Below are 461,373 nucleotides of genomic sequence, written 5' to 3'. Positions count from 1 at the left end.
TACAAACAAACTTTGCAGATATATTTGGACTTTGGTACAACTTAGTATTTGCCTTTTTAATTATTGTATTTACATATTTCTATACGGCAATTACAGTACCAACAAACAAAATGGCTGACGATTTAAAACGCAGTGGAGGTTTTATTCCAGGTATTCGTCCTGGTTCAGAAACTTCAGAATATCTAGATAAGATAATGTCTCAAATTACCTTACCAGGTTCATTATTCTTAGCATTAATAGCTATATTTCCAGCATTTATTGTTAAGTTAATGGGCGTACAACAAGGATGGGCATTATTCTTTGGTGGTACCTCACTAATTATTTTAGTAGGTGTAGCGATAGATACTATGCAACAGGTAAATTCTTACTTGTTAAATAGACATTATGATGGCTTGATGAAAACAGGTAAAAATAGAAAAGCAGTAGCTTAATTATTATACTATGGCAAAACAGGCAGCAATAGAACAAGACGGAACAATTATAGAAGCATTATCAAATGCTATGTTCCGTGTTGAATTAGAAAATGGTCACATTGTGACAGCACATATCTCTGGTAAAATGCGTATGCACTATATAAAACTTTTACCGGGAGATAAAGTAAAATTAGAAATGAGTCCTTACGATTTGACTAAGGCTCGCATAACTTATAGATACTAATACGATGAAAGTTAGAGCATCCGTTAAAAAAAGAAGTGCCGATTGTAAAATCGTGCGTAGAAAAGGTAGACTTTACGTGATAAACAAGAAGAATCCTAGATTTAAACAAAGACAAGGTTAAAATTGTACATGAGTTATTAGGGCTTAGAAGTTAGATGAGAATCTGTTCGAAATAGAAATGTTTAGGATTCTAACAACTAAAAACTAGCAACTAGAAACTAAAAACAATATGGCAAGAATTGCAGGTGTAGACATACCAAAAAACAAAAGAGGAGTTATCTCTTTAACTTATATCTACGGAATAGGTAGAAGTAGAGCAAAAGAAATATTAGCACAAGCTAATGTTGACGAAAGTATTAAAGTTCAAGATTGGAACGACGACCAAATCGCTGGTATTCGTGAAGCTGTTGGATCTTATACTATCGAAGGTGAGTTACGTTCTGAAACTCAATTAAACATTAAACGTTTAATGGATATTGGATGTAACAGAGGTATTCGTCATAGAGCTGGACTTCCGTTAAGAGGTCAACGTACTAAGAACAACTCTAGAACTAGAAAAGGTAGAAGAAAAACTGTTGCTAACAAGAAAAAAGCAACTAAATAATTAAAAGTCATTAGTATTTAGCTGTTAGATGAATCTGTTTGAAATGTAAAAGTTTAGGATTCTATCACTAACAACTAACAACTAGAAACTAAAATAATATGGCAAAATCAAATACAAAAACTACTAAAAAACGTAAAGTTATAGTAGATTCTGTTGGTGAAGCGCACGTTACGGCTTCTTTCAACAACATTATCATCTCATTAACTAATAAGAAAGGTGACGTAATTTCATGGTCATCTGCTGGTAAAATGGGATTTAGAGGTTCTAAGAAAAACACTCCTTATGCTGCTCAATTAGCTGCGGAAGACGCTGCTGCAGTTGCATCAGAAGCTGGTTTAAAGAAAGTAAAAGTATACGTTAAAGGTCCTGGAAATGGTAGAGAATCTGCTATCCGTTCTATCCACAATGCTGGTATCGAAGTAACAGAAATTATCGATGTTACTCCATTACCACACAATGGATGTAGACCTCCAAAACGTAGAAGAGTATAATTACTCTTAAAAACATATTTATAATAAAAATAATATCAGCTATTTATATAGTTGGTATTATTTTTTTTATGTAAATTTGCAAACTGAAAAATTAACAAGTATTAACGGGAGATTAACGATTATCGGAGGATAAGATTAAGACCTTAATCCATAATCACTCTCAAAAACAATTAGAAATGGCAAGATATACTGGTCCTAAAACTAAAATCGCTCGTAAATTTGGTGAAGCGATCTTCGGAGATGACAAATCTTTCGAAAAAAGAAATTACCCTCCTGGGCAACATGGTAACGCTAGAAAGCGTGGTAAAAAATCTGAATACGCTATCCAATTAGCTGAAAAGCAAAAAGCAAAATATACCTACGGAATCTTAGAAAGACAATTTAGAGGTTTATTTAAAAAAGCTAGAGCAGCTCAAGGAATTACAGGTGAGGTTCTTTTACAATTATGTGAATCTAGATTAGATAACGTTGTTTACAGAATGGGAATTGCTCCTTCTAGAAGTGGTGCAAGACAATTAGTTTCTCACAGACACATCACTGTAAACGGAGAGTTAGTAAACATTCCTTCTTACCAATTAAAAGCTGGAGATGTTGTAGCGGTAAGAGAAAAATCTAAATCTCTTGAAGTTATCGAAAGATCTTTATCAAACTCAAGTAACGTTTACGAATGGATTACTTGGAATGATGATACTAAACAAGGAACTTACGTTTCTGTTCCAGCAAGAATTCAAATTCCAGAGAATATCAACGAGCAATTCATCGTCGAGTTATACTCTAAATAATAAAAATAAATTATTAACCACATTGGTATTTGGCCAAAGGGTTTGTTCGTACTTCTTCAAACTTATAAACCGCGCAACCAAATAACAATTAAAACGAAGAACAAAAAATGGCAGTATTTAATTTTCAGAAGCCCGACAAAGTAATCATGATTGATTCAACAGATTTTGAAGGGAAATTCGAATTTCGTCCTTTAGAACCTGGATACGGTTTAACAGTTGGTAACGCTTTAAGAAGAGTGCTTCTTTCTTCATTAGAAGGTTTTGCAATTACTTCTGTAAGAATCGAAGATGTAGATCATGAGTTTTCAACGATTGCTGGTGTAGTAGAAGATGTTACAGAAATCATCTTAAACTTAAAGCAAGTACGTTTTAAAAGACAAATTGAAGATATCGACAACGAGTCTGTATCAATCTCAATTTCAGGTCAAGAGCAAATCACTGCTGGAGATTTCCAAAAGTTTATCTCAGGATTCCAAGTGTTAAATACAGAATTAGTAATCTGTAACTTAGATCCGAAAGTTAACTTTAACATGGAAATCACAATTGAAAAAGGTAGAGGATATGTGCCTGCAGAGGAAAATAAAAAAGCTGCTGCACCAATAGGAACAATCTTTACAGATTCAATTTACACACCAATAAAAAACGTTAAGTATAGTATTGAGAACTACCGTGTAGAGCAAAAAACTGACTACGAAAAGTTAGTATTTGAAATCATCACAGACGGTTCTATCACTCCTCAAGATGCATTAACAGAGGCTGCTAAAACGTTAATTCACCACTTCATGTTATTCTCAGATGAGCGTATTACATTAGAAGCTGATGAAATTGCACAAACTGAAACATATGATGAAGAATCATTACATATGAGACAGTTACTTAAAACTAAGTTAATCGATATGGATTTATCGGTACGTGCACTTAACTGTTTAAAAGCTGCAGAAGTTGATACTTTAGGAGACTTAGTATCATTTAACAAAAACGATTTAATGAAATTCAGAAACTTCGGTAAGAAGTCTTTAACTGAGCTTGAAGAGCTTGTAAGTGTTAAAGGTTTAAACTTCGGAATGGATTTAAGCAAATACAAATTAGATAAAGATTAATTTCTTCATAGTTTGCTCCTCAGTAGTGAGTTGAGCAAGATGAAGTTTAAAACCAAAAGTCATGAGACACGGAAAAAAAGTAAATCACTTAGGTAGACAAACTGCTCACAGAAAAGCAATGTTAGCTAATATGGCATGTTCTTTAATCGAGCACAAACGTATTAACACTACAGTTGCTAAAGCAAAAGCTTTAAAACAATTTGTTGAGCCTTTAATCACTAAGTCTAAAGAAGACACAACTCACAACAGACGTATTGTTATGTCTCGCTTAAGACAAAAAGAGGCCGTAACAGAATTATTTAGAGGTGTTGCAGCTAAGATAGCAGATCGTCCAGGAGGTTATACAAGAATTATTAAACTTGGTAATCGTTTAGGTGATAACGCTGATATGGCTATGATTGAGCTTGTAGATTACAATGAGCTTTATACTGCTGGTAAACCAGAGAAAAAAGCAACTCGTAGAAGTAGAAGAGGTGGTTCTAAACCAGCTGCTGCTCCTGCTGCAGAAACTCAAGCTTCAAACGAAGAGGAATAAATGTTAGATACATTTTCAAATATTAAAGGATAAACTATTTTAGTTTATCCTTTTTTTTGTGCAATTTTGCAAAACTTTTTTAGTGAAACATGAAATATCAAAAAAGACAAAAAGCCATCATTCTTTTAGCAGATGGTACCATTTTTTATGGTAAGGCAGTAGGAAATAAGCAAGGAACTGCATTTGGAGAGGTATGTTTTAATACTGGTATGACCGGATACCAAGAAATTTTTACAGATCCTTCTTATTTCGGACAAATTATGGTGACTACCAATGCACACATTGGTAACTACGGAACTAATGCAGAAGAAGTAGAATCAGATTCAGTAAAAATTGCTGGTCTTGTGGTTAAGAACTTTAGCTACGAATATTCTAGAGACGCCGCAGATAGTTCTTTGGAGGAGTTTTTAGATAAAAATAATTTATTAGCTATTTCAGATGTAGATACTAGAGCATTAGTAAGCTACATTAGGGATAATGGAGCTATGAACGCTGTTATTTCAACTGAAGTTGATAGTATTGAAGGTTTAAAAAAGCAATTAGCTGAAGTACCAAACATGGAAGGTTTAGAATTAGCTTCTAAAGTATCTACTAAAGAGCCTTACTATTTTGGTGATGAAAATGCAACATACAAGATTGCTGCTTTAGATATTGGAATTAAAAAGAATATCTTAAGAAACTTAGCAAAACGCGATGCTTACATTAAAGTATTCCCATACAATTCTAAGTTCGAAGATTTAGAAGCGTTTAATCCAGATGGATATTTCTTATCTAACGGACCTGGGGATCCAGAACCATTAGCTGAAGCTCAGGAAGTTGCTAAAGAAATCATCAAAAGAAATTTACCATTATTTGGTATTTGTTTAGGTCACCAAGTAATCGCTTTAGCAAACGGTGTGTCAACCTATAAAATGCATAACGGGCATAGAGGTATTAACCACCCGGTTAAGAATATGGTAACAGGTAAAGGGGAGGTAACTTCACAAAACCACGGATTTGCTATTAACAGGGAGGAGACTGAGGCCCATGAGGATTTACAAATTACACATGTGCACTTAAATGATAATACTGTTGCAGGTATTGCTATGAAGAGTAAAAATGTGTTCTCTGTACAATACCACCCGGAAGCTAGTCCTGGGCCACACGACTCGTCGTATCTTTTCGATCAGTTTATAGAAAACATCAAAAATAAATAGTACGAAATCCTCAAAAAACAGTAAGTTTTTTTGAGGATTTTCTTTACTAAAACGTTTTAGCTGTTATTTTGAATATTTCTTAAAAAACTTCATAAATAAAATAAGATTAAAGCGTAAATTTGAATAAATAAAAGATTTAAAAATAACGAATTATGAGTGTAATAATTAATATTCACGCAAGACAAATTCTTGATTCTAGAGGGAATCCTACTGTTGAAGTAGATGTAGTTACTGAAAATGATGTTTTAGGAAGAGCTGCTGTACCGTCAGGAGCCTCAACAGGAGAACACGAAGCTGTCGAGTTACGCGATGGAGGTAGTGCATATATGGGTAAAGGAGTTTTAAAAGCTGTAGAGAACGTAAACTCTATCATTGCTCCAGAATTATTAGGGGTTTCAGTTTTCGAACAAAACCTTATCGATCAAATTATGATTGATTTAGATGGTACTAATAACAAATCTAAATTAGGAGCCAATGCTATTTTAGGTGTGTCTTTAGCAGTTGCTAAAGCAGCAGCTGGAGAACTAGGCTTACCGTTATACCGTTATGTAGGTGGTGTTTCAGCAAACACATTACCATTACCAATGATGAATATTATTAATGGAGGTTCTCATAGTGATGCACCTATCGCATTCCAAGAGTTCATGATTATGCCTGTTAAAGCGAAAAACTTTACACACGCTATGCAAATGGGAACTGAAATCTTCCATAACCTTAAAAAGGTATTACACGATAGAAATTTAAGTACAGCTGTTGGTGATGAAGGTGGTTTTGCTCCAACTTTAGACGGAACAGAAGATGCTATTGAAACAATTGCAAAAGCTGTTGAAAATGCTGGTTACAAGTTTGGTGAAGAAGTTAAGATAGCTTTAGATTGTGCTTCTGCAGAGTTCTATGAAGATGGTGTTTATAACTATGCTAAATTCGAAGGGGATACTGGAGTAACAAGATCAAGTAAAGAACAAGCTGAATATTTAGCAGAGTTAGTTTCTAAATACCCAATTATCTCTATCGAGGATGGTATGGATGAGAATGACTGGGAAGGTTGGAGTTACCTAACAGAATTAGTTGGTGATAAAGTACAGTTAGTAGGTGACGATTTATTCGTAACTAACGTAGAGCGTTTATCAAGAGGTATCGAGAACGGTATTGCAAACTCAATTCTTATTAAAGTAAACCAGATTGGTACTTTAACAGAAACTATTGCAGCTGTAAACATGGCTCACAATGCAGGTTATACGTCTGTAATGTCTCACCGTTCAGGTGAAACTGAAGATAATACTATTGCTGATTTAGCAGTAGCATTAAATACAGGTCAAATTAAAACAGGATCGGCGTCTCGTAGCGATCGTATGGCGAAATACAACCAATTACTTAGAATTGAAGAAGAGTTAGGCGATGTAGCTTACTTTCCTCAAGAAAAAGCTTTTAAAGTGAAGTAAAAAGGTCAAAGAATATTCAAAAAAAGGCGATTATTGTTTAATAATCGCCTTTTTTTATACTTAGATTCTAAACAATATGTTAATTGATGAAATCTTTAGTTTGATCTCCTTCTAAAGTATATAGATATTTATTAAATTAGCGATCCAATAAAATTAAATTAAACAATCATTAAAATACATATGGCTAATACTGCTACCATTGAAATAAACGGTGAGAAACATGAATTTCCATTAGTGGAAGGAACAGAGAAAGAAGTTGCGATAGATATTACAAAATTAAGGGCAGCAACAAAAGGTGTAATAACTATAGATCCAGGTTATAAAAACACCGGATCATGCGAAAGTGGTGTAACTTTTCTAGATGGTGAGCAAGGTATTTTAAGGTACAGAGGTTATAGCATTGAAGAATTAGCAGAGAAAGCAGATTTTTTAGAAGTTGCTTATCTTTTAATTTTTGGAGAACTTCCAACAAAAGAACAAAACGAAAAATTTCACGAAGATATTAAAGCTGAGGCTGTAGTAGACGAGGATGTAAAGAAAATTGTTGAAACATTCCCAAGATCTGCACACCCAATGGGAGTTATTGCTTCTTTAACAAGTGCTTTAACAGCGTTTAACCCTTCTTCTGTAAATGTTGATTCAGAAGAAGATATGTACAAAGCTATAGTTAAAATTTTAGGGAAATTTCCTGTCTTAGTAGCTTGGACATTACGTAGAAAACAAGGGTTACCGTTAAATTATGGTAGTGATGAAATAGGTTACGTAGAGAACATTTTAAAAATGATGTTTGAAAAACCTAATCATCCTTACGAACAAAATAAGGTCCTTATCAATGCTTTAGATAAATTATTAATCTTACATGCCGATCACGAACAAAACTGTTCTACATCTACAGTAAGAATTGTAGGATCATCTCATGCTGGTTTATTTGCATCACTTTCTGCCGGTATTTCTGCGCTTTGGGGACCATTACATGGAGGGGCTAACCAAGCTGTATTAGAAATGTTAGAAGGTATTAAAGCAGATGGTGGAGATACTAAAAAATACATGGCTAAAGCTAAAGATAAAAACGATCCATTCCGTTTAATGGGATTCGGACACCGTGTTTATAAAAACTTCGATCCTAGAGCAAGAATTATCAAAAAAGCTGCAGATGAAGTGTTAGGAGATTTAGGTGTGCAAGATCCTATTTTAGACGTAGCTAAAGGATTAGAAAAAGAAGCTTTAGAAGATAGCTACTTCGTAGATAGAAAATTATATCCAAACGTAGATTTCTATTCAGGAATTATCTACAGAGCAATGGGTATCCCAACGGATATGTTTACAGTAATGTTCGCCTTAGGACGTTTACCTGGATGGATTGCACAATGGAGAGAAATGCGTTTACGCAAGGAGCCAATTGGTAGACCGAGACAAGTTTACATTGGTGCAACCGAAAGAAAATTTGTTCCTATAGACGAGAGATAATATTTTTACAATATTAGTGTATAAAAGAAAAGGCTTCATAAGATTTACTTATGGAGCTTTTTTTATATTTGCGCATGCTAAAACTGAATATAAAAGACGAGACATCTAGACTTAAAGCTGTGGTACTTGGAACAGCCGAAAGTAACGGACCTATACCTAAGCCCGAAGAATGTTACGACCCTAAAAGTATAGAACATGTACTAGCCGGAACTTACCCTAAAGAAGCCGATATGATTCAGGAAATGGATGAAGTGGCTAAAGTTTTCGAAAAGTACAACGTTCAGGTGTTTCGGCCAGAAGTTATTAAAGATTGTAATCAGATATTTTCTCGCGATATAGCTTTTGTTATTGAAGACAAAATGATACGAGCTAATATCTTGCCCAATCGTGATCAAGAAGTGCATGCTATAGATTATATATGGAATCAGGTTGAAGAAGACCATAGGATAATTCTTCCTGAAGAATGCCATGTAGAAGGCGGTGATGTCATGCCTTGGAATGATTATATTTTTGTTGGAACCTATTCCGGAGATAACTATCCAGATCTGATTACAGCACGTACCAATATGGATGCAGTTATAGCATTGCAGGAATTATTTCCTGAGAAAATGGTTAAGTCATTCGAACTAAGAAAATCTAATACCAATGCCAAAGAAAATGCGTTACATTTAGACTGTTGTTTTCAGCCTTTAGGAAAAGGAAAAGCAATTCTTCATAAAAATGGTTTCTTAATCGAAAGAGAATATGAATGGTTAGTAGACTTTTTCGGAAAGGAAAATATATTTGAGATTACTAAAGATGAAATGTATAATATGTACAGTAATGTCTTTTCAATTTCTGAAGACGTTGTAATTTCAGAGAAAAACTTTACCCGTCTAAACAATTGGCTGCGTTCCGAAGGATTTACCGTAGAGGAGGTATCGTATTCTGAAATAGCGAAGCAGGAAGGTTTGTTACGTTGTTCAACAATGCCTTTAATCAGGGTGTAATATGTTTACAGCTATCTAAGCTGCAATCATTTGGTTCAATGTGAATAGAAATATTTCCTAAATTGGGAAGTTGACTATGAAGATAGTCTTTCAGTTTATGCGATAAATCATGTCCTTCTTTTACTGTTATATTACTATTTACCATTGCATGTAAGTCTACATGATAGCGCATTCCCGATTTTCTGATATAGCATTTTTCGGTGCCTAATATTCCGGGAACTTCAAGCGACTTTTTTCTAATGTCAAGAATTAAATCGTCGTAAAGGTGTTCGTCCATAATTTCACCCAAAGCAGGTCTGAAAATCAAATAACTGTTGTAAAGAATAAATCCTGATGCGAGTAATGCAGCCCAGTCATCGGCAGTTTCGTAACCCTCTCCAAAAATAAGCGCAATTGAAATACCTATAAAAGCCATGACCGAAGTTATGGCATCACTACGATGGTGCCAGGCATCTGCCTTTAAAGAAGAACTATGAGTTTCTTTACTTTTCCTTATAACAATTTGAAACGAAACTTCTTTCCAGATGATAATTGCACCCAAAACAATTAACGTCCATGGTTTAGGCTTTTTGTGTGGCGTTTGAATATGTTCGATACTTTCGTAACCGATAATGGTTGCTGAAGTCACTAAAAAAGCAACTACAATAAAAGTAATAAGGGGTTCTATTTTTCCATGACCATACGGGTGATTGTCATCGGCAGGCTTTTTAGCATATTTAAGTCCGAGTAATACCAATACTGACGAAAATATATCGGTAGTCGATTCTATAGCATCGGCAATCAAGGCATACGAATTGCCAAACACTCCAGCCAATCCTTTTAATAAGGCTAAACAGGTATTTCCTATAATACTAAAATACGTGGTCTTTATGGCTGTCTGTTCGTTGCTCATTAGTTTGAAATAAAACTTTTCTTAAAAGCGATAAGTTTAGAAAAACGAAGTTAAATTTTTTATAATTAAAACGAGGATTCTTCTATGTTAAATACAAACACAGATGTGATTTTATCCTGTAAATAATTCTATTTTTGTGATGAAATTTATCAATATGCAACAGACAACAAATACTATTTTAATGATTCGTCCAATACATTTCAGGATGAATGAACAAACCGCAGTAAATAATTACTATCAAAAGGTTTTAGATGATTTATTACCAGATACCGTAAATGCAAAAGCACAGCGGGAATTTGATGCTTACGTTGAAAAATTACGAGGCATAGGTTTAAACGTAATTGTTGTTAATGATACAAATGAATTTGATACACCAGATTCAATTTTCCCAAATAACTGGGTGTCCTTTCACGAAAATGGAACCATAGCTTTATATCCTATGTTTGCTGAAAACAGGCGTTTAGAACGTCGTGAAGAAGTATTGTTGGCCGTTGAAGAAGCCGGTTTTGTAATTCATGATGTGGTGGATTACACCGAAGCTGAAATGGAAGGCGTATTTTTAGAAGGTACCGGAAGTTTGTTGTTAGATCGAGTAAATCGAAAAGCATATTGTGCATTATCGCCTCGAGCAGACGAAGAGTTGTTTATTGAGTTTTGTGAAGATTTTGAATATTTCCCTGTACTATTTAATGCAAATCAAACTGTAAACGGTGAGCGAAAGGCTATATATCACACCAATGTTATGATGTGCTTGGGAGAGACGTTTGCTGTAGTTTGTTTGAGTAGTATTGATGATAAAAAAGAGCGCAAAAATCTATTAACGCATCTTAAATCTGATGGAAAAGAAGTTATTGATATTACCGAAGAACAGGTTAATAATTTTGCAGGTAATATGCTTCAGGTGAAAGGAGCAAACGATGAACGTTATTTAATTATGAGTGCCGCTGCCCATGCTTCTTTAACGCAACAGCAAATTAGTAAACTTGAAAAGCATACAAAAATAGTATCAAGTTCTTTAGATACTATTGAAGCCTGTGGCGGAGGAAGTGCGCGTTGTATGATGGCAGAAGTATTTTTGCCAAAAGCTTAATTATACGGGTTTAGATTTAGGTAGTTGAATGTAGAATGTCGTTCCGACATTTAAGGTGCTTTCAACCCAAATTTTACCGTTATTGAGTTCTACCAGTTCTTTACAGATAGAAAGTCCTAAACCAGTTCCTTTTTCGTTATTGGTTCCTAAGGTGGTGAACGAACTGTTTTTAAACAGTTTATCCATATTTTCCTTAGAGATTCCTATACCGGTGTCGGCTACGCTAATAATGCAACTTCCATTGCTAATGTGGTTTGAAACGGTAATGGTATCTCCACTTTTACAAAATTTAAGGGCATTTGCTAAAAGGTTCTGAATAACAATTTCAATCATACTTCTATCAGCGTAAGCAAAGTCACGTAAAGAATGATCGACCAATTCAATGCCTTTGCTTTCCAGTCGTTGTTCAATAAGTTTTACTTTAGCTTCAAAAACTTCCTGAATATCAAATAGCGAAGGTTTTGGGTCTAGGGACTGCATTTGCGATTTAGACCAGTTTAATAAGTTAAATAATAATAAAGAGGCGTTATTGGCATTTTCGCTTAATTCGGGAATCAAGTTATCGAATTCTTCTCGCGTTAACGAGCCTTCTTTCATTAAATTAATAAAGCCATTTATAGAAGATAAAGAGTCTTTTAAATCATGAGATATAATTGAGAACAATTTATCCTTTACGTTATTCACGTTTTCTAAATGCTGAGTTTGCTCGACAAAAGCTTCGTTTTGTAATTGGATTTTGATATTCTTTTCTTCTAACTCTTGCGTATATTTTATGTTGCTGTTACGCTTAACATAAATGAGGATTAAAAACGTCGAGACAATAGCTAAGGCGGCTAGTAATCCATACAGGACAACTTTGAATTTGTTGATTCCTGAATGGGTTTCCTGAGGTTGACTTTTTAAGTTATTAACAGGTTCTTCAATGGTTGTTGAAACTTCTTTGTCGAAATCTGGATTAAATTCTAAATCTGAAGCCTTTAAAGGTTTGCTATCTATTATATCAGTTTGATCGAGACTGTTTTTTAAATCGTAGTATTCACGTTGCCAAACATAAGCTCTGTCAAATCTACGTTTGGTAGAATCCAGATCTTTCATCAGTTTGTAATAGGTTAGCAGCTCTCTGTTGTTAGCAATACTTTTAGCAATCGTACCTGCTTCATATAGTTGCTGCTCAGCAAGTTTTAATCTGTTTAAGTGTAAATTAAGGTCTCCTAAACCATTTAAAGCCAGTAATAAACCGGCTTTATCATTAGATTTTCTGTTAAGTGTTAATCCTTCAAGGAGGTATTGTGAGGCTTTGTCGTAATCATTAAACTTTAAATATTCCCGACCGAGTTTTGGGTAAACCCTGCCTCGAATAGAGTCGTTGGATTTACTCGCTCGATTGAGGACGGTTTCATAAAACTCTATAGACTTTCGATATTCTTTGTTACTAGAATATAGTTCCGCTAATTGCAAGTTGGTTTTTAAAATGGCTTCTTTATCATTTAACTGTTCCAGTACATCTAGTGCCTTTAAATTAAATTTTATAGCGTAATCTGTAGCGCCAATTTTGGAATAGGCTTCGGCTAAATTGGTATAGGCGAGAGATAAATCATTCTTTAGATTCAACTCTTCTAATACTTTAATAGCTGCTAAACAATATTGTAAACCTTCAGAATAATTTCCCCGTTTAATTTCCAGTAATCCTATGCTATTATTCACTTTAGCAATACCGGTAGTGTCATTATGTTTCTGGTAAATGGATTTTGATTTATGGTATCCGTTTATTGCATTAATATAGTCGCCTTTTTGAGCATAAATTAAAGACTTATAGTAGGTGGTTTCCGCAATACCTTTGTCGTAGTTTAGACTGTTAGATAACTTTTCACTTTCAATAATGTACTTTATGGCCTTATCGTAATTTTTATTGTTATAAAGTAGTTCAATAATTTTAAGCGAGGTTTCAACTTTTAAAGAATCTTGAGTTTCGAAAGCTAATTGTATGGAAAGACTATCTAACTCTTGAGTTTGTGAAAAACTAAGCAGTGTAGAGATAGCAAGTGCAATTAAAGTAATTATTCTCCTCATACAATATTCAAATTACAAAAATGAATAAAGCAGTAACTAAAGTCATCTTAATTGAGGGAATTAAAGATTGCTTTATTAAGCTGTAATGTTATTATGTTAGATTTTTTGTTTAGAGTCTAAAAAAAGGACTTGGATTAATAGCTTTACTTAACAAAATTAGAAAATGCTATGTTATAATCTAATTTCTCTGTTTTATTACCAATATTTTAGATAAACCGACATGATGCTTTTTTGAAAAACATCGACGAATAGATGAACGGTAAAAATCATAGAAAAACGACATGTTTATCGATGAAATACATGTGTTTTTATTACAGTAATAGGGTGTCTTTAGTAATTATTTGTAATAGAGGGTTTTGAGGTGTTTTGGTGTTTGAAATTGATAAATTTAGATTATAAATGGAAAGCTTAATTTTTAAAACCAATTTATGATTAAATGCTTTAAGAAAAGTTTTATCTTTGCTGACCTAAAAAATGACCATAAATGAGCCTTCAACAGACTTTACAAGACCAAGTAAAACAAGCCGTTTTAGCATCTTTTGATGTATCGATAGATACCGTAGAATTTCAAGCAACTCGAAAAGAATTTGCAGGAGATATCACTGTAGTGATTTTCCCAATGTTGCGCTATGTAAAAGGAAACCCGGTACAAATAGGGGAGACTATAGGGAACTATCTTGTGGAACATGTAGATGAAGTAAAAGCGTTTAATGTAGTTAAAGGGTTTTTAAATGTAGAAATTAGCGATGGGTATTACTTGAACTTTTTTAAAGGCATTAAGAACGATTCAAACTACGGTTTTGTAGTTCCTAGTCCTGAAGATAAAGCGATCATGGTGGAGTACTCTTCACCAAATACCAATAAGCCTTTACACCTTGGGCATATTAGAAATAACCTTTTAGGGTATAGTGTAGCCGAAATTTTAAAGGCTTCTGGAAAGAAGGTTTATAAAACTCAAATTATTAACGACCGTGGAATTCATATTTGTAAAAGTATGCTGGCCTGGGAGAAGTTTGGTAATGGAGAAACACCTGAAACTAGTGGATTAAAAGGTGATAAACTGGTAGGTAATTACTATGTGAAATTCGATCAGGAATATAAAAAAGAAATAGAGACGTTAGTTGCTGGAGGTAAAACCGAAGAAGAAGCTAAGAAGGAAGCACCATTATTATTAGAAGCTCAGGATATGTTACGTAAGTGGGAGTCTGGTGACGAAGAAACTGTGACTCTTTGGAAAACCATGAATGGCTGGGTGTATGATGGTTTTGCTGAAACTTATACTAACATGGGTGTAGATTTCGATACTTTGTATTATGAAAGTAACACGTATTTGTTAGGAAAGGAATTTGTAGCAGAAGGATTAAAATCAGGTGTGTTCTTTAAAGAAGAGGATGGCTCTGTATGGTGTGATTTAACCGAAGAAGGATTAGATAAGAAAATTGTACAGCGTGCCGATGGAACTGCTGTTTATATGACACAGGATATTGGTACGGCGATTCAGCGTATTAAAGATTTTCCAGATGTTGGCGGTATGGTTTATACCGTAGGAAATGAGCAGGATTATCATTTTCAGGTGTTGTTCATTATTCTTAAAAAGTTAGGATTCGACTGGGCTGAAAATCTCTATCATTTAAGTTACGGGATGGTGGATTTGCCAAGTGGTAAAATGAAGAGTAGAGAAGGAACAGTTGTTGATGCCGATGATTTAATTGATGAGATGGCTTCTACTGCCGAAGAGATTTCAGAAGAGTTAGGTAAGCTTGATGGTTACACAGAAGACGAGAAAAAGGCCTTATATAAAACCATTGGTTTAGGTGCTTTAAAATATTATATTTTAAAAGTAGACCCTAAGAAACGTATTTTGTTCGACCCGAAAGAATCTATCGATTTCCAAGGGAATACAGGACCTTTTATTCAATATACTTACGCTAGAATACAAGCCATTTTAAGAAAAGCTGATTTTGATTATTCTAAAGATTTAACCGCTTCAGAAATTACTTTACATGAAAAAGAGAAATCGCTTTTAAAGCAATTAGAGTTATTTCCAGAAGTTATTCAAAATGCAGCAGCCCAACATAGCCCGGCATTGATAGCAAATTATACCTACGATTTGGTAAAAGAGTTTAATTCATTTTACCAGAATGTATCGATTTTAGGAGCAGATAATGAAGATGAGAAGATCTTTAGGGTACAGCTTTCGCAGCAAGTAGCAAATACTATTAAGAATGCATTTAGCGTTTTAGGGATTCAGGTTCCTGAACGTATGTAGTTTATTAAAAGGATATTAAAATAAAAAAGGGACCAAATTGGTCCCTTTTTTATTTTATATACTTAAATCCATTAGTGTTTTATTTGAAAAGTTGGGTTTTATTGTCAATTTATGGGGATAAAATGATCAACCTTAATTTTATATTTTGAAAACTATAAAGCGTTTACTTTCTTTAAGTTAGTAAATTAAATGATGAAAGTTGTTCAAAACACATATAGCAAAGCGTCACGTTCGAAATCAGTAACAAAAGTTTTGATACACCCTATTTCAAAATTAATTTTTCATAAAAAGAAAAGAAGGAAAATCTACTGGATTACAGCGATCATCGTATCAATTCTGATTATAGTTTTGATAGGTTGTTGTGTTTATAATTTTGGAATGAAAAACGAACTATTTTCCGTATAAAAAGTAATGATTAGCCAGGTCTATGTATTTACGTTTGGCTTCGTTTTCACTTATGTTTTTTACCTGAAATAAAGCATTGGTTTTGAATGCGTTTATAATGGCTTTTTTACTATTAGGCTTACTGTAAGAGTTGGTTGCCTTTTTGTAATAGGCATAAAGACTTAAAAGGATATCAGCTGGAAATGGATCGGTATGTGAATTTACACGATCTACAGCTTCTTGAAACTCTTTATCTAATGCTTCGGTATTACTCATTGGTCTCTGCAATAATGCTTTCTCCACCTTTTACTTTTTGGTTTAATTTTACTTTAATGTTGGTGTCTAGAGGCAAAAACAAATCGACTCTAGAGCCAAATTTTATAAATCCTGAATCGGCACCTTGAGTAGCGGTATCATCAACTTTAGCATAATTTACTATACGCTTTGCTAAAGCTCCTGCAATTTGTCTGTAAAGCACTTGTCCGTAAGTTTTGTTTTCAACAACAACTGTGGTACGTTCATTTTCTTCGCTAGCTTTTGGGTGCCAGGCAACAAGGTATTTACCGGGATGATATTTACTAAAAACAACTTTACCTCCAATAGGGTAACGGGTAACGTGAACATTTATTGGAGACATAAATACACTAACCTGAAGACGTTTTTCATTAAAAAACTCCTTTTCGAAAACTTCTTCGATAACGACAACCTTTCCATCTACTGGTGATACTACCTGTTTTTCGTTAGGTTTTGTGTGTCGTTTAGGATTTCTGAAAAACTGAAGTATAAGAATTAAAAATACTAAAAGAACAAGTTTTAATGCTAATCGAAGCCAATCGATAGTTACAAAATTATCGACTAATACTGTACCAGAAATTACTAGTATAAACGTAACAATAATTATCTTATAACCCTCTTTATGAAACATATTGTAACAATCTTAAAAATAAATATATAAACGGGGCAGTAAATATTATGCTATCTAATCGGTCTAATAATCCACCATGTCCAGGCATAATAACACCGCTATCCTTAACGTTAGCTTGTCTTTTAAATTTAGACTCTACTAAATCGCCTAAAGTACCAAAAACACTAATAATTATACTTAATACTAACCAGCTTGTAAAGTTTAAAGTTTCCGCAAAGGTACTAATAAAATAACTTGCTATGCACGAAAAAAATAGTCCACCCATAAAACCTTCAACAGTTTTTTTAGGTGATATTTTTTCAAAAAGCTTTTGCTTACCAAAATTTTTACCAACTAAATAAGCAAATGAATCGTTAACCCACACAAGGAGAAAGGCTCCCAATAAAATGTTTGAGTTATACGTATCGTGATAATCTGCTATTAAAATTAAAAATACAAAGGCGCTGGATAGGTAAAACGTAGTTAAAAGGAAACGCCTAGAGCTAAAAAGAGGTATTGTCTTTTCTGAAAATAAATCCTTAATTAAAAATAGGTTGACAAAAATGCTCAACACCATAAGTATCTGTGTGGCTTCATCCAGACCTTTAGCGTCAATAATTAAATGCCAATAGCCAAAAATAGTGTACAGTGCAACAAAAATGATGTAGGGTATATAACTCTTTAACTGAATGAGTTTATTAAATTCACCCAAACAGATTAAACCAAAAATAAAGAATAAGGCTATTAACAAATGCTCGAATTGCATACAAACAAGCAAAAGCAAGACGTAAAGTACGCCAGAAAGTGATCTAGTTAGAATTTCCTTCATTCTATAAATCTTCTAAAAGGAGTAAGTATAAGTTTTTAGCACTGCTACCATAGCTAAGAAAATCTTTTTCCTGACTCGATTTAAAATGTTTTATGGTGGTAATATTTGTAGGTATTTTTTGTTTGTTTTTAGCTTTAATGCCTCTTAAACCTTCACCTATGTTTTCTACAATTTGGCTGGTAGTGGCAAACACCACAAAATTTTCGGGTAAGTCGGGTAGTTTCTTTTCGAAAATTTGCTTTGAAGAAATTAATAAAGAACCGTCGTTGGCAATTAAATTTTCGCAAGTTGTCAGGAAAAAAGAAGCTTCACTTACTTTATTTGATGCTTTAAAGTTAAAATTTTTAAATTTCGAAATTAAATGTTCGTCGACAACTAAAGCGGTTTTGTTTTCCCAATCGTTTTCTTCAAGGATGTTTTGCAGATTTTGAAAAATCTCATTCAGGTTCTCGCAGTAAAGAAATTTACCTCCATTTGCTTTAAAGTTTATGGTAAACCTTTCATCTATAGGAAGTTTAATTTCAGGCATATACTTGCCTCTTTCTTCAGACTTTAGTTCGTCGTCAGACTGATTAGATTTTGAACCAAAAATTTTTCTAAAAAGACTCATTAGTAAGCTTGCTATTAATACATTTTTCCTTGAGGACAACCAAATATAAAAAAACTTAAATTAACCGTACGGTTAATTTAAGTTTTTTGGTAAAACGTTTATAAAATAAGGCTAAAGCCTACTCTTACTTCGTTTCAACTTCTTCCGTTTCAAACTGACGTTCTCCAAATATTTTTTGAAGATTATCTTTGAAAATAACCTCTTTTTCCAGAAGAACTTCAGCGAGTTCGGTAAGTTTATCTTTGTTTTCTTCAAGTAAGTCTACCGCTCTTTTGTATTGCTTTTCAATGATGTCTGAAATCTCTTTGTCAATCAACTCGGCAGTCTGTTCACTATAAGGTTTTGTAAAACCATATTCATTTTGTCCTGAAGAATCGTAATAGGTTAAGTTACCTACTTTATCACTAAGGCCATAGATAGTAACCATAGCTCTAGCTTGTTTAGTTACTTTTTCTAAATCACTTAATGCTCCTGTTGAAATTTTTCCAAAGATAACCTGCTCAGCAGCACGACCACCAAGAGCAGCACACATTTCGTCTAGCATTTGTTCAGGTCTTACAATTAAGCGTTCTTCAGGTAAGTACCATGCAGCACCTAACGAACGACCGCGAGGGACAATAGTTACTTTTACAAGTGGCGCAGCATGTTCTAACATCCAGCTTACTGTAGCGTGACCAGCTTCGTGGAAGGCAACAGCACGTTTTTCACTTGGAGTGATAATTTTATTTTTCTTTTCTAAACCACCAATAATTCTATCGACAGCATCAAGGAAATCTTGTTTATCTACCGACTTCTTACCATTTCTGGCAGCAATTAAAGCCGCTTCGTTACAAACATTAGCAATATCTGCACCAGAGAAACCTGGGGTTTGTTTTGATAAGAAATCTAAATCTAAATCTTCAGCTTTTTTAAGCGGGCGTAAATGTACTTCAAAGATTTCTTTACGCTCACGAATATCCGGAAGGTCAACATAAATTTGTCTGTCAAAACGACCGGCACGCATTAACGCTTTATCTAATATATCTGCACGGTTGGTTGCTGCTAACACAATAACGTTTGTATTGGTACCAAAACCATCCATTTCTGTTAGTAATTGGTTTAAGGTGTTTTCACGTTCGTCATTACTTCCAGACATGGCGTTTTTACCTCTGGCACGACCAATAGCATCAATTTCATCAATAAAGATAATTGACGGTGACTTTTCTTTGGCTTGCTTAAATAAATCTCTAACGCGAGAAGCTCCAACACCTACAAACATTTCTACGAAATCTGATCCTGATAACGAGAAGAACGGTACTTTAGCTTCACCGGCAACGGCTTTAGCTAATAAGGTTTTACCGGTTCCCGGAGGTCCTACCAGTAAAGCACCTTTAGGAATTTTACCTCCTAGTGTGGTGTATTTTTCAGGGAACTTTAAAAAGTCAACAATCTCCTGTACTTCTTCTTTAGCACCTTCCAGACCAGCAACATCTTTAAAAGTGGTTTTAACTTCGGTATTTTGATCGAACAATTTAGCTTTCGATTTTCCGATGTTGAAAATCTGTCCTCCTGCAGCTCCACCTGCACCACCAGACATACGTCTCATAATGAAAATCCAAACCGCAATTAATAAAATAAACGGAAGAATACCCATTAAAAGATTAGTCCAGGTGTCATGTTCTTGATCGAATGCAATAACAGGAACCTGACTTAAGTTCTCTTTTGCCTTATCTATGTCTTCTTCAAACTTGTTAAGGCTACCAAATTTAAAGGTGTAGTTTGGTAACTTGGTTGCCGAAGGAATAAAACTTGTTGATTTAGAATTTTTATGAATGTCTTTTTGAAGCGCTTCATCTGTAAGATATACTTTAGCAGTACCCGTGTTGGTAATAACATCTACTTTTTCAATATCTCCATCTTGCAAATATTTAAAAAAGTCACTAGGTGTTATTTTTTTACCCTCGTCGTAACCACTGTTTCCGAATAGTTGAAACCCTAAAAAAAGAGCTATTAATATACCGTAAATCCAGTACGGACTGAATTTAGGTTTGTTTTCTTTTGTATTTTTTTTGTTGTTTGCCATGCGTTTTAGTAACTCGTTTCTATAACTGTTGTTTTTGCATCTCCCCAAAGACTTTCAATGTCGTAATATTGTCTGATTTGTTTTTGGAATACGTGTACAACAACGTTAACATAATCGATTAATACCCATTCAGCATTGTCTACGCCTTCAACATGCCAAGGGTTATCTTTAAGTTCTTTGCTTACTTTTTTCTGAACAGAATTTACTATAGCGTTTACTTGCGTATTTGAAGTACCTTCGCAAATTATAAAGTAATCACAAACCGTATTTTCAATTTCTCTTAAATCTAAGATACTAATACCTTGTCCTTTTACGTCTTCGATACCACTAATTATTACCGATATCAACTGGTCTGCGCTTATGTTTTTTTTCGCCATTAAATTATTTTGAGTTTATGCAAAGTTATTATTTTTTTATTTCTTTATGCCTTAAAAAAGTATTAAGATTTTATCTAATAATAATAATAACCAATACATGAACATAATCAAACTTAGTGCCATCGACTCTACAAATACATATTTGAAGACGCTTTGTGCCGAAATGCCTGTTGATGATTATACCGCGGTTATTACAGAAAATCAAACTAAGGGGAGAGGTCAAATGGGGAGTGTCTGGAACTCTCAATCTTCTAAAAACCTTACCTTTAGTGTGTTTAAGAGTCTTTTAGGTTTTGAAATTCAGTATCCTTTTTATATTAGTATGGTGGCTTCCTTAGCAGTTGTGAAGACATTAGAGGGTTTTGATATACCTAAATTAAATGTGAAATGGCCTAACGACATTTTGTCAGAAAACAAGAAGGTTTGTGGTATTTTAATTGAAAATGCCATAAAACAGGGGCAATATGCCAGTTCAATTATTGGAATGGGGTTGAATGTGAATCAAACTGCTTTTGAAAATTTGCCTAAGGCGTCGTCCTTAAAATTAGTTACAGGTAAAACGTTTGATTTGGAAGAACTTGCACATCGCATTATCATACAATTACAAACATATTTTGAACTTTTAAAACAAAGTAAGTTGGAGGTGTTAAAAGAGGAATACGAAAGTTACCTGTTTAGAAAAAACAAACCTTCAACATTTAAAAATGATGAAGGTTTCATGTTTTCTGGTATTATTAAATCGGTTTCCGATACAGGAATGCTTCAGGTTTTACTGGAAGATGATCTTATAAAAGAATTCGATTTAAAAACGATTACGTTATTGTATTAAATTGAATTTGGAATGCTTGTGGCAAGCGTTTCAATAAACTTTTTAATAGGGCCTTTTATCATCATAGCCATCATAGGGTTAAAGTCGCCGCTAAATTCCAATTGTACTTCACTAGATGCTTCATCAACTTTATTGATGTTTCCAACAAGAGAAAAATCTATTTTTCCACCGGCAGCACCTAAAACAATTTTGTTTGGAGGTGTTACTTCCTTTTTCTTAAGCGTAATTTCCGGCATACCGCTTAAAGCAAAAAGAAAGGTGTCGTCACTTAGTACTTGAAATTTACTAATGTTTTCAGGCATTAAAGATTCGAAGTTTTTTATGTTTTCTAAAAAGTTAAAAATGTCTTCCGGAGATTTATCAACTTTAACTTTTGGTGATTCTAAATTCATAGGTTGTCAATTTTTTGAAGAACAAGTTTAATACTTATTCAGCATTCCACTCACTTGGGTTAGAATTCCACACAGAAAGTGTCGCTAAGTCTTTTTCTGAAATGTAGTTGGTTTCTAAAGCCTGTTCTAAAAGGGTTTCGTAGTTACCAAGTGTTTGTAAAAATACATTTTCTTTTTCAAAATTTTCGGTCGCTACATTAAAACCATAAGTAAAGATAGCAATCATGCCTTTTACGTTAATACCAGCATCTCTTAAGGCTTTAACAGCATTTAAACTACTTTTTCCAGTACTAATAAGATCTTCTACAACAACAACGTTTTGGCCATGTTCAATAAAACCTTCAATTTGGTTTTTTCTTCCGTGACCTTTAGCATCAGGTCTTACATAAATAAAAGGAAGCCCTAAATACTCGGCAACAAGCATACCAATACCAATAGCACCGGTAGCAACACCAGCAATAGCATCGGGTTTGCCATATTGTTTTTCGATTTGTTTTGCCATGGTTTCGCGAATGTAGTTACGAATTGGCGGAAAAGATAAAATAATACGGTTATCACAGTAAATAGGTGATTTCCATCCTGAAGCCCATGTGAAAGGCTCTTTTGGACTAAGTTTTATGGCATTAACCTGCAATAAAACTTCAGCCGTTTTTTTGGCGGTATGTTTATTAAATATCATAGCAGCAAAAATAATGATAAATTTAAATTTTTACAGGATATGTTTCATAGTAATGAAAAAATATTTTTCCGGATTGTAATACGTTGTATGTAAAATTGATATTTTTACCGAACAGTAACACAATAAAGTATTGTATGTATAAAGTTTTTGTTGGCGATAAACCTATAATTTTAACCACTCAAATCGAGGAGGAAACCAACTTTAAAAATTATTTGCTGGACACTGTAAATATTAGAAAAGTTATTAAGGAACTTAATACTTCTAATTTACAGGAAGTGCGTTTGATACATAAAAAGGAAGAAAAGCTCTTAAAAAAGTTTTTAAAAAAGCTACCTAATGTTGTTGCCGGAGGAGGTAAAGTATATAACGACGATAATGAAATTCTATTTATTTACAGAAACGATAAGTGGGATTTACCTAAAGGAAAAGTTGAAGGCGCTGAAACGATTGAAAAAACAGCGGTTCGAGAAGTAGCCGAAGAAACTGGAGTTGCAGGTCTGGAGATAACAAAACCTTTAGAAACGACTTACCATATTTTTAAACGTAACGGACGTTATAAAATAAAAATCACCTATTGGTTTGAAATGAAAACCAGTTTTAGAGGTAATTTATATGCTCAGGAAGAAGAGGGGATTACCAAAGTAGCCTGGTTAGATCCAAAACAAATAGATGAAGCTTTACAGAATTCTTATGCCAATATTCAGACTTTAGTTCGGTAGTTTAAAATTTTATTTTATTTGTTTTTGTTTTTAAAAAGTAACTAGATTTGCCTGAGGTTACTTACTGTAATATTGCTGTTATTCTAGGTTGATAGTAATGAAATAAAAAGTCTCTCGATTATAAAATATTAAATGAAAAGTTACAGACTTTCGTTTGGTGAAATTATTATTCATGATAGTAGTTTAGCCGAAGTTATTGTTCGTGAAGGTGAGGTTATGTGTGAGCAAAAGGTTGATGAATATCACGATTTCTTGCTTAGTAGTTTAGTGGCGCCATTTAAAGTGTTGATTAATAAAAGTAATGCTTATAGTTATACTTTTGAAGCTCAAAAGGTAATTGGAGATTTACAGGAAATCGCAGCTATGGCTGTAGTGATAGCTTCTCAGGCAGGTTTGATGTCTACCGAAACCTTAATGAGTGTTAATAATGAAAGTAAGACGTGGAATATTAAATTCTTTAGAAGTAGAGACGCTGCGTTATATTGGTTGAAATCTCTGGAGGTTTGCGCAAACGTTATAGTAGTTTAGTAACTTAATTATAGAAGTATACTGTTGCTTATCTGTATTTAAGCTGTAAATTTGCACCCTTAAAAACCGACAACGCATGACAGATTTTATAAGAAAAATCACTCCAAATTCTAAAGATGATGTTCTAGCAGGAATCACCGTATCATTAGCTATGATTCCCGAGGTGGTTGCCTTTGCCTTTGTAGCGCAGATAGATCCTCTAGTAGCACTTTCCGGAGCATTTATTATTGGTTTAATTACCGCTATTTTTGGTGGTAGACCAGGTTTAATATCTGGGGCAGCCGGTGCTGTGGCTGTAATTTTTGTGCACTTAATTTCAGAGGGGCATACTAAAGGCATGTTATTCGATCAACCCATAGAAAATATGGGGTACTTCTATTTGCTAGCTGCAGTTATTCTTATGGGAATCATTCAGATTCTTGCTGGAGTTTTTAAATTAGGACGTTTTGTTCGATTGATTCCGCATCCTGTAATGCTTGGCTTTGTAAACGGTTTGGCCATTGTCATTTTTATGGCTCAGGTGCGTATGTTTTCACATAAACAATTAAATATAACAGCTGAAGGCGTAAAGGAATATATAAACATTCCTATGCAAGGCGCGGAGTTATGGACCATGATTGGTTTGGTAGCGTTAACAATGGGAATTATTTGGTTGTTACCAAAGGTTACGACAAAACTTCCTGCTGCGTTAACAGCTATTTTAGTAACGACAGGAGTTGCCGTACTTGGAGGTTTAGATGTAAGTACTGTAGGGTCTTATATAGTTGAAGGTGGTGGAAATGGTTTAAAAGGCGAATTCCCAACACCAAATTTAGAATTATGGCAAAATCTTCCGTTTAATTTAGATACATTAAAATTCATTTTACCATATGCGTTTTTAGCGGCTTCAGTGGGGTTAATAGAGTCTTTAATGACCATGAACCTGGTAGATGAACTAACGGAAACCAGAGGAAACGGAAATCGTGAGTGTATTGCTCAGGGTGCAGGAAATATGGTTAGCGGGTTGTTTGGCGGAACAGGTGGTTGCGGTATGATTGGTCAAACCGTAATTAACATTAATGCCGGTGGTCGTGGTAGATTATCAGGTATTATGATGGCTGTAACCTTACTAACGTTTATTTTATTTACCGATAAATATATCGAGCAAGTACCAATTGCAGCTTTGGTAGGAGTCATGTTCATGATGGTTATCGAAACTTTTGCTTGGTCTAGTTTCAGAATTATTAGAAAAATACCTGTTGCCGATGCTGTCGTTTTAGTTATTGTATCCGCGGTAACGGTAATTTACGATTTAGCGATTGCGGTTTTTGTAGGTGTTATCATTTCAGCGCTAGCGTTTGCCTGGGAAAATGCCAAGCGTATTCGTGCCAGAAAGCGTTTGTCTGAAGACGGTACAACCAAAACTTATGAGATTTGGGGGCCTTTATTCTTTGGTTCTATAACTGCATTTAATGAAAAGTTTGATGTGAAAAATGATCCGGAAGAAGTGGTTATCGATTTTGTAGAGTCTCGCGTTAGTGACCATTCGGCGTTAGAAGCCATTTTTAATTTGGTTCAAAAATATGAAGCTGAAGGAAAACGTATTCAACTTAAACATTTAAGTGAAGATTGTAAAGTATTACTGTATAAATCTAGTCCGAAGTTTAAAGAAGTTATTGTAGAAGATGTTGATGATCCACGCTATCATTTAGCTGAGAATCCTGAAAACTTCCCAAAACCATTATCGGAATACAAGTTTTTTTAGACTAAATATCATTATAAAAAAAAGCACATCAATAGATGTGTTTTTTTGTTTAAAATACTTTATAGATTGGCAATTGTAAATAAGCTTCTTCGTAATGCGGAGAATTTTTATAAATAAATTCTAACTGAGCATTCGGGTTTTTAGCAAAAGCTTCATCGGTTGCTATTTTTTGTTCAAAATCAGTTTTTAATTGAGGTGATTCGTTTAAATAGTTTTCTGCAAGGTCTTCAAAAACATAAGCCGAGAAATGTTCTTTTTGTTGAAGAATGGTGTCGAAAAAATTCCAGTTAAAAAATGAATCTGTCGCTTCGGTTTCTAATGTTTCCAACAAATATCTAACACCATTTTGGTTTGTTGGAATATAAAGATCTCCTTTTTGGAATCTCACCGACCTTGTTGCTTTGGTTACCGAGGTATTATTATGTAAATAATGGCCTTCGAAAGGTATTGATGCCGTTTTGTAATCGGCAATGTGATTTGTTTCTACTGTTAGAGTTGTATCATTTTTAAATGTTGAAAACTCAATGTTATTATTTTTTAATCGGTCAATAACCTCGTGCCAGCCTTGTTTTAAAATGTAGGCTTTAGGTATGTTTATAGTTTTGTTAGGTAAGAAGTTGTTGTAATACTTTATGGTTTTGGTATAGGGTTGATTTTGGTCATAAAACAAACGCTTTCCATTAGTAACATTACTCTGAATGTAATAACCTTCGTAACCTTTAAATTCTAAAGTTGTAAAATGGGTAGAGTCTATTTTGAAACTAATCGGAAATGTTTGTTTTGATAGAATATCTCGAAACGCATTTTTACGTAATGATTTTATGGTTTTTGAGTTTTTTTCGGTAAAATCAAAGGCCGAAAGCATTAATTCATAGGTTTGTTTTACGCGAATATCATAGGGTTTAAGCATGTGGGTTTCCACCATTAGTCCTAAAGTATTAAATAGTGTGGTGTAACCGGTGGAATATCTAGGGGAATCGAAAAACTGAGAAAATCCAACTTCAGGAGTACTGCCCCAAACATTTACATAAGGTGTGATAATAATATCTTTATCATTCAAAGATTGTTCTATTTCAGGACGCATCTTATGTTCAATATATTCACCTAAATTACCACCTAATTTATTGTGTTGCGTGAATAGGTGCGTGATTGCATATTGATAGTCTGCACCATTACTAACATGATTGTCAATAAACACATCGGGGTTTATACTATGAAAAATTTCAGCAAAAGCTGCGGCGTTTTTCGAGTCTTGTTTGATAAAGTCGCGGTTTAAGTCGAAGTTTCTGGCGTTGCCTCTAAAACCATAGCTTTTTGGACCATTTTGGTTGGCTCTAGTGTGTGAGTTTCTGTTTAAGGCGCCGCCAATATTATAAACAGCGATAAAAGCCAGAATAGAATTTTGATAAGCCTGTTTTAAGGAATCGTTTTGAACAATATCTCTTAGTAACATCATGGAGGCATCAATACCATCTGGTTCTCCGGGGTGAATACCATTGTTAATAAGAATCCTGTTTTTTGAAGAAGACTTAATATCTTCCAATTTCAAAATAGGCGAGCTGTTGTACACAACAACGTGAAGAGGATTCCCAGAGTCGGTATTCCCGACTTCAAAAAGAGAAACTTCAGGATAAGCATCGGCTAAATCCTTGTAGTAGGCGATAACTTCTTCGTACTCCGGAGTTTCTGTACCATTGGAATTTTCAAACAGTGTTGTGAAATCTTTTTGAGAATCTGTATGAGTTTTACAAGAAATAAAACATAAGATTAAAGTAACTAGCAGAAGTGTTTTGGGCATTTTTTTTAATACTTGATTTAGTTAATGCGAACACTATCTGGAACAAACTTTGTATAATCTCCTTCGTTTTTAATTACATCGCGAACTATTGATGAGGATATAAACGATGTTTTTGCGGAGGTTAGTAAGAATACCGTTTCAATAGTCGCCATACGTCTGTTGGCATGCGCAATGGCTTTTTCAAATTCGAAATCGGCAGGATTACGTAAACCACGAAGTATAAATTCAGCTCCAATTTCATTACAGAAATCAACAGTTAAACCGGTGTAAGTTACCACTTTTACTTTAGGCTCATCAGCAAAGGCCTCTTCGATAAAAGCCTGGCGTTCTTTCAAGGAGAACATGTATTTTTTATCTGAATTAACTCCAATAGCTACTATAACTTCATCAAAAAGGGTAACACCTCGTTTAATAATATCAAAGTGCCCCAAAGTAATAGGGTCGAAAGAACCGGGAAATAAAGCGCGTCTCATTTTTAATACTTTGTATAAAGATAGTTATAAATTATTTTAAAGCTTCTTCAATAGCATTGTCGAATAATTCGCCTAAACTAATTCCGGCTGCAGCGGCTTGCTGAGGTAAGATGCTTTCTCTGGTTAAACCAGGAATGGTGTTCATTTCTAATAGGTGAGGTTCACCGTCCTTAAAGATATATTCACTTCGGCTAAAGCCTTTCATTTTTAATATCTCGTACACTTGTTTAGCAACAGTAGTTACTTTTTGTTCTTCTTCGGGAGTAAGCCTTGCCGGGGTGATTTCCTGAGATTTTCCTAAATATTTGGCTTCGTAGTCGAAAAAGTCGTTTTCACTAACAATTTCAGTAATCGGTAATACTTTGGTGTCCCCTTTAAAAGAGATAACGCCGACAGAAACTTCTTTACCGTCTAAAAACGATTCAATAATAATTTCATCATCTTCTTTAAAAGCAACCTCTATCGCGTTTGGTAAATCTTCTTTTTTATGAACTTTTGTAACACCAAAGCTACTACCTGCTTTGTTGGCTTTTACAAAACAAGGTAATCCAACTTTGGTAATAATGGCGTCTTCATTAATTGCATCACCCAAATTCAAATAGAAAGATTCGGCTGTTTTAATTCCGTAAGGTTTTAATACACTTAAGCAATCCCTTTTATTAAATGTTAAACTAGCCTGATACATGTCGCAACTGGTATGCGGAATATTTAAAAGTTTAAAATAGCCTTGCATAAAGCCGTCTTCGCCGGGTGAACCATGAATAGCATTAAAAACACAGTCGAAAGTAATTTTTGTATCGTTAACAAGAACCGAGAAATCATTTTTGTTTACATTAAATTCTTCATTATTACCATCGACATAAACCCATTTATCTTTAAAAATGTGAATTCGGTAAGCGTTATATTTTTCTGGGTTTAAGGTTTCGTAAACCACGTTTCCACTTTTTAATGAGATTTGATATTCGCTAGAATAGCCTCCCATAATAATGGCAATATTCTTTTTCATGTATTGATATTTACTTTTGTTTTAAGGTCACATGGAACACTAAATAACTATTTGCTTTATGATTAAAGTTTAGCATTAAGTGTTTCATTCAGGTATAAATTGTTAAGGTGTAAGTCTAAATATGTATAATAAAACGTATCTATTATAAGTTAAGCTAAAATATCACATAAATTGCAAAAGAAAAAACAGTTCTGTTTTTATATATTTGCCTAATTGAAAATTTTATAAATGAGCCTTATCAAATTTCTAACAAGTAGAGCATTTTTAATGCAAATACTAATCGCAGCGGTTGCCGTTTTTGTAATTGTTTATCTAAGTTTAAAGTGGTTAAATGTAACCACTAATCATGGTAAATTTGAAACCGTTCCGGAGTTAAAAGGAAAGTCTATTAGTATAGCCGAAATGGAGTTGGAAGATAATCGTTTGGTAATGCAAATTCAGGATTCGGCAAATTACAATCCCGATTACCCAAAGTTTTCAGTAATCGACCAGGAGCCACCGGCAGGGAGTAAGGTTAAAGAAAACAGAAAAATATATATCACTTTAAATCCGTCAGGATATCGCAAAATTGCCGTGCCAGATTTAAAGGAGCGTACTTTAAGACAGGCAAAACCAACCTTGGAAGCCCTTGGTTTTAAAGTGGGTAAATTAACTTATGTTGACAACATCGCTAAAGATGTGGTTTTAAAAATGCAACATAAAGACGAATTATTAAATCCAGGAGATCAGTTACCTAAAACCTCTACAATTGATTTGGTTTTAGGAAATGGTAACAGACCATAATTTATGCAAGATTATACACCAGAGAATTTTGATGAGGAAAGCGAAATGTATGAGCATTTTGCATTTACGGTAAAGGAGGGACAAAAGCCACTTCGTGTCGATAAGTATTTAATGAATTTTATTGAAAACACAACCAGAAGTAAAATTCAGGATGCGGCAAAGGATGGCGGTATTTTTGTGAATGATGTTGCAGTAAAATCGAATTATAAGGTAAAACCCGGCGATAACATTCGTGTGATGTTCGCTCATCCAACCTACGAAAATTTATTGGTGGGTGAAGATATTCCTTTAGATATTGTGTACGAAGATGACGATGTTTTAGTGGTTAATAAGCCGGCAGGAATGGTCGTGCATCCAGGGCATGGAAATTATTCAGGAACCCTTATTAATGCTTTAATTTACAGATTCGATAATTTGCCAAACAATTCCAGTGACCGTCCGGGATTGGTGCATCGCATAGATAAAGATACCAGCGGACTTCTTGTAGTTGCCAAAACAGAAGAGGCTATGACGCATTTGGCAGCGCAGTTTGCTGAGAAAACCAGTGAACGTGAATATGTGGCTATTGTTTGGGGGAATATAGAAGAAGATGAAGGTACTGTAGAAGGCAATATTGGTAGACACCCTAAAAATCGATTACAGAATACCGTATTTTTAGATGAAGAAGCCGATAAAGGAAAACCAGCTGTAACCCATTATAAAGTTCTAGAGCGTTTAGGATATGTTACCGTTGTATCTTGTAAACTGGAAACCGGGCGTACGCATCAAATTCGTGTGCATATGAAACACATCGGTCACACACTATTCAATGATGAGCGTTACGGCGGTGAAAAAATACTTAAAGGCACAACGTTTACGAAATATAAGCAGTTTGTTGAAAACTGTTTTAAAGTATTACCTCGTCAGGCGCTACATGCGAAAACCTTAGGTTTTGAACACCCACGTACCGGAGAGTTTTTAAGGTTTGAAGCTCCTATCCCTCAGGATATGGTAGACTGTATGGAGAAATGGCGTGTATATGCGAAACATCAGTCTTTAGAAACCGATTCGGAAGAGGCTTAAAATAAATGTCAATAAAATCTTTCTATAGTTACATTATAAATAATTGTTGTTTCTTATTTTCAATATGGAGCAGTAATTGTAAATTTGATGTGAAATTATAAGTCATAAAAATAGATTTAAACTGATGAAATTAGTCATATCTCCAGCCAAGTCGCTCGATTTTGAAAGTGAATTACCAACCACAAAAAGTTCAGAAGCTCAGTTTTTAAAACAGTCAGAGCGCATTAACAAGCTTTTAAAGAAGAAATCTGCTAAAAGCCTGTCTCAACTTATGAGTATTTCTGATGCTTTGGGGCAATTAAATTACGAACGTAATCAGTCTTGGGAATTACCTTTTACAACCGATAACGCAAGACCAGCGGTTTATGCCTTTAATGGTGATGTTTATAAAGGTTTAGATGCTTATACTGTTGATGAAAATAAACTAGATAATCTTCAAAGTACCGTACGTATTCTATCTGGTTTGTATGGTTTGTTAAAGCCTTTAGATTTAATTCAGCCATATCGTTTAGAGATGGGAACTAAATTTCCCGTAGGCACTAAAAAGAACCTTTACGAGTTTTGGAAGAAAGATATAACTGCGGCCTTGAATGAAGAGTTAGAAGAGGATGAGTTATTTTTAAACCTTGCGAGTAACGAGTATTTTAAAGCTATTGATAAAAAATCATTAAAGGTTCCTGTAATCACAGCGAATTTCAAAGATTTAAAAAACGGAGAATACAAAGTCATTTCATTTTTTGCAAAAGAAGCTCGTGGCTTAATGGCGCGATATGTTGTGGATACTAACGCAAAATCTGTAGACGATTTAAAAGGGTTTAATTACGGTGGTTATGGTTTTAGTGAAGCTATGTCTACCGATACCGATTTGGTTTTTATCAGATAAACAATTGTAAGGAAAAGCCTTTTTTTTATTGAAATAATCTTTTAATTTAGAGAGGAAATTTAAGGTTGGTTACGACGCTTAAATTTCCTCTTATTATTTTATTTCAATGTTATACTATCTTATTCTAGCCTTTCAGGCATATTGTATTTATCATTTGTTTAAAAACGGAAATGCTTACTATTGGGTGTTTGTTATTCTGTTTTTACCGGTGCTGGGTTCAATCATTTACTTAGTAACTCAGGTATATAACAAACGTGATGCTGAAAAGATTCAGGATGGTATCGTGTCTGTGGTTAATCCTACTAAAAAGATAAAAGATTTAGAAAAACGACTTCGTTTTTCTGAAACCTATCAAAATCGGGTAAACCTTGCTGATGCGTATTTGGCCAAACAAGACTTTTTTAGAGCTATTGCTCAATACGAAGAGGCGCTAAAAGATAAATCTCAGAATCACTTTTATATCATTACAAAGCTTATTGAAGCGTATTTTAAAGTTGAGGAATTCGATAAAGTTATTGCCTACGCAGAAAAGATAAAAGATAAGCATGAATTTGATAAATCGAGAGCACAATTTGTATTTGGTTTAGCGCAGGATAAATTAGGAAATTTTGAAGCAGCTGAAGCAAATTTAAAACAAATAGATATCCGGTATTCGTTTTATGAAGAGCGCTTAACCTTGGCTAAACTTTTAATAGAACGTCATAAGGCTGATGAAGCCAAAGAGATTCTTCAGGATATTGTAACCGAATCCCAAAACATGACCGCTCCAAATAAGCGTATGTATCGAAATACTGTACATGAAGCTAATAAGGTCTTATCGGAAATTGAGGTTTAAAACCTTATTTTGCAATTGCCTTTTTGTTAATATCTATTTTGGTTTCAACAGAAGGTTTCTTTTTTATTCTTGGTCGTCTAACACCAAAAGTCCCTCGATTTATTTTTCCTCGTTTTGTTTTTTTATCTCCTTTTCCCATAATTTGAATTTGTTTAAGGTATTATAAGAAATTAACACGTGATTTCCAAAGAAGATGTGCTTAGAGTTTTTGTAATAAAAGTTTTATTAACGTGTGTATAGGTGTAATTAAATATGTATATTTATTTATGTTAATCTGTTGCTAGTTAAATTAATAGATAACTATAGTTAACTTCTTATGGCTAAATTTAAAACACCTTCGCGTTCGCTTATTATAGGAGGACTTTTTTTTCTCACTCCTGTATTGTTTATTATTTTATTAGGTACAAAAGCTATTGCGTTAATAACGCCTTTAGCAGTTAAAATAACTCAGGCTTTTGGTTTGCATTCTGTGTTTGGTGGAGCTGCCGTTTTAATTGTATGTCTCTTAATAATAATCGCAATTTGTGTTATTAGTGGTTATTTCATTCAAAAGGGCGTCTTTAAAAAATGGAGTACAAATATTGAAGAAAAGTTATTTGTTCATTTTCCTTCGGTTCAGATTTTAAAATATCGTATGATTGGTGATCAGGAAATGGTTATCAATGAATTTTGGGATGCTATTATTTTAGAAGAAGATAAAGACCGGTACAATATTGCTTTTATAACGGCAACAACAGATAAATTTATAACGCTATTTATTCCAGATGCTCCAAGGTTGGATGCTGGCGAGGTGCGTTATGTTCCCAAAGAATCGATAAATTACTATCCAATATCTATGAAACAGGCTATGGCGGGTTTGTATAGTTTTGGTAAAGAAATAGATATAGAAACTGTTATTAATAAAAAGTAAAGCGTTTCGAGGATTATGCGTTTAAGTTGAATTGCAAAAAAATGAGACAGTATGAAAAGAATAATACTTTTTTTAGGGTTGATGTTTTCAGTATCTGCTTGCGTTTGGGCTCAGGAAGAATCTGAAGAAGAATTTAAGCATCAAATAGGTTTTTTATTAGGGCACGCCCATGTGCCTAGTTTATATGCTGAGGGTAAAAAGGAATGGAAAGCGCTTCCATCGTTCACCTTGTATTATAATTATTGGCTAAACGAAAAGTGGGCGGTAGGGTTACATACCGACATTATTATAGAAAACTTTGTGGTTGAAAAAAATTTGGTTTCAGAGGAAGGAGAGGAAGCCTTTTTAGAAAGAGAAAAACCTGTAGCTCCTGCATTAATGGGGGTTTATAAACCAGGAGAACATTTTAGCTATTTGCTTGGGCTGGGAGGTGAATTTGCTAGCGGTGAAAATTTATTTCTAATTCGAGCCGAAGTAGCTTATGCTATAGAAATGCCGAAAGAATGGGAGTTTGAAATATCTCTCGGAAACGATTTTAGGTGGGATGCCTATAATACCATTAATTTAGGTTTGGGGGTTTCAAAGAAGTTGTAAGAAATACATCAGGATACAAAAAAGCACCTAAATTTAGGTGCTTTTTTTATTTAGAGCATTAGGTTTATGATTTTGTAGGGAATAATAGTGTGATTCCAGCACGTATACCCCATTCGGCGGGATTGCCATTACCGTAATGAATTCTGGGACCTGCAAATATCTGAGTCATTTGTGAGCCAAAAGATACCACTTTAGAGGCTACAATATTAAATGTACCCGAAGTCGCGTCGTAATCCCAGTTTTGGGTCAATTCTGTATTAAAAGCTAAAGCATAGCCTCCAGAAAAGTTTTTAGCAATAAACGGTTGAAAGAATGTCGCGTTTACATCGGCACGATCATCTTTTCCCGCAACCGACCATATATGGTTTACTAAACAGCCAACAGTAACCGATTTTATTTGTTTTAAAGCCACTGCTGTTGGGCCTAAACCAAATTTTTCGGAACCTAATTCATCTTTTGTTGCTGTAGGTGCTAAGATAGCAGGTCCCACACCCCAAATTAGTCCGCCTTTAGTTGGGGCTTTAGGAGAGAAAAAGCCACTAATCATGGCATCACCTAGTCCGCTTTGTTTTCCGCTATTGCCATTAACATCACATTGCTTTACAATTGGAATAATAGCACGACCAATAAGATTCCAGTTCTCACTAATGCTAATTGGAATAACCGGCTGTACATTAGTTAAGAATTTTGTTCCGTCTTCAGGACCAACGTTTAAATCATAATTAGCTTGAAAGGGGACGCTAATTAGATTAGCTACGGGATTTTGAAGTTGCTTTGCTAAATCATCAGCTCCGCTTCCATCTTGGGCAGTAATTTCAATAGAACCTAGAGAAAGTACTGTGAGTAATAAAATCTGGTAAAAACTTTTCATATGATTTATAATTAAAAGTGTTTCTGTTTTTTGTAAATAGTTTACTACCAAGATAGTGAAAAAACATGATTTAAAAGTTAATTTGAGGTCTTCTGTTTTTTTTGTCGTTTGTTATAGAACATAATGGTTACAATTTTAGCAGTGAAAGCAACAAAGGCACCAATGGCTAAAAAGGTGTATACCATGGTAAATATTTTTCCTAAGTCTGTTTTTGGGGTAAGGTCGCCATATCCAACGGTAGCCATGGTCATTACCGAAAAATACAGGGCGTCAAGTATAGACCAGTTTTCTGTTTTTGAATAAAACATAGTGGCTCCAATAAGAAGTAAAATAATGGAAACGAAAAGAAATCTAAACTCATAATCCTGTTTAATACCTTTAAATACAATTTTACTTAACCGGAGAATATTAACAAAGAAAGCTATCATAGTAATAAAATAGTATTGGCTTGATTCGACTAAAAATAATGATTATTTTATTAATATACCTATGAAGGGTGATTAAGGGTTTTTCCGACAGGGATTTCCTTTGTACTTATACTTTGGTAAAATTCAATTTGTAAGATTTTAATGTGTCTAAAAGCAATTATTTGTAGTTTGGAAACCGGTTGGTAGTGAGTCTTTTAGTTTTAAGATAAACTTCACAAAATGTCATGATAATCTAAATAACTTTGCTAAACTTGCAATAATTTTACAAAGAGTTAATATATAGGTAAATTGCTTAAAAAGAAGAATGGTTTTAAGTGTTTGTTTTTAAGTTGTTTATGTGTGTTTAGGTTTTCGGAAAAGAACAATAATGAAAGTTTCAGGTAAAACGATTCAGTATAACAGTAAGGAGTTCAAAGCTATTTTTGAGCGCCTTTTTCCGTCGATGTACATTCTGGCTTCACGCATTTTAAAAAGTGAGGAAAAAGGGAAGGATATTGCTCAAGAAGCCTTTGTGAAACTATGGCAAAAAGATACTGAAGATTTTACTAGTGAAAAGGCTTTGCAAGCCTACCTGTATGTCCTGGTGAAAAATGCTTGCATAAGCCAATTAAGAAAGGAGAAGAAAATCTCAAACACATCCTTAGATGAAGGTCTAACTATTGCCCAAAAATCTTTTTTAAACGAAATATTACGGGAAGAAACGTATAAGTTGTTGCATAATGCAATAAAAGAATTATCTCCTCAGGCTGAACGTGTAGTGATGTTAACATTAGAAGGGTATCGCAATCAAGATATTGCTACTGAATTAGAAATTACCATAAATTCTGTTAAAACTGTAAAAAAAAGAGCCTATAATAGACTAAGAGAATTGCTTGGTTCTCAGTTTGTTGCTATTGTTCTAGGTAATTTTATTCAATTTTTTTAGTTTTTTTTAACAAAACTGTCACTCTCTTTTAAAAATCGTACGTCCTTATTATATACAACATATCTGTTTGTTGTAAATTTAAGGATATGGAAGACATAAATAAGCAAATAAATCATTCGAAACTCTTAGTTGGGAAAGTTTTCGATTCTTTAACTAACGAACAAAAGGAAGTTTTTCAAGAATGGGAACAGCAAGGTAATAATAAAGAAATCGCAGATGATATTTTGAACGCTTATTCTTTTATGGAATGGCAAGAGAAATTGAAGGCAATCGACACTACGGAGGAGTGGGCCTCTTTTTTAGAGAATATGGAGAGCGCTTCCGAAAAACCCGGTAAAGTTTTAAGATTGAAAACCATTAAAAGGATGTCTGCAGCAGCAGCTGTACTTGTTGTGGGCTTTGCTGTTTTTACATTTTTTAAGATTACAAATTCAAATTTAAAATCAGTAGAAGATTCTAGTATTGCCCCAGGGACAACTCATGCCGAGTTGGTATTGTCTACAGGAGAAGTTGTAGATCTTCAACAGTCACAAGATAGTAAGATGCAAGAAGGTACTGTGGCTCTTGAAAATGTAAAGGGTGTACTGCAGTATAATACCGGTTCGTCTAAACATGATGGTAATGTAAAAACAAATACATTAAAAGTGCCTAGAGGAGGAGAGTATCAAATTGTACTTTCTGATGGTACTAAGGTGTGGTTGAATTCAGATACAGAATTAACCTATACCGTTCCCTTTGTTGGTTCAGAACGTCGTGTAGCTTTAGAGGGAGAAGCATATTTTGATGTGACGCCAAATAAAGAACTGCCTTTTATAGTTACTTCGGGTACTCAAGAAGTTCAGGTTTTAGGAACAGAATTTAATGTTTCAGCCTACACAGAAGATAATCATATAATCACCACACTTGTAGAAGGAAAAGTAAAAGTAGAAGAAAAATATTCTCATTCTAACGAATTTTTATCACCAAACCAACAAGCTAACTTCGATATTAACACGAAATCTATTGTGAAAAAGGACGTCGACGTTTATCCTTATGTTGCTTGGAAAGAAGGTCGTTTTGTATTTCATAATGTAACACTTGAAGAGTTGTTCTCTAAAATTTCTAAATGGTATAATGTAGATTACCAGATAGAAGGTGAAAAACTTAAGGTGTTGAAATTTACAGGCGATTTACCAAGATATAATGATATGTCGGGTATTTTGAAAATTATCGAGGCAGAAATGTCTGTTAATATTCAAATAGGGCATAACAATAAAGTTTATGTTTCTGAATAAAATTACTTTTTAGATGAAAATTTAGGAGAAGACCGCGCATCTTTTTCACATATTTTGCATCTATAAAAAAAAAGTAATATTCAATCAATTAATTAATGTTTATGAAAATGATGCTATTAACCTCTTTTCAGGCAACTGAGAAGACAAAAACAAACCAAACCTAAAAATGAGATTGACAATTATTTTAATCTTGAGTGCTGTACTCACGTTAAATGCCGCCAATGCTACGCAATCTAAGCGTGTGAGTTTAAATTTAACAGGGGTGAGTTTTTCAACCTTGTTCGAAGAAATTAGAAAACAAACAAATCAGAGTTTTTTCTTTAACGAAGCTAAAATTGCCGAATTAGATAAAATTTCTGTAAATAAAACAGATGTTCCTTTAACCGAGCTTTTAAATGAGGTTTTAAGCGGTACAGGCTTATCTTTTAAATATGTAGATGGTGTGATTGTTATTGTTGATGAAGATAAAGATCAACAACAAGAAACCATGACAATTAATGGTACGGTGGTGGATGCGGCATCTAGCCAGCCTCTTCCTGGAGTATCTATTATTCTTAAAAATAGTAAACTAGGAGCCGTAACAGATTTTAACGGGAAATTTGTTGTAAAACTTCCTAAAAAACCTTCAGTATTAGTGTTTTCTTATGTTGGTTTTACTACTAAAGAAGTTGAAGTTAGCAAAACTTCAGAAGTGATCGTACAAATGGAAGAGGATGTACAAGGTCTTGAAGAGGTTGTAATTTATACTGGAATTCAAGAAATTGAAAAGAATAAAAATACTGGTGCTTCTTTTTCTATGAAGTCAGAAGATTTGGATTTATTAGGTGTTCCTTCATTAGATGGAATGTTTGATGGTAAAGCAACAGGTTTAAGCGTTGTAAATGTAAGCTCTACACCTGGGGCGGCTACAAAAATTAGAATACGTAGTGGTAGTACCTTTACAGGAAACCAAAGTCCGCTTTGGGTTGTAGATGGTGTAATTTACGAAGATCCTGTCCCTCTTTCTGCCGATCAAATTAATAGTTTCGATAATGTTAATATTATTGGTAATGCACTTTCTGGTATTAATCCAACAGATATAGATCAAATCGATATCCTTAAAGATGCTGCAGCAACTGCTATTTATGGTACCAGAGCAGCCAATGGTGTAATTGTAATTACCACGAAAAGAGGTACAAAAGGCAAACCAGCTTTAAATTACAGCGGTAGTTATAGTTTTGTACAAGCGCCATCATATAACGATTTTGACTTAATGAACTCTAAGGAGCGTATTGACGTTTCTAGAGAAATGTACGAAAGAAACCTTGGGTACACTGGGTTTTACCAAAACGTAGACCGTTTAGGATACGAAGGTGCTCTACAAAGTCTTTGGGATGGTACGTATAACCAGGCCGAATTTGAAGCGCAGGTAAAGTATTTAGAGACTTTAAATACCGATTGGTTTGGTGAGTTATACCAAAACTCTTATACGCAAAGACATAATGTAAGTGCATCAGGTGGTAGTGATACATCGCGTTACTTTTTCTCTTTAGGTTACGACGACCAACAAGGTACAGAAAAAAACGTAAGCCTTAACAGGATTACAGCACGTTCTAACATGGATATTGATTTAAGAGATAATGTAACAATATCTTTTAAATTAAGTGGTTCTGTACAAAAGGGGCAATACAACCACCAATCAATTAATTATTTCGATCAGGCGTATTACACCAGTAGAACCATTCCTTTATACGAGGACAATGGCGATTATTTTTATACAAGCCGACAAATTTACAGAAGTGGAAACGGTCAAACTGTTTTTGGAGGATACAACATTCTTAATGAAACAGATAACTCAGATCGAAAAGTAATAAACAAAGATTTAAATATTGCGGTAGCCCTTAACTGGGAGTTAATTGATAACTTAAGATTACGTTCGCAAGCAAGTTATAGAAGTACAACAAATTTGGATGAGCAGTGGATTACCGAAGATACACACTATATTTCAAAATTGCGTACATACGACGATTTTAACGACATGGTGGAAAACCATGTAGATTTAGGTGGATTAGTGCCGTTTGGAGGTATTTACAATGCCGGTATGGTAAGTCAGGATGCCTATACTTTAACCAATCAGTTAAATTATAACTTTAAGATAAATAACGATCATACGGTAAACGTTAACCTTGGTAATGAGGTACGCTCTGCACAATACTGGGGAGCAAGAGGTTTTGCTGTGCCTGGCTATAATCATTTCCAGGGTAGAGGATTTATCGCTTTGCCAAGACCAAGGCCAATTCCTGTGCCAGGAGCTGGAACATCTATAATTGATTTTGAAAACTATCCTTATGATGCAGCGTTTAACTGGTTAACACCACATGGCGGGCAGGATATTTACCCAAATATTACCGATAGATTAACCAATAGTTTTTCTGTGTTTGCTATTGCAAATTACGTATATAAAGATCGTTATATCTTCAATGTTAACGCAAGAAGTGACGGGTCGAATGCTTTCGGTCAATACGAGCGTTTTAAATTTAAACCAGCATGGTCTACATCGGCACGTTGGAACATTCATAACGAATCTTTCATGAAAGATATCATAGATGTAGATGAATTAGCATTAAGAGCGTCTTATGGTGTGCGCGGTACTATGCCTAATGCAAGCCCGTATATGATTATCTCTGGGTATGGAAATAACAATGTTATATATTACCCTGAAAACACAGCTAATTTAAATTCTTTCCCAAATGCTAATTTACGTTGGGAAAAATCGCAAACTGCAAACTTTGGTTTAAACTATAGCTTGTTAGGTGGTAAAATTAGTGGTGCATTTGACTATGCTTACACGAAAAGTACCGATTTATTATTAACGCGTCCTATTTCGAATGTTAACGGAACAGATACGCAACTTTACAATGCTGGATCTAAAGATGTAAACAGTTTTGAGCTTAGTATTAGAACCAGAAATATCAATACCAAGAATTTTGGTTGGACGACGCGATTAAACTTCTCTCACGATAGAGACCGTGTAACCAAAGGATTTGAAGGTGAAAATAACTTAACAGTTACCGATTATTTAAACGGAAGTATTTACAGAGCAGGTTTCCCAACTTACGGATTCTTCTCTTATAAATTCGCTGGCTTAACTGAAGATGGTTTACCAACGTTCGAAAGTTTAGTAGAAGAAGAATTAACGGCCGGAGAGCAATTAGAAAAAATGCTTGTATACGAAGGGTCTAGAATTCCTAAATTTTACGGAGGTTTTGGTACTGAATTTAGATTTGGTAAATTTAACTTATCTGCAAACTTTACTTACAAATTAGCCTACAAAACAAGATTGTTGCCGTTATACGGTGGTAACCAGAACTTACCATTGCCATACGAAAACATGAATAGTGTTTTTGTTAATCGTTGGAGACAACCAGGTGATGAATTAATTACCGATATTCCTGCAATATCTAATTATGCTCAAAATTTTACTGGACAAAGCCTTACTGCCGATGGGTATGATCAAATATATGTAACAAACGTTCAACGCGTAGTACCTTCTGGACGTAACGCTTGGTGGATGTACGATATGAGTGATGCTCGCGTAGTAGATGCAAGCCACATAAGATTACAATCGTTAACCTTAGCATATACCTTACCAAATAAGTTGCTTACTGGTACGGGAATTAAGAGGGTAAGATTGAGTGCGCAAGGTAGTAACCTTGGTTTCTACACTTTTGATAGTAAATTAAAAGGTCAGGATCCAGAGCAAGTAAGAAGTGTAGGTATGCCGCTTTTACCTAATTATAGTTTTAATTTAAACATGTCTTTCTAAAAAGTACAACATGAAAAAGATAATATTTATATTACCCGTCCTATTAACGTTTATTGGATGTAACGATTTCCTGGATGAAGTTTCTCAGGATAGGTTAATCCCGGAAAAACCAGAACATTATGCGGCTGTAATGCTGCAGGAATTTAGTTGGGAATATCCTTTGTTTTACGACATAGATCATATGACCGATAATGTATCGGAATCCGCTGAAGCAATTACGTCACAAAAATTTGGAAAAAAGCCAACCTATACCTGGCAACGAGAAATTGAGTTTGATGAGAATGGTGCCCGAGTAGATAACAACACGGCTTGGCGAAATATGTATGAAGACATTGCTATAATGAATTATACCATCGAACAAATTGACGAGGCTATTGGCGATGTCGAAGAAATTAATTTTGTTAAAGGAGAGGCTTATTTTTTAAGAGCTTTATCTTATTTCAACCTTCTTAATCTGTATGGGGTTCCTTATAATGCCGAAACAGCTAATTCCGATTTAGGAGTGGCATTACGCGATAACTTGGAGGTTAATCAGTTTTATAACAGAAATACGGTTGCCGAAAGTTACGAGCTAATTGAAAACGATTTAATGCAGGCTATAGAATTAATTTCTATGAGTGGATTAACCAAAAGCGACTGGCATCCAGATTTAGCTGCTTGTTACGTGTTAATGTCTCGCGTGAAATTGTATCAGGAACAATGGCAGGAAACTGTAGATTATGCGACTAAAGCCATAGAGTTGGGTAGCTTAACGAAGGTAACCATCGATGAGCCATGGGTAACAGCATCAAATAAAGAAATTTTATTCTCATACTATACCATTAGACCAGCATGGCCGCTTGTTGATTTCGGGACGACTTTAGAGTTTGCAGCTTATAGAGCAAGTTCAGAATTAATAGATCTATACGATGAAAACGATTTACGTAAAGAAGCTTTTTTCATGGAAGTATTGGGTAGCGATGGTTCTAATCATTATAGAACTAAAAAATACCAAACTGGTATGTATACCAACCTTGGTTTTACAAACATTAGAGTAGCTGAGGCTTATTTAAATAGAGGCGAAGCTTATGCGCATCTTGAAGATGTAGGTAGCGCTGTAAGCGATATGGCGGCATTGTTGGCAAAACGTTATTCTAATACGTCTGATATTGTTTATCCTACTACACCAGAAGAAACTTTAACCTTTGTGTTAAACGAACGTAGAAAAGAATTTTGTTTTGAAGACCACCACAGATGGTTCGATTTAAGACGTATGAAAAACAGACCTGAAATAAAACACATCTTTACAATTAGAGATGAGCAAGGTGTTAAATTAAGTACAGAAACATATACTTTATTACCAGACGATTTAAACTATACGTTGCCAATTCCTTTATATGAAAGAAATAGAAATCCATTAATCAGGAATAATGAGCGTTACGAAAAGTTACCAGAAACTGTGGATGAAATTATTGTTAACTAGACAAGTAACCATTGTCAATCTAAATATATTAAATATGAGACTACCAATTTATGTAATGCTTTTGTTAGGAGGACTTTCGGTTATTTCTTGTAGCAACAGCGAAGACGATCTAGAATGGACAAACACCGAAGTAGATCGCGTGGCAACCCAAATGGATACTAATAATCCAGACGTTGTTAAAATTTACGATACCTACAACACAGGTGTGTTGTATGAGTACGACCGTATTATGGATTTTGCCTATGTAGCAGGTTCTAAAACAGATGCCGAAATATGGGGTAATGTTGAAATTCCTCAGTTAAAATCAAAATACTCAGATTCATTAGGTAATGTACTTCCAGAAAATGAAGAAGAATACAAAATGCAGGTAGAAAGTGCTGTAACGTTTATAGATACAACTCTTTTTAAATATTTTAAGCCTAATTCAATCATTTCAGAATTAATGCCTCACAAGGTGTTATTAAGTAATGAAGTATACTTGTCTTCTAGAATATATGGCGAAGTAGGTGCTGTACTTACCGAGTCGGAATCTAGAAATCGATATTCAGCTCAATTTGCACAAAAGTCTATTTATAACAAACATTCTATTGTTTTCGAAGTTAACCCCGATCAATTAACAAGTACTTCGGTAATTAATAAATATAAACGTGATAATTTTTACGTAATGTTATCACGTATTATGGATATGCACGGTTTATATGGCCAGATACCAGCAACTTTTACCGAAGGTAAAGGCGCCTACTATGGTAGAGAAATAGGTGTGGTTTATCGTGAAGAACTTGAAATAGGAGAAGAAAAGCGTGTCGATGTTATAGATAAAGACTGGTTCTTTTCTAAAGGATTTATTGATTCGAGTTACCATTTATATGATTTTGGTTTAAGAACGTTTTATCAATATTACGACGAAGATAATAACCGATTACCAAGTAGAATTGTACACCCTAAAGCTATTAGACCAAATTACGATTTTGTATCTGGTTTACGCACAGATTTTAGATCATATCTAAATGAAATGATCCACAGAAATGCCAATCAATTACAAGCATTTCCAGACAATATAAAAGCAAATATTGTTATGCTTCGCGATTTATTAATGAGTTGGGGCGTAGATATTGTTGCAATGAATCCAGCTTTAGAAACGCTGAACTAATTCATAAAAATTAAAATTATGAAATGCCTAATTGCATTACGTTATTAATTAATAGCTTTTGTAGTCTAGGCATTCCATCTGACATTAAAAACAAATAAAAATTAACAGATGAAAAAAAATAATTTCCTCTATATATTATGCTGTGGTATCTTAGGTTTGTCCCTAATGATGTCTTGTAATAATGATATCGTATTTCCTGATCCAGGATTCGAATTGTCTGATAAAAGAGTATCGGTAAGACGTGATACTGCCGATTATTACGATATTAAATTTAAAATGAACGTGCCTAATAAAGTGGCTAAAATTGAAATTTTAGAAGCTAGAAATTATGAGGTAATGGACGAAGTTACCGAGTATAATGGTAAAACCAATTTTAGTTTTAACTATCGTGTGGATTTAACCCCGTACGAAAAAGATACCTCTTTAGTGTATATTATTAAAGTTACCGATAAGGACGAAAGAAGTGTTAACACCGGTATGCGTATCGATGTAAAACCATTCTCGTTTCCTACTATAGCACTTGTTGGTGGTCAAAACATCGCTGTGGCAGCACCAGCATACTACTTAAAAGGAATTGTAAATACGGGTTTAAATACCATCGCAAACATTAAATTAGTATTTAATGGTGAGCAACAATACGAATTTAATGCCGATCCAAATGATCCGAAATCCGAAATGACTTTAAATGAACTTGTATTTTTCGGAAATCTTGAACTTGGGCAGGTTTACGATTTAGATGTTGTTATTGAAGATGATAAAGGACAGGTTTCAACAACAACCGTTACCGTTCGTAAAACAGATTTTATTAAAAAGCCGAAACAAATTATTTATACGCGTTACGATGAGGGGCAACGTATTTATAATTTCACCTACGACGAACAAGAAAGGATAAGTACAATGGATTTTATCTTCCCTAACGGAAATAACCATTACCACGAATATTCTTATAACGACTTGGGCATGGTTGATACTATTATGTGGAGATCGGGCTACCCAGAAGGAACAATGACCAAAAATTATAGGTATTTCCAATATACTGAAGGAACAAAACTTGTAGAATCTGTTACTCAAAAAAGTTTCGATTACGAAGAAGGTGAACTAACAGGTGAAAGCGATATCAGTGTTAGAGTAAGAGATATTATTTACGACGCAAACGGTAAATTGCTTTCGTTTAGAACGTCAAGCAACGTTACCAACTTAACGTACTTAGATCCATTTAATTTAGGTGAAAATGTTTTTGCAGAGTATTTCCAGACGAATAGTTATATAAGTTCAAGTAGAAGACAACGCAGAACAGAATTCGACCCAGTATTATCGCCGTTATATACAGAAGCTATTCCGCCATTCCCAATAACGTCAGATCAGGCGTTACCTGTAATGACCGATTTATTCTGGCATAAGTATATTCCAATTGAAACAATTCCTAACAGTAGTACATGGAATGACCGCGATTTATTTTATCCTAGTTATTCGTATGAAACCGATATAGAAGGAAATATTACAAAAATAAATTTCGTTTATAACGGAGGACAATGGTATGAAAAAGGATACATATCATCATATACATTTGTGTATTAAAAATGAATATAAAAATTGGTTTAAAGGCCTATAACCTAACACAGGTACAATAGAGAGTAAACCATTAATTTTCGAGTGTTTTTAGTTTAAAGGTATTGACAACTATAGTTATCAATACCTTTTTTTTTATTCAAAAATACCTACTTATATAATGATATGTTTTCGTTTTTTAGGATGTTGTTTTGTGTGAAAATTATGTTAAAAACCTGATGGTGTAATTTCTCAATACCTTGATATTCTGTGTTTTTTAATGTTTTATTTAAGACGGCATTGCGTAAAAACCTTTTTTCAATGTCACTCTAAACGGGTATTTATGCGTCTTTACAATAAAGGCATATTTTATAATTAACATATGTGCCTTTTAAACTAAACCATTTAATAAAACAATATGAAAAAAGTATTAGTTTCTGGAGTGTTATTATTGTTGCTAAGTGTAACACAAGTTTTTGCACAAGGCATCGATTTTCAACATATAACGCTTGAAGAAGCCCTTCAAAAGGCAGAAAAGGAAAATAAGTTGGTGTTTATCGATTTTTACACCACCTGGTGTGCACCTTGTAAGTCCTTAGCAAAATTTGTGTTCCCGCTAGAAGAGGTAGGAGTCTTATATAATAAAGAGTTTGTAAGTATAAAGTTAGATGCCGAAAAGGAAGGTCTAACTGCAGCAAGAAAATATGGAGTAACCAGTTACCCGACATTAATGTTTTTAAATCCAGAAGGTAAAGCGGTTTACAAAGAAACAGGTGCCTTACCTAAAGAAAAATTAATAGAATTAGGTCATAAAGCGGTGGCATCAGTTAGCAGCGAATATAGCCTGGTAAAATTGCGTGAAGAGTTTCCAAATCGCCAAAATGACGAACATTTCTTAAGAATTTATATCGATAAAATGATTGAGTATGGCCAAAGTCCAGATTCTGGTATTGAGGCTTGGCTAAAAGTTCAAACCGAAATCGAGGAAGACGATGTGGACATGATGGAATTCTTATTAAATCATGCGAATTATCTTGTTGCCGAGGGGAAAGCTGAAGCTGTTTTTAATGCTAATTTTGATGAATACATGGATATCGCCACGTTCATGGAAGAAAGAAGACTTGATAATATTAGAGTTGGTTTTGTTAATAAAACCCTTCTAATGGCAAGAAATAAAAAAAGTGAAGAATTAATGAAAACTTTTCTTGATAAGTGGTACACTCTTCCGGATGATTTTAAAAAGAAGTCAGATATTAAAGTATTCGAAATGGAATATTTAAGAATGCTTGATGATAAAAAAGGGTACACAAAGTTGGCACAAACCTATATAGATAGTTTAATGGCAGCTAATACTGTTCAGGTTGTTAAAAAGGAAGATCAAGAAAGCTATGCAGAATATAAGAAACAGTTTGATGAACGACCTAGTAAATATGGACAAATACAATTAGAAAAATACGAAAGAGGCATAAGAGCAACTTCAGTACTTTATCAGGTTGATGCTTTTGTTAGATCTTATTTTAAATATTTAGGAGCAACTAAGAAAAATTACAAAACTGTTAAGAAGTGGATAGATTATGGGAATGAATTGGTAGATAAGGGTAGCTATTTAATGGCTAGCTTAGAATCCGATATTCTAAATCAACTTGGAAAGAAAAAAGAAGCTCTAGAATTAAAACAATTCGCTTTCGAAAACTGGCCGGAAAAGGATAAATATCGTGTGGCAATCCAACGTCAGTTAAATAAAATGAAAAAAGATTTAAGCATTTAATAAATTACAAAGTAAGACAAAATGAAAAAACTATTTAAACTAGTATTAGCCGTGGCGCTTATGCCAGTAATGTTAAATGCACAAGGCATTGTATTTGAAAAAGGAAGCTTTAATGAAGCCCTTAACAAAGCAAAAAAGGAAAATAAATTACTGTTTATAGATGGTTACGCTGTATGGTGTGCGCCATGTAAACGCATGGAAAAAACCGTATTTACCGAGGAAAATGTAGCATCATTTGTTAACGAACATATGGTGTCGTTAAAGGTAGATGTTGAACATGGTGAAGGTCCAAAAATTAAAAATAAATACAGAATTCACTCACTGCCAGGTTTTGTGTTTCTTAATGGAGACGGTGAAGTTGTATACAGAATAACGTCTTCAATGGAGGCCGAAGAATTTTTAGAAGAAGCTAAAACTGCAGTAGAATTTAAGAACGATCCCAACAGTATTGGAAGACTGGCAGAAAGGTATGATGAAAAAAAGAATGATGAAGCTTATTTAAAATTGTATCTAGATAAACTTCTTGCTGCTAAAGTGCCAAATTACGTTGATGTTTTAGAACAGTATTTAAGCATACAAACAACGATTGATGTGTCTAGCAAAGACATGGTGTATTTTTTAGCAGATCATATGAGTCAGATTGTAGTAGGTGGACAAGCCGATAATATTATCGATAACAATATTAAAACGGAGGCATGGAAAAAGTATGTCCGTAAAGACATTCGTGCCAAGTACTTAAAGCTTCCTAAACAAATGGTTGAAAGAACTACCGAATATGCCATTCAAAAAAGAGATACTACAAAATTGGAATTAGCCTTAACGGAAGCTCAAAGCTCTGGTTTAATTGTTGGAGATATTAAAGACCATAGAAAAAGAGTTTACACTTATTATTATTTGAATGTAGGAGAAGGTGAGGCGTACAAGAATTTAGTACATGATGATAACGTAGCCTTGATTGAATCAATCGATCAGGAGGGATTAAGAGAAAGTTATTTAGCTCTAAAAAAGCGTATAGAAGGCGGCGATGTGATGGCGAAAGGTATTATTCACCATTCAACAAAATTTAGTGGTCAAATTATGGATATGGCTAAAAAGTATGCTCGATTTGCTAAATCAGAAGAAGAGCAGGCCGAAGTATTAAGCTGGATTAAGGTAGCAAATTATATTAAACCTGAAGATGCTTTTGTTTTGAGAGATTACGCTAATATTCTATATAAATTTGGTAAAAAAGAAGAAGCATTGTCGTTTATGGCCGATGCTGCAAAATTTGCAAAGGAAGCCGATTCAAAAAGAGCAGTCAGTATTATTACCGACTACGAAGATATGAAAGCGGAAGCTAAGCTATCTCTGTAATTAATTCTAAAATTAATTTTTTAAAATGAAAATTAGTGTAAAACACTTAATGTTTTCCCTAAGTATATTTTTAGTTTCTGCCCAATGTTTTGGGCAGAACTTGTTTATGCCCGAGGGTGTAACGTATAAAAAACTTGATAATGGGTTTTCATATTACTTGTTACCCGAAGATAGTGAGCGTGGCAAAATAACCGTAAATCTTATTTCTACAGTTGGATCCCTTGTGGAAAAACCAGACGAACGCGGTGTGGCACATTTTATAGAGCACATGGTTTTTAAAGGAAGTAAAAACTATCCAGGATCCAATACCATGAAGGTTCTGGATAATATGGGACTCCGTATAGGGAGAGATTATAATGCCAGTGTTAATAGTACCAAAACCGAATATCATATAAACATTCCAGAAGGTAAATGGGATTATTTAAAGCAAACCTTGCTGCTCATGAAAGATTGGGTGGGCGATTTAGAAATGGGTGAGGAATCGTTTAAAATTGAACAAAAAGTTGTTATTGAAGAAATACGTAAACGACGTTCAAAGCTTTCTCCTTATTTAAACGGCACCATTTTAGAAGGACACGGCGGTTTAGGAACCGAAGAACAAATAAACGGTATTACAGCCGAAAGAGTTAAGGCCTTTTACAAGAAATATTATAAACCACACCAGTTTGCTTTAGTGATTCAAGGGAAGGTAAACGAGAAAAAAGTAGCTCGATTTATTGAAAATCTGTTCTCTAAGATTCCAAAGTCCTTAAATGAATCGCAACGAAATTATATCGATTTATCGAATACAACCGTTGTAGATCCTAACTACGTTTCGGTACTTTCTCCAGAAATACCTTCGTTAGTCTTGGCTTTTAAATTTCCTAGTTATGCGTTAAATAATAAAGCGGCTTTTAAAAGGAATTTTATGGAGTATCTATTAAGTAAGATTTTAGAGAACCGTTTGGCTTCATATCCTAATAGAATGTTAAACGGTACCAAAGTGAATACATCGGAAATTTTACCGGGTACGGCCATGTTTAATGTTAGGCTTAAAGGCAATAAATCGATAACTTATACCGAGATGCTTCATAGTTTTTGCGAGGTGGTTGCCGAAGCCCAAACGAATGGATTTAATCAAGACGAAATTAATTTCTTTATCCAAGAGTATATCAATAACATCACTGAAAAACAAAGTGATAGTTTTATGACCTTAGCTGAAGTCGAAAAACACTTTTTAAGAGGAGAGGTGCCTTTAGATAAAGAACAACGATTAGCTTTATTAAATGCGATTCAACAGGACTTAAACCCAGAAGCGTTTAAAACATTACTACATGCGTTTACCAATTATAGCAAAACGATTTTGTTCGATAGCTCTTTAAAGGCCTGGAATAAAGATTTCAACGAAAGTTATATCTTAAATAAAATTGATAATATAGACAGCGAAGAAATTCAGCATGAAACATTTAAATTTTCAGAACCAAACCCAACATTTGTTAAACGAAACAAAGCTAATTTACCAGCTATTGAGTTAGCAGGCCTTTTACCTAACGCCATTGTAAGTAAAAAGGAAATCGGAGTTAATTTGTATTCGCTTACTTTTAATAATGGCCTGACAGTATTGGTAAATAACGACAAAGAGGCGCGTTCGCAAATTCGTTTAATATCAAAATTAGGACTTAAAAATTTGCCGGAATCCGATAGGGTGGTGTTTAAAGAAGCTATCGATTTACTCAATTACCAATTTAATGGACTATCTGGAAAAGCATCCAGAGGCTTATTACGCCGATATATGTTCGCAGCAAGAGGTGAAGTTAATAAACATTATTTCGAGTTTGAACTTCGAGGCAACAATACGCACTTAAACTATGAAAATTTACTAAAAGGGTTTTATTTAATAATGGCAAGGGAAAGCCTACCAGATTCTGAAGATTTTTTAAATGCTTTGAAGAAAAAATCAGCATTAAAAAGTTTAGAAAAGACAGATTTTAATGACGATTTAGTACAACGTTTATTCGGTTATAATCAAACATTTAAACGCAGTTTTAACAATGCTTATGTGTATGTGGGCGGTAATCTTCCTGAAAATATAGATGCTTTAATTGCAACTTACATTGGTGGTATTTCTAAAGTTGAAGAGCCTCATGGTCAAGGTGTTGTATTACAGGATTTCAACGATTTGGAACCAAAATATATTGAAGAAGCCAGAGGAAAAATCCAGAAACGCGCTTCATTTATATTTAAAGATAAATTGGAACGAAATTATACGCTTAAAGATCAATTAATAGCCGATGCCATTGCCGAATACGGTTATGCTCAAATTTTTGAAATTTTAAGAAAAAAACACGGTTTAATTTATTCCTTAGGTGCCGATGCCTACGGAAATAAGGAAAGCAAAACATCAACCGTTAGTTTGCGTTATATAGCCGATAATAATAATTTGGAGCGTTGCAAAGCCGTTATGATTAATGACATTTTGAAACCTATGCGTTCAGGAATCATTTCAAAAGAAGATGTTGCTATAAGTAAAGCAAAGGTTAGTAGTAAAATGCAATTGTATTTTTACGACGAAAATGTGTTGAGTGATACCTATTTGAAGAATGCTTTGAAATATGGACGACTCTTAAAAATAGACGATCTTGAAAAGGAAATTAAAAATATCCAAGGAAAAGATATTCAACAATTAATGAAGCGTTTAATTCAATGGAGTGAAAATAATTTTTAATTACCATAGAGATAATTTTGCTATCAAAAGTGTAAAAACAAAAAATTGTAACTAATTATAAAAGCTGCTCCTATTACAGGGAGTAGCTTTTTTTTATTATTTGTCACTCTTTAGGCCAAAAAATGCGTCTTATTAATATACGCTTTGGTATATCCAAAGACCTAAACTTAATAAAACTATATGAACAAGAAAGCATTAACATTCCTATCATTTTTACTAATTGCTGTTTTAAATGTATCGGCACAGGGTATAAATTTTCAACATATATCTTTTGAAGAGGCTCTAGAAAAAGCCAAAACCGAAAATAAACTAGTGTTTATAGATTTTTACACCTCGTGGTGTGCCCCTTGTAAATTAATGGCAAGAGATGTGTTTCCTTTACCCGAAGTAGGCGCCGTTTATAACAAACAATTTGTAAGTTTAAAGTTAGATGCCGAAAGAGAAGGCGCTAAAGTGGCGGCTAAATATAAAGTCACATCTTACCCTACATTTTTATATTTAAAAAGCGACGGCACAGTGGCCTTAAAAGACACGGGTAGAATGCCAACCCAAGATTTTATTAAAAATGGAGATAAAGCTGTAGCATCGATAGATAGTGAATACAGTTTAGAAAATTTAAAGGCAACATTCCCTAACAAACAAAACGACGAACATTTTCTAAAAATGTACATAAAGAAAATGCAAGGATACGGTCAGGACATAACCGATGGTATTAACGCCTGGTTAAAAGTTCAAACCGAAATGAAAGAAGATAGCCAGGAGATGATGAATTTTATCATGAAAAACATGCGGCTTTTTGTACTAGGCAGTGAAGGACATAGAATTTTAAACGATAACTATAATGCTTATGCTAAATTGGCAACGGGGCATAATGCAAGATTTTTACCCTTCTCTTATGCTCAAATATTAAAAAGCACAAAAAAGGTAGCGCTGCAAAAAGGAGATAAAGTTCTTTTAAAAGAATATATAGAAGCTTATAAAAAGCAACCTGAAGAAGATATTAAAAAGGATGAGTTAGTCAATGCGCAATTGTCTTATTACGCCATGACTAAAGATGGCGAAAACTATAAGGCATTAACAGAAACTTATGTGGACGAAGTAATTAAAGAAAACCCGGTTTCTAAGGTTCATACAGACGATTTAAAAACCTATGCCATGTACAAAAAAGGGTATGACAACGACCCTATTCCTGCGAGAGAACGTATGCTTGCCTCAGCAAAAGATGGTATGAAGGCCAATAAAATACTTAAAGATTTAACCAGTAAAGGGAAAGCGTATTTACACCGTGTAAACACCAAAAAGGAATATAAAAAACTAGATTCATGGGTTAAATACGGTTATAAATTAAAACCGGAAAATTGCTATATGGACGACCTCATGGCTAAAATTTATACAAAAAAGGATAACCTAAAAAAGGCAGTTTTTTATAAAGAAAGAGCTCTTAAAAACTGGCCAAAAGACGATAAGAAATTTGTAAATAAAGAATACGAATTAGAACAACTAAGAAAGCAAGCTAGCTAGGCTAGTTTTTTTAAATACAAACAGCATCCCAAATTTCCCCAAAGGCGGCTATTTTGTTAAAGAATAGCTGCCTTATTAAATTCAAAAGACATGTATAAAAATATAATATTAACACTAAGTGTTTTATGCACTTTTGTGCTGGTCGCACAGGGTCAAATCGATTTAAACCAGCAAGTACCATTTTCTAAAGATTTTAGAATAGGCGTATTACCAAACGGATTAACCTATTATATAAAACACAATGAAACCCCTAAGGATAAAGCAAGTTTTTACCTGTATCAAAATGTAGGAGCTGTTTTAGAGAATGATAATCAAAATGGGTTGGCTCACTTTTTAGAGCATATGGCCTTTAACGGAACCACACATTTCCCTGGCAATACTATGATCGACTGGTTGGAGCAAAAGGGTTTAAAATTTGGTAAGGAAATTAATGCATTTACGTCGACTAATAAAACCGTATATAATATTAGTAATTTACCTGTTACTAACGAAAAAAACATCGATTCTTGCTTGTTAATTTTAAACGATTGGTGTAACGAATTATCACTAACCAATCAAGAAATCGATGCCGAGCGTAACGTTATTCAGGAAGAGTGGAGGCAACGTTACAATGCTAATTACAGGCTCGATCAACAATTAAAAGGGGTTAAATATAACCATAGTATTTATTCAAATCGCGATGCTTTAGGAAGTATGGATGTGGTTAAAAACTTTAAATATAAAGCACTTAAAGATTTTTATCACGATTGGTACCGCACCGATTTGCAAGCTATTGGTATTGTAGGTGATTTTGATGTAGATGTAGTTGAAGAAAAAGTAAAAACTTTGTTTTCTAAAATTCCAGCCATAAAAAATCCTAAGGAACGTATTTATATTAAGATTCCAGATAATGAAAAGCCATTATACAAAGTAGCAACCGATAAAGAGGTAAAAGATATAACCTTAACGCTGCAAATAAGACATTTTTATAAAAAAGACAATTCTCAAGAACAACTCAGAGAATCTTTGGTACACGGCTTTTTCAATATATTATTAAATCAGAGATTAAAAGAGCTTCAGTTTAAAGGCAAAACATCTTTTTCTTCGGCGAGAGCCTTATATGCCGATTTCGAAAAAAATTATAAAGTTTTCAATATTAATTTTAATTCCGCAGAAGCAAACCTAGAAAAGGCTTGGAAACAGGTCTATTCTGAAATACAACGTGTAAGTCAGCATGGCTTTACTCAAAATGAATTGAAGCGAGTAAAAAACATGATGCTCGAAAAAAATGAAGGTAAAGCCAATGGTAAATCTAAAGTAAGTTCAGTTGGATATTGTAAAAATATTATGGAGGCTTATTTAGATGGTATTGCGATTCCAGATACCCAGTTTAATTACGAATTCGCGAAGAATGTAATACCTACAATAACGACTCAGGAATTAACTGCACTTGTAGATCAATTACTCACTAAACAGAATAGAGTATTTACTTTTACGGCGCCCGAAAAGGCGCATCTAAATTTACCATCTTTAGAAGAACTTCAAAATATAATGGTTCAGGTTGAGGGAAGTGCCTTGAAACCTTATGTTGAAGACAAACCAGTTAATATTGCGTTGTTAGATACCACCCCAAAAGGAGGTAAAATAGTTAACGAAAAATTACTGAAAGGTTTTAAAGCTGTAGAATGGCAATTATCTAACGGTGCTACAGTGGTGTACAAAATAAGTGGTACTAAAAAGGGACAACTGGAATTAAATGCTGTAAGTCCTGGAGGAGCCTCGTTATACAAAATTGAGGATTTACCGTCGTTACAGGCTGTTAGTTTGGTTAATAAATACGGCATAGGTGATTTGGACGCCGATACCTATAGAAAAGCCATGAAAGGCAACTCTGCTAAATCTAATGTAAGTGTCGAAAGTTATTTTGAAAAGATTTCCGCTTCAGCTTCAAACAAAGATATCGAGACTTTGTTCCAATTGGTTTTTATGCATTTTGAAACCCCGCGATTCGATAAAAATAAATTCGATGAGGTGATGCGAGGTAATTACTCGAGTTTAAAAAATGAGGAAATTAATCCGAATACCATTATTGGTAAAGCTTACAAAACGCTGGCAGCAAATGGCGACCCACGCTATTTTGAATTTAATAAAACGTATTTAGATCAAATTAATTTCGAAAGATCGAAAGAAATATATAATGAACGCTTTAGTAATCCTGGTGATTTTAACTTTTACCTCATTGGCGACGCACCTTTTAAAACAGTAAAATCTTTGGTTGAAACCTATATCGGCGCCATTACACCTAGTGCTGGTACGGAAAGCCCGGTGATGTTGAAAAATTATTTCCCTAAAGGCTTAAATAAACACGTGGTTAAAGTGCCTATGCAAGCACCTAAATCTACTGTAGTTATCAAAATGCAAAAGGAGATAGAGTACAACAGAAATCAAATTGTACATCATAAAGTGTTAGCCGACGTTTTAAACATGGTATTAATCGAAAATATTCGTGAAAAAGAAGGAGGCGTTTATACCATTGGCGTAAATGCAGGTGATATGCGTATGCCAGTGCCAATGTTGAATATGGATATATCTTTTATGTGTGACCCTGCAAATGCCCCACGTTTAAATGATTTGGTTTTTGCTGAATTAGAACATATAAAACAAGAAGTAAATCAATCCGATTTAGAAAAAGTTATTTTAAATTTAAAGCAGTCCAGACCTTATTTAAAGCGCTCTAACAGGTATTGGATGAAAACTTTGGAAACCTATTATAATTACGGTGAAAACATGATGGTTCCAGAATATTATGATGATATTTTAGAAAAAGTAACAACCGAAGATATTAAGAAAGCTGCACAAAACTTTTTTAATAGTGCTAATACTTTAGATATTATTTTTCTTCCGAAAGATGAGTAGTTTATAAATCGTTTAATTGTAGTCGACAAAAAAAGCCAGTGCATTTGCACTGGCTTTTTTGATTTTGTTTTTAGCAAATTAAAGTGCTTTATGATCAAGTTCTTTAATTATACGTTCTTTTGTTGGGTGCAACAGAATTAAATAAAGTACTATAAGTATACCAAACAGTATAAAATCTTCCTTTAATATTAATATTATGAAAGCAGCACCTTCAAGTATAGCCCAACGAACAATGGCAGCTGTTTGATATATGGCCATATTATCTTCTAACTTAGGTTTTATCTCGGCCGATTTTAATTGCGATTTAAAAAGGAAGTTACTTAAAAGGTATGCGCCAATAGGTACTAATAGGTATAAAATTGAATTTTGATTAATTTCCGGAAGCTCGAAAATCCTAGTAGAACTCCAGTTGCCTAATACGTAATACGCTACTATAACACCTGCACAAATGCCAAAATGTATAATTTTAATCGTTTTTAACTTTTCATTCATGGGATATTGAGTTATGTTGCTTATCAAGCAGATATACTTTCTTTTTTCAAGGCTTTATTTGCAGCTTTAAAACTTAATCCAACAAAAATTAAAATAACACCAAAAGTTAAATAATCCCAGTTAGCAAGTAAACGGTTTCTTCCCATTTCTGAAAATAATACATTTAGAATATTTCCAATGATAAAGCCAAACCCAGAGATAAAAAATAATTTGTTCAACAAAATTAATAGTAAATTGATTTCCACTTTGGGAGCGTTATCTACTTTGTTAATAAACTTATCTTTCAAAAAATTGATGATAAGAATAATGGTATAAATTAAAATTACTGCAATAACAAGTTTTACAAAAAGGAGGGCGTAAGTGTTTAAAATATTACTGTTTAGATTGAATGCTTCCGAAGTTTTCATTAGTTGAATTGAAATTTCATGATTAGTTAAGCCAACTAATATATGATAATTTTAGGATGTAGGAATTGTTTCGTGTACAAAAAGGAAAAACCTTAATTTTTAAAAAGACTTTTAATGATATTTATTGGGTAGACTATTTGGCTAAAAAGTACAATAAACGAAACCAGATAAATGGCATTAGTTAAATGGTCGCCAGCATTGTATTGCATAATAGAAACTCTAAGACAAATGGATATAATCCAAATGGTGAATATGCCCCCAAATGTTAAGGTTATGTGCAGGATGCTTAAGGGTTGGTATAAGCATTTTTCAGCTTTATGCATAATCCAGTATCCTAAACCCATAAATGCAAAAGCAATAGTTATTGATAGAAATAATTGAAAGCGACTGAAAATGTAATAGGTGTCGTATACATTAAACTGCATGGTATCGTTTCTACTATATGCTGCGTTTAAAATAATGATTGGTATGGAGAGCCAAAATACCAGATAGGGACGGTCTAATAGTTTGTACAACATGTCAAGTAGGTTTTGGTTTGGGTTAGGGCCGTGTATGATTTTATACATTCACAAACCAAAAGTAAAAAACACGACAGTATTTTCGTATAATATGTTAATTTTTTCGTTAAACGGTAGATAGTGATATCGTTAAGATGTAATTTGTTGAACTATTTCAGGCTCTCAACGATGGTACGAAAGGTTAAATTAATCCTGGGTGTTTTAATGAGTTTAGTCGGTGGAAGTCGATGTAGCCAGTGGGTTTGAGTGTCGTCTTTCATAATGAGTAAGCTCCCATGTTCTAAAATCAATTCAACTTTTTTCTTAGTGTCTTTGTGCTTAAAAGCAAATTTACGCTCGGCACCAAAACTTAAAGAGGCAATAGCTCCGTTCTTTTTTAAATCTTTTTCACCATCGCTGTGCCAGGCCATGCCTTCACTGCCGTTGTGATAAAGATTAAGTAGGCAGGAGTTAAAGGTTTCACCTGTTTTCTGTTCAATTAAGGTTTTTAAGTCTAATAAACTTTTAGTCCACGGTAGGGCATGTTTAGTGGTATTCGAATACGTGTAAGAAAATGGTTTTTCGCCGTACCAGGCTACTTTGCGTTTAGTTACAATCCGTTTTCCAAAAATAATAGCTTCATCGTTTCGCCATTCTATATCCTCTAAAAGATGGTTTATATAGTTGTCGGCAGCTTTTTTATTTAAAATATAGCCATAATAGTTTACCGTTCCATCGTATGGAAGCCAGTTTTTAGAATGGTCTATTTCTGGTTCAAAAAGATTCATAGCTTATAAAATAGTCTTCTCATATAGATTATAAGTCGAAAGCGGTAACGTTTTCTTCCCAACTTTATTAAAGCCTAAGTTTTCGTAATATTTACAGAGTTTCGGGTTTTTAGAGTCGGCATCCAAACGAAGAAATTTACGTTGCTTACTTTTTGCCTGTCCAGCAATAGCTTCTAAAACTAGTTTACCCAGGCCTGAACCATTATAGGCTTCTTTTACTATTAATGAATGCACATACAATGCAGGTTCCTTTTGTTCTCCCCAATATAAAATATCCTCATTTAAAATACGAACCATGCCTATTGTAGCATGGTTCGTATTTTTTATAAAAAAGTATTCGTTCTTGTTAATACCGTCTTGAACCCATTCAATTTTTTCAGCTGGTGGATTTTTCCAATATTGCCAATGATCGATGTGTTTCTTGGCAATTTTTTCAGCAGCCTCTTTAAATAAGTTTAAAACGGTGGGTAATTCATTATGGAGCACTTGATGAAAGGTTATTGTCATTTAAGTTATTTTTTCTTGTTGCCTTTGCCTGGATTATTCTTTTTGTCGTTACCGGAACTGCCTTTAAACTTTTTGCCTTTATACTTTACCAGATGGTCGTTATTGTATTTTTGTGGCGAATCGCTATTCAAATCTAACTCTATTTTAGCCGCTCTACCTAAGTCGAAACTAGCATATAGCGAAGGTAACTTAGCACTTACACGCCAATTATCACCACTTAAATAGATGTATGAATTCTTCTGTAAATCGTAATAAAAGTTACGATCTGGGAAGTATATGTGTCTGGTTTTTGCATTATACCCATGTGCCGGAGCCCATTTTGGTGGCTGGCTGTAGCCTTCAAAAGAGAAGGAGAGAGTTAAAGCTAAAAAGAAAATAAATGTAAGTAATCCGTGTTTTGTTTTCATTGTCTGTTAATTTTATGGGGTTAACTGTTTTTTGTAGTTACAATATTTTAATTGTATGACCTGTAACATCTAAATTTGGGGCTTTAAATGGAAAAACTAAGATAGTTAATTTTAATGTATTTTTTGGCTTAGCCGTTTTTCAGTTTTCTTATAAAGGTATTCCATAATAAAACATACGGCAATAATGGTAATAGCGATAATAACACCTATGAGGTTAGATTTGAATTGCTGACTAATTAAAATTACGAGGGCAACCATGCAAAGGATGAAGCCTAAAAAAGGAATGATTTTATTTCCGTTAATGGCTTTCGAAAGTTTAAAGCCTACATAATTAACCACTCCAAAAATGAGCAGGAAACCAACACTTCCAGCGGTTGATATGCTTTCCAATTTTAATACGTTTACTAAAACCAAAGTACTTAAAGCTGTGATTAATAACCCTATGGGTTGATTCCAGAATTTCGATAAAAAGTGATGTGGTAGTTCGTCGTCTTCAGCAATTTCATAATTCACACGACTACCACCATACAATGAGGCATTAATAGCAGAAAAGGTTGAGATTAATGCAGCAATAGTTATTATGCTAAATCCTATTTTACCGAGCATAGGTTTGGAAGCTTCAGCTAAAGCATAATCTTGTGCATCGGCAATTTGTTTAAAAGGTAAAGACCCAACGGTAACGAAAGCAATAATAATATACAGGATAATGACAAAAAAAACCGAGTAATAATAGGCTTTCGGTATGTTTTTAACTGGGTTTACAATATCGGGAGCAGCATTAGCAATCAGTTCAAAACCTTCATAAGCCACAAAAATAACCATGCCTCCTGCAAATAATTTTACCGGAGTTTCCCATTCTGAAATCGCTAATTGTGTCATATTAGTGTTTCCAAATAAACCATAGATACCAATACCAATAAAGCCAAGAAGTATAATGAGCTTTATAATAACTGCATAAGATTCTATTTTGCCAACCACCGTAATACTGTAATAATTTATAGCAGTGGCTAAGGCGATTATGGCACTTGCGTAAATATGAAAATCTAATATTTTACTGGTTGTTAAGGTGAAAAGGTTAGGGGCATACGAACCAAATGCTGAAGCATAGAGTGAGAGCATGATAATATAACTTACCCAAAGTAAATTATTCACAGCACCACTAAAGACCGATTTACCAAACCCTTGATTTATGAACTTAACCGTACCGCCACGGTCAGGATAAGCTTTAGAAAGGTTAACATAACTATACGAGGTGATTAATGCCAATAATCCAGCCAGTAAAAAGGCAACTGGTGTTCCGCCTTTAGCCAAAGATACGGCAAGCCCTAATACCGCAAAAATACCACCGCCTACCATACCGCCTATACCAATAGATATGGCTTCTTTAAGTCCAATGTTAGCTTTAGGTTTACCCATTAATTAATCATTAGGGTAGACTTTATTCCATTCGGTTTTCATATCAATAATGGTCCATCCGCGTCTCAAGGCGACTTCCATGCCTTTTTCTAACGTTCCCATAGCGGTATGTTCATCGTATAAAAACTCGCGATCGCCATCGGTATGATTTACATAAATTAGGAGATGAGGTAACGGATTTGCAGTATCACAATACTGCATCATTTCCAAATCGCCATCAGAGTTTCCTCCAATTAATATGGGTTTTTTACCAATAAACTTACTAATGGCAATCACTTTACCTTCATGGTCGTCGTTGAAGTCAAAATCAGTCGTTTGTACTACCCTTATAGAATCCCCTTGTTTTAAAACGTCTCTTTTAAAGGAAGAACCGATAATCTGTTCTTTAGGAATACCATAAATCTCAGGGGCCCATGCTCGCATAAATTCCTGACTGCCACCTGAAACAATGTATATTTTAAATTGATGAGCCCTCAAATAATCTAATAGCTCCAGCATGGGCTGATAAACCAGTTCTGTATATGGTTTTTTCATAACCGGATGTTTCGCAGAGGACAGCCAATCGGTTACGACGGTATCAAAATGGTCTACATTTTGTGTAGCTTGAGCGGTACCTACAAGTTTAAGAACATCTGCGGTATGGAATGTTTTTATAGTTTCAAGGTCATCTTCAATAACGGCTTTAAAAGGTTGTTCCGTTGACCACTCCGGGTGATCTTTAGCTAATTCCTTAATTCTATCTAACACAAAAAAGATTTGAGAAGGCAGCGGTTGTTCTACCCAAAGCGTACCATCATTGTCAAAACAGGCAATACGGTCTTCCGGTTTTACATAACTATTACTTGTAGAGTCTGAAATAGCTTCAACGAACGTAATAATATCGGTTTTTGAAGTGCCTTCGTTAAAGGAGGGTAAGGCATCAATTACTCCTGTAACTGAGTTTGTACTGTTGCTTTTATTTTGTTGTTTACAAGACCAATTTAAATGAGATGCTGCCAGTAAAACAAAAAGTAAGATGGCATTTTTAGAAAATGATTTCATGATTTTTATAGAATAGGTATTCCATAAAGATAAAAGAAAAATAAGAATTAACCTATACTCTTTGAGGACTATACGCTGTATGCTTAAATTATGTTCTTAATATTTTTTCCATGGACTTACCTCTGGCAAGTTCATCAATAAGCTTATCGAGATACCGAATTTTTTGCATTAAAGGGTCTTCAATAACCTCCACACGGTAACCGCAAATCACTCCGGTAATTTTAGAAACATTAGGATTAAGCCGAGGTGCTTCATTAAAGAACGTTTCAAAATCGGTTTTGTTCTTTAGGATGTTTTCGAAATCAGTGTTATTATAACCTGTTAACCAGAAAATAATAATGTCCACCTCTTCTTTGGTCCGTCCTTTTTTCTCAGCCTTATTTATATAGTGCGGATAAACACTGGCAAAAGAGGTGCTAAATATTCTGTGTTTTGTCATAACAGTTTATTATTCTACAATTAAATTTTTGTTTTTAGGATATTTTACGGTGTAGTGTAATTCAAAGTCTTTTTTGTCGTTAGGTGAAATATTAAACTCCCATTTTAGTTCGCCAGTGTCGGTATCAAATTTAGCTTTAGAAGATTCTACAATATCAACTTTAATTTCATCTGATTTAGACACAGGAACTTGGTCTAATACCACCATTTTTATGGTTTTAGATTTATTGTTCTTAATAGAAATAGTCCACGCTCTGGATTCTTCTTTTTTAGTGCCTACAAATTTTTTAGAGGTATAATCGGTTATTTTTTCTCTATTGATACTAACATTTTTATCTCTACCCAGTGAAATTTCCAGAGTGTCGCTGGCAAATCGGGTGTCGAGAATGGTTTTTCCAATAAAGGTGTTTTCAAAGAAAATATTAGCTTCTCCTTCCAGTAAACTATATTGTTCCCAATTACTTATGTTAGCTACTAAATAGGCCTCTTTTTCAATTTTAGGCACAGAATAGTATTGATAGTCTGCTGGTAATTTGTAATTCACCATATCTACAGCATAACTCTTATTATCTGAGTTGATGGTATATGGTATATCGACTTCAAATTCTACCGTAGTTTGATTTTCAGTTTTTTGCATAGGTATGGCCTTGCTTTCTGCACGCTCGCTTTTTGAAATGGAGAGACCGGGAGCTCTATTTGCCAAAACACTACCGACAGCGCGGGATTTTTTTTGACTTCCATAGCCAACAACCACGACTTCTTCTAACTTTTCTTGAGATTCAATAAGCCTAACGTTTAGTGTGGAACTTTTAATTGGTAATACTTTAGTTTCAAATCCTACATAAGAGAATTTTATAAGGCTTGAGTTATCAGGAACCGCTAATGAATAAAAGCCATCAAAATCTGTTGAAGTTCCAATTGAAGTTCCTTCAATCATTACGGTAACTCCCGGTAAAGGTAAATTATCATTACTACTGGTTACAGTACCAGAAACTTCATTAATGGATTTGTTGTATTGAGGTGGTGCCAGGTTGTAGCCCAGGTAATAAGTTCTTAGTTCGGGAGCAATGCCAGACAGGTTCGGGTTTGCCGATGAGAATTTTAATTTTACGTTTTTCCAATCAATTTTTGTGTCTTGTTTAATATTGGCTTTATATACAAGTTGAATAGGTTCATCAATATCTTTCGCCCGAATATCGTATGAAGGAAACCATCCAGCATTATTAACTACATAGGTAAGGGTTAAGTCGGTTTTTGTAGCCTGTTTAGCTTCAATTTTTACAATAATTTCTCCGTTAGCAAAATCTTTTTTACTGGTTAAAGTTTTTAACTGGTCTTCAAGATTACGTTGTTCTCTAATTAAATCACTTAATCCGTTTTTTATCTCTAGCTCTTTAAGTTTTAAACTAGTTAATTTGCTACTGTAAAAGTCTGAAGTAGTTTTTAAGTCGTTAACGTTTAGTGTGCGGTCCCTGCCTCCAATCTGTCTGTTTTCATTTAAAAAAGCAATTTCTTCATTAATGATTGCAATTTGAGTTTTTTCAACATCAATCTTGTCTTCCACATCTTCTAAGGCTTGTTCTAAATCGTTAAGTTCTTTAGATTTTTCTAATTTATCTACAAAGTTTTGTTGATGGTTCACGCCGAGAACGGTAACATTTCCAAGGGCTTTTACCTGAATACTTTTGTTTTGAATAAAAGGTGACAGATTGTTGAATTTTAAAAGTGATACTCCCGATTTTAAAGTCAATTCTTTTTTTCGCGTTATTTGAGCACCTTCTATAAAAACGGTAACCTCACTAACTTCTGTAGTGACAGGTATGATATTGGGCTCTTGAGCATTATTATAATTGAAAATTAGAAGGAATAGGAGTAAGAGATATTTGTTCATGTCAATCTTATTGCAGGATTAGTTAGATGTAATTAATTTTACTTGTTTAAATATAGTAAAACTTTACTTACGGTTTATGGAGTTGTTTTAATGCTTTATTGTTTTGAACTGTATTTATCGTGAAGCCCAATGCCATTTAGAATATTATCAGCACATTTTTCAATACGTGATAATCGTGTTGCAGACTGTTTAGCTCCTGAAAAGTAAAGAATATAACCGCGCTGCCAGCCAGGGGTTAACGATTCAAATGCTGATTTTAATACCGGATCTTCATCAAACTTTTGTTTGAGTTCTTCTGGTAGTGGCTCCGGCTCCTTTTTTAAGGGAATGCTTAAGCCTTGTTTTTCAATTTCTATAGCTTCAAAAATGTAAGCTTTAATATCAGGTGCTAGAGTTTTAACTTCCTCGTTATCCGTAAATTTTAAGAGTCTTACAGCTTGTGAGTTTGGGCCGGGAGGAACCAGCAGATTTTTAGTATCTTTTATTAAAACGCCTTTAAAAAAACTTATGCAGCAAAAGTTTTTATAAGCACTTAGCATGATAACGTTAGTGTTATTGTAGGTGTAACAGGGTACACCCCATTTAGAGGTTGCGGTTAATCCACATTCTAAAATAATATGACGTAATGCGATAAGTTCGCTATCCCAATTATGGACTTTACAATCCGGAGTGCTCGCAAGTGAGCATCTACCGCAGCCATTTATAAAGTAGGTTTCCACATCGGTAGTCATCATGATTTGTAGTGTTTGAAAACTAAGATACTAACTTAATCACGAATAAAAAAAGCCTTAATGGGAGTAGAGATATGGCTAAAAACTTTATAAAACCTATTTTGCCATTTCCTGTGTTAACAAACTGTCTATAAACTGTTGTTCGGTGTATTTTTGATCTTTAGGAGAATGACTGTTAGACATGTATAAATATGGGATAGAATCTCCTTGGTAGAAGTAATAACTATTATCTTGAAATCCGCCATTCCAGCGATCTGGAGAAAAGATGCGAATCTTGTTGCTAAGGTATAACGATTGGTCTAGGTGTATCACATTTTCATTTGATTTTAATTCTTTACTAAAGAGGTCTGTTTTACTAAATCTATCCATGGAATTTTCTTTAACATCATAAATAATTAAAATATACTCTTTGTCTGTTGTAAAATGAATATCGTTAGTACTATTCATGTATTTAAAACCAATATAACCTACAGTACATAATACTAACTCGATTACAAAAATGATATGGTAAGGCGTACTTTTAATGAAGAATCGATCTAAAACATACATGGCAAAAATAAAAACCACAATAGGAATGACCATAATGGGATAAAGAATCATCGGGCTTTCATATGTGAGTCCTATGTAAATAGATTGTATGGCGACTGCGATGCCTAATAATGTAACGATGGTGAATGGGGTAACCGGATAAACCCAGGATTTAAGTCTTTTTAAAGCTGCCATGACTTGTTATATTTAGCATGAAACTAACCCCTATACTAAAGGTACGAAATATAGAGGAGGTTTACTATTAAAGTGGTATATTGTTTCTGGTGAATTTATACGAATTAATGTGATTTTTTAAGCATTACTTCATGTTATTAAAACCAGAAATTTACACCTAAACTTAGGGAAGCTGCTTTGTAATGTTTTTGGTTAATATGTGCATAAGAGGCTATTAAGGCTAGTTTTTCCTTAAAATAATAACCAATCACAGGTCGTAAATAGATGCCTCCGGTACTATCCTCTTCAAACCCGCTACCAAAATAAGTTCCAAGATTACCGTCTATAGCATAGCCTAAATCGAAACCAGCCGCCCAGTTTGTATTTAGTTTAACCCTTCCACTAGCAGCAATTGGAATATAAAAAGCCGGTAAGGAATCAAAAGCTCCAGTCGTGTCCTCTTCAAATAAATAAATGACACCTACTGTTGGTCCTATGTAAACCTTATCAGATACCTGCCAGGAATAGTAAAAGTTACCTTGAAGTGCAAATGAGTAAAAATCGCCGGAATCAGCTAAAGGCACCCCAACATTGGCTTCAAATTTAAAGCCTTCTTGTGCGTTAAGGTTTAGCGAAGAACAAAACAGGAAAAAGACTGCGAGACATAGCCAGTTACTTTTCATAATAGTCGTTTTGCAAGTAAGAAGTCTGGCAGTTAAGGCTTGCTTAAAGATACGATAAAAAAGATTACATAAAAACAAACGCCCTAATTAGGACGTTGATCTATCTAAATAAAGTGTGTTATTTCAATTCTACAAATACAGGAAGATGATCTGAAACACAAAGGCCGTTAGTGCGCCTATCGTCTATATGACGGTAATTAAGTACCGTTGCATTTTTAGTAAAAATATAATCGATGCGATTTTCTAAAGTAGCCTGAGGGTCGAAGTTGTTAAAAGTGCCCAAAGGGCCGTAAAACGGACTTGCAGCGGTTTCTAATCCGTCATCAAGTTTTGTTTTTAAGGTTTGTATTGGGGCACTGTCTGGTGTGCTGTTTAAATCGCCCATCATAACCAGCTTTTCTTTGGTAATACCTAATTCTTCAATAGTTTTTAAAATGAGTTTCGCCGATTCTTCCTGTGCTTTGGGGCCTATATGGTCGAAGTGCGTATTAAACACATAGATGATTTCTCCAGTATACCTGTTTTTAAACAGCCCGTAAGTGCAGATACGCTCCATAGAAGCATCCCAGCCTACCGAAATCAGTTCAGGAGTTTCCGAAAGCCAGAAGGTGTTTTGTTGAAGTACCTGAAACTTGTTGCTGTCATAGAATAATGCTGAGTATTCGCCTTTGGTTTTGCCATCGTCACGCCCAACACCAATGTAATGGTAGTTTGTCGTGTTGTTTTTTATAAAGGCCACCTGATGATGTAAGCCTTCCTGAATGCCTAGAAAGTCGGGATGGTAATAGTCAATAAGTTTCGCGACTTCTGTTTTGCGGTGTTCCCACCAGTTCGCTTTATCGTTAGCCGTATCGTAACGGATATTAAAAGACATCACGGTGGTTTGTGCCTGTAACGTCGATCCGGTAAATAGCAAAGCGAATGTAAGAAGCGTGGCTGTTAGTGTTTTCATAAGAAATCGGACTTTCTATATTATAGATTTTGATGAAAGCCCGATAAAGCTACATAATATTTTTTTTAACATGTTTGTTATTAACAAGGTTAAACTACAAATTCTGATAATATATTTTAGCCGACTCTGCTAGTTCTTCAGAAATTTTAGCATCAAAACTAAAAGAATAAATCACCCACGTATCTTTAGGTTTGTAGTATTGAAAAATAAAACGAAGCGGCTGACGGTCATATTTAGCCATGTAACTTAAATGAACAAAACTACTTCCTAAAGATTTACTATTTATCTTTTCGTTTCCATAGTATTCTCCAACATAGTCTTTGTTTAAACCTTCTAGCTGACTTTTTAAATTAGATATAGCGTCCGCATTTCTAGTAATCCAGCTATTACTTTTATATAATTCATCAATAGCTTTTGAAGCGCCTTCTTTTTTAAAGGTTTTAAAAAAAGTATCTGTAATTTCTTGAGGAGTACTTTGTGCAAATGCAAATGTCATTGATGTTAAGATAAGTAATGCGCTTAAGTAAGTTTTCATAAATATTGGTTTTTTGGGGTTGTAATTTTTCTCACAATATAGATTGCTTTTCTGTAACTTCAAAATAGACATTGCAAATTTAAAGTCATAAAAAAAAACGCTCTGTACAGAGCGTTATCTATTAAAAAGTACTATGTTTTAAGCTTAATTCAGGCTATCGATAACCGTTTTTAGCTTTTGTTGAATCTCCATAGCCACGCTACCAAGGCTTTCGTTTTTCACTGCCATCATGGAGGCTACCGGATCGACGGCTGCCACTTCAATATCACCGTTGTCATTTTCCATAACCACCACATTACAGGGTAAAAACAGACCGATTTTATCTTCACTACTTAATGCCTGATAGGCGTAAGGCGGATTGCAGGCTCCCAGTATGCGGTACTTTTTAAAATCGACATCCAGTTTGTTTTTCAAGGTTTGAGTAATGTCTATCTCGGTAAGCACTCCAAAACCTTCCATTTTTAAGGCTGCGGTTACCTGTTCAATAGCTTGGTCGAAGTCTTTTTCTTTTAAAACGGTACTAAAATAATAACTCATAACGCTGAGGTTTAAGGGTTAATAATGTACCCTTAAGTTACTCATCTTTTTGCGAATAGTTAAAGCATTCCATTAGTTTATTTTAAATCAGTAACAAGATACTTGTAGCTATTCTGTGAAATATTTGAAATCTGAGGTTGTAATTTTAAAGTCATTCATTTTGGTTAATTAGATAAGGGAAAATATATTTTTTAAGAAAATAAATTACTCGTTGTTTATAGAATATTGTTTAACAGATTTTACAAAACCATTCCATTTCTCAGGATTACTTTGAATTGTGAAAGTTTTCTGGTTTTTGAAAAGTCCGGAAATAGCACCTATAATTGTTCCAGAAATAGCGCCAATTGTCACACCACTTGCTAATTCATCGCCAGACGAACCACCAGCCCAAGTAAATGTCCCTCCAGAAGAATCGGTAGGAGGATTTACCGAACCTAGAATAACTCCAGCTATAACACCAGATGTAGCTCCAATAAGTATATTATGGCCTCCAGAACGTTTGGTTTTTATCTTGTGTATGTCTTTTAGGTACAATTCGTTTAGTTTTTTACTCTTGCTTAAAACAAGAAGGGAGTCATTAATTAAATAAATATGTCCTTTTCCTATTTTCTTTCCATCAATATTAAAAACTCTAACAAATAACTTCTTTGTTACGTTGTCTTGCTGTGCTGATAAATTAATTGATATCAACAAGACCAATAATAAAATTACTTTTTTCATTACTTAAACTTGTTATTAATGGTTTTGTATACAAGTTCTTGGCGGATTGGTTATAATCTAAGATAAATAAAATTAACGACTTATGGTTTTGTTTGGTAGGTATAGTGCTTTATAATACCCTCCGTAAAAACATTTATAAATCCTGAAAAAAGGTTGCCTAAAATAACAAGGCTAATAGCTAATATGATTGTCTTGAATAGTTTCCTTTTCATTAGATAGAGTTTTTAAAATGTTATATGGTATTAAAGCTAATTAGATTGAAGGTATTTTTATTATAAAAATAAGGTGTAATGAATTTTATATTTTGTTAGGGGTTGATTTTTTTAATAAAAAAGGCAATAACTTTCGCTATTGCCCTTAAAAATGAAATATATATGTTTAAGTACTGCGAAGAACGGAGTCAATTTGTTCAACGCATCGGTTATTGTGATTAGTTATCTTAATTAAGACGTGATTTGTGCCTTAGCTTTTGGATAATCGATATAGCCTTCTTTTCCAGGGGTATAAAAAGTGCTTTCATCCCATTCTGCTAAATCTAGATTGTTTTCAAACCGTTCTACCAAATCGGGGTTTGAAATAAAAGGCTTTCCAAAAGCTACTAAGTCGGCATCTCCTGCCTCTATTACTGCATTTCCCTTTTCTTGATCAAAATTGGCGTTAATCATTAAAGTACCTTCATATAGTGGTCTAAAATGTTTGGCAATATCTGTTACAGCAAAAGGCACATCGCTAACATCTGTAAATGGTTCAGACAAATGCACGTAAGCTAAATCATAATCATTAAGTTTTTTAATAATGTACTCGAAAGTGGGAATGGTTTCTTCATCCAGGGTGATTCCAAACAATCCATGTAATGACGGATTGAATCTAGTACCTATTTTTTGTTCCGGTATCACTTCCTTTATAGCTTCTAATACTTCAAAAAAGAAACGTGCCCTGTTTTCTATAGTACCGCCGTACGCATCGGTACGAGTATTGGCGTTTTTGCTAAAAAATTGATGAAATAAATACCCATTGGAAGAATGTATTTCAACCCCATCAAAACCAGCTTCCATAGCATTTTTGGCCGCTTGTTTAAAATCTTGTACAGTACGCTTAATGTCTTCTAATGTCATTTCTTTAGGCGTTACCGTCTCCTTAAACCCGTCAGGGGTGTAGGATTGAGCATTTGGATTAATAGCTGAAGGCGCCAAAGGTAAGTTGCCGTTGTGGAAATCTGGATGCGACATGCGTCCCACATGCCATAATTGAATAAAAATCTTTCCTTCTTTGGCATGCACACGCTCGGTTACCTGCTTCCAGCCTTCTATTTGTTCTTTACTATAAATGCCAGGAGTGTTTACATAACCTACGGCTTCTTTTGAAACTTGTGAGCCTTCTGTAATGATTAATCCGGCACTGGCGCGTTGTTCATAATACAGACCTTGAAGATCATCGGTAGGCGTCCTTTCATCATTAATAGCTCGACTTCTCGTCATAGGAGCCATGATTACACGGTTCTTTAAATTTAATTTTTGCGTATTGTATGTTTGTAATAAGGCTTGTTTACTCATGATGTCACAATAATTTTTAGGTTATTAAATGATTCTTTTATAGACTCTTTTCAGAGCTATAATCAAAATTATGAAACATGGTTTTATTTCCCTAGGTATATAAGTGGTTTAACTTGATTTTATGATTTTAGGACTGTAGCTGTTTTTATATTTCACATTATACCATTTGTTGCCTTTATAATATCTAGAGAACCTATTAAATGGAACAATTGTTGGTTGTGGTTATAAAAAAACATGTAAAATAAAATTAGCCCAGCCTTTTGCAATTTTATATTCTTTCATTTTGAAAGTAAGAAGAAGTCTTAGAGTTACTAAAATCTGATTTTTATGATCTTACGCTGTATTGCTTTTTAAACTTTTCGCTGCTAATAATTAAGTAAATACTGTAGATTAAACTACCTATTATAGCTACTTTCATGAGGATGCCATTAAGTATAGACCGTGGTTCAAGTATGTAATTTAGTATATTAATACCTATCATTAAGAGCAACGGGATACTTGTTAATAACAAAGGCTTTTTTTTAATAAAAATAGCACAGAGTAGGAAGATTATAGAAATAATACCATTAAGTATTAAGTCGATTATATCATAAGAACTATTCCAAATTCCAACGATTAAAAAAAGAACATTAAGCCCTGTTATAAAAAATAATATTTGCTGACTTTTTTCGATGGAGTTATCCGAATCTGTAATAACACCTTTCGCACTTATAAATCGCCCAATGTGAATTCCTTTTTCTTTTTCAGAGCCATTAAACGGGAAATTACAATTGTTACAAATAGATAGTTGTTCTTGATATTCTTTTTTACATGCAGGACATTGTAGGTTGTTCATATGATTTTTTGTTAAATTATTTTCCTTCTATAAATGATTGTAATTGGTGTATTTATTCTTTGTGATATAATTATTTACGGTCATAACTTCCAATTAACTCTCGTTTTTATGTATTCTTGTTGTTTTATTTTTAAGTCTACTTTCGCTCTTAGGGTCTATTGAAAACCGAAAGGATATTCCGACTACAAAACCAAGATAGTAAAATTGCGAATATTTTTACATGGGGAAAATATAAAACAATAAATTTAAGTCTTGATAATAGCCATTTCTTTAAATGTTATTAAGTCTGGTTTATTATCAATTTGTGCTTAGTTCTTTTTATAATTACGTTTTTTGTAATTCTTTATCATTTTGCCAAAATCCTTATCTTTCTTGCGTTTTTCGGCAACAGTCGATTCAAAGTGTTCTTTTTCTCGCTCCATTTTCAAGAAGTTTTCGTAGGATGAATGGTCTATTTCGCCACGTTCAACAGCGCTTAAAACTGCACAGCTTACTTCAACGGTATGCGTGCAATCTTTAAACTTACAGTCTTTAGCACATGCAATAATTTCATTAAACGTCATTTCTAAACCTGCTTTAGCATCGGTAATGCCAACTTCCCTCATGCCGGGGTTGTCAATAAGTATTCCGCCATGTTCAAGAATAACTAATTCACGGTGACTCGTAACATGCCTGCCTTTATTTGTACTGGTACTAATGGTATTGGTTTTCATCAACGCTTTGCCCGATAAGTTGTTTAACAGACTTGATTTCCCTACACCCGATGAGCCTAGTAAACAATAGGTTTTACCTTTTTTAATATGCGTTTTAAGAGTTGTAAGTCCTTTTTTAGAGGCGTTGCTTATGGGAATAATCGGGACGTTTTTTATTCTTTCTTGAATGTTGTTAACCACTATTGATAACTCGGTGTCCGAAATCAAATCGATTTTATTAAGCACAATAATCGGACTTACGTTAGAGGTGTGGCAAATGGTTAAATAGCGTTCCATTCTATTCACGTTAAAGTCTCTGTCAACGGCTTGAACAATAAAGGCGTAATCAATATTTGTAGCGATAATTTGTTTTTCTCCATGTTTTCCAACGGCTTGTCTCTCAATACTGGTTGTCCTTGGAAACACCGCGTGAATAAGCACTTTATCAGCATCATATTCAGATATGGCTACCCAATCGCCAACAGCAGGAAAGTCAGATCTGTCCTGTGCAGTAAAGCGTAAATTTCCAATAATTTCAGCGTCATATTCGCTTTGTTCTGTTTTTACAACATACCTTTCCTTATGCTCTGAAATCACCCGACCGACTTCAAAAGCATCAAGATGCTGGCTTTTTCTAAATTGTTCCAGTGCTATGGTATATCCTAAATCTTCGAGCGTCATTGGTTTCTTGTTGTATTAAACACAATGGTTTTTATAACCGTTAGTTACCTGATTAAAGTTAATGATTTTTGGTTTAAGATAGTTCGATTTTAAGGGAAGCTTACAATGTTTTTATAATGGAGGCAAGGTGTAATGTACCTGTTATTTATGATAGATTTTACTTATAAATGTTATTTTATAACTGAGCCATTAATGTAGTTTTTTGTTTCTGTTAAATTACCAAGTTCATCATAATAATTTACTGAACCATTTCCATTTACTAAAGTACCTTTTTGAAGGGGGTTGCCTTTGTTGTCAAAGCATGAAATTATTTTCAAGAATTTACCATCATCCCAAAGTCTTAATTGATAAATACTGTTATTACGATGGTATATTTTCCATATACCTGAAGGTTTTCTGTTAACTATTTCTCCTTCTTCCCACAATTCGCCAGTCTTTCTGTATGTTTTCGATTCTGCTATCCCTTTTCCAAGACTATATTCTCTGGTAATAAACAATTTACCGTTATCATAAAATTCTTTATGAATACCTGTTTCGTTACCGTGATTAAATTTTCCAATAAATTTTAATTGTCCTTTGTTGTTGTATGCTTTCCAAACTCCTGTTTGTTCTCCATTATCATATTCCCCAATTAGTTTTATTTGGCCGTTGTTATGAAATGATTTGTATGCTCCTATTGGTTTTCCATGACTATATTCTCTGGTAACAAATAATTTACCGTTATCGTAAAATTCTTTATGAATACCTGTTTCGTTACCATTGTTAAATTCCCCAATAAATTTTAATTGTCCGTTTTTGTGAAATATTTTTTGTTCTCCTATTGGTCTTCCGTTTTCATGTTTACCAATTTGTTTTAGTTGTCCGTTATCGTAAAAGGCTTTGTGTTCTCCTGTTTTTTTTCCTCTAATATAAGTTCGAGTAAAACTTAATTGCCCATTTTCATAATATGATTTCCATAGGCCTGTTTGTTTTCCCTCGTTATATTTTCCGGTAAATTTTAATTGCCCGTTTTCGTGATATACTTTCCATTCTCCCGTTTTGTGCCCGTTTTTAAATTTGCCAGTATCGCTTATTTTCCCATTATCATGATAGTATTTCCATTCTCCTGTGGCTACATCATTATCGAATTCTGCAATTTTTTTTAATGTTCCATTGTCATGATAGTATTTCCAAATACCTGTTCGGTTTCCATTTTCATGATCGTATTTCCAAATGTTTTTTGGGTTTCCATTTACATCATCATATGTTCCAGAGCGTTTTAATTGCCCATTATCGTAATATGATTTCCATTCTCCGGTTTTTAGCCCGTCATCAAATTTACCAATATCACTTAATTGTCCATTTTCATGATAAAATTGCCAAATGCCTGTTCTTTTTACATTTTTATATGTCCCGATTTCTTTTAAAGTTCCATCTGGATAATATGTTTTGTGTTCTTGAGCATGTAAAAAGTTAAATGCTAATATTGTTAAAAAGGTGAATAATAATTTGGGTGTCATTAGTTGTATTACAGTGTTTGTGGATTTTCAGAAATACTCGAGAACAGCGCCATTACTTATAGAGACAGCAACCATTTTAATTTAAAAATTGTTCGACTACTTTTAAAAGTAAAGTGGTTGGTGCTATTATTAATCCAAGATAAAAAATATATTTTCCGTGTTTTCTATTATTTGCCGAATATGAATATACTTTTTGTCCATTTGGTAATGTTTTTTTAGAAGTCCACAAGAAATACCCAATTATCAGTCCTAAAAAGCCACCTAAAAGCGAAAATATATAGCCGGTAATAATCCACGGTTTTTGGTTTTCTTCTGGTTTTGCTAAATCTTTTAACCTTTCATTTTTTAATGAGTTTAGAAGTTGTTTATCAACTGATTTTCCTCTTTTTTTAAGTATGTTTTGAGCAAGACTATAGTCAAACGCATTCCATTCATCAGACTTTAACAAAATTTCATAAAGCTCCTCGTCTGTGAAATTAAATAGATAATAATCTTTGTCAATGTGGGCAATTAAATGTTCTGCATGTTGTTCAAGAATGTTTTCGGCTTGTTTAAAGTCTGATTGTTTAAGTCTGACTTCGAATTCATGTTGTAATGTGTTTCCCGAAAATGAGATGTCAAACGTAGGAATATTATCATCAAGCACAGATTCAATTCCGTTTTCTTTTAGCAACTCTTTTAATTCATTTGCTTCTTCTAAAGTCGGAAACTTTTTAAATGTTGAATATTTATCTTTCATTTAGGGTTTATTGGTTAACGGTTTGGCTATGATTTCGGCGTGGAATCGTCCGCAGGGCTATTCCGCAGAGAAAACAAGCTGATTTAAGGTTTTTACTTTTGGTTTTTGCACTGTCTCCACGCTGAATTATAGCCGTTGTTGTAACACGTTTTTTTTATTCGTCCGCCCAAAAATCCACCTGCTATAAATGTCGGAATAAATCCGAACAATAATATCCAAAAGAACGGCTTATAATAATAGTCAACAATCGCGTCATAAATTCTATCTCCGCTCGTAAGTCCTTCTTCCACAAATCCAACAGTCGAGCCTCCAAAAACTCCGCAAATTAAAATAATCATTAGTCCGAACATTCCAACCAGGGCAGGATTCCACTTTTTTTGACAAATCAAATTCTGCATTTTGTTTCCGATATAATAACCTGAAACGAATAAGGCTGTTATTCCAAGTGCGAAATTTAACGGGAAGTCCAATATGAAGTCAAACAAATCTTTGATTGGATTTTTAGTACCAGCCAAAAGCCATAGAAAAATGAAAATTGCAATTAGTAGATTTATTCCAATTGTTATAAAGGTGTATTTCACGGCTTTGTTCATTCTGTCAAAATTCAGTCAAGGAGGTTGAGTTAAATGTGTTACAACTGGTTTATATGCGTTATTATTTGTTTGATAATATCCTAACGAGGTAGGATAACAACATATTTCAGGTTTTAAATATAACGCTTATTCTTACATTTTTAAACCGAAGTTACGCACAGTTTTAAAGACTTATTAACAGTTGTGCATAGTTTGTATTCCTGTTTAACAGCACCTGTATACCACCTTTCTTCAGCTAAAGCTGTTTTTTAAAAATATAACCCTGAGCGAGAGCTGAACAATCCTCGAACAAAACTGCAACAAAACCCCTGTTTTTTTGGCTTCAGTCTCAAATCGTCTCAAACTGTCTCAAATGGTCTCATGCTGTGTCAATGTGTGTCAAATGGTGTCACGGGTTTGTGAATCAGAGGGTTGTGTGTTAGTTTCGAACTGTTTAACCCCTAAAAATCATATATCATGGGAAAATTTAGTAAAGGCATCCTTGGAGGGTTCTCCGGAAAAGTAGGTAACGTGGTGGGTGCACGTTGGCGCGGACAAGATATTATGCGCAGTTTACCGCAACGTGGTAATTATGTGCCAACAGCAGCACAGCTCGATCAGCGGGTGCGGTTTAAAACGGCTATAGGTTTTGTAACGCCTATAAAAACTATCTTGTCGGCGTATTATGGTAAACAGCAGGGCGATAAGAGTACCTTTAATCTGGCCACGGGTTATGTGTTAAAAGAAGCCTTATTACCGGATGGCTTAGGCGACTATACCATAGACTACCCCAAAGTGCTGATTGCCAAAGGTGATTTACGCGGTCTGGCGAATGGGGCCGTGGTAGCGGCTGCCAGTCAGGAACTCACCATCACCTGGGATGATAACAGTGGACAGGGTAATGCCACCACAACCGACGAGCTGGTGGTAGTCGTGTATTGCGAGGCGCTCGATTTGTTTGAAACGGCTAACCCGGCAGGAACCAGAGACCTTACCACGGTACAAATTCCATTGCCACCATATTGGGCAGGGCAGCAGGTGCAGGTCTGGGCCAGCTTTGTAACAGCTGATAAGCAACTGGCTGCGACGAGTACGTTTTTAGGTGCGGTGACGGTATCGTAAGGTGTAAGGCGTATGTCGTGAGACGTGAGTTGTAAATAGTGAGGGGTGTTGTGCTTCTCACTTTTTTTGTGATATGCCTGTTCATTTTTTTTATTCGTCCATGTTTATTGTTTTTTGGAGCTCATGATAAGCTTCGCAGTTTGCTTGTCCTAAAAGAAACTAACCTTGTTAATTTTTATTCGGAAGAAGAAGTTAAGATTTGTGCTCTTATTTTGCGACCTATGATTCATTTTGTAGTAATATCAGTTTTAAGGGAGCGCAGGGGAAGAGGAGCATGGCCTAGCGTAGCGTTTGCCATGCGCATGTAAAGCCTTAAAGCTAGATATTCAAGAAAAGAATCAGAAGTCTAGCGTTTTTTGTTACTTTTTTTGGTAATGCAAAAAAGTAAGGTAACAAGAGTGTTATCTGTTCATTTTGACTTGATTCAAAACGAACCAAAAAATCAAGTCAAAAACTAGGAAATTGCTAAAGCACCATTCGTTTCCGGCATTGCATGCTTGAAGCTGTGCTTCGCAGTTCCATGCCTTCACTCATTATTTCTGATTTTTGACAGGGTTAGGTTGTATGTAATATTTTGTTTCTATAGATACTGAAATCGAAGATTCAGCGAAGCTAAACCAGTTCAGCATGACAAACAAACATTGTCATTCCGAACTGGTTTTGGAATCTTTACGGTATGTTTCTTCTATTAAAATTAGATTATAGAGTTTAGTCATGATATTTTTATAGATGCTGAAATAAATTCAGCATGACAGAGGGAGAGTATGGTAAACAAGTTCAGCATGACAGGATAAATATGACAAACAAACATTGTCATTCCGAATGTGTTTCGGAATCTCCATCTTTAGTTTCCACGGGTACCTACAAATCTTCCCAACGCATATTATGCTGCATCAAATTCAGAGTGAAATACTTCGGGTAGTAGCGCGTGCCTCCCATAGTGGTGTAAGGCAGTTGTTTTTGTTTGCACCAGCGATATAAAGTGCTTCGGCTAATTTTAAAGAAGCGTTGTACTTCATCGGCGGTCATCCAGTGCTCATCTTTAAAAGCATGTTTTTTAGGGTGTTCAGGTTTCATAATAGAGGGCTTTGGGTACTTGTGTAACGACATTTATGTCATAAATACATGGATTAATAATTTGTAAATCACATAGTTAATAAAAATCTTACAGATAAAAAATACTTACTTCTACGTATTTTTTGATCATCATGTTTTAGGGATATAAAAAAACACCCGAACCAAAAGGCCGGGTGTTTTGTAATTATTTGTGTGGTAAAGTGATTACTGTCTGGTGTCCGATTTTAAAATGGCATCAATAGCCTTGTTAATATCTAACGATGCAGCTGCCTGACGTGGCGGAAACTCTTTAAATGTTGCCAGATGATCGCTTAACAAACCTATGGCAGGTTGCATAACCCAAGATTTCTCCATAATTAAATGGAAACCAGTGATATCGTCGTATTTTTCAAATGGGTCTTTTCTTAAGTTAAACAACTGCGGCATGGTGTGACTAACCATATCATCAAAATAACGCTCTTTGGTTGCAAAGTGCATTTTCCATGGACCTACACGCATAGCGGTTAAGCCAGATTCGTAGTAATAAAAGAAATAGTTTCTGGCAGACTTATCTGCTTTACCTGTCCAGTAGTCTAGATTTTGGAAGCCGTCTACATAAACTTTATAAGTCATATCGCCGGCTTTGTACCCTTTCTTTAAGTCGTCTTTAATGTTTTCTTTACCTACAGCTGCCATAAGGGTAGGTAACACGTCTTCGTGAGCTGAGATGCCGTTTCTAACTAAACCAGCAGGAATACTTTTAGGCCAGCGTACCATAAAAGGCGAACGTACACCGCCTTCGTAAGTGGTCATTTTTTCGCCTCTAAACATGGTAACCCCTGCGTGTGGGAAGGTACTTTGTTCCGGACCGTTATCGGTGGTGTAAATTACAATGGTATTTTCATCGATACCTAAATCTTCCATATAATCTAACAGTTGCCCTACATGCCCATCATGCTCCATTAAACCCGAACCAAATAAGTCCATATCGGTACTAATAGGTGTAGCCAGATTTCTTGATGCTTCTTTTAAGTGGGTGTACACGTGCATACGGCTGGTGGCGTGCCAAATAAAAAACGGCTTTTTAGCATCTTTAGCACGTTTCATGAAGTCTTTGGTTTTAGCTACCAATTCTTCATCAAAGGTTTCCATACGCTTAGACGTTAGTTTACCAATATCGGTAACTTTTTGTTTACCGATAACGCCAAAGCGCGGATCTTCGGTGCTGTCATAAGAGTCTGTAGCATAAGATTCGATAATACCACGAGGCCCATATTTTTCGTAGAAGGCTTCGCTTTTTGGGTAATCGGCTTGTTCTTCTTCTTCCGATACGTTTAAGTGATACAGGTTACCAAAGAACTCATCGAACCCGTGAACCGTAGGTAAATGCTCATTACGGTCTCCTAAGTGGTTTTTACCATACTGAGCCGTCATGTAGCCCATAGGTTTCAATAATTCCGCCAGGGTAGGGTCTTCTTTTTTAAGTCCCAGAGGATTACCTGGTTGCCCTACGGTGGTTAATCCGGTACGTACTGGTTTTTGTCCGGTAATAAAGGCGGCACGCCCGGCGGTACAACTGGGTTGTGAGTAGTGGTCGGTAAATATCGCACCTTCTTTAGCGATGCGGTCGATATTTGGCGTTGGATATTGCATACCTAAACTATAGCACCCTAAGGAGTTAGGTGCCACGTCATCCACCATAATAACTAAAATATTGGGTTTGTCTTGAGCGAGTGCCAAGAAAGGGAATACGAATGCTGAAAACAATATTCGTTTAAATAGTGGTTTGGTTTTAATCATAATTATAGAAATTAAAGTTTAATATTTAAGTGTTACTCTATACTTGTAAGATAATGCTTTAAAAATACGTAAAAGAATATTTATCGACAAAGTAAATTAGGCGTCTATTTTGTTAAAATTCAGGATACTTTGTAACCGATTGTATGACCTGATTAGCTTAAAAATGTAGGGTTTCTTTTAATTATTATGTTTTGCAGGGAGTGAAAACTGATATTAAATTGGTGCCATTAGCAAACAAAAAGGTCCGGATTATATCCAGACCTTTTTAACTTGTTTATGTGTGTTGTGTTACTGATGGCCTTTTTTAACTACAGCATCCATAACATTCGACATATCAAAACTTTTACCACCTTGTACCGGAGGATAGTCGAGTAAGGTTTTAATATGCTTGTTCATTTGTTCTCCCATTGGAGCCATAAGCCAGGATACTTTTTGCATTAAGTGACCGTAAGCGTCTTCAGATTTATAGCTTTCAAATGGATCCATTCGAAGATTAAAGATAATTGGCGCTGTTCTTGGTTCTATATTACTATAATACGTTTCTTTCCAGTTAAAATGGAATTTCCAAGGCCCCATACGAACCGCATTTAATTTGCTTTCGTAATAGTAGTAGAACATATCTCTCTCAGATTCCTGAGTTTCGTTTTTCCAGTATGGTAAGTTGTTAACCCCGTCTATATATTGTTTTTTCTCTTTCATCATTTTGTCTGCAACGTTATCAACACCCGCAGCAGCTGCTAAAGAAGTAAACATATCCATATGTGCCTGAATACCGTTTTTAACCTGGTTAGGTTCGATAACGCCAGGCCATTTTATCATACTTACAACACGAACACCACCTTCGGTAGTTCCCATCTTTTCACCACGGAATGGTGTAGTACCACCATGAGGCCATGAATTGTGTTCTGGTCCATTATCGGTAGAATACCAGATAATAGTGTTTTTATCTAAGCCTTGATCTTTTAACCATTTTAATACAGTTCCTATATCGTAATCGTGTTGTAACATACCGCTGCCGTAATAATCGGCTTCTGAAGTGAAGTTTTCTGCCGCATAGCGCCATTTATCATTTAAACGGGTGTATAAGTGCATTCTTGACGTATTTAACCAAACAAAGAAGGGTTTCTTATCGTCCTTGGCTTTTTTCATGAACTTTTCTGCCATAGGGATAACTTCAGAACCGTCAAAATCTTTCATGCGTTCCTGTGTTAACGGACCTGTGTCTTCAATACGTTGTTTCCCTACTTTGCCAAAACGCGGATCATCTGTACTGTCTTCTGAATTGGTTGCCCAGGAGTGGATCACACCGCGCGTACCAAATTTCTTTTCGTACGCTTCTAAATCACCAGAATAAAGCTTTGCAAAATTCTGATAATCGCGTTGTTCTGATTCTTCCTGAGTATTTAAATGATAAAGATTGCCGTAGAATTCATCGAAACCATGAGCGGTTGGAAGGTGCTCGTTACGGTCGCCCAGGTGGTTTTTACCAAAGTGTCCGGTGGCGTAGCCTTCTTCTTTTAATACTTCGGCTAAACAAGGTGATGCGGCCTGAAGTCCTAAAGCATCTCCGGGTTGTCCTACGGTAGTCATACCACTTCTAATCGGGTATTGTCCGGTAATAAACGAGGCTCTACCGGCAGTACAGCTGGGTTGCGCGTAATGATCGGTAAATCGGATACCGTCGAAGCCAATCTGGTCAATGTTTGGTGTAGTGTAACCCATGGTACCCATACCGTAAGCACTTACATTTTGCCAGCCAATGTCGTCACCCCAAATAACTAAAATGTTGGGCTTGTCTTGGGCAAATATGCCCAAAGTAGCACTTAAAAACAGTGATGCAGCAATAGTTTTTAAATTCATAATTTAAAACAAGTTAAAGGTTAATAAATAGTTTAAGGTTATACCCCTCTAGAATAAATAAGCTTGTATTGGTTTCTTCTAAAGATACGAATATTTGTGTAATTTACTGATAGTTAATATTTTCTTTGTGTTATGGATACATGAAATTAAAATATTATGTATTTGTTAGTTAAAAATATGGGAGTAAAAAAAGCCCAAGCATTTGCTTGGGCTTTTAATAATTATAAAAGAGATGTTATTGTTTACCTTGCTGTAATTGTTTAATAATTTCAGAAAAGTCAAAACTAGCAGCTTTTTGCAGCGGAGGATATTCAATTAAAGTTTTAACATGTTCCGCCAGAAGCTCTTGCATAGGCTCATTAATAAATTGCTTACGCTGAAGCATGTCTGACCTATCCGTTAAATTATCAAAACTTTCGTAAGGGTCGAAATGTAGGTTGTACATGATTGGAAACTTTTGTTTCACATATACGGCATAATAATCCTCACTGGTTTGGAAGTGCATTTTCCATTGATTTATTCTTACAGCTCTAATATCCGATTCGTGATAGTATATATAGTTGTTTCGGTTACTCTTGTCGCTTTTACCTAACCAATAATCAAGGTTATTAACCCCATCGATATATTGTTTTTTTTCTTTCATCATCTTATCGGCAACATCTGGTACACCTGCAGCGGCTGCTAATGTTGTAAAGATGTCCATGTGCGATTGAATACCTTGAAGTCTTTGTCCGGCAGGAATATGATTTTGCCACATTACCATGGTAGGTACTCTTACACCACCTTCATAAGTGGTCATTTTCTCTCCTCTAAAAGGCGTCGTTCCACCATGGGTACGTGCACTGTGTTCCGGACCATTATCTGTAGAATAAACCACGATAGTGTTTTCCAGTAGTCCCATTTTTTCCAATTCGTCTAGAATATCCCCAACCATCATATCATGTTCTATCATTCCACTTCCATAAAAATCATGCTCGGTAGTATATGGTAAAGCTAAATAGCGGCTTTCAGGTTTTAGACGCGTAAACATGTGCATTCTACTTGGATTAAACCAGGCAAAAAATGGTTTGTTATCTGATTTAGATCTTTTGATAAAGTCCATCATGGCTGCTTTGAACTCTTCATCAGCCGTTTCCATTCTTTTTCTTGAAAGTTGTCCGGTATCTTCAATTTTCTGCTTACCAACTTTTCCGAATCTTGGATCAACCGTTTGGTCGTCCTTATCAGTTGCCCAGGTGTGAAGCACGCCTCGGGTTCCGTATTTTTTGAAATATTCAGGGTCCTGAGGATAGTCTTTTTGTTCAAATTCTTCCTGTGTGTTCAAGTGATATAAATTTCCGAAGAATTCGTCAAAACCGTGTACTGTAGGAAGGTGTTCATTTCTGTCTCCTAAATGATTCTTACCAAACTGTCCTGTAGCGTAACCTTGCTCTTTTAGCACTTCAGCAAGCGTCGGACTTTCCTTTTTCAGTCCAAGTTCAGCTCCTGGACGGCCTACGGTGGTCATACCACTCCTAATAGGGTATTGTCCGGTAATTAATGCGGCACGCCCCGCTGTACAGCTTGGTTGCGCGTAGTGTTCTGTAAACATGGCACCTTCTTTAGCAATACGGTCTATATTAGGTGTTGTATAACCCATAACGCCATTGCCATAGGCGCTTACGTTACTCCAGCCCACATCATCCGGAAAGATGATTAAAATGTTGGGCTTGTCTTGTGCCAGTGTAACTAACGGTAATACAAATACCGCAAATAGTATTCGTTTAATTAAGTGTTTAGTTTTAATCATAATATTGAAATTAGAGTTTAAAAATTAAGTGTTAATCATAATTTGTATGAGTAATTCTATAAAATTAAGAAAATTAGTACTTGTTAGCAAACCTATTTAGGTTGTTAAATTGTTAAAATTTAAGGGAGGGTTGACAGATTGAAAGAGAAAAGCCCCTTGTTATGTACGGTTACAGACCTTAATATTGAGGTTTTACAAATAAATCCTGTGAAGCCATAAATTAGCTGTACCTTTGTGCCTTAACAAAACGAGGTGGTCTACAAGAATGCATGTTCATCTCTACAACCCGCGAGGGTTTACTAAATTATTTTTATGTCATTTACCACCTTAGGCTTATCTGATGCCTTGCTAAAAGCAATTAGCGAAAAAGGATACACTACTCCAAGCCCGATACAACAAAAAGCTATTCCACCAATATTAGAAGGGCACGATGTTTTGGCTTCGGCACAAACCGGAACCGGTAAAACCGCCGGATTTACCTTACCCTTATTACATACCTTATCGGAAAACCCTAAGGAAAAATATCGCCCTATTCGCGCTTTGATTTTAACACCAACTCGAGAGCTTGCTGCGCAGGTATACGATAATGTGAGAGCTTACAGTGCGCATTTAAATATACGCAGTGCTGTTATTTTTGGTGGTGTAAACCAGAAACCACAGGTAACAACTATTAGGCGAGGCGTAGATGTTTTGGTGGCGACACCGGGGCGTTTATTAGATTTACAACGTCAGGGCTTAGTGTCTTTAAAGCGCGTTGAGATTTTTGTGCTTGATGAAGCCGACCGTATGCTGGATATGGGCTTTTTACGTGATATAGAACGTGTGATTAGCATCATGCCGGAGAAGCGCCAGAACTTAATGTTTTCGGCAACCTTTTCACCTGAGATAAAAAAATTGGCACATGGAATTTTAAGACATCCTGTGCAGGTGGAGGCTACACCCGAGAATACGACAGTTGATGCTATTAGCCAAAAAGTATATCGTGTTGCCAAAGGTTTAAAGGCTGGGTTATTAACCAAACTGATTTCTGATGGAAAATGGAAACAGGTTTTGGTGTTTACCAGAACCAAGCACGGTGCCAATAAGTTAAGTGAAAAATTGAAAAAGGCTGGAATAACGTCTGCAGCCATTCATGGTAATAAAAGTCAGGGGGCGCGTACTAAAGCCTTGGCCGGATTTAAAAACGGTAGCGTTCGTGTATTGGTAGCAACCGATATTGCGGCTCGTGGACTGGATATTCCGTTATTGCCTCATGTGATTAATTACGAGTTACCAAACGTTTCTGAAGATTATGTGCACCGAATAGGGCGTACTGGTAGAGCCGGAGCACAAGGGGAAGCTTTATCTTTGGTAAGTGCCGATGAAACGACCTATTTAAGAGATATTGAAAAGCTAATAGGATTAAAGATTCCAGTTTCTATTGAAGCGGGGTTTGAGCCAGACCCAAATGCATCGACCAAGCCAGAGAAGCGTCAGCAAGGTAGACGTAATCCTGGGAAGACAAAGTCTGAAAACAGTGCGCAAAAGGGCAATACCGATAAAAGTCAGGCGCGTGGCAGACGTACCCGTAACAGAAGAAGCAATTCTTAAGTTTATAAATATTAAGTCAGTAGATAATTCAATACTGGAGTATGCGTCAAAGTTTAAAAGACATTATAATAGATGTTTGTAATAAGAAGATAGCAGCCAAAGGCGATCAGGTTGGGATATCTTTTTATGCGTTTTTTAAGAACAAAAATGACAATCCGGAGTTATTAATGGAAGCCGCCACATGGTGGATACAAACCCATAAGCTGGATCATTTTGAAAAAGCATTGAAAGTAAAAAGTTTAATAGAGCACTCTTGATGGAAGCACAACCTAATAACCCGATGCATGGTGTTAAGCTGGAGCAAATTATTAATGATTTGGTGGCGCATTATGGTTGGGAGTATATGGGGCATACGGTAAATATCAATTGTTTTAAAAGTAATCCGACGGTTAAATCCAGTTTGAAGTTTTTGAGGCGTACGCCTTGGGCCCGTGCTAAAGTGGAGGCGATGTATTTAAATATGCTGAAACAGAAAAACCGATAATAAAAAACAACCCCATACTAAAAAGCATGGGGTTGTTTTTTACTTTGAGTTGAGACTTAGTCTACTTGTACCTGACCAATCTGGTCTATCTCTTCTATATTTTCATTTTTAGGATCCGGACCGTATTTGTTAGCTCCTCTTTCGCCTTCCGTTACGGCTAAAATTAAACTGTAAATAGGAATTAATAAAAACCAACCACTTTTACCTACATCATGCATTCTGCGAACACCAACTGCCAGCGACGGAATTAATACAGCAAGAGAATAAATCATGTAAAGTGAAGCTAAAGCATACATTTCAGTTGCTACAGCAATAACACTTAGAGTTATTGATAGTCCATAAGTGAATATCATGTTAAATAAAAAGAACATCCAATACTCTTTGCGGCGTGCGCGACCATTAAAGTTTGCGTAATTATCTTTTACGACTTTTAAGTACCATTTCATAAGATTTGGGGTTAGTTAGTAAATTAATTTTGACAGTAAATATATTCAAATTACCATTTAATATACAACTTATCTGTCGTTATTTGTATTACAAACCTTTAATTTATGATTGTTGCTCGCGTAATTCAATAATGTCGTTAATATAATCTTTTATGGTTTCATGGCATTCTTTTTTAGGGTCCTCGCCATATTTGTTCGTTCCGGTTTCTCCAGCCGATACCGCCAGTATGAAGCTATAAACAGGAATAAGCAAAAACCAACCGGGTTTACCTACGTCGTGCATACGACGCACCCCAACAGCAATAGAAGGAATGGTAACAGCGATGAGGTAAATAATAGGTAGCCACATGAAGTGAATAAAGTCTGTGAGTTCAACCAATATACTTGCTATATAAGCAATACTGTACGCAAAAAGTAGATTAAACGCGAAGAAAATCCAGTAGGCTTTACGACGGGCTCTGCCATGAAAATTGGCATAGTTGTCTAAGACGGTTTTTAGATACCATTTCATAATGTTAGGAGTTGGTTAATACATAGATTTGGATTAACAAGATAGTCAATTTATTTTTAAATCTATGTATTAACCTTCCATTATTGTAGTAAAATACGTGTCAAGTCTTACTGTTTCTTATGTAAATTAAAAATATCCTTACGTCTGTCTTTTAGGTTTTTAACGCTTCCAAACTGGTTGAGTTCACGTAACAGGTCGATATCAACATCAGCAATAAGTATCATTTCGGTGTTGGGCGTGGCTTCAGCTTTAATACCATTGGTTGGGAAGGCAAAATCACATGGGGTAAACACCATAGATTGTGCATACTGAATATCCATATTCTCTACTTTTGGTAAGTTGCCAACACTACCGGCAATGGCTACATAGCATTCGTTTTCTATAGCTCTGGCCTGGGCGCAATGGCGTACGCGGGAGTAGCCGTTTTGAGTATCGGTTAAGAAGGGTACAAACAAAATATCCATGCCTTCATCAGCTAGTAATCGGCTTAACTCCGGGAACTCTGAGTCGTAGCAAATTAAGACTCCAATTTTTCCACAGTCGGTTTCAAACGTTTGTAATTCGTTTCCACCTACCATCCCCCATACTTTAGCTTCGTCGGGTGTAACATGAAGTTTTTCATAACGTTCTGTTGTTCCATCACGTCTACACAAATAGCCTACGTTATATAATTTATCGTTAACCATTTCTGGCATACTCCCTGTAATGATATTAATGTTATAACTGATGGCTAGTTTTGAAAACCGGGTGACGATTTCTGAGGTATGCTTGGCCAGTTCCCGAATGGCATCTGGTGTAGACATGTGGTTGTTTTCAGCCATTAGCGGCGCATTGAAAAACTCTGGAAATAAAGCAAAGTCACTTCGATAACCCGAAACAGCATCTACAAAGAATTCAGCCTGATGCATGAGTTCGTCTAAATCTTTATAAGTACGCATTTGCCATTGTATGAGCCCCAGTCGGACAATCTTTTTTATGGTTGCGGCCTGCTTGGTCTGCTTTTCGTAATAGATATTATCCCACTCCAGAAGTACAGCGTAATCTTTACTGTCCACATCGCCTTCCAGATAGTTTTTCATAATCCGGGTAGGGTGGAAGTCGTTAGATATTTGAAAGTTTAATACCGGATCGTTAATCTCTTTGCTACGTACTTTTGCGATGTATTCTTTTGGGCTTAGCGTATCGGCATACTGTTTGTAATTAGGGATTCTTCCGCCGAAGGCTAAACCTTTTAAGTTTAAACGTTCGCAGAGTTCCTTACGGTAATCGTATAAACGACGACCTAAACGTAGTCCTCGGAATTCGGGTTTAATAAATATTTCTATACCATAGATAATATCTCCTTTAGGGTTGTGGGTGCTAAAGGTGTAGTTGCCGGTAATATCTTTATAGGTGTGATTGTCGCCAAACTTATCGTAGTCTACAATAATACATAAGGCACAACCAGCAATTTGGTTATTGACTTTAATCACCACCTGGCCTTCGGGAAACATATCGATAAGTTTCTTAATTTGAAACTCACGCCAATAGGCATCCGGCATAGAAGAATATGAAGCTATCATGGCTTCTTTCAACTCGTCGTAATCGTCTAAACTCAGGTATTCTAATTCAATATTTTCTATCTCTTCCATAAAATTTTAGGTATGCGTTTAAGAACTAAAAGCGCTATGAAATGGTCTTTATTAATTGATTTTAAACCAGCCGAAAATGATAATAAAGGCATTTCATCTGACTATTTAATAATAAATATTAACAGATGAAATTTAAGGAAATTAAATATAAGATACTGTGCTTTAGCTAAAATTTAATACTAGTCTATGAGGTAGGTGAGCTTCATGGTAATAGATGCTGTTTTCTCTTTTGACGACGTGTTGAAGGCTCCGCCCCATGAGTAATCTTCATTAGAGTTTTGACCAGTAATCTGGAAAATCCCCATTTGTGCTGTGGATAATTCACCAAGTTTAGCTCCGGAGTTTTCGGAAATGCTTTTGGCACGAAGTCTGGCGTTTTCTGTGGCTTTAGAGACCATTTCAATTTTTAAGTCTTCCAGTTGGGTGTAATAATAGCGTGGAGCTACCGAATACAGTTGAATACCTTTGTTTAAAAGTTCGGTAACTTCTCTGGATAATTTTTCAACTTTCTCAACGTCTTTAGAATTGATTTGAAGCGTCTGACTTAATGTATAACCCGTAAATTGTTGTCCCATATACTTACCTTCAGAGGAGTAGTTCTGCTTCATGTTTTTATTGGTTTCTACAGCGCTAAAAATAATAGCATCTTCGGTAATACCTTTAGTTTTAAAATAAGAAACAATCGCTTCTTTGTCTTTTTTTAAGTCGGCGTAGGCTTGTTTTAAATCGGCATTAACCTGCGAAAAACGGGCTTCCCAAACAATAAGATCTGAAGTGAAATCGGTTTTGCCTAATCCGGTAACCGAAATGGTGCCGGCTTTTTTATTACGATTGATGACAGCGTTTCCGAAAATAACGGATGCCACAACGATAGCGATGGCAAACACAAGGGCACTTAGATGCTTTTTCATGAGAAGTAGATTTATAATTTATAGGATTGAATTTGAGATGAGTGTAACAAGAAACATGCCAACTAAGTTAAATAAAAAGAAGTATTTATCCTATAAAATGAAAAACCGATAAGGTTTTAAGTCTTATCAGTTCTAAATATGTGTTTTTTATAAAGTTTTATTGAAGAATACCGTTTACAAAATCACCAATAGTATCTAACTTTTCAGAAGACACATGCTTTATAAATGCACTACCAATAATAGCGCCTTTTGCGTAGGTTGTTGCTTGTGTAAAGGTTTCGTTGTTATTAATACCGAAACCAACAATTTGAGGATTCTTTAGTTTCATATCGGCGATACGTTTAAAGTATGCCGTTTGTTCGTCTCCAAAACCAGACTGACTACCAGTAACGCTGGCGCTACTTACCATATAGATAAATCCGTTGGAAATAGAATCGATATAACGAATACGGTCTTCACTGGTTTGCGGTGTAATTAAGAATACATTAACTAAGCCATACTTATCAAAAATAGCTTTGTACTCATCATGATACACGTCTACCGGTAAATCGGGAATAATTAATCCGTCAATACCTATTTCCTCACATTGTTTACAAAAGGCTTCTACACCATATTGTAACATCGGGTTGAAATACCCCATAATGATTAATGGAATATTAACGGTTTCGCGGATATCTTTTAACTGATTAAATAAGATTTCGGTAGTCATTCCGTTTTTAAGCGCCTGTGTAGAGCTGGCTTGAATGGTTGGTCCATCGGCTAGCGGATCACTAAATGGTAATCCGATTTCAATTAAATCGACACCACTTTTTTCTAAGTCTTCAATAATATTTACGGTATCATTTAAATTTGGATATCCGGCTGTAAAATATATAGATAGTAACTTTTTATCCTCCTGTAGTTTTTGCTGTAATCTGTTCATAAATTAATTTGTTTTATCATTCCCTCGAAGGAGGGAATCCTTTAAACATACTCTGAAAGGTCTTTCCAATCGGGATTTAATCCATTAATTAGATTTATCTTCCATTGGCGATTCCATTTCTTTATTTGTTTTTCACGTTTAATGGCATTATTAACATATTTAGTTGTTTCAAAATAAACCAGTTTGTGAACATTGTATCTTCCTGTAAATGTTTTTTGACTATTGTTTCTATGTTGTTTTAGTCTAATATTTAATTGTTTTGTACGGCCCACATACAGAACAGTATGATTTTTATTTGTTAATATGTACACGTAATAAACATCCATAAATATTAAATAGATTTCCGCCTACGCGGAAATAAAAAAACTAAATCTTAAAATAATCAATATAGTTCTGTAAATCTTTATCACCACGTCCTGATAAACTTACCACCACAACGTCGTCTGGTTTAAAGGGTTTTTGTTCAAAGATGGCTAAGGCATGCGAACTTTCTATAGCAGGTATAATCCCTTCTAGTTTACAAAGTTCCAATCCTGCATTCATAGCGTCATCGTCGGTGATGGCCATAAATTCGGCACGTCCCGTTTTGCATAAATGGGCGTGCATTGGGCCAACACCAGGATAATCCAACCCTGCCGAAATGGAATAAGGCTCGGTAATCTGTCCGTCTTTGGTTTGCATCAATAAGGTTTTACAACCATGGATAACACCTTCTTTACCTAATACCGACGTAGCAGCACTCTCACCAGAATCGACACCATGACCGGCAGCTTCAACAGCGATAATATTAACCTCTTCTTCATGTAAAAAGTGATAATAGGTTCCAGCAGCATTACTACCACCACCAATACAAGCAACTACATAGTCTGGGTTTTCACGACCTTCGTGTTCTTTTAATTGCCATTTAATTTCTTCAGAAATCACTGCTTGAAAACGAGTAACCATATCCGGGTATGGATGTGGGCCAATGGCCGAACCAATAATATAATGTGTGTTTACCGGATTGTTAATCCAATCGCGAATGGCTTCGTTAGTGGCATCTTTTAAAGTACGACTTCCAGATTTTGCAGGAACCACACTGGCCCCTAACATTTTCATTCGGGCTACGTTTGGGGCCTGACGCGCAATATCAATTTCGCCCATATATACAATACATTCCAATCCCATTAAAGCACAAACTGTAGCTGTGGCTACACCGTGTTGTCCAGCACCCGTTTCTGCAATAATGCGGGTTTTACCTAAGCGTTTTGCCATAAGGATTTGCCCGATGGTATTGTTTATTTTGTGTGCCCCCGTATGATTCAGGTCTTCACGTTTTAAGTATATTTTGGTGTTATATTTTTCCGATAGGCGCTTGGCAAAATATAAAGGTGAAGGGCGCCCTACATAGTCTTTTAATAGTTGGTTGAATTCCTCCTGAAACGTAGGTTCAGCCATGACTTTTAAATAATTCTGGCGTAATTCTTCTACATTCGGGTAGAGCATTTCGGGAATAAATGCGCCGCCGAATTCGCCGTAGTATCCTTTTTCGTTGACGTTATAGTTCATAATCTTGCTGTTATCCTGAATTTATTTCAGAATCTTTTTAGTGTTCTATAAAGCTTAACGCTTCTTTAAATTGTTTTAGTTGTTCTATATGTTTTAATCCTGGTTCTATTTCAAATTTACTGTTTACATCAATAGCATAACAGTATGTTGATGCAGGGCTTTGTTTAAATGCATTGAGTTTTTCGGCTTCATCTAAACCAATACCACCACTTAAAAAGAACGGCTTGGTTGATGGATAATCGTTTAATACATTCCAGTCGAAAGTATAGCCATTACCTCCTGGTAGCTTTCCTTTGGTATCAAAAAGGAAGTAGTCACAGACTTGTTCATAAGGTGTTAAAACTTCGAAATTGAATTTATCTTTTATGGAAAAGACTTTAATGATTTCTAATGATTTGTCAACCTGAAGGTGTTTCAGGTCCTTATCGAGAGATGCTGAAACAAGTTCAGCATTACAGTTTTTTAATTGCTTGCAATATTCTGGAGATTCCTCACCATGTAATTGTACTGCTTGTAAGTCGTGTTTTTGAATTTGTTCGATTACAAAGTCTAATGTTTCATTAACAAAAACACCAGTCTTTTTAATGCTTTTAGAAATATCTGGAATAGAGGTGTTGAAACATCTTGCTGATTTTTCGTAGAAGATAAAACCCAGGTAGTCCGGTTGCAAATCTGCCACCGCCTGAATATTATCTTTATATTTCATACCACAAACTTTTAACTTCATCTTTTTGTCAACCTGAACTTGTTTCAGGTCCTATTTATTTAATTGTTCTATAAATGTTTTAGCACTGTCGCCGGCATTATCGGTCTTCATAAAGTTTTCACCAATTAAAAATCCTTTATAACCGAAAGGCTGTAGCGATTTAATAGCTTCAATATTGCTGATGCCACTTTCGGAAACTTTCACGAAATCATCAGGAATCAATGTGCTTAATGACTTACTAATGTCTAAACTAACATCGAAGGTTTTCAAGTTACGGTTATTAACACCTAACATATCTAAACTAGGCATGATGCTTTTGTTTAGTTCTTCTTCGTTGTGAACTTCCAATAAAACATCAAGATTCAGGCTTTTAGCAAACTCTGAAAATTGCTTGATTTCATCGCGTGTTAAGATGGCGGCAATGAGCAGAATGACATCGGCACCGTAAGCTTTAGCTTCCAGTAACTGGTATTCGTCAATAATGAATTCTTTGCGTAATAAAGGTAAATTACAAGAGGCACGAGCTAATAAAAAATCGTCTAAAGAACCTCCAAAATACTTGCCGTCTGTTAAGACAGACATACCACAAACCCCCGCACCTTCATAGCCTTTAGCGACATCATTAACGTTGAGGTTATGATTGATAACCGATTTGGAAGGCGAGCGGCGTTTGTGTTCTGCAATAATACCTGTGTTGCTCGCTTTTAGTTTTTCAGCTAAAGGCACTGTAGGTCTTTCGAATAACACCGATTGTTCTAATTGAGATATCGGAATTAAAGATTTCCTTAAAGCGACTTCGGTTCTTTTATCGGCTGTAATTTTATCTAATATATTCATTACTTACTTAATGCTACTAATTTATCTAAACTCGCTTTGGCTTTTCCTGAGAATAAAGATTCTTTGGCTAATTCAAAACCTTCCTTATGACTAATTTGTTTGGTGGTTGCAATGGCTAAACCAGCATTAGCGCATACTACATTGTTTTGTTGCTCAGTACCGTTTCCGTTTATCACATTCACAAATATTTTAGCGGCTTCTTCAATGGTATCCCCACCATAAATGGATTGCTGTGTAATTTGATTAATGCCTAAATCTTCCGGAGCGAACATGGTTTCTTTATTGTTTGAAATGACTTTAGTGCCTCCGGTTAAAGAGATTTCATCATACCCATCTAAAGCATGAACCACGCTGTAGTTTTTATCGGTGTTTTGATATAGATACCCATACAGGCGTAACAATTCTAAATTGAAAACCCCGACCATTTGATTTTTTGGGAATGACGGATTTACCATTGGCCCCAGCATATTGAAAAAAGTTTTAACACCCAATTCACGACGAATAGGAGCTACGTTTTTCATGGCAGGGTGGAATAGTGGTGCATGAAGCACACAAATACCTGCCTGATCGATACATTTTTTTAAGAAATCTTCATCGTTTGAAAATTTAATACCCAAATATTCCATAACGTTTGAAGATCCGCATGCCGATGATACCCCATAGTTCCCATGCTTTGCTACATTAACGCCAGCGCCAGCTGTTACAAATGAGGCCAGTGTTGAAATATTGAAGGTGTTTTTTCCGTCACCACCAGTACCACATAAATCAATCGCGTTGAAATCTTTTAGGTCAATTGGAATGCATAGTTCTAATAGGGCATCTCTAAAGCCTTTCAACTCATCTAAAGTGATGCTTCGCATCATATAAACTGTTAGAAATGCTGCAATCTGACTTTGGTTATAATCGCCTTTTGATATGTTTACTAAAACCTGTTTGGCTTCTTCTGTAGAGATGCTTTCGTGATTTATAAGTCTGTTTAAAATGTCTTTCATAATCTAATGTCTTAAATCTTGGTTTAGTTCTCTATCCAGTTTTTAAGTATTTGCTTGCCTTGAGGTGTTAATACCGATTCCGGATGATATTGTACACCTTTAACATCGTAAACTCTGTGACGTAAAGACATGATTTGACCGTTAGCATCAAATGAAGTGGCTTCTAATACTTCTGGTAAGTTGGTGTTTACTACCCAGGAATGGTAGCGACCGACTTCAATTTCTTTATCTAAACCGTTGAATAATATTTCGTCGTCTACTGTAATATTAACTTTAGTGGCTACACCGTGATATACATCGTCAAGGTTTTCTAAAGTGCCGCCGAAGACTTCTCCAATGGCTTGCTGTCCTAAACAAACACCTAAAATGCTTTTAGTAGGGGCATAGGTTTTTATAATTTGTTTTAATAAACCAGCTTCATCAGGGATTCCTGGTCCTGGTGATAACACAATTTTATCGAAAGGCTCCACATCTTCTAGGGCAAGTTTATCGTTTCGGTAAACGGTAACTTCGCAGTTTAAATCTTCTAAATAATGTACAAGATTGTAAGTGAAGCTGTCGTAATTATCTATAACTAATACTTTTTTCATTTTATATAGTCCTGTTTAACAGGTGTTTTTTGCTTTGTAGTTTATATGGTTTCAGCTAATTCAATGGCTTTAGTTAGGGCCCCTAATTTATTATATACTTCCTGTAATTCACTTTCGGCGCTTGATTTGGAAACGATTCCAGCACCCGCACGCCAGTGTAGTTCGTGGTTTTTACTTAAAAATGTTCTAATCATAATTGCATGATTAAAGTTGCCATTAAAATCCATAAACCCGATGGCGCCACCGTAAAATGATCGGCTTGTTTTTTCGTATTGCTCGATAAGTTGCATAGCACGGTGTTTTGGCGCGCCACTTAAAGTTCCGGCAGGGAAGGTGTCGGCTACCACTTGCATGGTTGCTGTATCATTATGTTTTTTACCTGTAACCTTACTTACTAAGTGAATAACATGTGAGAAGAACTGAACTTCGCGATAAGTGTTCACGGTTACGCCGCTACCATGACGACTCAAGTCATTTCTGGCCAAGTCTACCAGCATCACATGTTCTGCATTTTCTTTGTCGTCGGCTACCAGTTTTTGAGCCAATTCGGCATCTTTGGTGTCATTACCGGTACGTTTAAAAGTTCCGGCAATCGGGTGAATTTCGGCTAGCCCATCGCTAACAACAAGTTGGGCTTCTGGCGAGCTACCAAAGATTTTAAAGTTGCCATAATCGAAATAAAATAAATATGGAGAAGGGTTGATGCTGCGTAAAGCACGATATACATTAAATTCATCACCTTTAAATTGTTGAGTAAAACTTTTTGAAAGCACTAATTGGAACACATCACCACGTGCGCAATGTTTTTTAGCTAATTCTACGTGCGTTTTGTATTCATCATCGGTTAAATTAGATGAAATATCTCCGTTTGAAGCAAAGTTGTAAGATGCAAAGTTTCTAACCTTAATTAAGTGATCGATTTCTTCAATGTTACTTTCGGTGTTGTGGCAATGCGCAAAAATGTAAGCTTCATTCTTATGATGATTAATGGCTATGATGTTTTGATAAACCGCATAATATGCATCTGGAATAGAAATGGAATTGTCTTTTTTAGAAATCTCAACATCTTCAAAATAACGCACGGCATCGTAGGCAATATATCCAAAAATACCGTTGTTAATAAATTTGAATTCTTCTTCAGAACTAACTTCAAAACGTTTGGTGAACTTATGAATTTCTTCAGCGACATCGGTGGTGTTAGTAATCGCTTCTGTAGAATTGCTTCCGTCAGGAAACGTTTGTGAAATAGTTTCGTTTTCTACTTTAATAGAAGCAATCGGGTTGAAACAGATATATGAAAAACTGTTATCGTTGGCATGATAGTCACTACTTTCAAGTAAAATACTGTTTGGGTATTTATCTCTTATTTTCAGGTAAATACTGACAGGCGTGATGGTGTCTGCCAGAATTTTTTTGTAATGCGTGTATAAATTATAAGTTGTCATTTATGCTGAATTTAGTTCAGTTTTTATTCGTTTATCAAAATCTTTAATACTAAAAAAGGCTTGTCGTGAATGACAAGCCTTTTCGATATTTTAATTTAAATACATAAGGGGTCTACTTCACGAACGTAAGTTTGTAAAGCTCCACCACCAAATATTATTTAAAGTTGTAAACATGTTTTGTTTTTATTTGCTTCAAATATAGAAATGAAAATAAAATTACACAATACTTCTGGTTAATTTTTACATAAAAGATTGTTAAACTAATTTATAACTGTAAAGTATTAATTAAATTTAGGATTCTATTAACAGATTATTAAACCTTATTGATAATTAAAGGTCTAAATGTCCAAATGTTAACTCATGAAATTTAATACGTTACTTATTCTTCTTTTATTATGTTTAAGTTGTAGATCTAAAAATAATAAAGCTGAAACAGCCTTAGCGGAAACATGGCAAACCGAATTTGTTGTTCATAAAGATTTCGAGGTAGATTTAAAAGTTTACGATTTTAAAGGGTTAGAACCATTGCTAAATAAGAAAGACGGTAAAGTACATGTTGTAAATTTTTGGGCTACATGGTGTGTGCCTTGTGTAAAAGAATTGCCATATTTTGAGCGGTTGCGTAAGGCTTACGCCGATAAAAATGTTGAGGTGTTATTAGTAAGTTTAGATTTTCCACATCAATATGATACGAAACTGAAACCTTTTATAAAGAATAGAAAGATTCAATCTGAAGTTGTTGCTTTAGATGATGCCGATATGAACACCTGGATTCCAAAAGTTAATGAATCTTGGTCCGGATCTATTCCGGCTACTATAATATATAAAGATGATGAACGCCAGTTTTTTGAGAAGTCGTTCACTTTTGAAGAATTAGAAAAACAAGTCAAACCATTTTTAAATTAAACCCGTATGAAAAAATTAATGAAATTTATGACCCTCGTGCTTGTTGTGCTCGCAATTAGCGCTTTTACTGTTAATAAAACCACTGTTAACTCAGGATACAAAATAGGGGATATAGCCGAAGATTTTTCGCTTAAAAACATTGATGGAAAGATGGTGTCTTTGTCAGATTACAAAGAAGCGAAAGGTTTTATAGTCACCTTTACCTGTAACACGTGTCCGTTTGCAGTGGCTTACGAAGATCGTATTGTAGCATTAGATAAAAAATATGCTTCAAAAGGGTATCCGGTTATAGCTATCATGCCTAATAATACAGATATTAAACCAGGCGATAATTTAGATGCTATGAAAGAACGCGCCGAAAGTAAAGGCTTTACGTTTCCTTATTTAATAGATAGTGAGCAAACCGTTTTTCCAAAGTATGGTGCCACAAAAACACCTCACATGTTTGTGTTACAAAAAACTAAAAAGGGAAATGTGGTTAAATACATTGGCGCGATTGATGATAACTATAAAGATGCTGAATCAGTGACTACAAAATATGTAGAAGATGCTGTTGATGCTTTGTTAGCAGGGAAAGAAGTCGAGCAAAAAGAAACCAAAGCCATTGGGTGTTCTATTAAAGTTTAAGGATAAAAGCATATCGTTTTAAAGAGCAAAAATCTAAGGTGTAATACTTTAGATTTTTTTTCGTCTATAAAGGTTATAAATATTAATTTTGTGATACACTAAATACATTATAATGGAAGATTTAACACAAGAAGAGTGGGCAGAGCAATTAGCTAACGATGATAACGCAGTAGTTTTAGATGTTAGAACCGATGGCGAGGTAGCCGAAGGCGTTATTCCAAATGCTATACATATCGATATTTTTAAAGGGCAAGGCTTTATTTATGCGCTTGAAGAATTAGATAAAAGTAAAAATTATTATGTGTATTGTCGTTCAGGAAACCGTAGCGGACAAGCCTGTAATATTATGGAGCAGTTAGGTTTTGAGAATGCCTATAACCTTGAAGGTGGAATTATGGAATGGGCAGGCGATATTGTAGATTTTGAATAATTAAAACCTAAATAAAATGAGACGAATAATTGTTTTAGTAAGCGTAATACTTGTCAGTGTTTTTGGCTGTAAAGGATTATCGACTCAAAAGGACATCGCAAATGTACCAGTAGCTTCTGCTAGCGAATTGGTTGATACGAGTGATAATTTGCAACTTATTGATGTTAGAACTCCTGAAGAGTATGAGGCTGGTCATTTACAAGGTGCAACCAATATCGATTTTTTCTCTGATAGTTTTAGGGAGGAAATTGAAAAGTTAGATAAGCATAAACCGGTACTTGTATATTGTAAATCTGGAGGGCGTAGCAGTAAAAGTGCAGCGATTTTTAAAGAGCTGGGCTTTACAAAAATCTATAATATGGAAGGAGGTATTACCAGCTGGAGTGAAGCGGGTTATAAAACCGTTAAGTAGCTTTTTTTTGTTGTTCAACGATTAGAAATAGAGCGGTTTACGACTTAATCTTTTTTTTAAGCACTTCAACTTGTTTATTTTTTAGCAATAGGTCTTTTTGGTAATTTTGGGGTTATAAAGATGTTACTTTTAGATAGTTACGTCTGTTTGTTTAACTCCCTTTTAATTGATAAATAAGACTTATGGAAAATGGTTATGTCATTTTAGGTATTATCGCATTGTTATTTTTGTCTATGTATGGGTTCTCTTATTATTCTGTCTTTAGAGAAAAAGCTAGGCAGAAAAAGGAACAACAACTAGAAGCTGAAGCTGAAGCACAACGCGTGTTAAGACGTCAGAAAATGCAAGCTGAAATTAATGCCAGAGTAGAAAAATTCAATAAACGCAAAGAAGAGATTCAACACGAATTGGAGCTTCTTAAAAAAATGAAAGAACAGCAAATAAGTTAATCTTATTTGCTGTTTTTGTTTACGAAGGGTTTATAAAACTTTCTATATCGGTATCGGATAATTTAGGATTTGCACCTTCACTTTGAGCTACTAAAGCACCAACAGCGCAAGCAAAATCTATAGCTTCCTGAGGTTTGGTGTTATTTAGTAATTTGCTTATTAAAGATCCTAAAAAGGAATCGCCAGCTCCAACAGTATCAATTACCTTAATTAAGTAGCCACTATTGTAATATAATTTATCATTGTATAGTAAAACAGCGCCGTGAGCTCCCTTTGTTACGCATACATGTTTTGTGTTCGTCTGTTCTGCGACAAACATCAGGTTTTGTTCTAAAGAATTATATTTTGAACCTAAATATTTACTGACTTCAAAAAGCTCATCATCATTGAACTTTATAAAATCAGCTTTATTCATTAAGTAAATAAGGATGTCTTTTGTATAATGCGGTGGCCGTAAGTTAAGATCGAAAATTTTGTATTTTGCAACATCTACCAACTTGTATAACGTGTTTTTAGAAGTGTAATCTCTAGCTACTAAACTTCCAAAAACAAAAGCATCGGCATTTTTTACCAGAGTTTCGGCATCGCTGTGTAAATCAATTTTATCCCAGGCACAAGGATATTTTATATCGTAACTCGCCGATCCTTTTTCATTAAGTTTTACGTGTACTTCACTCGTGTCATGGTCTGGTATAGTTTGTATACAACTTGTATCAATACCATTTGAATTTAAATAGTCTAATAATGTTTTTCCGGGAACATCATCACCCACAGCACTAATCATGGAAACGTCATTGTTTAAAGATTTTAGTCTACTGGCTACATTTAAGGGGGCGCCTCCAATTTTTCTATTAGAAGGGAATACATCCCATAAAATTTCTCCGAAACAAACAATATTCGCCATAGCTAAAGTTACCAAATTTAATGCTTAAACAGTAAAGCTAATAAAATAGTATTTAATAAGGAAATGTGTAAGAGTCATTGTTGTGTATCAATGCGTGGTAATGTGAGTTTTACATAGTGTTTCTTTTGTTGAATGATAAATACATCCTTTTTTGAACAATATGTCTACCTTATTTTTACTAGTATATTATATTTTTACTTCATAAAATTTTTGAAATTGTATGAGAAAGCTTCGGGTAGTAGCTATTCTTCTTTTGGTGTCTTTAACAGCAGGTGCTTGTTTACAGAAAATGAATAAGAAGAATGATTCTAACATTAGAATAAAAGAAAGAACATCTCCTAATTTAATAGTAATATTGGCCGATGATTTAGGTTATGGAGATGTTGGTTTTAATGGATGTAAAGATATACCAACTCCAAATATAGATAGAATTGCCAGTCAGGGTGTTAAATTTACAAATGGTTATGTGAGTTATGCTGTTTGCGGGCCAAGTCGTGCTGGATTAATCACAGGGCGTTATCAAGATCAATTTGGGTTTTCAAGAAATCCATTATTTACTCCAAATGATCCGGAAATGGGCTTACCGTTAACCGAAGAAACTTTAGCCGAAGCTCTTAAAAAAACAGATTACAAGTCTATAGCATTAGGAAAATGGCATTTAGGTGCTCATGAATCATTAAAACCATTAGAACGAGGTTTTGATGATTTTTACGGATTTTTAACAGGAGGACATCATTATTTTCCTGAAAAATGGGTGTTGCAAGATGAGTTTGAAGTAAAATCTCAGTATGATGCTTATAAGACGAAACTTTTAAGAAACTCTAAACGGGTAGAAGAAACTGAATATTTGACTGATGCACTTTCTCGAGAGGCGGTTCAATATATCGATAAATATAAAGATAGTTCTTTCTTTATGTATTTAGCGTATAACGCTCCGCATACCCCTCTTCAGGCCACGGAAAAATATTTAAACAGGTTTGATACAATTCAAAATAAAAAACGTAGAACCTATGCAGCAATGGTTAGTGCTGTTGACGATGGTGTTGGTAGAGTTTTAGAACAACTAGAAGCTTTGAAATTAACAGAAAAAACGATAGTTGTGTTTTTGTCTGATAATGGTGGGCCAGAACCTCATAACGGATCAGATAATGGTGAGTTAAGAGGAATGAAAAGTGACCTGTTTGAAGGAGGGATTCGAGTACCTTTTGCTATGCAATGGCCAGGGACAATTCCTTCAGGAATGGTTTATAACAAGCCGGTGATTTCTTTAGATATTTTTGGAACTATTATTAACCAAACTAAAAAGACAATCAAGACTAAAAATAAAATTGATGGTGTTGACTTAATGCCTTTTTTACTTGGAGAAAATAAAGAGGCTCCACACGATTATTTATTTTGGAGGAAATACGATGAACAAATTTATGCTGCTCGAAATGCAAGTGGAGGTAAGTTCGTTGTAAAAGATCAGGATACTATGTTGTTTAATTTGGATAATGATATTTCTGAAACTGAAAATTTAATAAGAAATTCTAAAAATAAATTAGATAGTTTAGAACAGGTGTTTAATATGTGGAATCTAGGGAATATGGATCCCGTTTTTATGGGGTTAATTCATAATAAAAAATATAATGAACTTAATCCGGATAGATTTGAAAAATTAGAAAGTAAAAATAATTAATTCAAAAGTTCGGTAGATTCGGCAACTCGAAAACATTGTTCTTCACCTAAACAAAGCGGGTTGCCGTGTTTTTCCGACCAAAATCCATCTAGTAGGTTTTTGTTAATGCATCTGTAAACTACAACACCTTTGTATATGTTATGGTCGTCGCCTTTGTAACTAAAATTAATGACTAAGATGTTGTCTTTAAAAAAACCAGAACCTATTTGTTCTTGTGAATCATTTATAAGCCATTTCGCTTTTATTCGATAATTCATATCGAGAGATAGTGTAAGCGTACCTGTGTAGCCTGAGGCTTCTTCATCTTGATTACTGCCAATAATATTATATGTGCCTACTAGGTCTTCGATAGTCATTTTGTGAAAAATTTTTGAAGTAAAAGTAAACTATTGATTTAAGTAGGAGTTATAGTTTTCTGAATTTATAATATCTATGGGTAACAACTTTTCTTCTGTAATTGGTTTGTCAAACAAGAAATGCTCTGCTAATTGACTCAACCCGAGATAAATTTGTTGTTTTGGATTTTGATGAATTAGGAAATCAATAGCACCGCTATTAAGATAGCTGATATTGTTTTCAAGTAAGTCGTAACCAATAATCTTAATTGATAGATCAGGGAAATTTTCCATGATTTTTGCCACTTTGTATGTTTTTGAGGTGGTTACGAAAATACCAGAAATGTTCTTTGAGGAATTTATAGCATCGAAAAGGGTTTTATATTCATTCGACTCAATAGAATTACAGGTTTTTAAGTTGTAATCACTGGTGAGTAGATTTTCAAAATAATCTCTAAACCCTTTTTCTTTTTGTTGCATGAAGGATGCGTTATGAAAAAACTCATCAAGATGTGCAATAATAACCTCAGAATCGTTTGGGGTAATCATTTCCATCAAACGAGCTGCTATTCTACCACTTTGCATCAAATCTTGACCTACAAAATTAGTAATGTCTTCACTTCCTATTCTATTGTTTATAATGCTTACTAAAATGTTAGCTTCACTGTAGGTGGTTATAGATTTTTTTGCTTCGTTATAAAATAAGGGAGCCATAATTACGGCGTCGGGATTTATTTCGAGAACCTTAGTGTTGACTTCTAAAAAAGAAGCGGTACTCGTAGGGTCGAAGAGATGTGTGTCGATAGTGATGCCTAACGACTTATATTCATTAAAGGCTTGGTCTATACCTTTTTTGCATGGTTGCCAGTACGGGTCTATATCCGGGTTTGGAAGCAGTGCGCAAATAATATAGTCCTTGTTGTTTTTTAAACTTCTAGCCATAAGATTAGGCTGGTAGTCAATTTCAGCAAGAACTTTATTTACTTTTTCTAAAGCTTTTTCCGATACTTTACCGCGTTTGTGAATAACACGATCTACAGTTCCTTTTGATACGCCTGCTAATTGAGCAATATCTTTAATGGTATATTTTTTCATTACTACAAATATAGAATAAAAGTTGAATTGTTTCATATAAAGTGTGCTCGAACACAAAATAAAATGTTGTCGAGCACATTTTTTGTGTTTTTTCTTTTTTATTTAAAACTTAATCTATACTTTCGCAAAGTTGACAGTTGAAAACCAATTAAATAACCGAATGTTTCTTACATCTAGTTGCTTGTAGGTCAATTATTTGACTGGTTGTTGGAGCTAGAGTTTAAAATCTGAATAATTAAATAAAACATGGAAAAGCCAACCTTAGTAGTATTAGCAGCAGGAATGGGAAGTCGATATGGCGGCCTTAAGCAGATAGACTCGTTTACGCCTCAGGGAGATACAATTATAGATTTTTCTATTTATGATGCTTTAAGAGCTGGTTTCGGAAAGTTTGTTTTTATAATTAGAAAAAGTTTTGAGGCTGAGTTTAAAGAAATCTTCAATAAAAAACTGGAAGGTAAAGCCGAAGTAGATTATGTATATCAGGAGTTAGATTGCGTACCTGAAGCTTTTGTAAATTCAGAGCGTACAAAACCATGGGGTACTGGGCATGCATTATTAATGGCGAAAGATGCTGTTAAAGAGAATTTTGCGATTATTAATGCAGATGACTTTTACAGTAGAGAGGCTTTTGAAAGTATGGCAAAAGCTTTAATGGAAACTGATAAAACATCTTATAATTTTAAAACTATGGCGTATTTGTTGAAAAATACGGTTTCAGACCATGGGTATGTGTCTAGAGGGGAATGTCAAGTAAATGAAAATGGTTTTTTAGTAGATGTGACTGAGCGCACACATATTGAAAAAATTGATGGTAAATTAATGCGTAAGGACGACCATGGTGAATTTATTTCAATTGATCCCGATACGGTTGTTTCCATGAACTTTTGGGGCTTCACACCAAAATGTTTTGAGTTTGGAGAAGAGTTGTTTTTAAACTTCCTGGAGCAAAATAAAGAAAACTTGAAGGCGGAATTTTATTTGCCAACCATAGTTAATGAAATTCTAAAATCAGGCAAAGCTTCAGTAGAAGTATTAAAGTCTGAAGCGAAATGGTTTGGGGTGACATACAAGGAAGATAAAGCTATTGTGCAAGCTGCTATAGAAGCGTTGAAAGCTGCTGAAGTATACCCTGAAAATTTATGGTAATATGAATCAGGAGGCGCTAAAACATATTTTTGATCAGTTTCAGCATGAAGGCGAATTTAGTTCGTTTTCAGAGTTGGCTTCTGGACATATAAATGATACGTATTTAATTAAAACGGTAGATAGGCCGCATTATGTGCTTCAGCGTATTAATCATGGTGTTTTTCCAAACGTGCCGGGCCTGATTAATAATAAAGTGAGTGTAAGTGCACATTTAAAAACAAAGTTGTCACATTTGCCAAAAGTAGAGCAGGAGCGTCGTGTATTGTCTTTCATCTCTACAGTTGACGGAAAACCATTTTACGAAGATGTTCAGACGGGGTACTGGAACTTAACACAATTTATTGATGATAGTGTCACTTTTGAGCGCGTTGTTGATGATGAAATCGCTTATGAAGGAGGAAAGTTATTCGGAGAGTTTTTAAATCAGACAGGTGACTTTAAGGTTAATGATTTGATTGAAGTTATTCCGAATTTTCACGATATGTCATTTCGTTATAAGCAATTCGATGAAGCTTTACAAGGCGCATCTGTCGAGAGAAAAGCAGAAGCGAAAGATTGTATTGTGTTGGTTGAAGCGTCAAGAGAGGAAATGCATATTCTGCAAATGTTGAAAGAATTTGGAGCTATTCCAACTCGGGTAACACATAACGATACTAAGATTTCAAATGCCTTATTCGATAAGAATAATAAAGGACTTTGTGTGATTGATACCGATACGGTAATGCCGGGTATTATTCACTACGATTTTGGAGATGCGATTAGAACCATTTGTAATACAGCAGCAGAAGATGAAACCGATTTAGATCTGGTGAATTTTAATATTGATTATTATAAATCTTATGTTAAAGGGTTTTTAGAAACCGTAGGTGAATCGCTAACACCAACAGAGTTGGAGTATTTACCATTAGGAGCAAAAAGTATTATTTTTATTATGGGATTGAGGTTTTTAACCGATTTCCTAAACGACGATATTTATTATAAAGCGGCTTACAGTCATCATAATTTAGACCGAGCCAAAAATCAATTTAAACTATTAGAGAGTTATGCAAAGCAGTATGATGAAGTAAAACAGATTACGAAATTGGCATAAAACAAAATACTAACAAAACGAATATATTAACTAATAACATACGCGCATGGTATCATTAAGTCCATTAGATTACACGTTAATCATCATTTTTTTCTCGTTAACCTTAGGTATCGGGATTTGGGTGTCTAAAAAGTCTGGAAAAAACTCATCAGAATTCTTTTTATCTGGAAGAAGTATGCCTTGGTGGTTATTAGGGGTGTCTATGGTAGCAACGACCTTTTCAACAGATACACCTAACTTGGTAACCGATATTGTAAGAACACATGGTGTATCAGGAAACTGGGTATGGTGGGCATTCCTATTAACAGGATTGTTGACCGTGTTTGTATATGCAAAACTTTGGCGTAAATCTAATGTGAATACCGATTTAGAATTTTATGAATTACGTTACGGCGGAAAACCGGCTTCGTTTTTAAGAAAGTTCAGAGCTGTGTATCTAGGTGTTATTTTTAATGTGATTACCATGTCGGCAGTAACTTTAGCGGCGATAAAGATAGGGGGGATTATGTTAGGTTTAGAGCCTTGGCAAACCGTAATTAGTGCTGGAATCATCACTGTGACATTTAGTGCACTTGGTGGATTTAAAGGTGTTATTTATACCGATTTCTTATTGTTTTTTGTAGCTATGGGAGGTGCTATTGGAGCAGCTTATTACTTGGTGAATTTGCCGGAAGTAGGAGGTGTAGCAGCAATGATTACCAATGAGCATGTTGCCGATAAATTATCAATATTACCAGATTTTAGTGATACTGAATCTTTAATTACTTTATTGATTATTCCGTTAGCGGTACAGTGGTGGAGTTCATGGTATCCAGGAGCAGAGCCAGGTGGTGGTGGTTATATCGCGCAACGTATGTTGGCGGCCAAAGATGAGAACCACGCGATTGGAGCCACGTTCTTTTTCAATATTATGCATTATGCTTTACGTCCTTGGCCGTGGATAATAGTCGCACTGGCTTCGTTAGTTGTATTCCCGGATTTAGCGAGTATTCAAGAGGCATTTCCAAGTATTGCAGATGATAAATTAGGACATGATTTAGCTTATTCGGCTATGTTAACCAAACTACCAAGCGGATTATTAGGGCTGGTTTTAGCATCATTGATTGCTGCTTACATGAGTACCATTTCAACGCAATTAAACTGGGGGTCATCATATATTGTTTTCGATTTCTATAAAGAACAAATCAACCCTGAAGCTTCTGAAAAACGTTTGGTTGCTGTAGGTAGAATTTCAACAATTGTTTTGATGGTGTTTAGTGCATTGTTAGCATTGTTACTTCAAAATGCATTACAGTTATTCGAAGTATTGTTAGTGTTTGGTGCAGGTACAGGATTGATCTTTATTTTACGTTGGTTTTGGTGGCGTATCAATGCATGGAGTGAGATTGCTGCAATGTTCGCTTCAGGTATTGTTTCAATTATATTAAAATTAACACCTGCCGGAGCATTCTTCTTTGCGAAAGAAACAGGTGTTTTTGCAAGCTATTTAGAATACCCGTTTGTAGTATTAGTAACAACGATTATTTGGTTAGCGGCTACTTATATGACGCAGCCGGAAAGCAAAGCAGTATTACAAAGTTTTTATAAAAAGATTCAGCCAGGTGGGCCTGGATGGTCTAAGGTGTTGCTAGATGCCAAGTCTGAGGACATAGATTTAGAAGATAATAAAGAACCTTGGTCGGTGCCAGCGGGAATTTTAGCCATGATATTAGGTTGTGCTTTAATCTATAGTGCCATGTTCGCTACAGGATATTGGATTTATGGAGAGACGACTCAGGCCTTTGTAATGACCATCATTGCATTGATATCAGGAGGTTTACTGGTACGTATTTGGAAAAAAATTAAAGCAAACATATTGTAAGGATTAAAAAAGATTAAAAAGGAGATAGGTTATGATTAAAAGTAGTGCAGATAAGGCCACAGGTTTTGAAAAACGTTTTGAAAACGTCGATACTGTAGTTTTTGAAGATTCATTAGCAGCATCAAAAGCAGTAGCAAAGGAGATTGCAGAGCTTATAAAGCAAAAGCAATCTAAAAATGAAAATTGTATTTTAGGATTGGCTACAGGGTCAACTCCAAAAGGTTTATATGCTGAGCTGGTGAGATTACATAAGGAGGAAGGTTTAAGCTTTAAAAATGTAATTAGCTTTAACCTGGATGAATATTACCCCATGGAGCCGGATTCAGTGCATAGCTATGTGCGTTTTATGAATGAATTGCTTTTTAATCAAGTAGATATCTTACCAGAAAATGTTCATATTCCAGATGGGACCTTATCGAAAGAAGAAATCTCTGCATATTGTAATGCTTACGAAGCTAAGATTGAAGCTTTAGGCGGTATCGATTTACAAATATTAGGTATTGGTGGTAACGGACATATCGGATTTAACGAATCAGGATCTCTGCAAAATTCAAAAACGAGATTGGTTGCTTTAGATCATATTACACGTGTAGCTGCAAGTAAAGATTTTGGTGGCTTAGATAAAACACCAAGAACAGCGATTACTCTTGGAGTTAAGAAAATTATGGAAGCTAAGCGCGTGGTGTTAATGGCTTGGGGTGAAGGTAAATCTAACATCATTAAAGCTTCGGTTGAAGGACCTGTAACTAATCAGGTTCCTGCATCATTCTTACAGGAACATCGAAATGCAACTTTTGTAATTGATAAGAGCGCATCTTCAAAATTAACTCGTATCGATACACCATGGTTAGTAGAGAAAGTAGAGTGGACCGATAAGATGGCAAGAAAGGCTGTATTAGGATTGGCTTTAAGCTTAAAGAAACCAATTTTAATGCTTACCGATGCCGATTATATTGAAAACGGAATGAGCGATTTATTAGCTGATTCAGGGCCTGCATACGATATCAATATTAACATATTCAATAAAGTACAACAAACGATTACTGGATGGCCAGGAGGAAAACCAAATGCCGATGATAGTAAGCGTCCGGAGCGTGCGGAGCCAGCAAGAAAGCGTGTTTTAATTTTTAGTCCACACCCGGATGATGATATCATTAGTATGGGAGGAACGTTTAAACGTTTACAAGAGCAAGGGCATGATGTGCATGTAGCATATCAGACTTCAGGGAACATTGCGGTGGCAGATGATGAAGCCTTACGTTTTGCAGCTTTTGTTTGTGATTACAATGAGAAATTCGGTATTGAAAGTCCAGAAGCAAACGCTATTTACGAAAAGGCAATCGACTTTTTAAAGAATAAAAAGGACAGTGAAATTGATATTCCGGAGGTGCGTTACATTAAAGGAATTATTAGAAAAGGTGAAGCTCGAGCGACATCTCATTTTGTCGGATTGAAAGATGAAAATATCCATTTCATGGAATTACCGTTCTATGAAACGGGGACTATAGAAAAGAAACCAATAGGTGAAGAAGATATCAAAATCACTATGGAGCTTATCGAGAAAGTTCAGCCACATCAAATTTATGCAGCAGGAGATTTAGCCGATCCTCATGGAACACATAAAGTGTGTTTAGACGCTATTTTCGAATCGGTAAAACGCCTGAAAGAAAAACCATTTATGAGTGACTGTTGGGTATGGTTATACCGTGGTGCATGGCAAGAGTGGGGGATTGATGAAATTGAAATGGCCGTACCAATGAGTCCAGGACAGGTATTAGAAAAACGTCATGGAATTTTCAAGCACCAGTCTCAAAAGGATGGAGTGGTATTCCAAGGAAGTGATAGTAGAGAGTTCTGGCAACGTGCTGAAGATAGAAATAGAGAAACTGCAGAATTATACCATCAGTTAGGTTTAGCGCATTATGCAGCTATGGAAGCCTTTGTAAGATGGATATTCTAAATATATAAGTTAATGTTAACATTAAAACATAACACTAAAACTAAGCCATCCAATTTCCAAATAAAGGAAATTGCATTAGTAGATAGTAAGGTAGCCTATTGTCGGTTTTTAAATTGGGTTATTGGTGAATTTGATTTATTCCTTAAGAACGAAGAATCAGAAGCATTGAAAGTGTTTTTTCCTAATGGATGGTTTAGTATTAGTTGTTTTCAGAATACTGAAAAAGAGTTAAATGTAGCATTACAAGTTGAAGGTAAGACTGAAGCGACTTGCCAAAGTATGATGAAACAAATTAAAAGCATACATAAACATATATGCGAGTTTCATGAAAACAAATCTTATTAAGAGAATAAACTAAGTTTACACTCACAACCTTAGCAGGTAGCAGAAATTAAATTTTGAGGCTCCTTTAAAAAATTCACCTCGATTATCGAGTAAAAATACAATGACATTAATAAAATCAATCTCAGGAATTCGCGGAACTATTGGTGGTAACGTAGGCGATAATTTAACACCTGTAGATGCAGTAAAATTTGCTGCAGCCTACGGAATGTGGTTAAAGGATCAGAATTCAGATAAAGAACTAACGGTCATAATAGGTCTTGATGCAAGAATTTCTGGAGCGATGATAAGTACGTTGGTGAGTCAGACCTTAGTAGGTTTAGGCGTTCATGTAAAAAACATAGGATTATCAACAACTCCAACTGTAGAAGTGGCAGTGCCATTAGAGGGAGCCGATGGAGGAATTATCATCACGGCAAGTCATAATCCGAAACAATGGAATGCCTTGAAGTTGTTAAACAGCAAAGGGGAGTTCTTAGATGGGGTTGAAGGTGCTAAAATTTTAAAAGTAGCCGAAGAGGATGCATATACCTTTGCCGAAATTGACGATTTGGGTGTTTATACTGAAGTTGAAGGTTATATTGAAAAACATATCGATGAAGTTTTAAAACTAGAATTGGTTGATGTGGAAACCATCAAAAAAGCTGGATTTAAAGTAGTTGTTGATGCGGTGAATTCAACGGGAGGAATTGCTATTCCAGCGCTATTAGAGCGTTTAGGAGTAGAGTGTATTCAGTTGTATTGTGAGCCTAACGGACATTTTCCTCATAATCCGGAACCGTTGAAAGAGCATTTAACCGATATCTCAAAATTGGTTGTGGATGAACAAGCCGATTTCGGTATTGTAGTTGATCCGGACGTGGATAGACTAGCGCTTATTTGTGAAGACGGTTCGATGTTTGGTGAAGAATACACGCTTGTAGCCTGTGCCGATTATGTTTTAGGTCGTTTGAAAGGAGGTAACACGGTTTCTAATTTATCATCATCTAGAGCGTTAAGAGATGTCACTGAAAAACACGGCGGGACTTATACAGCAAGTGCTGTTGGTGAAGTCAATGTGGTTATTGAAATGAAAGCAGCCAATGCTGTAATTGGAGGAGAAGGCAACGGTGGAATCATTTATCCAGATGCGCATTACGGAAGGGACTCTTTAGTTGGTGTGGCCTTGTTCTTATCGCATTTAGCACATCAAAAAATATCATGTAAAGCATTAAGAGAGTCTTACCCGAATTACTTTATGAATAAGAAGAAAATAGAGTTGACACCAGAAATAAATGTTGATGCTATTTTAGAACAAATGGCTGAAAAATATAAAAACGAAGAGGTGAATACGATTGATGGTGTAAAGATTGATTTTGAAACCGAATGGGTACACCTTCGTAAATCGAATACAGAACCGATTATCAGAATTTATACTGAGGGTTCTTCTCAAGAAGGGGCCAATCAGTTAGCTGATACCATTATTGAAAATATAAAAACCTTATATTAAGGTTTTATTTAACGTTATTAGTTAAGGTCCGTTTTTTAACGGACCTTTTTTAGTTTTAAGTTCTGTTAACCTCTCTGTATTTTACCTTTCTAGTTATTAAAATACTATGGGTTTCTGAGGAGTAATCGCTTTTAGTGTATTGTTTTTGATAAATTGCTGGAGTATCAAAGTTATAAGTTTCTAATTGGATTTTGAGATTTTTTAGGTTGTGATAATAGAAATAGACACGATCTCCAGTACTGCCAGATATAAATCCGGATTTTTCATAATCGCCTTCAACAAAGCTTAAGTACAGTATACCATTATCGTTAAGCAAATGGTTGCAACCTGAAATGAATTTAGAGCAATCCTCTTTAGATAAATAGGGTATGCAAAAACCGCAAATAATACCATCAAAAGTTTCTTTTAACTGGTTTAAATTTCTAATATCCATGATTTCAAATTCAGCCGTTTTATTATTCTTTTTAGCTAAATCAATCATGTTTTTAGAAATGTCAATACCTTTAATTGTAAGATTAGGGTTTTTATCCAAAAGATACTTGGTTATGTTTCCAGACCCACACCCTACATCTAAAACTTTCGATTTTTTACCTGGAAGATTGTCTAAAAAGAAATTGTACGTGTCGTTGTATAAATCTAAATCAAAAAACGCGTCTTCATAGCGCTTGGCTATGCTATTCCAGGTGTTAAATGTTTCTTGGTATTTATTCATTTTATTTAAACTAAAGCCTGTTCTATTTCTGAATAAAGATAAGGAAAGTGTTCGGTTATGGTTTGTATAGTGTGTTGGTAAGTGGATTAGTTTGATTGCTTGGTTAACTTTCGTAAATTTAATAGATGTTAAATATGTTTGTTTTATTTTGAGATTATCGCAAATAAATTTTTATAAAATTGACCATCGTTTAAAATTAACATGTTTTTATTATTAAAATATAAATATTAGAGCCAACAAACTAACAAATAAGCATGTCGAAACAATTATTAAGCCTAGGAATAATTATAGGTAACAGGGATTTTTTTCCTGATAGTTTAGTAGAAAAAGCCAGAACGGAAATTATTAATGTTCTGTCTGAGCTAGGTATAAAACCTATTTTATTAGAAACCACAGATACTAAATTGGGAGGTGTAGAAACTTACAAAGATTCTCAGAAATGTGCAGACCTCTTTAAAAAATACAGAGAAGAAATAGCAGGAGTACTGGTATTACTTCCAAATTTTGGGGATGAACGTGGGGTGGCTGATACATTGAAACTTGCAAATTTAAACGTGCCAGTTCTTGTCCAGGCCTATCCGGATGAATTATCTAAAATGAATGTTGCTAACAGACGAGATTCTTGGTGTGGTAAAATATCGGTTTGTAATAACCTGTATCAATACGGTATTAAATATTCGTTGACGAGTCAGCATGTATCTTTCCCATCAGAGAAACCCTTTCAGAACGATTTAAAAGACTTTTTAGCGGTATGCCGCGTGGTAAAGGGGATGAAAAATATTCGTATTGGGGCTATTGGTGCTAGACCAGGCGCTTTTAACACCGTGCGTTTTTCAGAAAAAATATTGCAAAGAAACGGTATTACAGTGGTTACTGCCGATCTTTCCGAGATTTTAGGTAGAGCCAATAAGTTGACCAAAGATGATAAAGCTGTCAAGCAGCATCTGGAAAGTATAAATGCATACGCTCCTAAGGGGAAAACTCCTGATGACGCTATGATCCAAATCGCTAAACTGGATGTGGTTTTAAACGAGTATGTAGAAGAATATGCCTTGGATGCTACAGCCATTCAGTGTTGGACTTCACTACAGCAAAATTACGGATGTAATGTGTGTACAAGTATGAGCATTATGTCTGAAAACATGTTGCCTTCGGCTTGTGAAGTTGATGTTACCGGAACTTTAAGTATGTACGCCATGCAATTGGCATCGGGGTCACCAAGTGCTTTGGTAGATTGGAATAATAATTATGCCGATGATGAAAACAAGTGTGTTTTATTTCATTGTGGAAACTGGGCAAAATCATTTTTACCAGACATAGAAATCAGTAATGCGCCTATTTTAGGAACTAGTATAGGGGTAGAAAACACCTATGGGGCACTAGACGGAAGAACTCCGGCCATGCCGCTTACCTTCGGAAGAATTAGTACAGACGATCCTAAAGGAATAATAAAAGCCTATGTTGGAGAAGGGGAACTTACCAACGATCCTCTAAATACCTTTGGAAATAGAGCCGTTGCTCAGATAGGAGATTTAAACGGATTAATGCATCATATATGCAGAAATGGTTTTGAGCATCATGTGGTTATGAATGCTTCTAAAACAGCTTCAATTCTAGAGGAAGCTCTGGGGAATTATATGGGGTGGGAAGTCTACAATCACAAGGGATAATATTAAACTTCAAATTAGAGAGATGATGACAAACAAAGAAATGAAATTGAAGTCAGTTTATCTACGGAAGAACCTTCTTAAATATATATACCATGCGAAGGCTGGGCATACAGGAGGGAGTCTTTCTTGTGTCGATACGTTGAATGTGTTGTATAATCGTGTGTTAAATGTAGACCCTAATAATTTTAAGAACCCGAATAGAGACCGCTATGTACAAAGTAAAGGCCATTGCGTAGAAGCTTTATTTGTGACTTTGGCAGATCGCGGATTTTTTCCTGAATCAGATTTAGAGACTTTATGCCGATATCAATCCCATTACATAGGTCATCCTACGAAAAAAGTAAACGGTGTTGAGCAGAATACCGGGGCATTAGGGCACGGGTTGCCTATTTGTGTAGGAGAAGCTATAGCAGCAAAACTAGATAATAAATCACACCGCATTTTTACATTGTTAGGTGATGGTGAATTGCCAGAGGGCTCTAATTGGGAAGCTTTTTTGTCGGCTTCACATTATAAATTGGATAATCTGTATGCGATTCTTGATTATAATAAACAACAAATCACCGGAGACAATAAAGATGTGATGAACACCGATTCCGTTCGGGAAAAGTTAGAAACTTTTGGTTGGGCAGTAAAAGAAGTTGACGGGCATAATTTAGAAGACTTAGAGAACGCATTAAATAACGGGCCGTTTGAAACTGGTAAGCCTAATTTTATTATTGCTCATACCATAAAAGGAAAAGGGGTGAGTTATATGGAAAGAAATATAAAATGGCATCACGGTGTGCCAAGTCCGGAACAATACGAATTGGCTTTAAGTGAACTAAACCAGACGGAAGCATTAATTAAATAAGATAATGGAGCTAGATAAAATAGAAGATAAATATTTAAAAATGGGTGAGGCTAATCAGATTGTGTTTTCTGAAACACTTCAGGCTTTAGCAGAAACCGATAAGGATATTATAGCTGTAACCAGTGATTCCCGAGGGTCTGGTAAATTGGTGCCTTTCGCTCAAAAATATCCCAAACAAATTGTAGAAGTAGGTATCGCAGAGCAAAATCTTGTAGGAGTTGCAGCTGGGTTAGCTTCCGCAGGAAAAAAATCATTTGCTGTATCACCTGCGTGTTTTTTAAGCGCTCGGGCATTAGAACAAATTAAAAATGATGTGTGTTATTCCGATAACCCTGTTACATTGGTTGGAATCAGTGCCGGGGTAAGTTATGGCGCTTTAGGAACAACGCATCACAGTTTACACGATTTTGCAGCTTTACGAGCTATCAACAATATAACGATAGTAGCACCAGCTGATAATTTTGAAACTGAGCAAGCAGTGAAGTTAGCTGCTAAGCACGATAAGCCTGTTTATTTAAGGTTTGGAAAAAAAGCCATGCCTTTTCTAAGTGAAGAGAATCAAACGTTTCAATTTGGGAAAGGTCGTGTTGTAAAAGAAGGTAAAGATATTACCCTAATCGCCACCGGAGAAACAGTTTACCCTGCGTGGTTAGCTGCCAAAAGGCTGGAGGAAGATCATAATATAAAAGCAACGGTTGTTAGTATGCATACAGTTAAGCCTTTAGATGTTAAATTGTTAGAAACTTTAGCTTCCGGTAATTCGCCAATTGTTACCGTGGAAGAGCATATGATTAATGGAGGTCTAGGAGAAGCCTGTGCTTCTCATCTGTTTCAAAAAGGTTTTACTAACCCCTTTAAAATTATTGGAATTCCTGACGAATATACTATTACGGGTTCTCAGGTTGAAATATTTAACCACTACGGTATTTCGGAAATTGGGTTGTATGAAACTTGTAAAACCTTGTTGAATCTTAAAATTTGATGTCATGACTTTACCAACTAAACTAATACCACCACCAATAAAATACTTACTGCTTTTTCTTTTTTCATTTCTAATTACAGATTGTAATAATGATAAAAAGGAATCTGCAAAAAAAGTAGCTGTAGTTATATCTACGCTTAATAACCCATGGTTTGTTGTTTTGGGAGAATCGGCTGCAGAACGGGCTAGAGAATTAGGCTACGAAGCCACGATTTTCGATTCCCAGAATAATACATCTAAAGAAGCAGAACATTTTGAGAATTTAATAGCGGCTGGTTATAGTGCAATTTTATTCAATCCTACGGATTCAGAAGGATCGGTGTCTAATGTTAAACGTGCTAAACAAGCTGGCGTGCCTACATTTTGTATGGACAGAGAAGTGAATTCTTTGGACGATCCAGCATCCCAAATTATTTCTGATAACTTTTCTGGTTGTGTAGAGCTTGGCGAATATTTTGTCAGGAAGCTTCATAAAAAAGGAAAGTATGTGGAACTACTTGGTTTGGTTGGAGATAATAATACCTGGAACCGATCTAAAGGATTTCATAGTGTGGTCGATCATTTTCCAGACCTAAAAATGGTGGCACAACAAAGTGCAGACTTCGACAGGAGTAAAGCTATGGAAGTGTTAGAGTCTATTTTACAATCGAATCCAGATATTGATGCTGTATTTTGTGGTAATGATGCCATGGCTATGGGAGCCTATCAGGCATTGGTAGCATCTGGAAAAGCTGATAGCGTAATGGTTTTTGGCTTTGATGGCGCCAAAGATGTTATGGATGCCATTAATAATAAAAGAATCATGGCTACAGCTATGCAATCACCTAAGCAAATGGCCAGGACAGCGGCAGAATTAGCAGACCAGTATATAAAAGGCAGGCGTGATTTTGGAGCCAAAACACCTCTTGAAGTAGAGGTAGTTACTCAGGAAAATATTAATCAGTTTAATGCATACGGATCAAACGAATAAGCCATGAAAAGAGTCATTAAATATATCCTTGTAGGTGTTGTTATTTGTGTGTCGTTATATAATTCGATATACATAGAGAATTTAACTGAAGTAAAAGAAAAACATGGTAAATCTAAGTTTGATGCTAAAGGTTTTGCCAATACGTTTATGACATCTGAAGCTAAATCGCTAAAAGGCATAGCAACGGCTGTGTTTTTGGATGAATTAGCAAAAGATGTTACGGCTTATTGTGAGGCGCAAGGCAATAAGCTAGGTATCAGTAATAGCTATTATTTTATTGTTGAAAGTGATGCTGTAGTTCGTTATATAGGTGATGAAAATGTCATAGTATCTTTGATTGACGGTAAAGATCAAAATATTAAAATCGCTACCGATTTTATATTCGGGAATGCTATTCGTGAAGGAACCAAAATGGCTAATATTAGCGATTACCAAAATACTATGGACTATAATAATATATCGGTTGAACTAAATAATTATGTTCGTGAAAATATTATTCCTCCCTTTAAAGAGAACGTGAAAATAGAAGACACTATCCATTTTAAAGGAGCAGTGAAAGTGAACTTAAAACAGGTAAATCTCGATGATTTAAGAGTAATTCCTATTGATGTTAAATTCAAAAACGAATAGCATTGAAGAATCAACCAGATATTTTGCTCCAAGCTAAAAACATTACTAAAAAGTTTGGAGGTATAACTGCATTAGATAACGTAAACCTGAATGTACATACAGGAAAGGTAAATGTTATTGTAGGTGAAAATGGAGCAGGTAAATCTACTTTAATGAAAATTCTCTCTGGTGTTTATCCAGATTATGAAGGGGAACTTATTTTAAATGGGGAGGTTGTGAATTTTAGCAACCCTAAAGAAGCCATGAAGAATGGCATTGCCATTATTCATCAGGAACTCAACTTGATTCCTTACTTGTCTATTTACGAGAATATTTTTTTAGGAAGGGAATTACAAGATCGTTTTGGAATGCTGGACACCAAAACCATGATAAGCAAAACCAAGGAACTGCTGTTGCGCTTAGATTGTCAATTAAATCCTAAAACTCTGGTTTCTAAATTAAGAGTAGGAGAGCAGCAGCTCGTAGAAATAGCTAAAGCACTTTTAGAAGAAGCTAAAGTGTTGATAATGGACGAGCCGACTTCGGCGATTTCAGATTCAGAAATAGAGGTGCTTTTCAGGATAATCGGTACGCTAAAAGATCATAATGTGTCCATTCTTTATATTTCACATAAGTTAGATAAACTATTTGCTATAGCAGATCGGTTTACAGGTTTAAGAGACGGTAAATCGGTGGGTACGATTGAAGATGTTGCAAACACAAAAAGAGACGATCTTATTCGTTTAATGGTTGGAAGAGATATTGATAATAAATTCCAAAAGGACGAAGTGGTTTTAGGTGAGGAGGTTTTAAGGGTGGAAAATATTAGTCTTCCGCGAGTAAATGATAAATCTACATTTTTAATTAAAGATGTAAGTTTCAATGTGAAAAAAGGAGAGGTGCTCGGGGTTTTCGGATTAATGGGAGCAGGGCGTACAGAACTTTTGGAAACTATTTTTGGATTACATCATAAACATATGTCTGGCGCTGTTTTTATTGAAGGAAAACAGGTTAAAATTACTTCTGTAATTGATGCTATAAAATACGGTATAGCTTTAGTTCCCGAGGATAGAAAAGAAGATGGCCTTATTTTGCAGATGCCCATAAGTAAAAATATTAGTTTGGCTAGTATTGATAAAGTGGTAAAGAAAGGATTTTTAAGTACTATACTTGAGGCTGTACTTTCACTAAAATATATAACAGCATTAAAAATTAAAACGCCTTCTGAGAAACAACTGGCTAAAAATTTAAGTGGAGGAAATCAGCAAAAAGTAGTTTTGTCTAAATGGCTGGCAACAAAGCCCAAAGTGTTATTTCTCGATGAACCAACAAGAGGGATTGATGTTAATGCTAAAAATGAAATTTATCATTTAATAAATAAACTGGCCAAGGAAGGATTAGGTATTGTAGTTGTTTCTTCTGAGTTACCTGAAATTATGGCGATAGCAGATCGTATACTGGTATTAAGTCAAACTCGAATTTCTGGTAGTTTTAATCAGCAAACAGCTAGCGAAGAATCAATCATGTCTGCTGCAACATTATAGAAAAAATAAAATAATTTAATTAAGATTATAAGATATTATGGCCAATGTTAAATCTACTTTAGTACGATTTCAGTCAATCATTGCACTTTTGGTATTATGTATTGTATTAACAGTTTTATCCGATAAGTTTTTTACCATAGAAAATGGGTGGAATATAGCGAGACAAATTTCTATCAATGTTTGTATCTCTGTAGGGATGACTCTTGTAATTCTAACAAAAGGTATCGATTTATCGGTAGGGTCTATATTGGCCTTCAGTGGTGCAATAGCAGCAGGAGTTTTAAAATATGGATTAGAAATACCACCTTTAAATGCCTACATAGGTTTCACTCTTTTTGGAACTATTTTAGCTGGTTTAATTACAGGAGGAAGTCTGGGGCTGTTTAATGGCTGGATGATTACGAAATTTAAAGTGCCTCCCTTTGTGGCAACCTTAGCGATGCTTACCATTGCCAGGGGAGCTACGATGCTATGGACTGGAGGGTTTCCAATAACTGGTTTTGGTCTCAATTTTTCTTTTATAGGAACAGGATGGTTTTTAGGTGTTCCAATGCCGGTTTGGATTACAACTCTTGTAGTTGTTATAGCGGTTATTGTAACAAAAAAGACAAAATTTGGAAGGCATATTTACGCCATTGGAGGAAATGAAAGTGCAGCACGCTTATCAGGTATTAATATTAACAGAGTAAAGGTTTGGGTTTACGCAATTGCTGGGGTGCTGGCGGCTGTGGGAGGTATAATGCTTACGTCTCGTTTAGACTCAGCACAACCAAATGCAGGTATGAGTTATGAGTTGGATTCGATTGCAGCTGTTGTAATAGGTGGAACATCCCTGTCTGGTGGTCGCGGGTCTATTATGGGTACTGTGCAGGGAGCCCTTATTATAGGAGTACTAAATAGTGGTTTGGTTTTGTTAAACGTATCTCCGTTTTGGCAGCAAATTATAAAGGGGTTTGTAATTCTAATTGCAGTTATTATGGATAGGTTGAATTATCCAAATGAAGATTAAAAGTTAAAATTTCAGTTACATGTCTAAATCTTATTTTCTATCTATAGACCAGGGAACTAGTGGGTCAAAGGCTATTATTTTTGATTCGCAGGGTCAAGTAATTATTAAAAGTACAACCCCTTTAAAATCTTTCTATCCGTCCTCTGGATTTGTTGAACAGAAGCCAGAAGAAATTTATCAATCGGTTATTAGTGCGGTTAGAAATTGTATTACTGAGTTTAAAGAGAAATATGTTGGTGAAATAGATAAAATTATTGCGTGTGGCATTTCAAATCAGAGAGAAACTTTTGTTTTATGGGATAAAGAAGGTAATCCATTATGTGATGCAGTAGTTTGGCAGTGTAAGAGGTCAATTTCAATTTGTGAAACCCTAAAAGAAAAAGATTTAGAAAGTTTAATTAGTTCTAAAACCGGATTAACAATAGATCCTTATTTTTCGGCCACTAAAGTCATGTGGCTTCATGAAAATAATGAAAAAATTAAACAAGCTATAGATAAGGGAGAAGCTTGTTTTGGAACAGTAGATACTTGGTTGTTATACAAATTAACCCATGGAAATTGTTATAAAACGGATTTTACTAATGCGTCTCGAACTTTGTTTTTTAATATTTATGATTTGGAATGGGATTCTGAATTATTGAAGCTGTTTAATCTTGAATTATTGAAATTACCAAAAGTAGTCTCTTCGGCTGATGATTATGGAGACTCTAATTTCGAAGGTGTTTTCGATATTTCAATTCCAATAACTGGGGTCATTGGAGATTCTCAAGCTGCATTTTTTGGTGAAAGGTGCTTTAAAAAAGGATCGGCAAAGGCAACTTTAGGCACAGGGTCTTCAATATTATGGAACTCGGAAAATATTAAGGGGCAAACCGAAAACGGTATGTTAACCACTATAGGTTGGGGTATTCGTGATCAGGTTAATTATGCTTTGGAAGGAGTTATTGTAAGTTGTGGATCAACGTTAGAATGGTTAAAAAATCAGTTGGATGTTTTTGAAACACATAATCAGATAGAAACCATGGCAACATCATTGGTTACCAATGAAGGCGTGTATTTAGTTCCTGCTTTTAGTGGAATGGGAGCCCCCTATTGGCAGGATCAGTGGAAAGGTTCTATTCACGGACTAACGTTTGGAACTAATAAGTCACATTTGGTTCGTGCCGCTTTGGAATCAATCGCATTTCAAATTAAGGATGTAATAACTTCCATGGAGCAGGAAACGCAAACAGAATTAAAGGAATTAAAAGTTAATGGCGGAATCACGGCGAATTCCTTTTTAATGCAGTTTCTAGCTGATTTATTAAAAACTCCTGTTGTTAATATGGGAATTACTGATGTATCAGCATGGGGGGCTGCTCTTATGTCCGGACTCGGTATAAAATTTTGGTCTGGTTTAGAAGAATTACCTGAACCTATTGAAGAAAATGTTAAGACTTTTGAACCTAATTTAAGAGAGTTTATACCACATGAAGCTTACAAAGGGTGGAATAAAATTTTAGAAGAAAAAATGTATTAAAGTTTAACTAAGAAAGTTGAGATTAGATTAAAACCCATAATCTCGTTCTACCTTAGCAATTCTTACTTTGTAGGCTTTATACCATTCTTTTTTACCTCGCTTTTGAGCAACTTGATGGTCTACTTGGTTTTTCCAGTTTCGTATAGATTCAAAATCTTTCCAATAAGATACGGTAATACCTATTTCGTCTCTAGCACTTTCAATACCTAAAAAGCCTTCCTGTTGTTTCGCTAAGTTTACCATAAACTCAGCCATTTCTTCATAACCTTCATCTTTATTTGTTTTTATAGAACTAAAGATTACGGCGTAATACGGTGGTTCCGGTGTATTGGCTATTAACATGTCGTAAATTTAGGTAAAAATAAAGCCTATTGAAACAATTATTTCAATAGGCTTATTGTGGAGTCGGAGAGAATCGAACTCTCGTCCAAACAAGTAATCAAAGGGCTTTCTACACGTTTATTCTTTTCTTGAGTTTTCGACTAAAAGCTGGTTAAAGACAACCTACTTATTAGCTTAGCTTCTTAAGTTTCGAAAGGGCATCGAAGCAGGACCCAATCTATGTCAACATTTACGATGCCTCTAAAAGGAACGCCGTTAACCAAGGCTTTCCGGAGACATTTAGCTTACGCACCTTGTGCGCCTAGGCAAATCTTACTATAATTCAGATTAAGCAGCTAAAGCGTAGTTATTCTCGCCGTTTAAAGTTTGATTTAGCCTTTAACGTGTTTCAAAATCATTACACGACGTGCTTACCGTTCAATTAATCTCGCTGTCAAAACCAGTCGACCCCTTAATGAAATAGTAAAATGTATTTTACGTAATTGAATTAATCCTGAACTTGTTTCAGAAACTCATCAAAATTGTAATGGCGTTACCCTGTGGGGTCAGGCTTTCGGCAGTCGCTCTTTTCAAGGAGCTCCAACAATGCCTTAATCCTTAACGCGAACGCAAAGTTATCAAAAACTTTGTAATTCAATAATAATCCACCTATTTTAGAGCAAGAATTATTCCAAATTCATTTTCAACTAAACTTAAATACCAAATAAACCAGTAGTTTATGCCTATAACATTTGCTATTATTAAAGAACGTAAAAACCCACCAGACCGCCGTGTGGTATTTTCACCATCAAAATTAACCGAAGCTAAAGCCCAATTTCCTAATGCCATTTTTAAAGTTGAGACTTCCGATATACGTGTGTTTCCAGATTCAGAATATGAAGCTCAAGGATTTGAGGTTATTAAGGATGTGTCTTACTGCGATGTTTTTATAGGTGTAAAGGAAGTACCAATTGAAGCATTGGTACCTGACAAAAAGTACTTTTTCTTTTCGCATACCATAAAAAAGCAACCCTATAACCGAAAACTGATTCTGGCCATTTTAGAAAAGAATATAGAACTGTATGATCATGAAACCATAGTAAACAGTAAAGGATTCCGTTTAATAGGTTTTGGTCGCTATGCAGGAATTGTGGGGACATATAATGGTTTCCGGACTTGGGGTTTAAAATATAACACTTGGCAATTGCCTAAGGCAGGAACCTTGGCACATCAGCAAGAGTTAATTCAACAATTAAAAACATTAAAACTTCCTAATATAAAAATACTGTTAACAGGTAGTGGAAAAGTAGCGAACGGATCTCAGGAAATGTTAGATGCTATGGAAATTGAGCAGGTTTCAGTAGAAGACTACTTAAATAAGACGTTTTCTAAATCCGTTTACTGTAAAATTGATGTTTTAGATTATAATAAACGAAAAGACGGACAAGTGATTGATAATTTCGATTTCTTCAATCATCCAGAAGATTATCAGTCAGACTTTATGAGATTTGCTAAGGTTACCAATTTTTACATAGCTGGTCATTTTTACGGCGATGGTGCGCCTTATTTATACACACGAGACGATGTTAAGTCACTCGATTTCAATATAAAAGTAGTGGCAGATATTAGCTGTGATGTCGATGGACCGGTAGCAACCACTTTACGAGCGTCAACCATTGCTGATCCTATTTATGGTTACGATCCACAAACAGAATCTGAAACCGATTATACGAAATCAGATGCTATTGCCGTTATGGCAGTAGATAATTTGCCTTGTGAATTGCCAAAAGATGCGAGCGAAGGTTTCGGAGACATGTTTTTGCAACATGTTATTCCTGCATTTTTTAACGATGACAAAGATGGTGTGTTGCAGCGTGCAAAAATCACTGAAAAAGGCAAATTAACCAAACGTTTTTCGTATTTACAGGATTATGTGGAAGGAAAACATTAGATTTAGCCTTTTAACGCCCCAATTATTTTAAAAAATTTATGACAAAAACAGCATTAATAACCGGAGCCGCTTCAGGTTTGGGTTACGAACTTTCATTACTATTAGCTAACGATGGGTATCAATTAATTTTAATTGATATTGATAAAAACAATCTTGAGAAAGCACAGGATCATATACAAGAAACCTTTAATTGTAAGGTTGATATTCAGGCAAAAGATTTAAGTCAGTCGAATGTAGCAGCAGAGATTATGGAAGATATTAATGGTGTTAATGTCGATGTTTTAGTTAATAATGCTGGTTTCGGACTTTTCGGCTCGTTCACAGATACCGACTGGGAACGCGAGCAGGCTATGCTAAATGTGCATATAATGACCACAACTCATTTAACTAAGCTTATACTTGAGGGTATGGTAAAGCGTGGCTTTGGTAGAATATTAAATATGTCTTCGTTGGCAGCGTTTCAGCCTGGACCATTAATGTCAATTTATTACGCTTCAAAAGGCTATATGCTATCCTTTTCTGAAGCTATTGCTAACGAATTAAAAGGTACAGGAGTAACTGTAACTGCACTGTGTCCCGGACCTACAAAAACAAAGTTTCAGCAAACCGTTTCAGCAGACAGCTGCGATAATAAAATTAGTTTTAATATGGGCTGTGCTAAAGCTGTAGCTGCCTACGGGTATAAGGCTATGCTGAACGGTAAGAGTTATGCTATTCCAGGTAAATTCAATAAGTTTCTAGCTGTTTTGCCCAGAGTAATGCCGCGTCGAGCAGCTACCTCAATTGTTCGAAAAATTCAAGAAAAGAATAGGGAAGAAGTTTAGTTTTTAGGTGCTGTTTTATAAAAGATATTTAGCGTCTGGTACATAAGCGCTAAAAATATACTAAAAACAAAAGTAAAGATCCAGGCTTCATAATGAAGCATCGGATGAATAACTATATCTAGTATGTCCTGAAATAATTCGATTGGATTCTGAATAATTTCCCAGGAGTTGTAGCGTAAAAACCGGCCCAAATAGATACCGAATGCGGTTAATGGGAAAATTGATGTAATGATAAGTTTATATAGGCTGACACTAAAATATTGAAGCAGTATTTGTTTCATTTCTTTTACAGATAGAAGAAATAGCAAAACCCCGTTGCTAGAGAATGATGCTAACATTAAAACATCTAACCATAACAAGTGGTGATCTCCAAAACGCAAATGCAGAAAGTCGGTAATGATATACGGTGCATTTGGTAAAAAGACGAGCCAAGTGGAAAAGCATAAACCAAAAGAGATTTTATGTTGCCTTGGTCTTGTCGATAAGTAGCTTGTTAGCGCAAATGGTATAAAGGCTAAAAATAAATTCCAGATTAAAAACAGATAGAAAAAAGAATGATTTAGTTTTATTCTAATCATTAATAGTAAGATGCTGAAAAGCATGGATGAACCGATTAAAACTAAAATGTTAAATTGATTACAAATGTAGGTTTTGAAATTAGTCATGATTAAAAATTTTTATATCAACACTTAAAATAGTTAGAACACCTAGGGTATAGGCTATTAAATCGAACACGCTAAAAGTTGTTCCAATTAAAATGCTCAATATCTTTTTGTTTTGAAGGTTTAGTAGATTAACAATGTTTATATATTGAAGAAATTCAATAAAATAAGCGAAAAGAAGAACGCCAATTGCGATAACTTTTGATGTCGTTTTGAAGAAGCTTTTAATGGTACAGTAGATTAAAATGACAACAAGATAATCTCCAAATGTATGCCGAATAAATCCAGTGTCCAAGTGTAATGCGATTAGTACTTCTACAATCAATATTAAGATTGCCAGCATGAAATAGGGTTTGTTTAATGTCATCTGATATCAATTTTTTTACCTAAAAATTGGGGTTGAACATTAAACAGTAAATCAATGGATGATTTTACTCTGGCTAAATACTCTCTTAATCTGGTTTTAATTGCGAAGTAACTTTTAATGTCTTCGGCGTTGAAGGCAATAGCATTTAAACCATGTGATTGTGCAAGATATATAGCACGTTCATTATGAAATTTTTGAGAAATAATAGTAAACGAGTATAAACCAAAAACATCTCTTGCACGTAAAATAGAGTCTAATGTTCTAAAACCAGCATAGTCGAGATATATTTTTTCTTCGGGTAGACCTGCGGCTATTAAATCGTGTTTAAACGTTGTGGGTTCATCGTAATCGGTCCTGCTGTTATCACCGCTAACTAAAATGAAATCAATTTTACCTGCTTTAAATAATTTAATGGCAGCAATCAATCTATATGTATAGTAATGGTTTATTGAACCGTTGGCTAAAAATTTTCCTGTCCCTAATAGTAAACCGACTTTATTAGTAGGTACGTTTGAAACGCTATTGTATAAATACGGATTCGCTTTGTTAGAAATCCAATAATTGTTCATTAGAATTCCTGAAACTGAAATAAGTATTAGAACTATAAAGGATGTTAGGTGTTTTGTCATGACTTAGATGGCGTAATTGATAACAATGATGAAATATATTAAGGCAATAGGGATATTAGAAGCTATAATTACTAGTGATTTTAAAATGGATTTTCTGTTTTTATCGAAAATCAGGGTAATTAATAAAGTGATAACAATTAAACAGTTAAGGATTGCAGCAAAAAGAACATAGTATAAACCGATAAATGTAACTAAGGTTATTTTATTAATGATTAACTGAATTAAAAATAGAATGGTTCCAATACTAAAAAAGGTAAAAGCTATTTTAAGGCTAAAATGTAATTTGTTCATAAGATGAGGTTTTAGGTTGTAGATAGGATTTCGAAAAAATGACTTCTCTGAAATCATGAATGTTAACATGAAGTAACTTTTTATAATCGTAATGATGGAAGGAATTTGCTGTTTTGCCCAATTTATATGATCTGTAATAATATGGGAAGTAATCGGGTAAAATTATAATACCTAAAATCATGGCACCGTATAAATAGAGACTTCGTTTGCCATTGCCAAAACAAAGGCATTGTAAAGCAATTTCATTTTCTACATAAGTGCCATAACCCGTAATGGTATGATAAGCATCATGACGCTCGACTTTTGCAATTAATTCAAAATTATTTTTATCCAAAAACAACCCCAAATGTTTACCGATACTTTCTGAAGGGTAGGTAAGAAGCTCATGTTTGCTTACGTCCCATGGTTTATGATGTTTAAACATGTCTGTGTATGCCTTCTGAGATTTATTAAACAGCCATTCGATAAGTTTTTTTCTTAAATTCATTTTTAAAAGTACTTTGTTTTTCAAAGTTAATGTGTAAAAAAACAGTTATTGTTTGTGTATCAATTTTTCAAGAGCATCAATATGCTTTTTAAATTCAACTTCACCTAATTTGGTTGTGCTGTATCTGGTATTGGGTTTTCGGCCTATAAATTGTTTTTCTATGGTTATATATTCTGCTTTTTCAAGTGCTTTGGTATGGCTTGCCAAATTACCATCGGTAGCGCCCAGCAGTTCCTTCAAAGTATTAAAATCGGCATATTCATTTACCATTAAAACAGACATAATGCCTAAGCGAATACGATGATCAAAAACTTTATTTATGTTATTAATAATACTCATAGTCTATTTTTAAAGGCAATGCCCAATGGGTGTTAACTTCCGGCTAATGGTGTTCCAAAAATACCAACGGCTAACTCGGCCCATGTTAACAGAAAGAGCAAAAATAGTATAACTATTAGAACTATCTTAACGGATGGCTTACGGAATGTTCTCATAATTAATTCAAAAAAAAGTCCGACGGTTAATAATAAACCACCCATAACAATAAAATCGAAAGGACTCCAGTTTACTTCAGTACTAAACTGCATAGCTATAAACGGAATGATAAGTACTACCGATATAACGCCTAGAATAATATAAATTCTTCTACAATTAGTTAACATAGTGTTCATGTTTAAAGTTATTTTTTATCGTGTTTAAAATGCATCCAGGTACCGTAAACAATGTGCATTATTCCAAAGCCTAAAACCCAAAACCAAAAGCCATAACCAGGCAATAGGGCTGCGATTAATCCCAGAATAATTTCAATAACTCCTAAATATCTGATATCACCAATACTGTACTTCGATGCATTTATTAAAGCTAATCCGTAAAATATAAGCATTAAGGCCCCGGTTTGACCATATTTTTGATTTCCTAAAATGATGAGAATGTAAATTCCTCCTGAAACTAATGGAATTAAAAAATTTATAAGCAGACGTTTTGATGAAGCATCCCAGATTTTTGATCCGTTTTGCTTGGCTTTTCGGGTTGTTAAAATAACAGCCGTTATGATACTGAATAAGGCTACTAAAAATAAATCAAGTAGAACTAATTTAAAAACAGTGCCATCTAAAATTAAATACTCATGTTTAGAATTACTTACCAGCCAATAGGCATAGCCTGCTCCTAAAAGGGCATAAATTCCGGCCATGATTCCAGATAATCCACTAAGTGAAATAAATCGCGAAGATTTATTCATTAAATTTTTAATTTCACTAATGTCTTTTAAATAGTCTTTCGATTCCATATTAAAGTACTTTGAATTACAAAGTAAATAAATAAATTTCAATATTTCCAAATAAAATGTAGCTAAGATTAAAAGATTTTTTTTGAGGAGTTCTATTTAACTGAGGACTATTCAATATGAATCCTAACAAAAAAGTCCCCAAACCGGGGACTTCAATTGTATTTATGTTACTAAGAAAATTAGATTCTAAACATACCACCAATAGAAATTACATTTTGAATAAACATAAAGTGTTGCGAAGCACTTTCGGCAGTATTACTAGTTGTTCTAATATCTGGCATGTTAATATAACCACCTCTTAAATCCGTTTGAATAAAGAAGTGTTTGAAGAATAATAAATTTAAACCTGCTGTCGCTGAAATTCCGTAACCTGACAAGTGAAATTCGTCGTAGCGTTCTTTTTGTAGTAAGGTTGTGTTGGTTTTCGGGACTAACGCTCCTGCAGCTAATCCTTCAGTAAAATTAATCTGAAATTTGTCTGTGTTATTAATTCCGAAAATAGAGGATATATCATCAAAGCGCGCAATTTCGGCATAGACATAATTTAAACCGTTTGTGTGTTCAAATTTTAAAAACTCCTCCGATACTAAAAAGGCATCATTGTTATACGTGCCGTTATATATAGAGCCAGCTTCGCTTTTCGGTAAATCGATATGCCCATTTAAACGTCGTGATTCATTTCTGTCCATAACGTATTTCATATGGTCGATACCTAATGAAATGGTGTATTTATCTGAAATAAAATATCCCACTTTTACATTGGTTTGCGGAATAGTAATTCGGGTTGGGTTAATATAATCGATATGCCAGCCTTTGGGCTTGTCGTGAGCTGTTGCATCTTTTATTGTAAAATGATAATCTTCACCTTTAAAAGTAATATCAGATTTTGAATATCGTTCGCGGTTACCTCCCCAACTAATAAAGAATTTTCCTTTGTTGTTAGTAGTATATTTGGTGGAAATATTTTCCTGGGCAATTATTGTGAAACTCGACAATAAAAATGCGAAACCTAATAGAATAGGCTTTAATTTGTTTTTCGTCATTTAAGACTATAATTATAAATTATTAATTGTTTTTCTAATGGCAACTAAGTTGCTAAGAAGTTTTTCAAGGTTATCTAAGTGAAGCATGTTGGCGCCATCACTTTTGGCATTTGCAGGGTCGAAATGAGTTTCAATAAATAAACCATCAACATTGTTTACAACACCCGCGCGGGCAATGGTTTCAATCATATCAGGCCTTCCTCCGGTTACACCACTGTTTTGATTAGGTTGTTGTAAACTGTGCGTAACGTCTAAAACTGTTGGAGCAAATTCTCTCATGGTTGGAATACCACGGAAATCTACAATCATATCCTGATATCCAAACATAGTGCCTCTGTCTGTTATCCAGGCCTTGTCGTTTCCGGAATCCTTAACTTTTTGTACAGCGTGTTTCATCGCCTCAGGACTCATAAACTGTCCTTTTTTAAGGTTAACCACTTTACCTGTTTTTGCAGCAGCAACCACTAAATCGGTTTGGCGAACTAGAAAGGCAGGAATCTGCAAAACATCAACGTATTGCGCTGCTAATGCCGCGTCTGAAACTTCGTGAATATCTGTTACTGTAGGTACATCAAAAGTTTGGGATACTTTTTGAAGAATTTTTAATGCTTTTTCATCTCCAATACCCGTAAAGCTGTCAACTCGACTACGATTAGCTTTTTTAAAACTTCCTTTAAATACATACGGAATTTCTAATTTGTTGGTAATCGATACTACTTTTTCGGCAATACGCAAGGCCATATCTTCTCCTTCAATGGCACATGGTCCACAAAGCAGGAAGAAATTATTAGCATTTACATGTTTTATTTTAGGGATCTCTTGAAGATTCATCTGCTTAAATTTTCATAAAATTAAGCGACAAAGATAGTCATTTTTAGAATGCTCTATTTAAACTATTTCTAATAATCCATAGGGCCATTAACAGATTACATACTATAAATATGGCACCGTTAAAAATGAAATTTTGTGAATCTTGAAAATACCCGGATATACCTGATATGTTTAATAAGTAGCCAACAATTAAATAAGAAGACAGACAAACAAATGTAATACCGAGTGTAAAGTTTAAGCTTTTGTTAGGTTTTATAAGTTGCCATAAAAATGGAATGCCAAAAAGTAAAACAGGGTAAGCTGTAATGCCCTCGGTTTTATTTATTAAGGTAAACCAGTATGCGGTAACGGCTAAAAAATATAGATAAGGTATAAACTTTGAATATTTATGTAAGGTTTTCATTTTTGTGAGAGATATTAATTGTAATATGTATAACGTTATACGAGAGATTTTCGTGTTTTGGATTACTAATATACAATGAGTTAGCGTTAAAATGACGTTAAAATTAATTCAAACTCTAAATGTAACATTTTATTAACTAAATCAAAAAAATATGACGTACCTTTGCAGACTTAAAATCAGGCACTACTATGGCTAATATTAAAAACATTGCAATTATTGCACACGTTGACCACGGAAAGACAACTTTGGTTGATAAAATTATGTATCACTGTCAGTTATTCAGAGAGAATGAGAATACAGGTGATTTAATTCTTGATAATAACGATTTAGAGCGTGAAAGAGGTATTACTATTACTTCTAAAAACGTTTCGGTAATATATAAAGACACAAAAATCAATATTATTGATACGCCTGGTCACGCCGATTTTGGTGGAGAAGTAGAGCGTGTACTTAATATGGCTGATGGTGTGTTACTATTAGTTGATGCTTTCGAGGGACCAATGCCACAAACGCGTTTCGTGCTTCAAAAGGCAATCGATTTAGGTTTAAAGCCTTGTGTGGTTGTTAATAAAGTAGACAAAGAAAACTGTACGCCTGATGAAGTTCATGAGAAAGTATTCGATTTAATGTTCGAATTAGGAGCAGAAGAGTGGCAGTTAGATTTCCCAACCGTTTATGGTTCGGCGAAAAACAACTGGATGAGTGAAGATTGGACGAAGCAAACCGAAAATATCGAGCCATTATTAGACATGGTTATTGAGCATATTCCTGAACCAAAAATTGAAGAGGGGACAACGCAAATGTTAATCACGTCTTTAGATTACTCGTCGTTTACAGGACGTATTGCTATCGGTCGTTTAACACGTGGCGAGCTTAAAGTAGGACAAAACATCTCGTTAGTAAAGCGTGATGGAAAAGTGGTTAAGAATAAAATTAAAGAACTTCATATTTTCGAAGGTGTAGGCCGTAAGAAAGTAGATGAAGTTCAAGCTGGAGATATCTGTGCGGTTGTAGGTCTTGAAGGTTTTGAAATTGGTGATACTATTGCCGATTTTGAAAATCCTGAAGGGTTAAAAACCATCGCTATCGATGAGCCTACAATGAGTATGTTATTTACCATTAACGATTCGCCTTTCTTTGGTAAGGATGGTAAATTCGTAACGTCACGACACATTAAAGAGCGTTTAACTAAAGAGCTAGAGAAAAATTTAGCTTTACGTGTGAACGAAACAGATAGCGCCGATAAATTTATGGTTTTTGGTCGTGGTGTACTTCACTTATCAGTTTTAATTGAAACGATGCGTCGTGAAGGGTATGAGCTTCAAATTGGTCAGCCACAGGTAATCATTAAAGAAATTGATGGCGTGAAATGCGAGCCAGTAGAAGAAATGACTATCGATTTACCGGAAGAGGTTTCTGGAAAAGCTGTAGAAATGGTAACCTTACGTAAAGGTGAAATGTTAAGTATGGAAGCTAAAGGAGATCGTATGGTTTGTGAATTTGTTATTCCATCTCGTGGTATTATCGGTTTACGTAACCAGTTATTAACAGCAACTGCCGGTGAAGCGATTATGGCCCACCGTTTTAAAGAGTATCAACCATTAAAAGGAGGTATTCCAGAGCGTTTAAATGGATCTTTAGTTTCTATGGAAAAAGGTACAGCGATTCCTTATTCTATTGATAAATTACAGGAAAGAGGTAAGTTCTTTATCGATCCGGGAGAAGAGATTTACGAAGGTCAGGTAATTGGTGAAAACTCTCGTGGTGATGATATGACGGTTAACGTAACGAAAACTAAAAAGTTAAGTAACGTGCGTTCTGCCGGAGCTGATGATAAGGCTAAGATTGTACCTGCAATTAAATTCAGCTTGGAAGAAGCGTTAGAGTATATTCAAAAAGATGAGTACGTTGAGGTTACACCAAACCATTTACGTATTCGTAAAATCTTTTTAACTGAAGTTGAGCGTAAGCGCAATAAAACGGTTTAAAAACTAAAATATATTTTTTAAATAGAGGAATGCTAGATTAGTATTCCTCTTTTTTTTATGTTTGATTTATTAAAATTGACTTAAATTAATTTATGCTTTTTAATTCTATAGATTTTGCTGGTTTTTTACCAATAGTGTTTGTTTTGTATTGGTTTGTAGCAAACAAAAATCTAAAAGCACAAAATTTACTAATCTTAATTGCTAGTTATTTTTTTTATGGTTGTTGGGATTGGCGTTTTTTAAGTCTTATACTTTTTAGCACTCTCATAGATTATTTTGTAGGTCTCGCTTTGAATATCTCTAAAAATAAGAATTCTAAAAAAATGTTACTTTCTCTGAGTGTTGTGGTAAATTTAGGATTGCTCTGTTTTTTTAAATATTTTAATTTTTTTATTGATAATTTTAACGCTGTCTTTTTATTATTGGGAAGACCTTTAGGAATAAGTTCTTTAAATATTATTTTACCTGTAGGTATTAGTTTTTATACATTTCAAACCATGAGTTATACCATTGATGTGTATAAAAACAAAATAGAACCAACTAAGAATTTTATTGCCTTTGCGGCTTTTGTTGCTTTTTTTCCTCAGTTAGTGGCTGGTCCAATAGAGCGAGCAAAAAACTTTTTACCACAATTTAAAAAGAAACGTTATTTTGATTATAGTAGAGCTGTAAACGGATTGAAACAAGTTTTATGGGGACTTTTCAAAAAAATGGTGATTGCAGATAATTGTGCTGTTTTTGTTGATGATATTTTTTTAAATCATACAGATTATAACGGAAGTACATTACTTATTGGGGCTTTCTTTTTTACAATTCAGATTTATTGTGATTTTTCAGGATATTCTGATATAGCTATTGGTGTATCAAGATTATTTGGTTTTAATCTTATGAAAAATTTTGCCTTTCCTTATTTTTCCAGAAATATAAAGGAATTTTGGAGGCGCTGGCACATATCTCTAACTACGTGGTTCAAAGATTATGTTTATATTCCTATTGGAGGAAGCTGGGGATCTAAACTTATGCAAGCACGAAATACCATTTTTATTTTTGTTATTATAGGTTTTTGGCATGGAGCACATTGGAAGTTTATTGTATACGGCTTAATTAACGGGCTTCATTTTATTCCTTCAATTATTAAAGGAAAAAGTAAAACCTATGAAAATGTTGTGGCATATAAAAAAATTATGCCAACTACAATAGAGTTTATGGGTATGATAAAAACGTTTACGTTTCTTGTCATAGTAAGAGTGTTTTTTAGAGCAAATAGTTTGAGTGATGCTATATCTTATTTGTCGGGAATCTTTTCTAAATCGTTGTTTTCTGTTCCAAATTTTGGTAATCGCTTCATGGCATTAATTGTTTTAATATTAATAATGATTTTCTTTTTAATAGAGTGGTTAGGAAGGCATGATGAATATGCAATTGAAAATTTAGTAGATAAAAGGAAGCCTATTTATAAATGGGGTGTTTATTATTTGTTGGTGTTTTTAATTTTCTATTTTTCCGGAGAACAACAGCAGTTCATATATTTTCAATTTTAATGCAAAAGTTTCTATATAAAATCTGTCTTTTTGTAATTCCAATTATAATAGTCGCTGTTGTAATGGAAATATTATTAAGACAAATTCCAAATGCTTTTGAGGCTAAAACGGCATATTTTGAGGAGAACAAAAATAAAATTGAAGCACTTATTTTAGGGAGTTCACATACAATGTATGGTGTTAATCCGGACTTTTTGAGTTCTGAAGCACTTAATTTTTCTAATGTTTCTCAAACATTAGATATTGATTATACATATCTTCAATATTTAGGAGGGCAAATGCCAAAATTAAGATATGTTATTATTAGGTTGTCTTACACAACACTTTTTGAACAATTGAGTCTTTTAGAAGACAAATGGAGAATTAAGGATTATAATATTTATGGACCAAAAAGGTTAGATTTTCAATTAAATCACCAATTTGAAATATTGAGTGTTAAGTTAAGAACTAATATTAATAGAATTTTGTCTTACTATGTTTTTAAAGATTTTAAAATAGATTTTTCAAAAAAAGGCTGGGGAGTTGGACGAATCGATAAAGAGTTGTCTTTGATTGATTTAGAGGAAAGCGGAATGTCCGCTGCAAAGAGGCATACAATTTTAGACCAACATTTATATAGTGAGAATTTGAGATTTCTTACTCATATTTTGGAATATTGTAAGTCTAAAAGAATTAAGGTACTATTAGTAACGACTCCAACTCACGAAAGTTATTATTCTAATTTGGAATCGGAGCAATTAAAACTTACTATAGATATTGGAGAAAGGATGGAGAGAATGTATTCTAATTGCTATTATTATAATTTGTTAAGTAGTGAATTGTTTAGTGGAAAGGATTTTTTAGATGGAGATCATTTAAATGCAGAAGGAGCAACTAAATTATCAAAATTTTTGAACCAAAAAATTATTAACTTTCACGAAGAATCTAAAAATAAAGATTAGTATGGATTTTCTAGGAGTTTCTTTTACAGAATGGGTTGGTTATGCTGCTATGGCTATGTTATTGCTTTCATTTACTATGAAGGCGGTTACAAAACTTAGAATCATAAACTCAATTGGTTGTTTACTGTTCGTTATTTATGGATTCATGCTAGACCCGATAGCGAAGCCCATTATTATTACCAATGGAGCCATTCTTTGTGTGAATTTATACTACCTTTTAAAAAAGTAAAACGATTGTTTGTAGTTGAGCTAGAGTGTTTGTACATTTAATTTTAATTGCTACATTAAACAACCACTTAACTTATTTCGATTAATTGAAAAAATTAATAGATTACATAAATGATAACGTTTTAATTAAGGTTACTTCGTTACAGACAACATCTGTTGTTACCCGGTTAATAGCTGGTATACTAACATCAAAGGCTATAGCGGTGTTTATTGGTCCGGTGGGTTTGGCTCTTATTGGAAATCTTCAAAATTTTGTCAGTGCTTTTCAAACCATTTCTATCACTGGTTTGTATAATGGAACAGTTAAATATATATCGGAATTAAAGGAAAGTGTTACCGAATTAAGTAAGGTAATCTCAACTGTGTTTTATGTCGGTTTTATTTCGACAATGTTGGCTTCGTTTTTTTGTTATTTTAATGCCGATTTAATTAATGATCTCATATTTCCTTCATATAATAATTATGCCTTTGTTGTAAAAGTGTTTGCTTTTGTGTTGCCATTTTATGCTCTGAATATGTTTTCATTTTCAATAATGAATGGTTTTTCGAAGTATAAAATCCTGATTGTAATAAATATTATAGGTCAGATCTTAAGCATGTCTGTTGCGTTGTTGCTGATTTATCAAAATGCAATTAAAGGCGCATTGATTTCTGTGGCTATTGCTGAATCTTTGATCTTTTTAATAACACTTGTTGGGATTATTAATAGAAGAAGTTTGATTCCACTTATAAAAGTTAAGAGTGTTAGTTTTAACTTTTTAAAACAAATGAGCTCTCATGCTCTAATGGCATTATTTTCTGCAGTGTTACTACCTTTGGTCGCTATTGCAATTCGTATGTATATTGTTGAACATGTTGGTTATAAAGATGCAGGTTTTTGGGAAGCTATGACGAGAATATCAAAGTACTATTTAATGATGGTAACCTCATTGATGACGCTTTATATTTTACCACGGTTTTCAGAAATTGATGATGTTAAAGAATTTCGAAAGGAAGTTTTCGGATTTTATAAAATTATAATTCCGATTTTAATTGTGGGATTTATTCTTATTTACTTATTGAAAGGAGTTATTATAGATGTAGTGTTAACAGATGAATTTCGGCCTGTAGAGAGTTTATTTTTGTGGCAGTTATTAGGAGACTTTCTAAAAGTTTTGTCAGCTGTAATAGCCTACCAGTTTCTGGCTAAAAAAATGTTTTGGCATTATATTTTAACAGAGGCATTTTTAGTAATAGCACTATATATAACCAGTATTTATTTTATCGATTTATTTGATAGTGTTGTTGGAGCAGTAGTAGCTCATTTTGTAACCTACATCATGTACTATGGTATTATTCTACTCATGTTCGGGAGCTCTCTTTTTGGGGTGGTAAATCATGATGAACAAAGCTAATTAGAGTATATGCAAAAAAAGTTCGATGATTATAAGGTTGTAAAGTACTCCAAGGAATTCTATTCTCAATGGAATGATTTTATTCTTAATTCTAAGAATGGAACATTTTTATTTCATAGAGATTTTATGGAGTATCATAGTGATCGTTTTGAAGACTTTTCTATTTTAATATTTTATAAAGGAAAATTACAAGCTGTGTTACCTGCGAATGTTATTGGTGGAGAAATACATTCGCATCAGGGGTTAACTTATGGAGGGTTGGTGTTGGTCAAGGAGATTAAATTTGAAGGTGTTTTAGAATTATTCAAATTATTATTAAAGTTTTATTTCAAGGCTGAAATTAAAACAGTTTATATAAAACAAATACCTTTTATTTATACGTCATTCTTCAATGAAGAATTAGAGTATTTAATGTTTATTGTTAAAGCGGAATTGGTGAAAAAGGAAACATTATCTGTAATAAGTCAATGTGATAAATTAGGTTTTTCAAAGGGAAGACTTGAAGGATTTAAAAGAGGAAGGAAGTATGGTTTAGTAATTAAAGAAGAACAAGATTTAAGTTTGTTTTGGAATGAAATACTTTTACAAAATTTAAAAAAGAAGCACAATGCCAAGCCGGTGCATAGTTTAGAAGAAATAACTCTGCTCAAAGGTCGTTTTCCAAAAAACATAAGACAGTTTAATGTTTATCATGATAACAACATTGTAGCCGGAACAACAATTTTTGAGTCTAAGCATGTAGCGCACTCTCAATATATTTCAGGTAATGATGATAAAAATAGACTAGGTAGTTTAGATATTTTGCATGTGTATTTAATAGAGGAGGTTTTTAAAAGTAAGAGATATTTTGATTTTGGTATATCAAACGAAAATAAAGGTTTGAATGTAAATAAAGGATTGCAATTTTGGAAAGAAGGGTTTGGGGCAAGAACAGTAACTCAAAATTTTTATAAAGTAGAGACGAAGAATTACTCCTTGTTTGAAAAGCTTTTTGTATGATTAAATTTTTAGACTTAAAAAAGGTTAATGCTCAATATAATGAAGAGTTTAAAAAGCAGTTTGAAGCGTTTTTAAATTCGGGGAGTTATATTTTAGGGGAGGAAGTAGCTGCCTTTGAACATGAATTTGGATCTTATTGTGGGGCTAAGTTTTGTATTGGGGTGAGTTCCGGTCTTGATGCGCTTCAACTTATTCTTGAAGCTTATAAAATTATGGAAAAGCTTCATGAAGGTGATGAAATTATTGTGCCAGCTAATACATATATAGCATCAGTTTTGTCCATAAGTAATTCTGGTTTAAAACCTGTTTTAGTAGAACCAGACTTAGAAACATATAATATAAATCCTCAGGAGGTTTTAAGAGTAATTACTCCTAAAACAAAAGCAATATTAGGCGTACATCTTTATGGCTCTTTGTATGATGTTGAAATGTTGGAGAAAATTTGTAGAGAATGTAACTTATTGTTAATAGAGGATGCTGCTCAAGCCCACGGAGCTGTCAGTGAAGATGGAAGGAAAGCTGGAAATTTATCAAATGCTGCGGCCTTTAGTTTTTATCCGACAAAGAATTTAGGAGCTTTGGGTGATGCTGGAGCTGTAACAACAAATGATAAAGAATTAGCAGATTTATTGTTTAAATTAAGAAATTATGGAAGAAGGACTACTTACGAGTATGAGTTAAAAGGATATAATTGTCGATTAGATGAGCTGCAGGCAGCTTTTTTAAGAATTAAATTAAAGTATTTAAATAGGGATAACCTTAAACGCAGGGAAATAGCTAAATTTTATAATGATAATATTAATAATAATTCACTCGTATTGCCAAAAATAGGTTCATCCAATAGTCATGTGTACCATCAATTCGTGGTTAGACACCAACAAAGGAATAAACTAAAAGAATATTTGTATCGCAATGGAGTTGAAACTTTAATCCATTATCCCATTTCTATTTACAAACAACAAGCCTATAATGAGTTTAAAGGTCTTGAATTCCCCATTACAGAGAGGTTGCTTAATGAAATTTTAAGTTTACCTATTAATCCCAAATTAGAGAAAGAGGAATTAAATAGAATAATTAATAGCATTAATTCTTTTTAGAAAGCTATGAAACGACTAAGGTTAATATCTAATAATCTTATTCTTAAAATTACATCATTAAATGCTGTAGTTTTGGTGGTTAAGTTGTTGATTTCGGTTTTTGTTCAGCGATTTTTAGCTATTTCTTTGGGGGAAGCTGGTATTGCAAAAATAGGACAGTTGCGTAACGTTATGGAGCTGTTAAATAGTTTTTCCACTTTGGGAGTTTTTACAGGTATTGTGAAATATGTTTCAGAGTTTAAGAGAAATGATAAGAAGTTAAATGAATTATTTTCAACAACACTTGTTTTAACAACAGTAGCTTCTATTGTATCAATTTTGGTTCTGTATTTTGGAGCTTCATTTTTTTCGATAAAATTATTTGGTACTACTGATTACGTTATAGTAATAAAGTTTTTGGCTTTTATTATTCCATTTATTGCTGTGAAAAGTGTTTGTTCTGGAATTATAAATGGCATGTCTGCCTATAAACCTTATGCTAAAATAGAGTTGGTTTCTTATATTTTATCTAGTTTGGTATTAATAGTGTCTCTATACAGGTTTAATATGCATGGAGTATTATTTGCAATTGCTCTTGCTCCGGTTGTGTATTTTATAATTTTATTTAGTGTTTGTGGGAAGTTAATTGTTAAGGTTTTAAATATTAAATCGTTACGGTTTAATATCCCATTTGTTAAGGGATTATTGGGATTTACGATAATGTCTGTTTCTTCTCATGTTCTGTTCAATTATGTTGATATTGATGTAAGAAATATTATTACAAGACGATTAAGTATTGAAGAGGCTGGTAATTGGACAGCTATGACTAATATTTCTAAAAATTATATGATTTTTGCTTCGACTATTTTTACGTTATATGTTCTGCCTAAATTTGCCGAAATACACTCATTTAAAGTGTTTAAAAAAGAGGTTTTGATTATTTATAAGTCTTTATTGCCTTTGTTTGGTTTTGGAATGATAGTTATTTATTTGTTTCGTAATAAAATTATAGAATTTATATATCCAAATTTTTCAGGATTAGAGCCTTTATTTAAATGGCAGCTTTTTGCTGATTTTGTGCAATTGGCATCTGTGATTATGGCCTATCAGTTTATTGCTAAAAGACAAGTTGCTTTGTTTGTGCTTTCTGAATTATTTTCGGTTTTATTGTTCTTTTTTTTAGCAAAATACTTTGTGGATATTTATGGTGTACAAGGAGTTGTTGTTGCTCATTTTATACGTTGTTTGTTGTATTTTGTATTGGTTATTATTTTTGTTGGTATGTATTTTAAGAAATATAAGTTTGATTTTTATTAATTTATGCAAAATGAACCTTTAGTCTCAATAGTAATTCCTGTATACAATGGTGAGCATTTCTTAGAGCAAACATTAGTTTCAATAGAAAAGCAAAGTTATTCAAATATTGAAGTATTGTTGGTTGATGATATGTCATCAGACAATAGTTGTAATATTTTAAGGATATTCGAAAAGAAAGATAGGCGTTTTAAGGTATATACTAAGGAGCATGGAGGTATGGTTCCTAAAACATTAAATTTTATAATGCCATATGTGAAGGGGGAATATTTTTTTTATAGCTCGCAAGATGATATCTTTTCTGAAACTTTAATTGAGAATCTTGTAACAAGGCAATTAGAAACCCTAGCTGATACTGTTTTGCCAGATATGGAATTTTATTATGAAAATAAAAATAATAACAAAAGAATTATAGGTTTAAATTCTGACAGAACTGCTATTTTATCAGGAGAAAATGCTTTTATAGAATCATTAAACTGGAATATTCATGGATTTGCATTGTTTAAATCAGCTTGTGTTAAAAAGGAGTGGTTTCCAGAAGATGCTTTTGATACAGATGAGTTAGTGACTAGAAAATTATTTTTAAAAAGTAATAAAATAGCGTTTAGTGATGGTGTTTTTTATTATCGACAGGATAATAATAAAGCTATCACGAAAACATTTACTGTAAAAAACTTTTATTTAGTAAATACAGGTTATAGACTTTATAGTTTAATGATGGAATACGGGATTGATAAAAAGTATCTTTTAGATGTACAGGAAGCCTTGTTAACAAGTTATTTCAAGAAATTAGTTATTTGTAATTTATATAAATTTAATTCCAAAACTGAAAAAAATGAGGTGATAATTTTTTTAAGGAAATTTAGGACTGAAAAATTAACTAAAGCTTTTCTTGATAAAAATTTAGGTTATGCTTTAAAAAATGTAAGACTTAAATTTTTAATACTTCATGTGATATATGCTAACCCAATGCTTTTTAAGTTTGCAGAAGCTGTTTGGTTTAATTATTTAAAGGGAAAGAAATTTTTTTAGGTTGGAAAAAAATACATTTTAAATTAAATAAATGAAGTACAAAATAATAAAGATCCCTAAGATAGAAGATAGAAGAGGGAATCTTTCAGTAATAGAAAATAATACAATACCTTTTGAAATAAAGAGGGTTTACTACTTATACGATGTACCCGCTGGCGCCGAACGAGGAGGGCATGCTCATAAGGAGCTACAACAATTTTTGGTTGCTTTATCAGGAAGTTTTGATGTTATTTTAAAAGATGGCGCAGAACAAACGATTATAACTTTAAGTAAGCCTTATGAAGGGTTGTTAATACCGAGGGGAGTTTGGAGAGAAATAAAGAACTTTTCCTCGGGTGCTGTATGCCTAGTGGTAGCTTCAGAAGTTTTTAAAGAAAGTGATTATATTAGAGATTTTGAAGAATATGTAAAATTACATAGCCAAAAAAATTGATTTAAGTTTCTCTAAAAGGGCGGATAAGATAACGAAATAGCCTGTTTTGACTACTTAAATAATAAGTTATATATTTTAAATGTTTAGGCTTATTTAGTTTTAAGTACATTTCTTTTCCAAGTTTTTTGTTGCCAAAAAGACCTGCTAAGTATAACTTGGCTAAGTAAAATTCTTTTTGGTAATTATTTAAGATGTTGCTGGGAAGTTTATACTTTTTAGTAAAATGCTCAATTAATAATAGCATTTGTGTTCTTAGTTTTATTTGTGTTTCAAAATCTTGAATTTTTGAAATAGACTTACTATGAACTCTATAGATATGTAGGGATTGATTAATTCTATAAAAATCAGAGTTCATTACAAGGTCGACTAAAATGGGGTAGTCTTCAAAAGTAATATTTTCTTTAATATAAAAGTCGAAGTCAACAAAATCGTATAGTGCTTTTCGATTGTAGCAGACCCCAATTGGTAATATTTTTCCTTTTAAAACATTAAGTTTATAGTATTCTTTATCGCAAAGTATAGATGCTTTATTAGTAAAGTAACTTTTCTTTTGGTTTTTCTCATAATACCTGTCAAAACCACTGTCAATAAATCCTAAGCCTGGATTTAGACTAAAAGCATCAACTATTTTTTGTATCGAATAAGAGTGTTTTAGTAAATCGTCACCGGCAATATCAAAAACATATTTGCCTTGACATCTGTCCAGAGTTGCTTTAAAATTTTTCAAAATCCCCAGTTGCTTTTTGTTTTTTTTATAATTTATTAAATTGGGGTATTGATGTATATATGTCTTTATTATCTCGTTGGTTGAGTCGGAAGAACAATCATCTCCTATTACAATTTCATAAGTGAAATTTGTTTCTTGTTTTAAAACAGATTCTAGGGTGTCTTTTATATATTTTTCAGAATTGAATGTTAAAATATGTATAGATAGTAAAGGTTGGATCTTCATGTTCCTAGAGGATGTTTAATCTGAAAAATTTAATTATGGGCATTTAAATAAATGTTATTTTTTAAAAGGTAAGTTTGTGTTTTCTTAATTAAATAAAGAATGTAATTTGGGCAATTTAAAAGTATCTTTTGCTTTAAATTTAGGTTTTTGTAGTTTATTTCAGATTTTAGCTTTTTGTAAAGTTCTTTTTCTTTGTTCATTTTACATCTTAAAGCTATTGCATATCTGTTAACATCAAGGTATAACTTTAACGAATTGTTTTTTATCTCATCCTTTTTGTAGTAATTAACGAAATTATATCTTGTGCTATTAATTTCATTTTTAGATAAGCTTTCTTTTACATGTTTGTTGTAACTCATGGTTATTACAGGGTTGAAGACAATTTCATAATTGAGGGCAAAACGAACCCATAAATCTAAATCTTCTGCTATTTCAAGTTCAGAATTAAACCCTCCGAGTTTTATAAAAGAGTTTTTTGTAAAAGCTACAGAACCTATTATGGCTACTGTGTTGATAATACTGCTTTTAAAGAAGTCTGAAACAATTAATGGTATTTTGGTGAAATTAAAATTAAAAATTGCAGCTTTGGTTATTTGCTTGTTAAATTTTAATTCATAATTGTTACAATATAAACCTGCTTTAGGAAATAGGTCAATTAATTTTTTTAGTTCCGATAAGTGGTTGTCATACCAAGTATCATCGGCATCCAAAAGAACAATGTAAGATGATGAAGCTAATTCAATGCCTTTATTTCTAGCTTTAGATGCTCCAGAGTTTTCTTGATTTACAATCTTAAATCTTTTATCACTAATTTCTTTTGCTTTACTTAAACTGGAATCTGTAGAGCCATCATTAACAATAATAACTTCAAAATCGGTAAAAGATTGATTAATAACACTATTTAAAGTGTCTTTGATATAATTTTCCTTGTTATATAAAGGTATGACTACAGAGAAAAAAGGCATTATTTTTTAAGATTAATATACGAAAAGAAGCTTATTCTGAAAAGATCAAAAACAAAAAGATATGGCCGGTTTGATTTCAAATTATATTTAAATAAACTTTGAAGGAGTAAATAACATCCAGCAAAAGGATAATTTAATTTATAGGTTTTTAAAGTTTTAAAAAGTTTTAAGAAAGTAACAAAATCTGGATTAATAATTTTATTTTGATAAATTACATTTAAATTTTTCAGCGCTTTTTGGGTTTTTAAAAAGTATACAGAATTTAAATCGACATCATTGTGTAATACAGGATTATCAATATGAAATATTGAGGCATTTAGTACTTTTAACTTGTACGCGAAAATAGTGTCTTCATGACCATATTCTTTTATGCTTTTTTCAAACCTGATTTTATTAAAAATCTCTTTTTTTATTAAAGTGTTATTAAAAAGGGTTGATTTATAAACATTCTTGTTTCTATGATTTGAGGTTGTGTCTTCTCGATATATTCCATATTTCCATCGTAGCTTTCTTGAGGGAGATATGTTTTGCGGGTGAATTCTTCCCCCGTAAATCACATCTGTATTTTCTTTTATTGCTGTGATATAATTAGAAATATAGTTGTCGTTTTGAAGCAATGAGTCTCCGTCTATAAATAAGAGTAAATTGTATTTAGACGCATCGGCAAGTTTATTTCTATTATTACTTAAGCCAACATTTTCAGAAAGGGTTTTAAAGTTTGAATTATTTAGTTGGTTTATTTTGTTGTTTCCTTTATTTAATTCAGATTCTGAACCATCATCATAACATATAATTTCAAACGTTATTCCGCATTTACCACATTGATCTTCAAGTTGGCATGCTAAAGGATAGACGTTATAGTTATATGTTGGTATTAAAATAGATAGCATTATTATTCTCCTTCTTTTTTGTAAATACCAAAAACGAAATCACTTTGATTATTTTCTAAATAGAGGTCCTCTTTTTCAAATAAATTCAATAAAATTTTAGAAGTTTCATCATTTAAATTTATAAAATGATGAGAAATGTCTTTTAGAGTAGAAAGTAGAATATTACCGCCATAATTGGCTTCATAAACTGTTTTGTAATGGGTGCGGATAGTTGGTAGTATTTTTTCTGATTCTATACACTCAGAGGGGTCAGCTAAAATCATTCTAAGTAAACCAGATCCGTAAACCTTATTTTTATATAGTTTTAAATTAAATCGTTTACGGTATTTTTTGGGGATTGATTTTAAAGCGTCATTAATAGTTTTTATTTGATGCTTAGGAAATTGAAGCCTGTTAGGCCCAACGTATTCATCAATAATTAAATATCCATTTTTCTTAAGAGAATCCTTTAAGCTTTTACTTATGAAATATTCTAAATTTTCAAAATGATGCAATGAAGCTCTAAAGTAAATAATGTCGTAATAACTTTTGGGGAAGTTAAATGTATTTGCATTTTGTACTTGAAATTTAATGTTGGAGAGCCCTTTTTTATGAGCAATTTTTTTAGCTAGATTTAGGGGGATTTCTGAAATGTCAGTACATAAAATTTCACTAAATTGATTGTGTTTGGCAAATTTAAGTTCACTATTGCAATTTCCACTTCCTAATGATAACATTTTTAAATTCGATTGCCCCCGTAGAAAACTCTTAACAGAAAAATCTTCGATAGATAGATTTTCACTTCCCGTAACTAGTTTGTTCCATCTTTTAATAACCTCTGGAATAATCCACCAATTTGATGATTTTATAGATTCATGATTGAAAGCAGTTTTAGATCGTCGTTCTTTATTGAATTGAAATTTTGAAACAATAAAATTTATGCCTCGCTGATTTAATTTTGCGTAAGTTTCTATAATGTCATCTAAGGTTAATATTCTCATTTACTTTGTTACAATTAAAGTGGTTTCAGGAGATATAAGTCCATGAAAGAAATCGTCATCAGTTTTTAAAAAAGTAACTGCCTTGACCTTAAAACCTGTATGTTCTAATCTTGATTTTAGACCTTCAATAGAATAAATCCTCACATGATCATGTTGACCAAAATGCATGGTTCTTTCTTCAGGGGTGATAATGGAATTATTCTCAAATATGTCACCTTCTTTAAAAGGAGTTTGGATGAAAATTGTTCCCTTAGGTTTTAAAACTCTGTAAAGCTCTTTCATAGCCTTTAAATCATCTTCTATATGTTCCAAGATATGATAACATATAATGGTGTCAAATTTAGAACTTTCTTGGTTAATATCTGTGATGTCAAATTTATAATCGGCTAGAAATTCGTTTTCAAAATCTGTACTGAAATAAGAAATGTTTTTATCTTTTTTAAGATTCCTATAAAGACTTCTTGAAGGAGAAAAATGTAGAATATTTCCTTTTATGTGGCCATAATCATTTAATTGTTTCCATAACCGTCGATTTCTTGATAGGCTACCACAAGAGGGGCAAAGAAGATCATCATTTTTTAGGTTGATAAATGATCGTAGATTTTTATGGCAAATATTGCACTCATGGTTATGACCGATATAGAATAAACTGTGAAATGATCTAAAAAACATTTCATTTTTAAAAAGCAGTTTTTTAGGAATTAGTGCTTTTATGCTTTTCTTTATAGAATTATACATAAACTACCCCTTTCTCTGTACTACTTCATACACCTGATTCTCATCGCACTTTAAAGTCTTACTGGGATATTTTAATAACAAGGCATAATCGTGTGTGGCCATTAAAATAGTATTGCCATTTTTGTTAATGTCTTGAAGGACTTCCATCACTTCAATACTGGTCTGTGGGTCTAAATTACCGGTAGGCTCATCGGCAAGAATAAGTTCTGGATTATTAAGTAAAGCTCTGGCGATAGCAATTCGCTGTTGTTCACCTCCAGAAAGTTCATGAGGAAATTTAAAACCTTTAGTACTCATACCAACTTTAGTTAAAACCTCTTCAATCCTGGTTGTCATTTCCTGTTTGTCTTTCCAACCGGTAGCTTTTAAAACAAATAGTAAATTGTCGTTAATCGTGCGATCGGTTAATAGTTTAAAATCCTGAAAAACAACACCCAGTTTTCGTCGTAAGTAAGGGATGTCCTTTTCTTTTAAACCATTAAGATTGAAATCTACAATATGACCTTCACCTTTAGTCAATGGTAAATCGCCATAAAGTGTTTTCATAAAACTACTTTTACCTGTTCCAGTTTTTCCAATTAAGTACACAAAATCTCCTTTATTAATTTCAACATTTATATTAGAAAGCACTAAACTTTCTCCTTGAAATATAGAGGCGTTTTTTAATTGTAAAATAGGGTTCGACATAGTGTTATGATGAAAAGTTTTTTATGTGTTGTAAATGTATTATTAATAAGTTAAAACTTAAAAATTAATGTTTAAAAAGTTTTTTGTCTATATGTTGAAACGTTGATTGGGACTTGTTATTTTTCAAATATTAATAACTTGGTTTATAATTATAGTACGATTGTTGCGTTATACCTTTTATATAAATTATCTTTGATTTTAAATTAAAAAACGAATCGTTAATGATTAAAATAAATAGTGTTTCTCTTTTGATCGCTCTCGGATTAAGCTATCAAATTTCAGCACAACAATCGGCTGCATATACCAGCGATTTAGTAGATTATCAAAAGGCGTTGTCGCTGTATAATAATCAGCAATATATGGCAGCCCAGGCTTTATTTTCAAATGTAAAAAAGCAACATAAAGATGAAGGTTTACAATCAGATTGTACTTATTATATTGCTAATTGTGCCGTACGTTTAAATCAGCAAAATGCCGATAGACTTGTAGAACGTTTTGTAGAAGATTACCCAACAAGTACTAAAAGAAATACGGCGTATTTAGATGTGGCCGATTATTACTTTGTTAATGGTAAGTATGCCTATGCCAGAAAATGGTATGAAAAAGTAGATGAAAATGGTTTAGCGTACAGTGATAAAGAGAAATTTTATTTCAATAACGGGTATTCGGCCTTTTCTGTAAAACAATATAAGGAGGCAAGAAAATATTTGTCGCGCGTGGAGAGCTCTAAGGAATATGGTTCTCAGGCCAAGTATTATATTGGATACATGGCTTACGAGGGTGATGATTATAATCAGGCCAACGAGTATTTCGATCAGGTAAGTAATCAGGAGCGTTACAAAGAAAAATTATCGTACTATCAAGCCGATTTAAATTTCAAATTAGGAAATTTTGAAAAGGCTATCCAGCTAGCAAAGGCTCAGCTAAAAAAGAGCAACCGTGAAGAGGTTTCTGAACTTTCCAAGATTATAGGAGAGAGTTATTTCAATTTAGAACAATATGCTGAAGCGATTCCGTATTTAAAAGCGTATAGAGGAAAACGCGGAAAATGGAATAATACCGATTTCTATCAATTAGGTTATGCGTATTATAAGCAAGGCGATTACGAAAATGCGGTTTCAGAATTCAATAAAATTATTGGTGGAACTAATAGTATTGCTCAGAATGCGTATTACCATTTAGGTGAGAGTTATATTAAGCTTGATAAAAAGCAAGAGGCTTTGAATGCCTTTAGAAATGCGTCTCAAATGGATTTTGATTTAAAAATTCAGGAAGATGCGTATTTAAATTATGCTAAAATCAGTTATGAAATTGGTAATGCGTATCAATCAGCACCTCAGGTGTTAACGGGGTATTTAGATAAATATCCAAAATCAGCATATCGAGATGAGATTGAAACCCTGTTAATTGATTCTTATATTACTTCAAAAAATTATAAAGAGGCCCTTGGTTTATTAGAAGGGAAAAACAGCTTTGAAAACAAAGTGGCGTATCAAAAAGTAGCATTCTACAGAGGTTTAGAGCTTTATAACGAAAGTCAGTTTTTAGAATCTAAAGAGATGTTCGAGTCTTCTCTAAAGGAACCTCGCGATGCTAATTATACGGCAAGAGCAACCTTTTGGAAAGCAGAAACCGATTATAATTTAACAAACTACGACGATGCCTTGGTAAGTTTCCAGCAGTTTAAACAGCAAACGGGAGCCACGGCAACACCCGAATATGAAAACATCGATTACAATTTAGCCTACACCTATTTTAAACTGAAAAATTATGAGCAGGCTTCAAAGTTTTTCAGCTCCTTCATTGCGGCGACGAAACAGCGAGATAATGTACGGTTGAATGATGCTTACCTGCGACTTGGTGATGCCTTTTTTGTTTCCAGTAACTATCAAAATGCTATTAATGCTTACGAAAGTGCGATTCAGTTAAATGCGATTGAATCTGATTATGCTTTTTTTCAAAAGGCTATTAGTGCTGGTTATATAGGAAAGGACTCCAAGAAGATTAGTGAGCTGGAGACCTTTATTTCAGATTACCCGAAGTCTAAGTTACGAGACGATGCCATGTACGAGTTAGGAAATACATTGGTAAAGGTGAATCAAACAGATAAAGCCATGCGCAGTTATGATCGATTAAATTCGGAATACCGCATGAGTTCGTTTGTGCCAAAATCGTTATTACGTCAAGGATTGGTGTATTATAATGCTAATCAAAATGATCAGGCCTTAACGAAATTTAAAAAGGTGGCAGCTGATTATGAAGGCTCGCCGGAGGCTGTTCAGGCAGTTGCTACGGCGCGACTTATTTATATAGATATGGGGCGGGTTAATGAGTATGCAAACTGGGTGAAAACACTAAATTATGTAGAGGTCACCGACGCCGATTTAGATAATGCCACTTACGAAGCGGCAGAAAAACAGTATTTAGATAATAATGCTGATAAAGCCATTAAACAGTTCAATGGGTATTTAAATCAATTCCCTAACGGGTTACATGTGCTTCAATCTCATTTTTATGTCGCACAATTATATTACAAGCAAAATTTATCGGCTAATGCAGCACCACATTACGAGTATGTTGTTGGTGTTTCGCAGAACGAATTTACAGAAGTTTCGCTTTCTCGATTATCACAGTACTATCTGGAAAATAAAGATTGGAGTAAGGCGATGCCTTTGCTAGAACGTTTAGAAGAAGAAGCTGGTTTGCCACAAAATGTCATATTTGCTCAGTCGAATTTAATGAAAGCTAATTATCAGTTAGAGCATTATAATGAAGCTGTTTCTTATGCAGAAAAGGTGTTGGCTAATTCTAAAATCGATAATAAAATTCAGGGTGATGCACATATTATTATTGCGCGTTCAGCGATGAAAACGGGCAACGAAGCAAAGGCTAAAACGGCTTATGCCCAGGTTGAAACCGTTGCCACAGGCGAGACAGCAGCCGAAGCATTATACTATAACGCCTATTTTAAAAATAAGGAAGGTAGTTATGAAGCTTCAAATATTGCTGTTCAAAAACTGGCAAAAGATTTTTCTGGGTATAAGTATTACAGTGCGAAAGGTTTGGTGCTTATGGCAAAGAATTTTTATGCATTAAAAGATGCGTTTCAGGCGACTTATATTTTAGAAAGTGTGATAGAAAACTTTAAAGAGTTTGATGAAGTGGTTGAAGAGGCCACCAATGAGTTAAGTGCAATAAAAGCTAACGAAGCTAAGACAAATTCGTCTGTACAACCCGAAGGTAATTAAACCCTGAATCTAAAACGAAAATAAGAACTTATGCGAAAGCAAATTAAACATATATTAACAGCTGCTGTAACCTTTTCAGGTATGGCAGTATTTTCTCAAAACAATCCAAAGGATACACTTAATACAGGCGTAATTGATGTGGTTAAACCGTATACACCAACTATTTCTGACGCCTTTAAAGTAAAAGAAGTCCCGACTTTAGATGATGAAACTACCGCGACAAAAAAGGATATAAAGTATAATATTTTTTCTTTTCCGGTAGCTTCAACCTTTACGCCTGCTAAGGGAAAAGCTGAAGGAGTAGAAAGAGCGAAACCTGTAAAGTTGTTTGATAACTATGCAACTTTAGGTGTGGGCTCGTATACCACGTTAATAGGAGAGTTGTACGTAAACCATGCTTTAAGCCGAACCGAAACGGTAGGTGGATATTTTAGTCATCATTCTTCAGGCGGCGGTATTGAGGATTTAGTGTTTGATGACAATTTTTCAGATTCTAAAATCAATGTGAACTATGCATCACGATTACGTTATATGTCGTGGAAAGTTGAAGGAGGTTTTCAGCATCAAAACTATAACTGGTATGGGGTTCCGGAATCTCAAATCGATCAGGCACAGTTAGATGGGGTTCAAGTAGATCATAAATTTAACAATGCCTATGTTGGTGGAGATATTACGTTTGAAGATACCTATTTAAATTCAGGAAATGCGTTATTTAGGCATTTTGGTGATAATCAGGGTTCGGGAGAAAACCGATTTATATTGAAAGGTAAAGCCGATATTCCTATTAATTATGAAGAAATTGCAACCGAACTTAAAATCGATTATTTAGGTGGGCGATTTGATAGAAGTTACAATGTCGATGAAGAAATAAAGTATAGCAATTTTCAAATAGGTTTGTCGCCAACCTATCAATTAAAACAAGACGATTTAACGCTGGATTTAGGAATTTCAGTTTATTTTATGAGCGATATTGAGGCTAGCGATAATAAATTGTACTTGTATCCAAATGTTTCGGCTAGCTATAGAATTGTAAGTGATGTGTTGATTGCATATGGAGGAATTCAAGGGGATTTGCAACAAAATTCATATTACGATTTTGCTAAAGAAAATCCGTTCGTGTCCCCAACATTATTTGTGCAGCCAACCGATCAACTTTACAATGCGTTTGCTGGAATAAAAGGAAAGGTAACGAGTAATACGAGTTATAAGTTTGAAGGACATTATATTTCTGATAAGAGTAAAGCTTTGTTTAAAAATAATGCGATTCAAACCGAGAATCAGTATGCTTACTCATATGGAAACTCCTTTGGAGTTGTGTATGACGATATGAAATCGTTTGGAGTCTCAGGGGAATTAAGTGTCGATCTTAATCGAAACTTTACGGCATCGTTAAAAGGGCAGTATTTTGCATATTCAATGGATAACGAGGAAGAGGCCTGGAATTTGCCAGACTTTAAAGGTTCGTTGTTTTTAGATTATCAAATTGATGAGAAATGGTTCGCGGGTGCTAATATTTATTTTGTAGGCCAACGTAAAGATCAATACTATGTAGCTCCAGGAGATGAATTTGTTAATACGTTACCTCCTGTTACAGTTAGTTTAGATAGTTATTTTGATGCTAATGCCCATGCTGGATATCACATAACGGAGCAGCTTTCTATTTTTGCAAAAATGAATAATATCGCAAGCCAGGGGTATCAGCGTTGGCAGAATTTCCCGGTACAAAGTTTTCAGGCATTGGCTGGAGCAACCTATAAATTCGATTTTTAAGATATAGTTTATATAAATTATGAAAAGCATCGCGTTAGCGATGCTTTTTTTTATGCTTATAAGTTAAATAATGTTAAAAAAAAGTGTTTTATAATGGTACAGTAGTTTTCTTGAGTATTAGTTTAAAGTAGAGAAGTATTCTACTAAAGCTCAATTGAAAATTAATAAGACAAACTAACAAAATGATTAAAAAACAAATTCTTTATGTATTGGTTTGCTGCACGTTTGTAATGAATGTGCTTCACGCTACATCTAAATCAAATTTGTCGACTGTAACCGGACATTTAAATTTCGAATCGAAAACAGGAGAGGTAACACTACATCATGTGGTAGACGGACAGTTAGAAGTGCATTCTACAACTTTGGTTAACCAGCAAGGCGATTTTGGTTTTCAGTTGCCAGTAGTAGAGCCTGGTTTTTACTTCGTAGATTATGGTCAATATAACAACCGCTTAAGAGGGCAGGTGATTCGCCTTTATATTCAACCCGGTTTAGAAATTAAATTGGATATTAATGAAACCGACTATGAATTAAAAGGAAAAAAGAATGGGTATAACGACTTAGTTCAGGAAGCAAACAATATCAATAATGCCTTTAGAGTTTATAATCGTTTAGGCGGTATTTTAACTTATAAAGAGTTTTTTCCGTTTATAGAAGGTGAAGGTGCTAAAATGGTAGAAGAATTTAAGAACGCTATTGATACTAAAGATGAAGCGTTTAATGAACTTTTAAAATTGGCTGTTCAGGCAGATTTTGAAACTGAATTGTATTTCTTTTTCCGTTTACCAAGAATAGCACATCCTGAAAAAGATAACTGTCCACAGTTATATGCCGACTTATATATAGACGACATTAAATTCTCAAATCCTAATATTTTAAAATTAGATAATGGTTTAGGTTGGATGACTCATTATTTTAGTTATTACAGACATATCGAAGGAAAACCTATTTCAAAATTGGATATTATCGATAATGAAATAAAGCATATTTCAAACGACAGAATAAAGGAAGTGTATATTCTTTCTACTTTAAAAAGTTTGAGATTAAAGCCGGCAGAATATAAAAAAGTTATTCCGTCTTTATATCAATATTTAATTTCAGAAAAGAGTAAAGCTTATACTTTGGAATACGAAAAGCAACTTCATAAAGAGGAAGGACAACCGGGTTTTGAATTTACTTACGAAGATATTAATGGTAATCCAGTCTCTTTTAAGGATTTTAGAGGTAAATACGTGTATATTGATATTTGGGCAACCTGGTGCGGACCTTGTAAAAAACAAATTCCATATTTACAGGAATTAGAGCATGATTACAAAGGAAAAGATATTGTGTTTGTTAGTATTTCGGTAGATAATATTAAAGACAAACAAAAATGGAAAGATTTTGTAAAAAGCGGAGCTTTAGGTGGAGTACAATTAATGGCTGATAAAGATTTTGGCTCAGGTATTACCCAGAATTATGAAATCAATGCTATTCCTAGATTCTTATTATTCGATAGAGAAGGGAAGATTATTTCAACCGACGCTATGCGTCCGTCAAACCCCTTATTAAAAGAACAATTTGATGAGTTGTTAAACGCAACCAAATAATTAATCTAAGTTCTAAATATTTAAAAAGCATCCGTGATAGGATGCTTTTTTTATTTCTGTTTTATTCTGGCCAGATAATCGAAATGGTCGCCTTCTAAAACAAGCTCACAGGTTAAGCCAACCGATTCACAGGTCATTTTTAAATTATTGAAATCAAGATAAAGCCATTTCATCGGGTCTTCATTTTCTCCTTTATAGCTTAAGTAATAATCCAGTTCGCCGTAATATTCAGCATTGGTGTCAATCCAGAATCCGCCATCTTCTTCATCTTCATACATGTATTTAATATCGGAAGAATCGATTAAAATTTGTCCGTTAGGATTTAGAAGACTTTTCAAGTGATTAAGATATTTCGAAACTTGCGAAGCCTCTTTAAATATTCCGGTGCCATTCATCAATAACAGGATAGTATCGAAAGTTTCTGTTTCATCAAGAATATCTCTTACTTCAGCATTTTCAATGCCACGTTGTTTCACAACTTCAATAGCGCCTTCAGAAATATCGATAGCTTTTATGGTAATGCCTTTCTCATGTAAATACAAACTATGACTTCCGGCACCACATCCTACGTCCAACGTTTTTCCTTTAGCAATTTGCAAGGCTTTTTGTTCTAGTTTGGGCATCGCTTTATAGCTTCGAAAAAGGTAAGGAATGGGTAATTCGTCCTCATCTGAAATGCTGGTAGAGGTGATAATGTCTTCTGTATAATTTCCGTTTTGGAAGTCTAATAAAGCCTTTCCGAATAGATCCTTCATAAGTTGATGGGTTAAGAGATTCAAGATCTCATTCAAAGTCGTATTTTTGCACTATGCAAGACATTATTAAAAATCTTCCAAAGCACGCCAAAGATAAACAAAACGAGAACAAGAAATTCTTTAAGAAGCTAAAAAGTAAGCCTCCAAAGGATTTAGATTATATTATGCAGGAGCTGCATGATGAGGAGTTTCAGCGTACCGATTGTTTACAGTGTGCGAATTGTTGCAAAACGACGGGGCCTTTGTTTACCGATAAGGATATTGAGCGTATTTCGAAGTTTTTTAAAATGAAACCACAACAGTTTATCAGTCAGTATTTGCGAATTGATAGTGATAACGATTATGTATTACAAAGTGTACCTTGTACCTTTTTAGATGCTGAAAACTATTGTATGATTTACGATGTTCGACCAAAGGCCTGTCGTGAATATCCGCATACCGATAGAAAGAAGTTTCAGCAAATATCAAATTTAACCATTAAGAATGTTGCGATTTGTCCGGCTGCATTTAATATAGTAGAAGAAATGAAAAAGCGAATCAAATAATTGATTCGCTTTTTTTAGTTTTTACAATATGTGGATTATGAACCTTATTTTTTAGGATGAACTAGTTTCATCTCTTTAATAAGTCTCTTCGCGTTAGCATATTTATCAACAATAAATAGCACATATCGTGCATCGACCATAATGTTTCTGCATATTTCAGGGTCGTAATTCATGTCACTCATAGTACCTTCCCATACGCGATCGAAATTCAACCCAATTAAATTACCTTCAGCATCCAGAACAGGGCTTCCAGAATTACCTCCCGTAGTATGGTTTGTACCAATAAAACATACTGGCATTTTTCCATTACTGTCGGCATATTTTCCGAAGTCTTTGTTGTTGTACAATTCGATTAGTTTTTCAGGCACATCAAATTCATAATCACCCGGGACATATTTTTCCATCACACCATCGAGGTAGCTTATGTGATTATAATATACTGCATCTCGAGGAGCATACCCTTTTACTTTACCATAAGTAACACGAAGCGTGCTGTTGGCATCTGGGAAATAACGCTCCTCAGGTAAAGCTTTCATCAAGGCTGTCATGTACTCGGTTTGCAAAGCTGAAATGGCTAAGTTTTTTTCTTCGAATTCAGGGTTTACTTCATTGAAGAATGCTTCAATTATTGGCTTTGCGTAGGCATACGCCGCGTCACTATTTAGTTTTTGTAAAATGTCTTCAGTCGAACCTTCAAATAAAGCTAAAGCTCTGTCTAAATTGGTGAATGCGGTGTTCTCGTAGATTGAAGCATTAACATTAGTATTTTTGTATAAGGGCATTACAGCCTCAAAAATACCTTTATCTACAGTCGCATCGTAGTTTTTATGAATCTTTTTAAGCGTACCTTCAATAGACGCTTTGGCACGTTCAAAAGCTGCTGGGTTTTTTGAAACGGTTTGCTCGAACTGATACGATCTAAAGGCCATTTGCATAAGTTCGTTGGTTACTAAAAAGACTTCAACGAAATTACGACGCATGATGTTGATGTTGGCAAAACTTTCGTACTGACTTTCAAAATCAGTAAGAATATGACCGTATTCGTCTTCGAGATCTTTATCCTTTAACGCTTTTTTAAACTTTTCTTCAAATGCTTTACGCTTAGCAATGGCATTCGATTTTTCAATACCTAAATTTTCACCAACCCATTTTTTCCAGGCATTTGCAATTGTAGCTTGTTTAGCAGCGTATTTAATTCTAATATCGTCACTCGCTTTCATGTTGGAATTTATAACACCTAAAGCAGCTTCGCGAATAGCTATGTTACTGGGGTTAAATTCCTGAGTAATATGTTCGATAGCTACTGCTGGTAAATATTCTTCAGTTCTACCAGGGAAACCAAATACCATAGTAAAATCGTCTTCCTCAATACCATCTAACGATACAGGTAAAAAGTGTTTTGGTTTGTAAGGTACATTGTCTTTACTATACTTTGCTGGTCGATTATTTTTATCGGCGTAAATTCTGAATATTGAAAAGTCCCCCGTATGTCTTGGGAATACCCAGTTATCGGTGTCGCTACCAAATTTACCTATGCTAGTAGGGGGAGCACCAACCAAGCGCACATCATCGAAACGTTCGGTAACAAATAAAAAATACTGGTTGCCTTTGTAAAATGATTTTACTTTGGTGTCTTGCCAGCTTTCTTTTTCTACTTTAGTTTGTAAGTTGTTGCTGTTTTTGTCAATTAATGACTGTTTTTCTTTTTCCGTCATATTCTTCGTTACACCTTCAAGAACTAGACTTGTAACATCTTCGATACGAATGATGAACTCTACATACAATCCTTCATTTGGTAATTCTTCGTCATAATCCATAGCCCAAAAACCATTTTTCAGGTAATCATTTTCTAAGGAAGAATGTGATTGAATTTGACTGAAACCACAATGGTGGTTAGTTAAGATTAAACCTTTTGGAGAAATTACCTCACTGGTACAGCCTCCGTTAAAATGTGCGATGGCATCTTTTAGACTGGAATGGTTAACATCGTAAATGTCTTTAGCTGTAAGTTTACTGCCTAAACTGGTCATTTCGGTTTCATTCATACCTTCTAAAAGTGAAGGAATCCACATGCCGCCTTGTTGTGCTGTGGCTTGAATGCAAATGAAAAGGATAAATAATTTTAAATATCTCATGTTTTAATTTTATAAAAGTTTTCAAAAATAATAAGTAATGCGTTAATCAACCGAAGAAACCAGGCAGACGAAGGTTAAATATTTCATAAAATAAGGAGCTTAGACTAAGAGTTGTAGGTGTTTTACTCGGTGAACACAAAATTTATGTGGCGGTAACCGAGAAGAAGTTGTTTTTATTTTAAAAACACAGATTCTAAGGCATTACCAAATTCCACCATGCTTACGCCACTAAGGTTAGTTAAAACACAAATAACGATGCCTTCTTCGGGGTAAACGCATAAAATACTAGAAGATCCCATGCCTCCACCCGTGTGATAGTATTTAGGGGTTTGGTTTACTGAGGTTCTAATGGAAAGACCAATACCGTATCCCGTTTTGTAACCATTATCTAAACGTTGTGAAGTGGTAAGTTTAGACAGAACATTTTTCGAAATAATTTGAGGCGTAATGAGTTCATTTCCGAATTTAATAAGGTCTTCTGATGTTGAAAGGAATCCTCCTGCGGCTACTTTGTACTCGTTAGCAACCGGTTTAGAAATAACAGGCTTTCTAAGTAAGTTTAGTTTATGAAATTCTGTAATATTTTGTGTCGGAACATCAGAATGCTCCATATGAGTATATTCCATTTTTAATGGTTTAAAAATAGCATCGTTTACCAATGTGTCAAATGGAATTTTAGCAGCTGTTTCCATAACCGAACTTAGTAGCACAAACCCCAGACTACTGTAACGGTATTTTGTTCCGGGTTTCCAAAGTAAAGGGTCATATTTAAAAAGATTAAGCCCTTCAGTAATGCTCATTTTTTTATTTAAAGCATATTCTTTGTTGTTTTTATAATGCCGAATTCCGGCAATATTGCCGCCAAGTTGCTTTACGTTAAAATCATAGTTCTTTCTTGGGTACTCGCGGAGATAATAATAGACGCTTTTGTTAAGGTCAATTATGCCATCGTCAACTAACTTACCTAAAGCTACAGCTGTGATGGATTTTGAAATACTCGCAATTCTAAAAATTGTTTTGTCGGTTTCAACGGGTGTTTTGGTGTTTAGATGGGTATACCCAAAACCTTCGGACCAAATGAGTTTACCGTGCTGCGAGACTGAAATTGCCATGCCAGGAATATGTTCTTTTTTTAGAAATGTTCTGGCAATAGATTCGGCCCTTTCAATCTTTGATATTTGAGATTGGGCGAAAGTCGAGACTACTGAAAAAAGAAATAAAGGGGCAAACAGGTATTTCATGAGGTGTTAATTATACAGTAGGTATTTGCGTCGTATGTGTTTGAAACTATTCAAGTCGTTCGTCCAACTAGCTCTAATGGCATCAGCAGATAGACCAGATTCGATTTGCTCCTGTAGTTTTTTTGTTCCTGCTAATTTAATAAAGAAGTTGTTGAAAAATGCCGATTTATCTTTTGTGTTATTATAGGCATCAACTAGCCATTGTAGATTTAAATGGTTTAGAGGTTTAGTTTTAGTAAGATTCATTCCATAACACAACTTGTTTTCATGTTTCGGATATTTCGCTCCGGCATTTGATTTTGGCGTGTAGCTGAATGTAAACACTTTCGGATTTAAAAACGGGCTACCAAAAATTTGAAATTGGTTATCAGTTCCGCGGCCAGGATTCACGTTTGTACCTTCAAAAAAGCAAAGGCTAGGGTATAAGTTAATAGCAGTGTCGTTTGGTAAATTCGGACTTGGTTTAATAGGTAAGCTATACGATGATTGGTGTGTGTAATTTTTAACTGGTATAACATTTAATTCACATTGAATCCCATTGTTAAGCCACTTTTCGCCATTTATCATTTTAGCATATTCACCAATGGTCATCCCGTGAACCACTGGAATAGGATGCATACCCACGAAGCTATTGTTGTTAATGTCTAAGGTGGGACCATCAACATAATGTCCGTTTGGGTTTGGGCGGTCTAAAATAAGAACAGGAATGCCTTGTTCGGCGCAAGCCTCCATAACGTAATGTAAGGTTGAAATATAAGTGTAAAAACGAGCACCTACATCCTGTATATCGAAAATGACTAAGTCTAAATTGTCAAGTTGTTCTGGTTTCGGTTTTTTGTTGTCTCCATAAAGTGAAATAATTGGAATACCGGTTTTTTTATCGATGCCATCTTTAACATGTTCGCCGGCATCTGCTTTACCTCTAAAACCGTGTTCGGGAGCAAAAACCGTTTTAATATCTATTTTTAAAGTAGCTAAAGAATCTACTAAGTGCGTATATGTATTATCGGTTTTAAAAATAACTGACGTTTGGTTGGCTACAATACCGATATGTTTTCCTTTTAAAAGAGGTAAGTAATTTTCGGTTTGGTTGGCACCAACAATTATACTGTTGTCATTCTGAGTTTCTCTCAGAATCTGTTGTTTTTCTGTTTGTTCTGCAACTGAATTTTGGGGCTTTTTATCTCCTTTTTTATTCGCACAGGAAATCATGACTAAAACAAATAATAAAACTGTATTTTTGAAAACATTAAATCGCATAAAAGAATTTTGAATTACGAGTATTTTTTAGCTAAACGCATTATTGGTAGTAAAGCGTATAAAAGTAGTGTATCGGCACCAATAATAAAAATTGGTATTGCAGCAATTACCATTGGTATTGTGGTGATGATGATTGCCATTGCAACCGGTATCGGGCTTCAGCAAAAAATACGAGATAAAGTAGTGGCGTTTAATGGGCATGTAACCATTACTAATTACGATAGTAATAATTCGCAGGAAAGCCTTTTTCCTATTTCTAAAAATCAGGATTTTTACCCGGAGTTTACCTCTGTTGAGGGCGTGAAACATGTACAGGCTGTAGCGGTAAAATTTGGAGTGATTCGCACAGAAACCGATTTTGAAGGTGCTTACCTAAAAGGCGTTGGTGCTGATTACGATTGGAGTTATTTTAAGGAGTTTTTAATTGAAGGCCAATTACCGGATTTTACTAAAAAACGGAATGAAGATGTTTTAATCTCTGAGTATTTAGCTAACCGATTAAAATTTAAGTTGGGTGATAAATTTCAGATGGTATTCCCGAAGGATGACCCAGAGAAACTTCCAAATATTATTACGTATCACATCGTAGGGATTTACAATTCAGGTTTTCAGGATTTAGATGCGCAGTATGTCATAGGAGATATTCGTCATATGCAGCGCATTAATAAATGGGACGAGGATCAGGTTGGTAATTTCGAAGTGTTTATTGATGATTATAATCAAATTCAAGAAAAAGGCATTGAAATCTATCAGAATACACCGTCCACTTTAAATAGCCAAACTATAACCACAAAATACGCTTCAATTTTTGAGTGGATAGGTATTTTCGATACCAATATTTATGGTATAATAGGCATCATGATATTGGTTGCCGGAATAAATATGATAACGGCTTTACTGGTTTTAATTCTGGAACGCACACAAATGATTGGTATTCTAAAAGCTTTGGGAAGTAACAATTGGAGCATTAGAAAACTGTTTTTGTACAACGCCAGTTACCTGATTATTTTAGGGCTATTCTGGGGGAATCTTATAGGTCTTGGGTTGCTTTTTGCCCAAAAATATTTAAAGTTGTTTCCACTAGATCCAAGTGTGTATTATGTCACCGAAGCCCCTGTTTATATTAATTTCGGGTATATAGTTGCTCTAAATATTGGAACGCTTCTACTGTGTTTGTTTATGCTGTTAGTGCCGTCATATATCATAACAAAAATCTCTCCAGTAAAGGCGATTCGATTCGAATAATCTGGGCGTTACCCTTCGGGTCGGGCTTTCGGCAGTCGCTCTCTGTGAGTAGCTCCAACAAAGCCTTAATCCCTAACGCGAATCTGTATTGAAGAACCTTTTATTGAAATATAATGCTTTAACTTTACTATTCCTTACTTTCAATATCACTAATATGATGTTCTAAAGCTTTTACCGAAATCTGAATTTCCATAATTAATAAAGAAAGCGATATAATAAGAAGTATTAAAGCAACGCCAAATACCCAAACGGCAAGCGTGTGTTGCTGTATGTAAATTAGAAACATGGTAAGCACACAAAGCAATAAACTGCTAATGCCAAATATTTGCATCGATCGGGTAAGGTAAAGCCTCGTTTTAATATTTTTAATTTGGGCGTATAGTACTCGGTCTTTATTTTTTTGATATTTACTGTGTAAATCTCGAATTGTAGAAGCATAAGCTAAAAATCGGTTGGTGTAAGCTAACATGATTAAAGAGATTGCCGAAAACAAAACGGCAGGTGTGGTAAGTGTTAATTCTTCCATAGTGTTGTAATCTTTACTCAAATTTACCAACTTTAATTGGTATACTAGTTATAAATTTCGTCAAAAAAGTTTTACATTAGTGTATGCGAGAAGACTTTTTACATTATTTGTGGAAACATAAAAAGTTTCGGTTAAATATGTTGGAAACTGTTCAAGGGGAACCGATTGTTATTTCCTCTGTTGGTCAACATAATTTAAATGCAGGTCCTGATTTTTTCAATGCGCAGATAAGCATTGGAAATCAGCTTTGGGCGGGAAATGTAGAAATTCATGTCAAGTCTTCCGATTGGTATTTGCATAATCACGAACAAGATACTGCGTACGATAATGTTATTCTTCACGTGGTTTGGGAGCACGATACAGAAATATTCAGAAAGGATAATTCCAAAATTCCAACCCTAGTTTTAAAAGGCATTGTTTCTCAGGAGACTTTGGCTGGCTACAATAATTTATTTTTGAAAGCCGGTAAGTGGATTAACTGCGAAAATGATTTTGCCTTGGTAAACGATTTTGATTTACAGCATTGGTTAGAGCGTTTGTATATTGAACGTTTAGAACGTAAATCTAAAGGTATTCAAGAGGTGTTGAAAGAAACCAAAAACGATTGGGAGGCTGTTTTGTTTATTATGTTGGCTAAAAATTTCGGACTCAAGGTAAATGGAGCGGCTTTTTTAAGTTTGGCACAATCTATAGATTATTCGGTAGTGAGAAAATCACAAAGCAATCAAACTATACTTGAAGCATTATTTTTTGGTCAGGCCGGACTTCTTGAGAGTGATATACAAAACCCATATTATCAGAATTTGGTTGGTGAATATCGCTTTTTAAAGCAAAAGTTTGGGTTAAGTAATCAATCGGTGTTGCCGGTACAATATTTTAGGTTGCGTCCGCCAAACTTTCCAACGATTCGGTTGTCGCAATTGGCGAGTTTATATGCAATTCATATAAATCTGTTTTCTATGATTTTAGAGATTAATACTTTAGAAGGGTTTTATAAGCTGTTTAAAATATCAACATCGGAGTTTTGGAAAACGCATTATACTTTTGAGAAGGAATCGAAACCTTCAGCAAAGGTGCTGACAAAATCATTTATCGATTTGTTGCTCATTAACACCATATTACCATTGAAATTCTGTTTTGCTCAAATACAAGGAAAGCACGTTGGAGAAGATGTTTTGCAAATCGCTTCAGAAATTAAATCAGAGAAAAACGGTATTGTCGAGGCGTTTAATAAATTAAAACACGTTTCTAAATCGGCATATCACTCTCAGGCACTTCTTCAGCTTAAAGCCGAGTATTGCGAGAAAAATAAATGTTTGCAATGCAGTATAGGGAATAAGGTTATTGTAAAAAATACATAGAAAACAAGGAGTAGAGACTTGCGAAACGTATTAATGAAACAGTCGTATTTGTTTGACTTTAATTAATTTGAGCAATTGTCAAACTTTATGGTTAAATTGCGACGGGTATTAAAGATTGAAATAAGAAATTATGAATGTAGTTTATAAGCCACTATTGTTTTTTCAAAAGCATGGGTATTACGTTTGTCAGCGTATTGCCGACCGTTTTGGTATACGAGCCAAGGTGGTTAGAATATCTTTTATGTATTTAACGTTTGTGACTCTAGGTTTTGGTTTTGCTCTATATTTATTTTTAGCGTTTTGGATTCATATAAAAGATTTGTTGTACACCAAACGCTCTTCAGTTTTCGATTTATAAGTCTCTATTTTGAAAATTATTTTTAATATTACCATATGAGTTACATCTGTCTTAAAACCCTAAATAGCTAACAGATGAATCCACTATTAAAATTTTTTAAAACTAAAATCTATACCGCTATATTTCTTTTGGCGGCTATGATTTCATTGGGGGTATTTGGTTATAAGCTAATAGCAAACTACTCCTGGGTAGATGCTGTTTATATGACAGTTATTACTATGACTACCGTTGGGTTTGGTGAGGTCGTGCCTTTAAATCAGGAATCTAAAATTTTTACTGTATTTTTAATTTTAGCCAGTGTGGTAATTATGGGTTACGCATTATCTATTATTACAGAATACATTTTGAGTAAAAATAATGTTGAAGAATTAAAACAGAAAAAGATGCAGAAAAACATTGATAGCTTTAAAAATCATGTAGTGATATGCGGTTATGGAAGAAATGGTAAGCAGGCTGCAAGAAAGTTACTGGCACATAAAAAGCAGTTCGTTGTTATTGAAAAGAACAAGGAGATGGAGGAGCGCCTTCAGCAAGATGAAGTGCCCTATGTTATAGGTAATGCTAATGATGATTCTATTTTAATTCAGGCAGGAATTGATCGCGCTTCAAGTTTTATTTCGGCTTTACCAAACGATGCCGATAATTTGTTTGTAGTGCTTTCAACAAGGCAAATAAATGGTTCTATTAATATTATAAGTCGTGCTTCCCACGAATCGTCATATACTAAGTTAAAGTTTGCAGGTGCTAACAATGTAATTCTTCCCGATAAAATTGGGGGAGACCATATGGCGTCATTAGTGGTAGTTCCGGGATTAATGGAATTTATCGATAACCTTTCTATTGTAGGGAAATCAAATATCAATATTGAAGAGGTGGCTGTTGAAAAATTATATAGAGGTAATCCGTCTGTAAAAACCATTCGCGATTTAGACTTACGCCGCAAAACAGGTTGTACTATCATTGGGTACAAAGACGAAAATGGCGAGTATGTGGTAAACCCTGAAGCGGACCTTGAATTAGCAGCGAATTCTAAAATTATTGTGTTGGGAAGACCAGAGCAAATAGAAATATTAAACGACGCATACAATATTACCTAGCTTGGTACTATTTTACCTAAGATTAGTATTTTAACAACAGATGTTTTAGAAATCGATTTTTTTTTAGCATCTTGCCGACTTTTAATAAGAATACTTCAAAAAAAAAAAAAAATTAACTTTAAAATTTTCTTTATGAAGAGATATCTTCTTTCATTATTCACATTAGTATTACCAATTATAACATTTGCACAAGAATCGACATCAGAAAAATTTGACCGTATTTTTAAGGAATATACCGGATGGTTTGTTGATGGTATTTTTTACGAAATACCTTTTTCAGATGATTATCACATTCCATGGGTCTTAATTGTTTTAATCGGTGGAGCATTATTCTTTACTTTTTATTTTAAGTTTATTAATTTCACTGGGTTTAAGACTGCTTTGCTTGTTGTTAAAGGGAAATATGAAGATATAGAGAAACATGGAGCAGATACGTTATATGGGGATGTTACTCATAATGAAGAGCATAATATTATTGAAACATTGAGAGATGATAGCGTTCATGGAGAGGTATCTCACTTTCAAGCTCTAACTGCGGCTTTATCGGCAACGGTTGGGCTAGGTAACATTGCCGGAGTTGCTGTAGCTTTGTCTATTGGAGGTCCGGGGGCAACGTTTTGGATGATTGTAGCAGGGCTTTTAGGAATGGCTTCTAAATTTGCAGAATGTACCTTAGGAGTGAAATATAGAGACGTAGGTGAAGATGGGACTGTTTATGGAGGTCCAATGTATTATTTAACTAAAGGTTTCGCCGAAAAAGGAATGAAGCCATTAGGAAAAGTATTGGCAGTTGTTTTTGCAATCTTCGTGGTTGGTGGTTCTTTTGGTGGAGGAAACATGTTCCAAGCAAATCAAGCCGCTGCACAGTTTACAAAATTATTTGACTTACAAAGTGATAATGCCGGAATGTATTTCGGGTTTATTATGGCTGCTCTTGTGGCTGTAGTAATTATTGGAGGTATTAAGCGAATTGCTTCGGTAACTGAAAAAGTAGTGCCATTTATGGCTGGAATTTATGTTTTAGCATCACTGATAATTTTGGGAGCAAATTGGCATTTAATTGATGATGCATTCGGATTAATTTATGAAGGTGCATTTTCAGGTTTAGGTATCGCCGGAGGTTTAGTTGGTGTAATGATTCAAGGGATCAGAAGAGGAGCCTTTTCTAACGAAGCAGGTGTAGGTAGTGCAGCTATTGCGCATTCTGCAGTAAGAACGAAATATCCAGCGAGTGAGGGAATTGTAGCACTTCTAGAGCCTTTTGTAGATACTGTTGTTATTTGTACGATGACGGCACTGGTTATCGTTATTACAAATTTCGATGGAGCATTTATGGAATATGGTGTGCCAATTAAAGAGGGGGTTGAGTTAACCGCTACAGCTTTTGATACAGTTATTCCTCACTTTTCTATTATCTTGACAATTGCGGTAATTTTATTTGCGTTCTCAACTATGGTGTCATGGTCTTACTATGGTATGCAAGGTTGGGTGTTTTTATTTGGAAAAGGAAAAAAGAGTGATTTGATGTATAAAATTTTATTCTTATTTTTCGTAATCGTAGGATCGTCTATTAGCCTTGGTGCAGTAATTGATTTTTCTGACGCTATGATTTTTGCCATGGTAGTACCTAACATTATAGGTGTTGTTGTGTTATCTCCAATAATTAAAAGAGAACTAACAAAATACATGAGAGCGATAACAGTTAAGGAAGACGCCTTAGAAGAGGGCGCTGAAGATCTTACAAAGCACATGTAAAATTAAAACTCAAAATATTATGAAATCCCATTTCAAGTTTACTAAACAACAACGAAATGGGATTTTTTTATTGTTGCTTATTATTGTAATTCTTCAGGTAACGTACTATGTTGTTAATCGCCCTTCAGACGATTATACAGTCGATCAGGTAGTGTTGGAAAAGTTTACGCATGAGTTAGATTCGCTTCGTTTGGCTAAGTTGGAAGAAAGTAAACCTAAAATCTATCCATTCAATCCCAATTATATAACAGATCATAAAGGAAGTATGCTGGGGATGTCTAATGAAGAAATCGATCGGCTTTTAAATTACAGAAAGCAGAACAAGTGGGTTAATTCTGCTGAAGATTTTAAAAAGGTTACTCAGGTTTCAGATTCACTGTTAGAAATAATTTCTCCCTATTTTAAATTTCCTGAATGGGTAACAAATCCGAAGCCTAGTGTTTCAAAATCGTATGCGAATACCGAAAAAACATTTGCAGAGAAAAAGGACTTAAATACCGCAACAGCCAAACAATTACAGCGCGTTAATGGAATAGGCGAGGTGTTGTCTGGTCGTATTGTGAAATTCAGAAATAAATTTCCGGGAGGCTTTATTGCAGATATTCAGTTGAAAGATGTATATGGTTTAACGCCTGAGGTTATTCAGCGCGTTTGTATGGATTTTACGGTGAAAACGCCTAGACAGATTGAAAAAATAGCATTAAATACAGCTACGGTAGATCAGTTGGTCACTATTCAGCATATCGATTACGAATTAGCATATCGAATTACAGAACAAAGAAAGTTGAGAGATGGTTATAAATCCATCGACGAATTAACAAAAGTTAAAGGCTTTCCTATTAATAAAATAGATATAATTGAATTATATTTGTCGCTCGATTGAAAAAAATAGACAGATTAATGAATAGTATGTACTTCACCGAAGAACATCACCTTTTTAGAAAAAGCCTTCAAGATTTTTTACAAAAAGAAGTTGTACCTCATATAGAAAACTGGGAGAAAACCGGAACCATCGATAGATTTATTTGGAAAAAGTTTGGCGATATGGGATTCTTCGGAATCAATTATCCGGAAGCTTACGGCGGATTAAATTTAGATTTGTTTTATACAGTTATTCTTCTTGAAGAACTTCAAAAGATTAATTCCGGTGGATTTGCTGCTGCCATATGGGCACATATGTATTTAGCTATGACGCATCTTAATGCTGAAGGCGATGAAACTATTAAGCAAAACTATTTAGCCCCAAGTATAGCCGGCGATAAAATAGGATGTTTATGTATTACGGAACCTTTTGGAGGTAGCGATGTGGCTGGTATGCGATCTACAGCGGTTAAAGAAGGCGACTATTATATTTTAAACGGATCTAAAACGTTTATTACCAATGGAGTTTACAGCGATTATTTAATTGTTGCTGCTAAAACAAATCCTGAATTAGGAAATAAAGGTGTTAGTATTTTTGTGGTCGATCGTGAAACGGAAGGTATTACCGCTACCAAACTTAATAAATTAGGTTGGCGAGCGTCGGATACCGCAGAAATAGCATTTGATAACGTTAAAATACCGGCAGCCAATTTAATGGGTGAAGAAAATAAAGGCTTTGCATATATTATGCAGCATTTTTCTTTAGAGCGTTTAATTATGGGGATTAATGCGCATGCTAGAGCTGAATTTGCTTTAGAATATGCGGTGCAGTATATGTCGGAGCGTATGGCCTTTGGGAAGTTTATAGATCAGTTTCAGGCGTTGCGTCATTCCATTTCTGATTTATATACCGAAATGGAAATCTGTAAAGAGTTTAACTATTCGGTGGCATATCGATTAAATAAAGGGGAGTATGTGGTAAAGCACGCCACCATGTCTAAGTTAAAATCGACCAAAATGGCCGACGACGTTATTTACCAATGTCTGCAATTTTTAGGAGGTTATGGTTATATGGAAGATTATCCGTTGGCGCGTTTGTTACGCGATAGCCGTTTGGGACCAATCGGTGGAGGTACATCGGAAATTCTTCGAGAAATTATTGCTAAAATAATTATCGACAAAAAGGAGTATAAACCTGCGACTAAATAGTCGATTCGGTTTTAAAGATTCAACAATATAGTACTTTGAAAACCAGCCTATTTTGGCTGGTTTTATTTTTTTAAAATTTTTAGTTGTTAATTATAAATTACTTTCTATATTTGCACCCCGAAATGCTAAAAGAGAGGAGGTTAAGACCTATGTTAATAATACCAATTAAAGAAGGAGAAAATATAGATAGAGCGCTGAAGCGTTTTAAGAGAAAGTTCGACAGAACCGGAACTAAACGTCAGTTGCAAACACGTAAGCAATTTACAAAGCCTTCAGTTGAGCGTAGAGCGCAAATTCAAAAAGCACAGTACGTTCAAACATTAAGAGATGCAGAAGATATCTAGTAGATTCTAAAGAATCAATGAAAGCCCGCTTATTTAAGCGGGTTTTTTTTGCGCTAAACTTTTAAACCCAAATAAACTTTGTACATTTAGCTTAACCCAGTAAAAAATGAGTGTTATGCCCTTTAAGTCTTTTGTTGATTATCTGTTATTAGAAAAACATTATTCGGCATTAACGGTAAAAGCCTATCAAAGCGATTTAGGTGAGTTTTTAGAATTTGTAAATACTAAGTATCAAATAAAATCTATAGAAGATGTTAATTATGCCCAGATTCGAACTTGGATTGTTGTTTTGGTGGAAAACGGATTATCTAATCGCAGTGTCAACCGAAAAATATCATCTTTAAATACCTATTATAAATTCCTTTTAAAAACCGAATCGATATCTGTAAATCCTTTAGCGAAACACAAAGCGTTAAAAACAAAGAAAACGGTACAGGTGCCTTTCTCTGAAAATGAAATAAATCAGGTGCTTGATGCATTTAATTTCGACGATAGTTTTGAAGGTATTCGAGATAAGCTAATTATAGAATTGTTTTATTCTACTGGTATAAGACGTATTGAATTGGTTGAATTAAAGTTAAATAGTGTTAACTTAAATAATAAAACGTTAAAAGTATTAGGTAAAAGAAATAAAGAACGCATACTCCCGTTATTAGGTTCAGTATTAAAAACCATGCACCGGTATTTAGAAGAGCGAAACAAGCTCGGTATTATCGTAGATCAGGAAAATCTTTTTTTAACAAAAAAAGGTGCTAAAATATACGAAACGCTTGTTTACAGAATAATAAATGATTATTTTAGTAAAGCATCTTCTAAGGTAAAAAAGAGTCCTCATATACTCAGGCATTCTTTCGCAACACATTTACTAAATCAAGGTGCCGATTTAAATGCTGTTAAAGAGCTTCTTGGGCACACAAGTTTGGCTGCCACTCAGGTATATACGCATAATAGTATAGCAGAGTTAAAAAAAGTGCATGTTAATACACATCCCAGAAGTAAAAAATAGTATAGAATATTGTTTAACCAAAAAAACTAAGTAGTATGAAAGTAAACACGCAATCCGTTAATTTTAGTGCAGATAGAAAATTAATAGATTTTATCCAAAAACGTATGGATAAATTGGATTTGTTTTATGACAAAGTCATTCAATCTGATGTGTTTTTAAAAGTTGAAAATACGAGTGATAAGGAGAATAAAATATTTGAAGTGAGGTTAAGTGTTCCAGGTGATAGTTTTGTTGTTAAAAAACAATGCAAAACCTTCGAGGAAGGAGCAGATACAGCTGCAGCATCGTTAGAAAGACAACTAAAAAAGCGAAAAGAGAAATTAAGAGCACATTTATAAAAATATTTTTCAAAAAATGTTTTGAATAAAGAAATTTATATATACATTTGCAGTCCGTTAGAAATAGCGGACTTTTTTTGTGTGAAAAAAAGGTGAAAACAAGCCGATATAGCTCAGCTGGCTAGAGCAGCTGATTTGTAATCAGCAGGTCGTGGGTTCGAGTCCCTCTATCGGCTCAAGTTCTTTAAAATAAAGTGAAATAAAATAAGGTAAAATTGGGGAGATACTCAAGCGGCCAACGAGGGCAGACTGTAAATCTGCTGACTATGTCTTCGCAGGTTCGAATCCTGCTCTCCCCACAATTTTATTTTACTTCATGAAAAAGATTATTATTAAATAATTGCGGGAGTAGCTCAGTTGGTAGAGCGTCAGCCTTCCAAGCTGAATGTCGCCGGTTCGAACCCGGTCTCCCGCTCTAATATTTAACTGCCGGTGTAGCTCAGGGGTAGAGCGTTTCCTTGGTAAGGAAGAGGTCACGAGTTCAAATCTCGTCATTGGCTCTATAATTGAAGAAGAAAGATTAGAATACACTAATATTATTATATAACTAAGATTAAATTATTTAAAAAACATGGCAAAGGCAACTTTCGATCGTTCAAAACCACACTTAAATATTGGTACAATTGGACACGTAGATCACGGTAAAACAACTTTAACTGCTGCTATTACTAAAGTATTAGCTGATGCAGGTTTATCAGAAGCTAGATCATTTGATCAAATTGACAACGCTCCAGAAGAGAAAGAAAGAGGTATTACTATTAATACATCTCACGTAGAATATTCAACTGCAAAACGTCACTACGCGCACGTTGACTGTCCAGGTCACGCCGATTACGTTAAGAACATGGTAACTGGTGCTGCTCAAATGGATGGTGCTATCTTAGTGGTTGCTGCAACTGATGGTCCTATGCCACAAACTCGTGAGCACATCTTATTAGGTCGTCAAGTAGGTATTCCTCGTATTGTTGTATTCATGAACAAAGTGGATATGGTTGATGATGAGGAGTTATTAGAGTTAGTAGAAATGGAAGTTAGAGATTTATTATCTTTCTACGAGTACGATGGAGATAATGGACCTGTAATCGCTGGTTCTGCATTAGGAGCTTTAAATGGTGAGCAAAAGTGGGTTGATACTGTTATGGCGTTAATGGAAGCTTGTGATGAGTGGATCGAAGAGCCATTACGTGATATGGATAAGCCTTTCTTAATGCCAATCGAAGACGTATTCTCTATTACTGGTCGTGGTACTGTAGCAACAGGACGTATCGAAACTGGTGTTGCTAACACTGGAGATCCTGTAGAGATCGTAGGTATGGGTGCTGAGAAGTTAACTTCTACTATCACTGGTATCGAGATGTTCCGTCAAATATTAGATAGAGGTGAAGCTGGAGATAACGCTGGTATCTTATTAAGAGGTATCGATAAAAACCAAATCTCAAGAGGTATGGTTATCGTTAAGCCAGGATCTGTAACTCCACACGCTAAATTCAAAGCTGAGGTTTATATCCTTAAGAAAGAAGAAGGTGGACGTCACACTCCATTCCACAACAACTACCGTCCACAGTTCTACGTACGTACAACTGACGTAACTGGTAACATTTCTTTACCAGAAGGAGTTGAGATGGTTATGCCAGGAGACAACTTAACTATCACTGTTGAATTAATCAACACTATTGCAATGAACGTAGGTTTACGTTTCGCAATCCGTGAAGGTGGTAGAACTGTAGGTGCTGGTCAGGTAACTGAGATTTTAGACTAATACAGTTTAGATAGATAAATAAGTTTAGGTATTCCTAGCAATACGAATACCTAAACTATCTACGGGTTTAGCTCAGTTGGTAGAGCACTGGTCTCCAAAACCAGGTGTCGGGAGTTCGAGTCTCTCAACCCGTGCAATAAGGAACTTAATTTTAGGTTCCTTTCAATAAATAAGGATGTAACGGTTTTAGGAGGCTTTTTTAACGAAGCGAAATACTAAAATGTAATCTGTTGATAAAATATAAATAAATGGCTGGAATTGTAAATTACGTAAAAGAATCATTTAGCGAACTTAAAAACAATGTAAGTTGGCCAACTTGGGCAGAAGCACAAAGTTTAACTGTTTTAGTGGCTGTGTTCTCTATCGTGTTTTCCTTAGCAATCTGGGGAATTGATACGGTATTCAGTAAATTTATGGCTTTTTATTTTCAACTGATTAACTAACACGGGAAAACTAGAATTTTATGTCTGAAGTGAGTGAAAAAAAATGGTACGTTGTTAGAGCCGTAAGTGGTCAGGAGAATAAAATCAAGACCTACATCGAGAATGAAATAGCTCGATTAGGAATGCAGGATTATGTTGATCAGGTATTAGTTCCAACAGAGCGTGTTGTTCAAATAAGAAATGGAAAAAAGACGCATAAAGAAAAAGTATTTTTTCCGGGTTATATTATGGTTCAAGCCAACTTGACAGGAGAGGTACCTCACATTATTAGATCGGTTACTAACGTAATTGGATTTTTAGGTGAAACTAAAGGTGGTGATCCTGTGCCGTTAAGACAATCTGAAGTTAACAGAATGTTAGGTAAAGTTGATGAATTAGCGGTTGAAGAAACAGCCAATGTAGCTATTCCTTTTACAAAAGGAGAAACAGTAAAAGTTATCGATGGACCATTCAACGGGTTTGATGGAACTATCGAGAAGATAAATGAAGAAAAGCGTAAGCTAGAAGTAATGGTGAAAATATTTGGAAGAAAGACACCATTAGAGTTAAGCTATATGCAGGTTGAAAAAGTATAATAATTGTTACACTATATAAAGGATAAGCTTTTTGCTTCCAACTAGAAGTTTATCACACTAAATTATTAAAAATGGCAAAAGAATTAAGTAAAGTAGTTAAGTTACAAGTTCGGGGAGGTGCTGCGAATCCGTCGCCACCGGTTGGACCCGCTTTAGGTGCTGCTGGGGTTAACATCATGGAGTTCTGTAAGCAATTTAATGCTAGAACTCAAGATAAAGCTGGTAAAGTTTTACCTGTTGTTATCTCGGTTTATAAAGACAAGTCTTTCGACTTTGTTATTAAAACTCCTCCAGCTGCAGTACAATTATTAGAAGCGGCCAAAATTAAAAAAGGTTCAGGAGAGCCTAACCGAAAAAAAGTAGCTAAAGTTTCATGGGATCAAATCAAAACTATAGCAGAAGATAAAATGCAAGATTTAAATGCATTTACAATCGAATCTGCTATGAAAATGGTTGCTGGAACAGCAAGATCAATGGGTATCACTGTAACAGGTCAATTCCCATCTTAATCTTTAAAAACATTAGAAAATGGCAAGATTAACAAGAAAGCAAAAAGAAGCTTTAGCAAAGATTGAAAAAGGGAGAGTTTACTCTCTTAACGAAGCATCAGAGTTAGTAAAAGAAATTACTAATACAAAATTTGACGCTTCAGTTGATATCGCTGTACGTTTAGGAGTTGATCCACGTAAAGCAAACCAGATGGTAAGAGGGGTGGTTTCATTACCTCACGGAACTGGTAAGGATATGAAAGTATTAGCATTAGTAACTCCAGATAAAGAAGCAGAAGCTAAAGAAGCTGGAGCAGATTACGTAGGTTTAGATGAGTACCTTGATAAAATCAAGAGCGGATGGACTGACGTAGATGTAATCATTACTATGCCAAGTGTTATGGGTAAATTAGGTCCTTTAGGACGTGTATTAGGTCCTCGTGGTTTAATGCCTAACCCAAAAACTGGTACAGTAACTATGGACATCGCTAAGGCTGTAACAGAAGTAAAAGCTGGTAAAATTGACTTTAAAGTTGATAAAACTGGTATTGTTCACGCGGCAATCGGTAAGGCATCTTTTAGTGCTGATAAAATTGCTGGTAACGCAAATGAATTAATTCAAACATTAATAAAACTTAAGCCAACAACTGCAAAAGGTACTTACGTAAAGAGTATTTTCCTTTCTAGTACAATGAGTCCTAGTGTTGCTGTTGATCCTAAAGTTGGTTAATTAGTTAAATACTTTTATTATGACAAGAGAAGAAAAATCACAAGTAATTGAGGAGTTAACTTTAGAATTAGCCAATAACGCAAATATCTATATTACAGATATTTCAGGACTAAACGCAGGTACTACCTCAGATTTACGCCGTGCTGCTTTTAAAGCAGACATTAAGATGGCAGTTGTAAAAAACACATTACTTGAAAAAGCAATGGAGGCATCAGATAAGGAATTTGAAGATCTTCCAACAGTTTTAAAAGGGAATACTACAGTAATGTATTCTGAAACAGGTAATGCGCCAGCTAAGTTAATTAAAAACTTCCGTAAAAAATCTGAAAAGCCTTTATTAAAAGGAGCATTTATTGAGGAAGCGGTATATATCGGTGATAACCAATTAGACGCGTTAGTTGACATCAAGTCTAAAGAGGAGTTATTAGGAGAGATTGTAGGATTATTACAATCGCCTGCTAAGAACGTTGTTTCAGCACTTAAGTCAGGTGGTGGAAAAATCGCGGGTATCATTAAAACACTATCTGAAAAAGAAGGATAGTATTAGCAGAGTACGCACTATATTACAATTATATTAAAATTAAAATTTATTAAAAACGATAGAAAATGGCAGATTTAAAAGATTTCGCAGAACAATTAGTTAACTTAACAGTAAAAGAAGTAAACGAGTTAGCTACTATATTAAAAGATGAGTATGGTATCGAGCCTGCTGCTGCTGCTGCAGTTGCTGTAGCTGGTCCTGCTGCTGGTGGAGACGCTGAAGAAGCTCAAACTGAGTTTGACGTTGTATTAAAAGCAGCTGGTGGATCTAAATTAGCAGTTGTAAAATTAGTTAAAGAATTAACTGGTTTAGGATTAAAAGAAGCTAAAGAATTAGTTGACGGAGCTCCAAGTAACATTAAAGAAGGAGTATCTAAAGACGAAGCTGAAGCATTAAAAGCATCTTTAGAAGAAGCAGGAGCTGAGGTTGAGCTTAAATAAGCTTAGCTTTTACAAATTATAAAGGTTTAGGTCTGGAGGTTACCTTCAAGACCTAAACCATTTTGCGTATATAATATTTACATACGCCACAACTATTTTTTTTTAATCATAATTCCGTCCATTGATGTTGTCAACACAAGCTGAAAGATTAAATTTCTCGTCTATTATCAATAGAACAGAATACCCGGATTTCTTGGATATTCAGATAAAATCCTTCCAGGATTTTTTCCAGTTAGAAACTAAATCGGAAGAAAGAGGTGATGAAGGTTTATATAACACCTTCATGGAAAACTTTCCAATTACAGATTCACGTAATCAATTTGTTTTAGAATTTTTAGATTACTTCGTAGATCCACCAAGATACGCTATAGATGAGTGTATAGAAAGAGGACTTACTTACAGCGTTCCGCTTAAAGCCAGATTAAAGTTATATTGTACAGACCCTGAACACGAGGATTTCGAAACTATTGTTCAAGATGTGTACTTAGGAACAATTCCTTACATGACCCCTAGTGGTACTTTCGTAATTAATGGCGCTGAGCGTGTTGTAGTATCTCAATTACACCGTTCACCTGGTGTATTCTTCGGACAGTCTTTCCATGCTAATGGAACCAAGTTATACTCAGCCAGAGTAATTCCATTTAAAGGATCTTGGATTGAGTTTGCTACCGATATTAACCAGGTAATGTATGCGTACATTGATAGAAAGAAAAAGTTACCCGTAACAACATTATTTAGAGCTATTGGTTTCGAACGCGATAAAGATATCTTAGAGATATTCGATCTTGCAGAAGAAATTAAAGTATCTAAAACTGGATTAAAGAAATACCAAGGAAGAAAACTTGCAGCACGTGTACTTAACACATGGCACGAGGATTTTGTTGATGAGGATACAGGAGAGGTAGTATCAATTGAGCGTAACGAGATTATTCTTGATCGTGATACTATTTTAGACAAAGACAATATAGAAGAAATTCTTGATGCAGACGTAAAAACCATTCTGTTACACAAAGAAGCGTTAGAACAAGGGGATTACGCCATCATTCATAATACATTACAAAAAGATCCAACAAACTCTGAAAAAGAGGCTGTTGAACATATCTATAGACAATTACGTAATGCTGAGCCGCCAGATGAGGAAACAGCACGTGGTATTATAGATAAATTATTCTTTAGTGACCAACGTTACTCTTTAGGGGAAGTAGGTCGTTACAGAATGAACAAAAAATTAGGTCTTGATATCGAAATGGATAAGCAAGTGCTTACTAAAGAAGATATCATTACCATTATTAAATATTTAATCGAGCTTATTAACTCTAAAGCTGAGATTGATGATATTGATCACTTATCTAACCGTCGTGTACGTACAGTAGGTGAGCAATTATCTCAACAGTTTGGTGTTGGTTTAGCCCGTATGGCACGTACTATTCGTGAGCGTATGAACGTTCGTGATAACGAGGTGTTTACACCAATCGACTTGATTAATGCGAAAACATTATCGTCGGTAATTAACTCGTTCTTTGGTACGAACCAGTTATCTCAGTTTATGGATCAAACCAATCCATTAGCCGAGATTACTCACAAGCGTCGTCTATCGGCTCTTGGGCCTGGAGGTCTTTCACGTGAGAGAGCAGGTTTCGAGGTTCGTGACGTTCACTATACACACTATGGTCGTTTATGTCCGATTGAAACGCCTGAGGGACCAAATATTGGATTAATATCATCGTTATCTGTTTACGCGAAGGTAAACTCAATGGGATTCATTGAAACGCCTTACCGCCCTGTTCAAAATGGAACAGTAGATATTAAAAACGATCCTATTTACTTAAGTGCAGAAGAGGAAGAAGGTAAATTAATTGCACAGGCTACTGTAAAAGTAAATGATGATGGTAAAATATTACACGATAAGGTAATTGCTCGTATGGAGGGTGATTTCCCGGTAATTGAGCCAGATAATATTCACTATACAGACGTTGCGCCTAACCAGATTTCATCTATTTCGGCTTCATTAATTCCGTTCTTAGAGCATGATGATGCCAACCGTGCGTTGATGGGATCGAACATGATGCGTCAGGCAGTACCATTACTATTGCCACAGTCTCCAATCGTAGGAACTGGTTTAGAGCGTCAGGTAGCAACAGATTCTCGTGTATTAATTAATGCAGAAGGAACAGGAGAAGTACTTTATGTAGATGCAAATGAGATTCAAATTAGATACGATCGTACTGAAGATGAGGCTAAAGTTAGTTTCGATAGTGATGTTAAGACGTATCAATTAGTAAAATATAGAAAAACCAACCAAGGAACTTCTATCAATCTTAAACCAATTGTAGTTAAAGGTGATGTTGTAAAGAAGGGTCAAGTTTTATGTGAAGGTTATGCGACACAAAAAGGAGAGCTTGCTTTAGGTAGAAACATGAAGGTTGCCTTCATGCCTTGGAAAGGTTATAACTTTGAGGATGCAATTGTAATTTCTGAAAAAGTTGTTCGTGAAGATATCTTTACATCGGTACATATCGATGAGTATTCTTTAGAAGTTAGAGATACGAAATTAGGTAACGAAGAGTTAACTAACGATATTCCTAACGTTTCTGAAGAAGCAACTAAAGATCTTGATGAAAACGGAATGATTCGCGTTGGTGCTGAAGTGAAGCCTGGCGACATCTTAATTGGTAAGATTACTCCAAAAGGAGAAAGCGACCCAACTCCGGAAGAGAAATTATTAAGAGCAATCTTCGGTGATAAAGCCGGTGATGTTAAAGATGCATCATTAAAAGCATCTCCATCATTAAATGGTGTTGTTATCGATAAGAAATTATTCTCAAGAGCCGTTAAAGATAAACGTAAGCGTGCTCAGGATAAAGATGATATCATCGCATTAGAAGGTATTTACGATAGAAAATTCGACGAATTAAAAGAAGTTTTAATCGAGAAATTATTCAACATCGTAAATGGTAAAACTGCACAAGGTATTTATAATGATTTAGGTGAAGAGGTATTACCAAAAGGTAAGAAGTTCACGCTTAAAATGTTAAATGCTGTTGATGATTATGCACACTTGGTGTCTGGTAAATGGACCACTGATGACCATACAAATCAACTTGTTGCAGATTTAATTCACAACTACAAGATTAAAGAAAACGACTTACAAGGATCTTTAAGACGTGAGAAGTTTACAATCTCTGTAGGAGACGAGTTACCATCAGGTATTATTAAATTAGCAAAAGTTTATATTGCTAAGAAACGTAAACTTAAAGTAGGTGATAAGATGGCAGGACGTCACGGTAACAAAGGTATTGTTGCTCGTATCGTTCGTGAAGAAGATATGCCATTCTTAGAAGACGGAACGCCAGTAGATATCGTTCTTAACCCACTTGGTGTACCTTCTCGTATGAATATTGGTCAGATATACGAAACAGTACTTGGTTGGGCAGGTCAAAAATTAGGTCGTAAGTTCGCGACTCCTATTTTCGACGGTGCAACTATCGATCAGATTAATGGACTTACAGACGAAGCGGGTATTCCAAGATACGGTCATACTTACCTTTACGATGGAGGTACTGGAGATCGTTTCGACCAGCCAGCAACTGTAGGTGTTATCTATATGCTTAAGTTAGGTCACATGGTAGACGATAAGATGCACGCACGTTCTATTGGTCCTTACTCATTAATTACACAACAACCATTAGGAGGTAAAGCTCAGTTTGGTGGTCAGCGTTTTGGTGAGATGGAGGTTTGGGCACTTGAAGCCTATGGTGCATCAAGTACTTTAAGAGAGATCTTAACTGTAAAATCTGATGATGTAATTGGTAGAGCCAAAACTTACGAAGCAATCGTAAAAGGTGAACCAATGCCAGATCCTGGATTACCAGAATCTTTCAACGTATTAATGCACGAATTGAAAGGTCTAGGATTAGACATTAGATTAGAGGAATAATATACAGCATACCGCTTAAAGTAATTTAAGCGGTATGCTAAAAGTTTACAAATAATTCGATAGCACCATATATTATGGCAAGAAAACAAGATAAGAATACAGTAAAGAGATTTAACCAGATCTCAATTGGTTTAGCGTCACCAGAGTCTATTTTAGCAGAGTCTAGAGGTGAGGTTTTAAAACCTGAAACTATCAATTATCGAACTCATAAACCAGAAAGAGATGGTTTATTCTGTGAGCGTATTTTTGGTCCTGTAAAGGATTACGAGTGTGCTTGTGGTAAATATAAAAGAATTCGCTACAAAGGTATCGTTTGTGACCGATGTGGTGTTGAAGTAACGGAAAAGAAAGTACGTCGTGATAGAGTTGGACACATCAACTTAGTTGTGCCAATCGCTCACATTTGGTATTTCCGTTCGTTACCAAATAAAATAGGTTATTTATTAGGGTTACCATCTAAGAAATTAGATATGATTATTTACTACGAACGTTATGTAGTAATTCAGCCAGGTATCGCTAAAAATGAAGAAGGTGAACCATTACAAAAAATGGACTTCTTAACGGAAGAAGAATACTTAAGCATTCTTGAAACCCTTCCTCAGGATAACCAGTATTTAGATGATACTGATCCAAACAAATTCTTAGCTAAAATGGGAGCTGAGTGTTTGATTGAATTATTAGCTAGAATTGATTTAGAATCATTATCATACGAATTACGTCATAAAGCGAATACAGAAACGTCTAAGCAACGTAAAACTGAAGCTTTAAAACGTTTACAGGTTGTAGAATCGTTACGTGAGTCTAACAATAACAGAGAGAATCGTCCGGAGTGGATGATTATGAAAGTAATCCCTGTTATTCCACCAGAATTACGTCCGTTAGTGCCATTAGATGGTGGTCGTTTCGCAACGTCAGATTTAAATGATTTATACCGTCGTGTAATTATTCGTAACAACCGTCTTAAGAGACTTGTTGAGATTAAAGCACCTGAGGTAATTTTACGTAACGAAAAACGTATGTTACAGGAATCTGTAGACTCGTTATTCGATAACACACGTAAATCATCAGCGGTAAAAACAGATTCTAACAGACCGTTAAAATCATTATCAGATTCATTAAAAGGTAAACAAGGGCGTTTCCGTCAAAACTTACTTGGTAAACGTGTCGATTATTCAGCACGTTCGGTAATTGTTGTTGGACCTGAGTTAAAACTTTATGAGTGTGGTTTACCAAAAAATATGGCGGCTGAATTGTACAAGCCTTTCGTAATTAGAAAATTAATTGAAAGAGGTATTGTAAAAACAGTTAAGTCTGCTAAGAAAATTATTGACAAAAAAGAGCCTGTTGTATGGGATATCTTGGAGAACGTTCTTAAAGGACATCCAGTATTGCTAAACCGTGCTCCTACGTTACACCGTTTGGGTATTCAAGCGTTCCAACCTAAGTTAATCGAGGGTAAGGCGATTCAATTACACCCATTAGTGTGTACGGCGTTTAATGCGGATTTCGATGGTGATCAGATGGCGGTTCACTTACCATTAGGCCCAGAAGCTATTTTAGAGTGTCAAATGTTAATGTTGGCTTCTCATAATATCTTAAATCCAGCGAACGGTTCACCGGTAACAGTACCTTCTCAAGACATGGTTCTTGGTCTTTATTATATGACTAAACACCGTAAGTCTACTCCAGAAGTGCCAATTAAAGGTGAAGGTTTAACATTCTACGCACCAGAGGAAGTAGAAATTGCTTTCAATGAAAAACGTGTTGACTTAAATGCCGGTATTAAAGTAAGAACATTAGATATTAACGAAGATGGTAAGTTAGCACCAACAATTATAGAAACAACTGTTGGTCGTGTATTATTTAACCAACACGTGCCTCAGGCCGCTGGTTATATCAATCAAGTACTTACTAAAAAATCGTTAAGAGATATTATTGGTCAAATTCTTAAGTATACTTCAGTTCCTGAAACCGCAGATTTCTTAGATGCGATTAGAACTTTAGGATTTAAGTTTGCATTCCAAGGTGGTCTGTCGTTCAGTTTAGGTGATATTATTATCCCTGCTGAAAAACAAGGTATGATTGATAAAGCTAACGGATTAGTTGAAGGTATTACAGGTAACTATAACATGGGACTTATTACCAACAACGAGCGTTACAACCAGGTAATTGATATCTGGACATCGACCAACGCAGAGTTAACCGAGTTATCTATGAAGCGTATTCGTGAAGATCAACAAGGGTTTAACTCGGTATTCATGATGCTTGATTCTGGAGCGCGTGGATCGAAAGAGCAGATTCGTCAGTTAACAGGTATGCGTGGATTAATGGCGAAACCTAAAAAATCGAATGCTGGTGGTGGAGAAATTATTGAAAACCCGATTCTTTCTAACTTTAAGGAAGGTCTTTCAATTTTAGAATACTTTATCTCTACGCACGGTGCTCGTAAAGGTCTTGCCGATACCGCTCTTAAAACGGCAGATGCTGGTTACTTAACACGTCGTTTAGTAGACGTTTCTCAAGATGTTATTATCAACTCAGAAGATTGTGGTACATTAAGAGGTGTTGAAGTAGAACCATTAAAGAAAAATGATGAAGTTGTTGAAACTTTAGCTGAACGTATTGTTGGTCGTGTATCATTAAACGATGTATACAACCCATTAACTGACGAGTTATTAGTTAGAGCTGGGGAGTTAATTGAAGACCACATAGCAAAAGCTATTGGAGAAACACCTTTAGAAAAAATAGAAGTACGTTCTCCATTAAGTTGTGAGGCTTTACAAGGTATCTGTGCTAAGTGTTACGGTCGTAATCTGGCAACAGGTAAAATGGTACAACGTGGTGAAGCTGTTGGTGTTGTTGCAGCACAATCAATTGGTGAGCCGGGTACACAGTTAACACTTCGTACGTTCCACGTAGGAGGTATTGCTGGTAACATTTCAGAGGAGAACAAATTAATAGTTAAGTTTGACGGTATTGCAGAAATCGAAGACTTAAAAACTGTTAAGGGTACAGATTCAGAAGGTAACGAAGTAGATATCGTAATTTCTCGTACGTCTGAAATTAAATTAATTGATAAGAAAACAGGTATTGCATTAAGTACTAATAACATTCCTTACGGATCTACTTTAATGATCGAAAATGGTCAGGAGTTAAGTAAAGGTGATGTGGTTTGTACTTGGGATCCATATAACGGTGTAATTATTTCGGAATTCGCTGGAAAAGTGAGATACGAAAACATCGAACAAGGTGTAACTTATCAAGTAGAAATCGATGAGCAAACAGGTTTCCAAGAGAAAGTAATCTCTGAATCTAGAAATAAGAAGTTAATTCCAACACTTCATATTGAAGATTCTAAAGGCGAAACCATGCGTTCTTACAACTTACCGGTAGGATCTCACTTAATGATTAATGACGGAGATAAGATTACTGTAGGTAAGGTATTAGTTAAGATTCCTCGTAAGTCTGCTAAGGCAGGGGATATTACTGGAGGTTTACCACGTGTAACTGAGTTATTCGAAGCACGTAACCCTTCTAACCCAGCAGTAGTTAGTGAGATTGATGGTGTGGTTTCTTTTGGTAAGATTAAACGTGGTAACCGTGAGATTATCGTTGAATCTAAATTAGGAGAGATTAAGAAATATCTAGTTAAATTATCGAATCAAATTCTTGTTCAAGAGAACGATTACGTTAAAGCAGGTATGCCTTTATCAGATGGTTCTGTAACTCCTGAAGATATCTTAAATATTAAAGGACCTTCAGCTGTTCAACAATACTTAGTAAACGAGGTACAAGAGGTATACCGTTTACAAGGGGTGAAGATTAACGATAAACACTTCGAGGTTGTTGTTAGACAGATGATGCGTAAAGTTAGAATCATTGATTCTGGTGATACATTATTCTTAGAAGATCAGTTAGTTCACAAAGCAGACTTTATCCAGGAGAACGATGCAATTTTCGGATTGAAAGTTGTTGAAGAAGCTGGAGATTCTGTTAACCTTAAAGCCGGGCAAATTGTTACTGCTCGCCAGTTAAGAGATGAGAACTCATTGTTAAGAAGAGAAGATAAAGCACTTGTATCGGCTAGAGATGCTAGACCAGCAACTGCTACGCCAATATTACAAGGTATTACTAGAGCATCGCTTCAAACGAAATCATTTATTTCAGCGGCGTCGTTCCAGGAGACAACTAAGGTACTTAACGAAGCAGCAGTGGCTGGTAAAGTTGATAGCTTAGAAGGCTTGAAGGAAAATGTAATTGTAGGACACAGAATTCCTGCAGGTACAGGTATGCGTAAATACCAAGACATTATCGTTGGGTCTAAAGAAGAGTTTGACGAAATGATGCAAGTAAAGCAAGAATTAAATTATAACTAAATGAGGACTCAGGTTTTATAAGCCGAAGGGAACTAAAACCTGTTAGCCGAATTTATGCTGAGCACAGTCGAAGCATCAAATAACATAAAAGCCTTCTTGTAGTTAATACTCGAAGGCTTTTTAATTTTAAAAACATATCAAATTATGGCAGACGAAAACGATAAACCAAAACAAGGACAAATAAATATTGAATTGGATGAAAAGGTTGCCGATGGGCAATATTCTAATTTGGCAATCATCAATCATTCGATATCTGAATTTGTTGTTGATTTTGTAAATATTATGCCGGGTGTTCCGAAGAGCAAGGTTAAATCCAGAATTATTTTAACACCACAGCATGCGAAGCGTTTGCTGAAAGCTCTGGGAGAGAATGTAGCACGATTTGAAAATGCGCATGGGGAAATTAAAGATTACGAACAACCGCCAATCCCATTAAATTTCGGACCAACAGGTCAGGCTTAATAAAGGATGAGTAGCAAATTTAAAAGGAACTTATAAAGTTGTTCGAAATGTAACAAGTAGCAACCGCCAATTCCATTGAATTTCGGGCCAACGGGCCAGGCTTAATAAAGGGTGAGTAGCAAATTTATAAGTCATGTCATTCTGAATTTATTTCAGAATCTTATGTTATTTGTTTACGACATTATCATGTGTTTTGATGTTTTAGGCAAACAGTGTTTACGCTTTTTTATATCAAATGCTCGAAATAGTTTTTATAAATAACCACCAATTCCATTGAATTTTTGACCAACAGGTCAAGCATAAATAAAAAAAGTCCCATTGAACTATTCAATGGGACTTTTTTTGCAGTTTATTTATACTGCTGTTTCTAATACAGGCTTCTTTTTTACTTCAGCCTTTTTGATACTTCGTTTACGTTTGTATTTTAAAGCACCAGACGGACAGCGATTAACCTGTTTTATGATACGTTCTGCATCGCTGGCGTCTAAATCAATCCAAGGAATTATAGAGGTTCTAAAAACGTCTGATAACTCTTTTCTACATTTTTCAGCATGGATACAAACGCTGGGTTCATAAGTCACAGTAATTTCCGAATTACTGAAAGTATTAGCTTCTGTTTTCATAGGTTTTAGCAATTTTTTGGGGTATGAACGTGTTACAAATTTAATCAACTATAACGTTGTAGTATAATTTATCTGACTAACGTGTGATATACCCGATAATATGCCGGAATTAAATTTGATGAATTATTATAATTTAGTTTTGTGTTGTTATAATTTAAAATTCTGAGGTAAAATGGAATGTAATACTCGGGTAGGTTTGCTGTGTCATTTGCAGCGAGAACGCCGAGTCTGCTAAAAAGACTAACTGTCCGTGTTTGTCTTTTGCTAAATAGCGTTGTTTTACACGTAAAAACTCTTTGTACTCTTCACTTTTCTCGTCTTCAGCTTCTACCCAACATGCTTTATGTACATTTAAATTCTCATAAGAACACTTGGCTCCATATTCATGCTCCAGGCGGTATTGGATAACTTCATACTGTAAAGCACCAACGGTACCAATTACCTTTCGTCCGTTTAATTCTAAAGTAAATAACTGAGCTACCCCTTCGTCCATAAGCTGGTCGATACCTTTATATAATTGTTTAGATTTTAAAGGATCGGCATTATTAATATATCTAAAGTGCTCTGGAGAGAAACTCGGTATACCTTTGTAATTAATAGTTTCACCTTCGGTTAGGGTATCTCCAATTTTAAAGTTTCCGGTATCGTGTAATCCAACAATATCACCGGGGTAGGAGATATCTACAATTTCTTTTTTCTCAGCAAAGAAGGCATTAGGACTTGAGAACTTTAATTTCTTACCATTCCTTACATGTAAATACGGCTTGTTTCTTTCGAAAGTTCCCGAAACAATTTTAATAAACGCCAGACGGTCTCTGTGGTTAGGGTCCATGTTGGCATGTATTTTAAACACAAATCCGCTGAAGTTTTTTTCATCTGGATTAACCAAACGTTCCTCACTGTGTTTTGGTCTTGGTTTTGGAGCAATTTCAACGAAGCAATCTAATAGTTCGCGAACACCAAAGTTATTTAATGCAGAACCAAAGAATACGGGCTGTTGGTTTCCGCTTAAATATTCGTCTTTATCAAATTCAGGGTAAATACCTTCTACAAGTTCAATTTCATCTCTTAACGTATTGGCAGACGATTCGCCAACTAATTCATCGAGTTCTGATGACGATAAATCTGAAATCTCAATAGTCTCTTCAATATTTTTTCTACTGTCACCACTAAACAGATTAACGTTTTTCTCCCAGATGTTATAAATACCTTTAAACTCGTAACCCATACCAATAGGGAAACTTAAAGGCACTACTTTTAATCCTAATTTTTGTTCTACTTCATCAAGTAAGTCGAAAGCATCTTTACCTTCACGGTCTAATTTATTGATGAACACAATCATTGGAATGTTGCGCATTCTACAAACTTCAACCAGTTTTTCGGTTTGTTCCTCAACCCCTTTTGCAACGTCAATTACAACTATTACACTATCAACAGCCGTAAGTGTTCTGAACGTGTCCTCGGCAAAATCTTTGTGACCAGGCGTATCTAAAATATTAATTTTAGTGCCATTATATTCAAAGGCAAGTACCGAAGTTGCTACCGATATACCACGCTGACGCTCAATTTCCATAAAGTCACTGGTAGCACCTTTCTTGATTTTATTACTTTTTACCGCGCCAGCTTCTTGAATAGCACCACCAAAAAGAAGTAATTTTTCGGTTAATGTTGTTTTACCGGCATCGGGATGTGAAATAATACCAAAGGTACGACGTCTGTTAATCTCTTTTTGAAAACTCATAATTATAATTTGCAAATGGGCTGCAAAGATACTATTAATAAATGCAAATTAAATAACAATAATAGCTTTAACTTAAAATTATTAGAAATACTAAATTTAATGTTTTTGCAGTGCCTTGCTTGTGTATTCAAGCAGGGTATTGTGTTTTAAAAAAAGATGTTTTAAAGCATTAGTAAAGCGCATTGTATTTTGTACTTTTGTTACACTATGAAAGAAGAACAAGTCATTTTAGTCAATGAAAACGATGAGCCAATTGGATTAATGCCAAAAATGGAGGCTCACGAAAAAGCATTATTACACCGCGCATTTTCTGTATTTATTTTTAACGATAAAAAAGAACTGATGATACAGCAGCGTGCCGCTCATAAATACCATTCTCCTTTATTGTGGACAAACACCTGTTGTAGTCACCAACGCCAAGGAGAGTCAAATATAGAAGCAGGAAAGCGCAGATTACAGGAAGAAATGGGGTTTGTGGCAGAACTTAAAGAAACCACGTCGTTTATTTATAAAGCACCTTTTGATAACGGATTAACGGAGCATGAATTCGATCATATTATGGTTGGGTACTTTAACGATGAGCCTAATATTAATCCGGATGAGGTGGCAGACTGGAAATGGATGTCTTTAGAAGCTGTAAAGGAAGATATAGCACAACAACCAGGAATTTACACCGAATGGTTTAAAATTATTTTCGATAAATTCTATCAACACATTAATGTGACAAAATAATGAGAGTAACCGTTAACAGAAAGGCTCACTTTAATGCTGCGCACAGGCTTTTTAAGGAAGGCTGGAGCGATGAGAAGAATCTTGAGGTTTTTGGCAAATGTAGTAACGCTAATTATCATGGGCATAACTACGATTTGGTAGTTAGTGTTACCGGAGAAATCGATGAAGAAACAGGGTTTGTTATGGATATGAAAATCTTAAAAGATATCATTAGAGAAGAAGTAGAAGAACCCTTGGATCATAAAAATTTAAATTTAGAAGTTGAAGCGTTTAAAACTTTAAACCCTACAACAGAAAACATAGCGGTTTATATTTACAATCAAATAAAACCAAAATTAAATCAAGATTTAAGTCTCGAGGTTACGTTGTATGAAACACCTCGAAACTTTGTAACGTATTCAGGAACTTAAACTATGAGTCAATTGTATCCATTAAAATTCAACCCGATTTTAAAAGATAAAATCTGGGGTGGTCAAAAATTAAAAACTTTATTAAATAAAGATTCTAACCTTCCTAATATTGGTGAAAGCTGGGAGATTAGTGATGTTGAGGGCGATACATCTATCGTTTCCAATGGAAGCTTAGCCGGACAATCCTTAAAGGAATTATTAGAAACCTATAAAGGGGATTTAATAGGGGAGAAGAATTACAAGGTTTTTGAAAATAAGTTCCCGTTATTAATAAAATTCATCGATGCTAAACAGGATTTGTCTATCCAATTGCATCCTAATGATGAGTTAGCTGCTAAAAGACATAATTCTTTTGGAAAAACTGAAATGTGGTATGTGTTTCAGGCCGATGAAGATTCTAATTTAATAGTAGGCTTTAATCAGGATATGACTCCTGAAAAATACTTAGAACATCTGGAGAATAAGACACTAACCAAGATTTTAAATTTTGATAAGGTTCAAACTGGAGACACTTATTTTATAGAAGTTGGTAGAGTGCATGCCATTGGTGCAGGCGTTATGGTTGCCGAAATTCAGCAAACTAGCGATATCACTTATCGTGTGTATGATTGGGATCGCGTTGATGATCAAGGAAATGAACGTGAATTGCATAACGATTTGGCTATTGATGCGATTGATTTCGATATGCCTGATAATTTTAGAGTAACCTACGGCAAGACTGAAAACACGTCTAATGAAATGGTAAGTTGCCCGTACTTTACAACAAGTTATTTAAAAGTTACCGAACCCTTAAAAAAGGAGAACAAAGAAGATTCCTTTTTAATTTATATGTGTGTTGAAGGCGATGCCGAAATTTCCGCGAATGGTGTTACCGAATCCATTAAAAAAGGAGAGACGTTATTACTTCCGGCAGCAATAAAGAATTTTGAAATAAAGGCTAAAGATGCTACACTTTTAGAGGTGTATGTATAAACAAAAAAAATCCCAAGTCATGCACTTGGGATTTTTATTTAACAAGCTGTTTTGCTTTCGTTAATCTGGACGTTATCTACCGGGAAATTAAATAAAGCACTACAAACTCTTTCGTGATGATTTAAGGTGTTTTTTGGTTTTGTAACCAAAATATTTACCAGATAGCCATTAGCCGTTTGTTTTACTAATTGCGCTTGTATGGTAAGTTTATCTTTCACAAAAGCATTTTTATGCATTTTAAATTTGTAATCTGTAAATTCAGGAACCTCCTGTAAATAAAATCCTTTAACAGGAATTGCAGCAATATCCTTTACGGTATCGTAAAGTGTGCTTGGTAATAAAAATCCGTTAGCGTTACTTATTTTTTTTGTTACTATAAATGGTACGTTTGTATATGTGTTAGTGTTCATAATTTTAAATTTTAAGTGTGCAACAATATGGGTATGAGTCTGTAGTGGCTAGGCATAAACCATAAGGCCTTGGCTGTATAACATAACTTAATAAACGATTGGACGGTTTGGGTAATGGATTTGATTGTTTTCATGATTCAAAAAATTAATGGTTATAAATTGTTTTAAAATAAAAAAGGTGCTTTTTGTAAAAAGCACCTTTTGTTGTTTATAGTTGTATAATATACGTTACATGTATTCAAGATGCTCACAGGATTGTTTAGACTTTAACATAGCAAAAGCGACCGTGCTCCACTGTTGCGAAATACGGGTACAAATCTGCTTATATGACATTCTAATTGTGTTCATCGAAGTAAATTTAAGTATAATTTTTTTATTATCGATTATTTAATTTAAAAATACGTGATTTTATTTAGGATTAATGTAATTTTGCGGCAAATAAAACACAAATAATTATGGCAAATAAAAGAGACCTTAAAAAAGACATCAACTATGTATTAGGAGACATTATTGAGGCAGTTTATGTTTGGGAGTATGCTAATACAGATAAGGATACTAAAGAAAGTTCTGCTATTGTAGATGAAGCTATTGATACTTTTGATGAGTTAATTGCAAAGGTAAATGCTAAGCCAGTTGATAGTGCAAAGGCTCATTTTAAAGCAATTAAAAATGAGTTAGAAAGCAAAGGAAATGAACTGATTGAAAAAATTAATAAATTAAGTTAATTTTTTTTGACGGATTGTTTGCAGATTTAATTTAAGAGATTATATTTGCACCCGTCAAAAACGCCGATATAGCTCAGCTGGCTAGAGCAGCTGATTTGTAATCAGCAGGTCGTGGGTTCGAGTCCCTCTATCGGCTCTAAAAGCTTCACATAATGTGAAGCTTTTTTATTGACGAAACAGCATTCAAATTTATCTTGTTTATTTTGAGTGTATTAAGAATGCCGATGTAGCTCAGCTGGCTAGAGCAGCTGATTTGTAATCAGCAGGTCGTGGGTTCGAGTCCCTCCATCGGCTCAAAAAAGCTTCACATTATGTGAGGCTTTTTTATTGGGATTTATTAATAAAGGTGCTATTACGCATTAGTTCATAATGTAGGATAGTAAGGGTTAGACAAAAAAAAGACATTCAGATTACTGAATGTCTTTTTTGTTTTTTTGTCTAGTGTTATTTATTCCGAAGCTTTTATTTTGTCGATAAAGCTTTGTAATTCTTTACCGTATTTAGACATTTTTACATTTTCTGATAAAGAATTATTAATCGTGTCTAATAAATTTATTTTAGCATTGTAAATTTCAGATAAAGCTAAGTAAGGGGCTACCTCACTGTTTTTGTTATTTAAAGCGAAATTAACCGTAAACAAATAGCGTCTCTTAATAAGGTTTTGAGACATTTTATCCAGACTATCTATCTTTTCTTGATCGTTTTCTTTTTTAGCCTCGAAACTAGCCTTAATTAAATCCAGGTTTTGGTAGTTAAGTCGGCTAATCATGTCGTTATAGCTTTCTAAAACCTTTTGCTGTTCAGAACCTTTAATTTTAGCATCTACGGCAAAATTTTTAACCGTGGTATTAATTTCAGTAATGCCTTTATCTGCGAAAAAAGAGATTCTTTCGTTTTCAGCTGTATTTTTATTTAAATATAAAAAGAACATTTCTGGAGATTCAATAGTGCTATGTAGTTCTAGTTCAGAATTTCCGTTTACTACAACAGAATCAACGGTTACCAATGCTGTGTCTTGAATTTTTTTTAGATAAACCGTTCCTTTTTTTAAGCCTTTAATGTTTGTTTTTACTGTTAAATCGTGTTGTTCCTTTCCGCAGGAAATAATAGATAATGCTAAAATTAAAAATGCAATTTTTTTCATGTATTAGTTTGTATTTAAAGTCGCAAATATGCTAATAAAATTTGGTAATTATCAAGTGGCAGAAGCCAATTCCATTAAAATAGTACAAACAATAGCAGAAATGGTTCCTATGGCGTAGCCGAATACAGCGAGTAATACACCAACAGTGGCCAGTGATGGATGAAAGGCCGAAGCAACAATAGGAGCCGAGGCAGCACCGCCTACATTTGCCTGACTACCGACCGCTAAAAAGAAATAAGGTGCTTTTATAAGTTTGGCAACTAAAATTAAAAGTCCGGCATGAATACTCATCCAAACCAATCCAACAGCAATAAGTCCTACGTTATCGAAAATAAGTTTTAAATCCATCTTCATTCCGATAGAGGCTACTAAAATATAGATGAAAATACTACCAATTTTACTGGCACCAGCACCTTCGTAATTTTTCGCTTTGGTATAAGATAAAAGAATAGCTGTAACCGTAGATAAACTAATCATCCAAAAGAATTCAGAATCTAAAAAAGTGAACATATTACGAGTCGTTGCATTTTCTATAGTAGCAACTAGGCTACCAAAAAATGGAGCAATGTATCCCGAAAGAAAATGCGAAATACTTACTGTACCAAAAGCAATAGAAAGCATGAGCATATAATCTGTTAATGTAGGGTTCTTTGTAATGCTTTCAGTATAGGTAGATACCTTTTCTTTTAAATTCTCTATTGATGAGGTATCGGCTTTAAGCCATTTATTTATTTTATCTCGTTTACCAATACCTATTAGTAATACAGCCATCCAAATATTAGCAACTACAATATCGACAAATACCATACCTCCATATAGTTTTTGGTTGTACCCGTAAATTTCCAGCATGGCCGTTTGATTTGCTCCGCCACCAATCCAGCTTCCAGCCAGGGTAGATAGTCCGCGCCACACTGCATCGGGACCTGCACCACCAACGGTTTCAGGAGAAAAAATAGATATTAATAGAATAGCAATGGGACCACCTATAATAATACCAACGGTACCTGTGAAAAACATGATAAGCGCACGCCAACCTAAGTTGAATACGGCTTTTAAATCTATACTTAACGTCATTAAAACAAGAGCGGCAGGTAATAAAAACCGACTAGTAATGAAATAAATACTGCTCTTGTGTTTTACAACTTCATTTGCCTCGTTTACGGTTTCCCATTCGGGAGCAATAAGTCCGATGGATGTTAAGATAGCCGGGACCATATAAGCCATGAATAAACCAGGAACAATTTTGTAAAATTTAGGCCAGAATCCTGTAGTTCTGGATTCTGTGTAAAATACAAACCCTAGAGACAACATGAGTAATCCAAAAGTAATCGTATCGTTTGTAAATAGAGGAGAATTATGCATTATGTATTTGTTTTTTTAAAAGGCAGCAAATTAGTAATAATATGTCAATCTATTTAATAATTACTCAATAATAACGCGTTAGCAGACTTAAAGGAATAATAATGAAAATATGGAATAAGGAAATATTACTTTGGCACAGTAATTGTTTTCTAATAAACAGTTGCATTCTAATAAAACGTTTATTGAGTGGTTACTTTAAACTTTTAGAATTGCACTTCATATTTTTGGTTGGTTAGTTAAAGTAAAAAGCATCCTGTTTAGGATGCTTTTTTATGTTAGCCTATTAATCGTAAGGACAGGCACAATATTTTTTCCTAAATAAATCGCTGAGCTTCATGTCTGTTCTTAAAATATCAATAAATATACTCAGTCGTAGTGAACTGGCTTGATAAGGTTTTAAATCGGCCAAATTAGTCCCGTAATCACTATATATAATATCTAGTAATTCTTCTTCTGTAGTGTTAGTTGCTTGTTCAAATCTTAAGTCTATACCAAAACGATTATATCTTAGCATGATACCAAAGTTTAAGCTCATGGTGTTTTTGTCTAAATCTGGTCCTCCATCACTATAAGATGTAACTTGTACACCTTCTAGTTCTGTGTCGTTATAAAAATTAAAACTAGGACCAAAATATATGCGTAAGGGTTTTAGGAGCCTTACGCCTGCTAAAATTGGAATTTCTAATTTAGAGGTTTTCCATTGGGCTTTACTTCGGGGTAATTCGTAATTATTGTTGAATGTAACGTAATTAAATTCAGGCTGAACAAAGAATATTCCAAATTCGCCGGTGACATACGCGCCTAGCTGATATCCTAATTCTTTATTTGGTTGATGATTAATGGCAGGCTCATTATTGTAGGCTCGTTGATATAATGTTCCAATTTTGTTATTATTAATGCCTCCCTTTACACCAAATGCATATTCCTGGGCATAAGTATTAGCACATATAATAAAGATTATAATAAATGGTAGTTTTAGTTTCATATACTGATAGTTTTCAGGGCTTTGTGTTTAAAATTAATTAGCTTGGTATTGTTATGGGTAATTTATTCGTTGAAACTGTTTTTTTATTCGATAACCATTTCTTTTTCGATTAACCTATCTACTTTATAGTAATATTTATGATTAATCCTATGTTGATTAGTGATGAAATTATAATTCTAAAAAGTGCATTTCGTCGATAAAACACTAATTTTAATCTTTAAATGTTAAAATTTTGTGTATTTGGTCGAATATTAATGTATTTTATCGTTGAGTAATGTTTAATAATTATATCTTTGGAGTGTACTAAATAATATACTTTTTAGTTCAATGGATTAATTAATTAATATTTGCATTATGTTGTTATTAAGGAAACCCTAAATCTACATCGTAATATAAAAGCAAATTAGAAAAGACCGAGTTTGAGGGAACTCGGTTTTTTTGTTTACCATAGTTTGAGATCCCTGTATTTTAACTATTTTAGCAAGCATGAATTGCTTTGTTAAACTCTTTTTTCTTTTCTGTATTTCATTTTCATTCGCCCAACTGCCAGAAGGCTTTGTATATGCTAAAGAGGTTATTCCGGATTTAGATGTAGATTTGAGATATTATTCCTCAAATAATTTTGTAGGAAAGCCGGTTGAAGGCTATCTAACCAATAAATTAATCCTGACAAAACAAGCAGCTTTAGCTTTAAAACAAGTGCAGGAGGAACTACAGAGCCAAAATTTGTGCCTATTGGTGTTTGATGGTTATAGGCCACAACAAGCCGTTAACCATTTTATGAGTTGGGCTAGAGATTTAAATGATACCGTAAACAAAGCCAGGTTTTATCCTGACGTTGCAAAACAGCACCTGTTTAAAGAAGAATATATTGCAACGCGCTCCGGACATAGTAAGGGGAGTACGGTGGATTTAACTATTATAGACGGGAATACCGGACAAGCTTTAGATATGGGTAGTAATTTTGATTTTTTCGGAGAAGCTTCATGGGTTAATTACAGTCATATCACGGAAAAACAAAAAGCTAACCGAAAGCTATTACAAACGGTTATGTTAAAACATGGTTTCAGAAATTATCCAAAAGAATGGTGGCATTTTACCTTAAGGAAAGAGCCGTTTCCAGCTACTTATTTCGATTTTCCAGTTAAGTAAGTTAATACCAACGCTTTTTTTTCTTTTTAGAAGCCTCACTCTTACGTCCCTTTTTATGTTTGCTACCCGTTTTATTTGACTTATGAACTATGGGTTTTGCTTTTGGATCTAAGGGGTATGGATGGTCTTCAACAATATCCAGTTGTAATTGAATAAGCTGTTGAATGTTTTTAATATACGTTTTTTCATCTGCCGAACATAAAGAATATGCTGTTCCGCTTTTTCCTGCTCTTGCCGTTCTACCAATACGGTGTACGTAGGTTTCAGGAATGTTTGGTAAATCAAAATTGATAACGGCATCCAATTCATTAATATCAATACCACGGGCAGCAACATCTGTAGCGATTAAGATATTTACGTAGCCATTTTTAAATTTGTTTAAGGCTTCTTGACGTAGGTTTTGGGTTTTATCACCATGGATGCTATCTACTTTATAACCGTTCTTTAATAAGGTTTTTTCCAGTTTATCAACGCCAAATTTGGTGCGTCTAAAAATAATAATACTTCCCTTTATGGTGTTTCTTAGTAAATGCAGGCACAATTCAATTTTATTACGTTTCGGGACGTAATATAATACCTGATTGATGTTTCTTGAGGTTGAAGAATTTTGAGCGACTTCAATACGCTCAGGAGATTTTAAAATAGTGTTTGCTAACTGTTCTACTTTATAAGGAATCGTTGCTGAAAACAATAAAATCTGTTTCTCTTTTGTACACAGACGTTCAATTTTTTTAACATCGTCAATAAAGCCCATATCTAACATTAAATCGGCTTCATCTAAAACTAAGGTCTCGACATAATCGAGGTTAACGATGTCTTGTTTGTGTAAATCTAAAAGCCTACCAGGCGTGGCTATTAAAATGTCAACACCTTTATTTAAAATATCTTTTTGAGGCTCGATAGATGTGCCCCCAAAAATTACAGCGGTTCTTAAATTAGTATACGTGCTGTAAGTTTTAAAGTTTTCAAGAATTTGAACAGCCAGTTCTCTGGTTGGACTTACAATTAAAGCTTTAATTTTTTTTCCGTTTTTAGGCGCATCTTGGTAATCGAAAAGCGATTGCAAAATAGGAAGTGCAAAAGCAGCGGTTTTTCCTGTTCCGGTTTGTGCAGATACAATAACATCTTTCTTTTCTAAAACAAATGGAATGGTTTTTTCCTGAACTAAAGTGGGATTGTCATAACCGGCTTCGGCAATGGCTCTTAAAATGGGTTTATTTAATTGTAAGTCTTTAAATGACATAGTATAATTTTATGCCACAAAGATAAGGTAATTTTAAATGAGGATTTTTTTTATTTTAATGGCATTCCAGGTATCATCTACCGAAAGTAGTTTTGTTGGTTTTAATCGGTAATCACCCAGAAAATCCCAGTCGAATTCAATGTGTAGCTTAGAAATTTCACTAATCGTCGTTTCATTGGGGTAAAATACCCAAAGGATAGAGGAGTCTAACAGACGTGGAAATAACGTTAGCATTTGGTTTACAAACTCTTCTTTAGTATCTACAAACACTAAGGCGCAATCTACACAAGAGGTAGTAACTAAGGATTCTGAATAGTTAACCTCGTCAAAAATGGCACTAAAAGATTCTGGCTTATTTAGAATATAAACGTCTTTAAAATGCTGTAGTTTTAATTTTTTAGGTAGTGTTCGCATATCTTAAATATACAAAAAATATCAAAAAGTTAGAATAGGATTTCACTAATCTTCTTATTTCAAATACTTCTTTAATTCTTCTCTTTTTTTCGGAGGAACAGAATCACTTTCAAAGAGTTTACGTAATACATCCTGACTTTTATTTTGAGAAAAAAGTAAATTGAAAAATTGATGTATGGTTACACTGTTTTGGGTACTTTCTATAAGCTGAAAGGTATCACCAATATTTACGTCACCTTCTTCTAAAACACGAACGTAGGTTCCTGAAAAGCCATGATTAATAAACTGTTTTAAAACCTCCTGCGAACCAAATTTAACACCTAATTTCCAACAAGGCTCCCGAGGTTCTGTAATTTGAATTATGGCCGACCCTACTTTGTATGTATCACCTACATAAAGTTTTGTTTCATCAAGATTTGATACAGTTAGGTTTTCTCCAAACATACCCCAGTTCCAATCAAGGTTAGGGTAGAGCAATTTCCAGAATTCATATTGATTTTCAGAGAACAAATAGCAGGCTTTAAATTCTCCACCATGATATTTTCTGTCAATAACACTATCATGCTTTACATCACTTTTTCCTAAATAAATAGGTCCTTCTGTTGGCGTCTTGTATATGCCGGTCTGTACGGGTTTATTGTTCCATATAACAGTTTTTGGGATCGAAATATTAGTGGCTTTTATTTGCATTTTACACGCTGTTGTATTGCTTTCCGAAAGGTACCAATTTTAATATTTGAAAAAAAATAACAGAATTTAAAACCCCAACTTTCTTTTTTACGTAAGTCTCGGTACGCCCCGAATATTGAAATAGTTATAATCAATAAATTATATATTATGAGAACAATTCAATTATTCGCATGTGGCTTTATGGCCTTAACACTTTCTAATTGTCAAACCGAATCTGTTGATGGTACACCCATGGATGGTTATAATAGTATGGCAAGTAAATCGGCTAAGATTTCTGAAAAAATGGAAGGGCATTCGGTTTACGTTTCTTCAAATACCTCTGGGATGTTAAGTATTTTTAATATCCACGAAAGCTTAGAAATGCCAAGTATGAAATCTTTAAGTCTGCCTTATATGGATGCCGATGGGGTAGAGTATGATGCTAATCGTGATGCTATTTATCAGGTAAACAGATCAGATAAAGCTTTGGTAGCTTTATCAAATATCGCAGAAGCTAAGGGTGGAGATGCTATGGTGCCAACAGCAATGGGACCTTCAACTTTTGAAAACGGTAGAGGTTCTGCATTATACAATAATAAGGTAGTTGTTGTAGATGATGTAACACCTGGTAAGCTTGTCAGTTATCATGTTAATGAAGATGTAATTACAGATTTCAGACAATACCATGTAGGTTTTGAGGTTTGGGATGTACATGTAAACGGTAAAGATTTATGGGCTATAGAAGATGTGACTAGTAATCTGGTATATTTTGAAAATTTCCACAATGCTAAAAGCGGAGATTTAATGTATACCGCCAAAGTGGCTATTGAAGGATTGGTACGTACGCATGGTTTAGACTATGACGCTATGACTGATACGATGGTGTTAACTGATATAGGGTCTGCAGGAGTTGCCGACGATGGAGCCTTGGTAATAATACATGATTTTTCAAGTAAGTTTATGGCTGCTATAGATAGTGGAATGCTGATGATGGACGATCAAATTCGTATTGAAGGTGATATGACCGAGTTAGGAAATCCTGTAGACGTTGCCGTAAGTCCTGATAAGGGAGCCATTTTTGTAGCCGAGCGCGCTCAACAAAAGTTATTAATTTTTGAAATGCCAATGTCTGGTGGGAATTATGCGCCTGTGTATTCAACGGCTGTCCCTGGCGCAAGCTCTGTAACAATCGATTTCTAATGAATAAAATCTCCTCTATATTTAATAGTTGTTTTTGGATTAAGTGTTAAATGGAGGTGCCTCTTACGTATTAGTAAGAGGCTTTTTTAAATGCAAAAGTCACCTTAAATTTAAGGTGACTTTTGTGTTTTTTAAGTATTAAAATTTAGTTTACAGACTTTAATTCTATATCGAATAAAAGAACAGAGCCTCCGGGAATGGTATAATAATCGAAGTTGCCATAACCTAAATGAGCAGGAACAAAAAGCGTGCCCTTGCTACCTTCATTAAAATAAGGAATACCTTCTTTCCATCCTTCAATAACTTGATCTAAATCAAAACTAACCCCAGATAGTGTGCTTTCATCAAATGTTTCCCCATTAAGGAAGTAGCCGGTGTAAGCTACGGTAACATTATTGGTTGTTGTTGGGTAGGTTCCGGTACCAGGTTCGGTAATTGTATAATACAAACCAGAATCGGTACTTTGCGCTTCTATTTCATTTTCTGTTAAATACTCTTGAATTAGAATGTCGTTTTCGGTTTTATAATTCACGTAAACTAATTCAATGTCGAATATGATAACAGATCCGGCAGGAATATCGTTGTAATTATTGCTACCATAAGCTAAATGCGCAGGAATTAATAATTTACCACGTCCCCCTTCATTAAACTTTGTTAAGCCTTCTGCAAAACCAGGAATAACATATTGCAGCAGGAAAGAAGCGCCTTCAGTGCTCTCGTCGAATACATCTCCATTGGTAAGGTAACCTTTATAAATTACTTTTACCCGATCTGTAGCGTTTTCAGGCATTTCTCCGGTACCTTGTTCTTCGATAACGTAATATAAGCCCGTTTCTGTTTTTTCAGCATTTAAATTGTTTTCGGTGATATAAGCCTGTATGTCTTCGTCATTTTGAAGACCGTAATCCACAGGGGCATCATCACTACTACACGACACAAACAAGACCAATGCCGTAGCAAATGCAAATAATTTTTTCATAAAATTTTTTTAGGGCAAATATAAGAGAACTTACCGTTTTAATCTATCTTTTTAAGAGTAAGCGTTTCATTGCCTTCGGTATCGAAAAAAGTTAAGCTTAATGCTTCTTTTTTATAACTAACCGATGCATTTAAAGCTTTATTAAAAGCATTAGGAATCGTCATATCCATACACATTTTTCTGGTTGAAGCAATTGGTCCGAATTCAATATTTCTCGCTGTAATATTTTTAATGTCTCCGGTAAAGTTATTGCAGCCATCGGTACCTGAAACTTGCATTTTAGAAATATTGATTTCCAAACCAGGAATTTGTCTTGTTTTACCAATGGCAGAATTATTAATTTTCGTTACTGTCCAAATATCGTTTAAAGCCATTTTAGGATCCTGTTTTTTTTCTAATACTTTAACTAACTTATATTTTATTGATGAAGCATCGGCAGGAACATCCTTAGGGTCTAACTGAGTTTCTGTAACTTCAATTTTTTGGAAACTTCCAAATTCAAATTCAAAACCTTCAATTGGTGCATAAAAGGTGCTCCAGGTTGCTTTGTCAACATCAACACCTTTATAAACTTGTAAACACTGCATTTTACCTGCTCCGGAACTACAGTTTACTTTTATACTGTTTACCCAGTAGGTGGTTGTTTTTATAGAATTACAAGATGTAAAAAGTGTGGCTATAATGGTTATAGGTAACATGGTTTTTAGTAATGACATATCTCAAATGTTTTTAAAGTTGTTTTCTATGTCTTTCAAATGTCTTGCCAATTTTGAAATCATTAAGTTAATGAAATGTTATAAAACTTAAAAGCCAGAATTATTTAAATGAATTTATTGTTGTTTAACGTTTTAAATAGGTGTTATTGTTGTGCGTGATGAATTTAACAGCTCCCTTTATTATTTTTATATCTAATGTGCTGAATGCGCCAACTATTTCACCATCTAATTGCAAGGTTCTCTCTTGATTGAAGGTGATTTTAGCTTCGGTTGTACTTATTACCAATGCATTTTCATTGTCTATAAAACTATCGCTAAAAATTGAGAGCCCTGCTTTTGCTAAAATATTGACATCCATTTTTTTTACCAAAACAATTTCGAACATACCATCCATGGGGTTTCCGTTGGCGTTTAATGGAACGCCTGTGCCGTACTTTCGGGAATTACATATACCTAGCATGATTCCTTGTTCATTAATAGTTTCGCCGTTTGCTTCTATTTTTATATCAAAGGTTTTAATGCTGCTTAGTTCTTTTAGAAAGTATTTGGCATAAGTAGTTATACCTCTGTTAACATCTTTGTCGTAACCTTTAACAATTTGAGCATTTAGACCAACATCACCAATATGTATGGAGTAGTTATTGTCATTAACCTGAACCATATCAAGATGACCAATGACTTCAGACATTATAATGTCTTTAAGAGCTTCTTCTGGTTTGGGGTTTACAAATAGTTCTTCGGCCATGCCATTTGCCGAACCTAAGGGAATAATTCCCATTGGAATGTTTAAATGAAGCAAAGCAGTGCAAGTAAATAAGGTTGTGCCATCTCCACCAACTGAAGCTACTTTTGTAGGTTTAAAGGTGTTAATAATATCGGTTAATTTTTGTTGGTCAGCTTTACCACTGGTTTTAAAAATGTGATAATTTATTCCGTATTTCTCACAAATAGTTACCGCATTTTTTAAAAATGGTTCTTTGTCTATACCTCCGGAAATTGGGTTAACGACTAAAAGTAATTTCATAAGGCCATGGTTTTTAAGTTTGAAACTTCTTGCTCGAAATCGATAGAGGTATCTGTTTTAAAGTAGTAGCTCGGGGTGCTTAAGGTTTGTAATTTTAGCCACATATTCTGCTGATGCGTTTTCCTTTGATGCTTGGTTTGTCGTATAAATATTTTTAAAATCCGATCAGGATACTTACTGGCAATATGGTAGTATATAATCATATCGCGTTGCGTGTCATCTCCAATAAGAATGAATTTTTGTTGAGTTAAATTTAAAATTTTGGTTATCGTTTGATACTTGAAATCTTTAGGCTTTTTATCAAATATTAATTGTTTTAAACTAAGGTATGGTGTTAAAAATAAAGGCGCTTCAGGTAGTTTGTGGTCTAATTGAATAAAGTAATTTAAAAGACTGAATAAATTGCTTTCACTTTTTGAAACGCAATAAATGTTGGACTTTGTCTTGTTTATGGATTCAAGGAAATTTAATGTGAAATGTATAGGTTGTCTTCTTTGGGGAGGTGTGAACGAAATGGTGCTAATGCGTTTTAAATTATTAGCTGTATAGGATTTAATCAGGGTATCGTCAATATCTGAAATTACGCCAAAAGCACTATTGTTTTCAGCGAAGCTAATAGGGTAATTTTGAACACTTTTAAGAGTCGAACCATTATTTGTTATAGATATCGGGAGTTGAATTGACTGGTCTAAAGTTAATTGGAATCCACCATGAGCATCGGTTTTGGTTTCAAAGGACTCATTTTTAGTGTTTATAAGAATGGGCATGTTCGAAAAGGGTTTTGTAAAATATGTCTTCAAAACATGATTTAAATTCTTTAAAATCCCAACATTTTTGTTGAGAACTGTTGGGGCTTTTTTTAAAATGACTCCGGTGATTAAGGTTTTATTATTAAGTAAATTAATAATAGAAAGTTGCCAGATTATAGGTGTGTTTTTGGGTTTAGCCAATGTGAGGTGCTTTAAATTGCTTTTCTTTAAATATACTGAATTAAATCTCTTTTATAAAACCATTTATTGCGTTCTGCTTTCTTCAAAAAAAACACTCCGAAAAAGCGGAGTGTGTTTCATGTGTTAATTTTAGTTTCTATGTTGATTTTTTTTAATCTGTTAAATTTTCAATAGGCTTTAAATTATCGTCGGGTATTCTGTCAATCATTTTGTTGTATGGATCTATTCCTGCTTTAACGGGTATTTTACTGGTTATAAATGTTAAGCTTGATTTTCCAGGTTTTATCCACATTTTTTTTAGTATAATTGGAGATTTAACAGTCATACCATTGTTGTTAACAGTATCATTATTAAAAATTCCAATTTCTAAAATGTTTGGTTGGTCTCCGGTTTTTAAAAGTTTACCGTTCCCGTCGAAATAGTTTTTAGTGCTTTCAATATAAATAGAGACTTCATATTTGTTGTCGTCTAGTTTTTTATACGTTGCATTTGAAATTTTGTTGCTGTAGAGTGTGATATTTTCAAAGCTATCTCTCAGGTAATACAGCAATGAATCTGGTGTTACAGATTTCATATAGTTATACCATTCTGTAGTGGTTGTAAATGGGGCTTTCGGACGAAACCGCGCAGCTTCGGTATACGCTTTAAAGCCACTATTTAAATTGTCTTCACCAATTAAATCCTGAAGTGCATACAGGATGAGACCGCCTTTGCGGTACCAGACGTAAGCCTGATTGTCATTATCAAGTAATGTTTTTTCAAATTTACTTTCATTGGCTCGGCTTCTTAAATAGGTGTCTAATTCTCTTTTTAAGAATTTTTGCATGGCATCTACGCCATATTCTTTTTTCATTACCATTAAAGAAGAATATTCGGCCATAGATTCAGATATTTGATTCGAGCCTCTCGTCGCCGATGGTGTGATTTGATGACCCCACCATTGATGCGCGACTTCGTGTGCCGTTACTGTAAAAAGGTAATCCAGATCGTTAGGGTCGCTAAAATCGCCCACCCATCCAAAACTCTCGGCGTAGGGTACCGTATTAGGAAAGGATTGCGCAAAGGTGGAATAGCGCGGGAATTCTAATATGCGCATCTGGCGGTATTGGTATGGACCATAATTTTTTGAATAATAGTCCATAGAGCGTTTTACGCCTGTAACAAATCGATCGATATTGTAAGTGTGTGTGGGATGATAGAAAATTTGAATGGCCACTTTTTCTCCAGAATCGCCAATCCATTCATCTTCATGAACACTGTAATTGGCCGAAGAAATATTATAGAAAAAGTCTAATTCGCCCCGCATTTTATACGTGTAATATTTCCGTCCATTTTCTTCCCATTCTTTTTGAAGATTCCCCGGCAGAATAGCTATTTGATTTGGTGCTGTGCTTACGGTGCCTTCAAAAGTGATGTAATCGGCGTCATTGTTAAATAACAAATTACTGGTTCCCCAAGGGTCGGTTTGTTCTGGTAAACTATAGTCCTTAACAGGTAAATCATGCTTTCTTCGATCTAAATCGCCCATGATTTCACCATCCGGATTATATCCAAATGAAGGGAAAAAATTATTATTTAAAAACGTACCGTTATAAACTATGCTAGAACCAGTGCCTTCATTAGGGAAACCTTTATATGTTCCTGTAACATCTAAAGTCATGCTAATGGTATCGTTGGGTTTCAGCGGACTATAGAAAGCATATATTTCGTAGCCGTAATCATCAAATCGTTTTCCTAATTTGGGATTTATGCCGTTAATTGTAAACGTGTTGATATCTTTTTTTATTAACCCTTCGGCGCCCCAGTTTAAATGTAAAGAATCAATGACTTCATCGGTTTTATTAACCATGATGTAATGGACTTTAATTTGGGCTTTTCTCTGTTCTGGGTATAGATTAGCATTTAGCTTTACATCAATCACTTTGGGTTGAGCGATCTTATCGTACTTACTCAATTCTTTTTCGTAATTAGCTTGAGCTAAGATACCCTGATCTTGGGTTTTGTAATGATTTATGGTTTTAGTGTTGTAATTTATGAATGCGCCAGAACCTATAAATAGGATGAATAAAAGGAGAAAGGTTCCTGAAGTCTTAAGGTTTAGCCTGTTTTTTAAGATGTTCCATCTTGATTTTATTCCCGAATCTGTTCCGCGAATCCAATATAGATACCCAATAACAACTAATACACCTCCACAAGCAAGCCAATACGTTCTAAACCAGAATAAGGCCGTTCCGAAGTGCCCAAAACCATTCATGTCTGATACGATATATCGCGGGGCATAGCCATATAAATATAAATTATTATCGACTTCGGCCAAAGCATTTAAACCGAAGAGCAGGGCCCATATTGCAATGGCGATAACGTGTCCTAAAAACTTTTTGGGTACTATGGAATGCACAAAAAATGCGAGCATTACAAAGGTGATGTATTTTGGAAATTCAATTAAATATAAATCGATAAAGTATTTGTCGAATTCAAAATTGAAATAGCCTTTTAATATTTGAGTAAGAACACCGCTTACTAAAACTAAATTTACAAGTAAGAAACTTATAAAAACAAGAGCTATAAATTTTGATCCGTATATGATTCTATTGGGGATAGGTAGTGCTCCAAAAATCTGATTATAATTAACATTTTGTTCTCGATGGATAACTTCTCCTGTCATGAATACAATCAGAATAAATATCAACACAATGAAATTAAAATCTTTAACTTCCAGCATGTAATAGGTGAGTGGCAAAGAGGGCGTGCCGTAAACAGGAAAGCCGTACCAGGCATCAAAAAGTAAAAAGGCAACTGCAGCAATTAAAATTGCTTTAAAGAAGTTATCTCTAACAATATTTTTTAACTCCATAAAAGCCAAACCGAACAGTAATTTTAAATTTAAACCAGCTGAAAATACTTTACTTGCTTGAGGTATTTTGGTAAGTTCGGCAGCATTATTGGTTTCAGGTATATCCTCAGTTTTCTTCTTTTTAGCATTGTAATTTTTATTCAGGAACTTTTGAAAATCGAATTTGAACAGAGCATAGGCAAAGGTAAGTAAGCCAATACCAACCCAAAGTAATCTGTTCCAGAATAATAAACTTGAAGTAAAGGGTACAGTTAAGGTGTTTTGTTCTTCGGGAGTCCAGTATTGAGTGATATTACTTAATGCCGATAGCCCAAAGGGATCCAGCATACTAACCAAATCTTTATTCTCTATATCTTGTGTTAGCGTGAGAGTAACCAGATAAGTGATAAACAGGACGGCTCCACCAGCATAGGCAAGCATGACTTTTTTGGTAGTACTGACTAAGGTGAAAAAAATACAGCCCGTAAATAAAAAGTTAGCCCAGTATAAGGTAAATGTTGGTTGAATATAATTCCATAAATTAAAGCTGGTGAACCTGTCGGCTTCTACATATCCTGCGAAAGGACCAATGGCAAAACCTATAATTAAGCCTAAATGAAGCCCAAAACCAACAAAAAATAAGGTGAATAAGGAGCCTAAAAACCGACCTAAGATATATCCTTTTTCAGATATGGGATAGGAGAAATAATAGTTCTCGGTTTTATGTTCAATATCCCTGTAAACAGGTACACCTAAAATAGCACTGGCGAGCATGGTGCCAAATATGCTTACCACACATAGCATTCGTGCAATAGCAATAGGTGAGTTTACAAATACCTTCTCTGAAGCCGGGCCGTTACCGCCAATAGCAATAATAAGTCCAAAAACTAATAAGATACCAAAATAGGCCCATGTTGCGGGTCTTTTAAATCGGTATTTAATCTCGAATAAAAAGATTTCTTTAAACATAATACAAAAGGTTTTATGAGTGAATTATGCTAAAGCAGAATCCATACGAGATGAGATTTCTGAAAAATAGACATCTTCTAAATTAGCAGGGCTGGATTCAAAAGACGCGTCTGGTTGCACATCACTTAACACATGAATGATGGTTTGTCCGCTTTTTAGGTGGGTCGAAATAACGTGCATATCAGCTTTATACTGTTCTAAATCTGATTTTTCGATGGCTTTCTTCCAGATTTTTCCTTTTACTCCCTTAGTTAATGAAATCGGGTTGCCTTGTAAAACAACTTCGCCTAAACATATGATAGCCATATTGTTGCATAAGTTAGAAACGTCGTCAACAATATGAGTGGATAGAATAACAATGGTGTTTTCACCAATTTCACTTAAAAGGTTATGAAAACGGACACGTTCGGCGGGATCTAAACCAGCTGTAGGTTCGTCTACAATAATTAATTGAGGATCACCAATAAGGGCCTGAGCAATACCAAATCGCTGTTTCATTCCTCCGGAATAGGTGCCTAAACTTTTATTGCGAACATCCCAAAGGTTGGTTTTTTTCAATAACGATTCCACCAGATCTCTTCGTTCGCCTTTATTTGAAATGCCCTTTAAAGCAGCGATATGAGATAACATATTGTAAGAACTTATTTTTGGGTATACTCCAAATTCCTGTGGCAGATACCCTAATAGTTTCCTCACTTTATCTTTTTCTTTTAGCACATCAATACCGTTAAGCGTTACCGAGCCGGAATCGGCTTGTTGAAGGGTGGCCAAGGTTCGCATCAATGAAGATTTTCCAGCGCCATTAGGGCCAAGTAATCCAAACATGCCTTTCGGAATAGTTAAGGTGACGTTTTTTAGGGCTTGTACGCCATTGGAGTACGTTTTACTTAAGTTATTGATGTGTAGCGCCATAGAAGAAGTTGTTTTAAGGTTAGTGCTACGCTAAAGATAAGTAAAAATGTAGTATTTATCTGTTAATGAGTGGGTTGTTTGTAAGGAGCGTATAAAAAAACCACTTTGCATCTGCAAAGTGGTTTCCTGTATATAAAAAGTAAAAGTGTAATTACTTTAAAATCTCGTAGCTGCGTTTAATGAAGTTTGTTAACTCTTCACCTTTTAATAACCCCTGAGATAAGCGTGCTAAATCTAAACTTTGGTTGATTAAGCGTTCTTGTTCGGCTTTATCACCTTTGTTTAAAATATCACTTACTAAATCGGAGTTGGTGTTAACAACCAGGTTGTACATTTCCGGCATGTTACCAAACATGTTCATGCCGCCACCTCCGGTAGCCTGCATTTCTTTCATACGACGCATAAATTCCGGCTGTGTAATGATGAAAGGCGATGCGTTACTATCCATAGCTTCCAATTGTACCATGAATTTTTCAGAAGGAATCACTTCTTTTAATAATTCATCTAAAACTTTCTTTTGATCTTCGTCTAACTTAGAAATGGTATTTTCATCTTTCTTAATTAAGTTATCGATGTGATCGCCATCTACACGTGCAAAAGAGATGTTTTCTTTAGTGGTTTCTAGTTTTTGGATTAAGTGAGAAACAATTGGAGAATCTAATATTAGAACCTCATAGTTTTTCGCTTTAGCGGCTTCAATGTAACTGTGTTGTGCATCGGTATCTGAAGCGTAAAGAATAACTAACTTACCATCTTTATCGGTTTGATTTGCTTTAATTTTGTTGAAAAGCTCCTCGTAAGTGTAGTAAGTGCCATCAACTGTTGGATATAAAGCGAAAGCATCAGCTTTTTCGAAGAATTTATCTTCAGAAAGCATACCGTACTCAATCACCACTTTAATGTCGTTCCATTTTGCTTCAAAATCTTCACGGTTATTGTTGAATAACGATTTTAATTTATCGGCAACTTTACGGGTAATGTATGATGAAATCTTTTTAACCGCACCATCGGCTTGTAAGTACGAACGTGATACATTTAACGGAATGTCTGGCGAATCGATAACCCCGCGTAACATAGTTAAGAATTCAGGAACAATACCTTCTACATTATCGGTAACGAACACCTGGTTTTGGTATAGTTGAATTTTATCTCGTTGCATGTTCATATCCTGTCCTAACTTAGGGAAGTATAAAATACCAGTTAAGTTAAACGGATAATCTACATTTAAGTGAATGTGGAATAACGGATCATCGAATTGCATTGGGTACAACTCACGGTAGAAGTTTTTATAATCTTCGTCCTCTAAATCGGTTGGTTGTTTTGTCCATGCCGGATTTGGGTTGTTGATGATATCGTCAACTGTAATTTGTCTGTGAGGCTCCTTAGTCTCTTTTCCTTCTTCGTCGGTAATAGTTGCAGGCTCATGCTCAGGGTCGTTGATTTCTTTGGTTCCAAATTTAATTGGAATAGGCATGAATTTGTTATATTTCGACAGTAATTCACGAATACGAGATTCTTCTAAAAATTCTGTTGAATCTTCAGCAATATGAAGAATAATTTCCGTTCCTCTATCTTCTTTAGTAGCCTCTTCTAATGTGAATTCCGGAGAACCATCACATGTCCAGTGAGCAGCAGGTGCACCTGTGTGTGATTTGGTAATGATTTCTACTTTTTCAGCCACCATAAAAGCCGAGTAGAACCCTAAACCAAAGTGACCAATAATACCTGAATCTTTAGCTGAATCTTTATACTTGTCTAAAAACTCTTCAGCACCAGAAAACGCCACTTGATTAATATATTTCTCAACCTCTTCGCCCGTCATACCAATACCCTGGTCGATGATGTGAAGTTTTTTACCTTCTTTATCTATTTTAACTTCAATCTGTGGATTGCCATATTCTGAAGTCGATTCACCAATACTGGTTAGGTGTTTTAATTTTAAAGTGGCATCGGTACCGTTACTAATTAACTCACGTAAAAAGATTTCGTGGTCGCTGTATAAGAACTTTTTAATGAGCGGGAAGATGTTTTCAACCGAAACATTAATATTTCCTTTTGTCATGATATATTGTTTTTATTCTGTTTATAATTATATGTTTTTGGGTTATTCAACAAAAATGCCAAGGCAAAAAATGTGACAAACTGACATTAAAAAAGGCCATTCCAATTACAGAATGACCTTTTTATACATTTTATAAGAGATTTTGTTATTCTTCTACTTTTCTGTTTTTTACATGTTTTTCTAACCATTGGTCTTGTTCCCACAGTAAGTGAAGAATAGATTCTTCGGCAGCATAACCATGACTTTCTTTTGGCAGCATAACTAATCTTACCGGTGCGCCTAAGCCTTTTAAGGCATTAAAATAGCGCTCACTTTGTAGAGGGTACGTTCCGGAATTGTTATCGGCTTCCCCATGAATTAGTAATAAAGGGGTTTTCATGGTGTCGGCATGCATGAATGGAGACATGTTGTAGTAGATCTCAGGAGCTTCCCAGTAATTACGCTCTTCACTTTGGAAACCGAAAGGGGTAAGCGTTCTGTTATAAGCGCCACTTCTGGCAATTCCGGCAGCAAATAAATTAGAGTGTGAAAGCAGGTTTGCTGTCATAAAAGCGCCGTATGAATGGCCTCCAATGGCAACTTTATTTCTGTCAATATAGCCTAAATCGTCAACAGCATCAATTGCAGCTTTGGCATTACCAACCAACTGTTTTATAAATGTATCGTTAGGTTCTTCGTTACCTTCACCAACAATAGGGAAAGAGGCGTCATCTAAAACCACATAGCCTTTGGTTACCCAATAAATTGGAGAACCATAGTAAGGGTAGGTGAACTCATTAGAGTTCGAAGTACTTTGTCCTGCACTGCTTTTGTCTTTATATTCCCTTGGGTAGGCCCACATTACCATTGGGTACTTTTTACCAGCTTCATAATCGGTAGGTAAATATAAAGTTCCTGTGAGCTCTAAACCATCATAACGTTTGTATTTTATAATTTCCTTATGAACATCCTGAATGCTTTTGAATGGATTTTCAAATTGTGTTAATGGCACTGGAGCTATTCGTTTTTTAATATTTCGAATGTAATAGTTAGGGTATTCATTTTTAGATTCTATTCTCACTAAAATTTCACCTTTATTCATATCTAAAGCCATAGAAATATCTTCTATTTTGTCTTTAAGTGAAGACTGATATAATCGGGTTGTTTTTTTTGTTTTAAGATCTAATTGGTCAATAAAAGGGAATTTTCCATTTTCGGTATAACCATCACCAATTAAGAAAATTTTGTTTTTAACAATGTCTAGGGTGTAACGTCCGTATTCATTTCTTGAAGTGACTGGATTTCCAGGGTCGCTGTACACATCCTGATAGTTTCTGTCTGAAATAATTTCAGGTTTTGCTGTATTGTTCGATGGATTAAAGATATAAGATTTTGTGTTTCTCGTATTCCACCAATAGTCTAAGGCTATGGCAGTATTGGCATTACCCCACTGTATACCTCTAAAACGATTGATAGTTTTTACTAATGAAGTCGGTTCACTGGTAAAAGGAGCTTCTTGCTGAAATACTTCATCTCTGTAATCAACTTTAACTTCAGGGTCTCCTTTGTCTAAGGCTTCAGCCCAAACTAAAGTGGCAGGTTGGTCACCTCTCCACGACAGGCTTCGCATTCCTGTTCTTACGGCCATAAAGCCTTGCGGTAAATCTTCAATTAAAGGGACTTCCAATACGGTTTTTATAAGTTTGGCATTGGTGTCGTAAACAGCAGTAGTTGAAGGGAACCTGTAATAAGGAACTAAATAAGAAAAAGGCTTATTAATGGTTTCTACCATAATGTAGTTACCATCTGGGGAAAAAGAAATATCTGAATACATAGCGCTAGACATCCATGAAGATGCATTGCCATCTAAATCTACCTTATATAATTCTGAAGTTACTAGTTGCTCAAAGTTGTGTTCGTCGGCTTTGTTTTTAAGTAAATCCTGATAGGTTCTGTTTTGAGCCATGACGCCGGCTTCACTCTCAGAAACTGTAGGTCCGGTAGGAACTGCTGTTTTAGTGTCGATTAAATCTTTTCTGTTTTCAGGTAACATTTTAACAAGTAAGGACATGTTGTCTTTAAACCAGTAGAATGGATCTCCTGTATTGGCATTTAAATTGTCGCTGGTGATTTTTTTAGCCGATGTATTGGCAATGTCTAACACCCATAGTTCAACACCGTTTGAAGTGGTATTGGTAAATGCCATTTTTTCCTGGTTTGGAGACCAGGAGAAATTAGAAAGCCTTGGGTTTTCGGGTAAGCCACTAACAGTCGTTTCGGTGCTTTTTCGTCCAACGCGGACTTTTATATTGTTATAATAACGTTCTCTACTGCTAATATTAGTTTTAGGATTTATACGTAAACCACCCAGGCGCATTTCGGTTTCCGATAAGGTAGCAATACTTTTAAAATTGCTTCGGTAAAGGAATACCATGTTTTCACCTTTGCTATCAATTCGAATGGAAGGAGCTAAAGGAGCAGTAGCAAGTTCTAAGATTTCTTTTGAGGGTTTTTGATACGTTAAATTTTCTTGACCGTGGATACTAAGTCCGGTGACAAGAAAACAGTAAAATAGAAATTTTTTCATTTTGAATGATTTGAATTAGTCAAGCATTAAATTTAATTAAAACGGGGTAATAAAATTAAAAAGTAATGTTAAAAGGTCCGATATTCTCACTTGAGGTATTAGAATACATTTTAATGCTTTTTGTAGTTTTGATAGTAAATAATATATAACTTGTAATGAGTATAACTAAACTAAATTCAAAATAATGTACAATTCAAAAATTATTGGCTTAGGAAAGTATGTGCCGGATCATGTGGTAACCAACCACGATTTATCTAAAATGATGGATACCAATGATGAGTGGATTCAGGAACGTACCGGAATACAGGAACGCCGTTGGGTAGAAATCGGTAGTGGAGATACCACGGCCACCATGGGTGTTAAAGCCGCTAAAATAGCAATCGAGCGCGCAGGTATCGATAAAGATGATATCGATTTTATCATATTCGCAACCTTGAGTCCGGATATGTATTTCCCAGGACCAGGAGTTCAGGTGCAGCACGCTTTAGATATTAAAACAGTGGGTGCTTTAGATGTCCGAAACCAGTGTTCTGGATTTGTATATGCCATTTCGGTAGCCGATAATTTTATTAAAACCGGGATGTATAAAAACATCTTGGTTATTGGTAGTGAATTACATTCGCACGGCTTAGATAAAAGCACACGAGGGCGAGGGGTTTCAGTAATTTTTGGAGACGGTGCGGGGGCCGCAGTTTTAACTCGTGAAGAAAACAACAATAAAGGCATTTTGTCGACGCATTTACATTCGCAGGGGGAACATGCCGAGGAATTGGTATTGACTGCTCCTGGAATGGGAACGCGCTGGGTAAATGATATTTTGGAAGATAATGACCCTGATGATGAAAGTTACTATCCGTATATGAACGGACAGTTTGTATTTAAAAATGCAGTGGTGCGTTTTAGTGAAGTAATAATGGAAGGGCTAATGAAGAATAATTTAACGCCAGAAAATATTGATATGCTGATTCCGCATCAGGCAAATTTACGCATCGCTCAGTTTATTCAGAAGAAATTTAAGTTGAATGACGACCAAGTATTTAATAATATTCAAAAGTACGGTAATACCACTGCAGCGTCTATTCCCATTGCTTTAACCGAAGCCTGGGAGGAAGGAAAAATTAAAGATGGTGATACTGTGGTTTTGGCTGCTTTTGGTAGTGGGTTTACTTGGGGTAGTGTTATTATAAACTGGTAGAAAAAACAACAAAAAAACCCAAAACGGGGAGTTTTGGGTTTTAAAGCTATTAATCAACTTCAAATTAACACAATCTGTATTTTTGAAGAATGTATTATATAAGACGTTAAAAGTTGCGTTTTATTGCAGTAGCCTTATGGTTTAACGCCATTTTAACACAATAAAAAATCCGGAAGTTTGAGAACAACCGGATTTTATTTATACAATTCTTACGTTTTGTAATGTTATAATAATGTGTAGACGACTAACTCTAAATAATTATTTTTTTGAATAATAGCAAGATTGTATAAAGACGTAACGTAAACAGGTTTTAGTTATTGTGTAACAAATGTAATTTTTTGAAAATTTTAACATTTTGATAATTAAGTTGTTAGGGTGGTTTGAATACAAACCCTCAAAGTAATTAAACTTTGAGGCTTCTTTTTTGACGTCAAAAATGAAACACTAATCAAAAATCCGAATTCAACATGTTTTAATGTTAATTATTATAGGAATCCGCCGCCGCCAGACTTCGTGTTATTGTCTCGGTTTTTTCTGGATTTCGCTTTGTATTTTCCGCCTCCAAATCTATAAGACAAACCAACATTCCAAGTGTTGCTTTCCCAGTTAAAGGCGCCTTCTTGAATAAATGGTTTGTCTCCATAAAAGGCGAATTCCATGGTGTTGAAAATATCGTTATAATTTAAACTTAACATTCCTCGGCCTTGAGCAAAGGCAATACGAGCTCCCAGATTCACAAAATACATGGGTTTTCTTTCGAATTGAATGGTTTTATTTTTTCCGCGGTAAAACCCAAAAGCTGTCAAGCTAACCGCTTTGCTTACACTGAAATTATTGTACATCCTAAAATTCCACAGAACATTATCGACTTCATCAATATTAGTTTCTATATCATTTATGGTTGCATTTTCAATGGGAACGGTTAAATTTTCGGCAATACCTTTTTGGGTTTGAGAATACAAATCGAAACTCCCGTTAATATTCCACCACTTGAAAGGACGGTAATTGCTACTAAGTTCCACACCATAAGCAGAAGTGTCGTCGAAATTATCATGGGTTAAAATAACTCTGCCTGAAGTAACGTCGCTACGATCTATAAATAAGGCGCGGTTAATTTCATCGGAAATCATTCGGTAGAATACACCGCCAGTTACAGTTCCTTTTCTATTGTTAAGCGTTCTTGTATAATTAGCTTCAATGGAGTTCGTAAATTGCGGTTCTAAATTAATGTTTCCGTAAGAGGAAATTAACGGCGTGCTCCATTCTTTAATCGGGTTGACCTGGCCGATTCCCGGGCGGTCTACACGACGACTATAGCTAAACTGATACGCATTTTTTTCTGAAGGGGTGTAAGTGAAAAAAGCAGAAGGGTACACTTCAAAATAATCGTTTTTAAAACGCTGTGTACTTGAGGCTTCCGAAGATAAAGCAAAAGCATCTTCTTTTACGTTTTCAGCACGCAGCCCGATTTGGTAATTCCATTTTTCGAAAGATTTGCTGTAAGTTGCATAGGCTGAATAGATGTCTCGGGTGTAATCGAAATGGGTATCTGGTGTTGGTCTTAGAATGCCTTCGTTGTTTAGTGTTTGTCCTGTTGATGAATAAGCGATATCGGAATTGAATAACCGGGCTTGCAAACCGGCTTCTAATTTAGCTGTTTCAGAAAGCGGATTTATATAGTCTAAGTTTAAGGTAATGCTTTCTCTATCGGTGAAGTTGAAATCTTCATAATCTTCGTTCGGTCCAAGTAAAAAATCGAAATCTACAGGGCTTTCATCATCAAAGACATTGTAGTCGGCTTCAAATTCTATATTATGTCCTTCTTTTTTAAAATCTAATTTATAATCAAAATTGTATTGCGATGAATTGTTGTTGCCTCTGGAATTGAAAATCTGACTTTGATTATAACGTTCATCATCATAGAATATAGCATCTGTTTTTCCATAGGTGCTATTGTCTGATGTGTTTTGAGTAGTGAAAACCGATATCGTATTTTTTTCGTTTAAATAGAAATCTACACCAACTTTATATAGATGTGATTGTCGTTTTTCTAAAAACTTAAAAAACTGTTCGGAGTTATTTTCAGGTCTATAAATGAAACCATTGTTTCTGTTTTTAGCAATATCGTTACTGTAACTTCCGTAAAAATTGAATTTCCCATTGCGATAATTTAGCCCCAGAGAACTATTGAATTTAGCTTCATATTCATGAGTGAGTCCAATAGAAACATTACCGTTAAAGCCCTGCATGGTGTTTTTATGAAGAATAATGTTTATAATACCACTCATACCTTCGGGATTGTATTTTGCCGATGGATTGGTAATAAGTTCAATCGATTTTATAGCTGTCGATGGAATTTGCTTTAGTAACTGCGCTGTTGGAATGTTTGATAGTTTGCCATCTACCATAACGCGAACATTTTGGTTGCCGCGCAAGCTAATATCTCCGGTTTGCGCATCAATGCTTACCGATGGTATGCCCACCATAAGTTGCGAGGCGCTGCCAGTAGCGGCTAAGTCTTTTCCAATAGTTATAACTTTTCGGTCTACCTTTTGTTGAATTGTAGATACATCGGCAACAACAGTGACCTCGTCCAGACCTTCGGCTTCTTCTTCTAAGAGGATATTCCCTAAGTTAATATCGTAACTGTTTTTACCTATTAAAATGGGTTTGTTAATGCTTTTGTATCCAATATATTGAATGTTGACAATAAGATTACCTTCTTCCAGTTTTTCAATTTTAAACGAACCATCTTCCTGAGTAATTCCACCCGTAATAATGGTTCCATTATTAGATTTTATAACAACATTTACGTAAGGCAAGGGTTGGTTTAAATTAGCGTCTAAAACGGTACCATAAATAGAGCCTTTTTTGTCTGTGGATAAAGCATAAGCTTGAGCAGTAGATACAATTACTACTAAGCATAGTGCTAGTAAGTTTTTCATTTTGATTGATTGATTTTTTGATTGATGTATGTATATGACGCCTCAATTGAAAATCTGTTACTATATTTATTAATAATTCTTGATTTTTTAACATATGAATAAAAAAACTCTAGTTCTTGGCGCTTCCTTAAAACCGGGTAGATATTCTAATTATGCCATTCATAAATTGGTTGAAGAACATATTGAAGTGGTTGCGATTGGAAACGTTACAGGTGAAGTTGCAGGGGTTAAAATTGATACAGAAAAGTTACCCCATGAAGATATTCATACCGTGACCTTGTATTTGAATCCTAAAAATCAGATACCGTATTACGATTATATTGTTTCGTTAAAACCAAAGCGTGTTATATTTAATCCCGGCACAGAAAATCCGGAATTATATAAAATTTTAAAAGAGAATGATATTAATTTTGAAACAGCCTGTTCTTTAGTTTTGCTTTCTACGAATCAGTATTAAACCTAAAAATGTTAGGAGGCCGTTGATGATTAATATTTCAAAACCAATTTGGTATCCGTTAAGTAAGTCTACGGAGTATGCGTTTATAAAATAAGACACAATTGGAGCGACTATAGCGATAATCCAAACGTAGTTGTCTTTTAAATGCTGTTTGGTAAAAATACCAAAGGCGAATAAACCTAGTAAAGGTCCGTAAGTGTAGCCGGCAGCTTTAAATAATTCCCAGATAACAGATACATCTTTAAATAGAGCATCGAAAATAATGATGACAACAACAAGCAAAGCACTAATAAAAGCATGCGCTTGTTTTCTGATACGTTTTCTGTTGGCTTCTGGTTTTTTGTCTAATTCTATAATGTCAATACAGAATGATGTGGTTAAAGAGGTTAAAGCGGAATCGGCACTACTGTAAGCTGCAGCAATTAAACCAAGAATAAAAAAGGCTGAGGTGGCAAAGCCTATTTCAGGTAACATAGCAATGGTTGGGAACAAATCGTCTTTTCGTGCGGTTATATTATTCTGAATGGCGTACTGTGTTAGTAGCAGTCCTAAAACTAAAAACAGAATATTCACAAAAATTAAAACCACACTAAAGGATAGCATATTCTTTTGCGCTTCTTTAATATTTCGACAGGTTAAATTTTTCTGCATCATATCCTGGTCTAAACCTGTCATAGTAATGGTGATAAACATGCCCGATAAAAAACTTTTTACAAAATACTGCGCATCATTAATATCTTCAAAAAAGAAAACTTTGCTCATCGCATTTGTTTTTACATTGTTGTAAACATCAGAAATACTATGTAGGTCTAAAGCATTAGCTAAAAAGAAAATGGTTACTACAACCGAGATGAGCATGAATAGGGTTTGAAGCGTATCGGTAAAAATGATAGTTTTTATACCGCCTTTAAACGTATACAACCAAATAAGCAGAACCGTAATAATTACGGTAATTGAAAATGGAATGCCATATTGATCGAAGACTAAAAGTTGGAGGACTTTTGCTACTAAAAATAGTCTAAATGAGGCGCCGACGATTCTCGAGATTAAGAAAGCAATAGAGCCTGTTTTGTAACTGGTATTTCCAAATCGGTCTCTCAAGTAAGTGTATATGGAGGTTAGGTTGAGTTTATAGTAAATAGGAAGTAAAACATAAGCAATAGCGAGATAGCCAAATAAATAGCCGAAGACAACCTGAAGGTAGCCAAATTGTTTAGTTTCAACTGCGCCGGGAACTGAAATGAAGGTCACACCTGAAAGCGAAGCTCCAATCATTCCGAAAGCAACCAAATACCAGGGTGCCGATTTGTTAGCCTTAAAAAAGGCATCGTTAGAATCTTCCTTTCCTGTGAAATAAGAGATTAATATTAGAACACCAAAATAAGCTGCAATTAGGATTAAGATTTGAGTCGCCGACATTAATTTATTTGTTTTAACGGCCAAAATACAAAATTACTTTTCAGTCTTAGGGAATCATTTATTTTATTATTTTACTGTTTAAGTATTGATGTCTTTAAAAAACATTAAATTCGCCGCATGGAATTCTCGTCAAAATTATTAGAGCGTGCAGTAAACGAAATGTCGCAACTACCAGGTATTGGTAAGCGTACGGCATTGCGTTTGGTATTGCATATGCTAAAACAGCCCAAAGAGCAAATAACAATGTTGGCAGAGGCTTTACAATCCATGAGAAATGATATAAAGTTTTGTAAGTCTTGCAATAATATTAGCGATGAAGAATTGTGTGAAATATGTTCCAATCCAAATCGAGATGAGTCGGTTGTTTGTGTGGTAGAGGATATTAGAGATGTTATGGCGATAGAAAATACAAGCTCGTTTAAAGGTCTGTATCATGTACTTGGTGGTAAGATATCTCCAATGGATGGGATCGGTCCTCATGACCTTAATATTCAGTCTTTAGTAAAAAAAGTTGAAGAAGGTAAAATAAAAGAGCTCATTTTTGCGTTAAGTTCTACTATGGAAGGCGACACCACTAATTTTTATATATACAAACAAATACAGGAATACAATATTTACACGTCTACAATAGCACGAGGAATATCGGTTGGCGACGAATTAGAGTATGCCGATGAGATTACTTTAGGTCGAAGTATTGTGAACCGAGTCCCTTTCGAATCATCACTAAAATCTTAATTAAGCTAACAAAACCAACGTAAATTGCAACCTCCCAAAAGTAGTATTAATTACCCTTTGAAACTCTCAATAGTCATTTTAAATTATAACGTACGTTACTTTTTAGAGCTTTGCTTGAAAAGTGTACAGGCTGCTGTCACAGATATTGAAGCAGAAATTATTGTTGTCGATAATAAATCTGAAGATGACAGTTGTAAGATGGTGAAGGAATTGTTTCCCGACGTAAAACTTATAGAGAATGAAGAAAACTATGGGTTTTCACGCGGAAATAATATTGGCATAGCTCAGGCTGAAGGAGAGTATATATGCATACTTAATCCAGATACCGTAGTAGCTGAAGACACGTTTCTTAAATTATTAAAGTTTGCTGATAGTAAATCTGATTTAGGAATTGTAGGTTGTAAGCTAATTAACGGAGTGGGTGAGTTTTTGCCGGAAAGTAAGCGTAATGTCCCTTATGTTAAAGTGGCCTTTAAAAAGATGCTTGGCAACTCCGAATTGTATTATGCGAATCATATCGATGAAAATGGTATTGGGAAAGTAAAAATACTAGTAGGTGCTTTTATGCTTATGAAAAAGGACGTTTTTCTTGATGTTGGAGGATTCGATGAAGACTACTTTATGTACGGTGAAGATATTGATTTGTCGTATAGTGTATATAAGGCAGGTTACACCAATTATTATTTTGGTGAAACTACAGTATTGCATTACAAAGGAGAAAGCACCTTGCGAGATAAGCATTATGTGAGGCGGTTTTATGGAGCCATGCAGATTTTCTATCAGAAGCATTTTAAAAAGAATGTACTGTGTGATTTTACCGTTTGGTCTGCAGTAAAAATGGCGTATTTAATTAATAGGGCTCCGGTAAAAAAAATAAAGCAGGTTAATACATACGCTTTCATGTCAACAAAAATGAATGAAAGCTTAAAAGCGGTTTTACCAAAAGAAGTGGTTTTAAAAAACTGTTTAGAAAGTATTCAGGGTACGACAGAAATTATTTTCGATGGTAATTCATGGAAATACAAAGATATAATCTCGGCTATTGAAAAGAAAAAGAACTGTAAATCGGTTACTTACAAAATCTTACCTAAGGATAGCTACTTCATCATAGGGAGTGATAATGCCATCTGTCGAGGTGAAATTATAAGTTTAAGTTAGTTTTATTTGAAAATTCTTTAAAAGAATTGATGATTTTTAAGTAATTTTGCAAGCGAAAAATAAAAACTAAGTATTACTTTATTGATATGGCAAAATTTGAACTCAAATTACCTAAAATGGGAGAAAGTGTTGCAGAAGCAACCATTACGTCTTGGTTAAAAGAAGTCGGAGACACGATTGAACTGGATGAAACCGTCTTAGAAATTGCAACAGATAAAGTAGATAGTGAAGTTCCTAGTGAAGTAGAAGGAGTTCTTATAGAAAAACGTTTCGAGGTTAACGATGTGGTTCAGGTAGGACAGGTTGTTGCTATTATTGAAACTGAAGGTGAGGGAGCAGTTGACGTAAAGGAAACTGAAGAAACATCCGTGGTAGAGTCTAATGAAGAAGAAACTGTTGCTGTAGAAGAAGTTGTAGAATCTATAAAAAAAGTAAAAGAAACCTTAGCGCCTGTTGCTGTAGCTTCAACAGAAGATAGATTTTATTCACCGTTAGTTAAGAATATAGCAAGAGAAGAAGGGATTTCTCAGGAAGAACTTGATGCGATTTCAGGAACGGGTAAAGAAGGACGTGTCACTAAAAATGATATTTTAGAATATATTTCCAATAAGGAAAATGGTACAGTTGTAGCTCCAAAAGTAGAGACCAAAGCCGTAGCGCAACCAAAAGCTCCTGAACAGCCAAAAGCTGCACCTGCTCCAGTAGTTAGTAGTGGTGAAGATGAAATTATAGAAATGACGCGTATGGGTAAACTCATTGCGCATCATATGGTAGAGTCAGTTCAAACTTCTGCTCATGTACAAAGTTTTATTGAAGCCGATGTAACAAATATCTGGAACTGGAGAAAGAAAGTGAAAGATGGTTTCATGAAACGTGAAGGAGAAAATCTGACTTTTACACCAATCTTCATGGAAGCGATTGCTAAGGCATTACGTGATTATCCGTTAATGAATATTTCTGTGCAAGGCGATACCATTGTAAAGAAAAAGAATATCAACTTAGGTATGGCGGCGTCTTTACCTGACGGAAATTTAATTGTTCCGGTAATTAAAAATGCCGATCAGTTAAACTTGGTGGGTATGACCAAACAAGTTAACGATTTAGCAAAGCGTGCAAGAGCAAATCAGTTAAAACCAGACGATATTCAAGGTGGAACGTATACGGTTACTAATGTAGGAACTTTTGGAAGTATCATGGGTACACCAATTATCAATCAGCCACAAGTGGGTATTTTAGCACTTGGAGCGATTAGAAAAGTGCCTGCGGTTATTGAAACACCAGAAGGCGATTTTATCGGTATCCGATACAAAATGTTCTTATCGCATTCTTACGATCACCGTGTAGTTAATGGAGCCCTGGGAGGAGAGTTTGTAAAAGCTGTTAAAGACTATCTTGAAGCCTGGGATGTAAACAGAGAAATCTAGAAAATAAGATCTTCAAAATATATTAGAACCAACCTATAAAAGGGTTGGTTTTATTTTTTACGCTTAGTCAATTTAGTATCTTTAGTCAAATTATACTTAAACATGTTTTAGACCTTGAAATCAAGCAAATTTTTCTTCATATTATTTATTTCTTGTATTTATTTTGTCAGTGCCCAACAAGATACCTTGTATTTTGATGAGAATGAAAATCGTATATCAAAGGAGTTTTTTTATGAAAAGAGTAGCTTGTCTTTCTGCAAAGGAGTTCGTTATTCCACAGACTCTTTAGTTATTGAAGAAATAAAAATTAACTACCTATATGGTGAGTTAGAGTCGGTGCAAAGGAAAAGTTTCTTTCAGCTTATTTCAAGCCGATATAATATGGATACCACAAAAACAATGGTAATTCATTATACTCAAATTTTAAAAAAGAAGGAAGATTATCCTAAATATAACGCTGTGTATAAATACGATAGTTTAGAGAGTAAATATATTTTGCTAAAAAATCATCCTCGTTTTAATTTGGACCAAGATTTGCCAGTTTCTAAACATATGAATGCTAATATTTTTAAAGAAGTTGTAAATGGTTATAAAAAGTGTGAGAAATACCATGAAAATTTTAGTGATGATATTGTTGTAATACACTTTTATGGAGAAAATAGAGGGTTTCCTATTGAAAAGAAAAGATTACAATGGTATCCAGATAATAATCATTTTTTAAAAAACATTTTTAAAATACCTAAATCATCATTTGAAATTATAATTTTACAACCCAATGGAGAATTTTATGTTCAGTATAGAGATATGCAGCATGATTATGAGGATTTAATAAGGCCTAAGAATTGGGATTCTTATAAAAGAGAATTTTTGAATGAGATAAAATCTTTGAATAGTATAAAATGAATTTAAATTTAAATAAGCCCATTTGTTTTTTTGATTTAGAAACAACAGGGGTAAACATTACAACCGACAGAATTGTAGAAATCGCCATATTAAAAGTACATCCTAATGGAAAGGAAGAGAGCAAACGCTGGTTGGTAAATCCAACCATTCCTATCCCGAAAGAAGTAACGGCCATTCACGGTATTTCAGATGAAGATGTCGCGGACAAACCAACCTTTAAGGAAATAGCAAAAGAAGTTTATAATCTTATTAAGGATTCCGATTTAGGAGGATTCAATTCTAACCGTTTCGATATTCCATTGTTAGCCGAAGAGATGTTGCGTGCTGAGGTCGATTTCGATATGAAAAACCGCTTGGCGGTCGATGTGCAAACTATTTTCCATAAAATGGAACAACGGACTCTAAGTGCAGCTTATAAATTCTATTGTGATAAAAATCTGGAAGATGCGCATACAGCAGAAGCCGATACTTTGGCGACTTATGAAGTGCTGAAAGCACAAATTGCCAAATACGACGATTTAGAAAACGACACGAAGTTTTTGGCGGAATTCAGTTCAAGAAAGCAGTTTGCTGATTTTGCTGGATTTATTGCCTATAACAAGAAAGGTGAAGAGTGTTTTTCTTTCGGCAAACATAAGGGGAAATTGGTGACCGAAATTTTAGAAAATGAACCAGGATATTTCGGCTGGTTGCTTAATGCCGATTTTCCACTTTATACCAAAAAAGTGTTGACTTCTATCAAGCTTAGAAGTTTAAATAATAAACTGGGGTAATCTGTATTTTCAATCCGTTTAAATTATGAAGATTATTTGCATCGGTAGAAACTATACCGAACACATTAAGGAGTTAGAGAACGAAAAACCAACCGATCCAGTGGTGTTTTTAAAGCCCGATACTTCTGTTTTATTAAAGAAACAACCCTTTTTTATTCCGGACTTTTCAAACGACGTGCATCACGAGGTGGAAATTCTGGTGAAAATTAATCGTATCGGTAAACATATCGATAAGAAGTTTGCACATAAATACTACAGTGAGATTGGTCTGGGGATAGATTTTACAGCACGAGATGTTCAAAGCGAATTAAAGGCAAAAGGCTTGCCTTGGGAAAAGGCAAAAGCATTCGATGGGGCTGCTGTAATTGGTAATTGGTTGCCGGTATCTGATTTTGAGGATATTGACGCTGTTGAATTTTCGTTAAAAAAGAACGATAAAATTGTACAATTAGGAAATACCAGCCACATGCTTTGGAAAATTGATGAATTAATAGAATATGTTTCTAAATATTTCACTTTAAAGATAGGAGATATTATATTTACAGGAACTCCATCTGGCGTTGAAAAAGTGAATGCAAACGATAAGCTTAAGGGCTATATAGGAGAAAAAGAAATGTTTTCAATAACAGTAAAATAAATGGAACAGCATTACAAATTAGAAAGAGTACGCGAATTAGCCGATAACGACGAAGATTTTATAAAAACCTTGGCAGAAGCCTTTTTAGAAGAAGTACCGGAAGATGCCGAGCGTTTAAAAAAAGCCGTTGCCGAAAAAGATTATCACACCGCGTATCAGGCGGCACATAAAATGAAACCAACGGTAGATTTATTCGAATTAGGGGTTTTAGATACTTTAATAGAAGTGCAGGACTGGGGTAAGTTTACAAAAACAGATTTAGATATCACGAATCAACTGGAAATAGTAATAACAGCGGTCGATAATGCCGTAGCTGAAATAAAATCAGATTTTAATATATAGAATTACATGTTAGCCGAAATCATCACTATAGGAGACGAACTTCTAATAGGTCAAGTTATTGATACCAATTCTGCATTTATTGCAAAGCAGCTCAATAAAATTGGGGTGTCGGTGTATCAAATAACGTCGGTTCAGGATGATAAAGACCATATATTAAAAGCGCTTAAGGATGCCGAGTCCAATGTCGATGTCGTAATTCTTACAGGAGGCTTAGGTCCGACTAAAGACGATATTACTAAAAAAACCATCGCTGAGTATTTTGGTGATACTTTAGTTAGAAACGAAGCGGTTCTAAAAAATATTGAAGATATTTGGGCTACACATGTTCGTGGAGCGCTGCTTCAGGTAAATAAAGATCAGGCTTTAGTACCGTCTAAATCAAAGGTCTTAATGAATCTTTTGGGGACTGCACCAGGTATGTGGATGGAAAAAGGCGAAAAGACCTTTATATCGCTTCCTGGCGTACCACACGAGATGCAGGCTTTAGTTGAAAACGAAGTGATTCCAAAAGTAAAAGGGAAATACAACTGTCCATTTATATTGCACAAAACTTTACTGGTATATGGTTTAGGAGAAAGTGCGCTTGCCGAACGTATTGAAGTGTGGGAAGATGCCTTACCTAAAAATATTAAACTGGCCTATTTACCAAGTTTGGGTAAAATGCGTTTGCGTTTATCGGCCAAGGGTTTTGAAGAGGCTGAGTTAAGGATAAATGTGGACGCCGAAATTGCAAAAGTCATCCCATTAATAAAAGATGAGTTTTTTGGATTAGAGGATGAAGATGGTTCTGTTGAAGTGGTTATTGCCAATAGGTTAACCAAAATAGGGAAGACCTTAGCGATGGCCGAAAGCTGTACCGGAGGAAAAATAGCCGAACAATTTACATCACATCCAGGAGCATCATCATATTTTAAAGGTGGTGTGGTTACCTATTCTACACAATCAAAAATCAATATTTTAGGAATTTCAAAAGACCTTGTAGAAGAACATTCGGTGGTTAGTAAAGAAGTGGTGGAAGCCATGGCTAAAAACGCCTTGGATTTATTTCAATCGGACTTCGCAGTGGCCACAACGGGTAATGCCGGGCCAAGTAAAGGCGATTCTGATGCCGAAATTGGAACGGTTCATATTGCTATCGCTACAAAAAATGAGGTCTATTCAGAAAAATTTATGCTCGGAAATCAACGTGTAAAAGTCATAGATAAGGCCGTAAATAAGGCTTTGGAAATGCTATTGAAAGAAATTTTTAAAAATTGATTAAAATTAAGTTGTTACAAATGAAAGAATTTGTATATTTGCACCTCGATTTTAAACAACAAAGAATTTTTAAAGTTATATAATAATGTCAAGAGTTTGTGAACTAACAGGAAAGAAGGCAATGGTTGGAAACAACGTGTCTCATGCTATGAATAAAACTAAACGCAAATTTAATGCGAATTTAGTAAAGAAACGTTTTTACATTCCAGAAGAAGACAACTGGATAACTTTAAAGGTTTCTACATCTGCATTAAAAACTATCAATAAAATTGGTATTTCTGCAGCGTTAAAAGAGGCAAAGTCTAAAGGATTTTTAAAATAATAGCCACATTTAATACGATAGAAAAATGGCAAAGAAAGGTAATAGAATACAGGTAATTTTAGAGTGTACTGAGCACAAGGAGTCTGGACAACCAGGAACTTCAAGATACATCACTACAAAAAATAAAAAGAATACGCCAGACAGAATGGAGATTAAGAAATTTAATCCTATCCTTAAGCGTATGACTGTTCACAAAGAAATTAAATAATATTAAGTCATGGCAAAGAAAACAGTAGCATCGTTACAAACATCTTCTAAAAGATTAACAAAAGCGATTAAAATGGTAAAGTCACCTAAAACTGGTGCTTATATGTTTGTTGAGTCTATCATGGCTCCAGAATTTGTTAACGACTTCCTTAACGAGAAGTAAGAACAAACATTTTTGATATATACAAAGCTGCTTTCATTTCGAAAGCAGCTTTTTTATATTTATATTTGACAGGTTTCTGACATAATTGCCGAAATTAATTGTGGTAAGAAATTTGACTGTAGTGTTTTAACAGTTTTAAACTAGTCGGTTTAGCAAAACGTTTAAAATAGTAACCAACCAATAAAAGTGAACAATGAGCTTTTTTAAAAAAATATTTTCTTCAGAAAAAAAGGAGACTCTTGATAAAGGGTTAGAAAAATCAAAAACCAGTTTTTTTGGTAAGTTAAGCAAAGCCGTAGCAGGAAAATCTAAAGTAGATGATGAAGTTTTAGATAATCTGGAGGAAGTGTTGGTTAGCAGTGATGTTGGTGTAAATACCACATTAAAAGTTATTGAGCGTATTGAGGAGCGCGTTTCTAAAGATAAGTATTTAGGGACCGAAGAGCTGAATCAGATTTTAAGAGAAGAAATTGCTGGTTTGTTAAGTGAAACCAATACCGGTGAAGAAACGGAATATACCATTCCAACGTTAAGCCCCCAAGCCGATGGTTCTAAAACACCTTATGTTTTAATGGTAGTTGGTGTAAATGGTGTTGGTAAAACAACGACAATTGGTAAGTTGGCCTATCAGTTCAAGAAAAAAGGATTGAATGTGGTATTGGGAGCAGCCGATACGTTTAGAGCAGCAGCCATTGATCAGCTTCAGGTGTGGGCCGATCGTGTAGATGTGCCATTAGTGAAGCAAGCTATGGGAAGTGATCCTGCTTCAGTAGCTTTCGATACTTTGAAAAGTGCCGTTTCACAAAATGCCGATGTGGTGATTATCGATACTGCAGGGCGTTTACATAATAAAGTTAATTTAATGAACGAGCTAACCAAGGTGAAGCGTGTGATGCAAAAAGTGGTTGGTGATGCACCGCACGATGTGTTGTTAGTGTTAGATGGTTCCACAGGTCAGAATGCCTTTGAACAAGCAAAACAATTTACAGCAGCAACCGAAGTAACATCATTAGCCGTAACTAAGTTAGACGGTACAGCTAAAGGCGGTGTGGTTATTGGTATCAGCGACCAGTTTAAAATTCCGGTAAAGTATATCGGTGTAGGAGAAGGAATAGAAGATTTACAGGTATTTAATAAATACGAATTTGTGGATTCGTTTTTTAAATAGTGCACGATAGTAAAAAGAATATAAAAGGTGGTTGATTTTGATTAACCACCTTTTTTTGTAGATATTTTGTAACTTTAGATATGAGTTTTAATATTTACCATAACCTATTCATTAAAGCATCTCAGGAAGCTGTTTTTAATGGGGTATCCATACCCAAACATCTAGATAATTGGTGGTCGCTAAAAAGTTCAGGAACACCTGAACTTGGTGCAGAATATAATCTGAATTTTACGGATAAATATAACTGGTTTTGTAAGGTTTCGAAATTAGAACTAAACAAACTCATTGCTTTTAAGATGACAGTATCTGATAAAGATTGGGATCCCACAACGTTTCAGTTCGAATTGGAACCACACAACGAAGGAACCATGCTAAAGTTTAGCCATGTGAACTGGCCGGAAGCAAACGACCATTTTAAGTATTCTTCGTTTTGCTGGGCAATGTTATTAAGCGGATTGAAAAATTATCTTGAAAAAGGCCTTGTAATTCCTTTTGAAGAACGAAATTAATTGCACGATTTCAGGATTATAGAATCGTATATCCTAAATCATTCCGTATCTTTGCGCCCTGATTTAATAAAAATTATGCGTACAAAATCACTTAAAAAGAACAAGATTAATGTAGTAACTCTGGGTTGTAGTAAGAATGTTTACGACAGCGAAGTGTTAATGGGGCAACTGAAAGCCAGTGGCAAGGAGGTTGTTCATGAAGAAGAAGGTAATATTGTTGTGATTAATACCTGCGGATTTATCAATAATGCCAAGGAAGAAAGTGTAAATACTATTTTAGAGTATATGCAGAAAAAGGAAGAAGGCGATGTTGATAAAGTCTTTGTTACGGGGTGTTTAAGTGAACGCTATAAACCAGATTTAGAAAAGGAAATTCCAGATGTCGATCAGTATTTCGGAACCACTGAATTACCGGGATTATTAAAAGCTTTAGGCGCAGATTATAAACACGAATTAATAGGAGAACGTTTAACGACAACACCTAAAAATTATGCCTATTTAAAGATTGCTGAAGGTTGCGACCGTCCGTGTAGTTTCTGTGCGATTCCTTTAATGCGTGGAAAACATAAGAGTACACCGATTGAAGACTTAGTCATAGAAGCTGAAAAATTAGCAGCAAATGGCGTGAAAGAATTGATTCTTATTGCTCAGGATTTAACCTATTACGGATTAGATTTATACAAAAAGCGTAATCTTGCCGAATTATTGGAGGCCTTAGTAAAAGTGGAAGGTGTCGAATGGATTCGTTTACATTATGCGTTCCCGACAGGTTTCCCAATGGATGTGTTAGAGGTGATGAACCGTGAGCCTAAAATCTGTAATTATTTAGATATTCCGTTACAGCATATTTCAGATGCTATTTTGAAGAGTATGCGTCGTGGAACCACAAAGGAAAAAACAACAAAGTTGCTTAAAGACTTTAGAGCAGCTGTGCCAAACATGACCATTCGTACCACATTAATTGTGGGATATCCGGGAGAAACTCAGGAAGATTTTGAAACCTTGAGAGATTGGGTGAAAGAAATGCGTTTTGAGCGTTTAGGATGTTTTACCTATAGCCACGAAGAGAATACCCATGCCTATACTTTAGAGGATGATGTGCCAGAAGATGTAAAACAGGAGCGTGCTAATGAAATTATGGAAATTCAGTCGCAGATTTCTTGGGAATTAAATCAGGAGAAAATCGGTCAGGAGTTTAAAGTGGTTATCGATAGAAAAGAAGGTAACTATTTTGTGGGGCGTACCGAATTCGATTCTCCCGATGTTGATAACGAAGTGTTAATTGATGCCAGTACTACTTATTTAAAAACTGGTGAATTTGCTACGGTAAAAGTAACTGATGCTGCCGATTTCGATTTATACGCAGAAGTGGTTTAATCGAGCAGTTAGACACATTAGAATTTAAGAAAGTAGGAAGTTAGAAGTTGCATCAGTTCGAGTGATTCCGAGTAACGAGGAATTGTATCGAGAATCCTTAGTGCCATGCTTATTTAGGTTTTAAGACTTAAATAGCCTTGACTTTTTTGGTTTGTTTTTGGGTCAAGATAAAAATGAACATATCTGAATCATTTCTTTGTTTAATATTTTCTAATTTAGATTATTAAATTTTTGACAACAAGGACATGAAATTATTCTCAGAAACGCTGAATACGTCAACAATAAAACCAACACGTGTTTTAGATATTCCAAATACGGGAAATAATTATATCCCCATAGATTTATCTGAAACGAATGAAAAGTTAAAAGATGTTGATGTGTCTTCTTCTGAAAGTTTCAATCAATACATTGAGAGCTATCTTAGAGAGCATAATGCAGATGTCGCCTATGGAGGCTATCTGGAAAACCGAAATATTTACAAAAGAAGTCAGCATTTCAATCAGCAGGATTTAGATACCGAACGTAATATTCATTTAGGTACCGATTTGTGGTGTCCCTCGGGAACGAAGGTTTTGGCTTGTTTAGATGGGGAAATACATAGTTTTAAGAATAATAAAAACCATGGCGATTATGGGCCGACTATTATTTTAAAACATGAAGTTGAAAACGGGGAGTTTTATACCCTTTACGGACATTTAAGTTTGGAATCTATTGCATCTGTAACAGTTGGTGAAAAAGTAAAACAAGGACAATCTATTGGAACCTTAGGAGTAGCCCAAGTTAATGGCGATTATCCACCACATTTGCACTTTCAGATTATAAAAGATTTACAGGGTTTGCAAGGGGATTACCCTGGAGTTTGTAATATTAAGGATATAGACTTTTATAAGACAAACTGCCCTGATCCTAATGTATTACTTAAGGCTATTTTACAATAACTCTTTTGGTGTGATATGTGTTGTTTTGGTAGTATGCAACATTATAAATGCCTGATTGAATGTTATCAATAGGTACTTCATTTGTATTCAAACCAATAAATTGCCTTTTAACAGTTCGGCCTGTGATATCAATAAATTGTATCTCTAAACTTTCATTCGATTTGTTTTCAATGTAAAGAATGTTGTTTGCAGGATTCGGATATATTGAAATGAAATTTTTATCGTTATTAAAATCTGTTGTATTTAGAATTAAATCTGATTGACTTAAGTAATAAGCATATGAGGCTACTAATTGGTCTTCACTATATACTTCAGTTGTACTGGCTAAATATGCATTGTTGTTAATGTCGTACCATATATTTGATACTTCTTTAAAGTTTAATACAATTAAACCTTGTAATACATCAGTGTAGGTTGACGTCATTTTTATTTTTAAAACATTAGTAATGGTTGTATAGGGAAGAATAAGATCTCCATAGCCATCGGCTGTAATTTCAATGGTTCCATTTTCATCATAAGTTTGATTAGCTATTAGGTTTTCTTTTGTTCCGGAAAATGTTTCATTAAATGTGTCTCCATAAGAAATTGGGAATTTCAGACCTTCCCTCGGATCGGTATAAATAACTTTTACATTATTAGGAGAATATTGTCCTATTGCTGATAAGCCAGAACTTGAAGATATATAATAAGTTTCTCCATAAAAACCATCTATAGTCGAAGTGGCTACTACATTTGACTGGGCGTATGTTGTAGGGTCACTAGAGCTTGCTAAATCTATATAGTTTGCTGTTTGTGATGTGCCTGTGGCAGTTGAAAAGTCCCAGGTTTGATTCGCTCCGCTTTGACTGACATCAAAGGTATAGTCTTCGTTATAAATATATTCAAAAGAATCACCAATTTTTGGAGTGTGGGTTGCGCTGGTTAGAGTAATCTGTGCTTGAGACAGATTAATAAAAAGAAAAACGAAAATAGAAGAGTAAAATTTAGCCATGAGTTACAATTTAAATATTTGAAAAGCATATAGATACATAACTAATTTAAGGAATTTTTTACATAATTAAGACTTCTATAGGAATTTTCGGCATTAAATAATTGAAAATTAAAACAGTAGAGTTAGGTTTTTTTGTTTTGAGTGTTTTATGAAACAAAAAAAATCCCGGTAGAAAATCTACCGGGATTTTTATGTATGATGAATTGTAGATTAATCTTCAACAAGAACCCATTCGCCTTTAGCTAATAAAGGTTCAGCTTGTTTAAATTTTACGGTTTTGTTTTCTCCGTTAATAACATTTTTTATAGTAACACGATCGTTACGGCCAATTTTAGCATGCTCGCGTACAATGGTTTCTGTTACCTGCGGTTGCTGTTGTTGTGTGTTTCCAGCCGCTCTGTTTTGAGCAGAACGTTCGTCTAAATTCGGAATTTCTTCTTTTTGAACGTTTAATTTTTCCTGTCGGCGTTCTCTGGCTTCCTGGATGGTTTCCTGAGTTTCCTGAGGTAATTCACCTTTAAATAAGAAGGAAATCACATCTTTATTCACCTGATCAATCATCGCTTTGAATAACTCAAAGGCCTCAAACTTGTAAATTAATAACGGATCTTTTTGCTCGTGAACCGCTAACTGTACCGACTGTTTCAACTCATCCATTTTACGTAAATGCGTTTTCCAGGAGTCGTCAATAATCGCTAAAGTAATGTTCTTTTCGAAATCGGTAATTAATTGTTTACCGTTGGTTTCGTAAGCTTTTTCAAGATCGGTAACCACATTTAAACTCTTAATACCATCGGTAAACGGCACTACGATACGCTTGAAGCGGTCACGTTGGTTTTCGTAAACATTTTTAATCACAGGGAATGCGATTTCAGCGTTACGAGCCATTTTATCTTTATAGTGATCAAATGCAGCACGGTATACTTTAGAGGTGATTTCCTGAGCCGAAAGTTTACCGAATTCTGCTTCAGTAATTGGAGAGGTTAAAGAGAAATAACGAATCAATTCAAACTCGAAATTCTTATAATCATTAACCCCTTTGTTACCTTCAGAAATACCTTCAGCCGTATCGAATATCATGTTCGCTAAGTCTACACGAAGACGCTCACCAAATAAAGCATGGTGACGACGTTTATAAATCACTTCACGTTGTGCGTTCATAACGTCATCATATTCTAATAAACGCTTACGAACACCAAAGTTGTTTTCTTCTACTTTTTTCTGAGCACGCTCGATAGATTTAGAAATCATAGAATGCTGTATCACTTCACCTTCTTTAAGGCCCATTCTGTCCATCATTTTGGCGATACGCTCACTACCAAATAAACGCATCAAGTTATCTTCAAGCGATACGTAGAATTGTGAACTTCCCGGATCTCCCTGACGACCAGCACGACCACGTAACTGACGGTCGACACGACGTGAATCGTGACGCTCCGTACCTATAATGGCTAAACCACCGGAGTTTTTAACTTCGTCGGTTAATTTAATATCGGTACCACGACCTGCCATATTGGTAGCAATGGTAACCTGTCCTGGGCGACCTGCTTCTGCAACAATGTCGGCCTCACGTTTATGTTGTTTCGCGTTTAAGACGTTGTGAGATATTTTGCGAATACTTAACATTTTACCAAGTAATTCACTAATCTCAACCGAAGTGGTACCAATTAATACTGGTCTGCCTGCTTCAGATAATTTTACAACTTCTTCAATAACCGCGTTATATTTTTCACGCTTGGTTTTGTAAACTAAATCGTCTCGGTCATCACGAGCGATTGGGCGGTTGGTTGGGATTTCAACAACATCCAATTCGTAGATTTCCCAGAACTCACCAGCTTCAGTAACCGCAGTACCCGTCATACCAGATAGTTTACGGTACATTCTAAAGTAATTTTGAAGGGTTACCGTCGCGAAGGTTTGCGTCGCATCTTCAATTTTTACATTCTCTTTAGCTTCAATCGCCTGGTGTAATCCGTCTGAATAACGACGACCATCCATAATACGACCGGTTTGCTCATCGACAATCATCACTTTGTTGTCCATAACAACGTACTGAATGTCTTTTTCAAATAGGGCGTAAGCTTTTAATAATTGATTTAAGGTGTGAATACGTTCAGATTTCACGCCAAAATCTTTATAAAGCTCTTCTTTTTGAGCTGCTTCTTCTTCTTTAGATAGGTTTCGTTGCTCGATTTTAGCAATTTCTAATCCTATTTCAGGAAGGATAAAGAAGTTTGGATCGTCTTTACCTGAGATATAATCAACCCCTTTATCGGTTAACTCAACCTGATTATTTTTTTCTTCAATAACATAGTACAACTCGGCATCAACCTTAGGCATTTCACGGTTGTTGTCTTGCATGTAGAAGTTTTCAGTTTTTTGTAACAGTTGCTTAACACCTTCTTCACTTAAGAATTTAATAAGCGCTTTGTTTTTCGGCATACCACGGTACACGCGAAGTAATTGAAACGCACCTTCTTTGGTGTCACCTTCTTTAATTAATTTTTTAGCTTCAGCTAAAACACCAGTTAAATATTTACGTTGTACCGATACAATATTGTCTACTTTCGGCTTTAATTCGATAAACTCATGGCGTTCACCTTGAGGGATAGGACCAGAGATGATTAATGGCGTACGCGCATCATCAACTAATACAGAATCGACCTCATCGACAATAGCATAGTTGTGCGGACGCTGAACTAAATCGTTTGGCGAATGTGCCATGTTATCACGCAAGTAATCGAAACCAAACTCGTTATTCGTTCCGTAAGTAATATCGGCATTATAAGCATTTCTACGACCTTCAGAATTAGGTTGGTGATAATCAATACAATCTACTGTTAAACCGTGAAACTGGAATAACGGTGCCATCCAGGCGCTATCACGTTTTGCTAAGTAGTCGTTAACCGTTACCAGGTGCACCCCTTGACCAGAAAGTGCATTTAAGTAAACCGGTAAGGTAGCAACTAAGGTTTTACCTTCACCCGTTTGCATCTCAGCAATTTTACCCTGATGCATAGCCACACCACCTATTAACTGAACATCGTAGTGAATCATATCCCAGGTGATGGCTTTACCGGCAGCATCCCAGGAGTTTGCCCAGGTAGCTTTTTCCCCGTCTAAAGTGACATAGTCTTTAGTTCCTGATAATTCTCTATCGTAAGTGTTTGCAGTAACAGTAATAGAGGTATTGTTCGCAAAACGCTTTGCGGTTTCTTTTACTACAGCAAAGGCTTCTGGTAATATATCGTTTAAAACCGTTTCGGTTTTTTCGTAAACTTCATCTTTAAGTTTGTCGATATCGGCATAGATATCTTCACGACGATCGATATCATCGGTATTTTCGGCTTCTTCAAGAAGCGTATTTATTTTATCGTTTAAAGGTTTAATAGCTTCAGCAATAAGACCTTTAAATTCGGTTGTTTTAGCACGTAAAGCATCGTGAGACAATCCTTCTAAAGTAGATTCGAAAGATTTTATTTTATTTACTATAGGGGTGATGGCTTTTACATCTTGTTTCGATTTGTCGCCAACAAATACTTTAAGTACAGAATTTAAAAAACTCATGTGTATATATGTTATTTAATTCCAGGGTGTTCCCAGATATGTTTTCAGTTAGTTAAGTGCAACTCTGAATTGCTTCAAAGATACAGTTTGTAATGTGTTTTTATAAAGATTAGGAACAAAAAAAAGTCTCGACTCGAGACTTTTTAACTTTTCTTTATACTTTATATTAATATTCGTCCTCGTTCCAGAGGTAATCTTCATCCGAGGGATAGTCTGACCAAATTTCCTCTATTGAATCGTAAGCGTCACCTTCGTCCTCAATAGCTTGCAAATTTTCCACAACTTCTAAAGGTGCTCCAGTTCTAATAGCATAATCTATCAACTCATCTTTTGTTGCCGGCCAAGGAGCATCGCTCAAATAATTTGCTAATTCTAAAGTCCAATACATGTTATAATGCGTTTTAATTTTGTGCAAAAATAAATTTTTAGGTTAAACATGCAAGAAAAAAATCATTTATTTAACGGTAATTTAAAAGAACGTATTTTTTTACAGGAAAAACTTAGAAATTAATAGTTGCGTTACTATAAATTAATAATTTGTTTTTTCGTTAAGCTTTAAAGTTTAGGATTGCTTTTCAGGAATCCATTTAATTTCCTTTGCTTGCAAGTCGTAGGACAACTTCCGTGCCAACACAAAAAGATAGTCAGATAGGCGGTTTAAGTAAATTAAACAGTTGGTGTCAATCGGTTCTATGTCATTAAGGGCAGTGGCTAAACGCTCGGCTCTACGGCATACACAGCGTGCTATGTGACAGAATGACACGGTTTGATGACCGCCGGGAAGCACAAAATGTGTCATTGGTGGTAAGGTAGCATCCATCGTATCCATTTCATGCTCTAAACGAGCAATATCTTCTTCAGATATTTTAGGAATGTTTAAACGCTCCTTGCCATTTTTTAAAACCGCTTTTTCTGGATCGGTTGCCATGATAGCGCCGACTGTAAATAATCGATCTTGAATATGGATTAATATATGTTTATAATCAGGGTTAATCTCTTGGTCTCTAATAAGACCAATGTGAGAGTTTAGTTCGTCTACGGTCCCGTAACTTTCAATTCTAATATGGTGCTTAGGAACGCGAGTACCTCCAAATAGAGCAGTAGAGCCTTTATCGCCGGTTTTAGTGTAAATTTTCATTTGTTTGTTTTAAAGCCTTATAGCATATTGCTAAATTATAGGTTATCTGTGAAAAGGTAAAAGGTTTTAATTAGAATCTTAAAAGTTCTAGCTATAACCGAATGGTAAAATGTTCCTTTTCCTGTTCTTTTCTAAAGAATACAAAACCCCAGTAAAACGTATCGATAGTGACGGTTACTTTAGGGTGTTGTTTGATGGTGTTCCAGGCTTCGGTCATACCTTCAGACCAATAGATATCATCAAAAATAAACACCGAATCGTTGTGTGCGCTATTGAGTAAAGCTTCAAAATAGGCTAAAGTAGCTTGTTTAGTATGATTGCCATCAAAGAAAACCAAGTCGTAAGAATTTGATTTTAGGTTTGCAATAGCTGAACTAAAGTCAGAATTAACGAGTGTGATATTACTTAAGTTGTTCAGATGTTTATGAGTGAAATTATAAAGATTGGAACAACCTTCTATAGAAGTTATTTTAGTGTGATTCCCTAAAGCCATAGCATGAGTACCAATACCTAAGGAAGTACCTAATTCTAAAATCGATTGACATTCTAAATAGCTAACCAAACGGTATAATAATTTAGCGCGTTTTAGTGGTGTTCCGGAATTCTGGGCTATGGACTTAATCAATCTGGTATTTTGATTTGTTGTCTTTGAGCCTGCGCCTAAATCGGTTATTGAAATACGCTCCTTGTTTTTTAATAGTGCTTTTTTGTACGCTTTAATATTTTGGTATGCTGGATAGTGTTTGCGGTCGTAAAAACATTTCGTTACCAAATTGTATACAAAGGGGGAGTGCACCCCATGTTGATTGGTGGAACGTATTAAGAATTTTAGGTATTGAGAAACTTGGTATGTCATACGGTATACTACTTGAACTAAAAAAGATGCTAAACCAAGTTCAGCATGACAAAAGGTATTGTCATTCCGAACTTGATTCGTAATCTTAATCTCGTTTTACTCCTCCAGTTTAGATGATAACTCAAACCAGCGTTCTTCTTTCGCTTCAATAGCATCAATAATGTCTTGAAGCTTTAACGAGAGCTCATTAATGTCATCTTGAGTTAAATCTGGATTATTGAATTTTGCCTCCATTTCCTTCTTATCGTAAGCTAAGGAATTCAGTTTGCTTTCTATGTTTTTGAGTTCTTTTTCCTCATTATAACTCAGCTTGCTGGCTTCATTCTGTTTCCAGGATTTTTTCTCTTTCTTGTCTTCGGTAACGGTTGGTTCGGCGGGTTGACTATCTTCGTATACACGGTAATCGGTATAGTTGCCCGGGAAATCTTCAATTACCCCATCACCTTTAAAAACTAAAAGATGGTCAACGACCTTATCCATAAAGTAACGGTCGTGAGACACCACAATAATACAACCCGGGAAGTCCATAAGGAAGCTTTCCAGTACATTAAGGGTGACGATGTCTAAATCGTTGGTGGGCTCATCGAGAATTAAAAAGTTAGGATTCTGAATAAGAACGGTACATAAATATAGTCGCTTACGTTCACCGCCACTTAGTTTTTCAACAAAATCGTATTGTTTTTTTCTACTGAATAGAAAGCGTTCCAGAAGCTGTTGTGCACTAATCTGACGTCCTTTTTTTAATGGAATATAATCGCCAAACTCACGGATGACATCAATAACTTTTTGCTCCGGTTTTATCTCAATACCATTTTGGGTATAGTAACCAAACTTAACGGTTTCACCTGTAACTACTTTACCAGAATCGGGTTGCGCAGATTGAGTAAGAATATTTAGGAAAGAGGTTTTACCGGTTCCGTTTTTACCAATAATACCAACACGTTCGCTTTTTTGGAACGTATAGTCAAACTTGTCTAATATAACCTTGTCTTTAAAGGCTTTCGATACTTTATGAAACTCCAGAATTTTACTGCCCAGGCGTTCCATATTTAGCTCCAGTTGTACCTGATGGTCTTTACGACGTTGGTGTGCACGATGTTTGATATCGCTAAAATCGTCAATACGAGATTTCGATTTGGTGGTACGTGCCTTAGGCTGGCGACGCATCCATTCCAGTTCCTTTTTAAAGAGTTGCTTGGCTTTACCTGTTTCGGTTTCAAATTGCTCAATACGAGCTTCGCGTTTCTCTAAATAATACGAATAGTTGCCTTTATAGCTGTATAGCTGCCCTTCATCAAGTTCTATAATTTCATTGCAGACGCGCTCTAAAAAGTAGCGGTCGTGCGTAACCATAAAAAGCGTAATATTTTCCTTAGCGAAGAAGGCTTCCAGCCATTCAATCATTTCCAGATCTAAATGGTTAGTAGGCTCATCCAGAATCAGTAAGTCTGGTTTGTTGATTAGGGCATTGGCCAAAGCGAGCCGTTTCTTTTGTCCACCAGATAGCGACCCGACCTTCTGGTCTAAATTATCCAGTTTTAACTTGAACAGAATTTGTTTGTACTGGGTTTCAAAGTCCCAGGCCTGGTGCAGCTCCATTTGTTCGAAAGCCTTCTGGTAGGCATCAGTATCTTCTGGGTTTTCGAGAGCTTTTTCGTAATGACCTATAACCTTTAAAATATCGTTATCACTGGCAAAGATGGTTTCTTCCACCGTTAGGGCCGGATCGAACTTTGGGTCCTGCGACAGGAAAGATACGGTAATATCTTTTCGGTAGGTGACCTGACCAGAGTCCGGGGTGTCTTCACCCGAAATGATTCGTAAAATAGAGGTTTTACCGGTTCCGTTTTTAGCAACAAAAGCAATTTTCTGGTCTTTGTGTATGCTAAAAGAAATGTCCTGAAACAGGGTAAGTTCTCCGTAGGATTTCGATATGTTTTCGACAGTTAAGTAATTCAAAAGCTATAATTTTTTGCAAATAACGTATAAAAAACCAAAAATACGGGTATATATTTTATTGTTCCCCCTTAAAAGTTATATTTGTGATAAAGCTAAGCTCCATATGAATAAACAATTGTTCGGTATCTTCTGCCTTGTTATGAGTGTGTTATGCAGCTCTTGTATTACCAACAAGGATATTGTATATCTGCAGGATAAAGGCAAAACGACTGCAAGCGACTCTTTACAAATTCTAGCCTTATCGAAACCGTATCGTGTTCAGGTTAACGATATTTTAAGTATTGATGTAAAGGCTCTAGACAAGGAACTGGTGCAAATATTTAATCCGACCAATAAAGGCAATGGTAATACCAATTCTGAGCAGGCCATGTATTTTAATGGATTCACTGTGGACTTACATGGGAATATCGAATTTCCTGTTCTCGGGGAGATCAATGTTTTAGGCTATACTGTAGAAGAAATTGAGGCTATGGTAAAACGAGAGCTTTTAGCACAGTACTTTAAAGAAACGGCTCAGATTTTTGTGACAGTCAAGTTGGCCGGACTAAAGTATACAACTTTAGGTGAAATGAGGTCAGGTACTCACGTGATTTATAAAGATCGGGTGAATATTCTGGAAGCCATTGCCAATGCCGGTGATATCCGGGTAACGGGAGATCGAAAAGATGTGATGATTGTTCGACAATATCCTCAGGGCCAAAAGATTCATCATATCGATTTAACCGATATCAATGCGACGAAGTCGGAGTTCTATTATATTCAGCCTAACGATATCATTCTGGTGAAACCTTTAAAACGTAAAGCTTTAGGTGGCGGACAAACCGCTGTCCAAAACTTAACGACTATTGTCAGTGTATTTTCGGTATTGGTGAGTACCTATTTTATTATTAAGAGTTTATAGGCTATGGAAGGAGAGTATGCATCACAACAATATGAGCTTAATTTCGATTTTAAAGCGTTTATATTTCGTGTTATCAGCTATTGGAAATGGTTTATTCTGGCGACCTTAATAGGTGTTTATGTGGTATACCAGCAAAATATACGTCGTGAGTTTCCTTATACGCTTAGTGCATCCATATCCATTCAGGATGATAAAAATCCCTTATTCACTTCCAGTACCAATTTAATTTTTAATTATGGCGGTATTTCCGGTAAGATTCAGGATGTGCTGTTGAATTTAAAGTCACGAAAACACCACGAGCAGGTTGTGGACAGTTTGAATTTATGTTTAAACTATTTAAAAGATGGGCGTTTTCGAAAACAGAATGTATATAAAGGAACGCCATTCACGTTTGTAGGCGATGAGACTGCATTTCAGGTGATTGGCTACCCCATTAAAATAAAACTTCTTGATGAGGAACGCTTTGAATTGTCTTATAATTTTGGAGAGGCCCAACAGGTGTCGGTTCAGAATTTTAAAACCAAGGAGATAAAGCGTGTGCCGGTGTCTGCATCGGTGTTTAGTCAGGTTTTTAAATTTGATGAGTATATTAATCTCGATGTCTTTAAAGGCAGTGTGCTTAAAGAAGCAGGTAAGAAAATTGTTTCCGAACAAGAGTTTTACATTCAGTACAATAGTTTTAATGGAACGGTGTCGCAGTTTATGGGCCAGTTTTCTGTAGTGAGTGAAGGGGGATCTTTGGTAGTCTTACGGCTTACCCATGGAAACAAGGCTCAGATTGTAGATTATTTAAATGCCTCCGTGTTTATTTTAGATCGTGATTTGTTGCATCGAAAAAACCAGTATGCTATAAACGCGGTCAATTTTATCGATAAGCAACTGGCAAGGGTACGTGCCGAGCTTGGAGAAAAAGCCGATTCGCTGAATAACTTCAAACAGCAGAATAAAATATATGATATAAAAAATGAGAGCTCTACTTTGGTGAGCAAGATTGAGGCCTATGATGTCGAAAAGCAATCGCTTGAAGAATCTTTGTTATATTACGATTTGTTGAAGAATTATCTGGAGACCAGTAAAGACTTTACTAATTTTCCGGCACCGGCTGTTCAGGGTATTGGTGATGGGAATATTACCGGAGCTATTTCTAAAATTATAGACTTATCGGGAGAGAAATCCAAGCTGGAATATTCGGTGCGAAGTGATGCTGCGGTATTTGATGATTTAAACCGACAAATTGAGGCCTTAAAGCAGGTTATTTATGAAAGTATATCGTCTAACAAGGCGAATATCCGTTTTCAGATTCAAACCATAAATAGAAATGCAGCAGCTTTAGAACGTGAGTTTTCCACGCTTCCTGAAAACCAGCAAAAATTGATGGGGATTGAACGGGAGTATTTGCTGAGCCAGAACACCTATAATTTATATCTGGCGAAACGCGGTGAGGCCGATCTGGTGAAGGCGAGTAATACGTCCGATATCATATTGATAGAGCCTGCAAAAGACATTGGTCAGGGACGTAATGTGGTGAATTTAAATATTCGTTATGTGTTTGCGGTTATTGCAGCCTTTATTCCTATTGTTTTAATAGCCTTTATCATCACCTTTTTTGATAGAAAAATCCATGTGCCAACCGATCTGGAAGGCTTGACTAAAATTCCTTTACTGGGAGTTGTGGGACGCAGTGAGACCGATACGAATCTGGTGGTACTTAAAAAGTCCAATGCTCCGGTGGCTGAAGCCTTTCGTGCCATTCGTACCAGTTTACAGTTTATCTATAAAAAACAGGAGGTGCCCGGTGCTAAAACCGTATTATTAACCTCTTCGATTAGTGGGGAAGGAAAGACCTTTTGCTCCATTAATATCGCTTCGGTATTTGCTTTAAGTGGTAAAAAAACGGTGTTGGTAGGTCTGGATTTGCGCAAGCCTAAAATCTTTGATGATTTTGAAATTAAAAATGACGTAGGAGCGGTTAATTATTTAATCGGTCAGGCCTCGTTAAAAGATATTGTTCAGGAGACAGGAGTGGATCATCTTGATGTGATAACCTCCGGCCCCGTGCCGCCTAATCCTTCGGAATTATTGATTGGGGATTATATGCATGATTTAATTACTGATTTAAAAACACAGTACGACTATATCATTCTGGATACGCCACCAGTCGGCTTGGTATCGGATGCATTGGAGTTAACACCTTATGTCGATGCGACCTTATATGTGGTGCGTCAGGATTATACCAAGAAGGATATGCTCAAGCAGATTAATGATAAATATAAAAAGGGTGAGGTTAAAAACATCAGCCTGCTATATAATTTCTACGATCAGAAGTCTAAGTATGGGTATGGCTACGGCTATGGCTATGGCTACGGGTATCATGGTGAAGATGCGAAGAAGAAAGGTTGGTTTGGGACATTGAAAAAGCGATTTAAGGGGTAAGGGTTGTCAGTTCTTAGTTGACAGTTGTGAGAAGTTGTTAGCAGTGAGATTCCGATATAACCTTTCGACAAGCTCAAGGTGACATCTTCGGAATGACAGGATGAAGTAGTTTGTAGTGATACTTGAGAGGCGAGAAGTGAAACGATTATTTTGACAGTCTGAGTTTAGCCTGTTCTGAGCCCAGTCGCAGAATCGAAGACTAATCAGTACTTTAGCGTATCAAAGACATCCTGCAAAAATGCTTCGACAAGCTCAGCATGACAATGTTATAGGATTTGATTTAAGATGAGCAGAGGGTTTTGAGTGTTGTCTATTGTGATAATTGAGAGGTGTCCCTTATATACGTCGACAGGGATTAGTACAGGAGGAGCTTAGTGTATCAGTGAGAATTAATAATACGTGACGTCATACCGAGCGCAGTCGAGGTATCTGATTAGAAATAGAGCGATAGCAATTATGAATTTTTGTTATTGTGTTTAAATGTTGTGAATTTTAAGTCATAATGAGTGAAAAAGCGAAAGTGCATCGCAAGGCGATAAGCATGCAGCTTTGAGAACTCATAGTGCTGCGCAATGACCTATAAATTCACTTGATTTTTTGTTTCGTTTTTTATCAAGAAAAAATGAAAGTATTAAAATATTATGAATAAATACTTGCTTATAGCCATAGAAGCAGCCGTTGCAGCAGGAGCCGAAATCATTGAGGTGTATTCGAAGGATTTTGAGGTACAGCTTAAGGATGACGATTCCCCTTTAACAGTGGCTGATGAACGTGCTAATACAATTATCAATAGTTTTTTAACAGGAACCACTATTCCTGTAATTAGTGAGGAGAATAAACAGGTAGATTATGCCGTGCGAAAGGGCTGGACCACCTGCTGGATGGTCGATCCTTTGGATGGCACCAAAGAGTTTGTAAAACGTAATGGGGAGTTTACTGTGAATATCGCCCTCATCGAAAAAGGAAAACCTGTGTTGGGGGTGATTTATGTGCCGGTTACAGAAACCCTGTATTATGCTGAGGTTAAAACAGAAAAGGCATTTAAGTGTAAGATTCCTAATCATGCGTTTAGTGAAGATCTTTTAAACACCTCAGTTTCCATTAGTCCGGACTGGAATTTAACATCGACATTACGTGTAGTAGCTAGTAAATCTCATCAAACGCCGGATACCGATGTGTTTATAAAAGAATTGAAGCAGGAGGGGTACGAGGTGGAACTGGTATCTAAAGGCAGTTCCTTAAAGTTTTGCCTAATGGCCGAAGGCGCTGCCGATATGTATCCGAGATTCGCACCCACGATGGAGTGGGATACAGCTGCCGGGCATGCTTTGTGTCTGGCAGTTGGGCTGGAGGTGTTGCAGGTTGATAATGACAAGCCTCTGGTGTATAATAAAACTGAGTTGTTGAATCCGTATTTTATAGTTCAGTAGGTATTATGGAGCATAATAAAAAGCAAGACTACAGTATCACCAAAGGAGATCGCGTTGATTTAAATAAACATAAACCTTGTTTAATTTGGTTTACCGGGCTTTCTGGGTCGGGGAAGTCCACCATTGCCAATCTATTAGAAAAGGAATTACATAAACAACAGATTCATACCTATACGCTGGATGGTGATAATTTACGACGTGGCCTAAACAAGGATTTAGGGTTTACAAGAGAGGATCGAGAAGAGAATTTACGACGTACCGCTGAGGTAGCGCGTTTGTTTATTGATGCCGGAATGGTGGTGATTGCTGCCTTTATTTCGCCATATAACAGTATCCGGGAGATGATAAAAACCATTGTTGGGGAACCTTATTATATTGAAGTGTTTGTAAATACCCCACTGGAGGTTTGTGAACAGCGCGATGTTAAAGGCTTGTATAAAAAGGCGAGAGCCGGGGAGATTACTAATTTTACTGGTATTAGTGCGCCTTTTGAGGAGCCTCTAAATCCAACAGTAGAGATTAAAACGGTAGAGGTTGCTCCTGAAGAGGCGGTAAAACGGATTTTGGAGGTCTTGAAAGGAAGGATTTAGATCCTGAAACCACCTTTCGACAAGCTCAAGATGACATCTTCAGGATGACAGACGTGAAGCGAGAAAGATAAAATATTGTCATGCTGAGCTTGTCGAAGCATTTTGATAATTATCAGTTATCGGTTGTCTGTTGTTAGATTCCGAAATCGAAGATTCAGCATAGCTAAACAAGTTCGGATTGACAGGTGAGAAGTGGGAAATTTCATTTTTCGATATGCTCAAAAACCTTGTTTGTCATGCTGAATTTAGTTCAGCATCTTTTCAATCAACCGTCATTACGAGGAGGGGACGACGAAGTAATCTGTTTAATTTGAGTTTCTTATTCAACAGACAGCATCTCACGTTTTCACCAATAAACCCCGTATTTTATCGAATTAGTTAACGAATGATTTTTTTACATGGGTTCACGTGATTATATTTACTTCTTTAGGTGAGTCATTTTAGTATTTTGTGCTATTTATTATTGTATGCCCTCATTTTAATTATATTTTATGATCAATGTTACCAAAACCTTTTTACCACCTCAAAACGAATATCAGGCTATTTTAGAAAGAGCCTGGGAAAGTGGGTGGATGACAAATCGTGGTGTTTTAGTACAGGAGTTGGAAATGAAATTAAAATCTTTTCTAGGCAGCTCTCATATAATTACTATGACTAATGGTACGTTGCCATTGCAAATTGCTATAAAGGCTTTAGGGTTAACAGGTGAAATTATTACGACACCATTTAGTTATGTGGCGACGACCAGTAGTATTGTATGGGAAGGGTGTACCCCTGTGTTTGTTGATATTCATCCGGACTATTTAACCATTGATGAAACGAAGATAGAGGCCGCTATTACTCCTGAAACCTCAGCTATTTTAGCGACTCATGTGTTTGGTAATCCTTGTGCGGTTGATGTTATTCAAGCAATAGCCGATAAGCATGGTTTAAAAGTTATTTATGATGCCGCCCATTGCTTTAGTGTTAAATACAAGGGGCAGTCTATTTTTAATTATGGCGATGTGAGTACCTGTAGTTTTCATGCTACCAAATTATTTCATACCGGTGAGGGTGGTGCTTTGTTTTGTAAACCTGAATATTATGATAGGATGTTTTATCATCATAACTTTGGTCATCAAGGACAGGAAGCTTTTCAGAGTTTAGGTATTAATGCTAAAATGAGTGAGCCACAAGCTGCTATGGGGTTGGCTGTAATGCCTTATATGAGCGTGATTTTAAATAAGCGAGAGAATATTGTTACGTTATATAATAGCCTTTTAGTGGGTACTAATTTAAGTAAGATTAATCTGCGAGCTGATACAATTTGGAATTATAGTTATTACCCTGTAGTTTTTAAAGAAGCGACTCAATTAATGGTAGTAAAGAAGGCTTTGGAGGCTTGTGAAATTTTTCCTAGACGTTATTTTTACCCTAGTTTAAACTCAATGCCTTATGTGGATTATGTTAAGATACCTCAGGCAGAATTTATTTCTGAGAGGATTTTATGTCTGCCTTTGTATCATGATTTACCATTATCTGCGGTTGAGACTATTTGTGACATAGTAAAAAGATATATATGAATTTAGGCATAATGCAACCATATTTTTTGCCTTATTTAGGGTATTTTGCATTAATAAATTATGTTGATGAATTTATATTATTTGATACTCCTCAATTTATAAGGCATGGATGGATAGAGCGAAATAGAATTTTAAAATTGAACGGAGAACCGTTTTATTTTAAAGTTCCATTGGAGAAGCATAGTCGGGAAATACCGATACAGGATATAAGAATCAATAATAATATTCATTGGAAAAAAAAAATATTAGCACAAATAACCCATTATAAAAAGCACGCTTCTTATTATAATGAGGTTGTTGAATTGTTGGAATTTATTTTTGACCAGGATTATACTAGCATTGTAAGTTTAAACCATAGAGCATTAAAGGTTATTTGTTCTTATTTGGAAATTACTACACCAATTTTTATTTGGTCTCAAATGAATATTGAAATATCGCCTGCAACAAAGCCCGATGAGTGGGCATTAAATATATCTAAAGCAAAAGGAGCGAATTGTTATACAAATTTACCAGGTGGCAATCTTTTTTTTGACAAGAAAAAATATTCGAACGCTTCTATAAATCTTGAATTTTTAGAAATAAATTCAAGAGCTTATAAGCAGTTTGGTAATGAATTTGTATTTGGCTTATCTATAATTGATGTTCTGCTTTTTAACAGTAAAGCAAATATATTAAATATGTTAAACGATTTTACAATATTAAAATGAAGGACTGGAAGGTATTTTGGCAAAATTACAGATTAATAACGATTACAACGAAGTCAGATTTGTTATTTCAGGTAGGCAAAACTGTTGGGGGCGAAGTTATTACAGAAACTCAATTAGAACATGATGTAAATGAAATTATAGAACACTTATCGTTAACAAATGAAGATGTGGTATTAGATTTATGTTGTGGTAATGGTGTGCTTAGTAATGCACTCTCTTTTCATGTTAAACATATTGTAGGGGTCGATTTTTCGGCACCTTTTATAAAAAATGCCAAGGAGTTTAATAACCGAGATAATATTGTTTATTGTGAGGCGGATATATTAGATAAAGATTTGATTAGTAAGGTTATAGAAGAGTATCGGGTAACTAAGGTGTTGATGTATGATTGTCTTGCCTATTTTAATCCAGTATTAATAAATGAACTTTTGGAGGGTTTAAAGGATTATAGGCTTAACATATTGATGAGTAGTGTTTTAGATAGAACAAAAAAATGGGTTTTCTATAATACCTTCAAAAGGAAATTGGCCTATGTGATGGATCTATATATTTTAGGAAAATCTTCAGGAATTGGCTATTGGTGGGATAAGCAAGAATTGATAGATATTGGAAATAAAAACAATTATCAAGCACAATATTTTTATCATCACGAAGCAAACCATACACAACATTATCGGTTTAATATAAAGTTAAGTAATACATGAATTTAGATGCTGTAATATGGATAAATGGTATGCCTAGATCCGGTACAAGTTGGTTGAGTCAAATATTTGATAGTCATCCAGATGTTAATTTTAAATTATCACCATTATTTTCGTATGAGTTTAAAAATTATGCCACGGTTAATTCGTTGAAACCACGTTGGGAAAAATTGTTCAAGGAGGTTTCCGTCTCTGAAGATGAATTTATAAATCAGACTTATAGACGTTTAGCAGGGGAATATCCCGTTTTTATGAAAAGCGGCATTAATAAATTGGTAATAAAAGATACACGATACCATAATTTAACCTTGCGTTTATTAGAATTGTTTCCTCAAATAAAATTTATTCATATCATAAGACATCCCTGTGGAGCCGTAAATTCATGGTTAAGAGCGCCTAAGGAATTTGATCAATCATTAAATCCGTTAGAGGAATGGCGTTCTGGACAAAGCCGAAAAACATCGGAAGAGGAGTTTTGGGGGTTTGAGGACTGGTTAAAACTAACTAAGCTATATTTAAATCTAGAAAAAAAGTATCCTAATAATGTGAAGGTTGTTAATTATGAAAAGCTAGTAAATGATCCGGTAAATGAAACAAAGAAAATGTTTGCTTTTGTCGGATTGGAAATGTCATCTCAGACGTTTGATTTTATAAGAAAAAGTCAAGAAGCGCATCATAATGGAACATATGCTGTTTTTAAGGATAAATCTGTAGCACAAAAATGGGAAACACAATTGGATAGTAGTATTGTAGAAGACATACAACGTACATTAATTATAAACGAATTAGATTATTTATTTAATGAGTGAAACTATATATTCAACAAAGCCATTGGTAAGTATAAGTGTTGTTACCTATAATCATAAGCATTATATAGAACAATGTATAGATAGTCTCTTAAAACAACAAACTACTTTCCCGTTTGAAATTATTTTAGGCGAAGATGCCAGTCAAGATGGAACACGCGATATATGTCTCGAATATGCAAAAAAATATCCAGATGTTATACGATTGTTTTTAAGAAAGCGAGAAGACGTTATACATATAAATGGTACAGCAACCGGGCGCTTTAATATGATGGAGAATATTAGAGATTGTCGGGGTAAATATATTGCGCTTTGTGAGGGTGATGACTATTGGAAAGATCCGTTAAAATTACAAAAGCAGGTAGATTTTATGGAAGCTCATCCAGACTATGTAATTCATAGCGGTGTTGCCAGTATCTTACATAATGATTCAAACCGATGTGGTCACCAATATATTGGGGCAGAACGTGTAGACAGCGATTATAAGCTAGAAGATTTCTATGGAAGAAACCATTTGGTTACCTGTACGGTTTTGTTTAGAAATTGTATTACGCATTGGCCAGAAGTCTTTAAAACGGTGACTTTAGGCGATTGGTTTTTATATACCGTATTATTGAAACAAACCGGTTTAAAGGCTTATAAAAGTAGTGACGTATTATCGGTTTACAGGGTGCATGGTACCAGTATGATGCAAACCCTACAGCCTCGGGTTAAATATGAACGTCGCATATTTCAAATTAAAGCTATTAAACAATATATAGGTTATAAGTATTATCCAATGCATGTTATGCAGTGTATAAATGCCAATTCTATAGGGAAAGTTCGGGTTGAGTTATCTCATAAGATGTACAAGGCAGCATTGCTCACCTTTTTTAAGAATTTATATTATTGTAAGCATCGTATTTCTGTAAGAAAATATTTTAGTGCCTTAAAGCATGATTTCAAGTAGTTTTAGTTGACTTGAGTTGTGATTGATTAATTTTTATTTGAGTGAACCCCTTACATAAGAAGGTGAACTCATGACAGGTTTTATTTAAGACATTCGAAAAGAAATATTATTTTTAAAAAAAAATAAATATTAAGATTGGAAACCCGAGTTTATTCTAGTACCAACACCTACAGCTTAAGCCAAATTTTAAGCGCCAGTATCAGGGGCTATAAAAAGTCTTTTTATTTGGCTAAACAATTGGCAAAACGAGATATTACTTCACAGTACCGACAATCGGTACTGGGGTTTTTCTGGGCTTTATTTCCAGCGATTATGAGTGCGTTAGTCTGGATTGTTTTACAAGGTACCGGTACAATTAAATTAAGTGCTACCGAAATACCTTATCCTTTATTTGTATTTATAGGGACGACCTTATGGTCAGTTTTTAGTGATTGTTTAAATATGCCTACTAGTGCGGTAAACGGTAATAAGGGACTTATTAGTAAGATAAATTTTGATAAGGAAGCTTTAATAAGTTTAGGCTTTTTAAAACTCAGTTTTAATTTGTTGTTTAAGTTTCTGTTAATCGGCTTTTTTATGTTGTATTTTAAGGTGACCTTATGTATGTCTATCTTGTTATTTATACCCTTACTCGTTATTATCATGTTATTTTTTATGAGTATAGGCGTTATTTTGGTGCCTTTAGGTGTTTTGTATAGCGACATTAGTCGGTTTGTGCCTATTGTTATGCGTTTATTGATGTACATTACCCCTGTATTGTACGCTGTGCCTGAAACCGGCCTTATAAGTCGGGCTATGTACTATAATCCTTTAAGTTATTTTATGATGGATTTACGGCATAGCTTAACGGGGTTTAGTATAGCTTATCCTTTGTTTTGGGTAGGCTTAATAGGCGTGACTTTGTTTTTAGGGGTGCTGGCGATGATTATTTATCGGGTGTCGATACCTATAATAACGGAACGTATGGGGTAGTGTGAATGTGTAAGGTGAGACGAGAGGAGTGATACTTCGTTTATATCGCAAACTATGTTTGCTCCTCTTAATATAAAATGATCAGTTCAGGTCTTCGACAAGCTCAGACTGACAATGTAAGCTCAGGATGACAGTGAGATGTGAGATGTGAGATGTGAGATGTGAGACGATTTACAAATTATGAAAAGTTAAGTCATCGGTTGGCTACATACCATTCATGCTTTACGTTTCACGATTTATAAAAAAATGAATAAAAAAAATGAACATATAGTGACAGATCAAGAGGTGTTGGTTCGTGTAGAGGGCGTGTCGAAAAAGTTTGCCAAAAGCTTAAAACGCAGTTTGCTTTACGGTGTGCAGGATGTGCTTTACGGTATTAGCAGGAAAGCACAGGATAAAAGCTTGCGTAAGGATGAGTTCTGGGCAGTAAACCATGTGAGTTTTGAGCTGCGCCGCGGCGAGTGTCTGGGACTTATAGGTCATAACGGGGCCGGAAAAAGTACCCTGCTTAAAATATTAAATGGTTTGATAAATCCTGACACTGGAACAGTTACTATTAAAGGGCGCGTTGGGGCTTTAATCGAACTGGGTGCTGGGTTTAACCCCATACTTACGGGGCGTGAAAATATTTATAATAACGGGGCTATCTTAGGGCTTACACGAGAGGAGATTAATGCCAAAGTAGAAGCTATTATAGACTTTGCCGAAATACGCGAGTTTATCGATATGCCCGTGCAGCATTACAGTTCTGGTATGAAAGTGCGTCTGGGCTTTGCCGTAGCGGCACAACTGGAGCCCGATGTGCTCATTATAGATGAGGTATTGGCAGTGGGGGATATGGGGTTTATAATGAAATGTTTTAAAACTATAGACAATCTTTTAAGTAGTACGGCTATTATCTATGTGTCACATAATATGCCTACAGTGTCTAGATTGTGCAATCATATTATTTTAATGGATAAGGGTAAATCCATTTTTTATGGAGATAATGTAGGGAAAGCTATAGACTTGTATTATAGTAGTTTTACTGATAATATAAGTCATGTGGTTTATTCAAATAATAGTATTGAATTTATAAGCGCCGAAATTGATAAGGCAAGAAAAGATATAGATGGAACTCCCCAATTGGATTGGTTGGATGACTTTTTACTTCATTTAAAATTTAAAATAGCTGATGGAAACGAGCCACCTTTGTTTAGGATATTAATATATGACAAGGAGCAAAGACCATTAAGTATTTTTGAACCAAATTATGATTCAAATTTACTTACAGTTAAAAATAATTTACTTGATTTTAAAGTGCAACACAAAAAAATACAATTATCCAAAGGACTTTATTCAATTAATATTACAGCGTTTAAAAGAAACACGAATGAACCTATTTTAAGAGTAAATAACATTATAACTTTTCAAGTGTTACATGAAGAAGACCATTTTCAACCTTTTCTATTGTCTGCTAATTTTCTTAATTAATTGAATTTATTATGATTTCCCACGAACATAAATGTATTTTTATCCATATAGCCAAGTGTGCAGGTTCATCAATAGTCAGTGATTTAGGTATAGATATTAATGACTTAATTTATAAGAATGACAATTCTGCTTTTGGATGGGATGAGCAAAATAAAATTTGGTTACAGCACGCTACTCCACAACAACTAATAGACCTAAACTACATTAGTAATGAACAATGGGACTCTTACTATAAATTTATTGTCTATCGTAATACTTGGGATAAATGTTATTCAGACTATTTATGGATGTTAAGGGTAAAACGGGTAAAAGGCTCATTTTATGATTACTTGTATAAAAGAAAGGATTTTAAAAAAATACTAACAGAAAAATATGATTATGATTATGCAGGAGATCATTTATATAAGCAAAAATCATACTTTTTTTTAAACGGAAAAGAAATCAAATATGATAAAGAAATAAATTTTGACAAGTTGGATAATGGTTTAAAAAGTGTAGCTGAAGATTTGAATCTAGATAATACTTTTTTTTCGCATCATATTAACAAAGGACAGGGTAAAAAAGATCATTACAGTAAATTTTATAATTTTTGGCAAAAATGGTTGGTATATTTTAGATATAAAGAGGATATAGATTTTTTTAATTTCAAGTTTGTAAACAAATAATTATTATCAATTTTTTAATGCACATTTATTCCCTAATATATAAAAATACTATTTGTTCTAAAGTTGAAGATGTATCAATAAAGGACTTGAAACATCTTTATAAGAATGGTTATGGTTTAGGTGAAGATTTGGTTGAACATTTAAGCAAAGTTCGAATCAGTTTATATAAATGTCCTAAATCTAATTTCTTTTTTTATATACCATCTAATTTAGAAGGAGACGCAACTTATTACAAGCAACTGGAACTTAGAAATAAAAATTATTACAATACTGATAGCTGGGAATTTTTTAAAGCAAAAAAATTAATACACAGGAATGAGAAAGTACTTGAAATAGGTTCTGGTAATTTATCTTTTTTAAGAATGCTAAAAGATAAAACCTCAAATTTGGTTGGTATAGAATTAAATGATACTTCTGTATACGCTGGAGTTTCTGAAGGTTTTAATATGTATAATATACCTGTGGAAGAATTTTCAAAAACACATAATGAAGAGTTTGATGTACTATGTTCCTTTCAAGTTTTAGAGCATATTAGCTACAATAACCTAGACTCTTTTATAAAACATAGTTTGAAATGCCTTAAGAATGGAGGGAGATTTATTGTAGCAGTTCCAAATAGCTCATCCATTTTTTTTAAAGAAAAACAGTTGTTAAAATATTATACCAACGACTCAAGTTTTAAATTACATTGTACAACACTAGCCTTAAATATGCCGCCTCATCATATGGGGCTTTGGAATGAAAATTCTTTAAAGAGTTTAGTTAAAAAGTATCCTATAAAAGTAAAATCAATTCATAAAGAGAAATTAGCACATTTTAGGGTAAACTTAGTTAGGGATATCTTAATTTCTAAAGCATCTAAATTTTTAGGGTTAAAGTTGTCAAAGTTTTTGTGCAACAAGCTTTTTAGTAATGAATTTATAAAAAAATATTTTAAAGGTGATTCAATTTTAATTGAGTTTGTAAAGAGATAGGTTTAATGAAAAATATGTTATTTATAAGCATTAACGATCATGTGCCTTGGGGGGGTAGTGAGGTATTATGGAGTGAAACGGCTAAGGCTTTGCATGAAAAGGTACAGGTTAGTGTGCTTGTTAAGAAATGGCAAAAAGAAGCTGAAGGTATTGCTAAAATAAAGTCCTTAGGGATTTCATTATATTATAAACATACGCAAAACAAACCAAGTTTTAAAAGTAGGGTTTTGAAAAAAGTCATGAAGAAGGATTTTGAAAAAAATCATTGTCTGGAGCAGGAAGGCTTATCTAAACCAGATTTGGTAATTATTTCGCTAGGGAATCATTTAGACCGACAGTTATTTTATTACACTAATTTTTTGATTAAGAATAAAATACCTTATGTCCTCGTTTTTCAGTTGGTGAGCGATTTAAAACTTGTTCAGGACGATGTAATAGAACAGTTCAGAGCTAGTTATCTACATGCTGAAAAATTATATTTTTTATCTGAAGACAATTTTGATAAAGTAGAAATGCAATTATCAATAGTATTTAAAAATAGAGATTTTGTGAATAATCCTTTTAATTATATTCAAAATTATACAGAGTTAAAACCTGCGGACACTTATAATATAGCTTGTGTTGGAGCTTTAGTGACTTTTCATAAAGGGCAAGAGTTATTACTAAAAGTTTTGGCCAAACAAAAGTGGAAAGGAAGAAACTTAAAGTTAAACTTATATGGAGAAGGTATTAACCAACAACAAATACAAAGGCTCATTAATTTGTACGATTTGCAAGATAAAATTAATTTAAAAGGGTACTTGTCTGATAAAAATAAGATTTGGAAAGAGAATGTAGCTTGTATTATGCCATCAAGAATGGAAGGACAGAGTTTAGCGATGCTAGAGGCTATGGCTCATGGTAGGATGGTAATAAGTACGAAGGTTGGTGATGCGGAGCGTTTGGTTGTACCTGGAGAGACCGGCTTTTTAATAGACGCCCCCACCGTAGCACTGATTGATAAGACTTTGGAAGAAGCCTGGCAGCAGCGTGATAAATGGATATCTATGGGAAAGCAATCGCGTAGGCATTTGTATAAAATTATTGAAAAAGACCCGGTAATTGATTTTTCGGAAAAATTAGGGGCATTATTATGATAAAAATCCTTTTTATAACTCACGATGCCTCACGTAGTGGTGCCCCAATGGTGTTGTTGCATTTTATGCGCTGGCTTAAAGTACACCAACCCCATATTGTTTTTGATATCTTATATATTATAGGTGGAGTTTTAGAAAGTGATTTTGAGGCATTGTGTACACATGCGTATTATTTGCCTGTACATGTTGAAGAAAAAAGTGTAAAGAAACTGGTAAGGCAACGCATTAAAAAGAAACTGGGTATAACACTTGATAAAAAAACACCGCAAATGCTTTATGAACAGCTGGCGCTAAATAAATATGATCTTATCTATGCGAATACGGTAGTTGCTATGCCTTATGGGTATGCTATAAAACGGTATAGTCCTGAAACTAAATGTGTGGTACATATCCATGAACTACCAACCATAATTTCCAGTCGTGTCCCCAATTTTGAACATTACATTTCTGGTGTTGATAAGTTTATAGCCGTAACGCCTCAGGTAAACACCCGTTTGATAACAAATTTTAATGTACCACAGGATCGTGTAAACGTGGTTTATGAATGTGCCGAGGTTAAGGTTAATAAACAGCCAAAAGATACGCAAGTTTTTACCGTAGGTGCTAGTGGTATTTCGCATTGGCGAAAGGGAAATGATGTGTTTTTACAGATAGCCCGGTATATTGTAAAGCATTATCCTGATTTGAAAATACACTTTGTTTGGGTAGGTAATGAATCTTCAGATAAACCTGTTATTGATGCCGATATAGAAAAGATAGGCTTAAATAATAAAGTTAAGTTTGTGGGAGAAGTAGAGGACCCGTCAACCTACTTTAATAACTTCGATGTATTCTTGTTAACGTCACGAGAAGATCCCTTTCCGTTGGTTTGTATTGAGGTGGCTATGCTAGAAAAGCCTATTATTTGTTTTGAACAGGCTTCTGGAACTGCAGAGGTGGTAAAACAAGGAGGAGGCTTTGTTGTGCCTTATTTAGATATTGAAGCTATGGCTGAAAAAATAGTATACTACTATAAAAATAGAAACCAGATGGTTGTAGATGGCAAGAATGCATATGATTTATTTAAAGATTATAGTCCTGAAAATATTTGTCCTCAATTGTATACAGTAATTGAAAATACCATAGGTTGATGCTTAAAGTCTCTATCATCATCCCCAATTATAATCATGCACTGTTTTTACAGCAGCGGTTGGATACGGTGTTTCATCAAACCTATCAGGATTTTGAGGTGATTTTACTGGATGATGCTTCTACAGATGGGAGTCAGGGAATATTAAAACAATATAAGGATCATCCTAAAGTGTCTCAATTGATTATTAATGAAACTAACTCCGGGAGCCCATTTAAACAATGGCAAAAGGGTATTGCTCTGGCAAAAGGAGATTTTGTATGGATTGCCGAGAGTGATGATTATTGTGAATTGGAATTTCTTAGTCATACAATTAAATCTTTAGAGCAGGGCGTAGATATTTGTTATACTCAAAGTTTGGATGTTGATGAACATGGTGAGGGGGGTATGAGCCGGTTACCTTATACCAATGAATTTACCCCTAATATTTGGAAGCAGGATTTTAAAATGGATGGTAATACATTTAATAAACATTATTTATTGGTTAAAAATGTAATACCTAATGCCAGTGCAGTGGTCTTTAAGCGCAGTATTATAAAGGATGCTTTTTTTAATGCAGACTTGTTAAGCATGAAGATGTGCGGAGATTGGTTGTTTTGGATTCAGCTGTGTATGAACCAAAAGCTTTCTTTTATTAGTCATCCTTTAAATTATTTTCGATACCATAAAACCATAAGCCGTAGTCATGATACTGTTAAAAAAAGAAAACAACGTATTTATGAAGAAGCTGTTTTACGAAGCATTGTTTTTAAAATATTTGGTTTACGGCACGTTGGAAAAGAGCGACAACTGTACTATGCTTGGTTTCGTTTTTTTAAGTTAAGCGAGGGGTTGAGGAAATCGTTTTATAAAATTAGAATGGAGCAAACTCCAATAAAAAGATTATTTTTAGACTTTATTATAATAAAGTTAAAACATCGCTTCAAGTCTTGAATATAGCCTTATTTTCTTCAAATCAAAACCCGTATTCAGAAACATTTATTCAGGCGCATAAGACTAGGCTTAATGGGAAAGTACATTATTATTAGATAACCTCTTATATGGAATTGAAATAAAATGAATAAAGAATACTTAAATATAGCCATGGTGGCGCCTTCTTTAAATGCCTATTCAGAAACCTTTATTCGGGCCCAAAAGGAAAGAATAAAAGCTAATGTTTTTTATTATTTCGGAGGTTTTTTACCACTTTACTTAGAAAATTACGGTAGGTTAACTGATCGGTTTGTTACGTTTAGAATGAATTTGAAACGTAAATTAGGCATTCAAATTAAAAATACAGAGGAAAAATCATTTGTTTATTCACTTAAAAAAAATAGTATTCAGCTTGTTTTGGCACAGTATGGTCCTACAGCTAACCGAGTAGCAGATATATGTAAAAGCTTGAATATTCCATTAATTACTCATTTTCATGGATACGATGCTTCTAATGAAACTGTTGTAAAAGACTGTAATAATTATGAAAAAGTATTTTCATATAGTTCATATGTTATAGCTGTTTCTTTAGTAATGCGAGACCGTTTAATAGCTTTGGGATGCCCAAAGGATAAGGTAATTTATAATGTTTATGGACCGCATCCTGATTTTGAAGCGGTAGAACCCAAGTTTTCCAAAAAACAGTTTTTATCCATCGGGCGTTTTACTAATAAAAAGGCACCTTATTACACTATTATGGCTTTTAAGAAAGTGCTAAAAAAGCATCCGGATGCTGTGTTGTTAATGGCTGGGCAAGGGGAATTGTTTGATACTTGTCAAAATTTGATTAAGTATTATGGCATAGAGCATAATGTGAAGTTATTAGGAGTTATAACACCAAAAGAATATCGTGACTTGTTAGCTGAGTCTTTAGCGTTTGTACAGCATAGTATTACAGCTGTAAATGGCGATATGGAAGGGACTCCTCTAGCGGTATTAGAGGCAAGTGCAGCTGGTGTGCCAGTTATAGCGACCAACCATGCCGGTATTCCTGATGTTGTTTTACATAATGAAACGGGATTGTTGTGCGAAGAACATGATATTGATACTATGGCAGGGCATATGCTTAAGGTGTTGAGCGATGTGGGGGTGGCCAAACAATTTGGAGAAGCAGGAAAACAAAGAATTAAGGAGCATTTTAGCTTACAGAGACATATAGACAGTTTGCAAAAATTATTGATATCCTGAAACTGTTTTAGCATTTCGCATAATCATCATTGTGAGGCGCTGAGCAATGAAGCAATCTGTTTGTTTTTTTCATACTAAGCCTGTTGAAGCATATTGTAAAATATTCAATTCTTTTATTCGCGCATGCTATTTTTTTAGAGGAGCTCATCATGTACTTCGTAATTGCTTGACTAAAAGAAATGGTGGTAGTCTCAGGTAAGGTTGAAATTTGAGAAGAAAAAATAACTTAATTTCTTCTTATTTTTGTCTTATTTTGCATTTAAATACTATCAATAATTAAACATGAATTAGAAATAATCAACCAAGAAATTATATGAGTGTAAAAAGAAGATTATATAACTCAATTCGACCCCAAAAAAAAGTTGAACTCATTTCTATTCACATACCAAAAACTGCAGGAACTTCACTTACTAATATTTTACGAAGGCAATATCCTGATGCTTTAGAGTTATTGTATCAGCATAACAATAATTCAGAAAAAAATAAACAAATGTGGAAAGGTGAACCAATTGTGCTTGGCCATAGGGGAATTAGATGTATTCATGGACATTTTCCAGCAAAATTAAGTCTAAAACAATCTTACCCTGAAGCTAAAATAATTACTTGGATGAGAAACCCAGTTGAACGAATGATTTCAACCTACAATTATTATAAAAAATTACCTCTTCATCATAACCAAATACATCGGAGGTTTATTAATGAAAATTGGGATATAATTGATTTGTCATACAATCTTGTTCACGAGGTAAAATCTTACTTAGGGGATTTTAGACTTGAGGATTTTGATTTTATAGGTTTTACAGAATGTCAACAGAAATCCTTAGTTTCGTTAACTAAAATGATGAATTGGAATATGATAAATACAGATGTTTTTGAAAATGTTAATTCTACAAAAACCACATTTGATTATGGAGTTAAAGAGAAGTTAAAACAAATACTTAAAGAAGAAGTAGAAATGTACGAACTCGCACAAAAATTATTTATATCAGCATAAAAAATACTACGGAAGCCACCGCGACAGATGTAAAGAAACTCGCTGCGCTCAAACAGATTTTCATCCTTAATCTTCTGATTCTTCCTAGGTTTTTAAAGTTTTTATCGATAGGTCGGGTTTGCTTTTTCGTCATTGCGAGGCGCGTAGCAACGAAGCAATCTAATGTATTGGGGTTGAAACGAACAGATTACTTTGTTGTCCCGACTAATGGGATTCCTCGTAATGACTTAATTTTGTCATGCTGAGCCTGTCGAAGCATATTGTTCCCAATTTTCTTATATTAGCGTAACTATAAATTGCTGCCATGACCAACAAGCCATTGGTTTCCGTTATTATTCCAACTTACAATAGAGCACATCTTATTAGTGAAACCCTAGACAGTGTTTTGGCACAGACTTATGCTAATTGGGAATGTATTGTGGTGGATGATGGCTCTACAGACAACACGGAAAATATGATTAAGAATTATGTGGCTATAGACCATAAGTTTAAATTTTATAATAGGCCAGAAAATGCCATTAAAGGGGCTAGTAGTTGCAGAAACTTTGGTTTAAAAAGGGCTAGTGGAAAATATGTAGTTTTTTTGGACTCTGATGATTTGCTTTTGCCCCATTGTTTGTCAAATAGAATACTAAAAGCAAAAGAGGTGCCTAACTTGTATTTTTGGGTATTTCCTATGGCAGTTCAAAATAACGGAAAGCAGCATATAATTAGTATTCCAAAGTGTGATGATTATTTAAAGGCATTTTTGTCGTGTAATATCTATTGGCAAACCATGTGTACATTATGGGATATAGAATTTTTGAAAGCACTAAACGGGTTCAATTCCAGATACCCGCGATTAAACGATCCTGAAATTCATATTAGGGCTATGTTCCATGCTAATTCTAACTATAGGGTTTTTGGTGATGGTATCTATGATAGTGTTTACAGAGAAGCCCCTATTACAAACAAAAGTGCCTATGCTTTAAATTATTTTAAAGCCTTGCAGTTGTTTGTCCCTGATATGTGTAATCAACTTGTTACCCATAAAAAAAGAACACAAAAGAAGCTGTTAAAAGGGTATTTAAACCACTACATAAAAGATTTTGAGAGACATACACCGTGGAAAAATATGGTAGCTCTTTATGGTGTTTTTTACAGAAATAATGTAATCCCATTCAGCGAATATTTGTCAAGTACTGGCAACTATTTACTTTTAAAACTTTTTAATGTAATTTTCAAAAAAATGAAATTTGGTTATTAGAAGAATCATTATATTTTTTATTCCTTACCATCATATTGGTGGTGCTGAGCGCGTTCATTTGGAAATTATCAAAGCACTGAAGCATAAACCAATTGTGTTTTTTGATAGAACGGATGGTTCAGTGCTGTCTGATGAATTTAGGAAACATGCATATTGCTTTTTTGCTACAAATAACAAGCGGAAGGCCTATGTTGAAAAAGGGCTAAAGCTGATTTCTTATTTTGTACCATTGACCTTATTTGGTTGCAACAGTCTTTTTTTTTATCAGGTCATACAGAATATTAAAAAGAATATTAAAACCATAGATCTTACACATGCATTTTCGTATACCGATGAAGGTATTGAAATACTATCCTTGCCTTATGTGCATTTATTGGATCATCGGGTAGTGATAAATACCAAAACACTTCTGGATTATAAAGCACTGTATGAAAAGCAAGGTATGGAAAGCCATTTTTTAAAAAGGTTTTCAATTATTCCCAATGGGATTCCAATAGGTATGTTTAACCAACAGGATGTAGTTTCCAGATTCCATTGTTTTACCATAGGTTTTGTTGGTAGGAATTCTGTAGAGAAACGACCTGAACTTTTTTTTGATATTGTTAAAGATTTAAAACATCAAGTAAAAGTTATAGGTAATCGTTTTGAAAATTTTAAAAAAAGCCATCCAAATGTTTCTTTTTTAGAAAATTGTAATGCCCCCAAAACCATACAAAACGCGTTTTCTGAAATTTCAGTTTTAATAGTGAGTTCTAGCCGAGAGGGTTTTCCTTTAGTAATTATGGAAGCAATGGCCTTAGGTATTCCTGTTATTTCAACAAACGTAGGCAGTATTCATGAACATCTTATAAATGGTATTAATGGTTTTATATCTGAAGATAATTCTGAAAAAGGTTTTTTGAATTTTACACAAGATAAGATTTTGCAACTTTCTAATAATCTGGAATTATATAGTAAATTAGCACATAATGCTCGTGTTTATGCCGAAAGCCATTTTGCATTAGATACATTTAAAAAAGAATACAATACTTTGTTCTATGCCTAAAGTCTCTGTTGTTGTTCCCTGTTACAATCATGCTCAGTATTTAGATGAAGCATTACAATCGGTATTGTGTCAAACATATAATGATTGGGAGTGTATTATTGTTAATGATGGCAGTCCGGATGATACAGAACAAGTGGCAAACGTTTGGTTGGAAAAAGATAATCGTTTTAAATATGTTCGCCAAGACAATCATGGCCTGGCTAATGCCCGTAATATTGGAATAAGCCGAGCACAAGGTGAATTTATACTACCCTTGGATGCTGATGATAAAATTTCTAAAGATTATGTGGCTTTGGCACTTGAGGCATTTCGGCAAAACGATTCATTAAAAGTGGTGTACTGTAAGGCTGAAAAATTTGGAGCGGAGACAGGACTTTGGGAATTAAAACCATTCTCCCTTTTTAATTTAAGTCAGGAAAATTTAATATTTTGTACGGCACTGTATAGAAAGAAGGATTGGGAGGCTATTGGGGGGTATGATGAAAACATGCGTTATGGCTGTGAAGATTGGGAGTTTTGGATCGCACTGTTAAAGCAAGGAGGACATGTAAAACAACTAGAGCATGCGGGTTTTTATTATAGGACACAACAGAATTCCATGCTTAAAAATATGAGCAATGCTCATTACAAATACTTATTGGATTACTTGAGTATAAAACATGCCGATTTTTTTGTGGCGCACCAAGGTTCTTTTTTTGAATTGAGAGCAAAAATTGAACAAGCTAAAAAGAAGGAATTGAACAAGCTGAAAAGTGAAAAATATGTAATAGATGTATTTTGCAAACGGTTTTTAGGTTTTACACTGTTTGGGCTTTATAAAGTAAACGATTAGTTATGTTAGCCATTGTAATTCCCTATTATAAGATTACTTTTTTTGAGGAGACCCTACAGTCTCTGGCAAACCAGACCGATAAACGATTTAAGGTGTATATTGGTGATGATGCCAGTGCTGATGATCCAAAACATATTATAGCGAAATATGGGGAAGCATTAGACTTAGTTTATCACCGGTTTGAAACTAATTTGGGAGGTGTGTCGCTTGTAAAACATTGGGACCGTTGTCTTGAATTGATGAAGCAAGAAGAGTGGTTTATGGTTTTAGGGGATGATGATGTGTTGGGAGCTGAATGTGTACAGCAGTTTTATCTTAATCTAAAAGAGGTTAATGCCTTTAGTTTGTCTGTTATTCGATTTGCTACAGTAATAATTAATGATGAGAGTCAGGTTGTATCGGAGGTTTACAAGCACCCTAAATTGGAGAAGTCAACCGATTTTTTTTACAAACGTTTGACTAATAAAACACGCAGTTCGTTATCAGAGTATATTTTTTCTAAAGCTGTTTATGATGATATTGGTTTTTATCATTATAATCTGGGGTGGTTTACAGACGACAGAGCGTGGTTAGAATTTTCTCGATTTGGAAATATTTACACCATTAATGAGGCTTGTGTGCAATTTAGATTGGGCGCAACCAATATTTCAAGAGATACTTATTTAATGAACGAAAAGACCACAGTAAGACTAATGTTTTTTAAATACTTACTTACCGAGTGCCTTCAGCACTTTAGTATAAAGCAGCGTAGGTACTTATTATTATACTATGAGCAATTGGTTTATAAAAATGATAAGTTGAGTTTTAACTTTTGGTGGTTAGTGTATTTCTCATTTATAAAGCAGCTTAATTTTATTCAAAGTATTAAATTTACCCGACGTGTTATTTTACAAGCTCTTAAATAATGATTAATGCCCCGGAAATATCTATTATTATTCCAGTTTATAATCGCGCAACCTTATTGCCTGAGACTTTAGATAGTATTATTGCCCAAACCTTTACGAGCTGGGAGTGTATACTGGTAGATGATGTAAGCGAAGATACTTCGTTTGAAGTTATGGAACTATATGCAAAAAAAGATAGTAGGTTTAAAGTATACAAAAGACCAGTGCATTTAAAAAAAGGGGCTAATGCCTGTAGAAATTATGGGTTTTTAAAAAGTAACGGTCAATATATTAAATGGTTTGATAGCGATGATATCATGTTACCTGAGCATTTGGAAATTTCATATAACGCCATAATAACTAAAAGTCTGGATTTTGTGGTAACAGATACTGTTAATTTTAGTCATGAAAATGGTATGTTATTAGGTAAGCCTTATGAGTTTGATAGAAATATGGCGATTATTTCATCAATGAATTTTGCCCAAAATAAGATGGGTTGGATAACGGATGATTTTTTAGGTACTCGTCAAATAGTTGAGAATGTTAAGTTTAATGAGCTCATTATAACCGACGGTGATGAATATAATTTTTTTGTTAAATTGTTAAAACAACCATTTAAAGGAAGGTTGCTTGAAGATGTATTAACTCATAGACGGGTGCATAGCAATTCTCTTACTAAGATGAATGATGAGAGTTCTAATCTTTTTTTAGCTAAGATTGCCAATATAAAGTACCTTACAGCTCAAGATTTAGTGGTGTACCAAGATAAAGAATTAATACAGTGGTTTTTAATTGGTTATATGCGAAATTCATATGAATTAGCTATATCTAAACAGAAAGTGCTCTTTAAGAACCATGCGTTTATGTTGATTTGTAAGTATTTTACAATTTTTAAAGGATTTGTTTTTTTACTGGCGCTCTTTATGGCTTGGTATTTTAATAGAGGATATAATATTATGAAATATGCCAGAAGCTAAAAAACAAAATAAGCCATTAGTATCTGTGGTTATTCCTTGTTACAATGATCCTGAATATATTAAGCAATCGGTAACATCGGCTTTACAGCAAACCTATCCGTTTACAGAGGTTATAGTAGTAGATGATGGTTCAAACGAAAAAACCAAAAGCGTTTTAAAGGCAATTGAACCCAAAATAACAAAACTAATTACTCAAGATAATCAAGGGCAAAGTAAGGCAAGGAATGTGGGGATTAAACAAGCCCAAGGCGATTATATTTTGGTGCTGGACTCAGACGATTATTTTGAGCCTACTTTTTGTGAAAAAGCCATGTTACATTTTGAACAGGATGATTCAATTAAAATGATTACCTCTAATGTAACACGTTTATTCTCTAATGGAAAAAAGGAACTTTTTAAGCCATGTGGAGGTACCATCAAAAACTTTATAAAATTTAACTGTGCTACTGGAAGTGCCATGTTTAAAAAATCTGACTGGCAAAGTGTGGGCGGTTATGATGAAGCCATGCGGCAAGGGTTTGAAGATTGGGAATTTTACATACGTTTGGTGAAAGAGGAAGGCTATGCTTATATTATTCAAGAACCGCTTTTTAATTATAGAATTAAAGAGTATTCTACAACCACAAAGGCCAATAAAGTTAAATATGACTTATTAAAATATATTTATAATAAGCATAAAGATATTTATACCACTCATTTTGAATTGTTTGTTGATTACATGTTGCATAAAATTAAAAGTGAAGAATTTGGAAAAAAAATGAAAACAGAACGATTGGAGTACAAAATAGGACATGCTGTTTTGAAACCTATTAGATATATTAAATCATTTATAAAATAATGAATCCAAAAGTTTCTATCATCATGGCGACCTACAACAGGTCGGGTTACATTTTAGAATCTTTAGAGTCCATTAAGAACCAGACTTTTAAAGATTGGGAGTGCTGGATAGTCGATGATGGTAGTACGGATGATACCCATAAGGTATTGAGGCCTATTTTGGATAAGGACCATCGGTTTAAATATGTTCTTAGGACACCGGATTATGTGAAGGGGTTGCCGGGTGCTAGAAATTATGGATTGGATTTAGCCAAAGGTGATTATATCATTTTTTTTGACGATGACGATATTGCGCACCCACAAAATTTGGAATTGTGCGTAAAGGAATTAACCAAAGATTTGGAAATATCATTTTGTAGATATATCAGGGGAGTTTTTAAAGGTGATTTTGATTATCAATTTGATTATACTAGGGCATATGATACTTTTTATATTGATAAACATGATATCAATAAGATATTGAAGAATGAATTGCAGTTCAATTCCTGTGCTGTTATGTGGAAAAGGGAATGTTTTTATAATAATAGATTTCAGGAAAATTTGATGTTTGCGGAGGAACTGGAACTTTATACAAGAATCATTTCTTCTGGTTTAAAGGGGATTTCTATAAAGAAATGCTTGTTCTATGGTAGAAAGCACCTAGAGTCCAATACAGGGGAATTTCATAATAAAGACGCAATCCGAAGAGCTTCTTTTGCTGATGCCATCCAGTTGGTGGTTGCGAATTTAAAAGAAAAAGATTTGGTGTCTGATGACATAGTTCGCTATTTTATTCAAATATCTTTGAAATACAAGCGGTATAATTTGTTTGAACGTATTATGGATGCCTTGGAATTAACATCATTTGAAAAATTGAAATGGCAGTTGTTTTATTGGCAATTGCCTTTGCGGTTGCTTTTTTATAAAACAAAAAAAAAGCTATTAAATTAAACAGCATACAGAGTCATGAAATTTTTAATAATAGCTCAGGATTTAAGAGTAAGCGGTACCAGTGAAGGAGTGGTTTCCAGATCGTTTGTGGCCAAGTTAAGAACTGCTTACCCACAATGTATTATAGATGTGATGTATTTAAGGCATGGAATCAATGAAGATGCGCTTAATCTGCTTCCCGTTAACCATATTGAAGTTTATAACATCAATCGTAAGGTACCGCTTTACATGAGATGGATTAATAAAGTGTATTGGCGTATATGGCACAAATCATTAAATGAATGGTATATTCAGAATAAGTATAAAACAATAATTTCAAAGATTTCCTATAAAGCTTACGACCATATTTTTATGAGAAGCTGTGGCTTGCAATTTGAAGCCATATTAGCAATTAAAAATTTACCCATATTAAAAAAATCTTATATCAATTTTCACGATCCGTACCCTGTATTTTGGTGTGCTGGTTCTAACAATAAATTGAATAATTTAGAACTTTTTCGGTTAAAACAAATGAACCAGGTTGTTAGTAATTCGAAAGGATGTATAAGTCCTGGCAAAATACTGTCAAATGACTTGGAAGTTTTATATGGTTCAAGAAAACCATTTAAAGTGCTTCCACATCAATATGATAAAAGCGTTTTCGATTTTTCAGATACTTCCAAAGTTAGGAAGAAAACCAAAAAGGTAGTCATTTCATACCATGGAATCTTGCAGTTTGGTAGAAATATGGATATTTTGTTAGATGCTTACCTTAATTTAATTTCTGGTAGTCCTTTGTATAAGGAAAACACAGAATTTTTACTTCGAATTAAAGGGAAGCAAGCCAAAAGACTAAAAAATAAATATGTAGATTGTGAGAATATTATTTTGTTAGAACCATTGAATTTTTCAAATGCTGCTGTAGAACAAGAAACAGCATCTGATATTTTGATAATCTTAGAAAATGGTCCATTAAAAAGTAATATTTTAGTTGGCAAAGCGCCATTTATAGCATCATTAAATAAACCCATTTTGTGTTTGTCTCCTAAAGTGAGTGAGTTGAGAGGTATAATAAAGGAAGACCAATTTATAGCTGATTGTGATGACGAAAGTCAAATAAAGAATAAACTCGAAAATTTAATTGAGAATAGGCTGAGGTTAAATGAGCCAGTGTATCCATTTGGAGATTATTTTAGTGATGCCAATTTTAAAAAAATGCTTGATACAGTACTCGAAGCTTAAAATGTTATAAAACTATGAGAAATCTGGCAGTTTTATTGCCGACCTATAATGCGGCACCTTATTTAAGCGATAGTATTGATTCAGTTTTAAACCAAACGTTTCAAGATTTCGATTTGTATGTCTACGATGATTGTTCAACCGACAATACCAAAGAAATAATAGAGTCGTTTAAAAGTCCTAAAATTCATTATATAAAGAATAAATTCAATATTGGTCTTACAAAAACACTAAATAAAGGATTATCTCTGTTACTTCCCAAGTATGAATATATTGCAAGAATGGATGCTGATGACTGGTGTTTTCCCGAGCGTTTTGAAAAGCAACTTCATTATTTGGAAACATATCCTGAAGTTGTAATGTGTGGCACACAAGGGTATTGGTTGAAAGACATGACACAAGTCCCTCAAGATGGTTGGACATATCCTCTAGAAATGTCCTATATAAAATATAATCTGCTTTTTGGGGCTACCTTTGGGCATTCATCAGTTATTTTAAGAAGCCAAAAAATATTGGAATATAGTTTAAGATATGATGAGTCTAAGATTAATTGCCAGGATTGGGAATTATGGACTCAAATATCAAAAGTTGGTAAGATGGCAAACTTGCCTGATTTTTTGATGAAGTACCGTATACTAGAGCATAGTAACCATCGTTCGCCCGAGAAGCAAAAACTGAATATAGAATACCGATCTAATATTATAGCGTCCTATTGGAAGCATTTTGGTTTCTCATTTTCTGAAAAAGAGATTTATCATTTGTATTATAGTGAAACAAATATAGATAAAGATCTTTTTAAGATGAAAGTGGAGAAAATGATTAATGCTTTTAATGGCATTTTTGAACAAAGCATGTCGGAGCTTTCAAAAGCAAACCAAAAAAACTTTAGTTATAAATTGGCTAGAAGGGTTTTAAGTTATTGGAAGCGTTCGGGTGTAAATAGGATGAACCCATTCGTATGGTTTTTTATTTTAAACAAAATAAGGTTTATGGGGAAAATGAGATTGATAAAAAGTTTAATAAGATAATTAATGCAGGCATCCATTTTAATTGTTTCCAAAAATAGAAAAGAGGAGCTTGAAAAAACATTATTGATTCTCGAGAATCTGATAGATTTAACCTCTCAGGAGGTTTTAGTTTATTTGGACGGTTGTACTGATAACTCATTCATTTTAGAAGATGGGTTTGATTGGGTAAAATGGTTTGCGGGCAAAGATAGTATAGGGGCTTCTGCGGCTAGAAATTTACTTTTTAAAAACGCTAAAGGGAATATTTTAATTGGTCTGGACGATGATGCTCATCCTTTAAGCAATGACTTTGTGGTATTGTCTCAACAACTTTTTAAAGAGTTTCCTAAAGTTGGTGTTTTAGCGTTTCAAGAAATAAAGGGGGTTTTTAAAACAGATGAAGATGCTTTAAATAACAGTTCAAAACTGGTTGAAGAATATTTTTGTAGGGAATTTGTTGGTTGTGGTTTCGCTATCAGAAAAGTAGTTTATGAGGTCACAAATGGATTTCCTGATTGGATAGATATTTATGGTGAAGAATCCTGTTTGTCAATCGAGGTATTAGCCAAAGGTTATGAAATACTGTATACCACCAAAATTAAAATAAACCATAGGGTTGATAGGAAAGAACGTATCCAAAAAGGGCGAAATTATTTTAGGTTTGGGAAACAACTAAAAAATACGGCCTTTTATTATTTAGTCTATTACCCCAATCCAATTTTTAGGATAATAAAATTGTTCAGGCATAACTTCAAAAAATATGGTTGTAAAGACTGGAGTTATTTTAAGGTGTACATAATAGCAATGTTTAAAATATTGTTTTTTTTACCAAAATTAAAAAGGTACAGAAATCCAATAACCAAAAAAACGATAAAAAAAAGTGTAGCGTTGCCATTGCCTAAATATTATTAAATTTTAGGTTATATTGTTGTGGACAAGTGGTTGTTTAAGCTATAACTTCGTTTTACGAAAACCATTTTAAAATGCTACATTTGAATTATAAATAGGATAGGTTGATAAAAACAATAGCAGAAATAGGTCAAGCGCATAATGGTAGTTTAGAATTGTTATATGCATATATAGATGCTGTTGCAATTACGGGTGCCGATGCCATTAAGTTTCAAACGCATATAGCTGATGCCGAGAGTAGTATTTATGAGCCTTTTAGGGTGAAATTTTCTGAAGATAAGACTCGGTTTGATTATTGGAAACGAATGGAATTTTCGTTGGCTGAATGGATAGATATTGGAAAGTACTGTAAAAAACGGGGCTTACAATTTATTAGTAGTCCATTTAGTAATGCAGCAGTTGATATTTTAGAACAAGCTGGGGTTGATATTTATAAAGTAGGTAGTGGTGAGGTTACTAATCATTTGTTGTTAAAAAAAATTATAGAAACAGAAAAACCTATTATTATTTCTAGTGGGATGAGTTCTTTTGAGGAACTGGATCATACGGTGGCTTTTCTAAAGCAGCATAAGGCCGATTTTTCTATATTACAGTGCACTACAAGTTACCCCACGATGCCCGAATCTTATGGGTTAAATGTGATTAACGAACTAAAATTAAGATATGGTGTAACAGTTGGGTTTTCTGATCATTCTGCGAAGGTGGCCACTGGGATAGCTGCAGTTGCTTTGGGAGCCGAGATATTGGAATTTCATGTTGTACTGGCTAGAGACCAAAAAGGACCTGATGTATCTTCTTCGTTAACCATTGAAGAATCTATTAGTTTGATAGCCTCTGTAAAAGATATTGATACAGCACTTACAAATCCTGTAAATAAATATGATAACGCTTCTTTTTCAGATTTAAAACAAATATTTGAAAAATCATTAGCTGTAAATAAAGATTTAACAAAAGGGCATATCTTGCAGTTTGGTGACTTAGAAGCCAAAAAGCCAAAAGGTTATGGTATAAACGCTGGTGACTATAAAAAAGTGATAGGAAGAGCCATTAATAAAAATTTAAATAGGTGGGAATTCTTGAATGAACAAGATTTAGTTTAAGTAAAGAAATCGAATGAAAAGTTTAAAACAAAGTGCAGTAGAGACCTATCTGGAATTTTCAAGTTTTGAAGGTAGTCAGCATATTGCCAGTCAATTTGCCATTTATAAAACGCTACAAATTATAAGAAAAAATAACTTAAAGAATATTTTAGAGATAGGTTTAGGAATTGGTACATTGCCTAGTGCTGTTTTAAATTATTTTGGAAGTGAAATAAATTACTCGGGGACTGAAGACAATGAATTCTGTCTAAAAAGTTTAAAAGAACATTTGAAATCTAAAAAAATAGAAATTTTTAAAAATTTAGATGACGTAAATTTAGAAAAGAAATACGATTTGTTGATAATTGATGGTAAAGAGCCTAATCTTAAACGAATTGCTAATTCACTGTCCCAAAATGCCATTATAATAATTGAGGGTGATAGAATGAATCAATATCAGGAGATATTACATATGTTTTCTAAATCACTCTTTGTTCACATGACAAGTAATAAAAAAAACCACCCTAAGGGGGTTTTTGATGAAAATAATTGGCAAGGAGGGGTAAAAGTGTTTTTTATTAATCCAACTATAAAACAAAAAATATATTGGGTTAAAGAAAAGTTGAATACAAAGTTTAATTATTTAAAAAGAAAGAACTTTTAAATTGATGAAACGTAAAATTTGTATAGTAATTACTGCTCGACCTTCTTATAGTCGTGTTAAAACAGTTTTACAGGCGATTGATGCTCATGACGATTTGGAATTGTTGCTGGTGGTTGCGGCTTCAGCATTGTTACCGCGGTATGGGTCGGCCATTAATTATATGGAACGTGATGGGTTTAAGGTGGCAGCTAAGGTGTTTAATGTGTTGGAGGGTGAGAATTTAACTGCAGCAGCCAAAACCACAGGCATTGGTATTTTGGAATTATCTACAGTTTTTGAAAATTTAAAACCGGATATAGTGCTTACGGTGGCAGACCGGTTCGAAACCATGGCCACAGCTGTAGCCGCGTCTTATATGAATATTCCGCTTGCGCATATTCAAGGCGGAGAGGTTACGGGTAATATTGACGAAAAGGTGCGCCATGCCATTACAAAACTGTCAGATTACCATTTTGTGGCCTCTGAAGATGCTAAATCTAGAGTGATTAAACTGGGAGAACAACCTGATATGGTATTTAATACAGGCTGCCCGTCTATAGATTTAGCTTTAGATATAAAAAATATAAAACACTTATCGTTTAATCCCTATGAAAAATATGGTGGTGTTGGATCTGAACCCGATTTGTCGGAAGGCTATTTGGTGGTGATGCAGCATCCTGTAACGACAGAATATAAAGAGTCCAGAGCCCATATAGAATTAACTTTAAAGGCTGTAAATAGGATTAACAAGCCAACCTTGTGGTTCTGGCCTAATGTGGATGCAGGAGCCGATGGGACATCAACGGGTATAAGGGCTTTTAGAGAGCATTTTGAATTGCCGCAGGTGCATTTTTTCAAAAATATGGAGGGTCAGGATTTTCTGGAACTGCTACAATGTAGTAGCTGTTTGATAGGGAATTCGAGTGTTGGCATACGGGAATGTGCTTATTTGGGCGTACCTGTGGTAAATATTGGTACCCGTCAAAACAGGCGTTTAAGAGGAGAAAATGTTTTGGATGTCCCTTATGATGAAACTAAAATAAAGGAAGCTGTTGAACTTCAATTGTTCAACCCCAAAAACCAAAAGAGCAACGTATATGGAAATGGTGATAGCGGTAAAAAAATAGCTCATATTTTGGCTGAAATTGAATTTAGTTTTCATAAAACCATTACATATTAATGAAAATATTAGGGATTATACCGGCTAGAGGTGGTTCTAAAGGCGTACCGTATAAAAACAAAAAAAATCTCGCAGGAAAACCATTGATGCAATATACTATTGAGGCTGCACTGAAATCAAAATTATTGGATGATGTCATTTTCTCTTCAGAAGATAAAACACTTATGGAAATGGCCAAGGCCATGGGTGTGCATGTCCCCTTTGTGAGACCTTCAGAATTGGCAACCGATACAGCCGGGACTATTGAGGTGGTAAAACACAGTTTAAAAGCATTATCAAAAATAGGTAAGCATTATGATGCGGTTTGTTTGCTGCAAGTAACAAATCCTTTTAGAACTAGTGCTTTTATTGATGAAGCAATTTTAGAATTCACAAAGTCTAAAAAAGATTCTCTAGTTTCTGTATTGAAAGTGCCGCATCAATTTAATCCGCACTGGGTGTTTGAAGTCAACGAAAATGGTTGCTTAAAAATAGCTACAGGAGATGAACAAATTATAAAACGACGTCAAGAACTTCCTGTCGCTTACTATCGTGACGGCTCTATCTATTTAGTTAAAACAAGTGTTGTGTTAAATCAGGATTCATTATATGGGGAAACAACGGCATTTATAGAAGCTAACCCAGAATGGCATGTTAATATTGACACCATGGAGGATTGGAGCAAAGCAGAGGATTTAATGAAGAGAAAACAAAGTCATTCTAAATCATAAGATTAATGAAACACAATAAGGTTTTTGTTTTGTTACCAGATGGTATTGGATTGAAAAATTTTGTTTTTTCTTCTTTTCCTGTTATTGGAGAGAATATGGATTTTGAAGTGACGTATTGGAACCAGACGTCATTTGATCTTTCTGAACTAGGGTGTCGTAACTTGAAACTTTTTGGTAAGGCATCTCCCAAAACAGATCTTTACAAACGGGCAAGGAAAGAAATAGAATTAAAAAAATTTGAAGGCCAGTTTCAAGATGATATATATAGAAAATATAGTTTTAAGCCATCAATAAAAACCTTAAAGCAGTTCATAAAAAATGGTTTAGTTCATTATTATATTTTAAAATATAAAGGAAATAAACTAAGTAGATTGCGCGATAAAATAAAAACATCGGAGCGAAAAACTGAGTTTTATAAATCTTGCGTTGAAACATTAAAAAAAGAAAAACCAGATTTTGTGTTTTGCACAAATCAACGGCCTGTTAATGCCATTTCTCCAATTCTTGCAGCTCAAGATTTAGGTGTTCCAACAGCGACATTCATATTTTCATGGGATAATGTACCTAAAGCTACTATGGTTTTAGAAACAGATTATTATTTTGTTTGGAGTGTTCATATGAAAAATGAATTATTAACCTATTACCCTTATATAAATGAAGCGCAGATTCATGTAACAGGAACACCTCAGTTTGAATGTCATTTTCAAAAGGAATTAGTGCTTTCCAAGGATGAATTTATAAATTGGAATAATTTACCGAAAGGAGTCGATTATATTTGCTTTTCCGGGGATGATGTTACAACATCTCCACACGATCCACAATATCTTGAAGCTACGGCCAAAGCTGTAAGACAATTAAATGATAAAGGATATAATATTGTAATTTTATTTAGAAAATGCCCTGTAGATTTTTCAAATAGATTTGATTTGGTTTTGAAAACCTATAAGGATGTTGTTTATGAGGTTAGTCCAAAATGGGAAAAAAGAGGTGCCTATTGGAATGAAATAATGCCTTTAAAAGAGGACGTATTGCAATTATTTAATACAATAAATTATTCTAAATTGGTTATTAATGTGGGGTCATCTATGGTGTTTGATTTTATATGTCATAATAAACCATGCGCCTATATGAATTATAACCCCAAGGCGATTGAAAATTTAAAAGATATTCATACGATTTATAAATATGTTCATTTTAGGTCTATGCCTACTAGAGAATCCGTGGTTTGGTTAAATAATTCAGATTTGATATCAGAGCAGTTAGAAACCATGCTAAATGATGAAAACCAGAGCGTATTAAGTAGTGCAAAAAAATGGTTCAATATCATTGCTGGTGAAAAACCTCAAAGGGCATCAGAAAATATTTGGAAAACGATTAAAGGTATTTTAAATGCATAAGAAAATTATTTTTTCAAATTCGTATTCACCTAGAACAGGTCATAATTTTGTTTCAGAGGCATTAAAAGTATTTACAAACCATCAGGTTTTAGCTCATGGGCATAGTGAAACTAAACTTTCTACATTTTTAGAAGCTTATTATAAAATATATAATGAGAAAATTTATCATGAAAAAGACAAAGTGTTTTTTGATAAAATAATCATTAATAATATTCGTAAGCATATTACTAATGAATCTTCTAAAGAATATATAATGATAAAAGATACATCGTTCAAGGGAGTATACTATTTGAGTCAGGTATTTCCTGATGATATACACATCATTTTACTTCGTCATCCTAGAGACGTGTTTAGTTCTTTGTTTAAGAGTATGAACTTAAAGAAGAAAGGCTTTAAGTATTTAATAAAACGTTTAACTACCCCTATAGGTTTATATCCCTATTTTTATTGTAAAAAAGTAACCCGCCAAGTCATAAATGATATGCCCAAAATAACAGACAAACACTACGTGCTACGTTATGAAGATTTAGTTTTGAAAAACGATAAAGTGTTAAACGAGCTAAAAATTAAGTTTTGTACAGGTAAAACTTTAAAACAAATAAAAAGTGAAATTGATAATATAGAGGTTATCAATACATCATTTATAGAAGAAACAGGGGCTAAGCATATATGGAATGCCTTACCTAAAACAAAGGACTTTAACCCGGTTAATAGAAAGAAACATTCATATTTAATGCGAAAGGGAATTGAATTAGGTAGTAAAAAATTGGCTGAACATTTAAAGTATTAGAGAATGAGAATAGCCTTTGTAACGCCCGAATATCCGCATCCAGATTTTGAGAAATCGGGAGGTATTGGAACCAGTATTTATGGATTAACCAAGGCGTTAAAGGAGCTGGGGCATACGGTGAGCGTTCTGGTGTATGCTCAAAAGAAAGATGCTTATTTTGAAGGACAGGGGATTCATTTTTATACCGTAAAGAATGTAAAGATTAAGGGCTTGTCTTTAATCCTTACCCAAAAAAAGGTAGAGCGTTTAATCAATACCTTATATAATCAAGGGAAACTCGAACTTGTGGAGGCGCCGGACTGGACAGGGTTTACAGCTTTTGTGAAGCCGAAATGCCCGGTAGTCATTCGTGAAAATGGTAGTGACACCTATTTTTGCCATTTGGAGCAAAGATCGGTAAAATTTAAAAACAAGTATTTGGAACGTCGGGCTTTAAAACAAGCCAATGGTATAATAAGTGTGAGTAAGTTTACTGGCGAGCTAACGAATACAGTATTAGGGTTAAAACGTGATTTTGAGGTGATTCCAAACGCTGTGGATGCCACTCAGTTTATGCCGGTTCTTAAAAAAGCATCTGAGCCTGTGATTTTATATTTTGGAACCCTGATAAGAAAAAAAGGTCTTTTGGAATTGCCTGATATTTTTAATAAGGTAGTTGAGGCTAATCCAAAGGCTAAACTGGTGCTTGCAGGACATGATAGTGCCGATATACAAACGGGCACGGATTCTACCTGGGCGTTGATGCAACCTTTGTTTACTTTAAAAGCCCTTGCTCAGGTAAGTTATCTGGGAGTGGTGAAGTATGAAAAGATTCAGGAATTGATAGCAGAAGCTGCCGTTTGTGTGTTTCCGTCATTTGCAGAAGCTTTTCCTTTATCCTGGTTGGAAGCTATGGCCATGGAAAAGGCCATTGTGGCATCGAATGTGGGCTGGGCAAAAGAAATGATCAATGATGCCAAAGAAGGGTTTTTGGTTCATCCAAAAGCACACGATAGTTATGCGTATCGTATTTTAGAGTTGCTGAATAATCAACAAAAAAGGGATGACTTTGGAAAGGCGGCCCGAAAGCGTGTCATAAAGGATTTTAGTCATATTGAGATTGCCCGGAAAAGTGTGGAATTTTACAAACAATTTATTAAGTAGTCAATGATTATAATCTATCACGAACATAACAAACCTATAGGGATTCAGGATGTTGAAGACCGGGATATTAGGTTTGATGAGAATGCTTATATGTCCGTTGTGTTATTTGAAATCGCTACAAAGTATCCTGAAGAAATTTTGGTATGGTGTCATAGGTCATATAAATCGAATCTAAATATTTCTGCTCTAAGTAATATGAATGCTAACCAGACGGTGCTGCAATCTTATTCGGGTGGCGAATGGAATTATCTGGGGGAAGCCATAGGGTATGTGGACGAGTCGGTTTTTATAAAAGTGAATAAAGGTGTAAAGTATCCAACCTGGCAGATGAGCAGTCTGGTGGGAGCGGTGCAGGCTTCACTATTGTTGAGTGTGAAAAATCAGATTCATCATAATAAAAATTTTGATTATGTTTTGAATTCTCTGGCAAAAAGAGGCATGTCTCAGGGGGTCTTTTGTTATTCTAATCCAGAACTCATCAAAGGAAACTTGGAAGTTTCTCATGTTAAAGCTAACGCATATGAGCTTTTTCGTTTTGTAAAGCAACATTATAAGGCAATCTGGGTGTTTTTGTTATTCATGAATTTATTGGTTTATGAAAAACGTATGCCATTTTTGCCATGCATATATGCCTTATTTTTCAGGAGAAGAAAAGATTTAAAATTAGAGAACAGGTCTTTACAACTGGATAATCAGGAACCAAATGTTAAGAATGAAAGTGTAGACGTTATTATCCCAACTATTGGGAGGAAAAACTATCTGTACGAGGTGTTATACGATTTACGGGAACAAACCTGGTTGCCTCAGAAAGTAATTATTGTCGAGCAAAACCCTGAAGAGGGAAGTGATTCGGCATTAGATTATCTGGAAACAGAGGACTGGCCTTTTACTATTCAACATAGGTTTACACACCAGACAGGAGCCTGTTATGCTAGAAATTGGGCTTTAGAACAGGTGGATAGTGAATGGGTATTTATGGCTGATGATGATATAAGATTGAAAACGGAATTTATAGAAGAGGCTTTTCAGATTATAAAGGAGCATACTTTAAATGTGTTTACATTTGCTTGCCATTCTCTAGAAGATATTAATGATTTGAAAAATCAAAAGCAATGGGAGGCCTTTGGTTCTGGTTGCAGTATTATTAAACCTAGTGTTATTAAAGATTGTTGTTTTGAGATGTGTTATGAACATGGTTTTGGAGAGGACGCCGATTTCGGGATGCAGTTGCGTAATATAGGTGAAGACATCTTGTATGTTCCAGAACCACATATTACGCATTTAAAAGCGCCTCGCGGAGGTTTTAGAACGGTTTTTAAGCAACAGTGGCACGATGATGCTGTTCAGCCAAAACCATCACCGACGGTTATGTTATTTAAATTAAAACACCAGACGAGAACCCAGTTGTTAGGGTATAAGACCACGTTATTTTTTAAGTACTATAAACAACAGTCGATTAAAAATCCATTGAAGTATTTTAAAAATTTTAAAAAACAATGGGATAGAAGTGTGTACTGGGCTGAGGAATTGAGGTCTTTAAATTAGAACAGGACTTGGACAAACTCAATCTTACAGTATGAAGAATAGATTTTTGTCAGTCTGAGCTTGTCGAAGACTCACTATCCTGAGCTCAGTCTGTCCGTATGAAGTATAGAGTGTTGTCACACTGAGCTTGTCGAAGTGTTTGGTTAGAAAATAAAAGTGATTAATGAATTTTAATTAATGACAAAGTTTGAGACTGGACTTCGATTTTTTGGCTATAGTTTTGTGAAAGACTTCGACTCTTCGATAAACTCAGAGTTTCCGTATGAAGTGTAGAGTGTTGTCACACTGAGCTTGTCGAAGTGTTTAAGGGTTTGGTCTAATAATTAAAAGATCGGAGTATCCGTACGGGACTTATACTTTTCGACTAAGATAGATATAGGAGAGGTTCATACAGAGAGTGTGAATTTTAAAGTGTTGTCACCCTGAGCCTGTCGAAGGGGTAAAGTGTTGATTATAAACTAAGAAGCGAAGTGTATAATAGTAAAACGAGTAGAGTATGAAAACCTATTTTGTATACATCCTAAAATGTAGTGACAATGCCTTCTATACGGGAATAACAAATAATATGGAAAGACGGTTACATGAACATCAAGAAGGAAAAGATATAGAAGCTTATACCTATACGCGTCGTCCTGTTATACTGGTTTGGTTTGAAATGTTTACAACACCAGATGAGGCTATAAAAACAGAAAAACAAATCAAGGGGTGGAGTAGAAGAAAGAAACAGGCTTTAATTGATAAGGATTGGGAGAAACTTGTTAAATATTCTAAGAATTATACACAGTTTGGAAAGAAAGGTAGGTCTTCGACAGGCTCAGACTGACGATGGTTTGTTACTTTGGTTATTAAGATGTGTTAGTGTGTTTTTTCGATAAGCTCCGACTGATAGTATTTTGTATGAAGTATAGAGTTTGTCACACTGAGCTTGTCGAAGTGTTAGGTTAGAAAATAAGAGTGATTAGTGAATTTTAATAAATGAGAGAGTTTAAGGCTAGACTTCGATTCGTTGGCTATGGTTTTGTAAATGACTTCGCCCCTTCAATAGACTCAGGACAGGTTAAGCTCAGTCTGACGATGGTTTGTTACTTTGGTTATTAAGATGTGTTAGTTTGTTTTTTCGATAAGCTCCGACTGATAGTGTTTTTTTGAAGTATAGAGTTTGTCACACTGAGCTTGTCGAAGTGTTAGGTTAGAAAATAAAAGTGATTAGTGAATTTTAATTAATGAGAGAGTTTAAGGCTAGACTTCGATTCGTTGGCTATGGTTTTGTAAATGACTTCGCCCCTTCAATAGACTCAGGACAGGTTAAGCTCAGTCTGACGATGGTTTGTTACTTTGGTTATTAAGATGTGTTAGTTTGTTTTTTCGATAAGCTCCGACTGATAGTGTTTTTTTGAAGTATAGAGTTTGTCACACTGAGCTTGTCGAAGTGTTAGGTTAGAAAATAAAAGTGATTAGTGAATTTTAATTAATGAGAGAGTTTAAGGCTAGACTTCGATTCGTTGGCTATGGTTTTGTAAATGACTTCGCCCCTTCAATAGACTCAGGACAGGTTAAGCTCAGTCTGACGATGGTTTGTTACTTTGGTTATTAAGATGTGTTAGTTTGTTTTTTCGATAAGCTCCGACTGAAAGTGTTTTGGTTTTGAGTAATAGGTTGAGCCTTAGTTTTTTTTGTGAAATCAGGATAAGACTTTAGTTAAGTTTAGCCAGGCAAGAAAAACACTTTGCTGTCATTCCGTACTTGATGCGGAATCCACTTGTAGCTACTTATGTTTCGCAACCATAACGTTCTTGCTAGGTACAAAAGCCTGTACTGAGCGTAGTTGAAGTAAAGCCATCTTTAAAAAGGAGCAGAGAAGTACAATTAAACAGATTACTTCGTCTCTATTTACCGCAAACCATGTTTACTCCTCTTAATTAAACCCTCGTAAAGACGTTGGAATACGTGTGAAGAGCATTTAGGAATAGCAGCCTGTCCTGAGCATAGTCGAAGGATCACCCTTCACGACTCACACTTTGTAAACCCTCCAAACATCACAATCAAGAAAAGAGTCATAATTCCGTAAAAATTCAGAAATAATAAGAGTAGAAATGAAACTGGGATGCGTAGCATCAAAAAATAAATCCTAAAAATGGCCTACGATTAATTTGGTAGTAATTTCAGGTTCAAGGTGCGGTATGGGCAGCGGAGCATGGCCTAGCGTAGCGTTTGCCATGCGCAGGCAAAATCTTGAAGCTAGAAATTCAAGAAATTTATCGTTAGCCTAGACTTTTTTTGTTACTTTTTTAGGCAATGTAAAAAAGTAAAAGAGATGAACAAACCCTCATTATAATACCAATTTCAATATGAACCACATCATAAGTTCCTCAAAACAATAGGCACATATTAATATAAGAGATGAACAAAAATAAATTTTAAAGAACTAATAACTTTCTAAATTTTAAGCAATCATTAATTTATTAAATTAGATGCTTAAAATTATATAAGAAATAGCTTTCTCAAAATATGACCTTTACCTTAATTGTATGCACCTATATGCGACCACAGGCCTTACAGAATGTATTACATTCGGTAAAGCAGCAAACGGTGTATCCTGATGCAATTTTAATAGTAGATGGATCCATTGATGAAGAAACACGAAAAGCCATAAATAACCACGACTTTAAAAACGTGACGTACTACAAGGTAAGTGAGTCGTTTCGGGGCTTAACTAGACAACGTAATTTTGGAATTTCTCAACTACCAGAGGAAACAGATGTGGTTTGCTTTTTAGACGATGATGTGATTTTAGACCCAGAATATTTTAAACAGTTGCTAAGTACACATGAGGCGTTTCCGGAAGCCTTAGCGGTAGGTGGTTATATTACGAACGAAGTAAAATGGCAACATTCAGATGGGAAAAAGAATCCTGAAAAGTTTTATTTTGATGGCTGGATGCGTAATGAACCATCACGGTTTAAGATGCGACGTAAATTTGGGCTGTTACCAGATGTTAATCCTGGGTTTATGCCGTCGTTTTCGCATGGACGCTCTGTTAGTTTTTTGCCGCCTTCGGGCAAAATTTATCAGGTAGAACAGATTATGGGAGGGGTATCATCCTATAAAGCCGAAGTTTTTAAAGCCTGTAAGTTCTCAACCTATTTTGAAGGGTACGGCTTATATGAGGATGCTGATTTTTCATTGCGATTAGCGAAAAAGGGAAAACTATATATAAATACAAAGGCGCAATTAGAACACTATCATGACGGTTCGGGACGCCCCAACCGGTTTAAATATGGCAAAATGGTTTTGCGTAACGGTTGGTACGTATGGCGGGTAAAATATAGCCATCCGGATTTCAAATCCCGATGGAAGTGGCATGCCACGGCTTTATTGTTAACTGTAATACGCTTAACTAATGTTTTGACAACTAAAAAGCGACAAGAGGCGTTAACAGAGAGTCTTGGACGCATTACAAGTTGGTTGTCGCTATTTTTAAGTCCACCAAAAGTTAAGCGATGAGGTTTTTAATCATAACACATGTATTGCATAAAAAAAGTCAAAATCAATATTTTGGTTATGCACCTTATGTGCGTGAAATGAACCTTTGGTTTAAACATGTCGATCAGGTAGAAGTTTTGGGGCCTTTAGAGGATGGAATACCGACAGACATAGATTTACCCTATGTACATAGGGATATTCAGTTTACAACAATATCTGAGATTTCTCTTATTAGTTTTATACAAATAATTAAAACCCTATGGTTTTTACCTATTATATTGTTACGTTTATTTCAGGCTTGCAGGCGGGCAGACCACATTCATTTGCGGTGCCCTGGAAATATTGGGTTACTGGGGTGTCTGGTGCAGATCTTGTTTCCAAATAAAATAAAAACGGCTAAATATGCGGGAAACTGGGATCCGAAGGCAAAACAGCCTTTGAGCTATCGCTTGCAAAAGTGGGTGTTATCAAATACATTTTTAACCAGAAACATGCAGGTACTGGTTTACGGACATTGGCCAAAGCAAACAAAAAACATTTTACCGTTTTTTACAGCGAGTTATACTGAAGGAGAAAGGGAGATTTTAAAGGAACGGAAGTACGATGGTCAGTTACATTTTGTGTTTGTAGGTAGTTTGGTGTCAGGAAAACGGCCCTTACTAGCCATACAAATAGTAGAGACTCTTTTAAAACAAGGGAGAAAGGTGCAACTGGATCTTTATGGAGACGGGGTGTTAAAAAGTCTACTGGAAGATTATGTGCAAGAGAATGGATTAGAACGTGTCGTACGTTTTCACGGCAACCAATCAAAAGAGCAACTAAAAGCCGCTTATAGAGCTCCTCATTTTTTAATATTGGCATCTAAATCGGAAGGCTGGCCAAAAGCCGTCGCAGAAGGGATGTTTTTTGGAGTTATACCCATAGCAACCGATATATCCTGTGTTTCGGATATGCTTGGTAGAGGAGAACGCGGCATTTTAATCCAACCTGAATTGGAACTGGCACTACAATCCGTAAATAACGCTTTGAGAAACGAAGAGACTTTACAAAATATGTCTGCCTTAGCGATGAAATGGTCTCAAAAGTTTACCTTAGACCGTTTTGAAAAGGACATAAAAGCCTTGATACAATCAACTCAAAAATAATATTTTAATTTGCGCGTACTACAGTTAATAGATAGTTTAGAACCAGGAGGTGCCGAGCGTGTGGCTGTTAATATGGCAAATGCATTGGTGTCCAGAGTAGACAAGTCTTACTTGTGTACGACACGTAAAGAAGGTGATTTAAAAGGGCTTTTGAAAGATGAAGTGGGGTATCTGTTTTTGGAAAAACAGTTTGTTTTAGATGTAAATGCCGTGCTGAGGTTACATCGATTTATTAAACAGGAAGCGATTGATATTATTCACGCACATGCATCATCCTTCTTTTTGGCGACCTTAGTTAAATTTGTAAACAACAGTATTAAAATAGTCTGGCATGATCATTTTGGGCATAGTGAATTTTTAGATCAACGCAGAACTCCAACGCTAAAGTTTTGTTCTCAATATTTCAGTTATATTTTCAGTGTTAATGATAGGTTAGTGACCTGGGCTAAAGAAAACCTGAAAGTAAAACAGGTAGAATACATACCTAATTTTGCGGTTATAGATAAGAGTGCTCTACAGCAAACAGAATTAAAAGGTGAGCCAGGGAAAAGAATCGTTTGTCTTGCTAATTTAAGGCCCCAAAAAGACCATTTAAACCTATTAAAGGCTTTTAAAAGGGTCGCTAAAGAATATCCTTTATGGACATTGCACTTGGTGGGTAAAGATGATAATGACACTTACTCAAAAGAATTAAAAGATTATATAGAAGATAATAATCTGGAAAATAATGTTTTTATTTATGGCAGCAGAACAGATACGGGCCATATATTGTCGCAATGTGATATGGGCGTATTAGCATCAAAGTCGGAAGGGCTGCCGGTAAGTTTACTCGAATATGGATTGAGTGGTTTAGTGTGTGTGGTGACCGATGTTGGACAATGTGCAGCGGTCGCGTTAAATGGAGAATTGGGAAGTGTTGTGCCTGCAAATGATGATGCAATGCTGGGCAAGGCTATAAGTAACTATATGGATCATCCGGCGTTAAGACAAGAGCATGCATTGTTGTTTAAAAGGCATGTTGAACATACCTATTCAGAAGGGGTGATTATGGATAAAATAACAACGATTTACAATACGTTATAAATTAGGTTTAAGTGCATAGTGGTTATTTAAAAATAGTAGGTTTACATATCCTGATAGGTGTATTGGTTTATTTTTCCAGAGCATTGGGAGATGTCTATTTTTATAGCATTGTAGCTTATTTTTTCTTTAAAATATTTACCGCACCTGTTCCCATGAAATCCTTTGAGATTATAAAGGCCTGCGCTTATATTCTAGGAGCAGAAGTGCTGTTGCGAATGACAGGTAGTGGACTGTTTTATGAATCCAGTAAATATCTGGTCGTGGTATTTACCATTATGGGATTGTTTTATAAGGGGTTTAATTTACGAGCCACGCCTTATGTCCTTTACGTGTTGTTATTAATTCCTGGAATATATGTGTCCTTATATGCTCTGGATGTAAGTGCTGATATTCGAAAGGCCGTGGCATTCAACTTAAGTGGACCTGTGTGTTTGGGCCTGGCAGCGTTGTTTTGTATGGGAGTGAGTATTACCAAAGCACAACTGGAGCAGATTATAAATTTTGCGGTGTATCCTTTAATAAGTACGGTAATTTATATAGTCGCGTTCAACCCTAATGTGTCCGATGTGGTGGCTAGTACGGGGTCTAATTTTGTAACCTCTGGAGGCTTTGGACCAAATCAGGTATCGACGGTGTTAAGTCTGGGGGCTTTTTTTATGACGGTTAAGTTTTTTATGTTCACTAAGACCAGAGTTATGCGATACATAGATCTGGCATTCATATTATTGTTTTCATTTCGAGCTATTGTTACTTTTAGTCGGGGAGGGGTGTTGACAGCGATAATTATGGTGGGCTGTTTTATATTTTTTCAGTACCGTTTTATGGATAGGAATAAGAAGAGCAGCATGTTTATGTCTTTATTGTTATTCATTGGAGTGATAACGGCAACATGGGTGTATTCGTCAATCCAAACCAATGGCTTGATTGCAAATCGCTATGCCAATGAAAATGCTCGAGGTGAGGAAAAACAGGATGTAACGACAGGACGGGTCTACCTCATTAAAAAAGAAATAGAAGAGTTTTTTGAGAATCCGTTTTTAGGCGTTGGTGTGGGAAGAATTAAAGATTTACGATTTCAGGAAACAGGTATTCAGGCAGCATCTCATAATGAAATGAGTCGTATTGTTGCTGAACATGGGCTGCTGGGGGTCATTGCTTTTGCAATTTTACTCTTTGTGCCTTTGCTTTTTAGATTGAGAGATCGCAATAACGTCTTGTTTTTCTCTTTTTATTTTTTCTGGTTTTTAACAATTAATCACTCGGCTATGCGTATTGCAGCCCCCGCGTTTATATATGCCTTGAGTTTATTACATATTAGATATGATCAACCTCGTTTACATAGGGAACAAATTAAATAACACCAAAGCGACGGTCACGTCCATTGACGTTCTGGGGCCTTTGTTAGAGGATGAAGGATTTCATGTGAAGTACGCCTCAAGTAAATCGAATAAAGCACTTCGGTTTTGGAATATGGTTTTTACGGTAGTGAAACACCGAAAGTCTTCTGACTATGTGTTGATTGATACCTACAGTACCTATAATTTTTATTATGCCTTTGTTGTTAGTCAGCTGTGCAGGCTGTGGAATCTAAAATATATTCCAATATTGCATGGAGGAGATTTGCCTAATCGGTTAATAAGAAACCCTAAAATGTGTCAGTCGATTTTTAATCACGCGTTTAAAAATGTCGCACCATCGCAGTATTTAAAGTCGAAGTTTGAGCATGAAGGCTATTCCAATATTTTAAATATCCCCAATAGCATCAACTTAAAGGCTTATATATTTCAACAACGAACGGTTGAAGCTATGAACCTGCTCTGGGTACGTGCTTTCGATAAAACCTATAACCCTTTATTGGCTATTGATATTTTAAAAGCATTACAAGGAGCAGGACAATCAGCAAGCTTAACCATGGTTGGACCGGATAAGGACGGAACCTTGCAACAGGTCAAAGATTATGCTGATAAACTGGGGGTTACCGTGAATTTTACTGGTAAATTGGAAAAGCAAGATTGGATTAAAGTATCGCAACAGTGTAATATATTTATTAATACCACGAATTTCGATAATATGCCGGTGAGTGTTATTGAAGCGATGGCTTTAGGCTTGCCGGTGATTTCTACTAATGTTGGTGGTTTACCATTTTTAATTGAAAATGAACAGTACGGTATGTTGGTACCACCGAATTCGGTGAAACCTTTTGTGGAGGCGGCTATGTGTTTAAAAAATGATTCTGAATTGACAAAAAAAATCACATTAAATGCACGTAAAAAAGTCGAACAGTATGATTGGGGAATTGTTAAAGAGTTGTGGCTTAGTTTGTTGGTTTAAAGTGGTTTCAATTCAATAAACTTTCTATCTTTACACTATCTCAAATCATTACCTACATAAAAAATGTTCAAAGGGGGAGTACATTTTAATATTTCGGAGCGCAGGGTGTTATTGCGTCTGGTTGATGTTGCTTCCATGTTATTTGTGCTCTGTTTTGTAAGTAGCACCTTTAGTTTTGATTATTTTACGATTTCTGAAGAGCGCTGGCGCTGGGTATTTGTGCTCATCCTTTACATTAGTATTTTCGGGACGATTTTTGAACTTTACGATTTACAGAAATCCAGTAAACTTGATAAGATTTTCACCAGTATCGTTTTTACGGTATCCACAACCGTGTTGTTTTATTTTTTAACGCCCTTCTTTACACCAGAACTTCCGAATAACCGATTGCAAATTCTCTATTTCTATTTTTCGATACTGTTTGCTCTGTTGGTTTGGCGCTGGGTGTATTTAACCTTTATTGTGTCGCCACGGTTTTTTAAAAGAGTACTGGTAGTTGGGGAAACGTCTAATCTGGGTGCGATTATTGATGTTTTTAAACAATCGGATCCCAATTATAAGATTTCAGGTTTTGTTAACTGTGAATCCGATAGAGTAGCATCCTTAAGGTTTGATGATGTTAAAGAATATCAAACGCATGAAATTTTAGAAACTGTTAGGCAAGAGGGTATTATGGAAATTGTGGTGGTTAATTATAAACCGGATACCATTACGCCAGACGTGTATCAGTCCTTAATTACGGTATTGGAATCAGGAATTCCTGTTCGGGAGTACACCCAGGTATTTGAAGATCTGACCAATCGGGTGCCTGTTCAGTTTGTTGGTAAAGATTTTTATAAATATTTTCCCTTCAGTCGAAATAATAAAAACCGGTTATACCGATTTTTTCAACGTGTATTTGATATTGTTATATCTGTTGTTGGTATGGTATTGAGTTTAGTTTTTGTACCATTTATTATACTTGGAAACCTTATAGGGAATCGTGGACCGTTATTTTATACCCAGGAACGTGTGGGGCTAAATGGTAAGGTATTTAAAATTATTAAGTACAGAACCATGGTAAAAAATGCCGAAGCCGCTGGTGCGGTTTGGGCGGTTAAAAACGATTGCCGTATTACACCTTTCGGGCGTTTTTTAAGACATTCCAGATTAGACGAAATTCCGCAGTTTCTTAATGTGCTATTGGGTGATATGAGTTTTATAGGTCCCAGACCGGAGCGTCCCATTTTTGTAAAGCAATTATCGGAAGTCTTACCATTTTATGAAACCCGCCATATGATTAAACCCGGGTTAACAGGTTGGGCTCAGGTAAAAACACGATACGGTTCGTCGTTAGATGATAGCTTATTAAAACTGCAATACGATTTATATTATATAAAACACCGCAGTTTGTTTTTAGATATTAGTATCATGATAAAAACCTTAACCACGGTTATTTTCTTTAGAGGACAGTAATGTTTGGTTAAAAAATTAAAAGTGCTAGTTGTTAAACAACATACAATACCATAACACTTCACGACTCACGTTTCACGCCCACACCACACTGTCATTCCCCTTCCAGATGCGGAATCCATCGCAATACAAACTACGCCTTAACACCTCACGACTCACGACTCACGCTGCACGTTTTTCATGTCATTCAGAACTAAGCCTGTCCTGCGCTTTGTCGAAGGGTCTTACCAATCAGCAACTCAGATGACTTATGACAAATTTCGTAGCAAAATCAGCTTTAAGATGCAGCAAAGGCACAAGAGTATGGTCTAGCGAAGCGGTTGTCATACGCAGGCAAAATCTTAAAGATAGAAACCCAAATTCCATTTGTCATCCTGAACTGGTTTCAGGATCTTGGCAATGTAAAAAGTTGATATAAATAGCTTTTGTAAAATTATGGGGTAGCGGTCATCCAGAGCTAAGTCTGTACTGAGCTTTGTCGAAGTATCCAAGGATTGAATAGGCAATTATATAATAAACTTCCCGCTGTCATTTCGCACTTGATGTGGCATCCATCGCAACACAAACTACGACTTAATGCCTCACGACTCACGTCTCACGCTTCACAATGTTATAAGAGATGATCGAATGAAGTTTATGCTTTGTCAGTCTGAGCTCCGCCTGCCCTGAGTCTATCGAAGGGTCGAATGGACAAGGATACAATAAACATCCCTCTGTCATTCCGTACTTGATACGGAATCCATTACTCTAAAACTCACAACTGATAACAGACAACACCTCACGACTCACACCCCACTTTCATTCCGCACTTGATGCGGAATCCATCGCAACACCAACTACGACTTAATGCCTCACGTCTCACGTCTCAAACTTCACGTTTAACGACTGACACGTATCAAATAAACATACCTAGCGAGCAAAGCAATGAGCAACGGAATTAATCCAACGGAGAAGACTTGCACGCCAATAATCCAATGAAGGGTTAAAAGACACATTAAAATCACTAAAAGTTTCAAATACTTCACAAACCAGATACTGAATTTAGGTTTTAATAACTGACCAATAACAAAAACATTTAAAGCAAAAGCCCATAATAAGTTGTAGTTTTGATGCGTGCCTTTGTGGTCAGTAGCAAACCAAAGTAGTAATAGAAGAATCCCAATAATTCCGGTGACAGAAAACAGAATAATATCCAGCCATTGACTTCTTTTGTTGTGCTTTTTATCCTTATAGGTAATGTATAGAATGAATATAGCTATAAGACCAAATACAAACAACGGACTGGTAAAGAAAGTAATGGCTTCAGGTGTTTCTATTTTTTTGTAGATAACAGTTTCAGATTTTACCAGGGGCTTATTGTTTACCGTAGCAACTTCAAAAAAGCGGTAGATGTTTTCGGGTAAAAACATGTGGTCTTCGGCAGGTGCCTGGCGATCGATTACCGAACCTAAGGCCACATTAATACCGAAACTGCCCCAGGAATTAGCGTTTAAATTATTATTGATTAACGTTCGAAAAGTGGCTTCTTTAAAATTTTTCGGTTTGTTAAATTCAATACTGTTGTTTACAGCAATGTTAGTAACGTCTTTTATTTTGGTAGCGCAATTGTCGTAAAAGAAATCATAAAGGTAACGTCGGTTAGCAGGTTTTATATTGTTGCGTAAGTAATCAAAGAGTTTTTGTTTTTCAGCAGCATCTAAGTTTAAAACCTGTGCTTTAATGCTTCGGTTTTGTGAGATGTAGGCATTATAAAAGTCTTCATAATAATTCATACCACATAGGTAGTTTAACCTACCCTGGGCAAATTTTAAATAGAAATTAGGGGTGTTAAAATCATAAATTCCATAGTTAAATACCAAATCAATGCCTTTTATTGGATCTTTTACTCGAAATCCGCTATGGCCAAAAGAGTCATTTAAAGAACTTCCGGGGCCAATGGTTAAAACACTGATTTCTGCACGTTCAGATAATACATTGGGTTGCGAAAAACTAAGTTGAGTGACAACAAATAATAGGAAGGAGAAAAGAAAATGTTTCATCTGGTTGTTATAAATTATATATCGGCAGATAGGTGGTTGCCCAATGTGCATTATGGACTTATCTAAAGATACTAAAATCGAGTTTCAATGAAAATACATTAGAGTACAAAGCTACACTTTGGTCACCAATATCGGTAAACGCATAATCCACCTGAATGCCGTTGTATTTAAAACCAACACCAAAACTTGGCTGAAAGCTTAATTGTTCGGTATTATCGATCTGTAACTCATTTTGAAAATTACCCACGCCACCTCGCAAATAGACCATGTCGATATAGCCGAACTCAAAACCTAAAGCCGGGTTGATACTCGCAAAAGATGATGAAATAATATCGTTATTTTCTTCGAATCGCACATTTAAATTAGCTGCCGCCAATAGGGTGTAGTCGTAATGAAAGGTGAATAGTTTCGAAACGCCTAACTGTAATTTAGGAATGGTGATTTCTGTGGTTTCCGGTAACTCCTGATTCTGACCTTCAACGGCATCCTGCACTTTTTTAAATTCATCTTCATCTATAGCCCAGGCATTGAATGTGGTGGTAATATCGCGAGCCATCAACCCGAATTTCCAATTGTTATCGGTTTCAAACTGAACGCCGGCATCAAACCCAAAGCCCCACGACGAAGCAAAATCTCCAATAATTCTACGAATCACTTTGGCATTAACACCGTAATTAAGACCGTCAACCGGTAAGGCACGGGCATAAGAAAAGGTTAAAGCGTAATCGGCAGTAGAAAACAAACTAATGCGATCGTAATTAATATTGCCCTGTTCGTCAATTAACTGTGTGGTGTTTAAAATATCATCTACAGCAAAGCGAATTAGGGAAACAGCAAAAGCACTTTGGTTATCTATAGGTTTGGCGAAAGCGGCATAGTCGTAATTGGCAATATTGGCAAAATAACTGGAGTGCATTAAGGCCATTTGGTTGTCTTCAAGTTTGAGTAAACCTGCCGGATTCCAGTACCCGGAATTCACATCGGAAGTGTGAGAGGTTACGGCATTACTCATACCCAAAGCCGCCGCGTCAACACCTATATTCATAAACTCGTTAGAATATTTTCTAACCGTCTGACTGAAGATGGACGCCGTAATAAAACAAAACAATACAGTAAGGGATGTTCTCAACCGCAATTTTTTTTTACAAAGATGCATATTATTTATAATCTTTTAAAACTTGAAAATAGAATAGATATTGTTTTAGACGAAAATTGTTTGCTATTTTTACCGAAACAAAACGCCTTTTATGAAGAAACACATCCCAAATGCTTTAACCCTTCTTAATTTATTCTGCGGAAGTATAGCTGTTATTTATGCGGTTAACGATAATTTTTCGGCGGCAGCCTTATTTGTGTTTCTGGGGATTTTCTTTGACTTTTTCGACGGTTTTGCAGCTAGAAAATTAGGGGTGTCGAGTGAATTAGGGTTACAGTTGGATTCGCTTGCCGATATGGTAACCAGTGGTGTGGTTCCGGGTATAGTGATGTATAAGATGCTGGAGTTAACTCAGGAAAAATCGGTAGTGATGAAGGTGATTCAGGAATGGAATTCAGATATCGAGCTATCCGGATTTAAATTATCGGCATTACCATTAATAGGACTTTGCATTACTTTGGCGTCGGCATACCGTTTGGCAAAATTTAACCTCGACGACGAGCAAAAAAACTACTTTAAAGGGCTGCCAACACCTGCTAACACCTTATTAATTGTGTCGTTGCCGCTTATTCTAGAATTTCAGAATAGTGATGCTATTAATAAGATCATAATCAATAAATGGTTTTTAATCGCCCTCACGGCCGTTAGCTGTTATTTATTGAATTCTAATATTAAATTATTTGCTCTTAAGTTTAAAGACTTTAGTTTTAAGGCCAATGCCTTACGTTATACTTTTATCATACTTTGTGTAGTACTGTTAATCGTGTTGCAATACGCCGCAATTCCATTAATCATATTAACTTATATTTTGTTGTCCTTATGGGACAATATAACTTCAAAATAAACTTCTACTAAATACAGAACGACTTTTATGGCCTCAGGTTTTTTCGCATTATTAGATGATATCGCTACATTAATGGATGATGTAGTGGTAATGAGTAAAATTACAACAAAAAAAACAGCGGGAATATTAGGCGATGACCTTGCTGTAAATGCTGAAAAAGCTACAGGATTTGTATCGTCCAGAGAGCTTCCGGTTTTGTGGGCTATTACTAAGGGATCATTTTTAAATAAGTTGATCATCTTGCCGATAGCCTTTTTGTTAAGTACTTTTTTGCCTTGGGCGGTCACCTTAATTTTAATAGCAGGAGGGGTGTATCTGGCGTATGAAGGCGTTGAAAAAGTGATGGAATATTTTTTTCCGCATGAACATAAGATTGAAGTTGTAAATCATGAAGATGTGTCGCCGGAGGCGCAATTAAAAGCGGAACAAAAGAAAGTGAAATCAGCGATATTTACAGACTTTATTTTGTCGGTTGAGATTGTTATTATCGCTCTCGGAACGGTTTTAGGAGAGCCATTAGTATTTCAGGTGTTGGTGGTTTCAATTGTTGCAATCATCGCCACTATTGGGGTTTATGGCATTGTCGCACTTATTGTACGTATGGATGATATGGGGTTTGCATTAATTCAAAAGAGCGACAACCAAAAAGGAGTGTTATTTAGCATAGGAAATGTATTAGTGAAAGCCTTGCCGATAGTAATTAAGAGTTTGTCGTTTATAGGAACTGTGGCCTTGCTTTTAGTGGCAGGCGGAATTTTTACCCATAATATTGAAGTCTTACATCACTTTGCGGAATCCATTCCCGGAGTCATTAAAGATTTTGTGATTGGTATTGCTGTTGGGTTACTGGCGGTATTGGTTGTGAAATTAGTGAGTAAAGTTTTAAAGAAGTAGGGACTAAATAGAAAGAATGCGACCAATAAAAAGTCGCATTATGTCAATCTGAAAAGGTTTTAGAGGCTTTATGTTCTTCAGAATAGGACTGTTGCCATTCTGAAATAAATTCAGAATATATTAATCTCTGATTTTCTTTTTACGTAACTCGAAGTTCTGACCTAAGTACACTTTACGTACCATTTCATCATTGGCCAGTTCTTCAGGTTCACCGGCTTTAAGAATGCTACCTTCAAACATCAAATACGTTCGGTCGGTAATCGCTAAGGTTTCCTGAACGTTGTGGTCTGTAATTAAAATACCAATATTCTTTTTAGTCAATTGAGCTACAATACGCTGAATATCCTCAACCGCAACCGGGTCAACCCCAGCAAAGGGTTCATCTAATAAAATAAAACTCGGGTCGGTTGCTAAGGCGCGTGCAATTTCGGTACGACGACGCTCACCACCGGATAATAAGTCACCACGGTTTTTGCGGATATGCCCCAAACCGAACTCTTCAATAAGCGATTCCATTTTATGAAGCTGTTCTTTTTTGCTCAGTTTCGTTAGTTGTAATACACTTAAAATATTGTCTTCAATACTTAACTTTCTGAAAACAGAAGCTTCCTGTGCCAAGTACCCGATACCGTTTTGTGCACGCTTGTACATGGGGTATTGGGTGATTTCGGTATTATCTAAAAAGATATGCCCGCCGTTTGGTTTTATAAGACCTACAATCATGTAAAACGAGGTTGTTTTACCAGCACCATTGGGCCCTAATAATCCAACGATTTCCCCTTGATTAACTTCAAGAGAGACATCTTTTACTACTTTACGTCCGTTATAGGACTTCATTAAATTTTCGGCTCTTAAAATCATATGTTTAACTCACTACGTGAGGTTTTAATGTTTTATAATTAATTGAAACAATAAACGCAATTTCAATTTAAAACGCTAAAAATAGTAAAATACTATAATAGCGGTCTTCTATTTTTGAGAAACACCCATAAAAGTATGTGTTTTACTCAGAGGCATCCTGTGCTTCCAAAGCATCCCAGAATTCATACGCTTTACGTAAATGGGGGATAACAATGGTACCGCCAACCAGAGTGGCAATACTTAAGGCCTCAACAACTTCTGCTTTAGTTAAACCTTCTTTATAACTGGTTTCTAGATGGTATTTTATACAATCGTCGCAACGTAAAACGGCTGATGCCACCAATCCAAGAAGTTCTTTGGTTTTTACATCTAAAGCACCTTCGGCGTATGCGTTAGTATCTAAATTAAAAATACGCTTAATAACTTTATTGTTATCAGATAGAATCCTGTCGTTCATCTTAGAACGATAGGCATTAAATTCAGAAACGATATCAGACATTTTTTTTAGTTTAAAGTTAAAAAGTTTTGTGGAATCGAGAGGACAATTTTTATCTGTCATCGGTCATCCCTCATCCGTCACCCTTAGCTCCTCCTGTACTTAGCACAGTCGAAGTATTCAAGGGTTATTTTTTCAGTTCTTGAGTTTCTATGTTTTGTTTTTTGATTACCATTTTAGAGATATAAATACTCGCTTGATATAGAATTAAAATAGGAATCGCAACAATAACCTGACTTGCAATATCTGGCGGTGTAATCACAGCCGATAAGATTAAAACGATAACTAGAGCAAACTTTCTGTATTTTCTTAAAATTTCAGGGGTTACTAAACCAATTTTGGTTAAAAAGTAAATCACGATGGGAAGCTCGAATATTAATCCTGAAGCTAAAACCGACGAGCGTACTAATCCGATATATGAACTGATGTCAATTTGGTTTTCAACAACTTCTGAAATATTATAATTAGCTAAGAAGTTAATTGATAGAGGCGTAATAATATAGTATCCAAACAAGGCTCCTAAAAAGAATAGTAAGGAGCAGATGATGATAAATCCGCGTGAATGTTTGCGTTCGTTATCATGTAATCCCGGGCTGACAAATTTCCAAAGTTGATAAATAGTATACGGGAACGAGATGATGAAACCGGCTAAAATCGCAGTCCATATGTCTGCCGAGAATTGCCCTGCCATAGTTCTGTTCTGAATCATCATCGGGATTTCATCATTACAGAACGTGGTTTCTACATTAATAAGTCTTCCCATATTACAAAGGAATTCATAGGTAGGGAACCCCATACTTAAAGGTGCAAAAATAATGTCCTCAAAAATGAATCGACTAAACGTAAAGGCTAAAACCGCAACAATCATAATACCGGCACAAATACGAATAAGATGCCAGCGTAAATCTTCAAGATGGTCTAAAAAAGACATCTCATTTATACTTTTCTTTTCCTTTTTAGCCATTATATGATGCCCTCCTTAATTAAATCGTGAAGGTGAACAACACCGGCGTAGTTACCGTTGTCTTCAACCAGAATTTGTGAAATTTCGTTAGCTTCCATAATCTCTAAAGCATCAATAGCCATAGCGCTGGCATCGATACGTTTGGGATTGGTACCCATAATATCCTTTGCGGTTAACGTGTCGAAATTATTAGCTTTGGTCAACATTCTACGTAAATCACCATCAGTAATAATACCTATGATTTTATCGTTTTCAACTACCGCTGTAACCCCTAGCATTTTTTCGGTGATCTCAATAATCACATCTTTAATATTGGTAGAGGCTTCAACCTTCGGTTTTTTATTGACCGATGAAATATCCTGAACGCGTAAATACAGTTTTTTACCCAAAGCACCACCGGGGTGGAACTTGGCAAAGTCGTTACTTGTAAATCCGCGGAGTTCTAATAAGCAAACCGTTAAAGCATCGCCAATAACCAACTGTGCAGTGGTACTTGTTGTTGGAGCTAAATTGTTCGGACAAACTTCTTTATCGACGTAAGCATTTAAAATATAATCGGCGTGTTGCCCAAGAAACGAATCTTTATTTCCGGTAATGGCAATCATTTTATTGTTAACACGCTTAATAAGCGGTACCAGTACTTTTATTTCAGGGGTATTACCACTTTTAGAAATACAAATAACAACATCCTCTTTTAAGATTAACCCTAAGTCGCCGTGAATGGCATCAGCGGCATGCATAAAAACAGCTGGTGTACCAGTGGAATTTAATGAGGCCACTATTTTACTTGCAATAATGGCACTTTTACCAATACCAGTAATGATAACACGACCTTTAGAATGGTATATAAGCTCTACAGCTTCAGCAAAATCAGAATCCACAAGATTCGATAAATTTAAAATAGCTTGGCTTTCAGCTTCGATAGTTTCCTTAGCTATTTTAATAATTGAATGTTTGTTATTCAAAATTTATGAAATTTTTTAGTTGATGCTTTTGAAGAAATTCTTAACTTTAAATGTAAATAGAATTTAATTTTATAGTAATTTCGATTTTCGTTACAAAGCTAACGAAAAAAATACGAGGGTTTTCTTAATGCACTATTAAAAAGTCAATTCAATTTTTGACAGGGATAGGAGCATGTAATAATTAATTAAAAATAAATTTTAAAGTTTTCTGATTGATGGAAAAGAGTGACTTGCATTCTTCGCTAAAAAAATATTTTGGGTTTAGTAAATTCAAGGGGCTTCAGGAAGATGTTGTAGAAAGTATATTATCGGGTAACAATACATTTGTAATTATGCCCACTGGTGGCGGGAAATCATTATGTTATCAGCTACCAGCATTAATGCAGGAAGGGACGGCTATTGTCGTATCTCCTTTAATTGCATTAATGAAAAATCAGGTAGACGCCATTCGTGGCGTTTCTAATGAAGAAGGTATTGCACACGTGCTGAATTCTTCATTAAATAAAACAGAAATAAAACGCGTTAAAGAAGACATTGTTAATGGTGTTACCAAATTATTGTACGTCGCACCAGAGTCTTTAACCAAAGAGGAAAATGTTGAGTTTTTACGTTCGGTAAAAATATCGTTTATGGCGATTGATGAGGCCCACTGTATTAGTGAGTGGGGACACGATTTTAGACCAGAGTATCGTAATTTAAGACATATTATTGCCCGTATTGGTGATGATATCCCCATTATAGGTCTTACCGCGACGGCAACACCAAAAGTACAGGAAGATATTATTAAAAACTTAGGAATTACAGGAGCAAGAACGTTTAAAGCATCCTTTAATCGTCCTAATTTATATTACGAAGTACGACCAAAAACTAAAAATGTCGATGCCGACATTATTCGTTTTATCAAACAAAATTCTGGTAAATCGGGTATTGTATATTGTTTGAGTAGAAAGCGTGTGGAAGAGCTGGCACAAGTGTTACAGGTTAACGGTATTAATGCCGTGCCTTATCATGCCGGATTGGATGCGAAGTCGCGTTCTAGTTTTCAGGATAAATTTTTGATGGAAGAAGTCGATGTGGTGGTGGCAACCATCGCTTTTGGTATGGGAATCGATAAGCCCGATGTGCGTTTTGTAATTCACCACGATATTCCTAAGAGTATTGAAAGTTATTATCAGGAAACAGGTCGTGCAGGACGTGATGGAGGCGAAGGACATTGCCTGGCCTTTTACTCATATAAAGATATTGAGAAATTAGAAAAATTCATGTCTGGTAAGCCTGTAGCCGAACAGGAAATTGGGCATGCCTTATTACAGGAAGTCGTCGCTTTCGCGGAAACCTCTATCTCGCGCCGTAAGTTCATCTTACATTATTTTGGTGAAGAATTCGATAATGAGACCGGTGAGGGAGGCGATATGGATGATAATGTACGCCATCCTAAAAATAAACATGAAGCTCAGGATGATGTGGTGGTATTGTTAGAGACCATTTCGAAAACCAATGAAAAATATAAGTCTAAAGACTTGGTGCAGGTCATTACAGGTAAGGAAAATGCCTTAATCAATTCACATAAAACCAACGAACAACCTTTCTTTGGGAAAGGAAAAGATAAAGACAAAAAGTACTGGATGGCTTTATTGCGTCAGGTACTGGTTGCCGGGTTGCTTCGAAAAGATATTGAGACCTACGGGGTTATTAAATTAACACCAGCCGGAAGGACTTTTATTGAAACTCCGGAGTCCTTTATGATGACCGAAGATCATGAATTCGATAGTGCTCAGGATGATGGAATCATTGTATCGGCGTCAAAAGCTCAGGCCGCCGTAGCCGATGCGCTGTTAATGGATATGCTTAAAGATTTGCGTAAAAAGAATGCGAAGAAACTGGGTGTACCGCCATTTGTGATTTTTCAGGATCCGTCTTTAGAAGATATGGCTTTAAAATACCCGGTGAATTTAACCGAGTTAGGTAATGTGCATGGCGTAGGAGAAGGAAAAGCTAAAAAGTACGGAAAAGATTTCGTGGCTTTGATCGCTAAATATGTGGACGAGCACGACATTGTCAGACCGGATGATTTAGTGGTTAAAACCACAGGAACCAATTCTGCAAATAAGCTATATATAATTCAGAATATAGATAGAAAATTACCGCTTGACGATATTGCTTCGGCAAAAGGTTTACCCATGGAAGATTTTATAAAAGAAATGGAAGCCATTGTGTATTCGGGTACCAAGCTAAATATTGATTATTGGATTGATGATATTTTAGATGAAGACCAGCAGGAAGAACTGCACGATTATTTCATGGATTCAACTACCGATAATATAGCCACCGCTATAGAAGAGTTTGATGGCGATTACGACGATGAGGAATTGCGTTTGTACAGAATAAAATTCATCAGCGAAGTCGCTAATTAATTGTCATTCTTTTTATTGAACTATTTTATTTTTTAAGTTTCAGAGATTTATAAGTTGTTTTAAACTTGTTTTCTCTGAAACTTAATTGTTTTATACCGTCCTGTGTTTGCATATTAAAAGGCAGGACTTAATTGTCTTAAGCAAATTAGAGGTATGGGTAAAGCCTGGATAAAGTATGGATATAGTATGAAATAGACGTTTTGTAAGGACGGCGCTTCTATAAAAGTATAATATTGAGACCGCTTAATTGTCAAATGATAATTAATTAAGTACCTTTGCACTTTCTTAAAAATTAGAACCATGCAAGACGGATTATACGCAAAATTCAATACAACAAAAGGAGAAATTCTTGTGGCTTTAGAGTACAAAAAAACACCTGGAACAGTAGGTAACTTTGTAGCTTTAGCAGAAGGAAATTTAGAGAATAAAGTAAAACCTCAGGGAACACCTTACTACAACGGATTAAAATTCCATAGAGTGATTCCGGATTTTATGATTCAAGGTGGTTGTCCTCAGGGAACAGGTTCTGGAAACCCAGGTTACCAGTTTGATGACGAGTTTCACCCGGAATTAAAGCATGATGGTCCAGGAGTTTTATCTATGGCTAATGCAGGTCCTGGAACGAACGGAAGTCAGTTCTTTATCACACATGTTGAAACACCTTGGTTAGACAACAACCATACTGTATTTGGTAAAGTGGTAGAAGGACAGGATGTGGTTGATGCTATTGCTCAAGGCGATGTTATCGAGTCTTTAGAAATCGTACGAGTAGGCGCTGATGCTGAGGCTTATAACGCTGTTGAAGCGTTTAGAACCTTTGAAGGCTCTAGAGAGAAGCGTTTAGCAGAAGAAAAGGCAGCCATTGAAGCTGAATTAGATAAATTAGCTGCAGGCTTCGAAAAAACCGAAAGTGGTTTACGTTACCAGATCATTCAAAAAGGAGACGGAGCAAAAGCTACTAAAGGTAAAAACGTATCTGTACACTATAAAGGTCAGTTAGCAGACGGTACCGTTTTCGATTCATCTTACAAGCGTAACCAACCAATCGATTTTCCTGTAGGTATGGGACAAGTCATCTCTGGATGGGATGAAGGTATTCAATTATTAAATGTTGGTGATAAAGCACGTTTTGTAATCCCTAGTCATTTAGGTTACGGAAGCAGAGGTGCCGGTGGTGTCATTCCTCCAAATGCAACTTTAGTATTCGACGTAGAATTAATGAACGTTAAATAAGAGATTTAACTCTGTTTATAATATGTTAAAGCACCTCATTTCTGAGGTGCTTTTTTTATATTTACTCTATTCGATGAACTTAATTTTAAAAGCTTTAGAATGATACGACCTGTTAATTATGCTGATGCTCAGCAATTACTAAATATTTATAATTATTATGTAATTAATACAGATGTGACTTTCGATTTGGAACCAACGTCTTTAAAAGCATTTCAGGAGAAACTTCATAGTATCACTAAAGATTATCCTTTTATTGTTTATGAAGAAAATGGCGAGATTTTAGGGTATGCTTACGCTGGAAAATTTAGGGAACGTCCTGCCTATAATTCTACTTTAGAGTCTACGGTTTATGTAAAACATAATCAACACGGAAAACAAATAGGTTCAATGCTCTATGCAGAACTTCTATCACAATTAAAACAAACCGATTGCCGTGTGGTTTTAGGCGTTTTAACGCTTCCAAATGAAGCGAGTGTAAAACTGCATGAAAAATTTGATTTCGAAAAGGTAGGGCATCTAAAAGAAGTCGGTTTCAAATTCAATACTTGGCTTGATGTCGGTATTTTTGAGTTGAAACTTGCTTAACGTTTCCATTTTATATTACAGCCAATACTCGGTTTTTGAGTTTGTGTATTTTCGATGCCTTCAATTAAACAATCTAAAGCATGTGTTAAATCAGCTCCGGTAACAGGAAGTCCGTTGCCAGGTCTTGAATCATCTAATTGTCCGCGGTAGGTCAGTTTCAATTCTTCATCAAAAACAAATAAATCGGGAGTACAGGCTGCATCGTAAGCTTTAGCGACTTCTTGTGTTTCATCATATAAATACGGAAACGGATAGCTTTCGGCTTTGGCATGCGCTTTCATTTTATCAGGGCCATCCTGTGGGTAATTAACAACATCGTTACTAGAGATGGCGATAAACGCAATGCCTTTTTCCGCGTAAGCGTTAGCAATAGAAACAATGGCCTTATTGATATGAATAACAAACGGACAGTGGTTACAGATAAACATAACGACAGTTCCTGTTTGTCCTTTAGTATTTTCCAGACTTATTAAAGAATCACTTACCGTATCTGGAAGCATAAAAAGTGGCGCTTTGGTGCCTAAAGGAAGCATGTTTGACGGTGTATTTGCCATGGCTTTAATTTTCTTCAAAGTTCGTAATTATTTATATTTTTGAGAAATGGATAAAACAATAACTTTCGAAGATTTTTCGAAAACAGACTTACGAGTTGGGACAATAATTGAGGTAAACGACTTTCCGAAGGCACGAAAACCAGCTTATCAATTAACTATTGATTTTGGAGATTTAGGAATTAAAAAGACTTCAGCTCAGGTTACTACACTATACCAAAAAGAAGATTTATTAAATAAGCAAATTGTCGCTGTGGTAAATTTTCCGAAGAAACAAATCGCTAATTTTATGAGTGAGTGTTTAATTTTAGGAGCTGTTAATGGGAAAGATGTCATACTACTTAACCCTGAACACAAAGTAAAGAATGGTAGTGTTGTAAGTTAAAAATATAAAACCCGTTAAGTAATTAACGGGTTTGTTTTTGTTTGGCTCTAATTATTACAATTCTTCTCTAAAGAAAATAGCATTCATCATGAGTTTGTTGGTGCCATACCAAAAAGCTCGAAAATTGGTGTTGTCTGTAAAGGCAACAACCTTACCTTTCCCAAAGCGCTTTATTTGAAGCGGTACGGTATTGCTTAAACTATCTAAATTAGATTTAGAAATGTAGCCGCTTAAAAGTGGTTTTTCGGTGTATTGAATAGGGTTGTTGTAGCTGTCCTTATCTGGTTTGATGAAAATATTCGTATTTCTGAATAATGCAATTTTATCATTTTTATATCCGAAATTTATAGGGTGAGAGCGGTCTAGTTTGGCCTCAAAAATAGCACCTTTAATACGTTGAGCTCCTCTAAATTCACTTTTGTCTTCAAACGAAATATTTTCAGCTAGTAATTCCTGTTCTTTAAATTCGAGTTTTATAAATTCATTGGAATTTAGCCACTTAACAGTATTTCTAAACCCGATAATAGTTCCTCCTGTTTTTGTCCAGGTTTTTAATTTTTCGGTAATTTCTTTACTCAAGGAACTTGTGCTCGGAATAATAATGGTATTGTATCTACTTAAATCGGTTTTTTCCAGGTTTTTGGTGTCTAGCTTAGTCGTGGTAATGTTATATCTGGTATCAAATAAATGCCAGATTTCACCAGCATCTAAAGATGAAATACCATCGCCAACTAATAAAGCTATTTCCGGTTTTTTTAAGGTTTTAAAATGACGACTACCTAAATCGATTCCGTTGGTTAAACCTGTGTTTACACCGTGAATTTGAACGTAGCTTTCTTTCGATAAGTTATTTAAAAGACTGAAAAGCGCGTCGCTATTTAGTTTCTGATTTTGGACAGGTATAAGAATGGTTCCGTAATCATATGTTTTGTTGTTTAAACTAAATTGTTTCATGGCTACTTTACTTCGAATACCATGATTTAATAGTTGATTAAGGATTTTAGGGGTGTAATATTCATGCCATTCCATCAGGTAAGTAATATCGCTTTTTTCAGACACCGAGCCTTCGTTAAATATTACGTTTTTAACCTGTTCTCCTAAGTGTTTTGTTGAAACTTTTTCTTCGTAGTCAAGGTTAAAGGCTAAAGGAAATGACCAGGCCGAAATATCGTAGAATAAACTATCTTGAAAGCTGGTTCTTTTTTCGAACATAGCATCAATTAAACGACTATTTTTCTGGTTTTTAGGAATGATATAACTATATCCTTTTTTGAAGGATTTATCATTTTCGGTAAAATCTTCTTTTATATTGTAAATTTCAACCTGATGTTGCTCTAATATTCTAGCAAGCGCATTGGTTTTCGCTGCATCTTTTTCATCGCCAAAGACAATGGCTTGCTTTGATATTTTTGAAGCCTCTTTTCTGGCATTATTATAAAAATTGTATTGGTACTCTAATAAATCTTCTCTCAATACTGTAGCCGCTTTAAGAGTTGATAGGGCAGTGGTATACTGGTTTCTAATTGTGAAAGGAAAAGATATTAAACCGTTATCAGATTCCTGCAGATGACCTCGGGAACTCGCTTGCTCGAACAAAATACCAATGCCACCGTTAATATCAGGAAATGTGGATCCTTTTCCATAATAAAAGTCATCATAACTTTCTTCTGTAAAATATAACGAGCCAATTTTATCTAAAGCTTCGGCATGAAAATTTCCAATTTTTTTGGTTAATTCTTGATTTAACTTAGGAGTTAAAGGATGTGTTCTTGAAGGCACTCCCGGTTGAAAAAAGAAGGTTGAGTTGGTGCCCATTTCATGATGATCGGTTAAGATATTGGGCAACCATTTATGAAAGGTCTTTATTCTGGCTTGCGATTCGGGTAATTGAACCGGTAACCAGTCTCTGTTCATGTCAAACCAATAATGGTTTGAACGGCCTCCTGGCCAAACTTCAGAATATTCTCTGTCGTTAGGATCTGATGTTAAGTTGATGTTTTTATTGGTGTTTGCCCAATAAGCAAAACGTTGCATCCCATCCGGGTTAAAACAGGGATCAAATAGAATAACGGTATTATCAAGTACTTCTTGAGTAAATTCGTCTTGCGCTGCGGCTAAGTAATAGGCTACTAACATCGCTGCGTTTGTACCACTTGGTTCATTACCGTGAATTGAAAACCCTTGATAAACGACCAGTGGTCTGTTAAAATCTTCAGGTGCATTGTCATCGGTAGCAGCAAGGTGTTCAGTTCTTATAGATTCCAGATTGGAATGGTTTTTAGGAGAGGTGATTGTTAAGAGCAATAGAGGTCGGTCCTCAAAAGTAGTACCTCTGTTCTCTATAGTGATTCTGTCTGAAGCATTAGCAAGGGCATACATGTATTGAATAACTTTATCGTGTGAGATATGCCATTTTCCAATGTCAAAACCTATAATACTTTTGGGTGTTGGAATGTCCGGGTTTAAGGGAGTGTTGGAATCGATGTAATAATTCAGGTCAAGATTGTTTTGGGCAGATAAGGCAGAACAAAACAAAAGTAAGAGTAAAAATGCTCGCATTAAATCATGTTTTGGTTAAGTTATAAATATAAAAAAAGTCATTAAACTTTTCGGATTAATGACTTTCTGTATGTTTTATTTTGACGTGATTTTAAATATCGTCGAAATCGATATCTGTAAAGTTTTCTGTAGATTGGTGTAATTCACCATTTTCACTAGCCGTTACTGTATCGTATTCTTTTTTGAAATCTTTTTGGTGACGCTCGCTAATCACTTCATCGCCTCTTTCATTAATAATGAAATCAGTCATTTCAGATAGAATTTCTTTAAACTCGGCAAAATCCTCTTTGTAGATATAGATTTTATGTTTCTTATAGTGGAAAGATCCATCGTCGTTAGTAAACTTTTTACTCTCAGTAATTGTTAAGTAATAATCGTCTGCTTTTGTCGATCTCACATCAAAAAAATATGTACGTCTTCCTGCTCTTAATACCTTAGAAAAAATCTCCTCTTTCTCCATCATATCATTATTGCTCATAGTTGTTAATAGAAATTATTTAAATATTCTTTCAGTACCAAAAATCTAAAAAAAAGTGTTATTAACCAACATTTTATAAGATTTCTTTTTAAAATCTCAGTTTTTGTTGCATTTTCTTAAAAGAAAACCAGGCTATGTTGTTGATTTTTAATTATTTAATATTTTTAATCAGAAGTGTTTTCGCTTAATTGTTTCAAATATAAGTGTTTGTAATAGCCTTCTTCGTTAATTAAAGATTCGTGCGTACCCTGCTGAACAATTTTGCCGTCTTCTAGAACAATAATTTTATCGGCATTTTTAGCTGAAGACACACGGTGGCTAACAATAACCGATGTTTTTTGTGCTGTAATTTTATTAAGTGTTTTTAAAATTTTCTCTTCAGTTTCGGTATCTACAGCCGACAGACAATCGTCGAATAGCAAGATTTTTGGTGTTTTAATAATAGCACGAGCAATAGAAACACGCTGTTTTTGTCCACCAGACAAGGTAATTCCGCGTTCACCTAAAACCGTATCATAGCCATTGTTGAATTTGATAATGTTTTTATGAACCTGAGCATTTTTGGCGGCTTCTATAACTTCTTCATCAGTGGCATTTTCTTTACCGAATTTAATATTGTTTTTAATGGTATCTGAAAAAAGGAAGGCGTCCTGCGGAACATAACCAATACTGTCTCTTAAATTGGTTAAATTATGTTTTTCGATGGAACGCTTGTTAATTGTTATGGATCCGGAATTGATATCATATAACCTACCAATAAGATCTAGAATGGTTGATTTACCGGAGCCAGTTTTTCCTAAAATAGCTAAAGTTTCACCGTTTTTAATATCGAAACTAACGCCTTTTAATGCCTGAATATTTGTGTCGTCGTAGGTGAAGGTCACATCCTTAAAAACAATATCACCAGAAACTTCAGTTTGTTCCTGAACATTATTTTTTATTTCAGGTTCTATTTTTAAAAATTCATTGATGCGTTTTTGAGAAGCTTCGGCCTGTTGCACTATAGATGTTACCCATCCTACGGTTGCCACTGGCCATGTAAGCATATTTACGTAAATAATAAACTCCGCAATAGTTCCTAAACTTTCTATTTGTCCGTTTATATATTGCATGCCTCCAACATAAATAACCAAAAGATTACTGGTACCAATAAGTAAAACCATCATTGGAAAAAACCAAGCCTGAACTTTTGCCAAACTAACTTGTTTGTTTTTGCTTTCTTCAGCTAAATTTTCAAAACTTTTTGAAGTTTGTGGTTCAATGCCGTAAGCCTTAATAACTGAAATGCCACTGAAGGATTCCTGTGAATAGGTTGATAGTTTTGATAAATACTGTTGTACAATAGTACTTCGGTTATGAATCTCTTTACTTAGTTTGTAGATGGCTACCGATAGAATAGGTAAAGGAATCACGGTATACATAGTAAGTAAAGGCGCCTCATTGTACATGTAAATTATAGAAATAATAAACAAAGTAACAGTATTAATGCTGTACATGATAGCCGGGCCAACATACATACGAACTCGACCTACATCTTCACTAATTCGGTTCATTAAATCACCAGTTCTATTCTTTTTGTAAAAGTTTAAAGATAATTTCTGGTATTGGGCGTAGACTTCATTTTTTAAATCGTACTCGATGTAGCGTGAAATGTTAATAATATATTGGCGCATAAAGAAGGTTAGTATAGCCCCAATAATGGCAGCACCAATAATGTAGAGGATAATTTCAAGGAGCTCACTTTTTATTACTTCTTTAGTTATTTTTCCATCTAGATAATTTTCTACTACAATAAAAATTTTCCGAACATAACGTGGCGTATATAGTAAAAAGATGCGAGCAATAATGGTGATTAAAATGCCCAGAGTCAGCTTCGTTTTATATTTTAAAAAGTATTTATTTAAGTGTTGTAGTTCTTTCATTTAAATCAATAATCTGCTATGAAGACGTATTTTATATACTAACAGGCAAATATACAGCATTAAAACAACAAAAGAATAACGAAGCTTTAAGCGATTTGTTAAATATAGATTAAAGTTGAAGCTATTTAAAACTGAGACAAAGCCTTTAAGTCCTAGTAGGCGATGAAATAATGAAGAAATAACTTAAAATATGAAGCAAATGTTTTAAAATAGTATTATTTTTGCAGCCTGAAACCAAATGATTTTTAGGTTAAAATAAATTTAAGTTCCTTGTAATTATGTTAAACAGAAGACATATACGTGTAAAAGTAATGCAAACCCTTTATGCTTATAAAGGAGGAGAAAGTGATGATTTTAGTAAAGATCAAAAGTTTTTACTGTTTAGCATAGATAATATGTACAACTTGTACTTATTAAGCATTTCCTTACTTCTGGAAGTACAAAAACGCGCTGAAAGCGACCTAGTAAAAAAGCAAAACAAAATTTTAGCAACTAAAGAGGATAAAGATCCTAACCGTAAGTTTGTTAATAACGAAGTGCTAAACTTACTTCAGGAAAATTACCAGTTAAAAAATCAGTTAGAAGTACATAATATCAACAACTGGCAGTTAGATGACGAGTATGTTGAGGTGATTTTTAAAGCCATCACATCAAGTGAATTGTATGAAGAATACATGAAAACCCGTGTATCTGATTTTAAAGAAGACAAAGCCTTTATCGTTGATGTGTTTAAAGATATTATCGCACCAAACGAGAAGCTTTACGAATACTTAGAAGATAAAAACTTAACCTGGTTAGACGATCTTCCAACGGTAAACACAACAATCTTAAAATTATTGCGTAAAGTAAAACCATCATCTCCGGAGACACATTTTACGCCAAAGCTTTATAAAGATTTAGACGATAAGCAGTTTGCTATCGATTTGTTTAAAAAGACATTATTAAATAGAACGGCTGTTAACAAGGAAATTGATAAAAAGACACAAAACTGGGATGCCGATCGTATAGCCAATATCGATTACGTGTTACTTCAAATGGCTATTAGTGAGATTAAGCATTTCCCTTCAATTCCTGTTAAAGTAACGATTAACGAATATTTAGAAATTGCTAAAGAATACTCAACACCAAAAAGTAGCATTTTTATTAATGGTATTTTAGATAAGCTGGTTAAAGAGTATGAAGATGCAGATTCGTTAAATAAAGTTGGACGCGGCTTGATGTAGAAGACCAAACAAAGGCCTTAAATGCGATAAAAACTCTTTTATAAAACAAAATAGTGTTAACGCACAAACAAAAATTTTTAAACGGGTAAATAATTTCTATTTTTACATCATTAATACTAAATAAATTTTACAATGAAAAAATTAATATTAGGATTAAGTGCATTAAGCTTAATAGCATTTACATCTTGCAAAGAAAACGCTGCTAAAAAAATAGAAGAGGCTAATGTAATTGCTGCGGCTGAAAGGGATGCAGTAGCATCGAAGTTTCCTAAAATTGAGTTCAATGAAACCGAGCACGACTTTGGTGAAATAGAAAAAGGAACACCAGTAGAAACCACTTTTACCTACAAGAATGTTGGTGAGGCGCCATTAGTAATTACCGATATTAAAAGTTCTTGTGGATGTACAGTGCCTAAAGATTGGAGTAGAGAGCCATTAGCTCCTGGAAAATCAGCTGAGTTTTCAGTAAAGTTTAATGGTAGCGGTGCTAATAAAATATCAAAAACAATTACAGTAACAGCAAATACAGAAAAAGGATCGGAAATTGTTAAAATTACTGCCTTTGTAAAACCTGAAGCTGCAGAGTAATTAGGGAACGTAACCAAGCTGTGTAAAACAGCATTAAACATATAGAATAATAATGGGAGAAGGAATCAGTAGTTTTTTACCGTTTTTACTAATGTTTGCGGTGGTATATTTCTTTATGATTGCACCACAAATGAAAAAAGCAAAAAAGGAGAAAAAATTCGCAGCAGAATTAAAACGTGGCGATAAAGTAATTACCAAAAGTGGTATGCACGGTAAAATCTTAGAACTTAACGACAAAGATGGAAGTTGCGTTATTGAAACTTTATCAGGTAAAGTTAAGTTTGAACTTTCGGCTATATCAATGGACTTAAGTGCTAAATTAAATCCAGCCGAAACTAAAAAGTAATTCGGTACTAATACATAACAAAAAAGGCTTCCTGTTTGCAGGAAGCCTTTTTTGTTTGTAATTACTACAGCGTAGGGTAAATTCTTGATAAGGTGTCTTGTTTATTGAAAACTTTCAACACAAGTCTAACGAAACATCTATACTATGAATATTATTCTATCCTTTATTTATGCATATCTATTAAGTTTAAACATTTCTCAAACTCAAAAGGAAGGTGATTTAAAACATATTCAATCTATTGTCATTGAAATTTCCTTTTGTAAAATGGGGTATTCATCTGTTTTACTAAAGAAGATATTACCAGGAGTAGAAAGTGAAAATGACCAAAAAAAGTCATGATACATGGGCTTTTTTGCTGATAATTGCATCGAAATATTAATTAATTTAATTTTTTTTTAATTTTTTTCAATCCTTTTAAATCGTAATGTTAAACGGTCCGCTAAAACGTTAAAATCTATTTTACATAATCTTTGTTAAGTGTTATAGCTACACGTGTTAAAAGCCTTTTGTTGTCTTCTGAAATCCGACTTAAATTATTGAAAATAAGCACTCCAATATCAGGTTTAATTAACAGTTCTTCACGTTCTGTTAGCGTTGTCTTAACGGTTGTGATTTGCTTTAAGTCTAGCATTTTCGTACATTTGCAGCATGGAAAAAGGTATTCACGAAATACAAAACAAACGAATTTTTAATTTTAACTTTCTGGTATTTAGAAACCAGTCCGATAAATTCATTCCACCAAGCACTTCTAATTAATTATTCAATTGTAAGACCAATGAGTCTTACCCGAACGCGTTATCGCAATTAATACTTTTTTCAAGTATTTAAGCTTTAATTAATTCTAACAAGATAAACGTATACCTATTAGCTTAGGTGTACCAAAAACTTATATCTGTTAATGACTATTAAAACATTTGATGCCTTTTCGAGGCTGTCAATTATTGATATAAATCGAATAACTAATTTTCTGTATCGCTATTCTGGAGAGTTTAGAGATACTAAAAGTGCCATTAGGAAATCTATTATGTACGCGGCCAAAGAAATACCCGGGTTAGGGGGCTATGTGTTTGTGGTAGAAAAAAACAATGAAATTGTTGGTGCTACCGTTGTAAACCGAACAGGAATGAACGAGTATATTCCTGAAAATATATTGGTCTATATTGCGGTTAAAGAAGAATACAGAGAAAACGGTATTGGAAGTGAATTAATTAAGTATACTAAAAAGTATTGCGATGGCGATATTTCAATTCATATAAATAAAGATAATCCGGTAATTAAATTATTTGAAAAACAAGGTTTTGAAACAAGAAACATTGAAATGAGATTGGTTAGAGATTAACCTATAATTACCAACAACTTCGACACATGAAAATCATTTACATAAAAAGAGAAACGAAATACGAAAAGCGCCATACAGTTAAAATGGGGGAATTAACCACCAAAGTAACTTATATAAAAAAATATTTGCTAGGCCTGCCTTTAAAAACATTACACAAATACCGTGAGACTTATTACGGAGAGGTTAAGGATTGTGGTGATTGTATGCTATTCGTATAATTCGTTTTTGTAAAACAATAAAAATTAAATAACTATAAAATAACTAATAGTTTCTAGTAGTTTCCGTAATTGGAAACTATAGGAGCGTTATGTCTAATCACTAAACATTTAATACGTAAACAAACAAAATGAAAGTACTAGTAATTGGAGCAGGTAACATGGGACTTACCTATGCCGAAGGGATGTCTAAATCCAAATTGTTAAAAAAGAAGAACATCATGGTTTTAGATAAATCTGAAGAAAAGCTTGAAGAGCTTCATCAAATTTCACACTTTGATGCTTTTAGCGAACTTAAAGATTGTGTGCCTCAGGCAGATATAATCTTTATAGCGGTTAAGCCATACCATGCGGAAAGTGTATTCCAAGCTATAAAGCCGCTTGTAAATTCGCAACAAATACTTGTTTCCATTATGGCAGGTGTTACTATAGCATCTATACAGGAAATTACAGGCTTAACTAAAGTTGTTAGAGCCATGCCAAATTTACCGGCACAAATAGGTAAAGGATTAACATCGTATGTTATTTCTCCAGACGTTTCAAGAATTGAAATGTTAACAGTAGAAAGCCTTTTAGATACTACAGGAAAATCTATTCAAGTAAGCAGCGAAAAATTTATCGATGCTTCTACAGGTATTTCAGGTAGTGGACCAGCTTATGTGTTCTACTTTATGCAAAGTATGATGGAAGCTGCTTTAAAAATGGGGTTTTCAAAAGAAGATTCAACCGTTTTAGTAAGACAAACATTTACAGGAGCTGTCGAGCTGTTTAACCAATCCAACTTATCACCTAATTCATGGATGGAACGCGTCGCTTCTAAAGGAGGAACAACACGAGCAGCATTAGACTCGATGGAAGACAATAATGTAAACGAATTAATTAAAGATGCTGCTTTTGCTGCTTTTAACAGAGCGGTAGAATTAGGTAAAGAATATTAATATGTACAAGGAAAAAATAGTGATTAAGGTCGGGACAAATGTCATGACCAACAGAGACAATAAAATTGTTAGACCCGTACTTAAAGAACTCGTAAGACAAATCGCCGAGCTTTACGAAAGAGATATCATGACCATTTTGGTGTCTTCTGGATCTGTAATTGCAGGTAAAGAGGTATTGGGAAAATCAAAAATTAAAAATAAAACGCAAAAGCGTCAGGTATATTCGGCCATAGGCCAACCGCGTATGATGCGTTTATACTATAATATTTTCCATGATTATGGAATGAAATGTGCGCAGGTGTTACCTACCAAACGCGATTTTAGTCCTGGAGTTCACCGTCAAAACATGATTAATTGTGTGGAGGGGTTATTATCTGAAGGCGTTATTCCTATTGCTAATGAAGATGATGCTGTTTCGGTAACCATGTCTATGTTCTCAGATAACGATGAATTAGCGAGTTTAATTGCACAGTTGGTAAATGCCGATAAGCTAATTATTCTAACAGATATCGATGGTTTATATACCGGACATCCAGACGCTGAAAGTAGTGATTTAATAGAAAACGTAAATCCAGACGAAAACCTGGATAAATATATTAAAGACAGTAATAAAAGTGAAGGTGAAGGCCGCGGAGGCATGGGCTCTAAATTAGACTATGCCCAGCAAGCAGCCTCAAATAACATCCCAACTTATATTGCTAATGGTAAAAACAACAATACCATTATAGATATTATAGACGGAAACTTTGTAGGAACTAAAGTATCTCTATAAACAAAACAAAAACAGAAAGATGAAATTATTATCAGAAGATAAGAAGAATGACGTATTAGTAAGTATGATAAAGCAAATTAAAGCTAATTATCCTGCTATACTTGAAGCTAATAAAAAAGATATCGAAGCCTTTAATAAAGAAGATCAGGCCATGTACGATCGTTTAATTTTAAACGAGAAGAAAATCGACGGCATGATTCAGGCTATTGAAGAGGTTCATGTACAAGCCGATCCAGTAGGAAAGGTTATTGAAAGTAAAACTTTGGACAGTGGTTTAGAGATCATTAATAAAACAGCACCGTTTGGTACTATTATGATTATTTATGAATCACGTCCTGATGTGACTGTTGAAGCGACTGTGCTGGCATTTAAGGCCAATAACAAAATCTTGTTAAAAGGAGGTAAAGAAGCCATCCATAGTAACAAAGCTATTGTTGAGCTTTGGCATAAGGCGTTAGCTGAAAATGATTTAAGTACCGATTATATCCAATTGCTAACCATGAACCGAGAGGAAACACAAGAGTTCTTAAGGAACCCAACAGAGCAGTTAGATTTAATTGTGCCTCGTGGAGGAGAGCGATTAATCAAGTTTGTAAAAGATCATGCTAAATGTGCTGTATTAGTCAGTGGACGTGGTAATAACTTTTTATATGTAGATCCTGAAAGTGACTGGCAACAGGTTATTAAAGTGATTTTGAATGCTAAGACTCATAAAATTTCGGCATGTAATGCTTTAGATAAGATATTAGTAAATACTAATATTGCCGATTATGAAAATAAATTAAAGGATTTAGATGCTATATTAAAGTCTAATGGGGTTTCTGTATTAGTAGATGCTAATGTACAGGAAGTGTTAAATGAAAACACCTTAATTCAGGACGAATCGGTTTGGTATGAAGAGTTTCTTGAGATGAAATGTCTTGTCGGAACGGTTGATTCACTTGAAGAAGCCATCAATCAAATCAACAAATATTCTGGCGGGCATTCTGCAACGATTATGACGACTAATAAAGAAACAGCGCAACAGTTTATGGAACAGGTAGATTGTGCTGCGGTTTATCATAATGCGTCCACTCGATTTACCGATGGCGGACAATTAGGAGCAGGAGCAGAGTTAGCTATTAGTACAGATAAATTACACCACCGCGGACCATTAGGTCTTAAAGAGTTGGTGACCAATAAATACTATGTTTATGGCGACGGCCATGTAAGAGCATAGTTAGGTTTAGCGATATTTGTCGTTTAAACCGATACCCTGCAAAACCAAGGGAATAATTTTTTCCATACGCGTTTGTTTCGTGATTTCCCGTTTTGCAGAGCTTATATACTCGCAATATTCGCGTTGTTTGTAAGTGGTAAGTGATTCGAAGCTTGTTTTAAAAGCAGCGTTATCACTTATCAAATCTTTTAATTCCAAAGGCATGCTAAGACTTTTAGTGTGCCTTTTTGGTTTTAATTCCTTGCCTAATTTTTGATTTTCAATAGCTTCTTTAACATAATTTAAAACCAAGTTTTTATCTATGTCTGTTATTGTTTGAAATCGCAATTGACGTAAAGCTTTGGTTTTATCTTCCTGTGCATTAACCAAAACCTTTTTTTCATCCTTAAGGAAAACACCATTAAAAAACCAGATACCAAAATGGTGTTTAAAAGCGCCTAAACCAATCACATTTTTGTTATTCAAAGTATATACGGGCGAACTCCATTTAATAGTTTCTTTAAGCTCTGTTAAATTAATAATCTCTCGTAGAAGTTCTAATTCATTTTTAAAAACAGGATGGAGTTCAATGTATTCTTCAACGGAAGTGACTTTTTCCATGTGCTAAACTTAGTTGTAATCTAATGCTTTTAAAATACGTTCTTTTTGTAAAAATACTGAAGAGTCTGCTTTTTTAATCAAGCGCTCTTTATCGGTAAAATAGTATTTATACTTCGCTTTTACCAGTTTTATATGGTAATCTGAAAAATTACTCCCAGAAATATCAACCCCCATTTTTATGGGAATGGGAGATTTAAGTACTGAAACATGATAGTCGTAACTCATGTCTATACGTTGTACGCCACCCAAGGCAATTCGGTATTTGTCGACTTCTAAAAGTGCTGGAAGAATTTGTACTTCCCCCTTTTTAAATTCTACTTCGGCATCAAAAGTCTTGACCGGGTTTTTTTGTTTGGGTTTAAAACTAATGGCTTTTGCGACATCATTAAAGGCTGGGTCGTTTATCACCATAATATCTCTGGCTTTTAAGGCTGCGACGCCTCTTAAGGTGGGGAGTTTAAAGTCTAAGTTTTCGTTTAAAAGTACATTACCTTTTATTCTAAAATCGGCTTTACCTTCAAACGATTTTATAGCAGGGAAGAGCGTATCCATTACAGGAACAACATCATTAATCTGGTTCATATCAATCTGACTGATATAAAATCTGAAATCCAGATTAGCTTCCGTATTGCTTTTAGGATTGTATTTCATATAGGCATCCATATTAGCAGATAAGGTGGTAAGATTAATGTTGTTCATATTTACTACGCCATCTTTTACTGTCATTTCACCATGAATATCATTAATGTTTATAAACCCCATTCTAAAGGCTTTAACGTAGGTTGAAAATTTAAAGTCACACTGTTTAGGTATTCTGAAAATACGCTTTCCAGGCGTTACATTGGCAGCTTTTACGGAATCTAAAACAACTTCGTCTTTAGCGGTAACAATTTCACCAGTTTCTGGTGGTGCTAAAGCCAGCATAAGTTGGTTGGCATCGGTAAAATTAGATTCTACTTTTAAATTTGCTGTGACCAGTTCGCCATTTTGGAAGCCTCTGGCATGTTTTAATTCTCCCGTAAGAGTCATGTCGGTATCACCAAAATTAATTTTAGTGCGGTTCAGTGTAATGTTGTCATTTACGAAGGCAATGCCAGATTCAGAAGTTTTTAAATTATAAACGTATTCTGGTGCATGGGCATAAATACTTTTAAATGATAAGTTTCCTGAAGGTTCCCATAAATTGGAAGGTGTTTTGCTAACCTTTAAGTGAGTTTGAGCTCCCATAATAGTCACGAATGCTGTTTTTTGTGATAAGGTAACGCTATCGGTAACAATTTCTGAAGCCATATGGGCTAAGTTTTTTTCAGATTTGGGAATAAACTCAGCATCCATTTTTAGGTTTTTTATATAACTGTAAATAGAATCGGTAGCCTGCATTTCAAAGTCTTGTAATGCAATATCGGCTTTAAACTGTGGTAGAGTGGTTGGCTTATCATCGGCTTTAAAATCAATATTCACCTGTTTCATACTAGTGTCTAACCATTGTTTATATTTTGCAACTGTATTGTAAACCACTAAAGTTGATGTAAGTGATTTAGCGTTATCTTCACCTTTATGAATTTTAAAGTTGATATTCTCAGAACTTACAACGGCTGAATCTTTTTGGGAACTAATAAGTAGGTCTTTAACCTGAACAATAGCATCTAAATTAACTTTATTAAAATGAAAATCTTCTAAGTCGGCGCTGTTGAAATCTGCTAATAAATCTGAGTGAATAGATCCTTTTAAGGTTACAGAAGGATGAACAGGGAAGTTCTTAGTTATAGTATTAAAATCAATATCTGCTATAGATTGAATATTGACGATGGGCTGTTTTGTAAGTTGCTTGATGTCGCCCGATATATCCATATTTATACCTGTCCCCAGTATGTTCAATGTTTTAATTTCGGAAAAGGATTCTTCTGGACTGTTTTGGTTGATATATGTGTGAATATCAGCATTCATATCTTCAATTTCACCCTTAAAGTTTTTATAAGCTATAGAACCGTTATCTATTTTGAAATAGCTGTTCACGACAGGAAAACTGTCTTTGCTATAAATGCCTTCTATGTGCGTTTTCAAGTTAATAGCACCTTTAGCTTTTAAGCCTTCCTGACTTAAAAAGCGAGGAGGAATAGTGTTGGTAATATTTTTTAAAGACCGGGTTGAAAGTTCACTGTCTATATTAACTTTAATTTTTTTGTGATGCGGGAACAGCTGGACATAACCTTTGTTTTCAAAATGCACATCGTTAATAGACACGTTGCTATTTTTAACAGTAAGTAATGTATCGGCGAATGTGAGTTCAAGGTCCGATTCTACCGAAATGTGATCCAGATTATAGGGGCGGCTTTTAGGTTTTGTTATGGCAATTCGGTCACTGTTTTTTTCAACTTCAAGTTTTATCCCAGTGTTCGTCGTTTTAGATTTTATCGATAAGTTCAGGTTTTCAACAGCATAATCAAGTTTCGACAAGCCATCTACAGCATGAGCTTCAGCGTTAGTTATAATGATTTTTGGAATATATATTTCTGAAGCTTTAATTGGTTTTTTCTCTTTTGAAGCACTGGTTGTGTCTGGTGAAATTTTTGCGAGATTGTTCCAGTTCGAGTTTCCTAAGGAATCGACATAAAAGAAAAGTTTCGGACTGTTAAGTTCGATGCTGTGTACGGCTTCTTTGCTTTTTTTTATTAACCCTAAGACACTTAGATTTACTCTGGCTTTTTTAAAGCGGATTAAAGTATCCTGCTTGTAAAACGATTTGTTAGGTAATAAAGCACCATTGGTAAGTTGTAAGGAAAATGTTGGAAAGCTTGAAAAATAGGTAAGTTCGATGCGTTCGCAATCAACTTTGCCTAATAATTCCTGATTGAGTAATTCCAAGGCTTTAGGTGTAACTTTTTCAGGTGTAATAATCACATTAAAAACAATAGCGATAGCAAGAAAAACCAATAAAATAATACTTAATAATGCTATTAAAAGGCGTTTAATCCATTTTTTCATGTTATAATTTATTAGTTGATAACCAGTAATTAAGGACTAATAAATTTATGAAATATTACTGAGGAAGACGATTAATCATACAAGTTTGTTAATATGAATATTAATAAAAAAAAAAGCACACCTTAGGAGAGGCGTGCTTCTAATACAGTTGTGTATTTGTTTAATAATTATTGCATTTTATAGACGGTTTGTCCTTCTTTAATAGATTCTAAAACTTGAATGGTGTTAATTTGTAAAGGATCTATTTTTAGAGGATTTTTATCCAGAATTACAAAATCGGCAAGCTTGCCTTCTGTAATGGTTCCTTTGTTGTTTTCTTCAAAATATTGATAAGCTGCCCAATCGGTTAAAGTTTTTAACCCTTCGTAGGCAGAAATTCGTTGATCTGGACCTAAAATCTTTCCACTTCTGGTAATTCGGTTTACCGTAGCATCTAAAACACGCATAGAATTAGGAAACGTTACTGGGGCATCGTGGTGAGATGTGATTTTTAAACCGGCATCAATAGCATCGCGACATGGTGAAATGTAATCGGCTCTGGGTTCTCCTAAAACCGATTCTACATGCCAGTCTCCCCAGTAAAAGGTATGCATAGGGAAAAGAGAAGGCATAATATTTAATCTTACCAATTCAGGAATTTGATCTTTACGCAATGTTTGTCCATGGATAAGCACGGTTCTATGGTCTGGGTATCCAAACTCTTTTTCAGCAGCATCAACAGCCTTAATGTATTGGTCTATGGCTGCATCTCCGTTGCTATGACATAGTATCTGCCATTTGTTGTTGAAAGCTGTTTTAACATAATTGATAGCTTTATCATCATCCATAATGGGGTAGCCTTCGTAACAACCTGTTCTGCCTTCAGGGTTAACATGGTAGCATTTGGTAAGCCATGCCGTTTTGCCTTGAGGAGAACCGTCCAAAGTTAGTTTAACACCACCTACTCTAAATTTGTTTTTGTATCTGTGGTTTGGTGCGTATTCACCCTCTAAAATATAGTCTGTGCCCAGAGTAATATCTGGATAGGCTACTACATCCATATAGTAAGCTTCATTGGTTGCAGCTTTTCTTAATGCGGCTAACTGTTCCTTTGTTGTCCGTCCGTCCTGTGCAGTAAGATATCCTTTTTTAGCATACTCATCTTGTCCTTTTTTGATACATTTAGCCGCCATTTCATCATCCATTTTGCCTAACAGAGGAATTAAAACTTTGAAAAAAGCAGCTTCTTCTAAAACACCATTAGGATTTCCCTGGTTATCCTTTCGAATTACACCGCCCTCAGGATTTGGAGTGCTAGCATTGTAATTCATTAATTCTAATCCTTTGGTATTAATCGATGCTAAATGTCCTGATTGGTGAATGATAAGAACAGGTATGTCTGTGCTAACTTTATCTAAATCGGTTGCTTTAGGATGGTCTTTTTCATCTAACTGGGAATCATCATAACCGTTACCAATAATCCAGCCTAATTTAGATAACATATACTTCCCATCCTCTGTGTTTTGGTAAGTTTTTAGTGTTTGAACAATCCTTTCGTAATCTTTTCCTGATCCATCAGGAGGAGGTAATACATTTGCTGCAAGTGCTGTGAACCCTACATTGTAAAAATGACCATGTCCGTCTAAAAATGCGGGTACCATAGTTTTACCCATTAAATTCACTTCTGAAGCTTTACCTTGGTAGGTTTTTAAAGCTTCATTTTTCGAACCTACGAAAACAATTTTTCCTTCGCGTTCTACAACAGCTTCAGCATAAGCAGGAGAATCTCCTTCCATTGTTAAAATATCACCACCAAAAAAAATGGTCTGTCTTAATTGGTAGGGTTCGGCAACTGGCGTTACTTTTTGTTGTTTTTCTTTACATGATACTAGTAGTAGTGGGACAAATAGAATAGTGAAAAGTTTTTTCATGATTTGTTAAGTTTTATAAAAGTAATCATGAAGTTAATTTACGAAAATTAAGTCGGTTTTATTTATTTTTGATATTGTATTTGAGGTAGTTAGGTTAGGTTTAAGTGAAGGGTATTCGTTTTAGGGTGTATATGAGTTGGTATGTGCTTTTGAATATTAAACAACAGCAAGTATGGAAACTACAATTATTAAATTTATAGTAATGGCCGCAATGTTTATACTGAGATGCGATTGATAGTTTTTTAGTCTTTTTCTGAAAAGAAAGTCCATGACTATAAAAAATAAGGAAGTTAAAATAATGAGTACTGGGATTACAAAACCTATAGGAGGTGTATGGCTACCGCCAATACCATCAGTTATTATAGAGTATATTGTAAATAATAAACTGATGGTATAAAGAATGAATTTTATAGGTCTATAGGTTTTATTCATTTCAAATATGTGCTCTAATACATAAAATAGAAAACGTTTACTGGGTTACAAAATCTATTTGTTCCCATGTAAAATCAATAGCGTCATTTGATTGTGGTTTTCCAGGTGTGCTTCTGCCTTCTTCAATATATTTTATTAATAAAGCCTTTAATTCTTTTACTTTGTCAGGTTTATTAGCTTCTAAATTGGTTGTTTCTCCCGGGTCGTTCTCTAAGTTGTATAACTGTATTTTAGGTAAGGTTTCAATAACTTCTTTATTGCCTGGTTTAGGATAACTCCATCCTCCAGATCCTGGACACATCGTTAATTTCCAGTCGCCTTGTCTAATGGCAAAACTTCCATTAATAGAATGATGAACTGTAGCTTCGCGTGTTGGTTTTTTAGGATTTGTTTTTTTAAATAGAGGTAACATGCTGTAGCTGTCTTCACCTTCGCTATCTGATAATTTGTAGTTTGTAATATCGGCAGCAGTAGCCATGAAATCGGTAGTACAGATAATATCGTTAGATACTATGCCTTTCTTAATATAATCTGGCCATTTAACAATAAAAGGAACACGGTGTCCGCCTTCAAAAATATCAGCTTTATGCCCGCGGTACTTGTCACTTGGATAATGACCTAATTCCTCTAAGCCTTTAATATCCGCTGCAGGAGAGCAGCCGTTGTCACTTGTGAACACTACTAAAGTATTGTCTTCAATGCCAGCGTCTTTTATAGCTTTTATAAGTTGTCCCATATAATCATCCACCATCATAACGAAATCACCGTAAGGATTCAAATTACTTTTACCCTGCCATTCATCGGTAGGTAAAATAGGGGTGTGGGGTGATGGTAGTGCCAGATATAAGAAAAACGGTTGGTCCGTTTTTGCTTGCTCTTCAATATGTTTAAACGATTTTCTAAAAAAATTAGGGGTTACATCTTCATGAATAAAGTCTCTTGATGTTGGGCCTTTTCGCCACCAATGAAATTTACCACCTCTTGAAGACACCGTGTCCGGCACCTGTGTAGGCATTCCGTTTTCAACATATACATAAGGCGCCATGTCTAGAGAACCGCTATGTCCGTATGAGTAGTCGAAACCAAGTTCTTTAGGTCCGTTTTGTATAGGTTTAGAAAAGTCAATATTATCAAAATCTTTAGCGTCCCAACCTTCTTTTGCAGGAGCATTTTCATCTTTTAACGCCCAGTCCCAGCCTAAGTGCCATTTACCAATAAACGCAGTGTGATAACCTTGTTGTTTTAGCATGTAAGCTACCGTAGTGCGCTTTGGTGAAATTAGCGCTTTGGAATTTCCAGTAAGAACCCCCGATTTTAATGTGCTACGCCAGTTATATCGACCAGTAATAATACCATATCGAGTTGGTGTACAAACAGAAGATGAGGTGTGGGCATCGGTAAACATTAATCCATCTGCTGCCAATTGGTCAAGATGGGGTGTTTGTATTTTACTATTTGTATTATAAGCAGAAACATCACCGTAGCCCATATCATCTGCTAGAATGTAAATGATGTTTGGTTTTTTTGCTTTTTTAATGTCGTTTTTTAGAGGTGTAATACTTGTAAATGTTATAAAACTTATAAGCAAAGTGATGATTTTCATACTGAAAGAAAAAAATTATGAATTAATGTAGTTCAAGTTTATAAAATACGTGACGGTTTAGCAATAAACTTCGACGGACAGAGCGTTTTGAACAGTGAAAGTGTTATTTAATGTATTTTATCTTAATTATTATTGTATAGGGCTATTGTGTCTATTAACGCGATTACAAAGAAAACAATAAATAACAAAAATCCAACAGGAATAGTAAACATACCCAGCCAAGGCAGCACCATCCAGCTGCAATTGCCTTCATGACAAGGTTCTCCTGTATTTAATTCGGTTATCCAGGCACCAATTAGCCCAATAATAACGGGAGCTAAACCAATAAAGACAATAAGAAAAGTTAAGAACGGTACTCGTGTTAACAGGTGTTTTTTGCGTTTTACAATAAGGGGCATAGCATAGGTTTAATAGTTTGGGTATTTGGTAAAAATACTATTATTCTAATAATTCGATGTTATTTTAAATTCGTTTTGTAGATATTATAGTGGTTGTTTTAAAGTCATGGATGTTTATTTTGTAAACATTAGAAGATGGCGTCTTTGTATACTCATCTTCTATATTTCCACCCAAAAGATACAGATGATTGTCATAGTAATGCATTTGAGCATTTTTTAAATATAGGTTGATCTTATAGGTGTTAATGACGTTGTTTTCGGTGTTATAAGTGAGTATTTTATCTTCGTTAAAAATGTAAATAATATTTTCGTAAAACGCTAAAGAAGGGCGTTTCATAGGGAAAGGTAAATGGGTTTCGTGTTTCCAGATGCCAGACTTTATATTGTAAGATTCAATTGTGTTTAAAGGGGTTTTGTTAAATCCACCGATGAGATATATTATATCTTTTACAAGGATGCCATTAACTTCTTTTGGGGTTTTCATAGGTGCTAGTTCATACCATTTTCCTGAAGAGATATTAAAAATATGAGAGCTATTGGTGTAGACTTTTTCTCCATTTGATTTTTGTCTTACGGAGCCTCCTGTAACAATAATGTTATCGTTAAATGAAAAGGCAGCGAAATTTACGGCCTGGTGCGGATTGGTATGGTCTACTATAATCTCATTAGAATTTATATCGAAAACCTCTATGTTATTACCCAAATATTCACGCTTTCTGCTTAGCGATAAAGTTTTACCTCCCAAGACGTAAATTTTATTATTTACATTTACTAGTTTATGATATGCTCTTGGTTCAAATTCTAAATCTTTACTTTCCCAAGTATCGTTTTCTATGTTGTAGATTTGAAGTAAATCACTATAGTTTTCCCAGGTAAAGTTGTCTTTAAGTGTTCTTAAAAACTCTCCATAAGCAAGTGAGTTGTCTAGCGCCTCTTTTTCTGCATCATGATAAAAACTAGCGTCACCACCAATAACATATAATTTGTTTCCAACTCTTGTGGAACCAAAATTATATATGGCTCTTTTTAGTGGGGCTAATTTTTTAAAGGGTATTGAAGGTTTTAATTCATTTTTGTTGTAAACGGTTATTTCATTTAATAATTCCGTTTGTTTTGATAAATGAACAATGAAATTGATAGTCTTAAGTTCTGAAACTACATATTGCTTTGTAGTATAACCAATAGAAGAAAAGATAATGGTGTCTGAAAGGGTTAGGTTTATTTGAACAGGTACATTATAAACCCCTTTTTTATTTGTTGTTGTTCCTGTATTTTGTTTTTTTAAGTAGATTGTTACATTTTCCAGTGGTTCATTGGTTTGATCATCTAATACCTTTCCGCTTATCGTTTGTGTATAAGCTGACAACGTAGAGAACAGTATGAGTACCAATAATTTCATTTAGAAAAGCGTATATCATAATTTGTTAAAAAATCAACTTAAAGATACGTAATATTCTTACTTAAGTGAAATTTAATTACTTGATATTTAGTTGTTTGGGTTTTTTTAGGTCAGCTGGTCTTACAAAAAAACGCCTGAAAGTTTAGTCTCAGGCGTTTTAAATAAATATAGTGAAATATGTTTATTGTTGTTTTAAAGCGGTAAGTTCAGCTATTTTGCAAATCACTTCGGTTGCTTTAATCATACTTTCTACAGGAACGTACTCGTAACGTCCGTGGAAGTTATGGCCACCAGCAAAAATGTTAGGACAAGGTAGGCCCATGTAGCTTAACTGAGATCCATCGGTACCACCACGAATAGGTTTAATAAGAGGCGTAATGTCTAATTGTTTCATAGCTTCTTCGGCAATATCAACAATATGCATTACTGGCTCTACTTTTTCACGCATATTAAAGTACTGGTCCTTAATGTCGGTGGTAATGACTTCACGACCGTATTGCGAGTTTAGCTCATCAGTTAATTTTCTTAAGACTTCTTTACGAGCCTCAAAATGACCTAAATCGTGATCACGGATAATGTATTCTAAAGTTGTTTCTTCAACTTTTCCTTCAACAGAACTTAAGTGGAAAAACCCTTGATAACCTTCAGTATGTTCCGGTGTTTCAAAACGCGGTAGCGAATTAATAAATTCCTGAGCAATATACATAGAGTTTACCATTTTCCCTTTGGCATATCCAGGGTGTACAATTTTACCCTTTACTTTTACTACAGCACCGGCTGCGTTAAAGTTTTCGTATTCTAATTCTCCAATTTGGCTACCATCCATGGTGTAAGCCCAGTCGGCACCAAACTTTTCTACGTCGAATTTATGAGCACCACGACCAATTTCTTCATCAGGGGTAAAGCCAACACGAATAGCACCGTGTTTAATTTCAGGGTGGTTAATAAGATATTCCATAGCTGAGACAATTTCGGTAATACCGGCTTTATCATCGGCTCCTAAAAGGGTGGTTCCGTCTGTAGTGATTAAAGTTTGACCTTTGTATTGCAACAGGTCTTCAAAATAATCTGGTGATAAAACAATGTTTTCAGCAGCATTTAATACGATATCTTTTCCATCGTATTTTTCAATAATCTGTGGTTTTACATTGGCACCAGTAAAATCTGGAGACGTATCAAAGTGAGAGACAAACCCAATAACAGGTACGTGATAATTTACGTTACTCGGCAGAGTTGCCATAATGTATGCGTTTTCGTCAATAGTAACATCTTCCATACCAATAGCTTTTAGTTCTTCAGCAAGCTTGTTAGCTAAATCCCATTGTTTTTCGGTACTTGGTGTGGTTTCAGATTTTGGATCCGATTCGGTGTCTACAGTTACGTAACTAACAAATCGGTTTATAATATGTTCTTTAGAAATCATATTAAAGACAGTTAAATGGATTAAATTTTAGTGTATTCTGGTATAAAATATACCCCAGTGATTTTCAGACTTCAAAAATACGATTATTAATTTTTTTGCTTTTAGATTTTACTGATTTTTTATTTAGAAGAATTAAGAGTACTTTTGCACAAATAATCGAGATGTATAAATTATTACTTCGTCCCATATTTTTCGCGTTCGATCCGGAAAAGATCCATCACTTTACGTTTTCATTAATAAAAATCACCTCTAAAATACCTGGTTTTAAAGCCATATTTAGAAGCTTGTATGTGGTTAACGATGCCCGTTTAGAGCGTAAATTATTCGGCTTAACCTTTAAAAACCCTGTTGGTCTTGCTGCTGGTTTCGATAAAAATGCAGTCTTGTATAACGAGTTGGCAAACTTTGGTTTTGGTTTTATTGAAATTGGAACCGTAACGCCAAAGGCACAGCCAGGAAATCCGAAAAAGCGTTTATTCCGTTTAAAAGCAGATCAAGGCATTATTAACCGTATGGGTTTTAATAATGAAGGTTTAGAAGCGGCTATTGAAGCTTTAAAGAAGAATAAAGGAAAGTTAGTTATTGGTGGAAATATTGGTAAAAACACCAATACGAAGCCAGAAGATTATACTAAAGATTACTTAGAATGCTTTAATGCCCTGCATCCGTATGTTGATTATTTTGTGCTTAATGTAAGTTGCCCGAATGTAGGGAGCCATGCCAAATTAAATGATAAAGATTATTTAGAAGAATTGATCGGAGCCGTGCAAAATGCAAATAAAAATTTCGACAAGCAGAAGCCTATTCTTTTAAAAATTGCACCAGATTTAAATAATAATCAGCTTGATGAAATTGTAGAGTTAGTGCAGGATACAAATTTGGATGGCGTTATTGCCAGTAATACGTCTACCGATAGAAGCGGACTTAAAGCAAGTAAAGAGCAGTTAGCCGAAATTGGTAACGGTGGTTTAAGTGGCCAACCAATTAAAGCGAAGAGTACGCAAACAATTAAGTATTTGGCTGATAAGAGTAATAAATCGTTTCCAATTATTGGAGTTGGAGGTGTTCACTCGGCTGATGATGCGCTTGAAAAGATTAAAGCCGGAGCCGACCTAGTTCAGGTTTACACCGGATTTATTTATGAAGGCCCAAGTTTAGTCAAGTCAATTAACAAGGCTATTCTTCAAGAGAAATAAACGAAATCCCTGGTTCCTTTCCTGAGTTTGATTAAAAAAATGTACTATTTTTATCAATCTGTTATATTAAATTAATCAATGTCAAGTCCGATAAAAATTATTGAATGTCCGCGTGATGCCATGCAAGGCATCAAGGCTTTTATTCCTACAGAAAAAAAGGTCCAGTATATTCAGTCTTTGTTACGTGTAGGGTTTGATACGATTGACTTTGGAAGTTTTGTCTCACCTAAAGCGATTCCTCAAATGGTTGATACTGCTGAGGTTTTGGCACAATTAGATTTAAGTAAAACGAAGAGTAAACTGCTTTCTATTATAGCGAATACCCGAGGCGCAACCGATGCCAGTGTGCACAAAGAGATAGATTATTTAGGGTATCCGTTTTCAATATCAGAGAATTTCCAGATGCGTAATACGCATAAAACTATTGCTCAATCGGTAGTGACGCTTCAGGAAATTTTAAATATAGCCGATAGAACCAATAAAGAAGTCGTTGTTTATATTTCTATGGGCTTTGGAAATCCTTATGGCGATCCTTGGAATGTTGATATTGTAGGGGAGTGGACCGAGCGCTTGCATAAGATGGGCGTGAAGATTTTATCGTTAAGTGATACTATTGGTAGTTCGAATCCGGAAAGTATTCAATATTTGTTTTCGCATTTAATTCCGCAATACTCACAAATAGAATTCGGAGCGCATTTACATACGACACCAGCAACCTGGTTTGAAAAAATTGATGCAGCCTACAAGGCGGGATGTAAACGATTTGATGGCGCTATTCAGGGGTTTGGTGGGTGTCCAATGGCAAAAGATGAATTAATAGGGAATATGCCTACCGAAAAATTACTATCCTATTTTACTTCAAAACAAAATAACAACTTAAATGCATTAAGTTTTGAAAGTGCTTTTAACGAGGCATCTAAGATATTTAAAACCTATTTTTAGATTCGTTGAAAAATTTTCAATGTTAGTCACTTAAAAAAATAAAAATATCACTTTATTTATTTTTAATCTAAATAAACTTTGGCTATTTGTTAAAGAGTGTTAATTTTGCAGACGTCAATTAATTTATACTAAGTCTAAATAAAAAAATGAAAAAGTTTTTATCGATGGCAGCTGCGGCTGTGGTCTTATTTGTATCGTGTTCAGACGATGATAATGAATCAAATAATATTCAGAATCCAGCAACGTATTCTTTTACACGAAATGGGGAGTCGACCGTAAGTTTTGGAGGTCAAACCACAAGAATAGCTATGGCAACCGAATTGGTTTCTGCTTTAAGTGTTTCTACTAATACAAAAGAAGATTTGTTAGCTATGTTTAACCACCAGTTAGGAGAGCCAGACTTTACTGATGTAAATCTAAACACTTCCGATAAAAATGTTCGTAGCAAAGTAGCAGCATCAGCAGACTTTTTTGCAACAAACACAACTGATGCAATTGCAATTAAAGCAGATTTTGATTCTTGGATTTCAGAGCAGGCAGATAACGTATTTGTGAACTGGAATGTTTCAGCCGGGGCAGGTGTTGCAGGTAATATGCAACAGCTAGGAAGTACGACAGTCCGCTATTTTAATGCTAAAGGTCTAGAGTTAAACCAGGCGGTTGCCAAAGGTTTAATCGGCGGTTTAATGGCAGACCAGATGTTAAACAATTATTTAAGCGATGCGGTACTTGATGCAGGTGCTAACGTTACTAATAATGATAGTGATGTGGTTGAAGAAGGGAAGTCTTATACTACTATGGAGCATAAATGGGATGAAGCTTATGGATACCTTTACGGAGCGGAAGAAAATCCTGCGAGTCCGGTTTTAGATGCTGACCGTTTCTTGAATACTTACTTAAGACAAGTGAATGACGATGCTAATTTTGCTGGTATTGCCGATGAGGTTTACCAAGCTCTAAAATTAGGTCGTGCAGCGATTGTTGCTAAAAACTATACCGTTCGTGATGCTCAGGTAGCAGTAGTGAGGGAAAATATATCGAAGGTAATTGCAGTGCGTGCGGTACACTATTTACAGGGCGCTAAATCGGATTTGGAAGCAGAAGGAACTGTTGATTATGCGCATGCGTTCCATGAGTTATCAGAAGGTTTTGGTTTTGTTTACAGTTTGCAATTTACTAGAAAACCAGGTACCGATGTACCTTACTTTACACATGAAGAAGTGAACGCTTATGTTGATGCGTTATTGAATGATAATACTAATGGGTTTTGGGATGTGACGCCTGAAACTTTAGATACTATTTCCGCTGAGATAGCAGCAGCATTTGGTTTTACAGTTGAAGCAGCCGCTAACTAAGCGAATAATATTAGTTTTTTCTAAAATAAAGCAGGTGGAATTTGTATTTGTTCCATCTGCTTATTGATATTTGCAAAATATTTAAGAACACAGTAGGTTATGATTAAAAAAGTTGTTTCTATACTATTTATATCGCTTGTAGTTGTAGCGTGTAGTAGCTCTGGTGGTGGAGAAAGTAAGCCAACAGATGATTTTGACAGACAAACCATGTTAGTTAACTGGGCTGATAATATAATTATTCCGGCCTACGAGGATTTAGATAGCAAGTTAAGCGCATTGGTTGCGGCTAAAAATACCTTTACAGTAACAGCCGATCAAACCAATTTAGAAGCATTGCGTACAGCTTGGTTAGATGCTTATAAAGTGTGGCAACATGTTGAAATGTTTAACATTGGTAAAGCAGAAGTAGATTATTACAGTGCTTACATGAATATTTATCCAGCTAGCGTAACTGAAATTGAAAGCAATATAGCTAATGGCGGTTATGATTTAGGTTTGGCTAACAATCAGGATGCCGTTGGTTTTCCAGCCTTAGATTATTTATTACATGGCGTGGCGGCAGATGATACCGCTATTTTAGCAATGTATACTACAAATGCCAATGCAGATGGTTATAAACTGTATTTAAGTGATGTGGTTAATGAAATGAAGTCACTAACCGAAGCGGTATTAGCCGATTGGACAACGTCGTACAGAACTACTTTTGTTAACAGTACAGCAAATACAACAACAAGTTCAACAAACAAAATCACTAACGATTTTATTTACTATTTCGAAAAGGGGTTACGAGCGAATAAGTTTGGTATTCCAGCGGGGATTTTTTCAGGAGGTGTTTTGTATCCCGAGAAAGTAGAAGCGTATCACAACCAAGAGGTGTCTAAAATTTTGGCATTAGAAGCTTTACAAGCAAGTCAGGACTTTTTTAACGGGAAAGCCTATAATGGAACTTCAGACGGCAATAGTTTTGATGATTATTTAGATTATTTACAAACCATTACCGATGGTGAAGATTTAACAGCGTTAATCAATAATCAAATGAATGCTGCCCGTACTCAGATTCAAATGGTAGATGTTAATTTTTCCAATCAGGTAAATACAGATAATACTAAAATGACCTTGTCTTATGACGAGTTACAAAAAGTTGTTGTATTACTGAAATTAGATATGGTACAGGCTATGAATATTAGTGTTGATTATATTGATGCTGATGGTGATTAGTAACATGTTAAAATAAATGATTTAAAGATTCTCTGATGCGTTAGGGAATCTTTTCGTTTTTATATGGGGTTTAATACAAAAGCATATCTGCAAAGCAAAACAGATGCCGCACCATTAGCGGTGTTTAGGATACTATTCGGTATTATGATGCTGTTTAGTATTATTCGCTTTTGGGCTAATGGTTGGATTGATAAGTTATATATTAAACCTAAATTTCATTTTTCATATTATGGTTTTGAATGGGTAAAACCTTTGGGTGATTATACCTACTTGCTTTTTATTATTTGTGCTGTGGCAGCTTTGTTTATAGCACTGGGTTTAAAGTATAGAATGGCAATTATTGTATTCTTTTTGAGTTTTACCTATATCGAACTCATGGATAAAACCACCTATTTAAATCATTATTACTTTATTAGTTTATTGAGTTTTTTAATGATTTTTTTACCTGCTAATGCGTATTTTTCGGTAGATAATGTATTAAGGAAAACGTCTTATAAAACCATACCGCAATGGTGCGTAGATAGTGTAAAACTCCTTTTAGGAATCGTTTATTTTTATGCGGGATTGGCTAAATTAAATTCCGATTGGTTATTTCGAGCCATGCCATTAAAAATATGGTTGCCCTCAAAATACGACTTACCATTTATAGGCGAAAGCCTCATGCAACAGGAGTGGTTTCATTATGCTATGAGTTGGTCTGGTATGCTTTACGATTTAGCCATTCCGTTTTTACTGCTTTATAAGCGTACCCGTTGGTTTGCTTTTGCCTTGGTTGTGTTTTTCCATGTATTTACAAGGGTGCTTTTCCCAATAGGTATGTTTCCTTTTATCATGATTGTTTCGACGTTGATTTTTTTCAAAGCCGATTTTCATCATAAAATAATCAATACTATAGAAGATATTTTAAAACTTAAAACTTCGGTAGATTTGAAGCCTGTTTTAGAGGTTAAAAAGGAAAAGGCCCTGGTGCCATTTTTAACGGTGTTTTTTGTCATTCAGTTGCTATTTCCATTTCGATATGTATTATATCCTGGAGAATTGTTCTGGACCGAAGAGGGGTTTCGGTTTTCATGGCGCGTGATGCTCATGGAAAAAATGGGGCATACCACGTTTACCATTAAAAATGCAAAAACAGGAGCAGCATTTGTGGTTAGAAATCGCGATTTTCTGAGTTCGTTTCAGGAAAAGCAAATGAGTTTTCAACCCGATTTTATTTTACAATACGCACACTATTTAGGCGATCATTTTACATCGCAAGGGCATAAAAATGTACAGGTGTTTGTCGAAAGCTATGTGGCGCTTAACGGGAGGTTGAGTCAGCCATTTATAGACAAGACCGTCGATTTATATAAAGAAAAAGAATCATTCTGCCATAAGGCATGGATATTACCATTTACCGATGAAATTAAAGGACTTTAAATTATTAGTAATATTACTTTTGGTTGCAGGTGTCGCACAGGCGCAACATAAAATTTATGGAACAGTAACGAAAACAGGAAGCAATGAAGCAGTTGCCGATGTTGAAATTTTCGACAAGACTTCAGGTTTACTAGCAAAAACAAATGTTTCAGGGTATTTCGAATTTATTACTAACAAGCAGGATTTAGATTTAATTTTTTTTTCTTACGAGTTTCAGGTTAAGGAATTGCCGGTTTCTGTAGCTAATGATGCTGAAATTAATGTAGAACTTATTCCGTTATCGGTGAGTCTTTCGGAGGTTGAAATCACGGCTAGAAAAGCTAAGTTATTCGAATTATCACGTTTAAAAGATGTTGAAGGCACGGCTATTTATGCAGGTAAGAAGACCGAAGTGGTTTTGGTAGATCAGTCTATGGCCAATTTAGCATCTAACAATGCACGTCAGATTTTTAGTCAGGTGGCCGGTTTAAACATTTATCAGAATGATGATGCGGGATTACAGTTAAATGTTGGTGGTCGTGGATTAGATCCAAACCGAACGGCCAATTTCAATACGCGCCAAAATGGGTATGATATTAGTGCTGATGTTTTGGGATATCCTGAAAGTTATTATACGCCGGCATCAGAAGGGTTAAAAGAAATTCAGGTGATTCGTGGGGCGGCATCGTTGCAATACGGAACACAGTTCGGTGGTTTAATCAACTTTAAAATGAAGGCGCCAAATCCGAATAAACCTTTTGAACTAATTACAAGAAATACTTTAGGGAGTTTCGGATTGTATACCAATTTTACCAGTATCAGCGGAACAAAAGATAAGTTCAGTTATTACAGTTATTTCAACTACAAAAAAGGTGATGGATTCCGACCAAATTCAGAATTTGAATCTAAAAATGCCTTTGCACATTTAGGGTATCAGTTTACAGATAACACTAAAGTCACTGGAGATATAACGTATATGCGTTACCTGGCACAGCAGGGCGGTGGTTTAACCGATAATATGTTTGCCACAGATCCTTACCAAAGCAATCGTGAGCGCAACTGGTTTCAGGTAGATTGGTTGTTGTATAATTTAAAATTAGACCATAAGTTTTCAGATCAAACCAATTTCACATTTAACTTTTTTGGTTTAAATGCGTCCAGAGATGCATTAGGGTTTAGATCAAATCGTGTCGATCAGGTGGATTCTGGAGAGGAGCGTGATTTAATAAAAGGCGATTTTAAAAATTTCGGATTTGAAGCGCGTTTATTGAGTAAGTACAATATTGGTAAAAAAGACGCAACTTTTTTAATTGGAAGTAAGTTTTATAAAGCCAATAATTACCAACAACAAGGTCCGGGTAGTGATCGTAGCGATGCGGATTTTAACTTTTACAATGATGAGTTTTCAGATTACCAAAATCAGTCGCAGTTTGATTTACCTAACTTAAATGCTTCTGTTTTTGGAGAAAATATTTTCTATTTAAATGATAAATTATCGGTAACACCAGGTTTCCGTTTTGAGTATATTAGAACACAAAGTGAAGGGTTTTATCGTCAGATAAACAAAGACGCTGCGGGTAATGTTATATTGGATCAGACTATTGATGATAATCGAGATTTTGATCGCGCTTTTGTGTTACTAGGGTTGGGCGTGAGTTATAAACCTGTAAACGGAATGGAAGTTTATGGGAACATTTCACAAAACTACCGTTCGGTAACCTTTTCAGATATAAATATTAATAATCCTGCATTTGAAATTAATTCGGATATTACTGATGAAAAAGGCTTTACAACCGATTTAGGAATTCGTGGAAATTTAAATAATGTCGTGTCTTATGATTTAGGTGCATTTGCTTTGTTTTATAACGGGCGTATCGGGTTTAAACAAATAGAAACCAGTCAGGGCGTAAAGAGCGAACGTGGTAATATTGGTGATGCCGTGATGTATGGTGTAGAGTCTTTATTCGATTTTAATTTGAAACAGGTGTTAGATCTAAATAACGATTTTAGTTTTAATTATTTTGTAAATACATCTTTTATTAATTCGGAATATACGGCTTCGGAAGCAACAGGAGTAGAAGGTAATAAAGTGGAGTTTGTACCAGATGTGAATTTAAAAACTGGTTTAAGGTTTGGTTTTAAGGATTTATCTTCCAGTATTCAGTATACGTATTTATCGCAGCAATTTACAGATGCAACCAATTCTGTTGATGGAGGAATAAGTGGTGTTGTTGGTGAAATACCAAGTTATGATGTGTTAGATATATCTTTAGCCTATTCTTATAAGCGCTTCAAACTGGAAACCGGAATTAACAACATTTTAGATAATGCCTACTTTACCAGACGTGCCACAGGTTATCCAGGGCCAGGTATCATTCCGTCAGCGCCAAGAAACTGGTATACAACTCTTCAAGTAAAATTTTAAGGCTAAAACCTTAGGTTTTTTTTAACATTATTAGGTTAAACTTTACAAAAAAAGTAAGGTCTAAGCTACTATTAACCTAACTAGAACATGTTGAAAAAGTTATTGCTTGTTTTTCTGTTGTGTTTCACAACGACACTATTTGCCCAAAAGTTTACTTTAGAAGGTATTGTAAAAGATGAATATACCAAAGTTTTAGAAGGAGCAACAGTATATATTCAAAGTATAAAAGATAGTGTGCCTATGGCTTACGGTATAACCAATAAGAATGGAGAATTTTCTATTCAGGTTAATGCCGAAGACGATAAAAAGGCTATTTTTAACATTGCTTATTTAGGCTATAAACCTTACTTAAAAGATATCGATGTACCTGAAGGCAATACATTAAATTTAGGTGAAGTAGTATTACAAGATCAGGTAGAAGAACTTAATGTGGTATCGATTGTAGGTAAGGCTCCACCAGTGGTGATTAAAAAAGATACTATTGAATATAACGCCGATAGCTTTAAAACCTTACCTAACGATAAAGCCGAAGACTTACTTAAAAAGTTACCCGGTGTAGATATAGATTTAGATGGGAACATTACTGTTAATGGAGTAGATGTGGAAGCTGTAAATGTGGATGGCATGCGCTTCTTTGGTGAGAAAAAGGGAGATATTGCCTTAAAGAATATTCCAAGTCAGGCTATTAGTAAAGTTCAGGTTACCGATTATAAAACTGATATGCAAAAGTTTACCGGAGAAGAATCGACTTCGGGAACCAAAGAAATCAATTTAAAGATTAAAAAAGGACAAAACCGTGCCATGTTTGGTGATGTGAAAGGTGGTTATGGAACCGACGATAAGTATCAGGCGAATGCCAATTTGTTTCAAATGATAGATGGCAAACAGATTGGACTTATAGCTGGGACCAATAATATAAATTCGTCTAGAGGCTTTAATGCACTACCAGATACCGATACCAGTAATGGATACATAGAATCGGATTTTGTTGGAGCAAACTTCTCAAAAGGACGTTGGGACGAAACCCGTATTAATGCAAATTACCGGTATAGTGCCCAAAGTTCAGAAACAGAACGTAAAAGTAATCGGGAAACCTTTTTGCCGGATTTAAATTATATAACCGAATCTAACAATAAAGGCTTTAATGATTCTGAATCGCATACTGGAGATTCAGATTTAAAATTTATCATAGAACCCAAAAATAAGGCATCGAATAATAGAGTTCAGATTTCTAATGAAACTTCTTTTAACACGGCAAATACAGATTCGGGCTCTACGTCTAAAAGTACTTCGGAATACACCAACGGCGACTTAGTAAGCGATTATACAAGTACTAATCAATCCACATCGTCTAATTACAATATTAATAACAGGTTTCGCGTAACGCCTGCGCGAGGTGGTGGTGGAAACTATTTTAATATTGGCTTAAATACCGATTTCAGTAAATCATCTTCAGACAGCAAGAAGTATTCTGAAAATATTTTATATAACAGAAATGAAACCGTTATACAAGATCAGATAAGTAATACCGATAGTAATAATAGTAATATTGGTATTAACGCAGAGTGGAGTGCCGAGTTGTTTGATGATTTTAGAATTATACCTAGCTATAATGCCGATGTAAATTCACAAAGCAGTGAGCGCTATATTTATGATTATGATGCAGGTAGTGATTCATATGATAGCTTTAATGATATGTTAAGTACCGATAGTAAATATATTGCGACTACAATCCGACCGTCGTTAAGGTTAAGATATCAACTCAATGATTTCCGTTTCGAAGTTGAAGCCGGCCACACAACTACCTATAGAAGTTATAAAGATCAAATTGTTGAAGCACGTAATTTTAAAGCTGATTTTGAGTATTTAACATATTCAGGTCGCATTCGGTACCGTGATGAGAATGGCTATAAAAGAATTTCATTAGATTATAATCAAAATGTGAATTTGCCTTCGATGAGTCAGTTGCAACCCGTTGAAGATGTGAGCAACATTACACATATTCGTGTGGGTAATCCGTTTTTAGAACCACAGATTAATCATAGATTACGTTTCAGATACCAAAACAATTTAGCGTTTCATAATATCAATATTTCTGGAAATGCTAATGCGGGTATAACTCAAGATAAAATTATCAATTCTACAACCACCGACAGTGATTTAAATAAGCTAACGACCTATACCAATATTAATGGTGATTATTCTATAGATGGTAATGCGTCCATTTCAAAATCTATTTATAGTAAAAAGACTAATATTAACTTTAACGGGTCATTTTCGGCGAGCTTCAATAATAGTCTGTCCATGCAAAACGGTGTTAAGTTTACTGGCCAGACAACCAGATTTACACCGTCTATATCATTTAGATACGCTTACGATAATAAAATTGAGTTGAGTGCACGTTATAATTATTCAGCATTTAAAAATGTATATGATACCGACGCATTTAACGATAACGATTATTTTGTACAAAATGTGAATTTCGATTCTAACATATTTATTATCAAAAACCTCTTTGTCTCGAATAAGGTAGCTTACCGCTATAACAGTCGTGTAGGAGATGCCTTTGATGGTGATGCTGTGTTCTGGAATGCAGGAATAGGGATGGAGTTATGGGATAATAAAGCGACAGTAACTTTAGTAGGCTACGATGTTTTAGGAAAAAATAATGGCTACAGGCGTAATGTAACCGAAACTTATATTGAAGACGTAGAGAATAGAATATTGGAGCAGTATTTTATGTTGAACTTCACCTATAAGTTTGGAAGCTTTGCCGGACAACCTATGAATGTCGGTGGTGGGAGACGTCGTCGCTAAACACATATAAAGTGTCCGATTGTAAATAAACATTCGGACACTTTTCTTTTACAGATTTTGAAATAGAAAATATTAACAATAATTTAGTTTCTTATTTCTTAAAATCAACTTAAAAATTGTGTATATTTGCACGCAATTAAAATGTAATTGCATCATGATCGCACATCAAAATAAAATAGTAGGAGAAGGACTAACCTACGATGATGTCCTTTTAGTTCCAGCTTATTCAGAAGTTCTTCCTCGCGAAGTAAATATCCAAACAAAATTTACGAGAAACATTACCATTAACGTGCCTATTATTTCGGCCGCGATGGATACCGTTACTGAAAGCAAAATGGCTATTGCTATGGCGCAAGAAGGAGGTATTGGTGTGTTACATAAGAACATGACAATTGAAGCACAGGCTTTAAAAGTAAGACGTGTTAAGCGTGCAGAAAGCGGTATGATTATCGATCCTGTAACTTTGCCTCTTACAGCGACTGTTTTAGATGCAAAGGCATCGATGGCAGAGCACAGTATTGGTGGTATTCCTATCGTTGATGATGAAGGAACTCTAAAAGGGATTGTAACTAATCGTGATTTGCGTTTCGAGCATGACAATAAACGTGCTATTGTTGAGGTGATGACAAGTGAAAATTTAGTAACTTCATCAGTAGGAACTTCATTAAAAGATGCTGAAAGTATTCTTCAAAAGCATAAAATTGAAAAGCTACTTATTGTAGATGACAATTATAAATTATCAGGGTTAATTACCTTCAGAGATATTACTAAATTAAAGCAAAAGCCAATCGCAAACAAAGATGAGTATGGACGCTTACGTGTTGCTGCAGCTTTAGGTGTAACTGCAGATGCTGTGGTAAGAGCTGAAGCTTTAGTTAATGCAGGGGTAGATGCCGTTGTAATTGATACAGCTCACGGGCATACGCAAGGTGTGGTTAAAGTTTTAAAGGAGGTAAAAGCTAAATTCCCTGATTTAGATGTTATCGTTGGAAATATTGCAACAGGTGAAGCTGCGAAATATTTAGTTGAAGCTGGCGCTGATGCTGTAAAAGTTGGTATAGGCCCAGGGTCAATTTGTACAACGCGTGTGGTTGCAGGTGTTGGTTTTCCTCAGTTTTCAGCGGTATTAGAAGTAGCAGCAGCTATTAAAGGTTCTGGTGTTCCTGTAATTGCAGATGGAGGTATTCGTTATACAGGAGATATTCCTAAAGCGATTGCAGCAGGTGCAGACTGTGTGATGTTAGGGTCGCTTTTAGCAGGTACTAAAGAATCTCCTGGAGAGACTATTATTTACGAAGGACGTAAATTTAAGTCTTACCGTGGAATGGGTTCTGTTGAAGCTATGAAAGAAGGTAGTAAAGACCGTTATTTTCAAGATGTAGAAGATGATATCAAGAAATTAGTTCCTGAAGGTATTGTTGGACGTGTCCCTTACAAAGGTGATTTATACGAAAGTATTCACCAGTTTATTGGTGGATTACGCGCAGGTATGGGATACTGTGGAGCTAAAGATATCGAGACTTTAAAAGAAAAAGGGCAATTTGTTAAGATTACAGCAAGTGGTATTAACGAAAGTCACCCTCATGATGTAGCTATTACAAAAGAATCTCCAAACTATTCAAGATAGTTTATCAGATATAATTATTGAAAAACCCAACAAACATTTGTTGGGTTTTTTTATCGACATGTTTTATTAATGAATTTATTTGTAATTAGTCTAAATAAAGTTTGTTTTGTAAGAGTTGGGTTATATATTTGTTGTGTATTAAAAAGTCAGACAAAGTAATAAAGAAAGTATGTCAAAAAAGTCTACCTACGGTTTTAGAAAGTTTATCAACGATATTCATTTATGGCTGGGAATTGCCAGCGGAATAGTTATTTTTTTAGTTTGTCTTAGTGGAACCATCCTGGCTTTTGAACACGAAATAAAAGATGCGTTTTCTTCATCAATTGAAGTTGAAGAGCAAGGAAATAAGTCTTCAGTAACACAACTTGTTAATACTGTAAAGAATTCCGATTTAGGATTTGTAACGGGGGTGATGCTCCCCAGTGCTTCGGATGCGCCTTATGAGTTTTCAGTAAAGAAAGATCTTAAAGAGCGCCGCGGATCTAAAGTTCTTGTGGATCCTTATACCTCTGAAATTCACAAGGTAGAAAAATCTAAAGCAGACGGATTTCTTATGTCGATGTTTAGACTTCACCGGTGGTTACTTCTGGATATCAATATCGGACGTCCAATAGTAGGTATAGCAACAATTATCTTTTTGGTGTTATCAATTTCTGGTTTAGTATTGTGGTTTCCTAAAAAGATGAAATGGAAGCAAATTAAACAAGGTTTTAAAATTAAAACCGATGCCAAATGGAAACGAATTAATCATGATTTGCATAATACACTGGGGTTTTATTCTTGCATTTTGATTCTTATTATGGGAATCACCGGGCTATGTTGGTCTTTTGAAGGGTATAGAAATGGATTAGGCGATTTAATAGGCGCCAAAATATTTGATCGCGGCGGTCGTTTTGAGCATCAATCTGATGCAAAACAAGAACATACGATTTCTATTGAAGAGGCTATAGCAAAAGCGAATGAAACTTTAGATTATGACGGTGAGTTGTCGGTAAGCTTTCCTGATCAGCGTAATAGTTATTATCGATTTTCTAAAGTAGCAGAGGCAAGTTGGTCACCTGTAACATCAGATAAATTGTATATGGATCTTTCAGGGAAGGTATTAAAAGTAGAGCGGTTTGCAGACAAACCTTTGAATACACAGATTGCTTCGTTAATAAAACCGATTCATACGGGAGAAATATATGGCATGTTTTCTAAGGTTCTGTACTTTATTGCCTGTTTAATAGGAACAAGTTTGCCTGTAACAGGAACCATTATTTGGATTAATAAATTGAAAAAGAAAAATAAAAGAAAGAAGGCTAGACCCGTATTAAGAAAGGTTGCATAAGTGGGTAAATAGTATTTTAAAATAATAAAAAAAGCCTCTGTAATTACAGAGGCTTTTTTTATGGTGATTATTAAGTATTTGTTATTTGTGTGATTTTGTTATCTTTAAGTAGGATAAAATTTAAAGTTATGAAATGAGCCATAGGAAAAGTCAATATCGACTATAAGGATTCTTGGCGAATTACATCTGACGGATAAATAATAAAAAAATTTAAACAGATGAAACAGCAACGAGTAACCACAGATTTTTCTACCGGTCAGGCACAAATCTTTAAAAACCCCTTTTTAGAAAGCCTAACAAAAACCAACCCAATCTCAAATATTATAGTCTATGGCGTTACCGTTTTACTTTTGGCATATTTGGCTATTGGCGTCGTAGGATTATCGGTTTTAAGTTTTGTTATTTTATTTTGTACAGGTTTTGTGTCCTGGACTCTAGCTGAATATTTATTGCACCGCTACCTGTTTCATTGGTATAACGACTGGAAATGGACACAGCGATTCCATTTTATTATGCACGGTTCGCATCATGAGTTTCCAAAGGATAAAGAACGTTTGTTAATGCCACCTGTTCCGGGGTTAATTTTAGCATCCTTACTTTTTTGTGTATTCTATATTCTATTCTGGGTTTTTGGATTTTCAATATATACCTTCGGATTTTTTCCAGGCTTCTTTTTAGGGTATTTAATGTATTCTTTTGTACATAGAGCGATTCACGTAAAACGACCCCCGAAACGATTTAAATACCTATGGCATCATCATAATTTACATCATTATCAATATCCAGATAAGGCATATGGCGTTTCGAATACGTTTTGGGATAAAGTATTTGGAACAATGCCTCCTAAACCCAAACGTAAACAGGTGTAATCTAATCTTGGTAAACTTGTCCGCGATGCGGTTTCAATGCATCTCTAAGTGGTTTCATTTTGTCTTCATCAACCACTAGATAGGCGATGGCGTGAACGTCATTTATCTCTTCAAAACCAGTTAAGATATTATCTAACTTTTCAATTTGAACGTATTCTTTTAAATGAATTTCGTGATGTTCAGCTGTTTTATGGGCTGAAGGACCTCTAAAGTCCCATATTAATTTAAGTCTGCGCATGCGATCTGTGCAATAAAAATAAAAGTCGAAAGTTAAAAAGATATAATTAAAATAGCACTTAAAATTTATCTTTTCAATGCTAAGGGAAAGCCACTTGCATTATAGCATTATATTATTATTTTTGTTGCTATGGTATAAATTTTTAATATGAATATAAAGTATATTTCTGTTTTACTTTTCACCCTGTTTTTAGTTCAGGTAAAAGCCCAAAATTTAAGCGAAGCTATCTTGTTTACAGTCGATAGTGATCCGGTTACAGCTTCGGAGTTTATGAGGGTTTACAATAAGAATTTAGATCTGGTGCAAGACGAATCTCAAAAAGATGTCGATGAGTATTTAAAATTGTTTACCAATTACAAATTAAAATTAAAGGAGGCCAGAGCTTTAAAACTAGATGAAAAACCATCTTATATTCGTGAATTATCGAATTATAAAAAACAGTTAGCCAGCAGTTATATTACAGATAATAAGGTGACGGATGAGTTAGTCGAAGAAGCCTACGATCGCGTATCTTACGACGTAAAAGCCAGTCATATTCTTATTAAATTACCAGAGAATGCAAATCCTAATGATACACTTGTAGCTTATAATGATATTACAAAACTTCGCAATCGTGCTTTAACAGAAGGGTTTGAGACTGTTAGAGAAGATGTACATAACGGGCAAACCATTTATGGTGAAGATTTAGATTGGTTTTCCGGGTTTAAAATGGTGTACAAGTTCGAAAATGAAGCTTACAACACCCCGGTAGGTGAAATCTCCATGCCGTTTAGAACCCGTTTTGGGTATCATATTGTATTTGTGAAAGACAAGCGCAAATCTAGAGGAGAGCGAACCGTAGCTCATATCATGATTTTTCATAAAAAAGACGATTCTGCACAGGAACAATCGGCACAGCGTATTCAGGATATTTATAAAAAACTACAGCAAGGGGAGACGTTTGAAACTCTAGCAAAGCAATTTTCAGAAGATCAGAGCACGGCTTCAAATGGAGGTCGGTTAACGCCTATAAGTAGCGGACAGTTAAATTCAAAAGTCTTTGAAGATACTGTGTTTGGTTTAGAGGAAGTTGGCGATATTTCTGAACCTATAAAAACCGATTATGGTTGGCACATTATTAAATTATTAAATAAAAAGCCAATTGCAAGTTTCGAGGATATGCGTCCTGAATTAGAGCAAATGGTAAAGCGTGATGAACGCTCTAAGTTAATTGATGACGCACTGTATGCGAAGTTAAGAGCAAAATATGGTGTTTCAGAAAAGCAATCTGCTTTACCTTATTTTGTTGGGTTGTTAAATGATGATTATTATAAATTGTCTTGGAAGTTGCCCGTAGATTTTGAGGCTGCCAAACCTTTAGTTAAAATAGGTGATGAACAGTTGTTGTTCGAGGATTTTGGTAATTTCTTAGTGAAAAATCAACATTATAACCGAAGTGCAGATAGTTTTCAGAATATAGTAAATCAAGCTTATGTAACCTTTTTAAATAACAACCTGGTAAAATACCAAGAGGAGCATTTAGAGGAAGAAGACGAAGATTTTGCTCATATTGTTGGAGAGTATCGTGATGGATTGTTATTATTCGACTTAATGGAATCTACCATTTGGGATGCCGCTAAAACAGATTCTTTGGGGGTTAAGAATTATTACAATGCTCATAAGGATAAGTATATGGCTCCCGAGAAAATAGATGCGGTTGTAGCCTCATCCGCTCAGCATAAAACACTTAAAAAAGTGTCTAAGTTGCTAGAGCAGGGTATGGCGGTAAAAGATATTAAGGCTTTAGTGAATAGTAATGATAAAATAGATGTTATCTTTACAGAAGAAATCATGGATGCCAGTCATCAGGTATTACCGGAGAACTTTGAATTTAAAAAGGGAGTGTCTAAAATTTACAAACATAGCGATGCATTTGTTATTGTAGATGTTAAAGACATATTGCCAGCATCTCAAAAAACATTCGAAGATTCAAAAGGATTAGTACTTAGTGATTATCAAACTTACAAGGAAGAACAGTGGGTAGCAGAGTTGGCCACGAAATATCCTGTTGAAGTAAACCAAGAGGTTTTAAATCAAGTAAAATCTCAACTAAAACTAAATAAGTAAATCAAGTGCGATTTAAAAGTCTCTCAATATTGGCGTTGCTTTTGGCGACCTCTTGTCAATTTTTTAAAGAAGTTGACGACCGTGTTCCTGTGGCACGAGTAAATGAAACGTATTTATATTATGATGATATTAAAGATTTAGTATCTGAAGGGACATCAAAGGAAGATAGCACGCTTGTTGTTCAGAATTATATTAATCAATGGGCAACCCAGCAGTTATTGGTAGATGGTGCCAAATTGAATTTAAGTGAGGCAACACAGAATAATTTTAACAGGCTTATCAATCAATATAAAAACGATTTATATACCAAAGCTTATATGGAGGCATTGGTGGCTCGAGAAATTGATTCTGTAATTTCAAAAGAAGAGGCGGAGACCTATTATAATATTAATAAGGAAGCGTTTAAGTTAAACGAAGAATTAGTTAAGTTCAGATATATTCATATAGATGAGAATATGAATAACTACAAATCTGTTGTTGAGCGATTTAAACGATTTAACCATAAAGACAAGCAGGTTTTAGATTCGTTATCTATTCAGTTTAGGTCTTATTCGTTAAACGATTCTATTTGGATAAAAGTAAATCAGGTGGTTAAAAAAATTTCAGCGATTAATGCTGAAAATAAAGATCAACTGTTAAAAAAATCTAATTTTGTGCAGCTCAAAGATTCATTAGGAGTATATTTGATGCAAGTGAACGATGTGTTATTGCCAAAGGAAACGGCGCCGTTGGAGTATGTAAAACCAACCATTGACCAAATCGTTATTAATAAGAGAAAGCTAGAGCTTATTCGAAAATTAGAAAAAGATATAACCAAAGATGCCATTACAAATAAAAAATTCGAAATCTATAAATAATTTGAAACATATATTCGGTTTATGCATAGCGTTACTTGGATCACAAGTAATGATTGCTCAGGAAATCATTGAAGATGAAGTTAAGGAAGAAGTAAAGGAGACCAAAACCGCAAATCCTAATGCTAAAAAGGTAGATGGTGTAGCAGCTGTAGTTGGCGATTATATTTTATTAGATTCTGATGTTGATAAAGCTTATGTGCAATTACAAGCACAAGGTGTAAATACTAAAGATATTGGCCGTTGCGAATTGTTTGGTAAACTTTTAGAAGACAAATTATATGCGCATCACGCTGTACAAGATAGTATCATTGTTTCTGACGCACAGATTAGACAAAATGTAGATTATCAAATCGAGCAGTTCTTGCAGTCTACAAATGGATCGATGGAGAAACTATTAGACTTTTACAACAAAGATGATGAACAAAGCTTTAGAGATGAGATGTTCGAAATTAACAAAGCGAACATGTTGGCTCAAGAAATGCAAAAAAAGATTGTAGGAGAGATTGAGATTACTCCGGAAGAGGTTCGTGAGTTTTTCAACAAAATTCCAAAAGATCAGCGTCCAACATTTGGTACCGAGTTAAAAGTTGCTCAAATTGTTGCCGAGCCAAAAGTTGCGCCAGAAGAAAATCAACGCATCATCGATCAGCTTAAAGAGTTTAAAAGAGACATTCTTGAAAATGGAGCAAGTTTCCGTTCTAAAGCCGTATTATATTCAGAAGATCCTGGTTCTGCAAGTAAAGGAGGAAAATATATCTTAAACAGAAATCAGCCTCGAATGGTTAAGGAATTCAGACAAGTGGCTTTTGCACTTCAAGAAGGCGAGATTTCAGAGCCTTTTAAAACCGATTTTGGTTATCATATTATTTATTGTGAAAAAATTAGAGGTCAGGAACGTGATGTGGCACATATTTTATTAACGCCGAAAGTATCAGATGAAGCTATTAAGGAAGCGAAAGAACGTTTAGAAAAAGTGAGACAGCGTATTGTTGACGGAGAAATTTCATTTGCCGATGCAGCCAGAGAGGCTAGTGATGAAAAGGAAACCAGAGGAGATGGTGGTCAGTTAATCAACCCGGCAACGCAAGATTATAATTTTGAATTGACCAGAATGGATACAGAGTTATATACTCAAATTCAGAATTTAAAAGATAACGAGGTAAGTTTGGTATATAAAGAAGAAGATCGTACCGGCGGGGTTAAGTTTAAAATATTAATGGTTACTGATAGGATTGATGAGCATGAAGCAGACTATGCCCGCGATTATTTAAAAATTAAGCAATTAGCATTAGATGAAAAGAAAATTGATGCTATTGCTGATTGGCAAAAAGAAAAAATCATGGATACTTACATAAAAATTAGTGGTGAGTATAGAGATTGCGAATTTTCTAGTAACTGGTTAAAAAAATAATATATGTCTGATGTTTCCGCTATTGAACAATTTGTAAAGCAGTATAAAGATTTAAAAACCGAAATCGCCAAAGTTATTGTTGGTCAGGATGAGGTAGTAAATCAAATATTAATTTCCATTTTTTCTGGCGGACATTCACTTTTAATAGGAGTTCCCGGGTTGGCAAAAACCTTAATGGTTAACACTATTGCTCAGGCCTTAGGTTTAGACTTTAAGCGTATTCAGTTTACACCCGATTTAATGCCTAGTGACATATTAGGTAGTGAGATTTTAGACGAGGACCGTCACTTTAAATTTATTAAAGGCCCTATTTTTTCTAATATTATTTTGGCTGATGAGATTAATAGAACGCCGCCTAAAACACAGGCTGCTCTGTTAGAAGCTATGCAGGAACGAGCAGTAACGGTTGCTGGTCATCACTACAAATTAGATTTACCATATTTTGTTTTAGCAACGCAAAACCCTATTGAGCAGGAAGGAACGTATCCACTGCCGGAGGCACAATTGGACCGTTTTATGTTTGCTATTAATTTAGATTATCCAACGTTTAAAGAGGAAGTAGAAGTTGTTAAGTCGACTACAACAGATTCTAAAAAAAATGTAAACGCTTTGTTTTCTGCTAAGCAAATTATCGATTTTCAACAGTTAATCCGTCGTATTCCGGTAGCTGATAATGTTATAGAATATGCAGTAACTATGGTTGGTAAAACAAGACCAAATTCTGATGCTGCTGCCGATTTAGTTAAAAATTACATTGATTGGGGCGCAGGGCCAAGAGCGTCTCAAAACTTGATTCTTGCAGCTAAAACCCACGCTGCAATACATGGTAAATTTTCACCAGATATAGAAAATGTTCAGGCAGTAGCTAAAGGTATTTTACGTCACCGAATTATTAAAAACTACAAAGCAGAAGCCGAAGGTATTTCCGAAAATCAAATTATAGAGAGTTTGTTTTAAAATTCTTTTTTTAAGTATAAATACTTATTACTAAATTAAGTATTGTTTCTTGTACATTTTATTTAATTAATTATTCTGTTGTTTTGTTAAGTATTCAACATATTACTGGTTTTTGTGAAGCTTCAGTGTTATTTAAAATAATAATTTTGTTCATTTATTGGAGCTTATCATTCTATTTCAGTCATTTCTTATATACGTATTTTGAGAAACCAATGACCAATTTAAGGGATAAGCCATTTTTTAAAAAGATATTGAATTAACTGGGTTACCAAAAAAACAATTTTTTAATGAATTTCATTAAAAAACTTCAAGCCATATTAAATAATTATAGCACAATAACAATTAAGTATCAAGAGGCATGGTATTCTGAGTTTTATTTTTAAAACTTTGTATTAATTCAGTACTTTTGCGAGGCTAAAGAAAAAACTAAGTTAAACGGCTTTAAATAATATATAGGGGCTGTAGTCTATTTGCCTGAACTACAGAAAATTATTTTTAACAGCCAAAAATTGAAATGACTTCTAAATAATATGAATATGTACAACGATTACATCAAGGAAATCGAAGAACGAAAAGCTCAGGGATTACACCCAAAACCAATTGATGGAGCTGATTTATTAAGCGAGATTATTGAACAAATTAAAGATGAGAATAACGAGAATCGTGAAGATTCGCTTAAATTTTTTATTTACAATGTAGTTCCAGGAACAACTGGAGCGGCAGGTGTAAAAGCAAAGTTTTTAAAAGAGATTATTCTTGGTGCTGCTGTTGTTGAAGAAATTAATCCAACATTTGCTTTAGAATTACTATCGCACATGAAAGGTGGACCTTCTATTGAGGTGCTTCTGGATTTAGCGTTAGGAAACGATGAAGCAATTGCTAAGCAAGCTGCTGAAGTATTAAAAACACAAGTATTCTTGTATGAAGCAGATACAGCGCGCTTAGAAGAAGCTTATAAAGCAGGTAATGTTGTCGCTAAAGATTTATTAGAGAGTTACGCTAATGCTGAGTTCTTTACCAAACTGCCTGAGGTTGAAGAAAAAATAGATATCGTTACTTTTATCGCGGGAACTGGTGATATTTCAACAGATTTATTATCGCCTGGTGCCGATGCGCATTCAAGGTCAGATCGTGAATTACACGGTCAGTGTATCTTTGAGCATAACAAAGAAATGCAACAAGAACTTACGGCATTAAAAGAACAATACCCAGATAAGCGTGTCATGTTAATCGCTGAAAAAGGAACCATGGGCGTTGGATCTTCAAGAATGTCAGGGGTTAATAACGTGGCGTTATGGACAGGTATTCAAGCAAGTCCTTATGTGCCATTTATTAATATTGCGCCGATTATTGCAGGAACTAATGGTATTTCTCCAATTTTCTTAACGACTGTTGGTGTAACTGGTGGTATTGGTATCGACCTTAAAAACTGGGTAAAGAAAACTGATGAAGCTGGTAACACCGTTTTAGATGAAAATGGAGAACCTGTATTAGAGCAAGCGTATTCTGTTGAAACTGGTACAGTGCTTACCATTAATACAAAAGAGAAAAAATTATATAACGGTGATGTTGAATTAAAAGATATTTCAGAAGCATTAACGCCGCAAAAGGTGGAGTTTATTAAAGCTGGTGGTTCTTATGCTGTGGTTTTTGGTAAAAAATTACAAACCATCGCTGCTAGTATTTTAGGTATTGAAGCGCCAACGGTTTATGCACCTTCTAAAGAAGTTTCTGTTGAAGGACAAGGTTTAACGGCTGTTGAAAAAATCTTCAACAAAAATGCTGTTGGAACAACTCCAGGAAAAACGTTACACGCCGGATCTGATGTTCGTGTTGAAGTCAATATTGTAGGGTCTCAGGATACTACTGGATTAATGACGTCTCAGGAGTTAGAAGCGATGGCAGCTACGGTTATTTCTCCAATTGTTGATGGTGCTTACCAGTCAGGGTGTCATACGGCCTCAGTTTGGGATAACAAGTCTAAAGCGAACATTCCTAAGTTAATGAAGTTTATGAATGACTTCGGATTAATCACAGCGCGCGATCCTAAAGGAGAATACCACGCCATGACCGACGTTATTCACAAAGTATTAAATGATATTACTATTGACGACTGGGCCATCATTATTGGTGGTGACTCACATACACGTATGTCTAAAGGTGTGGCTTTTGGTGCCGATTCAGGAACTGTAGCTTTAGCTTTAGCAACGGGTGAAGCAACGATGCCAATTCCGCAGTCAGTAAAAGTAACCTTCAAAGGTGAAATGAAACCTTATATGGATTTCCGTGATGTGGTACACGCAACACAACAACAAATGTTAAAGCAATTTGGTGGTGAAAACGTATTCCAAGGTCGTGTAATTGAAGTACACATTGGTACCTTAACATCAGATCAGGCCTTTACATTTACCGATTGGACGGCCGAAATGAAAGCAAAAGCATCTATCTGTATTTCAGAAGATGAAACCTTAATCGAATCTTTAGAAATCGCAAGAGATCGTATCCAGATCATGATTGATAAAGGTATGGATAACGAAAAACAAGTGCTACAAGGACTTATTGATAAAGCAAACGCAAGAATCGAGGAAATTAAATCTGGAGCGAAACCAGCTTTACGTCCTGATGCTAACGCGAATTATTTTGCTGAAGTTGTTATCGATTTAGATGAAATCGTTGAGCCAATGATCGCCGATCCAGACGTAAACAACGACGATGTTTCTAAGCGCTATACACACGATACTATTCGTCCGTTATCTTTCTACGGCGGTACTAAGCAGGTAGATTTAGGTTTCGTAGGCTCTTGTATGGTTCACAAAGGTGATATGAAAATTTTAGCTCAGATGTTAAAAAATATCGAAGCACAACAAGGAAAAGTTGAATTTAAAGCGCCTCTAGTAGTTGCACCTCCAACATACAACATTGTTGATGAGTTAAAAGCTGAAGGCGACTGGGAAGTATTACAAAAATACTCAGGATTTGAATTTGACGATAATGAGCCTAAAGGTTTAGCTCGTACCAAATACGAAAATATGCTTTACTTAGAGCGCCCAGGTTGTAACTTATGCATGGGTAATCAGGAGAAAGCTGAACCAGGAGATACCGTAATGGCAACATCTACACGTTTATTCCAAGGTCGTGTGGTAAAGGATTCGGGAGAGAAAAAAGGTGAATCTTTATTATCATCTACTCCGGTAGTTGTATTATCTACAATTTTAGGAAGAACACCTAATATTGAAGAGTATCAAGCTGCAGTTGAGGGTATTGTTTTAACTAAGTTTAAACCACCTCACAAGCAATTAAGCACAGCTACTGTTGCATTATAGTTTAACCTTTAAATGATCTGAAATTTTCAGACATTTATTGAAGAATATAGAGCCGGGTTTGAATTTTTATTCAAGCTCGGTTTTTTTATGGCATTTATCTTCAACGACGATCTCTACTTTTCTATAAGATAAACTCAATATAAATAGTCTAATATTTAGTTAATTAATAAGTCCTATCGCAATTTTTTTAATAAATTAGAGGGAATTTAAATACATTAAAAAAGAAAATAATATGGCATTTGATATTGAAATGATTAAAGGTGTTTACTCAAAAATGGCAGAACGAGTTGATGCAGCTCGTGATGTCGTAGGGAAACCTTTAACGCTTTCTGAGAAAATATTGTATAATCACCTTTGGGATGGAAATCCAACCACAGCGTTTACAAGAGGGAAAGATTATGTCGATTTCGCTCCAGATAGAATCGCATGTCAGGATGCAACGGCTCAGATGGCTTTACTGCAATTTATGCAGGCAGGAAAAAATAAAGTTGCAGTACCTACTACAGTTCACTGTGATCACTTAATCCAGGCAAAGGACGGTGCAGCTGCCGATTTAAGACAGGCAAACAGTGTGAGTAGTGAAGTATTTAATTTTTTAGAGTCTGTTTCAAATAAATACGGCATTGGTTTTTGGAAACCAGGTGCAGGTATTATTCACCAGGTGGTATTAGAAAACTATGCATTCCCTGGGGGAATGATGATTGGTACTGATTCGCATACCGTTAATGCAGGAGGATTAGGTATGGTGGCTATAGGCGTTGGTGGGGCCGATGCGGTAGATGTAATGGCGGGTATGGCTTGGGAACTTAAGTTTCCAAAACTTATCGGTGTGAAATTAACAGGTAAATTGTCCGGGTGGACAGCACCCAAAGATGTAATATTAAAAGTGGCTGAAATTCTTACCGTAAAAGGAGGAACAGGAGCTATTGTTGAATATTTCGGACCGGGAGCAACAGCGATGTCTTGTACCGGTAAAGGAACTATTTGTAATATGGGTGCTGAAATTGGAGCAACGACGTCTACTTTTGGTTACGATGAATCTATGGAGCGTTACCTAAGAGCTACGGAAAGAGCAGACGTTGCGGATGCGGCTAATAAAGTAAAAGATTATTTAACTGCCGATCCTGAAGTTTATGCCAATCCAGAGCAGTATTTCGATCAGGTTATTGAAATAAACTTGTCCGAATTGAATCCGTTGTTAAACGGACCATTTACGCCAGATTTGTCGACACCTGCAGGAAAGGAAATGACTGAAAAATCCAAGACTAATGATTGGCCTTTAGCGGTAGAGTGGGGATTAATCGGGTCTTGTACCAATTCTTCCTATGAAGATTTATCGCGGGCTTCATCAATTGCTCAACAGGCTTTAGATAAAAATTTGAAAACCAAAGCTGAATTTGGAATTAATCCGGGGTCTGAGCAGGTACGCTTCACGGCAGAACGGGATGGTATTCTGGAAGTGTTTGAAAAGTTAGACGCCAAAATATTTACCAATGCTTGTGGTCCTTGTATTGGGCAGTGGGCACGATACAGTGATCCTAAAAATGCGCCAAAAAATAGTATAGTGCATTCGTTTAATAGGAACTTTGCAAAACGTGCCGACGGTAATCCTAATACGCACGCTTTTGTGGCATCACCAGAATTAACTGCGGCTATCGCAATTGCAGGCCGTTTGGATTTCAACCCGATGACGGATAAATTAATTAACGAAGAAGGGGAAGAAGTGATGTTTGATGAGCCAACAGGATGGGAATTACCACCAAAAGGCTTCGAAGTAAAGGATAATGGATATATTGAGCCAGAAGAAGATGGAAGTCATGTTCAGGTTAATGTTAATCCAGAATCAGAACGCCTTCAATTATTAACACCATTTACACCACTTGGCGATGACATTAAAGGCGCTAAATTATTAATTAAAGCCTTTGGTAAATGTACTACCGATCATATTTCGATGGCAGGGCCTTGGTTGCGTTTCCGTGGTCATTTAGATAATATTTCTAATAACTGTTTAATTGGGGCAGTGAATGCTTATAACCAACAAACAAACTTTGTTAAAAATCAATTAACCGGAGAGTATGGTGGCGTGCCGGATGTGCAGCGTCAATATAAAAAGGAAGGAATTAAAACAGTTGTTGTTGGAGATCACAATTACGGAGAAGGGTCGTCTCGTGAACATGCCGCTATGGAACCAAGACATCTAGGTGTTGCGGCTGTTATTGTAAAATCCTTTGCGCGTATTCACGAAACAAACCTTAAAAAACAGGGTATGTTAGGTTTAACTTTTGATAACGAATCAGATTATGATTTAATTCAGGAGGATGATACGTTCAACTTTTTAGATTTGAATGAATTTGCTCCAGATAAGCAATTAACCTTAGAGGTTGTTCATGCCGATGGTAGCAAAGACGTTATTAAATTAAACCATACGTATAACGAGGCACAAATTGCATGGTATAAAGCGGGGTCAGCTTTAAACCTTATTGCAGCTCAAAATGCATAATGTTTAATTGAACTTACTATAAAAATCCAGCTGAATAGCTGGATTTTTTATTTTAATTAATCACATAAAAGTTATAGAATCGTATTTTTACCAAAAACTTACCTAAATGAATACAAGAGCAGATCAACTTAAGGCATTCGATAGATTGTTAACCATTATGGATGAGCTTAGAGCTCAGTGTCCATGGGATAAAAAGCAAACTATGGAAACCCTTCGTCATTTAACTATTGAGGAAACTTACGAGCTTGGTGATGCTATTTTAGATAATGATCTAGAAGAGGTAAAAAAGGAGTTGGGAGATGTGTTACTTCATATAGTGTTCTACTCTAAAATAGGAAGCGAAACGAATGATTTCGATATTGCCGATGTATGTAATGGTATTTGTGAAAAGTTAATCAGTAGACACCCGCATATTTATGGAGATGTAAAGGTTGAAAATGAAGAAGACGTTAAGCGTAACTGGGAAAATTTAAAGCTTAAAGAAGGGAAGAAAAGTGTTTTAGAGGGTGTCCCTAGTAGTTTGCCGGCACTAGTAAAAGCCAATAGAATTCAGGAAAAAGTAGCAGGAGTTGGTTTTGATTGGGAAGAACCAAGCCAGGTTTGGGAAAAGGTAGAGGAAGAACTTAAAGAATTGAAAGCTGAAATAGATTTTAATAATCAGGATGCCATTGAAAGTGAATTTGGAGATGTTATGTTCTCCATGGTTAACTATGCCCGATTCTTAAATGTGAATCCTGAAAACGCATTAGAGCGTACCAATAAAAAATTTTCAAAACGATTTCAATACCTGGAAGAAAAGGCTCAGGCTTTAAATAAACCATTGAAAGAAATGACTCTGGCAGAGATGGATGTATTTTGGGAAGAGGCTAAAAAACTGTAAGCTACTTTATAAATATGTTGACTTTGAACTAATAAGCTTAACATATTTCTAATATTATTTACGAATTATTTCGATACTAAAAAATAAATAATATTGTTGTAGCTATAGATTTTAATTCTTTAAGAAACGATTATCTTTGCATCCGATTATAAAAGACACAAGGTTTCAGAAATGGCTAAAACGATTAAGCACTCCGAGTTTGTTCTTATCGGAGGTGGAATAATGAGTGCCACATTGGCAATCCAACTTTTTGAGAAATTTCCTGGTAAGAAAATAACAATTATTGAAAAGCTGCCTAAAATGGCGGAAGAAAGTTCCGAAGCATGGAATAATGCAGGAACAGGACACGCCGGTAATTGTGAGTTGAACTATACTCCGGAAAAGAAAGGCGCTGTAAAGAAAGGTTCGATTGATACCACTAAAGCAATTAATATTTCAGAACAGTTTAACGAAACACTTAGTTTTTGGAAAGATTGTGCCGAAAAAGGGTATATCAAGAATTTATCTAAATGTATAAACGAAGTACCGCATATTAGTTTTGTTGAAGGTACCAAGAATGTAGAATTTTTAAAAAAGCGATGGAAAGCCCTAAAGGAAGTACCTCATTTTAGAGATATGGTATTTTCTAAAGATATTAATGAAATTAAAGAATGGATTCCCTTAATGATGGAGGGCAGAGATGAGAAGGAAAGCATAGCTGCTACATATTTTGAAAAGGGATATGATGTGAATTTTGGAGAAATTGCCGATCAGTTATTTAACTTTTTAGGTAAGCAGGATAATGTCGAGTTAGTAAATAATAGTAACGTATACAATTTACAGCAAACAGATAATAAGCGTTGGTTAATTTCGGTTAAAGGACAAAGTGTTGGTAAACACTGGAAGATTGTAACAAACTACGTGTTTATTGGTGCTGGTGGAGGTGCTTTGCCATTATTGGAAAAGTCGAATATAAAAGAAGCCAGAGGTTACGGCGGATTCCCAATTAGTGGATTATGGTTACGTTGTACAAATCCAGAAGTTATTGAAAGACATCAGGCCAAAGTTTACGGAAAAGCCAAAAAAGGGTCACCACCAATGTCGGTACCTCACATGGATACCCGAATGATTAATGGTCGTAAGGAGTTGTTATTTGGTCCGTTTGCTGGGTTTACGACCAAGTTTTTAAAGCATGGTTCTATGTTTGACTTACCAAGATCGGTTGAGTTTGATAATATTATGAGTCTTCTGGGCGCGGGTTATCAAAATTTACCATTAGTTAAGTATCTAATTAAGCAGGTAAGTTTAAGTTTTAAAGACCGTATGGAAATGCTTCGAGAGTTTTACCCTGAAGCTAATGATGATGATTGGAAGATTGTTGTAGCTGGTCAGCGTGTTCAAATTATCAAGCGCAATAAAAAAGGATTTGGAAAGTTAGAATTCGGAACCGAAATTATTGTTTCTAAAGACAAGACTATTGCTGCTCTACTAGGAGCATCACCAGGCGCATCAACATCGTACTCGGTAATGAAGAGTGTTATTGAAAAATGTTTTTAAGCATTATTATATAAATGGAAAAAGCGGCTTAAATGCCGCTTTTTTTATGAGGTAATTTATGTTTCGTATTAATACAGTTCTTTAATTTTACTAAGCTTGGTTTCCCATAAATCTAAAGCTTCTTTATGGGTTTTGATGTTATTATGAACCTCTTTAACTAATGGGTTGTTATCATCTACATTTGTGAAAAACTGTAAGTTGTTTTCTAATTGATTGATTTGACTCTTAACTTCATCAATTTTCTTACGGATAAATGAACGCTCGTTGTCTAAATCTCTATTATCGTCTTCAGTGTTCATATGGTCAAGTTTATTTTCAAACTTAATCATTTCAACCTCATTTTTGTCCATTTCAAGCTTCGATAGTAAATCATCTACTGCTTTATTGAATTTTCCTTCAATATAGCGTTTATCATTAGGCACACGCCCTAATTCTTTCCATTGATTGGTGTATTCTTTAATTTGTTCGATGCCTTTTTCTTTGTCTGTAAATGGTTTCAGGTTTTTAAGCGTATCTAAAAGTTCTAATTTTTTACCAAAAGCTTCTAAACCTTCTTTATTGGCAGCATTTCTTTTGGCATGTAATTTATCAAAGTAAAAATTACAAGCTGCTTTAAAACGTTTCCAGATTTTATCACTGTCTTTACGAGGGACATGACCAATTTTTTTCCAATCGCTTTGGATTTTTTTCATCAATGGAGTCGTTACCTCGTAATCTTCACTATCCTTATTGTCTTCAGCGATTTTAATTAAATCCAGTTTCTTTTGAAGATTGGTGTATTGTTCCTTTTTTAGGTCTTTATAAAATCCGTTTTTACGTCTGTTAAATGTTCTTACAGATTCCTTAAATTTAGCCCAGGTGTTTTCATTTTCCTTAATAGGCACCTTACCTGCATTAAAAAATGATTCTCTCAGTTCTTCAACTTCTTTAATTTTCTTTTGCCACCCATTGTGAGAAGTAATATTCTCCTCAGATATTGCTTTAATGGCTTCTATAATTTCAAGTTTGGTTTCTAAATTCTTTTCATAAACCTTATCGATTTCCTGAAAATATAACTGGCGCTTGTCGTTTATCGTTTTTGTCGCTGCTTTAAACTTATTCCAGATGTCTTCTCGGAATTCGCGTTGTACCGGGCCAAGTTCTTCTTTCCACATTTTGTGAAGCTCCTGTAACTCTCTGAAAGCACGCAGTACATTGTCGTCTTTAGCAAGTTCTTCTGCTCGCTCAATAATCTTAAGCTTTTGTTCTAAGTTATGCTTAAAATCCAGATCGCGTAAATCTCGGTTAAGGTGAAGGAAGTCGTAAAACATTTCCACGTGGTGGTGGTAGCTATTCCAAGCATTGTTATATTTATCTCGGGGAATAGGACCTGTATTCTTCCAGCGTTCCTGAAGCTCTTTAAAGTGCTTGTATGTAGTGTTTATATTTTCTTCAACGTTAATTAAGCCTTTAAGTTCTTCAATAATTTCAAGCTTATCGGTTAAATTTTGTTTTAGATTTTTTTCAATATTCTGATAGTACTCGTTACGTTTTTTGCGGTAATCGTTATAGGCAGCTTTGTAACGTTTTTGTACTGGTGAGCTGTAGTAGAAGTCTATTTCATTACCTCCCTCGTTTAAGAAATCCTCTTTCTTTTCATCTAGTAAAGCCTGAAACTTATTTTTGAACTCATGATTGATACCTTCAACATGTGTTTTAATAGCTTGAACCTTTTCTGTTCTAAGAAGACGCTCCAACTCAATAGCGAGTGCTTCAAGCGACATGGTGTCGTAAGCTTTCAGCTCGATAGTATGCCTGTCTTTATGACCTTCATCTTCGGCATCTTCAGCGTTAGACTCATCAATTTCATTTACACCATCATCCTCGCTTTCAGAATCCGAAGTAGAAGTAGCGACACTTTGGTTTTCTTCTTCGGCTTCAGATGTGTTCGCATCAGTAGATTCGGTAGACTCTAGAGACGTGTTTTCAACTAAGTTTTTTTCAGAATGTTCCTCATTCTTACTTTGCTCTTCTTTTCCGTTCAGGTTATTTAAATCAGACATTTTAAAAATGTTAGGGTTCGTAATACAGCTTTGCGTGTTTAAAGATACTAACAAGTCTATTATTTACAAATATTTAGAAGGCAAATTATTTGTGTCTGATGTAAGAATAATTAAAATTTTTATTGAGTTTAAATAGTAACATCCCATATGGACCAAGCTTTTTCGGCTTGAAAAACCAACATCTCTAAGCCGTTCACTATAGTAGCATGACGTTCTTTTCCTAATCTTAAAAATGCGGTTTCTTCGGGATTATAAATAAGATCGAATAAAATGTGTTTGCCGGTTATGCCATTGTAAGGAATATCTGGGTGATTTTCAATATTCGGGTAGGTGCCCAATGGTGTACAGTTTACGATAAGCATGTGCTCTGCTATAATGGCTTCTGTTAACTCATTATAAGTATAGGTTACTCCTTCGGAAGCAGTACGAGACACGTAATAATATTTGATTCCCAATTTTTTAAGGCTGTAGGCAATAGCTTTGCTGGCACCACCTGTTCCTAAAATTAAGGCCGATTTATGGCGTTTTTTTAGATGAGGTTTAAGCGATTTTTTAAATCCGTAGCAATCGGTGTTGTAACCAACAAGTTTTCCTTTTTTGGTAATTTTAATGGTGTTAACAGCTCCAATAGCCTTCGCTTTTTTATTTAATTTATCAAGGTATGGGATGACATCTTCTTTATAAGGAATGGTTACGTTTAAACCGTTTAAACCTTTTGTGTTTTTTATGATATCTGGAAATTCTTCAATAGTTGGAATATCGAAGTTTTCGTAGGATGTATTGGTTATTTGTTCGTCTTCGAACTTCTTTTTAAAGTATGATCTCGAGAAAGAGTAGGAGATATTTCTACCTAAAAGCCCTAGTTTATTCATTAATTTTTCGTGTTTTTTGTCCGTAATATTCCAAACCTAAAACAATCGCAATTCCAAAGAAAATAAATGCTATGGCGTAATATGTTTCGGTATGTAACTCAGGAATGTAACGTTGATAGTTAGCTATTATTTTTTTTCCAGTTGAATCAAGAATAGGTTGGCCATTGTCTGCAAGTTTATAAATGGTATGTTTCCATGGCCAAACGACACCTAAAGAACCTACGATAAAACCAATAATAGCAGAAAGTGTAATACTTTTGTAGCGTTTTAAAATAAAGCTAAGAATATTAGAAAACGTTACTAGTCCGGCAACAGAACCTATAGTGAAAACTGCTAGAACTTTTAACATACGTATGCGTTGCTGATTGTGGATAAAATTAAAGTTACCCCTAATAATGTCTGAAAACGTATCGTATAAGGCATTTACAGAATCGACTAATAGAAGGACATAGTTTCCTAATAAGATAAGAATAAATGAACCTGAAAATCCTGGTAAAGTCATTCCTGAAACGCTAATCATGCCGCAAAAAAATACAAACCAAAGATTGTCGTTTTCTTTAGCTGGGCTTAAAAAGCTAATGCCGGCACCTAACAAAATGCCAATGGCAAGAGAGGTATATGTACGATAGTTCCAGTCTTTAAAATCCTTATTTATATAATAAATAGAACCGATGATCATACCGAAAAACACGCTCCATACATAGAGTTCGTAATGTTCAATAAGGTAATCTAACACTTTGGAAACACTAAAATAACTAACAATCATTCCGAAGAATAATAAGCTAATAAAACGACCATTGATGTAATTGTAAAAGCTTTTGTATCGCCCGTTAATTAGTAATTTAAAAGCTTTACCGTTAATTTTTTTCAGGGAATATATAAATTCTTCATAAAAACCGGCAACAAAAGCAACAACACCACCAGATACACCAGGCACCTTATTGGCAGCCCCCATTCCTAATCCTTTTAGAACCAGAAAAATTTTGTCTTTAAGTGTTCTAGTGATTTCCATTTATGCTTTTTTGGATCCTAATTTTTCAAGAATAAAAATAGTTAAAAATCCGAGGATCATTAAAGTTATGGCGAAGACAATTTGATTATTACCATCAAAAGCAAAAGGAGAGATGCTTTTTTGAATTAATGGGGATTGTATGCCTTCGGAATTTGTATGCCATGAAATCGTTTGTTTCCAAGGCCATACTTTGTTTAAAGAACCGAATATAAATCCGGTAAGTAAAGCTAAAGTAATGTTATGATAGTTTTTAAATAGCCATTTTAACGCATGACTAAAACTCAGTAAACCAATAATAGCTCCTGAAAAAAAGATGATTAACTTTTTAATATCAACATCATGAATCGCATCACTCAAGGTTTTATATGCTCCCAGAATAATTAAAATGAAAGATCCTGAAATTCCGGGAAGAATCATGGCGCATATGGCAATAGCCCCAGCGAAAAATAAAAACCAGTCGCTATCGCTATTTTCCATAGCCGGCAATGAACTAATGTAAAAAGCACTTATTGCACCTACAATAAGTGTTAAAATTACAGCGGCGTTCCATTTTGTAACTTGTTTACCAACAAAATAAATACTCGCTACAATAAGACCAAAAAAGAAAGACCAAATTAAAATAGGGTGGTTTTCAAGAAGGTATTTCGCGAGTTTCATAAAAGAAACATAACTGATAACAATACCACTTAAAAGGGCAAGAATAAAATTACCGTTGACTTCTTTCCAAAAGGCTTTAATTCCCTTCTTGAACAGGGTTTTAAAAAGAGATAAATTAATATTGCTAATGGTTGAGATTAGCTCTTCGTAAATTCCGGAAATGAAAGCAATAGTTCCTCCAGAAACACCTGGAACAGCATCGGCTGCACCCATGGCTAAGCCTTTAAAAGTAATGATTAAATAATCAATTAAGCGTCGTTGCATATTTTGGTTTTGCATAAAAACCAAAGGTATACATTTTAATTAAACGGACGCTTACTGATTTGTTTTTAGTATGTTTTTAACAAGTATTTTATTGGCAATTTCAGGGAAAAGTTCCTCGATAATGAAGGCGTAATCTTCGTTATGATCTATACCATTTTTTAGGTAAAAAATACCCTTGTCGTTTTCATTTAAAGAAAAATATAAGCCAGCCAAACGATATTCAATTTCTGAATTTTCAGGATAGAATTCGATAGCTTGTTCGAAGTTATAAATGGCAGCTTCGGGCTCACCAAGCTTTATCAAAATATCCCCTCTTGAAAGCCAAGTATTTAATTCATAGTTTCCTAATTCTAAAGCTTTTTTATAACCGCGTTCTGCTTCTTCTAAAAAGTTTAAACGATGATTAATTTGTGCGTATAGTTTCCAGTAAACTACATTTTCAGAATCTATATTAATGGCTTTGTTGATATAATAAAGCGCTTTCTCGTAGTTTCTTTTTTTGTTGTAAAAACGAGTAATGGCAATCCAGCCTTTGTCTAATAAAGGATCTTCATGAACCGTTTTATAATAGTATTGAACCGCTAATTCATCATTTTGAAGTTTCTCATGACAGTTACCAATACGTAATAAGGCAAACGATGTCGGGTCGTCTAACTCTAAAGTAATCGTATAGTTTTCAATGGCTTCATTAAAACGTTTCAGTTTTTCTAAAACCTTACCACGTTCTAAATAAGCACCAACGAAGGTGTCATCTGAAATAATAGCAAAATCGTAGGCTGCAAGGGCTTTTTTGTAATTTTTAAGGTTATAGTACTGTTTACCTAATTGATGCCATGCAACTTCGCAGTATGGGTTTTTATCCAGAAAGACCGTAAGGTAGTCAATAGCTTCTTCAGTTTGATTGAGGAAGTCGAAACAATAAATTATGTTGTAAAGAGCAGAATAATCGTCTAAATCTTCTTCTAAACACTTCATGAAACATTCCTTAGCTTTTTCAAATTCATCTAGAAACAGGTATTCCATTCCAATAAGCGAATACAAATCTACAACGTCATCAGTCAAATCAAGCGCTCTTTTAAGCACATCAATGGCTTGCTGATGTTCGTCTTTTTTAGAAAAAATATTAGCTTTTTGGATGTAGATCTCTTCATTCATCGGATCCAGATTATAAAGCTCATTAAGTAATGTGTCTGCTTCAATAAGTTTGTTTTCAAACACATAAACTTCAACTTTAAAAAGTCTGAGATTGACCGAGGTAGGATGCTGGTCTAAACCAAGTTTGATGGCTTTTTTAGCTAAAGCTATCTTACCTTGATTTAGATAGTGATGAATGATGTTTTCAAATTCCTCTGAGTCAAAAAACAACACGTGGTTTGTTTTTAACATCGACTCGAATTTGGTTAGAGGTAAATTGTTGTTTTCATCTTGACTAAACTCCATAGGCACATTTGTAAAGTTCTACTACTATAAATTTAATGTTCTATTTTAATGATTAACGGTTCAGACTTAAATGTTTTTAACAAAGTAATGAACAGTTAAGGAGTTTATTTGAAAAATTAAGTTGTTTGTTGGCAGTTAGTCGTTTGTCGATGTTTTAGCTTTCAAGAATATCATCTAAAATGGAAATAATTATAGAACAACCTTTAATTATTTCGTCTTTTGAAATGGTTAGCGGTGGCGTTATTCTTACTGCCCGACCTTCGAAGAGCAACCAAAATAGAATTAAACCGGCGTCCTGACTCTTTAAAATAACCGTATTTGCAATATCTTCAGATTGCATTATTGGAGCCAGCATAAGACCTTTTCCTCTAATTTCAGTAATTAACGGATGTACTAAAAGTTTTCTGAAAAGTTGTTCTTTTTCTAATGCTTCAGCCATTAGGTTGGTTTCGGTAATTTCTTTTAATGTAGCCAAGGCCGCCGCCGCAATAACCGGATGTCCACCAAATGTGGTTATATGTCCCATTTTAGGATTGTCCATTAATAAATCCATATGTGCTGTTGAAGCTGTAAATGCACCAATAGGCATCCCGCCACCAAGACCTTTGCCCATAACAACAATATCTGGGGTGCAATTATAGTTTTCAAAACCGAATAATTTACCTGTACGACCAATACCTGGCTGGATTTCATCAAGAATGAGAACAGCTCCAACTTGATCGCAACGCTTTCTGACTTTTGCTAAATAGTCATTTTGTGGTTCTATAAAACCTGCTCCACCTTGAATAGTCTCTAAAATGACTCCGGCAGTTTTATCTGTTATTCTTAAAAGATCTTCTTCATTATTAAATTCAATAAATCGAATGCCGGGAAGTAAGGGTCTAAACGCTTGTTTACGTTCTTCGTAACCCATAACACTCATTGAGCCCATGGTATTGCCGTGATAGGCTTTTTTTGCTGCGATAATTTCACTTCTACCAGTGATGCGCTTCGCGAGTTTTAAAGCACCTTCAATGGCTTCTGTGCCTGAATTGGTTAAATAGGTTTTATCTAAAGGTTCAGGTAGATGATTAGCAATAAGTTTACATAAATCTACAGGAGCTTTTTGCGCATATTCCCCATACACCATAACATGCATGTATTTATCCAGCTGTTCTTTTGTAGCATTAACCACTTTTGGGTGATTATGTCCTAATGGTGTTGCCGAAACTCCTGAAACAAAATCTAAAAAGTCTTTACCACTGGTGTCATAAATATAACTGCCTTTAGCATGTGATATTTCCATGTTTAATGGCAAAGCTGATGTTTGGGCTTGATATTTTAAAAAATCTTGTTTCACTTATAACTATTTGTTTATTGTAGAACCGATATTTTTTGGAATTTTGTTACTTCCTTCTGAGGATTTTTTTAAATACATTTTTATGGTATAATCCAAAATCGTATTGGTACTTGAATCTAAATTAAAGCCGTTAAAATAACCAATAAAAAGTTGCAGAGAATTAACTCGAGAATAATAATCTATATTCTTCTGGGAAGATGTCATTATCGATTCATATAAATTAATTACGCTTTTTCCTTCTTTATAAGTTAAGGATATTGGAAAATTTATAGGATTCCAATCAGTTAAGCCTTTTAATATTTTTATTTGGTTTAGATTATCACTTGATATTCCTTTTTGTAAATCTAAAATAAATGCTTTATCTAAATCCTTCAATTCTTCATAGTTAAATTCTACATAAATCCCCATGACTACTGAATTTGGGATACCGGCAGTTTTAACAATATTAAATTTGGTTTTGCTAATTTCGTCGAAATTGAATGGCTCTCCTCCTTTTAAAGTTATTTTGGTAAAAGGTATGTTAGAATAACTTTTTTCAAGTGCATTATCAATCCGCTCCATCATTTCATCATTAAAGAAATCATCCTCAGGTATGTAATCTTCAAGACCTTGAATTTTAGGTAGTACTAAAGGTTCATCTTCTTTGAATAAATCTGCAACAGATGTTGGTCTTTCTTCTTCTCTCCAGTCAAAACCTTTTAAGCGTTTGTCTTTATCGAGGTATTTTGACTCTGGAGGTAAAGTGCCATCCACTTGATTAAAACGGGTGTATTCCTCAATATCACCATTTCCGAAAAGGATAGAAATACTTCCAGATTTTGCCTTGTCGATACCTACTAATTCTTGCTTGTCATTACGAACGTAAAAAATGGATTGCGCATTTTTTGTAATATCAACATGGCGTAACTGATTTTCTCTATCAAATAAACCTAATAATTTTAATCCGTTTATTTGGTTATAGCCATCATCGGTAAGTGTATCTTTACTAATGATAAACGCATTATTGAACACAAGAAGTGAATCTAATTTTTCAGTTTTAGTATTTGAAAATAGATGTATTGTGTCACCTGTCATCTGGCTTTCGGCATTCCACATGATAGGTTTCTTGGAGGTAGAAAATTTATCGGAAGAAGATAGTCTATTTAGGTTGATTAATTGAGTAAGCCCTGTTTTTTGGTTAGAATGGATAGAATCTGCTTTTCCGCTTAAATCAGTTTTAAAAATTTTTGCATTGTAATATGCTCTTAAAATACGTTCATCTGGTTTGCCGGTAACCATGATTTTATCTGCATGCATATAGATAGAATCATTCTCCTGTTTAGTGATGGCTAGGGCACGTTTTGTGATAAAAATAGAATCTTTTTCTTTAAAAACTTCAGCATAATGCCCTTTAACAATAGTTTTGTTTATAGTGTCGGTAACCTTAATATTGTTAGTCGCTGAAGCAAAACTGATGTTATTATCAAAGTATAAGCTATCCCCTTCAATAATACGGTTGTCGTAATCGATTCTGGACTCTTTTACGGCGTAACCGGTTTTATTTTTAGTATCGTAAAACCCCTTTTCACAATAGGTTTTACTGGTTTCTGTTACAATGGTTGAAGGACCGTATAAATAGGCTTTACCTGTATCGGAATAAAAGTCGAAATAATTCGAATTAATAACAGCATCGTCACTTGTTAACACAACATCATCGGTAAAACGATATTTTTTTTGCTGCATTAAATAGCGTCCTATTTTACTGGTAATGGTTCCGGACGTGTCTTTTACAACGGTACCACCGCTTTTGTAAAACGCTTCTTGATTGATACGGTCGAAATATAAAGTGTCGCTTGAAATCGTGGAATTGGGGTCTTTTAAAACCACATCACCACTGGCAAAAGCTAATTCAGAAATCCCACTATATTCAATGTATTTGGCAGACATATTTATGGTGTCGCCTTGAATCATTTTTACATTTCCGTAGGCTTCAATAAAGTTTTCTTTACCATATCTAATAGCTTTATCACACCACAAATCGGTTCCATTATGATATAAATGGACTTGTTGAGAATCATCTCTTGTTAAAATGGTTGCTCCGGGATAATTTGCTTCATCACGATTAAGCCTACCTGAATATTTAATATCAATTTGTCTTTTATCTTGAGCAGAGCTATTGTCAATTATAAATAGGCACAAGACAAGTAATAAATATATTGGGGTTGATGTTTTCAATATTAAAAAGTTTGTAGCAAAAATAACGATATTTCTAAAGTTTAATTGTTTTGTTTCAAAAAACGCTGCAAAATATCTAAAGTATATTTATTAAATAAGAAAAGACCACTCAATAGTGGTCTTTTGTATTTTAAATAGAAATAAAATGAATTATTTATCTCTGAAAATTGTTTGTTTTCTATCAGGTCCTACAGAAACGATGGTAATCGGAATTTCTAATTCTTTTTCTAAGAATTCGATATAATCGTTTAATGCTTTCGGCATTTGAGATGCATCCGACATTTCTGTTAAATCTTCAGCCCAACCTTCAACTTCTGTATAGATAGGCTCTATGTTTTCAGGGTCGATGTTGTAAGGGAAATGTTTAATAACGTCTCCTTTATAGTTGTATGCAGTACAAACTTTTAAGGTTTTAAACCCAGAAAGTACATCGCCTTTCATCATCATTAATTGCGTAACACCATTAACCTGACAAGCATATTTTAATGCTACAAGGTCTAACCAACCACAACGTCTTGCACGACCTGTAGTTGCACCAAATTCGTTACCAACACGACTCATAGTCTCACCATCTTCATCGAATAATTCGGTAGGGAATGGTCCGGAACCAACACGTGTAGTATAGGCTTTAAAAATACCGAATACCTCACCAATTTGGTTAGGCGCCACACCTAAACCAGTACAAGAACCAGCAGCAGTGGTGTTACTTGATGTAACAAATGGGTATGTTCCGAAATCGATGTCTAATAACGATCCTTGAGCACCTTCAGCTAAAATGGTCTTACCTGATTTTTGAGCCTGGTAAACATATTCTTCAGAATCTATAAAGGTTAATGTTTTTAAAACTTCGACAGCTTTAAAGAATTCAGCTTCTAATTCTTCTAAATTATATTCAATTTTTGCATCGTAAAATGCAATCATAGATTCGTGCTTATCGGCTAACGATCTGTAACGTTCTTGCCAATCGCTTAATTCTAAATCACCAACACGAATACCGTTACGTCCGGTTTTGTCCATGTAAGTTGGTCCAATACCTTTTAAAGTAGAACCAATTTTTGCTTTACCTTTTGAGGCTTCGCTTGCCGCATCTAATAAGCGGTGCGTTGGTAAAATAATATGTGCTTTACGAGATATTACTAGAGATTTTTTGTAATCTACATTTTGCTCTGCTAATTTATCCAGCTCGCCTTTAAAAATAACAGGGTCTATAACTACACCATTACCAACTAAATTAATAGTGTCTTCGTGAAAAATTCCGGAAGGAATAGTATGTAAAACGTGTTTTTTACCGTTAAAAACTAAAGTGTGTCCTGCGTTTGGACCACCTTGAAAACGCGCAATAATGTCGTAGTTAGAGGTAAGTACGTCAACAATTTTTCCTTTGCCTTCGTCACCCCACTGTAATCCTAGTAGTAAATCTACTGCCATTTTAAATATAAATTATTTAGTTGCTTTTCTATTTCCGTAGAAATAAAGTGAATGATTATTAATTTCGATATCGAAAACTTCTTCGATAGTTTTTTTGATAGACTGAATTCTTGGATCGCAGAATTCAATAACTTCACCTGTGTCTGTTAAAATAACATGGTCGTGTTGCCTATCGAAATACGATTTTTCGTAATGCGCCTGATTTTGTCCAAACTGGTGTTTTCTAACCAAGCCACATTCCAGAAGTAGTTCTATGGTGTTGTAAAGCGTAGCGCGAGATACACGATACTTTTTATTTTTCATATTAAGATACAGAGACTCAATATCAAAATGTTCTTTGTTATTGTAAATCTCTTGTAATATAGCATACCTTTCGGGCGTTTTACGGTGTCCGTTGGTTTCTAAAAAGTTAGTAAAAACACTTTTTACTATTTCTTGATTTTTTGTATCTGCGCTTGCGTTCATAATTTCGTTGCAAATTTACACTTTTTTTACACTCTAGTAACCTTATCTATACCATTAATTTTTCGAAGTTTTTCTAATAACTTTTTAAGAAGGGTATTATTCTTGACAATTACGTTAATTTTTCCTGAGAAAATACCGTCGTTACTTTCAAAACTGATGCTCTTCATGTTAACATGCATGTTTTCAGAAATGATTTTAGTAACATCATTTACCAGACCTATATGGTCTATACCTGTAATAACGATAGTAGCTAAGAATTCCTGTTGCGAAGAATCAATCCACTTTGCAGTCATAATTCTGTAGGCGTAGTTGGATTGTAAACTTAAGGCGTTCGGGCAATTTTTCTTATGGACTTTAATACCCTCTGAAACCGTTAAGAACCCAAACACATCATCGCCAGGAATCGGGTTACAGCAACTAGAGAGTTTGTAATCTAGTTTTTCCTCCTCTTTACCAAAAACCAGTAAATCATAATTAGAAGTTACTTCATCTTTTTCTATTTCCTCTTTGCTTACTTGGTGCGGTTTTCTGGTAATTTTATTCTTAATGAAATTCATTAAGGTATTACTTCTAGACGCAGCAAAGTCTTTTAGCATGGTGTTGTCTATAGTTCCAATGCCTACACGATAGAATAAATCCAGACTGGTTTTAAGTTTAAAGTAATTTACCAGTTCGTTTATGGACGCTTCATTAAGCGTGATTTTAAGTTGTTTTAATTTACGCTTAAGAAGTTCTTTTCCGTCTTCGCCAATACGTTTTTTATCTTCTCTTAAGGCAGATTTAATTTTACTTCTGGAGCGTGCCGTAGTAGCATAATCTAACCAGTTGGCGGTTGGTTTCGCACTTTCAGAAGTTAGAATGCTTACCTGATCGCCACTTTTTAGTTCGTAACTAAGCGGGACTAATTTTCCATTGACTTTAGCGCCACGCGTTTTCATACCAACTTCGGTGTGAATGCTGAACGCAAAATCTATAGGTGTTGCTCCTTTAGGTAATGATTTTAATTCTCCGGCAGGGGTGAAGACAAAGATTTCTTTAGAGTATAAGTTAAGTTTGAACTGCTCAACAAAATCTACAGCATTCGTTTCTGGATTTTCTAATGCTTCCTGAAGTTTATTAATCCAATCTTCAAGACTATCTTCTTTTTCGTCTGCTTGTTTATATTTGTAGTGTGCCGCATAACCTTTTTCGGCAATTTCATCCATACGTTCACTACGAATTTGTACTTCTACCCAGCGTCCTTTAGGTCCCATTACTGTGATATGTAAGGCTTCGTAACCTGTGGTTTTAGGAGATGAAATCCAGTCGCGAAGGCGAATAGGGTTGGGGCGGAAGTGATCGGTAACAATAGAGTAAATTTTCCAGGCTAGGAATTTTTCATTAGCAGCATCACTTTTATATATAATACGGATAGCGAATTTATCGTAAACTTCATCAAAGGTTACCCCTTGTTTAATCATCTTCCTTCTTATTGAGAAAATAGATTTCGGTCGTCCTTTAATGGTGTAATTTAACTGTTCGCGATCTAATGTTCTTTTTATAACATCACTAAACTGAGCGATATATAAATCCTGTTCTTCTTTACTTTCTTTTATTTTATGAAGAATATCATAGTATACATCCGGCTCGGTGTATTTAAGACCTAAGTCTTCTAATTGAGTTTTGATGTTATATAAACCAATGCGGTGCGCTAAGGGCGCGTATATGTATAAAGTTTCTGATGCGATTTTTTCCTGTTTATCGGTACGCATCGAATCCATGGTTTGCATATTGTGCAAACGGTCGGCAATTTTTATGATGATAACACGAACATCGTCATTAAGGGTTAATAACATTTTACGGAAGTTCTCTGCTTGTAGTGAAACATCCATATCCTGTTCTTTGCTTAAAGACGATATTTTAGTTAAACCGGCAACAATAGTGGCTACGGTTTTTCCAAATAATCGTTCGATGTCCTCAATTTCGTAATCGGGACTATCTTCAACAACATCATGCAATAAGGCAGCGGCAATAGACGTGGCGTCTAGGCCGATTTCCTGAGCGACAATTTTAGCAACAGCAATCGGGTGAAAAATATAGGCTTCACCTGATTTTCTACGTTGATCTTTATGACCATCTAAAGCAACATCAAAAGCTTTACGAATTAATTTTTTATCGTCGTCTGTAAGTGTTGTGTAACTAACTTTAAGTAACTCTTTGTAAGCCTTGGTTATGGCTGCATTTTCTTTTTCTATTTCTTCCTCTGTCATATCTTAAAAGTAACATAAAGAATATTAACAACCAATAGCAGTAATGCTTTTTTTAGGTTGATAGCTGTGATTACGAATTTAAAAATTTAACAAGCTGCGATACAGCATTTCCACGGTGGCTGATGGTGTTTTTAACGCTTAAATCGAGTTCGGCAAATGTTTTGGTGTAACCGTTAGGTTTAAAAATGGGGTCGTAACCAAAACCTTTTTCTCCGTGTTTTTCTGTAGTGATTTCACCTTTGCAGATTCCCGTAAACGTATGAAGCTTATCGTTTAAATAAAGTGCAATTACAGTTTTGAACTGGGCTTGTCTGTTAGTTTTATTTTTTAAGTTGTCGAGTAATTTATTCATGTTATCGTTAGAATCACGTTGCTCGCCAGCATAACGCGCAGAATAAACTCCGGGTTCTCCATTTAAAGCTTCAACTTCCAGTCCGGTGTCGTCGGCAAAACAATCGTAACCATAATGTTGTTTTATGTATTCGGCTTTTTGAATGGCGTTACCTTCAATGGTATCTTGTGTTTCAGGAATATCTTCATGACAATCAATATCTTTTAAACTTAAAAGGGTAATGTGATCGGGAATTAAAGCCTGTACTTCTTTTATCTTATTTAGGTTGTTAGTGGCGAAAACCAATTTCATAAGTTAAATTTTTAGGTTCAAAAATAAGAGTATTACGATTAATTAGATTATATTACATGACAAAAATCATTATAATTCAATAACCATACTCTTAAATTTGAGTATTAATAAAAACAATATATTATGACTGTAAATTTTCAATATGTAGGTGTAGATGTAAGTGAAACCCTTTCGGCTTTTACAGAAGAAAAATTAAGTAAAATTTTTAATCGTTACGAGTTCTTAATCAGTGCTACGGTTTATTTTAAAATGGACGATAAAGAGCACGAAACTGGGAAAATATGTAATATAGAATTGAGTGCCCCAGGACCACGATTATATGCAACGTCTATGGAGAAAAATTTTGAAGTGGCGGTACGTGCAACTATTAGCGATTTAGAACGACAGTTAGAAAAACGAAAAGAACTTATGAAAACACATTAGTCTCATCGGTGGTGATACGGTTCATTTCTTAAAATTGTAAAGCCACGGTATATCTGTTCTGTAAAAAATAAACGAATCATTTGATGGGAAAATGTCATTTTAGAAAGTGATATTTTCCCATTTGCTTTTTGGTACACCTCGTCTGAAAAGCCATAAGGTCCACCAATAACAAATACCAGTTGTTTGATGCCGGAATTCATATGTTTTTGCAAATAATTTGAAAATGCAACCGAATCGAATTGTTTTCCGTTTTCATCTAATAAAATTAAAGCATCGGTATTATTAATCTTACTTAATATAAGTTCTCCTTCTTTTGCTTTTTGCTGAGCTTCACTTAAGTTTTTTACATTTTTTATATCCGGAATGATATCCATCGAAAATTTAATGTAAAACCCTAATCGCTTCTGATAATCGTCTATAAGTGCCTGCAGATTCTTGCTGTCTGTTTTTCCTATGGCAATCAATTTTATCGTCATAAACGCAAAATTACTATTTACTATTTATGATTTATGAATTTAAAACGTAAAAAATTAAAAAATCGTAAATGGAAAATTTAGAAAAGTGAATCAATTTCTTATTTTTGTTGCAAACCAACAATAGATTATGATAACACAAGAGCAGTTTGATCAAGAAGTCAAATCGATAATCGCTAATGCTATTAGAGAAGATGTAGGAGACGGAGATCATAGTTCATTAGCTTGCATTCCGGAAAACGCTAGAGGTAAAGCCAAATTACTTGTAAAAGACAAGGGGATTATTGGAGGTGTTAACTTCGCGAAAAAGGTTTTTGCATACGTAGATAAAAATTTAAAATTAGACATTCTAATTGAAGATGGATCTGAAGTGACATACGGGGATGTTGTAATGTACATAGAAGGGCCTTCAAGATCAATTTTAAAAGCAGAGCGCACTGTTTTAAACGCCATGCAGCGTATGAGTGCTATTGCAACTAAAACCCGCATGTTTGTAGATTTAGTAAAGGGTACTAATACTACGATATTAGATACCAGAAAGACAACACCAGGTATTCGTGTTTTAGAAAAATGGGCCGTGAAACTTGGTGGTGGTGAGAATCACAGATTTGCATTGTATGATATGATTATGCTCAAAGATAACCATATTGATTTTGCTGGAGGTATTACCAATGCTGTTGAAATGACAAAACAGTATTTAAAAGAAACTGCCAGAGATTTAAAAATTATGGTTGAGGCCAGAGATTTAGTTGAGGTTCAGGAAATATTAACGTTAGATGGCGTTTATCGAATTTTATTAGATAATTTCGACTATGAGGATACCCGCAAAGCGGTGAAAATGATAGGAGATAAATGTTTAACAGAATCTTCAGGTAATATTAACGAATCGACAATTCGTTTTTATGCAGAGTGTGGCGTGAATTTTATTTCATGTGGTGCCTTAACACATTCTGTGCATAACATGGACTTGAGTTTAAAAGCTATAAAGTAGTTTAAACGTTTAAACAGTACTGACATAAAGACTTTTATAAACACCAATACTTTTTTAAGTATTGGTGTTTATATTTTAATAACTTTGTTATAAACGATAAAAGAAGTTATTAATGACAAAACCTATTGAAGACAAATTAGATACAATTCCTGTTGTAAATGTCTTTGTTCGGTTTTTTAAGAAAATTAAATTACCAGGGTTAGAAGGTTTATCGTTTTACGATTTGTTAGAGTTATATGTTACCGGTATTGTAAAAGGAGCATTAACTACAAGGGCGAGTGCTATCGCCTTCAGTTTCTTTACAGCGCTGTTTCCTTTTTTATTATTCGTTTTATTTATCATCCCTTATGTTCCGATAGACGATTTTAAAATTGAATTCTTAAAGTTTCTAGAATCGTTTTTACCACCAACAACATCTGATTTTTTCTTTCAGAATATTTTTGAAAATATAGACCAGTCGCAACGTGGTGGCTTATTGTCCTCTGTGTTTGTATTGTCTTTATTATTAATGGCAAATGGGGTAAATGCCGTATTCTCTGGTTTTGAGAATTCTTATCATGAGCAACTCACCAGAAATGTATTTCGCCAATATTTGTATGCGTTAAGCGTAGCTTTAATTTTAGCGTTGCTATTAATACTTACCATTGCTTTCTTAGGGTATTTTCAAATTTACGTGGTACAACGCTTATTCGAAACTTTGCAGAATAAGGGCTACGAAGTAGCATCACAAAGTGTCTTCTGGGTAAATGTTGTAAAGTATGTGTTTTTTGTTTTTATGGTGTATATAGCCACGGCAACTTTATATTATTTTGGAACGAAAGAAGGGAGACATTCGCGATTTTTTTCTGTTGGAGCTTTGTTTACTACTATATTAATTTTAGTGTCTTCGTATTTATTTGGTATTTACATTGAAAATTTCAGTCAATACAATAAATTATACGGATCAATAGGCGCGCTATTAATTTTGCTCTTTTATCTGTGGCTTAATTCAAATATTTTACTTTTGGGCTACGAACTAAATGCATCATTAAACAAACTTCGAAAACGCTAATTATTCATGCAGCATTTTATAGATGTTATTATTCCTGTACCGCTACAGAAGTTATTTACTTATAGCATTACAGCAGCTGAATCCAATTTTTTAAAAGTTGGTATGCGCGTGTCTGTACCTTTTGGAAAATCGAAAATTTACACGGGTATAGTTTATAAAATACATAGCGAAGCTCCCGAAGTCTACGAGGCAAAAGATATTCATCAAATATTAGATGACACGCCAATAATTAACGAACAACAACTACGTTTATGGCAGTGGATTGCGAGTTATTATATGTGTACGCTAGGTGATGTTATGCGAGCGGCTTTGCCAAGTGCTTTTATTTTAGAAAGTGAAACAATTATTTCTAAGAACACGCAAAAGAAAATTGATGAATCTATTTTAAAAGATGATGAGTTTCTGGTGTTTGATGCGCTTCAGTTTCAGTCGTCATTAAAGATTCATGATATTTCCAATATTCTGGGAATTAAGAATGCTTTGCCTATAATAAAACGTCTTATAGAAAAGGAAGTTATTTTGGTTGAAGAGGAAGTGTATGAAAAGTATAAACCTAAATTGGTACGGTACGTTAGACTTCATAACAGTTACACTTCTGAAGTCGATTTGCACCAGTTGTTAGATGATTTAAGTCGTGCGCCAAAGCAGCACAAAGTTATTATGACGCTTTTTTCACTGTCGGCCTCTACCAAAAAACCGATTAAGGTAGCCGATTTAACCAAGGCTAGTGAGGCATCATCATCTATTATAAAAGCTTTAATAGATAAAGGTATTCTTGAAGAATATTATATCCAAACCGACAGGGTGGAGTACGAAGGTGATGGAAACAATGAATATACAAAACGACTAAATGAGTATCAGGATGCGGCGTTAACAGAAATAAAAGAAGCGTTTAAAACGCAGTCTGTTGTTTTATTGCATGGTGTAACTTCGTCAGGTAAAACTGAGGTTTATGTTAAATTAATAGAAGAAGCACTGAGTAGAGATGAACAGGTGTTGTATTTGTTGCCTGAAATAGCTTTAACCACACAATTAATTACACGACTTCAAAATTACTTCGGAGAACAGGTGTCTGTGTTTCACTCAAAATATTCAACTCATGAACGTGCTGAGGTTTGGAACAATGTTTTAAATAATAGTCACAAAGCCCAGGTAGTTTTAGGGGCACGGTCGTCAATATTTTTACCCTTCAATAATCTTGGCCTAATTATAGTCGACGAAGAGCATGAACAGTCTTTTAAACAATTCGATCCGGCGCCACGATATCATGCCAGAGATACAGCAATTGTATTGGCGCATTTATATCAGGCTAAAACGCTTTTAGGTTCGGCAACCCCAAGTCTGGAAAGTTATTTTAATGCGAAACAACATAAGTATGGTTTAGTAGAAATAACCAAGCGTTATAATAATGTATTGATGCCCGATATGGAGTTAGTTGATATTAAGGACAAGCATAAGCGAAAAAAGATGAAAGGGCATTTCAGTGATCGGTTGATCGAAGAAATGACGGATGCGCTTAGTGAAGGTTTTCAAGTGATTTTATTTCAAAACCGTCGCGGATTTTCGCCAATTGTAGAGTGTAATACCTGTGGTCACTCCCCACAATGCCCTAACTGTGATGTGAGTTTAACCTATCATCGATATAAAAACCAGTTGCGTTGTCACTATTGTGGGTATGTCATGGCGATGCAGGATAATTGTATGGCTTGTGGAAGCCCGGAAATAGATAGTAAAGGATTTGGAACCGAACAAATCGAGACCGAAGTGAAAAATTTGTTTCCTGATTATAAAGTGGCTCGAATGGATTTAGATACCACTCGTGGAAAATATGGTTACGAAAAAATTATTTCCGCTTTAGAACAACAGGAAATTGATATTCTGGTCGGGACCCAAATGCTAACCAAAGGGTTGGATTTTAGAAATGTAAAGCTTGTTGGTGTTATGAATGCCGATAATATGCTGAACTTCCCTGATTTTAGAGCGCACGAGCGAAGTTTTCAGTTAATTCTTCAAGTGGCAGGTAGGGCAGGACGGACAGATCAGCGTGGAAAAGTATTGATTCAGAGTTATAATCCGCATCATAATATATTACAGCAAGTATCGACTAATGATTACTTGTCGATGTATAACGAGCAAATGGATGAACGTTATAATTTTAAATATCCACCTATATATAAGCAGATAAAAATTACTTTAAAACACAAAGATTATTTAAATGTAGAGAATGCTTCTATCTGGTATGCGAAATCGTTGCGAAATGCCTTTGGTGATTATGTGTTGGGACCAGAATCACCGCCTGTTGCAAGAATTCGAAATCAGTTTCACAAAAATATATTGGTTAAAATCCCTAAGAAACAGTCGCTGGCTAAAACAAAAGAAGCTATTACTAAAATTAATAACAGCTTCTTGAGTATAAAAGATTTTCGTTCAGTTAAGGTGGTTTTAAATGTTGATAACTTTTAATTGAGAGACGACTTAACTAAGCTTGAGGACTTAAATATTGTTTAAGGCGTCTACCAAAAGTGTTTTCTTATTTCTACTTAAAGGAATTTCGTAAGCACCTACTTCAACATTTTTACTGTTATATCGGTCAATTTTATCCAGATTAACAATATAAGATTTGTGAATTCTTAAGAATTTATTCTCAGGTAATTCTTTTTCAAAAGATTTCATGGTAGATAAAACCACTAAACTGGTTTCTTCGGTAACTAACTTTACATAGTCACCTAAAGCTTCTATCCACTTAATGTCTTTAATGTAAACTTTACGTTTTTTAAGATTACTTTTAACAAAGATGTGTTCGCCTTCTTCTTCGTTAAAATCCTGAATCAACTTATGTTGTTCTAAAGCTTTTTCTACAGATACATTAAAACGCTCTCGGGTAATTGGTTTGTGTAAATAATCGGTAGCATCATAGTTAAATGCTTTAAAAGCATACTCTGTTTTACCGGTTACAAAAATAATTTGAGGTTTGTTGTTTAATACATCTAAAAGCTCAAAACCATTAAGTACAGGCATTTCAATATCTAAGAAAATTAAATCTACCTGATGTGTGTTTAAACCATTTTTGGTTTCTAAAGCACTACTGTATTCTGCTATTAAGTTAAGATTTGGGTGATTCTCTACTAACTTAACAATAGAAAGACGTTGTATTGCTGAATCGTCTACTACTACACAGTTTAAAGTCATAACATTTTCAATTATTTCGGTTAAGATATCGACAATAGTACGAAAAAATCCGCTTAAAACCAAAAAACATCGTTAAAATGTAGTTTTTAACAAAAATTTAACAGCTGTTTTCTGCGACAAATATAATATAAAAAATGATTCAAATAATAGTTGTTTAATATGGAATTAATAGTTATTTTTGCACCCAATTTTTTAAACAATTAAAAACGATTTTTATGAATCATTATGAAACTGTTTTCATCTTGAATCCCGTTTTATCTGAAGATCAGATAAAGGAAACAGTAAAGAAATACGAAGATTTTCTTGTTTCTAACGGTGCAAAGATGGTATCAAAAGAAGATTGGGGGCTAAAAAAATTAGCTTACCCAATTCAACACAAAAAAAGTGGATTCTATCACTTATTTGAGTACACTGTAGAAGGAGAAGTAATCAACGCTTTAGAATTAGAGTTCAGACGTGATGAGCGTTTTATGCGTTACTTAACTGTAAGTTTAGACAAGCACGCTGTAGCTTGGGCAGAGAGAAGAAGAGAAAAACTAAAACAAAAAGCGTAATTATGTCATCTATAGAGCAACAATCTAAAGGAAAAAAAGACGGAGAGATCAGATATTTAACTCCGCTTAATATTGACACTAATAAAACGAAAAAATATTGTCGTTTTAAAAAGTCTGGTATTAAATACGTAGACTACAAAGATCCAGATTTCTTATTAAAGTTTGTAAATGAGCAAGGTAAAATTTTACCTCGTCGTTTAACTGGAACTTCATTAAAGTATCAAAGAAAAGTGTCTGTAGCTGTAAAAAGAGCTCGTCACTTAGCTTTAATGCCATACGTAGCAGATTTATTAAAATAAAATACCGATAACAATGGAACTTATATTAAAACAAGACGTTGAAAATTTAGGATTTAAAGACGATGTTGTAACAGTTAAGAACGGTTATGGTAGAAACTTTTTAATTCCTCAAGGAAAAGCTATTTTGGCAACAGTATCTGCAAAGAAAGTATTAGCAGAAAACTTAAAGCAAAGAGCTTATAAAGAACAAAAAATAGTTGATGATGCTAACAAATTAGCTGAAGCATTAAAAGCTTTAGAAATTAAAATAGCAGCGAAAGTAGGAGCAGGAGATAAATTATTTGGTTCTGTAAATAACATCGACGTAGCTGAAGCTTTAGAAAAAGAAGGTCACGCTATCGAGAAAAAATTTATTACAGTTACTACTGTTAAGCGTTTAGGTAAGTATAATGCTGCTGTACGTCTACACAGAACTGTAAATGTAGATTTAGAATTTGAGGTTGTTGCGCAAGCAAACTAAAATCAAATATAAAATTTTAAAAGCCTCAACAATGTTGGGGCTTTTTTTATAGCACTATTTAAGTGATTACAAAGCTATATTTTAGCAATTAATAAAGAACAGATGAAATATTCAAGACTTACAAAAGAGCAATTCGAAGAATTACACCAGGAGTTTATTAACTTTTTAGCAACACAGTCTATTACAGCTGATGAATGGGAAAATCTAAAAGAAAATAAACCGGAACTTGCTGAAGCAGAATTAGATGTGTTTAGCGATTTAATCTGGGAAGGTGTACTAAACAAAGCTGAATATTTAGAGCATATATCTCCACAGCATATGTATTTATTTCATTTAGGTGAAAGTAAGATGCAGGCTATCGTACTGAACATTAAAAACGATGTAGATATAACTACAGAAGAAGGTTATGCCTGGCTTCGTGAAAATTTAATGGATGAAAATGTCGAGTTTTTACAAGCCGATAAAGACTATACAGACGATAAGAATTTAGATAAGTTTAAAATGATTGAACAAGGTGCTGTAATTACTAAAGGTGATTTGTTTAAATATTTTGATAAGCTTATCAATTAAAATATGTCATTCCTACTAAGGCAGGAATCTTTTTCAAAAGAAACTGTTATTTTTGTCACAACGGGAAACCCGAGAAATTATTTTACTTTCAATAACTATTAAAACGGTACCTGCTGTTGCAGGCATTTAATATGGCTCAAAAACCAAGTATTCCAAAAGGAACAAGAGACTTTAACCCAGAACAGGTAGCAAAACGTAATTATATTTTTAATACCATTCGTAGTGCATTCGAAACTTTCGGATTTCAGCCTATTGAAACGCCTAGTTTCGAAAACTCAGAAACCTTAATGGGTAAATATGGTGATGAAGGTGATAGACTTATTTTTAAGATATTAAATTCTGGAGATTATTTGTCTAAAGCTAATCAGGACGCTTATGAACAAAAGGATGCTTTAAAGTTAACTTCCAGTATCTCCGAAAAAGCCTTACGTTACGATTTAACGGTACCATTTGCGCGATACGTAGTGCAACATCAAAATGAAATTGAGTTCCCTTTTAAACGTTATCAAATACAACCAGTTTGGAGAGCAGATAGACCTCAAAAGGGGCGTTTCAGAGAGTTTTACCAATGCGATGCCGATGTGGTAGGAAGTGATTCATTATGGCAAGAAGTTGAGTTTATTCAGTTATACGATGCTGTTTTCTCCTCTTTAAAATTAGAAGGCGTAACGATTAAGATTAATAACCGTAAAATATTATCAGGTATTGCCGAGGTTATTGGAGCTCACGATAAGTTAATCGATTTTACAGTAGCTTTAGATAAGCTTGATAAGATAGGAGAGGAAAAAGTAAAAGAAGAAATGCGCTCTAAAGGTATTTCAGAACAAGGTATTGAAAAATTACAGCCTTTATTTTCATTAACCGGTTCTTTTGAAACTCAAATAGAATCGTTAAAATCAATTTTAGCCTCTTCGGAGGAAGGTACAAAAGGCATAGAAGAACTTAGCTTTATTAATGAAGCTATTTCGGAATTAGGATTAAATACAGCAACACTACAGCTAGACGTAACTTTAGCACGTGGTTTAAATTATTACACTGGAGCTATCTTTGAAGTAGCAGCTCCGGAATCCGTAAAAATGGGATCGATAGGTGGTGGCGGTCGCTATGATGACTTGACAGGTATTTTCGGACTTAAAAATGTAAGTGGTGTTGGGATTAGCTTTGGCTTAGACCGTATTTACTTAGTATTGGAAGAATTAAATTTATTCCCAGAAACAGTGACTAAAAATGTTGAAGTACTCTTCATTAACTTTGGGGATAAAGAAGCTTTATTTAGTTTAAAGGCTATAAAAACGTTAAGAAGCAATGGTATCAATGCTGAGTTGTATCCGGATTCAGCTAAGATGAAGAAACAAATGAATCATGCCAACAAGCGATTAATTCCATATGTTGTTTTGGTTGGAGAAGAGGAAATGAAATCGAATACGTTTACGCTGAAAACTATGAGTACTGGTGATCAGCAAAAATTAACAATAGAGGAATTAATTTCTCATGTATAAAATAAAAAGCTCTAAAGAAATTTAGAGCTTTTTTAATAGTTAATTATGAAAAGTGACTAACTCAAATAATTAAACTTCTTAGCAGAGTTTTTGTTTTTTGTAATTAGTAAATGACTAGCTGTTTTGTTGTTTGTCCGATTTCTGTAGTAACATTTACCAAAATTAATTGGCTACCCATATGTTGAATAGGCATTTTTATGTGTGTATCATTTATATTTCTGGTTGAAAATAATTTTTGACCATTTACATTTGTTAAAGCGATTTCTTTTATAGAAGTTAAACCGTTCGTATCAATAAATACTTCTTTAGAATTTCTTAAATATTGAATTTTTGTTCTTTTCAAGATTTCATTTTCAGTGGATAATGTCTTTGCTACTGAGGTTGTAGATTCATTTTTGAAAGCTAAAAAGAATCTGTCGGAATACTCTCCTTTACTAATATGAGATTTGAAATTTGATTCGTTTATTTTAGTAAAAGTGTTTTCTTTTGCATCATAAATAAAAACATCAATAGGGTTTTCAAAATTTTCTGTGGTATCCAAAGAAATTTCAAAATCATCTTCTTTTGACATAAATAACCATAAGGGATATTTTTTGGTGTCATCAAAAGCTCCCACACCTTGTATGGTACAATTAAGTCCACTAACAATCCAGCTAAGATCGTAAGGGTAAGAATCTCTGTTCAATGCTTCATATCCATAATCATATCCATCACTAGCAGCATTGTTTGAAGTAAAGCTAATTAATAGGTGTCTAACAAATTTTCCAGGAACAGTAAAATCTATTCTTACTCTTTCCATAGTGTTTGTTTGACCATAGGTTTGGTTTGATGAACTAAGAGTTATGAATAGCACCAATAAGGTATAGCACAAGTGTAATTTTCGGTTCATAGGGTTTGGGGTTGGTTATTACTATCGCTAATATACCTATTTTTGAATATAAAATCTATAAAAAGCATTAAATAATCGATAAAGTGTAGTTTTATTGAAGGTTTATTCTTTCTTTTTAGTTTTTATCTATAAAAAAAGCTATCTCTAACGGAGATAGCTTTTTGTGATTTTAATTGAAATAGTATTTACTTAATTATTATTTTTTTAGAGATATTACTATTTGAAGTAACGATGTTAACAATATAACTACCTTGAGCTATATCACCGCTAACAGATAATCTAATTTCATTGGAATCAAAAGTTTTATCAGATTTATCCCAAACATTTATGATTTGTCCTAAAATATTGATTAGTTGAACCTGCTTAATTTCTGTGTTCATTACAGAATTAATGTAAATCTCTTTACTATTTTGTAAATAGTTAACTTGAATTTTATTTAATTCTTCATCAATTACCGAAAGAGTTTTTTGGTCCTTGTGTGTAAATGTCACATAAAATCTATCTTTGTATGTTCCAGGGTCTAAAGTAATATTGTAAGTTAAATTTTTACCATCTATTTTAGTATATGTACCTAGTAAACTATCATAAATATATACTTTAGTGTTAGGTGGTAAGTTTTCAAAAGCAGTTACAGCGATTTCAAAATTACCTCCTTTATTTGTAAATATGCTAAAAGGGTACTGTTTGCTATCATCAAATTCTCCAACAGCTTGAATAGTTAGGTTATATATTCCAGATTTAAATAACATATCATCAGCAAGAGGAGTATCCAAACGCGCATCATAACCATAGTTGTACCCGTCAGAAGCAGAATTATCTGGTGTGAAAGCCAAGAGTAAAGAACGTTGTCCTTTATTATTTTTAAAAGCAAACCTTATTCTTTGAACTCCATCTTCATATTCATCTGTTTCTAGATTGTTAGTTTTAGAGTCCTTAGCGCTTGAAGTTTTTAAAACTAAATTACCAGTATCGGTTGCGGCAAATTCTCTTCTATCTCTTTGGCTGTTTTTGAATCTAATTACATTAGATTCGAAATCATCAGGAAATGCGGCGTTAACATAAAATCCTTGCGCTACAGGGATATGAGCAATTGGGAGTAGAGTGGTTGTTCCATCTCCACTAATTTCATAGCCATCTGTAGTAGTATATTTATTACCAATTGGGGGGGCCAAACCACCAGCCAAAGTAAAAGTTGCATAACCGCCTTGATATTCTCTTAATATATGTGTGTTATTAGTGTCAAAGGTAATCCAGAACGATAATGTGCCATCTATACTCCCTGTTGTTCCAGAATTTGCAACTGAAGGGTCTCCGGTTGGATCCAAGGAAGGAATGTTATCTTTTATGAATTCAGGAGCGTAAACTGCTGAAGGATATGGGTTACCAACAAGAGCATTATTACCTATATTCACTATATTCTCAACAGTCTCATTGTTTGGTTTTCCTCTGAAAGTGTAATTTTGTCTATCAGAACTACTCCCTGAACCTTTCATGGTATAACCTAAACCTGTTTGAAGGTTAGATGACTTATAAAGTTTTTCCCAGTTTGAATAGGTGTTTGCTGGTTTATTTCTATAAGACCATAGCCAGTATTCTGCTATTTTTATTGGGTTGGTACCTGATCCATCATAACCTCCTACCCAAGTAATTGGTTTCGGATTTGAAGTAATGCTACCATCTAACATATTGGTCATTGGTTGGAAGGGCATATTATTTGTCGTTCCATTTTGACTGCCGACAGGAGAACTCCAATAGTTATAATTATGAACATTTGATGATCCTTGTTGGTCTCTTTCAATGTATCCAATACTATTAGGGTCTAAAATACTTTCGTTAAACTGTCTCGTTTCAAATGTTTTCCAGGTACCTGTATTAACATAGTCTCCATAACGTCTTTGAATCAATTGAGATTTTCCAATTAAATCCATGAAGCCATCAAGCTTCAGGTAATGTGAAATAAATAGACCGTGGCCAATATTGTTTTCATCTTGAGTTCCTGTTCCGGTAACAATTAAAGTTTTCGATGAATTTACTATTAAACCTAATAAATTAATATTTCTAGCATCAATAGTTAAATTATGAGATAGACGTGCAATATTCCAATCTATAGGTTCTCCATTTATACCATTACTATTTGGAACATCCCATACATCAGAATATGTCCAAGTATTGTCTGTATCCCAATTTGTGTTAGCTTTTGTAGTATATGGAATAGGTGCTGTTTGTTGTTGACTAGTCGTTATATTACGTAACCTACCTGCAGCTCCAACTTCCGGATATAAATCACCACAAACCACACCCATTTTATAATAAGCATCAAGATTAGACCATAAAATAGGATTCTCTTCAATACCATCGTTATTGGTGTCTGGGCCATAAATTTTTAAAGGAATTACTACACCTGATACGTCAGAACCAGACTGAATTATTTCCTGATTCATCATTTGTCTAATATGTTCAGGAGAAAGACCAACATTCCAGATTCTAAATTCATCCATCCAGCCATGAAAGTAGTTGGTAGGATTACTTGGCGGTGATTGATCCATCGCTCCTAAAATGGCTTCAATGTTACTAGTAGTATATTCCGGAGCTGAACCGTTGGCGGAGTTCAGTTCAATACCATCAACATATAGAGTATATAAACTACCATCAAATGTAACAGCTAAATGATACCATCTATCAGTGGCAACCAAATCCCCTCCGGAGGAGATGACTCCAGAACTTAAGGTGTTATACCAATTGAAACGTACTTGACCATCAACAATATTTAAAGCATATCCGTTGGTGTTATTTGCCGCATCCTTTCTAGAGTAAACTGTTCGTGTGCCGTTAACAGAATTAGGCTTTACCCAAACTTCTAGACTGAAAGCACTGTTGATATTATAATTGTTTTTGAAGGTAACATAGTCGTTTACCCCATCAAAGTTTACTGTAGGACAGTCAACAATAGTAACATTTATCTTGTCTGAACATCCATTAGAAAGCGTCCATGTTAATGTGTAATTTCCAGGGTCAGCTGTAAAAATTGCGTCAGGACTTGTGTTGTCTGAGAAAGTAAAGGCATTACCACAAGATGTATTACTATTTGCTACAGCCGTCCAAACACCGGTAACACCAGTACCAAGATAATCTGTGTCTCCGGCGGCTATATCCGGAACCACATATAGATTAGTTTCAAAAGCACCTTTATTAAAGTTTTCTACAGATGTTTTCGTATTATCATAAGCATTTAATTGTAATGAGTTTTCTCCACATTCACTGGTTAAAGGTGTGTAATCTTGTCCAGCATAAGCTAAACTAGTGTAAATATCTACGAATTCTGTTCCATCATCATTATCCGTTCTACATTGGTTTACTAAGTTTGTTACACCATAAGTTCTTATACCTGGGGTTACAGGAGTTATTGTTGCAGTTGTTCCAATGGCGATAACTGTTCCGTCTTCATCAGTCCATTCTAACTCATCGTCTACTTGAGCATAAGCGAAACCAACTGCGTCAATTGCCCATCCACTGGCAACTTTTTCTGATTTTTTACAATTAATGTTGTCTGGGTTAGAAAACATAGATGCGCTTGCGTCACCACAATCTGAGGTACTACCAACAAAAGTGAATTTAACTCTTAGGCCTGATAGACCTGTGTAAGCACCTAAGTTTATTGTAGCGGGTAACATTCTTGGGTCAGTTTGACCTATACAATTTTGACCCGGGCCTGTTGTTAAGAAAACTCCAGAAGTTGTAACCCCTCCAGTTCTTGAATCAAAATCATATCCTTCGACAGTTGTTAGTGTTTCAGTGTAAGTATTTCCTGAATCAAAGGAAAGTTCTATTTTTCCATAACCATTATTACAGAAATAAAAACTGGTATTAAAGTTCATAATAGCTTCTGCAGAAGTCATTCCAACTGTACTAAATACCGGGGTTTCTAAAGTTGTTGTATTTCCAACTCCATTAGCCATAGCAAATTTAGTGTTATCGGTAGTATCATAATTAATACCACTAAAGGTTTGGTTGTTATTAGAGTTGGTTTCTTTCCATGTTGGTTGAGTAGTTGTGTTACCACTTGCAGGGAAAAAGCCATCAAGACCGTCAACACGCCAGCCATCAGGTTGCGCATAGTTAAATTCTCCACCTTCACCAAACTGTCCATTTGGTCGATCAAAATAGCTTTGAGCTTCTAAGGTTACCGATTCATTTAAGCATATATATGGTGGGTTTGGAGTTATGTTTGTTATTGTTGGTGGCTCATCAGGAGGTAGGAACCTTATAAAGGCTTCAGCAGAGGTACGTATAACTGATGTGTCATCTGCATTTTGTATTCTTAGTCTAACGAATGTATCACTTGTAACACCAATTAAGGTATAGGTTAATATACCTGAGGTATTTGGTATAACCGTCCAGGTTTCTCCATTGTCATCAGAATATTCCCAATTAATAACATGTTCGGCAAGTAAACCATAATCACCAATAGGTTGAAGAGTTAATTCTACATCTTTAGGTTCATTTAGCCCTCCAGGACAAGCTGTTGCTTCAATAAGTGAACTTGGAGGCTGAGGATTATCAGGTATAGGGTTTACAATTTCTCCTGTTAAATATGTAAATTCATTTTTAGGTGGTTCTACAGTAATGTTAACTGTACATGTATTTGAATTTCCATTTTCATCAGTGGCAGTAAGTTCGGCCGTAGTATAATAAACATTACCATTTTCATCTTCTGGGAATGTAGTAGGAGAAACACTTAGTGTAACACTGCCACAGGCATCGAAGGATCCATTATCAACATCAGACGCTTGGATAGTAGCTTCTCTTGTTATGGCATCAACAACAGTAACAAAATCGTTACATTGCATAGTAGGGGCGATGTTGTCTATGACATTAACGGTAGTGGTACAGGAATCAGAGTTTCCTGCATCATCATAAACTGTGAAGGTAACAGAATTATTACCAATATCAGAACAGTTAAATGTATTAGGAGAGACAGTCATACTAACAATTCCACAGCTATTTGCATCATAAGAGCCATTATTAAGGTCATCTGCAAATACAGTGACGGTTCCGTTAACACTTAAGTAAGCATCAAAACTTTCGCAGATGGCAACAGGGTCAATATTGTCTGTTGGGATAACATTAAAAGAACAGGAAGATGTATTCGTACCATCTGAAGCTGTTAAGGTTATAAGTGTTGTACCAGAAATAAAAGTTCCTGCAGCTGGGCTTTGAGTAATTTCTACATCATCATCACAATTGTCAGATACAGAAATGGCGAGACCTGTGTAATCCTGAAGTTCAAACTCACAAGTATTGTTGAAATTTACATTTTGATCTCCAGGACAAGTTATTGTCGGGTTTTCGTCATCCACGACAGTCACTTCCTGCGAGCAAGTAGCTGTTAAACCTGCTCCATCTGTAACCGTATAGTTTATAGTTGTTGTTCCTACAGGGAACGAATAATTTCCAACTCCTCCAGTCCCGTTAGTATTAACCATTCCTGTCATACTCCATGTTAAGGTTTTGCTACAGTTGTCGAAATTTGTTGGCGTTGGGATATTTATTAATGTAGAACAGTCTCCTGTACCATCATCAGAAGTAGCTGCTGTAATATTTCCTGAGCATGATATTGTTGGAGATTCGTTATCTATAACTGTTACAGTTTGATTGCATACTGATGAGGTATTACCATTTTCGTCGGTAGCGGTCCATTTCACGATTGTATTTCCAATCGGGAACAAATGAGTTATCGGGTTTATAGTTGTTGTTCCAATTTTAGCGGTAAATACTATATCCCCAGAAGCCGTACAATTATCTGTAGCTGTTGGAGTTCCAAGGTTTACCGTAGTCGTACAATTTCCTGTGCCATCGTTGGAAGTATTTGCTGTTACTGTTCCAGGGCATGTGATAAATGGTTTTATATTGTCAACGACAGTAACAGTAGCGGTACAGGTATCAGTATTGCCATTCACATCGGTTACGGTAAGAGTTACCGAATTAGGCCCGACATCAGCACAGGTAAAATCTGTTTTTGAAAGCGCTAAAGAAGCTACCGCACAATTATCAGAAGAGCCATTATCAACCTGAGCAGCGGTTACCGAAGCATTTCCAGAAGCATCGAGTTGAATGGTTACGTTTTGGCAAGCAGCGACAGGGTCTACATTATCCTCTACGGTTACAGTAGCGGTACAGGTATCAGTATTGCCATTCACATCGGTTACGGTAAGAGTTACCGAATTAGGCCCGACATCAGCACAGGTAAAATCTGTTTTTGAAAGCGCTAAAGAAGCTACCGCACAATTATCAGAAGAGCCATTATCAACCTGAGCAGCGGTTACCGAAGCATTTCCAGAAGCATCGAGTTGAATGGTTACGTTTTGGCAAGCAGCGACAGGGTCTACATTATCCTCTACGGTTACAGTAGCGGTACAGGTATCAGTATTGCCATTCACATCGGTTACGGTAAGAGTTACCGAATTAGGCCCGACATCAGCACAGGTAAAATCTGTTTTTGAAAGCGCTAAAGAAGCTACCGCACAGTTATCAGAAGAGCCATTATCAACCTGAGCAGCGGTTACCGAAGCATTTCCAGAAGCATCGAGTTGAATGGTTACGTTTTGGCAAGCAGCGACAGGGTCTACATTATCCTCTACGGTTACAGTAGCGGTACAGGTATCAGTATTGCCATTCACATCGGTTACGGTAAGAGTTACCGAATTAGGCCCGACATCAGCACAGGTAAAATCTGTTTTTGAAAGCGCTAAAGAAGCTACCGCACAATTATCAGAAGAGCCATTATCAACCTGAGCAGCGGTTACCGAAGCATTTCCAGAAGCATCGAGTTGAATGGTTACGTTTTGGCAAGCAGCGACAGGGTCTACATTATCCTCTACGGTTACAGTAGCGGTACAGGTATCAGTATTGCCATTCACATCGGTTACGGTAAGAGTTACCGAATTAGGCCCGACATCAGCACAGGTAAAATCTGTTTTTGAAAGCGCTAAAGAAGCTACCGCACAATTATCAGAAGAGCCATTATCAACCTGAGCAGCGGTTACCGAAGCATTTCCAGAAGCATCGAGTTGAATGGTTACGTTTTGGCAAGCAGCGACAGGGTCTACATTATCCTCTACGGTTACAGTAGCGGTACAGGTATCAGTATTGCCATTCACATCGGTTACGGTAAGAGTTACCGAATTAGGCCCGACATCAGCACAGGTAAAATCTGTTTTTGAAAGCGCTAAAGAAGCTACCGCACAATTATCAGAAGAGCCATTATCAACCTGAGCAGCGGTTACCGAAGCATTTCCAGAAGCATCGAGTTGAATGGTTACGTTTTGGCAAGCAGCGACAGGGTCTACATTATCCTCTACGGTTACAGTAGCGGTACAGGTATCAGTATTGCCATTCACATCGGTTACGGTAAGAGTTACCGAATTAGGCCCGACATCAGCACAGGTAAAATCTGTTTTTGAAAGCGCTAAAGAAGCTACCGCACAATTATCAGAAGAGCCATTATCAACCTGAGCAGCGGTTACCGAAGCATTTCCAGAAGCATCGAGTTGAATGGTTACGTTTTGGCAAGCAGCGACAGGGTCTACATTATCCTCTACGGTTACAGTAGCGGTACAGGTATCAGTATTGCCATTCACATCGGTTACGGTAAGAGTTACCGAATTAGGCCCGACATCAGCACAGGTAAAATCTGTTTTTGAAAGCGCTAAAGAAGCTACCGCACAGTTATCAGAAGAGCCATTATCAACCTGAGCAGCGGTTACCGAAGCATTTCCAGAAGCATCGAGTTGAATGGTTACGTTTTGGCAAGCAGCGACAGGGTCTACATTATCCTCTACGGTTACAGTAGCGGTACAGGTATCAGTATTGCCATTCACATCGGTTACGGTAAGAGTTACCGAATTAGGCCCGACATCAGCACAGGTAAAATCTGTTTTTGAAAGCGCTAAAGAAGCTACCGCACAATTATCAGAAGAGCCATTATCAACCTGAGCAGCGGTTACCGAAGCATTTCCAGAAGCATCGAGTTGAATGGTTACGTTTTGGCAAGCAGCGACAGGGTCTACATTATCCTCTACGGTTACAGTAGCGGTACAGGTATCAGTATTGCCATTCACATCGGTTACGGTAAGAGTTACCGAATTAGGCCCGACATCAGCACAGGTAAAATCTGTTTTTGAAAGCGCTAAAGAAGCTACCGCACAATTATCAGAAGAGCCATTATCAACCTGAGCAGCGGTTACCGAAGCATTTCCAGAAGCATCGAGTTGAATGGTTACGTTTTGGCAAGCAGCGACAGGGTCTACATTATCCTCTACGGTTACAGTAGCGGTACAGGTATCAGTATTGCCATTCACATCGGTTACGGTAAGAGTTACCGAATTAGGCCCGACATCAGCACAGGTAAAATCTGTTTTTGAAAGCGCTAAAGAAGCTACCGCACAGTTATCAGAAGAGCCATTATCAACCTGAGCAGCGGTTACCGAAGCATTTCCAGAAGCATCGAGTTGAATGGTTACGTTTTGGCAAGCAGCGACAGGGTCTACATTATCCTCTACGGTTACAGTAGCGGTACAGGTATCAGTATTGCCATTCACATCGGTTACGGTAAGAGTTACCGAATTAGGCCCGACATCAGCACAGGTAAAATCTGTTTTTGAAAGCGCTAAAGAAGCTACCGCACAATTATCAGAAGAGCCATTATCAACCTGAGCAGCGGTTACCGAAGCATTTCCAGAAGCATCGAGTTGAATGGTTACGTTTTGGCAAGCAGCGACAGGGTCTACATTATCCTCTACGGTTACAGTAGCGGTACAGGTATCAGTATTGCCATTCACATCGGTTACGGTAAGAGTTACCGAATTAGGCCCGACATCAGCACAGGTAAAATCTGTTTTTGAAAGCGCTAAAGAAGCTACCGCACAGTTATCAGAAGAGCCATTATCAACCTGAGCAGCGGTTACCGAAGCATTTCCAGAAGCATCGAGTTGAATGGTTACGTTTTGGCAAGCAGCGACAGGGTCTACATTATCCTCTACGGTTACAGTAGCGGTACAGGTATCAGTATTGCCATTCACATCGGTTACGGTAAGAGTTACCGAATTAGGCCCGACATCAGCACAGGTAAAATCTGTTTTTGAAAGCGCTAAAGAAGCTACCGCACAATTATCAGAAGAGCCATTATCAACCTGAGCAGCGGTTACCGAAGCATTTCCAGAAGCATCGAGTTGAATGGTTACGTTTTGGCAAGCAGCGACAGGGTCTACATTATCCTCTACGGTTACAGTAGCGGTACAGGTATCAGTATTGCCATTCACATCGGTTACGGTAAGAGTTACCGAATTAGGCCCGACATCAGCACAGGTAAAATCTGTTTTTGAAAGCGCTAAAGAAGCTACCGCACAGTTATCAGAAGAGCCATTATCAACCTGAGCAGCGGTTACCGAAGCATTTCCAGAAGCATCGAGTTGAATGGTTACGTTTTGGCAAGCAGCGACAGGGTCTACATTATCCTCTACGGTTACAGTAGCGGTACAGGTATCAGTATTGCCATTCACATCGGTTACGGTAAGAGTTACCGAATTAGGCCCGACATCAGCACAGGTAAAATCTGTTTTTGAAAGCGCTAAAGAAGCTACCGCACAATTATCAGAAGAGCCATTATCAACCTGAGCAGCGGTTACCGAAGCATTTCCAGAAGCATCGAGTTGAATGGTTACGTTTTGGCAAGCAGCGACAGGGTCTACATTATCCTCTACGGTTACAGTAGCGGTACAGGTATCAGTATTGCCATTCACATCGGTTACGGTAAGAGTTACCGAATTAGGCCCGACATCAGCACAGGTAAAATCTGTTTTTGAAAGCGCTAAAGAAGCTACCGCACAGTTATCAGAAGAGCCATTATCAACCTGAGCAGCGGTTACCGAAGCATTTCCAGAAGCATCGAGTTGAATGGTTACGTTTTGGCAAGCAGCGACAGGGTCTACATTATCCTCTACGGTTACAGTAGCGGTACAGGTATCAGTATTGCCATTCACATCGGTTACGGTAAGAGTTACCGAATTAGGCCCGACATCAGCACAGGTAAAATCTGTTTTTGAAAGCGCTAAAGAAGCTACCGCACAATTATCAGAAGAGCCATTATCAACCTGAGCAGCGGTTACCGAAGCATTTCCAGAAGCATCGAGTTGAATGGTTACGTTTTGGCAAGCAGCGACAGGGTCTACATTATCCTCTACGGTTACAGTAGCGGTACAGGTATCAGTATTGCCATTCACATCGGTTACGGTAAGAGTTACCGAATTAGGCCCGACATCAGCACAGGTAAAATCTGTTTTTGAAAGCGCTAAAGAAGCTACCGCACAATTATCAGAAGAGCCATTATCAACCTGAGCAGCGGTTACCGAAGCATTTCCAGAAGCATCGAGTTGAATGGTTACGTTTTGGCAAGCAGCGACAGGGTCTACATTATCCTCTACGGTTACAGTAGCGGTACAGGTATCAGTATTGCCATTCACATCGGTTACGGTAAGAGTTACCGAATTAGGCCCGACATCAGCACAGGTAAAATCTGTTTTTGAAAGCGCTAAAGAAGCTACCGCACAGTTATCAGAAGAGCCATTATCAACCTGAGCAGCGGTTACCGAAGCATTTCCAGAAGCATCGAGTTGAATGGTTACGTTTTGGCAAGCAGCGACAGGGTCTACATTATCCTCTACGGTTACAGTAGCGGTACAGGTATCAGTATTGCCATTCACATCGGTTACGGTAAGAGTTACCGAATTAGGCCCGACATCAGCACAGGTAAAATCTGTTTTTGAAAGCGCTAAAGAAGCTACCGCACAATTATCAGAAGAGCCATTATCAACCTGAGCAGCGGTTACCGAAGCATTTCCAGAAGCATCGAGTTGAATGGTTACGTTTTGGCAAGCAGCGACAGGGTCTACATTATCCTCTACGGTTACAGTAGCGGTACAGGTATCAGTATTGCCATTCACATCGGTTACGGTAAGAGTTACCGAATTAGGCCCGACATCAGCACAGGTAAAATCTGTTTTTGAAAGCGCTAAAGAAGCTACCGCACAGTTATCAGAAGAGCCATTATCAACCTGAGCAGCGGTTACCGAAGCATTTCCAGAAGCATCGAGTTGAATGGTTACGTTTTGGCAAGCAGCGACAGGGTCTACATTATCCTCTACGGTTACAGTAGCGGTACAGGTATCAGTATTGCCATTCACATCGGTTACGGTAAGAGTTACCGAATTAGGCCCGACATCAGCACAGGTAAAATCTGTTTTTGAAAGCGCTAAAGAAGCTACCGCACAGTTATCAGAAGAGCCATTATCAACCTGAGCAGCGGTTACCGAAGCACTTCCAGAAGCATCGAGTTGAATGGTTACGTTTTGGCAAGCAGCTGTAGGAGGAGTAACATCAACAGTAATATCAAAAACAACATTATCTACATTTGTTACATTACCGTCGGTAACTTCTAACGTCAATACATATTGTCCGGTTTGTGTTGGTGTAAATGATGAGCTAGTTACACTATTTTGATCAACTAATGAAACATTATCAATTAAGATAGTTGTTGTGTTATCCGGGTATCTTAAAACCCAGTCTGCTGTAACATTGGTACCTGTTCCAGTGTATCCTCCCGAAAAATTTATTTCAGCACAGACTTCTGAAGTGTTTGGTGAGGAAGGAGGAATGTCTATTTGTGCATTAATTGTTCCACCTGCAGCAGATACTTGACCAAATGTATATGCTCCAGCTGAAGGGTTTTTACAGGCAGCATATTGATTCCCATTAATAATTATTTCATTATTTGGTGTACACGAACCGGCAATATCCCCACCGTTTTGAAAACTTAAAGCAGCTCCAGCAGGTAATAATAAACTAGCCTGAGCATGAGAAAAACCTAAAAAGGCGGAAGCACCATTAATATCTATTGAAGGCGTGTTTAAACTTACTTCTCTTGGAGAAGACCCTGGATTTAAATCTAATGTTCCATTTACGGTTATGCTAACTATATATTCGGTGTCTAAATTAGAGTTAACGGTTATAGTGTGAGCAGAGTTTATAAGAACGGTATTTGTTCCTGTAAATTCACCAGGGTAACCAATAAGAGCTGTTGGGGTAATCCAACCTAAAACGTTGTCATAATACTCCCATGTAGATAGTGTTGTCCAATTTCCGCTATTAACAGACCTATAATCTCCCTCTACATCAGCAACAGCCGCCGCAACTTTATAAATTTGAGAAACACTTTGTCGATAATTTACCGTACTGACTAACTCGCTGTTCACAAACCGAGCATAATCAGAAATCGCTCCGTAATAAAGTGGACTTGTGTCAGAGTAATTGGTTTCGGTTACTCTATTAACATAATAAGTTAGGGCGTACAAGTTTAAACTTATATAAAACAAGCCTATGAGAGTAAAGAGATGTTTTAAGTAATTATGCTTCATAATCAGTTAATGTTTAGGGCGTTGCAATAACCAAAAAAGCCTGTCTTCTGATGGCGTTTCAAAAAACAAGTAATTTTCAATCTTAAATTTGCTATTAACCAATCCTAATAGGGAATGCGTAAAATTAGTGCTACCACGAGGGCATATCAAAAATACTCGTTGAAATGCCTGTTTCTTCTTTTGTGTGTAGGTTAATAATGTCACTTCTTTTTGGTATTGATTTAGCTTTAGTAAAGGGAAATACAGATAATAATAGGGGTATAATTATGAGTATAAACAATTTACGAGGACGAATATATAATAAAAAAACGTAAAAACATCTACGAAATGCAAAAAAAATCGACAAAAGGTAAGGTTTTGTAAGGTTTTAGTAATTGGATTAGGGTGTATTTTTCTGATGATTTTAATTTTTATGCATAAAACAGTCTTTACGGAAGTGGTTTACAAAAATTCGGTTAAGATTATCTTAAATACTTGAGGTTTTAGGGATATCTTATTGGTGTTCAATTTATAAATGGTAGTTTTGTGGTGATTTTTTAAACAAGAAAACAAAATTTATGAGTCAAGTAAAAGAAAATGATACTGTAAGAGTTCATTACACAGGGAAATTAAGCAATGGTCAAATTTTTGACACCTCTGCCGAAAGAGAGCCATTAGAGGCTACTTTAGGACAAGGGCTTTTAATTCCTGGATTCGAAAAGGCTATCATTGACATGGAAGTAAACGAGAAGAAAACTGTAACCATTCCTAAAGAAGAGGCTTATGGCGATATTCAGCAGGAATTATTTCATAAAGTAGATAACGCTCAATTACCAGCAGAAGTAAAACCAGAAGTAGGTATGGGCTTAGTATCTAAAAGTGAAGATGGTAGAGAGCACCAATTTAGAGTGGCTCAAGTAAACGAAGATCACATTATTGTAGACGGTAACCACCCATTAGCTGGTCAGGATTTAACTTTTGAGTTAGAATTGATTGAAATTAAATAATTTAAGGTTTAAATTATTGTATATACAAAAAGGCCAGAGTTTAACTCTGGCCTTTTATTTTTACTATCATGGAATTAGTTAATTCACGCTGTTACTAAACTGTTCTAGGTTATGGGCTTTTAAATAATTATCAATGCCAATTTTAGTCGCTTCTTTTCCAAATTCTTTCGGACTTCTGTCGTATTGTTTTTTAAAACATTTGGAGAAGTATTTAGGATCGTTAAAACCAACAGCAAATGCAGCTTCAGAAATCGTATATCCAAATTTTGTAATAAGTACGGCAGCCCGTTTTAATCGGATAAGTCTGATGTAATCTACCAGGTTTTTACCTGTTAAAGCTTGACATTTTCTGTATAAACTAGAGTAACTCATATTTAATGATTCGGCTAAATCTTCAATTTTAAAGCCGTCATCATTAAGTTTTGCATTTATTATGGATGTCATATTTTCTAAGAAAATTTCATCCTGAGTTTTTTCAACTTCAATTTCAGGGCTACTGATAACCTCTTTTCTATATTTAGAAATGATATGCTCTTTAGAAGAAATGATATTTTTAACCTTTAATAGTAATTCATTGGTATTAAAAGGTTTATTGATGTATTCTATGGCGCCCGATTTAAGTCCGGATATTTTAGAATTTGTTGAATTCTTTGCGGTTAGCATAATTACAGGAATGTGCTTTGTTAGTGCGTCTTCCTGTAACATCATACACATTTCGATACCATCCATTTTGGGCATCATTATATCGGTAAGAATCAAGTCAGGAAAATTGCTTTTCGCATAATGATAACCTTCGGCACCATTTTCAGCAAGAAGAATGTTGTAATCGTTAACCAGAAGTTCTTTTAAAAAGGATTGTAGGTCGTAATTATCTTCAACAATTAAGATGGTTTTTTTAGATAGATCTTTTTCAATAACCTTAGACTGCTTTTCGTTTTCCTCTTCAACATCTTCATTTGCAGCCTCATCGATGTCATCTGAAACTATGAGTTCTGTTTCGTTGTATGCCTCTTTTGTAATTGGAATAGTAAAGGTGAAGATGGTTCCCTCAACTTCCGAAGATTCGACTTCAATAGTACCTTTTTGTAAATCTACCAGTTCTTTAGTTAATGCTAATCCAATACCTGAACCTTTATTTTTTTTGTTGGTTTTAGATTGGTAAAATAAATCGAAAATAAGTTCAAGTTCATCTTTCGGTATACCTGATCCAGTGTCGGAAACCGATACTTTAATCTGCTTTTTACCTGCAATAGGAATTACATTAAGCTGAACGTTGCCTTCTTTTGGTGTAAATTTAAAAGCATTTGATAATAGATTGTAAATGATGTGCTCTATTTTTTCTTTGTCGTACCAGGCAGAATGCAGGTTTTTGGGGCAGTTTATGGCAAAATCGATACGTTTTTTTCTTGCCAACTCTTTAAACGACAATGAAATTTCTTCTATATGATTGTAAAGATTATTTTTTGTAGCCAGTAATTTTAATTCGTTTAACTCTTTATTTCTGGTTAAAGTTAATTCTCTTGCAATTTTTGAAAGTCGCTTACTGTTGTTTTCAATGATTTTTAATCGTTGATTAAGAAGCATATTACCATTTTGTTCAGAGCGTTTAATCATGTCTTCTAACGGTCCTAAAATCAACGTAATTGGTGTTTGAATTTCGTGAGACATTTTAGCGAAAAAATTCATTTTAAGGTCGTAAAGTTCATTTTCCTTTTTATGATTTAATTTTTCAACTAAAAGTTTGTTTCTAAGGAGGTACCATTTTCTTAAAGAATATATAATTAAGCCTATAACTATTAAGTAGATCATATAGGCGCCTGTGCTTTGCCACAAAGGAGGGGCGATGTGAACGGCTATTTGTTTTGGAGGGATATTCCAATTGTCTTTTTTAGTACCGGCTTTAACTTCAAAAATATAATCGCCATATGGAATGTTGGTATAAGTGGCTAATCGTTCTTGCCCACTAGTAATCCAATTGTCATTAAATCCTTTTAAGCGATAAGCATAGTAATATTTTGGATCAAGAACATTGTCGATTGCAGAAAACTTAAAAGAAAATGAGGATTGATGGGAGGTTAAACTTAATTCTTTTGTATGATAGCCTCCTAAACTACTATACTTCGGAAGTATTTGCCCTGCGGGTTGATTAAGAATTTCAATGGTATTGATGTAAAGCTCTGGAGTGCTTTCTTTTTTCTTAATTTTTGTTGGATCGAAATAGTTTAGCCCATTCGTGCCTCCAAAGTAGAGTAAACCATTGATATCTTTATGAACAGAACGCGAGAGGAAAACGTTATCCTGCAACCCATCAGTGCTGTAATATGATTTAATGTTTAGTGTGTTAGTATTTAGATGAAAAATACCGTTACTGGAACTAAGCCAAAGATTGGTGTTATCTTGCTTTGTTATTGCGGCTATATTAACATCTTTGGGTATTTGTGAGTCTTTTAACTTAAAGGAATTGTCTTTTATGTTAAATTCGATAAGTTTTCCTGAGTCATTTATTAACCATAGGATATCTTTTTCTCCTGTAACCATAGATTTAACATTCAGTACATCGTTTGTTTTGGAATCTATATTGGAAAAAGAGGATTGTTTTAGGTTGTCAAGGTTTTCATTAAACTTAAATAAACCGCCATCATAGACACCAAGCCATATTGTTCCATTTTTGTCTTCTAAAATACTTCGAGTGATACTTCCACGTAAGCCATGTGTATTATTTTCAAAAGAAGCTAAGAGTTGTCTTTCTGTGTTGTAAACATTGATAGAGATATTAGATCCCGCCCAAATTCTATCTTTTGAGTCTTTATAAACCGTTCTTATATCAGTAGCTTCTTGGTCTTTCGAATTTATGATGTCTACTTTTTTAAAGGTGTTGTTTTTAGTGTTGTGATACCATAAGCCATTTCTGTATGTTCCAAACCATATGTTTTGTGATTTATCCTCAGCAATAGACTGGACATAAAATCCTCTGCTTAGTGATAAGTTGTTGAAATATTGCTTTTCCTTTGTTTTTCCTGAGTTTTCGAAGGACACCTTAGTTAGACCTGAGCCATCTGTACCAATCCATAAATCATTTTTGGAACTTTTAAAAACACTAAGGATTCTTTGTGGTGTATGGTTTGCTGAACCCTCATGGTAATTAATGTTGTTGTCTACATTAGGAAGGACAGATAATTTACCGTAATTAGTACATATCCAAAGGTTTTTATGATTGTCTTCATTAATATTTAAAATGGTATTGCTACCTAACGAAAATTCATTGGTGTCTTGTTTAAAGAAAAGGTTGATTTCTCCTGTGTAAGGATTTATTTTGTATAACCCACCGCCATCTGTTCCTCCCCAAATATAACCATCACTATCATTATAAAGTGTTAGAAACATTTCTTTGTTTACATTATATTTTTCGCTTTGAAAAAGTTGGTCCTGTATAAACTGTTTGCTTTTCGGATCGTAAACGAAAATACCATAAGTTTCTGTCCCTATCCAGAGCCTATTATTATGGTCTGTGGTTAAAATAATGATTCCCGGAAAATCAGTGTATAGCCCTATTAGTTCGGTTTGCTTTTTTGAATTAATGTCATAGTCAAAAATTTTTCCGTTTTCAGTACTTATGTAGACTTTGTTAGGAGTGGTTGCTATACTTATAATGTTTCTTACAGGTTCACCATTAAGTTCTATTTGAGTAATGCTATCTGTTTTTGATTCCTTGTGTTCATATAAAACACCTTTATCTGAAGCAAACCATGTACTTTGCTCTTTGGAATGAAGTGTTCTAATTTTTGAATTTTTAACGAAGGCGCTAACATTTTTAAATTGTCCATTTTTTGTTTCGAATCTTACTAGTGTGCCACGATTGGAAATAATCCATAAGTCATTTTTGTAATCTTTAACAAGATTTGTAATGCGTTCCCCTGTATTGTTGAATATTGTATTGTTTGCTATTGTTTTATAATTATATCCATCATATACAAGAACTCCGTATGAACAAAGCATCCAAATATTTCCTAACTCATCTTGAACTGTTTTAGAAACCGTGGTGGATTTGTTATTAATTGTTGGTGTTAATGGTTTAAAATTAATATGATTTTGAGCATAAGAGTAAGTGGTGATCAAAAAGATAACACATAACACATTATATTTTTTTGTCAGAAACATATACCTCAATTTAGTAATTCTATCCATTAATGTTATTCTTCATAAATATTTAAAAGGAAGTGCTTAAAACGAAGCTATGTAAAGGTATTAATAAAATTCATTTTCTCTAAACCCGCACCATTACTAATGTTGAGTAAAAAGGGTATATATTCGTCAAAAAGGGTAAATAGATTAGTCAGCGTATTTATATAAGTAGAATTTTACCCTTTAATGCATAAAAAGTCAACTTATATATAAATACTAAAAGTAATATTTGTTAACGAATTATTTAACGAATAAACTATTTATTTAAAGTATATGAACTCACGTAGGAATTTTGTAAAGAAAACTGCAATAGCAGGAGCGGGATTGTCTTTTTTGCCAAATGTGTCTTTTGGATCGGTATTGGGAGGTTCTCAGGATAAATTGAAATTGGCTTTTATAGGAGTAGGTTTGAGAGGAACCAATCATTTAAACAACGCATTGCACAGAAAGGATATTGAAGTTGCAGCGATTTGTGATGTTGATCCGGAACGGATAAAAATAGCCTTAAAGAAAATTGATGATGCAGGGTTTTCTAAGCCTAAGGTTTTTGGAGATTCCGATTACGATTACAGAAACTTACTAGAGTTAAAAGAAGTCGATGCTGTTATTATTTCTACACCATGGTTGTGGCATACAAGAATGGCTGTCGACTCTATGAAAGCAGGGAAATTTACGGGTGTTGAAGTGTCTGCAGCCAACACCTTAGAGGAGTGTTGGGATCTTGTAAATACGCATGAGGAAACAGGAAGTCATTTAATGATTTTAGAGAATGTAAACTATCGTCGCGATGTTTTGGCTGTCCTTAATATGGTAAAACAAAATGTATTTGGTGAGACCATTCATTTTAGATGTGGATACCAACACGATTTACGAGGTGTGTTTTTTAATGATGGTAAAACAGCTTATGGAAAAGGCGTGGAATTTGGGGATAAAGGAATCTCAGAATCTAAATGGCGCACAAAACATAATTTATTAAGAAATGCCGATGTATATCCAACGCATGGGGTAGGTCCAATAGCTGCTATGTGTGATATTAATCGAGGAAATCGTTTTTTATCCTTAACATCTCATGCAACCAAGAGTCGCGGACTTCATAAATATATAGTAGATAACGGAGGAGAGAATCACCCGAACGCTAAATTAAATTTCAAAATTGGAGATGTCATAACCAGCACCATTGAAACATCAAATGGAGAAACTATTATTGTTACCCACGATTGTAGTTTGCCAAGACCTTACTCATTGGGATTTAGAGTTCAAGGCGTAGAAGGTTTATGGGAAGTAGATGGTAATAGAATTTATGTAGAAGGGAAATCGAAACCTCACCAATGGGATGCAGCAGATGAATGGTTGAAGAAATACGATCATCCATTATGGCAAAAATACGGTGAATTAGCAACTGGAGCAGGGCATGGCGGTATGGACTTTTTTGTAATGAATGCCTTTGTAGAGTCTGCAAAAGAAAATATAGCTCCGCCAATGGATGCTTACGATGCCGCAGCATGGAGTGCTATTACACCTCTCTCAGAATTATCGATCGAGAATAATGGTGAACCTCAGGATTTTCCGGATTTCACGCGAGGAAACTGGATCAAGCGTAAGCCTTATAACTGGATTAAAGATACATATTAATTATTTGGTTTATTAGTCACTTTAGATGGTTTAGAAGAGGGCGCCATCTGTTTAGGTGCTCTCTTTCTAAATAAAAAAAAGTGAAAAGTAAATCAATCTTAGAATAACAAACGCAACAATTAACTCAACAAATTTTAATTATTAACTCAAACTAAAACTTATGAAAAATAGGATTAAAACAATGCTATTTGTTTTGCTGATGGGGCTTACATATACGATGTATGCTCAGGAAAAGCAGGTTTCAGGTACCATAACGGATGCTAACGATGGTGTCCCGTTGCCAGGAGCAAGTGTCAGCATAAAAGGAACATCGAAAGGTGTCTCTTCAGATTTTGATGGAAATTTTACCTTGTCGGTTGGTGAAAGTGATATACTTGTCATTAGCTATGTAGGGTACGTTAGCAAAGAAATTCCTGTAGCAGGAAAACAAACAGTAAATATTCAATTACAATCAGATCAGGATGCCTTAGACGAAGTGGTTGTAGTGGCATATGGAACTCAAAAGAAGGAGACTATTACTTCTTCAGTGGTAGAAGTTAAGGCAGATAAATTAACCGATGTAACGGTTCCGGATGTGGCTACCATGTTACAAGGTAAAGTTACAGGTGTTCAGGTGTTACCTAGTGGTGGTTCCCCAGGTTCATCGCCTAACATTATTATTAGAGGACGATCTTCAATAAATTCAACAAACTCACCATTATGGGTAGTTGATGGTGTTATTGTAGGGAATTCAGATCCTAAAATTAATCCACGCGATATAGAAGGTATGTCTATACTAAAAGATGCATCTGCTACTGCTTTGTATGGAAATCGTGGTGCTAATGGGGTTATTCTTATAACAACCAGACGTGGTGAAATTGGAAAGAAACCGCAAATGACTGTTTATTTAAAAAGCGCAATAAACCAGTTTAATCCAGGGAACTTTAAAGTAATGAATTCTCAGCAGCTTTATGATTTTCATGAAAGCGCAGGAAATACAAATCCTTGGTTTGATGAAGGACTACTAGAGCGTGATTTCGATTGGATTGGGGCTACAACACAGGACGCATTTGTTAAGGATGCAACTGTTTCATTTACATCAGCTACAGAAACTCATAATATGTTAATTTCTGGTGGATATTATAATGAAGAAGGAACAGTAATTGGTACTGAATTAGATCGTTATACTTATCGAACAAACTTAGATTATAAAATTTCAGAAAAACTAACAATCAAGCCTAAGTTATATTTTGTGTTCGATAGAAGAGAGAACTCTAGAGGGGGTAGCTTATATCAGGCTTATACCAATATGCCTTGGGACAACCCGTTTAACGAGGACGGTTCTGTAGTTAATGCAAATCAAGCTCAAGGTGATGATTGGATAGGACGTGACAAAAGTAACTTCTTTTATGATAGACAATGGAATTATTCAGATTCACGTTCGTTCGATTTGTTCGCTAGTTTCGATGTTGAATATAAATTACTAAAGAACTTAGCTTTTATTTCTACAAATAACTTTCGTTGGGGGAATTCAGAATCTTTTAATTATACAGATCCAAGATCGAATGGCGGAAGGTCTACAAACGGATCTATACAGGATAATACATTTCGTGGTTTATATAGATTTACCAATCAAATGCTAAAGTACTCTAAAACGTTTAATGAAGATCATACGGTAAATGCTTTAGCTGCTTATGAATATAATGATACCAGTTCAAGAAATGTCACAACACGTTCTGAAAATATCGTGGTTAATGGACAAGTGCAAAGTGTTGGATTAAAGCCAGCTGTAACCGATGGGAATGCAAATGAAACAGCTCAGCAATCATTTCTGGTAGCTGCAGATTACGATTATAAATCAAAATATTTTGCAAAAGCATCATTACGTATTGATGGGGCTTCTGCATTTGCTCCGGATTATAGATACGGAGAGTTTTATTCAGTAGCTGCAGGATGGAATATTCATAAAGAAAGTTTTTTTAATGCCGATAATATAAACGTTCTTAAATTAAGAGCAAGTTATGGAGCTGTAGGTAATCAACCTGGAGGTTTTGGATATTTGTCAACTTATGATGTTAAATTTCAATATGCAGGTATTATAGCGGCTAAGCCTAATCGTTTAGGTACAAAAGATTTAACTTGGGAAAAAGGGGTTGAAAGTAATTTTGGTTTAGATGCTACTTTTTTTGATGCCATCGATTTAACTGTAGATTATTACAATAAAGAAAATTCAGGGCTATTATTCTATAGACGTTTATCAGATCAAACAGGGTTTAGTGGTCGTTACCAAAATATTGGTTCTGTGACCAATAAAGGTTTAGAAATCGCAATTGCTGCTGATATTGTAAAAACAGAAGATTTTGGTATTGCAGCTGCAGCTAACATCAGTTTTAATAAAAATAATGTAAAGGAATTACCTGACGGAACCGATATTATTGGAGGGTCTTTTATTATTAGAGAAGGCGAAGAATTTGGTACGTTTTATATGAGAAAATGGTTAGGGGTAAATCCTGCCGATGGAGCACCTGTTTATGAGATTATCGATCCAGATACAGGGGAGAGTTCAACAACGTCTAATTATAATAGCGCAACATTACAGACTGCTGGTTCTGCCAACCCTGATTATACTGGAGGTTTTGGTACCCTTATTTGGTTTAAAAATTTCACATTAACCTCTAACTGGGCTTTTTCTTATGGAGCTGAATTATACAATGCATCTCGAAATTTATTTGATTCAGATGGGTATTATTTACAGTACAATCAAATGGTGTTACCTGATGGTTGGAGTCGTTGGGAAAGACCTGGAGATGTGGCAACACACCCTAAACCCCAACCAGGAGGTTATGCTGGCAGTAATCAAACATCTACGCGTTATTTAGAAGATGGCAGCTACTTAAGATTAACCAACGTAACATTATCTTATGATTTACCAAAATCTATTATGGATAAAGTGGGGCTAAGTAGTGCAAACATAACTTTATCAGGAGACAACCTAGTAACATTTACAAAGTTTACAGGAGTAGATCCAACAATTAACGATGGTATAGGAGGATCTCAGTTAGGATATACGAGTATTGGTTATCCAGTACCAAGACGCTTTTCATTAGGTCTAAATCTAGGGTTTTAATTAAAAAAAATTAAAAGATGAAAAAAATATTTTATACAATTCTATTTTCAATTCCAATGGTGTTTACATCATGCGATTTAGATAGAAGTCCATTTACTGAAATTTCGGCAGATGATTTATTTCAGGATCCAGGAGCTGCACAGTCCGCAACACTTGGTAACTACCTATTTTTAAAGGGCGATAAAGGTTACGATGGTTGGATTGACGATTTACACAGAATGTCTGAGTATTCAGGTGATAATGTCATGATTAGTGGAGGTACTACTGATGATCTGTACTTCTTTTATAACTATCAAAGAAACCCCAATAATTATAGAGCAGAGAGATTTTGGAGTAATTCATATAAGGCTGTAGTAGGAGCAAACCGTGTTATTGAAAGTTTAACCAAAGGTAATTCTGACGCAGAAGATCAGGTTATTGGAGAGAACTATTATATTCGAGCGTTGGTATATTTTCAAATGGGGAACATTTTTGGAAGACCTTATAATCAGGGGACATCGAATTTATCAGTGCCATTAAAAATAACATCAGATATAAATGAATTACCAGACCGAAATACAGTAGGTGAAGTTTATGATCAGGTGATTTCAGACTTATTAAAAGCAGAAGCTTTAATGAATGAAAATAAAGGGGCTTCATTTGCATCTAAAGGAGCTGCTCAAGCATTATTGTCACGAGTATATCTTTATATGGAAGATAATGCTAAAGCCATTGAATACGCCGATAAAGTAATAAATGAAGGTCCCTATTCTTTATTGTCTCCAGAGCGTTTTGCTGTAATGAACACTTTACCACCATCGGATAACGAAGAGGCAATATTCTCTGTAACATTAACTAAGGATATTGATATTCCTGGAAATGAAGATTGGTGGACTATAGGTTCGTTTTATGCTAATATTGATGGTGTAGGTTGGGGAGAAATGTACGCATCTCAGCCTTATTTAAAGTTATTAAATCAAAGTGAAAATGATTTAAGAGGGAGTTTTATAGATCCTCAATATTTGCTTGATGAAAACGGAGATAGAATACCGGCTGTATATTGGGTAGAAGATAATACAACGTATCATTTTAGTCATACTACAGATAATGGATCAACAATTACTTTTGAATTTGAAGGCAATACGTATACCTTAATGTCAGAAGAAATTAATGGTAGAACACAGTATTATTTTAATGGACCTAGCGGCCGTCAAGATGTAACATTCGACTACGATATGGATAAGCGTAATGGATATCCTAAGTTCTTTATACTAAAAGCATCTCAACAAGAAAACGATTTACATTTGTGGTCACCTACAGTATCTCGTTTAGCTGAGATGTATTTAAATAAAGCAGAAGCCTTAGCTAAGCAGGGGGCAGACCAGTTAGCTCTAGATAATATTAATATTTTAAGAGCAAGAGCGAAAGCCGATGAATATACTTTAACTAATCTCCCGGAAGGTAAAACAGTATTTGATGTTGTTATGGATGAGCGTCAGTTAGAGTTAGCTTTCGAGGGACATAGAAAATTCGATGTTTACAGAAACGGTTTAACAATGGATAGACGTTACCCGGGAACGCATTTAAATAATTCAAATCCGTATCCTCAAATTCCGGCTACAGAAAATGTTATCATTGAGTTGATTCCAGAGCAGCAAATATTAATACAGCCATCTTTAGAGCAAAATCCTTAAGAATAATGAGTTAGTAAAATAGCCAGGTGAGTGTAAATCATTCACTTGGTTTATTTAAACACTATTAAAAATTAACAATTATGAAAAACACAAAAATTATAAAGCACTTTTTATTTTTTCTTGTTGCTGTGGTGGTTTTGGCATGCGAGCCGGACCAGGTTTTGTATAAAACCAATCAGATTTTCAACGATACAAGGATTAAGGTAAATCTTAAACCTGCAGCCTGGACTATTGAAAGTTTCAGTTCAGAAGAAACCTCGGGAGAAGGAGATACTGGTCGTGCAGCCGATATTCTTGATGCTGATTTGGATACATTTTGGCATTCTTGCTGGACCTGTGATCCTGCAGGAGAGCATCCACATCAATTGACTATAAATTTCGGTTCAGAAATTAGTATAGGCGGACTTCAAATAGCTCAAAGACAATCTTTGTCAAGAGCTATTAAAGACATAGATGTTGAAATTAGTACGGATGGGAGTTCATGGATTTCAATAGGGAGTTTCACTTTATCCGCAGTAGCCGAACTTCAGCCGGTTGATTTTGGGGAAAATAAAACAGCTATGTATGTGAAGATAATAATTAACACATCGCACGATGGAAGTATATATGCCGCATTAGCACAAGTTGGTGGTTACGCTTACGAATAATCTTTATCAGTATAATTTCTATAAACACAGCGTTTAATGTTGCTGTTTAGAAAATAAATATTGAATTAAAATTTAAAAATCATGAATATAAAAATAAATAAAGTGTTAATACTGTTTTTTACGATAGCCTTAGGTTTTCTATCATGTGATGCAGATAAAATTGTATATTTTGAAGATTTAATTGGTGAGGATGCAGCCAATTTAGAATTTACACAAACAGTTCCTATTGGACCTAATAGCTGGTTAAAGGATAATATTTCGCAAGAAGGAGCTTTAATATCAGAAGAGGGGATTCATAACTGGACATCTACAGACCATGTTATCCGCACTTATGTTAGAACAGGGGCGGGTGATTTAAATGTTGGTTTAAACATAAAAACCTCTGAAGGCGGGTCTAAATTTAAAGTAACCGTTAACGGATTAAGCAAAGAACTTATTATAACTACGGAAGAGTATGTAAATTATGGTATTGGCGTATTCCCGGTAGAGGAAGGCTATAATAGAATAGAAATTCAAGCATTAACCAAGTCTGGAACATTTGTAGGAGATATCAATAGTTTGCTTTTGGGTGGTGCTGCAGCTGCTGATGGAGTAATTTATAATCCAGTCGATAACTTCTATTTTGGAAGAAGAGGTCCATCAGTAAATATTGGATATAAAACACCAGAAGGTAAAGATGTTCAATACTTTTATAATGAACTTACAGTAGCTGAAGGAGAAGATGTATTAGGATCTTTCTTTATGGCTAATGGACATTCCCAAGGATATTTTGGTCTTCAGGTGAATTCGAGTTCAGAAAGACGCATATTATTTTCTATTTGGAGTGCTTTCAGTACTGATGATCCAAACCAAATCCCAGAGGACTATAAAGTTACAAAGTTGGGAGCAGGTGATGGTGTTACCGTTCAAGATTTTGGTAATGAGGGTTCTGGTCTTCAAAGTTTTAAAAATATTGGGTGGAAAACAGGAGTAACCTATAAGTTTATATTAAAAGGTGAGCCAGCAGAAATAGAAGGTTCAACAGATTACACAGGTTATTTCTACGATCCTGAAGTTGGCGAGTGGGAAATGATTGCGAGTTTAAGAAGACCTAAAACATCTACATACTTAACAGGAGCTCACTCGTTTTTAGAAAACTTTAATCCAGCAACAGGAAATCAAACAAGAAGCGGAAATTATGGAAACCAATGGGTGTACACAACAGATGGGGTTTGGAACGAAGTTACAGAGGCTACTTTTGGGGTAGATGCTACAGCTGCAAATGGTGATCGTATGGATTTCTATGGAGGATCGGAAGGAAGTACTTTTGTTATGAAAAACTGTGGTTTTTTTAACGATTATACAAGTGCAGGTTCTGCATTAACAAGAAGCTCGGGAACACAGCCTGATGTTGATTTAGATGATTTGCCAAAGGTGGTTGTGCTTGGCCCAGTTACCGAATTAGATAGAACAGGATGGACAATAGTAGATTACAGTACGCAAGAAGATACAGGAGGTGAAGGAGATACAGGTAGAGCTGCCGATGTACTTGATGGTGATTTAAATTCTTATTGGCACTCATGTTGGAATGGGTGTACGCCTGTGCCACCTCACCATATTACTATAGACATGGGAGCTGATAATTTAGTAAATGGCGTTAGGTTTTATCAAAGACAAACCACATCACGCTCAGTTGAAAATTTAGAATTACAAATAAGTAATGATAATGTAACATGGACATCTATGGGAGATTTTGTGTTAGCAAAATCTGCGGATGCTCAAGATATAAATTTTGAAACTCCAGAGACCTTTAGATACCTTAAGTTTATTGCGAAATCTGGACACGATGGTACAGATAATGCGGCAATGGCTGAGATTATCCCATTTACAAGAGATTAAAAAAAAGAGAGCCTTTCTTTTTAGGAGAGAGGCTCTTTTCATTTAAGTTATGGGAGGCGCCTGTAATTTAATATAAAAGAAACTTTGCGTAAGCATCGTTTATTGTTTGGTTTAACTTTTTATAGAAGTTAGTTGAGAGCCTTCGGTATAATGCCGAAGGCTTCTTCTATATAACAAATTCTGTAGATTGTTTAATTTCTTTTAAAACAAAGTAACTTTCTAAAATTCCAATGTTCGATATGTTAGAAAGCTTCACCCGTACAAAATCATGATAGTCATCTAAACTTTTCATATTTATTTTTAGAAAGAAATCCACTTTTCCAGCCATATGGAAACACTCTTGCACTTCAGGAAGTTCTTTAATCTGTTCTTCAAATTTATCAATAAACCCTTCGTTATGGTAGCGCAGTGATACCATACATATAACGGTGACTGGGTAGTTGAGTTGCTTCTTATCTAATAAAGCGACATACTTTTTTATAAAACCGTCGTTTTCCAGTCTTTTTATACGTTCATAAACCGGAGAAACCGTCATGTTTAAAGTAGCAGCAATCTCTTTAGTGGTCTTTTTAGAATCGTTTTGTAGGATTTTTAAAATGGTCAAATCCACATTATCCAGTTTTTCTACCATAAGATTCAAGTTAATTTTTCTTTAAATAAAGATAAATAAATATTTTAAAAGTAAAATTTTCTTTAAAATTTAATTTTTAAAATATTAATCACTTAATATGGTTGTTTTGTTAGTGTATTTCGTCTTTTAAATGGCATAATTTGTAATTTTATACTTTATAATTTCAGGTATGAAAAACGAAAAAATATTAGTTACGGGAGCTGGTGGTCAGTTAGGTTCTGTGTTAGTTGAAGCCCTTAAAAACAAGTTTGGAGAAGATGCTGTTATTGCTTCAGATTTAAATCCTATCAAAAATTATAAAGGTATTTATGAGCAGTTAGATGTTACCAATATAAACTGTCTGGAGTATATCGTTAAAAAGTATAAGGTGACTCAAATTTATCACTTGGCAGCGATTTTATCGGCTAAAGGCGAGCAGAATCCATTACAAACCTGGGACATAAATATGAAAACTTTATTTAATGTCTTAGAGGTATCGGTTGCTGAAAAGGTGAGTAAAGTTTTTTACCCGAGTTCCATTGCGGTATATGGTGATATGGCGCCTAAAATGAATACAGCTCAGAGCGATTTCTTAAATCCATCAACGGTTTATGGGATTAGTAAAGCTTCAGGTGAAAACTGGGCACAATACTATTTCTTAAAATACGGTTTAGATGTCCGTTCGTTACGTTATCCAGGAGTAATTGGATACCAGTCTTTACCAGGTGGAGGAACTACCGATTATGCTGTTGAAATTTATCATAAAGCGATAAAGGAAGAAAACTTTGAATGTTATTTGAGAGCCGATGCGATGCTTCCAATGATTTACATGGAGGATACCATTCGTGCCACTTTAGAACTTATGGATGCGCCAAAGGAGTCGATTTCTGTAAGAACATCGTATAATCTTCAGGGGATGAGTTTTACTCCAGAGGAAATTACAGTGTCTATTCAAAAATATTATCCTAATTTTAAGGTGACTTATAATCCGGATTTCAGACAAAACATTGCTGAAAACTGGCCGTCATCTTTAGACGATCATCAAGCAAGACAAGATTGGGGATGGCAACCTAAGTACGATTTAGATGCCATGACTCAAGACATGCTTAAACACTTAAAAGAACAATACAATTTAGTAACTCTATAAAAATTCAAACATATGTACGGAGCAGTTAAACAACAGCTTGAAAACGAGTTAAACGAAATAAAAGAATCTGGACTTTACAAAAAGGAGCGTGTTATTACGACGCCTCAAGGTGCAGAAATAAATACGACCGCAGGTAATGAAGTTTTAAATTTTTGTGCAAACAATTATTTAGGATTGTCTTCGCATCCCGATGTTGTAGAGGCTGGGATTGAAGCTATGAGAACGCACGGATTTGGATTGTCTTCTGTGCGTTTCATTTGCGGTACGCAGGATATTCACAAAGAATTGGAACAGAAAACAGCTGAGTTTTTAGGTATGGAAGACTGTATTCTTTACGCAGCAGCATTTGATGCTAATGGGGGTGTTTTTGAACCTATTTTAGGTCCTGAAGATGCGATTATTTCAGATGAATTAAACCATGCATCAATCATTGATGGTATTCGTTTGTGTAAAGCGGCGCGTTACCGTTATTCTCATAATAACATGGAAGCTTTAGAAGAGCAGTTAAAAGCGGCCTCTGGAGCAAGAAGAAAATTAATTGTAACCGATGGAGTCTTCTCTATGGATGGAACCATTGCGCAATTAGATAAAATTTGTGATTTAGCCGATAAATACGAGGCTATGGTTATGGTTGATGAATGTCACGCCACAGGATTTGTTGGTAAAACAGGTCGTGGAACACATGAGTATAAAAATGTTATGGGACGTATCGATATCATCACCGGAACTTACGGAAAAGCTTTAGGTGGTGCTTCAGGAGGATTTACAGCTGCGAAAAAAGAAATCGTTGAGATGTTAAGACAAAAATCTCGTCCGTATTTATTCTCGAATACCCTAGCACCTGCTATTGCAGGAGCATCGATTGCGGTTTTAGACAAGTTAAAAACATCAACCGATTTAATTGAAAAAGTTCAGAATAACGCCAAACGTTTCAGAACAAAAATGACAGAAGCAGGATTCGATATCATTCCTGGAGAACATCCAATTGTTCCAGTTATGTTATACGATGCGAAGCTAGCTCAGGAATTTGCTGCCAGATTACTTGATGAAGGTATTTATGTGATCGCCTTTTTCTATCCTGTTGTGCCAAAAGGAAAAGCAAGAATTCGTGTGCAGCTTTCAGCAGGGCATGAAACGCATCATATCGATAAAGCTGTTGAAGCCTTCACTAAAGTAGGCAAAGCTTTAAATGTTATTAAATAACACCAGCATTTAATTAAACTATAAAGGATCTTAAAATGGATAATGCTAGTGCTCTCCGTAGCCTACATTATCCATTTTTCCTTTAAATACTTTATACTGAATGGTAAAGTAACCAGCCACTAAAATTACCGCTATAATAAACCAGTTCACACCAATTGAAAGTCCGTAACTGTCGGCAGCCATGTTGTAAATGGTTAAATCTGGGTTTGTGGTATTAGTTGAGGGCAATAGCTTCGGAAAAATAGATGCCACTGTTGAGGTGATTCCTCCGAATAAAAACAGCGACGAAAATAAAAATCCCATGCCATCTTTTTTGAAGGTTCTTACTTTAAACAAGCCGAATAATCCTGTAAAAGTAATGATAGGGAAAATCCATAACCAAGGTGTTTTTATAAAGTTATGGAACGGTTGTGGTTCGATAATGTGCCAGATGAAAAGGGATAGAACAACCAAAGTAAGCAACCCAAAATTCAGTTTAAATACGATGCTTTTTAGTTTCAAATTTAATTCGGAATTGGTTTTGTAAATAATCCAGTTCGCCCCGTGAATGGTTAAGGCTATAACGCCAATAATTCCTAGTAGAATGGTAAACCAGTCAATAATCCCTAAATGCTCGGCTCTGGGACTGAAGGTCGGGTTCCAAAGCGGTAAAAAGAAATAATGCGGTTCGTGTGCTGAAACACCATCAGTCACCATGCCTAAATTAACGCCACGCACCACGTTTCCTAAGGCAATTCCGAAGAATAAAGCTAAAAGTAAGCTCGCTATTCCGAAGGCTTTATCCCAGATGGTTTCCCAAATTTTGTTGTGTATTTGTCCGCGTAACTCTAAACCAATAGCTCTGAAAATAAGCAACCATAAAATCATAATTAACGGTAGATAAAACCCGCTAAACGAAGACGCGTAAAGGGTAGGGAAGGCAAAAAATAAAACGCCACCGGCAGCAATAAGCCAGACTTCGTTGGCATCCCAAAACGGACCAATAGCATTGGTGATGGCTTTTTTATCTTTTTCAGTTTTAGCAAAGAATAAATGCACAATTCCTGCTCCAAAATCGTAACCATCTAAAATAACATAAACGGTTAGCATAGTCATTAAAACGATATACCAGAATAATTCCATAGTTAGTGCTTTATAGTTTGTGGGCCTTTATAAATAATTTTTCCGACAAGGATTAAAAAGAGTAGTCCTAATAATAGGTATAGTCCAATAAATCCGAGTAAGGTGAATAAAGTGTTTCCAGAGGATACCGTAGGCGAGATACCTTCGGTGGTTCGTAGCAAATTGTAAACCAACCACGGCTGACGCCCCAGTTCGGCAGTATACCATCCTGTTGTGTTTGCGATATACGGAAAGGGTACCATAAACAGTAATGCCCATAAAATCCATTTAGTTGTAAAGAGTTTTTTTCTGAACAACTGAATAGCTGCTAAAAACATCAATCCAATAAAAATAGTTCCCAGTCCAACCATAATATGATACGCATAGTACAAGCCGGGAATATTCGTTGGGTAGGTGTTGGGTTCAAATTCATTAAGGCCTTTAATTTCGGCATCCCACTCCTGATAGGTTAAAAAACTTAGTATATTAGGAACTGCTATTTTATTGTCTAATTTCTTTTCAAGGATGTTGGGCTGACCAATTAAAACTATTTCACTACCGCCTTCTTCGGTTTCAAAAATCCCTTCCATGGCTGCGAAAGTTACCGGCTGATGTTTTACAACGTTTTTAGCCACTAAATCGCCCGTAGGGAAAGCTACTAAAACACTTGAAACCAAACCAAAAATAACACCGGTTTTAAGAAATAATTTTCCGAAGTCACTATGTTTATTGTTTAATAGATAAAAAGCACCAACAGACGAGACTACAAAAGCGGCGGTAATAATGGATGCTAATTGATTATGTAAATAAGATGGTAGTAACCAAGGATTTGAAAACAGGGCACCAAAATTATTAAGAACAAACTTTCCATTTTCTATAATTTCATAACCTACCGGATGTTGCATCCACGAATGTGTGGCGATAATTAAATAGCCACTGGCCCAAGACCCTAAAAAGACTAAGAATCCGGTTATAAAATGGAGTTTGTGCCCGAGAAGTTTTTCACCAAAAAGGAAAAGACCTAAAAACGAGGATTCCAGAAAAAAGGAGAACATACCTTCCATAGCTAGGGTCTGACCAATAATCCCTCCGGTGAGTTCAGAGAACTTCGCCCAGTTGGTGCCAAATTGAAATTCCATTGGTATGCCAGTCACCACGCCCATAGCAAAGTTAATCGCGAATATTTTCATCCAGAACTTTGCTGCATCATTATATTTTTCGATTTGTGTTCTTAAAAATTTCCATTTAAACCAGACAATCATTAAAGACAATCCCATGGTTAATTGCGGAAACAAGTAGTGAAAGGTAATGGTGAATGCGAATTGCATTCTATCATAGAAAAGCATGTCTTCCATAGGGGTGGGTTTGATTCCTAACAAAAATACGGCACAGAAATTGAAATCTTCTGAAAAGACATAAAAAAAAGCTTCCTTTTTCAAGAAAGCTTTTTGGCCTATTAATCAATTAATATGGGAGTATAGTTTTATACATTATTAATCTTCTGCAAGTTATTGTTTTTAAGTGAAATGCTTTGTAATAAATGTTACATAAGTCCTTTTTAATCAACTTGTTTATGTGTCATTTTAATGAATAATTCCCTGCCATGTCTTGGTTTTATTGAATTGTAACAAGGTGATAATTCGATATTGAAATAAGGACTGAAATAGTTCCTGTAATCAGCTTCACAGCCCCCAAAAGGAGGTTCAGTTTGTGTTAAAGGCATATCAAATAAAAGCCCGACCAGTTTTCCGTTTGGCTTTAAAATTTCATGCATTTTTTTTACGTATTTTATACGCAATTCAGGATTGATGGCGCAGAAAAAGGTTTGTTCGATAACCAAATCGAAATGGTCGTTTAAATGGAAAAAATTACCTTGTATCATTTGGCTTTTAGGAAACTCAGGAATACGAGCCTTAATATTATCTAAAGCTGTTTTAGAGAAGTCTATAACATAAACGTTTTTAAACCCCGAATGAAATAAGTATTCCGCTTCGTATGCATTACCAGCACCGGGAATTAAAATTTTTAAATCTTTATTGGTGAGCTGATCGATATAGGTTTTTATTGGTGTTGAAATATGACCAATATCCCAACCTGTATTATTGGTTTTGTATCGGTTATCCCAATAACTTTCCGATAAATCCATAGACTATTTGTATGATTGTAATAACGAAATTAAATCATTCTTTTGAAGTACGCCAGACTGACGCCATAATTGCTTTCCGTTTTTAAAAATCATTAAAGTTGGTACACCGCGTACCTGAAATTTAGTTGCTATAGACTGATTTTTGTCTACATCTATTTTTATAATCGACACCTGATCTTGCAGCGCTTCTTTTACATCTTTAAGTATTGGGCTTTGCATTTTACAAGGACCACACCATTCTGCAAAAAAATCGACCAAAACCGGTTTGTCTTGATTTATTATTTCTGAAAAACTACTCATATCATTTAAATAAATATATACTAAAGTTTAGTTTTTATAGACCTATTTCTAGGTTTATAACGTAACCAACAATTTTGTCGTTTAGGTGAAAATAACCTAACAGGATATACTGTTTTAACATCTATAGGCTTTTATTCATGCCCATGCCTTTTCGTTTACCCTGCTGCTGTTTAAAATGCGCTTCAAACCATTCGGGTTGGGCAATATCGTTGTCGTACATATATTCAGAGATTTGTTTAATAACGCGGTCAGGAAAAACCATGATAGGCATGACACCAAAACGTTCTACAGCACCGGGCATTTTTGAAATTTCTTCCGAAGGTTTTTTCATCCATAACAACATATCGTTGGTAAATTCTTCTTTGGTTGTATTCGCCGAGATGTAACGCTTTTTTATAGCAATCATGGGAGGTGCTAATCTATTGTCATGACTTGTTGTTGCATCATGACAACTGTAGCAATACGTTTCCATTAATTTTTTACCGGGATGAACAGTTGCCTCTTTAGGTTGTTCTGTAACAACAGGGTTTTGTTTGTCGTTATTTTTACAACTTGAAAATGTTGCAACCAATACAAGTAAAGTAAGGAATTTTGCTTTCATAATGTGTTATTTTGAAAGTTTACCTGTAGCACAACTCACAAAGGATTTGGCCTTAGACGAAAAATTGTTGTCATCTTCAATCGATGGATAACCAAGAGCCTTCAATTTGGTTTTTACTTTTACTACTTCAACTTCATCATTGCAATCGAAGCTTACACTGCTTTTATTTACATCAACATCAAGATTAGAAATACCGTCGATGGAATTTAAATTATTGGTTATGGTTTTCGCACAACCTCCGCATTTAAGATTTTGAATTATTATTGTTGTTTGCATATCCTGTTTTTTTAACGGTAACTAGAAATTCCACCTTGTAAATCGTAGATTTCGGTGAATCCCATACTTGATAATTTTTTAGAGGCGCTGCGACTTCTGCCACCACTTTGGCAATACACATAAACCGCTTGATCTTTCTTTAAAGCTTCGCATTTTGAGGTAAACGCACTGTTGAAAATATCGATGTTTTTCGCGTTTTTAATAGATCCGGATTTAAATTCGTTAGGGGTTCTAACATCAATTAATTGAACGTTTTTCTTTTGAATATGTGTTTTAAAATCGGACGCTGATAATACTGTGATATTCTCGTCTTTTGTTCCGAAAAGGAATGATAATATGGACATGTTAAATTGAATTTTAGTGTTAAATATTATGCTATAAATTTACGATACAAAACCGATTCAGGGGGTAACCTTTGTTACAAAAAAAAAGAGCGGTATAACCGCTCTCTTTTAATCTATATAATCTTAAAATTTATTTTAAAGTAGAAGGACAAACGTAGTTTGTTGTCGGGATGCCTGCATTTTTAATAGCAGCATAACCACCGGCAACATCAACTAAGTTATGGATACCTCTGCTCTTTAAAATAGAAGCAGCGATTACCGATCGGTATCCACCAGCACAGTGAACGTAGAATGGTTTGTCTTCAGGGAATTCGGCTAAATAATCGTTTAAATAATCAAGCGATGTGTGATGTGCATTTACCACATGCTCCGATTTAAATTCACCATCTTTTCTAACATCAAAAACAGGAACCTCTTCTTTATCTAATATTGACTTGAATTCGTCAGCAGAAATTGATGAAATGGTATCGTATTCGAAACCATTGTGTTTCCAGGCTTCAAATCCACCTTTTAAATACCCCAACGTATTGTCGAATCCTACACGCGATAAACGAATGATGGTTTCTTCTTCTCGTCCTTCTGGAGCTACTAAAAGAATAGGTTGCTTTACATCGGCGATAAGCGCACCTACCCATGGCGCAAAACCACCATCGATACCTATAAAAATAGATCTTGGAATATGTCCTTTAACGAAATCATTCTGATGACGCACATCTAAAATAATGGCTCCGGTTTCGTTCGCAATAGCTTCAAACTCTTTAGGTTCTAAAGGTCGTGTTCCGCGTTCTAAAACATCATCAATATCGTCGTAACCTTCTTTATTCATTTTTACGTTTAACGGGAAGTATTGTGGAGGTGGCAATAAACCATCGGTAACTTCCTGAACAAACTCTTCTTTAGTCATATCGGCACGCAGGGCATAGTTGGTTGCTTTTTGCTCACCAATAGTCCCAACGGTTTGTTTACTTAAGTTTTTACCACAAGCAGAACCCGCACCGTGAGCAGGGTATACAATAACATCGTCTGCTAATGGCATAATTTTAGTGCGTAAACTATCGAATAATAACCCGGCTAATTGCTCCTGAGTCATACTAGCTGCTTTTTGTGCTAAATCAGGACGACCAACATCACCAAGGAATAGGGTGTCACCACTAAAAATAGCGTGGTTGTTTCCGTTTTCATCCTTTAAAAGATATGTCGTACTTTCCATAGTATGACCAGGTGTATGTAGGGCCACAATGGTGATATTCCCTAATTTAAATTCCTGTCCATCGGTAGCGATAATTGCATCGAAGTTAGGATTGGCTTCAGGGCCATATACAATAGGAGCACCTGTTTGTTTTGAAAGCGTTACGTGTCCGCTTACGAAATCGGCATGGAAGTGTGTTTCAAAAATGTACTTGATAGTAGCGTTGTTGTCTTCAGCCTTTTTAATATAAGGAGATACTTCTCTTAAAGGGTCAATAATAGCGACTTCACCATTACTTTCAATGTAATAAGCTCCTTGTGCTAAACATCCGGTATATATTTGTTCTATCTTCATAATCAAATCGATATTTCGTGTAAAATTAGTTTATTTTTAAAAATTAAGGCGTAACATAAGTTACAATATTAGTGTTGTGAAAACTCCTTAATGATGATGTAAACGGCCATAATTAGGACAAACCATCCAAAGCTTTTTTTCAATTTTTTGTTAGAAACGTATTTCGATAAATAACCTCCTATTAAGATTCCCAATACAGTGATAAAAGAGAAGGATAATAAGAAGGTCCAGTCAATATCTAACGTATGTAAGTCTCCTGTAAACCCTATAATTGAGTTTAGGGAAACGATAACTAATGAGGTTCCTACGGCACGTTTCATTGGTAAGCCCGCCCAAAGGACTAATGCCGGAACGTATAAAAATCCACCACCGGCTCCAATTAATCCGGTAATAACACCAATAACAGATCCTTGTACAAAGGTTTTATAATAAGGTTGCTTGGTGTGGGTTTCAACAACTTCCTTTTTGGTTTTAATCATGGATGTTGCTGCCAAAAACATAATGATGGCAAAAAACACCATAATGGCCATTTCCTTAGTTAATGTATAGCCGTTAAGTGTAAATATATTTTCAGGAATTCCAGGAACTAAAAATCGTCTGGAGATGTATACAGCTAAAAACGAAGGAAATGAAAAAGATAATCCGATTTTAAAATCGACTAAATTTTTCTTCGCTTTTTGAATTACTCCAACTAAAGAAGATGACCCCACAACAAATAAAGAATAAGCTGTAGCAACAATAGGATTAAAACCTAACAGGTAAACTAGTAGAGGTACGGTTAAAATGGAACCACCACCACCAATTAAACCTAGAACAAGTCCTATGATTAATGCGCCAACAAAGCCTATAATTTCTACAACAGTCATAATTTTATTTTAAGCCACAAAACTATGCTACTTGTCGGGGGCATACTGTAACATTGGTTACATATTCTAAAGATCTAAAATTTTAATGTTATTTCGGTTTAGTTTGATTTTACCGGCATTTTCAAGGGATTTTAGTAGTCGGGAAATAACAACTCTAGAGGTATGTAAATCGAAAGCGATGTTTTGGTGGGTAACATTAATTACATCATTATGATTTACCATGGCTTTATCTTTTAAGTATTTTAAAAGTCTTTCATCCATTTTTAAAAAGGCAATGGTATCTATAGCTTCCAAAAGCTCGCTCATTCTATCGTGGTAACTTTGAAGGATGAAATTTTGCCAGCTCTTGTATTTTCCCATCCATTCGCTCATTTTTTCCACAGGAATCATGATGAGTTTAGTTGGAGTTTCGGCAACAGCGCGTATTTCACTCTTTTTTTGCCCCATACAACAGGATAAGGTCATGGCACAAGTGTCTCCGCGTTCAATAAAATAGAGAAGGAGTTCGTCTCCTTTGTCATCTTCTCTTAAAATTTTTACGGCACCACTAACCAATAAAGGCATCGATTTAATGTAATCGCCTATATCCATAAGCTGAAATCCCTCGGGAACTTCTTTGTAGGTTCCTACGTTATTTATTTCGTTTAGTAGCGCATCTTCAAAGAGATAGCCATAATTTTCTTTTAGTTCGGTAATCATTAAAGCTCGAATTTTCAGTATAAAGATATTGACTAAATATTAAATAGCCTACACTAAAGTTGTAATAAGCTTGTTTTTAAAGAGTTGTGGGTGTTGGGGTGGAGGTGATGAAAAATAAATTTTAAGAGAAGAACATAACATCCCCCTGTTTTAGACAAATTGTATCCCTAAAAGTAATCGATATCTAAGTAAATTTGAAAATATTAACTATACCAAATAAGAACAATTAAATTGAATCTATATAACCAAATAAAAAAGCTTATTAGCTATCATATTTTTCTTCATGTCATTTTTCTTTTCTTGAATCAAACCTTTGCTCAGTCAATTCATTTTGAAGAGGATATTTTAAAACTTAAAATAAATTCTGAAAAAACCTTTCAAACCATTCATAATTTCGGAGCTTCAGATGCCTGGTCTACTCAGTTTGTGGGTAAGTATTGGCCTGAAGATTCTAAGAAAGCAATAGTAAAATTACTGTTTAGCACAGAAAATAAGGAAGATGGAAGTCCTGAAGGAATTGGGTTAACAGCATGGCGGTTTAATATAGGCGCAGGAAGTACAGAACAAGGAATTAAAATTGCTAAAATTAGAGATGAATGGAGACAAGCCGAATGTTTTCTTACTGCAGATGGGACTTTCAATTTTAATAAGCAGGAAGGACAACAGTGGTTTTTAAAGCAAGCAAAGGCCTATGGCGTTAACACCTTTATAGGGTTTGTTAACAGTCCACCAGTATTTTATACTCAAAATCAGAAAGCCTGGTCTGATAATGGCGCACGTTCAAATTTATTAGTTGGTAATTATAGAAGGTATGCTAATTTTTTATCAGAAGTAGTAAAAGGTATTCAGGAAAATACCGGAGTAGTCTTTGATTATGTCAGTCCTTTTAACGAACCTCAGTGGGATTGGAAATGCTGCAAACAAGAAGGCTCACCTTGGACTAACGAAGAAATAGTTAAAGCCGTAAAGGAAATTGATTTTTCTTTTAAAGAACACCAAATATCAAGTAAAATAGAATTAACCGAAGCAGCTAAAATTGATTATTTATATACAACCGGGGATAAACCTAACCGAGGAAGTCAAATCGATTACTTTTTTGATGAACACAGTGAAGGTTATGTAGGCCATTTAAAATCGGTAGCTCAAAAAGTGGCAGGTCATAGTTACTTTACGACCTGGGGTCCCAAGACTTTGATTAATTCCAGGAAGGTTTTAAGAGATAAATTGAGTCAGACAAATTTGGAGTATTGGATGACTGAATATTGTGTGCTTGAAGATAACAAAGAAATTCAGGGAGGAGGGAGAGATCTGGGGATTGATGCTGGTCTGTATGTAGCAAAAGTGATTCATTCAGATTTGGTTTTCGCAAATGCTTCGGCATGGCACTGGTGGCTGGCTATAAGTCCTTATAATTACAAAGATGGTTTAATTTACATTGATAAAAACAAGTATGGAGGACGTTTCTACGAGTCTAAAATGTTGTGGGCTTTGGGGCATTATTCCCGATTTATTAGGCCTGGAATGAAACGAATAGAATCGGTAAGGTTGGATAAGAAATCAGATGAAGAAACTATTTCCGGGATACTTCAATCTGCCTATGCATCAAAAGATGAAATTGTTGTTGTGCTTGTAAATCAACATTATGCTAATCAAAAAATCCAGTTTTTAGGAGTGCCAAAGGAGTTTTCAAAGGTGGAAACTTATATAACTACAAGTGATTCAAATATGAATTTAAAACGGACTCCGGTTGAGACAAATGAATCTTCTGTAATACTACTTCCCAAGCGTTCTTTAATGACCTGTGTTTTTAAAAAGAAGGAATTTTAAAATTTGAATTTGCTACCTTTAATTTTTAATTATCAAAAGATCCCTAATCTTAAAGATTAAAATGAAACGACTTTTCTTATACATAACATGCCTTTGTTTTTCTATTGGAACAGCTCAAAATTCAGTGAAAGAGCTTAATTCCATAGAAAATGAATTGTATTTTTATTTGTTAGATGTAGAGTTAGGGTTGTCTAACAACGAAATTAATACCATAACTCAAGACTCTTTAGGATTTATATGGGTGGGAACTTCGGATGGTTTAAATAGGTATGATGGTACCGAGTTTACAGTTTTTAAGCGGGAGGATGTAGATGGTAATAAAAACTTAAGCGACGATTTTATTAATGAAATTAAAGCGTTCAATGGGCATAAATTATTAGTAGCTACGCCAGAGGGGATTAATATTTATAATGCAAAGACCGAAAAATTTGAAATTATAAATGAAGAAAAAGGGCTATTAGGAAAGAATATTTCTCATATGGAGTTATCAGCTTCAGGTGATATTTATTTAGGTGTGGTGGAAAAAGGGATTCAGGTTTTTGATAAGAACAGACAAACCAAGGTGTATACCCATAAACCTGATGATGAAGCTTCATTATCATCAAATTACATAAATAGTCTGGAATATCAGGCAGACTCGTTACTTTGGGTAGGTACTTCAGAACATGGGTTAAATAAGATCAATGTAAAGACTGATAAAGTAACCCGAGTTCCTCTAAGGGGACAGGGAAATAGGGAGTCATTTGTTATAGAGGCGCTGTATAATGATAGACAAGGGAATTTATGGATTGGAACTAAGCACAATGGACTCCATGTAATAACCAAGGCACAGGATACTTTACACTTGGGAACTTCTATGAAAGAAGGAAAAGGACTTAGTGATGATGAGGTGTTATGTTTTGAAGAAGATAATTCAGGTCAACTTTGGATAGGAACCAGAAATGGAGGTTTAAATATTATTAATAAATCCGATTTTATACATCAAAAAACCAATTTTCAAGTCAAATGGTTTTTACCAGCCAACGACGGATCGAGTGTTTTTAATAGATCTGTTCTGTCTTTAAGAATGGATAAGGATAAAAATATGTGGATTGGTACCAGTACAGGTTTAAACTACGTAAATCCAGCAGGCGAGCCAATTAAGTTAATACGAAAGAAAGTTACCAATAAAGGAATTAGTCATGATAGAATAGGCGCATTGGCCGAAAGTTATGATAGACGAATATGGATAGGAACTGATGGCGGAGGTTTGGATTTGTTTAATCCGGAAACAAAGTCTTTTGAGTATTTTAAGAATGACCCAAAAAATACCAATTCAATAAGTAACAATTATATTATTGCTTTACTTGAAGATTCTCAAAAAAGGCTATGGATTGGCACCTATCAAGGAGGTTTAAATAAAATGGATATTGAAACAGGTGTGTGTAAGCATTATTTGCAAGGAAATATTTCACAAGGAAGCGATGTTCGGGTGGTGTTTGAGGATGCTGAAAAACAAATTTGGGTAGGAACTAATCGTGGAGGACTGTACAGATATAATGAAGAAGGAGATACATTTGATTATATTTCTGAGATTGGGAAGTTAGATATTAGAGACATTAAAGAAGATAGTTATGGTCATTTATGGATGGCGACTTTTGGAGACGGTATTTTGGAGTATAAACCAAAGACTAATTCCGTTACGTTTTATAATTCTAGAACAATTGAAGGATTTAAAACAGATGTAATATTTAGCATTTTAACATTGCCAAATGGTGATGTTTTGGCTGGTACACAAAATGAAGGCCTCATTCGTTTGAATCCAAAAACTAATGACATTACTGTATTTATTGAAAAAAATGGATTAAGTAATAATACCATAACAAGTATGGTTATGGAGAATCAAGAAAATATATGGTTAGGAACCCATAAAGGAATTAGTAATTACAATGCCTTAACAGATGTAATTCATAATTTAAACACATATACCAATATTCAGCAGGGGAAATTTAATGTCGGATCAAGTTTAATGACTTCTTCCGGAATGGTTTATTTAGGTGGTGATAAAGGACTGAATATTTTTAATCCTGATAACTTACACACAAAACGCGAAACTTATCCTATTGTTTTTAAACTTTTAGAAGTTCTCGATGAGAAAGTAAAGGTTTCCGATAATGAAAAGGAAGCCGTTTTAGATGAATCCATTTTTTTTGAAGACCATATTTATTTACAACCCAATCATACATTTTTCTCTATAGAATATGTGGCATTAAAATTTCCGTTTGCTAAAAATGTAGACTATTCTTTTCGAGTAGATGGTTTTCATGATAGATGGGTAAATACTAGTCAATACGGTAAAGTAAATCTTGTGAATCTACCTTTTGGTGATTATAATTTAAATGTTAAAGCAAAATTTGGATCTGGAGATCAATCCGTGAAAAAAATTAAAATAACTGTTTTACCTCCGTTTTGGAAAACATCATGGGCATATATAGGGTATTTAGTTTTACTTGTCGCAGGGATATATTGGTTTATGAAATATTACACCGAACGTATCAAGCTTATCAATTCTTTGGTAATTGAAAAGAAGGAACGCCAGTTAGAATATAATTTTAATGAAGAGCGCATGCGTTTTTTTACAAGCTTTTCGCATGAATTAAAAACCCCTTTAACTTTAATTTTAGCTCCTTTAGAAGATTTAATAGCTGAAGTTAAATCTATAAAACATAAAAATAGTTTAACTCTGGTTCAAAAAAACGCGAAGCAGCTGTTACAAACTATAAATAAACTTTTGGAGTTTAGAAAAGCCAATTTAGGTTTAAGTAAACTGCGTATTGAAGAGCATAATTTAAACCAATGTTTAGAACAATGGATAGTTAACTATTTTCCTTTGGCTAAAAAGCGAAACATATCCTTAAGTTACGATTTACCAGATGAAAATTTTACGGCTTGGTTTGATTTAGAAAAGATGCATGTTATTTTTAATAACTTACTATCAAACGCCTTTAAATACACTCCGGATGGCGGAGATATTTATGTGTCTCTTGTTTATGATGATGAAAGTTTTGAGATTAACGTTCGAGATACAGGCTATGGAATAAGTAAAGAGGAATTGGAGTATGTTTTTGAAAGATATTATCAGTCGAATTCAGTTAAAAGTAAACAAGGTTTAGGTATTGGGTTGGCACTTTCAAAAAGTTTTGCTGAGTTACATATGGGAACCATTCAAATTGAAAGTGAGGTTAACAAGGGGAGTACTTTTACGATGGTTATTCCTCGTGACAAATCCTTGTTTGTCAATGCTGTTTTAGATACCTCGAATACAACAGATAAAGAAGAGTCGATAGAAGTAGAGGAATGGGTGCCTGTTTCAGAATTGGAAAAAAACGCAAAAACCTCGGCAAACCTTAATGTAAGTGAAAGTAAGGAACTGGTATTATTAATAGACGATAATCCGGATATATTAAAATATTTAGATGGCTTATTAGAAGGTAAATACGATCTTATTTACGCTAACAATGGAGAAGAAGGTGTGGAGAAAGCAAAGCGATATATTCCTGATTTAATAGTATCTGATGTCATGATGCCAAAATTAAATGGAATAGAACTTTGCAATGCATTAAAAGATACTACCGAAACCACACATATTCCAATAATACTGCTAACAGCCAAAGGCAATACAGAAAGTATACAGGAAGGTTTTAAATATGGGGCTGATGATTATATTGTAAAGCCTTTTAGTGGACAAGTATTACAGGCTAGAATTCGAAATTTACTTGATACCAGAAAGCAATTAAGAGATTATTTCTTAAACAAAGAAGGTGTTAAGCTAGAAGGTGTTGAGGATAAAAATTCTCTGCTGGATCAAGAGAAGGGCTTTTTAAATAAGTTAACTCAGGTTATTCTTGAAAATTTAGATCAGGAAAAAATGGATGTCTGGGATGTGGCTCAGAATATGGGAATGAGTAGGACATCATTATTTAGAAAGTTGAAAGCGATAACAGGTTTAAATATCAATCAATTTATTAGAAAAGTTAAATTAGATAAGGCTGCAGAGCTAATTAAAACCGGAAAATATACTATCGCACAAGCATCATACGAAGTTGGTTTTAACAACGTAAAATATTTTAGAAAACTGTTTAAGGAACAGTTTGAAAAGCTGCCTTCAGAATTCTCTAAAAACTAGTATTTACAAATTAACCACATTAATTTTATGAAGCTACCTTGTTTTTTAATGAATAGTGTTCATTTAAGAGTTATTAACTTTTTTTACTCAAGATATCTCGAAATCCTTTTGAAATAAAGGTGTTTGGACATTTTGTGTCCCTCTTTAAACCATTTTGTACCCGTTTTAAATATCATTTTTTAATCAATTTTACTGACCAGTTTTATAAGTGACTTTTTAACACTTTAAAAACAAAAACCATAAACTAGAGATTTTACATTTTACTAATTAAGATGACAAGAAGCGTATTATTAATGTCTAAATACTTGTTAGTTTTTTTCAGCATTTTTTGTTTTGTGTCTTGTGCACAAAACATTAGATATTCTTATGTAGGTGAAGGCTGGAGTAAAAATTCAGTAAATACCGTAAAGTTTAGAAAAAATGCTATCACTACACATTCAGGTTTTCAATTTGTTGCTTATTACAATCAGAACAGTTATTTAGTTTTAGGTAAGCGTAAGGTTAATGATTCTAATTGGGAAACACTAGAAACACCATACAAAGGAAATACTAAAGATGCTCATAACGATATAAGTATTGGCATTGATGGCGATGGGTTTTTACACGTAAGTTGGGACCACCATAATACCCGATTACGATATGCTAAAAGTAAAACACCCTTAAGTTTAGAATTAGGAGAGGAATTGTCAATGACCGGAAAACAAGAAGACAAAGTTACCTATCCTGAATTCTATAATTTGCCTAATCGAAATCTATTGTTTTTTTACCGTTCAGGAGAATCTGGGCGGGGTAATCTGGTAATTAATTCTTACGATACTCAATTAAAACAGTGGTCTCAAATACAGAGTAATCTCATAGATGGTGAAGGTCAGCGCAGTGCTTATTGGCAAACTGCTGTAGATGCAAAAGGAGTCATTCATTTATCATGGGTTTGGAGAGAAACCTGGGGAGTAGAAACCAATCATGATTTGTGTTATGCGCGTTCTTATGATGGTGGTTTAACATGGAAAAAGTCTACTTCTAAAACTTATAAATTACCTATAACCTTGGCTACGGCTGAGTATGCTTATAAAATTCCTAAAAACAGTAATTTAATTAATCAGACAGCTATTACAGCAGATAGTGAAGGGAATCCATTTATAGTAAGTTATTGGAATGAAGGAACCATCCCTCAGTACCAGATAGTGTATTTGAAAGATGCTGCCTGGCATAAAATTAATACAGGCTTTAGAGATGAATCATTCGTGTTAGGAGGAGGAGGCACTAAAAGTATTCCTATATCGAGGCCAGATATTTTAGTTGATGATGAGGTTGTTGGGATTCTCTTTAGAGAAGAGTCCAGAGGTAATAAAGTTTCTATGGCCTATTCAAACAATATCGATAAAAAAACACCATGGAGTGTAATCGATATCAGTGAGTTATCGGTAGGGCAGTGGGAGCCTAATTATGATATCGCCTTATGGAATAGTAAAAAGCAGCTTCATATATTTTTTCAAAATGTAACTCAAATAGATGGAGAAGGGGTGGCGAATACAAGTTCATCAGAAGTAAAAATATTAGAGGTAAAAAAAATAAACAAATTAAGAGGTCGTAAATAAGACAAATGACATGATAAAACAAAGTTTAATATTAATAGCGCTTATCTGCTCTTTTAACTCATGTAAAAGAGTAGATCCTTTAATGGGCAAAATTGATGATACTTTAAAAATAGCAGCATCACAATATGAACACTTAAAGGAGATTTTACCGGAAGGTAGATACCCCAAAACCTATTATGCTGGTCAGGATAAGCTAGAAACCAGCCGTTCCGGATGGTGGTGTAGTGGATTTTATCCAGGGTCATTATTGTATTTAAATGAAAATATATCCAACCCTATTTTTTCCAAAGAAATAGATCGCGTGCTGACCGATTTAAAGCGTGAGGAGTATAATACGACGACACACGACTTAGGATTTATGATGTTTTGCAGCTTTGGTAACGCCGAACGCTTAAATCCATCACCGGAATATAAAGAGATTTTAATGAATAGTGCTAAATCTTTATCGTCAAGGTTTAATGATACGGTTGGGTGTATTAAATCTTGGGATTCCTCGGAAGATGATTATTTAGTGATTATTGATAATATGATGAATTTAGAACTGTTATTCTGGGCTTCGAAATACAGTAAAGATCCAAAATATTACAATATAGCCGTTACCCACGCTAATACGACGATGGATCATCATTTTAGAAATGATTATAGTTCTTACCACGTAGTAAATTATGATAAAAATGATGGTTCTGTAAAAAAGAAACGTACGGCACAAGGATATTCAGATGAGTCGGCATGGGCTCGAGGGCAGGCCTGGGGATTATATGGTTATACGGTAATGTATCGTGAAACCAAGGATAAAAAATATCTGGCTCAGGCTAATGGTATTGCCAGTTTTATTTTAAATCATCCAAACATGCCGCAAGATATGGTGCCTTATTGGGATTTTAATGCGCCTGATATTCCTAATGCTCTCAGAGATTCTTCAGCTGGAGCAATTATGGCATCCGCATTTTTAGAATTGAAACATTATGTGGAAGGTGATTTGGTTGAAAAGTATAATTCTGCAGCCAAAACCATGATACAAACATTAACATCTGAAGATTATATAGCAAAGGATAATACCAATGGTGGATTTCTTTTAAAACACGGTGTTGGACATATTCCAGAGAAAACAGAAATAGATGTGCCGCTTAGTTATGGTGATTATTATTTAATCGAAGCGATGATGAGGTATAAACATAATAGAATTTAGAAAAATAAAGGGTTTTAGGGTCAATTTATTGAAGTATAGGTGTTTGTGTTTGTTTTGCGATAGGGTAAAAATTGTCATTTGGACATTTATTACCCTCACATAAGTCGATTTGCCCCCTTTTACTCAGTTTAAAATTAATCAAATTTGTAATATTATTAAAAGTGTCATTAGTACAATTTAATAATTCAACAACTAAATAAAATATAAACTAATTAAACAATGCGTAAACTAATTTTAGTTCCGTTATGCTTTTTGCTTGTCAATTTAGGTTTTTCTCAAAACAGTAAAAATGAATGGGAGAATCCTTCTATATTGGATAGGAATAAGGAACCGGGAAGATCATCATTTGTTTTATATGAAGATGAAGCTTCTGCTTTAACAGGTGTAGCAGATAAGTCTAAATATTACAAGAGTTTAAATGGTACTTGGAAATTTAATATTGTTAAAACCCCAAACGAAAGACCTTTAGACTTTTATAAAGTTGATTTAGACGATTCTAAATGGAATGAAATTAGTGTGCCTTCAAACTGGGAAATAGAGGGTTATGATACGCCTATCTATACCAATGTAACTTATCCATTTCCTAAAAACCCTCCGTTTATAGATGAAAGCTATAATCCGGTAGGGACTTACAGAACCTCTTTTAAAGTAGCTAAAGGTTGGGAAGACAAAGCAGTGATTTTACACTTTGGGTCAATTTCAGGATATGCGAGAATCTTTTTAAATGGAGAGGAAGTAGGAATGACCAAGGCTTCGAAAACAGCTGCTGAATTTGATATCACCGAGTATTTAAATAAAGGAGACAACGTGTTGGCGGTACAAGTGTTCCGTTGGCATGATGGTAGTTATTTAGAAGATCAGGATTTCTGGCGTTTAAGCGGTATTGAACGTGATGTGTATTTACAGGCGATGCCTAAAACCACCATTTGGGATTATTTCGCTAAGGCTAATTTAGATGAGACGTATACTAATGGACTTTTTAATGTTAATATCGATTTAAGACAGTTCGGAAAAAAGGCTTTCAAAAACCAAGTGGCATCTATTCGTTTGGTTGATGCCAATGGAAAAGAAGTGTATGCTGAAGAAAAGAAAATTAAGGCTTCAGAAAATAAGGTGAATTTTTTAGCAACCATAAATAATGTAGAGAAATGGAGCGCAGAATCGCCTTATTTATATCGATATATTATTTCACTAGAGGATAAAAAGAATACTCAGGTAATTTCAAAGAAAATAGGATTTAGAAAAGTTGAAATTAAAGATGCACAGTTAATGATTAACGGAGAGCCTTTAATGGTGAATGGTGTAAATCTTCACGAGCATGATGGTATCTCTGGGCATAAGCCTAATAGAGAAACTATGCTGTTGGATTTGAAAGTCATGAAGCAAAATAATATCAATTCGATTCGTATGAGTCATTATCCACATGATCCATATTTATATGAGTTAGCTGATGAATACGGATTTTACATTGTTGACGAAGCGAACATTGAAACCCATGCAATGGGAGCTGAAAAACAAGGGTGGTTCGATAAAGAAAAACATCCGGCATATCTTCCTGAATGGGCACCAGCGCATTTAGATAGAATGCAACGTATGTTGGAGCAGGATAAAAATGCAACCTCAATCATTCTTTGGTCTATGGGTAATGAGTGTGGTAATGGCCCCGTATTTTACGAAGGTTACAAATGGTTAAAGGAAAGAGATACAACACGTTTTGTACAGTTTGAACAAGCCGATGAAAATGCTGATACCGATATTGTTTGTCCCATGTACCCAGGAATGGGAACGATGAAAGATTATGCAGAATCTAACAAAACGCGTCCGTTTATCATGTGTGAATACTCGCATGCCATGGGGAATAGCAATGGGAATTTTCAGGAGTACCGGGATATTATGAACTTGAGTCCGAAAATGCAGGGTGGATTTATCTGGGATTGGGTAGATCAAGGTTTAAAAACAGAAACTGAAGATGGTAGAATGTTCTGGGCTTACGGAGGAGATTTAGGAGGTGAAAACCTACAACATGATGAAAACTTTTGTGCGAATGGATTGGTGTCTGCAGATAGAACGCCACATCCGGCCCTGGAAGAAGTTAAAAAAGTATATCAAAATATCTCGTTTAAGCTTAATGAGAATGTTTTAAAGGTGACGAATGAGTATGACTTTACAAGTTTAGATCAGTACACTTTCAAGTGGCAATTAAAAGCTGATGGGGTTGTAGTTAAGGAAGGAACATTTGAAGTTTCAACACAACCAAACCAAACGGATGCTGTGACTTTAGGCTTACCTGTTTTAGATACAGAAAAAGAATATTATTTAGATGTTTATGGTTATACGAAGTATGAAGCACCATTAGTGCCGGCCAATCATGAAATAGCCAGAGAGCAATTTCAATTGGGAGGACACTCATATTTCAATACAAGCTTAACTCATACAGGGGTTTTAGAGTATAAAGTAAAAGATGAGATCTTAAGTTTTTCAAGCGGAACTATTGAGGGCAGCTTCGATTTAAACACAGGGAGACTTACCGAATATGGTTTTGTGAATAGCGATTCAAAAATCATCACACAATTTCCGGAACCATTTTTCTGGAGAGCACCAACCGATAACGATTATGGTAATAAAATGCCTGAACGTTTGGGTGATTGGAAATTAGCACATCAGAATTTAAAGGTTAATAGTGTAGAGGTTGGAGACAAAACAGTAAGCGGACTTCCGGTAAGAGTTGAATTTACAATTACAAAACTCGATGTTCCATATACAATAGAGTATCTTATTCAAAATGATGGTTCTGTAAAAATTACAGCAAGCATTGATATGAAAGGTAAAGAGTTACCTGAGTTACCAAGGTTTGGGATGCGAATGGTGTTAGCAGGAAGCTATGATAATTTATCCTACTACGGAAGAGGGCCTTGGGAAAACTATTCCGATAGAAATACATCGTCTTTTGTTGGCATTTATCAAGATAATGTTGAAAACCAGTTTACCTGGGAATACATTCGTCCGCAGGAAGCTGGTTATAAAACCGATGTGCGTTGGTTAACCTTAGAAAATTCAGCAAATCAAGGATTACAAATCATTGGAGAGCAACCCTTAGGATTTAGTGCCTTAAATATGGCAACGGAAACTTTAGATGGCGGGAAATATAAATCACAAAGACACCCAACGGATATAGAAGTAGAAAAGGATAAAGTCTATTTACATGTCGATTTAAAACAACGCGGGGTAGGCGGAGACAATAGCTGGGGGGCTTATCCTCACAAGCAATACCGTTTACATGATAAACAGTATAGTTATTCTTACCAATTCAAATTAGTCAATTAATAAATAAAAGAATCACCAATAACTAACTAAATAAAACTAAACAAACATTATGACATGAAAGCAATTACAAACCATCAACTTTTGATAGCGATTTTCTTTAAAAAGAATAGAGCATCAAAAAACTAAACAAACAAAAACTAATTAATATGATAAAACTAATCAAAATGAGAAAAGTCTTTTTTTCTTGTCCTGAATTTGATTTTAAATTCAAATTGGTAGTGCTCCTTTTGTGTATTACTTCTTATCAAATTCAAGCTAGTGAAGGAAAAACAAAGGATTTCAAAACCGAAATCCAGAAACGAACCATTACTGGGGTAGTTAAAGATGCAACTGGAATGGTATTACCTGGAGCTAACGTTTTAGTAAAAGGAACCACTAATGGTGTAATGACCGATTTTGACGGTGAGTTTCAACTGGATATTGAAGATAAAGCAACCACTTTAGTTGTCTCTTATGTAGGTTTTGAAACTCAGGAAATAGCAATAGGAAGTAAATCGGTATTTACTGTGGTAATGAACGAAAACAATGAAGCCTTAAAAGAGGTGGTGGTTGTTGGTTTTGGTACACAAAAGAAAGCCAGTTTAGTAAGTTCGATTACTACAATTTCTCCTAAAGAAATTAAAGGACCTACAAGTAACTTAACCACCATGATGGCTGGACGTGTATCAGGTATGATTGCTGTGCAAAGAAGTGGTGAGCCAGGCGCCGATAATTCAGATTTCTTTATTCGTGGTTTAGGATCTTTTGGATCAGGAAAAGTAAATCCTTTAATTTTGATTGATGGTATTGAATCCAGTACGACCGATATGGCACGTTTGCAGCCTGATGATATTGAAAGTTTTTCGGTATTAAAAGATGCAGCGGCGGCGGCAGTATATGGAGCTCGTGGTGCGAACGGGGTAGTTTTAATTACTACCAAAATGGGTAAGGCAGGAAAAACACAATTCCAATTACGTAGCGAAACTCGAGTATCTTCAAATACCAGAAACTTTAATTTTGCAGATAACATTACCTATATGCAGTTGGCAAACGAGGCCGCTTTAACACGTGATCCTCAAGCGTCATTACCATATACGCAAAATAAAATATACAGAACTTCAATTGGAGATGATCCATATTTATACCCAAGTAACAATTGGGTAGATGAGTTGATTAAGGACTACACCATTAACCAAGGTTTAAACTTTAGTGCTCAGGGTGGTGGAGAAAAAGCGAAGTATTATATCTCTGGTACTTATAATGTGGATAACGGGGTATTGGATGTTGATCCTATTAATAATTTCAACAACAATATTAAGCTTAGAAATTACTCGGTAAGAAGTAACTTAGATGTGAATTTAACCCCTACAACAAAAGGTATCGTTCGTGTTTATGGTCAGTTTGACGATTATAATGGACCAGTAGGAGGTAGAGATTCGAATGGAAACTGGGTAAACGGAGGTGCTCGTATTTTTAATTTAACCTTATGGTCTAACCCGGTTAAGTTCCCTAAGGTATATCCTTCTAGTTATTTACCTTTTATAGATCATCCTTTATTTGGTGGTGCTCAGGCAACTAATAATGCAGGTTCTGCTATTTTAATTAACCCTTATGCTGAAATGGTACGCGGATATCAAACCAATAAAGCATCCACGATTCAAGCACAGGTAGAACTTAAACAGGATTTAGGTGGTATTACTGAAGGGCTTTCGGCTCGTGCTATGGGGTATGTTAGAAGATATTCTTATTATGAAGTGGCCAGACAATATAATCCTTTTTATTACGAAGGGTATATTAGTCCATTTACAGGAGATTTAGAGTTAAACGTATTGAATGATGGTGGACAAGGCAGTGTAGGTGTTACAGGAACAGAGTATTTAGATTACTCTGAAGGTCGTAAAGATTTAGATTCTAGAATTTATTTAGAAACAGCGATTAATTATAGTCGTGTGTTTAATGAGAAGCATGCGGTTTCTGGTATGCTAGTTAATTTATTATCAAGTTACGAAACAGGTAACGCCGGTAGCGTTCAAAACTCATTACCAAATAGAAACCACAGTTTGTCAGGACGTTTCACCTATGGTTATGACGACACTTACTTATTCGAGTTTAACTTCGGTTACAATGGTTCTGAGCGTTTTGCTAACGGAAGTCGTTACGGATATTTCCCATCTTTAGGTTTAGCGTATCGCATGTCTAAAGAAGATTGGTGGGATGGTTTAAGAGATGTAGTATCAGATTTTAAACTGCGTTTTACTTATGGTTTAGTAGGTAACGATGCTATTGGAGATACAGGTGATCGATTCTTCTATTTATCTAATGTAAATCTTAACGATGGACGATATGGTTCAACTTTTGGCGAGCAATATGGATATTCCAGACCAGGGGTGTTTACATCGCGTTATTCTAACCCTAATATTGGTTGGGAAAAATCGAAACAAACCAATGTTGGTTTTGATTTAGAATTATTTAATTCATTAAATGTCATTGTAGATATTTTTAAACAAAACAGAACAAATATTCTACAAGCAAGATCTAATATAGGTTCAACTTTAGGTCTTACAGCAACGCCAGCAACCAATTTTGGTGAAATGGAAAGTAAAGGTTTAGATGCATCTTTAACATACGATAAGTCGTTTAATCAAGACTGGTATACACAATTACGTGGTAACTTTACTTTTGCAACAAATGAAATTTTAGTGTACGATGAGGTATCTTACCCAGATGAATTATCATACCGTTCAAGAATAGGTACCAATGCTAGTCAAGGCTATGGTTATATTGCAGAACGATTATTTATCGATGATGAGGAAGTAGCAAACTCACCAACACAATTTGGTGAAGTTAGAGGAGGTGATATAAAATACCGCGATGTAAATGGCGATGGTTATATCAGTTCTAATGATATGGTACCAATTGGATACCCAACTACACCAGAAATTGTTTATGGTTTTGGAGGAACTGTTGGTTACAAAAATTTCGATTTTAGTATTTTCTTCCAAGGCGTTGCTAGAACATCATTCTTTATCAATCCTGAAAATATATCACCATTCGTAATAAATGGACCATATCAAAATGGATTGTTAGATGTTATTGCAGAAGACCATTGGTCTGAAGCCAACAGAGATTCATATGCATTTTGGCCTAGGTTAAGTGACGAATTTGTAGAGAATAATAACCAGCCATCAACATGGTGGATGCGTGACGGATCGTTTTTAAGATTAAAAACAATTGAGGCAGGATATAATTTCCCTGAAAACTTTGTTTCTAAACTGGGTATGCAGTCGGCGAGACTTTATTTTAGTGGTAATAACCTTGCAGTGTGGAGTAAATTTAGGTTATGGGATCCAGAGATGGGAGGTAATGGTTTAGGTTACCCAATCCAGTCTGTTTATAACTTAGGTTTAAAAGTTGATTTTTAAAAAAAAAGGTATGAGAACTATAAAGAAAAACATATTAAAACAAGGGACACAAAGGCTATATAAGGCTTTAGGAATGTCTGCCATGGTTTTTTGCCTAATCGGTTTAGAATCATGTGAAGAAACGTTTCTGGATGTGGTTCCAGATAACGTAGTGACTATAGATCAAGCATTTAAATTAAGAAATGAAGCCGAGAAGTATTTATTTACTTGTTACTCGTATCTTCCTAAAAATGGAGATGCTATTTATAATATTGGATTTTTAGCAGGTAATGAGACCTGGATTGCTCCTAATGATGCGGCATTAAATAGTTATGCTTTCGATGTAGCAAGAGGATTGCAACGTGTTTCAGATCCTTATATGGATGCATGGGAAGGACGCTATCAAGCAGCGGGTCCGGCAGATTTATACCCTTTATACGATGGTATAAGACACTGTAATGTATTCATCGAAAGCATGGAGGATAGAAATAATGTGCCTGATATTTCTGAAGCAGAACGTTTAAGGTGGATTGCTGAAGCTAAATTTTTAAAAGGGTATTACCATTATTATTTAATGCGTATGTATGGCCCAATTCCAATTATTAAAGAAGTCATTCCTGTAGATGCACCAGAGAGTGAAATTCAGGTGTCACGCGAGCCTATTGACGAAAGTGTAGATTATTTAGTATCTTTATTAGATGAGGCTGCTGCTGGTCTTCCTCCCCAAATTGTTGATACTCAAAACGAATTGGGACGTGTTACAAGACAGGTAGCTAAAGGTATAAAAGGAGAATTGTTATTAATGGCTGCTAGTCCGTTGTTTAATGGTAATACAGATATGGCAGGATATACTAATAATGATGGAACACCCTTATTTAATACCACTTACGATCCAACTAAATGGCAAAGAGCTGCGACAGCAATTAAAGATGCTATTGATGTAGCTGAAGCTAACGGACATAGAATTTATTATAAAAATGATTTTACCTTCGATATTTCTGAAACTTCAAAGACTAAGGTAACTATCAGACAAGCTTTATGTGAGCCATTTAATGACGAGGTAATTTGGTCGAACACCAATAGCCGTACGTATTGGTTGCAACGTATTTGTATGATGCCACTATCAAATGTGGTGCCTGCAAGAGAAGCGAGAATGATTTTCTCTCCAACTATAGGGTCGGCTTCTAAGTTTTATACAAAAAATGGAGTGCCTATTGATGAAGATAAAACTTTAGATTTCTCCGATATTACTGAACTTAGAGAAGCAGGGCCAGAAGATGCATTAAATATTTTTGAAGGGTATAGAACTTCAGTTTTAAATTTTGATAGAGAGCCTCGTTTTTATGCAGATTTAGGGTTTGATGGTGCTATCTTTTACAAACAAGATAGTAATGCAGACGAGACTAAATTCCATATAGAGTCTAAGTTCCAGGATTATGCAGGTAGTTTCGATGCGTTCGATTTCAACATCTCAGGATATTTCATTAAGAAAGTAGTAAACTGGGAGTATAACTTTAATAGTGATGGTGGTGGATCTTACAAAGAGTATGCTTGGCCTGAATTACGTTTAGCAGATTTGTATTTACAGTATGCCGAAGCTTTAAATGAAGTGTCTGGTCCAACAGCCGAGGTTTTAGAGTATGTTGATGCTATCCGTGCTCGTGCCGGTTTAGAAGGTGTAGCAACATCTTGGCAAAACTATTCGGTAAGCCCGAACAAGTATACAACTAAAGAAGGTATGCGTGAAATTATTCATAGAGAGCGTACAATAGAATTAGCCTATGAGGGGAAAAACTTTTGGGATGTTAGACGTTGGAAAGAAGCAACCAGAGAGTTTAATAACCCTATAAAAGGATGGAATGTATTTGGAACAACTGAGAGTTCTTACTATCAGGTTTTAACGCTTTACCAACAGCGTTTTGTTTCGCCAAGAGATTATTTCTGGCCAATTAATGAAAATACACTAATTCAAAACCCTAATCTGGTTCAAAGTCCAGGTTGGTAAAAACATAACAATTATGAAACAAAATATATTAAAATTCTCTTGGATCGCGATGTTGGCTCTAATTGCTTTTTTTTCTGCATGTTCAGAAGAACAAGGCCCATCACCATTAGAAAATAATACAACACCTCCAGGAATGGTTGAGAATGTTGTAGTTGAAAATTTACCAGGAAAGGTAAAGTTGGAATATACACTACCAGAGGATAAAGATTTATTGTATGTGGTAGCACGTTATACCTTAGAAAATGGTGCGCCAATGGAGGTGAAAGCTTCTTATTACCAGAATTCTATGGTTTTAGAAGGGTTTACAGGTCAGTCTGAAGAAGAGGTTGAAATTTATGCTGTAAACAGAAGTGAAACAGAATCAGATCCTGTTACGGTAAGCGTAGCGCCGTTGGAAGCTCCGATTTATGAAATTTTCAGATCGCTTGAAACTAACGCTGATTTTGGAGGTGTACGTATTAACGCCTTAAACCCAACAGAAGAAGATATTGCAGTATTAGTCATGCAAAAAAATGTTCAAGGCGATTGGGAACCATTGCCAACAAGTATCTATACCTCTGTTGATACCATTTCAAGAAGTATCAGAGGTTACGATCCGGAACCACAGGATTTTGCGTTCGTGATAAGAGATAGATGGTTAAACACTACAGACACATTGTTTACAGAAATAACTCCAATTTTTGAGACCTTAATGCCAAGAGAGGAGATGCTTCCGGTGACTTTACCAAATGATGCAGAATTAATTGCAGCACACACCGAGGTAAGAGACTTATTTAATGGTGGAACTTTAGAATGGTACGACAGTTTCTTTACCAGTAGAACTATTGATGTTGGTAACCACTTGGTAACCTTCGATATAGGTCAACGAACAAAATTAAGCCGTTTACATATCTGGAATTTCTCCGAGCCTATTGGGGGGCAAAGATTGTACTATTATTTAGGTGCCATGAGAAAATTCAGAATTTGGGGCGCTAACGAACTTAATGATGGTAATTTAGACGATGGTACTTGGACACTTATGGGGGAGTATGAAATTATTAAACCATCAGGTTTACCATACGGTCAGGAGGATAACAACGATTTAGTAGCAGCTCAGGATGGAGCAGATTATGAAATTGATATCGAGAAGCCTGCTGTACGTTTCCTTCGTATAGAATGTTTGTTAAACTGGGCAAATGGTCAATATATGGCTGTATCCGAGGTTCAGGTGTATGGTAACCCAAACCTTTAATTTAAATTATGAAGACAATGAAAAAATTAAAGCATATAATTATAGCAGTATTTGCTATAGGTCTTGTTCTGGGAATTTATTCTTGTACCGACGATACAGAATATCTTAAATTCACAGAAGGAGGTGAGATCTCATATACAGGAGCAATTGATTCTTTAGAAATTTATCCTGGACAAAATCGGGTAAAGGTCGAAGGTTTGATAATTGGAGACCCTAAAGTAACCGAGGTTAGAGTATTTTGGAATAATAATAGAGATTCCATTTCTGTTCCAGTAACCAGAACAGAAGGCATTGATAAGGTTTCTTTTATCATTGATGGTTTAGAAGAAAATGTATATAATTTTACTGTAAGAACTTTAGACGAAGATGGAAACAAATCTATTGCAGTTTCTCAATCTGCTGAGGTGTATGGTGATCGTTATATTGCATCACTTTTTAATAGACCGTTAGAAAGAAATGTACTGGTTGGGAGTGAATTAGTAATTGGGTTGGCGGAGATGGATTTAAACTCAGGGGTTTTAGGTTCTGAATTTGAGTACATGTCAACATCAGGTGAAACAAAAACGGTTTATGTTGATATTGCCGAGTCTAGTGTAACTATTTCAGATTTTGAAGGCGGTTCAACTTATCGTTACAGAACAGCTTTTATTCCTGATGAAGCCTCTATAGATAATTTCTTTACAGCTTATGAAGAGGTAACGCCTATACCAACACCTGTGTTAGGAAATGCAGCGGTACCGTTTATTGCTGTTGCTACTGATGGAGGACGTTGGGGAACGCTGGGAGAACCATGGATAACTAACGATGTAGCTAAAAATCACGGCGGCTATGGTGGCTGGGATGAGTGGAATGGTAATGTATTTAATTTGGAGTCCGGGTGGGGATCACCTTGGATTACTAATGGTAAAATTTATCAGGTAGTACACGCCGAGGCTGCAAGCTATATGTTAAGAGTTCAGGTGTTGAGCACAAACCATGATGCTAATCCTGATGGTGCTTATTTCGTAATTACGAAAGGAGGTAATGGGTTACCAAATGTAGAAGATGTTACAACGGCTGCCGAAGTGATAGGCTATAAACGTATTGGTGCGGCAGGAACTTATACGGTATCATTTACAGTTGACGAAGCTACAGATATTTCTGTAGGTCAGGTTACAACGCAAAATGGAGACTATTTCTGTAACATAACCTCTTGGGAAATACAAGTAGCAAATTAATTTAATGTTGTTTATATTTTAGTTGAAAAGAGAAGAGGATGCAGTTTGTCTTCTTCTCTTTTTTTTCAAAAACAAAATCATGCTCATCTTTCGTTTGCTTAGTATCCTTTGTATATCATTAATAGTTTTCCTTGGACATTTTCATTTAAATGAAAATAAATTTAGTGATGAAAATATCAATGAAAAGACGTTAAAGGAAATAGATACTATAAGGCCTTTCGTTTACTTAGACTCAACAAGTTTTAACAGTCAAAAGGATTTTGAGGCCAATTGGAATATGCTTTACCCATGGGGAAAAGATCATAATGGAACGGCAAGAATGTTCCCAAGTAAGGTAAGTTTAAAAGCAGGTGGAATTCTTGAGATTAGTGCAGATTGGAATAAAGGCAAAGATGAAGGTGAAAGTTCAAGTGATCCTCATTTACCTATAGCTTTTCATTCTGGAGCCATTCATTTAAAACAACAAATTAAAGTTACTAAGCAAAACTCTTATTGGGAAATAAGTGGCGATTTTCAAGCACCAACAGATTATGGGACCTGGCCCGCATTTTGGATTACAGGGGCAAAATCATGGCCTCCTGAGATTGATATGCTGGAGTTTAAAGGAAATGATACGTGTTGGCAAAATACAGTTTCCGGTAAAGATTGGAGACATACCATTTGGACAACAGAAAAAACGGTGATCAATGATGCCGCATCGGTTTGGCATCATTACAAAGTGACTATAGAGTATATAGATGAAGAGTTTTCGAAAGTGAAAATGTACATAGATGGTGTTCTCAAATCTGAAGAAATTAAAGATTATACTAATAAGCCATTTTGGTTAATAATCAATTTACAAATGGAAGGTGCTAGTGGCCAAACGCAAGCATCCTCAATTGTAAAGAAAAAATCAACCTTATTTAGAGCAAAAAATGTTTACGTTGCAGCGATTACAAGACATTAAAAAATAAATTCACAAATATGAAATATAAAGTTTATTTAAACTATTTATTTATTACAGCACTAGTTTTAAGTTTGTTTTCATGTAAAACACAGGAAAAGTACACCACCTATTTGTTTACGTATTTTACAGGAAATAGTGGAAATGAAGAAGCTATAAGATATGCTTTAAGTCAGGATGGGTATAATTATTATGCGCTTAATGGTAATAACCCGATTATAGATTCCAAAGATATCAGTTCTACGGGAGGCGTTCGCGACCCTCATATTTTAAGAGGAGCTGATGGAAAAACCTTTTACATGGTGGTTACCGATATGGTTTCTGCTAACGGATGGAGTTCTAACAGAGCTATGGTTTTAATGAAATCAACCGATTTAATTAACTGGACATCTACGGTAATCAATATTCCTAAAACTTACCCAGAGGAATTTGGTGATGTTGTACGTGTTTGGGCGCCACAAACCATATATGATAGCAAGACAAAGCAGTATATGATTTACTGGTCAATGTTGGGTGCCGAAGGCCCGGATATTATTTATTATGCGTATGCCAATAAAGATTTTACCGGTCTTGCAACAACACCAAAACAATTGTTTTTTAGCCCTACCAATAGTGCATGTATAGATGGTGATATCATCTATAAAGATGGAGTGTATAATTTGTTTTTTAAGAATGAAAGTCACGGCGGAGGTATTAGAAAAGCCGTTTCAGATAAATTAACTGAAGGGTATGTGCAGCAAGATGGGTTTTATGATCAAACGGATGCCGCTGTAGAAGGTTCAGGGATTTTTAAACTTATAGATTCCGATGAGTATATTCTAATGTACGATATGTATACTTCTGGAACCTATCAGTTTACAAAATCAAATGATTTGGAATATTTTACTGTGGTCGATGATGCCATTTCTATGAATTTTCATCCGCGTCACGGAACCGTAATTCGAATTACAGAAAGTGAAAAAAATGTCTTATTAGAGAAATGGGGAACTTTAGATAAAAGTGCTTTTGTAAGTTTTAAAGCAGAAGGAATCAGACAAAACAATGTAGATATAAATGATGAAGAGGAAACCATTTATATTCCGGTTAAATTGGGTACTGATATCACGAATTTAGATTTAAAAATTGAAACGCTTCCTTGGGTAAATATGTTGACTGCCGGTGCACAGGATTTTTCTAAAGGAACAGTAGATTATACTATTGAAACGGCAGGAAAGCAAAAAACATATAAGGTTTCGGTTCATGAAGACAATAACCCAGTGTTAAGCGGATTCTATGCCGATCCGGAAATTATTTATTCAGAAAAAAATAAGAAATATTACATCTACCCAACCAGTGATGGTTTTACAGGATGGTCTGGAACGTATTTTAAAACCTTTTCATCACCAGATTTAGTGAACTGGACTGATGAAGGAGTAATTTTAGATCTTAAGAAAGATGTGAGTTGGGCAGACCGAAATGCTTGGGCACCGTGTGCTATAGAGAAAAAAGTAAATGGGGAGTATAAGTATTTTTACTACTTCACAGCAGCACAAAAAATTGGTGTCGCTGTAGCCGATAATCCAGAAGGGCCTTTTGTAGATTCTGGGCAGCCTATTATTGGTAAAAAACCAGAAGGTATTAATAGGGGACAGGAAATAGATCCAGATATTTTTACCGACCCAGTTTCTGGAAAAACCTATTTGTATTGGGGTAACGGTTATATGGGCGTTGTGGAATTAAACGACGATATGGTTTCAATAAAACCAAATAGCTTTAAGCGTTTAAATCCTGGAGGCACATTTAGAGAAGGAACGGAAGTATTTTACAGAAACGGGAAATATTATTTCTTATGGTCTGAAGACGATACAAGAAGTCCGAATTACCGTGTCCGATACGCTACGGCAGATTCGCCATTAGGGCCTTTAAATATTCCTGAGAATAATTTAATTTTAGAAAAAAGACCTGAGAAAGGCATTTATGGAACCGGGCACAATAGTGTGATCCAAACACCAGATTCAGATATATGGCATATTGTATATCATAGATTTACGCGTCCAAATGGTATTGAAATGGGTAGAGCAGCAGGTTACAACCGAGAGGTGTGCATTGATAAATTAGAGTTTAATGAAGATGGAAGCATAAAACCCGTTGAGCCAACTATTTCAGGCATTCTATCTTTAAACTAAACCTGAAATTTGTCAATCTGAACTTGTTTCAGATTCTCACTTAACAAGTTAAGATGAAATGGAGTTTTGTTCTAAAAAAAGGAATGATGCTTAGATAATGAATAACATATCAGCAAATTGGAATATGAAATTTTATAAACACATATTTACTTTATTTTTAGTGGCTATATTTGGGCTTTTCAGTTGTAAAACCTCTAAAAACTCGATAAAAGAGGAAGATTTCAGTGCTTATCTAATGACGTATTTTAAAGATGACGACCATAGTCTACATATGGCTTTAAGTACCGATGGTTATATGTTTACCGATATAAATAATGGTAAAGCCATTGTTGCCGGCGATACCATTGCCAGCCAGAAAGGTATTCGCGATCCACATATATCAAGGGGGCCTGATGGGGCGTTTTATGTGGTAATGACCGATTTGCATATTTTTGGAAAAGAAAAAGGGTTCCGAAATACCCATTGGGAGCGTCCCGGAGATCAATACGACTGGGGTAATAACAGAGGATTTGTCTTAATGAAATCTTATGATTTAATACATTGGACCCACAGTAATTTTCTTTTTGATGAGGCATTTGAAGGCTATGAAAATATAGGTTGTGCCTGGGCACCTCAAAGTATTTATGATCCTAAGGAGAAAAAAATGATGGTATATTTTACCATGCGAATGGGGCATGGGTTAACCAAATTGTATTATGCCTATGCTAATGAGGATTTTACAAAATTAATTACCGAACCACTACCATTATTTGAATATCCTAATGAAACCATTCAAATTTTAGATGCAGATATTTCTCGAATGCCCGATGGGCGTTATTGTATGACTTACGTAGCTCAGGAGCGCCCAATTGGTGTGAAAATGGCTTTTTCAGATGAAATCAATACAGGTTATATCTATAATGAAGAATGGATTGATAAAGAGCCAGGCTCTTGTGAAGCACCAAATGTATGGAAGCGTTTTGATAGCGACACCTGGGTATTAATGTATGATATTTATAGTATCAATCCGCATAATTTCGGGTTTGTTGAAACTTCAGATTTTAAAAACTTTAAGGATTTAGGGCATTTTAATGAAGGGGCAATGAAAACTACTAATTTTAAATCACCAAAACATGGCGCTGTTATTACATTAACAAAGCAGGAAGCAGTAAAACTTGCTAAACATTATAATTATAATTTAACGATTGAATAATGAATTTAAGAAAGACCTTTATCGTATCAACATTAGGAGTAATTGGGGTGTTACAAAGTACATTTGCTCAAGAACATGAACAGATTGAAAGTACTAAAATAATACATACATGGGAAGCCAAAGGTAACCCTGTTGTAACCCATAAATACACCGCCGATGCCGCGGCTCTCGTTCATAATGATACCTTATTTATCTACACGGGAGAAGATTTTAAAGGTGGTCAAACACGGTATAATATTTTAAACTGGTGTGTTTTTGCAACCACCGATATGAAACATTTCTGGGAATATAAAACGCCTTTAAAAGCATCAGATTTTACATGGGGCGAACAAAACGCGGCCTGGGCAAGTCAGGTGATAGAACGTAACGGTAAATTTTATTGGTATACCAGCTCGCAAAGAACAGGTATTGGGGTCGCTGTTTCCGATAGACCGGAAGGGCCTTTTAAAGATGCTTTAGGAAAACCTTTGTTTACTAATGAAGATAGTTTCGGAAAGAAACACAGTTGGCGAACTATCGACCCTACGGTGTTTATCGATGACGATGGACAAGCATGGATTTACTGGGGGAACGGCGCATGTTGGGTTGCTAAGCTGAATGAAGATATGATTTCATACGATAAAGATTATGGTATAAAAATGGTCGATATTCAAGGCGAAATGGAGTTTCCGTTTACTGAAGCACCGTGGATTCAGAAAAGAAATGGCAAGTATTTATTATCGTTTGCCGTAGGCTTTCCAGAGCGCATTGCTTATGCCATAAGTGATAAACCTGAAGGTCCGTATCAATATAAAGAAGTGATTAATGAAATAGCTGGTAATAGTAATACCAACCATCAAGCCATTATTGATTTTAAAGGCGAATCGTATTTTATTTATCATAACGGCGGTATTCAAACCGATGGAGGAAGTTTCAGTCGATCTATTTGTATTGATAAATTGGAATATAAGAAAGACGGAACGATCAAACCAGTTATTATGACTACAAAAGGAGTTAGTAACTAAAAAGACATAAACCAAACAACTAAATGAAACCATTAAATTTATTTAAACTTTCTGTTATTGCAGTAATACTAATAGCTTGCGGAACCAGTAAGAAGCAGGAACAAACCGATTTTAAATCTTGGGCACTAACGCCACCAAAGGGTTGGAATAGCTGGGATTGTTTCGGGCCTTCGGTGGTGGAAGAAGAAGTAAAAGCCAATGCCGATTACATGGCAAAACACCTAAAGGAATCTGGTTGGGAATATGTGGTTGTCGACATTCGCTGGTATGCCGATAACCAGACATCAGGGCACTACAATAAATATGATCAAACCGATTTTATTATCGATGAATATGGTCGATATATGCCATCACCAAAGCGTTTTCCGTCCTCAGTAAATGGAGCCGGTTTTAAACCGTTAGCGGATTATATTCATAGTTTAGGGTTAAAATTCGGAATCCATATCATGCGTGGCGTTCCAAAGGAAGCTGTATTCAATAAACTACCCATAAAAGGTACTAATATTATGGCAGATCAAATTTACTCAACCGAATACGAGTGTACGTGGTTACAGGACAATTATACCGTTGTAAAAGATAAACCTGGAGCACAGGAGTATTACAATTCTATCTTCGATTTGTATGCTTCCTGGGGATTGGATTTTGTGAAGGTTGATGATTTATCACGTCCGTATCACACCGATGAAATTGAGATGATTCGAAAAGCCATCGACCAAACAGGAAGGCCAATCGTGTTAAGTATGTCGCCGGGTGCAACACCTATCGATGAACATGACCATGCTACAGCAAATGCCAATATGTGGCGTACTATTGATGATTTCTGGGATAACTGGGCGCAATTAAATTATTCTTTTGAAAAATGTGCAGAATGGGCACCTTATATTTCAGCCGGGGCCTGGCCAGATGCCGATATGTTACCCATGGGGAAATTTATTCGTGGTGAACGCGCAACTAATCGATATACAAAGTTTACTAAAGATGAACAGTACACGTTAATGACCTTATGGACCATGTTCAAATCACCATTGATGTTTGGTGGTAATCTACCCGATAATGATGAATTTACAAACATGTTATTGACTAACAAAGAAGTGCTTGAAGTTCATAGTAAATCGATAAACAACAAGCAATGGTTTAATGAGAATGATCTTGTTGGATGGACAGCTGATGACCCGGATAGTGACGATAAGTTTGTTGCCGTTTTTAATAGTGCGGGTGACGGATTTGTGTCAACCAAAAGTTTATTATACCGAAGTGGAACCGTGTCGCACTTAACTGATGGTTTTGGTGAAGATATCGACGTGGAATTGCCCGAAGGAAGTACCGATTTATATTTAATTGTAAACGATGGCGGCGACGGGTATTCGTGGGATCATGCCAACTGGATTAACCCAACCATTCATTTAGACAATGGAGAACAGGTAAAACTAACCGATTTATCTTGGGAAGAAGCCTTTGCGGGTTGGGGAACAATCGGTATCAATAAAAGTGTATCTGGAGGCCAATTAAATGTTAAAGGAACGGTTTACGATAACGGTATAGGGACACATTCACAATCTATAATTCACTACAAACTTCCTAAATATAGCAAACGATTCACGGCTTTTGGAGGTTTAGATATTGTTGGAACGAATGACAAATCAGGATCAACCGTAGAGTTTATGATTTCAACCGAAGACCCTAAAATTATGAATGAAGATCCAACGGCGATTCCTGTGGATTTGGAGGCCTTAGGGTTTAGCGGTGCGTGTGCTATCAGAGATTTATGGAATCATAAAGACTTGGGAACTTATTCTGGTTCAGATTTTGCACCTACCATTAATTATCATGGTGCTGGATTGTATCGTGTATCTCCGAAAACCAAATAAATATGATTAATGTTTTAAGTATAAAAAAGACTGGTTTCACTGTTTTAGTGGCCAGTCTTTTTGTTATCCTAAATAGTTTTAGTCAAAGAAAATTCAGGTTTCAAATTCCTTTAGATTCTATAAGATTAAGCGATCCAGCAATTCTAGCCGATAAAGCTTCTCAAACCTATTATATGACTGGGACAGGAGGTTTATTATGGAAGAGTAAGAATTTAAAATTTTGGGAAGGTCCGTACCACGTAGCTAAAACGAATCCTAGTTCATGGATGGGACCTAATCCTATGATTTGGGCAGCAGAACTGCATCAATACAATAATAAGTACTATTATTTCGCCACCTTTACCAACCGAGATGTTAAAATTGATACTGTAGCAGGAAATATTATTGAACGTCGCGCCAGTCATATTCTTGTTAGCGATAAACCCGAAGGACCTTACGTGCCTATGGCAGATGATATTTATTTACCAGCCAATAAACCAACTTTAGATGGTACTTTTTGGGTAGATACTAATGGAAAACCGTATATGGTGTATTGTTACGAGTGGTTACAAAATGGTAATGGTACCATGGAAAAAATTGAACTGAAACCCGATTTGAGTGGTTCGATTGGAGAAGGGCAATTATTATTTAAAGCCAGCGATTCGCCATGGAGTCGCGAAAAAGGTGAAAACGGTCAAGACAAACCTAATAAAGTAACTGACGGTCCTTATTTGTTTAAAACCGAAACAGGTCGATTAGGGATGATTTGGACCAGTTGGATTTATGATGTATACACACAGGGCGTAGCCTATTCAGAAAGCGGGACGCTTGATGGGCCATGGATTCATGAAAAAGACCCTATAACGCCACCTAATTTCGGACATGGCATGTTGTTTAAAACTTTCGAAGGAAAAACCTTAATGTCGGTACATAGTCATAAAAAAGTGAATGATAGAACAGTGAGAATTCCGCATTTGTTTGAAGTGGATTTAACAGGAGATAAACTTGAAGTTATAAAACCTTATACTCCTTAATTTATTACAGTTATAATAACACGCTGATATCGGGTTAACTTTGGAGTGCCGGAATCAGATACTTCACAAACCATGTGTATGGTGTCACCTGGTAGAGCATCTTCAGGTATGGTAATTTTTGTTTTAGCATGGTGTGAAGTATTTATCGATTTTCCCTGGTAAGTATCAGCTTCGTTGTAATGCCACCAATTAAAAAGTAATGCATCCCCGTCAGGATCTGTGGTTTTACTGGGATCTAATTTAATTTTAGAACCCGCTTTTGCTTTTAAATTTATGGGGGTGTTTTTTAGTTTTATTATGGGATGATGATTCGCAGAAGCATAATCTTTAACACACCAGTCTGCACGCGCAGCAAAATCATTTTGGACAGCATCTAGCCAGCGCCAGATGGGTTTAAAATAGTTGGTTCGTATTTCCACTTTATTTGATTCGATGTCGTGTTCCATTTGTTTAGACCAGCTGTTATGAAATCCCCATTGCCCGTCGGGACGTGTATAGGTTGAATCGGGAAGCGGATCCATCCAAACATTATTTCGAACGTTTACATAGCGTCCGCCCCAGCCTCCGTAGGATGGCGACTCCATACTTCGTAAGCCGTTTGGGATACTATGCAGGAAGGCTGGTGTGTCACCTTCAGCATTAAAAGCCCCTTGGTTATTTTCATAAACGCTACATAAAGCCCCGTGATTTTCTATAATATTATTAGTCATCCTGTCGCTTTCAAAATAAGTTTGAATGTCTTTTGGAAGGACTTTGGGCCAGATGTACGCCATACAATCAAACTGGTCTGATATAATGGTGGGAATGTTGAAATGTTCCCAGTTTGGCCGAATATAGTTCTGGTAGGTTTCATCCTGCTCCCAGATTAAAAACAGGCGCATTTTTTTTGCAGCATATTCCATCTTTTCAGGATAATCTTCCTGAATAATTTTTAAAGCTCTTGAAATAGTATTACAACCACCCCAAGCTTGAATCCAAATAGGTCGAGAATCTGTTTCATCTAAAAGAAGTTCAGTTATAAACTTAGCCCCTTCGGTACGAATATCATCTTCACCTATAGCGTTAATATTGCCCACTTTCCATTTACTTAATAAATATTCGGGCGTTGGATAACTAGGGTCATGAAGTTTTAAATTGTTATAAACTTCAGCATAATATTCGATATATTCTTTTACCCATTCCACAGGGTGGAAGGCTTTCCAACCTTGACCTCCAACCCAGTGAAATTGGGAACTGCTATTAATAATCCCTTCTACATCAAATTCATTAGTGGTTAATAAAAACCGTACCATTGAAGCGCGGTCGTCGGCTTCACCATCGGTTGTTACGATAACACGTGGTTTTTGGTTTTGCGCATTAGTAATCAAGTTAAGGGAAAACAATAATAAAAAGAGAATGAAGTATTTGTAAACAGACATTTTTGAATGGTTTCAATATAATTGGTAAACAAAAATATTTCAAGTTTAATCAAATGGTAGTATAGAATTTGTCATATTCAAGGGGGTAAAATGACCGTTAAGAAGAATTTAGGTTCTAATTATTGAAGTGAGCATCATTTTTCATAAATAATATAAAAAATGGACAATTTACACCCTTAAATGAACAAGATAATATGTAAGTTGGTCAATTTATAACCTGTTTTAAATGTCATGTTTTTTTAGTTTTGTAATATACAAGTGTTTTTAAAACACTTAAACGAACAGCTATAACTAAATATATTATGTTAAAAAACCTGGGACTCGCAATTTTTAGTCTTACACTTTTATGTTTTACAAATTGTGCAAATCAAAAGCAAAACAAAATTGAAAGAAAACAGTTGTTTAATTACGACTGGAAATTTTCTTTAGGTGATGCACCTGAATACAGTGCATCAGATTTTGATGATGCTGCTTGGCGAAATTTAGATTTACCACACGACTGGAGTATTGAAAGTAAATCTGAAATTAGTAATCCGTCACAAGGCGATGGTGGTTTTTTTTCCAATGGTTTAGGCTGGTATCGTAAAACATTCTTTGTGCCTTCACATTGGGAAGGGCAGAAGGTTTCTATCTATTTTGAAGGGGTATACATGAATGCTGAGGTTTTTATAAACGGCACATCTTTAGGTATTCAACCCTACGGATATACATCTTTTAATTTTGATATGACGTCATTATTGAAATTAGGGCAGGACAATGTCATTTCGGTTAAAGTGGATAATTCAAAACAAAAGAACAGCCGTTGGTACAGTGGCTCTGGTATATACAGAAATGTTTGGTTAAAAGTTACTAATCCATTACATATAGAAGATTGGGGAGTAGCGATTACAACATCAGAGGTTTCAAAAGAAACAGCTTCTGTACAGGTGAAGTCCAAGGTAAAAAATGAATCGGACGAAACGCAAAAGGTAAAATTACAGGTGACTTTAAAGAGTCTTGAAGGAAATGCGATTTCTTTACCTGAAAAGGAATATATAATTCCAGTAAATGAAGATTTTGTGTTTGATTATCAAATAGAGGTTGAAAACCCTAAGTTATGGTCTCCTGAAACACCAAATTTGTATACAGCAGAGTTTATTTTGCGAACAGAGGATAATGAGATTCTCGATGAATTTTCGAAGGACTTTGGTATACGTAGTATTGAATTTTCAGTAGAAAATGGTTTTGTTTTAAATGGTGAAAAGGTTCTTATAAATGGTGGTTGTGTGCATCACGATAACGGGTGTTTAGGAGCTGCAGCGTATAACAGAGCAGAAGAGCGTAAAGTAGAATTGCTAAAGACCGCCGGGTTTAATGCGGTTAGGATTTCCCATAATCCACCTTCTGAAGCGTTTTTAGAGGCTTGTGACCGTTTAGGGTTATTGGTTGTTGATGAGGCTTTTGATGGTTGGAGAGCCGAAAAGACTCCGCACGATTATGCTGATTATTTTGTTGCTTGGTGGAAGCATGATTTAGAATCTATGGTGTTACGTGATCGAAATCACCCTTCAATTATTATGTGGAGCATAGGTAATGAAATTATAGAGCGCACCGAACCTCAGGCTGTGGAAACGGCAAAAATGTTAACCGAAGCAGTTCATGAATTAGATGCAACCCGTCCGGTAACATCGGCAATGACTACTTGGGGGCAAGGTTGGGATATTTTCGATCCATTAATGGCAGAACACGATGTTGCAGGGTACAATTACCAGTTACACGAAGCAGAAAGCGACCACGAGCGCGTGCCTTCGAGAATTATTGTTAATACAGAATCTTATCCTAAAAACGCCTTTTTCATCTGGAACTTGGTGCAGCAACACAATTATATTATTGGTGATTTTGTCTGGACGGCGATGGATTATCTTGGAGAATCTGGTATTGGGCGGTATTATTATCCTGGCGAACCACATGGCGAGCATTGGGAGGCGAATTTATACCCATGGCATGGAGCCTATTGCGGTGATATTGATTTAACGGGTTGGCGTAAACCTATCTCACATTATCGAAATATGTTGTATAATGATAACGAAAGTATTTATATGGCTGTAAAAGAGCCTAATCCTATAGAAGGCGACATTAGAACCACATCTTGGGCAGTATGGCCAACCTGGGAAAGCTGGACTTGGCCGGGATATGAAGGCAAGCATATTGATGTTGAAGTCTATTCAATATATCCCAAAGTACGTTTGTATTTGAATGATGAGGTTGTAGGTGAAAAAAGCACAACGATTACAGAAGAATTTAAAGCAACGTTTACATTACCCTATCAGTCAGGCGAATTAAAAGCAGTTGCTTTAGATGGAGAACAGGAAATTGAAAACGTTATTCTGAAAACAGCCGATAAAGCCACTAAAATTAAATTAGATGCCGATCGTTCAACCATAAATGCTGATGGACAGGATTTAGTCTACATAACTGTTGAAATTATAGATAGTGAAGGTATTATCGATCCAATTGCTTCAAACCGGTTACAATTTGATATTTCAGGACCAGGCGTTATTGTTGGTGTTGATAATGCCAATTTAAAAGATACCGATTTATATCAGGCAAATCATAGAAAAGCCTGGAACGGAAGAGCACTTGTAATTGTAAAAAGTGCCAGAGAGGCCGGTGAAATACAGTTACAGGTATCAGCAGAAGGGTTGGAAACAGAAACTGTAAAAATAATAACCAATTAAAATAATTTATGAAATTGTCAAAGATTTTAGGTTTTTTGTTGTTAGCATTAGGTAATTTGGTTGGTTTTTCACAAACCACTACCGATGTTTTTAAGATAGACAACCCCGATTATAATTTAAGTCCGTATACAGGAATGACGAAGCAGCACTGGAAGGACGCTGCTTTGTTTCTACTTGAAGGTGCTTTTAGTTATATCCAAACTTTGGATGACCCGATGAAGTTCCCAAAACAACCCGGAAAAAGTTACCCTCATAATGAAGGTCGTGTACCTACCGAAAAACTGGAAGGGTTATGCAGAACCTTATTTGTGGCAGCGCCTTTGCTTAAGGATCATCCCGATTTAAAGATTAACAACATAAATGTTGCCGATTACTATCGTCATCAAATAACTAAATTAACACAGCCTGATAGCGAATCATATATAATTCCCAGAACAAAAAATGGAGGACCAAGTCAGAATTTGGTAGAATTTGGCGCCTTGGCTTTATCGATGCTTATTAGTCCAGATGTGCTTTGGGAACCATTACCACAAGAGACTAAAGATAACCTGGCGAGTATCATGTTGAGTTATGGCGATGGACCAACGGTAGACTCAAACTGGAAGTTTTTCAATATTTTTGTATTGAGTTTTTTTAAGGAGCAAGGCTACGAGGTTAATGAAAAATTGTTGGTTGAATACTTAGAAAAATCACTAACCCATTACCGCGGACAAGGCTGGTATAACGATAGCCCGGCATACGATTATTACAGCATGTGGGCGTTTCAGATGTATGGTATGATATGGTCTGAATATGTTGGAAAACAACATTACCCTGAAATAGCTTCAAAATTCATTGAAAATTTTAAAGATTTAAAATACAATTATCCCTATTTGTTCAGTGAAGACGGTAAAATGATTATGTACGGAAGAAGTATTAGTTACCGTATTGGAGCAATCATTCCATTTCCTTTAATGGGATTATTAGAGGATAAAGAGGATATTAATTTTGGCTGGATGCGTCGCATTTCGTCTGGTGTTATTAAGCAGTTTTTTACACATCCCGATTTTATGAAAGATCGAGTGCCAACACTAGGTTTTTATGGGGCTTTCGAACCAGCGGTTCAAAATTATAGTTGTCGTGGAAGTGTGTATTGGATGGGTAAAGCCTTTTTAGGTTTGTTAATACCTGATGATAATCCGTTTTGGACAGCGACCGAGAATAACGGCGCATGGGATGAGACCTTCAAAAAAGATGAGGTTTATAATAAATTTCAGGAAGCTTCAGAGATACTAATTACCGATTACCCAAATAGTGGTGCTTCTGAAATACGTGCGTGGTGTCATGAAAAGGTTAAAGACGACTGGCAGAAATTCCGTTCTACCGAAAATTACAATAGACTGTCTTATAACAGTGCTTTCCCTTGGCAGGCCGACGGTGAGCATGGCGAAGTGGCGATGAATTATGTGATAAAAAATAAGAACAACGATTGGGAAGCCTTCCGATTATACAATTTTAAAAAGTTTGAGGATGGGGTTTATTATCGAGATGTGGTTTTAGAAACCGACGAGAATATAAAATTCAGTTTAGCTGATATCCCTCTGACGAATGGTATTTTAAGAGTCGATAGAAATATAAGTGATAAGCCTGTAGCAATGAGGTTAGGACATTATGCTTTGCCGCAATTGGAGTCAGAAATCATAGTTAAAAAGAAAAAAGTAAAAGGCTATGAAGCTACCATAATTGATAATGGAAGCTATCAATTGGCTATGATTCCAATAATGGGATGGGATAAAACTGAGGTTATTGAAACTAAAGACTTACATCCTGAAAGTGAATGTAGTAAAGTTATAAATGTTGAGAAAAATGAAAGTGTATCTAATACACTTAAATCGAAAATTTATATTACCTTGATGCTCTGGAAAAAGTCCGGCCATAAATGGACAACCAACCAACTAACACCAATTAAGAACATTAAGCTTTTAGATGATGGAGGTATTGATATCGAAATTAAAGGCTCAGAAACTAAAACTGTTAACTACTAAATATCATGTCTGTTTAAGTATTTGTATTGTTTTTAGTTTCTTAACTAACTTAAACGCACAAACTTTTGAGCGTATAGAAAACTATGCCGGATTGGGTACTGCCACCCAAAACAATGGAACAGCCTTGGCCGATTACGACGCCGATGGTGATCTTGATATATTTGTGGTAGCTAAAGCTCAGGATGTTGTGGGTAATGCAAATACCCATAGTAAACTGTTTCGTAATAATAATGATGGAACCTTTACCGATGTTACTCAAACTACAGGTTTGGTTAATTTATTTCCAGTTGATGAACCAAGCGATTATACAGATGCTTTAAACGGCTTTAAGTATGGTGCCTTTTGGGGTGATTATGATAATGATGGTTACCCGGACATATTTTTTACACATATTTTCAAAGTTCAGCTTTTTCATAATGAAGGAAACGGCACTTTTAAAGAGGTGACTCTTGAAGCTGGTTTTAAAAAATACAATCAAAATGTCAATACAGGAGCGACTTGGTTTGACTATAATAATGATGGGTTTCTGGATATTTATATTTCCGATTGGGGGTCAGAGGATGAAGGGAATCGACTTTTTAAAAATAATGGAGATGGCACTTTCACAAATGTTACAGGGATAATTCAGGGCGTCTTAATTAATAAACACTCTTACCAAAGTGTACCTTTTGACTTTAATGGCGATGGTTGGATGGATTTATATGTAGCTAATGATTATGCTACTGAATCTAATGACTTATACATTAACAACAAGGGCTTAGGTTTTACAGAAGAAGCTGCTACTTATGGTTTAGATTTCTCTAAGGACGATATGGGTATTGCTGTTGGAGATTACAATGGTGATGGTGCTTTCGATATGTATATCACAGCTATTGGTGATAATCAACTTTTTGAAAATCAAGGAAACAATTCATTTGTAAATAAAGGGCGAAGTTTAGGGGTTTATAATACTGGCTGGGCCTGGGATGTTGTTTTCTCCGATTTTGATTTGGATCGGGATGAAGATCTTTTTGTTTTAAATGGTTTTGAATTTGGAAGTTCAGGACGATACAAGAATACGTATTATCAAAATTCGATTGAAAATTTTGTGTCCCGATTAGCTGATAATTCAGCTATGGTTGGTTTGGGAGAAGAAACCATCAGCGTCACGGAAGCAGTGTTTGATTATGATAATGATGGTGATCTAGACATCTTTGTTACCAATAACGATGGGCCCTCGTATTTTTATGAGAACAAACTAACCGATGTTAATCAACCAGCAGAGGATTTGCACTGGTTTAAAGTGAAGCTTGAAGGTACCACGTCTAATCGTGATGCGATTGGTACGACTTTATCTGTAAAAACAGCTGGCGGCTTATTACACCGTTATTATAGTGGTAAAGGTTTTTTATCTCAGCACTTAAAACCAGTACACTTTGGGTTAGGAGCTGATACCGAAATTCTTGAACTTAAAATCACCTGGCCATCGGGACTTATAGAAACCCATACCAATATCCCGGCCGATAAAACCATTTTAGCCAGAGAAGGCAATGGTTATCAGATTTTAGATATTCAACCGAGTATAAAACCTTATGGTTGTACAGATCCTGATTCCTGTAATTATAACCCCGATGCGACGGTGAGTACCGGTATGTGTAATTATTTGGAGACGTCAAAGATTACCGGAACGATAAAAACCCATAAAAACAGTATTGAGTCTTACAGCTATCCTGTGACATCAGATTTATCGTTAACGTGGAAAGTGACCGGAGGAGAAATAATAGAAGAACCAGGCATTGGAAATATTATCGTAAAATGGGGGATAGGAACTACAGGAACAATAACTTTAACAGCGTCCAATTCCAAATGTAGTAGTGAACCTGTAGTGTTGTCCGTAACCCTATTAGAAGAAGATGTTAATTTTAAAGAACAATCCATCGCACGTTTATGGAATGAGACCTTACTGTCATTAATACGAAAAGACTATGCACGCCCCACAGTTCATGCGCGAAACCTGTTTCATACCAGTGTGGTGCTGTATGATGCCTGGGCAGTATATGATGATAAAGCATCGACGTATTTACTAGGAAATACGCTTCATGGGTTTAATAGTGATTTTGAAGGCTTTACAACGACAGACAATGTAATCGAAGCCAGAAAGAAAACCATTAGTTATGCGGCGTATAGGTTGCTGAGTGAACGTTTTGCACATGCGCCAAATCCAACCTTGTCACAAAGCATTTTAGATGAAGTGATGGCTGGACTGGGTTACGATATATCCATTACCGATGAAGATTACACCACAGGTAACCCGATTGCTTTAGGAAATTACATAGCCAGCCAGATGATAGTCTATGGGTTACAGGATGGCTCTAATGAAATCAACCAGTATGCCAACCAGTATTACCAGCCGGTTAATGCACCGTTAAGCTTAACCTATCCTGAAGGTGTGGCAGATATTAATCCAGATCGCTGGCAACCACTAAGCTTTAATAATTTTATCGATCAGAGTGGCAATGTTATTGGTGGTGTAACCCCAGGTTTTTTAAGTCCGGAGTGGGGAAGTGTACAGCCGTTTTCCATGGAAGAAGAAGATAAAACCACGTATACCAGAGATGGACATGACTATCAGGTGTATTACGATCCGGGAGCCCCACCAATGAGTACGTCAGAAGATTACAAATGGTGTTTTTCACTAGTCTCTAAATGGAGTTCACACTTAGACCCTCACGATGGAGTACTGTGGGATGTCTCCCCAAAATCTATAGGTAATATAACGGAGGATCACTTTCCACTCGAGTATGCCGATTACAAGAACTTTTATAAAGAATTGGAAGGAGGCGATATAGGCGTTGGTCGCTCGAGAAACCCGGTAACGCAATTACCTTATCAGGAACAAATCGTTCCGAGAGGAGACTACACGCGTGTACTGGCCGAATTCTGGGCTGATGGACCAGACTCAGAAACACCACCGGGACATTGGTTTACGATTTTAAATTATGTCAACGACCATGAGATGTTTACCAAACAATTTGAAGGAGAAGGTAATATTCTATCGGATTTAGAGTGGGATGTGAAAGCGTATTTTTTAATGGGAGGCGCTATGCACGATGCTGCCATTGCTGCCTGGGGCGTTAAAGGCTGGTATGATTATATCCGTCCTATTTCGGCCATTCGCTATATGTGTGAGATCGGACAATGCACAGATACCAGTCAATCCAATTACAATCCAGATGGGATTCATTTACAGGACGGACTCATTGAAATCGTAAAAGAAGGGGATCCGTTGGCAGGTACCAATAACGAACACGTTGGCAAAATAAAACTCTACGCCTGGAAGGGGCATGACTTTATAGAAGACCCAAAGGTAGATGAAGCCGGCGTGGGATGGATTCTGGCTGAGACCTGGTGGCCTTACCAACGCCCAACATTTGTAACCCCACCATTTGCAGGCTTTGTTTCGGGACATTCAACGTATTCCAGAGCGGCAGCCGAGGTGATGACCCTACTCACCGGTGATGAATACTTCCCTGGAGGTATGGGCGAGTTTTTAGCCAGGAAGAATGAATTTTTAGTCTTTGAAGAAGGTCCATCGGTAGATGTAACACTGCAATGGGCCACCTACAGAGATGCATCCGATCAATGTAGTTTATCACGTATCTGGGGTGGTATTCACCCACCAGCCGATGATATTCCGGGGCGATTTATGGGAATTAAAATCGGTCAGAAAGCCTTTAGTTATGGTAAACAGTATTTTGAAGGATCAGAACCATCAATAGATGAGCTAACCACCGAACTAAAAGTTTATCCCAACCCTATATCGACATCATCAAACAGCATAAAGGTATCTAACACACAAGCCTCTGATGTATTTCAATTGTTTGATATTAAGGGTCGATTTTTACAATATTTGAGTAATACTTATACAGAAGCTACCAAAGTATCAGAACTTCATTTTACAAATACCCTATCAACAGGAGTGTATGTATTGAAAATAAATAACTTATCGCGAAAAATTGTGGTGATTAGTAAATAAATTATAGTTTTATGTCATAGATAAAGTAGATGAAAACAAACCATTCGATATTAAATTATGTTTTTTCAATTCTATGTTTTTTGGGTGTTTCTGAATTCTATGCTCAGACATTCGAACGTATTGAAACGTATACTGGTCTGGGTACAGTAGGACAAAATAATGGAGCAGCTTTAGCCGATTATGATGCCGATGGGGATCTGGATGTATTTGTCGTTGCCAAAGCTCAGGATGTTGATGGAGATGAAACTACACAAAGTAAATTATTTCGCAATAACAATGATGGTACATTTACTAATGTAACACAGAATTCGGGTTTAACAAACTTGTTCCCCGAAGGAGAAACCGGAGAAACTTCAATAGCCTTTACAGGATTTAAGTTTGGTGCTTTTTGGGGTGATTACGATAATGATGGCTATCCTGATATATTCATGACTCATACCAATAAAATGCATTTGTTTCATAATGAAGGTAACGGAACCTTTAAGGATGTTACGGTTGAAGCTGGATTTAAAAAATACAATGACTGCATTAATACAGGAGTGACTTGGTTTGACTATAATAAAGATGGTTTTTTGGATATTTTTATAGCTGATTGGGATAGTGATTGTGAAGGAAATCGGCTTTATAAAAACGATGGTGATGGCACATTTACAGATGTTAGTAGCCTTTTTCAAGGTGTAAATAGTAAACATTCTTATCAGAGTATTCCATTCGATTTTAATGGCGATGGCTGGCTGGATTTGTATGTAGCTAACGACTTTAATCCGGGACCGAATGATCTTTTTATAAACAATAAAGGTAATGGGTTTACAGAAGAAGCCGCTGCTTATGGGTTAGATACCTCTCGGGGTGATATGGGAATAGCCATTGGAGATTACGATAATAATGGAGTGTTCGATATATATATAACCACCATTGGGGATAATGCACTAATGAAAAAGACTGCTAATGGTGCTTATGAGGATTTAGCAAGGACTTTTAAAATATATAATGCAGGCTGGGCCTGGGATGTGTCTTTTTCAGATTTCGATTTAGATCGTGATGAAGATCTATTTGTTGTTAATGGTTTTGATTATCCAAATTCAGGGGACAAGCATAACGTTTATTATGAAAATGTATTAGAAACAGGAACTGAAGGTTTTGTTAATAGTTCAGTTGAGACAAAATTGAATGAGGAAGCCATCAGCGTCACAGAAGCAGTGTTTGATTATGATAACGATGGTGATCTTGACATCTTTGTTACCAATAACGATGGGCCCTCGTATTTTTATGAGAACAAACTAACCGATGTTAATCAATCGGCAAAGGATTTGCACTGGTTTAAAGTGAAGCTTGAAGGTACCACGTCTAATCGTGATGCGATTGGTACGACTTTATCTGTAAAAACAGCTGGCGGCTTATTACACCGTTATTATAGTGGTAAAGGTTTTTTGTCTCAGCACTTAAAACCAGTACACTTTGGGTTAGGAGCTGATACCGAAATTCTTGAACTTAAAATCACCTGGCCATCAGGACTTATAGAAACCCATACCAATATCCCGGCCGATAAAACCATTTTAGCGAAAGAAGGCAATGGTTATCAGGTTTTAGATATTCAACCGAGTATAAAACCTTATGGTTGTACCGATCCTAATTCCTGTAATTATAACCCTGATGCGACGGTTAGTACCGGTATGTGTAATTATCTGGAGACGTCAAAGATTACCGGAACGATAAAAACCCATAAAAATAGTATTGAGTCTTACAGTTACCCTGTGACCTCCGATGTATCAGTAGACTGGAAGATTACCGGAGGTGAGATTATCGAAGAGCCAAGTGGTGGTAATATCATTGTGAAATGGGGAACAGGGAGCACAGGAACAATAACTTTAACAGCATCCAATTCCAAATGTATTAGTGAACCTGTAGTGTTGTCGGTGACGCTGTTAGAAGAAGATGTTAATTTTAAAGAACAATCCATCGCACGTTTATGGAATGAGACCTTACTGTCATTAATACGAAAAGACTATGCACGCCCCACAGTTCATGCGCGAAACCTGTTTCATACCAGTGTGGTGCTGTATGATGCCTGGGCAGTATATGATGATAAAGCATCGACGTATTTACTAGGAAATACGCTTCATGGGTTTAATAGTGATTTTGAAGGCTTTACAACGACAGACAATGTAATCGAAGCCAGAAAGAAAACCATTAGTTATGCGGCGTATAGGTTGCTGAGTGAACGTTTTGCACATGCGCCAAATCCAACCTTGTCACAAAGCATTTTAGATGAAGTGATGGCTGGACTGGGTTACGATATATCCATTACCGATGAAGATTACACCACAGGTAACCCGATTGCTTTAGGAAATTACATAGCCAGCCAGATGATAGTCTATGGGTTACAGGATGGCTCTAATGAAATCAACCAGTATGCCAACCAGTATTACCAGCCGGTTAATGCACCGTTAAGCTTAACCTATCCTGAAGGTGTGGCAGATATTAATCCAGATCGCTGGCAACCACTAAGCTTTAATAATTTTATCGATCAGAGTGGCAATGTTATTGGTGGTGTAACCCCAGGTTTTTTAAGTCCGGAGTGGGGAAGTGTACAGCCGTTTTCCATGGAAGAAGAAGATAAAACCACGTATACCAGAGATGGACATGACTATCAGGTGTATTACGATCCGGGAGCCCCACCAATGAGTACGTCAGAAGATTACAAATGGTGTTTTTCACTAGTCTCTAAATGGAGTTCACACTTAGACCCTCACGATGGAGTACTGTGGGATGTCTCCCCAAAATCTATAGGTAATATAACGGAGGATCACTTTCCACTCGAGTATGCCGATTACAAGAACTTTTATAAAGAATTGGAAGGAGGCGATATAGGCGTTGGTCGCTCGAGAAACCCGGTAACGCAATTACCTTATCAGGAACAAATCGTTCCGAGAGGAGACTACACGCGTGTACTGGCCGAATTCTGGGCTGATGGACCAGACTCAGAAACACCACCGGGACATTGGTTTACGATTTTAAATTATGTCAACGACCATGAGATGTTTACCAAACAATTTGAAGGAGAAGGTAATATTCTATCGGATTTAGAGTGGGATGTGAAAGCGTATTTTTTAATGGGAGGCGCTATGCACGATGCTGCCATTGCTGCCTGGGGCGTTAAAGGCTGGTATGATTATATCCGTCCTATTTCGGCCATTCGCTATATGTGTGAGATCGGACAATGCACAGATACCAGTCAATCCAATTACAATCCAGATGGGATTCATTTACAGGACGGACTCATTGAAATCGTAAAAGAAGGGGATCCGTTGGCAGGTACCAATAACGAACACGTTGGCAAAATAAAACTCTACGCCTGGAAGGGGCATGACTTTATAGAAGACCCAAAGGTAGATGAAGCCGGCGTGGGATGGATTCTGGCTGAGACCTGGTGGCCTTACCAACGCCCAACATTTGTAACCCCACCATTTGCAGGCTTTGTTTCGGGACATTCAACGTATTCCAGAGCGGCAGCCGAGGTGATGACCCTACTCACCGGTGATGAATACTTCCCTGGAGGTATGGGCGAGTTTTTAGCCAGGAAGAATGAATTTTTAGTCTTTGAAGAAGGTCCATCGGTAGATGTAACACTGCAATGGGCCACCTACAGAGATGCATCCGATCAATGTAGTTTATCACGTATCTGGGGTGGTATTCACCCACCAGCCGATGATATTCCGGGGCGATTTATGGGAATTAAAATCGGTCAGAAAGCCTTTAGTTATGGTAAACAGTATTTTGAAGGATCAGAACCATCAATAGATGAGCTAACCACCGAACTAAAAGTTTATCCCAACCCTATATCGACATCATCAAACAACATAAAGGTATCTAACACACAAGCCTCTGATGTATTTCAATTGTTTGATATTAAGGGTCGATTTTTACAATATTTGAGTAATACTTATACAGAAGCTACCAAAGTATCAGAGCTTCATTTTGCAAATACCCCGTCAACAGGAGTGTATGTGTTGAAAATAAATAACTTATCGCGTAAAATTGTGGTGATTAGTAAATAAAAAACAATCAAGTTTAACATAAAAAAAGCCCGACATGATTGCCGGGCTTTTCTCTTCACTAATTAACCTACTACTTTATCTCATGGATAAATTCTTCTTTTTCTTTTCTGTATTTTTTCAAGTTGACATTCCAGTCGTTGTCTGCGTCACGGTATCCTAATGCTAGAATAACTGCGCTTTTCAGGCCTTTTTCTCTAAGACCTAAAATTTCATCTAACTTTTCAGGTTCAAAACCTTCTATTGGGGTTGCGTCTACTTTCTGTTCAGCGGCAGCTGCAATAGCCATAGCGAACGAAATATAGGCTTGTTTAGCAGTATGTTGCTGGTGCCAAGATTCACCAAGTGGTTCGTATAATCCCCAAAGTGTCTGTTTGTAGTCGTCCATGGTGTTATGCGGTAGCTCTCTGGCATCCATCATTTCATTAAACACTGTTGTGATTTTTTCATGAGAATAACCATCCCAAGATGCGAACACTAAAAGGTGTGAACACTCAGTTATTTGTGCTTGATTCCAGGCTATAGGTCTGATTTTTTCTAAGGTTTCCTGATTTGAAACTACAAATATTTCATAAGGTTGTAAGCCTGAAGAAGAAGGTGCTAATCTGGCAGCCTCAAGGATATAGTCTAATTTATCTTGAGGGACCGTTTCACCTGTCATTCTTTTGGCAGCATATCTCCAATTAAGTCCTTTTAACAATTCCATAATTCAAATTTTTTTGTGCAAAGTTATTTTATATTGGTGACAAATAGTAACTTTGTAACCAAAAGTAATAGTAACATATTAGTAACCAAGTAACATTCCATGGAAAATAAATTATTTAAAGAAGGGTGTACATTACCAAAAAAGGCCTGTGAACATAAAATAAGAGCAATACACGATGTTATGTATTTAATAGGAGGAAAGTGGAAAATTTCGATTATAGCTTGTTTGTGCTATGGAAATAAACGATATACTGATATTTTGAATGAAGTAGAAGGTATTTCAGGAAAAATGCTGAGTAGAGAGCTAAAGGAGTTGGAAATGAATAAAATGATAGAGCGTACCATTCTAGATACAAAACCGGTAGGCGTAGAATACTCGTTGACCGATTTAGGGAAATCGTTAAAATCAGTAATTGATATTTTAGCCGATTGGGGAATTGCGTATCGCGAAGAACGCAAGCTTATTGAAGAGCAGGTCTAGCACTTTTAGATGTATAAAACACTAAGGTTACTATTGCGTTTCTATCCTGTTGGGGTGTTTAAAACAAAAACTAATCTAAGGCACGCTTGGTGACATACCAGCGCCAGCCAATAATAGCGAGTTGAAACTTTGTGGCTTTACTAATATCTAATTTTCTTTTAGAATAACTAGGAAGAATAAGTTTATTAACCTTTGCTAAAATTTTGAAGACTTGTTTTTTCATTTGGTAAAAATAGTAAAACTTATTCTAGACTAAGTTTTACATTTTTTTTTGATTTTTGGCTTATAAAACTGATAGCAGAATTAAGATTATAAGCTTAACAAGTGTGATCATAAGTTTTGGTTTTAAAGGTTAGTTTGTTTTAGTTATATCAATGTTTTTTCAATATATATAAAGGGAGATATATCGTACAAATGGTTTGATATAAATCTGTGAATTTGAATACGAAAATGTAACTTAAAAAATACAATAGGTTTCAATATGAAATATACTTGTCTTTATTGGTGTTATAAATTTAAATATCAAAGTGTGATTTTTATTTAAAATTGAAATAATTGTAGGCGTTTTTTAGAACGTGTTTTAAAAACCAAGGGGCATTTTATTCTTTAGAGGCCTGTTTTTGTAGATTTCATCTTTTGGTAAACCAGAAGTTTGAAATTGGTTAAAGTTTTTAGTTCGCTTTAAAATATTGTTTTGAAGAGTGTTATATTTGTTAAAACCGCTTTATGAAATACCTGTTTCTTCTTTGCTTGATCTTTAATATAGGACAATTTAATGCCCAGATTGTAATTAACGAACTGGATTGCGATACGCCAAGTATAGACAACCTCGAGTTTTTAGAATTAAAATCCGATACGCCTAATTTTTCTCTAGATGGTTATGTCGTTGTGTTTTTTAATGGTTCAGATAATGGGATGAACTCTAGTTATCTGGCGTTAGACCTTGATGGATATACCACTGATGTTAATGGTTTATTATTAATAGGAAGTAATAATGTAACGCCTATTCCTCAATATATTATACCGGAAAACACAATCCAAAATGGGGCGGATGCTGTAGCGATTTATCAGGCTGATGTCGAAGATTTTCCCGATATGACACTGGCTACAATAGATAATCTTATTGATGTGCTGATTTATGGGACCTCTGATGCCGATGATATAGATATGATTGATATTTTTAATAAACATCCTGAATTTACCAATATTCAGCAGATTAATGAGGGGACTTCAGGAAACACGAATTCTATCCAACGAAACAACGACGGAACGTATTTTGTGGGCGTACCAACACCCAGACAGTTAAACGATGGTTCAGGTGTGGTACTCAATGGGTTTAGTATTTCTATTTTGCAAAATCAATATATGGAAGGCGATGTTTTTGATATTACATTTACAACCGAACAAAATGTGACATCCGATTTAAATTTTAGTTTCAATTTGAATAATGGAACATTCAATACTTCCGATTTTACTGGAAATACGTCATTAACAATTCCAACGGGGCAAAATACAATCAGCACAACTATAACTTTAGTTGATGATGCCGACGACGAGGGAGACGAAATATTGATAATAGGTATTGAGAATTTACCCGAAGACTATTTAAAGCTCAATGATAATATTGAAATTCGTGTCGTTGATAACGATTTTCAAATCGCAGGCTATGGTACGCCTTTGAGTCCTACTTACGGATTGGTGACAAGTACCCAGGCAGATGGATATTACAATGGTCTTGACGGATTGTCTGGGAATGCATTAAAGTTAGCAGTTCAAAGTATAATTGCTAATCCTTCCGAAGTTCGTGCGCAGAGCTATGCCGATGTTATTGATATTCTAAAAGAAGCTGATCAAAACCCGGAAAATAGTAATGAGGTCTGGTTAATGTATACAGAATTTGGACGTCCAAAATTGGATTTTCAAACGACATCTGATAATACAGGGAAATGGAATAGAGAGCATGTGTACCCGCGATCGCGTGGTGGATTTAATAGTATTGATTTGGATGAAATAACAGATGGTAAAGAATTATATTGGACCACCAATGCCGATTCGTTGCGCCATGGAAATTCCGATGCACATGCCTTACGAGCCGTTGATGGTATAGAAAACAGTATTAGAAATAATCAGAATTATGGTATTGTAGAATATTCGGGGCCAACGGAAACTTCAGGTAGTTTTTACGGTGATGTGGCTCGCAGTATTTTTTATATGGTTACTCGATATAACGGATTAGATGTAATTAATGGTTACCCTGGTGACGACCCCAAGGGATTTATAGGCGATTTACCTACCTTATTAGAATGGCATAGAAACGACCCGCCAGACGATTTTGAAATGAACAGAAATAATGTGATTTACACCTGGCAGAGAAATCGGAATCCGTATATCGATAACCCTGAACTTGTAGAATATTTATGGGGAAATAAAATTGGAGAATCCTATAGTGCGGCATTAAGTGTTAATAGTAGTAAAGGATTTCAGATGTCGTTTTACCCAAACCCAACCAGTAATAAGTTATATATAAAGGGAGTAACTGATTCATTTTCAGTAAGGCTATTTTCTTTAGAAGGTAAGTTGCTTGATAGTTTTATTATACATGAAGATTGTACTATTGATTTAAAAGTATCTTCAGGGGTTTATGTACTGAAGTGCATTTCTGGAAATCAAGAAATAAGTAGGCGTATTGTGGTGAAATAAACAAAATCCCGAACCAATTGGTCCGGGATTTTGTTTGATTAATTTAAGGAGTTATTTTTTTAAAGTTATTTCAATAACGCCATTTTCACCTCTTTCACCATATTTTTTTGTAGCATTTTCTCCTTTTAGAACATCAACGCTTTCAATTTCTTCAAGTTTTATTTTTTTTAATTCTTCTTCCGAAATCTCTTTACCATCTAAAATAAAAATTGGGTCACCTCCTTTAAATTCTATTTGATGCGTTTTTATGCTATCTTGAAGAGGTCCAACAACTTTAACATAGGGCTGTTTAGAGTTTTTGGATTTACTTTTTATTGTAACAACTCCGTTTTTAGCTTTGTCGCCATATTTTTCTATAAGATCGTTACCTTGTTTAGTGACGCTAATAGATTCAATCTCAAATGTGTTTAAAGATTGTGCTTGTTTAGTATTAATTATTTTACCGTCAAGAATATATACAGGTTCATTTTCAAAAGAATGATTTAAATCTTTCAAAACATTTGGTGTTTCATGAACATATATAGTGTCTTTAGTAGCAGCAATAACATTTTTATTTACGCCAGTTGTTACTTTCCAAGGAGAAGCTTCTTTTTTTGAAGTGATTTCTACAACCCCATTTTTACCTTTATCGCCGTATTTTTCAATGGCAGCTTTGCCTTTTAAAACATTAACTCTTTCAATTGATTCAGGTGATATTTCTTTTATTTTTTCAGAAGAAATTTCTTTACCGTCTAAATAGTATAAAGGTGGAGGAACAGAATCGAAGGATTTTTTTACTTTGAATTCAGTTTTCCATTGGTTTGGTTTTGGGTCTGCCGTTGTGTCTCTAACTGCAAAAAGTTCTGTTTCAGAGGAGTCTACTGGTTTTACGCCGATTACATCTTTCGTTTTATAGAATAAAAAAGGTTCTAAAGGGGCATTGTTGTTAGGCGCATTCCAAGTCGTTGCACCTCGTGCATCATTAAAATGAGCTTTTAAACTAATAATCTCACCGTTGCTATTTCTGATTAAATTTGAGAATGTAAAATCTATATTTTGATTGTTTTTCAGATTAACTTTAATTTTCTCAAGTTGTTGGTCTGTAATATCTTTTGTAAAGAGAATTGAGGTATCTTTAGTGCTGATTCTTTCTTTGTCTTGCGTGTTAACGTAAACTTCCTGAGTATTAAAACTCATTAAAAAGAATGCCAAAGCAGGTATAACCAAAGCATATTTTAGTAAATGGGATTGTTTTGATTTTGATTTGTGTAACATAACGATTCGTTTTTTGATTAATGAATTATAGAATGTATTACTTAAAGCCATTTGATGAGAATGTAATTTTGTTTTAAGTAAGGTGTATTGATACTCTTTTTTGTTTGATGTTTGATCAATAACGGTTTGGTCTGCCAGATACTCTAGGTTTTGTTTAATAGCTTTATTATAAAGCCAAATGAAAGGATTAAACCATAATATGATACTGGTTATTTGGGTTACTAAAATATCTATAGAATGGCCTTGTGAGACATGTGCTTTTTCGTGTTTCAGAACATGTTCTAATTCTTTTTCGGTAAAATGGTTGGGATTATAAACAATCCAATTGAAAAAAGAAAAAGGCTGAGTGTCTTGCGTAGTTTCAATGAGTTTATATGATTCTTCTTTTTTTGATTTATCTTTTGCAATTACAGATTTAAGTGAAAATAATTGAAGTAAAAATCTGGTTGAAAATATGACTAAACCTGTGAAATAAACATAGGGGAGGTAGTCTAAAATATTAAAGGGTGTTTCTTGTACTTCGTTTATTATGGCATTGTTATAACTAACATTTGGTAAGACCACAGGGGTATACTCAATATAAACAGGAATGATGATAAGAGGAATAAGGAATGCCGTAAGACATCCGGAAATTAAAAACCAACGGTTAGTCTTGAAAAATGTTTCTCGTTGTAAAAATAACTTGTAAATAATATAGAATATTATGGTAATGGCACTGGTTTTTAGTAAATATTCCATGACTACTTATTTTTACTTTCAATTAGGTCAATTATATCTTTAAGCTCGTCTACACTTATTTTTTCTTCTTTAGCGAAAAAGGAAACCAGATTTTTGTATGAGTTATTAAAATAATTATCTAATGCAGAGCTCAAAAACTTGGCTCGGTAGGCCTCTTTGGTAACAATAGGGAAGTATTGGTGCGTTTTGCCAAAGGCATTATAACCAACATAGCCTTTTTCTTCTAAGTGCCGAATAATAGTAGATAGGGTGTTGTAATGCGGCTTGTCTTTGGTTATTTCAGCCAGTACGTCTTTAACAAATGCTTTTTCAAGTTTCCAAAGAATGTGCATAACTTCTTCTTCTTTGTTTGTTAGTTTTTCCATAATACCATATACTTTTCAAGTTGATCAAACTTATAACTATTTTTATAGTTATACAACTATTAATTTAGTTTTTGTGAGAATTTAACATAAAAAAGAGGCATTGAGCCTCTTGTAATTACATATTAATTAAAAGTAGAATTACTTTGTTGTTGCTATTACAGCACCGTCTTTAGCTTTCTCACCATAAATACTCATGGCGGTTTTCGGTTTTAATTGGTCTACTACTTTTAGTTTGTTTTCCTTTGCTAATTTATCTAATGAGTCAAAGTCACTTTCTTTGCCATCAATAATAATAAGTTTATTAGTGTTGGGGTCGTCTATAAATTTAAATTGGCCAGGTTTACCGTGTTCAGGATTAAAAAGCGAAGAAAAAGCCTCAGAGTCGAATTGTTCTTCCAGTTGTTTTCTTAACTTATCCATATCTATGTTTTGGCCATTAAAAGAGAAGCTACCGTTTTCACTGTTAAATAAGTCATCGAGATTAAAACTTCCAAAGTTTTTCAAGTTCATACCAGGAATGGAGTCGTTGTCGAAACTAAATAGTTGTATATTAGGCATGTTTGAAAATCCTAAGGCGTTTTGATCTAAACTGTTTTTTGATGATATAAATAACGAACTGTTTTTCCTGCCAAACATAATTTCAGGAATAGGATTCGTACTGGAAAAACTACTAATTGCCGATTGGTTGTTATCTGCTCTTAATTCAATTTTAAGACCGGTAATTTCGTTTAACTCATTGCGTTCAATGTTCTTAAAACTGGCTGTTACACCACTGTCTTTCATCATGTTTTTAATATCTTCAAAATCTTTTTCCGATGTCTTTTTGTTAATGGTCGCAATCACATCAGAGTCTTGATTAATGGTTTTGCACAGCAAATTGGATTTTGAAGCATTAAACGCAAAACTGTTTATTGAGACAAGACCTAAAATTACAAAAGCGCAAAGGCTTAAACCTAGTTTTAAAGCATATTTAGATTTCATAATATATGGTTTTAAAAGATTTTGATTTAAAGTTAAGACTTAATGTTTTTGCTTGTAAAAGTTTAACCAAACTTTAAAAACAAGTGTTAATAAATGTAAATTTATAAGTTCATAGAAATGAGCGAAACCTTATCTTCGCATAAAATTTATTATATGAGTATACTATTAGTTCTGTTAGGATTTGCACTTTTGGTTATAGGCGGAGAATTTTTAGTGCGGTCGTCGGTAGCTTTATCATTTAAGTTTAATATTTCTAAAATGGTAATTGGAATGACGGTGGTGTCGTTTGCTACTTCGGCACCAGAGTTATTGGTTAGCTTACAGGCAGCATTGTCTGGATCGTCGGCTATTGCTATTAACAATGTGGTAGGGTCTAATATTGCTAATATAGGTTTGGTTTTAGGGTGTACTGCCTTATTGGGATCTATAGCAGTAGATAAATCTTTTTATAAATTGAACTGGCCTGCTATGATGTTGTTTAGTTTGGTGTTGTATTATTTTTTAAGTCAAGATAGTTTCTTGTCTGCGATTGAGGGTGGTATTTTGTTTGCTGCATTATGGTTGTTCTTAATCGTGTTAATTAAATATGCAGGGAAGGATACCGAAGTAGAAGAGGTAGATGATGCTTTGGCAGTAGTATCTAACTTTAAAATAGGAATATGGTTATTAATAGGATCGGTAGCATTATATTATGGTAGTGAATGGTTGGTTGAAGGCGCAAAAGATATCGCAAAATCTATTGGGGTAAGCGAAGCGGTAATAGGTGTATCTTTAATAGCTATAGGTACTAGTGTTCCTGAATTGGCGGCCTCTATAATAGCTGCGGCAAAACAGGAGAAAGCCATTTCTTTGGGGAATTTAATTGGTTCTAATATATTTAATATTGGTTCTGTTCTAGGACTAACAGCCATTGTAAAGCCAATTGAGGTGACTGAGCCTTTAATATTGTCAAGAGATATTTTCTGGATGCTGGGCTTTGCTTTTATTTTGTTGCCTCTTGTGTTTGTACCAAAACGTTTTGAGATCGATAAAATGAAAGGCTTAATTTTGGTTTTGGCCTACGGGATTTTTATGTTTTTATTGTTTAACAATGGAAAATAATTTCATTACCATAAAAGGGAAGGAAATAAAAAAGGGCTTACAAATTTGTAAACCCTTTTTTATTATGAACAAAGTATAAACTTTATAATTATTATACTTCTGCAGACTTAACAGTTTTGATAATTCTTGCAGCAATTTTGTATGGATCACCATTTGAAGCAGGACGTCTGTCTTCTAACCATCCTTTATATCCTTTTTCTACAGTGATAATTGGAATACGGATTGAAGCACCACGGTCAGATACACCATAAGAGAAATCTGTAATAGCAGCTGTTTCGTGTAAACCTGTTAAACGTTGGTCGTTAAACTCACCGTATACAGCAATGTGCTCATCAACTACAGGACGGAAAGCTTCACATATTTTATCGTAAGTTTCTTTACTTCCACAAGTTCTTAATGTTGTGTTAGAGAAGTTAGCATGCATACCAGAACCATTCCAATCCATGTCTTTTCCTAATGGTTTTGGGTGATAATCGATATAGTATCCATACTTTTCAGTTAAACGGTCTAGTAAGTATCTAGCAACCCAGATTTCGTCACCAGCTTGTTTAGCTCCTTTTGCGAATAATTGGAATTCCCATTGTCCACAAGCAACCTCTTGGTTAATACCTTCGAAGTTTAATCCAGCTTCGATACATAAATCAGCATGCTCTTCAACTAAATCTCTACCGTGTGTGTTTTTTCCACCTACAGAACAGTAATACATTCCTTGTGGAGCAGGGTAACCACCTACAGGGAAACCTAAAGGTAATTGAGTTTTAGTATCCATAATAAAATACTCTTGCTCAAAACCAAACCAGAAATCATCATCTTCATCATCAATTGTCGCTCTACCGTTAGATACGTGAGGAGTTCCATCAGGATTTAAAACTTCAGTCATTACTAAGTATCCGTTTACACGTTCTGGATCAGGATAGATAGCAACAGGCTTTAATACACAATCAGAAGAACCACCTTCAGCTTGTCTTGTTGAAGACCCGTCGAAAGACCAGTTTCCAATTTCTTCAAGAGTTCCTTTGAAGTCTTCATGCTCTTCTACTTTAGTTTTACTTCTCATGTTTTGGGTAGGGAAATATCCATCTAACCAAATGTATTCTAGCTTAATTTTTGCCATAATAAATATTTTATAAAATGATAATATTGATATTTAAGGCAAATATATATTTTTATTTTAGACTTTGTATTTTATGGGGGTGTTTTCCGAAAACTTAAACTTATTTTTGTTTAGACCCTATTTTTTTGAGGTATCCATTAAAAAAACTATATTATTTTATATTAAAACTGAAAAATTCTTAAATGGTAAATAGTACTAAATAATGCCGATATTCTTATTTTTGCGAAAAATAGTTTTAAAAATAATAACACTCAGATAATGCCT

The 461,373-nt window shown here is 35.1% G+C and carries 392 protein-coding genes, 7 tRNA genes, 1 other RNA gene and 1 pseudogene (2 of these 401 only partly in view); 241 read left to right on the top strand and 160 right to left on the bottom strand.

Annotated elements, in window-relative coordinates:
• The 12 genes from secY to RBH94_RS02580 form a co-directional block, all read left to right on the top strand.
• On the top strand, positions 1–431 hold the 3' portion of the coding sequence (secY, locus tag RBH94_RS02635) for a preprotein translocase subunit SecY (RefSeq protein ID WP_188223500.1). 913 nt of this gene lie to the left of the window's left edge; only the last 431 of its 1,344 coding nucleotides appear in the window; its start codon lies beyond the left edge, outside the window; it ends in the stop codon at positions 429–431.
• 10 nt (positions 432–441) lie between these two features.
• Positions 442–657: a translation initiation factor IF-1 gene (gene infA, locus RBH94_RS02630; protein WP_007094967.1), complete on the top strand. Its 216-nt coding sequence runs from the start codon at positions 442–444 to the stop codon at positions 655–657.
• Positions 658–661: 4 nt separating this feature from the next.
• A complete protein-coding gene (ykgO, locus tag RBH94_RS02625) occupies positions 662–778 on the top strand; it encodes a type B 50S ribosomal protein L36 (RefSeq protein ID WP_013305171.1) in 117 nt (38 codons plus the stop codon).
• A 108-nt stretch (positions 779–886) separates the two neighbouring features.
• On the top strand, positions 887–1,261 hold the full coding sequence (gene rpsM / locus RBH94_RS02620; RefSeq protein ID WP_188223501.1) for a 30S ribosomal protein S13: 375 nt from the start codon (positions 887–889) through the stop codon (positions 1,259–1,261).
• Between the two features lie 98 nt (positions 1,262–1,359).
• A complete protein-coding gene (gene rpsK, locus RBH94_RS02615) occupies positions 1,360–1,752 on the top strand; it encodes a 30S ribosomal protein S11 (protein ID WP_188214822.1) in 393 nt (130 codons plus the stop codon).
• A 176-nt stretch (positions 1,753–1,928) separates the two neighbouring features.
• Positions 1,929–2,534: a 30S ribosomal protein S4 gene (rpsD, locus tag RBH94_RS02610; RefSeq protein ID WP_188223502.1), complete on the top strand. Its 606-nt coding sequence runs from the start codon at positions 1,929–1,931 to the stop codon at positions 2,532–2,534.
• 107 nt (positions 2,535–2,641) lie between these two features.
• Positions 2,642–3,634: a DNA-directed RNA polymerase subunit alpha gene (locus RBH94_RS02605; protein ID WP_307882255.1), complete on the top strand. Its 993-nt coding sequence runs from the start codon at positions 2,642–2,644 to the stop codon at positions 3,632–3,634.
• A gap of 61 nt (positions 3,635–3,695) precedes the next feature.
• A complete protein-coding gene (gene rplQ / locus RBH94_RS02600) occupies positions 3,696–4,169 on the top strand; it encodes a 50S ribosomal protein L17 (RefSeq protein ID WP_307882254.1) in 474 nt (157 codons plus the stop codon).
• 89 nt (positions 4,170–4,258) lie between these two features.
• Complete coding sequence (carA, locus tag RBH94_RS02595; protein ID WP_307882253.1) at positions 4,259–5,365, top strand: glutamine-hydrolyzing carbamoyl-phosphate synthase small subunit; 1,107 nt, start codon at positions 4,259–4,261, stop codon at positions 5,363–5,365.
• A 152-nt stretch (positions 5,366–5,517) separates the two neighbouring features.
• Positions 5,518–6,807, top strand: a complete 1,290-nt coding sequence (eno, locus tag RBH94_RS02590) for a phosphopyruvate hydratase (protein WP_307882252.1) — start codon at positions 5,518–5,520, stop codon at positions 6,805–6,807.
• 180 nt (positions 6,808–6,987) lie between these two features.
• Positions 6,988–8,274: a citrate synthase gene (locus RBH94_RS02585; RefSeq protein ID WP_307882251.1), complete on the top strand. Its 1,287-nt coding sequence runs from the start codon at positions 6,988–6,990 to the stop codon at positions 8,272–8,274.
• A gap of 74 nt (positions 8,275–8,348) precedes the next feature.
• The gene (locus RBH94_RS02580) at positions 8,349–9,263 is read left to right on the top strand and encodes a dimethylarginine dimethylaminohydrolase family protein (RefSeq protein WP_307883129.1); all 915 of its coding nucleotides are present in this window, start codon (positions 8,349–8,351) and stop codon (positions 9,261–9,263) included.
• Here the strand turns inward: RBH94_RS02580 and RBH94_RS02575 are convergent.
• Entirely contained in the window at positions 9,253–10,155 is a 903-nt protein-coding gene (locus RBH94_RS02575; protein WP_307882250.1) for a cation diffusion facilitator family transporter, read from the bottom strand. The genes RBH94_RS02580 and RBH94_RS02575 overlap by 11 nt on opposite strands.
• A gap of 154 nt (positions 10,156–10,309) precedes the next feature.
• On the opposite strand from RBH94_RS02575, the gene ctlX reads away from it, so the two are divergent.
• Positions 10,310–11,245 (top strand): citrulline utilization hydrolase CtlX, encoded by a 936-nt coding sequence (gene ctlX / locus RBH94_RS02570; protein WP_307882249.1) that lies wholly within the window; start codon positions 10,310–10,312, stop codon positions 11,243–11,245.
• Here the strand turns inward: ctlX and RBH94_RS02565 are convergent, their stop codons facing one another.
• Positions 11,246–13,315, bottom strand: a complete 2,070-nt coding sequence (locus RBH94_RS02565) for a tetratricopeptide repeat-containing sensor histidine kinase (protein ID WP_307882248.1) — start codon at positions 13,313–13,315, stop codon at positions 11,246–11,248.
• Positions 13,316–13,799: 484 nt separating this feature from the next.
• Between RBH94_RS02565 and argS the strand changes: the two genes are divergently transcribed.
• Positions 13,800–15,584 carry an arginine--tRNA ligase gene (gene argS / locus RBH94_RS02560; protein WP_307882247.1) on the top strand — a complete coding sequence of 595 codons (1,785 nt, stop codon included), beginning with the start codon at positions 13,800–13,802 and terminating at the stop codon, positions 15,582–15,584.
• Between the two features lie 390 nt (positions 15,585–15,974).
• Here argS and RBH94_RS02555 read toward each other — a convergent pair whose 3' ends face one another.
• From RBH94_RS02555 to rsfS, 6 genes are all read right to left on the bottom strand, one after another.
• Positions 15,975–16,244, bottom strand: coding sequence for an acyl-CoA-binding protein (locus RBH94_RS02555; RefSeq protein ID WP_307882246.1), 270 nt, complete (start codon positions 16,242–16,244; stop codon positions 15,975–15,977).
• Positions 16,237–16,893, bottom strand: coding sequence for a phosphatidylserine decarboxylase family protein (locus RBH94_RS02550; RefSeq protein ID WP_307882245.1), 657 nt, complete (start codon positions 16,891–16,893; stop codon positions 16,237–16,239). Before RBH94_RS02550 ends, RBH94_RS02555 begins: the two co-directional genes overlap by 8 nt.
• Complete coding sequence (locus RBH94_RS02545; protein ID WP_307882244.1) at positions 16,883–17,701, bottom strand: phosphatidate cytidylyltransferase; 819 nt, start codon at positions 17,699–17,701, stop codon at positions 16,883–16,885. The genes RBH94_RS02550 and RBH94_RS02545 overlap by 11 nt, the downstream gene beginning before the upstream one ends.
• 1 nt (position 17,702) lies before the next feature.
• Complete coding sequence (locus RBH94_RS02540; RefSeq protein WP_307882243.1) at positions 17,703–18,311, bottom strand: LUD domain-containing protein; 609 nt, start codon at positions 18,309–18,311, stop codon at positions 17,703–17,705.
• Between the two features lie 124 nt (positions 18,312–18,435).
• Complete coding sequence (gene ftsH / locus RBH94_RS02535; protein WP_307882242.1) at positions 18,436–20,373, bottom strand: ATP-dependent zinc metalloprotease FtsH; 1,938 nt, start codon at positions 20,371–20,373, stop codon at positions 18,436–18,438.
• A 5-nt stretch (positions 20,374–20,378) separates the two neighbouring features.
• A complete protein-coding gene (rsfS, locus tag RBH94_RS02530; RefSeq protein ID WP_188223517.1) occupies positions 20,379–20,750 on the bottom strand; it encodes a ribosome silencing factor in 372 nt (123 codons plus the stop codon).
• A 97-nt stretch (positions 20,751–20,847) separates the two neighbouring features.
• Here rsfS and RBH94_RS02525 point away from each other — a divergent pair, with 97 nt between their 5' ends.
• Positions 20,848–21,579, top strand: coding sequence for a biotin--[acetyl-CoA-carboxylase] ligase (locus RBH94_RS02525; RefSeq protein WP_307882241.1), 732 nt, complete (start codon positions 20,848–20,850; stop codon positions 21,577–21,579).
• On the opposite strand, the gene RBH94_RS02520 is transcribed toward RBH94_RS02525, so the two are convergent.
• On the bottom strand, positions 21,576–21,971 hold the full coding sequence (locus RBH94_RS02520) for an SRPBCC family protein (RefSeq protein ID WP_307882240.1): 396 nt from the start codon (positions 21,969–21,971) through the stop codon (positions 21,576–21,578). The two genes, RBH94_RS02525 and RBH94_RS02520, sit on opposite strands and share 4 nt — an antisense overlap.
• Before the next feature lie 34 nt (positions 21,972–22,005).
• The gene (gene pyrE, locus RBH94_RS02515) at positions 22,006–22,650 is read right to left on the bottom strand and encodes an orotate phosphoribosyltransferase (RefSeq protein WP_307882239.1); all 645 of its coding nucleotides are present in this window, start codon (positions 22,648–22,650) and stop codon (positions 22,006–22,008) included.
• 134 nt (positions 22,651–22,784) lie between these two features.
• On the opposite strand from pyrE, the gene RBH94_RS02510 reads away from it, so the two are divergent.
• The 3 genes from RBH94_RS02510 (at position 22,785) to RBH94_RS02500 (ending at position 25,641) form a co-directional block, all read left to right on the top strand.
• Positions 22,785–23,369, top strand: a complete 585-nt coding sequence (locus RBH94_RS02510; protein WP_188223521.1) for an NUDIX hydrolase — start codon at positions 22,785–22,787, stop codon at positions 23,367–23,369.
• 132 nt (positions 23,370–23,501) lie between these two features.
• The gene (locus tag RBH94_RS02505; RefSeq protein ID WP_307882238.1) at positions 23,502–23,897 is read left to right on the top strand and encodes a hypothetical protein; all 396 of its coding nucleotides are present in this window, start codon (positions 23,502–23,504) and stop codon (positions 23,895–23,897) included.
• A gap of 76 nt (positions 23,898–23,973) precedes the next feature.
• Positions 23,974–25,641 carry a SulP family inorganic anion transporter gene (locus RBH94_RS02500; RefSeq protein ID WP_307882237.1) on the top strand — a complete coding sequence of 556 codons (1,668 nt, stop codon included), beginning with the start codon at positions 23,974–23,976 and terminating at the stop codon, positions 25,639–25,641.
• Positions 25,642–25,690: 49 nt separating this feature from the next.
• On the opposite strand, the gene RBH94_RS02495 is transcribed toward RBH94_RS02500, so the two are convergent.
• From RBH94_RS02495 to RBH94_RS02485, 3 genes are read right to left on the bottom strand one after another with little or no spacing between them, the layout of a single operon-like run.
• On the bottom strand, positions 25,691–27,439 hold the full coding sequence (locus RBH94_RS02495) for a M14 family metallopeptidase (protein WP_307882236.1): 1,749 nt from the start codon (positions 27,437–27,439) through the stop codon (positions 25,691–25,693).
• A gap of 17 nt (positions 27,440–27,456) precedes the next feature.
• Positions 27,457–27,912, bottom strand: a complete 456-nt coding sequence (coaD, locus tag RBH94_RS02490; RefSeq protein ID WP_307882235.1) for a pantetheine-phosphate adenylyltransferase — start codon at positions 27,910–27,912, stop codon at positions 27,457–27,459.
• 31 nt (positions 27,913–27,943) lie between these two features.
• Positions 27,944–28,918, bottom strand: coding sequence for a D-alanine--D-alanine ligase (locus tag RBH94_RS02485; RefSeq protein WP_307882234.1), 975 nt, complete (start codon positions 28,916–28,918; stop codon positions 27,944–27,946).
• Between the two features lie 267 nt (positions 28,919–29,185).
• Here RBH94_RS02485 and RBH94_RS02480 point away from each other — a divergent pair, with 267 nt between their 5' ends.
• The 4 genes from RBH94_RS02480 (at position 29,186) to RBH94_RS02465 (ending at position 32,481) form a co-directional block, all read left to right on the top strand.
• The gene (locus RBH94_RS02480; RefSeq protein WP_374047701.1) at positions 29,186–29,701 is read left to right on the top strand and encodes a PASTA domain-containing protein; all 516 of its coding nucleotides are present in this window, start codon (positions 29,186–29,188) and stop codon (positions 29,699–29,701) included.
• Between the two features lie 3 nt (positions 29,702–29,704).
• Positions 29,705–30,763, top strand: coding sequence for an RluA family pseudouridine synthase (locus RBH94_RS02475; protein WP_307882232.1), 1,059 nt, complete (start codon positions 29,705–29,707; stop codon positions 30,761–30,763).
• 124 nt (positions 30,764–30,887) lie between these two features.
• The gene (gene yaaA / locus RBH94_RS02470) at positions 30,888–31,646 is read left to right on the top strand and encodes a peroxide stress protein YaaA (RefSeq protein WP_307882231.1); all 759 of its coding nucleotides are present in this window, start codon (positions 30,888–30,890) and stop codon (positions 31,644–31,646) included.
• A gap of 106 nt (positions 31,647–31,752) precedes the next feature.
• On the top strand, positions 31,753–32,481 hold the full coding sequence (locus RBH94_RS02465) for a hypothetical protein (RefSeq protein ID WP_307882230.1): 729 nt from the start codon (positions 31,753–31,755) through the stop codon (positions 32,479–32,481).
• 4 nt (positions 32,482–32,485) lie between these two features.
• Here the strand turns inward: RBH94_RS02465 and RBH94_RS02460 are convergent, their stop codons facing one another.
• Positions 32,486–32,620, bottom strand: coding sequence for a 30S ribosomal protein THX (locus tag RBH94_RS02460; protein WP_188223530.1), 135 nt, complete (start codon positions 32,618–32,620; stop codon positions 32,486–32,488).
• A gap of 177 nt (positions 32,621–32,797) precedes the next feature.
• Here RBH94_RS02460 and RBH94_RS02455 point away from each other — a divergent pair, with 177 nt between their 5' ends.
• Together RBH94_RS02455 and RBH94_RS02450 are read left to right on the top strand one after the other, a co-directional pair.
• Complete coding sequence (locus RBH94_RS02455) at positions 32,798–33,391, top strand: hypothetical protein (RefSeq protein ID WP_307882229.1); 594 nt, start codon at positions 32,798–32,800, stop codon at positions 33,389–33,391.
• A gap of 51 nt (positions 33,392–33,442) precedes the next feature.
• Positions 33,443–33,985, top strand: coding sequence for a hypothetical protein (locus RBH94_RS02450; protein WP_307882228.1), 543 nt, complete (start codon positions 33,443–33,445; stop codon positions 33,983–33,985).
• A 64-nt stretch (positions 33,986–34,049) separates the two neighbouring features.
• On the opposite strand, the gene RBH94_RS02445 is transcribed toward RBH94_RS02450, so the two are convergent.
• Both RBH94_RS02445 and RBH94_RS02440 read right to left on the bottom strand, forming a co-directional pair.
• Positions 34,050–34,856, bottom strand: a complete 807-nt coding sequence (locus tag RBH94_RS02445) for a hypothetical protein (protein WP_307882227.1) — start codon at positions 34,854–34,856, stop codon at positions 34,050–34,052.
• 77 nt (positions 34,857–34,933) lie between these two features.
• Positions 34,934–35,284, bottom strand: coding sequence for a potassium channel family protein (locus RBH94_RS02440; protein ID WP_307882226.1), 351 nt, complete (start codon positions 35,282–35,284; stop codon positions 34,934–34,936).
• Positions 35,285–35,651: 367 nt separating this feature from the next.
• Here RBH94_RS02440 and RBH94_RS02435 point away from each other — a divergent pair, with 367 nt between their 5' ends.
• From RBH94_RS02435 to RBH94_RS02385, 11 genes are all read left to right on the top strand, one after another.
• Positions 35,652–36,209, top strand: a complete 558-nt coding sequence (locus tag RBH94_RS02435) for an RNA polymerase sigma factor (RefSeq protein WP_188223535.1) — start codon at positions 35,652–35,654, stop codon at positions 36,207–36,209.
• A gap of 86 nt (positions 36,210–36,295) precedes the next feature.
• On the top strand, positions 36,296–37,483 hold the full coding sequence (locus tag RBH94_RS02430; protein ID WP_307882225.1) for a FecR family protein: 1,188 nt from the start codon (positions 36,296–36,298) through the stop codon (positions 37,481–37,483).
• A gap of 166 nt (positions 37,484–37,649) precedes the next feature.
• The gene (locus RBH94_RS02425; protein WP_307882224.1) at positions 37,650–41,288 is read left to right on the top strand and encodes a SusC/RagA family TonB-linked outer membrane protein; all 3,639 of its coding nucleotides are present in this window, start codon (positions 37,650–37,652) and stop codon (positions 41,286–41,288) included.
• A gap of 10 nt (positions 41,289–41,298) precedes the next feature.
• The gene (locus RBH94_RS02420; RefSeq protein WP_307882223.1) at positions 41,299–42,750 is read left to right on the top strand and encodes a RagB/SusD family nutrient uptake outer membrane protein; all 1,452 of its coding nucleotides are present in this window, start codon (positions 41,299–41,301) and stop codon (positions 42,748–42,750) included.
• A 34-nt stretch (positions 42,751–42,784) separates the two neighbouring features.
• The gene (locus RBH94_RS02415) at positions 42,785–43,900 is read left to right on the top strand and encodes a hypothetical protein (protein WP_307882222.1); all 1,116 of its coding nucleotides are present in this window, start codon (positions 42,785–42,787) and stop codon (positions 43,898–43,900) included.
• 108 nt (positions 43,901–44,008) lie between these two features.
• Positions 44,009–45,478: a hypothetical protein gene (locus RBH94_RS02410; protein ID WP_307882221.1), complete on the top strand. Its 1,470-nt coding sequence runs from the start codon at positions 44,009–44,011 to the stop codon at positions 45,476–45,478.
• A 388-nt stretch (positions 45,479–45,866) separates the two neighbouring features.
• On the top strand, positions 45,867–47,216 hold the full coding sequence (locus RBH94_RS02405) for a thioredoxin domain-containing protein (protein ID WP_307882220.1): 1,350 nt from the start codon (positions 45,867–45,869) through the stop codon (positions 47,214–47,216).
• A 21-nt stretch (positions 47,217–47,237) separates the two neighbouring features.
• Positions 47,238–48,569, top strand: coding sequence for a thioredoxin fold domain-containing protein (locus RBH94_RS02400; protein ID WP_307882219.1), 1,332 nt, complete (start codon positions 47,238–47,240; stop codon positions 48,567–48,569).
• Positions 48,570–48,594: 25 nt separating this feature from the next.
• Positions 48,595–51,273, top strand: a complete 2,679-nt coding sequence (locus tag RBH94_RS02395; RefSeq protein ID WP_307882218.1) for a M16 family metallopeptidase — start codon at positions 48,595–48,597, stop codon at positions 51,271–51,273.
• A gap of 180 nt (positions 51,274–51,453) precedes the next feature.
• Positions 51,454–52,794: a thioredoxin family protein gene (locus RBH94_RS02390; RefSeq protein ID WP_307882217.1), complete on the top strand. Its 1,341-nt coding sequence runs from the start codon at positions 51,454–51,456 to the stop codon at positions 52,792–52,794.
• A 90-nt stretch (positions 52,795–52,884) separates the two neighbouring features.
• A complete protein-coding gene (locus RBH94_RS02385; RefSeq protein ID WP_307882216.1) occupies positions 52,885–55,689 on the top strand; it encodes a pitrilysin family protein in 2,805 nt (934 codons plus the stop codon).
• A gap of 78 nt (positions 55,690–55,767) precedes the next feature.
• On the opposite strand, the gene RBH94_RS02380 is transcribed toward RBH94_RS02385, so the two are convergent.
• From RBH94_RS02380 to RBH94_RS02270, 23 genes are all read right to left on the bottom strand, one after another.
• Complete coding sequence (locus RBH94_RS02380; RefSeq protein WP_307882215.1) at positions 55,768–56,181, bottom strand: MFS transporter; 414 nt, start codon at positions 56,179–56,181, stop codon at positions 55,768–55,770.
• A gap of 23 nt (positions 56,182–56,204) precedes the next feature.
• A complete protein-coding gene (locus RBH94_RS02375) occupies positions 56,205–56,588 on the bottom strand; it encodes a hypothetical protein (RefSeq protein ID WP_307882214.1) in 384 nt (127 codons plus the stop codon).
• A gap of 92 nt (positions 56,589–56,680) precedes the next feature.
• Complete coding sequence (locus RBH94_RS02370) at positions 56,681–57,106, bottom strand: hypothetical protein (RefSeq protein ID WP_188223548.1); 426 nt, start codon at positions 57,104–57,106, stop codon at positions 56,681–56,683.
• Positions 57,107–57,255: 149 nt separating this feature from the next.
• Positions 57,256–57,873, bottom strand: a complete 618-nt coding sequence (locus RBH94_RS02365; protein WP_307882213.1) for an alpha-ketoglutarate-dependent dioxygenase AlkB — start codon at positions 57,871–57,873, stop codon at positions 57,256–57,258.
• 3 nt (positions 57,874–57,876) lie between these two features.
• A complete protein-coding gene (locus RBH94_RS02360) occupies positions 57,877–58,380 on the bottom strand; it encodes an N-acetyltransferase (protein ID WP_307882212.1) in 504 nt (167 codons plus the stop codon).
• Positions 58,381–58,385: 5 nt separating this feature from the next.
• Complete coding sequence (locus RBH94_RS02355; protein WP_188223551.1) at positions 58,386–58,787, bottom strand: hypothetical protein; 402 nt, start codon at positions 58,785–58,787, stop codon at positions 58,386–58,388.
• A gap of 111 nt (positions 58,788–58,898) precedes the next feature.
• On the bottom strand, positions 58,899–60,203 hold the full coding sequence (locus RBH94_RS02350; RefSeq protein ID WP_307882211.1) for an APC family permease: 1,305 nt from the start codon (positions 60,201–60,203) through the stop codon (positions 58,899–58,901).
• 3 nt (positions 60,204–60,206) lie between these two features.
• Positions 60,207–61,244 (bottom strand): HAD family phosphatase, encoded by a 1,038-nt coding sequence (locus RBH94_RS02345; protein ID WP_307882210.1) that lies wholly within the window; start codon positions 61,242–61,244, stop codon positions 60,207–60,209.
• Positions 61,245–61,332: 88 nt separating this feature from the next.
• Positions 61,333–61,683: a DUF2200 domain-containing protein gene (locus tag RBH94_RS02340; protein ID WP_307882209.1), complete on the bottom strand. Its 351-nt coding sequence runs from the start codon at positions 61,681–61,683 to the stop codon at positions 61,333–61,335.
• A gap of 9 nt (positions 61,684–61,692) precedes the next feature.
• Complete coding sequence (locus RBH94_RS02335) at positions 61,693–63,573, bottom strand: DUF4139 domain-containing protein (protein WP_307882208.1); 1,881 nt, start codon at positions 63,571–63,573, stop codon at positions 61,693–61,695.
• Positions 63,574–63,668: 95 nt separating this feature from the next.
• Positions 63,669–64,307: a YdeI family protein gene (locus tag RBH94_RS02330; RefSeq protein WP_307882207.1), complete on the bottom strand. Its 639-nt coding sequence runs from the start codon at positions 64,305–64,307 to the stop codon at positions 63,669–63,671.
• Positions 64,308–64,400: 93 nt separating this feature from the next.
• Positions 64,401–65,027 (bottom strand): hypothetical protein, encoded by a 627-nt coding sequence (locus RBH94_RS02325; protein ID WP_307882206.1) that lies wholly within the window; start codon positions 65,025–65,027, stop codon positions 64,401–64,403.
• A gap of 137 nt (positions 65,028–65,164) precedes the next feature.
• Complete coding sequence (locus RBH94_RS02320; protein WP_307882205.1) at positions 65,165–65,689, bottom strand: outer membrane beta-barrel protein; 525 nt, start codon at positions 65,687–65,689, stop codon at positions 65,165–65,167.
• 118 nt (positions 65,690–65,807) lie between these two features.
• Complete coding sequence (locus RBH94_RS02315) at positions 65,808–66,641, bottom strand: endonuclease/exonuclease/phosphatase family protein (protein WP_307882204.1); 834 nt, start codon at positions 66,639–66,641, stop codon at positions 65,808–65,810.
• Between the two features lie 94 nt (positions 66,642–66,735).
• Entirely contained in the window at positions 66,736–67,176 is a 441-nt protein-coding gene (locus RBH94_RS02310; protein WP_307882203.1) for a hypothetical protein, read from the bottom strand.
• Between the two features lie 144 nt (positions 67,177–67,320).
• A complete protein-coding gene (locus tag RBH94_RS02305; protein ID WP_307882202.1) occupies positions 67,321–67,713 on the bottom strand; it encodes a DUF302 domain-containing protein in 393 nt (130 codons plus the stop codon).
• Positions 67,714–67,917: 204 nt separating this feature from the next.
• Complete coding sequence (locus RBH94_RS02300; protein WP_307882201.1) at positions 67,918–68,433, bottom strand: hypothetical protein; 516 nt, start codon at positions 68,431–68,433, stop codon at positions 67,918–67,920.
• 443 nt (positions 68,434–68,876) lie between these two features.
• On the bottom strand, positions 68,877–69,986 hold the full coding sequence (locus tag RBH94_RS02295) for an alkene reductase (RefSeq protein WP_307882200.1): 1,110 nt from the start codon (positions 69,984–69,986) through the stop codon (positions 68,877–68,879).
• Positions 69,987–70,311: 325 nt separating this feature from the next.
• Positions 70,312–70,821, bottom strand: a complete 510-nt coding sequence (locus RBH94_RS02290) for a hypothetical protein (RefSeq protein WP_307882199.1) — start codon at positions 70,819–70,821, stop codon at positions 70,312–70,314.
• A 308-nt stretch (positions 70,822–71,129) separates the two neighbouring features.
• On the bottom strand, positions 71,130–72,194 hold the full coding sequence (gene rsgA, locus RBH94_RS02285) for a ribosome small subunit-dependent GTPase A (RefSeq protein WP_307882198.1): 1,065 nt from the start codon (positions 72,192–72,194) through the stop codon (positions 71,130–71,132).
• Between the two features lie 170 nt (positions 72,195–72,364).
• Positions 72,365–73,693: a toxin-antitoxin system YwqK family antitoxin gene (locus RBH94_RS02280; RefSeq protein WP_307882197.1), complete on the bottom strand. Its 1,329-nt coding sequence runs from the start codon at positions 73,691–73,693 to the stop codon at positions 72,365–72,367.
• Between the two features lie 76 nt (positions 73,694–73,769).
• The gene (locus tag RBH94_RS02275; protein ID WP_307882196.1) at positions 73,770–74,432 is read right to left on the bottom strand and encodes a hypothetical protein; all 663 of its coding nucleotides are present in this window, start codon (positions 74,430–74,432) and stop codon (positions 73,770–73,772) included.
• Positions 74,433–74,524: 92 nt separating this feature from the next.
• On the bottom strand, positions 74,525–75,025 hold the full coding sequence (locus tag RBH94_RS02270; RefSeq protein WP_307882195.1) for a hypothetical protein: 501 nt from the start codon (positions 75,023–75,025) through the stop codon (positions 74,525–74,527).
• A 456-nt stretch (positions 75,026–75,481) separates the two neighbouring features.
• Here RBH94_RS02270 and RBH94_RS02265 point away from each other — a divergent pair, with 456 nt between their 5' ends.
• A complete protein-coding gene (locus RBH94_RS02265) occupies positions 75,482–76,126 on the top strand; it encodes a DUF6266 family protein (protein ID WP_307882194.1) in 645 nt (214 codons plus the stop codon).
• Positions 76,127–76,987: 861 nt separating this feature from the next.
• Here RBH94_RS02265 and RBH94_RS02260 read toward each other — a convergent pair.
• The 4 genes from RBH94_RS02260 to RBH94_RS02245 all read right to left on the bottom strand — a co-directional run bounded on the left by RBH94_RS02260 (position 76,988) and on the right by RBH94_RS02245 (position 82,631).
• Positions 76,988–77,203: a helix-turn-helix domain-containing protein gene (locus RBH94_RS02260; protein WP_188223566.1), complete on the bottom strand. Its 216-nt coding sequence runs from the start codon at positions 77,201–77,203 to the stop codon at positions 76,988–76,990.
• A gap of 204 nt (positions 77,204–77,407) precedes the next feature.
• Positions 77,408–78,982 (bottom strand): arylsulfatase, encoded by a 1,575-nt coding sequence (locus RBH94_RS02255; protein WP_307882193.1) that lies wholly within the window; start codon positions 78,980–78,982, stop codon positions 77,408–77,410.
• 288 nt (positions 78,983–79,270) lie between these two features.
• Positions 79,271–80,842 carry an arylsulfatase gene (locus RBH94_RS02250; RefSeq protein ID WP_307882192.1) on the bottom strand — a complete coding sequence of 524 codons (1,572 nt, stop codon included), beginning with the start codon at positions 80,840–80,842 and terminating at the stop codon, positions 79,271–79,273.
• Between the two features lie 235 nt (positions 80,843–81,077).
• Entirely contained in the window at positions 81,078–82,631 is a 1,554-nt protein-coding gene (locus tag RBH94_RS02245; RefSeq protein ID WP_307882191.1) for an arylsulfatase, read from the bottom strand.
• A 312-nt stretch (positions 82,632–82,943) separates the two neighbouring features.
• On the opposite strand from RBH94_RS02245, the gene RBH94_RS02240 reads away from it, so the two are divergent.
• The 3 genes from RBH94_RS02240 to RBH94_RS02230 are packed head-to-tail and all read left to right on the top strand — an operon-like array spanning position 82,944 to position 84,705.
• The gene (locus RBH94_RS02240; protein ID WP_307882190.1) at positions 82,944–84,221 is read left to right on the top strand and encodes a DEAD/DEAH box helicase; all 1,278 of its coding nucleotides are present in this window, start codon (positions 82,944–82,946) and stop codon (positions 84,219–84,221) included.
• A 41-nt stretch (positions 84,222–84,262) separates the two neighbouring features.
• The gene (locus tag RBH94_RS02235; protein ID WP_188223570.1) at positions 84,263–84,478 is read left to right on the top strand and encodes a DUF6500 family protein; all 216 of its coding nucleotides are present in this window, start codon (positions 84,263–84,265) and stop codon (positions 84,476–84,478) included.
• Complete coding sequence (locus tag RBH94_RS02230; protein ID WP_307882189.1) at positions 84,478–84,705, top strand: VF530 family protein; 228 nt, start codon at positions 84,478–84,480, stop codon at positions 84,703–84,705. The genes RBH94_RS02235 and RBH94_RS02230 overlap by 1 nt, the downstream gene beginning before the upstream one ends.
• Positions 84,706–84,761: 56 nt before the next feature.
• Here the strand turns inward: RBH94_RS02230 and RBH94_RS02225 are convergent, their stop codons facing one another.
• From RBH94_RS02225 to RBH94_RS02170, 12 genes are all read right to left on the bottom strand, one after another.
• Complete coding sequence (locus tag RBH94_RS02225; RefSeq protein ID WP_307882188.1) at positions 84,762–85,151, bottom strand: DUF805 domain-containing protein; 390 nt, start codon at positions 85,149–85,151, stop codon at positions 84,762–84,764.
• Positions 85,152–85,254: 103 nt separating this feature from the next.
• Positions 85,255–85,662, bottom strand: coding sequence for a DUF805 domain-containing protein (locus RBH94_RS02220; protein WP_307882187.1), 408 nt, complete (start codon positions 85,660–85,662; stop codon positions 85,255–85,257).
• A 107-nt stretch (positions 85,663–85,769) separates the two neighbouring features.
• The gene (locus RBH94_RS02215) at positions 85,770–87,293 is read right to left on the bottom strand and encodes a bifunctional GNAT family N-acetyltransferase/carbon-nitrogen hydrolase family protein (RefSeq protein ID WP_188223574.1); all 1,524 of its coding nucleotides are present in this window, start codon (positions 87,291–87,293) and stop codon (positions 85,770–85,772) included.
• Between the two features lie 179 nt (positions 87,294–87,472).
• Entirely contained in the window at positions 87,473–88,204 is a 732-nt protein-coding gene (locus tag RBH94_RS02210) for an SIMPL domain-containing protein (RefSeq protein ID WP_307882186.1), read from the bottom strand.
• Between the two features lie 157 nt (positions 88,205–88,361).
• On the bottom strand, positions 88,362–89,126 hold the full coding sequence (gene trpA, locus RBH94_RS02205; RefSeq protein WP_307882185.1) for a tryptophan synthase subunit alpha: 765 nt from the start codon (positions 89,124–89,126) through the stop codon (positions 88,362–88,364).
• Positions 89,127–89,167: 41 nt separating this feature from the next.
• Complete coding sequence (locus tag RBH94_RS02200; protein WP_258226113.1) at positions 89,168–89,452, bottom strand: GIY-YIG nuclease family protein; 285 nt, start codon at positions 89,450–89,452, stop codon at positions 89,168–89,170.
• Between the two features lie 40 nt (positions 89,453–89,492).
• Positions 89,493–90,674, bottom strand: coding sequence for a tryptophan synthase subunit beta (trpB, locus tag RBH94_RS02195; protein ID WP_307882184.1), 1,182 nt, complete (start codon positions 90,672–90,674; stop codon positions 89,493–89,495).
• A 37-nt stretch (positions 90,675–90,711) separates the two neighbouring features.
• Entirely contained in the window at positions 90,712–91,401 is a 690-nt protein-coding gene (locus RBH94_RS02190) for a phosphoribosylanthranilate isomerase (RefSeq protein WP_307882183.1), read from the bottom strand.
• A gap of 30 nt (positions 91,402–91,431) precedes the next feature.
• The gene (gene trpC / locus RBH94_RS02185; protein ID WP_307882182.1) at positions 91,432–92,217 is read right to left on the bottom strand and encodes an indole-3-glycerol phosphate synthase TrpC; all 786 of its coding nucleotides are present in this window, start codon (positions 92,215–92,217) and stop codon (positions 91,432–91,434) included.
• Complete coding sequence (gene trpD / locus RBH94_RS02180; protein WP_307882181.1) at positions 92,217–93,209, bottom strand: anthranilate phosphoribosyltransferase; 993 nt, start codon at positions 93,207–93,209, stop codon at positions 92,217–92,219. Before trpD ends, trpC begins: the two co-directional genes overlap by 1 nt.
• A 23-nt stretch (positions 93,210–93,232) precedes the next feature.
• On the bottom strand, positions 93,233–93,799 hold the full coding sequence (locus RBH94_RS02175; RefSeq protein ID WP_307882180.1) for an aminodeoxychorismate/anthranilate synthase component II: 567 nt from the start codon (positions 93,797–93,799) through the stop codon (positions 93,233–93,235).
• 41 nt (positions 93,800–93,840) lie between these two features.
• Positions 93,841–95,244, bottom strand: coding sequence for an anthranilate synthase component I family protein (locus tag RBH94_RS02170; protein WP_307882179.1), 1,404 nt, complete (start codon positions 95,242–95,244; stop codon positions 93,841–93,843).
• Positions 95,245–95,604: 360 nt separating this feature from the next.
• On the opposite strand from RBH94_RS02170, the gene RBH94_RS02165 reads away from it, so the two are divergent.
• The 5 genes from RBH94_RS02165 to RBH94_RS02145 all read left to right on the top strand — a co-directional run bounded on the left by RBH94_RS02165 (position 95,605) and on the right by RBH94_RS02145 (position 98,068).
• Positions 95,605–96,150, top strand: coding sequence for a TlpA disulfide reductase family protein (locus RBH94_RS02165; RefSeq protein WP_307882178.1), 546 nt, complete (start codon positions 95,605–95,607; stop codon positions 96,148–96,150).
• 6 nt (positions 96,151–96,156) lie between these two features.
• Complete coding sequence (locus RBH94_RS02160; RefSeq protein ID WP_307882177.1) at positions 96,157–96,777, top strand: thioredoxin family protein; 621 nt, start codon at positions 96,157–96,159, stop codon at positions 96,775–96,777.
• A gap of 112 nt (positions 96,778–96,889) precedes the next feature.
• Complete coding sequence (locus RBH94_RS02155) at positions 96,890–97,207, top strand: rhodanese-like domain-containing protein (protein WP_307882176.1); 318 nt, start codon at positions 96,890–96,892, stop codon at positions 97,205–97,207.
• 16 nt (positions 97,208–97,223) lie between these two features.
• A complete protein-coding gene (locus RBH94_RS02150) occupies positions 97,224–97,619 on the top strand; it encodes a rhodanese-like domain-containing protein (protein WP_307882175.1) in 396 nt (131 codons plus the stop codon).
• A gap of 182 nt (positions 97,620–97,801) precedes the next feature.
• Positions 97,802–98,068: a hypothetical protein gene (locus RBH94_RS02145; protein ID WP_188223588.1), complete on the top strand. Its 267-nt coding sequence runs from the start codon at positions 97,802–97,804 to the stop codon at positions 98,066–98,068.
• Between the two features lie 19 nt (positions 98,069–98,087).
• On the opposite strand, the gene RBH94_RS02140 is transcribed toward RBH94_RS02145, so the two are convergent.
• Positions 98,088–98,972, bottom strand: coding sequence for a carbohydrate kinase family protein (locus RBH94_RS02140; RefSeq protein WP_307882174.1), 885 nt, complete (start codon positions 98,970–98,972; stop codon positions 98,088–98,090).
• A 220-nt stretch (positions 98,973–99,192) separates the two neighbouring features.
• Here RBH94_RS02140 and RBH94_RS02135 point away from each other — a divergent pair, with 220 nt between their 5' ends.
• Complete coding sequence (locus tag RBH94_RS02135; protein WP_307882173.1) at positions 99,193–100,650, top strand: sulfatase-like hydrolase/transferase; 1,458 nt, start codon at positions 99,193–99,195, stop codon at positions 100,648–100,650.
• On the opposite strand, the gene RBH94_RS02130 is transcribed toward RBH94_RS02135, so the two are convergent.
• Both RBH94_RS02130 and RBH94_RS02125 read right to left on the bottom strand, forming a co-directional pair.
• Positions 100,647–101,006, bottom strand: a complete 360-nt coding sequence (locus tag RBH94_RS02130) for a hypothetical protein (RefSeq protein ID WP_307882172.1) — start codon at positions 101,004–101,006, stop codon at positions 100,647–100,649. The genes RBH94_RS02135 and RBH94_RS02130 overlap by 4 nt on opposite strands.
• 30 nt (positions 101,007–101,036) lie before the next feature.
• Entirely contained in the window at positions 101,037–102,080 is a 1,044-nt protein-coding gene (locus RBH94_RS02125) for a LacI family DNA-binding transcriptional regulator (RefSeq protein ID WP_307882171.1), read from the bottom strand.
• A 246-nt stretch (positions 102,081–102,326) separates the two neighbouring features.
• On the opposite strand from RBH94_RS02125, the gene RBH94_RS02120 reads away from it, so the two are divergent.
• From RBH94_RS02120 to glmM, 6 genes are all read left to right on the top strand, one after another.
• The gene (locus tag RBH94_RS02120; RefSeq protein ID WP_307882170.1) at positions 102,327–103,229 is read left to right on the top strand and encodes a sugar phosphate nucleotidyltransferase; all 903 of its coding nucleotides are present in this window, start codon (positions 102,327–102,329) and stop codon (positions 103,227–103,229) included.
• A gap of 1 nt (position 103,230) precedes the next feature.
• Positions 103,231–104,319 carry a phosphotransferase enzyme family protein gene (locus RBH94_RS02115; RefSeq protein ID WP_307882169.1) on the top strand — a complete coding sequence of 363 codons (1,089 nt, stop codon included), beginning with the start codon at positions 103,231–103,233 and terminating at the stop codon, positions 104,317–104,319.
• Positions 104,320–104,365: 46 nt separating this feature from the next.
• Entirely contained in the window at positions 104,366–106,180 is a 1,815-nt protein-coding gene (locus RBH94_RS02110; protein WP_307882168.1) for a sodium:solute symporter family protein, read from the top strand.
• Between the two features lie 31 nt (positions 106,181–106,211).
• Complete coding sequence (gene nagB, locus RBH94_RS02105) at positions 106,212–108,140, top strand: glucosamine-6-phosphate deaminase (protein WP_188223595.1); 1,929 nt, start codon at positions 106,212–106,214, stop codon at positions 108,138–108,140.
• Positions 108,141–108,152: 12 nt separating this feature from the next.
• Complete coding sequence (locus RBH94_RS02100; protein WP_307882167.1) at positions 108,153–108,485, top strand: hypothetical protein; 333 nt, start codon at positions 108,153–108,155, stop codon at positions 108,483–108,485.
• Between the two features lie 100 nt (positions 108,486–108,585).
• Complete coding sequence (glmM, locus tag RBH94_RS02095; RefSeq protein ID WP_307882166.1) at positions 108,586–109,971, top strand: phosphoglucosamine mutase; 1,386 nt, start codon at positions 108,586–108,588, stop codon at positions 109,969–109,971.
• A 55-nt stretch (positions 109,972–110,026) separates the two neighbouring features.
• Here glmM and RBH94_RS02090 read toward each other — a convergent pair whose 3' ends face one another.
• On the bottom strand, positions 110,027–110,683 hold the full coding sequence (locus RBH94_RS02090; RefSeq protein ID WP_307882165.1) for a class I SAM-dependent methyltransferase: 657 nt from the start codon (positions 110,681–110,683) through the stop codon (positions 110,027–110,029).
• 254 nt (positions 110,684–110,937) lie between these two features.
• Between RBH94_RS02090 and RBH94_RS02085 the strand changes: the two genes are divergently transcribed.
• The 8 genes from RBH94_RS02085 to RBH94_RS02050 are packed head-to-tail and all read left to right on the top strand — an operon-like array spanning position 110,938 to position 119,839.
• Positions 110,938–112,353 carry an L-fucose/L-arabinose isomerase family protein gene (locus RBH94_RS02085; protein ID WP_307882164.1) on the top strand — a complete coding sequence of 472 codons (1,416 nt, stop codon included), beginning with the start codon at positions 110,938–110,940 and terminating at the stop codon, positions 112,351–112,353.
• Positions 112,354–112,375: 22 nt separating this feature from the next.
• Positions 112,376–113,206, top strand: coding sequence for a transketolase (locus RBH94_RS02080; RefSeq protein WP_307882163.1), 831 nt, complete (start codon positions 112,376–112,378; stop codon positions 113,204–113,206).
• Between the two features lie 4 nt (positions 113,207–113,210).
• Positions 113,211–114,188, top strand: coding sequence for a transketolase family protein (locus tag RBH94_RS02075; protein WP_307882162.1), 978 nt, complete (start codon positions 113,211–113,213; stop codon positions 114,186–114,188).
• A 4-nt stretch (positions 114,189–114,192) separates the two neighbouring features.
• Positions 114,193–115,158 carry a D-ribose ABC transporter substrate-binding protein gene (locus tag RBH94_RS02070; protein WP_307882161.1) on the top strand — a complete coding sequence of 322 codons (966 nt, stop codon included), beginning with the start codon at positions 114,193–114,195 and terminating at the stop codon, positions 115,156–115,158.
• A gap of 3 nt (positions 115,159–115,161) precedes the next feature.
• Positions 115,162–115,788 carry a DUF2291 family protein gene (locus RBH94_RS02065; protein WP_307882160.1) on the top strand — a complete coding sequence of 209 codons (627 nt, stop codon included), beginning with the start codon at positions 115,162–115,164 and terminating at the stop codon, positions 115,786–115,788.
• Between the two features lie 2 nt (positions 115,789–115,790).
• Positions 115,791–117,311, top strand: coding sequence for a sugar ABC transporter ATP-binding protein (locus tag RBH94_RS02060; RefSeq protein WP_307882159.1), 1,521 nt, complete (start codon positions 115,791–115,793; stop codon positions 117,309–117,311).
• A 37-nt stretch (positions 117,312–117,348) separates the two neighbouring features.
• Positions 117,349–118,320: an ABC transporter permease gene (locus RBH94_RS02055; RefSeq protein WP_307882158.1), complete on the top strand. Its 972-nt coding sequence runs from the start codon at positions 117,349–117,351 to the stop codon at positions 118,318–118,320.
• A gap of 19 nt (positions 118,321–118,339) precedes the next feature.
• Positions 118,340–119,839, top strand: coding sequence for a glycerol kinase GlpK (locus RBH94_RS02050; RefSeq protein ID WP_307882157.1), 1,500 nt, complete (start codon positions 118,340–118,342; stop codon positions 119,837–119,839).
• A 27-nt stretch (positions 119,840–119,866) separates the two neighbouring features.
• On the opposite strand, the gene RBH94_RS02045 is transcribed toward RBH94_RS02050, so the two are convergent.
• On the bottom strand, positions 119,867–120,181 hold the full coding sequence (locus tag RBH94_RS02045) for an antibiotic biosynthesis monooxygenase (RefSeq protein WP_307882156.1): 315 nt from the start codon (positions 120,179–120,181) through the stop codon (positions 119,867–119,869).
• A gap of 55 nt (positions 120,182–120,236) precedes the next feature.
• Positions 120,237–120,632: a transfer-messenger RNA gene (gene ssrA / locus RBH94_RS02040) on the bottom strand.
• A gap of 273 nt (positions 120,633–120,905) precedes the next feature.
• Here ssrA and RBH94_RS02035 point away from each other — a divergent pair.
• Both RBH94_RS02035 and RBH94_RS02030 read left to right on the top strand, forming a co-directional pair.
• The gene (locus RBH94_RS02035) at positions 120,906–122,111 is read left to right on the top strand and encodes an NAD(P)-dependent oxidoreductase (protein ID WP_307883128.1); all 1,206 of its coding nucleotides are present in this window, start codon (positions 120,906–120,908) and stop codon (positions 122,109–122,111) included.
• 38 nt (positions 122,112–122,149) lie between these two features.
• Complete coding sequence (locus tag RBH94_RS02030) at positions 122,150–122,935, top strand: SDR family oxidoreductase (RefSeq protein ID WP_307882155.1); 786 nt, start codon at positions 122,150–122,152, stop codon at positions 122,933–122,935.
• On the opposite strand, the gene RBH94_RS02025 is transcribed toward RBH94_RS02030, so the two are convergent.
• The 10 genes from RBH94_RS02025 to kdsA form a co-directional block, all read right to left on the bottom strand.
• Positions 122,932–123,600, bottom strand: a complete 669-nt coding sequence (locus RBH94_RS02025; RefSeq protein WP_307882154.1) for a DUF1361 domain-containing protein — start codon at positions 123,598–123,600, stop codon at positions 122,932–122,934. The genes RBH94_RS02030 and RBH94_RS02025 overlap by 4 nt on opposite strands.
• The gene (locus RBH94_RS02020; RefSeq protein WP_307882153.1) at positions 123,593–123,964 is read right to left on the bottom strand and encodes a DUF2809 domain-containing protein; all 372 of its coding nucleotides are present in this window, start codon (positions 123,962–123,964) and stop codon (positions 123,593–123,595) included. Before RBH94_RS02020 ends, RBH94_RS02025 begins: the two co-directional genes overlap by 8 nt.
• Positions 123,961–124,593: a vancomycin high temperature exclusion protein gene (locus RBH94_RS02015; protein WP_307882152.1), complete on the bottom strand. Its 633-nt coding sequence runs from the start codon at positions 124,591–124,593 to the stop codon at positions 123,961–123,963. The genes RBH94_RS02020 and RBH94_RS02015 overlap by 4 nt, the downstream gene beginning before the upstream one ends.
• Before the next feature lie 3 nt (positions 124,594–124,596).
• On the bottom strand, positions 124,597–124,884 hold the full coding sequence (locus RBH94_RS02010) for a hypothetical protein (protein ID WP_307882151.1): 288 nt from the start codon (positions 124,882–124,884) through the stop codon (positions 124,597–124,599).
• Complete coding sequence (locus RBH94_RS02005) at positions 124,865–125,371, bottom strand: hypothetical protein (protein ID WP_307882150.1); 507 nt, start codon at positions 125,369–125,371, stop codon at positions 124,865–124,867. Before RBH94_RS02005 ends, RBH94_RS02010 begins: the two co-directional genes overlap by 20 nt.
• A gap of 45 nt (positions 125,372–125,416) precedes the next feature.
• On the bottom strand, positions 125,417–125,710 hold the full coding sequence (locus tag RBH94_RS02000; RefSeq protein ID WP_188223603.1) for a transcriptional regulator: 294 nt from the start codon (positions 125,708–125,710) through the stop codon (positions 125,417–125,419).
• Positions 125,711–125,742: 32 nt separating this feature from the next.
• The gene (locus RBH94_RS01995) at positions 125,743–126,033 is read right to left on the bottom strand and encodes a hypothetical protein (RefSeq protein WP_307882149.1); all 291 of its coding nucleotides are present in this window, start codon (positions 126,031–126,033) and stop codon (positions 125,743–125,745) included.
• A 17-nt stretch (positions 126,034–126,050) separates the two neighbouring features.
• The gene (locus RBH94_RS01990; protein ID WP_307882148.1) at positions 126,051–126,659 is read right to left on the bottom strand and encodes a hypothetical protein; all 609 of its coding nucleotides are present in this window, start codon (positions 126,657–126,659) and stop codon (positions 126,051–126,053) included.
• Positions 126,660–126,838: 179 nt separating this feature from the next.
• On the bottom strand, positions 126,839–127,702 hold the full coding sequence (locus RBH94_RS01985) for a hypothetical protein (RefSeq protein WP_307882147.1): 864 nt from the start codon (positions 127,700–127,702) through the stop codon (positions 126,839–126,841).
• 12 nt (positions 127,703–127,714) lie between these two features.
• Positions 127,715–128,533, bottom strand: a complete 819-nt coding sequence (gene kdsA, locus RBH94_RS01980; RefSeq protein WP_307882146.1) for a 3-deoxy-8-phosphooctulonate synthase — start codon at positions 128,531–128,533, stop codon at positions 127,715–127,717.
• Positions 128,534–129,124: 591 nt separating this feature from the next.
• Between kdsA and typA the strand changes: the two genes are divergently transcribed.
• The 10 genes from typA (at position 129,125) to RBH94_RS01930 (ending at position 139,882) form a co-directional block, all read left to right on the top strand.
• Complete coding sequence (typA, locus tag RBH94_RS01975; RefSeq protein WP_307882145.1) at positions 129,125–130,924, top strand: translational GTPase TypA; 1,800 nt, start codon at positions 129,125–129,127, stop codon at positions 130,922–130,924.
• Positions 130,925–131,016: 92 nt separating this feature from the next.
• Positions 131,017–132,465: an MBOAT family protein gene (locus RBH94_RS01970; RefSeq protein WP_307882144.1), complete on the top strand. Its 1,449-nt coding sequence runs from the start codon at positions 131,017–131,019 to the stop codon at positions 132,463–132,465.
• A gap of 62 nt (positions 132,466–132,527) precedes the next feature.
• Positions 132,528–133,406, top strand: coding sequence for a hypothetical protein (locus RBH94_RS01965; protein WP_307882143.1), 879 nt, complete (start codon positions 132,528–132,530; stop codon positions 133,404–133,406).
• Between the two features lies 1 nt (position 133,407).
• Positions 133,408–133,635: a uroporphyrinogen decarboxylase gene (locus tag RBH94_RS01960; RefSeq protein WP_307882142.1), complete on the top strand. Its 228-nt coding sequence runs from the start codon at positions 133,408–133,410 to the stop codon at positions 133,633–133,635.
• Between the two features lie 85 nt (positions 133,636–133,720).
• Positions 133,721–135,028 carry an O-antigen translocase gene (locus RBH94_RS01955; protein WP_307882141.1) on the top strand — a complete coding sequence of 436 codons (1,308 nt, stop codon included), beginning with the start codon at positions 133,721–133,723 and terminating at the stop codon, positions 135,026–135,028.
• A gap of 9 nt (positions 135,029–135,037) precedes the next feature.
• A complete protein-coding gene (locus RBH94_RS01950) occupies positions 135,038–136,027 on the top strand; it encodes a GNAT family N-acetyltransferase (RefSeq protein WP_307882140.1) in 990 nt (329 codons plus the stop codon).
• Positions 136,024–137,124: a DegT/DnrJ/EryC1/StrS aminotransferase family protein gene (locus RBH94_RS01945; protein ID WP_307882139.1), complete on the top strand. Its 1,101-nt coding sequence runs from the start codon at positions 136,024–136,026 to the stop codon at positions 137,122–137,124. Before RBH94_RS01950 ends, RBH94_RS01945 begins: the two co-directional genes overlap by 4 nt.
• A gap of 6 nt (positions 137,125–137,130) precedes the next feature.
• Positions 137,131–138,420, top strand: a complete 1,290-nt coding sequence (locus RBH94_RS01940) for an O-antigen translocase (RefSeq protein WP_307882138.1) — start codon at positions 137,131–137,133, stop codon at positions 138,418–138,420.
• A gap of 3 nt (positions 138,421–138,423) precedes the next feature.
• The gene (locus RBH94_RS01935; RefSeq protein ID WP_307882137.1) at positions 138,424–139,449 is read left to right on the top strand and encodes a glycosyltransferase family 2 protein; all 1,026 of its coding nucleotides are present in this window, start codon (positions 138,424–138,426) and stop codon (positions 139,447–139,449) included.
• 31 nt (positions 139,450–139,480) lie between these two features.
• Positions 139,481–139,882, top strand: coding sequence for an FdtA/QdtA family cupin domain-containing protein (locus tag RBH94_RS01930; protein WP_307882136.1), 402 nt, complete (start codon positions 139,481–139,483; stop codon positions 139,880–139,882).
• Between the two features lies 1 nt (position 139,883).
• Here RBH94_RS01930 and RBH94_RS01925 read toward each other — a convergent pair whose 3' ends face one another.
• Genes RBH94_RS01925 through RBH94_RS01900 form a run of 6 tightly spaced genes read right to left on the bottom strand, consistent with a single transcriptional unit; the run spans position 139,884 to position 145,094 of the window.
• The gene (locus RBH94_RS01925) at positions 139,884–140,834 is read right to left on the bottom strand and encodes a glycosyltransferase family 2 protein (RefSeq protein ID WP_307882135.1); all 951 of its coding nucleotides are present in this window, start codon (positions 140,832–140,834) and stop codon (positions 139,884–139,886) included.
• A 29-nt stretch (positions 140,835–140,863) separates the two neighbouring features.
• Positions 140,864–141,799 (bottom strand): glycosyltransferase family A protein, encoded by a 936-nt coding sequence (locus tag RBH94_RS01920; protein WP_307882134.1) that lies wholly within the window; start codon positions 141,797–141,799, stop codon positions 140,864–140,866.
• Positions 141,799–142,689, bottom strand: a complete 891-nt coding sequence (locus tag RBH94_RS01915) for a glycosyltransferase (protein WP_307882133.1) — start codon at positions 142,687–142,689, stop codon at positions 141,799–141,801. Before RBH94_RS01915 ends, RBH94_RS01920 begins: the two co-directional genes overlap by 1 nt.
• Positions 142,690–142,691: 2 nt before the next feature.
• Positions 142,692–143,669 (bottom strand): class I SAM-dependent methyltransferase, encoded by a 978-nt coding sequence (locus tag RBH94_RS01910; RefSeq protein ID WP_307882132.1) that lies wholly within the window; start codon positions 143,667–143,669, stop codon positions 142,692–142,694.
• Complete coding sequence (locus tag RBH94_RS01905; protein ID WP_307882131.1) at positions 143,670–144,407, bottom strand: methyltransferase domain-containing protein; 738 nt, start codon at positions 144,405–144,407, stop codon at positions 143,670–143,672.
• A 3-nt stretch (positions 144,408–144,410) separates the two neighbouring features.
• Positions 144,411–145,094, bottom strand: a complete 684-nt coding sequence (locus tag RBH94_RS01900) for a cell division ATP-binding protein FtsE (RefSeq protein WP_307882130.1) — start codon at positions 145,092–145,094, stop codon at positions 144,411–144,413.
• A gap of 221 nt (positions 145,095–145,315) precedes the next feature.
• On the opposite strand from RBH94_RS01900, the gene RBH94_RS01895 reads away from it, so the two are divergent.
• The 3 genes from RBH94_RS01895 (at position 145,316) to RBH94_RS01885 (ending at position 151,701) form a co-directional block, all read left to right on the top strand.
• Positions 145,316–148,342: a tetratricopeptide repeat protein gene (locus tag RBH94_RS01895; protein ID WP_307882129.1), complete on the top strand. Its 3,027-nt coding sequence runs from the start codon at positions 145,316–145,318 to the stop codon at positions 148,340–148,342.
• A 30-nt stretch (positions 148,343–148,372) separates the two neighbouring features.
• On the top strand, positions 148,373–150,112 hold the full coding sequence (locus tag RBH94_RS01890) for a TonB-dependent receptor (protein WP_307882128.1): 1,740 nt from the start codon (positions 148,373–148,375) through the stop codon (positions 150,110–150,112).
• Positions 150,113–150,294: 182 nt separating this feature from the next.
• Positions 150,295–151,701, top strand: a complete 1,407-nt coding sequence (locus RBH94_RS01885) for a TlpA disulfide reductase family protein (RefSeq protein WP_307882127.1) — start codon at positions 150,295–150,297, stop codon at positions 151,699–151,701.
• A 50-nt stretch (positions 151,702–151,751) separates the two neighbouring features.
• Here RBH94_RS01885 and RBH94_RS01880 read toward each other — a convergent pair whose 3' ends face one another.
• Positions 151,752–152,456 carry a bifunctional 2-polyprenyl-6-hydroxyphenol methylase/3-demethylubiquinol 3-O-methyltransferase UbiG gene (locus RBH94_RS01880; protein ID WP_307882126.1) on the bottom strand — a complete coding sequence of 235 codons (705 nt, stop codon included), beginning with the start codon at positions 152,454–152,456 and terminating at the stop codon, positions 151,752–151,754.
• Positions 152,457–152,509: 53 nt separating this feature from the next.
• On the opposite strand from RBH94_RS01880, the gene RBH94_RS01875 reads away from it, so the two are divergent.
• A complete protein-coding gene (locus tag RBH94_RS01875; protein WP_307882125.1) occupies positions 152,510–153,001 on the top strand; it encodes a YkgJ family cysteine cluster protein in 492 nt (163 codons plus the stop codon).
• A 44-nt stretch (positions 153,002–153,045) separates the two neighbouring features.
• On the opposite strand, the gene RBH94_RS01870 is transcribed toward RBH94_RS01875, so the two are convergent.
• The 3 genes from RBH94_RS01870 to RBH94_RS01860 form a co-directional block, all read right to left on the bottom strand.
• A complete protein-coding gene (locus RBH94_RS01870) occupies positions 153,046–155,136 on the bottom strand; it encodes a S46 family peptidase (protein WP_307882124.1) in 2,091 nt (696 codons plus the stop codon).
• 173 nt (positions 155,137–155,309) lie between these two features.
• A complete protein-coding gene (locus RBH94_RS01865) occupies positions 155,310–156,377 on the bottom strand; it encodes a serine hydrolase (RefSeq protein ID WP_307882123.1) in 1,068 nt (355 codons plus the stop codon).
• A gap of 6 nt (positions 156,378–156,383) precedes the next feature.
• Entirely contained in the window at positions 156,384–157,637 is a 1,254-nt protein-coding gene (locus RBH94_RS01860) for a DUF1343 domain-containing protein (RefSeq protein WP_307882122.1), read from the bottom strand.
• A 9-nt stretch (positions 157,638–157,646) separates the two neighbouring features.
• On the opposite strand from RBH94_RS01860, the gene RBH94_RS01855 reads away from it, so the two are divergent.
• Positions 157,647–158,882: an ABC transporter permease gene (locus RBH94_RS01855; protein ID WP_307882121.1), complete on the top strand. Its 1,236-nt coding sequence runs from the start codon at positions 157,647–157,649 to the stop codon at positions 158,880–158,882.
• A gap of 127 nt (positions 158,883–159,009) precedes the next feature.
• On the opposite strand, the gene RBH94_RS01850 is transcribed toward RBH94_RS01855, so the two are convergent.
• Positions 159,010–159,408, bottom strand: a complete 399-nt coding sequence (locus tag RBH94_RS01850) for a DUF2721 domain-containing protein (protein WP_307883127.1) — start codon at positions 159,406–159,408, stop codon at positions 159,010–159,012.
• Positions 159,409–159,491: 83 nt separating this feature from the next.
• On the opposite strand from RBH94_RS01850, the gene RBH94_RS01845 reads away from it, so the two are divergent.
• From RBH94_RS01845 to RBH94_RS01730, 24 genes are all read left to right on the top strand, one after another.
• Entirely contained in the window at positions 159,492–160,769 is a 1,278-nt protein-coding gene (locus RBH94_RS01845) for a DUF2851 family protein (RefSeq protein WP_307882120.1), read from the top strand.
• Positions 160,770–160,899: 130 nt separating this feature from the next.
• Positions 160,900–161,127 carry a PspC domain-containing protein gene (locus RBH94_RS01840; protein ID WP_188223627.1) on the top strand — a complete coding sequence of 76 codons (228 nt, stop codon included), beginning with the start codon at positions 160,900–160,902 and terminating at the stop codon, positions 161,125–161,127.
• A gap of 74 nt (positions 161,128–161,201) precedes the next feature.
• Complete coding sequence (locus RBH94_RS01835) at positions 161,202–162,224, top strand: TrkA family potassium uptake protein (RefSeq protein ID WP_307882119.1); 1,023 nt, start codon at positions 161,202–161,204, stop codon at positions 162,222–162,224.
• Between the two features lie 132 nt (positions 162,225–162,356).
• A complete protein-coding gene (locus tag RBH94_RS01830) occupies positions 162,357–163,979 on the top strand; it encodes a sodium:alanine symporter family protein (RefSeq protein WP_307882118.1) in 1,623 nt (540 codons plus the stop codon).
• Between the two features lie 19 nt (positions 163,980–163,998).
• Positions 163,999–164,862, top strand: a complete 864-nt coding sequence (locus tag RBH94_RS01825) for a helix-hairpin-helix domain-containing protein (RefSeq protein WP_307882117.1) — start codon at positions 163,999–164,001, stop codon at positions 164,860–164,862.
• A 17-nt stretch (positions 164,863–164,879) separates the two neighbouring features.
• A complete protein-coding gene (locus tag RBH94_RS01820) occupies positions 164,880–166,049 on the top strand; it encodes an acyl-CoA dehydrogenase family protein (protein ID WP_307882116.1) in 1,170 nt (389 codons plus the stop codon).
• A 149-nt stretch (positions 166,050–166,198) separates the two neighbouring features.
• Positions 166,199–166,393 (top strand): 30S ribosomal protein S21, encoded by a 195-nt coding sequence (gene rpsU, locus RBH94_RS01815; protein ID WP_188223632.1) that lies wholly within the window; start codon positions 166,199–166,201, stop codon positions 166,391–166,393.
• Between the two features lie 115 nt (positions 166,394–166,508).
• Positions 166,509–167,399 (top strand): tyrosine-type recombinase/integrase, encoded by an 891-nt coding sequence (locus RBH94_RS01810; RefSeq protein WP_307882115.1) that lies wholly within the window; start codon positions 166,509–166,511, stop codon positions 167,397–167,399.
• Between the two features lie 35 nt (positions 167,400–167,434).
• Entirely contained in the window at positions 167,435–167,737 is a 303-nt protein-coding gene (gene hpf, locus RBH94_RS01805) for a ribosome hibernation-promoting factor, HPF/YfiA family (protein WP_188223634.1), read from the top strand.
• A gap of 102 nt (positions 167,738–167,839) precedes the next feature.
• Positions 167,840–167,913 (top strand) — tRNA-Thr (locus tag RBH94_RS01800).
• A gap of 41 nt (positions 167,914–167,954) precedes the next feature.
• A tRNA-Tyr gene (locus RBH94_RS01795) sits at positions 167,955–168,036 on the top strand.
• A gap of 43 nt (positions 168,037–168,079) precedes the next feature.
• Positions 168,080–168,152, top strand: a tRNA-Gly gene (locus RBH94_RS01790).
• Between the two features lie 13 nt (positions 168,153–168,165).
• A tRNA-Thr gene (locus tag RBH94_RS01785) sits at positions 168,166–168,237 on the top strand.
• Positions 168,238–168,308: 71 nt separating this feature from the next.
• A complete protein-coding gene (gene tuf / locus RBH94_RS01780; RefSeq protein WP_188223635.1) occupies positions 168,309–169,496 on the top strand; it encodes an elongation factor Tu in 1,188 nt (395 codons plus the stop codon).
• Positions 169,497–169,557: 61 nt separating this feature from the next.
• A tRNA-Trp gene (locus RBH94_RS01775) sits at positions 169,558–169,630 on the top strand.
• A gap of 114 nt (positions 169,631–169,744) precedes the next feature.
• On the top strand, positions 169,745–169,939 hold the full coding sequence (secE, locus tag RBH94_RS01770) for a preprotein translocase subunit SecE (RefSeq protein WP_188223636.1): 195 nt from the start codon (positions 169,745–169,747) through the stop codon (positions 169,937–169,939).
• Positions 169,940–169,959: 20 nt separating this feature from the next.
• The gene (gene nusG, locus RBH94_RS01765; protein WP_307882114.1) at positions 169,960–170,514 is read left to right on the top strand and encodes a transcription termination/antitermination protein NusG; all 555 of its coding nucleotides are present in this window, start codon (positions 169,960–169,962) and stop codon (positions 170,512–170,514) included.
• 71 nt (positions 170,515–170,585) lie between these two features.
• Complete coding sequence (gene rplK, locus RBH94_RS01760) at positions 170,586–171,023, top strand: 50S ribosomal protein L11 (protein ID WP_188223638.1); 438 nt, start codon at positions 170,586–170,588, stop codon at positions 171,021–171,023.
• A gap of 19 nt (positions 171,024–171,042) precedes the next feature.
• Positions 171,043–171,732 carry a 50S ribosomal protein L1 gene (gene rplA, locus RBH94_RS01755; RefSeq protein WP_188223639.1) on the top strand — a complete coding sequence of 230 codons (690 nt, stop codon included), beginning with the start codon at positions 171,043–171,045 and terminating at the stop codon, positions 171,730–171,732.
• 19 nt (positions 171,733–171,751) lie between these two features.
• Complete coding sequence (gene rplJ, locus RBH94_RS01750) at positions 171,752–172,273, top strand: 50S ribosomal protein L10 (RefSeq protein ID WP_188223640.1); 522 nt, start codon at positions 171,752–171,754, stop codon at positions 172,271–172,273.
• Positions 172,274–172,338: 65 nt separating this feature from the next.
• Positions 172,339–172,713: a 50S ribosomal protein L7/L12 gene (gene rplL / locus RBH94_RS01745; RefSeq protein WP_188223641.1), complete on the top strand. Its 375-nt coding sequence runs from the start codon at positions 172,339–172,341 to the stop codon at positions 172,711–172,713.
• Between the two features lie 124 nt (positions 172,714–172,837).
• A complete protein-coding gene (rpoB, locus tag RBH94_RS01740) occupies positions 172,838–176,650 on the top strand; it encodes a DNA-directed RNA polymerase subunit beta (protein ID WP_307882113.1) in 3,813 nt (1,270 codons plus the stop codon).
• 74 nt (positions 176,651–176,724) lie between these two features.
• Positions 176,725–181,026 carry a DNA-directed RNA polymerase subunit beta' gene (gene rpoC, locus RBH94_RS01735; protein ID WP_307882112.1) on the top strand — a complete coding sequence of 1,434 codons (4,302 nt, stop codon included), beginning with the start codon at positions 176,725–176,727 and terminating at the stop codon, positions 181,024–181,026.
• Positions 181,027–181,170: 144 nt separating this feature from the next.
• Positions 181,171–181,488, top strand: coding sequence for a DUF3467 domain-containing protein (locus RBH94_RS01730; RefSeq protein WP_307882111.1), 318 nt, complete (start codon positions 181,171–181,173; stop codon positions 181,486–181,488).
• Between the two features lie 353 nt (positions 181,489–181,841).
• On the opposite strand, the gene RBH94_RS01725 is transcribed toward RBH94_RS01730, so the two are convergent.
• The gene (locus RBH94_RS01725) at positions 181,842–182,111 is read right to left on the bottom strand and encodes a (4Fe-4S)-binding protein (protein WP_188224698.1); all 270 of its coding nucleotides are present in this window, start codon (positions 182,109–182,111) and stop codon (positions 181,842–181,844) included.
• Positions 182,112–182,265: 154 nt separating this feature from the next.
• Positions 182,266–183,852: a peptide chain release factor 3 gene (locus tag RBH94_RS01720; protein ID WP_307882110.1), complete on the bottom strand. Its 1,587-nt coding sequence runs from the start codon at positions 183,850–183,852 to the stop codon at positions 182,266–182,268.
• Positions 183,853–184,059: 207 nt separating this feature from the next.
• Here RBH94_RS01720 and idi point away from each other — a divergent pair, with 207 nt between their 5' ends.
• Genes idi through RBH94_RS01705 form a run of 3 tightly spaced genes read left to right on the top strand, consistent with a single transcriptional unit; the run spans position 184,060 to position 185,966 of the window.
• Positions 184,060–184,584, top strand: coding sequence for an isopentenyl-diphosphate Delta-isomerase (idi, locus tag RBH94_RS01715; RefSeq protein ID WP_307882109.1), 525 nt, complete (start codon positions 184,060–184,062; stop codon positions 184,582–184,584).
• Positions 184,584–184,994, top strand: a complete 411-nt coding sequence (locus RBH94_RS01710) for a 6-carboxytetrahydropterin synthase (RefSeq protein WP_307882108.1) — start codon at positions 184,584–184,586, stop codon at positions 184,992–184,994. The genes idi and RBH94_RS01710 overlap by 1 nt, the downstream gene beginning before the upstream one ends.
• A gap of 3 nt (positions 184,995–184,997) precedes the next feature.
• Positions 184,998–185,966, top strand: a complete 969-nt coding sequence (locus tag RBH94_RS01705) for a type I phosphomannose isomerase catalytic subunit (protein WP_307882107.1) — start codon at positions 184,998–185,000, stop codon at positions 185,964–185,966.
• 38 nt (positions 185,967–186,004) lie between these two features.
• Here the strand turns inward: RBH94_RS01705 and RBH94_RS01700 are convergent, their stop codons facing one another.
• Entirely contained in the window at positions 186,005–186,376 is a 372-nt protein-coding gene (locus RBH94_RS01700; RefSeq protein WP_188224707.1) for a hypothetical protein, read from the bottom strand.
• Positions 186,377–186,831: 455 nt separating this feature from the next.
• Here RBH94_RS01700 and RBH94_RS01695 point away from each other — a divergent pair, with 455 nt between their 5' ends.
• The 3 genes from RBH94_RS01695 to RBH94_RS01685 all read left to right on the top strand — a co-directional run bounded on the left by RBH94_RS01695 (position 186,832) and on the right by RBH94_RS01685 (position 187,395).
• Entirely contained in the window at positions 186,832–187,101 is a 270-nt protein-coding gene (locus tag RBH94_RS01695; protein WP_188224708.1) for a hypothetical protein, read from the top strand.
• Positions 187,102–187,163: 62 nt separating this feature from the next.
• Positions 187,164–187,237: transfer RNA gene (locus RBH94_RS01690), tRNA-Thr, on the top strand.
• Between the two features lie 84 nt (positions 187,238–187,321).
• A tRNA-Thr gene (locus RBH94_RS01685) sits at positions 187,322–187,395 on the top strand.
• 154 nt (positions 187,396–187,549) lie between these two features.
• On the opposite strand, the gene RBH94_RS01680 is transcribed toward RBH94_RS01685, so the two are convergent.
• From RBH94_RS01680 to RBH94_RS01670, 3 genes are all read right to left on the bottom strand, one after another.
• Complete coding sequence (locus tag RBH94_RS01680) at positions 187,550–188,245, bottom strand: DUF4369 domain-containing protein (protein ID WP_307882106.1); 696 nt, start codon at positions 188,243–188,245, stop codon at positions 187,550–187,552.
• A gap of 51 nt (positions 188,246–188,296) precedes the next feature.
• Positions 188,297–189,607: a DUF819 domain-containing protein gene (locus RBH94_RS01675; RefSeq protein WP_307882105.1), complete on the bottom strand. Its 1,311-nt coding sequence runs from the start codon at positions 189,605–189,607 to the stop codon at positions 188,297–188,299.
• 283 nt (positions 189,608–189,890) lie between these two features.
• Entirely contained in the window at positions 189,891–190,592 is a 702-nt protein-coding gene (locus RBH94_RS01670) for a porin family protein (protein ID WP_307882104.1), read from the bottom strand.
• Between the two features lie 486 nt (positions 190,593–191,078).
• Here RBH94_RS01670 and RBH94_RS01665 point away from each other — a divergent pair, with 486 nt between their 5' ends.
• The gene (locus RBH94_RS01665; RefSeq protein ID WP_307882103.1) at positions 191,079–191,744 is read left to right on the top strand and encodes a M15 family metallopeptidase; all 666 of its coding nucleotides are present in this window, start codon (positions 191,079–191,081) and stop codon (positions 191,742–191,744) included.
• A 1-nt stretch (position 191,745) separates the two neighbouring features.
• Here the strand turns inward: RBH94_RS01665 and RBH94_RS01660 are convergent, their stop codons facing one another.
• The 3 genes from RBH94_RS01660 to RBH94_RS01650 are packed head-to-tail and all read right to left on the bottom strand — an operon-like array spanning position 191,746 to position 194,091.
• Complete coding sequence (locus RBH94_RS01660; RefSeq protein ID WP_307882102.1) at positions 191,746–192,987, bottom strand: DEAD/DEAH box helicase; 1,242 nt, start codon at positions 192,985–192,987, stop codon at positions 191,746–191,748.
• A gap of 33 nt (positions 192,988–193,020) precedes the next feature.
• Positions 193,021–193,401 (bottom strand): hypothetical protein, encoded by a 381-nt coding sequence (locus RBH94_RS01655; protein WP_188224713.1) that lies wholly within the window; start codon positions 193,399–193,401, stop codon positions 193,021–193,023.
• A gap of 54 nt (positions 193,402–193,455) precedes the next feature.
• Positions 193,456–194,091, bottom strand: coding sequence for an MOSC domain-containing protein (locus RBH94_RS01650; RefSeq protein WP_307882101.1), 636 nt, complete (start codon positions 194,089–194,091; stop codon positions 193,456–193,458).
• Positions 194,092–194,238: 147 nt separating this feature from the next.
• On the opposite strand from RBH94_RS01650, the gene RBH94_RS01645 reads away from it, so the two are divergent.
• Positions 194,239–195,270 carry a hypothetical protein gene (locus RBH94_RS01645; RefSeq protein ID WP_307882100.1) on the top strand — a complete coding sequence of 344 codons (1,032 nt, stop codon included), beginning with the start codon at positions 194,239–194,241 and terminating at the stop codon, positions 195,268–195,270.
• Between the two features lie 145 nt (positions 195,271–195,415).
• Here the strand turns inward: RBH94_RS01645 and RBH94_RS01640 are convergent, their stop codons facing one another.
• The 8 genes from RBH94_RS01640 to RBH94_RS01605 all read right to left on the bottom strand — a co-directional run bounded on the left by RBH94_RS01640 (position 195,416) and on the right by RBH94_RS01605 (position 208,281).
• On the bottom strand, positions 195,416–196,249 hold the full coding sequence (locus tag RBH94_RS01640; RefSeq protein WP_307882099.1) for an FKBP-type peptidyl-prolyl cis-trans isomerase: 834 nt from the start codon (positions 196,247–196,249) through the stop codon (positions 195,416–195,418).
• A gap of 38 nt (positions 196,250–196,287) precedes the next feature.
• Positions 196,288–196,965: a DUF4377 domain-containing protein gene (locus RBH94_RS01635; protein WP_307882098.1), complete on the bottom strand. Its 678-nt coding sequence runs from the start codon at positions 196,963–196,965 to the stop codon at positions 196,288–196,290.
• A 124-nt stretch (positions 196,966–197,089) separates the two neighbouring features.
• Complete coding sequence (locus tag RBH94_RS01630; protein ID WP_307882097.1) at positions 197,090–197,989, bottom strand: diacylglycerol kinase family protein; 900 nt, start codon at positions 197,987–197,989, stop codon at positions 197,090–197,092.
• Positions 197,986–198,756 (bottom strand): App1 family protein, encoded by a 771-nt coding sequence (locus RBH94_RS01625; RefSeq protein WP_307882096.1) that lies wholly within the window; start codon positions 198,754–198,756, stop codon positions 197,986–197,988. The genes RBH94_RS01630 and RBH94_RS01625 overlap by 4 nt, the downstream gene beginning before the upstream one ends.
• Positions 198,757–199,090: 334 nt before the next feature.
• The gene (locus RBH94_RS01620; protein WP_307882095.1) at positions 199,091–202,741 is read right to left on the bottom strand and encodes a M1 family aminopeptidase; all 3,651 of its coding nucleotides are present in this window, start codon (positions 202,739–202,741) and stop codon (positions 199,091–199,093) included.
• A 24-nt stretch (positions 202,742–202,765) separates the two neighbouring features.
• Positions 202,766–203,653, bottom strand: a complete 888-nt coding sequence (locus tag RBH94_RS01615) for an ABC transporter ATP-binding protein (protein WP_307882094.1) — start codon at positions 203,651–203,653, stop codon at positions 202,766–202,768.
• A 151-nt stretch (positions 203,654–203,804) separates the two neighbouring features.
• On the bottom strand, positions 203,805–205,715 hold the full coding sequence (gene htpG, locus RBH94_RS01610; protein WP_307882093.1) for a molecular chaperone HtpG: 1,911 nt from the start codon (positions 205,713–205,715) through the stop codon (positions 203,805–203,807).
• Positions 205,716–205,860: 145 nt separating this feature from the next.
• Complete coding sequence (locus RBH94_RS01605) at positions 205,861–208,281, bottom strand: S9 family peptidase (RefSeq protein ID WP_307882092.1); 2,421 nt, start codon at positions 208,279–208,281, stop codon at positions 205,861–205,863.
• A 184-nt stretch (positions 208,282–208,465) separates the two neighbouring features.
• Here RBH94_RS01605 and RBH94_RS01600 point away from each other — a divergent pair, with 184 nt between their 5' ends.
• Positions 208,466–209,476 (top strand): 3-oxoacyl-ACP synthase III family protein, encoded by a 1,011-nt coding sequence (locus RBH94_RS01600; RefSeq protein WP_307882091.1) that lies wholly within the window; start codon positions 208,466–208,468, stop codon positions 209,474–209,476.
• 485 nt (positions 209,477–209,961) lie between these two features.
• Here RBH94_RS01600 and RBH94_RS01595 read toward each other — a convergent pair whose 3' ends face one another.
• Positions 209,962–212,421, bottom strand: a complete 2,460-nt coding sequence (locus RBH94_RS01595; RefSeq protein ID WP_307882090.1) for a TonB-dependent receptor domain-containing protein — start codon at positions 212,419–212,421, stop codon at positions 209,962–209,964.
• A 94-nt stretch (positions 212,422–212,515) separates the two neighbouring features.
• Between RBH94_RS01595 and RBH94_RS01590 the strand changes: the two genes are divergently transcribed.
• Entirely contained in the window at positions 212,516–212,878 is a 363-nt protein-coding gene (locus RBH94_RS01590) for a CoA-binding protein (RefSeq protein ID WP_307882089.1), read from the top strand.
• On the opposite strand, the gene RBH94_RS01585 is transcribed toward RBH94_RS01590, so the two are convergent.
• Positions 212,849–214,297: a sodium:solute symporter gene (locus RBH94_RS01585; RefSeq protein WP_307882088.1), complete on the bottom strand. Its 1,449-nt coding sequence runs from the start codon at positions 214,295–214,297 to the stop codon at positions 212,849–212,851. The genes RBH94_RS01590 and RBH94_RS01585 overlap by 30 nt on opposite strands.
• 117 nt (positions 214,298–214,414) lie before the next feature.
• Here RBH94_RS01585 and recR point away from each other — a divergent pair, with 117 nt between their 5' ends.
• From recR to RBH94_RS01510, 15 genes are all read left to right on the top strand, one after another.
• Positions 214,415–215,032, top strand: a complete 618-nt coding sequence (gene recR / locus RBH94_RS01580) for a recombination mediator RecR (RefSeq protein WP_307882087.1) — start codon at positions 214,415–214,417, stop codon at positions 215,030–215,032.
• A 57-nt stretch (positions 215,033–215,089) separates the two neighbouring features.
• Positions 215,090–216,190, top strand: coding sequence for a glycosyltransferase family 2 protein (locus RBH94_RS01575; RefSeq protein WP_307882086.1), 1,101 nt, complete (start codon positions 215,090–215,092; stop codon positions 216,188–216,190).
• Between the two features lie 86 nt (positions 216,191–216,276).
• Complete coding sequence (locus RBH94_RS01570) at positions 216,277–217,614, top strand: dihydrolipoamide acetyltransferase family protein (RefSeq protein WP_307882085.1); 1,338 nt, start codon at positions 216,277–216,279, stop codon at positions 217,612–217,614.
• 114 nt (positions 217,615–217,728) lie between these two features.
• Positions 217,729–218,517, top strand: coding sequence for a hypothetical protein (locus tag RBH94_RS01565; protein WP_307882084.1), 789 nt, complete (start codon positions 217,729–217,731; stop codon positions 218,515–218,517).
• On the top strand, positions 218,514–219,290 hold the full coding sequence (locus RBH94_RS01560; RefSeq protein WP_307882083.1) for a 3'-5' exonuclease: 777 nt from the start codon (positions 218,514–218,516) through the stop codon (positions 219,288–219,290). The genes RBH94_RS01565 and RBH94_RS01560 overlap by 4 nt, the downstream gene beginning before the upstream one ends.
• Positions 219,291–219,315: 25 nt before the next feature.
• The gene (locus tag RBH94_RS01555) at positions 219,316–219,927 is read left to right on the top strand and encodes a fumarylacetoacetate hydrolase family protein (RefSeq protein WP_307882082.1); all 612 of its coding nucleotides are present in this window, start codon (positions 219,316–219,318) and stop codon (positions 219,925–219,927) included.
• Entirely contained in the window at positions 219,928–220,269 is a 342-nt protein-coding gene (locus tag RBH94_RS01550; protein WP_307882081.1) for an Hpt domain-containing protein, read from the top strand.
• Positions 220,270–220,275: 6 nt separating this feature from the next.
• Entirely contained in the window at positions 220,276–221,526 is a 1,251-nt protein-coding gene (locus RBH94_RS01545) for a competence/damage-inducible protein A (protein ID WP_307882080.1), read from the top strand.
• 85 nt (positions 221,527–221,611) lie between these two features.
• Complete coding sequence (gene rpmB / locus RBH94_RS01540) at positions 221,612–221,848, top strand: 50S ribosomal protein L28 (RefSeq protein ID WP_188215045.1); 237 nt, start codon at positions 221,612–221,614, stop codon at positions 221,846–221,848.
• A 25-nt stretch (positions 221,849–221,873) separates the two neighbouring features.
• Positions 221,874–222,056 (top strand): 50S ribosomal protein L33, encoded by a 183-nt coding sequence (gene rpmG / locus RBH94_RS01535; RefSeq protein ID WP_007648529.1) that lies wholly within the window; start codon positions 221,874–221,876, stop codon positions 222,054–222,056.
• Between the two features lie 9 nt (positions 222,057–222,065).
• Positions 222,066–222,218: a DUF4295 domain-containing protein gene (locus RBH94_RS01530; RefSeq protein ID WP_188223165.1), complete on the top strand. Its 153-nt coding sequence runs from the start codon at positions 222,066–222,068 to the stop codon at positions 222,216–222,218.
• 193 nt (positions 222,219–222,411) lie between these two features.
• Positions 222,412–223,386 carry a signal recognition particle-docking protein FtsY gene (gene ftsY, locus RBH94_RS01525; RefSeq protein WP_307882079.1) on the top strand — a complete coding sequence of 325 codons (975 nt, stop codon included), beginning with the start codon at positions 222,412–222,414 and terminating at the stop codon, positions 223,384–223,386.
• Positions 223,387–223,466: 80 nt separating this feature from the next.
• Entirely contained in the window at positions 223,467–223,895 is a 429-nt protein-coding gene (locus RBH94_RS01520; RefSeq protein ID WP_307882078.1) for an SRPBCC domain-containing protein, read from the top strand.
• A 75-nt stretch (positions 223,896–223,970) separates the two neighbouring features.
• Positions 223,971–225,272: a 30S ribosomal protein S12 methylthiotransferase RimO gene (rimO, locus tag RBH94_RS01515; protein WP_307882077.1), complete on the top strand. Its 1,302-nt coding sequence runs from the start codon at positions 223,971–223,973 to the stop codon at positions 225,270–225,272.
• Positions 225,273–225,517: 245 nt separating this feature from the next.
• Positions 225,518–226,210, top strand: coding sequence for a peptidoglycan DD-metalloendopeptidase family protein (locus RBH94_RS01510; RefSeq protein WP_307882076.1), 693 nt, complete (start codon positions 225,518–225,520; stop codon positions 226,208–226,210).
• Here the strand turns inward: RBH94_RS01510 and RBH94_RS01505 are convergent.
• The 6 genes from RBH94_RS01505 to abc-f all read right to left on the bottom strand — a co-directional run bounded on the left by RBH94_RS01505 (position 226,197) and on the right by abc-f (position 234,721).
• Complete coding sequence (locus RBH94_RS01505; RefSeq protein WP_307882075.1) at positions 226,197–227,201, bottom strand: T9SS type A sorting domain-containing protein; 1,005 nt, start codon at positions 227,199–227,201, stop codon at positions 226,197–226,199. The two genes, RBH94_RS01510 and RBH94_RS01505, sit on opposite strands and share 14 nt — an antisense overlap.
• A gap of 210 nt (positions 227,202–227,411) precedes the next feature.
• Positions 227,412–230,768 carry a preprotein translocase subunit SecA gene (gene secA / locus RBH94_RS01500; protein WP_307882074.1) on the bottom strand — a complete coding sequence of 1,119 codons (3,357 nt, stop codon included), beginning with the start codon at positions 230,766–230,768 and terminating at the stop codon, positions 227,412–227,414.
• A 166-nt stretch (positions 230,769–230,934) separates the two neighbouring features.
• Positions 230,935–231,156, bottom strand: a complete 222-nt coding sequence (locus RBH94_RS01495) for a DUF2795 domain-containing protein (RefSeq protein ID WP_188215051.1) — start codon at positions 231,154–231,156, stop codon at positions 230,935–230,937.
• Positions 231,157–231,330: 174 nt separating this feature from the next.
• Entirely contained in the window at positions 231,331–231,906 is a 576-nt protein-coding gene (locus RBH94_RS01490; protein ID WP_307882073.1) for a cob(I)yrinic acid a,c-diamide adenosyltransferase, read from the bottom strand.
• A gap of 91 nt (positions 231,907–231,997) precedes the next feature.
• Entirely contained in the window at positions 231,998–232,762 is a 765-nt protein-coding gene (locus RBH94_RS01485; protein ID WP_307882072.1) for an O-methyltransferase, read from the bottom strand.
• 96 nt (positions 232,763–232,858) lie between these two features.
• Positions 232,859–234,721, bottom strand: coding sequence for a ribosomal protection-like ABC-F family protein (gene abc-f / locus RBH94_RS01480; RefSeq protein ID WP_307882071.1), 1,863 nt, complete (start codon positions 234,719–234,721; stop codon positions 232,859–232,861).
• Between the two features lie 103 nt (positions 234,722–234,824).
• Between abc-f and RBH94_RS01475 the strand changes: the two genes are divergently transcribed.
• The 43 genes from RBH94_RS01475 (at position 234,825) to RBH94_RS01265 (ending at position 282,172) form a co-directional block, all read left to right on the top strand.
• Positions 234,825–235,622: a polysaccharide biosynthesis/export family protein gene (locus RBH94_RS01475; protein ID WP_307882070.1), complete on the top strand. Its 798-nt coding sequence runs from the start codon at positions 234,825–234,827 to the stop codon at positions 235,620–235,622.
• A gap of 3 nt (positions 235,623–235,625) precedes the next feature.
• Entirely contained in the window at positions 235,626–238,055 is a 2,430-nt protein-coding gene (locus RBH94_RS01470; RefSeq protein ID WP_307882069.1) for an exopolysaccharide transport family protein, read from the top strand.
• A gap of 641 nt (positions 238,056–238,696) precedes the next feature.
• The gene (cysQ, locus tag RBH94_RS01465; protein ID WP_307882068.1) at positions 238,697–239,485 is read left to right on the top strand and encodes a 3'(2'),5'-bisphosphate nucleotidase CysQ; all 789 of its coding nucleotides are present in this window, start codon (positions 238,697–238,699) and stop codon (positions 239,483–239,485) included.
• A gap of 5 nt (positions 239,486–239,490) precedes the next feature.
• Positions 239,491–240,075, top strand: coding sequence for an adenylyl-sulfate kinase (gene cysC / locus RBH94_RS01460; protein WP_307882067.1), 585 nt, complete (start codon positions 239,491–239,493; stop codon positions 240,073–240,075).
• A gap of 491 nt (positions 240,076–240,566) precedes the next feature.
• Positions 240,567–241,637 carry a DegT/DnrJ/EryC1/StrS aminotransferase family protein gene (locus tag RBH94_RS01455; protein WP_307882066.1) on the top strand — a complete coding sequence of 357 codons (1,071 nt, stop codon included), beginning with the start codon at positions 240,567–240,569 and terminating at the stop codon, positions 241,635–241,637.
• Positions 241,634–242,344 (top strand): WbqC family protein, encoded by a 711-nt coding sequence (locus RBH94_RS01450; protein ID WP_307882065.1) that lies wholly within the window; start codon positions 241,634–241,636, stop codon positions 242,342–242,344. Before RBH94_RS01455 ends, RBH94_RS01450 begins: the two co-directional genes overlap by 4 nt.
• On the top strand, positions 242,341–243,048 hold the full coding sequence (locus tag RBH94_RS01445) for a class I SAM-dependent methyltransferase (RefSeq protein ID WP_307882064.1): 708 nt from the start codon (positions 242,341–242,343) through the stop codon (positions 243,046–243,048). The genes RBH94_RS01450 and RBH94_RS01445 overlap by 4 nt, the downstream gene beginning before the upstream one ends.
• Positions 243,045–243,854, top strand: a complete 810-nt coding sequence (locus RBH94_RS01440; protein WP_307882063.1) for a sulfotransferase — start codon at positions 243,045–243,047, stop codon at positions 243,852–243,854. Before RBH94_RS01445 ends, RBH94_RS01440 begins: the two co-directional genes overlap by 4 nt.
• Complete coding sequence (locus RBH94_RS01435) at positions 243,847–244,800, top strand: glycosyltransferase family 2 protein (protein WP_307882062.1); 954 nt, start codon at positions 243,847–243,849, stop codon at positions 244,798–244,800. The genes RBH94_RS01440 and RBH94_RS01435 overlap by 8 nt, the downstream gene beginning before the upstream one ends.
• 225 nt (positions 244,801–245,025) lie before the next feature.
• Entirely contained in the window at positions 245,026–245,772 is a 747-nt protein-coding gene (locus RBH94_RS01430; RefSeq protein WP_307882061.1) for an ABC transporter permease, read from the top strand.
• Between the two features lie 246 nt (positions 245,773–246,018).
• Positions 246,019–247,245 (top strand): ABC transporter ATP-binding protein, encoded by a 1,227-nt coding sequence (locus tag RBH94_RS01425; RefSeq protein WP_307882060.1) that lies wholly within the window; start codon positions 246,019–246,021, stop codon positions 247,243–247,245.
• 11 nt (positions 247,246–247,256) lie between these two features.
• A complete protein-coding gene (locus RBH94_RS01420) occupies positions 247,257–247,910 on the top strand; it encodes a hypothetical protein (RefSeq protein ID WP_307882059.1) in 654 nt (217 codons plus the stop codon).
• Between the two features lie 17 nt (positions 247,911–247,927).
• Positions 247,928–248,884, top strand: coding sequence for a bifunctional 2-polyprenyl-6-hydroxyphenol methylase/3-demethylubiquinol 3-O-methyltransferase UbiG (locus RBH94_RS01415; protein ID WP_307882058.1), 957 nt, complete (start codon positions 247,928–247,930; stop codon positions 248,882–248,884).
• A gap of 5 nt (positions 248,885–248,889) precedes the next feature.
• Positions 248,890–250,020 (top strand): glycosyltransferase family 4 protein, encoded by a 1,131-nt coding sequence (locus tag RBH94_RS01410; protein ID WP_307882057.1) that lies wholly within the window; start codon positions 248,890–248,892, stop codon positions 250,018–250,020.
• The gene (locus tag RBH94_RS01405) at positions 250,017–251,150 is read left to right on the top strand and encodes a glycosyltransferase family 4 protein (RefSeq protein WP_307882056.1); all 1,134 of its coding nucleotides are present in this window, start codon (positions 250,017–250,019) and stop codon (positions 251,148–251,150) included. The genes RBH94_RS01410 and RBH94_RS01405 overlap by 4 nt, the downstream gene beginning before the upstream one ends.
• Positions 251,150–252,082 (top strand): glycosyltransferase, encoded by a 933-nt coding sequence (locus tag RBH94_RS01400; protein WP_307882055.1) that lies wholly within the window; start codon positions 251,150–251,152, stop codon positions 252,080–252,082. The genes RBH94_RS01405 and RBH94_RS01400 overlap by 1 nt, the downstream gene beginning before the upstream one ends.
• Before the next feature lie 123 nt (positions 252,083–252,205).
• Positions 252,206–253,309 carry a glycosyltransferase gene (locus RBH94_RS01395; RefSeq protein WP_307882054.1) on the top strand — a complete coding sequence of 368 codons (1,104 nt, stop codon included), beginning with the start codon at positions 252,206–252,208 and terminating at the stop codon, positions 253,307–253,309.
• A gap of 313 nt (positions 253,310–253,622) precedes the next feature.
• Entirely contained in the window at positions 253,623–254,303 is a 681-nt protein-coding gene (locus RBH94_RS01390) for a sulfotransferase domain-containing protein (RefSeq protein WP_307882053.1), read from the top strand.
• Positions 254,304–254,607: 304 nt separating this feature from the next.
• Entirely contained in the window at positions 254,608–255,549 is a 942-nt protein-coding gene (locus RBH94_RS01385; RefSeq protein WP_307882052.1) for a glycosyltransferase family 2 protein, read from the top strand.
• Complete coding sequence (locus tag RBH94_RS01380) at positions 255,539–256,594, top strand: glycosyltransferase family 4 protein (protein WP_307882051.1); 1,056 nt, start codon at positions 255,539–255,541, stop codon at positions 256,592–256,594. The genes RBH94_RS01385 and RBH94_RS01380 overlap by 11 nt, the downstream gene beginning before the upstream one ends.
• Positions 256,587–257,426, top strand: coding sequence for a glycosyltransferase family A protein (locus RBH94_RS01375; RefSeq protein WP_307882050.1), 840 nt, complete (start codon positions 256,587–256,589; stop codon positions 257,424–257,426). Before RBH94_RS01380 ends, RBH94_RS01375 begins: the two co-directional genes overlap by 8 nt.
• Positions 257,427–257,428: 2 nt before the next feature.
• Positions 257,429–258,331, top strand: a complete 903-nt coding sequence (locus tag RBH94_RS01370; protein ID WP_307882049.1) for a glycosyltransferase family 2 protein — start codon at positions 257,429–257,431, stop codon at positions 258,329–258,331.
• Positions 258,331–259,287, top strand: coding sequence for a glycosyltransferase family 2 protein (locus RBH94_RS01365; protein ID WP_307882048.1), 957 nt, complete (start codon positions 258,331–258,333; stop codon positions 259,285–259,287). The genes RBH94_RS01370 and RBH94_RS01365 overlap by 1 nt, the downstream gene beginning before the upstream one ends.
• The gene (locus tag RBH94_RS01360; protein ID WP_307882047.1) at positions 259,274–260,125 is read left to right on the top strand and encodes a glycosyltransferase family A protein; all 852 of its coding nucleotides are present in this window, start codon (positions 259,274–259,276) and stop codon (positions 260,123–260,125) included. Before RBH94_RS01365 ends, RBH94_RS01360 begins: the two co-directional genes overlap by 14 nt.
• Positions 260,125–261,054 (top strand): glycosyltransferase family 2 protein, encoded by a 930-nt coding sequence (locus RBH94_RS01355; protein WP_307882046.1) that lies wholly within the window; start codon positions 260,125–260,127, stop codon positions 261,052–261,054. Before RBH94_RS01360 ends, RBH94_RS01355 begins: the two co-directional genes overlap by 1 nt.
• Before the next feature lie 15 nt (positions 261,055–261,069).
• Entirely contained in the window at positions 261,070–262,275 is a 1,206-nt protein-coding gene (locus tag RBH94_RS01350; RefSeq protein WP_307882045.1) for a hypothetical protein, read from the top strand.
• A gap of 14 nt (positions 262,276–262,289) precedes the next feature.
• Positions 262,290–263,300, top strand: a complete 1,011-nt coding sequence (locus tag RBH94_RS01345) for a glycosyltransferase family A protein (protein WP_307882044.1) — start codon at positions 262,290–262,292, stop codon at positions 263,298–263,300.
• A 3-nt stretch (positions 263,301–263,303) separates the two neighbouring features.
• Entirely contained in the window at positions 263,304–264,191 is an 888-nt protein-coding gene (locus tag RBH94_RS01340; RefSeq protein ID WP_307882043.1) for a glycosyltransferase family 2 protein, read from the top strand.
• A gap of 101 nt (positions 264,192–264,292) precedes the next feature.
• Positions 264,293–265,288: an N-acetylneuraminate synthase family protein gene (locus RBH94_RS01335; RefSeq protein WP_307882042.1), complete on the top strand. Its 996-nt coding sequence runs from the start codon at positions 264,293–264,295 to the stop codon at positions 265,286–265,288.
• Between the two features lie 13 nt (positions 265,289–265,301).
• Entirely contained in the window at positions 265,302–265,931 is a 630-nt protein-coding gene (locus RBH94_RS01330) for a hypothetical protein (protein ID WP_307882041.1), read from the top strand.
• 1 nt (position 265,932) lies between these two features.
• Positions 265,933–267,090, top strand: coding sequence for a UDP-N-acetylglucosamine 2-epimerase (gene neuC, locus RBH94_RS01325; RefSeq protein WP_307882040.1), 1,158 nt, complete (start codon positions 265,933–265,935; stop codon positions 267,088–267,090).
• On the top strand, positions 267,090–267,800 hold the full coding sequence (locus tag RBH94_RS01320; protein ID WP_307882039.1) for a cytidylyltransferase domain-containing protein: 711 nt from the start codon (positions 267,090–267,092) through the stop codon (positions 267,798–267,800). The genes neuC and RBH94_RS01320 overlap by 1 nt, the downstream gene beginning before the upstream one ends.
• Positions 267,801–267,805: 5 nt before the next feature.
• Entirely contained in the window at positions 267,806–269,197 is a 1,392-nt protein-coding gene (locus tag RBH94_RS01315; RefSeq protein ID WP_307882038.1) for a UDP-glycosyltransferase, read from the top strand.
• On the top strand, positions 269,190–269,987 hold the full coding sequence (locus tag RBH94_RS01310) for a sulfotransferase (protein WP_307882037.1): 798 nt from the start codon (positions 269,190–269,192) through the stop codon (positions 269,985–269,987). The genes RBH94_RS01315 and RBH94_RS01310 overlap by 8 nt, the downstream gene beginning before the upstream one ends.
• A 3-nt stretch (positions 269,988–269,990) precedes the next feature.
• A complete protein-coding gene (locus tag RBH94_RS01305) occupies positions 269,991–271,130 on the top strand; it encodes a glycosyltransferase family 4 protein (RefSeq protein WP_307882036.1) in 1,140 nt (379 codons plus the stop codon).
• A gap of 3 nt (positions 271,131–271,133) precedes the next feature.
• A complete protein-coding gene (locus RBH94_RS01300) occupies positions 271,134–272,675 on the top strand; it encodes a glycosyltransferase family 2 protein (RefSeq protein ID WP_307882035.1) in 1,542 nt (513 codons plus the stop codon).
• A 496-nt stretch (positions 272,676–273,171) separates the two neighbouring features.
• Positions 273,172–273,498: a GIY-YIG nuclease family protein gene (locus RBH94_RS01295; protein ID WP_307882034.1), complete on the top strand. Its 327-nt coding sequence runs from the start codon at positions 273,172–273,174 to the stop codon at positions 273,496–273,498.
• A 1,685-nt stretch (positions 273,499–275,183) separates the two neighbouring features.
• Positions 275,184–276,179 (top strand): glycosyltransferase family 2 protein, encoded by a 996-nt coding sequence (locus RBH94_RS01290; protein ID WP_307882033.1) that lies wholly within the window; start codon positions 275,184–275,186, stop codon positions 276,177–276,179.
• Between the two features lie 23 nt (positions 276,180–276,202).
• Entirely contained in the window at positions 276,203–277,303 is a 1,101-nt protein-coding gene (locus tag RBH94_RS01285; RefSeq protein WP_307882032.1) for a glycosyltransferase family 4 protein, read from the top strand.
• A 9-nt stretch (positions 277,304–277,312) separates the two neighbouring features.
• Entirely contained in the window at positions 277,313–278,386 is a 1,074-nt protein-coding gene (locus tag RBH94_RS01280) for a glycosyltransferase (RefSeq protein WP_307882031.1), read from the top strand.
• Between the two features lie 152 nt (positions 278,387–278,538).
• Positions 278,539–279,744 (top strand): O-antigen ligase, encoded by a 1,206-nt coding sequence (locus tag RBH94_RS01275; RefSeq protein ID WP_307882030.1) that lies wholly within the window; start codon positions 278,539–278,541, stop codon positions 279,742–279,744.
• A complete protein-coding gene (locus tag RBH94_RS01270) occupies positions 279,707–280,717 on the top strand; it encodes a glycosyltransferase family 4 protein (protein WP_307882029.1) in 1,011 nt (336 codons plus the stop codon). Before RBH94_RS01275 ends, RBH94_RS01270 begins: the two co-directional genes overlap by 38 nt.
• A gap of 63 nt (positions 280,718–280,780) precedes the next feature.
• Entirely contained in the window at positions 280,781–282,172 is a 1,392-nt protein-coding gene (locus RBH94_RS01265) for a sugar transferase (RefSeq protein ID WP_307882028.1), read from the top strand.
• Positions 282,173–283,047: 875 nt separating this feature from the next.
• Here RBH94_RS01265 and RBH94_RS01260 read toward each other — a convergent pair.
• Together RBH94_RS01260 and RBH94_RS01255 are read right to left on the bottom strand one after the other, a co-directional pair.
• Positions 283,048–284,208 (bottom strand): DUF4105 domain-containing protein, encoded by a 1,161-nt coding sequence (locus tag RBH94_RS01260; protein WP_307882027.1) that lies wholly within the window; start codon positions 284,206–284,208, stop codon positions 283,048–283,050.
• A 58-nt stretch (positions 284,209–284,266) separates the two neighbouring features.
• Complete coding sequence (locus RBH94_RS01255; protein ID WP_374047694.1) at positions 284,267–285,364, bottom strand: PorV/PorQ family protein; 1,098 nt, start codon at positions 285,362–285,364, stop codon at positions 284,267–284,269.
• A gap of 91 nt (positions 285,365–285,455) precedes the next feature.
• Between RBH94_RS01255 and RBH94_RS01250 the strand changes: the two genes are divergently transcribed.
• Both RBH94_RS01250 and RBH94_RS01245 read left to right on the top strand, forming a co-directional pair.
• Positions 285,456–286,208 carry a phosphatidylcholine/phosphatidylserine synthase gene (locus tag RBH94_RS01250; RefSeq protein WP_307882026.1) on the top strand — a complete coding sequence of 251 codons (753 nt, stop codon included), beginning with the start codon at positions 285,456–285,458 and terminating at the stop codon, positions 286,206–286,208.
• Between the two features lie 27 nt (positions 286,209–286,235).
• A complete protein-coding gene (locus RBH94_RS01245; RefSeq protein WP_307882025.1) occupies positions 286,236–287,102 on the top strand; it encodes a DUF808 domain-containing protein in 867 nt (288 codons plus the stop codon).
• Positions 287,103–287,222: 120 nt separating this feature from the next.
• On the opposite strand, the gene lptB is transcribed toward RBH94_RS01245, so the two are convergent.
• From lptB to RBH94_RS01225, 4 genes are all read right to left on the bottom strand, one after another.
• Positions 287,223–287,963, bottom strand: coding sequence for an LPS export ABC transporter ATP-binding protein (gene lptB, locus RBH94_RS01240; RefSeq protein WP_188223207.1), 741 nt, complete (start codon positions 287,961–287,963; stop codon positions 287,223–287,225).
• A 142-nt stretch (positions 287,964–288,105) separates the two neighbouring features.
• Positions 288,106–288,462: a carboxymuconolactone decarboxylase family protein gene (locus RBH94_RS01235; protein WP_188223208.1), complete on the bottom strand. Its 357-nt coding sequence runs from the start codon at positions 288,460–288,462 to the stop codon at positions 288,106–288,108.
• A 124-nt stretch (positions 288,463–288,586) separates the two neighbouring features.
• Entirely contained in the window at positions 288,587–289,423 is an 837-nt protein-coding gene (gene tatC / locus RBH94_RS01230) for a twin-arginine translocase subunit TatC (RefSeq protein WP_307882024.1), read from the bottom strand.
• The gene (locus RBH94_RS01225) at positions 289,423–290,388 is read right to left on the bottom strand and encodes an SIS domain-containing protein (RefSeq protein WP_307882023.1); all 966 of its coding nucleotides are present in this window, start codon (positions 290,386–290,388) and stop codon (positions 289,423–289,425) included. The genes tatC and RBH94_RS01225 overlap by 1 nt, the downstream gene beginning before the upstream one ends.
• 215 nt (positions 290,389–290,603) lie before the next feature.
• On the opposite strand from RBH94_RS01225, the gene RBH94_RS01220 reads away from it, so the two are divergent.
• From RBH94_RS01220 to RBH94_RS01210, 3 genes are all read left to right on the top strand, one after another.
• Positions 290,604–292,802, top strand: a complete 2,199-nt coding sequence (locus RBH94_RS01220; protein ID WP_307882022.1) for an ATP-dependent DNA helicase RecQ — start codon at positions 290,604–290,606, stop codon at positions 292,800–292,802.
• Positions 292,803–293,102: 300 nt separating this feature from the next.
• A complete protein-coding gene (locus tag RBH94_RS01215; RefSeq protein WP_307882021.1) occupies positions 293,103–294,035 on the top strand; it encodes a peptidylprolyl isomerase in 933 nt (310 codons plus the stop codon).
• A gap of 99 nt (positions 294,036–294,134) precedes the next feature.
• Positions 294,135–294,620: a GNAT family N-acetyltransferase gene (locus tag RBH94_RS01210; protein ID WP_307882020.1), complete on the top strand. Its 486-nt coding sequence runs from the start codon at positions 294,135–294,137 to the stop codon at positions 294,618–294,620.
• Here RBH94_RS01210 and RBH94_RS01205 read toward each other — a convergent pair.
• Positions 294,617–295,174, bottom strand: coding sequence for a thioredoxin family protein (locus RBH94_RS01205; RefSeq protein WP_307883125.1), 558 nt, complete (start codon positions 295,172–295,174; stop codon positions 294,617–294,619). The two genes, RBH94_RS01210 and RBH94_RS01205, sit on opposite strands and share 4 nt — an antisense overlap.
• 46 nt (positions 295,175–295,220) lie before the next feature.
• On the opposite strand from RBH94_RS01205, the gene RBH94_RS01200 reads away from it, so the two are divergent.
• On the top strand, positions 295,221–295,556 hold the full coding sequence (locus tag RBH94_RS01200; RefSeq protein WP_307882019.1) for a tRNA-binding protein: 336 nt from the start codon (positions 295,221–295,223) through the stop codon (positions 295,554–295,556).
• Between the two features lie 54 nt (positions 295,557–295,610).
• Here RBH94_RS01200 and RBH94_RS01195 read toward each other — a convergent pair whose 3' ends face one another.
• From RBH94_RS01195 to RBH94_RS01185, 3 genes are all read right to left on the bottom strand, one after another.
• A complete protein-coding gene (locus RBH94_RS01195; protein ID WP_307882018.1) occupies positions 295,611–298,115 on the bottom strand; it encodes a M14 family metallopeptidase in 2,505 nt (834 codons plus the stop codon).
• A gap of 91 nt (positions 298,116–298,206) precedes the next feature.
• The gene (locus tag RBH94_RS01190) at positions 298,207–298,593 is read right to left on the bottom strand and encodes a PUR family DNA/RNA-binding protein (protein WP_188223216.1); all 387 of its coding nucleotides are present in this window, start codon (positions 298,591–298,593) and stop codon (positions 298,207–298,209) included.
• A 164-nt stretch (positions 298,594–298,757) separates the two neighbouring features.
• A complete protein-coding gene (locus tag RBH94_RS01185; protein WP_307882017.1) occupies positions 298,758–300,515 on the bottom strand; it encodes an ABC transporter ATP-binding protein in 1,758 nt (585 codons plus the stop codon).
• 278 nt (positions 300,516–300,793) lie between these two features.
• Here RBH94_RS01185 and nusB point away from each other — a divergent pair, with 278 nt between their 5' ends.
• From nusB to RBH94_RS01165, 4 genes are all read left to right on the top strand, one after another.
• Positions 300,794–301,738 carry a transcription antitermination factor NusB gene (nusB, locus tag RBH94_RS01180; protein ID WP_241739508.1) on the top strand — a complete coding sequence of 315 codons (945 nt, stop codon included), beginning with the start codon at positions 300,794–300,796 and terminating at the stop codon, positions 301,736–301,738.
• 132 nt (positions 301,739–301,870) lie between these two features.
• Entirely contained in the window at positions 301,871–302,326 is a 456-nt protein-coding gene (locus RBH94_RS01175) for a DUF1573 domain-containing protein (RefSeq protein WP_188223218.1), read from the top strand.
• 52 nt (positions 302,327–302,378) lie between these two features.
• Positions 302,379–302,672 carry a preprotein translocase subunit YajC gene (gene yajC, locus RBH94_RS01170; protein ID WP_188223219.1) on the top strand — a complete coding sequence of 98 codons (294 nt, stop codon included), beginning with the start codon at positions 302,379–302,381 and terminating at the stop codon, positions 302,670–302,672.
• Between the two features lie 144 nt (positions 302,673–302,816).
• Positions 302,817–303,011, top strand: a complete 195-nt coding sequence (locus tag RBH94_RS01165) for a hypothetical protein (RefSeq protein ID WP_307882016.1) — start codon at positions 302,817–302,819, stop codon at positions 303,009–303,011.
• Positions 303,012–303,126: 115 nt separating this feature from the next.
• Here the strand turns inward: RBH94_RS01165 and RBH94_RS01160 are convergent, their stop codons facing one another.
• Entirely contained in the window at positions 303,127–303,303 is a 177-nt protein-coding gene (locus tag RBH94_RS01160; protein WP_307882015.1) for a hypothetical protein, read from the bottom strand.
• A 267-nt stretch (positions 303,304–303,570) separates the two neighbouring features.
• Between RBH94_RS01160 and RBH94_RS01155 the strand changes: the two genes are divergently transcribed.
• From RBH94_RS01155 to RBH94_RS01135, 5 genes and pseudogenes are all read left to right on the top strand, one after another.
• Positions 303,571–304,011 (top strand): GNAT family N-acetyltransferase, encoded by a 441-nt coding sequence (locus RBH94_RS01155; RefSeq protein WP_307882014.1) that lies wholly within the window; start codon positions 303,571–303,573, stop codon positions 304,009–304,011.
• A gap of 26 nt (positions 304,012–304,037) precedes the next feature.
• On the top strand, positions 304,038–304,229 hold the full coding sequence (locus tag RBH94_RS01150; RefSeq protein WP_188223222.1) for a hypothetical protein: 192 nt from the start codon (positions 304,038–304,040) through the stop codon (positions 304,227–304,229).
• A gap of 128 nt (positions 304,230–304,357) precedes the next feature.
• Positions 304,358–305,164, top strand: a complete 807-nt coding sequence (proC, locus tag RBH94_RS01145; RefSeq protein WP_307882013.1) for a pyrroline-5-carboxylate reductase — start codon at positions 304,358–304,360, stop codon at positions 305,162–305,164.
• 1 nt (position 305,165) lies between these two features.
• The gene (proB, locus tag RBH94_RS01140; protein ID WP_307882012.1) at positions 305,166–305,936 is read left to right on the top strand and encodes a glutamate 5-kinase; all 771 of its coding nucleotides are present in this window, start codon (positions 305,166–305,168) and stop codon (positions 305,934–305,936) included.
• A gap of 16 nt (positions 305,937–305,952) precedes the next feature.
• A pseudogene (locus RBH94_RS01135) lies at positions 305,953–307,155 on the top strand (glutamate-5-semialdehyde dehydrogenase); the annotation flags it as partial.
• Positions 307,156–307,161: 6 nt separating this feature from the next.
• Here RBH94_RS01135 and RBH94_RS01130 read toward each other — a convergent pair.
• The 7 genes from RBH94_RS01130 to pepT form a co-directional block, all read right to left on the bottom strand.
• A complete protein-coding gene (locus RBH94_RS01130; RefSeq protein ID WP_307882011.1) occupies positions 307,162–307,755 on the bottom strand; it encodes a YdeI family protein in 594 nt (197 codons plus the stop codon).
• A gap of 9 nt (positions 307,756–307,764) precedes the next feature.
• Complete coding sequence (locus RBH94_RS01125) at positions 307,765–310,740, bottom strand: AsmA-like C-terminal region-containing protein (protein WP_307882010.1); 2,976 nt, start codon at positions 310,738–310,740, stop codon at positions 307,765–307,767.
• 167 nt (positions 310,741–310,907) lie between these two features.
• Complete coding sequence (locus RBH94_RS01120) at positions 310,908–312,650, bottom strand: amidohydrolase (protein ID WP_307882009.1); 1,743 nt, start codon at positions 312,648–312,650, stop codon at positions 310,908–310,910.
• Between the two features lie 469 nt (positions 312,651–313,119).
• Positions 313,120–314,685, bottom strand: a complete 1,566-nt coding sequence (locus tag RBH94_RS01115) for an arylsulfatase (RefSeq protein WP_307882008.1) — start codon at positions 314,683–314,685, stop codon at positions 313,120–313,122.
• Between the two features lie 122 nt (positions 314,686–314,807).
• The gene (locus tag RBH94_RS01110; RefSeq protein WP_307882007.1) at positions 314,808–315,083 is read right to left on the bottom strand and encodes a hypothetical protein; all 276 of its coding nucleotides are present in this window, start codon (positions 315,081–315,083) and stop codon (positions 314,808–314,810) included.
• Positions 315,084–315,147: 64 nt separating this feature from the next.
• The gene (locus tag RBH94_RS01105) at positions 315,148–316,482 is read right to left on the bottom strand and encodes a kelch repeat-containing protein (protein WP_307882006.1); all 1,335 of its coding nucleotides are present in this window, start codon (positions 316,480–316,482) and stop codon (positions 315,148–315,150) included.
• Between the two features lie 181 nt (positions 316,483–316,663).
• Entirely contained in the window at positions 316,664–317,905 is a 1,242-nt protein-coding gene (pepT, locus tag RBH94_RS01100; protein ID WP_307882005.1) for a peptidase T, read from the bottom strand.
• 161 nt (positions 317,906–318,066) lie between these two features.
• On the opposite strand from pepT, the gene RBH94_RS01095 reads away from it, so the two are divergent.
• From RBH94_RS01095 to RBH94_RS01050, 10 genes are all read left to right on the top strand, one after another.
• Positions 318,067–319,101, top strand: coding sequence for a quinone-dependent dihydroorotate dehydrogenase (locus tag RBH94_RS01095; RefSeq protein ID WP_307882004.1), 1,035 nt, complete (start codon positions 318,067–318,069; stop codon positions 319,099–319,101).
• Positions 319,102–319,179: 78 nt separating this feature from the next.
• Positions 319,180–320,043 (top strand): hydroxymethylglutaryl-CoA lyase, encoded by an 864-nt coding sequence (locus RBH94_RS01090; RefSeq protein ID WP_307882003.1) that lies wholly within the window; start codon positions 319,180–319,182, stop codon positions 320,041–320,043.
• 146 nt (positions 320,044–320,189) lie between these two features.
• Positions 320,190–321,398, top strand: coding sequence for a DUF4856 domain-containing protein (locus tag RBH94_RS01085; RefSeq protein ID WP_307882002.1), 1,209 nt, complete (start codon positions 320,190–320,192; stop codon positions 321,396–321,398).
• Positions 321,399–321,497: 99 nt separating this feature from the next.
• Positions 321,498–322,616, top strand: coding sequence for an imelysin family protein (locus RBH94_RS01080; RefSeq protein WP_307882001.1), 1,119 nt, complete (start codon positions 321,498–321,500; stop codon positions 322,614–322,616).
• Positions 322,617–322,679: 63 nt separating this feature from the next.
• The gene (locus tag RBH94_RS01075; protein ID WP_307882000.1) at positions 322,680–324,035 is read left to right on the top strand and encodes an HTTM domain-containing protein; all 1,356 of its coding nucleotides are present in this window, start codon (positions 322,680–322,682) and stop codon (positions 324,033–324,035) included.
• Positions 324,016–326,439 carry a TonB-dependent receptor domain-containing protein gene (locus RBH94_RS01070; protein WP_307881999.1) on the top strand — a complete coding sequence of 808 codons (2,424 nt, stop codon included), beginning with the start codon at positions 324,016–324,018 and terminating at the stop codon, positions 326,437–326,439. The genes RBH94_RS01075 and RBH94_RS01070 overlap by 20 nt, the downstream gene beginning before the upstream one ends.
• A gap of 87 nt (positions 326,440–326,526) precedes the next feature.
• On the top strand, positions 326,527–329,256 hold the full coding sequence (locus RBH94_RS01065) for a TonB-dependent receptor (protein WP_307881998.1): 2,730 nt from the start codon (positions 326,527–326,529) through the stop codon (positions 329,254–329,256).
• Between the two features lie 154 nt (positions 329,257–329,410).
• Complete coding sequence (guaB, locus tag RBH94_RS01060) at positions 329,411–330,883, top strand: IMP dehydrogenase (RefSeq protein WP_307881997.1); 1,473 nt, start codon at positions 329,411–329,413, stop codon at positions 330,881–330,883.
• Between the two features lie 169 nt (positions 330,884–331,052).
• Complete coding sequence (locus tag RBH94_RS01055) at positions 331,053–332,213, top strand: PepSY domain-containing protein (protein ID WP_307881996.1); 1,161 nt, start codon at positions 331,053–331,055, stop codon at positions 332,211–332,213.
• 218 nt (positions 332,214–332,431) lie between these two features.
• On the top strand, positions 332,432–333,082 hold the full coding sequence (locus RBH94_RS01050) for a sterol desaturase family protein (protein ID WP_307881995.1): 651 nt from the start codon (positions 332,432–332,434) through the stop codon (positions 333,080–333,082).
• Position 333,083: 1 nt separating this feature from the next.
• Here RBH94_RS01050 and RBH94_RS01045 read toward each other — a convergent pair whose 3' ends face one another.
• A complete protein-coding gene (locus RBH94_RS01045) occupies positions 333,084–333,320 on the bottom strand; it encodes a hypothetical protein (protein ID WP_307881994.1) in 237 nt (78 codons plus the stop codon).
• Positions 333,321–333,467: 147 nt separating this feature from the next.
• On the opposite strand from RBH94_RS01045, the gene RBH94_RS01040 reads away from it, so the two are divergent.
• The 8 genes from RBH94_RS01040 to mqo all read left to right on the top strand — a co-directional run bounded on the left by RBH94_RS01040 (position 333,468) and on the right by mqo (position 346,890).
• Positions 333,468–335,426 carry a peptidylprolyl isomerase gene (locus RBH94_RS01040; protein WP_307881993.1) on the top strand — a complete coding sequence of 653 codons (1,959 nt, stop codon included), beginning with the start codon at positions 333,468–333,470 and terminating at the stop codon, positions 335,424–335,426.
• 5 nt (positions 335,427–335,431) lie between these two features.
• Positions 335,432–336,283, top strand: a complete 852-nt coding sequence (locus tag RBH94_RS01035) for a peptidyl-prolyl cis-trans isomerase (protein ID WP_307881992.1) — start codon at positions 335,432–335,434, stop codon at positions 336,281–336,283.
• The gene (locus RBH94_RS01030) at positions 336,246–337,694 is read left to right on the top strand and encodes a peptidylprolyl isomerase (RefSeq protein WP_188223248.1); all 1,449 of its coding nucleotides are present in this window, start codon (positions 336,246–336,248) and stop codon (positions 337,692–337,694) included. Before RBH94_RS01035 ends, RBH94_RS01030 begins: the two co-directional genes overlap by 38 nt.
• 3 nt (positions 337,695–337,697) lie before the next feature.
• Positions 337,698–338,651 carry a MoxR family ATPase gene (locus RBH94_RS01025; protein ID WP_307881990.1) on the top strand — a complete coding sequence of 318 codons (954 nt, stop codon included), beginning with the start codon at positions 337,698–337,700 and terminating at the stop codon, positions 338,649–338,651.
• A 530-nt stretch (positions 338,652–339,181) separates the two neighbouring features.
• Positions 339,182–341,974, top strand: coding sequence for a bifunctional aconitate hydratase 2/2-methylisocitrate dehydratase (locus RBH94_RS01020; RefSeq protein ID WP_307881989.1), 2,793 nt, complete (start codon positions 339,182–339,184; stop codon positions 341,972–341,974).
• Positions 341,975–342,206: 232 nt separating this feature from the next.
• Entirely contained in the window at positions 342,207–344,474 is a 2,268-nt protein-coding gene (locus tag RBH94_RS01015) for an aconitate hydratase (protein WP_307881988.1), read from the top strand.
• A 106-nt stretch (positions 344,475–344,580) separates the two neighbouring features.
• Complete coding sequence (gene mazG / locus RBH94_RS01010) at positions 344,581–345,354, top strand: nucleoside triphosphate pyrophosphohydrolase (protein WP_307881987.1); 774 nt, start codon at positions 344,581–344,583, stop codon at positions 345,352–345,354.
• Between the two features lie 171 nt (positions 345,355–345,525).
• Positions 345,526–346,890, top strand: a complete 1,365-nt coding sequence (gene mqo, locus RBH94_RS01005) for a malate dehydrogenase (quinone) (protein WP_307881986.1) — start codon at positions 345,526–345,528, stop codon at positions 346,888–346,890.
• Between the two features lie 68 nt (positions 346,891–346,958).
• On the opposite strand, the gene RBH94_RS01000 is transcribed toward mqo, so the two are convergent.
• The 11 genes from RBH94_RS01000 to RBH94_RS00950 form a co-directional block, all read right to left on the bottom strand.
• Positions 346,959–348,932 (bottom strand): DUF349 domain-containing protein, encoded by a 1,974-nt coding sequence (locus tag RBH94_RS01000; RefSeq protein ID WP_307881985.1) that lies wholly within the window; start codon positions 348,930–348,932, stop codon positions 346,959–346,961.
• A 128-nt stretch (positions 348,933–349,060) separates the two neighbouring features.
• Positions 349,061–349,804 (bottom strand): shikimate dehydrogenase, encoded by a 744-nt coding sequence (locus tag RBH94_RS00995; protein ID WP_307881984.1) that lies wholly within the window; start codon positions 349,802–349,804, stop codon positions 349,061–349,063.
• A complete protein-coding gene (locus tag RBH94_RS00990; protein ID WP_307881983.1) occupies positions 349,797–350,816 on the bottom strand; it encodes a DUF368 domain-containing protein in 1,020 nt (339 codons plus the stop codon). The genes RBH94_RS00995 and RBH94_RS00990 overlap by 8 nt, the downstream gene beginning before the upstream one ends.
• The gene (locus tag RBH94_RS00985) at positions 350,817–351,737 is read right to left on the bottom strand and encodes a DUF368 domain-containing protein (RefSeq protein ID WP_307883124.1); all 921 of its coding nucleotides are present in this window, start codon (positions 351,735–351,737) and stop codon (positions 350,817–350,819) included.
• A gap of 51 nt (positions 351,738–351,788) precedes the next feature.
• Positions 351,789–353,177: a tetratricopeptide repeat protein gene (locus RBH94_RS00980; protein ID WP_307881982.1), complete on the bottom strand. Its 1,389-nt coding sequence runs from the start codon at positions 353,175–353,177 to the stop codon at positions 351,789–351,791.
• A 154-nt stretch (positions 353,178–353,331) separates the two neighbouring features.
• Entirely contained in the window at positions 353,332–354,516 is a 1,185-nt protein-coding gene (locus tag RBH94_RS00975) for an aspartate aminotransferase family protein (RefSeq protein ID WP_307881981.1), read from the bottom strand.
• Between the two features lie 6 nt (positions 354,517–354,522).
• Complete coding sequence (locus RBH94_RS00970) at positions 354,523–356,730, bottom strand: OstA-like protein (RefSeq protein ID WP_307881980.1); 2,208 nt, start codon at positions 356,728–356,730, stop codon at positions 354,523–354,525.
• Positions 356,731–356,880: 150 nt separating this feature from the next.
• Entirely contained in the window at positions 356,881–358,158 is a 1,278-nt protein-coding gene (locus RBH94_RS00965) for an adenylosuccinate synthase (protein ID WP_307881979.1), read from the bottom strand.
• Positions 358,159–358,170: 12 nt separating this feature from the next.
• A complete protein-coding gene (locus tag RBH94_RS00960) occupies positions 358,171–358,623 on the bottom strand; it encodes a Fur family transcriptional regulator (RefSeq protein WP_188223261.1) in 453 nt (150 codons plus the stop codon).
• Between the two features lie 26 nt (positions 358,624–358,649).
• Positions 358,650–360,872, bottom strand: coding sequence for a bifunctional (p)ppGpp synthetase/guanosine-3',5'-bis(diphosphate) 3'-pyrophosphohydrolase (locus tag RBH94_RS00955; protein WP_307881978.1), 2,223 nt, complete (start codon positions 360,870–360,872; stop codon positions 358,650–358,652).
• A 70-nt stretch (positions 360,873–360,942) separates the two neighbouring features.
• Positions 360,943–361,515 carry a non-canonical purine NTP diphosphatase gene (locus RBH94_RS00950; protein ID WP_307881977.1) on the bottom strand — a complete coding sequence of 191 codons (573 nt, stop codon included), beginning with the start codon at positions 361,513–361,515 and terminating at the stop codon, positions 360,943–360,945.
• Between the two features lie 123 nt (positions 361,516–361,638).
• On the opposite strand from RBH94_RS00950, the gene hpf (RBH94_RS00945) reads away from it, so the two are divergent.
• On the top strand, positions 361,639–361,938 hold the full coding sequence (gene hpf / locus RBH94_RS00945; protein ID WP_307881976.1) for a ribosome hibernation-promoting factor, HPF/YfiA family: 300 nt from the start codon (positions 361,639–361,641) through the stop codon (positions 361,936–361,938).
• A gap of 2 nt (positions 361,939–361,940) precedes the next feature.
• Here the strand turns inward: hpf (RBH94_RS00945) and rlmH are convergent, their stop codons facing one another.
• A complete protein-coding gene (rlmH, locus tag RBH94_RS00940; RefSeq protein ID WP_307881975.1) occupies positions 361,941–362,414 on the bottom strand; it encodes a 23S rRNA (pseudouridine(1915)-N(3))-methyltransferase RlmH in 474 nt (157 codons plus the stop codon).
• A 127-nt stretch (positions 362,415–362,541) separates the two neighbouring features.
• Between rlmH and nadC the strand changes: the two genes are divergently transcribed.
• The 3 genes from nadC to priA all read left to right on the top strand — a co-directional run bounded on the left by nadC (position 362,542) and on the right by priA (position 366,916).
• Positions 362,542–363,402, top strand: coding sequence for a carboxylating nicotinate-nucleotide diphosphorylase (nadC, locus tag RBH94_RS00935; protein WP_307881974.1), 861 nt, complete (start codon positions 362,542–362,544; stop codon positions 363,400–363,402).
• A 112-nt stretch (positions 363,403–363,514) separates the two neighbouring features.
• Positions 363,515–364,453 carry a YihY/virulence factor BrkB family protein gene (locus RBH94_RS00930; RefSeq protein WP_307881973.1) on the top strand — a complete coding sequence of 313 codons (939 nt, stop codon included), beginning with the start codon at positions 363,515–363,517 and terminating at the stop codon, positions 364,451–364,453.
• A 6-nt stretch (positions 364,454–364,459) separates the two neighbouring features.
• Positions 364,460–366,916, top strand: coding sequence for a primosomal protein N' (gene priA, locus RBH94_RS00925; protein WP_307881972.1), 2,457 nt, complete (start codon positions 364,460–364,462; stop codon positions 366,914–366,916).
• Between the two features lie 30 nt (positions 366,917–366,946).
• Here priA and RBH94_RS00920 read toward each other — a convergent pair whose 3' ends face one another.
• Complete coding sequence (locus tag RBH94_RS00920) at positions 366,947–367,642, bottom strand: LytTR family DNA-binding domain-containing protein (protein ID WP_188223269.1); 696 nt, start codon at positions 367,640–367,642, stop codon at positions 366,947–366,949.
• 215 nt (positions 367,643–367,857) lie between these two features.
• Between RBH94_RS00920 and rpsF the strand changes: the two genes are divergently transcribed.
• The 5 genes from rpsF to hisS all read left to right on the top strand — a co-directional run bounded on the left by rpsF (position 367,858) and on the right by hisS (position 371,024).
• Positions 367,858–368,196: a 30S ribosomal protein S6 gene (rpsF, locus tag RBH94_RS00915; protein WP_188217413.1), complete on the top strand. Its 339-nt coding sequence runs from the start codon at positions 367,858–367,860 to the stop codon at positions 368,194–368,196.
• A gap of 2 nt (positions 368,197–368,198) precedes the next feature.
• A complete protein-coding gene (gene rpsR, locus RBH94_RS00910) occupies positions 368,199–368,495 on the top strand; it encodes a 30S ribosomal protein S18 (RefSeq protein WP_188217414.1) in 297 nt (98 codons plus the stop codon).
• A 13-nt stretch (positions 368,496–368,508) separates the two neighbouring features.
• Positions 368,509–368,955 carry a 50S ribosomal protein L9 gene (gene rplI / locus RBH94_RS00905; protein WP_188223270.1) on the top strand — a complete coding sequence of 149 codons (447 nt, stop codon included), beginning with the start codon at positions 368,509–368,511 and terminating at the stop codon, positions 368,953–368,955.
• Positions 368,956–369,057: 102 nt separating this feature from the next.
• A complete protein-coding gene (locus tag RBH94_RS00900) occupies positions 369,058–369,525 on the top strand; it encodes a DUF6495 family protein (RefSeq protein ID WP_307881971.1) in 468 nt (155 codons plus the stop codon).
• Positions 369,526–369,656: 131 nt separating this feature from the next.
• Entirely contained in the window at positions 369,657–371,024 is a 1,368-nt protein-coding gene (gene hisS / locus RBH94_RS00895; protein WP_307881970.1) for a histidine--tRNA ligase, read from the top strand.
• 103 nt (positions 371,025–371,127) lie between these two features.
• Here the strand turns inward: hisS and RBH94_RS00890 are convergent, their stop codons facing one another.
• Positions 371,128–371,823, bottom strand: coding sequence for a hypothetical protein (locus RBH94_RS00890; protein ID WP_307881969.1), 696 nt, complete (start codon positions 371,821–371,823; stop codon positions 371,128–371,130).
• Between the two features lie 275 nt (positions 371,824–372,098).
• Positions 372,099–384,380: an HYR domain-containing protein gene (locus RBH94_RS00885; RefSeq protein ID WP_307881968.1), complete on the bottom strand. Its 12,282-nt coding sequence runs from the start codon at positions 384,378–384,380 to the stop codon at positions 372,099–372,101.
• Positions 384,381–384,937: 557 nt separating this feature from the next.
• On the opposite strand from RBH94_RS00885, the gene RBH94_RS00880 reads away from it, so the two are divergent.
• Complete coding sequence (locus RBH94_RS00880; RefSeq protein ID WP_307881967.1) at positions 384,938–385,366, top strand: peptidylprolyl isomerase; 429 nt, start codon at positions 384,938–384,940, stop codon at positions 385,364–385,366.
• Between the two features lie 78 nt (positions 385,367–385,444).
• Here the strand turns inward: RBH94_RS00880 and RBH94_RS00875 are convergent, their stop codons facing one another.
• On the bottom strand, positions 385,445–389,524 hold the full coding sequence (locus RBH94_RS00875) for an ATP-binding protein (RefSeq protein ID WP_307881966.1): 4,080 nt from the start codon (positions 389,522–389,524) through the stop codon (positions 385,445–385,447).
• A 297-nt stretch (positions 389,525–389,821) separates the two neighbouring features.
• Between RBH94_RS00875 and RBH94_RS00870 the strand changes: the two genes are divergently transcribed.
• The 5 genes from RBH94_RS00870 (at position 389,822) to RBH94_RS00850 (ending at position 398,484) form a co-directional block, all read left to right on the top strand.
• On the top strand, positions 389,822–391,180 hold the full coding sequence (locus RBH94_RS00870) for a Gfo/Idh/MocA family protein (RefSeq protein WP_307881965.1): 1,359 nt from the start codon (positions 389,822–389,824) through the stop codon (positions 391,178–391,180).
• A 160-nt stretch (positions 391,181–391,340) separates the two neighbouring features.
• Positions 391,341–394,286 carry a SusC/RagA family TonB-linked outer membrane protein gene (locus RBH94_RS00865; protein ID WP_307881964.1) on the top strand — a complete coding sequence of 982 codons (2,946 nt, stop codon included), beginning with the start codon at positions 391,341–391,343 and terminating at the stop codon, positions 394,284–394,286.
• A gap of 17 nt (positions 394,287–394,303) precedes the next feature.
• Positions 394,304–395,959, top strand: coding sequence for a RagB/SusD family nutrient uptake outer membrane protein (locus RBH94_RS00860; RefSeq protein ID WP_307881963.1), 1,656 nt, complete (start codon positions 394,304–394,306; stop codon positions 395,957–395,959).
• An 80-nt stretch (positions 395,960–396,039) separates the two neighbouring features.
• Positions 396,040–396,606: a discoidin domain-containing protein gene (locus tag RBH94_RS00855; protein WP_307881962.1), complete on the top strand. Its 567-nt coding sequence runs from the start codon at positions 396,040–396,042 to the stop codon at positions 396,604–396,606.
• 81 nt (positions 396,607–396,687) lie between these two features.
• Positions 396,688–398,484, top strand: a complete 1,797-nt coding sequence (locus tag RBH94_RS00850; RefSeq protein ID WP_307881961.1) for a DUF3472 domain-containing protein — start codon at positions 396,688–396,690, stop codon at positions 398,482–398,484.
• A 166-nt stretch (positions 398,485–398,650) separates the two neighbouring features.
• On the opposite strand, the gene RBH94_RS00845 is transcribed toward RBH94_RS00850, so the two are convergent.
• Entirely contained in the window at positions 398,651–399,115 is a 465-nt protein-coding gene (locus RBH94_RS00845; RefSeq protein WP_307881960.1) for an Lrp/AsnC family transcriptional regulator, read from the bottom strand.
• A gap of 169 nt (positions 399,116–399,284) precedes the next feature.
• On the opposite strand from RBH94_RS00845, the gene RBH94_RS00840 reads away from it, so the two are divergent.
• Together RBH94_RS00840 and kbl are read left to right on the top strand one after the other, a co-directional pair.
• Positions 399,285–400,241 (top strand): NAD-dependent epimerase/dehydratase family protein, encoded by a 957-nt coding sequence (locus tag RBH94_RS00840; protein WP_307881959.1) that lies wholly within the window; start codon positions 399,285–399,287, stop codon positions 400,239–400,241.
• 12 nt (positions 400,242–400,253) lie between these two features.
• The gene (gene kbl, locus RBH94_RS00835; RefSeq protein WP_307881958.1) at positions 400,254–401,444 is read left to right on the top strand and encodes a glycine C-acetyltransferase; all 1,191 of its coding nucleotides are present in this window, start codon (positions 400,254–400,256) and stop codon (positions 401,442–401,444) included.
• A gap of 45 nt (positions 401,445–401,489) precedes the next feature.
• Here the strand turns inward: kbl and cydB are convergent, their stop codons facing one another.
• The 10 genes from cydB to RBH94_RS00785 all read right to left on the bottom strand — a co-directional run bounded on the left by cydB (position 401,490) and on the right by RBH94_RS00785 (position 409,320).
• Entirely contained in the window at positions 401,490–402,566 is a 1,077-nt protein-coding gene (cydB, locus tag RBH94_RS00830; RefSeq protein ID WP_307881957.1) for a cytochrome d ubiquinol oxidase subunit II, read from the bottom strand.
• 2 nt (positions 402,567–402,568) lie between these two features.
• Positions 402,569–403,900 carry a cytochrome ubiquinol oxidase subunit I gene (locus RBH94_RS00825; protein ID WP_307883123.1) on the bottom strand — a complete coding sequence of 444 codons (1,332 nt, stop codon included), beginning with the start codon at positions 403,898–403,900 and terminating at the stop codon, positions 402,569–402,571.
• A gap of 203 nt (positions 403,901–404,103) precedes the next feature.
• On the bottom strand, positions 404,104–404,691 hold the full coding sequence (locus RBH94_RS00820; protein WP_307881956.1) for a methyltransferase domain-containing protein: 588 nt from the start codon (positions 404,689–404,691) through the stop codon (positions 404,104–404,106).
• A gap of 3 nt (positions 404,692–404,694) precedes the next feature.
• The gene (gene trxA / locus RBH94_RS00815) at positions 404,695–404,991 is read right to left on the bottom strand and encodes a thioredoxin (RefSeq protein WP_307881955.1); all 297 of its coding nucleotides are present in this window, start codon (positions 404,989–404,991) and stop codon (positions 404,695–404,697) included.
• 121 nt (positions 404,992–405,112) lie between these two features.
• Positions 405,113–405,592, bottom strand: coding sequence for a c-type cytochrome (locus RBH94_RS00810; RefSeq protein WP_307881954.1), 480 nt, complete (start codon positions 405,590–405,592; stop codon positions 405,113–405,115).
• A gap of 6 nt (positions 405,593–405,598) precedes the next feature.
• Entirely contained in the window at positions 405,599–405,868 is a 270-nt protein-coding gene (locus RBH94_RS00805) for a heavy-metal-associated domain-containing protein (RefSeq protein WP_307881953.1), read from the bottom strand.
• Between the two features lie 11 nt (positions 405,869–405,879).
• Positions 405,880–406,212 carry a rhodanese-like domain-containing protein gene (locus RBH94_RS00800; protein ID WP_307881952.1) on the bottom strand — a complete coding sequence of 111 codons (333 nt, stop codon included), beginning with the start codon at positions 406,210–406,212 and terminating at the stop codon, positions 405,880–405,882.
• A 130-nt stretch (positions 406,213–406,342) separates the two neighbouring features.
• Positions 406,343–407,755 carry a rhodanese-like domain-containing protein gene (locus RBH94_RS00795; protein ID WP_307881951.1) on the bottom strand — a complete coding sequence of 471 codons (1,413 nt, stop codon included), beginning with the start codon at positions 407,753–407,755 and terminating at the stop codon, positions 406,343–406,345.
• A gap of 68 nt (positions 407,756–407,823) precedes the next feature.
• Positions 407,824–408,621: a sulfite exporter TauE/SafE family protein gene (locus tag RBH94_RS00790; protein ID WP_307881950.1), complete on the bottom strand. Its 798-nt coding sequence runs from the start codon at positions 408,619–408,621 to the stop codon at positions 407,824–407,826.
• A 66-nt stretch (positions 408,622–408,687) separates the two neighbouring features.
• A complete protein-coding gene (locus tag RBH94_RS00785) occupies positions 408,688–409,320 on the bottom strand; it encodes a Crp/Fnr family transcriptional regulator (RefSeq protein ID WP_307881949.1) in 633 nt (210 codons plus the stop codon).
• Between the two features lie 300 nt (positions 409,321–409,620).
• On the opposite strand from RBH94_RS00785, the gene RBH94_RS00780 reads away from it, so the two are divergent.
• The 15 genes from RBH94_RS00780 to RBH94_RS00710 all read left to right on the top strand — a co-directional run bounded on the left by RBH94_RS00780 (position 409,621) and on the right by RBH94_RS00710 (position 437,441).
• Positions 409,621–411,147, top strand: a complete 1,527-nt coding sequence (locus tag RBH94_RS00780) for a glycoside hydrolase (protein WP_307881948.1) — start codon at positions 409,621–409,623, stop codon at positions 411,145–411,147.
• A 61-nt stretch (positions 411,148–411,208) separates the two neighbouring features.
• Positions 411,209–415,312, top strand: coding sequence for a two-component regulator propeller domain-containing protein (locus RBH94_RS00775; protein WP_307881947.1), 4,104 nt, complete (start codon positions 411,209–411,211; stop codon positions 415,310–415,312).
• Between the two features lie 293 nt (positions 415,313–415,605).
• Positions 415,606–416,910 carry a BNR repeat-containing protein gene (locus RBH94_RS00770; protein WP_307881946.1) on the top strand — a complete coding sequence of 435 codons (1,305 nt, stop codon included), beginning with the start codon at positions 415,606–415,608 and terminating at the stop codon, positions 416,908–416,910.
• 82 nt (positions 416,911–416,992) lie between these two features.
• On the top strand, positions 416,993–418,099 hold the full coding sequence (locus tag RBH94_RS00765) for a glycoside hydrolase family 88 protein (protein ID WP_307881945.1): 1,107 nt from the start codon (positions 416,993–416,995) through the stop codon (positions 418,097–418,099).
• A 219-nt stretch (positions 418,100–418,318) separates the two neighbouring features.
• On the top strand, positions 418,319–421,423 hold the full coding sequence (locus RBH94_RS00760) for a glycoside hydrolase family 2 TIM barrel-domain containing protein (RefSeq protein ID WP_307881944.1): 3,105 nt from the start codon (positions 418,319–418,321) through the stop codon (positions 421,421–421,423).
• A gap of 164 nt (positions 421,424–421,587) precedes the next feature.
• The gene (locus RBH94_RS00755; protein ID WP_307881943.1) at positions 421,588–424,824 is read left to right on the top strand and encodes a TonB-dependent receptor; all 3,237 of its coding nucleotides are present in this window, start codon (positions 421,588–421,590) and stop codon (positions 424,822–424,824) included.
• 10 nt (positions 424,825–424,834) lie between these two features.
• Entirely contained in the window at positions 424,835–426,808 is a 1,974-nt protein-coding gene (locus tag RBH94_RS00750; RefSeq protein WP_307881942.1) for a RagB/SusD family nutrient uptake outer membrane protein, read from the top strand.
• Between the two features lie 13 nt (positions 426,809–426,821).
• A complete protein-coding gene (locus RBH94_RS00745; RefSeq protein ID WP_307881941.1) occupies positions 426,822–428,039 on the top strand; it encodes a DUF4959 domain-containing protein in 1,218 nt (405 codons plus the stop codon).
• A 17-nt stretch (positions 428,040–428,056) separates the two neighbouring features.
• Complete coding sequence (locus RBH94_RS00740; protein ID WP_307881940.1) at positions 428,057–429,256, top strand: DUF4998 domain-containing protein; 1,200 nt, start codon at positions 428,057–428,059, stop codon at positions 429,254–429,256.
• Between the two features lie 79 nt (positions 429,257–429,335).
• Positions 429,336–430,202 carry a family 16 glycosylhydrolase gene (locus RBH94_RS00735; protein WP_307881939.1) on the top strand — a complete coding sequence of 289 codons (867 nt, stop codon included), beginning with the start codon at positions 429,336–429,338 and terminating at the stop codon, positions 430,200–430,202.
• 17 nt (positions 430,203–430,219) lie between these two features.
• Complete coding sequence (locus RBH94_RS00730) at positions 430,220–432,364, top strand: family 43 glycosylhydrolase (protein WP_307881938.1); 2,145 nt, start codon at positions 430,220–430,222, stop codon at positions 432,362–432,364.
• A gap of 124 nt (positions 432,365–432,488) precedes the next feature.
• The gene (locus RBH94_RS00725) at positions 432,489–433,556 is read left to right on the top strand and encodes a glycoside hydrolase family 43 protein (RefSeq protein WP_307881937.1); all 1,068 of its coding nucleotides are present in this window, start codon (positions 432,489–432,491) and stop codon (positions 433,554–433,556) included.
• On the top strand, positions 433,556–434,560 hold the full coding sequence (locus RBH94_RS00720; RefSeq protein WP_307881936.1) for a glycoside hydrolase family 43 protein: 1,005 nt from the start codon (positions 433,556–433,558) through the stop codon (positions 434,558–434,560). The genes RBH94_RS00725 and RBH94_RS00720 overlap by 1 nt, the downstream gene beginning before the upstream one ends.
• A 23-nt stretch (positions 434,561–434,583) precedes the next feature.
• On the top strand, positions 434,584–436,428 hold the full coding sequence (locus tag RBH94_RS00715; RefSeq protein ID WP_307881935.1) for an NPCBM/NEW2 domain-containing protein: 1,845 nt from the start codon (positions 434,584–434,586) through the stop codon (positions 436,426–436,428).
• 2 nt (positions 436,429–436,430) lie between these two features.
• On the top strand, positions 436,431–437,441 hold the full coding sequence (locus RBH94_RS00710) for a glycoside hydrolase family 43 protein (protein WP_307881934.1): 1,011 nt from the start codon (positions 436,431–436,433) through the stop codon (positions 437,439–437,441).
• On the opposite strand, the gene RBH94_RS00705 is transcribed toward RBH94_RS00710, so the two are convergent.
• A complete protein-coding gene (locus tag RBH94_RS00705; RefSeq protein ID WP_307881933.1) occupies positions 437,438–438,859 on the bottom strand; it encodes a DUF1593 domain-containing protein in 1,422 nt (473 codons plus the stop codon). The two genes, RBH94_RS00710 and RBH94_RS00705, sit on opposite strands and share 4 nt — an antisense overlap.
• A gap of 302 nt (positions 438,860–439,161) precedes the next feature.
• On the opposite strand from RBH94_RS00705, the gene RBH94_RS00700 reads away from it, so the two are divergent.
• The 4 genes from RBH94_RS00700 to RBH94_RS00685 are packed head-to-tail and all read left to right on the top strand — an operon-like array spanning position 439,162 to position 451,673.
• Positions 439,162–441,576: a sugar-binding domain-containing protein gene (locus RBH94_RS00700; protein WP_307881932.1), complete on the top strand. Its 2,415-nt coding sequence runs from the start codon at positions 439,162–439,164 to the stop codon at positions 441,574–441,576.
• 8 nt (positions 441,577–441,584) lie between these two features.
• Positions 441,585–443,600 (top strand): DUF2264 domain-containing protein, encoded by a 2,016-nt coding sequence (locus RBH94_RS00695; protein WP_307881931.1) that lies wholly within the window; start codon positions 441,585–441,587, stop codon positions 443,598–443,600.
• A complete protein-coding gene (locus tag RBH94_RS00690) occupies positions 443,542–447,615 on the top strand; it encodes an FG-GAP-like repeat-containing protein (RefSeq protein ID WP_307881930.1) in 4,074 nt (1,357 codons plus the stop codon). Before RBH94_RS00695 ends, RBH94_RS00690 begins: the two co-directional genes overlap by 59 nt.
• Positions 447,616–447,644: 29 nt before the next feature.
• Positions 447,645–451,673 carry an FG-GAP-like repeat-containing protein gene (locus RBH94_RS00685; protein WP_307881929.1) on the top strand — a complete coding sequence of 1,343 codons (4,029 nt, stop codon included), beginning with the start codon at positions 447,645–447,647 and terminating at the stop codon, positions 451,671–451,673.
• A 70-nt stretch (positions 451,674–451,743) separates the two neighbouring features.
• On the opposite strand, the gene RBH94_RS00680 is transcribed toward RBH94_RS00685, so the two are convergent.
• On the bottom strand, positions 451,744–452,376 hold the full coding sequence (locus RBH94_RS00680; RefSeq protein WP_188223303.1) for a nitroreductase family protein: 633 nt from the start codon (positions 452,374–452,376) through the stop codon (positions 451,744–451,746).
• Positions 452,377–452,475: 99 nt separating this feature from the next.
• On the opposite strand from RBH94_RS00680, the gene RBH94_RS00675 reads away from it, so the two are divergent.
• The gene (locus tag RBH94_RS00675; protein WP_307881928.1) at positions 452,476–452,856 is read left to right on the top strand and encodes a helix-turn-helix domain-containing protein; all 381 of its coding nucleotides are present in this window, start codon (positions 452,476–452,478) and stop codon (positions 452,854–452,856) included.
• A 70-nt stretch (positions 452,857–452,926) separates the two neighbouring features.
• On the opposite strand, the gene RBH94_RS00670 is transcribed toward RBH94_RS00675, so the two are convergent.
• Complete coding sequence (locus tag RBH94_RS00670; protein WP_307881927.1) at positions 452,927–453,079, bottom strand: SsrA-binding protein; 153 nt, start codon at positions 453,077–453,079, stop codon at positions 452,927–452,929.
• Between the two features lie 503 nt (positions 453,080–453,582).
• Here RBH94_RS00670 and RBH94_RS00665 point away from each other — a divergent pair.
• Positions 453,583–455,556 carry an endonuclease gene (locus RBH94_RS00665; protein WP_307881926.1) on the top strand — a complete coding sequence of 658 codons (1,974 nt, stop codon included), beginning with the start codon at positions 453,583–453,585 and terminating at the stop codon, positions 455,554–455,556.
• Positions 455,557–455,607: 51 nt separating this feature from the next.
• On the opposite strand, the gene RBH94_RS00660 is transcribed toward RBH94_RS00665, so the two are convergent.
• From RBH94_RS00660 to RBH94_RS00650, 3 genes are all read right to left on the bottom strand, one after another.
• The gene (locus RBH94_RS00660) at positions 455,608–457,548 is read right to left on the bottom strand and encodes a M56 family metallopeptidase (RefSeq protein WP_307881925.1); all 1,941 of its coding nucleotides are present in this window, start codon (positions 457,546–457,548) and stop codon (positions 455,608–455,610) included.
• A gap of 2 nt (positions 457,549–457,550) precedes the next feature.
• The gene (locus tag RBH94_RS00655; RefSeq protein WP_307881924.1) at positions 457,551–457,913 is read right to left on the bottom strand and encodes a BlaI/MecI/CopY family transcriptional regulator; all 363 of its coding nucleotides are present in this window, start codon (positions 457,911–457,913) and stop codon (positions 457,551–457,553) included.
• Positions 457,914–458,051: 138 nt separating this feature from the next.
• Positions 458,052–458,894 carry a hypothetical protein gene (locus RBH94_RS00650; RefSeq protein ID WP_307881923.1) on the bottom strand — a complete coding sequence of 281 codons (843 nt, stop codon included), beginning with the start codon at positions 458,892–458,894 and terminating at the stop codon, positions 458,052–458,054.
• Between the two features lie 153 nt (positions 458,895–459,047).
• On the opposite strand from RBH94_RS00650, the gene RBH94_RS00645 reads away from it, so the two are divergent.
• Positions 459,048–459,995: a calcium/sodium antiporter gene (locus RBH94_RS00645; protein WP_307881922.1), complete on the top strand. Its 948-nt coding sequence runs from the start codon at positions 459,048–459,050 to the stop codon at positions 459,993–459,995.
• Between the two features lie 91 nt (positions 459,996–460,086).
• Here RBH94_RS00645 and RBH94_RS00640 read toward each other — a convergent pair whose 3' ends face one another.
• Positions 460,087–461,109 carry a glutamine synthetase beta-grasp domain-containing protein gene (locus RBH94_RS00640; protein ID WP_307881921.1) on the bottom strand — a complete coding sequence of 341 codons (1,023 nt, stop codon included), beginning with the start codon at positions 461,107–461,109 and terminating at the stop codon, positions 460,087–460,089.
• Positions 461,110–461,367: 258 nt separating this feature from the next.
• Here RBH94_RS00640 and RBH94_RS00635 point away from each other — a divergent pair, with 258 nt between their 5' ends.
• On the top strand, positions 461,368–461,373 hold the beginning of the coding sequence (locus RBH94_RS00635; RefSeq protein ID WP_307881920.1) for a glutamine synthetase III. It continues 2,181 nt past the right edge of the window; 6 of the gene's 2,187 nt are visible here — the first part of the coding sequence; it begins with the start codon at positions 461,368–461,370; its stop codon lies off the right edge, out of view.

It is taken from the genome of Aestuariibaculum sp. YM273, assembly GCF_030908365.1.
Taxonomy (GTDB): domain Bacteria; phylum Bacteroidota; class Bacteroidia; order Flavobacteriales; family Flavobacteriaceae; genus Aestuariibaculum; species Aestuariibaculum marinum.
Note: the sequence above shows the minus strand (reverse complement) of the source record. Positions and strands in the feature narration are given on the sequence as shown.

Coding starts and splice junctions, on each gene's coding strand:
- infA (WP_007094967.1), top strand. CDS start 442: ATGGCAAAACAGGCAGCAATAGAACAAGACGGAACAATTATAGAAGCA.
- ykgO (WP_013305171.1), top strand. CDS start 662: ATGAAAGTTAGAGCATCCGTTAAAAAAAGAAGTGCCGATTGTAAAATC.
- rpsM (WP_188223501.1), top strand. CDS start 887: ATGGCAAGAATTGCAGGTGTAGACATACCAAAAAACAAAAGAGGAGTT.
- rpsK (WP_188214822.1), top strand. CDS start 1,360: ATGGCAAAATCAAATACAAAAACTACTAAAAAACGTAAAGTTATAGTA.
- rpsD (WP_188223502.1), top strand. CDS start 1,929: ATGGCAAGATATACTGGTCCTAAAACTAAAATCGCTCGTAAATTTGGT.
- RBH94_RS02605 (WP_307882255.1), top strand. CDS start 2,642: ATGGCAGTATTTAATTTTCAGAAGCCCGACAAAGTAATCATGATTGAT.
- rplQ (WP_307882254.1), top strand. CDS start 3,696: ATGAGACACGGAAAAAAAGTAAATCACTTAGGTAGACAAACTGCTCAC.
- carA (WP_307882253.1), top strand. CDS start 4,259: ATGAAATATCAAAAAAGACAAAAAGCCATCATTCTTTTAGCAGATGGT.
- eno (WP_307882252.1), top strand. CDS start 5,518: ATGAGTGTAATAATTAATATTCACGCAAGACAAATTCTTGATTCTAGA.
- RBH94_RS02585 (WP_307882251.1), top strand. CDS start 6,988: ATGGCTAATACTGCTACCATTGAAATAAACGGTGAGAAACATGAATTT.
- RBH94_RS02580 (WP_307883129.1), top strand. CDS start 8,349: ATGCTAAAACTGAATATAAAAGACGAGACATCTAGACTTAAAGCTGTG.
- RBH94_RS02575 (WP_307882250.1), bottom strand. CDS start 10,155: ATGAGCAACGAACAGACAGCCATAAAGACCACGTATTTTAGTATTATA.
- ctlX (WP_307882249.1), top strand. CDS start 10,310: ATGCAACAGACAACAAATACTATTTTAATGATTCGTCCAATACATTTC.
- RBH94_RS02565 (WP_307882248.1), bottom strand. CDS start 13,315: ATGAGGAGAATAATTACTTTAATTGCACTTGCTATCTCTACACTGCTT.
- argS (WP_307882247.1), top strand. CDS start 13,800: ATGAGCCTTCAACAGACTTTACAAGACCAAGTAAAACAAGCCGTTTTA.
- RBH94_RS02555 (WP_307882246.1), bottom strand. CDS start 16,244: ATGAGTAATACCGAAGCATTAGATAAAGAGTTTCAAGAAGCTGTAGAT.
- RBH94_RS02550 (WP_307882245.1), bottom strand. CDS start 16,893: ATGTTTCATAAAGAGGGTTATAAGATAATTATTGTTACGTTTATACTA.
- RBH94_RS02545 (WP_307882244.1), bottom strand. CDS start 17,701: ATGAAGGAAATTCTAACTAGATCACTTTCTGGCGTACTTTACGTCTTG.
- RBH94_RS02540 (WP_307882243.1), bottom strand. CDS start 18,311: ATGAGTCTTTTTAGAAAAATTTTTGGTTCAAAATCTAATCAGTCTGAC.
- ftsH (WP_307882242.1), bottom strand. CDS start 20,373: ATGGCAAACAACAAAAAAAATACAAAAGAAAACAAACCTAAATTCAGT.
- rsfS (WP_188223517.1), bottom strand. CDS start 20,750: ATGGCGAAAAAAAACATAAGCGCAGACCAGTTGATATCGGTAATAATT.
- RBH94_RS02525 (WP_307882241.1), top strand. CDS start 20,848: ATGAACATAATCAAACTTAGTGCCATCGACTCTACAAATACATATTTG.
- RBH94_RS02520 (WP_307882240.1), bottom strand. CDS start 21,971: ATGAATTTAGAATCACCAAAAGTTAAAGTTGATAAATCTCCGGAAGAC.
- pyrE (WP_307882239.1), bottom strand. CDS start 22,650: ATGATATTTAATAAACATACCGCCAAAAAAACGGCTGAAGTTTTATTG.
- RBH94_RS02510 (WP_188223521.1), top strand. CDS start 22,785: ATGTATAAAGTTTTTGTTGGCGATAAACCTATAATTTTAACCACTCAA.
- RBH94_RS02505 (WP_307882238.1), top strand. CDS start 23,502: ATGAAAAGTTACAGACTTTCGTTTGGTGAAATTATTATTCATGATAGT.
- RBH94_RS02500 (WP_307882237.1), top strand. CDS start 23,974: ATGACAGATTTTATAAGAAAAATCACTCCAAATTCTAAAGATGATGTT.
- RBH94_RS02495 (WP_307882236.1), bottom strand. CDS start 27,439: ATGCCCAAAACACTTCTGCTAGTTACTTTAATCTTATGTTTTATTTCT.
- coaD (WP_307882235.1), bottom strand. CDS start 27,912: ATGAGACGCGCTTTATTTCCCGGTTCTTTCGACCCTATTACTTTGGGG.
- RBH94_RS02485 (WP_307882234.1), bottom strand. CDS start 28,918: ATGAAAAAGAATATTGCCATTATTATGGGAGGCTATTCTAGCGAATAT.
- RBH94_RS02480 (WP_374047701.1), top strand. CDS start 29,186: ATGCAAATACTAATCGCAGCGGTTGCCGTTTTTGTAATTGTTTATCTA.
- RBH94_RS02475 (WP_307882232.1), top strand. CDS start 29,705: ATGCAAGATTATACACCAGAGAATTTTGATGAGGAAAGCGAAATGTAT.
- yaaA (WP_307882231.1), top strand. CDS start 30,888: ATGAAATTAGTCATATCTCCAGCCAAGTCGCTCGATTTTGAAAGTGAA.
- RBH94_RS02465 (WP_307882230.1), top strand. CDS start 31,753: ATGTTATACTATCTTATTCTAGCCTTTCAGGCATATTGTATTTATCAT.
- RBH94_RS02460 (WP_188223530.1), bottom strand. CDS start 32,620: ATGGGAAAAGGAGATAAAAAAACAAAACGAGGAAAAATAAATCGAGGG.
- RBH94_RS02455 (WP_307882229.1), top strand. CDS start 32,798: ATGGCTAAATTTAAAACACCTTCGCGTTCGCTTATTATAGGAGGACTT.
- RBH94_RS02450 (WP_307882228.1), top strand. CDS start 33,443: ATGAAAAGAATAATACTTTTTTTAGGGTTGATGTTTTCAGTATCTGCT.
- RBH94_RS02445 (WP_307882227.1), bottom strand. CDS start 34,856: ATGAAAAGTTTTTACCAGATTTTATTACTCACAGTACTTTCTCTAGGT.
- RBH94_RS02440 (WP_307882226.1), bottom strand. CDS start 35,284: ATGATAGCTTTCTTTGTTAATATTCTCCGGTTAAGTAAAATTGTATTT.
- RBH94_RS02435 (WP_188223535.1), top strand. CDS start 35,652: ATGAAAGTTTCAGGTAAAACGATTCAGTATAACAGTAAGGAGTTCAAA.
- RBH94_RS02430 (WP_307882225.1), top strand. CDS start 36,296: ATGGAAGACATAAATAAGCAAATAAATCATTCGAAACTCTTAGTTGGG.
- RBH94_RS02425 (WP_307882224.1), top strand. CDS start 37,650: ATGAGATTGACAATTATTTTAATCTTGAGTGCTGTACTCACGTTAAAT.
- RBH94_RS02420 (WP_307882223.1), top strand. CDS start 41,299: ATGAAAAAGATAATATTTATATTACCCGTCCTATTAACGTTTATTGGA.
- RBH94_RS02415 (WP_307882222.1), top strand. CDS start 42,785: ATGAGACTACCAATTTATGTAATGCTTTTGTTAGGAGGACTTTCGGTT.
- RBH94_RS02410 (WP_307882221.1), top strand. CDS start 44,009: ATGAAAAAAAATAATTTCCTCTATATATTATGCTGTGGTATCTTAGGT.
- RBH94_RS02405 (WP_307882220.1), top strand. CDS start 45,867: ATGAAAAAAGTATTAGTTTCTGGAGTGTTATTATTGTTGCTAAGTGTA.
- RBH94_RS02400 (WP_307882219.1), top strand. CDS start 47,238: ATGAAAAAACTATTTAAACTAGTATTAGCCGTGGCGCTTATGCCAGTA.
- RBH94_RS02395 (WP_307882218.1), top strand. CDS start 48,595: ATGAAAATTAGTGTAAAACACTTAATGTTTTCCCTAAGTATATTTTTA.
- RBH94_RS02390 (WP_307882217.1), top strand. CDS start 51,454: ATGAACAAGAAAGCATTAACATTCCTATCATTTTTACTAATTGCTGTT.
- RBH94_RS02385 (WP_307882216.1), top strand. CDS start 52,885: ATGTATAAAAATATAATATTAACACTAAGTGTTTTATGCACTTTTGTG.
- RBH94_RS02380 (WP_307882215.1), bottom strand. CDS start 56,181: ATGAATGAAAAGTTAAAAACGATTAAAATTATACATTTTGGCATTTGT.
- RBH94_RS02375 (WP_307882214.1), bottom strand. CDS start 56,588: ATGAAAACTTCGGAAGCATTCAATCTAAACAGTAATATTTTAAACACT.
- RBH94_RS02370 (WP_188223548.1), bottom strand. CDS start 57,106: ATGTTGTACAAACTATTAGACCGTCCCTATCTGGTATTTTGGCTCTCC.
- RBH94_RS02365 (WP_307882213.1), bottom strand. CDS start 57,873: ATGAATCTTTTTGAACCAGAAATAGACCATTCTAAAAACTGGCTTCCA.
- RBH94_RS02360 (WP_307882212.1), bottom strand. CDS start 58,380: ATGACAATAACCTTTCATCAAGTGCTCCATAATGAATTACCCACCGTT.
- RBH94_RS02355 (WP_188223551.1), bottom strand. CDS start 58,787: ATGAAAACAAAACACGGATTACTTACATTTATTTTCTTTTTAGCTTTA.
- RBH94_RS02350 (WP_307882211.1), bottom strand. CDS start 60,203: ATGGGTAAACCTAAAGCTAACATTGGACTTAAAGAAGCCATATCTATT.
- RBH94_RS02345 (WP_307882210.1), bottom strand. CDS start 61,244: ATGAAATCATTTTCTAAAAATGCCATCTTACTTTTTGTTTTACTGGCA.
- RBH94_RS02340 (WP_307882209.1), bottom strand. CDS start 61,683: ATGACAAAACACAGAATATTTAGCACCTCTTTTGCCAGTGTTTATCCG.
- RBH94_RS02335 (WP_307882208.1), bottom strand. CDS start 63,573: ATGAACAAATATCTCTTACTCCTATTCCTTCTAATTTTCAATTATAAT.
- RBH94_RS02330 (WP_307882207.1), bottom strand. CDS start 64,307: ATGATGACTACCGATGTGGAAACCTACTTTATAAATGGCTGCGGTAGA.
- RBH94_RS02325 (WP_307882206.1), bottom strand. CDS start 65,027: ATGGCAGCTTTAAAAAGACTTAAATCCTGGGTTTATCCGGTTACCCCA.
- RBH94_RS02320 (WP_307882205.1), bottom strand. CDS start 65,689: ATGAAAAGTAACTGGCTATGTCTCGCAGTCTTTTTCCTGTTTTGTTCT.
- RBH94_RS02315 (WP_307882204.1), bottom strand. CDS start 66,641: ATGAAAACACTAACAGCCACGCTTCTTACATTCGCTTTGCTATTTACC.
- RBH94_RS02310 (WP_307882203.1), bottom strand. CDS start 67,176: ATGAAAACTTACTTAAGCGCATTACTTATCTTAACATCAATGACATTT.
- RBH94_RS02305 (WP_307882202.1), bottom strand. CDS start 67,713: ATGAGTTATTATTTTAGTACCGTTTTAAAAGAAAAAGACTTCGACCAA.
- RBH94_RS02300 (WP_307882201.1), bottom strand. CDS start 68,433: ATGAAAAAAGTAATTTTATTATTGGTCTTGTTGATATCAATTAATTTA.
- RBH94_RS02295 (WP_307882200.1), bottom strand. CDS start 69,986: ATGAGTAAACAAGCCTTATTACAAACATACAATACGCAAAAATTAAAT.
- RBH94_RS02290 (WP_307882199.1), bottom strand. CDS start 70,821: ATGAACAACCTACAATGTCCTGCATGTAAAAAAGAATATCAAGAACAA.
- rsgA (WP_307882198.1), bottom strand. CDS start 72,194: ATGACGCTCGAAGATTTAGGATATACCATAGCACTGGAACAATTTAGA.
- RBH94_RS02280 (WP_307882197.1), bottom strand. CDS start 73,693: ATGACACCCAAATTATTATTCACCTTTTTAACAATATTAGCATTTAAC.
- RBH94_RS02275 (WP_307882196.1), bottom strand. CDS start 74,432: ATGAAAGATAAATATTCAACATTTAAAAAGTTTCCGACTTTAGAAGAA.
- RBH94_RS02270 (WP_307882195.1), bottom strand. CDS start 75,025: ATGAACAAAGCCGTGAAATACACCTTTATAACAATTGGAATAAATCTA.
- RBH94_RS02265 (WP_307882194.1), top strand. CDS start 75,482: ATGGGAAAATTTAGTAAAGGCATCCTTGGAGGGTTCTCCGGAAAAGTA.
- RBH94_RS02260 (WP_188223566.1), bottom strand. CDS start 77,203: ATGAAACCTGAACACCCTAAAAAACATGCTTTTAAAGATGAGCACTGG.
- RBH94_RS02255 (WP_307882193.1), bottom strand. CDS start 78,982: ATGATTAAAACCAAACCACTATTTAAACGAATATTGTTTTCAGCATTC.
- RBH94_RS02250 (WP_307882192.1), bottom strand. CDS start 80,842: ATGAATTTAAAAACTATTGCTGCATCACTGTTTTTAAGTGCTACTTTG.
- RBH94_RS02245 (WP_307882191.1), bottom strand. CDS start 82,631: ATGATTAAAACTAAACACTTAATTAAACGAATACTATTTGCGGTATTT.
- RBH94_RS02240 (WP_307882190.1), top strand. CDS start 82,944: ATGTCATTTACCACCTTAGGCTTATCTGATGCCTTGCTAAAAGCAATT.
- RBH94_RS02235 (WP_188223570.1), top strand. CDS start 84,263: ATGCGTCAAAGTTTAAAAGACATTATAATAGATGTTTGTAATAAGAAG.
- RBH94_RS02230 (WP_307882189.1), top strand. CDS start 84,478: ATGGAAGCACAACCTAATAACCCGATGCATGGTGTTAAGCTGGAGCAA.
- RBH94_RS02225 (WP_307882188.1), bottom strand. CDS start 85,151: ATGAAATGGTACTTAAAAGTCGTAAAAGATAATTACGCAAACTTTAAT.
- RBH94_RS02220 (WP_307882187.1), bottom strand. CDS start 85,662: ATGAAATGGTATCTAAAAACCGTCTTAGACAACTATGCCAATTTTCAT.
- RBH94_RS02215 (WP_188223574.1), bottom strand. CDS start 87,293: ATGGAAGAGATAGAAAATATTGAATTAGAATACCTGAGTTTAGACGAT.
- RBH94_RS02210 (WP_307882186.1), bottom strand. CDS start 88,204: ATGAAAAAGCATCTAAGTGCCCTTGTGTTTGCCATCGCTATCGTTGTG.
- trpA (WP_307882185.1), bottom strand. CDS start 89,126: ATGAACAGATTACAGCAAAAACTACAGGAGGATAAAAAGTTACTATCT.
- RBH94_RS02200 (WP_258226113.1), bottom strand. CDS start 89,452: ATGGATGTTTATTACGTGTACATATTAACAAATAAAAATCATACTGTT.
- trpB (WP_307882184.1), bottom strand. CDS start 90,674: ATGAACTATAACGTCAACGAAAAAGGATACTACGGCGAATTCGGCGGC.
- RBH94_RS02190 (WP_307882183.1), bottom strand. CDS start 91,401: ATGAAGTTAAAAGTTTGTGGTATGAAATATAAAGATAATATTCAGGCG.
- trpC (WP_307882182.1), bottom strand. CDS start 92,217: ATGAATATATTAGATAAAATTACAGCCGATAAAAGAACCGAAGTCGCT.
- trpD (WP_307882181.1), bottom strand. CDS start 93,209: ATGAAAGACATTTTAAACAGACTTATAAATCACGAAAGCATCTCTACA.
- RBH94_RS02175 (WP_307882180.1), bottom strand. CDS start 93,799: ATGAAAAAAGTATTAGTTATAGATAATTACGACAGCTTCACTTACAAT.
- RBH94_RS02170 (WP_307882179.1), bottom strand. CDS start 95,244: ATGACAACTTATAATTTATACACGCATTACAAAAAAATTCTGGCAGAC.
- RBH94_RS02165 (WP_307882178.1), top strand. CDS start 95,605: ATGAAATTTAATACGTTACTTATTCTTCTTTTATTATGTTTAAGTTGT.
- RBH94_RS02160 (WP_307882177.1), top strand. CDS start 96,157: ATGAAAAAATTAATGAAATTTATGACCCTCGTGCTTGTTGTGCTCGCA.
- RBH94_RS02155 (WP_307882176.1), top strand. CDS start 96,890: ATGGAAGATTTAACACAAGAAGAGTGGGCAGAGCAATTAGCTAACGAT.
- RBH94_RS02150 (WP_307882175.1), top strand. CDS start 97,224: ATGAGACGAATAATTGTTTTAGTAAGCGTAATACTTGTCAGTGTTTTT.
- RBH94_RS02145 (WP_188223588.1), top strand. CDS start 97,802: ATGGAAAATGGTTATGTCATTTTAGGTATTATCGCATTGTTATTTTTG.
- RBH94_RS02140 (WP_307882174.1), bottom strand. CDS start 98,972: ATGGCGAATATTGTTTGTTTCGGAGAAATTTTATGGGATGTATTCCCT.
- RBH94_RS02135 (WP_307882173.1), top strand. CDS start 99,193: ATGAGAAAGCTTCGGGTAGTAGCTATTCTTCTTTTGGTGTCTTTAACA.
- RBH94_RS02130 (WP_307882172.1), bottom strand. CDS start 101,006: ATGACTATCGAAGACCTAGTAGGCACATATAATATTATTGGCAGTAAT.
- RBH94_RS02125 (WP_307882171.1), bottom strand. CDS start 102,080: ATGAAAAAATATACCATTAAAGATATTGCTCAATTAGCAGGCGTATCA.
- RBH94_RS02120 (WP_307882170.1), top strand. CDS start 102,327: ATGGAAAAGCCAACCTTAGTAGTATTAGCAGCAGGAATGGGAAGTCGA.
- RBH94_RS02115 (WP_307882169.1), top strand. CDS start 103,231: ATGAATCAGGAGGCGCTAAAACATATTTTTGATCAGTTTCAGCATGAA.
- RBH94_RS02110 (WP_307882168.1), top strand. CDS start 104,366: ATGGTATCATTAAGTCCATTAGATTACACGTTAATCATCATTTTTTTC.
- nagB (WP_188223595.1), top strand. CDS start 106,212: ATGATTAAAAGTAGTGCAGATAAGGCCACAGGTTTTGAAAAACGTTTT.
- RBH94_RS02100 (WP_307882167.1), top strand. CDS start 108,153: ATGTTAACATTAAAACATAACACTAAAACTAAGCCATCCAATTTCCAA.
- glmM (WP_307882166.1), top strand. CDS start 108,586: ATGACATTAATAAAATCAATCTCAGGAATTCGCGGAACTATTGGTGGT.
- RBH94_RS02090 (WP_307882165.1), bottom strand. CDS start 110,683: ATGAATAAATACCAAGAAACATTTAACACCTGGAATAGCATAGCCAAG.
- RBH94_RS02085 (WP_307882164.1), top strand. CDS start 110,938: ATGTCGAAACAATTATTAAGCCTAGGAATAATTATAGGTAACAGGGAT.
- RBH94_RS02080 (WP_307882163.1), top strand. CDS start 112,376: ATGATGACAAACAAAGAAATGAAATTGAAGTCAGTTTATCTACGGAAG.
- RBH94_RS02075 (WP_307882162.1), top strand. CDS start 113,211: ATGGAGCTAGATAAAATAGAAGATAAATATTTAAAAATGGGTGAGGCT.
- RBH94_RS02070 (WP_307882161.1), top strand. CDS start 114,193: ATGACTTTACCAACTAAACTAATACCACCACCAATAAAATACTTACTG.
- RBH94_RS02065 (WP_307882160.1), top strand. CDS start 115,162: ATGAAAAGAGTCATTAAATATATCCTTGTAGGTGTTGTTATTTGTGTG.
- RBH94_RS02055 (WP_307882158.1), top strand. CDS start 117,349: ATGGCCAATGTTAAATCTACTTTAGTACGATTTCAGTCAATCATTGCA.
- RBH94_RS02050 (WP_307882157.1), top strand. CDS start 118,340: ATGTCTAAATCTTATTTTCTATCTATAGACCAGGGAACTAGTGGGTCA.
- RBH94_RS02045 (WP_307882156.1), bottom strand. CDS start 120,181: ATGTTAATAGCCAATACACCGGAACCACCGTATTACGCCGTAATCTTT.
- RBH94_RS02030 (WP_307882155.1), top strand. CDS start 122,150: ATGACAAAAACAGCATTAATAACCGGAGCCGCTTCAGGTTTGGGTTAC.
- RBH94_RS02025 (WP_307882154.1), bottom strand. CDS start 123,600: ATGACTAATTTCAAAACCTACATTTGTAATCAATTTAACATTTTAGTT.
- RBH94_RS02020 (WP_307882153.1), bottom strand. CDS start 123,964: ATGACATTAAACAAACCCTATTTCATGCTGGCAATCTTAATATTGATT.
- RBH94_RS02015 (WP_307882152.1), bottom strand. CDS start 124,593: ATGACAAAACACCTAACATCCTTTATAGTTCTAATACTTATTTCAGTT.
- RBH94_RS02010 (WP_307882151.1), bottom strand. CDS start 124,884: ATGAACAAATTACATTTTAGCCTTAAAATAGCTTTTACCTTTTTTAGT.
- RBH94_RS02005 (WP_307882150.1), bottom strand. CDS start 125,371: ATGAATTTAAGAAAAAAACTTATCGAATGGCTGTTTAATAAATCTCAG.
- RBH94_RS02000 (WP_188223603.1), bottom strand. CDS start 125,710: ATGAGTATTATTAATAACATAAATAAAGTTTTTGATCATCGTATTCGC.
- RBH94_RS01995 (WP_307882149.1), bottom strand. CDS start 126,033: ATGTTAACTAATTGTAGAAGAATTTATATTATTCTAGGCGTTATATCG.
- RBH94_RS01990 (WP_307882148.1), bottom strand. CDS start 126,659: ATGGAATCGAAAGACTATTTAAAAGACATTAGTGAAATTAAAAATTTA.
- RBH94_RS01985 (WP_307882147.1), bottom strand. CDS start 127,702: ATGACGAAAAACAAATTAAAGCCTATTCTATTAGGTTTCGCATTTTTA.
- kdsA (WP_307882146.1), bottom strand. CDS start 128,533: ATGAATCTTCAAGAGATCCCTAAAATAAAACATGTAAATGCTAATAAT.
- typA (WP_307882145.1), top strand. CDS start 129,125: ATGGCTAATATTAAAAACATTGCAATTATTGCACACGTTGACCACGGA.
- RBH94_RS01970 (WP_307882144.1), top strand. CDS start 131,017: ATGCTTTTTAATTCTATAGATTTTGCTGGTTTTTTACCAATAGTGTTT.
- RBH94_RS01965 (WP_307882143.1), top strand. CDS start 132,528: ATGGAAATATTATTAAGACAAATTCCAAATGCTTTTGAGGCTAAAACG.
- RBH94_RS01960 (WP_307882142.1), top strand. CDS start 133,408: ATGGATTTTCTAGGAGTTTCTTTTACAGAATGGGTTGGTTATGCTGCT.
- RBH94_RS01950 (WP_307882140.1), top strand. CDS start 135,038: ATGCAAAAAAAGTTCGATGATTATAAGGTTGTAAAGTACTCCAAGGAA.
- RBH94_RS01945 (WP_307882139.1), top strand. CDS start 136,024: ATGATTAAATTTTTAGACTTAAAAAAGGTTAATGCTCAATATAATGAA.
- RBH94_RS01940 (WP_307882138.1), top strand. CDS start 137,131: ATGAAACGACTAAGGTTAATATCTAATAATCTTATTCTTAAAATTACA.
- RBH94_RS01935 (WP_307882137.1), top strand. CDS start 138,424: ATGCAAAATGAACCTTTAGTCTCAATAGTAATTCCTGTATACAATGGT.
- RBH94_RS01930 (WP_307882136.1), top strand. CDS start 139,481: ATGAAGTACAAAATAATAAAGATCCCTAAGATAGAAGATAGAAGAGGG.
- RBH94_RS01925 (WP_307882135.1), bottom strand. CDS start 140,834: ATGAAGATCCAACCTTTACTATCTATACATATTTTAACATTCAATTCT.
- RBH94_RS01920 (WP_307882134.1), bottom strand. CDS start 141,799: ATGCCTTTTTTCTCTGTAGTCATACCTTTATATAACAAGGAAAATTAT.
- RBH94_RS01915 (WP_307882133.1), bottom strand. CDS start 142,689: ATGCTATCTATTTTAATACCAACATATAACTATAACGTCTATCCTTTA.
- RBH94_RS01910 (WP_307882132.1), bottom strand. CDS start 143,669: ATGAGAATATTAACCTTAGATGACATTATAGAAACTTACGCAAAATTA.
- RBH94_RS01905 (WP_307882131.1), bottom strand. CDS start 144,407: ATGTATAATTCTATAAAGAAAAGCATAAAAGCACTAATTCCTAAAAAA.
- RBH94_RS01900 (WP_307882130.1), bottom strand. CDS start 145,094: ATGTCGAACCCTATTTTACAATTAAAAAACGCCTCTATATTTCAAGGA.
- RBH94_RS01895 (WP_307882129.1), top strand. CDS start 145,316: ATGATTAAAATAAATAGTGTTTCTCTTTTGATCGCTCTCGGATTAAGC.
- RBH94_RS01890 (WP_307882128.1), top strand. CDS start 148,373: ATGCGAAAGCAAATTAAACATATATTAACAGCTGCTGTAACCTTTTCA.
- RBH94_RS01885 (WP_307882127.1), top strand. CDS start 150,295: ATGATTAAAAAACAAATTCTTTATGTATTGGTTTGCTGCACGTTTGTA.
- RBH94_RS01880 (WP_307882126.1), bottom strand. CDS start 152,456: ATGAAGGATCTATTCGGAAAGGCTTTATTAGACTTCCAAAACGGAAAT.
- RBH94_RS01875 (WP_307882125.1), top strand. CDS start 152,510: ATGCAAGACATTATTAAAAATCTTCCAAAGCACGCCAAAGATAAACAA.
- RBH94_RS01870 (WP_307882124.1), bottom strand. CDS start 155,136: ATGAGATATTTAAAATTATTTATCCTTTTCATTTGCATTCAAGCCACA.
- RBH94_RS01865 (WP_307882123.1), bottom strand. CDS start 156,377: ATGAAATACCTGTTTGCCCCTTTATTTCTTTTTTCAGTAGTCTCGACT.
- RBH94_RS01860 (WP_307882122.1), bottom strand. CDS start 157,637: ATGCGATTTAATGTTTTCAAAAATACAGTTTTATTATTTGTTTTAGTC.
- RBH94_RS01850 (WP_307883127.1), bottom strand. CDS start 159,408: ATGGAAGAATTAACACTTACCACACCTGCCGTTTTGTTTTCGGCAATC.
- RBH94_RS01845 (WP_307882120.1), top strand. CDS start 159,492: ATGCGAGAAGACTTTTTACATTATTTGTGGAAACATAAAAAGTTTCGG.
- RBH94_RS01840 (WP_188223627.1), top strand. CDS start 160,900: ATGAATGTAGTTTATAAGCCACTATTGTTTTTTCAAAAGCATGGGTAT.
- RBH94_RS01835 (WP_307882119.1), top strand. CDS start 161,202: ATGAATCCACTATTAAAATTTTTTAAAACTAAAATCTATACCGCTATA.
- RBH94_RS01830 (WP_307882118.1), top strand. CDS start 162,357: ATGAAGAGATATCTTCTTTCATTATTCACATTAGTATTACCAATTATA.
- RBH94_RS01825 (WP_307882117.1), top strand. CDS start 163,999: ATGAAATCCCATTTCAAGTTTACTAAACAACAACGAAATGGGATTTTT.
- RBH94_RS01820 (WP_307882116.1), top strand. CDS start 164,880: ATGAATAGTATGTACTTCACCGAAGAACATCACCTTTTTAGAAAAAGC.
- rpsU (WP_188223632.1), top strand. CDS start 166,199: ATGTTAATAATACCAATTAAAGAAGGAGAAAATATAGATAGAGCGCTG.
- RBH94_RS01810 (WP_307882115.1), top strand. CDS start 166,509: ATGCCCTTTAAGTCTTTTGTTGATTATCTGTTATTAGAAAAACATTAT.
- hpf (WP_188223634.1), top strand. CDS start 167,435: ATGAAAGTAAACACGCAATCCGTTAATTTTAGTGCAGATAGAAAATTA.
- tuf (WP_188223635.1), top strand. CDS start 168,309: ATGGCAAAGGCAACTTTCGATCGTTCAAAACCACACTTAAATATTGGT.
- secE (WP_188223636.1), top strand. CDS start 169,745: ATGGCTGGAATTGTAAATTACGTAAAAGAATCATTTAGCGAACTTAAA.
- nusG (WP_307882114.1), top strand. CDS start 169,960: ATGTCTGAAGTGAGTGAAAAAAAATGGTACGTTGTTAGAGCCGTAAGT.
- rplK (WP_188223638.1), top strand. CDS start 170,586: ATGGCAAAAGAATTAAGTAAAGTAGTTAAGTTACAAGTTCGGGGAGGT.
- rplA (WP_188223639.1), top strand. CDS start 171,043: ATGGCAAGATTAACAAGAAAGCAAAAAGAAGCTTTAGCAAAGATTGAA.
- rplJ (WP_188223640.1), top strand. CDS start 171,752: ATGACAAGAGAAGAAAAATCACAAGTAATTGAGGAGTTAACTTTAGAA.
- rplL (WP_188223641.1), top strand. CDS start 172,339: ATGGCAGATTTAAAAGATTTCGCAGAACAATTAGTTAACTTAACAGTA.
- rpoB (WP_307882113.1), top strand. CDS start 172,838: ATGTTGTCAACACAAGCTGAAAGATTAAATTTCTCGTCTATTATCAAT.
- rpoC (WP_307882112.1), top strand. CDS start 176,725: ATGGCAAGAAAACAAGATAAGAATACAGTAAAGAGATTTAACCAGATC.
- RBH94_RS01730 (WP_307882111.1), top strand. CDS start 181,171: ATGGCAGACGAAAACGATAAACCAAAACAAGGACAAATAAATATTGAA.
- RBH94_RS01725 (WP_188224698.1), bottom strand. CDS start 182,111: ATGAAAACAGAAGCTAATACTTTCAGTAATTCGGAAATTACTGTGACT.
- RBH94_RS01720 (WP_307882110.1), bottom strand. CDS start 183,852: ATGAGTTTTCAAAAAGAGATTAACAGACGTCGTACCTTTGGTATTATT.
- idi (WP_307882109.1), top strand. CDS start 184,060: ATGAAAGAAGAACAAGTCATTTTAGTCAATGAAAACGATGAGCCAATT.
- RBH94_RS01710 (WP_307882108.1), top strand. CDS start 184,584: ATGAGAGTAACCGTTAACAGAAAGGCTCACTTTAATGCTGCGCACAGG.
- RBH94_RS01705 (WP_307882107.1), top strand. CDS start 184,998: ATGAGTCAATTGTATCCATTAAAATTCAACCCGATTTTAAAAGATAAA.
- RBH94_RS01700 (WP_188224707.1), bottom strand. CDS start 186,376: ATGAACACTAACACATATACAAACGTACCATTTATAGTAACAAAAAAA.
- RBH94_RS01695 (WP_188224708.1), top strand. CDS start 186,832: ATGGCAAATAAAAGAGACCTTAAAAAAGACATCAACTATGTATTAGGA.
- RBH94_RS01680 (WP_307882106.1), bottom strand. CDS start 188,245: ATGAAAAAAATTGCATTTTTAATTTTAGCATTATCTATTATTTCCTGC.
- RBH94_RS01675 (WP_307882105.1), bottom strand. CDS start 189,607: ATGCATAATTCTCCTCTATTTACAAACGATACGATTACTTTTGGATTA.
- RBH94_RS01670 (WP_307882104.1), bottom strand. CDS start 190,592: ATGAAACTAAAACTACCATTTATTATAATCTTTATTATATGTGCTAAT.
- RBH94_RS01665 (WP_307882103.1), top strand. CDS start 191,079: ATGAATTGCTTTGTTAAACTCTTTTTTCTTTTCTGTATTTCATTTTCA.
- RBH94_RS01660 (WP_307882102.1), bottom strand. CDS start 192,987: ATGTCATTTAAAGACTTACAATTAAATAAACCCATTTTAAGAGCCATT.
- RBH94_RS01655 (WP_188224713.1), bottom strand. CDS start 193,401: ATGCGAACACTACCTAAAAAATTAAAACTACAGCATTTTAAAGACGTT.
- RBH94_RS01650 (WP_307882101.1), bottom strand. CDS start 194,091: ATGCAAATAAAAGCCACTAATATTTCGATCCCAAAAACTGTTATATGG.
- RBH94_RS01645 (WP_307882100.1), top strand. CDS start 194,239: ATGAGAACAATTCAATTATTCGCATGTGGCTTTATGGCCTTAACACTT.
- RBH94_RS01640 (WP_307882099.1), bottom strand. CDS start 196,249: ATGAAAAAATTATTTGCATTTGCTACGGCATTGGTCTTGTTTGTGTCG.
- RBH94_RS01635 (WP_307882098.1), bottom strand. CDS start 196,965: ATGTCATTACTAAAAACCATGTTACCTATAACCATTATAGCCACACTT.
- RBH94_RS01630 (WP_307882097.1), bottom strand. CDS start 197,989: ATGAAATTACTTTTAGTCGTTAACCCAATTTCCGGAGGTATAGACAAA.
- RBH94_RS01625 (WP_307882096.1), bottom strand. CDS start 198,756: ATGCCCATTCTTATAAACACTAAAAATGAGTCCTTTGAAACCAAAACC.
- RBH94_RS01620 (WP_307882095.1), bottom strand. CDS start 202,741: ATGTTTAAAGAAATCTTTTTATTCGAGATTAAATACCGATTTAAAAGA.
- RBH94_RS01615 (WP_307882094.1), bottom strand. CDS start 203,653: ATGGCGCTACACATCAATAACTTAAGTAAAACGTACTCCAATGGCGTA.
- htpG (WP_307882093.1), bottom strand. CDS start 205,715: ATGACAAAAGGAAATATTAATGTTTCGGTTGAAAACATCTTCCCGCTC.
- RBH94_RS01605 (WP_307882092.1), bottom strand. CDS start 208,281: ATGAAAAAATTTCTATTTTACTGTTTTCTTGTCACCGGACTTAGTATC.
- RBH94_RS01600 (WP_307882091.1), top strand. CDS start 208,466: ATGTACAATTCAAAAATTATTGGCTTAGGAAAGTATGTGCCGGATCAT.
- RBH94_RS01595 (WP_307882090.1), bottom strand. CDS start 212,421: ATGAAAAACTTACTAGCACTATGCTTAGTAGTAATTGTATCTACTGCT.
- RBH94_RS01590 (WP_307882089.1), top strand. CDS start 212,516: ATGAATAAAAAAACTCTAGTTCTTGGCGCTTCCTTAAAACCGGGTAGA.
- RBH94_RS01585 (WP_307882088.1), bottom strand. CDS start 214,297: ATGTCGGCGACTCAAATCTTAATCCTAATTGCAGCTTATTTTGGTGTT.
- recR (WP_307882087.1), top strand. CDS start 214,415: ATGGAATTCTCGTCAAAATTATTAGAGCGTGCAGTAAACGAAATGTCG.
- RBH94_RS01570 (WP_307882085.1), top strand. CDS start 216,277: ATGGCAAAATTTGAACTCAAATTACCTAAAATGGGAGAAAGTGTTGCA.
- RBH94_RS01560 (WP_307882083.1), top strand. CDS start 218,514: ATGAATTTAAATTTAAATAAGCCCATTTGTTTTTTTGATTTAGAAACA.
- RBH94_RS01555 (WP_307882082.1), top strand. CDS start 219,316: ATGAAGATTATTTGCATCGGTAGAAACTATACCGAACACATTAAGGAG.
- RBH94_RS01550 (WP_307882081.1), top strand. CDS start 219,928: ATGGAACAGCATTACAAATTAGAAAGAGTACGCGAATTAGCCGATAAC.
- RBH94_RS01545 (WP_307882080.1), top strand. CDS start 220,276: ATGTTAGCCGAAATCATCACTATAGGAGACGAACTTCTAATAGGTCAA.
- rpmB (WP_188215045.1), top strand. CDS start 221,612: ATGTCAAGAGTTTGTGAACTAACAGGAAAGAAGGCAATGGTTGGAAAC.
- rpmG (WP_007648529.1), top strand. CDS start 221,874: ATGGCAAAGAAAGGTAATAGAATACAGGTAATTTTAGAGTGTACTGAG.
- RBH94_RS01530 (WP_188223165.1), top strand. CDS start 222,066: ATGGCAAAGAAAACAGTAGCATCGTTACAAACATCTTCTAAAAGATTA.
- ftsY (WP_307882079.1), top strand. CDS start 222,412: ATGAGCTTTTTTAAAAAAATATTTTCTTCAGAAAAAAAGGAGACTCTT.
- RBH94_RS01520 (WP_307882078.1), top strand. CDS start 223,467: ATGAGTTTTAATATTTACCATAACCTATTCATTAAAGCATCTCAGGAA.
- rimO (WP_307882077.1), top strand. CDS start 223,971: ATGCGTACAAAATCACTTAAAAAGAACAAGATTAATGTAGTAACTCTG.
- RBH94_RS01510 (WP_307882076.1), top strand. CDS start 225,518: ATGAAATTATTCTCAGAAACGCTGAATACGTCAACAATAAAACCAACA.
- RBH94_RS01505 (WP_307882075.1), bottom strand. CDS start 227,201: ATGGCTAAATTTTACTCTTCTATTTTCGTTTTTCTTTTTATTAATCTG.
- secA (WP_307882074.1), bottom strand. CDS start 230,768: ATGAGTTTTTTAAATTCTGTACTTAAAGTATTTGTTGGCGACAAATCG.
- RBH94_RS01495 (WP_188215051.1), bottom strand. CDS start 231,156: ATGTATTGGACTTTAGAATTAGCAAATTATTTGAGCGATGCTCCTTGG.
- RBH94_RS01490 (WP_307882073.1), bottom strand. CDS start 231,906: ATGAAAATTTACACTAAAACCGGCGATAAAGGCTCTACTGCTCTATTT.
- RBH94_RS01485 (WP_307882072.1), bottom strand. CDS start 232,762: ATGACATACCAAGTTTCTCAATACCTAAAATTCTTAATACGTTCCACC.
- RBH94_RS01475 (WP_307882070.1), top strand. CDS start 234,825: ATGAATAAACAATTGTTCGGTATCTTCTGCCTTGTTATGAGTGTGTTA.
- RBH94_RS01470 (WP_307882069.1), top strand. CDS start 235,626: ATGGAAGGAGAGTATGCATCACAACAATATGAGCTTAATTTCGATTTT.
- cysQ (WP_307882068.1), top strand. CDS start 238,697: ATGAATAAATACTTGCTTATAGCCATAGAAGCAGCCGTTGCAGCAGGA.
- cysC (WP_307882067.1), top strand. CDS start 239,491: ATGGAGCATAATAAAAAGCAAGACTACAGTATCACCAAAGGAGATCGC.
- RBH94_RS01455 (WP_307882066.1), top strand. CDS start 240,567: ATGATCAATGTTACCAAAACCTTTTTACCACCTCAAAACGAATATCAG.
- RBH94_RS01450 (WP_307882065.1), top strand. CDS start 241,634: ATGAATTTAGGCATAATGCAACCATATTTTTTGCCTTATTTAGGGTAT.
- RBH94_RS01445 (WP_307882064.1), top strand. CDS start 242,341: ATGAAGGACTGGAAGGTATTTTGGCAAAATTACAGATTAATAACGATT.
- RBH94_RS01440 (WP_307882063.1), top strand. CDS start 243,045: ATGAATTTAGATGCTGTAATATGGATAAATGGTATGCCTAGATCCGGT.
- RBH94_RS01435 (WP_307882062.1), top strand. CDS start 243,847: ATGAGTGAAACTATATATTCAACAAAGCCATTGGTAAGTATAAGTGTT.
- RBH94_RS01425 (WP_307882060.1), top strand. CDS start 246,019: ATGAATAAAAAAAATGAACATATAGTGACAGATCAAGAGGTGTTGGTT.
- RBH94_RS01420 (WP_307882059.1), top strand. CDS start 247,257: ATGATTTCCCACGAACATAAATGTATTTTTATCCATATAGCCAAGTGT.
- RBH94_RS01415 (WP_307882058.1), top strand. CDS start 247,928: ATGCACATTTATTCCCTAATATATAAAAATACTATTTGTTCTAAAGTT.
- RBH94_RS01410 (WP_307882057.1), top strand. CDS start 248,890: ATGAAAAATATGTTATTTATAAGCATTAACGATCATGTGCCTTGGGGG.
- RBH94_RS01405 (WP_307882056.1), top strand. CDS start 250,017: ATGATAAAAATCCTTTTTATAACTCACGATGCCTCACGTAGTGGTGCC.
- RBH94_RS01400 (WP_307882055.1), top strand. CDS start 251,150: ATGCTTAAAGTCTCTATCATCATCCCCAATTATAATCATGCACTGTTT.
- RBH94_RS01395 (WP_307882054.1), top strand. CDS start 252,206: ATGAATAAAGAATACTTAAATATAGCCATGGTGGCGCCTTCTTTAAAT.
- RBH94_RS01390 (WP_307882053.1), top strand. CDS start 253,623: ATGAGTGTAAAAAGAAGATTATATAACTCAATTCGACCCCAAAAAAAA.
- RBH94_RS01385 (WP_307882052.1), top strand. CDS start 254,608: ATGACCAACAAGCCATTGGTTTCCGTTATTATTCCAACTTACAATAGA.
- RBH94_RS01375 (WP_307882050.1), top strand. CDS start 256,587: ATGCCTAAAGTCTCTGTTGTTGTTCCCTGTTACAATCATGCTCAGTAT.
- RBH94_RS01370 (WP_307882049.1), top strand. CDS start 257,429: ATGTTAGCCATTGTAATTCCCTATTATAAGATTACTTTTTTTGAGGAG.
- RBH94_RS01365 (WP_307882048.1), top strand. CDS start 258,331: ATGATTAATGCCCCGGAAATATCTATTATTATTCCAGTTTATAATCGC.
- RBH94_RS01360 (WP_307882047.1), top strand. CDS start 259,274: ATGCCAGAAGCTAAAAAACAAAATAAGCCATTAGTATCTGTGGTTATT.
- RBH94_RS01355 (WP_307882046.1), top strand. CDS start 260,125: ATGAATCCAAAAGTTTCTATCATCATGGCGACCTACAACAGGTCGGGT.
- RBH94_RS01350 (WP_307882045.1), top strand. CDS start 261,070: ATGAAATTTTTAATAATAGCTCAGGATTTAAGAGTAAGCGGTACCAGT.
- RBH94_RS01345 (WP_307882044.1), top strand. CDS start 262,290: ATGAGAAATCTGGCAGTTTTATTGCCGACCTATAATGCGGCACCTTAT.
- RBH94_RS01340 (WP_307882043.1), top strand. CDS start 263,304: ATGCAGGCATCCATTTTAATTGTTTCCAAAAATAGAAAAGAGGAGCTT.
- RBH94_RS01330 (WP_307882041.1), top strand. CDS start 265,302: ATGAAAAGTTTAAAACAAAGTGCAGTAGAGACCTATCTGGAATTTTCA.
- RBH94_RS01320 (WP_307882039.1), top strand. CDS start 267,090: ATGAAAATATTAGGGATTATACCGGCTAGAGGTGGTTCTAAAGGCGTA.
- RBH94_RS01315 (WP_307882038.1), top strand. CDS start 267,806: ATGAAACACAATAAGGTTTTTGTTTTGTTACCAGATGGTATTGGATTG.
- RBH94_RS01310 (WP_307882037.1), top strand. CDS start 269,190: ATGCATAAGAAAATTATTTTTTCAAATTCGTATTCACCTAGAACAGGT.
- RBH94_RS01305 (WP_307882036.1), top strand. CDS start 269,991: ATGAGAATAGCCTTTGTAACGCCCGAATATCCGCATCCAGATTTTGAG.
- RBH94_RS01300 (WP_307882035.1), top strand. CDS start 271,134: ATGATTATAATCTATCACGAACATAACAAACCTATAGGGATTCAGGAT.
- RBH94_RS01295 (WP_307882034.1), top strand. CDS start 273,172: ATGAAAACCTATTTTGTATACATCCTAAAATGTAGTGACAATGCCTTC.
- RBH94_RS01290 (WP_307882033.1), top strand. CDS start 275,184: ATGACCTTTACCTTAATTGTATGCACCTATATGCGACCACAGGCCTTA.
- RBH94_RS01275 (WP_307882030.1), top strand. CDS start 278,539: ATGAAATCCTTTGAGATTATAAAGGCCTGCGCTTATATTCTAGGAGCA.
- RBH94_RS01270 (WP_307882029.1), top strand. CDS start 279,707: ATGATCAACCTCGTTTACATAGGGAACAAATTAAATAACACCAAAGCG.
- RBH94_RS01265 (WP_307882028.1), top strand. CDS start 280,781: ATGTTCAAAGGGGGAGTACATTTTAATATTTCGGAGCGCAGGGTGTTA.
- RBH94_RS01260 (WP_307882027.1), bottom strand. CDS start 284,208: ATGAAACATTTTCTTTTCTCCTTCCTATTATTTGTTGTCACTCAACTT.
- RBH94_RS01255 (WP_374047694.1), bottom strand. CDS start 285,364: ATGCATCTTTGTAAAAAAAAATTGCGGTTGAGAACATCCCTTACTGTA.
- RBH94_RS01250 (WP_307882026.1), top strand. CDS start 285,456: ATGAAGAAACACATCCCAAATGCTTTAACCCTTCTTAATTTATTCTGC.
- RBH94_RS01245 (WP_307882025.1), top strand. CDS start 286,236: ATGGCCTCAGGTTTTTTCGCATTATTAGATGATATCGCTACATTAATG.
- lptB (WP_188223207.1), bottom strand. CDS start 287,963: ATGATTTTAAGAGCCGAAAATTTAATGAAGTCCTATAACGGACGTAAA.
- RBH94_RS01235 (WP_188223208.1), bottom strand. CDS start 288,462: ATGTCTGATATCGTTTCTGAATTTAATGCCTATCGTTCTAAGATGAAC.
- tatC (WP_307882024.1), bottom strand. CDS start 289,423: ATGGCTAAAAAGGAAAAGAAAAGTATAAATGAGATGTCTTTTTTAGAC.
- RBH94_RS01220 (WP_307882022.1), top strand. CDS start 290,604: ATGGAAAAGAGTGACTTGCATTCTTCGCTAAAAAAATATTTTGGGTTT.
- RBH94_RS01215 (WP_307882021.1), top strand. CDS start 293,103: ATGCAAGACGGATTATACGCAAAATTCAATACAACAAAAGGAGAAATT.
- RBH94_RS01210 (WP_307882020.1), top strand. CDS start 294,135: ATGATACGACCTGTTAATTATGCTGATGCTCAGCAATTACTAAATATT.
- RBH94_RS01205 (WP_307883125.1), bottom strand. CDS start 295,174: ATGGCAAATACACCGTCAAACATGCTTCCTTTAGGCACCAAAGCGCCA.
- RBH94_RS01200 (WP_307882019.1), top strand. CDS start 295,221: ATGGATAAAACAATAACTTTCGAAGATTTTTCGAAAACAGACTTACGA.
- RBH94_RS01195 (WP_307882018.1), bottom strand. CDS start 298,115: ATGCGAGCATTTTTACTCTTACTTTTGTTTTGTTCTGCCTTATCTGCC.
- RBH94_RS01190 (WP_188223216.1), bottom strand. CDS start 298,593: ATGAGCAATAATGATATGATGGAGAAAGAGGAGATTTTTTCTAAGGTA.
- RBH94_RS01185 (WP_307882017.1), bottom strand. CDS start 300,515: ATGAAAGAACTACAACACTTAAATAAATACTTTTTAAAATATAAAACG.
- nusB (WP_241739508.1), top strand. CDS start 300,794: ATGTTAAACAGAAGACATATACGTGTAAAAGTAATGCAAACCCTTTAT.
- RBH94_RS01175 (WP_188223218.1), top strand. CDS start 301,871: ATGAAAAAATTAATATTAGGATTAAGTGCATTAAGCTTAATAGCATTT.
- yajC (WP_188223219.1), top strand. CDS start 302,379: ATGGGAGAAGGAATCAGTAGTTTTTTACCGTTTTTACTAATGTTTGCG.
- RBH94_RS01165 (WP_307882016.1), top strand. CDS start 302,817: ATGAATATTATTCTATCCTTTATTTATGCATATCTATTAAGTTTAAAC.
- RBH94_RS01160 (WP_307882015.1), bottom strand. CDS start 303,303: ATGCTAGACTTAAAGCAAATCACAACCGTTAAGACAACGCTAACAGAA.
- RBH94_RS01155 (WP_307882014.1), top strand. CDS start 303,571: ATGACTATTAAAACATTTGATGCCTTTTCGAGGCTGTCAATTATTGAT.
- RBH94_RS01150 (WP_188223222.1), top strand. CDS start 304,038: ATGAAAATCATTTACATAAAAAGAGAAACGAAATACGAAAAGCGCCAT.
- proC (WP_307882013.1), top strand. CDS start 304,358: ATGAAAGTACTAGTAATTGGAGCAGGTAACATGGGACTTACCTATGCC.
- proB (WP_307882012.1), top strand. CDS start 305,166: ATGTACAAGGAAAAAATAGTGATTAAGGTCGGGACAAATGTCATGACC.
- RBH94_RS01130 (WP_307882011.1), bottom strand. CDS start 307,755: ATGGAAAAAGTCACTTCCGTTGAAGAATACATTGAACTCCATCCTGTT.
- RBH94_RS01125 (WP_307882010.1), bottom strand. CDS start 310,740: ATGAAAAAATGGATTAAACGCCTTTTAATAGCATTATTAAGTATTATT.
- RBH94_RS01120 (WP_307882009.1), bottom strand. CDS start 312,650: ATGAAAAAACTTTTCACTATTCTATTTGTCCCACTACTACTAGTATCA.
- RBH94_RS01115 (WP_307882008.1), bottom strand. CDS start 314,685: ATGAAAATCATCACTTTGCTTATAAGTTTTATAACATTTACAAGTATT.
- RBH94_RS01110 (WP_307882007.1), bottom strand. CDS start 315,083: ATGCCCCTTATTGTAAAACGCAAAAAACACCTGTTAACACGAGTACCG.
- RBH94_RS01105 (WP_307882006.1), bottom strand. CDS start 316,482: ATGAAATTATTGGTACTCATACTGTTCTCTACGTTGTCAGCTTATACA.
- pepT (WP_307882005.1), bottom strand. CDS start 317,905: ATGATTTCTAAAGAACATATTATAAACCGATTTGTTAGTTACGTAACT.
- RBH94_RS01095 (WP_307882004.1), top strand. CDS start 318,067: ATGTATAAATTATTACTTCGTCCCATATTTTTCGCGTTCGATCCGGAA.
- RBH94_RS01090 (WP_307882003.1), top strand. CDS start 319,180: ATGTCAAGTCCGATAAAAATTATTGAATGTCCGCGTGATGCCATGCAA.
- RBH94_RS01085 (WP_307882002.1), top strand. CDS start 320,190: ATGAAAAAGTTTTTATCGATGGCAGCTGCGGCTGTGGTCTTATTTGTA.
- RBH94_RS01080 (WP_307882001.1), top strand. CDS start 321,498: ATGATTAAAAAAGTTGTTTCTATACTATTTATATCGCTTGTAGTTGTA.
- RBH94_RS01075 (WP_307882000.1), top strand. CDS start 322,680: ATGGGGTTTAATACAAAAGCATATCTGCAAAGCAAAACAGATGCCGCA.
- RBH94_RS01070 (WP_307881999.1), top strand. CDS start 324,016: ATGAAATTAAAGGACTTTAAATTATTAGTAATATTACTTTTGGTTGCA.
- RBH94_RS01065 (WP_307881998.1), top strand. CDS start 326,527: ATGTTGAAAAAGTTATTGCTTGTTTTTCTGTTGTGTTTCACAACGACA.
- guaB (WP_307881997.1), top strand. CDS start 329,411: ATGATCGCACATCAAAATAAAATAGTAGGAGAAGGACTAACCTACGAT.
- RBH94_RS01055 (WP_307881996.1), top strand. CDS start 331,053: ATGTCAAAAAAGTCTACCTACGGTTTTAGAAAGTTTATCAACGATATT.
- RBH94_RS01050 (WP_307881995.1), top strand. CDS start 332,432: ATGAAACAGCAACGAGTAACCACAGATTTTTCTACCGGTCAGGCACAA.
- RBH94_RS01045 (WP_307881994.1), bottom strand. CDS start 333,320: ATGCGCAGACTTAAATTAATATGGGACTTTAGAGGTCCTTCAGCCCAT.
- RBH94_RS01040 (WP_307881993.1), top strand. CDS start 333,468: ATGAATATAAAGTATATTTCTGTTTTACTTTTCACCCTGTTTTTAGTT.
- RBH94_RS01030 (WP_188223248.1), top strand. CDS start 336,246: ATGCCATTACAAATAAAAAATTCGAAATCTATAAATAATTTGAAACAT.
- RBH94_RS01025 (WP_307881990.1), top strand. CDS start 337,698: ATGTCTGATGTTTCCGCTATTGAACAATTTGTAAAGCAGTATAAAGAT.
- RBH94_RS01020 (WP_307881989.1), top strand. CDS start 339,182: ATGAATATGTACAACGATTACATCAAGGAAATCGAAGAACGAAAAGCT.
- RBH94_RS01015 (WP_307881988.1), top strand. CDS start 342,207: ATGGCATTTGATATTGAAATGATTAAAGGTGTTTACTCAAAAATGGCA.
- mazG (WP_307881987.1), top strand. CDS start 344,581: ATGAATACAAGAGCAGATCAACTTAAGGCATTCGATAGATTGTTAACC.
- mqo (WP_307881986.1), top strand. CDS start 345,526: ATGGCTAAAACGATTAAGCACTCCGAGTTTGTTCTTATCGGAGGTGGA.
- RBH94_RS01000 (WP_307881985.1), bottom strand. CDS start 348,932: ATGTCTGATTTAAATAACCTGAACGGAAAAGAAGAGCAAAGTAAGAAT.
- RBH94_RS00995 (WP_307881984.1), bottom strand. CDS start 349,804: ATGAATAAACTAGGGCTTTTAGGTAGAAATATCTCCTACTCTTTCTCG.
- RBH94_RS00990 (WP_307881983.1), bottom strand. CDS start 350,816: ATGGAAATCACTAGAACACTTAAAGACAAAATTTTTCTGGTTCTAAAA.
- RBH94_RS00985 (WP_307883124.1), bottom strand. CDS start 351,737: ATGCAACGACGCTTAATTGATTATTTAATCATTACTTTTAAAGGCTTA.
- RBH94_RS00980 (WP_307881982.1), bottom strand. CDS start 353,177: ATGGAGTTTAGTCAAGATGAAAACAACAATTTACCTCTAACCAAATTC.
- RBH94_RS00965 (WP_307881979.1), bottom strand. CDS start 358,158: ATGGCAGTAGATTTACTACTAGGATTACAGTGGGGTGACGAAGGCAAA.
- RBH94_RS00960 (WP_188223261.1), bottom strand. CDS start 358,623: ATGAACGCAAGCGCAGATACAAAAAATCAAGAAATAGTAAAAAGTGTT.
- RBH94_RS00955 (WP_307881978.1), bottom strand. CDS start 360,872: ATGACAGAGGAAGAAATAGAAAAAGAAAATGCAGCCATAACCAAGGCT.
- RBH94_RS00950 (WP_307881977.1), bottom strand. CDS start 361,515: ATGAAATTGGTTTTCGCCACTAACAACCTAAATAAGATAAAAGAAGTA.
- hpf (WP_307881976.1), top strand. CDS start 361,639: ATGACTGTAAATTTTCAATATGTAGGTGTAGATGTAAGTGAAACCCTT.
- rlmH (WP_307881975.1), bottom strand. CDS start 362,414: ATGACGATAAAATTGATTGCCATAGGAAAAACAGACAGCAAGAATCTG.
- nadC (WP_307881974.1), top strand. CDS start 362,542: ATGATAACACAAGAGCAGTTTGATCAAGAAGTCAAATCGATAATCGCT.
- RBH94_RS00930 (WP_307881973.1), top strand. CDS start 363,515: ATGACAAAACCTATTGAAGACAAATTAGATACAATTCCTGTTGTAAAT.
- priA (WP_307881972.1), top strand. CDS start 364,460: ATGCAGCATTTTATAGATGTTATTATTCCTGTACCGCTACAGAAGTTA.
- RBH94_RS00920 (WP_188223269.1), bottom strand. CDS start 367,642: ATGACTTTAAACTGTGTAGTAGTAGACGATTCAGCAATACAACGTCTT.
- rpsF (WP_188217413.1), top strand. CDS start 367,858: ATGAATCATTATGAAACTGTTTTCATCTTGAATCCCGTTTTATCTGAA.
- rpsR (WP_188217414.1), top strand. CDS start 368,199: ATGTCATCTATAGAGCAACAATCTAAAGGAAAAAAAGACGGAGAGATC.
- rplI (WP_188223270.1), top strand. CDS start 368,509: ATGGAACTTATATTAAAACAAGACGTTGAAAATTTAGGATTTAAAGAC.
- RBH94_RS00900 (WP_307881971.1), top strand. CDS start 369,058: ATGAAATATTCAAGACTTACAAAAGAGCAATTCGAAGAATTACACCAG.
- hisS (WP_307881970.1), top strand. CDS start 369,657: ATGGCTCAAAAACCAAGTATTCCAAAAGGAACAAGAGACTTTAACCCA.
- RBH94_RS00890 (WP_307881969.1), bottom strand. CDS start 371,823: ATGGAAAGAGTAAGAATAGATTTTACTGTTCCTGGAAAATTTGTTAGA.
- RBH94_RS00885 (WP_307881968.1), bottom strand. CDS start 384,380: ATGAAGCATAATTACTTAAAACATCTCTTTACTCTCATAGGCTTGTTT.
- RBH94_RS00880 (WP_307881967.1), top strand. CDS start 384,938: ATGAGTCAAGTAAAAGAAAATGATACTGTAAGAGTTCATTACACAGGG.
- RBH94_RS00875 (WP_307881966.1), bottom strand. CDS start 389,524: ATGTTTCTGACAAAAAAATATAATGTGTTATGTGTTATCTTTTTGATC.
- RBH94_RS00870 (WP_307881965.1), top strand. CDS start 389,822: ATGAACTCACGTAGGAATTTTGTAAAGAAAACTGCAATAGCAGGAGCG.
- RBH94_RS00865 (WP_307881964.1), top strand. CDS start 391,341: ATGAAAAATAGGATTAAAACAATGCTATTTGTTTTGCTGATGGGGCTT.
- RBH94_RS00860 (WP_307881963.1), top strand. CDS start 394,304: ATGAAAAAAATATTTTATACAATTCTATTTTCAATTCCAATGGTGTTT.
- RBH94_RS00855 (WP_307881962.1), top strand. CDS start 396,040: ATGAAAAACACAAAAATTATAAAGCACTTTTTATTTTTTCTTGTTGCT.
- RBH94_RS00850 (WP_307881961.1), top strand. CDS start 396,688: ATGAATATAAAAATAAATAAAGTGTTAATACTGTTTTTTACGATAGCC.
- RBH94_RS00845 (WP_307881960.1), bottom strand. CDS start 399,115: ATGGTAGAAAAACTGGATAATGTGGATTTGACCATTTTAAAAATCCTA.
- RBH94_RS00840 (WP_307881959.1), top strand. CDS start 399,285: ATGAAAAACGAAAAAATATTAGTTACGGGAGCTGGTGGTCAGTTAGGT.
- kbl (WP_307881958.1), top strand. CDS start 400,254: ATGTACGGAGCAGTTAAACAACAGCTTGAAAACGAGTTAAACGAAATA.
- cydB (WP_307881957.1), bottom strand. CDS start 402,566: ATGGAATTATTCTGGTATATCGTTTTAATGACTATGCTAACCGTTTAT.
- RBH94_RS00825 (WP_307883123.1), bottom strand. CDS start 403,900: ATGGAAGACATGCTTTTCTATGATAGAATGCAATTCGCATTCACCATT.
- RBH94_RS00820 (WP_307881956.1), bottom strand. CDS start 404,691: ATGGATTTATCGGAAAGTTATTGGGATAACCGATACAAAACCAATAAT.
- trxA (WP_307881955.1), bottom strand. CDS start 404,991: ATGAGTAGTTTTTCAGAAATAATAAATCAAGACAAACCGGTTTTGGTC.
- RBH94_RS00810 (WP_307881954.1), bottom strand. CDS start 405,592: ATGAAAGCAAAATTCCTTACTTTACTTGTATTGGTTGCAACATTTTCA.
- RBH94_RS00805 (WP_307881953.1), bottom strand. CDS start 405,868: ATGCAAACAACAATAATAATTCAAAATCTTAAATGCGGAGGTTGTGCG.
- RBH94_RS00800 (WP_307881952.1), bottom strand. CDS start 406,212: ATGTCCATATTATCATTCCTTTTCGGAACAAAAGACGAGAATATCACA.
- RBH94_RS00795 (WP_307881951.1), bottom strand. CDS start 407,755: ATGAAGATAGAACAAATATATACCGGATGTTTAGCACAAGGAGCTTAT.
- RBH94_RS00790 (WP_307881950.1), bottom strand. CDS start 408,621: ATGACTGTTGTAGAAATTATAGGCTTTGTTGGCGCATTAATCATAGGA.
- RBH94_RS00785 (WP_307881949.1), bottom strand. CDS start 409,320: ATGATTACCGAACTAAAAGAAAATTATGGCTATCTCTTTGAAGATGCG.
- RBH94_RS00775 (WP_307881947.1), top strand. CDS start 411,209: ATGAAACGACTTTTCTTATACATAACATGCCTTTGTTTTTCTATTGGA.
- RBH94_RS00770 (WP_307881946.1), top strand. CDS start 415,606: ATGTCTAAATACTTGTTAGTTTTTTTCAGCATTTTTTGTTTTGTGTCT.
- RBH94_RS00765 (WP_307881945.1), top strand. CDS start 416,993: ATGGGCAAAATTGATGATACTTTAAAAATAGCAGCATCACAATATGAA.
- RBH94_RS00760 (WP_307881944.1), top strand. CDS start 418,319: ATGCGTAAACTAATTTTAGTTCCGTTATGCTTTTTGCTTGTCAATTTA.
- RBH94_RS00755 (WP_307881943.1), top strand. CDS start 421,588: ATGAGAAAAGTCTTTTTTTCTTGTCCTGAATTTGATTTTAAATTCAAA.
- RBH94_RS00750 (WP_307881942.1), top strand. CDS start 424,835: ATGAGAACTATAAAGAAAAACATATTAAAACAAGGGACACAAAGGCTA.
- RBH94_RS00745 (WP_307881941.1), top strand. CDS start 426,822: ATGAAACAAAATATATTAAAATTCTCTTGGATCGCGATGTTGGCTCTA.
- RBH94_RS00740 (WP_307881940.1), top strand. CDS start 428,057: ATGAAAAAATTAAAGCATATAATTATAGCAGTATTTGCTATAGGTCTT.
- RBH94_RS00735 (WP_307881939.1), top strand. CDS start 429,336: ATGCTCATCTTTCGTTTGCTTAGTATCCTTTGTATATCATTAATAGTT.
- RBH94_RS00730 (WP_307881938.1), top strand. CDS start 430,220: ATGAAATATAAAGTTTATTTAAACTATTTATTTATTACAGCACTAGTT.
- RBH94_RS00725 (WP_307881937.1), top strand. CDS start 432,489: ATGAAATTTTATAAACACATATTTACTTTATTTTTAGTGGCTATATTT.
- RBH94_RS00720 (WP_307881936.1), top strand. CDS start 433,556: ATGAATTTAAGAAAGACCTTTATCGTATCAACATTAGGAGTAATTGGG.
- RBH94_RS00715 (WP_307881935.1), top strand. CDS start 434,584: ATGAAACCATTAAATTTATTTAAACTTTCTGTTATTGCAGTAATACTA.
- RBH94_RS00710 (WP_307881934.1), top strand. CDS start 436,431: ATGATTAATGTTTTAAGTATAAAAAAGACTGGTTTCACTGTTTTAGTG.
- RBH94_RS00705 (WP_307881933.1), bottom strand. CDS start 438,859: ATGTCTGTTTACAAATACTTCATTCTCTTTTTATTATTGTTTTCCCTT.
- RBH94_RS00700 (WP_307881932.1), top strand. CDS start 439,162: ATGTTAAAAAACCTGGGACTCGCAATTTTTAGTCTTACACTTTTATGT.
- RBH94_RS00695 (WP_307881931.1), top strand. CDS start 441,585: ATGAAATTGTCAAAGATTTTAGGTTTTTTGTTGTTAGCATTAGGTAAT.
- RBH94_RS00690 (WP_307881930.1), top strand. CDS start 443,542: ATGATGGAGGTATTGATATCGAAATTAAAGGCTCAGAAACTAAAACTG.
- RBH94_RS00685 (WP_307881929.1), top strand. CDS start 447,645: ATGAAAACAAACCATTCGATATTAAATTATGTTTTTTCAATTCTATGT.
- RBH94_RS00680 (WP_188223303.1), bottom strand. CDS start 452,376: ATGGAATTGTTAAAAGGACTTAATTGGAGATATGCTGCCAAAAGAATG.
- RBH94_RS00675 (WP_307881928.1), top strand. CDS start 452,476: ATGGAAAATAAATTATTTAAAGAAGGGTGTACATTACCAAAAAAGGCC.
- RBH94_RS00670 (WP_307881927.1), bottom strand. CDS start 453,079: ATGAAAAAACAAGTCTTCAAAATTTTAGCAAAGGTTAATAAACTTATT.
- RBH94_RS00665 (WP_307881926.1), top strand. CDS start 453,583: ATGAAATACCTGTTTCTTCTTTGCTTGATCTTTAATATAGGACAATTT.
- RBH94_RS00660 (WP_307881925.1), bottom strand. CDS start 457,548: ATGGAATATTTACTAAAAACCAGTGCCATTACCATAATATTCTATATT.
- RBH94_RS00655 (WP_307881924.1), bottom strand. CDS start 457,913: ATGGAAAAACTAACAAACAAAGAAGAAGAAGTTATGCACATTCTTTGG.
- RBH94_RS00650 (WP_307881923.1), bottom strand. CDS start 458,894: ATGAAATCTAAATATGCTTTAAAACTAGGTTTAAGCCTTTGCGCTTTT.
- RBH94_RS00645 (WP_307881922.1), top strand. CDS start 459,048: ATGAGTATACTATTAGTTCTGTTAGGATTTGCACTTTTGGTTATAGGC.
- RBH94_RS00640 (WP_307881921.1), bottom strand. CDS start 461,109: ATGGCAAAAATTAAGCTAGAATACATTTGGTTAGATGGATATTTCCCT.